317 protein-coding genes, 6 pseudogenes and 2 riboswitches (1 of these 325 only partly in view) are annotated in these 355191 nt (G+C 73.4%); of the genes and pseudogenes, 208 read left to right on the plus strand and 115 right to left on the minus strand.

Going from position 1 to position 355191, the window contains the following annotated elements; translation table 11 throughout:
• Together O7613_RS30770 and O7613_RS30775 are read left to right on the plus strand one after the other, a co-directional pair.
• Positions 1–847: pseudogene (locus O7613_RS30770) on the plus strand (LAGLIDADG family homing endonuclease) (its annotated part extends 47 nt beyond the left edge of the window); the annotation flags it as partial.
• A 393-nt stretch (positions 848–1240) separates the two neighbouring features.
• Positions 1241–3322, plus strand: a pseudogene (locus tag O7613_RS30775) (DNA gyrase subunit A); the annotation flags it as partial.
• A gap of 107 nt (positions 3323–3429) precedes the next feature.
• Here O7613_RS30775 and O7613_RS05095 read toward each other — a convergent pair.
• Complete coding sequence (locus O7613_RS05095; protein WP_282292436.1) at positions 3430–4065, minus strand: alpha-ketoglutarate-dependent dioxygenase AlkB; 636 nt, start codon at positions 4063–4065, stop codon at positions 3430–3432.
• A 40-nt stretch (positions 4066–4105) separates the two neighbouring features.
• Positions 4106–5431 carry a polysaccharide pyruvyl transferase family protein gene (locus tag O7613_RS05100; RefSeq protein ID WP_282292438.1) on the minus strand — a complete coding sequence of 442 codons (1326 nt, stop codon included), beginning with the start codon at positions 5429–5431 and terminating at the stop codon, positions 4106–4108.
• Positions 5432–5577: 146 nt separating this feature from the next.
• Here O7613_RS05100 and O7613_RS05105 point away from each other — a divergent pair, with 146 nt between their 5' ends.
• The 4 genes from O7613_RS05105 (at position 5578) to O7613_RS05120 (ending at position 9823) form a co-directional block, all read left to right on the plus strand.
• Entirely contained in the window at positions 5578–6747 is a 1170-nt protein-coding gene (locus O7613_RS05105; protein ID WP_282292439.1) for an acyltransferase, read from the plus strand.
• Between the two features lie 78 nt (positions 6748–6825).
• Complete coding sequence (locus O7613_RS05110; RefSeq protein WP_282292441.1) at positions 6826–7260, plus strand: hypothetical protein; 435 nt, start codon at positions 6826–6828, stop codon at positions 7258–7260.
• Positions 7261–7409: 149 nt separating this feature from the next.
• Positions 7410–8174: a hypothetical protein gene (locus O7613_RS05115; protein WP_282292442.1), complete on the plus strand. Its 765-nt coding sequence runs from the start codon at positions 7410–7412 to the stop codon at positions 8172–8174.
• Between the two features lie 459 nt (positions 8175–8633).
• Positions 8634–8775: riboswitch (cyclic di-AMP (ydaO/yuaA leader) on the plus strand.
• A gap of 202 nt (positions 8776–8977) precedes the next feature.
• Positions 8978–9823 (plus strand): C39 family peptidase, encoded by an 846-nt coding sequence (locus O7613_RS05120; RefSeq protein WP_281583944.1) that lies wholly within the window; start codon positions 8978–8980, stop codon positions 9821–9823.
• Positions 9824–9877: 54 nt separating this feature from the next.
• Here O7613_RS05120 and O7613_RS05125 read toward each other — a convergent pair whose 3' ends face one another.
• Positions 9878–10435, minus strand: coding sequence for a hypothetical protein (locus tag O7613_RS05125; protein ID WP_282292443.1), 558 nt, complete (start codon positions 10433–10435; stop codon positions 9878–9880).
• Between the two features lie 1111 nt (positions 10436–11546).
• Between O7613_RS05125 and O7613_RS05130 the strand changes: the two genes are divergently transcribed.
• Complete coding sequence (locus tag O7613_RS05130) at positions 11547–12323, plus strand: alpha/beta hydrolase (RefSeq protein ID WP_348775399.1); 777 nt, start codon at positions 11547–11549, stop codon at positions 12321–12323.
• Between the two features lie 25 nt (positions 12324–12348).
• On the opposite strand, the gene O7613_RS05135 is transcribed toward O7613_RS05130, so the two are convergent.
• From O7613_RS05135 to O7613_RS05150, 4 genes are all read right to left on the minus strand, one after another.
• Entirely contained in the window at positions 12349–14022 is a 1674-nt protein-coding gene (locus O7613_RS05135; protein WP_282292447.1) for a CDP-glycerol glycerophosphotransferase family protein, read from the minus strand.
• A gap of 13 nt (positions 14023–14035) precedes the next feature.
• Positions 14036–15535: a bifunctional cytidylyltransferase/SDR family oxidoreductase gene (locus tag O7613_RS05140; RefSeq protein ID WP_282292448.1), complete on the minus strand. Its 1500-nt coding sequence runs from the start codon at positions 15533–15535 to the stop codon at positions 14036–14038.
• Between the two features lie 126 nt (positions 15536–15661).
• The gene (locus tag O7613_RS05145) at positions 15662–16462 is read right to left on the minus strand and encodes an ABC transporter ATP-binding protein (protein ID WP_281583940.1); all 801 of its coding nucleotides are present in this window, start codon (positions 16460–16462) and stop codon (positions 15662–15664) included.
• Entirely contained in the window at positions 16455–17357 is a 903-nt protein-coding gene (locus O7613_RS05150) for an ABC transporter permease (protein WP_281583939.1), read from the minus strand. Before O7613_RS05150 ends, O7613_RS05145 begins: the two co-directional genes overlap by 8 nt.
• 154 nt (positions 17358–17511) lie before the next feature.
• Here O7613_RS05150 and O7613_RS05155 point away from each other — a divergent pair, with 154 nt between their 5' ends.
• The 4 genes from O7613_RS05155 (at position 17512) to O7613_RS05170 (ending at position 22131) form a co-directional block, all read left to right on the plus strand.
• The gene (locus O7613_RS05155) at positions 17512–18144 is read left to right on the plus strand and encodes a TetR/AcrR family transcriptional regulator (protein WP_281583938.1); all 633 of its coding nucleotides are present in this window, start codon (positions 17512–17514) and stop codon (positions 18142–18144) included.
• Positions 18145–18276: 132 nt separating this feature from the next.
• Positions 18277–19389: a DegT/DnrJ/EryC1/StrS family aminotransferase gene (locus O7613_RS05160; RefSeq protein ID WP_281583937.1), complete on the plus strand. Its 1113-nt coding sequence runs from the start codon at positions 18277–18279 to the stop codon at positions 19387–19389.
• Positions 19386–20417: a Gfo/Idh/MocA family oxidoreductase gene (locus O7613_RS05165; protein WP_281583936.1), complete on the plus strand. Its 1032-nt coding sequence runs from the start codon at positions 19386–19388 to the stop codon at positions 20415–20417. Before O7613_RS05160 ends, O7613_RS05165 begins: the two co-directional genes overlap by 4 nt.
• 163 nt (positions 20418–20580) lie before the next feature.
• Positions 20581–22131 carry a glycosyltransferase family 4 protein gene (locus tag O7613_RS05170; RefSeq protein ID WP_282292449.1) on the plus strand — a complete coding sequence of 517 codons (1551 nt, stop codon included), beginning with the start codon at positions 20581–20583 and terminating at the stop codon, positions 22129–22131.
• An 81-nt stretch (positions 22132–22212) separates the two neighbouring features.
• Here the strand turns inward: O7613_RS05170 and O7613_RS05175 are convergent, their stop codons facing one another.
• The 3 genes from O7613_RS05175 to wecB (O7613_RS05185) are packed head-to-tail and all read right to left on the minus strand — an operon-like array spanning position 22213 to position 26885.
• Complete coding sequence (locus tag O7613_RS05175) at positions 22213–24354, minus strand: glycosyltransferase (protein ID WP_282292450.1); 2142 nt, start codon at positions 24352–24354, stop codon at positions 22213–22215.
• Positions 24351–25775, minus strand: a complete 1425-nt coding sequence (locus tag O7613_RS05180) for a glycosyltransferase (RefSeq protein ID WP_281583933.1) — start codon at positions 25773–25775, stop codon at positions 24351–24353. Before O7613_RS05180 ends, O7613_RS05175 begins: the two co-directional genes overlap by 4 nt.
• A gap of 12 nt (positions 25776–25787) precedes the next feature.
• A complete protein-coding gene (gene wecB, locus O7613_RS05185; protein WP_282292452.1) occupies positions 25788–26885 on the minus strand; it encodes a UDP-N-acetylglucosamine 2-epimerase (non-hydrolyzing) in 1098 nt (365 codons plus the stop codon).
• A gap of 414 nt (positions 26886–27299) precedes the next feature.
• On the opposite strand from wecB (O7613_RS05185), the gene O7613_RS05190 reads away from it, so the two are divergent.
• From O7613_RS05190 to O7613_RS05205, 4 genes are all read left to right on the plus strand, one after another.
• Positions 27300–28985: a glycosyltransferase gene (locus O7613_RS05190; protein ID WP_282292454.1), complete on the plus strand. Its 1686-nt coding sequence runs from the start codon at positions 27300–27302 to the stop codon at positions 28983–28985.
• 96 nt (positions 28986–29081) lie between these two features.
• Positions 29082–30668 carry a glycosyltransferase family 4 protein gene (locus O7613_RS05195; protein WP_282292456.1) on the plus strand — a complete coding sequence of 529 codons (1587 nt, stop codon included), beginning with the start codon at positions 29082–29084 and terminating at the stop codon, positions 30666–30668.
• A 79-nt stretch (positions 30669–30747) separates the two neighbouring features.
• Positions 30748–32004: a nucleotide sugar dehydrogenase gene (locus O7613_RS05200; RefSeq protein ID WP_281583929.1), complete on the plus strand. Its 1257-nt coding sequence runs from the start codon at positions 30748–30750 to the stop codon at positions 32002–32004.
• 75 nt (positions 32005–32079) lie between these two features.
• On the plus strand, positions 32080–33945 hold the full coding sequence (locus O7613_RS05205) for a hypothetical protein (RefSeq protein ID WP_282292457.1): 1866 nt from the start codon (positions 32080–32082) through the stop codon (positions 33943–33945).
• 13 nt (positions 33946–33958) lie between these two features.
• Here the strand turns inward: O7613_RS05205 and O7613_RS05210 are convergent, their stop codons facing one another.
• Positions 33959–35128, minus strand: a complete 1170-nt coding sequence (locus O7613_RS05210; protein WP_282292458.1) for a hypothetical protein — start codon at positions 35126–35128, stop codon at positions 33959–33961.
• Positions 35129–35420: 292 nt separating this feature from the next.
• Between O7613_RS05210 and O7613_RS05215 the strand changes: the two genes are divergently transcribed.
• The 4 genes from O7613_RS05215 to O7613_RS05230 all read left to right on the plus strand — a co-directional run bounded on the left by O7613_RS05215 (position 35421) and on the right by O7613_RS05230 (position 41760).
• Entirely contained in the window at positions 35421–36962 is a 1542-nt protein-coding gene (locus O7613_RS05215; RefSeq protein WP_282294483.1) for a glycosyltransferase family 4 protein, read from the plus strand.
• Positions 36959–38539, plus strand: coding sequence for a glycosyltransferase (locus O7613_RS05220; RefSeq protein WP_282292460.1), 1581 nt, complete (start codon positions 36959–36961; stop codon positions 38537–38539). The genes O7613_RS05215 and O7613_RS05220 overlap by 4 nt, the downstream gene beginning before the upstream one ends.
• Positions 38536–39819, plus strand: coding sequence for a nucleotide sugar dehydrogenase (locus O7613_RS05225; protein ID WP_281583925.1), 1284 nt, complete (start codon positions 38536–38538; stop codon positions 39817–39819). Before O7613_RS05220 ends, O7613_RS05225 begins: the two co-directional genes overlap by 4 nt.
• Positions 39820–40005: 186 nt before the next feature.
• A complete protein-coding gene (locus O7613_RS05230) occupies positions 40006–41760 on the plus strand; it encodes a CDP-glycerol glycerophosphotransferase family protein (protein ID WP_282292462.1) in 1755 nt (584 codons plus the stop codon).
• A 57-nt stretch (positions 41761–41817) separates the two neighbouring features.
• On the opposite strand, the gene O7613_RS05235 is transcribed toward O7613_RS05230, so the two are convergent.
• Both O7613_RS05235 and O7613_RS05240 read right to left on the minus strand, forming a co-directional pair.
• Positions 41818–42360, minus strand: coding sequence for an acyltransferase (locus O7613_RS05235; RefSeq protein WP_281583923.1), 543 nt, complete (start codon positions 42358–42360; stop codon positions 41818–41820).
• Between the two features lie 68 nt (positions 42361–42428).
• A complete protein-coding gene (locus tag O7613_RS05240) occupies positions 42429–42767 on the minus strand; it encodes a DUF952 domain-containing protein (RefSeq protein WP_282292465.1) in 339 nt (112 codons plus the stop codon).
• Positions 42768–42851: 84 nt separating this feature from the next.
• Between O7613_RS05240 and O7613_RS05245 the strand changes: the two genes are divergently transcribed.
• The gene (locus tag O7613_RS05245) at positions 42852–43508 is read left to right on the plus strand and encodes a response regulator transcription factor (RefSeq protein ID WP_282292466.1); all 657 of its coding nucleotides are present in this window, start codon (positions 42852–42854) and stop codon (positions 43506–43508) included.
• Between the two features lie 10 nt (positions 43509–43518).
• Positions 43519–44970, plus strand: coding sequence for an ATP-binding protein (locus O7613_RS05250; protein ID WP_282292468.1), 1452 nt, complete (start codon positions 43519–43521; stop codon positions 44968–44970).
• Positions 44971–44976: 6 nt separating this feature from the next.
• Here the strand turns inward: O7613_RS05250 and O7613_RS05255 are convergent, their stop codons facing one another.
• The 4 genes from O7613_RS05255 to O7613_RS05270 all read right to left on the minus strand — a co-directional run bounded on the left by O7613_RS05255 (position 44977) and on the right by O7613_RS05270 (position 49099).
• Positions 44977–45930: a TAXI family TRAP transporter solute-binding subunit gene (locus O7613_RS05255; protein ID WP_281583919.1), complete on the minus strand. Its 954-nt coding sequence runs from the start codon at positions 45928–45930 to the stop codon at positions 44977–44979.
• 48 nt (positions 45931–45978) lie between these two features.
• On the minus strand, positions 45979–46632 hold the full coding sequence (locus O7613_RS05260) for a hypothetical protein (protein WP_281583918.1): 654 nt from the start codon (positions 46630–46632) through the stop codon (positions 45979–45981).
• A gap of 97 nt (positions 46633–46729) precedes the next feature.
• Entirely contained in the window at positions 46730–47533 is an 804-nt protein-coding gene (yaaA, locus tag O7613_RS05265; RefSeq protein ID WP_282292471.1) for a peroxide stress protein YaaA, read from the minus strand.
• 15 nt (positions 47534–47548) lie between these two features.
• A complete protein-coding gene (locus O7613_RS05270) occupies positions 47549–49099 on the minus strand; it encodes a hypothetical protein (RefSeq protein WP_282294484.1) in 1551 nt (516 codons plus the stop codon).
• Positions 49100–49313: 214 nt separating this feature from the next.
• Between O7613_RS05270 and O7613_RS05275 the strand changes: the two genes are divergently transcribed.
• Positions 49314–50351, plus strand: coding sequence for a phosphatase domain-containing protein (locus O7613_RS05275; protein WP_282292473.1), 1038 nt, complete (start codon positions 49314–49316; stop codon positions 50349–50351).
• Positions 50352–51731: 1380 nt separating this feature from the next.
• Here the strand turns inward: O7613_RS05275 and glgB are convergent.
• From glgB to O7613_RS05305, 6 genes are all read right to left on the minus strand, one after another.
• A complete protein-coding gene (gene glgB / locus O7613_RS05280; RefSeq protein WP_282292475.1) occupies positions 51732–53834 on the minus strand; it encodes a 1,4-alpha-glucan branching protein GlgB in 2103 nt (700 codons plus the stop codon).
• Positions 53822–55945 carry an alpha-1,4-glucan--maltose-1-phosphate maltosyltransferase gene (locus O7613_RS05285; protein ID WP_282292477.1) on the minus strand — a complete coding sequence of 708 codons (2124 nt, stop codon included), beginning with the start codon at positions 55943–55945 and terminating at the stop codon, positions 53822–53824. The genes glgB and O7613_RS05285 overlap by 13 nt, the downstream gene beginning before the upstream one ends.
• 90 nt (positions 55946–56035) lie before the next feature.
• Positions 56036–57631: an FAD-binding oxidoreductase gene (locus O7613_RS05290; protein WP_282292479.1), complete on the minus strand. Its 1596-nt coding sequence runs from the start codon at positions 57629–57631 to the stop codon at positions 56036–56038.
• A gap of 405 nt (positions 57632–58036) precedes the next feature.
• Complete coding sequence (locus O7613_RS05295) at positions 58037–58225, minus strand: hypothetical protein (RefSeq protein ID WP_282292481.1); 189 nt, start codon at positions 58223–58225, stop codon at positions 58037–58039.
• Positions 58188–58838: a DUF433 domain-containing protein gene (locus tag O7613_RS05300; protein WP_281583905.1), complete on the minus strand. Its 651-nt coding sequence runs from the start codon at positions 58836–58838 to the stop codon at positions 58188–58190. The genes O7613_RS05295 and O7613_RS05300 overlap by 38 nt, the downstream gene beginning before the upstream one ends.
• A 136-nt stretch (positions 58839–58974) precedes the next feature.
• Positions 58975–59202, minus strand: coding sequence for a winged helix-turn-helix domain-containing protein (locus tag O7613_RS05305; RefSeq protein ID WP_282292484.1), 228 nt, complete (start codon positions 59200–59202; stop codon positions 58975–58977).
• A 170-nt stretch (positions 59203–59372) separates the two neighbouring features.
• Between O7613_RS05305 and O7613_RS05310 the strand changes: the two genes are divergently transcribed.
• Entirely contained in the window at positions 59373–59531 is a 159-nt protein-coding gene (locus O7613_RS05310; protein WP_282292486.1) for a hypothetical protein, read from the plus strand.
• Positions 59528–60625 carry a helix-turn-helix transcriptional regulator gene (locus tag O7613_RS05315; protein WP_282292488.1) on the plus strand — a complete coding sequence of 366 codons (1098 nt, stop codon included), beginning with the start codon at positions 59528–59530 and terminating at the stop codon, positions 60623–60625. The genes O7613_RS05310 and O7613_RS05315 overlap by 4 nt, the downstream gene beginning before the upstream one ends.
• A 97-nt stretch (positions 60626–60722) precedes the next feature.
• Here the strand turns inward: O7613_RS05315 and O7613_RS05320 are convergent.
• The 3 genes and pseudogenes from O7613_RS05320 to glgA all read right to left on the minus strand — a co-directional run.
• A pseudogene (locus tag O7613_RS05320) lies at positions 60723–60863 on the minus strand (methyltransferase domain-containing protein); the annotation flags it as partial.
• A gap of 125 nt (positions 60864–60988) precedes the next feature.
• Positions 60989–61543 carry a Uma2 family endonuclease gene (locus O7613_RS05325; RefSeq protein WP_282292490.1) on the minus strand — a complete coding sequence of 185 codons (555 nt, stop codon included), beginning with the start codon at positions 61541–61543 and terminating at the stop codon, positions 60989–60991.
• A gap of 79 nt (positions 61544–61622) precedes the next feature.
• Complete coding sequence (gene glgA / locus O7613_RS05330) at positions 61623–62828, minus strand: glycogen synthase (protein ID WP_282292492.1); 1206 nt, start codon at positions 62826–62828, stop codon at positions 61623–61625.
• A 94-nt stretch (positions 62829–62922) separates the two neighbouring features.
• On the opposite strand from glgA, the gene glgC reads away from it, so the two are divergent.
• The 5 genes from glgC to O7613_RS05355 all read left to right on the plus strand — a co-directional run bounded on the left by glgC (position 62923) and on the right by O7613_RS05355 (position 69970).
• Positions 62923–64155, plus strand: a complete 1233-nt coding sequence (gene glgC / locus O7613_RS05335; RefSeq protein ID WP_281583899.1) for a glucose-1-phosphate adenylyltransferase — start codon at positions 62923–62925, stop codon at positions 64153–64155.
• Positions 64156–64189: 34 nt separating this feature from the next.
• Positions 64190–65827, plus strand: a complete 1638-nt coding sequence (pgm, locus tag O7613_RS05340) for a phosphoglucomutase (alpha-D-glucose-1,6-bisphosphate-dependent) (protein ID WP_282292493.1) — start codon at positions 64190–64192, stop codon at positions 65825–65827.
• A gap of 144 nt (positions 65828–65971) precedes the next feature.
• Positions 65972–67279, plus strand: a complete 1308-nt coding sequence (locus O7613_RS05345; protein ID WP_282292494.1) for a hypothetical protein — start codon at positions 65972–65974, stop codon at positions 67277–67279.
• Positions 67280–67340: 61 nt separating this feature from the next.
• Entirely contained in the window at positions 67341–68663 is a 1323-nt protein-coding gene (locus tag O7613_RS05350) for a hypothetical protein (protein WP_282292496.1), read from the plus strand.
• Complete coding sequence (locus tag O7613_RS05355) at positions 68660–69970, plus strand: hypothetical protein (RefSeq protein ID WP_282292498.1); 1311 nt, start codon at positions 68660–68662, stop codon at positions 69968–69970. Before O7613_RS05350 ends, O7613_RS05355 begins: the two co-directional genes overlap by 4 nt.
• A gap of 9 nt (positions 69971–69979) precedes the next feature.
• Here O7613_RS05355 and O7613_RS05360 read toward each other — a convergent pair whose 3' ends face one another.
• The 3 genes from O7613_RS05360 to gmd are packed head-to-tail and all read right to left on the minus strand — an operon-like array spanning position 69980 to position 73313.
• On the minus strand, positions 69980–71104 hold the full coding sequence (locus O7613_RS05360; RefSeq protein WP_282292499.1) for a DegT/DnrJ/EryC1/StrS family aminotransferase: 1125 nt from the start codon (positions 71102–71104) through the stop codon (positions 69980–69982).
• A complete protein-coding gene (locus tag O7613_RS05365; RefSeq protein WP_282292501.1) occupies positions 71101–72303 on the minus strand; it encodes a glycosyltransferase in 1203 nt (400 codons plus the stop codon). The genes O7613_RS05360 and O7613_RS05365 overlap by 4 nt, the downstream gene beginning before the upstream one ends.
• The gene (gene gmd / locus O7613_RS05370) at positions 72300–73313 is read right to left on the minus strand and encodes a GDP-mannose 4,6-dehydratase (protein ID WP_282292502.1); all 1014 of its coding nucleotides are present in this window, start codon (positions 73311–73313) and stop codon (positions 72300–72302) included. The genes O7613_RS05365 and gmd overlap by 4 nt, the downstream gene beginning before the upstream one ends.
• Positions 73314–73638: 325 nt before the next feature.
• On the opposite strand from gmd, the gene O7613_RS05375 reads away from it, so the two are divergent.
• Positions 73639–74808, plus strand: coding sequence for a glycosyltransferase (locus tag O7613_RS05375; protein ID WP_282292503.1), 1170 nt, complete (start codon positions 73639–73641; stop codon positions 74806–74808).
• Positions 74805–75929 (plus strand): UDP-N-acetylglucosamine 2-epimerase (non-hydrolyzing), encoded by a 1125-nt coding sequence (wecB, locus tag O7613_RS05380; protein ID WP_282292504.1) that lies wholly within the window; start codon positions 74805–74807, stop codon positions 75927–75929. Before O7613_RS05375 ends, wecB (O7613_RS05380) begins: the two co-directional genes overlap by 4 nt.
• On the opposite strand, the gene O7613_RS05385 is transcribed toward wecB (O7613_RS05380), so the two are convergent.
• A complete protein-coding gene (locus O7613_RS05385; protein ID WP_282292505.1) occupies positions 75858–76586 on the minus strand; it encodes a NeuD/PglB/VioB family sugar acetyltransferase in 729 nt (242 codons plus the stop codon). The two genes, wecB (O7613_RS05380) and O7613_RS05385, sit on opposite strands and share 72 nt — an antisense overlap.
• A gap of 112 nt (positions 76587–76698) precedes the next feature.
• On the opposite strand from O7613_RS05385, the gene O7613_RS05390 reads away from it, so the two are divergent.
• Complete coding sequence (locus tag O7613_RS05390; protein ID WP_282292506.1) at positions 76699–77913, plus strand: glycosyltransferase family 4 protein; 1215 nt, start codon at positions 76699–76701, stop codon at positions 77911–77913.
• Positions 77914–78054: 141 nt separating this feature from the next.
• A complete protein-coding gene (locus O7613_RS05395; RefSeq protein WP_282292508.1) occupies positions 78055–78573 on the plus strand; it encodes an acyltransferase in 519 nt (172 codons plus the stop codon).
• Between the two features lie 22 nt (positions 78574–78595).
• On the opposite strand, the gene O7613_RS05400 is transcribed toward O7613_RS05395, so the two are convergent.
• Positions 78596–80071 carry a hypothetical protein gene (locus tag O7613_RS05400; protein ID WP_282292510.1) on the minus strand — a complete coding sequence of 492 codons (1476 nt, stop codon included), beginning with the start codon at positions 80069–80071 and terminating at the stop codon, positions 78596–78598.
• Positions 80072–80305: 234 nt separating this feature from the next.
• On the opposite strand from O7613_RS05400, the gene O7613_RS05405 reads away from it, so the two are divergent.
• The 4 genes from O7613_RS05405 to O7613_RS05420 are packed head-to-tail and all read left to right on the plus strand — an operon-like array spanning position 80306 to position 85149.
• Complete coding sequence (locus O7613_RS05405) at positions 80306–81262, plus strand: NAD-dependent epimerase/dehydratase family protein (protein WP_282292512.1); 957 nt, start codon at positions 80306–80308, stop codon at positions 81260–81262.
• Positions 81259–82689 carry an oligosaccharide flippase family protein gene (locus O7613_RS05410; protein ID WP_282292514.1) on the plus strand — a complete coding sequence of 477 codons (1431 nt, stop codon included), beginning with the start codon at positions 81259–81261 and terminating at the stop codon, positions 82687–82689. Before O7613_RS05405 ends, O7613_RS05410 begins: the two co-directional genes overlap by 4 nt.
• Entirely contained in the window at positions 82674–83876 is a 1203-nt protein-coding gene (locus O7613_RS05415) for a glycosyltransferase family 4 protein (protein WP_282292517.1), read from the plus strand. Before O7613_RS05410 ends, O7613_RS05415 begins: the two co-directional genes overlap by 16 nt.
• A 7-nt stretch (positions 83877–83883) precedes the next feature.
• Positions 83884–85149 carry a glycosyltransferase gene (locus O7613_RS05420; RefSeq protein WP_282292518.1) on the plus strand — a complete coding sequence of 422 codons (1266 nt, stop codon included), beginning with the start codon at positions 83884–83886 and terminating at the stop codon, positions 85147–85149.
• A gap of 56 nt (positions 85150–85205) precedes the next feature.
• On the opposite strand, the gene O7613_RS05425 is transcribed toward O7613_RS05420, so the two are convergent.
• From O7613_RS05425 to O7613_RS05435, 3 genes are read right to left on the minus strand one after another with little or no spacing between them, the layout of a single operon-like run.
• Positions 85206–86654, minus strand: coding sequence for an O-antigen ligase family protein (locus O7613_RS05425; protein ID WP_282292519.1), 1449 nt, complete (start codon positions 86652–86654; stop codon positions 85206–85208).
• 55 nt (positions 86655–86709) lie between these two features.
• Positions 86710–87711, minus strand: coding sequence for an SDR family oxidoreductase (locus tag O7613_RS05430; protein ID WP_282292520.1), 1002 nt, complete (start codon positions 87709–87711; stop codon positions 86710–86712).
• Entirely contained in the window at positions 87708–88751 is a 1044-nt protein-coding gene (locus O7613_RS05435; protein ID WP_282292521.1) for a polysaccharide biosynthesis protein, read from the minus strand. Before O7613_RS05435 ends, O7613_RS05430 begins: the two co-directional genes overlap by 4 nt.
• 199 nt (positions 88752–88950) lie before the next feature.
• Here O7613_RS05435 and O7613_RS05440 point away from each other — a divergent pair, with 199 nt between their 5' ends.
• Genes O7613_RS05440 through O7613_RS05450 form a run of 3 tightly spaced genes read left to right on the plus strand, consistent with a single transcriptional unit; the run spans position 88951 to position 91876 of the window.
• Positions 88951–89688, plus strand: a complete 738-nt coding sequence (locus tag O7613_RS05440) for a sugar transferase (RefSeq protein ID WP_282292522.1) — start codon at positions 88951–88953, stop codon at positions 89686–89688.
• A complete protein-coding gene (locus O7613_RS05445) occupies positions 89685–90611 on the plus strand; it encodes an NAD-dependent epimerase/dehydratase family protein (RefSeq protein ID WP_282292523.1) in 927 nt (308 codons plus the stop codon). Before O7613_RS05440 ends, O7613_RS05445 begins: the two co-directional genes overlap by 4 nt.
• A gap of 5 nt (positions 90612–90616) precedes the next feature.
• Positions 90617–91876, plus strand: coding sequence for a glycosyltransferase family 4 protein (locus tag O7613_RS05450; RefSeq protein WP_282292531.1), 1260 nt, complete (start codon positions 90617–90619; stop codon positions 91874–91876).
• On the opposite strand, the gene O7613_RS05455 is transcribed toward O7613_RS05450, so the two are convergent.
• Complete coding sequence (locus tag O7613_RS05455; RefSeq protein WP_282292534.1) at positions 91851–92285, minus strand: hypothetical protein; 435 nt, start codon at positions 92283–92285, stop codon at positions 91851–91853. The genes O7613_RS05450 and O7613_RS05455 overlap by 26 nt on opposite strands.
• Before the next feature lie 55 nt (positions 92286–92340).
• On the minus strand, positions 92341–94749 hold the full coding sequence (locus tag O7613_RS05460; protein ID WP_282292536.1) for a Tex family protein: 2409 nt from the start codon (positions 94747–94749) through the stop codon (positions 92341–92343).
• A gap of 109 nt (positions 94750–94858) precedes the next feature.
• On the opposite strand from O7613_RS05460, the gene O7613_RS05465 reads away from it, so the two are divergent.
• Positions 94859–96181, plus strand: coding sequence for a nucleotide sugar dehydrogenase (locus O7613_RS05465; protein WP_348775412.1), 1323 nt, complete (start codon positions 94859–94861; stop codon positions 96179–96181).
• 44 nt (positions 96182–96225) lie between these two features.
• The gene (dgt, locus tag O7613_RS05470) at positions 96226–97737 is read left to right on the plus strand and encodes a dGTP triphosphohydrolase (RefSeq protein WP_281583878.1); all 1512 of its coding nucleotides are present in this window, start codon (positions 96226–96228) and stop codon (positions 97735–97737) included.
• 24 nt (positions 97738–97761) lie between these two features.
• Here the strand turns inward: dgt and O7613_RS05475 are convergent, their stop codons facing one another.
• The 6 genes from O7613_RS05475 to O7613_RS05500 all read right to left on the minus strand — a co-directional run bounded on the left by O7613_RS05475 (position 97762) and on the right by O7613_RS05500 (position 105613).
• Complete coding sequence (locus O7613_RS05475) at positions 97762–98907, minus strand: MBL fold metallo-hydrolase (RefSeq protein ID WP_282292540.1); 1146 nt, start codon at positions 98905–98907, stop codon at positions 97762–97764.
• Positions 98908–99018: 111 nt separating this feature from the next.
• A complete protein-coding gene (locus tag O7613_RS05480; protein WP_282292542.1) occupies positions 99019–99996 on the minus strand; it encodes an SDR family NAD(P)-dependent oxidoreductase in 978 nt (325 codons plus the stop codon).
• Complete coding sequence (locus O7613_RS05485; RefSeq protein WP_282292543.1) at positions 99993–101177, minus strand: zinc-dependent alcohol dehydrogenase; 1185 nt, start codon at positions 101175–101177, stop codon at positions 99993–99995. The genes O7613_RS05480 and O7613_RS05485 overlap by 4 nt, the downstream gene beginning before the upstream one ends.
• A gap of 1010 nt (positions 101178–102187) precedes the next feature.
• Positions 102188–102949 (minus strand): succinate dehydrogenase/fumarate reductase iron-sulfur subunit, encoded by a 762-nt coding sequence (locus O7613_RS05490; RefSeq protein WP_281583872.1) that lies wholly within the window; start codon positions 102947–102949, stop codon positions 102188–102190.
• Positions 102946–104880 (minus strand): fumarate reductase/succinate dehydrogenase flavoprotein subunit, encoded by a 1935-nt coding sequence (locus O7613_RS05495; RefSeq protein ID WP_281583871.1) that lies wholly within the window; start codon positions 104878–104880, stop codon positions 102946–102948. The genes O7613_RS05490 and O7613_RS05495 overlap by 4 nt, the downstream gene beginning before the upstream one ends.
• 1 nt (position 104881) lies before the next feature.
• Positions 104882–105613, minus strand: a complete 732-nt coding sequence (locus tag O7613_RS05500; protein ID WP_282292545.1) for a succinate dehydrogenase cytochrome b subunit — start codon at positions 105611–105613, stop codon at positions 104882–104884.
• Between the two features lie 35 nt (positions 105614–105648).
• Here O7613_RS05500 and O7613_RS05505 point away from each other — a divergent pair, with 35 nt between their 5' ends.
• Entirely contained in the window at positions 105649–106578 is a 930-nt protein-coding gene (locus O7613_RS05505) for a LysR family transcriptional regulator (RefSeq protein ID WP_282292547.1), read from the plus strand.
• Here the strand turns inward: O7613_RS05505 and hrpA are convergent.
• On the minus strand, positions 106575–110570 hold the full coding sequence (gene hrpA / locus O7613_RS05510; RefSeq protein ID WP_282292549.1) for an ATP-dependent RNA helicase HrpA: 3996 nt from the start codon (positions 110568–110570) through the stop codon (positions 106575–106577). The two genes, O7613_RS05505 and hrpA, sit on opposite strands and share 4 nt — an antisense overlap.
• Positions 110571–110702: 132 nt before the next feature.
• Between hrpA and O7613_RS05515 the strand changes: the two genes are divergently transcribed.
• Positions 110703–111173 carry a cytidine deaminase gene (locus O7613_RS05515; RefSeq protein WP_282292551.1) on the plus strand — a complete coding sequence of 157 codons (471 nt, stop codon included), beginning with the start codon at positions 110703–110705 and terminating at the stop codon, positions 111171–111173.
• Between the two features lie 97 nt (positions 111174–111270).
• Here O7613_RS05515 and O7613_RS05520 read toward each other — a convergent pair whose 3' ends face one another.
• The 3 genes from O7613_RS05520 to trmB form a co-directional block, all read right to left on the minus strand.
• Positions 111271–111918, minus strand: a complete 648-nt coding sequence (locus O7613_RS05520; RefSeq protein ID WP_281583866.1) for a hypothetical protein — start codon at positions 111916–111918, stop codon at positions 111271–111273.
• A 119-nt stretch (positions 111919–112037) separates the two neighbouring features.
• Positions 112038–114542 carry a DEAD/DEAH box helicase gene (locus O7613_RS05525; protein WP_282292553.1) on the minus strand — a complete coding sequence of 835 codons (2505 nt, stop codon included), beginning with the start codon at positions 114540–114542 and terminating at the stop codon, positions 112038–112040.
• A gap of 82 nt (positions 114543–114624) precedes the next feature.
• Entirely contained in the window at positions 114625–115251 is a 627-nt protein-coding gene (gene trmB, locus O7613_RS05530) for a tRNA (guanosine(46)-N7)-methyltransferase TrmB (RefSeq protein WP_282294485.1), read from the minus strand.
• A 149-nt stretch (positions 115252–115400) separates the two neighbouring features.
• Here trmB and O7613_RS05535 point away from each other — a divergent pair, with 149 nt between their 5' ends.
• Positions 115401–115988 carry a hypothetical protein gene (locus O7613_RS05535; protein WP_282292555.1) on the plus strand — a complete coding sequence of 196 codons (588 nt, stop codon included), beginning with the start codon at positions 115401–115403 and terminating at the stop codon, positions 115986–115988.
• 425 nt (positions 115989–116413) lie between these two features.
• Positions 116414–117007: a class F sortase gene (locus O7613_RS05540; protein ID WP_282292557.1), complete on the plus strand. Its 594-nt coding sequence runs from the start codon at positions 116414–116416 to the stop codon at positions 117005–117007.
• Between the two features lie 97 nt (positions 117008–117104).
• Here O7613_RS05540 and O7613_RS05545 read toward each other — a convergent pair whose 3' ends face one another.
• From O7613_RS05545 to O7613_RS05555, 3 genes are all read right to left on the minus strand, one after another.
• Positions 117105–117416 (minus strand): antibiotic biosynthesis monooxygenase, encoded by a 312-nt coding sequence (locus O7613_RS05545; RefSeq protein WP_282292559.1) that lies wholly within the window; start codon positions 117414–117416, stop codon positions 117105–117107.
• 20 nt (positions 117417–117436) lie between these two features.
• A complete protein-coding gene (locus tag O7613_RS05550; protein ID WP_281583861.1) occupies positions 117437–118234 on the minus strand; it encodes an exodeoxyribonuclease III in 798 nt (265 codons plus the stop codon).
• A gap of 118 nt (positions 118235–118352) precedes the next feature.
• Positions 118353–119273: a PAC2 family protein gene (locus tag O7613_RS05555; protein ID WP_281583860.1), complete on the minus strand. Its 921-nt coding sequence runs from the start codon at positions 119271–119273 to the stop codon at positions 118353–118355.
• A gap of 391 nt (positions 119274–119664) precedes the next feature.
• Between O7613_RS05555 and O7613_RS05560 the strand changes: the two genes are divergently transcribed.
• From O7613_RS05560 to O7613_RS05570, 3 genes are all read left to right on the plus strand, one after another.
• Positions 119665–120543 carry a peptidase M23 gene (locus tag O7613_RS05560; protein ID WP_282292561.1) on the plus strand — a complete coding sequence of 293 codons (879 nt, stop codon included), beginning with the start codon at positions 119665–119667 and terminating at the stop codon, positions 120541–120543.
• 92 nt (positions 120544–120635) lie between these two features.
• Positions 120636–120785, plus strand: coding sequence for a hypothetical protein (locus tag O7613_RS05565; RefSeq protein ID WP_281583858.1), 150 nt, complete (start codon positions 120636–120638; stop codon positions 120783–120785).
• Positions 120786–120823: 38 nt separating this feature from the next.
• Positions 120824–121564 (plus strand): EcsC family protein, encoded by a 741-nt coding sequence (locus O7613_RS05570; protein ID WP_282292562.1) that lies wholly within the window; start codon positions 120824–120826, stop codon positions 121562–121564.
• Positions 121565–121604: 40 nt separating this feature from the next.
• On the opposite strand, the gene O7613_RS05575 is transcribed toward O7613_RS05570, so the two are convergent.
• Entirely contained in the window at positions 121605–122450 is an 846-nt protein-coding gene (locus tag O7613_RS05575) for a GDSL-type esterase/lipase family protein (protein ID WP_282292565.1), read from the minus strand.
• Between the two features lie 184 nt (positions 122451–122634).
• Between O7613_RS05575 and O7613_RS05580 the strand changes: the two genes are divergently transcribed.
• The 5 genes from O7613_RS05580 to O7613_RS05600 all read left to right on the plus strand — a co-directional run bounded on the left by O7613_RS05580 (position 122635) and on the right by O7613_RS05600 (position 127259).
• Positions 122635–122898 (plus strand): DUF6343 family protein, encoded by a 264-nt coding sequence (locus O7613_RS05580; protein WP_282292567.1) that lies wholly within the window; start codon positions 122635–122637, stop codon positions 122896–122898.
• Positions 122899–122910: 12 nt separating this feature from the next.
• Positions 122911–124323 (plus strand): NADP-dependent succinic semialdehyde dehydrogenase, encoded by a 1413-nt coding sequence (locus O7613_RS05585; RefSeq protein ID WP_282292568.1) that lies wholly within the window; start codon positions 122911–122913, stop codon positions 124321–124323.
• Positions 124324–124421: 98 nt separating this feature from the next.
• Positions 124422–125387 carry a TIGR03885 family FMN-dependent LLM class oxidoreductase gene (locus tag O7613_RS05590; RefSeq protein ID WP_282292569.1) on the plus strand — a complete coding sequence of 322 codons (966 nt, stop codon included), beginning with the start codon at positions 124422–124424 and terminating at the stop codon, positions 125385–125387.
• A 37-nt stretch (positions 125388–125424) separates the two neighbouring features.
• Positions 125425–127005 carry a Na+/H+ antiporter gene (locus O7613_RS05595; protein ID WP_281583852.1) on the plus strand — a complete coding sequence of 527 codons (1581 nt, stop codon included), beginning with the start codon at positions 125425–125427 and terminating at the stop codon, positions 127003–127005.
• Positions 127002–127259: a UBP-type zinc finger domain-containing protein gene (locus O7613_RS05600; RefSeq protein WP_281583851.1), complete on the plus strand. Its 258-nt coding sequence runs from the start codon at positions 127002–127004 to the stop codon at positions 127257–127259. Before O7613_RS05595 ends, O7613_RS05600 begins: the two co-directional genes overlap by 4 nt.
• A gap of 12 nt (positions 127260–127271) precedes the next feature.
• On the opposite strand, the gene O7613_RS05605 is transcribed toward O7613_RS05600, so the two are convergent.
• The 3 genes from O7613_RS05605 to O7613_RS05615 form a co-directional block, all read right to left on the minus strand.
• The gene (locus O7613_RS05605) at positions 127272–127805 is read right to left on the minus strand and encodes a GNAT family N-acetyltransferase (RefSeq protein ID WP_282292570.1); all 534 of its coding nucleotides are present in this window, start codon (positions 127803–127805) and stop codon (positions 127272–127274) included.
• Positions 127806–127857: 52 nt separating this feature from the next.
• Complete coding sequence (locus O7613_RS05610) at positions 127858–128217, minus strand: hypothetical protein (RefSeq protein WP_282292571.1); 360 nt, start codon at positions 128215–128217, stop codon at positions 127858–127860.
• Positions 128218–128642: 425 nt separating this feature from the next.
• Entirely contained in the window at positions 128643–129305 is a 663-nt protein-coding gene (locus tag O7613_RS05615) for an HAD family phosphatase (protein WP_281583848.1), read from the minus strand.
• 115 nt (positions 129306–129420) lie between these two features.
• Here O7613_RS05615 and O7613_RS05620 point away from each other — a divergent pair, with 115 nt between their 5' ends.
• Positions 129421–129948 carry a DinB family protein gene (locus O7613_RS05620; protein ID WP_281583847.1) on the plus strand — a complete coding sequence of 176 codons (528 nt, stop codon included), beginning with the start codon at positions 129421–129423 and terminating at the stop codon, positions 129946–129948.
• On the opposite strand, the gene O7613_RS05625 is transcribed toward O7613_RS05620, so the two are convergent.
• Positions 129926–130246 (minus strand): multidrug efflux SMR transporter, encoded by a 321-nt coding sequence (locus O7613_RS05625; protein WP_282292572.1) that lies wholly within the window; start codon positions 130244–130246, stop codon positions 129926–129928. The genes O7613_RS05620 and O7613_RS05625 overlap by 23 nt on opposite strands.
• Positions 130247–130395: 149 nt before the next feature.
• Positions 130396–133005, minus strand: coding sequence for a glycoside hydrolase family 9 protein (locus O7613_RS05630; RefSeq protein WP_282292573.1), 2610 nt, complete (start codon positions 133003–133005; stop codon positions 130396–130398).
• A 213-nt stretch (positions 133006–133218) separates the two neighbouring features.
• Here O7613_RS05630 and O7613_RS05635 point away from each other — a divergent pair, with 213 nt between their 5' ends.
• Entirely contained in the window at positions 133219–133944 is a 726-nt protein-coding gene (locus tag O7613_RS05635) for a protein phosphatase 2C domain-containing protein (RefSeq protein WP_281583842.1), read from the plus strand.
• Between the two features lie 10 nt (positions 133945–133954).
• On the opposite strand, the gene O7613_RS05640 is transcribed toward O7613_RS05635, so the two are convergent.
• Together O7613_RS05640 and O7613_RS05645 are read right to left on the minus strand one after the other, a co-directional pair.
• Positions 133955–136726, minus strand: coding sequence for an ATP-dependent helicase C-terminal domain-containing protein (locus O7613_RS05640; RefSeq protein WP_282292574.1), 2772 nt, complete (start codon positions 136724–136726; stop codon positions 133955–133957).
• Between the two features lie 209 nt (positions 136727–136935).
• A complete protein-coding gene (locus tag O7613_RS05645) occupies positions 136936–137736 on the minus strand; it encodes a SigB/SigF/SigG family RNA polymerase sigma factor (RefSeq protein ID WP_281583841.1) in 801 nt (266 codons plus the stop codon).
• Positions 137737–138018: 282 nt separating this feature from the next.
• Here O7613_RS05645 and O7613_RS05650 point away from each other — a divergent pair, with 282 nt between their 5' ends.
• Positions 138019–138771 (plus strand): hypothetical protein, encoded by a 753-nt coding sequence (locus tag O7613_RS05650; protein WP_282292575.1) that lies wholly within the window; start codon positions 138019–138021, stop codon positions 138769–138771.
• Here O7613_RS05650 and O7613_RS05655 read toward each other — a convergent pair.
• Positions 138720–140309 (minus strand): phospholipase D-like domain-containing protein, encoded by a 1590-nt coding sequence (locus O7613_RS05655; protein ID WP_282292576.1) that lies wholly within the window; start codon positions 140307–140309, stop codon positions 138720–138722. The two genes, O7613_RS05650 and O7613_RS05655, sit on opposite strands and share 52 nt — an antisense overlap.
• Positions 140310–140453: 144 nt before the next feature.
• On the opposite strand from O7613_RS05655, the gene O7613_RS05660 reads away from it, so the two are divergent.
• Entirely contained in the window at positions 140454–140582 is a 129-nt protein-coding gene (locus O7613_RS05660; RefSeq protein ID WP_255292629.1) for a hypothetical protein, read from the plus strand.
• 52 nt (positions 140583–140634) lie between these two features.
• Here O7613_RS05660 and O7613_RS05665 read toward each other — a convergent pair whose 3' ends face one another.
• Together O7613_RS05665 and O7613_RS05670 are read right to left on the minus strand one after the other, a co-directional pair.
• Entirely contained in the window at positions 140635–141621 is a 987-nt protein-coding gene (locus O7613_RS05665) for a pirin family protein (RefSeq protein ID WP_282292577.1), read from the minus strand.
• Positions 141621–142115 (minus strand): MarR family transcriptional regulator, encoded by a 495-nt coding sequence (locus O7613_RS05670; RefSeq protein ID WP_281583837.1) that lies wholly within the window; start codon positions 142113–142115, stop codon positions 141621–141623. Before O7613_RS05670 ends, O7613_RS05665 begins: the two co-directional genes overlap by 1 nt.
• A 122-nt stretch (positions 142116–142237) precedes the next feature.
• Between O7613_RS05670 and O7613_RS05675 the strand changes: the two genes are divergently transcribed.
• The gene (locus O7613_RS05675; RefSeq protein WP_282292578.1) at positions 142238–142825 is read left to right on the plus strand and encodes a DUF1684 domain-containing protein; all 588 of its coding nucleotides are present in this window, start codon (positions 142238–142240) and stop codon (positions 142823–142825) included.
• A gap of 52 nt (positions 142826–142877) precedes the next feature.
• Here O7613_RS05675 and O7613_RS05680 read toward each other — a convergent pair whose 3' ends face one another.
• A complete protein-coding gene (locus O7613_RS05680; protein ID WP_282292579.1) occupies positions 142878–143465 on the minus strand; it encodes a general stress protein in 588 nt (195 codons plus the stop codon).
• Between the two features lie 111 nt (positions 143466–143576).
• On the opposite strand from O7613_RS05680, the gene O7613_RS05685 reads away from it, so the two are divergent.
• The 3 genes from O7613_RS05685 (at position 143577) to O7613_RS05695 (ending at position 146829) form a co-directional block, all read left to right on the plus strand.
• Positions 143577–145412 (plus strand): glycoside hydrolase family 15 protein, encoded by a 1836-nt coding sequence (locus O7613_RS05685; protein ID WP_282292580.1) that lies wholly within the window; start codon positions 143577–143579, stop codon positions 145410–145412.
• Positions 145409–146188, plus strand: coding sequence for an SDR family oxidoreductase (locus O7613_RS05690; protein ID WP_281583833.1), 780 nt, complete (start codon positions 145409–145411; stop codon positions 146186–146188). Before O7613_RS05685 ends, O7613_RS05690 begins: the two co-directional genes overlap by 4 nt.
• A gap of 140 nt (positions 146189–146328) precedes the next feature.
• The gene (locus tag O7613_RS05695; protein WP_282292582.1) at positions 146329–146829 is read left to right on the plus strand and encodes a metallophosphoesterase; all 501 of its coding nucleotides are present in this window, start codon (positions 146329–146331) and stop codon (positions 146827–146829) included.
• An 87-nt stretch (positions 146830–146916) separates the two neighbouring features.
• Here O7613_RS05695 and O7613_RS05700 read toward each other — a convergent pair whose 3' ends face one another.
• Positions 146917–147138 (minus strand): DUF3072 domain-containing protein, encoded by a 222-nt coding sequence (locus tag O7613_RS05700; protein ID WP_281583831.1) that lies wholly within the window; start codon positions 147136–147138, stop codon positions 146917–146919.
• Positions 147139–147218: 80 nt separating this feature from the next.
• Between O7613_RS05700 and O7613_RS05705 the strand changes: the two genes are divergently transcribed.
• Positions 147219–148184 (plus strand): FAD-dependent oxidoreductase, encoded by a 966-nt coding sequence (locus O7613_RS05705; RefSeq protein ID WP_282292583.1) that lies wholly within the window; start codon positions 147219–147221, stop codon positions 148182–148184.
• 53 nt (positions 148185–148237) lie between these two features.
• Here O7613_RS05705 and O7613_RS05710 read toward each other — a convergent pair whose 3' ends face one another.
• The 3 genes from O7613_RS05710 to O7613_RS05720 all read right to left on the minus strand — a co-directional run bounded on the left by O7613_RS05710 (position 148238) and on the right by O7613_RS05720 (position 152428).
• Entirely contained in the window at positions 148238–149524 is a 1287-nt protein-coding gene (locus O7613_RS05710) for a cation:proton antiporter (RefSeq protein WP_281583829.1), read from the minus strand.
• 102 nt (positions 149525–149626) lie between these two features.
• A complete protein-coding gene (locus O7613_RS05715) occupies positions 149627–150304 on the minus strand; it encodes an HAD family hydrolase (RefSeq protein WP_282292584.1) in 678 nt (225 codons plus the stop codon).
• Between the two features lie 39 nt (positions 150305–150343).
• A complete protein-coding gene (locus tag O7613_RS05720) occupies positions 150344–152428 on the minus strand; it encodes a SpoIIE family protein phosphatase (RefSeq protein ID WP_282292586.1) in 2085 nt (694 codons plus the stop codon).
• 200 nt (positions 152429–152628) lie between these two features.
• Here O7613_RS05720 and O7613_RS05725 point away from each other — a divergent pair, with 200 nt between their 5' ends.
• Positions 152629–153486, plus strand: coding sequence for a hypothetical protein (locus tag O7613_RS05725; protein ID WP_281583826.1), 858 nt, complete (start codon positions 152629–152631; stop codon positions 153484–153486).
• 60 nt (positions 153487–153546) lie between these two features.
• Here the strand turns inward: O7613_RS05725 and O7613_RS05730 are convergent, their stop codons facing one another.
• From O7613_RS05730 to O7613_RS05755, 6 genes are all read right to left on the minus strand, one after another.
• On the minus strand, positions 153547–153909 hold the full coding sequence (locus tag O7613_RS05730) for a DUF6401 family natural product biosynthesis protein (RefSeq protein WP_281583825.1): 363 nt from the start codon (positions 153907–153909) through the stop codon (positions 153547–153549).
• Between the two features lie 132 nt (positions 153910–154041).
• Positions 154042–154254, minus strand: a complete 213-nt coding sequence (locus O7613_RS05735) for a hypothetical protein (RefSeq protein ID WP_281583824.1) — start codon at positions 154252–154254, stop codon at positions 154042–154044.
• Between the two features lie 161 nt (positions 154255–154415).
• Positions 154416–154679, minus strand: coding sequence for a hypothetical protein (locus tag O7613_RS05740; RefSeq protein WP_281583823.1), 264 nt, complete (start codon positions 154677–154679; stop codon positions 154416–154418).
• 105 nt (positions 154680–154784) lie between these two features.
• Positions 154785–155246 (minus strand): SRPBCC family protein, encoded by a 462-nt coding sequence (locus O7613_RS05745; protein ID WP_281583822.1) that lies wholly within the window; start codon positions 155244–155246, stop codon positions 154785–154787.
• Positions 155247–155301: 55 nt separating this feature from the next.
• Positions 155302–155718: a DUF2795 domain-containing protein gene (locus O7613_RS05750; protein WP_281583821.1), complete on the minus strand. Its 417-nt coding sequence runs from the start codon at positions 155716–155718 to the stop codon at positions 155302–155304.
• 84 nt (positions 155719–155802) lie between these two features.
• A complete protein-coding gene (locus tag O7613_RS05755) occupies positions 155803–156771 on the minus strand; it encodes a YihY/virulence factor BrkB family protein (RefSeq protein WP_282292588.1) in 969 nt (322 codons plus the stop codon).
• A 144-nt stretch (positions 156772–156915) separates the two neighbouring features.
• On the opposite strand from O7613_RS05755, the gene O7613_RS05760 reads away from it, so the two are divergent.
• Complete coding sequence (locus tag O7613_RS05760; protein ID WP_281583819.1) at positions 156916–157320, plus strand: ChaB family protein; 405 nt, start codon at positions 156916–156918, stop codon at positions 157318–157320.
• Between the two features lie 69 nt (positions 157321–157389).
• Here the strand turns inward: O7613_RS05760 and O7613_RS05765 are convergent, their stop codons facing one another.
• Entirely contained in the window at positions 157390–158823 is a 1434-nt protein-coding gene (locus O7613_RS05765) for an aldehyde dehydrogenase family protein (RefSeq protein WP_282292589.1), read from the minus strand.
• Between the two features lie 72 nt (positions 158824–158895).
• Between O7613_RS05765 and O7613_RS05770 the strand changes: the two genes are divergently transcribed.
• Positions 158896–160494, plus strand: coding sequence for an NAD(P)/FAD-dependent oxidoreductase (locus O7613_RS05770; RefSeq protein ID WP_281583817.1), 1599 nt, complete (start codon positions 158896–158898; stop codon positions 160492–160494).
• Positions 160495–160522: 28 nt separating this feature from the next.
• On the opposite strand, the gene O7613_RS05775 is transcribed toward O7613_RS05770, so the two are convergent.
• Together O7613_RS05775 and O7613_RS05780 are read right to left on the minus strand one after the other, a co-directional pair.
• Complete coding sequence (locus O7613_RS05775; protein WP_281583816.1) at positions 160523–161290, minus strand: polyprenol monophosphomannose synthase; 768 nt, start codon at positions 161288–161290, stop codon at positions 160523–160525.
• 91 nt (positions 161291–161381) lie between these two features.
• On the minus strand, positions 161382–161828 hold the full coding sequence (locus tag O7613_RS05780; RefSeq protein ID WP_282292590.1) for an SRPBCC family protein: 447 nt from the start codon (positions 161826–161828) through the stop codon (positions 161382–161384).
• 116 nt (positions 161829–161944) lie between these two features.
• On the opposite strand from O7613_RS05780, the gene O7613_RS05785 reads away from it, so the two are divergent.
• The 8 genes from O7613_RS05785 to O7613_RS05820 are packed head-to-tail and all read left to right on the plus strand — an operon-like array spanning position 161945 to position 170620.
• The gene (locus O7613_RS05785; RefSeq protein ID WP_281583814.1) at positions 161945–163582 is read left to right on the plus strand and encodes an HAD-IIIA family hydrolase; all 1638 of its coding nucleotides are present in this window, start codon (positions 161945–161947) and stop codon (positions 163580–163582) included.
• Positions 163579–164553, plus strand: a complete 975-nt coding sequence (locus tag O7613_RS05790) for a glycosyltransferase (protein ID WP_282292591.1) — start codon at positions 163579–163581, stop codon at positions 164551–164553. Before O7613_RS05785 ends, O7613_RS05790 begins: the two co-directional genes overlap by 4 nt.
• Entirely contained in the window at positions 164538–165755 is a 1218-nt protein-coding gene (locus O7613_RS05795; protein ID WP_282292593.1) for a glycosyltransferase, read from the plus strand. Before O7613_RS05790 ends, O7613_RS05795 begins: the two co-directional genes overlap by 16 nt.
• On the plus strand, positions 165755–166429 hold the full coding sequence (locus O7613_RS05800) for an SIS domain-containing protein (RefSeq protein ID WP_281583811.1): 675 nt from the start codon (positions 165755–165757) through the stop codon (positions 166427–166429). The genes O7613_RS05795 and O7613_RS05800 overlap by 1 nt, the downstream gene beginning before the upstream one ends.
• A gap of 11 nt (positions 166430–166440) precedes the next feature.
• Entirely contained in the window at positions 166441–167925 is a 1485-nt protein-coding gene (locus O7613_RS05805; RefSeq protein WP_281583810.1) for a PfkB family carbohydrate kinase, read from the plus strand.
• Positions 167926–167980: 55 nt separating this feature from the next.
• On the plus strand, positions 167981–168682 hold the full coding sequence (locus tag O7613_RS05810; RefSeq protein ID WP_282292596.1) for an SDR family oxidoreductase: 702 nt from the start codon (positions 167981–167983) through the stop codon (positions 168680–168682).
• The gene (locus O7613_RS05815) at positions 168679–169647 is read left to right on the plus strand and encodes a glycosyltransferase family 9 protein (protein ID WP_282292598.1); all 969 of its coding nucleotides are present in this window, start codon (positions 168679–168681) and stop codon (positions 169645–169647) included. The genes O7613_RS05810 and O7613_RS05815 overlap by 4 nt, the downstream gene beginning before the upstream one ends.
• The gene (locus O7613_RS05820; RefSeq protein ID WP_282292599.1) at positions 169631–170620 is read left to right on the plus strand and encodes a DNA topoisomerase IB; all 990 of its coding nucleotides are present in this window, start codon (positions 169631–169633) and stop codon (positions 170618–170620) included. The genes O7613_RS05815 and O7613_RS05820 overlap by 17 nt, the downstream gene beginning before the upstream one ends.
• Positions 170621–170755: 135 nt before the next feature.
• On the opposite strand, the gene O7613_RS05825 is transcribed toward O7613_RS05820, so the two are convergent.
• The 4 genes from O7613_RS05825 to O7613_RS05840 all read right to left on the minus strand — a co-directional run bounded on the left by O7613_RS05825 (position 170756) and on the right by O7613_RS05840 (position 174323).
• Positions 170756–171841: a helix-turn-helix domain-containing protein gene (locus O7613_RS05825; RefSeq protein ID WP_282292600.1), complete on the minus strand. Its 1086-nt coding sequence runs from the start codon at positions 171839–171841 to the stop codon at positions 170756–170758.
• A gap of 104 nt (positions 171842–171945) precedes the next feature.
• Entirely contained in the window at positions 171946–172449 is a 504-nt protein-coding gene (locus tag O7613_RS05830) for a hypothetical protein (protein ID WP_281590379.1), read from the minus strand.
• Between the two features lie 63 nt (positions 172450–172512).
• Positions 172513–174144: an ATP-dependent DNA helicase RecQ gene (locus tag O7613_RS05835; RefSeq protein ID WP_282292601.1), complete on the minus strand. Its 1632-nt coding sequence runs from the start codon at positions 174142–174144 to the stop codon at positions 172513–172515.
• Positions 174145–174200: 56 nt separating this feature from the next.
• On the minus strand, positions 174201–174323 hold the full coding sequence (locus O7613_RS05840; RefSeq protein WP_281583804.1) for a hypothetical protein: 123 nt from the start codon (positions 174321–174323) through the stop codon (positions 174201–174203).
• Positions 174324–174462: 139 nt separating this feature from the next.
• Between O7613_RS05840 and O7613_RS05845 the strand changes: the two genes are divergently transcribed.
• Positions 174463–175962: a glycoside hydrolase family 3 N-terminal domain-containing protein gene (locus O7613_RS05845; protein ID WP_281583803.1), complete on the plus strand. Its 1500-nt coding sequence runs from the start codon at positions 174463–174465 to the stop codon at positions 175960–175962.
• 46 nt (positions 175963–176008) lie between these two features.
• Here the strand turns inward: O7613_RS05845 and O7613_RS05850 are convergent, their stop codons facing one another.
• Positions 176009–176296: a GNAT family N-acetyltransferase gene (locus O7613_RS05850; RefSeq protein ID WP_281583802.1), complete on the minus strand. Its 288-nt coding sequence runs from the start codon at positions 176294–176296 to the stop codon at positions 176009–176011.
• On the minus strand, positions 176293–177519 hold the full coding sequence (locus O7613_RS05855; RefSeq protein ID WP_282292603.1) for a cysteine desulfurase-like protein: 1227 nt from the start codon (positions 177517–177519) through the stop codon (positions 176293–176295). Before O7613_RS05855 ends, O7613_RS05850 begins: the two co-directional genes overlap by 4 nt.
• Positions 177520–177651: 132 nt before the next feature.
• On the opposite strand from O7613_RS05855, the gene O7613_RS05860 reads away from it, so the two are divergent.
• The 7 genes from O7613_RS05860 (at position 177652) to O7613_RS05890 (ending at position 182017) form a co-directional block, all read left to right on the plus strand.
• A complete protein-coding gene (locus O7613_RS05860) occupies positions 177652–178026 on the plus strand; it encodes a hypothetical protein (RefSeq protein WP_282292604.1) in 375 nt (124 codons plus the stop codon).
• A gap of 57 nt (positions 178027–178083) precedes the next feature.
• Entirely contained in the window at positions 178084–178905 is an 822-nt protein-coding gene (locus O7613_RS05865; protein WP_282292606.1) for a DUF1206 domain-containing protein, read from the plus strand.
• Positions 178906–178978: 73 nt separating this feature from the next.
• Entirely contained in the window at positions 178979–180175 is a 1197-nt protein-coding gene (locus O7613_RS05870) for a mechanosensitive ion channel family protein (RefSeq protein ID WP_282292608.1), read from the plus strand.
• A gap of 319 nt (positions 180176–180494) precedes the next feature.
• Entirely contained in the window at positions 180495–180929 is a 435-nt protein-coding gene (locus O7613_RS05875) for a phage holin family protein (protein WP_281583797.1), read from the plus strand.
• Positions 180926–181279: a DUF3618 domain-containing protein gene (locus O7613_RS05880; RefSeq protein WP_281583796.1), complete on the plus strand. Its 354-nt coding sequence runs from the start codon at positions 180926–180928 to the stop codon at positions 181277–181279. The genes O7613_RS05875 and O7613_RS05880 overlap by 4 nt, the downstream gene beginning before the upstream one ends.
• Positions 181276–181548: a DUF4235 domain-containing protein gene (locus tag O7613_RS05885; protein WP_281583795.1), complete on the plus strand. Its 273-nt coding sequence runs from the start codon at positions 181276–181278 to the stop codon at positions 181546–181548. The genes O7613_RS05880 and O7613_RS05885 overlap by 4 nt, the downstream gene beginning before the upstream one ends.
• A gap of 265 nt (positions 181549–181813) precedes the next feature.
• A complete protein-coding gene (locus tag O7613_RS05890) occupies positions 181814–182017 on the plus strand; it encodes a cold-shock protein (protein WP_088962828.1) in 204 nt (67 codons plus the stop codon).
• 89 nt (positions 182018–182106) lie between these two features.
• Here O7613_RS05890 and O7613_RS05895 read toward each other — a convergent pair whose 3' ends face one another.
• Both O7613_RS05895 and O7613_RS05900 read right to left on the minus strand, forming a co-directional pair.
• Positions 182107–182295, minus strand: a complete 189-nt coding sequence (locus tag O7613_RS05895) for a hypothetical protein (protein ID WP_281583794.1) — start codon at positions 182293–182295, stop codon at positions 182107–182109.
• Positions 182296–182386: 91 nt separating this feature from the next.
• Positions 182387–183370 (minus strand): aldo/keto reductase, encoded by a 984-nt coding sequence (locus tag O7613_RS05900; protein WP_281583793.1) that lies wholly within the window; start codon positions 183368–183370, stop codon positions 182387–182389.
• Positions 183371–183457: 87 nt separating this feature from the next.
• On the opposite strand from O7613_RS05900, the gene O7613_RS05905 reads away from it, so the two are divergent.
• Together O7613_RS05905 and O7613_RS05910 are read left to right on the plus strand one after the other, a co-directional pair.
• Complete coding sequence (locus O7613_RS05905) at positions 183458–184249, plus strand: trans-aconitate 2-methyltransferase (RefSeq protein WP_282292612.1); 792 nt, start codon at positions 183458–183460, stop codon at positions 184247–184249.
• Positions 184246–185271 carry an adenosine deaminase gene (locus O7613_RS05910; protein ID WP_282292613.1) on the plus strand — a complete coding sequence of 342 codons (1026 nt, stop codon included), beginning with the start codon at positions 184246–184248 and terminating at the stop codon, positions 185269–185271. Before O7613_RS05905 ends, O7613_RS05910 begins: the two co-directional genes overlap by 4 nt.
• Positions 185272–185529: 258 nt before the next feature.
• Here O7613_RS05910 and O7613_RS05915 read toward each other — a convergent pair whose 3' ends face one another.
• The gene (locus O7613_RS05915) at positions 185530–186918 is read right to left on the minus strand and encodes a HAMP domain-containing sensor histidine kinase (protein WP_281590377.1); all 1389 of its coding nucleotides are present in this window, start codon (positions 186916–186918) and stop codon (positions 185530–185532) included.
• Positions 186919–186947: 29 nt separating this feature from the next.
• The gene (locus tag O7613_RS05920; protein WP_107160748.1) at positions 186948–187637 is read right to left on the minus strand and encodes a response regulator transcription factor; all 690 of its coding nucleotides are present in this window, start codon (positions 187635–187637) and stop codon (positions 186948–186950) included.
• 73 nt (positions 187638–187710) lie between these two features.
• Here O7613_RS05920 and O7613_RS05925 point away from each other — a divergent pair, with 73 nt between their 5' ends.
• The gene (locus O7613_RS05925; RefSeq protein ID WP_282292615.1) at positions 187711–188643 is read left to right on the plus strand and encodes an ADP-ribosylglycohydrolase family protein; all 933 of its coding nucleotides are present in this window, start codon (positions 187711–187713) and stop codon (positions 188641–188643) included.
• 573 nt (positions 188644–189216) lie between these two features.
• Here the strand turns inward: O7613_RS05925 and O7613_RS05930 are convergent.
• A complete protein-coding gene (locus tag O7613_RS05930; protein WP_282292617.1) occupies positions 189217–190212 on the minus strand; it encodes a DUF1775 domain-containing protein in 996 nt (331 codons plus the stop codon).
• 203 nt (positions 190213–190415) lie between these two features.
• Between O7613_RS05930 and thrS the strand changes: the two genes are divergently transcribed.
• The 4 genes from thrS (at position 190416) to O7613_RS05950 (ending at position 195058) form a co-directional block, all read left to right on the plus strand.
• On the plus strand, positions 190416–192428 hold the full coding sequence (thrS, locus tag O7613_RS05935; protein WP_282292619.1) for a threonine--tRNA ligase: 2013 nt from the start codon (positions 190416–190418) through the stop codon (positions 192426–192428).
• A gap of 114 nt (positions 192429–192542) precedes the next feature.
• On the plus strand, positions 192543–193094 hold the full coding sequence (locus O7613_RS05940) for an HIT domain-containing protein (RefSeq protein WP_282292620.1): 552 nt from the start codon (positions 192543–192545) through the stop codon (positions 193092–193094).
• A 117-nt stretch (positions 193095–193211) separates the two neighbouring features.
• Positions 193212–193844, plus strand: a complete 633-nt coding sequence (locus O7613_RS05945) for a hypothetical protein (RefSeq protein WP_282292622.1) — start codon at positions 193212–193214, stop codon at positions 193842–193844.
• Between the two features lie 155 nt (positions 193845–193999).
• Positions 194000–195058 (plus strand): aldo/keto reductase, encoded by a 1059-nt coding sequence (locus O7613_RS05950; RefSeq protein ID WP_282292624.1) that lies wholly within the window; start codon positions 194000–194002, stop codon positions 195056–195058.
• Here the strand turns inward: O7613_RS05950 and O7613_RS05955 are convergent.
• The gene (locus O7613_RS05955) at positions 195055–197214 is read right to left on the minus strand and encodes an elongation factor G-like protein EF-G2 (protein ID WP_282292627.1); all 2160 of its coding nucleotides are present in this window, start codon (positions 197212–197214) and stop codon (positions 195055–195057) included. The genes O7613_RS05950 and O7613_RS05955 overlap by 4 nt on opposite strands.
• 252 nt (positions 197215–197466) lie before the next feature.
• On the opposite strand from O7613_RS05955, the gene pgsA reads away from it, so the two are divergent.
• The 7 genes from pgsA to O7613_RS05990 all read left to right on the plus strand — a co-directional run bounded on the left by pgsA (position 197467) and on the right by O7613_RS05990 (position 203690).
• Positions 197467–198087, plus strand: coding sequence for a phosphatidylinositol phosphate synthase (gene pgsA, locus O7613_RS05960; RefSeq protein ID WP_281583784.1), 621 nt, complete (start codon positions 197467–197469; stop codon positions 198085–198087).
• Complete coding sequence (locus O7613_RS05965; RefSeq protein WP_282292629.1) at positions 198084–199016, plus strand: phosphatidylinositol mannoside acyltransferase; 933 nt, start codon at positions 198084–198086, stop codon at positions 199014–199016. The genes pgsA and O7613_RS05965 overlap by 4 nt, the downstream gene beginning before the upstream one ends.
• A gap of 8 nt (positions 199017–199024) precedes the next feature.
• A complete protein-coding gene (locus O7613_RS05970) occupies positions 199025–200185 on the plus strand; it encodes a glycosyltransferase family 4 protein (RefSeq protein WP_281583782.1) in 1161 nt (386 codons plus the stop codon).
• A gap of 32 nt (positions 200186–200217) precedes the next feature.
• The gene (locus O7613_RS05975) at positions 200218–200736 is read left to right on the plus strand and encodes a hypothetical protein (protein WP_281583781.1); all 519 of its coding nucleotides are present in this window, start codon (positions 200218–200220) and stop codon (positions 200734–200736) included.
• Positions 200737–201204: 468 nt separating this feature from the next.
• The gene (pdxS, locus tag O7613_RS05980; RefSeq protein WP_282292631.1) at positions 201205–202116 is read left to right on the plus strand and encodes a pyridoxal 5'-phosphate synthase lyase subunit PdxS; all 912 of its coding nucleotides are present in this window, start codon (positions 201205–201207) and stop codon (positions 202114–202116) included.
• Positions 202117–202228: 112 nt separating this feature from the next.
• On the plus strand, positions 202229–202834 hold the full coding sequence (gene pdxT, locus O7613_RS05985) for a pyridoxal 5'-phosphate synthase glutaminase subunit PdxT (protein ID WP_282292632.1): 606 nt from the start codon (positions 202229–202231) through the stop codon (positions 202832–202834).
• 106 nt (positions 202835–202940) lie between these two features.
• On the plus strand, positions 202941–203690 hold the full coding sequence (locus tag O7613_RS05990) for a YebC/PmpR family DNA-binding transcriptional regulator (protein WP_282292633.1): 750 nt from the start codon (positions 202941–202943) through the stop codon (positions 203688–203690).
• A gap of 105 nt (positions 203691–203795) precedes the next feature.
• Here O7613_RS05990 and O7613_RS05995 read toward each other — a convergent pair whose 3' ends face one another.
• Together O7613_RS05995 and O7613_RS06000 are read right to left on the minus strand one after the other, a co-directional pair.
• On the minus strand, positions 203796–204053 hold the full coding sequence (locus O7613_RS05995) for a hypothetical protein (RefSeq protein ID WP_282292634.1): 258 nt from the start codon (positions 204051–204053) through the stop codon (positions 203796–203798).
• Positions 204050–204379, minus strand: a complete 330-nt coding sequence (locus tag O7613_RS06000; protein WP_282292635.1) for a hypothetical protein — start codon at positions 204377–204379, stop codon at positions 204050–204052. Before O7613_RS06000 ends, O7613_RS05995 begins: the two co-directional genes overlap by 4 nt.
• A gap of 152 nt (positions 204380–204531) precedes the next feature.
• On the opposite strand from O7613_RS06000, the gene O7613_RS06005 reads away from it, so the two are divergent.
• The 5 genes from O7613_RS06005 to O7613_RS06025 all read left to right on the plus strand — a co-directional run bounded on the left by O7613_RS06005 (position 204532) and on the right by O7613_RS06025 (position 206637).
• Positions 204532–205329 carry a helix-turn-helix transcriptional regulator gene (locus O7613_RS06005; protein WP_282294486.1) on the plus strand — a complete coding sequence of 266 codons (798 nt, stop codon included), beginning with the start codon at positions 204532–204534 and terminating at the stop codon, positions 205327–205329.
• Complete coding sequence (locus O7613_RS06010) at positions 205320–205517, plus strand: DUF397 domain-containing protein (protein ID WP_282292637.1); 198 nt, start codon at positions 205320–205322, stop codon at positions 205515–205517. Before O7613_RS06005 ends, O7613_RS06010 begins: the two co-directional genes overlap by 10 nt.
• A gap of 101 nt (positions 205518–205618) precedes the next feature.
• Positions 205619–205828, plus strand: a complete 210-nt coding sequence (locus O7613_RS06015; RefSeq protein WP_282294487.1) for a type II toxin-antitoxin system VapB family antitoxin — start codon at positions 205619–205621, stop codon at positions 205826–205828.
• Positions 205821–206018, plus strand: a complete 198-nt coding sequence (locus tag O7613_RS06020; protein ID WP_282292639.1) for a DUF397 domain-containing protein — start codon at positions 205821–205823, stop codon at positions 206016–206018. The genes O7613_RS06015 and O7613_RS06020 overlap by 8 nt, the downstream gene beginning before the upstream one ends.
• A gap of 58 nt (positions 206019–206076) precedes the next feature.
• Positions 206077–206637 (plus strand): GNAT family protein, encoded by a 561-nt coding sequence (locus O7613_RS06025; protein ID WP_282292641.1) that lies wholly within the window; start codon positions 206077–206079, stop codon positions 206635–206637.
• A 25-nt stretch (positions 206638–206662) separates the two neighbouring features.
• Here O7613_RS06025 and O7613_RS06030 read toward each other — a convergent pair whose 3' ends face one another.
• The 4 genes from O7613_RS06030 to O7613_RS06045 all read right to left on the minus strand — a co-directional run bounded on the left by O7613_RS06030 (position 206663) and on the right by O7613_RS06045 (position 209803).
• Positions 206663–207730 carry a hypothetical protein gene (locus tag O7613_RS06030; RefSeq protein ID WP_282292642.1) on the minus strand — a complete coding sequence of 356 codons (1068 nt, stop codon included), beginning with the start codon at positions 207728–207730 and terminating at the stop codon, positions 206663–206665.
• A 4-nt stretch (positions 207731–207734) separates the two neighbouring features.
• The gene (locus tag O7613_RS06035) at positions 207735–208331 is read right to left on the minus strand and encodes a hypothetical protein (RefSeq protein ID WP_282292644.1); all 597 of its coding nucleotides are present in this window, start codon (positions 208329–208331) and stop codon (positions 207735–207737) included.
• A gap of 186 nt (positions 208332–208517) precedes the next feature.
• Positions 208518–209465 carry a permease prefix domain 1-containing protein gene (locus O7613_RS06040; RefSeq protein ID WP_282292646.1) on the minus strand — a complete coding sequence of 316 codons (948 nt, stop codon included), beginning with the start codon at positions 209463–209465 and terminating at the stop codon, positions 208518–208520.
• Positions 209462–209803 (minus strand): PadR family transcriptional regulator, encoded by a 342-nt coding sequence (locus tag O7613_RS06045; protein WP_282292647.1) that lies wholly within the window; start codon positions 209801–209803, stop codon positions 209462–209464. Before O7613_RS06045 ends, O7613_RS06040 begins: the two co-directional genes overlap by 4 nt.
• 185 nt (positions 209804–209988) lie before the next feature.
• Here O7613_RS06045 and dnaE point away from each other — a divergent pair, with 185 nt between their 5' ends.
• From dnaE to O7613_RS06085, 8 genes are all read left to right on the plus strand, one after another.
• Positions 209989–213522 carry a DNA polymerase III subunit alpha gene (gene dnaE, locus O7613_RS06050; protein ID WP_282292649.1) on the plus strand — a complete coding sequence of 1178 codons (3534 nt, stop codon included), beginning with the start codon at positions 209989–209991 and terminating at the stop codon, positions 213520–213522.
• Between the two features lie 38 nt (positions 213523–213560).
• Positions 213561–214457, plus strand: coding sequence for a hypothetical protein (locus O7613_RS06055; RefSeq protein ID WP_282292652.1), 897 nt, complete (start codon positions 213561–213563; stop codon positions 214455–214457).
• A gap of 302 nt (positions 214458–214759) precedes the next feature.
• Complete coding sequence (locus tag O7613_RS06060; protein ID WP_281583769.1) at positions 214760–215797, plus strand: aminotransferase class V-fold PLP-dependent enzyme; 1038 nt, start codon at positions 214760–214762, stop codon at positions 215795–215797.
• 224 nt (positions 215798–216021) lie between these two features.
• Positions 216022–217338, plus strand: coding sequence for a glycosyltransferase 87 family protein (locus O7613_RS06065; RefSeq protein ID WP_281583768.1), 1317 nt, complete (start codon positions 216022–216024; stop codon positions 217336–217338).
• 53 nt (positions 217339–217391) lie between these two features.
• The gene (locus O7613_RS06070) at positions 217392–218543 is read left to right on the plus strand and encodes an acyltransferase (RefSeq protein WP_281583767.1); all 1152 of its coding nucleotides are present in this window, start codon (positions 217392–217394) and stop codon (positions 218541–218543) included.
• Between the two features lie 98 nt (positions 218544–218641).
• Positions 218642–219268, plus strand: a complete 627-nt coding sequence (locus tag O7613_RS06075; protein ID WP_282292655.1) for a transcriptional regulator — start codon at positions 218642–218644, stop codon at positions 219266–219268.
• Between the two features lie 155 nt (positions 219269–219423).
• Positions 219424–220989 carry an MFS transporter gene (locus tag O7613_RS06080; RefSeq protein ID WP_282292664.1) on the plus strand — a complete coding sequence of 522 codons (1566 nt, stop codon included), beginning with the start codon at positions 219424–219426 and terminating at the stop codon, positions 220987–220989.
• An 11-nt stretch (positions 220990–221000) separates the two neighbouring features.
• Positions 221001–221609, plus strand: coding sequence for a TetR/AcrR family transcriptional regulator (locus O7613_RS06085; RefSeq protein WP_281583764.1), 609 nt, complete (start codon positions 221001–221003; stop codon positions 221607–221609).
• 110 nt (positions 221610–221719) lie between these two features.
• On the opposite strand, the gene O7613_RS06090 is transcribed toward O7613_RS06085, so the two are convergent.
• Positions 221720–223639 (minus strand): helix-turn-helix domain-containing protein, encoded by a 1920-nt coding sequence (locus O7613_RS06090; RefSeq protein ID WP_282292665.1) that lies wholly within the window; start codon positions 223637–223639, stop codon positions 221720–221722.
• A gap of 14 nt (positions 223640–223653) precedes the next feature.
• On the minus strand, positions 223654–224436 hold the full coding sequence (locus O7613_RS06095; RefSeq protein ID WP_281583762.1) for a 3-hydroxybutyrate dehydrogenase: 783 nt from the start codon (positions 224434–224436) through the stop codon (positions 223654–223656).
• A gap of 182 nt (positions 224437–224618) precedes the next feature.
• Between O7613_RS06095 and ruvC the strand changes: the two genes are divergently transcribed.
• The 8 genes from ruvC to O7613_RS06135 all read left to right on the plus strand — a co-directional run bounded on the left by ruvC (position 224619) and on the right by O7613_RS06135 (position 234014).
• The gene (gene ruvC / locus O7613_RS06100) at positions 224619–225149 is read left to right on the plus strand and encodes a crossover junction endodeoxyribonuclease RuvC (RefSeq protein WP_281583761.1); all 531 of its coding nucleotides are present in this window, start codon (positions 224619–224621) and stop codon (positions 225147–225149) included.
• The gene (gene ruvA, locus O7613_RS06105) at positions 225146–225748 is read left to right on the plus strand and encodes a Holliday junction branch migration protein RuvA (protein WP_281583760.1); all 603 of its coding nucleotides are present in this window, start codon (positions 225146–225148) and stop codon (positions 225746–225748) included. The genes ruvC and ruvA overlap by 4 nt, the downstream gene beginning before the upstream one ends.
• Before the next feature lie 34 nt (positions 225749–225782).
• The gene (ruvB, locus tag O7613_RS06110; RefSeq protein ID WP_281583759.1) at positions 225783–226847 is read left to right on the plus strand and encodes a Holliday junction branch migration DNA helicase RuvB; all 1065 of its coding nucleotides are present in this window, start codon (positions 225783–225785) and stop codon (positions 226845–226847) included.
• A gap of 138 nt (positions 226848–226985) precedes the next feature.
• Complete coding sequence (yajC, locus tag O7613_RS06115) at positions 226986–227330, plus strand: preprotein translocase subunit YajC (RefSeq protein ID WP_281583758.1); 345 nt, start codon at positions 226986–226988, stop codon at positions 227328–227330.
• Between the two features lie 224 nt (positions 227331–227554).
• The gene (gene secD / locus O7613_RS06120) at positions 227555–229480 is read left to right on the plus strand and encodes a protein translocase subunit SecD (RefSeq protein ID WP_282292668.1); all 1926 of its coding nucleotides are present in this window, start codon (positions 227555–227557) and stop codon (positions 229478–229480) included.
• Between the two features lies 1 nt (position 229481).
• Positions 229482–230663 carry a protein translocase subunit SecF gene (secF, locus tag O7613_RS06125; RefSeq protein WP_282292669.1) on the plus strand — a complete coding sequence of 394 codons (1182 nt, stop codon included), beginning with the start codon at positions 229482–229484 and terminating at the stop codon, positions 230661–230663.
• A 98-nt stretch (positions 230664–230761) separates the two neighbouring features.
• Complete coding sequence (locus tag O7613_RS06130) at positions 230762–231328, plus strand: adenine phosphoribosyltransferase (RefSeq protein WP_281583755.1); 567 nt, start codon at positions 230762–230764, stop codon at positions 231326–231328.
• A 253-nt stretch (positions 231329–231581) separates the two neighbouring features.
• Entirely contained in the window at positions 231582–234014 is a 2433-nt protein-coding gene (locus O7613_RS06135; RefSeq protein WP_282294488.1) for a bifunctional (p)ppGpp synthetase/guanosine-3',5'-bis(diphosphate) 3'-pyrophosphohydrolase, read from the plus strand.
• 62 nt (positions 234015–234076) lie between these two features.
• On the opposite strand, the gene O7613_RS06140 is transcribed toward O7613_RS06135, so the two are convergent.
• Both O7613_RS06140 and O7613_RS06145 read right to left on the minus strand, forming a co-directional pair.
• Positions 234077–234913, minus strand: coding sequence for a peptidylprolyl isomerase (locus tag O7613_RS06140; RefSeq protein WP_282292670.1), 837 nt, complete (start codon positions 234911–234913; stop codon positions 234077–234079).
• A gap of 86 nt (positions 234914–234999) precedes the next feature.
• A complete protein-coding gene (locus O7613_RS06145) occupies positions 235000–235869 on the minus strand; it encodes a peptidylprolyl isomerase (RefSeq protein ID WP_281583753.1) in 870 nt (289 codons plus the stop codon).
• A gap of 258 nt (positions 235870–236127) precedes the next feature.
• Between O7613_RS06145 and O7613_RS06150 the strand changes: the two genes are divergently transcribed.
• The 9 genes and pseudogenes from O7613_RS06150 to O7613_RS06190 form a co-directional block, all read left to right on the plus strand.
• A complete protein-coding gene (locus O7613_RS06150) occupies positions 236128–236841 on the plus strand; it encodes an MBL fold metallo-hydrolase (protein ID WP_282292671.1) in 714 nt (237 codons plus the stop codon).
• Between the two features lie 48 nt (positions 236842–236889).
• Positions 236890–238224: a histidine--tRNA ligase gene (gene hisS, locus O7613_RS06155; protein ID WP_281583751.1), complete on the plus strand. Its 1335-nt coding sequence runs from the start codon at positions 236890–236892 to the stop codon at positions 238222–238224.
• Positions 238225–238275: 51 nt separating this feature from the next.
• The gene (locus O7613_RS06160; RefSeq protein WP_282292673.1) at positions 238276–239211 is read left to right on the plus strand and encodes an acyl-ACP desaturase; all 936 of its coding nucleotides are present in this window, start codon (positions 238276–238278) and stop codon (positions 239209–239211) included.
• Positions 239212–239515: 304 nt separating this feature from the next.
• Complete coding sequence (locus O7613_RS06165) at positions 239516–240562, plus strand: S1 family peptidase (protein ID WP_282292675.1); 1047 nt, start codon at positions 239516–239518, stop codon at positions 240560–240562.
• Positions 240563–240701: 139 nt separating this feature from the next.
• On the plus strand, positions 240702–242315 hold the full coding sequence (locus tag O7613_RS06170) for an MFS transporter (protein WP_282292677.1): 1614 nt from the start codon (positions 240702–240704) through the stop codon (positions 242313–242315).
• 76 nt (positions 242316–242391) lie between these two features.
• Positions 242392–244197, plus strand: coding sequence for an aspartate--tRNA ligase (gene aspS, locus O7613_RS06175; protein WP_282292679.1), 1806 nt, complete (start codon positions 242392–242394; stop codon positions 244195–244197).
• The gene (locus O7613_RS06180; RefSeq protein WP_282292680.1) at positions 244197–245006 is read left to right on the plus strand and encodes a sugar nucleotide-binding protein; all 810 of its coding nucleotides are present in this window, start codon (positions 244197–244199) and stop codon (positions 245004–245006) included. The genes aspS and O7613_RS06180 overlap by 1 nt, the downstream gene beginning before the upstream one ends.
• Before the next feature lie 70 nt (positions 245007–245076).
• Positions 245077–245685 (plus strand): helix-turn-helix domain-containing protein, encoded by a 609-nt coding sequence (locus O7613_RS06185; RefSeq protein ID WP_282292682.1) that lies wholly within the window; start codon positions 245077–245079, stop codon positions 245683–245685.
• Positions 245682–246905, plus strand: a pseudogene (locus O7613_RS06190) (MFS transporter); the annotation flags it as partial. The gene O7613_RS06185 and the pseudogene O7613_RS06190, both read left to right, overlap by 4 nt.
• A 503-nt stretch (positions 246906–247408) precedes the next feature.
• Here the strand turns inward: O7613_RS06190 and O7613_RS06195 are convergent.
• Positions 247409–248125 (minus strand): GNAT family N-acetyltransferase, encoded by a 717-nt coding sequence (locus O7613_RS06195; protein WP_282292685.1) that lies wholly within the window; start codon positions 248123–248125, stop codon positions 247409–247411.
• A gap of 44 nt (positions 248126–248169) precedes the next feature.
• Between O7613_RS06195 and O7613_RS06200 the strand changes: the two genes are divergently transcribed.
• From O7613_RS06200 to nusB, 17 genes are all read left to right on the plus strand, one after another.
• Positions 248170–248739 carry a GNAT family protein gene (locus O7613_RS06200; RefSeq protein WP_282292686.1) on the plus strand — a complete coding sequence of 190 codons (570 nt, stop codon included), beginning with the start codon at positions 248170–248172 and terminating at the stop codon, positions 248737–248739.
• Positions 248740–248801: 62 nt separating this feature from the next.
• Positions 248802–249014 carry a hypothetical protein gene (locus O7613_RS06205; protein WP_018785054.1) on the plus strand — a complete coding sequence of 71 codons (213 nt, stop codon included), beginning with the start codon at positions 248802–248804 and terminating at the stop codon, positions 249012–249014.
• Between the two features lie 74 nt (positions 249015–249088).
• Complete coding sequence (locus O7613_RS06210) at positions 249089–250591, plus strand: replication-associated recombination protein A (protein WP_282292688.1); 1503 nt, start codon at positions 249089–249091, stop codon at positions 250589–250591.
• Between the two features lie 2028 nt (positions 250592–252619).
• Entirely contained in the window at positions 252620–253102 is a 483-nt protein-coding gene (locus O7613_RS06215) for a hypothetical protein (protein ID WP_282292690.1), read from the plus strand.
• Between the two features lie 125 nt (positions 253103–253227).
• Positions 253228–254130, plus strand: coding sequence for a hypothetical protein (locus tag O7613_RS06220; RefSeq protein WP_348651337.1), 903 nt, complete (start codon positions 253228–253230; stop codon positions 254128–254130).
• 146 nt (positions 254131–254276) lie between these two features.
• Entirely contained in the window at positions 254277–254738 is a 462-nt protein-coding gene (locus O7613_RS06225) for a DUF948 domain-containing protein (protein WP_181567772.1), read from the plus strand.
• Between the two features lie 31 nt (positions 254739–254769).
• Positions 254770–255075, plus strand: a complete 306-nt coding sequence (locus O7613_RS06230; protein ID WP_091578080.1) for a DUF6167 family protein — start codon at positions 254770–254772, stop codon at positions 255073–255075.
• Positions 255072–257753: an alanine--tRNA ligase gene (gene alaS / locus O7613_RS06235; RefSeq protein WP_282292691.1), complete on the plus strand. Its 2682-nt coding sequence runs from the start codon at positions 255072–255074 to the stop codon at positions 257751–257753. Before O7613_RS06230 ends, alaS begins: the two co-directional genes overlap by 4 nt.
• Before the next feature lie 71 nt (positions 257754–257824).
• Positions 257825–258298, plus strand: coding sequence for a Holliday junction resolvase RuvX (gene ruvX / locus O7613_RS06240; protein ID WP_281583736.1), 474 nt, complete (start codon positions 257825–257827; stop codon positions 258296–258298).
• On the plus strand, positions 258282–259481 hold the full coding sequence (gene mltG, locus O7613_RS06245; protein WP_282292692.1) for an endolytic transglycosylase MltG: 1200 nt from the start codon (positions 258282–258284) through the stop codon (positions 259479–259481). The genes ruvX and mltG overlap by 17 nt, the downstream gene beginning before the upstream one ends.
• The gene (locus O7613_RS06250) at positions 259481–260341 is read left to right on the plus strand and encodes a shikimate dehydrogenase (RefSeq protein ID WP_282292694.1); all 861 of its coding nucleotides are present in this window, start codon (positions 259481–259483) and stop codon (positions 260339–260341) included. Before mltG ends, O7613_RS06250 begins: the two co-directional genes overlap by 1 nt.
• Positions 260342–260450: 109 nt before the next feature.
• Positions 260451–261629, plus strand: coding sequence for a chorismate synthase (gene aroC, locus O7613_RS06255; RefSeq protein ID WP_282292695.1), 1179 nt, complete (start codon positions 260451–260453; stop codon positions 261627–261629).
• On the plus strand, positions 261626–262135 hold the full coding sequence (locus O7613_RS06260; RefSeq protein WP_282292697.1) for a shikimate kinase: 510 nt from the start codon (positions 261626–261628) through the stop codon (positions 262133–262135). Before aroC ends, O7613_RS06260 begins: the two co-directional genes overlap by 4 nt.
• Before the next feature lie 93 nt (positions 262136–262228).
• Positions 262229–263305 (plus strand): 3-dehydroquinate synthase, encoded by a 1077-nt coding sequence (aroB, locus tag O7613_RS06265; protein WP_282292699.1) that lies wholly within the window; start codon positions 262229–262231, stop codon positions 263303–263305.
• A complete protein-coding gene (aroQ, locus tag O7613_RS06270) occupies positions 263302–263748 on the plus strand; it encodes a type II 3-dehydroquinate dehydratase (RefSeq protein ID WP_281583730.1) in 447 nt (148 codons plus the stop codon). Before aroB ends, aroQ begins: the two co-directional genes overlap by 4 nt.
• Before the next feature lie 44 nt (positions 263749–263792).
• Positions 263793–264350, plus strand: coding sequence for an elongation factor P (gene efp, locus O7613_RS06275; protein WP_107160036.1), 558 nt, complete (start codon positions 263793–263795; stop codon positions 264348–264350).
• Between the two features lie 23 nt (positions 264351–264373).
• A complete protein-coding gene (nusB, locus tag O7613_RS06280; RefSeq protein ID WP_281590367.1) occupies positions 264374–264784 on the plus strand; it encodes a transcription antitermination factor NusB in 411 nt (136 codons plus the stop codon).
• Positions 264785–264850: 66 nt separating this feature from the next.
• Here nusB and O7613_RS06285 read toward each other — a convergent pair whose 3' ends face one another.
• The gene (locus O7613_RS06285) at positions 264851–265339 is read right to left on the minus strand and encodes a helix-turn-helix domain-containing protein (protein WP_013285505.1); all 489 of its coding nucleotides are present in this window, start codon (positions 265337–265339) and stop codon (positions 264851–264853) included.
• A 286-nt stretch (positions 265340–265625) separates the two neighbouring features.
• On the opposite strand from O7613_RS06285, the gene pyrR reads away from it, so the two are divergent.
• From pyrR to O7613_RS06385, 20 genes are all read left to right on the plus strand, one after another.
• Positions 265626–266210, plus strand: coding sequence for a bifunctional pyr operon transcriptional regulator/uracil phosphoribosyltransferase PyrR (pyrR, locus tag O7613_RS06290; RefSeq protein ID WP_282292700.1), 585 nt, complete (start codon positions 265626–265628; stop codon positions 266208–266210).
• Entirely contained in the window at positions 266207–267133 is a 927-nt protein-coding gene (locus O7613_RS06295) for an aspartate carbamoyltransferase catalytic subunit (RefSeq protein WP_281583728.1), read from the plus strand. The genes pyrR and O7613_RS06295 overlap by 4 nt, the downstream gene beginning before the upstream one ends.
• Complete coding sequence (locus O7613_RS06300; RefSeq protein WP_282292701.1) at positions 267130–268461, plus strand: dihydroorotase; 1332 nt, start codon at positions 267130–267132, stop codon at positions 268459–268461. Before O7613_RS06295 ends, O7613_RS06300 begins: the two co-directional genes overlap by 4 nt.
• Before the next feature lie 55 nt (positions 268462–268516).
• Positions 268517–269665 carry a glutamine-hydrolyzing carbamoyl-phosphate synthase small subunit gene (gene carA / locus O7613_RS06305; protein WP_282292703.1) on the plus strand — a complete coding sequence of 383 codons (1149 nt, stop codon included), beginning with the start codon at positions 268517–268519 and terminating at the stop codon, positions 269663–269665.
• Positions 269658–273050 carry a carbamoyl-phosphate synthase large subunit gene (gene carB / locus O7613_RS06310; RefSeq protein ID WP_282292705.1) on the plus strand — a complete coding sequence of 1131 codons (3393 nt, stop codon included), beginning with the start codon at positions 269658–269660 and terminating at the stop codon, positions 273048–273050. The genes carA and carB overlap by 8 nt, the downstream gene beginning before the upstream one ends.
• Before the next feature lie 106 nt (positions 273051–273156).
• The gene (locus O7613_RS06315) at positions 273157–274173 is read left to right on the plus strand and encodes a quinone-dependent dihydroorotate dehydrogenase (RefSeq protein ID WP_281583724.1); all 1017 of its coding nucleotides are present in this window, start codon (positions 273157–273159) and stop codon (positions 274171–274173) included.
• A gap of 32 nt (positions 274174–274205) precedes the next feature.
• Entirely contained in the window at positions 274206–275480 is a 1275-nt protein-coding gene (locus O7613_RS06320) for an adenosylmethionine--8-amino-7-oxononanoate transaminase (RefSeq protein WP_282292706.1), read from the plus strand.
• Between the two features lie 85 nt (positions 275481–275565).
• Entirely contained in the window at positions 275566–276402 is an 837-nt protein-coding gene (gene pyrF / locus O7613_RS06325) for an orotidine-5'-phosphate decarboxylase (protein ID WP_282292707.1), read from the plus strand.
• A 177-nt stretch (positions 276403–276579) separates the two neighbouring features.
• Entirely contained in the window at positions 276580–276897 is a 318-nt protein-coding gene (gene mihF / locus O7613_RS06330) for an integration host factor, actinobacterial type (protein ID WP_013285515.1), read from the plus strand.
• Positions 276898–276922: 25 nt separating this feature from the next.
• Entirely contained in the window at positions 276923–277456 is a 534-nt protein-coding gene (locus O7613_RS06335) for a guanylate kinase (RefSeq protein ID WP_281583721.1), read from the plus strand.
• A 51-nt stretch (positions 277457–277507) separates the two neighbouring features.
• Complete coding sequence (rpoZ, locus tag O7613_RS06340) at positions 277508–277774, plus strand: DNA-directed RNA polymerase subunit omega (protein WP_025617742.1); 267 nt, start codon at positions 277508–277510, stop codon at positions 277772–277774.
• 14 nt (positions 277775–277788) lie between these two features.
• The gene (gene coaBC, locus O7613_RS06345; RefSeq protein WP_282292709.1) at positions 277789–278997 is read left to right on the plus strand and encodes a bifunctional phosphopantothenoylcysteine decarboxylase/phosphopantothenate--cysteine ligase CoaBC; all 1209 of its coding nucleotides are present in this window, start codon (positions 277789–277791) and stop codon (positions 278995–278997) included.
• An 82-nt stretch (positions 278998–279079) separates the two neighbouring features.
• Positions 279080–280285, plus strand: coding sequence for a methionine adenosyltransferase (gene metK, locus O7613_RS06350; RefSeq protein WP_282292710.1), 1206 nt, complete (start codon positions 279080–279082; stop codon positions 280283–280285).
• Positions 280282–282264 (plus strand): primosomal protein N', encoded by a 1983-nt coding sequence (locus O7613_RS06355; protein ID WP_282294489.1) that lies wholly within the window; start codon positions 280282–280284, stop codon positions 282262–282264. Before metK ends, O7613_RS06355 begins: the two co-directional genes overlap by 4 nt.
• Before the next feature lie 223 nt (positions 282265–282487).
• Entirely contained in the window at positions 282488–283471 is a 984-nt protein-coding gene (locus O7613_RS06360; protein WP_282292711.1) for an AAA family ATPase, read from the plus strand.
• A gap of 87 nt (positions 283472–283558) precedes the next feature.
• Positions 283559–284833, plus strand: coding sequence for a cytochrome P450 (locus tag O7613_RS06365; protein ID WP_282292713.1), 1275 nt, complete (start codon positions 283559–283561; stop codon positions 284831–284833).
• A gap of 42 nt (positions 284834–284875) precedes the next feature.
• Positions 284876–285436 (plus strand): peptide deformylase, encoded by a 561-nt coding sequence (gene def / locus O7613_RS06370; protein ID WP_281583716.1) that lies wholly within the window; start codon positions 284876–284878, stop codon positions 285434–285436.
• A 5-nt stretch (positions 285437–285441) separates the two neighbouring features.
• Complete coding sequence (fmt, locus tag O7613_RS06375) at positions 285442–286368, plus strand: methionyl-tRNA formyltransferase (protein ID WP_282292716.1); 927 nt, start codon at positions 285442–285444, stop codon at positions 286366–286368.
• 182 nt (positions 286369–286550) lie between these two features.
• Complete coding sequence (locus tag O7613_RS06380; protein WP_282292718.1) at positions 286551–288053, plus strand: transcription antitermination factor NusB; 1503 nt, start codon at positions 286551–286553, stop codon at positions 288051–288053.
• A 140-nt stretch (positions 288054–288193) separates the two neighbouring features.
• A complete protein-coding gene (locus O7613_RS06385; protein WP_281583713.1) occupies positions 288194–289930 on the plus strand; it encodes a M28 family metallopeptidase in 1737 nt (578 codons plus the stop codon).
• 43 nt (positions 289931–289973) lie between these two features.
• Here the strand turns inward: O7613_RS06385 and O7613_RS06390 are convergent, their stop codons facing one another.
• Positions 289974–290864 (minus strand): septum formation family protein, encoded by an 891-nt coding sequence (locus O7613_RS06390; protein WP_281583712.1) that lies wholly within the window; start codon positions 290862–290864, stop codon positions 289974–289976.
• Positions 290865–290941: 77 nt separating this feature from the next.
• Positions 290942–291829 (minus strand): septum formation family protein, encoded by an 888-nt coding sequence (locus tag O7613_RS06395; protein ID WP_282292721.1) that lies wholly within the window; start codon positions 291827–291829, stop codon positions 290942–290944.
• A 261-nt stretch (positions 291830–292090) separates the two neighbouring features.
• On the opposite strand from O7613_RS06395, the gene rpe reads away from it, so the two are divergent.
• From rpe to pheT, 18 genes and pseudogenes are all read left to right on the plus strand, one after another.
• Complete coding sequence (rpe, locus tag O7613_RS06400) at positions 292091–292771, plus strand: ribulose-phosphate 3-epimerase (RefSeq protein WP_282292723.1); 681 nt, start codon at positions 292091–292093, stop codon at positions 292769–292771.
• Position 292772: 1 nt separating this feature from the next.
• Entirely contained in the window at positions 292773–293729 is a 957-nt protein-coding gene (locus O7613_RS06405; RefSeq protein ID WP_281583709.1) for a response regulator, read from the plus strand.
• Between the two features lie 81 nt (positions 293730–293810).
• Positions 293811–293983: riboswitch (FMN riboswitch) on the plus strand.
• Positions 293984–294149: 166 nt separating this feature from the next.
• A complete protein-coding gene (gene ribD / locus O7613_RS06410) occupies positions 294150–295211 on the plus strand; it encodes a bifunctional diaminohydroxyphosphoribosylaminopyrimidine deaminase/5-amino-6-(5-phosphoribosylamino)uracil reductase RibD (protein ID WP_282292724.1) in 1062 nt (353 codons plus the stop codon).
• A 2-nt stretch (positions 295212–295213) separates the two neighbouring features.
• Positions 295214–295810, plus strand: a complete 597-nt coding sequence (locus O7613_RS06415; RefSeq protein ID WP_281583707.1) for a riboflavin synthase — start codon at positions 295214–295216, stop codon at positions 295808–295810.
• On the plus strand, positions 295807–296505 hold the full coding sequence (pnuC, locus tag O7613_RS06420; RefSeq protein ID WP_282292725.1) for a nicotinamide riboside transporter PnuC: 699 nt from the start codon (positions 295807–295809) through the stop codon (positions 296503–296505). The genes O7613_RS06415 and pnuC overlap by 4 nt, the downstream gene beginning before the upstream one ends.
• A pseudogene (locus tag O7613_RS06425) lies at positions 296502–297698 on the plus strand (bifunctional 3,4-dihydroxy-2-butanone-4-phosphate synthase/GTP cyclohydrolase II); the annotation flags it as partial. The gene pnuC and the pseudogene O7613_RS06425, both read left to right, overlap by 4 nt.
• 180 nt (positions 297699–297878) lie before the next feature.
• Complete coding sequence (ribH, locus tag O7613_RS06430; protein WP_281583705.1) at positions 297879–298376, plus strand: 6,7-dimethyl-8-ribityllumazine synthase; 498 nt, start codon at positions 297879–297881, stop codon at positions 298374–298376.
• A 181-nt stretch (positions 298377–298557) separates the two neighbouring features.
• A pseudogene (locus O7613_RS06435) lies at positions 298558–299145 on the plus strand (alpha/beta fold hydrolase); the annotation flags it as partial.
• A gap of 46 nt (positions 299146–299191) precedes the next feature.
• Complete coding sequence (locus O7613_RS06440) at positions 299192–299473, plus strand: phosphoribosyl-ATP diphosphatase (protein WP_348651336.1); 282 nt, start codon at positions 299192–299194, stop codon at positions 299471–299473.
• A 43-nt stretch (positions 299474–299516) separates the two neighbouring features.
• The gene (gene hisG, locus O7613_RS06445; RefSeq protein ID WP_281583701.1) at positions 299517–300362 is read left to right on the plus strand and encodes an ATP phosphoribosyltransferase; all 846 of its coding nucleotides are present in this window, start codon (positions 299517–299519) and stop codon (positions 300360–300362) included.
• A complete protein-coding gene (locus O7613_RS06450; RefSeq protein ID WP_282292726.1) occupies positions 300359–301321 on the plus strand; it encodes a DMT family transporter in 963 nt (320 codons plus the stop codon). The genes hisG and O7613_RS06450 overlap by 4 nt, the downstream gene beginning before the upstream one ends.
• Positions 301318–301791 carry a PH domain-containing protein gene (locus O7613_RS06455; RefSeq protein ID WP_281583699.1) on the plus strand — a complete coding sequence of 158 codons (474 nt, stop codon included), beginning with the start codon at positions 301318–301320 and terminating at the stop codon, positions 301789–301791. Before O7613_RS06450 ends, O7613_RS06455 begins: the two co-directional genes overlap by 4 nt.
• 324 nt (positions 301792–302115) lie before the next feature.
• Positions 302116–302766, plus strand: coding sequence for a translation initiation factor IF-3 (infC, locus tag O7613_RS06460; protein WP_281583698.1), 651 nt, complete (start codon positions 302116–302118; stop codon positions 302764–302766).
• Between the two features lie 18 nt (positions 302767–302784).
• Positions 302785–302979 (plus strand): 50S ribosomal protein L35, encoded by a 195-nt coding sequence (gene rpmI / locus O7613_RS06465; protein ID WP_281583697.1) that lies wholly within the window; start codon positions 302785–302787, stop codon positions 302977–302979.
• Positions 302980–303011: 32 nt separating this feature from the next.
• Positions 303012–303404: a 50S ribosomal protein L20 gene (rplT, locus tag O7613_RS06470; protein WP_281583696.1), complete on the plus strand. Its 393-nt coding sequence runs from the start codon at positions 303012–303014 to the stop codon at positions 303402–303404.
• A gap of 33 nt (positions 303405–303437) precedes the next feature.
• Complete coding sequence (locus tag O7613_RS06475) at positions 303438–304319, plus strand: RNA methyltransferase (RefSeq protein ID WP_282292728.1); 882 nt, start codon at positions 303438–303440, stop codon at positions 304317–304319.
• Between the two features lie 174 nt (positions 304320–304493).
• Positions 304494–305588 (plus strand): phenylalanine--tRNA ligase subunit alpha, encoded by a 1095-nt coding sequence (gene pheS / locus O7613_RS06480; RefSeq protein ID WP_282292730.1) that lies wholly within the window; start codon positions 304494–304496, stop codon positions 305586–305588.
• Between the two features lie 26 nt (positions 305589–305614).
• A complete protein-coding gene (gene pheT / locus O7613_RS06485) occupies positions 305615–308164 on the plus strand; it encodes a phenylalanine--tRNA ligase subunit beta (RefSeq protein WP_282292732.1) in 2550 nt (849 codons plus the stop codon).
• A gap of 61 nt (positions 308165–308225) precedes the next feature.
• Here pheT and O7613_RS06490 read toward each other — a convergent pair whose 3' ends face one another.
• A complete protein-coding gene (locus tag O7613_RS06490; protein ID WP_281583692.1) occupies positions 308226–309311 on the minus strand; it encodes a helix-turn-helix transcriptional regulator in 1086 nt (361 codons plus the stop codon).
• Positions 309312–309552: 241 nt separating this feature from the next.
• On the opposite strand from O7613_RS06490, the gene O7613_RS06495 reads away from it, so the two are divergent.
• Genes O7613_RS06495 through O7613_RS06545 form a run of 11 tightly spaced genes read left to right on the plus strand, consistent with a single transcriptional unit; the run spans position 309553 to position 325915 of the window.
• Positions 309553–309813, plus strand: coding sequence for a hypothetical protein (locus tag O7613_RS06495; protein ID WP_281583691.1), 261 nt, complete (start codon positions 309553–309555; stop codon positions 309811–309813).
• 33 nt (positions 309814–309846) lie between these two features.
• Positions 309847–311604, plus strand: a complete 1758-nt coding sequence (locus O7613_RS06500; RefSeq protein ID WP_282292733.1) for a BTAD domain-containing putative transcriptional regulator — start codon at positions 309847–309849, stop codon at positions 311602–311604.
• Positions 311601–313766, plus strand: coding sequence for a TOMM precursor leader peptide-binding protein (locus O7613_RS06505; protein ID WP_282292734.1), 2166 nt, complete (start codon positions 311601–311603; stop codon positions 313764–313766). The genes O7613_RS06500 and O7613_RS06505 overlap by 4 nt, the downstream gene beginning before the upstream one ends.
• Positions 313763–315640: a TOMM precursor leader peptide-binding protein gene (locus O7613_RS06510; RefSeq protein WP_282292736.1), complete on the plus strand. Its 1878-nt coding sequence runs from the start codon at positions 313763–313765 to the stop codon at positions 315638–315640. The genes O7613_RS06505 and O7613_RS06510 overlap by 4 nt, the downstream gene beginning before the upstream one ends.
• Before the next feature lie 9 nt (positions 315641–315649).
• On the plus strand, positions 315650–317308 hold the full coding sequence (locus tag O7613_RS06515) for a nitroreductase family protein (protein WP_282292738.1): 1659 nt from the start codon (positions 315650–315652) through the stop codon (positions 317306–317308).
• A complete protein-coding gene (locus tag O7613_RS06520; RefSeq protein WP_282292740.1) occupies positions 317305–320073 on the plus strand; it encodes a lantibiotic dehydratase in 2769 nt (922 codons plus the stop codon). Before O7613_RS06515 ends, O7613_RS06520 begins: the two co-directional genes overlap by 4 nt.
• Entirely contained in the window at positions 320070–321140 is a 1071-nt protein-coding gene (locus O7613_RS06525; RefSeq protein ID WP_282292742.1) for a lantibiotic dehydratase C-terminal domain-containing protein, read from the plus strand. The genes O7613_RS06520 and O7613_RS06525 overlap by 4 nt, the downstream gene beginning before the upstream one ends.
• A complete protein-coding gene (locus O7613_RS06530) occupies positions 321137–322321 on the plus strand; it encodes a M50 family metallopeptidase (RefSeq protein ID WP_281583684.1) in 1185 nt (394 codons plus the stop codon). The genes O7613_RS06525 and O7613_RS06530 overlap by 4 nt, the downstream gene beginning before the upstream one ends.
• 2 nt (positions 322322–322323) lie before the next feature.
• Positions 322324–323235, plus strand: a complete 912-nt coding sequence (locus O7613_RS06535) for an ABC transporter ATP-binding protein (RefSeq protein WP_282292744.1) — start codon at positions 322324–322326, stop codon at positions 323233–323235.
• The gene (locus O7613_RS06540) at positions 323232–323987 is read left to right on the plus strand and encodes an ABC transporter permease (protein ID WP_281583682.1); all 756 of its coding nucleotides are present in this window, start codon (positions 323232–323234) and stop codon (positions 323985–323987) included. Before O7613_RS06535 ends, O7613_RS06540 begins: the two co-directional genes overlap by 4 nt.
• Positions 323984–325915 carry a TOMM precursor leader peptide-binding protein gene (locus O7613_RS06545; protein WP_282292746.1) on the plus strand — a complete coding sequence of 644 codons (1932 nt, stop codon included), beginning with the start codon at positions 323984–323986 and terminating at the stop codon, positions 325913–325915. The genes O7613_RS06540 and O7613_RS06545 overlap by 4 nt, the downstream gene beginning before the upstream one ends.
• Before the next feature lie 139 nt (positions 325916–326054).
• Here O7613_RS06545 and O7613_RS06550 read toward each other — a convergent pair whose 3' ends face one another.
• Positions 326055–326231 (minus strand): thiazolylpeptide-type bacteriocin, encoded by a 177-nt coding sequence (locus O7613_RS06550; protein WP_073827725.1) that lies wholly within the window; start codon positions 326229–326231, stop codon positions 326055–326057.
• A 148-nt stretch (positions 326232–326379) separates the two neighbouring features.
• Between O7613_RS06550 and O7613_RS06555 the strand changes: the two genes are divergently transcribed.
• The 8 genes from O7613_RS06555 (at position 326380) to argH (ending at position 335045) form a co-directional block, all read left to right on the plus strand.
• Positions 326380–327663 carry an amidohydrolase gene (locus O7613_RS06555; RefSeq protein ID WP_281583680.1) on the plus strand — a complete coding sequence of 428 codons (1284 nt, stop codon included), beginning with the start codon at positions 326380–326382 and terminating at the stop codon, positions 327661–327663.
• A 90-nt stretch (positions 327664–327753) separates the two neighbouring features.
• On the plus strand, positions 327754–328755 hold the full coding sequence (gene argC / locus O7613_RS06560) for an N-acetyl-gamma-glutamyl-phosphate reductase (protein ID WP_282292747.1): 1002 nt from the start codon (positions 327754–327756) through the stop codon (positions 328753–328755).
• Positions 328752–329924, plus strand: a complete 1173-nt coding sequence (argJ, locus tag O7613_RS06565; protein WP_282292748.1) for a bifunctional glutamate N-acetyltransferase/amino-acid acetyltransferase ArgJ — start codon at positions 328752–328754, stop codon at positions 329922–329924. Before argC ends, argJ begins: the two co-directional genes overlap by 4 nt.
• Positions 329924–330805, plus strand: coding sequence for an acetylglutamate kinase (argB, locus tag O7613_RS06570; RefSeq protein WP_281590364.1), 882 nt, complete (start codon positions 329924–329926; stop codon positions 330803–330805). The genes argJ and argB overlap by 1 nt, the downstream gene beginning before the upstream one ends.
• Positions 330802–332082, plus strand: coding sequence for an acetylornithine transaminase (locus tag O7613_RS06575; RefSeq protein WP_282292751.1), 1281 nt, complete (start codon positions 330802–330804; stop codon positions 332080–332082). The genes argB and O7613_RS06575 overlap by 4 nt, the downstream gene beginning before the upstream one ends.
• Complete coding sequence (argF, locus tag O7613_RS06580) at positions 332079–333005, plus strand: ornithine carbamoyltransferase (RefSeq protein ID WP_282292752.1); 927 nt, start codon at positions 332079–332081, stop codon at positions 333003–333005. The genes O7613_RS06575 and argF overlap by 4 nt, the downstream gene beginning before the upstream one ends.
• Positions 333002–333517 (plus strand): arginine repressor, encoded by a 516-nt coding sequence (locus O7613_RS06585; RefSeq protein WP_282292753.1) that lies wholly within the window; start codon positions 333002–333004, stop codon positions 333515–333517. Before argF ends, O7613_RS06585 begins: the two co-directional genes overlap by 4 nt.
• 64 nt (positions 333518–333581) lie before the next feature.
• Complete coding sequence (gene argH / locus O7613_RS06590; RefSeq protein ID WP_281590362.1) at positions 333582–335045, plus strand: argininosuccinate lyase; 1464 nt, start codon at positions 333582–333584, stop codon at positions 335043–335045.
• Positions 335046–335436: 391 nt separating this feature from the next.
• On the opposite strand, the gene O7613_RS06595 is transcribed toward argH, so the two are convergent.
• The 5 genes from O7613_RS06595 to O7613_RS06615 form a co-directional block, all read right to left on the minus strand.
• Positions 335437–336381 (minus strand): hypothetical protein, encoded by a 945-nt coding sequence (locus O7613_RS06595; protein ID WP_282292754.1) that lies wholly within the window; start codon positions 336379–336381, stop codon positions 335437–335439.
• Between the two features lie 59 nt (positions 336382–336440).
• On the minus strand, positions 336441–336794 hold the full coding sequence (locus tag O7613_RS06600; RefSeq protein ID WP_281583673.1) for an MmcQ/YjbR family DNA-binding protein: 354 nt from the start codon (positions 336792–336794) through the stop codon (positions 336441–336443).
• Positions 336795–336858: 64 nt separating this feature from the next.
• Positions 336859–337284, minus strand: a complete 426-nt coding sequence (locus O7613_RS06605; protein ID WP_281583672.1) for a DNA-binding protein — start codon at positions 337282–337284, stop codon at positions 336859–336861.
• Positions 337285–337700: 416 nt separating this feature from the next.
• The gene (locus tag O7613_RS06610; protein WP_282292756.1) at positions 337701–338321 is read right to left on the minus strand and encodes a DNA-3-methyladenine glycosylase; all 621 of its coding nucleotides are present in this window, start codon (positions 338319–338321) and stop codon (positions 337701–337703) included.
• Positions 338322–338420: 99 nt separating this feature from the next.
• Positions 338421–338633 carry a type II toxin-antitoxin system HicB family antitoxin gene (locus tag O7613_RS06615; RefSeq protein ID WP_282292757.1) on the minus strand — a complete coding sequence of 71 codons (213 nt, stop codon included), beginning with the start codon at positions 338631–338633 and terminating at the stop codon, positions 338421–338423.
• Between the two features lie 172 nt (positions 338634–338805).
• On the opposite strand from O7613_RS06615, the gene O7613_RS06620 reads away from it, so the two are divergent.
• Complete coding sequence (locus O7613_RS06620) at positions 338806–339927, plus strand: LLM class flavin-dependent oxidoreductase (RefSeq protein WP_281583670.1); 1122 nt, start codon at positions 338806–338808, stop codon at positions 339925–339927.
• Positions 339924–340550 (plus strand): CE1759 family FMN reductase, encoded by a 627-nt coding sequence (locus O7613_RS06625; protein ID WP_282292758.1) that lies wholly within the window; start codon positions 339924–339926, stop codon positions 340548–340550. Before O7613_RS06620 ends, O7613_RS06625 begins: the two co-directional genes overlap by 4 nt.
• Positions 340551–340561: 11 nt before the next feature.
• On the opposite strand, the gene O7613_RS06630 is transcribed toward O7613_RS06625, so the two are convergent.
• The gene (locus O7613_RS06630; protein WP_282292759.1) at positions 340562–341446 is read right to left on the minus strand and encodes a universal stress protein; all 885 of its coding nucleotides are present in this window, start codon (positions 341444–341446) and stop codon (positions 340562–340564) included.
• A 159-nt stretch (positions 341447–341605) separates the two neighbouring features.
• Between O7613_RS06630 and O7613_RS06635 the strand changes: the two genes are divergently transcribed.
• Positions 341606–342076: a cyclic nucleotide-binding domain-containing protein gene (locus O7613_RS06635; protein ID WP_281583667.1), complete on the plus strand. Its 471-nt coding sequence runs from the start codon at positions 341606–341608 to the stop codon at positions 342074–342076.
• Between the two features lie 110 nt (positions 342077–342186).
• Here the strand turns inward: O7613_RS06635 and pflA are convergent, their stop codons facing one another.
• The 3 genes from pflA to O7613_RS06650 are packed head-to-tail and all read right to left on the minus strand — an operon-like array spanning position 342187 to position 345656.
• Positions 342187–342960 carry a pyruvate formate-lyase-activating protein gene (gene pflA / locus O7613_RS06640; RefSeq protein WP_282292760.1) on the minus strand — a complete coding sequence of 258 codons (774 nt, stop codon included), beginning with the start codon at positions 342958–342960 and terminating at the stop codon, positions 342187–342189.
• A complete protein-coding gene (gene pflB, locus O7613_RS06645; RefSeq protein ID WP_282292762.1) occupies positions 342957–345203 on the minus strand; it encodes a formate C-acetyltransferase in 2247 nt (748 codons plus the stop codon). Before pflB ends, pflA begins: the two co-directional genes overlap by 4 nt.
• A gap of 18 nt (positions 345204–345221) precedes the next feature.
• On the minus strand, positions 345222–345656 hold the full coding sequence (locus tag O7613_RS06650; RefSeq protein WP_282292763.1) for a hypothetical protein: 435 nt from the start codon (positions 345654–345656) through the stop codon (positions 345222–345224).
• 225 nt (positions 345657–345881) lie between these two features.
• Between O7613_RS06650 and O7613_RS06655 the strand changes: the two genes are divergently transcribed.
• The 3 genes from O7613_RS06655 to O7613_RS06665 all read left to right on the plus strand — a co-directional run bounded on the left by O7613_RS06655 (position 345882) and on the right by O7613_RS06665 (position 348555).
• Positions 345882–346385: a GNAT family N-acetyltransferase gene (locus O7613_RS06655; protein WP_282292765.1), complete on the plus strand. Its 504-nt coding sequence runs from the start codon at positions 345882–345884 to the stop codon at positions 346383–346385.
• A 10-nt stretch (positions 346386–346395) separates the two neighbouring features.
• Positions 346396–347022, plus strand: a complete 627-nt coding sequence (locus O7613_RS06660) for a hypothetical protein (RefSeq protein WP_281583661.1) — start codon at positions 346396–346398, stop codon at positions 347020–347022.
• 138 nt (positions 347023–347160) lie between these two features.
• The gene (locus O7613_RS06665; protein WP_282292767.1) at positions 347161–348555 is read left to right on the plus strand and encodes a hemolysin family protein; all 1395 of its coding nucleotides are present in this window, start codon (positions 347161–347163) and stop codon (positions 348553–348555) included.
• A 165-nt stretch (positions 348556–348720) separates the two neighbouring features.
• Here O7613_RS06665 and O7613_RS06670 read toward each other — a convergent pair whose 3' ends face one another.
• The 3 genes from O7613_RS06670 to O7613_RS06680 are packed head-to-tail and all read right to left on the minus strand — an operon-like array spanning position 348721 to position 350628.
• The gene (locus O7613_RS06670; protein ID WP_282292769.1) at positions 348721–349038 is read right to left on the minus strand and encodes a PRC-barrel domain containing protein; all 318 of its coding nucleotides are present in this window, start codon (positions 349036–349038) and stop codon (positions 348721–348723) included.
• On the minus strand, positions 349025–349405 hold the full coding sequence (locus O7613_RS06675) for a hypothetical protein (RefSeq protein ID WP_282292771.1): 381 nt from the start codon (positions 349403–349405) through the stop codon (positions 349025–349027). The genes O7613_RS06670 and O7613_RS06675 overlap by 14 nt, the downstream gene beginning before the upstream one ends.
• The gene (locus O7613_RS06680; protein ID WP_282292773.1) at positions 349402–350628 is read right to left on the minus strand and encodes a divalent metal cation transporter; all 1227 of its coding nucleotides are present in this window, start codon (positions 350626–350628) and stop codon (positions 349402–349404) included. Before O7613_RS06680 ends, O7613_RS06675 begins: the two co-directional genes overlap by 4 nt.
• Positions 350629–350823: 195 nt before the next feature.
• On the opposite strand from O7613_RS06680, the gene O7613_RS06685 reads away from it, so the two are divergent.
• A complete protein-coding gene (locus tag O7613_RS06685; RefSeq protein ID WP_282292775.1) occupies positions 350824–352938 on the plus strand; it encodes an acyltransferase family protein in 2115 nt (704 codons plus the stop codon).
• 1 nt (position 352939) lies between these two features.
• Here O7613_RS06685 and O7613_RS06690 read toward each other — a convergent pair whose 3' ends face one another.
• A complete protein-coding gene (locus O7613_RS06690) occupies positions 352940–353329 on the minus strand; it encodes a PaaI family thioesterase (protein ID WP_282294491.1) in 390 nt (129 codons plus the stop codon).
• Between the two features lie 107 nt (positions 353330–353436).
• Here O7613_RS06690 and tyrS point away from each other — a divergent pair, with 107 nt between their 5' ends.
• A complete protein-coding gene (gene tyrS, locus O7613_RS06695) occupies positions 353437–354720 on the plus strand; it encodes a tyrosine--tRNA ligase (RefSeq protein WP_282294493.1) in 1284 nt (427 codons plus the stop codon).
• Positions 354721–355191: the final 471 nt, after the last annotated feature.

Genomic DNA, 355191 nt, shown 5'->3' on the forward strand with positions numbered 1-355191 from the left:
AATTCGTGATGTGGTGAATCTTCCGCCGGACAGCGAGGCGGATGCCGACTTCGAGGTCCTGGACAAGGACGGCAAGGCCGTTCGGGTCAACAAGGTCTTCAACTCAGGAGTTCATCCGACGCTGCGTCTTACCACGGAGACCGGCTTCTCGCTGCGTGGCAGTGAAAATCATCTGGTCCTCTGCCTCGACGCCCCGATGGGCGTTCCGGTTCTCCAATGGAGGCGACTCGACGAACTGGCTCCGGGCGCGGTGGTTTGCCTCGCTCGGAATGCCTGGAGTCAGGTCATCCCCACCGCGCGGGAATACATGCTGGGCGTGTTGGGTGGCGCCTGGGTGTCGGAAGGCTTTGCGAGCGAGTCCCGGGCGGGGTTCAACAACACCGACGAGCACTTCTTCGATGAGGTCCTGCACGCCTACGACCAGGTCATCGGTGGGCGACGTTACGTCAGCGAACGGCATACCCGCCGAGACCGTCGGCGCGTCCGTGAGTTGGACGTCCAGGAGTCCGCCGGGGGCATGGACGCCTTCCGGGCAAGTCCGCTCGCCGAGTTGATCGGTCATCAGGCCAGGGACAAGTTCGTACCCGAGTTCGTCTGGACCGGCGGATGGGGTGCCAAGCGAGCGTTCCTGATGGCCCTGTTCGAGGGCGATGGCGGGGTCCGGGTCGCCAACACCACCAGCTTCACCATCCAGTACACAAGCTTCAGTGAGCGGCTGACCCGCGAGGTTCAGGAGTTGCTGGCAGAGTTCGGCGTTGTCGCCTGCCATCGGCAGTACACCCGCCCCAGCGGTTCGGTGGAGCACCGCCTGGTGGTGTCTGGGCTAGGAAACATCAAGGCTTTCGCGACCCGGGTCGGCTTCCTGCGTACGAAGCAAGCAGTTCTGGCCGGTGTGCTGGGCCACGCGCCCTTGCGCCCGCACCGACTCAGTCAGGATCACGTCCCCTTTGTCGCCGACTACGTGCGGGATGCCCTCGACTTCGACCGACGGGGCAGCGGACGTAAATGGCTGACCCAGCACAACTTTGATCGCATCGAGCGGTGGGAGACTGAACGGCTCCGGATCATCGACCGAATCAAGGACACTGAGATCCTGGCGACCATTTTGCCGATCATGGACTCGGGGTACCGGTTCGAGCGTGTCGTTTCCGTGACTCCCGATGAGCCGGCAGAGGTCTACTCCGTACGAGTCGAGTCCGCCGACCATTCCTTCCTGGCCGGGGGCTTCGTCAATCACAACACGGAAGCACGGATGTCCCGCGAGGCGATGCTGCTCGTCGGCGAGCTGGGCGAGGATACCGTCGACGTCGAGCCCAACTACGACGGCTCGCTCACCCAGCCCACCGTGCTGCCGGCCGCCTTCCCCAACCTGCTCGTCAACGGCGCGTCCGGGATCGCGGTCGGGATGGCGACCAACATGATCCCGCACAACCTCGGCGAGGTGGTCCAGGCCGCCCGCTGGCTGATCAACCACCCGGACGCCACCCTCGACCGGCTGATGGAGTTCGTGCCCGGCCCCGACCTGCCCACCGGTGGGCTGCTGCTCGGTCTGGACGAGGTGCGCCGGGCGTACGAGACCGGGCGCGGCGTGGTGCGGATGCGCGGCCGGGTCGAGATCGGCCCGCTGGAGGGCAGCCGCGGCCGGCAGGCCATCACGGTCACCGAGCTGCCGTACGGCGTCGGCGCCGAGAAGGTCATCGCGGCGATCACCAACGAGGTCAACAAGACCAAGCGGCTGACCGGCATCGCCGACGTCAAGGACCTCACCGACCGGGAGAACGGCACCCGCCTGGTGGTCGAGTGCAAGGTCGGGGTCAACCCGCAGGCGTTGCTCGCCGACCTCTACCGGCTCACCCCGCTGGAGCAGTCGTTCGGCGTGAACAACCTGGTGCTTGTGGACGGCCAGCCGCGTACGCTCGGGCTCAAGGAACTGCTCGAGGTCTTCCTGTCGCACCGCTACGAGGTGGTGACCCGGCGCAGCGCCTACCGCAAGCGCAAGCGGGAGGAGCGGCTGCACCTGGTCGACGGCCTGCTGATCGCGCTGCTCGACATCGACCGGGTGGTCAAGCTGATCCGGGCGAGCGAGGACGCCCAGGCGGCCAAGGACGGCCTGATGCAGAGGTTCAAGCTCTCCGAGATCCAGGCCACCTACATCCTGGACACGCCGCTGCGCCGGCTGACGAAGTACGACCGGCTGGAGTTGGAGGCCGAGCAGGAGAAGCTGCGCGGTGAGATCGCCGAGCTGTCGAAGATCCTCGACGACCCGAAGGTGCTGCGGAAGCTGGTCTCCGACGAGTTGGCCTCGGTGGTGAAGCAGTTCGGCGCCGAGCGGCGCACCACCCTCGTCGACGGCGACCTGAAGGAGGTGCTGGCGGCCTCCGTGCCGGCCGGTCCGCTGGAGGTCGCCGACGACCCGTGCCAGGTGATCCTGTCCGCCACCGGGCTGGTCGCGCGGACCGCGGCCGAGTCCGAGGAGGCCGCCGAGGCGCGCCGGCGCAGCGGCCGGGTCAAGCACGACGCGGTACGCGCGGTGGTGCACTCCACCGCCCGGGGCCGGGTGTTGCTGGTGACGAGCGCCGGTCGGGCGTTCAAGATCGACGTGTTGCCGTTGCCGGTGCTGCCGGAGCAGGCCGGCACGGTGTCGCTGCGGGGCGGCATGTCGGCCGCGGAGTTGGCGCCGTTGGCGCCGGGGGAGACGGTGGTCGGGCTGGCGCCGCTGGGGCCGTCCGCCGAGGGGTCGCCCGGCCTGGCGCTCGGCACCCGGCAGGGCGTGGTGAAGGTGTGCTCGCCCGACTGGCCGGTCCGCTCGGACGAGTTCGAGGTGATCTCGTTGCGCGACGGCGACGAGGTGGTCGGCGCGACCTGGCTGACCGACGGCGCCGAGGCGCTGGCGTTCGTTTCCTCGGAGGCGTCGCTGCTGCGTTTCCCGGCGTCCCTGGTCCGCCCGCAGGGCCTCAAGGGCGGCGGGATGGCCGGCATCAACCTGCCGGCCGGGGCGCGGGTGGTCTTCTTCGGCGCGGTGCGCACCGACGATCCGCAGCACGGCGAGCCGATGGTGGTCACGTCGACGGGCGCCACGGTCAAGGTGACGCCGCTGAAGGCGTACCCGGCGAAGGGACGGGCGACCGGCGGCGTGCGCGCGCAGCGGCTTCTCAAGGGTGAGCTGGATCTGTCGGTGGCCTGGATCGGCCCGCGGCCGGTGGCCGCGACGGCGAACGGTGACCCGGTGGACCTGCCGCCGGCGGATCCGCGCCGCGACGGCTCCGGCTTCGCCGTGATGCTCGGCCCCACCGTGGTGGGCCACCACATCGACCGCGACTGACCCGCCCCCGGCGCCACCCTTCGCGCGCCGATTCACGGAAACAGTGGCCATCCCGTCCAGGATGGCCACTGTTTCCGTGAATCAGCAGGTAAAAAAGGGGGTGGGGGTCAGGCCACCCCGGCGGGGCGGAACTGGACGCTGACCCGGGGACCCACCGGCCGGGTGGTCTTCGGCACCGCGTGTTCCCAGGTGCGCTGGCAGGAACCGCCCATCACCACCAGGTCGCCGTGGCCGAGCGGGAAGCGCAGGCCGGCGCCGCCGCCGCGCGGGCGGAGCAGCAGCGGGCGGGGCGAACCGAACGAGACGATGGCGACCATGGTGTCGGTGTGCGCGGAGCGGCCCTGGGTGTCGCCGTGCCAGGCCACGCTGTCCCGGCCGTCGCGGTAGAGGCACAGGCCGGCGGTGACGAACGGCTCGCCCAACTCGGGCGCGTAGTGCCGGGTGAGCGTGTCGCGGGCGGCGGTGAGCACCGGGTGCGGCAGCGGGCGGCCGGCGGCATACCAGCAGAGCAGGCGGGGCACGTCGACCTCGGTGTCGTACATGGTGCGGCGTTCGGCCCGCCACGGCACGTCGTGTCGCAGCGTGTCGAGCACCGCGTCGGAGCCGCGCACCCAGCCGGGCAGGTGGTCGACCCAGGCCCCCCGGCTCAGCTCGTGGCGGCGCAACCGGCCCCCGAGCGGGCCCAGGGCCGGGCCGTCGGGGGTGAGGTCGAGCATCGAGGGCTGGTACGCGACGTCGGACACGCCCGCCATCGTAACCTGTGGTCGAACATGCGTACGATCGTTAACGCCCCAGCATGCGGCGGACCGGGTCCGGGACGGCCTGCTTGATCCGCTGGCGCAACCCCTGGGCGCGGAGTCCGTCGATCGTCTCGGCGAGCGTGCGGTTCTCGTCGCGGAGCCGCTCGATGCGGGTCAGCAGCTCGGCCGGCGCGGTGGCGGCGGCCGGCCCGACGGCCGGCGGAAACTCCGTCTCCCCGACCTGCTTGTCGAACCGGGCGGCGCTGTCGCCGTCGGCGAACGACGTGCCGAGGTCGTGCTTGGCCAGGAACGCGGTGATCGTGTCGAAGCGGGCCTTGTGACCGGCGATCAGCGCGGTGTAGTCGGCCTCGGCGTAGAGGTCCGCGGCGTCGACGTCGGCCGGCACGTCCCGCATGATCCGGTACGGGATGTCGAAGTAACGGGCCAGTTCCAGGGTGCGCGAGTCGTGGGCGAAGAGGTAGCCGGGGGTGCCGGCGAGCAGCGCCGTGATGGTGCCGTGGATCCGGGTGCCGAAGTTGAAGTCGAAGCCGGACAGGTGCGACATCCAGGTCCACGGGTCGACGAACATCCGCACCTTGTCCTCGACGAAGAGCGGGTGCGAGGTGTGCAGCGGCATCTCGCTGCGCTTGCCCCGGTGCTCGGGCGCGTCGCCGTAGAGCAGGGTGCCGAGGGTCCGCAGGTCCTGCGGGATGTAGCACAGGTTCGGGTAGCGCTCCCGGTGGTGGCGGACGATTTTGGCCATGGAGGCGACGTACGGGGAGATGGTCAGCGCGATCCGGGCGTCGGTGGTCAGCTCGGGGCGCTTCTTCGCCAGCCGGAACTCGTCGCCGTGCAGGAACATCGACGGACAGCCGATCTGCTCCACCGCGGAGAAGCCGAGGGTACGCAGATAGCTCTCGGTGATCTCGCCGCGTACCCCGATGCTGTGCGAACGGTCGAGCACGGCCCGGCAGAACGCGCTGACCGGCTCGTCGATCTGGCGCAGGTATTCCCGGTCCCCGTCGACGTTCGTCTGCACGCCGACGCCGAGGACCACCACCGGGATCTTCAGGCGCTCGATCAGCCGGGTGAGCGGGTTGAGGCGGCGCACGAAGCTGCGGCGGAAGGCGTTGGCGAGCGGCACCACGAAGACGTCGTACCGCTCGTTGATCTCGTCGGCGTCGCGCGGGTCGGCCGGTGCCCGGTTCGGGGTGATCTGCGCCGTGCCGGTGGCCAGCAGCTTGTGCGCGGCGTGGCTGAACACCAGGTTGCCGCTGTTGTCGCCGATCCAGTTGCCGGCGAAGGTCTCCTCCGGCGTCAGGACGTCGAACGGGCCCTTGCGGGCGCGGAGCAGGATCCGCTGGTGCATCCGGTCGCTCACCTTCCGTGCGGGCCCGGCGAGGCCCGGACCGGCCCCGCACGTGCGGGAACGGAAAGCTTATCCGGCGTTCCCCGGGCCCCGGCCGGCCGCCGCCGCGCGGCGGCGGGCCGCCCGCCACGGGTAGGGTCCCCGGGATGACAAGTGCGCCGACCACCACCCGCGCTCCGCGGCTGCCGTCGCTGACCGGGCTCCGGTGGGTCGCCGCTCTCCTGGTGTTCGGCTTCCACGCCGGCACCATGCGGATCGTCGCCGAGCCGGACCTGAAGGCGGTGGTGGACCGCGCCTTCAGTCTCGGGCTCTCCGGCGTCGAGTTCTTCTTCATCCTCAGTGGATTCGTGCTGGTCTGGTCGTACCGGGACGGCGAGCGCGGTCGGACGTTCCTGCGGCGCCGGTTCGCCAAGATCTATCCGAACCACGTGGTGACGTTCGTGGCGGCGCTGGCCGTGGCGGCATGGTTCGCCGACCCGGTCCTGCCGTGGGCCGCGATCGGCAACCTCTTCCTGGTCCAGGCGTGGATCCCGCTCAACGGCTACTTCTACAGCGTCAACAACGTGAGCTGGTCGCTCTCCTGCGAGCTGGCGTTCTACCTGTTCCTGCCGCTCGTGGTGCCGTGGCTGCGCCGGGCGCGTACCGGTGCGCTGGCGGCCGTGCTCGTCGCCGCGCCGCTGCTGATCCTGGCGCTCTGGCCGGGCCAGCACCTGGTGCCCGAGGAACAGCGGTGGTGGTTCACCCAGATCTTCCCGGTCACCCGCTCCTTCGAGTTCTGGATGGGCGCCGCCGCCGCCGAGCTGATGCGCCGCCACCGCTGGCGTGGCCCGAACCTGACGGTGGCGAGCACGCTCTTCGTGACCACCTGGGTGGTCGCCGCGCTGTGGATCCGGGCCGAGTTCTGGGCGGCGCTGCTCGCCGTGGCGTACCTGCTGGTCATCACCGCCGCGGCGGACGCCGACGTGCGTGGCCGGCGGACCCCGTGGCGGTCCCGCCCGATGGTCTGGCTCGGCGAGGTCTCGTTCGCGTTCTACCTCGTGCACGTGCTGGTCATGGTGACCGTGCTGCGGCTCACCGGCGACTGGGGCACCGGGCTGCCCGGGTGGCGGGGCCCACTCGCGGTGCTCGGCTTCCTGCTGCTCACCCTGGCGCTCGCCGCCGCCCTGCACCGTTGGGTGGAGGTGCCGATGATGCGCCTCCTCGGCCCGTCGCGCCGGGCCCGCGCCGCCACCGCGCCGGCCGTGCCCGCACCCCGGCCGGCCGCCGACGACGCCGACCGCCCGATCGAGTACGCCGAGTCGCGCCGGCCCGACTGACCGGTCCACCCTGATCGGTGGCGTTGCGACACGCCGGGTGACGGTGCGTGGTGGTGGGATCGCGGGTAATTTGTACCCGTGCTTCCGATCGCGCTCACCTGTCCCGTGTGGTGGGTGGCGCGCTGGGCCGCACGCATGCTCGCCAGCCTGGCCGTGGTCGTCGCCTTCTCGTTCGGCGCCGCTTCGCTGCCGGCTGCCGCTTCGTTGCCGGCGCCGGGCGGCTTGGTTGGCCCGGTCGCCGGATCGACGTCACGCGCCGATGCCGGCTCAGCGTTCCGCGCGACGTTACGCGGCGATGCCGGCTCAGCGTTCCGCGCCGATGCCGGCTCGACGTTGCGCGGCGATGCCGGCTCGCGGGCGGCGCACGACGCCGCCACCGAGCGGCAGACCGTCGCCACCGGCGTCCCGGCGCCCGAGCCGGAGGGCGATTCCGTACGCCCGGCCGGTCGGCGTCCGGTCCCGGCGGGTCCGCCGCCGGCACCGGCCGGCCCGCGGGCCCCGCCCGCCCGCTGACCCGCCCCGGGCCTGCCCCGTCGCCCACCCGAACCTCACCCGCACCCGCCCCTCGGCGGCCCGGTCGCGCCCGGATCCCGGTCGCGCCCCCCCGTCCCCGACCGGCCGTGCGGAATTCCCCGTCACCGTCTCCCGTGAGGTGCCCGCCGATGTCACAGACCGTTCTCCTCAACTTCCTCACCGAGGTCCCCGAGGCCGCCGCCATCTGGTCGGCCCTGACCGTGCTCGCCCTCGTCCTGCTCACCGTCCTGGTCGCCCGCCCCGAACGCGACGCCGTGACCGAGGCCGAACCCGACCCGGCAGACGTCGAGGCACTGCACCGGGCCGACCTGACCCGGTACGCCGACGAGGTGGCGGTGGCCGCCGCCGGAGCCGCCCAGACCGCCCGGCGTCGCCGCGAGCGGTGGCTGGTCGCCCAGGACGAGGCGGAGCGGGCCTGGGCGGCGTACGACGAGGCGGACTCGGCCGCCCGCCGCCTGGCCGGCACCGCCGCCCTGCCCGAACCACACACGCCTCGCACCCCGTCCGAGTACGCGGCGCGGGAACGCTGGCTCCGGCACGCCGCGATGGCGGCGCACTGGCGGGGCGACCTGACCGCCCGCCAGCTCGCCGACGTGCTGGCCGGCCGCAACGGGTGGGACCCCTGCCACCACCCGGCGACGCAGGAGATCGTGCTGGCCCGGACGGTCCGTGACGGCCGCCGAGCCGCCTGGGAGACGGCCGCCGAGCGGGAACGGCTGGCATGGCGGGACACCGAACTCGCCGCCGAGTCGGCCCGGACGCTCGCCGCCGAGGCGTACGCCGCCGCGACGGCGCTTCGGCCCGCGCCGGCGTTCCGGGCCTCGGCGGCGCTCCGTGTCCCGGTGCAGGCTCCGGTGCGTAGCGCCCGCTGGCGTCCGGCCCGCGTCGGCTGAGCGGTGGTATCGGCTGAGGGGTTGTCCCGGCTGAGCGGTGATACCGGTCGAGGGGCGGTCTCGGTCGAGCAGCGGTGGTCTCGGTTGGGGGCGGTCTCGGTTGAGCGGGGTGGACCTCGGCTGGAGCGGCGGTCTCGGTTGAGCGGGGTGGACCTCGGCTGGAGCGGCGGCCTCGACCGAATCGTTACCGAACGCGGTGAGCCGGGTCACCGGCCCGACGCGCCGGCGGAGCCGATGTCCCCGGTCGCCCCCGGCGACCGATTCTCCTCCCGCCGGACGTCCGGTTTCCGCCGGCCGGCGTCGACGGTGCCCCTTGTCCCATTGAGTCACGTCAGTGATCGGCTGCACCGAAATTGTAGTCGCCGAGCACGTTTCCGCAGGTGAGAGCGCTTGGCATGGGTCGTACCCATCGGTAGTGTCGGCGCGTCCGGTGCGGTTGTCGATCGCCGATGGCGTCGCCGTGCCGACCCGCCTAATCGTGCATACGAACCGGGGACCCACAGCAACACCGGGGTGAATCCGCGGAGCCCACGGCCCGCGGTAGGGCGTACTTCCCGCCCGAATCCGTCAGCTAACCCGGTCGGCGGCCACGGAAGGAGCTACCTCCTCGTGTCAACCAACCCCCGAACGTCCCCCCGCCTCCACGGCCTGCGGGGGCCGGCGCGCGCCTGAGGCGACGCGTACCCGACCCCTGATCCGCCCGGCGTCCCGGGCCATCACCCGCGGCCGTCCAGCCCGTCAGCGCGCGTGAGTCCCTCCGCGCGTAGGGCCGGCGTGTGCCGCCCACCCCCGTGGAGGAATCCGTGAAGCACCACCTGAAGCGTCAACTGCGGCGGCTCGCGACCGAGCGCCCGTACCAGATCATCGCCGGTTCGGCGGCGGCCCTCGTGCTGGCCGGCGGCGCCGGCGCCACCCTGACCGCCACCGACGGCGCCCCGGCTCAGCGGGACACCGCCGCCGTGGCGGACCTCGGCTCCCGCCTCAACGACGCCGCGACCCGGAGCGAGGCCAGGGTCGCCGTCCCGTCGCCCAGCGCCTCGCCGAGCGCGTCGCCCAAGCCCTCTCCCACGGCCTCGCCCGTGGCGAAGGTCGCGGCCAAGTCCGCCGACCCGGACACCACGCCGAAGGCCAAGCCGAAGCCACCGTCGAGCAAGGTGCTCGACTACGACTACCAGGCCCAGACCACCTACTACTACTGCGGTCCGGCCGCCGTGCGGAACGCGCTCAGCGCCGCCGGCATCGAGCGCAGCCAGGACACGCTGGCCGTCGCGCTCGGCACCACCGAGATGGGCACCAACTCGGCCGAGGACACCACCCGGGTGCTCAACCAGCAGGTCAAGGGCGACCCGTACCGGACCCGCATGATCGCCGGCGCAGCCACCCCCGGCCAGGTCGACCGGCTCCGGGCCGACGTCGTCAACGCGGTCAGCAACGGCCGGGCGGTCGTCTCGAACATCGTCGGCGACGCCACCGACACGAACGGCGGCTGGCACTCGTTCCCGGGCGGCCACTATGTCGCCGTGATCGGCTACAAGAACGACGGCCGGACGGTACGGATCGCCGACTCGGCCGACCCGTCGCTGCCGTCGTACTGGGTGGCCACGGCCGACCTGGCGAACTGGATGGCCACGCGCGGTTACTCCGCCTGACCCATTTATTGGTACGTGAAGGCCGGCACCCCGTTGGGTGCCGGCCTTCGTGCGTTAGCTGTTCCAGTGCTGGGTGACGAGGTCGGTGGCCTGGTTCTCCCACTGGGCGTAGGCGTCGGGGTAGGCGCTCACCTGGACGGTCTGCGCGGCCTCGGTCAGGGGCATGTCCTGCCAGCCGTCGACCTGCTTCAGGCCCTTGAGGAAGGCCAGGGTGGAGTATTCGGGGTTGGTGATCTGTTCCGGGCTGCCCCAACCGCTCGACGGGCGTTGCTGGAACAGGCCGAGGGAGTCGTGGTCGTTGGTGTCGCCGAGGTGGCCCAGGTTCTCCAGCTTGGATTCCTGGAGGCTGGTGGCGATGGAGATGATCGCGGCTCGTTCGGGCAGGCCGGCCTTCTTCGTCGCGGCGATGATCGCCTTGACGTTGGCGGTCTGCTCGTCGTTGAGGGTGATGCTCGACTGCTTGCCCTCGGCCTGCACCACGGCCGCAGCCGTGGCGGGCTTGCCGGTGTGGGTGGGGGTGTCGGCGTGGGCGGCGATCGGGCCGGCGAACACACCACCGGTGAACGCCAGACCAGCGATACCCAGGACGCTCTTGCGCAGGATCGTGTTCATCAGGGGGCTCCATTCCGGGGGTCGACACACGCACCGGGGGAGGGTGGCGCGCGGGCGAGCACCGTCAGGCGCTCAAAGTTTCGGGGGGATCCGGCGTGGTCCGCGGGGCAGGGGCCGCACCGCGGGGGCCGGGAGAATGTGTAACGACCGGCTACCCACCGTCATTCCCCGGGGGGCGTGTCGGCCGCGCGGGATCAGGGGCGCTGGCCTTCCTCGGTCGTTCACCGGGTTACAACGCCCGCACCCCCGCGACGATTCCGCCGCCAGAGTGCCACCCACCACCCCCGAACCGGACACCCCACCCACCCGGCCCCACACGGCGACCGGATTCCCGCACGCCCCTCAACACCCCCAGGCCCACCACGGCAACGCCACGGGTGCGCGCCCGAGACGGCCACAGCGCTCCCACCCACGCGCCGCCCCGGGCCACGACTGGAACGCTATGGACGTCTCAGCGCACCCGAGCGGGCCATAGCGTTCCACCCGCGCGCCGCCCCGGGCCACGACTGGAACGCTATGGACGTCTCGGCGCGCCCGAGCGGGCCATATCGTTCCACCCGCGCGCCGTTCAGGCGACGACTGGAACGCTGTGGACGTCTCAGCACGCCTGAGACGGCCATAGCGTTCCACCCGCGCTCCGCCCCGGGCCACGAGTGGAGTGCGCGACCGTCGGACCGGAGTCGGTCATAAGTGCGGCCCGGCACCGGCGGGGTGGCGCGCAGGGTGGGCGTCCAGCCGGCGTCGCCGCCGAGGTCCGGGCATGTTGCGTCGCGCGCGCGACGTCGGTGTCCGCTCTCGCGCACCGTGTCCGTCCGGTGGCAGACTGCGCCGTATGGGCGATGCGAGGGGGACCCGTCACCTGGTGCTCCTACACGGTATGGGGGCCACCGGCGAGGTGTGGTTGCCGTGGGCGCCACTGCTGGAGCGCCGCTGGCCAGGACGTTGGCTTGCCCCCGACCTGGCTGGACACGGCTGGTCGCCGCCGCTGCCTCCGAGGACTGCCACAGGCGGGGCCTCCTTTGCGCCGGCAGTCGCCGCTGCGGTGGGAGACGCCGACGGGGTCGTAACTGCGCCCGGTGTCGCCGCTGCGGCGGGAGACGCCGACGGGGTCGTGACCGCGCCCGGTGTCGCCGCTGCGGCGCGGGACGCCGACGGGGCCGTGACCGCGCCCGGTGCCGCCGCCGCGGCGGGAGACGCCGACGGGGTCGTGACCGCGCCCGGTGTCGCCGCCGCGCCGGCAGACGCCGACGCGGTAGCCAGTGCGCCCGGGGCTGCCGCCGATGAGGGCGCCACCGCGACCGGGTACTCCTTCGCGGCCCTGGCTCAGCGCGTCGTGGACGGGCTCGGGGCGGTCCGGCTCGGCCCGAACGACCGGCTGGTGCTGCTCGGGCACTCGCTCGGTGGCGTGGTGGCGCTGGCGCTGGCCGCGCGCCGGCGGGGCCTGCCGGTGGACGCGGTGGTCGGCCTCGGCATCAAGGTGGCCTGGTCGCCGGCCGAGCTGGCGAAGGCGGAGGAGTTGGCCGCCCGGCCGGTGACCTGGTTCGGCACCCGTGACGAGGCGGCCCGTCGTTACCTGCGGGTGTCCGGGCTCGCCGGGCTGTTCGCTCCGGACCATCCGGTGGTCGACGCGGGACTACGCCGGGGCGACGGGCGCTGGCGGTTGGCCATGGATCCGGCCGCGTTCGCGGTGGGGGCGCCTCGGCTGCCGGCCCTGCTCGCCGCCGTCGACGTGCCGGTGCTGCTGGCCCGGGGCGAGCGGGACCCGATGGTGACCGACGCGCAGCTCAAGGAGCTGGGCGTTCCGGTGGCCACGCTGCCGGGGCTGGGCCACAACGCGCACGTCGAGGATCCCGCGGCGGTGCTCGCGCTGCTCGACCCGTACCTCTAGGACCGGTTCGGGGGGACTGACCGGCCTACGGCGTGCGCGGCGCCGGGACGGCGAAGTCCGGCTCCAGCTCGCGCCGGGCGGCGGTGAGGAACGCCTCGGCGTAGCCGTCGGTGGGGAAGTCGCCCAGGTAGCGGGTCCGGGCGGCCCAGCGGTCGGCCGCCTTCGGGTCGGTGTCCAGCAGCGCGGTGAGCACCTCGTCCACGTTGGACATATCGCGGCGCAGCACGTAGCCGGAGCCGGCGAGGGGGAACCGCTCGACGAAGTGTGCGCCGTCGGCGCCGGTGTCGGTGACCGCGTACGGCTTGCCGGAGTAGAGCCAGTCGGAGATGACCCCGGAGACGTCGGAGACAAGCGCGTCGGCGCGGTTGACGCACTCGGTGAGCGTCAGCTCCCGGGTGGCTGCCGCGCCCCACAGGTGCGGCCGGCCGGTCCTCGCCCGGTCGGCGGCGAGCAGTTCGGTGAGCCGGGCGAGCTGCCGGGCCGAGGCCGGGTTCCGGTCGGTGTAGGGGTGGGCGCGCAGGATCACCGCCGCCCCGCGGTCGAGCAGCCAGCGGATCAGCGTCTCGGCCACCGGCAGCGAGCAGTAGTTGGCGTCGGCGTGGTGCCCGGTCCAGGTCGGGGTGTAGAGGACGGTCGGGTGCGCCGACGCGGGCGCGTGCTCCCGGCGTACCTCGATCTCCTCGACCTGGGGGCGGCCGACCACGACGAACTTCTCGGCGGGGATCTCCACGCCGGCCCGGGCGTACCTGTCGATGGCCGCCTGCCCGGCCACGAAGATCTTGTCGAAGATCGCGGAGACCGGGTTGGCGCTCGGGGCCTTGTCGCTGTCGCCGTGGTGCAGTTGCACGTGGGTGAGCTGGTGAAACCGGATGCAGTGGGCGTTCTTCGCGCCGTGGTTGACGTAGAACGCCACCCGCAGGCTGGGCACCAGGGCCTCGTCCAGGGCCTTCAGCGTGGGGCAGAGGACCACCGGGGCGCGGGTCGCGGCGGCCACGGTCGGCAGGAACTCCGGCTCGCGCAGCACCACCAGGAACGGCCGGCCGATCCGTTCCAGGTACGGCAGCCACATGGTCACCTGGTATTCGGAGCCGGGCGGGGCGGAGAAGTGCAGCACGAACTCCGGCTGGTGCCGGCGCAGCGCCCGGCCGATCGGGCCACCGCCGGCCGGCGGCCGGAACCGGCGGCGGGCGAGGTCGAGCGCGACGGCGGCGCAGCCGGCGCCGACGAGCAGCGTGGCGACGAGCGGGAGCCATGCCGGCAGGGCGGGCGCGGCGGCGAGCGCCACCAGCGCGAGCAGCACCAGTAGCGCGTCGCCGAGCCGGGCGGCGACCGGCGGCGCCCAGGAGCGGACCGGCAGGTTGGCCGCCCGGATCTCCAGCGCGGCGGCCTGGCGCAGCGGCCCGACGAGCAGCACCAGGCCGAGCAGGACGAGCGCGGTCACGGCCAGCGCCGGGTCGAACCCGTCGTCGGCCCGGCGGGCGTAGCCGACCAGGATCCCGGCGGCCACCAGCACCGTCTCGACGAGGCCGTCGGCGCTGGGCCGGACCCGCCGTTCCCAGGCGGTGGCGGCCAGCGCGGCGACCGCCACGCCCAGCCCGGCGGCGGTGGCGCCGGTGAGTGCCAGCAGGAGGAACGCCAGCACCGCCAGCCCACTGGTCAGCACCCGGGCGAGCAGTTTCCGGACCAGGTCCCCACGCATCTGGTTCGTCCCGTCAGGCGTCGGTGGTCAGCTCGGACCGGTGCGGGCCGGGTTGCGCCGGCACCGCGGCCACCGGCTCGCCGGGGGCCCGCCGGACGTCGACCACCTGGCCGGTCAGCTCGGAGATCAGCACGTCCAGGGACGCCTGCGCGACCGCCTCGGAGGCGAGCAGGGTGTGCTCCGGCTCCTCGCCGAACGCCCTGGTCCGCATCGGGGTGGCGGTGCGTTCCGGATTGACGCAGTTGACCCGTACGCCGAACTCCGCCCACTCGTCGGCGAGCGCCTGGGTCAGGTTGACCAGGGCGGCCTTGGTGGCCGAGTAGAGCGCGTAGCGGGCCCGGCCCCGGGTGTAGGAGCTGGACGTGTAGAGCAGCAGTTGGCCCTTGGTCTGCTGGAGGTAGGGCAGCGACTGCCGGGCGATGGTGACCGGCCCGACGAAGTTGACGTGCAGGAGGCGGTCCATCGTCTCGTCGTCCATCTCGGCGAGCGCGCCCTTCTCCAGGATCCCGGCGGTGACCACCACGTGGTCGATCCGGCCGGTGGCCTCGAAGGCGGTCTTCAGCGCGGCGGCCACGTCCTCGGCGCGTTCGACGTGGGTGCCGGTGGTGGAGCGGCTGAACGGGAAGACCTGGGCGCCGTAGCGGCGGGCCAGCTCGGTGAGGTCGTGGCCGATGCCGTAGCTGCCGCCGAACACGACGATGGTCCGGCCGGTCAGCTCCTCGGCGTAGCCGCGGTGGGTGAGCCGGGGCGCCTGGGCGGCGGCGAGCTGGAAGAGCTTGTCGGCGAGGTGCACGTCGACCGGGTGGGTGACCTTGATGTTCTCGTCCGAGCCGTCGATCACCTTGATCGGCGTGCCGGGCAGGTAGCGCAGCACCACGCCGCAGTCGTCGGTGGCGGCGAAGTCGGGGTCGCCCTCGGCCCGCCGGTACGCCTCCCGGATGGTGCCGGAGCGGAACGCCTGCGGGGTCTGCCCGCGGCGCAGGCGGGAGCGGACCGGGATGTCGGTGATGCACTCGTCCGCGTCGACCTGGATGATCGTGTCGGCGGAGGGGATGGCCACGTCGACCGCCGAGTAGCTCCAGAGCGCGTTCACGCACTCGCGCACGATCCGGGCGCTGACCAGCGGGCGGACCGCGTCGTGGAAGAGGATGTTGACGTCGCCCTCGCCGACCGCGTCGAGCGCGATCCGGGTGGTGTCGTTGCGGGTGTCGCCGCCCTCGATCACCTTGGTGACCTTGCGGAAGCCGGCGGCGGCGACGATCCGCTCGGCGTCGGGGACGTGGCCGGTGGCCATCAGCACGACGATCTCGTCGATCTCCGGCGCGGCCTCGAAGACGGCGAGCGTGTGCTCGATGATCGGCTTGCCGGCGATCTTCAGCAGTTGCTTCGGGATGCCCAGGCCGAGGCGGGTCCCGGTGCCTCCGGCGAGGATCACGGCCACCGTACGCGCGGGTCGCCAGGGTGCCGGGTTCGCCGGCGCGGCGTCCGGTGCGGTGGTGTGGTCCTGCGTCATTGCCGTACCTCACTCTGGTGGAAGGGTGACCGGTTGGTGAACTTTGACCGACGGCCCAGCAAACCTTAACGCGTACGACGGAGCGCACCGTCCGGGCCGGAGCCCGGGCCGGTGCGCTCCGGTGGGCTACTTCTGGTTCTCGTACGCGTCGCAGACCTCTTTGGTGGGGCCGTCCATCTTCAGCACGCCGCTCTCCAGCCAGATGGTCCGCTCGCAGGTGTCCCGGATCGAGCCGATCGAGTGGCTGACCAGGAAGACCGTGCCGGCGCTCGCGCGTAGTTCGCGGACCCGCTGTTCGCTGCGGGCGCGGAACTTCCGGTCGCCGGTGGCGAGCGCCTCGTCGATCAGGAGCACGTCGTGCTTCTTGGCCGCGGCGATGGCGAAGCGCAGCCGGGCGCCCATGCCGGAGGAGTAGGTGCGCATCGGCAGTGAGGCGAAGTCGCCGCGCTCGTTGATGCCGGAGAACTCGATGATCTCCGGGGTGAGCCGCTTGACCTCGTCCGGCGCCATGCCCATGGCGAGGCAGCCGAGCACCACGTTGCGCTCGCCGGAGAGGTCGTTGAGCAGCGCGGCGTTCACGCCGAGCAGGGACGGCTGGCCGTGGGTGTAGACCGCGCCGCGGGCGGGCGGGAGCAGGCCGGCGATGGTCCGCAGCAGCGTCGACTTGCCGGAGCCGTTGCTGCCGATCAGGCCGATCGCCTCGCCCTCGTAGGCGGTGAAGCTCACGCCCTTGACGGCGTGCACCTCGCGGATGTTCGGCGCCTTGGTGCGGGAGGCGAGGCGCTTCAGCGCGGAGACCGGGGTGGTGCCGCTGGACGCGCCCTTGTGGATCCGGTAGATCACGTGCACGTCGTCCACCACGACGGTGGGGACCCGGCCCGAGTCGGTCACGGTGCCGGCGCCCGCCGGCAGGGTCTGCTCAGCCACGGCCGTACTCCTTCTCTCCGCGCCAGAAGTAGACGAACCCGCCGACACCCATCACGACGGCCCAGAACAGGCCGAGCGACCACAGCTTCAGCGGTGAGCTCACCAGGTTGGGCTGGTGCGAGTCGAGCAGCGCGTAGCGGGCCAGCTCGATGAAGACGAGTGGTGGGTTCCACTCCAGGATGTTCGCCGCCCATCCGGGCAGGTGCTCGCGGATGAGCGCCACCGGGTAGAGCACGCCGGAGGCGTACAGCCAGGTGCGCATCACGAACGGCATGATCTGTTTGAGGTCGGTGGCCTTGGAACCGAGCCGGGCCGTGACCATGGTCAGTCCGATGTTGAAGATCGTCTGGAGCAGCAGCGTCGGGGCGAGCAGCACCCAGCGCCAGGTGATCGGCTCGCCGGTGAGCAGCACGATGGCGGCGAGCACCACCATCGACATCAGCAGTTGCTGGAGCTGCACCAGGGTGACCGTGATCGGCAGCGCGGCGCGGGGGAACTGGAGCGCCCGGATCATGCCCAGGTTGCCGTTGATCGCGTTGGTGCCGTTGGACGCCGCGGTCTGGGTGAAGATGAAGATGAACACACCGGTGCAGAGGTACGCGATGAAGTTCGGCACGTTCCGGTGCTGGGCCAGGATCAGGCCGAAGATCAGGTAGTAGACCGCCGCGTTGGTGAGCGGGGTCAGCACCTGCCAGAGCTGGCCGAGCTGGGTGTTGCTCAGCGAGGACGCGACCTTCGCCCGCGAGTACGCGGTGATGAAGTGCCGGTACGCCCACAACCGGCGGGCGTACTCGGCCAGGGGCGGTCGTTCCCCGGCCACCCGAAGCCCGTACCGGCGGGCCAGCTGGGCCCGGCTCAGTCCGGATTCGGGGTCGGCCACCGCGGTGTCGGCCATGGTCAGGCGCTCCGATCTTTCGTGCTGATGGGGAGCAGTGCGGTGAAGTCGTCCAGCGTGGCCGGGCGGGGAGGAGCCGCCTCGCTGCTGCATGGAAGGTAGTCCACCGAACGTCGGGACGCAACCGTACCGTCGTTGCGCTACATTGTTCCACGTGACGACCGAGAAGAGGCGTGCCCCGGCCGGCGCGGCGGTGCTGCGTGGGGAGATCACCAGCGCCATCCGCACCGCCGTGATGCAGGAGTTGGCCGAGGTCGGATACGGGCGACTGTCGATCGAGGCGGTGGCCCGGCGGGCCGGGGTGAGCAAGACCGCGATCTACCGCCGGTGGCGCTCCAAGCTCGATCTGGTGCTGGACATGGTCTCCGCGGTGGCCGGGCGCAACCTGCCCCTGCTCGACACCGGGAGCCTGCTCGGCGACCTGGAGATCCTGCTGCACGTGATGGCGCGTGCGTTGCGTCACCGACTGGCCGCGCAGATCATTCCGGACCTGCTCGCCGAGGCGGCCCGCAACCCGCAGATCGGGGAGAAGCTCCAGGCCGCCCTGGACGACTACCAGCAGGCCGTGGGCCGGATCCTGATCGGCCGGGCGGTCGAGCGCGGCGAACTTTCGGCGGACACCGACAGGCGTGCGGCGGTCGACCTGATCGTCGGTCCGATCTACTGGCGGATGGCCATCTCCCGGGCCCCGCTGAAGACCGCTGAGGTGCCGCGGATGGCCACCGCGATCGTCGCGGCGCTGCGGGTAGCATGCGTGAGGCCCGCTCGCGACGAGGTGGAGATCTGAGCCCGCCCGGCGCGATCATGAACAGTGGGTCACATCCGGTCGGACAATCATCGCGATCGCCAGGTTTTCGTCACAAACCGCTACCATCCCCGAAACGTCCCCCGTGCACCACGCGTCGACAGGAGGAAGCCCATGGTCGGGCCGCATCCAGAGTTCATTCCCCCAGCACGACCGATCATCGGCGAGGCCGAGATCGAGGCGGCTGTCCGGGTGCTGCGGAGCGGCCGGGTCGTGCAGGGCCCGGAGGTCGCGGCGTTCGAGGAGGAGTTCGGTGACCTGGTCGCCGGCCGGCACTGCGTCGCCGTCAACTCCGGCACCTCGGCGTTGCAGCTCAGCCTGATGGCGCTCGGGTTCGGCCCCGGCGACGAGATCATCGTGCCGTCGTTCTCGTTCGCCGCCAGCGGCAACGCGGTCCGGCTGGTCGGCGCCGAGCCGGTGTTCGTGGACATCGAGCCGGGCAGCTTCTGCGTCGACCCGGAGGCGGTCGCCGCCGCGATCACGCCGAAGACCGTCGCCATCATGCCGGTGCACCTCTACGGCCACCCGGCCGCGATGGACCGGATCATGGCGATCGCGCAGCAGCACGGCCTGGCCGTGGTCGAGGACGCCGCCCAGGCGCACGGCGCCGAGCTGAACGGCACCCCGGTCGGCGCCTTCGGTACCGCCGGCTGCTTCAGCTTCTATCCGACCAAGAACATGCACTCGCTCGAAGGCGGCATGATCACCACCGCCGACGCCGAGCTGGCCCGCACGCTGCGGCTGCTGCGCAACCAGGGCATGGAGCAGCGGTACGCCAACGAGATCGTCGGCGCCAACATGCGGATGACCGACGTGGCCGCCGCCATCGGCCGGGTGCAGCTCGGCCAGCTCGACGGGTGGACCGAGCAGCGCCGGGCCAACGCCAAGGTCCTCGACTCCGCGATCACCGGCATGGTCACCCCGCCGGTCGCCGACGGCGCCAAGCACGTCTACCACCAGTACACGGTGCGGGTGCGCGGCGACCGCGACGCCGCCCAGGCCCGCCTCACCGAGCTGGGCATCGGCAACGCGGTCTACTACCCGACGCCGATCCACCGGCTCAAGCCCTACCTGACCGAGGCCGGCACGCCGGGCCCGTGGGACCTGCCGGAGACCGAGCGGGCCGCCGCCGAGGTGCTCTCGCTGCCGGTGCACCCGTCGCTGAGCGCGGCCGAGCTGGAGCGGATCGCCGACGGCGCGAACCTGGCCGGAGGGGTGACCCGATGAGCGGGAAGCTGCGGGCCGGGCTCATCGGCCTCGGTGCCATGGGACGCAACCACGCCCGGGTGCTGTCCAGCCTGGACGGTGTCGAGCTGGTCGGCGTGGTCGACCCGGTCGGCGACACCACCGGCACGCTGCGCGCGCCGGTCGTGCCCGAGGTGAGCGACCTGCTTGCCCTGGGTGTCGACTACGCGGTGGTGGCCTGCCCGACCGCGCTGCACGAGCCGATCGGCCTGGAGTTGGCCGCCAACGGTGTCAGCGCGTTGATCGAGAAGCCGCTGGCCCAGTCGGTCGAGGCGGCCACCAAACTGGTCGAGGCGTTCGAGGCCGCCGGCCTGGTCGCCGGCGTCGGCCACATCGAGCGCTACAACCCGGCGTTGCAGAGCCTGCGTACCCGCCTGGAGGCGGGCGAGCTGGGCGAGGTGTTCCAGGTCGTCACCCGTCGCCAGGGCCCGTTCCCGCACCGGATCGCCGACGTCGGCGTGGTGATGGACCTGGCCACCCACGACATCGACCTGACCGCCTGGGTCACCGGCCGGGAATACACCTCGGTGGCCGCCCGCACGGTCTCCCGCAGTGGCCGGCTGCACGAGGACATGGTCGCGGTGGTCGGGCAGCTCTCCGACGGGACGATGGTCAACCACCTGGTCAACTGGCTGAGCCCGCTCAAGGAACGGTCCACGGTGGTCACCGGCGACAAGGGCTGCTTCGTGGCCGACACGCTCACCGCCGACCTCACCTTCTACGCCAACGCCGCCATCGACACCGAGTGGGAGGCGCTGCGCGCCTTCCGTGGCGTGGCCGAGGGCGACATGGTGCGCTACGCCATCCCGAAGCGGGAGCCGCTGCTGGTCGAGCACGAGCGGTTCCGGGACGCGGTGGAGGGCAAGCAGAGCGACATCGTGACGCTGCGGCAGGGCCTGCGTACCGTGCAGGTCGCCGCCGGGCTGCTGGAGTCCGCCGCGGACGGCAAGGTCGTCTCGGTCACGCCGGCCCAGGGCGCGGCCCGGCAGTCTGCCGGCAGCGCCGCCTGACGCCAGTTTCGGCTTCCGCGGCGGCGGCGACGTTCCGCCGCTGCCGCGAAGTCATCCCCGGGTCGCCGGCGTCCGGCCGGCACCCGCCCGGCCGGGTGGCCCGGCACACCGCGAAAGGACAGGGATGGACCCGGACCGCACCCGCCCACGAGGGCGGGTCGTCATGTTGGTCGACAACGGGGTGCACGGCGACTCCCGGGTGCAGAAGACGGCGCGCTCCGCCGCCGAGGCCGGGTGGGAGGTGATCCTGCTCGGGATTCTCGGCAAAGCGTCACCGGAGGAGACCTGGAGCATCGGCGGCGCGCAGGTGCGGCTGCTCACGGTGCCGCGACCGCTGGCCCAGCACCCGCTGCACCTGCGCCGGTCGCTGCGCCGCCCACTGGCGTACCGGCCGGGCCGCTACGCCACCCAACGGCTGAACGCGCTCAAGGCCCGACGGCTGGAGCTGAGGCAGCGCCAGGCGCACCTGGACGAGGTCCGCCGGGCCGGGTCGCGGGGGCGTTACCTCGTCGGCAGGGCGCTGCTGCTGCCCGCCCGTGCCAGCACCAAGATCCGCACCCGGTGGGCGCGGCTGCGCTCCGGCGAGCTGAAGCGGCTGCGCGCCAACCAGCAGAACCCGGACCTGCCGCTGACCAAGCTGTCGATCCGGTTCTGGCAGACGGTGATGGGGCCGCGGTCCTGGCGGCGGCTCGACCCCGGCCTGTGGGACTACGAGTTCGCCTTCGGCCCGGTGATCGACGACCTCAAGCCCGACCTGATCCACGCCAACGACTTCCGGATGGCCGGCGTCGGCGTCCGCGCCGCCGAACGGGCCCGGGCGCGCGGCCGGGCCACCCGGGTCGTCTGGGACGCCCACGAGTACGTCGCCGGCGTCCTCGGCCGACCCGACAACCCGCGCTGGCTGCCTGCGCAGATCGCCTACACGGCGGAGCACGCCCCCCGGGCCGACGCGGTGGTGACCGTCTCCTCGACACTGGCCGAGCTGCTGCGGGAGGTGCACGACCTCCCGGCGCTGCCGGACGTCGTCCTGAACGCCCCGGCCCGGGTCGCCGACGACGCCCGGCACGACACGCCCGTGCCGGACCTGCGCGCGCGGTGCGGCATCGGCCCGGACACCCCGCTGCTCGTCTACTGCGGTGGGGTGAACCCGTCCCGGGGCCTGGACACCATGGTGGACGCCCTGACGCAGCTCCCGGACGTGCACATCGCGCTCGTCACGCTGCACCCGAGCGGCAACAACGCCCAGTCCGAGGCGGTGCGGGAACGCGCCGTGCAGGCCGGGGTCGGTGACCGGGTGCACCTGATGCCGTACGTGCCGCACTGGCAGGTGTCGGAGTTCCTCGCACCGGCCGACGCCGGGGTCATCCCGATCCACCACAAGCCCAACCACGAGCTCGCCCTGATCACGAAGTTCCTGGAATATTCGCACGCCCGGCTGCCGATCGTGGTCAGCGACGTACGCACGATGGCCGAGACGGTCCGCTCCACCGGCCAGGGCGAGGTGTTCCGCGCCGAGGACGTCCCCGACTACGTGCGGGCCGTGCGGGAGGTGCTCGCCGACCCGAAGCGCTACCGCCAGGCGTACGACCGCCCGGGGCTGCTGGACGGCTGGACCTGGGAGGCTCAGGCGGCCGTGCTCGACGGCGTCTACCGCCGGCTGCGGCCGGACGTCGCGCCGCCGGTGCGCCAGCCGGCGGATCCGGTGTCGCACTGACCCACCCCACGCCGGTGGATGTCCGCCGACGTCGACACAGAAGGCCCACCCCGGCGGACCGGGGTGGGCCTTCTGCCGTCGTCAGCCCTGTTGGCCGGTGAGCCCGAACAGCTCGTCGTAGCCGCGATGCACCACGGCCCAGTCCCAGGCCGACAGCGCGTGGTCGGCCGCCGCCGCGCCCTCGGAGCGCCACGTCTCGTCGCTCGACGTGGCGGTCAGGATCCGCTTCGCGGCGTCGTCCGGGGTCTCGGCCACCCAGTCCGCCGGGAAGAGCGTGCGAGGGCCGTGCGGCAGGTCGGCGAGGAAGGGCCAGTCCCGGACGACCGGCACCGCGCCGCTGGCCGCGCCCTCCACGAGCGCGCAGTGGAACGCCTCCCGGGTGGAACTGCTGAGGATCACCCCGACCCCGGTCAACACCTGGGGCACGTCGGTCACCTCGTCCAGGTAGGTGACCGCGGACCCGAGCTCCGCGAGGTCCTTCACCAGCTCCGCCTGGTGCCGCTTGTTCACCGTGCCGGTCACCGAGTCCGGGCCGTCGCCCACCAGCAGGAGCCGGTAACGCCGGTCCTCGGCGCGGAGCAGACGCAGCACGGCGACGGCCCAGCGCGCATCCTTCGCGGCGGTGTCCGCGCCCACCACGGCGAGCGTGAAACGCGCCTCGGGCGGCTTCGGAAGCGCGTGCGCCCGCAGGTCCAACCCGGGGGCGAGCACGTGCTCCGTCGGCCCCCGACCGGACCGTAGCTGCGGCAGCGCCGCGTGCGCCAGGTCCCGGAGGTGGTCCGAGACGAAGACCAGGTCGTCCACCCGGGACATGTCGACGAGCTGCGCCCAGATGCCCGTCACGTCGAAGTTGTGCAGCCGGACGACCACCCGGGTGTCGCCCGGATCGTTCAGGGTCACCAGGGCGGCGGCGGCGCACGAGTCGACGAGCGCGGTGTCCGCCCAGTCCAGGTGCGGCTGGAGCCACGCCTGCACCCGCTTGCTGAACGGCGTGGCCTGGTCACCGCCGAGCCGGTGTTCGATGAGCGCGCCCCGCTCCTGGGCGAACCGCTCGCTGACCGGGTCGTCGTCGAGCCGCACGTAGCGCAGCTCGGTGTCCGGCGCCAGCTCGTACCGCTGGCGGATCTGGTCGAGGTAGTGGTCCCGGCTCGCGTCCCGGGCGAGCACGAGCAGTCGCAACGGCCGCCCGCTCGGCGTGGACGCGGCCGGCGTCGCCCGGCCGTGCTGTCGCAGCAGGGCCTGACCGGCGGCGCTGTCCAGCAGCGGCTTCAGGTAGCCGTCGGCGTCGGCGACCATCGGCGACCCGGCCTGCTCGAGCTGCGGCACCCGGTGGTGGAGCAGCCGGAGCGCCTGATGCACCGCCTGGCCCGCCTTGTGCGCGCTCTTCTTGCCGAGCAGCTCGTCGGCCAGCGCGAGCTGTGCGGTCACCGCCTCCCGCAGGCCCACCGGGACGAGGCCCATGCCGAGTTCCTTCTTGGCCTCCCGGGTCAGCAGGTCCACCCGGGCCCGGCGGTCGTGCATCCGGCGCACCGCCGCGGCCGACACCTCGACCGCCTGGTCCGCCCGGTCCACCGTCAGCAGTCGCAGGTGGACCTGGTAGGCCAGCCCGCCGCGGACCCGGTCCGGAAGGGCGGGCGCGGAGACGACCGTACGCCAGAACCGGGCGCCGGTGGCGCTGCGCATGACCGCCGGCGCCATCGTCGCCCGCAGCGACCGCTTGGCCACGACTGCCGCGCTCTGCCGGGTGTCCCGCACCACGATGCCGGCCCGGGCGGACGTCGCGGCGGCCATCGCGCTCCGGCGCCGGGCCGTGCCGTCCAGCCGGGCCTGCGCCGCGCGACCCGCCGGCCCCAACCCCTGGCAGGCGTCGGCCCGCAGGTTGCGCTGCGCCAGCTCCCACACCGTGTGCACGGACAGCGAGTCGAGGGAGACCAGGATGTCGGCGCTGCGCGCCCACCCCCGGACCGTCCGGTCCCGCCGGGCCACCAGCCAGAGCGCCCGGCTGGGCTCCACGCCGGCGACGAGGCGCTTCAGCCGGGCATCCTCCTCGGCCTTGGGCAGGGCGTACACCTCGGCGGACGACGTGTCGAGCGACGTCAGCTCCAGCGGGAACCCGCAGACCAGACGGACCCGGACGCCCTGCGCCCGGAACCGCCCGAGCGCCTCGGACAGCACGGCCTCCTGGCGTGGCGCCGCGCCTGCGATGATCAGCATCTCGATCATGACCGTCCACCTCCGGTTGCGACCGTCCCGGTCGGCGGGTTCGGCACGGCTGCCAGTTCCGTCGCCGCGCGGACGGCGGGCATGAGCTGCGCGCCCCGGGTGAACCGGTGGGCGTGCGCCCGCGCCGCCGACCGGTCGGCCTCGGTGGCGCTGACCGCCAGCCGCCCGGCCGCGCGGAAACTCTCCGCCAGCCGGACCGGCTCCAACCCCACCGCCCCGGTCCACAGCGGGTGCCCGGCCAGCACCCGGGCCGCGTCGTGGTCGACCTCGTGAGCGGACAGCACCGGCAGCCCGCTCGCCGCGTACTCGTAGACCTTGCCGGAGGTGACGTAGGCGCCGCCGACAAGCATCAGGACCAGCGCGTCCCAGCGCGCGTACGTGCCGGCCACGTCGGCCTTGGCGACCGGACCGCCGAAGACCACGCCGTCCGGCTCGGCGGCCCGCAGCATCTCCATGTGGGCGTTCGCCTCACGCAGCGCGCCCGCGCCGATGTGGCCCCGCACCTCGAACGTGCTGCGGGCGATCAGCGGATCGTCGCGCCGCGCCATCCGCCAGCCGGTGAGGACCTCGTCCAGCAGGACCGGCGAGAAGTTGATCGATCCGAGGTAGCCGAAGGTGAGGCCCGCCTCCGGGTCGGCCCGGTGCTCGACCGCCGGCACCCCGTCGGGGTCGAAGCCGTTGCGCACCACCCGCACCCGGTCCGCCCGGGACGGGTAGCGCTCCTGGTAGAAGCGGGCGATCGGGTCGTTGACACACCAGATCGCACCCGCCTGCTCCAGCACCTTCTTCTCCCACCGCCCCGCCGGTGAACTCTCCGGGAACGCCGCCTCGCCGGTGATGACGTCGAGCGACCAGCCGTCGCGGAAGTCCACCACGTAGGGCACCCGGTGCTCCTCCCACAGCCGCCAGGCGGGCGCCAGGTTCACGTACGGCGCGCAACTTGCCACCAGCAGGTCGGCCGGGTGCTCGCGGTGGATCCGCAGCACCGCCTTCTCGAGCGCGAAGCGCCACCCGCCGAACACCGGCTCGGGGAAGACCGCCAGGTCCCGCTTGCGCTGCTGCTCGATCCACTCCCGGGGGCGCAGCGAACGGGCCTCGGAGAAGTTGCGGATGTCCGTCTCCAGGTCCTCGCGGACCAGCGGAAGCTCGACCACCCGGATCCGCGGGTCGACGCCGGCGGACAGGCTGTGGTCCAGCCCGTACTCGCGTTCCCACGCCTCCTCGCAGATGGTCACGACGGTGACGTCCCAGTCGAGCGCGGCGAACTGGTTGGCGGTCTCCCGCAGCCGGTAGGCGGAACTCTTCGCCGCCGGCGGGAAGCCGATGGCGAGGTAGATGACGTGCGGCCGGGCGTCGCCCCGGGAACGGGGACGGACGACACGGTTCAGGCGGCCCAGCGCGGAGGGGAGGGAATGGCGCATCGTTGCCTACAACTACTCTTTCGTCGAATCGGAGCCGGTCAGGACACGCACCACCCGCCGGGCGGCGTGGCCGTCGCCGTACGGCGTGCCCTGCGGCGCGGTCGGGGCGCGGCGGGTGGCCGTCTCCGCCCAGGTGTCGGCGTCCAGCGCCGCCGGGTCGGCCACCAGCCGGTTCCAGTCGTCGTGCAGCGTCTCCACCCACTCGGTCTCGGCGCGCAGCGTCGTGCAGGGCCGGCCGAGCAGGTACGCCTCCTTCTGCAAGCCGCCGGAGTCGGTGACGACCCCGGCGGAGCCGAGCACCGCGCGCACCATCTCGGCGTACGGCAGCGGCCGGCCCACCCGGATCGCGCCCTGCTCCAGCTTCAGGCCCTGTTCGGCGGCGCGTCCGACCAGCCGGGGGTGGGCCAGCAGCGCCACCGGGACGGGCAGGGCGGCGAGCGCCGCGACAAGCGCGGCCAGCCGGCGCGGGTCGTCGGTGTTCTCCGCCCGGTGCAGGGTGCAGAGCAGGTACGGGGAGCGGGGGTCGACGCCCTCGGGCAGCCCGGTGGGGGGCTCGCCGTCGGCGTGCACCCGGTCGCGTACGCGCTGGCAGACGTCGACCATCACGTCGCCGACGAGCGTCGCCCGCGACCCCAGCCCCTCGGCGCGCAGGTGGCCCATGGCCTCCTCGGTGGGGGCGAGCAGGAGATCCGCGGCGTGGTCGGTGAGGACGCGGTTGTGCTCCTCGGGCATCCGCCGGTTGAACGAGCGCAGGCCGGCTTCCAGGTGTGCCACCGGCAGGTGCAGCTTCACCGCGGCGACGGCGCCCGCCAGGGTGGAGTTGGTGTCGCCGTAGACCAGCACCCAGTCGGGCCGTTGGGCGGCGAAGACCGGGTCCAGCGCGGCGAGGATCCGGCCGGTCTGCTCGCCGTGGCTGCCCGAGCCGATGCCGAGGTGCACGTCGGGCCGGGGGATGCCGAGGCCGGAGAAGAACACGTCGGAGAGGTCGGCGTCGTAGTGCTGCCCGGTGTGCACGATGACGTGGTGGTGCGTGGTCTCGGCGAAGGCGGCGGCGATCGGCGCCAGTTTCACCAGCTGCGGTCGGGCTCCGACGATGCTGACAACCTTCACGACGCGGTCACGACCTTCACTTCGGGGTGCTCCACCTGAACTCGGGGCATACGGATGTCGGTGCGGGGCGCTGCGGGGGAGGGGCGGCGGGGTCGTCGCCGGCCCCAGAAGTCTAGCCACCGTCGGCGTGCGGGCCACCCCGCCCGCCGGGCCCCGGGTCCGTCGCCGCCGGATGGACTGGTCGGACGCCTCGTCACGTTCGTGCCGTTCGGCCTCGACCGTGCCACATGATGCCAGATGTTGAGCGCCTGTTCCGGGAGCGAACGTCGGTTTGGAGGTGTGTCGAGCGCTGTGGCAAACTCGTCCCGACCAACCGTCCGTCACCGCTCTGGCGACCGTTCCGGCAGCAGGGGGCCCGCGCCCGATGGCTTTCGATGTGCCTCGCGACCCGACGGTTCGGACGGAGGTTCCGGAATGAGTCTTCCTCGTGCCGCCAAGCGGTCGGCCCGCCGGGCGGCGAGCGCCGCGGTGCGGGCGACGACCTCGCCGGCCGCCATGCGCTCCCGTGCGGTCGCCGGCCTGTGGGGCGCGGCGGTCACCGCTCCCGGCCTGTCCGACCGGTCCCGTGGCCGGCTCGCCGACCTGCTGCACACCCGGCTGCTCGCGGCCGGGCAGCCGGAGCGGGCGGCCCGGGTGTCCGCCGCGGCGCTGCGCCGGGTCGCAAGTCCCAAGCTGCGGGCGGAGATCCTGGCCCGGCAGGCGGTCGCCGAGCTCGACGCCGGCACGCCACCAAGCCTTCCGGCCGCCGTCGCCGCCCAGTTGGCGCTCGCCGACGCCCGCCTCGGCCGGGGCGACGTCGCCGGCGCCGTCGGCTTCGTCGAGGCCGCCCAGCGGCAGTTGTTCGACCGGCGGCTGCACTTCGACCGCCTGACCTCACCGCTCGCCGATGATGCCCGGGGTTTCCTGGCGCCCTGGCACGCCAGCGCCGCGGTGCGGGCTATCTCCGCGCCCCGGGGTCGACGGGGCGAGCCGGCCCCGCCGCCGACCGACCGACCGCTGCGCCTGCTGATGGTCACCTACGGCAACCACGGTTTCCTCGACCTCATCCGGCGGCACTTCGACGAGCGGCCGGACGTCGAGCTGCGGTTCCTGGACCCGGGCGAGGACGGCACCCACGTGCCGCTGCTGAACAACCGGCGCGCGATGGCGCAGCAGATCCTCGCCGGCGACACGACGTACGGCGACAAGGTCACCGAGTGGCTCGCCCCGCAGGTCGAGTGGGCGGACGTGGTCTTCGTCGACTGGTGCGCCGCGCTCGCCGTGTTGTTCTCGCTGCTCGACCCGGGGTCGACCCGGGTGATCGTCCGGCTGCACAGCTTCGAGGCGTTCGCCGTGTGGCCGCACCTGGTCGACTTCTCCCGGGTGGACGACCTGATCTTCGTCTCGGACCACCTGCGTGACCTCACCGTCGCGGCTGTGCCGGCGGTGACCGCGGCCGGCACCCGGCTGCACGTGATCAGCAACGCGATGGACCTGAGGGCCTTCGGCCGGCCCAAGGACGACGAGGCCCGCTTCACGCTCGGCCTGGTCGGCATCAAAGCGGTCGCCAAGGATCCCCGGTGGGCGGTGGAGGTGCTCCGTCACCTGCGGGCCCACGACGAGCGATACCGGCTGCTGCTGTTCGGGCGCGACCTGGACGCGGACGCCAGCCCGGACAGTCGACGCTACTGGGACGGCTTCCTGGCCGACATCGCCGAGCTCGAACCGGCCGGTGCGGTGGTCCGGGTCGGTCAGGTGGACGACGTGCCGGCGGCGCTGTCCCGGGTCGGCGTGATCCTGAGCAGCTCGGTGCGGGAGAGCTTCCACTGCGGCCTGGTGGAGGGTGCGGCGAGCGGGGCGGTTCCGGTGGTGCGGGACTGGCCGTTCTTCGCCGGCCGTCCGGCCTCGGCCCGCAGCCTGTTCCCGGCGGACTGGGTGGTCGACGGTCCGGCGGAGGCCGCCGAGCGGATCCTCGCCGTGACCGCGACCGAGGACTCCTGGCGCAAGGCGGGTGAGTCGGCCGCCGAGCACGCGGTCGCGACCTGGGACTGGCCACCGGTCGAGCGCCAGTTCGACCAGCTGGTGACGGATAGGACCGTTCGTACGTCGGGTGGTAACTGAGCGGCGCCGCAGGCGTCGCCCGGTCGAGAGCTGTTGGGCACCCGCGCACCGGTGACGCCGGCGTCGCATGGGCCTCGAGACAGAGGAGAAAAGGCAATGGCCGCGACGGGGGAAGGTGCGCCGTCGGCGCCCGCCCGGATCGTGATACTCGTCGACAACGGCGTGAACGGCGACTCTCGGGTGCAGAAGACCGCGATGTCCGCCGCCGACGCCGGCTGGGACGTGATCCTGCTCGGCCGCTCCCCGAACGGGCAGCCGCAGAGCTGGCAGCTGGGGGCGGCGAAGGTGCAGCTCCTGCGGATGGCGAGTCCGTTGCGGCAGCGCCGGCACGAGTTCCGCCGGCGCTGGCTGACCGGGCCGCTGGCGTACCCGCCGACGGGTGTGGCGGCGTACCGTCAGCAGGAGGTGCGGGCCTGGCAGACCGACCTGCGGGTGCGCCGGGCGGCGCTGGCCGGCGGTGGTTCGGCGCTGGCCCGGCAGGGCCTGCGCGCGCAGGAGCTGGCCGCCAAGGTGACCCGGAAGTGGGTCTCGTTCCGGCACTGGCAGCTCACCCGGGGGCAGACGAGCCGTAAGACGTTGAGCACCCCGTCGGACCGCGTCTACACCTGGGCGCAGCTCCGGCTGCGTGGCGACCGGGCGTGGCGCAAGCTGGAGCCGCAGCTCTGGGACTACGAGCTGGCGTTCGGCCGGACGGTCGACGAGCTCAAGCCGGACATCATCTACGCCAACGACTTCCGGATGATCGGGGTCGGCGCCCGCGCCAAGATCCGCGCGGCGGCCAAGGGCCGCACGATCAAGCTGATCTGGGACGTCCACGAGTATCTGCCCGGGGTGAAGCCGCGCGCGGACAACGCCCGGTGGATGGTGGCCAACCGCGCCCACGAGCACGAGTACGCCCGGCACGCCGACGCCGTCATCACGGTGTCCGAGCGGCTCGCCGAGTTCCTCCGGCGGGATCACGACCTGCCCGAGCTGCCCTCGGTCGTGCTGAACACCCCGCATGCGGCCGACGCGCTCGGCGCCGCCGGCACCGGCCCGGACATCCGCAGCGCCTGCGGGCTCGGCCCGGATGTGCCGCTCGTGGTCTACAGCGGCGCGGCGGCGGCGCACCGCGGCATGGGCGTGATGGTGGAGGCCCTGCCCCGGCTGCCCGGGACGCATCTGGCGTTCGTGGTGAACGCGCCGGACGGCCCCTACCTGACCAGCCTGAAGAAGCGGGCCGACGAGCTGGGGGTGGCCGACCGGTTGCACGTGCTGCCGTACGTGTCGCCGGCCGAGGTGGTCGGGTTCCTCTCCACCGCCACGGTCGGGGTCATCCCGATCCACCACTGGCTCAACCACGAGATCCAGTTGATCACCAAGTTCTTCGAGTACTCCCACGCGCGGCTGCCGATCGTGGTCAGCGACGTCGAGACGATGGCCGAGACGGTGCGGCAGACCGGGCAGGGCGAGGTCTTCCGGGTCGACGACACCGACGAGTACGTCCGGGCGATCGAGGCGGTGGTGGCCGATCCGCAGCGTTACCGCGCGGCGTACGCGTCGATGGATCTCGCGGCGTGGACGTGGGAGGAGCAGGCCAAGGTGCAGAACGGCCTCTACCACCGGCTGGCTCCGGCGGGCCGACGCCCGGCGCTGCCGGCGTCGGACGGGCGGCCCGCCACGGACGAGCTGACCCGGGTGTGAGGGTGGCAGCGGGTAGCATGCCCACGGCTGGCGCGCCCACCCCTCCTCCGCCGGACCAGCGACGCACAAGGGACATGAAATGACAGATGTGGTGATTCTCGGCCTGGGCTACGTCGGGCTCCCGCTGGCCCGGGAGGCCGTCCGCGCCGGCGCCTCGGTGCTCGGGTTCGACGTCAAGGGCAGCGTGGTCGACGCTTTGAACGCCGGCCGGTCCCACGTCGACGACCTCGCCGACGCCGACATCGCCGAGATGCTGGCCGCCGGCTTCCGGGCGACGGCCGACGAGGCCGAGATCGCCACCGCGGACACGGCGGTGATCTGCGTGCCGACGCCGCTGTCCGAGGACGGCGGGCCGGACCTCGCCGCCGTCGAGTCGGCCACCCGGGCGGTGGCCCGCAACCTGCGCGCCGGCATGCTCGTGGTGCTGGAGTCGACCACCTACCCGGGGACGACCGACGAGATCGTCCGGCCCATCCTGGAGGAGTCCGGCCTGCGTGCCGGGACCGACTTCCACCTGGCCTTCTCCCCGGAGCGGATCGACCCGGGCAACGAGCGCTTCGGCCCGCGCAACACCCCCAAGGTGGTCGGCGGCCACACCCCGGCCTGCGGCGACCGGGCGGCGGCGTTCTACGGGCGTTTCGTCGACACGGTGGTGCGTACCAAGGGCACCCGCGAGGCGGAGACGGCCAAGCTGCTGGAGAACACCTACCGGCACGTCAACATCGCGCTCGTCAACGAGATGGCGCGGTTCTGCCACCAGCTCGGCATCGACCTGTGGGACGTGATCAACGCGGCGAGCAGCAAGCCGTTCGGGTTCCAGGCGTTCTATCCGGGGCCGGGCGTCGGCGGGCACTGCATCCCGATCGACCCCAACTACCTCAGCCACAACGTGCGGGCCCGGTTGGGCTACCCGTTCCGGTTCGTGGAGCTGGCCCAGGAGATCAACGCGACCATGCCGTCGTACGTGGTCCGCCGCGCGCAGGACATCCTCAACGACGCCGGCCTGGCCGCGAACGGCTCCTCGGTGCTGCTGCTCGGCGTGACCTACAAGCCGGACATCGCCGACCAGCGCGAGTCGCCGGCCGTGCCGCTGGCCCGCCTGCTGCACGGCCTCGGCGCGAAGCTCAGCTATCACGACCCGCACGTGGAGCACTGGCAGGCCCTCGGTGGCAGCGTGCCCCGCGCCGAGGACCTGGAGGCCGCCGTCGCCGCGGCGGACCTGGTCATTCTGGTGCAGAACCATCGCTCGTACGACGTCGACGCGCTCGTCGGGCGGGCCAAGCGGTTCTTCGACACCCGGGGCGTGACGACGGGCGACGCCGCGCACCGGCTCTGACCCGCAGGTGTCGCGACACTCCGTGATGCCCCGGTTACGCTAAGGGCATCACGGTCGCTCGTAGCATCGGGCGTCATGACTGACTTCCGGTCCGACGCCCGAGGCCCGCACGGCCCCGCCCTCGCCGGCCCGGCCGACGACCGGCCCGCCGCCGTCGCGGACCGCCCGGTCCCGGCCGACCGGCCCGCGGACGACCCGGCCGACGGGCCGCGGCGGCGGTCGTGGCGGTACGACGTGGCGGCGGCCCTGGTCTACCTGGCCGGCGCGGTGCTGGTCACCGGTCGGGGCTGGCTGGACGTGCCCGGCCGGCTGCTCGGCAGCCGGCCGACCGACCAGGGCTTCAACGAGTGGATGCTGGCGTACGCGGCGCACGCCGTCACGCACCTGGAGAACCCGTTCTTCACCACGCTCCAGAACGCCCCGGACGGGGTGAACCTGATGGGCAACGTGGGGATGCAGCTTCCCGGCCTGGTGCTCACCCCGGTGACGGTGCTCGCCGGCGCTCCGGCGGCGTACCTGCTGTTCGTGACGCTCAACCTGGCCGGCACCGCCTACGCCTGGTACCACGTGCTCTCCCGGCACCTGGTCCGGCGTCACCTCGCCGCCGGGGTCGGCGGGCTGTTCTGCGGCTTCGCCCCGGCGCTCGTGTCGCACAGCAACGGCCACCCGCACATCACCGCCCAGTGGCTGGTGCCGTTCCTCGTCTGGCGGGTGGTGTGCCTGGCCCGTGGTGGCCGGGTGCGCCGCGACGGGCTGGTGCTCGGCGTGCTCGTCGTGGCGCAGTTCTTCATCGGCCTGGAGGTTCTCTTCCTGACCGCGCTTGCGTGCCTGGCCGGGCTGCTGGGCTGGCTGCTGGTCCGGCCGCGGCGGGTGGTGGCCGCCGCCCGGCCGCTGACCGGCGGGATCGCCGTCGCCGGGCTGCTGGTGCTGCTGGCCGGCGCGTACCCGTTGTGGATGCAGTTCGCCGGCCCGCAGCACCGGGTGGGTCACCCGGGCTCGCCGGACCAGTTCGTCCTGGCGCTGAAGTCGTACGTCACCTACGCCACCGAGTCGGTGGGCGGCGGTCCGGGCAGCGTCCGGGGCCTGGTCGCCAACACCACCGAGGAGGCGAGCAGCTTCGGCTGGCCGTTGGTGATCCTGCTGGTCGCGGCCGTGCTCTGGCAGCGCCGGCAGCCGCTGGTCCGGGTGCTCGCCCTGGTCGCGGTGGTGGCCGCGATCCTCTCCATGGGCACCAGGTGGACCTGGGGCCCCCGGCACTCCTCGGTGCCCGCGCCCTTCGCCCTGGTCCAGAACCTGCCGGTGTTCGACTCGCTCGTGGTGGCCCGGTTCGGGTTGATCACCACGGCGGCCGTCGGGGTGCTGCTGGCGCTCACCGTCGACCGGCTGGCGGGGCTCGCCCGGCGGTCGGCCCCGGCGGACCGGCTGGTCGCCGCGCTCGGCGGCGCCGCGCTGCTGGCGGCGCTGGTGCCGGTGGCGCCGACGCCGCTGCCGGTGCAGCGCCGGGCGCCGGTGCCGGCGTTCGTCACCTCGGGTGCCTGGCGGGACCACGTCACCCCGGGCCGGACCCTGGTGCCCGTCCCGGTGGACAACATGACGTCGGTGTGGTGGAGTTCCGCCGCGCACGCCGGTTTCGCCGTGCCGCAGGGCTATTTCCTGGGCCCGGTGTCGAAGACCGACCCGACCGGCCGGTGGGGGGTCCGGCCGCAACCGACCGCGATGCTGCTCACCGCCGTCGACAAGGGGACGCGGTCCCCGGATCCCGGCCCGGCGGACCGGGAGCGGGCGCTCGCCGACGCGCGCTACTGGCGGGCCGACGCGCTGGCGCTGCCGGCGGCGCACCCCCGCGCGGCGCGGCTGCGTGCCGTGCTCGACGCGCTGTACGGGCCCGGTGCCCGGGTGGACGACGTGTGGCTCTGGGACGTCCGCCGGTACACCCGCTGAGCCGGCTGCCGGATCACGGCGAGAACCGCCAGATCAGCAGCAGGTAGCCGCCGAAGTAGGCGGACACCAGCGCGAGGGTGGTCAGCACGGTCGCCGCCCGGGCCCGACCGGCGCGCGCCAGCGCCACCGCGGCGGGCAGCAGCAGCGGGAACGCGGGAAGCAGGAACCGGGCCTTCGAGTGGTAGAAGCCGGCGGCGCCGAGCGTGGTCAGCAACAGCAGCCCGCTGTAGAGCAGCAACTGCCACGGCTGCCGGTCGAGCAGGCTGAGCACGAACAGCATGATCGCCAGCACCGCCACCAGCGTGACCACGTAGAACTCCAGCTCCGACGGCTTGCTGAGCACCTCACGGGCCCGCTGGACGGTGTTCACGCCGAGGTCGAAGGAGGAACCCCAACCCTCGCCCTGGATCCGGAACCAGCCGTCCGGGCGGCCGGTGCGCCAGCCGACCCACGCCAGGTAGCCCAGCCAGCCGGCGGGCGCGAGCAGCATCGCCGCCCACGGTCGCCACCCGTCCCGACGCCTGATCACCGCGATCAGCGCGGCCAGGCCGACCACCCCGATGAGTGAGGAACCGGTCGGCCGGGTGAGGCCGGCGAGCAGGCAGAGCGCGCCGGCGGTCAGCCAGTGCCGGCGCAGCAGCGCGTACAGCGACCACGCCGCGAGCGCCGTGAACAACCCCTCGCTGTACGACATGAGCTGCACCGCGGCGTGCGGCAGCACGCCCCAGAGCACGGCGAGGACCACCCCGACGCGGCGGTCGTACACGTGGGCGCCGACGGCGAACAGCCCCCAGGCGGCGGCGAACCCCGCCACCCACGACACCAGCAGGGCGGTGTGCCGCAGGTCGAACGGCGTGACCGTGTCCAGCCCGGCGGTCAGGCCCGGGTACAGCGGGAAGAACGCCATGTTGCTGTGCAACTGCGCGGCGCCGTCGTAACCGTCGCGCGCGATGCCCAGATACCAGACGCCGTCGGAGCGGGTCAGCTCGCCGACCGTGCCGCGACCGGTGCTCCGGGCCCAGAGCCAGATGCTGAGCAGGCCGAGCAGGCGTACCACGGTCCAGCCGACGAGCGCGGGCAGGGCGTACCGGACGGCGGCGCGGATCCGCGCGGCGGGCCCGCCCGGCGCCGGCGGGTCGACCGGCTCCGGCGCGGACGGCGGGCGCTCGCTTGTCGTCACCATGTCCATTTTCGTCCTGTTCGCAGGGAGGTCGAGCGGGTCGCCGGCAGCGCGTCCCCGGGGGCGCCGGGACGCCGGTCGGGTCGGGCGCGCGCCCTCGCCCGCGCCGGCCAGGGATGGAGGTTAGCAACAGGTGTATCGGTACCGCGGACACGACGGCGGCGGGCCCGATACGCCCGTTGCGTTGTCGTAGACTCGCCGGGGTCCTCGGGCCGTGGGGCCGAGGGGACGGAGACGGGCGGTAATGGGAGCTGAGGGCGCAGACATGACGAAGCGCACCCGGGGACGGGTCGTCATGCTGGTGGACAACGCAGTGGACGGGGACTCGCGGGTCCAGAAGGCCGCCCGCTCCGCCGCCGACGCCGGCTGGGAGGTCATCCTGCTCGGCCGGGCCCCCGGCGGCGTGCCCAGGACCTGGAAGCTGGGCGCGGCCGAGGTCCGCCTGCTCAAGGTGCCGCTGCCGATGGCCAGGCGGCCACACGAGTTCCGCCGGTCGTGGCTGCGGGCGCCGCTGGCGTACCCGCCCACCGGCGTCGCCGCCCACCGCGCGCAGGAGGTCCGCGCCTGGCGCGCCGACCTGCGGGTCCGCCGGGCCGAGCTGACCACGGCCGGTCGGCCGGCACTGCGCTGGCAGTTGCTGCGCGCGCAGGAGCGCCTCTCCGGCCTGACCCGCCGGTGGGTGTCGCTGCGCCAGCGGCAGCTCGGCCGGGCCAAGACGCGCAAGCTCGACGGGCCGTGGGACCGCGCCTACACCCTGTTCTGGCAGCGGGTGCAGGGCGGCGGGGCGTGGCGGCGGCTGGAGCCGGGCTTGTGGGACTACGAGCTGGGTTACGGCCCGGCCATCGACAAGCTCCAGCCCGACCTCATCCACGCGAACGACTTCCGCATGCTCGGCGTCGGCGCCCGCGCCAAGATCCGCGCCGCGGCCGTGGGGCGGCGGGTCGCCCTGGTCTGGGACGCCCACGAATACCTGCCCGGCGTGCAGCCGTGGCGCGACAACGCCCGCTGGCTGCCCGGCAACATGGCCCACGAACGCGAGTTCGTGCCGTACGCGGACGCGACCATGACCGTCTCCGGCGGGCTGGCCGACCTGCTCCAGGCCGAACACGGCCTGGCCGAACGACCGGCGGTCGTGCTCAACGCCCCGGCGGTGGACGAGGTGACCACCGGTCGGGCCGAGGCGCCGGACATCCGTCTCCGGTGCGGCGGCCTCGGGCCGGACGTGCCGCTGCTGGTCTACAGCGGGGTCGCCGCGCCCAAGCGCGGCCTGGCGGTGATGATCGAGGCCCTGCCGGAGTTGGCCGGGGCGCACGTCGCCCTGGTGGTCAACAAGCCCGGCTCCGACTACGTGCGCGGGCTCGTCGCCCGGGCCGGGGAGCTGGGCGTCGGCGACCGGCTGCACGTGCTGCCCTACGTGCCGCACGACCAGGTGGTGCCGTTCCTCTCCGGCGCACACGTCGGCGTGATCCCGATCCAGCATTGGCCCAACCACGAGATCGCGCTGATCACCAAGTTCTTCGAGTACTCGCACGCCCGGCTGCCCCTCGTCGTCTCCGACGTCCGCACCATGGCGGAGACCGTCCGCTCGACCGGTCAGGGCGAGGTGTTCACCGCCGAGGACGTCACCGACTACGTGCGGGCGGTGCGGGCGGTGCTGGCCGACCGGGAGCGTTACCGGGCCGCGTACGACCAGCCGGGGCTGCTGGCCAACTGGACCTGGGCGGCGCAGGCGGAGGTCCTCGACGGCGTCTACTCCCGGCTGCTGCCGGAGCATCCGCCGCGTGCCGCCGACGGGACCAGCCCGGCGCCGGTGCTCGCCGCCGGGGTCGGAAGGTGACCCAGCCCGACGTCACGGTGGTGACCGCCGTCTACAACACCATGCCGGACCTCACCACCTGCCTCACCTCGCTCGTCGAGCAGACCATCGGGCTGGACCGGCTGGAGGTCGTGGCGGTGGACGACGGCTCGACCGACGGCAGCGCCGAGGAGCTGGACCGCTTCGCCGCCCGCTACCCCGGCACGGTGAAGGTGCTGCACCAGCCCAACTCGGGCGGGCCGGCCGCGCCGAGCAACCGCGGGCTGGAGCAGGCCACCGGCCGGTACGTCTTCTTCATCGGCTCCGACGACCACCTGGGTCCGGAGGCGCTGGAACGGATGGTGGCCGCGGCCGACAGGTGGGGCTCCGACGTGCTGCTCGGGCGGCTCGTCGGGGTCAACAAGCGCTACGTGCACCAGGCGGTCTTCGCCACCACCCAGCCGGACGTTGACCTGTTCGCCTCGGCCCTGCCGTTCGCGTTGTCCAACACCAAGCTGTTCCGCCGGGAGCTGGTGGAGAAGTACGGCCTGCGTTTCCCGGAGGACATGCCGGTCGGCAGCGACCAGCCGTTCACGCTGGAGGCGTGCCTGCGGGCCGGGCGGATCTCGGTGCTCGCCGACTACGACTACTACTACGCGGTGAAGCGCGCCAATTCGAGCAACATCACCTACCGCAGCACGCACGTGGCGCGGCTCGGCTGCGCGGAGCGGATCGTCGCGTTCGTCGCCGCGCACATCGAGCCGGGCGAACGGCGCGACGCGGTCCTGCTCCGCCACTTCACCTGGGAGATCGCCAAGCTGGTCCAGGCCGACTTCCTGAAACTGGACCGCACCACGCAGGAGCGGGTGCGCACGGGGGTCGGGCGGCTCGTCACCGAGCACCTCACCGAACGGATCCGGCGCGCGCTGCCGGTGACCACCCGGGTCCGGCTCGGCGTGGCCGCGTACGGCAGCCTGGCCGACCTGGTGGCGGTGATCCGCCAGGACGTGCGGCACGGGTTGCCGCAGCCGGTGCTCCGCGACGACGGCTGGTTCGCCCGCTACCCTGGTTTCGGTGACGGCCGGTGCGGGCTCTCCGACGACTGGTACGAGATCACCGTGTCGATGTCGAAGTGGCTGGCCCGGCTGGAGACGATGGCCGTACGCTGGACCGTCGACGGTACGGGGGAGCGGGTGGTCCGGATCACCGCGCGCGGCCCGCACCCGGATCTGGCCGTGATGGCCGACGGCGGGGTCGCGGTCTCGGCCGGGCGGACGGCCGGCACGGTCGAGTCGATCGAGGCCGACCCGCTGGGCGCGACGGTGACCATGTCGTTCCGCGCCCGGGACCTGCTCGCCGGGGTGAAACCGGGTGGGGAACGCCGGGTCGTCAGCGTGACCGTCACCCGGGGCGGCGACGCCGCCTCGACCCCGGTGCGCGGCCCGTACCCGTCCATGGTGCAGCGGTCGGTGCACCGGGAGGACGGCCGGCTGCACGTGATCACCAGCAGCACGAACCGCAAGGGCGACCTGGTGCTTGTCGTCTTCCCGGTCACGCTGCGCCGCATGATGACCGGCCTGCGACGCAGGCTCCCCATTGGAGGAAAGAAGCAGTCATGAACATCTGCGTCGTCGCGCTCGGCAAGATCGGCCTGCCGCTCGCCGTGCAGTTCGCCTCGAAGGGGCACCGGGTGCTCGGGGCCGACGTCTCCGAGCGGGTCGTCCAGCTGGTGAATGACGGTGCCGTGCCCTTCCCGGGCGAGACCGACCTGGACGTCAAGCTGAAGGAGGCGGTGGCCGCCGGGCTGCTGTCGGCCACCACCGACACGGCCGCCGCGGTCGCCGAGTCGGAGGCGGTCGTGGTGGTGGTGCCGTTGTTCGTGGACGCCGAGGGCGTGCCGGACTTCGGCTGGATGGACGACGCCACCCGGGCGATCGCCCGTGGCCTCAAGCCGGGCACCCTGGTCAGTTACGAGACCACGCTGCCGGTCGGCACCACCCGTAACCGCTGGGCGCCGATGCTCGAAGAGGGCTCCGGTCTCACCGCGGGCACGGACTTCCACCTGGTGTTCAGCCCGGAGCGGGTGCTCACCGGTCGGGTCTTCGCCGACCTGCGCCGCTACCCGAAGCTGGTCGGCGGCATCGACGAGTCCTCCGCCGCGCACGGCGTCCGGTTCTACGAGGCGGTGCTCGACTTCGACGAGCGGGCCGACCTGAAGCAGCCCAACGGCGTGTGGGACCTGGGCTCGGCCGAGGCGTCCGAGCTGGCCAAGCTCGCCGAGACGACCTACCGGGATGTGAACATCGGCTTGGCGAACCAGTTCGCCCGCTTTGCCGACACGGTGGGCGTCGACGTCACGAAGGTCATCGAGGCGTGCAACACGCAACCGTACAGCCACATCCACTCGCCGGGCATCGCGGTCGGCGGCCACTGCATCCCGATCTACCCGCGGATGTACCTGTGGAACGACCCGGCGGCCACCGTGGTCCGCTCGGCGCGGGAGGCGAACGCCGCGATGCCGGACTACGCGGTCGACCTGCTCGCCGCCGCGTACGGCGACCTGACCGGCGTGGGCGTGCTGGTGCTGGGCGCCGCCTACCGGGGCGGGGTGAAGGAGACCGCGTTCTCCGGTGTCTTCCCGACCGTGGAGGCGCTGCGCCGGCGGGGCGCGACGCCCTACGTCTCCGACCCGATGTACTCGAACGAGGAGTTGGCGGCGCACGGCCTGCCCGGCTACGACGGCGAGCCGGTCGGCGCCGCGGTGATCCAGGCCGACCACGCCGAATACCGCAACCTCACCCCGGCGGACCTGCCGGGCGTGACGGTGCTCGTGGACGGGCGGCGGGTCACCGACCCGGCCCGTTGGACCGGCGTCCGCCGGGTGGTCATCGGCGGCTGACCCCAACTGTGCGGCGGGCCCCGGCCGTCTCGGTCGGGGCCCGCCGCGTCGTGCCCCGAACACGAGCAAAGCGGTCGTCCGTCGTTCACCTGCCGGACACCCCCGCAATACTTGCGTCACCTGACCCGTTTAGGGTCGCAGCCGTCGGTATCGGGCCTCGCCGACATTGCCGGGCAGACAGGGAGCATGCCGTTGTTCAGCAGATTACGCAGCCAGCAGGGTTTGGCCGCGGTGGGCGCGACGCTTCTCGGGTACGGCGTCATGATCCTCGCCGGCGTCCTCGGCCTGGTGTTCCCGTACGCGGTGGCCGCGGCGGTCGCCCTCGGCGGTGAGCTGGCGCTCGCCACCCGGTACGGCGGGACCGCCCAGCTGCTCGCCAAGGCCGGCGTCGGGTGGACGTTCCGGCGGCTGGTGCGGGACCTGTCGGTGGCCCTGCTGGTGATCGCCGCGGTCCGTCCCGGGGTGGCCGGCACGATCGCGGTGCTGCTGCTGCCCGCCGCGCTCTGGACCCTGGCGGTGGGCACCACCGCGGTCACCAAGTCGGTCGAGGGGCGGGTCGACCCGCCGGCGTTCACCCGCAACATCGACCTCGGCGCGCTGCGTCGCGTCCCGGTCCCGCCGGCCTGGGCGCGGCACCTCGCCGGGCTGCGGCTGCCACTGCTCAACGTGTTGCTGGTGCCGGCGGCCGTGGTGGCCGCCGCGGCGGACCGGGTCACCCCGGTGGTGGTCACCGGCCTGGTCACCCTGGCCGCGGGTCTGGTCACCGCCGCGGTGCTGGCGCTGACCATGCTGCGGGGCCGGGGCACGAGCCCGGGGGTGCTGCCCGCCGTGCACGACTGGCTGGCCCGGGAGAAGCCCGAGGTGGCGCTCTACTTCGCCGGCCCGGCCAAGGACGTCTACCAGGCCAACATGTGGCTCGCGCCGCTGGCGGCGACCGGTCGGCGCGCCGTGGTGCTGCTGCGGGCCGCGGAAGCGTTCCCCCAGTTGGCGGACACCCGGCTGCCGGTGATCTGCGTGCCGGCCGGGGTCGACTTCATGAACCTCGACCTGGGCTCGCTGCGGGTCGCGCTGTACGCGGCGAACGTCGGCGCGAACATCCACCTGCTGCGTGAGCCGGGCGTGAAGCACGTCTTCGTCGGCCACGGCGACAGCGACAAGGCGGCGAGCGTCAACCCCTACAGCAAGGTGTACGACGAGGTGTGGGTGGCCGGTCCGGCGGGCCGGGAGCGGTACGCCCGGGCCGGCGTCGGCGTGCTGGACCGCGACATCGTGGAGGTCGGCCGCCCGCAGCTCGCCGGCGTGCACACGTTCGGCTCCGGCGCCGCCGACCACCTGTTCACCGTGCTCTACGCCCCCACCTGGGAGGGCTGGCTGGACGACGACCCGTTCCACACGTCGCTGGTGCTGATGGGGGAGCGGATCGTGTCCGGGCTGCTGTCCGCCGGGAACCTTCGGGTGGTCTACAAGCCGCACCCGTTGACCGGCACCCGCTCGCCGAAGGCGAAGGCGGCGCACGAGCGGATCGTCGCCCGGATCCGCGCGGCCGGGGGCGAGACCGATCCCGATTCGCTCGACGGCGCCGCGCACCTGGTGGTGACCGGCCGCACACCGTCGCTGTTCGACTGCTTCAACGTCACCGACCTGCTGGTCAGCGACGTGTCGAGTGTGGTCTCCGACTTCGTGCAGAGCGAGCGGCCGTACGTGGTGGCCAACCCGGCGGGTCTGCCCGAGGACGACTTCCGGCGGCAGTTCCCGACGGCGCGGGCGGCGTACCTGCTCTCCGCGGACGGCGGCGAGCTGGCCAAGATCCTCGACGTGACCCGGGGTGGGGACGACCCGATGGCCGAGGCGCGGCGGGAGTTGAAGGAATACCTGCTCGGCCCGGTCGGGTCGAACCCGATGGACCGGTTCCGGGACGAGATCGGGCGGCTCTGCGGCTGACCGACCCGCCGACACGCGGGGGCGACGACCGGACCGGTCGTCGCCCCCGTCGCGTGCTCAGCCCTGGTGCGGCGGGTTGTCGACGTCCCGGGAGACGACCTCGCCCTTGGCGTCGACCCAGCCCTTCGGCCGGGCCGGGTTGCCGGCCACCAGCTGGTAGGGCTTGACGTCCCGGGTCACCACGGAGCCGGCGGCGATCATCGCGTACTCGCCGACCTCGATGCCACACACGAGCGTGGCGTTGGCGCCGATCGATGCGCCCCGGCGGACCAGCGTCGGGGTGATCGTCCAGTCCGGGTTCTGGGCGCGCGGCCGGAAGTCGTTGGTGAAGACCGCGCACGGGCCGACGAAGACCTCGTCCTCGATGGTGACGCCCTGGTAGACCGAGACATTGTTCTGGATCTTGACGCGGTCGCCGACGGTGACGGTCGCGTCGACGTACACGTTGCGGCCGATCACGCAGCCGGCGCCGACCCGGGCGCTGGACCGGATGTGCGCCAGGTGCCAGACCTTGGTGCCGTCGCCGACCCGGGCGCCGGACTCCACGTCGGCCGTCGGGTGGACGAAGACGGAGGCGGACGGGTCGTTGCTGTCAGTCATCTCAACTCGCATCGTGGCAGGGCGCGCGTCGCGCCGTCGGGCGGGCTCGACGCAGCATAACGAGCGGCTCAGGCGAGCAGTCCGGCCACCGCGTCGGCGGCCGGCCGGTCCGCCGGCAGCGGATGGGCCGTCACCACCGCGTCGACCGGCAGCGCGCCGTACAGGTGCGGGAAGAGCGCGCCACCGCGGGACGCCTCCCACCGCAGCGCGTCACCGAGCGGCGCCTCGTCCACGGCGAGCAGGGTGAGGCCGGTGACCCCGGCGAAGTGGCGGCGCGCGGTCTCCACCACCTGGTCGGCGGCGGAAAGGTGCAGGTAGCCGTCCTGCCGGTCCATGGCCGTGCCGGCGAAGCTTCCGGCCGCACGCGCCGCCCGCCACTCGTCGTCGGCGAGAATCTTGTAGATCACCACCGCAGCCTAGAGCGCCCTCGCGCCGGGGCGGCGCGTCTGCCACCATTCCCTGGGCAACTCCTCAAGCGGACGGAGGCACGGGTGCGGATCCTCCTGGTCGAGGACGACCGTCGGGTCGCCGCGGCGCTGTCGTCCGCGCTGACCCGGCGCGGCTACGAGGTGGAACACGCCGCCACCGCCGCCGCCGCGCTCTCCGCCGCCCCCTGCGACCTGGTGCTGCTCGACCTGACCCTGCCCGACGGCGACGGCACCGACCTGTGCCGTGAGTTGCGCCGTCGCAGCAGCCAGCTCGGCATCATCGCGGTGACCGCCCGCGGCGAGGAACGCGACCGGGTGCTGGGCCTACGGCTGGGCGCCGACGACTACGTGGTCAAGCCCTTCTCGATGGTGGAGTTGCAGGCTCGGATCGAGGCGGTGCTGCGCCGGGCGTCGCACACCGTCCCGGAACGCAACCTGATCGAGGCGGGCACGGTCCGCATCGACGTGGGCGGCCGGACGGTCAGCGTGGCCGGGCAGGCGGTGACGCTGACCCGCAAGGAGTTCGACATCCTGCTCTCGCTGGCCCGCCAGCCCGGGGTGGCCGTCCCGCGGGACCGGATCCTGCTCGACGTCTGGGGCACCACCTGGGCCGACCGGCACACCGTCGAGGTGCACGTCGGGTCGCTGCGCGGCAAGCTCGGCGACCCGACGCTTGTGGAGACCGTACGCGGGGTCGGCTACCGGCTCCGCGGCGTGTGAGGGGGTCCCGATGCGCCGCCGGCTGGTGATCAGTTACCTGCTGCTGATGGTGCTGGTGCTGATCGCGTTGGAAACCCCGCTGGCGGTCACGCTCGCCTCCCGGGAGACCGACCGGGTCCGCGCCGACCGGCTCGCCGACGCCACCCGGTTCGCCTCGCTCGCCGGCCCGGCGCTGCGCGGCGGCAGCCCCGGCCCGCTGGGTGGGGAGCTGACCGCCTACGACGACCTCTACCGCATCGGCGCGGCCGTGGTGGACCGGGACCGCCGTACCGTGGCCGCCTCGACCCGGTGGGAGCCGGGCGCGGGCACCGGCCCGGCGCTCGACACCGCGCTGTCCGGGCAGCAGTTCAGCGGCCCGGAGTCGGTCTGGCCGTGGGTGGACGGGCCGCTGGTGACGGCGGTCCCGATCAACGACGGTGGTGAGGTGCTCGGCGCGGTGGTCACCACCACCCCGGCGGACCGGGTGCGCCGCGCCGTCACCCTGTGGTGGGTGACGCTTGCCGGCATCGGCCTGCTCGCGGTGCTGGCCTGCGTCTCCACCGCGTTCGGGCTGGCCGGTTGGGTGCTGCGCCCGGTCACCGAGCTGGACACCGCGACCCACGAGATCGCCGGGGGGCGCCGCACCGCCCGGGTCCGACCCCGGCTCGGCCCGCCCGAGCTGCGCCGGCTGGCGACCAGCTTCAACGACATGGTCGACGCGGTCTCCGACGTGATGGACCGGCAGCGGGCCTTCGTCGCGCACGCCAGCCACCAGTTGCGCAACCCGTTGACCGCGCTGCGGCTGCGGGTGGAGGAACTGGGGCCGAGCCTGACCGACCCGGACGGCCGGGCCGAGCACCGGCTGGCGCTCGAGGAGACCGACCGGCTGGCCACCGTGCTCGACGCGCTGCTCACCCTGGCCCGAGCCGAGCGGGAGGAGAACCAGCGGGTCACCGTGGACGCCGGTGCGGCGGCCGCGTCCCGGGTCGCGGCCTGGCTGCCGCTGGCCCGGCACCGGGCGGTCACGCTCCGGCTCGACGCGGGCGACGGGCCGGCGTACGCCCGGACCGTGCCGACCGCCATCGACCAGGCGCTCGACGCCCTGATCGACAACGCGGTGAAGTTCAGCGGCGCCGGGGGAGAGGTGACGGTGACGGTACGCCCCGCCGACGGCGGGACGGCGCTCACCGTGCGGGACACCGGCCCCGGCATGACGGCCAGCCAACTCGGCCAGGCCACCGAGCGGTTCTGGCGGGCGCCGGACGCGCAGAACGTGGACGGCGCGGGTCTGGGGCTGACCATCGCCGCGGTGCTCGTCGACGCGTCCGACGGCCGGCTCACCATGCGTCAGGGCGACCCCCGGGGGTTGGTCGCCGAGCTGTGGTTCCCGGCGCCGCCCGACGACCCGGACGCGCTCGACGAGCCGGATGCGCCCGACCGGCCCTCCGCGCCGGAGCGCCACGGCGAACCCGTCGGGCGCTGACCCCGATCAGGGCTTGGTGTCGCGATACCACTGCGCCGCGCCCGGGTGCAGCGGCAGCGGAGTGGTGACGATCGCCGAACGGGGACTCATCCGGCCGGCCGCCGGGTGCGCCGCAGCCAGCTCCTCCCGGCGATCCATCAGCAGCCGGGTCACCTCGCGTACCAGCTCGGCGGGGAGGTTGGCGTTGACGATCAGGTAGTTCGGGTTCGCCACGGTGCTGACCGGCTCCGTCCGGTAGACCGAGCGGGGAATGTCCCGGGTCACGTAGACCTGCCCGTACGCGCGTCGCAGCGGCTCGGTCCACTCACCCAGGTCGACCATCCGCAGCGACGTCTCCTGGGCCAGGTCGGCGACGCCGCGCACCGGCAGGCCACCGGAGAAGAAGAACGCGTCGATCCGGCCCTCCCGCAGGGCGGCCACCGAGTCGTCGAGGCCCAGGTGCTCCTGGCGTACCCGGTCGCCGCCGAGCTGCGCCACCGCGAGCAGCCGGGTGGCGGTGATCTCGGTGCCGGAACCGTCGGCGCCCACCGACACGGGACGGCCGCGCAGGTCGGCGAGCGTGCGGATCGGGCCGTCGGCGGTGGTGACCAGGTGCAGCAGGTCGTCGTAGACCCGGGCGACGGCGAGCACCGCCGGGTGCTCCGGCTCGCGGGCCGGCAGCACGTCGGCCTGGGTGAAGCCCAGCTCCGCGTCACCGGCGCCGACCAGCCGGACGTTCTGCGCGGAGGCGGCGGTGACCATCACCTCGGCCCGCACCCCTGGTAGTTCCCGGTTGAGCAGGGCGGCGAGCGACTTGCCGAAGGCGTGGTAGACGGCGGTGGGGCTGCCGGTGGCGATCCGGATCGGCACCCGGCTCGCGGGTTCGTCCCGGCAGCCGGCCACGCCGACGGTGACGAGCAGCAGCAGCGCCAGCGGGGCCGCGGTCCGGCGCCGGCCGCGCACAGACCAGTGTCGGCTCACGGGCTGCACTCTGCGCCGTGCACCCGCCGCCGCGCAACCCCGCCGTGGTCAGCCCAGGGCGGCGCTCTCGGTGATGCGTACCCGGTGCTCGCCGTTGGAGACGCTCACCAGGAAGCAGCCCGACCCCGGGCGCAGCACCGCCGGCACCTCCAGCAGCGCCGCGCCGCGCACCAGCACCGCCGCCAGGTCCCGGTCCGCAAGCCGGATGCCGAGGCAGTGCCGGCGTACGTGCCGGCCGCCGGCGAGCAGCGCCGCCCGCCAGGCCGCCGCGGCCAGCCGGGGACGCCAGAGCCGGCGCGCCGTCGAGGCGCCGGGGACCGGCCCGCCGAGCAGCTCCCGCCGCCCCTGCCGCCAGCCCGCCGCGAGCAGGTTCGCGTACGCCGACCGGTGCCCCGGGGGCACCGACAGCCGGTGCAGCTCGTAGCGACGGCGCAGCCCACCCGTGGTCAGCTCGTGCTCCACCGGCACGTCGAGCCGGCGCAGCAGCTGCCGCATCCGGCGCGCCGCGTCCTCCCGGTTGAACTCGGCGGTCCCGCCCCGGTACGGATCGCTGTCGAGCCGGCGGACGTCGGCGGCCGGGGGCGGGGTGCAGCGCACCAGGCAGGCGACCTCGAAGGCGCCGGCCAGGGTCAGCCAGTCAAGCGGCGGGGGCGGCGACGACGGGCGGGGCCGGTCGAGCAGCGTGGTGGGCTCGGAGAGCATCGGCACAGCTCCTAGGTCGGCGTCGTGGTGCCTCTACCGTGGCCCCCGAGCGCCGGCCGGGGAACCGCTGCGCCCGAGCCTTGAGCAAAACTTGCGCTCAGAGGTCGGCCACCACCACGTCCACCTGCCGGGGCCGACCGGTCGCCCGGGGCGCCTCCTCGACCGTGTACTTCAGCTCCCGCAACGCCCCCACGAGCGCGTCCGCGCCGCGCGGCCGGGCGCCAGCCAGGAGCAGGTCCCGGACCAGCCGGCCCTTCGTCGCCTTGTTGAAGTGGCTCACCACCGACCGGGTCGGCATCCCGTCCACGACCCGTTCGTGCAGCACCCGCACCGTCACCGTGCGCTCGGCGACCGCCCCGCGCGGCGTCCACGTGGCCGCGTACGCGCCGGAGCGCAGGTCCAGCACCGGGCCGGCGCCGGCCGCCGCCGTCATCGCCGGCCCCAACACCGAGCGCCAGTACGCCGACAGCGCCCCGACGCCCGGCAGCCGCGCCCCGATCGGGCAGCGGTAGGGCGGGATCCGGTCGGTCAGCCGGAGCGCGCCCCACAGGCCGGAACTGATCAGCACCGACCGGCGGGCCGCCCGCTGCGCCGCCGCCGGCAGCGTGGGCAGGTCCAACGCCTCGTAGAGCACCCCGGTGTAGAGCCGCCCGGCCGGCGCGGTGGCCGCCGCCCGCAGCCGGGCGTTGCGTCGCAGCTCGCCGCGCTGCCCCTCGCTCAGCCCGAGCGCGTCACGCGCCGCCGACTCGTCCGGGCCGGCGCAGAGGTCGACGAGCGCGGTCAGCACCGCCTCCCGGGCCGGGTTCAACTCGGTCAGGGACAGCCGCGACAGGTCCAGCCGCCGACCGGCGCCGGCCTCGGCCTTCCCCTCGGACGGGGGCAGCAGGATGAGCACCGGCACAGCGTACGGGCCGGCTCAGCGCCAGGGCCGCACCGCGTGCTCCGGGCGGTACACGCGGGTGCCGTCGACCTCGGCCACCACCGCCGCGTCCGCCCGCCCGCCGAGCAGCCGCCGCAACGCGCGTTCCGCGGGTGAGCCGGCCGCCAGCACGTACCCGGGCCGCGCCGCCAGGCCCACCCGCCGCCAGTACGCCGGGTAGCGGTTCTGCCCCGGCCGCAGGTCGCCGTCGAGCACGCCACAGGCCACCGCCTCCCCGGTGTTGAAGATCAGCCGGCCACAGGTCCAGTAGTCCCCGTACACCTCACGCAGGCCGGCGCGCAGCACCGCGTCGGCGAGCCGGCGGGCGGACCGCTCCTCGGCCCGTACCCCCGGCATGCCGGCCACGAACGCCAGCGTGCCGGCGAGCGTGGCGACGGTCAGCGCGGCCAGCACACCGGTGGCCGCGACGCCCCGCAGCCGGGCCGCGACGGACGCGGTGGCCCGCGGCGCGTGCGCGGCGGCCAGCCACAGCGGCCACAGCACCGCCGGCAGCGAGATCTGGAGCACCGACAGGTAGCGGGCGTTCGCCAGCGGATCCGTCGCGGCGAGCGGGCTGCGCACGTACGCCAGCAGCGTCAACGCCGCGCCGACGACCAGGGCGAGGATCGCCACCGCCCGCACCCGGGCCGCCGGGTCGACGGCCCGGCGGTACGCGACCACGCCGAGCCCGGCGGCGGCCAGCAGCAGCACCGGGTAGAGCGCGCCGAACCACTGCGCCCCGCGCGCGCAGCCGTCCATCGGGCACAGCCCGGACGCCAGCGGCACCCCCTCCAGCAGCCCGCCGTGCAGCCGCTCCGCGAGCGACGGCGCGACCCCCTCCTTCGTGCTGATCTCCCGGAACACCGACAGCGAGTCCTGCCCGGCCGGCGCCACGATGTTGTCCTTCACCACCGGGGCGATCCCCGCCGCGAAACCGGCGACGAGCAGCACGCCCGGCCAGCCGACCAGGTCCCGGGGGACGGCCAGGACCAGCGCCACCACCGCCACCAGCAGGTAGGGCGCGATCAGCCAGTCCGACCACAGCGCCAGGCCGGCGAGCAGCCCGAACGCCCCGGTGGCCAGCCAGCGGTGCCGCACCCGCCGCTCGCCCAGCGCGACCGCGATCAGCAGCAACGCCAGCACCGCCGGCTTCACCTCGGGCCGACCGCCGACGGCGGTGAGCTGGTCGCGTACCACCCGCTCCGAGCCGAGCGCCAGCAGACCCACCACGACCACGGCCAGCCATCCGGAGAAGATCCGGCGGGTCAACCGGTACGCCAGCCACAGGAAGATCGCGTAGAGCGCGAGCAGCGGCAGCCGCAGCAGCGGCCAGCTCGGCCCGGCCCAGCCCAGCAGCGGCGCGGCCAGATACGACTCCAGCACGCCCATGTAGCGCTGCCCGTAGAGGAAGACCGGCCGCTCGTGCCCGCCGGCGATGTGCAGCGCGGCCAGGCCGAACGTCGCCTCGTCGCTGTTCGAGGCCGGCACCGTGAGCAGGATCAGCACCAGCCGGTAGCCGACCCCGGCCACGCCGAGCAGCAGCGCCACGAGCGCCGGCGCGTCCGGGCTGCGCTTCGCTGTCGGGTCGCGCCGTTTCGCTGTCGGGCTGCGCTTGGCTGTCGGGTTGCGCTTCGCTGTCGACACGGCCCCGCCCCCGTCGTCGCCCCGACCGCAGTCTGACACGCCGGCCGGCGCGTTCCCGGTCGGATCGGTCCAGATCACTCGCGTGGCCGGGCCCCGCCGGGTGTGGCAGGGTTGCTACGTGCCACCCACACCACCGGACGAACTCGCCGTGCCGCAACTGCACCGCGCCGCGCGCATCGAGGACGCGCTGCACGGGTTCGTGGAGCGCCGGTTGCGGCGCACCGGGTGGCAGCCCAACATCATCGCGTACGCCGGGTACGGCGCCCCCGGCTGGGCGCGGGTGCTCTGCCGGGTGCTGCTGGGCCGCCCGGACACCCGTCGCGGCCGGCTGGAGAAGGTCCGCGGCTGGCGCAGCTTCGCCACCCTGCCGGCCAAGCACGCCCGGGTGACCATCGAGGTCAACGGCGTACGCCACGAGGTCACCGCGGACCGCAGCGGCTTCGTCGACACCGTCGTCGAGGGTGACTTCACCCCCGGCTGGGGCTGCGTACGCCTGCGGGTAGCCGACGCCGAACCGGTGGAGGCGCTGGTCCGCATCCTCGACCCGAACGTCCGGTTCGGCATCCTGTCCGACATCGACGACACGGTCATGGTGACCGCGCTGCCCCGGCCGATGCTCGCCGCGTGGAACACGTTCGTCCTCGACGAGCACGCCCGCAACGCCGTGCCCGGCATGGCGGTGCTCTACGAGCGCCTGGTCACCGCCCACCCCGGCGCGCCGGTCTTCTACCTCTCCACCGGCGCGTGGAACGTCGCGCCGACGCTCACCCGGTTCCTGTCCCGCCACCTCTACCCGGCCGGGCCGCTGCTGCTCACCGACTGGGGGCCGACGGCCGACCGTTGGTTCCGCAGCGGGCGGGAACACAAGCGGGCCACGCTGGCCCGGCTGGCCCGCGAGTTCCCCGAGGTGCGGTGGCTGCTGATCGGCGACGACGGGCAGCACGACCAGGAGATCTACCGGGAGTTCGCCGCCGCCCACCCGGACAACGTGGCGGGCGTGGCGATCCGGCGGCTGTCGCCGACCCAGGCGGTGCTGGCCGGTAGCCTGCCCGCCCCGGCGGGCCGCGCGTCATCGGGCCCGGTCGGCCAGAAGTGGCTGAGCGCCCCCGACGGCGCCGGCCTGTGGAAACTCCTCCGCGAAGCCGACCTCGTCTAACGCCGCTCCCGGACGACCTCGCTGATCATGAAGTCGGCGGCGACGAAGCGGGCGCCCTGTGCTGCCGCCACCGTCGTGAACGCCGACCGGACCAAAGAGGGCACCCGGAGACCGCTTGCATGACCTGACCGTCAGCCACCCGCCCGGCTGCTCCCATAAAGCGGACGAAATCTCCCGCATGCCGGGAGCCGGAGAGATCTTGGAAGGAAAGTGCCCCTCCAGGGGCCAATTCCTTCCAAGATCTCGGCCGCCATTCCGGTCTGGGCTGGGGCGATCATGAAGTTGGCGGCACGCATGTTCGTGGACCCGGAGCCGGTTCTCCGACAGTTCGCTGTGCGCCTTCGACTACGTTTGGCGCGCGGTCAGCGGCAGGTGCAGACGTGCGAGCGATGGGCGAGAGATGGGGGCGTTCTTCGTGACGGGGTGGGCACGCCGTCCGGACTCCGGGCTTGATCGGATCTACGGTCGCGAGATGCGGCGTTGGCGCGCTCTGGGCCCGGTGGGGTACCGCCTGTTGTCCGCATCGCTCGCCCTGTTGACAGCTTTGACCGGCGCGGTCGTCTTCCTAGGAGGGATGACCCTGGTGAGCCTCTTCCCCGGAAGCGGCGGAACATTGCAGGGCCCGGGGGAGAGGCCGGTGCACGTTATCGTCGGTGAATGTCAGCGGGTAGGTCCCGTGAGCCGTTACGGCTTCGGTTACTGGTGGTGGTGTGACGGCGAGATATCGAGCCAGACGGGTCACTCTCGTGCCGTCCGGGTCGGTCCGTCGATCGTGACCCCCGAAGATCGGGGGCGGTTGGTCGAGTTGCGAGAGAGTTGCCGTGACCGGGAAGCCGGCACCTGTAATTACGGTCGTCCTGCCAGTGCCCCGCTTGAGTTCGCTGACGTCGTCATCGGTAAATTGACGTGGATCGTTACAGTGTTTGTCGGCTTCGGCGCGGTGATGTACTCCACGAGGACGCTGCTCGGCGCCCCTCGATACCTTCGAATGCGGGGGCGGGGCCCTCGGCGGCAAAGCTGACAACTTGCTGACGGCTAAAGTGAGCCGACGATTGGTGTAGGGGTGAGTGTTGGCGTGGGTGTTTCAGCGGGACCGACGTGGCGACGGCAGGTGATAGCGTGGTAGAGCAAGGGAATTTTATCGCTGCCGGGGTGCGGGAGAATCCTCAACCAGAAGTGGGAATAATCGTTGGCCTGGGGATAATTCTGATCTCCGTGGTCGGGATATTCCGGCGACAAATGGTCATCGGCCAGTCGTTGATCTTTCCGGCTGCAGGGCTTGTTGTCGGATCTCTCCTGCTTCTCGTCTCGCTCATCAGCCTCGCCCGACATTAAGATCGAGCCCTGGCGGCCCACTTTCCCGCCAGGGCGGTCGCCTTGTCAGTCCTGGCGGAGCCAGAGGACGCCCAGCGGGGGGACGCGCAGGGACGCCGACGCGGGCAGGCCGTGCCACGGGACGTTCTCCGCATGCACCTCGCCCAGGTTGCCCACCCCCGACCCGCCGTAGTGGTGGGCGTCGGTGTTCAACGCCTCGGTCCACGTCCCGCCCGCCGGCAGGCCGATCCGGTAGTCCTCAAGCGGCGTCGCCGAGAAGTTCGCCACGCACACGAGCGTCTGCCCGTCCGGGGCGATCCGGATGAACGACACCGCGTTGTTGGCGACGTCGTCGCCGGCGATCCAGCGGAAGCCGGCCGGGTCGGTGTCCTGCGCCCACAGTGCCGGCGTGGCCCGGTAGGCGCGGTTCAGGTCGGCGACCAGCCGTTGCACGCCGGCCCGCGCCGGGTCGTGCAGCAGATACCAGTCGAGGCCGCGTTCCTCGCTCCACTCCCGGTCGTCGGCGAGTTCGCAGCCCATGAAGAGCAGTTGCTTGCCGGGGTGCGCCCACATGTACGCCAGCAGCGCCCGCACGTTCGCCAGCCGCTGCCAGGTGTCGCCGGGCATCTTGCCGGTCAGCGAGCCCTTGCCGTGCACCACCTCGTCGTGGCTGATCGGCAGCACGTAGTTCTCGCTCCAGGCGTACGCCAGGGAGAACGTGAGCTGATGGTGGTGGTGCTGGCGGTAGATCGGGTCCTTCGAGGTGTAGAGCAGGGTGTCGTGCATCCAGCCCATGTTCCACTTGAAGCCGAAGCCGAGCCCGCCGTCCGAGGTCGGCTTGGTGACCCCCGGCCAGGCGGTGGACTCCTCGGCGATCATCAGCACGCCCGGGTGGTGCCGGTAGACGGTGGCGTTGACCTCCTGGAAGAACGCGATGGCTTCCAGGTTCTCCCGGCCGCCGTGCACGTTCGGGGCCCACTGTCCCTCCTGCCGGGAGTAGTCGAGGTAGAGCATCGAGGCGACCGCGTCGACCCGCAGCCCGTCGACGTGGAACTCGTCCAGCCAGTAGAGCGCGTTGGCGACCAGGAAGTTGCGTACCTCGTTGCGGCCGAAGTCGAAGACGTACGTGCCCCAGTCGGGGTGTTCGCCGCGGCGCGGGTCGGGGTGTTCGTAGAGCGGGGTGCCGTCGAAGCGGGCGAGGGCCCACTCGTCCTTGGGGAAGTGGGCGGGCACCCAGTCGAGGATCACCCCGATGCCGGCGGCGTGCAGCTTGTCGACGAGGTGGCGGAAGTCGTCCGGGTCGCCGAAGCGGGCGGTGGGCGCGTAGTAGCCGGTGACCTGGTAGCCCCACGAGCCGCCGAACGGGTGCTCCATCACCGGCAGGAACTCCACGTGGGTGAAGCCCGTTTCGAGCACGTACGCGGTGAGCTGCTCGGCCAGCTCGCGGTAGCTCAGGCCGGGTCGCCAGGAACCCAGGTGCACCTCGTACACGCTCATCGGCTCCTGGTGGGGTTGCCGCGCCGCCCGGTGTTCCATCCAGTCGGCGTCGCCCCACTCGTACCGGGAATGGTGGACGACGGATGCGGTGGCCGGCGGCACCTCGGTGCGGGCGGCGAGGGGGTCGGCCTTGTCCCGCCACTGCCCGTCGGGGCCGAGGATGCGGTACTTGTAGCGGCTGCCGGCCGGCATGCCGGGCACGAAGATCTCCCACACGCCGCTGGACCCGAGCGAACGCATCGGCCAGCCGTCGTCCGGCCCCCAGCCGGTGACGTCGCCGACCAGCCGCACGCCGCGGGCGTTGGGCGCCCACACCGTGAACGCCACGCCCTCGTCGAAGACCCGGGCGCCGAGCGCCGCCCAGAGCCGTTCGTGTCGCCCCTCGCCGATCAGGTGCAGGTCCAGATCGCCGAGCGTGGGGGGATAGCGGTAGGGGTCGTCGAGCGTCGCGCCGTCCACCTCGACCCGGTAGTCGAGCACCTCGCCGGGGACGACCGCCTCGAACACGCCCACGTCGTGCACCCGTTTCATCGGGTGCCGGTCGCCGTCGACGAGCAGGGTCACCTCGCCCGCGCCCCGGCGCAGCGTGCGGACGGTGGTGCTCCCGTCGGCCGGGTGCGCGCCGAGCACGGCGTGCGGGTCGTGCGCCTCACCGGCGATCAGCTGGTCCATCGTGGGTCGTCCTTCTCGGCCGATGCGGTAGGTGCGGTGGGTGCGGTGGGTGCGGTGGGTGCGGTGCCGCCGGACAGGTCGGCGGGTACGTCTTCGACGGTCAGGTCGGGCGCGGCCGGGTGTGCCGGCTCGTCGGCGGGCGGCGGTGTGGGGCGGCGCACCGTGAGCACGTGCGCCGGTTGCAGGTAGGGGTCCAGGCGCACCGCGTTGCGCTGCCCCCAGTCGTATTCCGCGCCGGTCAGCTCGTCGCGCACGGTGAACCGCTCATGCCAGTCGAAGCCGAGCGCCGGCATGTCCAGGGTGGTGTTGCCCCACTGCACGGTGCGGGAGTCGAACGAGCAGACCACGATGACCGTGTTGCCGGTGTCCGGGTCGTGCTTCGACCAGCACAGCAGCGCCGGGTTGTCGATGTCGTGGAAACGCAGGTTGCGGAGCTGGTGCAGGGCCGGGTTGTCGCGGCGGACCCGGTTGAGCGTGGTGATGAACGGCGCCAGCGACCGCCCCCGCGCCAGCGCGCCGTCCCAGTCCCGGGGGCGCAGCTCGTACTTCTCGTTGTCGAGGTATTCCTCCGCGCCGGGGCGGGCGGTGTGCTCGAACAGCTCGAACCCCGCGTACATGCCCCAGGAGGGGGAGAGCAGCGCCGCCAGCACCGCCCGGATCTTGAACATCGGCGGGCCGCCGTGCTGCAACGACTCGTGCAGGATGTCGGGGGTGTTGGGCCAGAAGTTCGGCCGCATCCAGTCGGCCGAGGCGACCAGTTCCTCGCAGTATTCCCGCATCTCGGCCGCCGTCGTCCGCCAGGTGAAATAGGTGTACGACTGGGTGAAGCCGATCTTGCCCAGCCCGTGCATGATCGCCGGGCGGGTGAACGCCTCGGCCAGGAACAGCACGTCCGGGTCGACGCGCTTGACCTCGGCGATCAGCCAGTGCCAGAAGTCGAACGGCTTGGTGTGCGGGTTGTCGACCCGGAAGATCCGCACGCCCTCGCCGACCCAGTGCAGGACCACCCGCAGGATCTCGGCTCGGATGCCCTCCGGATCGTTGTCGAAGTTCAGCGGGTAGATGTCCTGGTATTTCTTGGGCGGGTTCTCCGCGTACGCGATGCTGCCGTCGGCCCGGGTGGTGAACCACTCCGGGTGCTCGGTGACCCACGGGTGGTCCGGCGCGCACTGCAACGCCAGGTCCATCGCCACCTCCAGGCCCTGCTCGGCGGCGGCGGTGACGAAGTCGCGGAAGTCCTCCGGCGTACCCAGGTCGGGGTGGATGGCGTCGTGGCCGCCCTCGGCCGCGCCGATCGCCCACGGCGAGCCGACGTCGTCCGGCCCGGCGGCGAGCGCGTTGTTGCGGCCCTTGCGGTTGACCCGGCCGATCGGGTGGATCGGCGGCAGGTAGAGCACGTCGAAGCCCATCGCGGCCACCCCCGGCAGGCGGTCGAGCGCGGTGGTGAACGTGCCGGAGCGGGCCGGCGCGTCCGCGGTGGCCGCGATCGCGCCCTCGGAGCGGGGGAAGAACTCGTACCAGGCGGAGAAGAGTGCCCGCGGACGGTCCACCCACAGCGTGCGCTCGTCGCCCGTGGTGACCAACTCGCGCACCGGGTGCGCCCAGAGCAGGTCGGCCAGGTCGAGCGCCGCGCTGACCCGGCGCGGCAGGTCCGCCTTCTCGTCGCGCAGCGCCTTCGCGGCTGCCCGTACCCGCTTCCGCTCGGCCTTCGGCACCAGGTCGAGCGCGGCGGTCAGCACGCGGACGCCCTCGGCCAGGTCGTTCGCCAGCTCGGCCGCGCCCTGCCCGGCCGCCAGCTTCTTCGTCACCGCGTTCTGCCAGGTCAGGTAGGGATCCTGGAACGCCTCGACGGTGAACCGCCACTCGCCGACCGCGTCCGGGCGGATGGTGGCGTGCCAGCGGTCCTGCCCCGGCTCGCCGGCGCGCATCCGGGTGAACGGGCGGGCCGCGCCGTCCGGGCCGAGCCAGACCACATTGCAGCCGAGCGCGTCGTGGCCCTCGCGGTAGGCCCGGGCCGACACCGGTACGACCTCGCCGACCACCGCCTTGGCCGGGTAGCGACCGCAGGCGACGACGGGGGAGACGTCTTCGATCGGGAACCGTCCAGTCACCCGCCCAACCTACTGCGCGAGATCGTCTCGCGCTCGGGTGCGCCGCCGAAGCACCGGATCCGGGTCGGCGGCCGGCGCGCGCGCCGCCGGTCAGCTCCCGATCCCCTGCGGATAGGTGAAGTAGTCGGTCGGGTCGTATCTCCGCTTCACCCGGACGAGGCGGGGGTAGTTGGTGCCGTAGTAGGCCCGCCGCCAGTCCCGCAGCGTCGGGTCGGGGAAGTTCTGGTAGGCGTGCCGGGGCGGCGTGGCACCGAAGATGTCGCGGTAGAACTCGTCGAGCCAGCTCAGGTTGGCGGTGGCGACGCGACGCGAGTCGTAGTCCGCCCAGGAGGTCTCGGCGGCGAAGATGAACACGCCGTCGCGGTGCACGAACGCCGTGGCGTCCGGTGGCACTTGGTTGATCTCGCCACCGAGGGCGAACATCGCGAACCCGGCCCCGTCCGGGTTGCCGCTGCCCGGCCAGTCCAGCAGCCGCGCGGCGGCGGCGGCGACCTGGTCGTCGGTGAGCAGGGTCGCCAGGTGCAGCACCGCCGACTTGGCGGCGAACTTCTCCACCGGCGTGGTGGCGCTCAGCAGCGCGCTCGCCTCGGCGGGGGTGACCTCGCGCACCGCCGCGCTGTTGCGGGCGCGCTCCTCGGCGGTGCCGATGTCGAGCAGCGGGGCCAGGATGGCGCGCAGTTCCTCGACCGGGCCGTAGAACTGGCCGATGGCGTTGACGTTCGCGTTGGCCCGGATCTGCTCCCGGGTGAACCCGTTCGTCCCGATGCCGACGCGCAGGTGGAACCGCCTGTCGTGCAGGGTGTCCACGGCGGCCCGCTGCGCGGCGGCGAGCACCGGCAGCACCGAGTCCAGGCTCCAGCGCAACCGGTAGACGCCGACGTTCCCCTCGAACCGCTCGTACTGGAACGTGAAGGAGGTGTTCACCCCGAAGTTGTTCCCCGCCCCGCCCCGGCAGGCCCAGAACAGGTCGGGGTGCGATTCCTGGCTGGCCTCCACCACACGACCGTCGGCGAGCACCACCGTCGTCGAGACCAGCCGGTCACAGGTCAGGCCGAACATCTTGTCGCTGAACCCGATGCCGCCGCCGAGCACCAGCCCGGCCACGCCGACGCTGGGGCAGCGGCCCGTCGGCACGAACATGCCCCGGTCCTCCAGCAGCGGGTGCAGGTCGGCGTTGACGACCCCGGCTCCCACGGTGAGGGTGCCCGCGCCGTGGGTGACCTTGATCGGCCCGTAGGCCCGGGCCGGCGGGGTGGCCGGCAGCGGGTTGGTGACGATCCCCTTCATCCGGGCCATGTTGAGCAACAGGCCGGGGGTGACCGAGTAGCCGGCGTAGTTGTGGCCCAGCCCGGAGCGCGGCACCGTGGGCAGCCCCACCGCGCGGGCCCAGCGGATCGCGGTCCGGGCGTCCCGGGTGTTGGCGCAGGTCACGATGCCCGCCGGGTGGGTGCCGGCGTACCTGTGGTTGAACGGCAGCGCCAACGGCGGATAGCTGGCGTCCGACGGCCGGTAGAGAGTGGAGGCCGGCGACAGCGCGCGCGCCAGCCGCTCCCAGTCCCGCCGGCTGACCCGCTCCGCCGCCTCCGGGTCCGGGGTGGCGGCGGTGGCCGGTGACAGCACACCCACCAGACCGGTCCCCAACGCGCCCGCCGCGCCGGCCCGCAGCACATCCCGCCTGTTGATCATTCCGCTGTCCTCACACCCGCAGCTCCGGGAGGCGATCACCTCTCCGCTCATGATTCGGCGGGAGTGGTGACTTCTCGTGCGGGTTGAGCGGCTTTCACCTGTTGTGGCGACCCGTATGGGCGGCGGACGCCCGAGCGGAAACAGCACGGGAGGATTGGCGGAGAAGGCTTGACCAAAGGCTCACCGCTTGCGTCGGGGTGGCCCCTTCTCGTGGATGACGAAGAAGCCGGTACGCCGGTCAAGCACCGTCTGGTGGATGGCTCCGCGTTGGGCGTCGAAGCGATCAGCCCGCGCCTGCACCGGTAGCTCGGAGCTGTCCAGGCAGTGAATGCACGCTTTGAACCGGCGGAGCAGAGTATGCACCTCGATCTGGGTGGAGATGCGCAGATCTTGGGTGAGGAGCGCCTAGCCTCGACTCAGGCCGTACTCGATCCAGTCCGGGTCGCTGACGTGCTGCGCATCGTCATGGAAGTGATCGCCGATGAGGTGGATGAGCCAGCCCCTGGTGATCAGGAGGCGCGGCGCGCCCTTGCCCAGACAACGATCGGCAAAGAACTCAGGCGGCGACCCGGACGAGCGCTTCGACCTGGTCAACGGTCAGACCGTACTCGTCGGCGACGACATCGAGTGGTTCTCCAGCTCTCCACATGCCCAGCACGGCGGAAACGGGGACCTTCGCGGTTTCGATGATCGGTGCACCCCAGGCGAAACGCGGGTCGATCACCACCTCCGCGATCGCGGGATCGTATCGACGAAGGGTGAGCCTGGTGGGGAACTCGTCGTCGTCGGCCCAGGCAATGTAGCGGAGGTAGTCGTTGATGACCTGGCGCAGGGGCATCTGCCGGTCACCTGCGCGGGCCAGCTCGTCAGTGTCCAGATAGTGGATGAAGACGTCGACGCCGTCGGTCGCGATGCGCCGGCTCGCCAACCCGTACTCGGTGTCGAACTGCCGTCGGATGTCGGTCGCGGCGGCTCGGATCTTGTCCGTGGGGAGGCCGAGCTTGCGCAGTGAGCGCAGCACGTATGCCTCGACCAGAGCCACGAACGGCACCGAAGGGTGGCCTCGGCGTTGCGGCTTGATGCTGTGCACCAAGGGATGCCCGGCGGCGTTCTCGCTCAGCCAGCGGTGCATGGTGCGCTCCGGCACCTGGAGGTGCTCGGACGCCTCCAGCGGAGTCAGTAGCGGCACGGTGAATCGGTCGATCATGCCCTCACCTCCTCCTCGTCGAGGATCCCACACCGAGCGCAGGATCTGCGGCCCCGTCAGGCTAAACCGCGCCGCCGCTCGGCGTCGTGCTCGACACCGACGTGGCGGACGCGGTGCAGCCGGAGTCGCCGGGCCGCTAGGCGGGTGGCTTCGGCGCGACGAACGAGCCCTTGCCCTGGTGGGTGATGATCCAGCCCCGCTCGTCCAGGATCCGCAGGGCATATCGAACCGGCCAAGCACTCGACTGGTACTGCTCGCGCAGCTCGGCGATGGACGGCAGCTTGTCGCCGGGTTGCAGGGTGCCCGCACGGATCGAGGCCGTGACATCGGCGATGATCTGCTCATACAGCGGTGTCTGCGGCATGGTGGTGCCACCTCTCGTCAGCGACTCGATCTTCGCACTCGGAGTGACACGCCGTGCATGCTCTGTTGACTGTGCAGGCTATGCCTTCTAAGTTGAGGTGGTCGGGATGCTCTCGTCAGCAACGGAACTTCCCGATCTTCATATCCGGCTGCACCTTGACGGAGGCGTGGATGCGTGAGCGACCGTATGAGGGACGGATACCGGACGGTGACCGGGTGCCCGGCCCGCGCCGGCCCGAGCGCCCGGCGCTCACCCGGCGGCAGTACGCCTACGGCGTGACCGTGGCGTTGCTCGTACTCGGACTGCTTGTGCTCGGGTTGGTTCGGTGAACGAACTGCCGGTGGGCCGGCGGGTCGCCCAGTGGCGGGTGCGCCGCAACCTGACGCAGCAGCAGTTCGCCGACCGCCTCGGCAAGTCCAAGAGCTGGGTGGACAAGGTCGAACGCGGAGTACGCCGGTTGGAGCGGGTATCGAACCTCCGCGAGATCGCCGACGCGCTCCGGATCGACCTGGACGTCCTGCTCCCGGAGCAGCCGCGCCGGTCGGCCCCGGCCCGCACCGACCTGGAGCGCCTGCGCGCCGCCCTCGCCCGCTACCACCTCCCGGCCGCCGCCGCGCCGAGCGACCCCGCGCGGTTGCGCGCCCGACTGGAGTACGCGGAGCAGAGCTACCGGCACGCCCGCTACCCGCCGTTGCTCGCGCTCCTGCCCGACCTGCTCGACGACGCCCGCGCCGCCGACCCGGGCCCGGCGGCCGACGCGCTGCTGGTTCCGGTGTACGGGCTGGTCGCCCTGGCCCTGGTGAAGCTGGGCCGAGTGGAACTCGCCTGGCTGGCCGCCGACCGGTCGATCGCCGTCGCCCGCTCCGCCTCCGACGCGCGGCTCGTCGCCGTCGCCTCCGTACCGCTGGTCCAGGCCCTGCGATCGGCCGGCCGGTGGCGACCCGCGCTGGAGGCCGCACTCGTCGCCGCCGGCCGCGTCGGCGACCCCGGACTGCGCGGCGCGCTGCTCGCGCAGGCCGCGCTCGCCGCCGCCGGCCGTGGGGACGGGCCCGCCGCCCGCAAGCTGCTCGACCGGGCGGCGCAGGCCGGCGACGGGGCCGTGGTCGAGGCCGCGGGGGTGGTCGCCGAGGCGGCCCTCGGCGAGGTCAGGGCCGCGACGGTACGCCACGAGCGGCTGACCACCGGCGACGAGTGGCGGTGGTTGCCGGCCGAGCACCGCGCCGCGTACCTGCTCGACGTGGCCCGCATGCACGCCCGCGCCGGGGACGGACTCCGCGCGGGACGGGCGCTGCTGGAGGCCGAGCGCACCGCGCGCGGCGAGGTGCACGCCCGGCCGGCGGCTCGGGATCTGGTCGCCGTGGTGGCGCGGTCGCCGGCCGCCCCGCCCGGCCTGACCAGCCTGGCCGCAGCGCTCCGCGTCTAGCCTGCCCGCCGCGCGACGAACACGAACTCCCGGTCGGGACGGTCGGGTGCCGGCCGCACGTCGAGCACCCGGTGTTGAGCGCCAGCAGCGTTGTGGCCTCCCCGCGGATCCAGCAGACCCGGCCGGCTCTGTCCGTGGCCAGCGCGACGTCGAGAGACGCCTCGGCCTGGTCGACGCCGACGACCGTGTGGCAATGCCGGGTGAGTAGGGCGGCCAGCGACCCGGTCCCGCAGCCCACGTCGAGAACCGCGCGGGGTGCCCAGCCCGTCAAGTTGCCGGCTGCCCCCGAGATCTTGGAAGACTTCGGCCCCTCTGGGGGCCATTTGCTTCCAAGATCTGTCGTGGCGGCCAGACCGGGCAGGATCAGCCGAGGTCGTACTCGGCCGGGTCGGTGTTGAGGACCCAGGCGAGCGGCATGGTCGCCCGCACGTCGTAGCGCTCGCCGTCCAGCCGGTGCATGGCGACCGTCTGCGCCGGGTCCTGCTCCACGATCCAGTACTGCGGGATGCCGGCAGCGGCGTACTCGCTCCGCTTGGTGACCGTGTCGATGCCTTCGGACCCGGGCGAGACGATCTCGACGACGAGAAGGACGTCGGCCGTCGGCAGCCACACCCCGTCGGCCTGCGCCTTGCTCCAGACCACCAGATCCGGGATGCGTCCGCCGACACCGCCACGCCGGCCCGGAATGCGCAGCCCGACGGCCTGGGCGATGTGATCCGCCGGTACGCCGCCCTGGGCGAGCCAGAGCAGGAGCCGGGTCGCGACGACCGCATGGGCGTATCCCGGCGGCGGGAAGATCGAGAGCACTCCCTCAGGGCTGATCTCGTATCGATGGTGCTCGTCCGCGACCATCATGGCGGTCAGATCGTCGAGCGACACGGTCGGGGGCATCGATCTGCCAACCGCGTCCGCGCTCATCCCGGCACCGTACCGGCCTCGACACGGCCACGGCCCGGTCGACACCTGTTAAAAGGGGGCCCCGCCTCTACCGAATGCGTTAAGCGGGGGCCCCTCCTTGCACGGCGCGGTAGAGGGTGAGCGTCTGCTCGGCGATCGCCGACCACGAGAAGCGCTCCACCGCGCGCCGCCGGCCCGCCGCGCCGAACGCCGCGATCCGCGCCGGGTCGGCCAGCAGCTCGTTCATCCGGTCGGCCAGGTCGGCCACGAAGCGCTCCGGGTCCAGCGGCGTGCCGGAGCCGTCGCCGGCCTGCTCGATCGGCACCAGCAGCCCGGTCTCGCCGTCCGCGACCACCTCGGGGATGCCGCCGGTGGCGGTGGCCACCACTGCCGTCTCGCAGGCCATCGCCTCCAGGTTGACGATGCCCATCGGCTCGTAGACGGACGGGCAGACGAAGATCGTGGCGTGGGTGAGCACCTGGATCACCTCGTGCTTGGGCAGCATCGCCGCCACCCAGACCACGCCCGAGCGCTTCGCCCGCAGCTCGGCGGCCAGCTCCTCGACCTCGGCGCCGATCTCCGGGGTGTCCGGCGCGCCGGCGAGCAGCACGAGCTGGGTGTCGGCGGGCAGCTCCCGGGCCGCCCGCAGCAGGTAGGGCAGCCCCTTCTGCCGGGTGATCCGCCCGACGTAGACCACGCTGGGCCGGGCCGGGTCGATGCCGAGCCGGTCGAGCACGTCGGTGCCGGCGTCCGGGGCGTACTGCGCGGTGTCGATGCCGTTGTAGACCACCCGGACCCGGTCCGGGTTGACCCCCGGGTAGGCGGTGAGCACGTCCCGCCGCATGCCCTCGCTCACCGCGATGATCGCGTCGGCGGCCTCGAACGCGGTCCGCTCGCACCAGGAGGAGAGCGCGTACCCGCCGCCGAGCTGCTCGGCCTTCCACGGGCGCAGCGGCTCCAGGCTGTGCGCGGTCACCACGTGCGGCACCCCGTGCAGCAGCTTCGCGGTGTGTCCGGCCAGGTTCGCGTACCAGGTGTGGCTGTGCACCACGTCGGTGCCGGCGGCGCCGGCGGCCATCTCCAGGTCGACGCCCATGACGCGCAGCGCGGCGTTCGCGCCGGCCAGCCCGGCCGGTTCGGGGTACGCGGTCACGCCGGGGGCGTCGCGTGGCGCGCCGAAGCAGTGCACCCGCACCTCGGCGAGCCGGCGCAGCTCGCGGGCCAGGTATTCCACGTGCACCCCGGCGCCGCCGTAGACCTCCGGCGGGTATTCACGGGTGAGCAGGTCGACGCGCAACGGTGCCATGCCCGGCACCTTAGTGCAGTCCGCCGGATCTCACCGGGTGCGCAACTGCGCCGTCCGAGTGGTGAAGTCGCGGCGGGGTGGATAGCGTCTGACCATGGCTGCCAAGGTGCTCGCGATCGTCCTGGCCGGCGGGGAGGGCAAGCGCCTCATGCCCCTGACCACCGACCGGGCGAAGCCGGCCGTCCCCTTCGGCGGGATGTACCGCATGGTCGACTTCGTCCTCTCCAACCTGGCGAACGCCGGCTTTCTCAAGATCGTCGTGCTGACCCAGTACAAGTCCCACTCCCTGGACCGTCACATCACCAAGACCTGGCGGATGTCGACGCTCCTCGGCAACTACGTCACGCCCGTGCCGGCGCAGCAGCGCCGCGGCCCGTGGTGGTTCGCCGGCTCGGCCGACGCGATCTACCAGAGCTTCAACCTGATCAACGACGAGCAGCCCGACCATGTGATCGTCTTCGGCGCCGACCACATCTACCGGATGGACCCCCGGCAGATGGTGGAGGACCACATCGCCTCCGGCGCCGGGGTGACCGTGGCCGGGATCCGGCAGCCGCTGGGCATGGCCGACCAGTTCGGCGTGATCGAGGTCGGCGCCGACGGCAAGCAGATCCGGGCGTTCCGGGAGAAGCCCACCGACGCGGTGGGACTGCCCGACGCGCCCGACCAGATCTACGCCTCGATGGGCAACTACGTCTTCTCCACCAAGGCGCTCTGCGAGGCGGTCGAGCGCGACGCGGAGGACCGCACCAGCAAGCACGACATGGGTGGCAGCATCATCCCGATGCTCGTCGAGCGCGGCGAGGCGAACGTCTACGACTTCAAGGACAACGAGGTGCCGGGCAGCACCGACCGGGACCGCGGCTACTGGCGCGACGTGGGGACGCTCGACTCGTTCTACGACGCCCACATGGACCTGATCAACGTGCACCCGGTGTTCAACCTCTACAACTTCGACTGGCCGATCTACACCGAGCAGCCGCCGTACCCGCCGGCCAAGTTCGTGCACGCCTGGGGCGAGCGGGTCGGCCGGGCGGTCAGCTCGATGGTCTCGCCCGGCTCGGTGATCTCCGGCTCGCTGGTGGAGAACTCGATCGTCTCGCCCAAGGTCAAGGTGCACTCCTGGGCGCACGTCGACGGCGCCGTCCTGATGGAGGGTGTCGAGATCGGCCGGCACGCGGTCGTCCGGCGGGCGATCCTGGACAAGAACGTCTCCGTTCCGGAGGGCGCCGAGATCGGCGTCGACCTGGAGCGGGACCGCCAGCGCTACACCGTCTCCGACAACGGCGTCGTCGTCATCGGCAAGGGTCAGCGCATCGAGCCCTGACCGGCCCCACCCATCCATCGAGGAGGACCCCGCAGTGGCCCACCCCCGCGCCGGACAGCCCGCCGAGCCCGCCGACCTGGTCGACGTGCCCCGGCTGGTCACCGCCTACTACGCCGAGCACCCGGACCCGAGCGACCCGGCGCAGCAGGTCTCCTTCGGCACCTCCGGGCACCGCGGGTCGAGCCTGCGCAACGCGTTCAACGAAGATCACATCCTGGCCGTCACCCAGGCGCTCTGCGACTACCGGCGGGAGCAGGGCCTCGACGGCCCGCTGTTCCTCGCCCGGGACACCCACGCGCTCTCCGCGCCGGCCGAGGTCAGCGCACTGGAGGTGCTGGCCGCCAACGACGTCACCGTGCTGCGGGACAGCCGCGACGGCTACACCCCGACCCCCGCGGCGTCGCACGCCATCCTCACCCACAACCGCGGCCGCACCTCGGGGCTCGCCGACGGCGTCGTGATCACCCCGTCGCACAACCCGCCGTCCGACGGCGGGTTCAAGTACAACCCCACCAACGGCGGCCCCGCCGACACCGACGTCACGAAGTGGATCCAGGACCGCGCGAACGCGATCCTCGCCGCCGGGCTCAAGGAGGTGAAGCGCATCCCGTACGCGCGGGCCCGCGCCGCCGACACCACCGGGACGTACGACTTCCTCGCCCACTACGTGGACGACCTGCCCGCCGCGCTCGACATCGACGCGATCCGGGACGCCGGGGTGCGCATCGGCGCCGACCCGATGGGCGGGGCGAGCGTGGCGTACTGGGGGGAGATCGCCGAGCGGCACCGCCTCGACCTCACGGTGATCAACCCGGAGGTGGACCCGACCTGGCGGTTCATGACCCTGGACGGCGACGGCAAGATCCGGATGGACTGCTCCTCGCCGAACGCGATGGCCTCGCTGATCGCCGCCCGCGACAAATACCAGGTCTCCACCGGCAACGACGCCGACGCCGACCGGCACGGCATCGTCACGCCCGACGCCGGGCTGATGAACCCCAACCACTACCTGGCGGTGGCGATCGGCCACCTGTTCCGTACCCGGGACCGGTGGAGCCCGACCGCGGCGGTGGGCAAGACGCTCGTCTCCTCCTCGATGATCGACCGGGTCGCGGCCGACCTGGGCCGGACGCTGCTGGAGGTGCCGGTCGGCTTCAAGTGGTTCGTGCCCGGCCTGCTCGACGGCTCGGTCGGCTTCGGTGGCGAGGAGAGCGCCGGGGCGTCCTTCCTGCGCCGCGACGGCAGCACCTGGACCACCGACAAGGACGGCATCCTGCTCTGCCTGCTCGCCGCCGAGATCATCGCGGTGACCGGGCGCACCCCCAGCGAGCACTGGGCCGAGCTGGCCGACCGGTTCGGCGCGCCGGCCTACGCGCGGATCGACGCACCGGCCGGGCGGGAGGAGAAGGCGGTCCTGGCGAAGCTGTCGCCGGAGCAGGTCACCGCGACCGAGCTGGCCGGCGAGCCGATCACCGCGGTCCTGACCGCCGCGCCGGGTAACGGCGCCGCGATCGGCGGGCTGAAGGTGACCACCGAGTCGGGCTGGTTCGCCGCCCGGCCGTCGGGCACCGAGGACGTCTACAAGATCTACGCCGAGTCGTTCCAGGGTCCGGAGCACCTCGCCCGGATCCAGGAGGAGGCCAAGTCCCTGGTCGACGACGTGCTGTCGTAGCCCTCCGGGACGCCCATCGTGCCCCCGTCCGCCCGCCGGACGGGGGCACGACGGCGTTCCGCCACTTTCCCCGTGGTGGGCGTGTCGCGGCACCGGCTGGCTCGTTGCGCATGAGGCGACGGAAAACAGTGAGGGGCACATCTGATGAACCGGTCCGGGGTGGTCGCCAACCCTGGACTGACGTTCGACGTCATCGACGCCCGGGCAGCGCAACCGGCCCGCCGAGCCGGGCCGGGACACCGGCGGGAGTTGGTCGGCGGGCTGCTGCGGTGCTATCCGGTCAGCTTCCTGGTGCTCGCCCCGTACGCGTTGCCGATCTTTCCGATGGCGGTGCTCAACGACAACCCGCACACCGGGTTCATCGTGCTGCTGGTGGGCCTGGCTCTGCTGGGCAGCATCTCGGTGGAGACGGTCTGCCTGCTGTTCGGCCGTCCCGATCCGCAGTGGCGGCACGGCATGCGGCAGGCGACCGCCCGATATCCCCGGATCTACCAGGTGGCCCGGCTGGTGACCCTCACCAGCATCACGGCCGACCTGCTGGGTGCGCGTCTCGGCCGGGGGAGCATCACCGCGCAGATCTCCGGGCAACTGTCCGACGCGCCGCTGGTGGCGCTGACCAAGCTGTTCTCCGGTTGGGGCGCGCTCGGCTTCGCGCTGCTGGTCGCGAGCTACCTGGGTGGCCGGCTGTCCCGGGCGAAGCTGTACGGCTGGCTCGCCGCGCTCGTCGCCACCCAGGTGCTCGTCACCATGCTGACCGCCATCACCGCCCCGCTGATCGGCTTCGTCTTCTTCGCGGTCACCGCCGGCGCGGTCTGCGGCGTGTTCCGGCTGCGGGTCCTGCTGCTCGGCACGGTGGCGTTGCTCCTGCTCTGGCCGGCGATGTTCGCGCACCGCAACGAGATCCGGCAGGACCAGGGCATCGAGGTGAGCGGTGACGTGACGGCGGCGGACCGGCTCCGTCTGGACAGTCAGCTCACCGCGGTGGCGGGTTACGACGTGCCGGTCGAGATCGGGCAGCCCGGTGTCGCGGACTATGTCAGGTACGGGTTGGTGCCGCGGGTGCTCGACCCGGAGCGGCCGGCGTTGTCCACCGGGCAGCGGATCAACCAGTTCCTCGGTGGTGGGCCGACGTCGTCCTACACGTTCCTGTTGCTGGGCAACATCTGGTTCTTCGACGGGCCGGTGGGTGTGGTGGCCGTGCACGCCTTCTGGGCCGGCTTCGTGGCGTTGCTGCTGCGGTGGCGGGGGCGGCCCGGCCCGGTCCGGTTGAGCCTGTTCTGCCTGGTCTTCTCCGATGTGCTGCTCTGGTCCGGGACCTATCCCGACTCCACCATCGCGTTCCTGCAACACACGGTGTCGGCCATGACGGTCTTCATCCTGATGTGGCTGGCCCGCCACATCTCCCGCAGCCCGGGCGGACAGGCGACCCGCCCGGTGGACCAGCCCGGGTGACCGTCCCGGAAGCGTCCACCGCGGCGGCTGGCTCCTTTGGCGCACGGTGAGGGGAGATCTCGTGATCAGGTCCAGGGTGATCGCCGGCCGGCTGCCAGCCGACGCCGGAGCCGGTTTCCCGGTGGGCGGCGCCGGGAGGGCCCGCCGGGAGTCCGGTTCCTGGTCCAGACGTCGGCGGGAGCTGGTCGGCGGGTTGCTGCGCTGTTATCCGGTCAGCTTCCTGGTGCTCGCCCCCTACGTGGTGTTCATCCTTCCGATGGCGGTGCTCAACGACAACCCGCACACCGGTCTCATCGTGCTCCTGGTGGGCCTGGCGTTGCTGGGCAGCGCCGGTGTGGAGACGATCGGTCTGTTCTTCGGCCGTCCCGATCCGCGGTGGCGGCAGGGCATGCGGCAGGCGACCGCCAGATATCCCCGGATCTATCCGGTGGCCCGGCTGGTGACCCTGACCGGCGTCGTGGCGAACGTCGTCGGAGCCCACCTCGGCCGGGGGACCATCGTCAGCCAGGTGTCCGGCGAAGTGTCCGACACTCCTCTCGCGATGGCGTGCGCGCTCTTCTCGGGCTGGGGCACTTTGGGTTTCGCCCTGTTGGTGGGCAGCCATCTCGGCGGCCGGCTCTCGGCGCGGAAGCTGTACTGCTGGGTGGCCGCGCTCGTCGGCGTGGAGGCGTACGTCGCGGTGCTGACCGCCCGGTCCGCGCCCCTGATCGCCCTGGTGTTCTTCGTGGCCGCCGCCGGGGCCGTCAGCGGCGTCTTCCGGCTGCGTCACCTCCTGCTCTGGACGGTGGTGCTCCTCCTCGCCTGGCCCGCCATGTTCGCCCAGCGCAACATCATCCGGGACGCGCAGGGGGTGGTGGTGGACACCCAGGTCACCGCCGCCGACCGGCTCCGTCTGGACAGTCAGCTCACCGCGGTGGCGGGTTATGACGTGCCGGTCGAGATCGGGCAGCCCGGTGTCGCCGACTACGTCAGGTACGGGATCGTGCCGCGGGTGCTCGACCCGGAGCGGCCGGCGTTGTCCACCGGGCAGCGGATCAACCAGTTCCTCGGTGGTGGGCCGACGTCGTCCTACAGCTTTCTGTTGCTGGGTAACATCTGGTTCTTCGACGGGCCGGTGGGTGTGGTGGCCGTGCACGCCTTCTGGGCCGGCTTCGTGGCGTTGCTGCTGCGGTGGCGGGGGCGGCCCGGCCCGGTCCGGTTGAGCCTGTTCTGCCTGGTCTTCTCCGATGTGCTGCTCTGGTCCGGCACCTATCCCGACTCCACCATCGGGTTCCTGCAACACGTGGTGTCGGCCGCGCCAGTCCTCCTGCTGCTGGGGCCGACCCGCAGCGCCCCCGCCCGGCGCGACGACCACCTGTCCCTGCCGGTGGGTGCCGTCCGATGACCGTCCGGGTCCGCTCCCGGGTCGGCCGGAGAGACGCCCCCGGCGTCCCCCGGCGCGGCCGTCGGGCCGTGCTCGCCCTGCTCGTCGGGGGGTTGTCCAGCGGCGGCAACCTGCTGGTGGCGATCACCGTCACCCGGCTGGAGTCGATCGGCGGGGTGGGCGAGTTCGCCCTCGCCTTCACGTTCTACGTGCTCGGCTCCGGGCTGGTCCGCAGCATGGTGACCGAGGCGGTGCTGGCGGCGGGGGCGGGCGTCCCGTCCGCCGCCCGTAGGGTCACCCTGCTCGGCGCGGTCTGCGGCGCCGCGCTCGGCGCCGCGGGCGCGGCCGTCGGCTCGCCCTATCTGGTGCTCGTGGGTCTTGCCCTGCCGGGTCTGGTGCTCTACGACTACGCGAAGGCGATCGCCGTCGGCGTCGGCACCCCGACCGGAGCGCTGTTCCAGGAGGCCGCCTGGGCGGCGGTCACCGGGTGTGCCGTGCTGGCCGGCCTGTTCCGGCTGGTCGACGCGCCGGCCGTGGTCGCCGGCTGGGCGCTCGGCGGCGCGCTGATCGGCGTGGTGGTCGGGGTCCGTCGCGGCTACGCCCTGTGGCCCGGCTGGCGCGCCGGCCGGGCGGAGAGCCGCGTCGCGGTGGGGTTCGGTACGCAGTTCCTGCTGACCACCGGATCGGCGCAGTTGTCGCTGAGCGCGGTGGCCGCCTTCGCGGGCACCTCGGTGGTCGGCGCGTTGAGCGCCGGACGGACCCTGCTCGGGCCGGTGAACCTGGTGCTGTCCACCGCCGCCACCCTGACCCTGCCGTACCTGGCCCGCAGCCGCGCCGGGTCGCGGGCGGTGCGGACCAGGGCGGCCGTCCGGGTGACGCTGCTCGTGACCGCCGGCGTCCTGCCGATGACGGTCGCGGTCGCCCTCCTGCCCGACGCGGTGGGCCGGATGCTGCTCGGTGCCAACTGGGGCCTGGCCCGCAGCCTGCTGGTGCTGCTGGCGCTGGAGAGCCTGTTCGCGGTGCCGGCCGCCGTCGGCTTCGCCGGGCTGCGGGTCGAGCGGGCGAGCCGGCGGGCGATCCTGCTCGGCGTCCTGCTGGGCGGACTGCGGGTGCCGGGGGTGGTCGTCGCGGCGGTGCTGTACGGGGCGACCGGCGCGGCCGGCGCGCTCGCCTTCCTCGCCCTGGTCAGCGCGGTCGCCTGGGCCGGCAGCTACCTGCTGCTGCTGCGACACCGCGCGCCCCGGGCCCGCCGGTTCGACCCGGTCCCGCCCGGCGGGCTCGACCCGGTCCCGCCCGGCGGGCTCGACCCGGTCCCGCCCGGCGGGTGAGCCGACGGGTCAGGCGATGCTCGCCAGGGCGGCGCGGACCCGTTCCACCACCGTCTTGAGCCCCGCCTCGGTCAGCTCCGGATACGTGGGCAGGTTGATGCCGCGCCGGCTCAGGTCGGCGGTCACCGGGCAGTGTGCCGCCGGATCACGGTGTGCGGGCAGGTCGGGGATCGGCACGAAGAAGGGCCGGGTCTCCACGCCGAGCCGATCGAGCGCCAGGGCGAGCGTGTCGCGGGAGGTGGCGTCCCCTTCCGGGCCGACCAGGAAGGCGGCCATCCACGGTGCCCGGCGGACCCCGGCGACCACCGGCTGCGCCGACAGCGCCGGCTCGTCGGCGAGCTGCGCCTCGTAGCCGGCGATCACCTCGTCGCGCCGGGCGATGATCTCGTCGGCGCGGTCGAGCTGGGCGCAGAGCAGCGCCGCGCCCAGGTTGGTCATCCGGTAGTTGTAGCCGAGCACCGGGAAGTAGTACCGCCGGTGCGGGTCCATGCCCTGGTTGCGCAGCAGGCGCATCCGGGCGGCGAGCGTCTCGTCGGAGGTGGTCACGCAGCCACCCTCACCCGCCGTGATCACCTTGTTGCCGAAGAAGGAGAAGGTGGTCGCGTCGGCGAGCGAGCCGGTGGGGCGTCCGTCGGCCGTGGCGCCGAAGGACTCCGCCGCGTCGGCGACCAGGATCAGGCCGTGCCGTCGGCACAGCGCGCGGAGGGCGGGGTAGTCGGCGGGGTGGCCGTACAGGTCGACGGCGATGACCGCCCGGGTGCGCGGCCCGATCGCGGCCCGGACCGCGGTGGGGTCGACGCACCAGCTCTGTGGCAGCACGTCCACGCAGACGGCGCGCGCCCCGCAGTACGCGACGGCGTTCGCGGTCGCCACGTAGGTGAGCGCGGGCACAATGACCTCGTCACCCGGTCCGATTCCGGCGGCGGCGAGGACCAAGTGCAGGGCGACCGTGCCGTTGGCGGTGGCCAGCGCCGTGCCGGCGGCACACCGCCGGGCGAAGCGGTCCTCGAAGTCGTCGAGGTAGGGGCCCCGGGAGGAGACCCAGCCGCTGCGCAGGGCGTCGACCACGTACCGTTCCTCCAACTCGGAGAGGCTCGGCCGGGCCACCGGATAACGGTCGTCCGCCGTGCTCATGACGCTTCCTCCCCGCTGAGTTCCGCGGCGAACGCGGATCTCGGCATCGGCCCGGGTCGTCCCTCCGCCACCCACCGCAGCACGTCGAGGTAGTCGCCGCCGGTCGCGGCCCAGGTGCGGGCGGCCAACCGGCCGTTGGCGCGCCGGGCGGCGGCGGCGTAGCGCGGCCGGTCGGCCAGCAGCCGCTGGACCGCCTCGGCCAGGGAGGCCGGCTCCGTGGCCCGGAAGACCGCCGCCTCCGCGCCGGTGAACTCCAGTTGCGCCAGCAACGGCTCGGCGTCGGCGCAGGCGACGGGGAGCCCCCAACTGAACGCCTCAAGCATCGCACCGCTCGCCGCCTCCCAGAGCGACGGGATCACCACGGCGTCGGTCCGGGCGTAGAGGGCGTTCAGCTCGTCGAGGGTGACGAAGCCGGGGAAGGACACCCGGCCACACAGGTCGGGTTGCGCCGCGCGGGCGAGCAGGCGACTGGCCTCGGGCTCGACCAGCGGGCCGGGGCAGACCAGCCGGCACTGCGGGAGCAGCGCCATCGCCTCCAGCAGCGTCGCGTGGTTCTTGTGGTGTGCGGTGGAGGACGGGTAGACGAGCAGACCCGGTTCCGGTCGGGTGGCGGCGCGTTCGGGCGCGGGTTGGAACGTCGGGGTCGGGATGAGCGCGGTTCGCTCCGCCGCCTCGGGAAACAGCCGCAGGGTCTCCCGGTACGGGTGGGGCCAGGTGACCACGACGGCGGACGCGCGGGCCACGTTCTCCCGAACCACGGCGGCGAAGCCGGGCGCGTGGAAGGCGGCCCGCAGGTGCCGCAGGTCGTGCACGACGACGACCGACGGGCCGACGGCGATCGGGTTGCTGTGGAACGGATACAACGTGACGTCCACCCCCCGCTGCTGGGGGACCGAACGTTGCCGGACCGCGTTGACCGCCCGGCGGACGGCGAGGGAGTCGCGGACCCGTGTCGGTGTCCAGCGGCGCAGCAGTTGACCCGGGGCGGTGTCGGAACGCAGCGGCTGGGCGACCTCGGCCCAGCCGAGCCGGGGAGCGGGCACCTGGCGGCGCCACTGTGGCAGGGTGCCACGCAGGACGTTTACCCGCAGTTCGCAGGAGGTGTCGGCGGCCATGCCGGCTAGCAGGCCGTAGGTGAAGGCCTCGACCCCGGCGGCGTGGCCCGGACGGATCGGAGTGGCATCGACGATGATCCTCATCGGTCCACCCGCACCAGGCGTCCCATCCGCTCGTCCTCCAGGAGCTGCCGGTCGGCGTCGACCATCACCCGCACCAGGTCGCTGAAGAGGGTCTTCGGCGCCCAGCCCAACCGACGCCGGGCCCTGGTGGAGTCACCGATGAGGGCGTCGACCTCGGCCGGACGGAAGTAGGCGGGGTCGATCTCCACGTACTTCTGCCAGTCCAGCCCGACCCGGTCGAAGGCGGTTTCGACGAACTCGCGGACCGAGTGCCCCTCGCCGGTGGCCACCACGTAGTCGTCGGGGGTGTCCTGCTGGAGGGCCAGCCACATCGCCTCGACGTACTCCGGGGCGTAGCCCCAGTCCCGCACCGCGTCGAGGTTGCCCAGGTAGAGCTTGTCCTGGATGCCGGCCTCGATCCTGGCCACCGCGCGGGTGACCTTGCGGGTGACGAAGTTCTCGCCCCGGCGGGGGCTCTCGTGGTTGAACAGGATGCCGTTGACGCAGAACATGTCCCACGACTCGCGGTAGTTGACCGCCGTCCAGTAGGCGTAGACCTTGGCGCACGCGTACGGGCTGCGGGGGTGGAACGGCGTCTCCTCGCGCTGCGGGGGCGGGGTGGAGCCGAACATCTCCGAGGAGGACGCCTGGTAGAAGCGGCAGTCGACGCCGGCGGCCCGGGTCGCCTCCAGCATCCGTAGGGCGCCGAGCCCGGTCACGTCCGCGGTGTAGCCCGGGACGTCGAAGGAGACCCGTACGTGGCTCTGCGCGCCGAGGTTGTATATCTCGTCCGGCCGGATGTCACGGATCAGCGAGGTCAGCGAGGCCGGGTCGGAGAGGTCGCTGTAGTGGAGGAACAGGCGCGCCTCGTCGCTGCGGGGATGGACATCGATCCGCTCGATCCGCTCGGTGTTGAACGAGGAGGACCTTCGCTTTATCCCGTGCACCGTGTAGCCCTTGTTGAGCAGGAACTCCGAAAGGTAGCTACCGTCCTGCCCGGTGGTGCCGGATATGAGTGCCACTCGTGACATGGAGTTCCTCCCGTGCCGTGTGCCGGATGATTTTCCGCGCGCCTCCCTTATACCGGGTTCCGGGTCGTTGACTCTGTGTTTCCGGGTAATGTTCGACAATCTCCCGCAAATTGCGAGGAGCAGTCACCGAATTGGCTTCCGCTCGTTGTTACCACCAGTTTCGTGTCCCCAGCGAGGAGCGAGGATGGCCGACTCCACCAGCCCCGCGACGAATGCCGAAGACCGGTTGGCGGATGGTGATGGAAGCAATCTTCGGGTCCTCGTCACGGCCGGCTACTTCAGCCCCGGGTGGCGCGCCGGCGGGCCCGTCCGATCCATTTCCGAGGTGCTCGAAACGGCCAGCGTTCATGTTTCCGCCACCCTGTTGACCCGCGACCGGGATCTCGGTGCCCGCGCCGCCTACCCCGGGCTGTCCGGCGCCTGGGTGCAACGCGGCCGGACGAATGTCTTCTATCTCGGGGTGCGGCGTCCGGCGCACTGGTGGAGGCTCTGGCGGTCGCTCCGGTCGACGCGGTTCGACCTGCTCTACGTGAACAGCGTCTGGTCGGTGTTCTCGATCCTGCCCATCGCCGCGGCGCGGCTCGGCCTGCTGCGGGTGGACCGCATCCTGGTGGCCCCCCGGGGGGAGTTCGGCGCCGCCGCCCTCGGCCTGCACGGGGCCCGCAAGCGGGTGTTCCTGACCGGCTGGCGATGGATGCTGCGGGGCCCCAGAGTGTGGTGGCACGCCACCGGTCCGCAGGAAGCGGGTGACATCCGGCGGATGCTGCCCGGGGCGCGGATCGCCGTCGAGGCGACCGGCGCTGGCCCCGAGCCGCGGAGCGCTCCGGCGGACCTGCCGGCCGCCGACCACGCGCGCCTCGTCTTCATCGGTCGGATCTCACCGATGAAGAATCTCGACCTGGTGCTCGCCGCGCTCGCCCATGTCCGGGGGCGGGTCCGGCTCGACATCTACGGCCCGGTGGAGGACCTGCGGTACTGGCAGCGGTGCCTGGAGCTGCGGGCGGCCCTGCCGGACCCCTCCGTGGTCACCTACCGGGGTGAGTTGCGCCCCCGGGAGGTGGGCGAGACCTTCTCCCGCTACGACGCCGCCGTTCTGCCGACCCGGGGTGAGAACCTCGGCCACGCGATCGCGGAGAGCCTCGCGGCGTGCTGTCCGGTGATCTGCTCGGACCGGACACCGTGGACGCCCGTGCTGCGCGACGGTGGCGGGCAGGTCCTCACCGAGCTGACCCCGGAGGCGTTGGGTGCGCTCGTCACCCGCGTCGCCGCCGCTCCACCCGCACAGCGGCGGGCGGCCCGGGTGGCGGCGGGGGACGCCTATCGCCGGTGGCGGCTCGGCCGGCCCCGGATCAGCGCCCTCGACCAGGCGTGGCAGGCGATCACCAACCCGGGGCGCCGGTTGCCCCCACAGGGCCGGTCCACGGGGGACGCCGGCCGAGCCGTCCAGCCGGCGGTGTCCAAAGAACCCCGAGCAGCCACGAGGAGGCGTACGTGACCCGGGTGATGACCGTCGTCGGGACCAGGCCGGAGATCATCCGCCTGGCCCGGGTGATCGACATGCTGGACCGGACCGTGGAGCACACGTTGGTGCACACGGGACAGAACTGGGACCCCGCGCTGTCCGACATCTTCTTCACCGAGTTGGGCGTACGGGCGCCCGACCGTTTCCTGCGGGCCGACACCCGGTCGCTCGGCAGCCTGCTCGGCGCGGTCCTGGTCGGCACCGAGAAGGCCATCGGCGAGCTCCGGCCGGACGCGCTGCTGGTGCTCGGCGACACCAACAGCGCCATCTCGGCGCTGATGGCGCGGCGGATGAAGGTTCCCGTCTACCACATGGAGGCGGGCAACCGCTGTTTCGACCTCAACGTCCCGGAGGAGACCAACCGCCGGCTGGTCGACCACGTCGCCGACTTCAACCTGGTCTACTCCGAGCACGCCCGGCGCAACCTGATCGCCGAGGGCCTGCACCCCCGCCGGATCCTGCACACCGGCTCACCCATGCGGGAGGTCCTCGACCACTACCGGCCACAGATCGCCCGGTCCACCGTCCTGGCGCAGCTCGCCCTCGAACCCGGCGGTTACTTCGTCGTGAGCGCGCACCGGGAGGAGAACGTCGATCACCCGGACCGGCTCCGCCGGCTCCTCGACTGCCTCTGCGCCGTACGGGACGAGTGGCGACTGCCGTTGCTGGTCTCCACCCACCCGCGTACCCGCAAGCGGCTGGAGTCGCTCGCCGTCGACGGCACGCTCCTGGACGGGATCACCTTCCACGAGCCGTTCGGCTTCTTCGACTACGTGACCCTGCAACGGCACGCCCGGTGCACGCTGTCCGACAGTGGCACCGTCAGCGAGGAGGCGGCGATCCTCGGGTTTCCGGCGGTGACCCTCCGGGAGTCCATCGAGCGCCCGGAGGCGTTGGACTGCGGAGCGATCGTGATGACGGGGCTGGACCCGGTCGGGGTGGTGGAGAGCGTCCGGGTCGTGCTGGCCCAGACGGCGGCCGGCCCGGTCACCTGCCCGCTCGACTACCAGGTCCCGGACACGTCACGCCGGGTGGTCGACTTCATCCTCTCGACCGTACGCCGGCATCACGACTGGGCCGGCATCCGCCGCTGACCGCTGCGCCGGCCGGGCGGGCACGCCCGTCACCACCGTGCCCGCCGGCACGTCCCGGGTCACGCACGCGCCCGCGCCCACGACGGCGTCCCGACCGACCCGCAGTCCCGGCAGGACAGCGGCGGTGGTGCCGACCATCACGCCGTCGTCCAGCCTGCAGTAGCCGGAGACTGCGGCAAGCGGGTTGACCGAGACGTGGTCACCGAGGACGCTGTCGTGCCCCACGGTGCAGTTCTGGTTGAGGTGCACCTGGCGGCCCAGCACCACGTTCGTCGTCACCCGCGCGCCACCGGCGGCGAACAGCCCCTCCTGGAAGACACAGTCCGGGCCGATCTCCGCCGCCGGATGCACCACGGTGGCGGCGGGGAGGCCGTACCGGGCGAGGACAGCGTCCGTCTCGCGGCGTAGCCGCGGATGCCCGACCGCCAGCGCCACCCGGGTGCCGGCCGGCTGACCGGCCAGCCAGCGGGTCGGCCCGAGGAAGGGCACACCGAGCCGCCGCACCTGCGCCACGTTGGACTCGGTGGGGAAGTCGTCGACGAAGCCGAGGACGCGCCACGGATCCCCGCCGACCGCGTGCGCGTTCAACAACCGGATTACCCCGAAAACCTCCCGGCCCATTCCACCCGCACCTACGATCACCACGTCGGTGGTCACCCGTCGCTCCCTCGGCCGCGGAGAACGCCGGAAGCCCTCATCGCTGTCCATACGTTCCAGACATTCCTGTGGGGTGCCGGTCTCCGAACGGCACGGCGGAGGTGGGCCGGTAGTGCGCAAGCTGACAAGGACGTCCTCCCTGGACGACGCCGCGGCGCCGCGACCGTCCGGCGGCGCCGTGGGCGCCTACCGGGTGATCGCTACCGCGGGGGTGTTCGAGCCGGGCTTCCGGGGCGGTGGCCCGATCCGCTCCCTGCGGTTCATCCTGGACACCCTCCCGGGGGACCTCGACGTCACCCTGGTCACCCGGGACCGGGACCTCGGCTCTCCTGCACCGTACCCCGGTCTGTCCGGACGACTGCTGCGGCGCGACGGGCGTTCCGCCGTGTTCTACCTGAATCCGGCTGCGCCGCGGCACTGGGCCCGACTGATCCGGCACGTCCGCGCCCGCCCGGTCGACCTGCTCTACGTCAACAGCGTCTGGTCGCTGTTCTCGGTGCTGTCCATCCTGGCGGTGGCGCTGCGCCTGGTGCGCGTCGGGGCCGTCCTGGTCGCCCCGCGCGGTGAGCTGTCGCCCGGCGCCCTCGCCATCAGGACCGCCAAGAAGCGACTCTTCCTCGCGCTGTGGGCGCCGGTGCTGCGCCGGCTCGGGGTGCGCTGGCAGGCGTGCAGCCGGCTGGAGGAGCAACAGATCCGGGCCAACGTGCCGTGGGCGCGGGTGATGGTGAACGGCAACGAGAGCCCGATCCCGGCGCAACCGGCCCCGCCTGTCGTGGCGCACGACGGGCCGTTGCGGTTGGTCTTCGTCGGTCGGATCTCGCCGATGAAGAACCTGTCCACGGCCCTGGAGGCGGTGGCCGGCACCACCCGGCCGGTGGAGTTCGACATCTTCGGCCCAGCGGAGGACGCGCGCTACTGGTCGCGCTGCCAGCGGATCATCGCCGCCATGCCGGGTCACGTCCGGGTCCGGTACCTGGGCGAACTCGCGGCAGCGGAGGTCATTCCGACGTTCAGCCGGTACGACGCCTTCCTGTTTCCCACCCTCGGCGAGAACTTCGGCCACGTGATCCTGGAGAGCCTCGCGTCCGGCTGCCCGGTCGTCTGTTCGGACAACACGCCGTTCAGCGAGCTGATCCTCGACACCGGCGGGACGGTGGTCCGGCCGGCGACCGCGGCCGGCCTCAGCCGGGTGCTCGACCTGCTGGCCGACCGGACGCCCGAGGAGCGGGCCGAGGCGAAGGAGACCGCCGGGCGGCGGTACCGGCGCTGGCGGCAGGGCCATCGGGAGCCCAACGTGCTGGAGCACGCCCGCCGCTTCTGCCGCTGATCCCCGCGCCCCGGCGGCGACGCCGTCACCGGGGCCGGAGCCGACTCGTTTTCCCCAGTGACCGGACCCGCCCGCGCCGGCCCGGTCGTCCACCGCCGACCCTGTGATCGAGGACAGTCAGTGCCCAGTCGTGTTCGTACGATGGCCCGCCGCGTACGGGACCATCTGGCCGCGTCGCGTGACCCCGAGGCGTTCGTCCGGTCTCTGGGGGTCAACCTGACCGGTCGGGTCAGGTTCTACGGGGTCAACCGGGCGATGTTCGGCTCGGAACCGTGGCTGATCACCATCGGCGACAACGTCTACGTCACCTCCGGGGTGCAGTTCGTCACGCACGACGGTGGCACGCTGATCCTGCGGAAGGACCATCCCGAGCTCGACTGGACCGCGCCGATCACGATCGGCGACGACGTCTACATCGGCATGCGCGCGATGATCCTGGCGGGCGTCACCATCGGCAACCGGTGCGTCATCGGGGCGGGCGCGATCGTCACCCGGGACATCCCGGACAACACCGTGGCGGCCGGGATCCCGGCGCGGCCGGTGCGCACCACCGACGAATATCTCGAACGGCTGAAGGCCAAGTCGCTCGGCATCGGGCACCTGCCCGTCCCGGCCAAGCACGAGGCGATGAAGCGGATCTACGGCGTGCCCACCGGGTGAGGGCCGCGACGGACGTCCCGGGTCAGGGCCCCGTCGGATCCGCGCGCCACATCCCGTACCCGGGGGAGACCGGCAGGCTGTACGGGATGCCCTCGGGGGTGACCCGGGCCGGCACGGTGAGGTTCGTCGGCCCGACCCGGACCAGCAGCCGGCCGACCAGTTGCGGCGCCGCCATCGTGGCCCGGGCGACCGGGTCGACCCGTTCGATCATCACGAAGTCCTGACCGCCGTCGGAGACGACGATCTGGGTGGCGGTCGAGGGCGGCGCCAGATAGCGGCGGTAGGCGGTGCCGGTCACCGACTCCCCGGCGGCCATGACGCGGCCCCACACCAACTGCGGATAGTTCTTCTTCAAGCTGGAGCTGATGAACCAGCCCTTGGTCGTGGTGTAGCGGTTCCGGATCGCGGGCGCGCCGTCCGCGACCGGCAGCAGTCCGACGGCGATCCCCCACTGTTGGATGAGTCCGCCGCTGACCACCCACTGGGTCATGCTTGTCGCCGGCCACGACTTGTTGACGAGGGTCGCCGGGGTGAAGTCGGTGAGGGCGGTCAGGTTGTCGATTTTCGCCCAGGTGGACCAGTGCAGGCCGCCGGCCACGCCCACGTTCGGCATGAACTGCCGGCGGCTGCCGCCGGCCACCGGGGTCAGCGGCGCGCACTGGGTGACGCCCGCGTTCAGGGCGAACCGCGACAGGGCGGCGACCGTCTGGGTGACGATCAGACTGCCGCCGGGCGACCAGCGGTAGACGTTCGAGATCCGGCACAGGGACGGGATCCTCGGCATGATCGTGGCGATCGGGGTGCCGACGTTCGCCCGGGCGGTATCGATCATCCCCCGGTAGGTGGGGATGACGTAGGACTCGTGGATCACCAGTTCCCGGCCGGTCGACCGGCCGGCGGGCACCTGCCTGCCGTCGAGTTCGACGGTCACCGTGTGGGAGTGGGTGGCCGGGCGGATCTGCACGTCCGGGGTGACGTTGGTGATCGGCACGGTGGTCCGGTGGGTCGCGCCGGAGACGTGGGTGAGCGGCGCGGCCGGCCGGACCCGGGCGCCCTGGGCGATGCCGTCGACGATCGTGTACGGGTTGCCGAACAGCAGGCTGCTGGCGCTGGTGATGGCGAGCAGGGTGAAGATGCGGGTGCCGTCGCTCCACTGTGAACCCACGTCGGCGGTCGTCTTGCCGTGGTTGGCCACGGTGATCTGGGTTCCGACGTTGTAGCCGTGGTTGCCGCCGACGTACGACCAGCCGGTGTTGATCGGGCAGTTGTCGTCGGAGGTGTCGTGGATTCTGGTGCCGACGGCGGACAGGACCGGCCACACCTGGGCGTCGGTCGCGGTCGAGGGCACGAGGCTCACCTGGGGGAGGCCGGAGTGCCACATGCCGACCATGCTCTCCGCGTAGGCCAGGTTGACGGGCATGACGACGTCCCGGGTGGCGTCGAAGCGCGACCTCACGGACATCAAAGCGTTGGACCGGTAGACGATCAGCTCGGACATTCCACACCTCCACCGCGAACGCACGAAGATGCTGTCACTGTGCGCGTTTCCGCAGCTCGCGGCGGTTTTCGGTCGGTTCCCGGACAGCATCCTCGGCCGTTCGGCGGACGTCTGCCGACCGTCCCCGCCGGGAAACCGCCGGCTGTCTCCTGAACAGGTGAAATTCCCACCGCCGCCGTAACGCGCCGCGTACTAGCTCGATGTACGGGTGACGTGCGTAACCGGGGGGCTTTCATGCGCATTCTGATCACTGGCGGGGCCGGTTTCATCGGCGCCAACCTGGCCCGTGCCGCGTTGGTCGAGCCGGCCGTCAAGGAGGTGACCGTCCTCGACGACCTCTCGGTGGGGCTGCGGAGCAACCTCGACGGGTTGGACGTCGACCTCGTCGAGGGGTCGATCCTGGACCGGGCCGCCCTGGACGCCGCGATGGCGGGCCGCGAGGCGGTGGTCCACCTGGCCGCGCTGCCGAGCGTGCCCCGGTCGCTGCGCGACCCGCTGGCCTCCCATCACGCGAACGCCACCGGCACGCTGATGGTGCTGGAGGCGGCCCGCCGGCACGACGTCGCACACGTGGTCGTCGCCTCCTCCTCGTCGGTGTACGGCATGAACCCGGCGCTGCCCAAGACGGAGCTGACCTGGACCCGCCCGATGAGCCCCTACGCGGCCAGCAAGCTCGCCACCGAGGCGTACGCCCTGGCGCACCAGGCGTCGTTCGGGCTGCCCACACTGGCTTTCCGGTTCTTCAACGTCTACGGTCCCGGGCAGCGGCACGACCACGCCTACGCGGCCGTCGTCCCCCGGTTCACGTACGCCGCCCTGCGCGGCGAGCCGGTCGTGGTGCACGGCGACGGCACCCAGTCCCGCGACTTCACCTTCGTCGGCACGGTGTGCGAGGTCATTCTCGACGCGCTCCGCCGCCGGGTGCACCACCCGCACCCGGTCAACCTCGCCTTCGGGGCGCGGGCCAGTCTGCTCCGGGTGCTCGACGAGTTGGAGCACCTGTTCGGGCGGCCGATCAGCCGGGAGCACGCGCCGCCGCGCGCCGGTGACGTCCCGCACTCGCTCGCGGACAACACCACCCTGCGGCACCTGTTCCCGGACGTCACACCGGTCGCCCGGGCACAGGGGCTGCGGGCGACCGGCGAGTGGATGGCCGAGCGGCTGGGCGTCGCCCCCGCCACAGCCCGGTGACCCGGGCCGCGGGCCCGGCCGGGCCGGCGGAGGTGGCCGCGGGGACGGCGGTCGTCACCGCGCCGCCCACCGGCGTCACGGTCGCGTCCCCGGCCCCCGCGTCGGCCCCGCTGTCGGGCGCGAACCGGGACCGCACCGTCACGGTGGGCATCGCCACCGCCATGGTGGCGAAGGGGATCGGCCTGGCCGCGCCGCTCGTCATCACGCCTGCCTGTTTCCGGTATCTCGGTGACCAGCGGTACGGCCTGTGGATGGCGATCACCGCGCTCACCGGGATGGCCTGGTTCGCCGATCTGGGGCTGGGCAACGGGTTGCTCACCCGGCTCGGTCAGTTGGCCGACGACCCCCGGCAACAGGCCCGGGAGATCTCCGGCGCCTTCGCCACCCTCGGCGTGGTCGGGGTGCTGCTGCTGGCGGCGCTCGTGGTGGTCACCCCGGTGGTGCCGTGGGTGGACCTGTTCGCCGTCCACGACCCGGCCGTCGCCGGGCAGACCGCCACCCTGGTCCTGATCTGCTTCGGCGCGTTCGCGGTCAACATTCCCCTCTCGCTGATCCAGCGGATCCAGTACGCCCGCGGGCAGATGGTGCAGAGCAACATCTGGCAGTCGGCCGGAGCCCTGGCCGCCATGGCCGTCGTGCTCGTCGCCATCGCCGCCGACTGGGGGCCGCTCGTGGTCGTCGCCGGCGCGGTGCTGGCGGTGCCGGCGACCAACCTGCTCAACACGCTCACCTACTTCTGGTCCGCCGAGCCCGCCGGCCGGCCCGCGCCGCGACTCGTGCACCGGGACACCGTCGTCGGGCTGCTCCGGCTGGGCTTACAGTTCTTCGCGCTCACCACGATGTCGTCGATCGCGTTGAACGTGGACAACCCGCTCGTCGCGCACGTCATGGGGTTGTCGGTGGCGGCGCACTACGCGGTCGTGGGGAAGCTGTTCGGCGTCCTCTGGATCTTCGTCGGTCTGGTCGGCATGACGGTGTGGCCGGTCAACGGCGCCGCGCTGGCGCGGGGCGAGGTGGCCTGGGTACGCCGCAACACCCGGCGCATGGTGGCGCTCTACGGCGTGCTCGTGGGGGCGGCCGGGCTGCTGCTGGTCGGCTACGGCCACCGGCTGATCGAACTCTGGGTCGGCGCCGCCGACCGGTCGACGATCCGACTCCCGGTCCTCGCCGGGTTGGCGGGCTGGTCCCTGCTGGTCGCGGTCACCTCCCCGCTGATCATGGTGCAGAACAGCATCGGCCTGCTCCGGCCGCAGTTCGTCGGCTGGGCGTCGTTCCTGGTGCTGGCGACCGGGCTCAAGATCTGGGGACTGCGACAGTTCGGCCTGCCCGGCCTCCCCGGGGCGGCCTGCGTCGCGTACCTGCTCACCATGATGCCGGCGGCGCTCGTCGGCTACCGGCGTGCCCTCGCCCGGTGCGTGCCGTCGTGACCGGCCGGATCCGGGTGCTGCGGGTCGTCGGTGAGCTGAACTACGGCGGCACCGAGATGCGCACCGCCGAACTCCTGCCCCGGCTCGCCGCCGCCGGCGTCGAACTGCACCTGGTGACCCTCAGCGACACGGTCGGGCCGGGTCCCCTGGCCGGCCTGGTCGCCGGGCACGGCGGCACCGTCACCGCGATGCCCCTCGACGTGCGCTTCCCGGCCCGCCTCCTGCGTCTGCTCGGGCGCCTGCGCCCGGACGTGGTGCACGCCGACTGCGCCAACTTCTCCGGCGTGCCGCTCGCGCTCGGCGCGCTGCGCGGCGTGCCCGGACGGGTCGCGCACTTCCGGGGGGACGACAACAGACACCGCAACCTCCGCCGACGGGTCTACCGGTTGATCGGCGAACGGCTGCTGCGGATCGTCGCCACCGACATCCTCGGCGTCTCGCCCAGCTCGTTGACGTTCGGCTACCACCCGGGCTGGCGCGACGACCCACGCTGCCAGGTGGTGCTCAACGGACTCGACCTCGATCGGCTCCGCCGGCCCAGCCCCGACGACCTGCGGGCGCTGATCGGCGCGTCCGCGGCGGACCTGGTCTGCGTCACCGTCGGGCGGGCCTCGCCGGAGAAGCGCCGCTGGCTCCTGCCACCGATCCTGGCCGCGCTCCGGGACCGGGGCGTGTCGGCGCATGCCGTGTTCGTCGGGCCGGGCGACCGGGCGGACGACGAGCGCGTCCGGGCGGCGGCGGCTGCCGCCGGGGTCGGCGACCGGGTGCACCTGCTGGGCCCGCGCGAGGACGTGGGCGGGCTGTTGCGGCAGGCCGACGTCGTCGTCCACCCGTCCTGCCTGGAGGGGCTGCCCGGGGGAGTGCTGGAGCCCGTCGCGTTGGGCGTCGGCACGGTGGCCGCCGACCTGCCGGGCGTGCGCTTCATCGGTGCGCGGCTCCCCGGCGTGAGAATCGTCGCCGTCGACGCCGCGCCGCAGGTGTGGGCGCGGGCGGTGGGTGAGGCGGCGGCCCACAGCGCGTCGACCACCGTCGGGGTGGCGGCGGCGCGCTTCGCGGGCAGCGTCTTCGCCATCGACCGGGCCGCCGCCATCCACCTGGAGATCTACCGCCGGTGGGCGTCGGCCCGTCCGGGGTGGGGCCCGGCGCCACGAGAGAGCAGCCGGCCGCCGGTCGGCTCGGGACGGTGAGTGAGAGATGACCGATCAGACCACTGTCGTCGGCCGGGAGCCGGGCCGGGAGCCGCGGCCGGACGGCGGATCGACCGGGCGGCCCGATCGACCCCGTCCGCTGCTCGTCGGCGCGTACGCCTTCCCGCACGGGGACGCCACCTCCAACCGCCTCCTGCAACTCGCCCGGTCCGCCGCCGCCGCGGGCAGCCGCACGCTTGTCGTCAACGACTGGCCGTGCGAGGTCGCCTTCCCGGCCCGGCCACCCGGCGCGGCCGGCATCGACCTCGTGACCCTGCGAATCCGTGGTCGGCACCGGCTCGCCCGGATGTCGGCTCGGCTGGCCCGCCCGGTCCGGGTGCTGCGGGCCGTCCGCCGGCGGGGGATACGCCGTGGCGACGTGAGCGTGGTGCTGCTGCCGATGGCGTTGATGACCCTCGGCAACTGGACGGTGCTGCGCCTCGCGCTGCGCTGCCCGGTGGTGGTGGACGCCAGCGAGCGCCACGACCGGCGGCAGTTCCGGCGCGGCTGGCTCACCCCGTACTTCGTCCGGCACCGCTGGTCGACGTTCCTGGCCACCCGGCTCGTCTGTCGCGCCACGGCGGTCTCCACCACGCTTGCCGGTTACCTCGCGGCGCACGGGTTGGAAGTGCTCGTGGTGCCGCCGCAGGTGGACTGCGACGACTTCCTCGCCGCGCGACCGCCCGCGCTCTCCACCGGGCTGCGCCTGCTGTACGCCGGCACCCCCGGCCGCAAGGACATGCTGGACGTGATCGTGCGCGGGATCAGTCGGCTCACCCCGGACCAGCAGCGACGGGTCAGCCTCACCATCGCCGGGGTCACCCGGGAGGACGCCGACGCCCACTCGGATCTGGACGTCTCGGTGCTCGACGGGCTCCGCGCCGACGTACGGTTCCTCGGCCGGGTCCCCCGCGCCACCGTGCTGACGCTGCTCTCGGAGTCGCACTTCTCGATGCTGGTCCGCCCCACCGGCGGGTACGCCGCGAACGGCTTCCCATCCAAGGTGCCGGAGAGCCTCGCCGCCGGCTGTCCGGTGCTGCTGAACCACACCAGCGACCTGGCCGCCCACGTGCACGACGGCGTCGAGGGGCTGGTGCTCGCCGGCAACGGACCGGACGACGTGCGGGAGGCGATCGAGCGTGCGCTGCGGCTGCGCGACGAGGAGTGGGCGGCGATGAGCCGGGCCGCCCGGTCGAGGGCCCGTGAGTCGTTCGACCACCGGGCCTGGCGGGACCGGGTCAGCGCGTTCGTGGCGGCCGGCGGCCGGGGCTGAGCCGGACGATCACCAGATGGTGGGCGTTCCGACCGGGACGCCCACCGTTCGCTACCTCAGGGCAGCACCGGCGCCGGCAGGCGCGGCCCGGCGTCCACCGGGCCGTGGACCCGTCGCGGGTGCGCGGCCGAGGGGGACGGCGCGGCGCGGTCCACGTCGACCCGGTGGCCGGGCAGGTGCCGCAGCACACCGGCGGTCACCAGCCAGAACACGTACGGGTAGGTCTGCCCGGTGCCGAAGATGGCCGACTCGGTGATCTGGATCAGCAGGCCGGTGACGACGAGCCAGACCAGACCCGAATCGGCGCCGCGCACCGGTGCGCGCAGCGCGACCCGCCCGACGGCCAGCAGCAGCAGCGCCAGCGGCACCACGGCGGCGAGCCCCAACTCCAGCAGCAGTTGCAGATAGCTGTTGTGCACCACGCTCACCCCGGTCCCCAGGGACTCGTCGATGCTGGCGAGGGTGATCAGGTGGGTCCGGGACGCGTAGCCGAAGCCCAGGGCAGGGCGGTTCTGCCACCACAGGTCGATCGTCGCCTGCCACATCTCGGTGCGACCGTTGGACAGGTCGCCGCCGGTGGGGTCGGTGAAGCGCAGCTCCAACTGCCGCATCCAGGGGTTCGCGAAAAGGGCCGGCAGCAGGTCGACCAGGTAGGCCACCAGGAGCCCGGCGGCCAGCCCGGCGGTGAGCCGGACCACCCGGCTCAGCCCCTGACGCAGCACGACCCAGAGGGCGCCGACGAGCAGGGCGATCAGCCCGGTGCGGGACTGGGAGAGCAGCAGGCACACGGCGGCCGGCGCCATGCCGAGCAGTTCCACCCACCGCCGCGACCGCCGGTAGAACGTCCAGCCCAACGGGATGGTCAGGGCGCAGACGATGCTGAGCATGTTGGGGTTGTTGTAGAGGCCCTCGAACCGGGCGTACGACAGCGCGGCGACGAGCGTGCCGTCGGCGAGCCCGAGGCCGAGACTGAGCAGGGCGGACCCGCTGAGGACCAGGTAGACCACGCGCAGGTCGGCCAGCACCGTGGCCCGGCCCGACCACCGGAACTGGATCAGGACGTGCACCAGCGCGGCCAGCAGGAGCAGCGCGACACCGCGTTGGAGAGTCTCCAACGGCACCACCGACCAGGTGAAGCTCAGCGTGGCGAGACCGCCCATCGCCCAGAGCGCGCCGAGGAGCAGGCGGGTCCACGGGTCGATCCGGGTCACCGTCCGCCCCGGTGTGTGCAGTGCCCAGACGATCAGGGCGGCGACCGCCGCGTAACGGGGATAGAAGCTGGCCTCCGCCAGGGCCGGCAGCTTCGAGGAGGCGCCGACCAGGAGCGCCATGGTCAGGGCCAGCAGCCACCGCCAGCCCTCCATCCGCTGCGCGAACAGCGCGAGCAGCAGCAACGCCACCGCCCCGACCGCGACCAGCGGGATGTTGATGCTGGCGACGGTGGTGGCCACGACGACCACAACCGCCCCGACGATCAGGCACAGTTGACCCACTCGGTTCCCCACGTGATGTCCTTTGACTCCGGCAGGCCGGCCGTACCGGCGGTGGTCGTTTGTTCCGTCAGAGCGGCACGCCCGCCAGGCCCGGGCGGGCCCGGTCGAGCGCCCAGCGGGCCCGGGCGGCGTGCATCGCCGCGATCATGTCCGGCCAACTCGGCGGGCGGTAGCCGGTGGCCTGGGCGAGGGCGTCCGCGCGCATCGACCGGTCGCAGGCGAACTCGTCGTCCGGCACCAGTTCACCGGACCAGCCGTACGCCTCGGCGATCAGTCGGAGCAGCTCGTACTTCGAGATCGGCGCGGCGGCGACGTGGTACAGGCCGGTCAACTCCGCCCGGGGCAGCACCGTCGTGCGCAACAGCCGGGCGAACTCCACTGTCGTCACCCCGCTGTAGACGGCCCTGGTGAAGCCACGTACCTGACCTCGTTGGGAGAGGAACCAGTCCACCAGGGAACGGTTCGTGGTCAGCTCGTGCCCGACGATCGAGGTACGCAGGGTGAGCGCCGAGCCCGTCGTCGCCTCGCCCAGCAGCTTCGACCGACCGTAGAGGTCGGGCGGGTCGGGCAGGTCGTCCTCGAGGTGGTCGCCCCGGCGGCCGGAGAACACGCAGTCGGTGCTGACGTGCACGAGCCGGCTGCCGACCTGCGCGCAGGCGTCGGCAAGCAGGTGGGGGAAGAGGGCGTTGAGAGTGACCGTGAGCACCGCGTCCTGCACGTCCGGCCGCTGCTTGATGACGCCGACGCAGTTGACGACGACGTCCGGCCGCAGTTCTTCCACGAGGTGCCGGACGTGGTCGAACCGGGTCACGTCGACGGCCGGGACGATGCGGGCGAGCAGGTGCGGTGGGAAGAACCCGGCCCGGCCGTCGAGGTCGCGGGCCAGCCCGTGAACGTCGAGATCGGGATCGTCGCCGAGTTCGCGCAGCACGGCGTGGCCGAGCATGCCGGTGACGCCGACGACGAGAACCCGTCGGGCCGGGCGTCGGTCCCCCCGGCCGTCGGCCCGCGCGTCGCTGCGCCGCCGGGGCACCCGGTCGGTCCGGTCGACGTCGGCGGCCGTGCTCATGTCGTCTCCACGGCCACCGTGGCGGCCTGGACCTGCGCGCGTACCTCGGGCAGTGTCATCAACAACGTTTCGATCTCCGGTACGGACAGCCGGCGGGCGTTGTGCGAGTGGAAGTCGGCGAGACCGCCGTGCTCGACGTCGCCCTCCTCGAAGTAGAGGGAGTAGTTCAGGTCACGGCTGTCCACCGGCACCCGGAGGAACTCGCCGAGGTCCTCGGCGAACGCGAGTTCCTCGCGGCTCGCCAGGGTCTCGTAGAGCTTCTCCCCGTGCCGGATGCCCAGGACGTTGAACTTCGCCGGCACCCCGAACAGGTTGCACAGCGCCGTGGCCAGGTCGCCGATGGTGCAGGCGTCGGCCTTGCGGATGAAGACATCTCCCGGCTGGCCGAACGCGAACGCGTGTTCCACCAGTTCCACGGACTCGGGCAGCGACATCAGGAAACGGGTCATCGTCGGATCGGTGACCGTCGGCAGACCACCCCGGAGAATCTGGTCGATGAACAGTGGAATGACCGAGCCGCGCGAGTACATCACATTGCCGTAGCGCACACAGCAGACCCGGGTCCGGGCCGCCGGGTTGTTGCGGGAGTGCGCCTGCGCCACCTTTTCCATCAGCGCCTTGGTCATGCCCATCGCGTTGACCGGATAGACGGCCTTGTCGGTGCTCAGCAGAACAAGCGTCTCCACCCCGACCCGCTCGCAGACGTCCACCACGTTCGCGCTGCCGAGCACATTGGTGCGGACCGCCTCGAGCGGGAAGAACTCGCAGGAGGGCACCTGCTTGAGGGCCGCGGCGTGGAAGACGAACTCCATGCCCCGGGCGGCCTTGAGCACGCTGTCGTAGTCCCGGACGTCGCCGACGTAGTAGCGGACCCGGTCATTGCCGAGGCGGTGCCGCATCGCGTCCTGTTTCGACTCGTCACGACTGAGGACCCGCACCTCGGCGGCACCGGCGTCGAGCAGTCGGGAGACCATTGTCTGGCCAAACGACCCGGTGCCGCCGGTGATGAGAAAACGTCTGTCCGAAAGCGAGGAAAGCATATCTCCTCCTGCCTGTTTCCCGGCGGACCATCCTCGGGAATAGCGATCTCGTCAAAGGCGACCATACTGTCGCGATAACACGACGGGGCGCGCTTCCGGAAAAGGGAGGAACGCTCATTTCTCATGTTCACATTCCACGAGTTGCGCCGGCGAATGTGAAAGCGCGGAACGACCGCCGCAAAGGTGGTAGGTCTGTTCCATGTCCAAAGTTGCTGTCCATTCGGCGCAGCCGCGCGCCGGCTCCGGCCCGGCGGCCGGACGGGGAGCCGACCCGACGACCCGGCGATCGTACGACCGCTGGAAGCGGGTTCTCGACGTGCTCGGCGCACTCGTCGTCCTGACCGTCGGCGCGCCCCTGCTGGCCCTCGTCGCCCTGGTGGTGCTGGTGACGCACGGGCGGCCGGTGCTGTTCCGCCACACCCGGCCCGGCCGGCACGGCGAGTTGTTCGAGGTGGTGAAGTTCCGCACCATGCGTCACCCCGATCCGGCGCGGGGCCTGGTGACCGACGCCCAGCGCCTCACCCGGGTGGGACGCTGGCTGCGGGCGAGCAGCCTCGACGAGCTGCCGGAGTTCTGGAACGTGCTGCGCGGCGAGATGAGCGTGGTGGGCCCCCGTCCGCATCTGGTGCGGTACCTCGACCTCTACAACGCCGAGCAGGCCCGCCGGCACGAGGTGCGGCCGGGCATCACCGGGCTCGCCCAGGTGCGTGGCCGCAACGAGTTGAGCTGGGAGGCGAAGTTCCGCTACGACGTGGAATACGTCGACCGGCGGTCCTTCCGGCTGGACCTGAGGATCCTCCTGGACACCGTCCGGGTGGTGCTCAGCCGGCAGGGGATCTCCGCTCCCGGCGCGGCGACGTGGCACGAGTTCACCGGCAACGACGAGCCGCCCGAGCCGTCGCCGGCCGGCGGCCGGGGCGCCGCGTGCCGTCGATGAAGCGGGTGCTGCTGCTGGGCGGCGGCGGTTTCCTGGGCCGCCACATCGGCGCCGCGCTGGCCGCGCACACCGCCCTGCGGTCACCCAGCCGCGCGCAGTGCGACCTGGTCCGGACGGAGTTGTCCGAGGTGACCGCGCTGATCGACCGGGAACGACCGGACGTGGTGGTGAGCGCGGCGGGCCGGATCGTCGGTTCCGGCTACGACTTCGTGCGCGCGCACGTCGTCACGACCGCGAAACTGATCGAGGCGATGGCGCTCGCCGCACCCGGGGCACGGCTGATCCGGATCGGCTCGGCGGCCGAGTACGGCGTCGTGCCGCACGGCCTCGCCGTCGGGGAGGACCACCCGGGCGCGCCCGTGAGCGAGTACGGGCTCAGCCACCTGGCCGCGACCCGCCTGGCGGAGTTGGCGGGCGACGCCGGCCGCCTCGACACGATCGTGTTGCGGGTCTTCAACCCGGTCGGACCGGGAATGCCGGCGGGCAACATGCTGTCCCGGGTGACCGCGATGGTCGGCGCGGCCGTCGCCGGCGGGGCCTGTGACGTCGCCCTCGGTCTGCACGACACGTACCGGGATCTCGTCGACGTGCGGGACGTGGCGGCGGCGGTGCTGGCCGCGACGCGGTGCGCGCCGGGCGCGGAGCGGGTGGTCAACGTGGGCAGCGGGCGCGCGGTGGCGACCCGGGACGTCGTCCGGCTGCTCGCCGACGTGGCCGGTTTCCGCGGCGAGATCCGGCACGGCACCTTCCCGCCCGACGCCACCCGCTCGGCCGCGGTGCCCTGGATGTGCGCCGACATCGACCGCGCCCGCCGGGTGCTCGGCTGGGCCCCGGCACACGACCTGAGCGAATCGCTGCGGACTCTGTGGCGGGCCGACGGCGCGCGGTCCGCCCGCCCGGTGGCCGGCGTGGCGGCGGGGTGAGGGCGATGCGGATCGGCCTGCTCACCCAGTGGTTCGACCCGGAACCGGGCCCGGCGGCCCTGCCCGGGATGCTGGCCCGGGCCCTCGCCGACCGGGGGCACGACGTCCAGGTGCTCACCGGCTTCCCGAACTACCCGACCGGCCGGCTGGCGCCCGGCTACCGGCTGGCCCGCCGCCTCGACGAGACCGACGGCCCGGTCCGGATCTGCCGGGTGGCCCTCTATCCCAGCCACGACCGTTCCGCGCCGCGTCGGGTGGCGAACTACGGGTCCTTCGCCGCCTCCGCGCTCGTCTCCGGCACCGCGGCGCTGCGGGGGCTGGACGCCCTCTGGGTCGGCAACTCACCGATAAGCGTCGCCCTGCCGATGTGGTTCACCAGGTACGTGCACCGGGTCCCGGTGCTGCTGCACGTGCTGGACCTGTGGCCGGACAGCGTGCTGGCGAGCGGCTTCCTCGGCACGGGGCGGATGTCGCGGACGGTCGAGCGGGGGATGGCCGCCTGGTGCGGCGCGATGTACCGCAGCGCGGCCCGGGTCGCGCACGCCTCACCCAGGGCCGCGGACCTGCTCGCCGACCGGGGGGTGCCCGCGGAGAAGCTCGTGCACATCCCGGTGTGGGCGGACGAGAGGCTGGACGTGCGCGCCGCCGACCTGCGTGCCGAACTCGGTCTCCGGGCGGACCAGGTGGTGCTCGTGTACGCCGGCGCGCTGGGCGAGGCGCAGGGGCTCGACTCGCTTGTCGACGCCTGTGCCCGCACCGGTGATCCCCGGTTGGTCTGTCTGATCGCCGGCTCCGGCACCACCGAGGAGCGGCTGCGCCGTCGGGCCGGGGCGGTGGGAGCGACGAACGTCCGGTTCCTCGGGCAGGTGCCCCGGGACCGGATGCCCGCGCTGATGGCCACCGGAGACGTGCACTACGTCAGCCTGCGCCGGGGCGGCATGTCCGCGTACACGATGCCGAGCAAGGTGCAGGCGACCCTGGCGGCCGGACGTGCGCTGCTTGTCGCTGCGGAGGGGGACGCCGCCGCCGTGGCGCGGGACAGCGGCGCGGGGATCACCGCCCGTCCCGGCGACCCGGACTCGATCGCGGACGCCCTGCGGGAGGTCTGCGACCTGGGCCGGGAGAAGCTGGAACTGCTCGGTCGGGCCGGCCGGGAGCACTACGACCGGGTCTTCTCCGTCGCCGCCGGCACCGACCGGGTCGAGCGCACCCTGTACGAGATGGTGGACGGTGGCCGGGTCAGGGCCAGTCGTCACCGGCGCTGAGCCGGCGGCGCAGCAGCGCCTCCAGCGGTAGCGACTCGCCGTCGCGGCCACCGCGGCCGATCACCAGCGGCGGCGGGGACGGCTCGGGCGTGGCGCCGAACAACAGCGCGCGCAGACTGGCCGGCACGGTCAGCAGGTGGAACCGCCCCGCCACGTCGACCGCCCGGTGCCGGGCCCGGTCGACGTACCACCCGCGCAGCCCGGTCCGGTACCGGTGCCGTCCGTCGTGGGACACGGCGACGAGACGGGTGGTGGCGAGACCTCGCTGTCGTGCCTCGGCGACGAACGCGGCGACCAGCTTCGCCGCCTCCGCCTGTTCCGCCGCACGCCGCCGCTCGTCGGCGGCGGCGTGCGCCCGCACCGCGTGCCGTCGCGTCTCACGCCAGTCCGCGCCGTCGTTCGTGACCATCACCCGACCGTACGCCGGCCCCGCCGTCGCCGCCGTTGCGGGACATCCGGCCGGATCAGAGCAGGCCGGCCCGCCGAAGGGCGTCGGCCATCGCGCTGTCGGCGGGCGGCCTTCCGCCGTCGCGCCCCTGGCGTCCCTGCCCGCCCTGACCTCGACCGCCCTGACCCCGACCGCCCTGGCCCTGCCCGCCTTGACCGCCGCGACCCTGGCCGGTCCGGCCCCGGTCGCCGCGGTGCTGTCGGTCGGCGTCGGCCCGGCCGCCGCGCCCGGCTCCGGGCTCCGCCTCGTCGTCCAGGCGCAGGGTCAACGAGATCCGCTTGCGCGGCACGTCCACGTCGAGCACCCGCACCTTCACCACGTCACCGGACTTCACCACGTCGCGCGGGTCCTTGACGAACGTGTACGACATCGCCGAGACGTGCACCAGCCCGTCCTGGTGCACGCCGACGTCGACGAACGCGCCGAACGCGGCCACGTTGGTGACCACACCCTCCAGCACCATCCCGGGGGTGAGGTCGCTGATCTTCTCGACGCCCTCGACGAACGTCGCGGTGCGGAACTCCGGGCGCGGGTCCCGGCCGGGCTTCTCCAGCTCGGCGAGGATGTCGGTGACCGTGGGCAGGCCGAACGTGTCGTCGACGAAGTCGGTGGCCCGCAACCCGCGCAGGATGGCCGACCGGCCGATCAGCGCGCGCAGGTCCTGCCCGGTGCTGGCGAGGATGCGGCGCACCACCGGGTACGCCTCGGGGTGCACGCTCGACGAATCGAGCGGGTCGTCGCCGCCGGGGATGCGCAGGAAGCCGGCGCACTGCTCGAACGCCTTCGGCCCGAGCCGCGCCACCTTCTTCAGCTCGCCGCGGGTGCGGAACGGCCCGTGGGCGTCCCGGTGCAGCACGATGTTCTCCGCCAGGCCGGCGCCGATGCCGGAGACCCGGGTCAGCAGGGGAGCGGAGGCGGTGTTGACGTCGACGCCGACCGCGTTGACGCAGTCCTCGACCACGGCGTCGAGGGAGCGGGACAGCTTCACCTCGGACAGGTCGTGCTGGTACTGCCCGACGCCGATCGAGCGCGGGTCGATCTTCACCAGCTCGGCGAGGGGGTCCTGGAGGCGACGGGCGATCGAGACCGCGCCGCGCAGCGACACGTCAAGCGTGGGCAGCTCCTGCGAGGCGTACGCGGAGGCCGAGTAGACCGACGCGCCGGCCTCGGAGACCATCACCTTGGTCAGCTTCAGCTCGGGATGCCGCGTGATCAGCTCACCGGCGAGCTTGTCGGTCTCCCGGCTGGCGGTGCCGTTGCCGATCGCGACCAGCTCGACGCCGTGCGCCGCGGCCAGCGTGGCGAGCGTGTGCAGGGACGCGTCCCACTGCCGGCGCGGCTCGTGCGGGTAGATCGTATCGGTGGCGACCACCTTGCCGGTGGCGTCCACCACCGCCACCTTCACCCCGGTCCGCAGGCCCGGGTCGAGACCCATGGTGGCGCGGCTGCCGGCCGGGGCGGCGAGCAGCAGGTCGCGCAGGTTGGTGGCGAAGACCCGGACGGCCTCCTCCTCGGCCGCCTGCCACAGCCGCATCCGCAGGTCCGCGCCGAGGTGGATGAGGATCCGGGTACGCCAGGCCCAGCGCACCGTGTCGGCCAGCCACCGGTCGGCGGGCCGCCCCCGGTCGGTGATGCCGAACCGGCCGGCCACGGTGGCCTCGTACCGGCTGGGCCCGGTGGCCGCGTCGGCGTCGTCGTCGGACTCCGGGGCCATGGTCAGCTCCAGCACGCCTTCCTTCTCGCCCCGGAACATGGCGAGGATCCGGTGCGAGGGGAGCTTCGGGTACGGCTCGGCGAAGTCGAAGTAGTCGGCGAACTTCGCGCCGGCGGACTCCTGGCCCTCGCGTACCCGGGAGACCAGCCGGCCCCGCGACCACATCTGCTCGCGCAACGTGCCGATCAGGTCGGCGTCCTCGGCGAAGCGCTCGATCAGGATGGCCCGGGCCCCGTCCAGCGCGGCGGTCGCGTCGGCCACCCCCCGGTCCGCGTCGACGAAACCGGCCGCGAGCGTCTTCGGGTCCTGGGCCGGGTCGGCGAGCAGCGTGTCGGCGAGCGGCTCCAGCCCGGCCTCGCGGGCGATCTGCGCCCGGGTCCGCCGCTTCGGCTTGTAGGGCAGGTAGATGTCCTCCAGCCGGGACTTCGAGTCCGCGGCGAGGATCTGCGCCTCCAACGCCTCGTCGAGCTTGCCCTGGCCGCGGATCGACTCCAGCACCGCGGCCCGGCGCTCGTCCAGCTCGCGCAGGTAGCGCAGCCGCTCCTCGAGCGTGCGCAGTTGCGCGTCGTCGAGCAGGCCGGTGGCCTCCTTGCGGTAGCGGGCGATGAACGGCACGGTGGCGCCGCCGTCGAGCAGCTCGACGGCCGCCCGCACCTGGCGCTCGGCGACGCCGAGTTCCTCGGCGATCCGCTGGTGCACAGACTGAGTCACGATCCTGATCCGCCTTCTCGGGTGGGTTCGTCGTGCATTCTGCCCGCTCGGGTCGGACGCCGCGCACCGCGGCGGTCCCGCCGCCGACCGATATCCCGGAAACGGACTTCTGGGCGCAGAAAGCCCTCTAGCCTCCAACCAGGTTTTTTCCTACGTATCGGGAGTCCGGGTGAACGCTGAGAAGGTAGTCGTCATCGGCCAGGGATACGTCGGCCTTCCGCTGGCCGTGCGGGCCGTCGAGGCCGGGTTCGAGGTGGTCGGCCTGGATGTCGACGCCGACCGGATCAAGCGGCTCGCCTCCGGCGAGTCGTTCGTCGAGGACATCCCCACCGACCGCCTCGGCCGCGCGCTCAGCAGTGGTCGCTACCGCCCGACCACGGAGTACGCCGACGCCGAGGGCTTCGACGTCTGTGTGATCACGGTGCCGACCCCGCTCCGGGACGGCACCCCGGACCTGAGCTACGTGGAGCAGGCCGGCATCCACATCGGCCCGTACGTGCGACCGGGTGCCACGGTGGTGCTGGAGTCGACGACGTACCCGGGCACGACCGAGGAACTGCTCCGTCCGCTCCTGGAGACGGCCAGCGGGTTGCGCGCCCCGGGCGACTTCCACCTCGGCTACAGCCCCGAACGCATCGACCCCGGCAACCCGACCTGGCGGCTGGAGAACACGCCGAAGGTGGTCTCCGGCATGGACGCCGACGCGCTGGAGCGGGTGGACGGGTTCTACCGCCGGATCGTGGCCCGGACCGTGCCGGTGTCCTCCACCCGCGTCGCGGAGCTGACCAAGCTGATCGAGAACACGTTCCGCCAGGTGAACCTGGGGCTGATCAACGAACTCACCATGCTCTCCCACGGCCTGGGCATCGACGTCTGGCAGGCGATCGACGCGGCCGAGACGAAGCCGTTCGGGTTCATGCCGTTCCGGCCCGGCCCCGGCGTCGGAGGTCACTGCCTGCCGATCGACCCCTGCTATCTGTCCTGGCAGGTCAAGCGGCGGCTGGGCCGGCAGTTCCGGTTCATCGAGCTGGCGAACGACGTCAACCACGAGATGCCCGAACACGTCACGCGACGGGTCATGGCCGGGCTCAACCGGAGCGGTCGCGCGGTCAGCGGGGCCCGGCTGCTGCTGCTCGGCCTCGCGTACAAGAAGAACACCGGCGACATGCGCGACTCGCCCGCCGCGGACGTCGCCCGGCGGCTGTGCGCCCTGGGCGCGGACGTCCGGGCCGCCGAGCCGTACGCGGAGGAGCACCAGATCCCGGCCGGCGTGCTCGTCGTGCCGCTGACCGAACGGGAGGTCGACGCCGCCGACGCGGTGGTCGTCACGACCGACCACGACGTCTTCGACTACGACATGGTGTCCCGCCGGGCCCGCTACGTCTTCGACGCCCGCAACCGGTGCGCCGGACCGGCCGTCGAGCGTCTCTAGGAGCACCTGCCCCGACGGCAGCCACCTGCGCTAGCGTGGCGATCATGGAGGCACCTGCGGACCCCCGGGCCCGGCGGCTCTTCGGGGGCAGCGCCCGGGCGCTCGGCGACCTGGCCGCCGGCCCGTTCCGGGCCGACCGGGACCGGATCGTCTCGTCGCCGTTCTTCGCCCGGCTCAACGGCGTCACCCAGGTGATCAGTCCCGGCGGCTCCGGCTTGCTCGTGCACAACCGGCTCACCCACAGCCTGAAGGTGGCCCAGGTGGCCCGCGCGATCGCCGAGCGGCTGACCGCCGACCCGGCGCACCGGGACCTGCTGGAGAAGCTGGGCGGGTGCGACCCGGAGGTGGTGGAGGCCGCCGCGCTCGCGCACGACCTCGGGCATCCGCCCTTCGGGCACCTGGGGGAGCGGGTCCTGGACCGGCTGGCCCGGCAGCGGCTCGGGTTGACCGACGGCTTCGAGGGCAACGCCCAGTCGTACCGGATCGTCACCAGCACCGAGATCCGTGGCGCGGCGACCACCGGGCTGGACCTCACCGCCGCGGTCCGGGCGGCGATGCTGAAATATCCGTGGACCCGGCTGGACCATCCCGACCCGCACCCGCGGCACCTCGACCCGGCGCCCCGCGGCGCCGCGCCGCCCCCGGACGACCCGGAGAGCGGGTCGCTGAAGTTCGGCGCGTACCGGACCGAACTGGACGACCTGCGGGCGGCCCGGGAGCCGTTCGCCGGGCGCATCCCGGACTGGCAGCAGACCCCGGAGGCGTCCGTGATGGACACCGCCGACGACATCGCGTACGCCATCCACGACGTGGAGGACTTCTATCGCGTCGGGGTGCTCCAGCAGGGCGCGGTGGCCGCCGAGCTGATGGCCTGGCAGCGCGAGTGCGGGCACCTGCGGTCGATCACCGCCTCGGCGCTCGACACCGCCGGCCGGCGACCCGGCGCGGCGATCGAGCGGCTCCGCCGCCAACTGCACCGCAAGGACGGCTGGATCGCCGACGACGAGGCGTTCGCCGCGGCGGTCGAGCACGTGCGGGAGGAACTGGTGGAGGGGTTGCTGGCGCTGCCCTTCGACGGCTCGATCGAGGCGGAGCAGTACGTCGCCCGGTTCTCCGCCCGCTGGTCCACCCGCTTCGTGGACGCCATCACGGTGACCGCCGAGCCGGACGTCCGGTCCGGGTACGTGCTGCTCGGCAAGGCGCAGTGGCACGAGGTGCAGGTGCTCAAGTTCGTCCACCACCGGTTCGTGCTGGCCCGACCGGACCTGGCCCTGCACCAGCGCGGCCAGGCGCGGCTGCTGGACACGCTTGTGGAGGCGCTCTGGGAGTGGCTGCTCGACCCGGAGGAGGAATCCCGGCTGCCCCGCCGGCTGCACGACCTGGTGGAGCTGGCCGAGGCGGAGCTGCATCCGCGTACCCCGGACCGGATCGGCCGGGCCCGGGGCCGGGCCATCGTCGACTTCGTCGCCCAGCTCACCGACGGTCAGGCCGTCGCGATGCTCGACGCCCTGTCCGGGCGTTCCGGCGCGCTCTGGACCGACGCCTTCGTGCTCTGAGCCGCCTCGGGCGACCGCGCCCGGTCAGGCGACCGCCTGCCACCAGCCGTCCACCGCCGGCGGCTCGTCGACCACCACCCGCTCGCCGGGGCGCGGCACGGCCAGCCGGACGTCCCGGGCCTTCGCCTCGGCCCAGAGCCGGTCCACCGGCTCGGACCAGTCGTGCAGGGCCAGGTTGAACGTGGCCCAGTGCACCGGCACCAGCAGCTCGCCGCGCACGTCGAGGTGGGCGGCGACCGCCTCCTCCGGGAACATGTGGATGTTCGGCCAGGCCCGGTCGTACGCGCCGATCTGCATCAGCGTCACGTCGAACGGCCCGTGCTCGGCGCCGATGTCGGCGTAGCCGTCGAAGTAGCCGGAGTCGCCGGTGTAGAAGACCTTCCGCCGCGCGCCGGCCACCACCCAGGAACTCCAGAGCGTGCCGTCGCGGCGCAGCCCGCGACCGGAGAAGTGCTGCGCGGCGGTGGCGGTGAGGGTCAGCCCACCGACCCGGTGGCTTTCCGCCCAGTCCAGCTCGACGACGCGGTCCGCCGGCACCCCCCAGCGGTCCAGGTGCGCGCCGACACCGAGCGGCACCACGAACGGCGCGGACTGGTGGGCGAGGAGCCCCCGGACCGTCGCCATGTCCAGGTGGTCGTAGTGATCGTGCGAGATGAGGATGGCGTCGAGGCGGGGCAGCTCGTCCAGCCCGACCGGCGGCTCGTGAATGCGCCGCGGGCCGACCAGGGCCGACGGCGAGCACCTGTCGCTCCACACCGGGTCGAGCAGCACCCGGTGCCCCTCGATCTCCACGAGCGTGGAGGCGTGGCCGTACCAGACCACGTTCAGCTCGCGGTCCCGGTCGGCCGGCGTGGCGTCGGCGGGGCGCAGCAACGGTACGGCGCTGCCGGGCCGACGCTTCTGCTTGCCGAAGATCAGTTCGCGGACCAGGTTGCGGCCCGGGTCGGCGACCATCGCCGAGCTGGTCCCGGCCGGGTTGTGGAACGTGCCGTCGCGGAACCTGGGGGACCGGGCCGCCCGGGCCGCCCGCGCGCCGGTGAGCCGCCCGCCGAGCTGGGCCGGCACGTCCCGCGCCGCCCACGCCAGGCCGGCGACCGCGGCCAGGCCGGCGATCCGCCACCCCCGCCCGCCGCCCGCCCGCTCGATGTCCCGCTCCACCGGTCCCCGCATCGCTTCCGCCCCTCCGCCGTGTTCCGCGTTCTACACGGTAGTCACGCATCCCACCGCCCGCCCACGCGAACCCGCCGTCGCCGCCGCTCGGGATTCGCCCGGGCGGACGGGTCACTCCCCGGCGGACCCGGAGCGGACCGGTGGGAGCGACCGACGTACCCGGCGCCACACGATCGAGCCCGCCGAGCTGCCGATCGATCGGGCCAGCCCGGCCAGGTCGGGCAGCCACCCGCCCCGCACCGCCTCGCCGGCCGGATTCGGCTCGAACACGACGCCCGGGTTCGGGGGCGTCGGCCGGTTCGTCAACCCGCCGACCCGCATCAACGGCCCGACCAGCACGTCGTAGACGGCCGGCAGCGCGGCGAAACCGACCCGCATGAACAGGTTCACCCGGCCCACCGAGATCTCCCGGCGCGGCTTGTCGGCGCAGTGCGCGATGGCCCGGGCCACCCGCTCCGGCGTGGTGATCGGCAGCGGCGGTCGCCCGATCCGCCCCACGTAGTTCGCCGCCTGCTGATAGACCGGGGTGTCCACGCTGCCCGGTGTGACCAGGCAGACATGCACCCCGGCCAGGTCCCGCGACTCCTGCTGCAACGCCCGCGCCAGGCCGTGCAGCCCCCACTTGCTCGTCACGTAACCGCTCATGTAGGGCGCGGTGATGTGGCCCAGCACCGACCCGGTGAGGATCAGCGTGCCCCCACCGGCCCGCTTGAAGTGCCGCAGCGCCACCCGCGCCACCCCGGCCGCGCCCAGCAGGTCGGTGCGGACCACCTGGTCGAAGACGTCCGCCGGGATGTCCTCGAAACGCCCGTACGCCATCACCGCCGCCGTGTGCACCCACACGTCGATCCGACCGGACCCGGCGACCGCGGTGGCCGCCAGCGTGTCGAGCGCGTCCGGACCGGTGACGTCGGTGGGTACGACGCGCACGTCCGCCGCGCCGGCGTCGACGCACTCCCGGCGTACCTGCTCCAGGGTCTGCCGGGAGCGGGCCGCGAGGACCAGACGGTCCCCGCGGCCCGCGAACTCCCGGGCCGCCGCCCGGCCGATCCCGCTCGTCGCGCCGGTGACGACCACCGTCCGGGTCACGGTGCGAGCACGACCTTGACGCAGCCGTCGGACTTCTTCTGGAACATCTCGTACGCCTGCGGCGCCTGCGCCAGCGGCAGCCGGTGGGTCCGCAGGTCCTCCACGCCCAGCGGGTCGTCGTCGCGCTCCAGCAGCGGGATGATCTCGTCCACCCAGCGCCGCACGTGGCACTGCCCCATGCGTAGCTGAATGCCCCGGTCGAACATCTCCATCATCGGCATCGGGTCCTGCTCGCCGCCGTACACGCCGGAGATCGAGACGGTGCCGCCGCGCCGGACCGCCTTGAGCGCGGCGTGCAGCACCACGAGGCGGTCCACGCCGGCCGTGTCGATCATCGGCTGGGCCAATTTGTCCGGGAGCAGCCCGGCGGCGGCCTGGGCGATCTTGCCGACCGGCGCGCCGTGCGCCTCCATGCCGACCGCGTCGATGACCGCGTCCGGCCCGCGCCCGTCGACCAGGTCGATGAGCGCGCCCGGCACGTCGTCGAGCTGGCTGACGTCGAGCACCTCGATGCCGTGCCGGCGGGCCATCGCCAGCCGCTCGGGCACCAGGTCCAGGCCGATCACCCGGCCGGCGCCGAGGTGGCGGCCGATCCGGGCGCAGAACTGCCCGACCGGGCCGAGGCCGAACACGGCGAGCGTGCCGCCGGGCGGGGTGTCCGCGTACTTCACCGCCTGCCAGGCGGTGGGCAGGATGTCGGACAGGTAGAGCCACCGCTCGTCCGGCCCGGTGTCGGGGATCGTGATCGGGCCGAACTGGGCCTGCGGCACCCGCAGGTACTCGGCCTGGCCGCCGGGGACCGAGCCGTAGAGCGAGGTGTAGCCGAACAGCGACGCGCCCTTGCCCTCGGCGGTGACCTGGGTGGTCTCGCACTGCGCGTAGAGCTGCCGCTCGCACATCCAGCAGTGCCCGCAGGAGATGTTGAACGGCACGACCACGCGGTCGCCCTTCTTCAGCCGGGTCACCCCGGACCCGACCTCCTCGACGATCCCCATCGGCTCGTGCCCGAGCACGTCGCCGGGCTTGAGGTACGGCCCGAGCACCTCGTAGAGGTGCAGGTCGGAACCGCAGATGGCGGTCGAGGTGATCCGGACGATCGCGTCGGTCGGCGCCTCGATCCGGGGATCCGGGACGTCCTCGACCCGGACGTCACGCTTGCCTTGCCAGGTCAGTGCCTTCATGCCTGAATGTCCCCTCCTCGGTGCCGTCCATCGGACTGCTACCCGCGTGAAGTGACTTGAACCGGAGGCGCCGGGAAGCGGCGGGTCGGCGGTCCCGGCGGTGCCGGCGGTGCCCGCGGTCCCGGTGCACGCGAGTGCCGTCGGTGCTTGCGGGAGCCCGTGGCTCCGCACCGTGTCGGTGTGTGCCAGCGGCAGCCTAGGAACTTGATGACGCAGGTGGTTCATCGCCGCACTCCGCCGCCTCCGCCGTGGACTACGCCGCGCCCTCCCTTGCGTCGCCCTGGCTTTCGGTCACTCTGAGGCAGCCTTGCGCTCGCATCAGTCGGTTCGGCGTCGTGCCCCGCATGGTCACGCCGGCCGCGCCGGCGGACCTCCGATGATCCACACCACTCCGGCGGAGTGGCGGTATCCCCGCCTGTCCGACACCGCCACTCCGCCGGAGTGGTGTGGATCAAGCCTGGCAGTCCACCACTTCGCCGAGCTGGTGCACACCCTGCTGCCCCCGGTCCCCCGCCGCCGGTGTCCCGGACCTTTGCGCCGCCCGCCTGATGCATCTGCGTCATCAAGTTCGTAGCGGCCGAGGAGCCAACTTCCCGGGCTGCACCACGCGCTCTACGCGCCGGACCGCGCCGCGCCGCGCCGGACCGCGCCGGACCGCGCCGCGCCGGTCCGCGCCGGACCGCGCCGCGCCGGTCCGCGCCGGACCGCGCCGCGCCGCGCCGCGCCGGTCCGCGCCGGACCGCGCCGGACCGCGCCGGTCCGCGCCGCGCCGGTCCGCGCCGGACCGCGCCGGACCGCGCCGCGCCGGTCCGCGCCGCGCCGGTCCGCGCCGCGCCGGTCCGCGCCGCGCCGGTCCGCGCCGCGCCGGACCGCGCCGTGCCGGGCCGGACCGTGCCGCGCCGGGTTGGCTCAGGCGGGATGACCGCCGGGTAGGCGTACCCCGGGAAACGACGACCGCCGCGTCCCGGGGAGCGGGGCGCGGCGGTCGGGTGGGGTTTGACGGTGGGAGGTCAGGAGCCGGGGGTGCCGGCGCGCTTGGTGGTGGCCTTGAGGTAGTCGCGGTTGAGCCGGCCGATGGTGTTCAGCGGGATGCCCTTCGGGCAGGCCGTGGCGCACTCGCCGATGTTGGTGCAGCCGCCGAAGCCGGCCTCGTCGTGCGCGTCCACCATGCCGATCACCCGGGTGTAGCGCTCCGGCTGGCCCTGGGGGAGCAGCGAGAGCTGGGTGACCTTGGCGGCGGTGAACAGCATGCCGGAGCCGTTCGGGCAGGCCGCCACGCAGGCGCCGCAGCCGATGCAGGCGGCCGATTCGAACGCGGCGTCCGCGTCGTCCTTGGCCACCGGGGTGGAGTGCGCCTCGGGGGCGCTGCCGGTCGGCGCGGTGACGTAGCCGCCGGCGGCGATGATCTTGTCGAAGGCGTTCCGGTTCACCACCAGGTCCTTGACGACCGGGAAGGCGCGGGCCCGCCAGGGCTCGATGTCGATCGTCTCGCCGTCGGAGAACTGCCGCATGTGCAGTTGGCAGGCGGTGGTGCCGCGTTGCGGGCCGTGCGCCTCGCCGTTGATCATGAGGCTGCACGTGCCGCAGATGCCCTCGCGGCAGTCGTGGTCGAAGGCCACCGGCTCCTCGCCGTCGAGGATCAGCCGCTCGTTGAGGACGTCGAGCATTTCCAGGAAGGACATGTCCGGGGACACGTCCGGCACCGGGTAGGTCACCATCCGACCCTTGTCCTCGGGGCCGGACTGGCGCCAGATGCGCAGGGTCAGGTTCACTTGTAGCTCCGCTGCGAGGGGTGGACGTATTCGAAGGTCAGGTCTTCCTTGTGCAGCACCGGCTCGCCGCTGCCGGCGTACTCCCAGGCGGCGACGTAGGCGAACCGGTCGTCGTCGCGCTGCGCCTCGCCGTCCGGGGTCTGGTACTCGGCCCGGAAGTGGCCGCCGCAGGACTCCTCCCGGTGCAGGGCGTCGACGCACATCAGCTCGGCCAGCTCGAAGAAGTCGGCCACCCGGCCGGCCTTCTCCAGCGACTGGTTCAGCCCCTCGCCGTCGCCGGGGACGCGGACCCGCTGCCAGAACTGCTCCCGCAGGGCGCGGATCTCGTCGATCGCCTTGCGCAGCCCGGCCTCGGAGCGCTCCATGCCGCAGTGCTCCCACATGATCTGGCCCAGCTCCCGGTGGAACGAGTCCACCGTCCGGTCGCCGTTCACCGCGAGCAGCCGCCTGATCCGGTCCTCGACGTCGGTACGCGCCGCGACCGCCTCCGGGTGGCTGGCGTCGACCTTCTCCAGCGGGCCGGAGGCCAGGTAGTTCGCCAGCGTGCTCGGCAGCACGAAGTAGCCGTCGGCCAGGCCCTGCATCAGCGCCGAGGCGCCGAGCCGGTTCGCGCCGTGGTCGGAGAAGTTAGCCTCGCCGATCACGAACAGGCCCGGGATGGTCGACTGGAGGTCGTAGTCGACCCAGAGGCCGCCCATCGTGTAGTGCACGGCCGGGTAGATCCGCATCGGCACCCGGTACGGGTCCTCGCCGGTGATCCGCTCGTACATCTCGAAGAGGTTGCCGTACTTGGCCTCGATGGCCGTGCGCCCGAGCCGGTCGATGGCGTCGGCGAAGTCCAGGTAGACGCCGAGGCCGGTCGGGCCGACGCCGCGGCCCTCGTCGCAGACGTTCTTCGCGGCGCGGGAGGCGATGTCGCGGGGCACCAGGTTGCCGAAGGACGGGTAGATCCGCTCCAGGTAGTAGTCCCGCTCGTCCTCGGGGATGTCCCGCGGGCCGCGGTCGTCGCCCTTGGCCTTCGGCACCCACACCCGGCCGTCGTTGCGCAGCGACTCGCTCATCAGGGTCAGCTTCGACTGGTGGTCGCCGGAGACCGGGATGCAGGTCGGGTGGATCTGGGTGTAGCAGGGGTTGGCGAAGTACGCGCCCTTGCGGTGCGCCCGCCAGGAGGCGGTGACGTTGCAGCCCTTGGCGTTCGTGGACAGGTAGAAGACGTTGCCGTAGCCGCCGGAGGCGAGCACCACCGCGTCCGCCATCTCGGTGCTGATCTCGCCGGTGACCATGTCGCGGACCACGATGCCGCGGGCCCGGCCGTCGACGACGACCAGTTCGAGCATCTCGTGGCGGGCGTTCATCTCCACGTTGCCCAGGCCGATCTGCCGCTCCAGGGCCTGGTACGCGCCGAGCAGCAACTGCTGGCCGGTCTGTCCCCGGGCGTAGAAGGTGCGCTGCACCTGCGCGCCGCCGAAGGAGCGGGTGTCGAGCAGGCCGCCGTACTCGCGGGCGAACGGGACGCCCTGGGCGACGCACTGGTCGATGATGTTGACGGACACCTCGGCGAGCCGGTGCACGTTCGACTCCCGGGACCGGAAGTCGCCGCCCTTGACCGTGTCGTAGAAGAGCCGGTGCACGGAGTCGCCGTCGTTGCGGTAGTTCTTGGCGGCGTTGATGCCGCCCTGGGCCGCGATCGAGTGCGCCCGGCGCGGGCTGTCCTGGTAGCAGTAGGACTTCACGTGGTAGCCCTGCTCGGCGAGCGTCGCCGCGGCGGAGCCGCCGGCCAGGCCGGTGCCGACGACGATCACCGTCATCTTGCGGCGGTTGGCCGGGTTGACCAGCTTCATCTCGAAGCGGTGCCGGTCCCACCGGGTCTCGATCGGGCCGTCCGGGGCCCGGGTGTCGGCGATCGGGTCGCCGTCGGTGTAGAGGTCCATGTCAGGCCACCAATCCGGTGAGTACGGCGAACGGGACCACCAGGTAGCCGGCGCAGAGCACGACGGCGAGGACGAGCGCGGCGGCGCGGGCTCGGCGCTCGCCCTTCGGGGTCTGCTGGCCGAGGCTGCGGAACGCGCTGAACGCGCCGTGCCGCAGGTGGAAGCCGAGGGTCACGATGGCGAGCGTGTAGAAGAGCGTGACGTACCAGCGTTCCGGGGCGAAGTCGGCGACCACGTTGCCGTACGGGTTGGCCGGGTCGCCCTGCGGGTTCAGGTGACCGGTGGTCAGGTCCAGGATGTGGTAGATCACGAAGAGCAGGATGATCACCCCACCCCAGCGCATGGTGCGGGCCGCGTAGTTCACGTGGATCTTCCGGCGGTGCGCGTACGCCACCGGGCGGGCGGCCCGGGCCCGCATGGCGAGCACGACGGCGGCGCCGATGTGGGCGAGCACCGCCACGGTGAGGACCGCGCGCTGGATCCACAGGTACCAGGTGGCCGGCAGCAGCGGCGTGCCGATGTCCCGCAGCCAGTGCGCGTAGTGGTCGAACGAGGTCTCGCCGGTGAACACCTTCAGGTTGCCGAGCATGTGCGCGATCAGGAACAGCACCAGGACGATGCCCGTCACCGCCATGACGACCTTCAGGCCGACGTTCGAGCGGATGGGCGACCGAGTTTTCGTGATTACCACATGACCGACGCTAGGAGCCGTACGATCAGGCGTCCAATGCATCGAAATCGCAGTCTTGATAGCCGTAAGCTATGTAGATGCAGCTCCATCAGCTCCGGTACTTCGTGGCGGTCGCAGAAGTGCGACATTTCACCCAAGCTGCCGATGTCGTCGGCATAACCCAGCCGTCGTTGAGTAAGCAAATTCACGCGCTGGAGGCCGACCTGGGCGCCCCCCTCTTCGAGCGGGTAAGGGGCAACATCACCCTCACCACGGCCGGCGAGGTGCTGCTGCCGCTGGCCAAGCGGATCCTCGCCGACGTGGACACCGCCACCCGCGAGGTGCAGGAGCTGGTCGGGCTGCGTCGCGGCCGGGTCCGGCTCGGCGCCACGCCCAGCCTGGCCACCTCGCTGGCGCCTCCGGTGCTGCGCCGGTTCCGTGACGCCCACCCCACCGTCGACCTGCGGGTCGAGGAGGGCGGCTCCCAGGACCTCGTCCGCGACCTGCTCCGCGGCGACCTCGACCTGGCGCTCGTCATCATGCCGTCGGCCGGCGCCGACCCCGGGCTGCGCGTCGACCCGATCCTGGCCGAGAGCCTGGTGGTCGCCTCGGTGGACCCGCTGCCGGGCGCCTCGGCCGGCGGCGAGCTGCGCATCACCGACCTGCGCGACCAGCCGCTGGTCATGTTCCGTGAGGGCTACGACCTGCGCGACGCGACCCTCCAGGCGTGCCGGGCGGCCGGCTTCGAACCGACCCTGTCGGTGGACGGCGGGGAGATGGACGCCGTACTCAGCTTCGTCGAGGCCGGGCTCGGCGTCGCGCTGGTCCCCGGCATCGTGGTGGTCCGCCGGCCGGGCATCCGGGTCACCCGGCTCGTCCCGCCCGGTGTCCGCCGGACCATCGCGGTGGCCCGCCGCCGCGACGTGGTGCCCACCCATGCCGGCCGCGAGCTGCGCCGCATCCTCCTGGAGTACGTCCACGACGCCACCGCCACCGCCGGACTCCCGCCCGGCGTGGAACCGCTCTAACGCCCCTCGGCGTCGTCCATGGCGCGGTAGATGCGCTGCTCCGACACCGGGTACGGGGTGCCCAGCGCCTGGGCGAACACGTTCACCCGCAGCTCCTCGATCATCCAGCGGATCTGCCGGGCCGCCGTCGAGCCGCGCCGGGCCGGCGGCAACGCGGCAAGCATGTCCTGGTATTCCTTCTGCACCACGGCGATCCGGTCCTGTTGCTGTTTGTCCCGCTGCGGGTTGCCGGGCAGCCGGTCCAGCCGCCGTTCGATCGCGGTCAGGTAGCGCAGCAGGTCCGGCAGGCGGGCGTACCCGGCCTCGGTGACGAAGCCGGCGTGCACCAGCCAGCCGAGCTGCGCGCGGACGTCGGCGAGCGCCGCCACCACGGCCAGGTTCCGGGTCGCGCCCAGCCGCTGCTCCACCGCGTACGCGGCAGCAAGCACCTGCCGGACCCGGCCCATCACCTCGACCACGGTGTCCACCAGGTCGGCGCGGACCCGCTCGCGCAGCGCCGCGAAGCCCTCGGCGTCCCAGGCCGGGCCGCCCGCGTCCGCCATGAGCTTGTCGATGGCGGCGCCGGTGGCGTCCTCGATCAGCGCCGGCACCCCGCCGTGCGGGTTGCGGGACAGCGCCAGCTTCGCCTCGTTGCTCAGCCGCCCCTGGAGGAACCGCGCCGGTGACGGCAGCGTCAGCCGCAGCAGCCGCCGGGTGCCGGCCCAGTGCGCGGCCTCCTGCTCACCGGCGGAGTCGAACACCTTCACCCCGACGGTGGCGCCCTCGTCCACGAGCGCCGGGTACGCGGTCACCGCGAAACCGGCGCGGACCTGCTCGATGGTGCGCGGCAGCGCGCCGATCGACCACTCGGTCAGCCCGCTGCGGGCCACGTCGGGCGCGGCGGCGGCGACGACCTGGCGTACCTCCTGGCGCAGTTGGCGTTGCAGCGCCGGCAGGTCCTTGCCCTCGGCGACCGGCTTGTCGTCGTCGCCGAGCACCCGGAAGGTGACCCGCAGGTGCGGCGGCAGCCGGCCCAGGTCCCACGCGTCCGGCGGCACGGTCACGCCGGTCATCCGGCGCAGTTGCCGGGTCAGCGCGGCCAGCAGCGGCTCCTCACCGGGCGTGATCGCGGCCAGCGCCGCCCGCGCGTAGTCGGGCACCGGGACGAAGTTGCGGCGCACCGGTTTGGGCAGCGACCGGATCAACGCGATCACCAGGTCCTCGCGCAGCCCCGGCACCTGCCAGTCGAAGCTCTCCGCCGGCACTTGGTTGAGCAGCGGCAGCGGGATGTCCACGGTGACGCCGTCGGTGGGCGCGGTCGGGTCGAACGTGTACGTCAGCGGCAGCGTCACGCCGTCGGCCCGCCACTCGTCCGGGTAGTCCTCCTCGTCCAGCCCGCCCCGGCCGGCGTTGACCAGCAGCTCGCGGGTGAACGTGAGCAGGTCCGGCCGCTCCCGGCGGGTCTTCTTCCACCAGGTGTCGAAGTGCCGGCCGGAGACCACGTCGGCGGGGATCCGCTGGTCGTAGAAGGCGAAGATGGTCTCGTCGTCGACCAGGATGTCCCGCCGCCGGGCCCGGTTCTCCAACTCCTCGATCTCGGTCAGGAGCTTCTGGTTGTCCCGCCAGAACTGGTGGTGGGTCTGCCAGTCACCCTCGACCAGGGCGTGCCGGATGAACAGCTCCCGGCTCAGCGCCGGGTCGATCCGCCCGAAGGTGACTTTGCGGGAGGTGACGAGCGGGATGCCGTAGAGCGTGACCTTCTCGTAGGCCATCACCGCCGCCTGTTTCTTCTCCCAGTGCGGCTCGCTGTAGCTGCGCTTCACCAGGTGCTGCGCGAGGGGCTCGACCCACTCCGGCTCGACCCGACCGGCCACCCGGCCCCAGAGCCGGGACGTCTCCACCAGTTCGGCGGCCATCACCCAGCGCGGCGGCTTCTTGAACAGCGCGGACCCGGGGAAGATCCCGAACTTCGCGCCCCGCGCGCCGAGGTATTCGTGCTTCTGCGCGTCCTTGAGGCCGAGGTGCGACAGCAGGCCGGGTAGCAGCGACTGGTGGACCTTCGGGGTGTCGATCTCCTCCGGCAGGTCGGCGCCGGCGCCGCGCCGGCCCTCACCCTTGTCCGGGGTACGCAGAACCTGGCGCAACTGGCCGACGATGTCCTGCCACTCGCGTACCCGAAGGTAGTTGAGGTGTTCGGCCTTGCACATCCGGCGGAACGCGCTCGACGACAGCTCCCGCTGCTTCTCCCGCAGGTAACGCCACAGGTTCAGGTACGCGACGAAATCCGACTCCTTGTCGGCGAACCGGGCGTGCGCCTGGTCGGCCTGGGCCTGCTTGTCGGCCGGGCGTTCGCGCGGGTCCTGGATGGACAGCGCGGCGGCGATCACCACGACCTCGGTCGCGCAGCCGTTGCGTTCACCTTCGAGGACCATCCGGGCCAGCCGGGGGTCGACCGGGAGCTGGGCCAGCCGCCGGCCCAGCGCGGTGAGCCGCTTCGCCGGGTCGGTCTCGGCCGGGTCGAGCGCGCCCAGCTCGTGCAGCAGGTTGACGCCGTCGGTGACGTTGCGCCGGTCCGGCGGGTCGAGGAACGGGAACGCGGCGACGTCGCCGAGCCCGATCGAGGTCATCTGGAGGATGACCGAGGCGAGGTTGGTGCGCAGGATCTCCGGGTCGGTGAACTCCGGGCGGGAGTCGAAGTCCGCCTCGTCGTAGAGGCGGACGCAGATGCCGTCCGAGGTACGCCCGCAGCGGCCCTTGCGCTGGTTGGCGCTGGCCTGCGAGACCGGCTCGATCGGCAGCCGCTGCACCTTCAACCGGCTGGAGTAGCGGGAGATCCGGGCGGTGCCCGGGTCCACCACGTACCTGATGCCGGGGACGGTCAGCGAGGTCTCCGCGACGTTCGTGGCGAGCACCACCCGGCGGTTGCTGTGCGCCGCGAAGACCCGGTGCTGCTCGGCGGTGGAGAGCCGGGCGTACAGCGGCAGGATCTCGGTGCCGAGCAGGCTGCGCTTGGTCTGCACCAGCTTGCCCAGCGCGTCGGCGGTGTCCCGGATCTCCCGCTCGCCGCTGAGGAAGACCAGGATGTCCCCGGGGCCCTCGGCGGCCAGCTCCTCGACCGCGTCGCCGATGGCCTGGATCTGGTCGCGGACGTTCTCCTCGTCGGCCTCGTCCTCCTCCTCGCCCTCGGTGACCTCGACCAGCGGCCGGTAGCGGACCTCCACCGGGTAGGTGCGTCCGGAGACCTCGACCACCGGCGCCGGGTTGCCGTCGGCGTCGGCGAAGTGCTTCGCGAACCGGTCGGTCTCGATGGTCGCCGAGGTGATCACGACCTTGAGGTCGGGCCGGCGGGGGAGTAGCTGCCGCAGGTAGCCGAGGATGAAGTCGATGTTCAGGCTGCGTTCGTGCGCCTCGTCGATGATCAACGTGTCGTACTGCCGGAGCATCCGGTCGGTCTGCAACTCGGCCAGCAGGATGCCGTCGGTCATCAGCTTGACCAGGCTGGTATCGCCCACCTGGTCGGCGAAACGCACCTTGTAGCCGACCACGCCGCCCAGCTCGGTGCCGAGTTCCTCGGCGATCCGGTCGGCGACCGTGCGGGCGGCCAGCCGTCGGGGCTGGGTGTGCCCGATCAGGCCGGTGACGCCGCGGCCCAGCTCCAGGCAGATCTTGGGGAGCTGGGTGGTCTTGCCGGAGCCGGTCTCGCCGGCCACGATCACCACCTGGTGGTCGCGGATCGCGGCGGCGATGTCGTCCTTACGCTCGCTGACCGGGAGCTGCGCCGGGTAGGTGACCGCCGGCACCGCGGCCCGTCGGGCGGCCAGCCGCGCCTCGGCCCGGGCCACCTCGGCCGCGATCTCGGCCAGCGCCGCCTCCCGCCGCTGCGGGTCCCGCAGCTTCCGCACGCCGTCGAGCCGCCGCTGAAGCCGGCGCTGGTCGCGGAACATCAGGGAGGCGAGGCGGCGGTGCAGGTCGCGGGCGGTATCAGGGGCGGCGGGTACGGCTGGATTCTGCATGTCGTCGCCAAGGATAGGCAGCCTCGTGGCGTACCGCCCCCGGGTTACCGGCGGTGGGCGTGCCATCGCTGGTCAGACCGTCCGCCCGGATAAAGTTGCCGCCGACGAGGTCGACGAGGGACGGGGATGATCATGCGGGACACCGACCGGGCGCTCGTGCAGGCCGCCACCGCTGTCGCCAAGCTCCGCTGCCGCAGCGACAACCACACCGTGGCCGCCGCCGTGCGCAGCGTCGACGGCCGGGTGTTCAGCGGCGTGAACGTCTACCACTTCACCGGCGGGCCGTGCGCCGAGGTGGTGGCCCTGGGCGCCGCCGCCACCCAGGGCGCCGGCGAGCTGGAGACGATCGTCGCGGTGGGGGACCGGGGTCGGGGTGTCCTCCCGCCGTGCGGACGCTGCCGGCAGGTGCTGCTCGACTACTTCCCGGCGATCCGGGTGATCGTCGGGCCGCCGGACGGCCTGCGCGCGGTGCCGGTGGCCGACCTGCTGCCCGAGACCTACGTCTGGGCCGACCACCAGGTGGAGACACCGGCGGCGGCCCCGCGCACCGGGGTGTGGCCGCTGCCGGTGGTGCCGGTGAGCCGCCAGGCCGCGGAGGACTGACGCGCGGCAGCGCGTGACCGTGGAGGTCTCCGGGCGCGCGCTTCGCGGCGGGGTGGCTGTCCGGCGCCGGACAGCCACCCCGCCGCGAGCCGGCGCGTCAGGCGGCGGTGGACCAGATCGCGCGGAACGCGGCGGCCTCGCCGGCCAGCCACTGTTCGATCTGCTCGGGCTTGGCGTCGGCGGGCATCCGGTGCGCCTCGCCGCGGCGCACGTCGACAAGCACCGGCTCGGCGTGCGGCAGCACGGCGTCCATGTGCCGGGCCATCAGGTGCAGGGTGGCGAGCGTGGCCTCCTCGCTCGGCGGTGCCTCGTCGAAGTGCAGCCGGATCGCCTCGGCCCGGCCGTCGGCGAAGCGTACGCCGAACTGGGGGTTGATCTTCACGGGTAGGTCGCCGAGCATCGCGAGCGCCTCCCGGGCCTGCGCCAGGTCGACGCCGGCCGGCTCACCGAGCGAGTGCAGCCAGCGGGTCGCGCCGGGCGTGAGCGCCTCGTAGAGCGGGCGCCAGCGCGGCTTGACCACGTCGGCCACCTGGGCCAGGTGGGTGCCACCGGTGTGGAACGCGACGTCGGCCTTGAGCGCCTTGACGAACTGGCCGTGCGGGTTGAAGCCGTGCCGGCTGGCCCGCTGCCGGCGCAGGCCGCCGACGAAGGTGGCCTTGGTGGGGCCGGTGCGGTCCACGTAGCGGGTGAACCCGAGAAGGGTGGCGTAGGGGGTGACAGGGGCGGCGGAGGTGGGCGCAGTCACGAGCATCCTCCCAGGTCAACAGCTCGTTTAGTACATACATTCTAATCGACGGAGCTGACATCGCCCAGGGTACGAAAAGGGCCGCCCGGACATCCCGGGCGGCCCTTTTTCGCGTAGTCCTAGAGCTGGCCGACGTCGGTGACCCGCAGGACCGCCGCGCCCACCTCGTCCGAGGCGGCGAGGTCCACCTCGGCGCTGATGCCCCAGTCGTGGTCGCCCTCCGGGTCGTCCAGGATCTGGCGTACGGTCCACCGCCCGCGGCCCTGCTCGATCATCAGCAGCGCCGGCCCGCGCGCGTCCGGACCCACCCCGATCGAGTCGTACGCCTCGAAGTACGGCTCCAGCGCGTCCGCCCACGCGTCGGCGTTCCAGCCGTCCCCCGCGTCCAGCTCGCCGAGCAGGTCCCAGCGGCGCAGCGCGGCCAGCTCGACCCGGCGGAACAGCGCGTTGCGCACCAGCACCCGGAACGCCCGCGCGTTGCGGGTGACCGCCGGCGGCCGGTCGTCCAGGGAGGCGGCCACCTCGGCCACGTCGGACGGGTTGCGCAGCCGCTCCCACTCGTCGATCAGGCTGGAGTCGACCTGGCGGACCAGCTCGCCCAGCCACTCGATGAGGTCGACAAGCTCCTCGGTCTTGGCGTCCTCCGGCACGGTCTGCCGCAACGTCTTGTAGGCGTCCGCGAGGTAGCGCAGGACCAGGCCCTCGGAGCGGGACAGCCCGTAGAACTGGACATACTCCGGGAACGTCATGGCCCGCTCGTACATGTCGCGGACCACGGACTTCGGGGCCAGCTCGTGGTCGGCGACCCACGGGTGGCCCTGCCGGTACATCTCGTACGCGCCCTCCAGCAGCTCGGCCAGCGGCTTCGGCCAGGTCACCTCGTCGAGCAGTTCCAGGCGTGCCTCGTACTCGATGCCCTCGGCCTTCATCGCGGCTACCGCCTCGCCGCGGGCCTTGAACTGCTGCGCGGAGAGGATCTGCCGCGGGTTGTCCAGAATCGCCTCGATCACGCTGAGCACGTCCAGCGGGTAGGACGGGGACTCCCGGTCGAGCAGCTCGATGGCGGCCAGCGCCAGCGGCGACAGCGGCTGGTTGAGCGCGAAGTCGAGCTGGAGGTCGACGGTGAGGCGGACCCGCCGGCCGGTCTCGTCCGGCTCGGGCAGCTCCTCGACCACGCCGCCGGCCCGCAGCGCCCGGTAGATGGCGACGGCCCGGCGGATGTGCCGACGCTGGGCGGCCGGGTCCTCGTGGTTGTCGGTGAGCAGGTGCCGCATCGAGGCGAAGGCGTCGCCCGGCCGGCCGATCACGTTGAGCAGCATCGAGTGGCTGACCTGGAAGCTGGACGTGAGCGGCTCCGGCTCGGCCTCGACGAGACGCTGGAACGTCGGCTCGCCCCAGCCGATGGAACCCTCCGGCGGCTTCTTCTTCACCACCTTGCGGCGCTTCTTCGGGTCGTCGCCGGCCTTGGCGAGCGCCTTCTCGTTCTCGATCACATGCTCGGGGGCCTGCACCACCACCCGGCCGATGGTGTCGAACCCGGCCCGCCCGGCGCGGCCGGCGATCTGGTGGAACTCGCGGGCCTTGAGCAGCCGCGTCCGCACCCCGTCGTACTTGCTCAGGCCGGTGAAGAGCACGGTCCGGATCGGCACGTTGATGCCGACGCCGAGCGTGTCGGTGCCGCAGATGACCTTGAGCAGGCCGGCCTGGGCGAGCGTCTCCACCAGGCGGCGGTACTTCGGGAGCATGCCCGCGTGGTGCACGCCGATGCCGTGCCGGACCAGCCGGGACAGCGTCCTGCCGAAGCCCGAGGTGAATCGGAAGTTCCCGATCGCGGTCGCGATCATGTCCTTCTCGGCCCGGGTGCAGACGTTGACGCTCATCAGCGCCTGCGCCCGTTCCAGCGCGGCGGCCTGGGTGAAGTGCACCACGTACACCGGGGCCTGCTTCGTCTCCAGCAGTTCCTCGAGCGTCTCGTGCAGCGGCGTGGTCGCGTACGAGAAGAGGAGCGGGACCGGCCGCTCGGCCGAACGGACGACGGCGGTCGGCCGCCCGGTGCGCCGGGTCAGGTCGTCGACGAAGCGGGTGGTGTCGCCGAGCGTGGCGGACATCAGCACGAACTGCGCCTGCGGCAGCTCGATGATCGGCACCTGCCAGGCCCAGCCGCGGTCCGGCTCGGCATAGAAGTGGAACTCGTCCATGACCACCTGGCCGACGTCGGCCCGGCGACCCTCCCGCAGCGCCAGGTTGGCCAGGATCTCAGCGGTGCAGCAGATGATCGGGGCGTCCGCGTTGACGCTTGCGTCACCGGTCAGCATGCCGACGTTCTCCGCGCCGAAGACCTCGCAGAGCGCGAAGAACTTCTCCGACACCAGCGCCTTGATCGGCGCGGTGTAGAAGGTCGTCCGGTCGTCGGCCAGCGCCGCGAAGTGCGCCGCGATCGCCACCAGGCTCTTGCCCGAACCGGTCGGCGTATTCATGATCACGTTCGCGCCGGAGACGATCTCGATGACCGCCTCCTCCTGATGGGGATAGAGGTCGAGGCCGCGCTCGGACGCCCAGGAGGCGAACGCGTCGTAGAGGGTGTCCGGGTCGGCGGTCTTCGGCAGCGCGGCGGTGAGAGTCATGGCGGCTCCCATCGTGCCTGGGCGGCACCCCGCCGCGCCAGCCGGGTTCCGCGCCCCGGGCTCCGGCTTCCGGGCTCCGGCCTCAGCGCCGCCGGTGGATCAGGTCGAAGATCTCCCGGCCGGCGGTCAGCGCGCGACGCTCGAACTTCGTCACCGGCCGGTGCGCCGGGCGGGGCGCGTACCCGCCGTGCACGTCGACCAGCTCCGGGTCGGCGGTCAGCGTCGCCCGCATCGACTCCGCGTACTCCGCCCAGTCGGTCGCGCAGTGCAGCGTGCCGCCGGACGCCAGCCGGGACCGCAGCAGCGCCACGTGTGCCGGCGCGATGATCCGCCGCTTGTGGTGGCGGGTCTTCGGCCACGGGTCGGGGAAGTAGACGTGCACCGCGTCCAGGCACCCCTCCGGCATGGCCCGGACCAGGTCCAGCGCGTCCCCCTCGGCCACCCGGACGTTGCCCAGCCGATGCCGCTCCACCAGCTCCAGCAGGTTGGCGATTCCCGGCGTGTGCACCTCGACCGCCAGATAGTGTCGGCTCGGGTCGGCCGCCGCCATCGCGGCGGTGGCGTCGCCCATGCCGGAGCCGATCTCCAGCACCAGCGGCGCCCGCCGGCCGAACAGCGCCGTCGGATCGCACGGCCCGTCGAGGGCGGCGATCTCCAGGCCGTACGCGGGCCAGAGCCGCGCCAGCGCGTCGCGCTGCCGGTCGCTCATCCGCCCGCGACGCGGATGGAAGGTGCGGATGCGGGCGGCGGGGGCGTCGGTGGTGGTCACAGCGACCCGAGCCTACGCGACCGTGGCGCTGATCGGATGTGCGGTGCGGCCAGGGGTGAGAGGATTCATCCCGTACGCCGGGAGGGATCATGGGGTCGGTCAGGGGACGGGTGGCGCTGCTGGTCGCGGCCGTCGCGTGCGCCTTCCCGCTGCTCGGCGCGACGCCCGGCCGGGCGTCGCCGCGCGCCGCCGAGCCGGTGTCGATACCGGGGCCGGAGCAGCCGGCCGGCGGCGACGTGATCTTCGTGGAGGTCACCCCGGGCACGGTGCAGCCGGGCTACCTGGTCGGCATCCGGGCCAGTTGCCGGGACAACTCCGTGCCGGCGATCGTCGTCTCCGACGCCTTCGGCCGGATCCAGGTGCAGCCGCAGCGCGGACTGCTCACCGCATCGCCGATGGTCAACGAGCGCACCCGGCCCGGTAACTACCGGGTCAAGCTGGAGTGCCCGGGCGGCGAGACCGCGTCCACCATGCTCCAGGTGGTCAAACAGGCGCAGCCCACCCGTCCGCCGACCCACCCGCCCAGCCACTTCCCGAGCCGCGGCCCGGCGACCGGCTTCGGCGGCACCGCCGGCCCCGGTCTCGGCGGCCTGCTGGTGCCGCTCGGGTTGGCGCTGACCATGGTCGGCGCCGGGCTCGGGGTGGCCGCCTCCCGCCGGCACGCCGCGCGGCGCTGAGTCCCGCCATGGCCGACCACTACGCTCCGCCGCCCGCCGGTTCCCGGCGCTCCGGCTGGCCGTTCGCCGCCCTGCCTCCGCCAGCCGCCCCGCCTGCGGGATCCGGGCCACTCTCCGGTCCACGGCCGTGGAGTCCGCCGCCTGCCGATCCACCACCTGTTGACGCGGACACCCGGTCCCGTCCGGCGTACGTCCCGCCGTCCGCATCGCGGCCCTGGATGCCACCGCCTGCCGCACCCCGTCCATGGAGTCCGCCCTCGGCCGGTCCGCTGTCCGGGCGATCCCGGTCCGCCGGTCCGCCCCCCGCCGATCCATCGCGCGCCGGTCCGCCGCCCGCCGGTCCGTCGCGCGCTGGGTCGTCGCCCGCCGGGTCGCCGACGGAGCGGGATCGGAGGCGGAGCCCTTGGTCGAAACCGCTTGCCGTCGTGCTGGTGCTGGTCGGCGTGTTCGCCGTCGGGGCGGGGCTCGGCCGTACCGCCGGGCCGTTCGACTGGGCCGAGGCGTCGGCCGGATCAACTGCGGCGACGGAGTCCCAGCCGGCCCCGGCCCGGAAACCGGCCAGCTTGCCCGTTCGTCTCTCCGTGCCGGCCATCAAGGTCGCCGCGCCGGTCACCCCGGTCGGTCAGGCGCGGGACGGGTCGGTGGATGTGCCGCCGCTTACCGAGACCGACCAGACCGGCTGGTACGACCGGGGCGCGGTGCCGGGCGAACCGGGTCGGGCGATCATCGTCGGTCACGTCGACACCAAGAGCGGGCCGGCCGTGTTCTACCGGCTGCGCCAGCTCAAGCCGGGTGCCCGGATCCAGGTGACCCGTGCCGACCGCAGCGTGGTGACGTTCGCGGTCGACAGCGTGGAGTATTTCGACAAGGCGAAACTGCCCGCCTCCCGGGTCTACGGCGACTCCGGCCCGGCGGAGCTGCGTTTGATCACCTGCGGCGGCACGTGGCTCGGTGGACGCACCGGCTACGAGGACAACGTGATCGTCTTCGCCTCTCTGCTCACCACACGTCCGCGCTGACCAGTGCCCTCGGGCTTCGGTGATCATGAAGTTGGCAGCGGCGAGACGGACAATGAGCGCCGCCAACTTCATGATCACCGGAGCCGTGGCCGGGTGCTCAGGGGGTGGGGACCTGGAGGGCCACCTCGAACTCCAGGAGGGTGGCGCCGGTGGAGACCGGCTTGCGGGGCTCGCCGTTGCCGGCGTGGGCCTCCCGTGACGGGCCCTGCGCCCAGGCCTGGTACGCCTCCTCCGTCTCCCATCTCGTGTAGACGAAGTAACGGGTCTCGCCGGCGACCGGGCGGAGCAGCTCGAAGCCGAGGAAGCCGGGGGAGTTCTCCACCGCGCCGGCCCGGGCCGCGAACCGCTTCTCCAACTCCTCGCCGGCGCCGGGCGGGACGTCGATCGCGTTGATCTTCACGACTGCCATGCTGTCCACCCTACGGCGACTCAGAGCGCCTCGACGGCGGGCACCAGGTCGGCGTCGACCACGATCGGGGCGTGGTCGGAGGGGCCCTTGCCCTTGCGGGCCTCCCGATCCACGTACGCGGAGCGGACCGCGTCCGCGAACGGCGCGGTGGCGTACACCAGGTCGATCCGCATGCCCTTGTTCTGGTGGAACATGCCGGCGCGGTAGTCCCAGTAGGTGTAGGGGTGCGGTCCCTTCATCGGGGTGGGCACCACGTCGGTGAGGCCCAGGTCGCGCAGCGCGGCCAGGGCGGCCCGCTCGGCCGGTGTGACGTGGGTGGAGGTGGCGAACAGCGCCGGGTCCCAGACGTCGGCGTCGGTGGGCGCGACATTGAAGTCGCCGCAGACGGCGAGCGGGAGGGCGGCGGCGACCTCCGGATCCAGGGCGTCGCGCAGCGCCGCGAACCAGGCCAGCTTGTACGCGTAGTGCGGGTCGTCGGGGGCGCGGCCGTTCGGCACGTACACCGACCAGACCCGCAGGCCGGCGCAGGTGGCCGCGATGGCGCGGGCCTCGGGCTCGGGGAACCCGGGCTCGCCGGGGAACCCGACCGTGACGTCGGCCAGCCCGACCCGGGACAGCACGGCCACGCCGTTCCACCGTCCGTCGCTGTGGCTGGCCACCTCGTATCCCAGCTCGCCCACCTCGGCGACGGGGAACGCCCCGTCCGGGCACTTCGTCTCCTGGAGACAGAGGACGTCGGGTTTCGTGGTGCCCAGCCAGTCGAGCAGCCGGGGGAGACGGGCCTTCACCGAGTTGACGTTCCAGGTCGCCAGGCGCATGCCCCCAGCCTGCCGCATCCCGGCCCGGCTCGCCCGGCCCGTCCGGCGTCAGCGTTCCGGGGTGTCGCCCGGCCCGTCCGGCGTCAGCGTTCCGGGGTGTCGCCCGGCCCGTCCCGCGTCAGCGTTCCGGGGTGTCGCCCGGGCGGGTCTGCTCGGCGAGGAAGCGTTCCAGCTCGGCGCCGAGTTCGTCGGCGGTGGGCAGCGGGCCGGTCTCGGCGGCGAGCAGGCTCTTCTCACCGCGACCACGGGCGAACGTGTCGTACTGCTCCTCGAGCGCCGCGACCAGCGTGGCCGCCTCCTCGGTCTGGGCCACCTGACGGTCGATCTCCACCCGGATCGCCTCGGCCGCGGTGCGCAGGCCGTCGCTCGGCAGCAGCAGTCCGGTGCTCCGGGACACGGCAGCGAGCAGCGCCTCCGCGGCGGCCGGGTATTCGGTCTGCGCGACGTAGTGCGGCACGTGGGCGGCGAAGCCGAGCGCGTCGCGCCCCTGCTCGCCGAGGCGGTATTCGAGCAGGTGCCCGACGCTTGCCGGCACCTGCACCTTCTGGAGCCACGGCTCGTGGCCGGCGATCAGCTCCGGCCGGGTGGCGTGCGCGGTGACGCCGCTGGGTCGGGTGTGCGGCACCGCCATCGGGATCGAGTTGAGCCCGACGGTGAGCCGGACGTCGAGACGGGCCGACAGCCCGGCGACGGCGGCCACGAACCGCTCCCACTGCACGTCCGGCTCGGGGCCGGTGAGCAGGAGGAACGGGGTCTCGTCGTCGTCGTTCAGCAGGTGCAGTTCGAGGGTCGGGGCGTCGTAGTCGGCCCAGTGGTCCTCGACGAAGGTCATCACCGGCCGGCGGGAGCGGTAGTCGAAGATCTGGTCGATGTCGAAGCGGGCGATGGTCCGGGCGTCCAGCGCGGTGAGGAGCTGCTCCCGGGCCAGTCGGGTGGCGCTGCCGGCGTCGACGAAGCCGGTGAGCGCCTGGATCAGCACCGGCTGGCCGAGGTCGGGCAGCTCGTCGGTGAGTTCGTAGAGCTCGTGTGGGTCGAGCACCGGTGGGTCCTCCCTGTCGACGCGTACGGGAGCGCCGCGCGCGCGAGGCATCCCCGATTCGGCAAACGTACCGGGGGACGTGGTCCATTCCGTTACGGACCCGTCCGGAGCCCGGATGGTGATCACAATTCGGCTACGCCCCGGTCCGGCGGCCCATCCCGGATCGGCCGAAAGGGCGAGTTTGTCGATCATCGGTGGGGCGGGGAGCGGCTGCGGCGTTCCTGCCCCGCCGGGTCGGCTTCGCGGCGGACCGGAGGTTCGTCCGTTCGGCGACGTTGACGCCACACTGGGCGCGGTCTTTCATCGATGTCCGAATGATCTTGGAAATAGTGTGGCGGGGGTCACCTTTTGGGTCTGGGTGATCCCGGTTTGCCCTGTCTAGCCTCGTCGGATGCGTGACGACGGCACCCCCGAACACCCGAACGGCCCCGGCTGCCCGGCTGACCGTTCGGACGATACCCCCTCGACCGACCGTACAACCGCTTCCTCGCCGCCGGACGGCGGAAGTCGGCGTACCCGCCGCCTGCGGGGGGTGATGAACCACCGCGCCCGGCTGGTGGTCGCCACCGGCGCCGCCTGCTGCCTCGGCCTGGTCGGCGTCAGCCAGATCGATGTCGGCGCGGCCGACCGGACGACGAAGCCGGCCCCCACGGCGGAGATCGCCGAGCGGGCCGCGCTCGGCGCCGCCTCGCGTGGCCTGGCCCGCCCGAGCACCGCCGCCCCGAGCACCACCGCCCCGAGCACCGCCCCGGCCACCCCCGGCGCCAGTCCCTCGGCGACCGCCAAGCCGAAGCCGAAGGTCACGGTCAAGCGCAAGCCGAAGCCCCGCCGGATCGTCCCGGTCGCCGGGCTCAACCGCACCCAGATGGACAACGCCACGAAGATCGTCCGGGCCGGCCGGGAGATGGGCGTGCCGCGCCGCGGTCTGGTCATCGCGGTGGCCACCGCGATGCAGGAGAGCACCCTGCTCAACTACGCCAGCGGCGTGCTGCCCGAGTCCCAGAACTACCCGCACCAGGCCATCGGCTGGGACCACGACTCGGTCGGCCTGTTCCAGCAGCGGCCCAGCAGCGGCTGGGGCACCGTCGCCGAGCTGATGGATCCCGAGTACGCGACCAGGGCGTTCCTGTCCGCGCTGCAGGAGATCCCCGGCTGGCAGGACCTGCCGCTGTCGATCGCCGCGCAGGCGGTGCAGATCTCGGCGTTCCCCGACGCGTACGCGCAGCACGAGTGGAACGCGAGCACGGTGGTGGCCGAAATCCTCGGCTGACCGGAGTGGACGGTTGCCGGCGCGCAGGTGCGGGTACCAGAGGCTTGCCGGTTCCCGGTACACATGAAGGGGACCGCGGACTGGAGGACGCCATGTCGCTGATGCAACGGATCACCACCTTCCTGCGGTCCCCGCGCGGCCAGCAACTGGTCGACCGGGGGCGGCGCGAGATGGCCAAGCCGCAGAACCAGGAGCGGCTGCGGCAGATCGCCACCCGCCTCTCCTCGGCGCGCCGCCGCTGACCGGCCCCACCCCCGCACGACGAGCCCCGGAGCGTCCCGTGACCGACCCCGCCCCCGTCGACGGGGAGCCCACCGCCGTCCCCGCCGTCCCGGTCCCGCCGGTGGAGGCGCCCGAAGGGCCCCCGGCCACCCTCTGGGACCGGATGCGCGAGGACCCGCAGTACGCGCCGGAGCACCTGGCCCTGGAAGCGGTGCGCCGGTTGGGGCCGGAGGCGGCGCAGTGGGCCGCCCGGGAACGGGCGCAGCGGCCGGACGCGCCCCCCGAGCAGTTGGCCGACCTGGCGGTCCGCAAGTTCGTCAACCACGCCCGGCTCTCCGGCGCGGTCTCCGGTGCCGCCGGGCTGCCCGGCGCGGTGATCGACGTCGGTGTGCTCGCCTGGACCCAGGCCCGGCTGGTGCTGCACGTGGCCGCCGCCTACGGCGCCGACCCGACGAACCCCGATCGGGCCACCGACCTGCTGGTGCTCCAGCGGGTGCACAAGGCCGCCGAGGCCGCCCGGTTGGCGCTCGGCGTGGCCGCCGGCCGGGAACGGGCCGGCGCGCTGTTCGGCTCGGCCGGCGACCGGGCGCTGGGCCGGGTGATGCTGCAACTCGGTGTCCGGCTGGCCCGGATGGCCGGGGTACGCGCCGCCAAGCGGATGTTCGCCAAGGTGATCCCCGGCGCCGCGATCATCCTCGGCACCTGGGCCAACTCCTCGGCCACCAAGGAACTCGCGGACCGGGCCCGCGCGCTCTACCGCGCCACCGGCCGGCAGCTCCCCGGCCCGCGCCAGCCCTGACCGGTGGGGCCGTGCCCCGCTGCGTTCGGCCGGGCCGGGCTCAGTCGCGGGCCCAGCCGGAGGCGGTCCAGGCCACCTCGGCCAGCCGGCCCTGACCGGCCGCGTTCGGGTGGAACCAGTCGAGCGAGTTCACCTGATCCAGGCTGAACCGGAGGCGGTGCACCGCGCCGCCGTCCCACCGGCAGCGCGACCCGTACGCCCGGCAGGCGGCGCGGAGCTGCTCGTCGTACGCCTCGATCCGGTCCCGGACCCGCGCCCGGCGGGCCGTCGCGGCGGGCGCGGTGGACGTGGCGTCGGCCAGCAGCGCCGGGCAGACGCCGTGCGACCAGGCCCGGACGGCCCGCTTCTCGGTGTGCCCGATCGCCCAGAGGCGGTACAGGTCGGGGATGCTCACCACAAGCACCCGGGCCTTCGGCCGGCCCTTGCGCAGCACGGCCAGCGCCGTGTCGACCTGCTCCCGGAACGTGGCGGTCGGCGTCATCGCGTCGACGTCGCCGCGGCAGACGTCGTTCGCCCCGATCAGCACGGTGACCAGGTCGGCCTTGTCGCGTACGGCGGATCGGGCCTGATCGGCGAGCCCGGCCGCGCGGGCGCCGGGCACCGCCCGGTTGTGCGCGCGCAGCGTCGGCACGTCCGCGCGCAACCGCCGGAACAGGCTCTCCACCCGCAGGCTGTCCCCGGTCGACCAGGAGTTGCGTTCGCAGCTCACCAGCACCAGGCAGGAGCCGAAGCCGGTGGTGACCGAGTCGCCGAGCGCGGTCAGCACCCGGGGGTCGCCGGGGCGGGTCGATCCGGACGGGCGGGGCGACGCCTCGCCCGAGCCGTCGCAGGCAAGCGCGACGAGCGCCGCGAGGCAGGCGAGCGCGGCGATCCAACGTCGAGGCATCCGGTCCTCCGTCCGGCGGCACGCCAGCGGCGTGTCGACCCTATGGCCCGGGACCGTCCGTACGGGCGTTCTGTCGCCTTTCTTGCATCGACCCCCGTCGTTCACATGAGCATGCTGCGGCAGGTGTCGGGCGCCGGTCACGGTCCGCCGGTTAGCCGCGGCCGTGCCCGGGTAGCCGGGAGGAATGACCCGATCACAGCCCCGCCGCGCCCGAGGCACGGTCGGCCACGCGAACAGCGCGCTGAACCTGCGCCTCGTACTGGCGCTGTTCGGTCTGGTGGTGATGACCGTCCTCGCGGTGGTCGCGTTCGTCGTCGGCCTGGCCTGGCTGGGCGTCGTCTGCGCGATCCTCGCCGTGGTGGCGGTGGTCGATATGGTCGTCATCCAGCGCCGCCGCGCCGCACGCCGCCGGGAGGAGCCGGGCGTGCGGCACTCGCTGTTCGAGTGACAGGAGTACGAGATGCCCATCGCCACCACCAATCCCGCCACCGGACAGGTGCTCAAGACGTACGACGCGATGTCGGAGGAGCAGATCGACGCCGCGATCGAACGGGCCGACCTCGCGTTCCGGCAGTTGCGGGACACCGACGTCGCCCAGCGGGCGCGGTGGCTCACCGCCGCCGCCGACCTGCTCGACGCCGAGCGGGACGAGACCGCCCGGCTGATGACCACCGAGATGGGCAAGACGTACGCCGCCGCGAAGGCGGAGGTCACCAAGTGCGCCACCGCCTGCCGCTTCTACGCCGGAAACGCGCCGCGGATGCTCGCCGACGAGCCCGCCGACGCCACCGCGGTCAAGGCGAAGCGGGCGTACGTCCGCTACCAGCCGATCGGCCCGGTGCTCGCGGTGATGCCGTGGAACTTCCCGCTCTGGCAGGTGATGCGCTTCGCCGCGCCGGCCCTGATGGCCGGCAACACCGGCCTGCTCAAGCACGCCTCGAACGTCCCGCAGACCGCGCTCTACCTGGAGGACGTGTTCCGCCGCGCCGGCTTCCCGGAGGGCGCGTTCACCACGCTGCTCGTCGGCTCCGACGCGGTCGACCGGATCCTCAGCGACCCGCGGGTGCGGGCCGCCACCCTCACCGGCAGCGAACCGGCGGGCCGCTCCATCGCCCAGATCGCCGGCCGGGAGATCAAGAAGACCGTGCTGGAGCTGGGCGGCAGCGACCCGTTCGTGGTGATGCCCTCGGCCGACCTGGACCGGGCCGCCGAGGTCGCCACCACCGCCCGCTGCCAGAACAACGGCCAGTCCTGCATCGCGGCCAAGCGGTTCATCGTGCACACCGACGTCTTCGACGCGTTCGCCGAGAAGTTCGCCGCCCGGATGTCGGCGTTGACCGTCGGCGACCCGATGGACGATGCCACCGACGTCGGTCCGCTGGCGAGTGAGCGCGGCCGGGACGAGGTGCACGACCAGGTGACCGACGCCGTCGACAAGGGCGCCACCGTGCTCTGCGGCGGCGAGAAGCCGGCCGGGGACGGCTGGTACTACCCGCCGACCGTGGTCACCGACCTGCGGCCGGAGATGCGGATGTGGGGCGAGGAGGTGTTCGGGCCGGTCGCCGGGCTCTACCGGGTCGGCTCGTACGACGAGGCGATCGAGGTGGCCAACGGCACCGCCTTCGGTCTCGGCTCGAACGCCTGGACCACCGACCCGGCCGAGCAGGAGCGCTTCGCCACCGACCTGGACGCCGGCAACGTGTTCATCAACGGCATGACCACGTCCTATCCGGAGCTGCCGTTCGGCGGCGTGAAGAACTCCGGGTACGGCCGCGAGCTGTCCGCCGCCGGCATGCGCGAGTTCTGCAACACCAAGACGGTGTGGATCGGCGCGGGGGAGGCCGGGGCGGGCGCCGGCGCGCACGCCGAGTGAGGTGAGGTGAGGTGTTAAGCGGGGGCCCCGCCTATACCTGAGGCGTTAAGCGGGGGCCCCTGCTTACATCCCGGGCGGGGTGGGTAGGAGTGCCGGGCATGACGGCGTTCGGCTTCCACGCATCCCATGAGCAGATCCACCCGGCGAAGCTGCTGGAGGCGGTGATCCACGCCGAAACCGCCGGCTTCGACGCCGCCATGTGCTCCGACCACTTCTCCCCGTGGAGCGAGCGGCAGGGCCAGTCCGGTTTCGCCTGGTCCTGGCTCGGCGCCGCCCTCCAGGCCACCAACCTGTCGTTCGGCGTGGTCAACGCGCCCGGCCAGCGGTACCACCCGGCGATCATCGCGCAGGCCGTCGGCACGCTCGGCGCCATGTACCCGGGACGGTTCTGGGCGGCGCTGGGCACCGGCGAGGCGAGCAACGAGCACATCACCGGCGACCGCTGGCCCGGCAAGGACGTCCGCAGCGCCCGGCTGCGCGAGTGCGTCGACGTGATCCGGGCGCTGCTGGCCGGCGAGGAGGTCAGCCACGACGGTCTGGTCACCGTGGACCGGGCGAAGCTGTGGACCCGCCCCGAGGAGCCGCCCGCGCTCGTCGGCGCCGCGGTCAGCGTCGCCACCGCCCGCTGGTGCGCCGAGTGGGCCGACGGGCTGATCACGGTCAACGCGCCGGTCGACCACCTCCGGCAGATGATCGACGCCTACCGGGACGCCGGCGGGCGCGGGCCGCTGCACCTCCAGGTGCACGTGAGCTGGGCGCCCGAGCAGGCCGAGGCCGAGGCGATCGCGTACGAGCAGTGGCGCAGCAACGTGTTCGCCCCGCCGGTCTGCTGGGACCTGGAGACCGTCGCCCACTTCGACGAGGCCAGCAGGGACCTGCCGTTGGCGAGGGTCACCGACACCGTCAACGTCTCCGCCGACCTGGGCCGGCACGTCGGCTGGCTGGAGGAGTACGTCGAGCTGGGCTTCGACCAGATCGCCCTGCACCACGTCGGGCAGGAGCAGGGGGCGTTCCTGGACGCGTTCGGCGCCGAGGTGCTGCCGAAGGTGCGGCCGACCGCGTGAACGCACGCCACGGTGGCGACGCCTAGGCTCGTACCCCATGGACGCTCTGTTCGAGGTCGTGGTGTTCCTGGCGATCGCCACGTTCGGCGCGGCCCTGGCCCGCCGGCTCGGCCTGCTCGCGCCGATCCTGCTCGTGGTGCTCGGCCTCGCGCTGTCCTACCTGCCGTTCTTCCCGCACGTGCGGCTGGAACCGGACCTGGTGCTCGTCGGCATCCTGCCGCCGCTGCTCTACGTGGCGGCGGTGAACACCTCGGTGCCGGCGTTCCGGCTCAACCTGCGGCCGATCCTGCTGCTCGCCGTCGGGTTGGTGATCTTCACCGCGTTCGTGGTGGGCACCGTCGTGCACCTGTTCCTGCCCGACCTGCCGTACGCGATCTGCCTGGCGCTCGGCGCGGTGGTGGCGCCGCCGGACGCGGTCGCCGCCACCGCGGTGGCCCGTCGGGTCGGCCTGCCCCGGCGGATCGTCACCATCCTGGAGGGCGAGAGCCTGGTCAACGACGCCACCGCGCTGGTGCTGCTGCGGGTGGCGATCGTCGCCGCCACCGCCAGCGCGGGCGGGGTCAGCTTCGGCTACGTGGCCCGGGAGGTGCTCGTCGCCACCGGCGGCGGCATCATCGTCGGGCTGCTCGGCGTGGTGGTCTTCGGCTACCTGCACAAGCTCGTCACCGACCCGGTGCTGGACAACGCGCTGTCGTTGATCGTGCCGTTCGCGGTGGTGTTCGCCGCCGAGGAGATCCATGCCTCCGGGGTGGTCGCGGTGGTGGTGACCGGGCTCGGCATCGGGCACAAGCTGCCGATGCTCATGTCCGCCGCGTCCCGCCTCCAGGTGACCGCGTTCTGGCGGCTGATCCAGTTCCTGCTGGAAGGGTTGGTGTTCCTGCTTGTCGGCCTGCAACTGCCCGAGGTGCTGCGCGACCTCGACGAGCCGTTCGGCTCGCTCGCCGGGATCACCGTCGGGGTGCTGGCCGCGGTCTTCCTGGCCCGGTTCGTCTGGCTGTTCCCGGCCACCTACCTGGCCCGGCTGGTGCCCCGGGTGCGAAAGCGCGACGCCGCGCCGCCGGTGCAGATCCCGATCGTCATCGGCTGGGCCGGCATGCGCGGCGTGGTGACGCTCGCCGCCGCGCTGGGCCTGCCGCTCACCCTCGCCAACGACCGGTCGTACCCCCGGGGGCTGCTGATCTGGCTGGCCTTCGCGGTGATCGTGGCCACCCTGGTCGGGCAGGGCGCCACCCTGCCCTGGGTGGCCCGGAAGCTGCGGCTGCCCCCGGACGACCCGGTGCAGGACGCGCTCTCCGCCGCCGGGGTGCAGCAGCGGGCCAGCCGGGCCGCCCTGGAACGGCTCGACGCGATGGCCGACGACGCGCCGCCGGCGGTGGTGGAACGCCTCCGCGGGCTGACCACGTCCCGATCCAACCTGGCCTGGGAACGTCTCGGCGGCACCGCACGGGAAACCCCCTCCCAGGCGTACGCGCGACTGCGGCAGGAGATGATCGACACCGAGCGGGAGGTGTTCCGGGCCGCCCGCGACTCCGGCCAGATCCCGGAGGAGGTGCTCACCCGCGCCTATCGTGATCTGGACCTGGAGGAGTCGCTGCTACGACAGGAGGTTGTCGAATGAGCTGCCAGCACCTGGCCGAGGCGGGCGACGCCGAGCCCGCCACCACCACCGAGTGTCCCGACTGCGTGGCGGTCGGCAACCGGGACTGGGTGCACCTGCGTTCCTGCCTGAGCTGCGGGCACGTGGGCTGCTGCGACTCGTCGGTCTACCAGCACGCCACGAAGCACTTCGAGTCGAGCGGTCATCCGGTGATGCGCTCCATCGAGCCGGGCGAGTCGTGGCGCTGGTGCTACGTGGACGAGGAGATCGGCTGACGTCGGCCGCGCTCAGTCGAGCCGGCGGGCCAGCACCTGACCCGGCCACGGCGTCCGGCCCGGCCGCTCGACCGTGAACGGGTCGGTGGCGGTGAAGCCGCAGCCCTCGTAGAAGCGCACCAACGCCCGGTCCGGGCTGCGGTAGCAGTCCACCCGCAGCAGGCCCAGCCCACGCTCGCGGGCCAGGTCCGCCCCGTGTGCCAGCAGCCGCGCCCCGATCCCGAGGCCCGCGTACGCCCGGTCCGTGACCAGCAGGTTGACGTACAACTCCGGCTCGGTGGCCGGCGGCACGTACTCCGTCGCCGCGCCGACCGCGAGCGCGCCGACCTCGGTGCCGTCGGTCTCGGCGAACCACAGACCGCCGCCGGTGGCGTAGGCGTCGGCCTGCTCGATGCGCCGCGGGTCGGTCGAGGCCGGGTTCACGCCCCACTGGCCGGTCCGGTCGCGTTCGGCAAGCCATGCGATGGCGCTGTCGAACAGCCGCAGCACGGCGGGCGCGTCCCCCGGCCTGCCCGGCCGGACGGTGATCCTCCGCTCGTCGGTCATCCCGCCATGCTGCTACACCGACGCCCACCGGTCCGCCCCGGCCGTGCCGTCGTCAGGACTCCGACTCGTCCGGTGAGGTCCAGACCGTGACACGCGCCGCGACGGCGAAAGTGTCGTCCTTGAAGCTGGTCACGGTGAGCATGACGACGCGGTCCTTGCTCGTGCTCAGGCAGCCGATCCGGCCGACCGGGATGTGCACGCGTTCGTTTCCCTGGGTGGCGACGAGGTCGGCGCACTGCTGCCGGGTGGGTGTTCCCGGCCCCGGCCAGCGGGCGAGATATCCCTGCTCGGCGTGCAGCGGAGCGTCCTCGGCGGCGGAAATTCGCCGCACGTCGGAGTCGAAGACCGGCCAGTCCATCCGTACCGTCGGTGGTTTCGCGTCGAGGTCGATGCCCTCGTCGTCGAACCGCACCGGCCCGCTCCACCGGACGCTGTCACCCGGCGTCGCGTTCCCGGTCGCCGAAGGCGTCGGGTCTCCGGTCGTCGGAGACGCCTGCGGGGCGGCCGACGGGCTCGCTGGCGGGGACACCGGCCCGGCGTCGACCGGGTTGCTCGCGCGGGGCTCCGGCCCCGCGGGTGGCGTCCCACTCCGGCTCCCGTCCGTGGCCCGCAGCGTGACGACGGTCGTGACCGCGATGGTGAGAAGCACACCGACCAAGCCGATGACGGCCCCCAACACGGCACCTCTGCCACCCCCGTCCAGCCGGTGGTGATAGTGGTGGCTCATCCGCCGCCACAGCGTCCGCCGCTGATCGCCGCCGCCTGCCTGGTCGCTGGGCGCGCCCTCCGGCATGACCACCTGATGACCCCCGCCTTCACTGCGCGTAGGTGTCCACCTTACTCATTGACCACATTGGTGTCGTCCCGTCCCGGGCCGCCCGCCGCCTTCCGGGTCGTCGCGGCGAAACTCGCACGCTCCCGGGGGTGCGGCACCCGGACCGACGCCATGCCCGCCGCCGTCGCCGCCGCCACGCCCAGGTCGGTGTCCTCGAACACGAGGCAGCCGGCCGGGTCGACGCCCAGCCGACGGGCGGCCAGCAGGTAACCCTCCGGGTCGGGCTTGGGCCGGGCGCAGTCCTCGGCGCAGACAAGCGTCTCGAAGCGGTCCAGCAGGCCCAGCGCGGTCAGCGACGCGGTCACCGACTCCCGGGTGCTGCCGGAGACGACCGCGAACGGCACCCGCCCGTGCGCGTCCTCGATGTGCGCCAGCACCTCCGGCACGGCGGTCACCCCGGGCAGCAGCCCCTGGAACAGCTCCTCCCGGCGGCGGGCCACCGTCTCGACCGGCATGGCCAGCCCGTGCCGGTCGTTGAGGTCGACCACGATGTCGACGACCGGCCGGCCGCCCCAGGCGTAGAACAGGTCCTCCGGCAGCTCGCAGTCCCATTCGGCGAGCGCCGCGCTCCACGCCCGGTGGTGCACCGGCATCGAGTCGACGATCGTGCCGTCGCAGTCGAACAGGTACGCGCGGAAGTCGCCGGCCGGCAGGGGAAGCGTCACCGGTGCAGGGTACGCCGAAATCCGCTCGCCCCGTCCCGTCGGCTCTGCCAGGGTCGGCGCTGTGGAGCGCAGCTAACCGGTCGATCGGTGGGGCCCGCCGTGCCATTCTCTGCGGATGCCCATCACCGCTCCCGCCCTGCTGCGCTGGCAGTTCGACCTGACCTGGTCGTTGTTCGCATATCACCTCGACCGGCTGGAACCGGACGACTTCCTCGGGGAGCCGGCCGCGCTCTGCTGGACGATGCGCCGCGACGCGGACGGTGCCTGGCGTCCCGACTGGGCGGACACCGAGCCGGATCCGATCCCGGCACCTACGATCGCGTGGCTCACCTGGCATCTCGGGTGGTGGTGGTTGGTCGCCGGCGACCACCTCGTCGGGCGGCCCGCACGACGGCGTGAGGACGTGGTGTGGCCGGGGCCGGGGGAGGAAACCATCACATGGCTGCGTGGCCTGCGGATGGCATGGACGGACGAACTCGACCGCCTGACCGTCGACGACCTGGCGCGGCCCGCCGCCTTCCCGTGGTCGGCGGACGCCGGGCTCACGGTCGCGCACATGGTCGGCTGGGTCAACGCCGAACTGATGAAGAACACGGCCGAGATCGGTCAGCTCCGGCTGCTCAGTGCGCTCCGCCGAGGTTGAGCACCACCACGCCGGCGATGACCAGGCCCGCACCGACCACCTTCGCCACGCTCAGCGGCTCGCCCAGGAACGCCGCCCCGACCGCCATGATGGCGGCGGTGCCCAGCCCGGACCAGATCGCGTACGCGACGCCGACCGGGACGTCCCGCACCACGAGGGCGAGCAGCCCGAACGCGGACAGGTAACACGCCACCAGGCCGATCGTGGGCCAGAGCCGGGTGAAGCCGTCGCTCGCCTTGAGCAGGCTGGTGCCGATCACCTCGGCCGTGATCGCGAGGGCCAGGAGCAGATACGCCACTCCGGGACCGTACCCGTGGCCCGGTCAGCTCCGGGCGACCTCCGCCGGTCACCGAAGCGGGAGATCGCCGTGATCATGAAGTTGGCGGCATCAATGTAGATCAACTCCGCCGTCAACTTCATGATCACGGCATTGAGGCAGGGCCCCGGTCAGGAGATGGTGCAGGCCTTTCCGTTCAGGGTGACCAGGTTGGGGGTGGGGTTCGGGCCGCCGGCGCTGGTGCCGTTCAGGCCGAACGTGGTGGACGTGCCGGGGGACAGTTTCGCGTTCCACGGCAGGTTCTTCGCGGTGACCGTGGCGCCGGCCTGGTCGACCTCCGCCGACCAGGCGTGGCTGACCTTCTGGTCACCGAGGAAGGCCCACCGCAGGCTCCACCCGTCGATCGCCTTCTTACCGGTGTTGCGCAGCGTCACCTGGGTGGTGAAGCCGGCCGGCCAGCTCCCGTGGGTGCTGTAGGTGACCGCGCAGGTGGGCGCCGGCACGGCCGCCGCGTCACCCTGGTCGGCCAGGAACGAGGCGAGCCACGCCAGCGCCGAGTTCCAGTTGATCGCCACCTCGTTCGTCGCGTACGAGTTGATGTTGTCGACGTAGCAGAACATCGGCGCGCAACCGGCAAGCAGGTTCGCCGCGTACGGGTCCTGGAGGGCGGCGTTCGGGCCACCGGCGAGCGAGCCGTCCGGCGGGTTCGGCAGGTCCGGGTTCAACTGGTTGCCGAAGATGCGGCTGTGCTGGTTGTGGGCGTTCTGCTCGCCCCAACCGGTCACGTAGGACATGTTCAGGGCGTTGCGGCCGAACAGGTAGTCGGCGGCCTGCAACGCCCCGTCCCGGTACTTCGCGTTCCGGCTCAGGTCGAACGCGGTGGCCAGCACGATCGTGTTGTTCACCATGTTGCTGTTGCTGCCCCAGACGTACGCGTCGGCGGTGCCGGGCAGCGGCAGGCCGTACGCCTGGTCGCGGACCGTGGCCAGGTAGTGGTCCGCGGCGGCGGTGATCGAGGCGCGGATCCGGGTCTTCTCCGCGGCGGGCAGCGTGTTCGGCACGGTGGCCAGGTCGAGCCGGCCCAGCGCGGCCACGCTCTGCCAGCCGAACGCGCCGTTGGGCGTGAACACGTCGGCGGTGTGCAGCGGCGAGCCGGTGACGTCGGCCAGGTATGCCTTGTCGCCGGTGGTCAGCCACAGCTCGGCGGCGGCCCAGTAGAACTCGTCGGTGACGTTGTTGTCCTCGTACGCGCCGCCGCCGGTGCCGTCGGTGGCCGAGGCGTAGATCGCCGGGTGCGCCTTCGCCGCCGCGTACGCGGTCTTCGCGGCCTCGCCGCAGCGGGCCGCGAAGGCGGCGTCGTACGGGGCGAAGAGCCGGGCGCACTGGGCGGCGACGGCGGCCAGGTTGAGCGTGGCGGCGGTGGACGGCGGGTGCAGCTCGCGCACCTCCGGGTCGTCCTGCGGGGCCAGCGGCAGGCCGGTCCAGTTCTTGTCGTGGATCTTGTGGTGGACCATCCCGGCCAGCGGCTTGCCGGCCGGCACCTGCATGCGCATCAGGAAGTCCAGCTCCCAGCGGGCCTCGTCGAGGACGTCCGGCACGTCGTTGCCGCGCTCGGGCACCCGCAGCGTGCTGTCGCCGAGCGCCGCGCCGCCGTCGGCGGTCTCCGCGGTCTTGGTCCGCTCGAACGAGTTCAGCAACTGGTAGGTGGCGATGCCGCCGTTGACCACGTACTTGCCGTGGTCGCCGGCGTCGTACCAGCCGCCGCGCACGTCAAGCTTGTAGTCGCAGACGCCGGGCTGGCAGGGCACGTCGGTGTCGCCCTTGTTGGGGGCGACGTCGAGGTGCCCGGCGGGGCGGGCGTACTCGTCGCCGATCAGGTCGCCGTCGATCGCGATGCCGCTGCGCTGGGCGTAGAAGAACTGCATCGAGTCGGCGCGCAGCCGGTCGTAGAGCGTGCCGGAGATGTCGAACGGGTGGCTGGTCTCGCCGTCCACGGTCAGCGTGTAGCCGGTGCCCGGCTTGCGGTACGCGGAGAAGTCGACGGTCTGCACGTTCTGCGCGGACGCCTCGTCCTCCCCGCGCGGGCTGGTCTTGCCGCTGGCGACCACGGTCCCGGCGGCCGACGTCAGCTGCCACGGCAGCGGGTCGGTGGCGTCGGTGACCACGGTGGCGTGCTTCGGGCCGCCGGGCAGGTAGCCCACCTGGTTGACCCGGACCCGGGGCCCGGTGTCCGGCTCGTACGGCGGGGCCGCCTCGCCGCCGCGCAGCGACACGTTGTCGAGGCAGAACGTCTGCGCCTGGGCGCTGCCACCGATCTGGAAGATCAGTTGGGCCCCGGCGTCGTCGGCCGGCGCGGTGAAGGTGGTGGTGACGTGCGTGGCGGTGGTGGTGGCGGTGGCGTCCACGCTGGCGTACGACGTGTAGGGGGCGCTGCCGAGCTGGAGCACCGCCTTGAGGGCCGCGCCGGGGGTGGCGGACACGTCGAAGTTCAGTTCGTATTCGGCGCCCTGGATCAGCGGCACCGCGTCCTGGCCGATGCCGGCGTCCCAGGGGTTCGCCGTGCCGGCGGCGACGGTGGTGCAGAGCTGGCCGTCGGTGACCGCCAACTCGCCGGTGCTGTAGGAGAACCAGGGGGAGACACCGGCGCTGAAGTCGCCGTTTCGCAGTTGCTCGGGGGCGTCCGGTGGCACCTCGGCCAGGGCCGGGCCGGCGGTGAGGCCGGTGAGCGCCAAGGTGGTGGTCGCGGCGAACGCGACCAACCGACGACGGGATCGGGTCACGGAGGTTCCTTCCGTGCTCGGGGGTGGTGGGGGAGCCGGGGAGCTGGGAGCGCTCCCAATATCAGGCCGATGTTTCCATCGCGTTCCGTCGCTGTCAATCGATCCGCCCCGATGGCGGGCGTACGCCCGTGCGCGGGGAGATTCTGCGCGCCACGTACGATGATGGTGATCTCCTAGAGACAACCGAGCCCTCGACCTGGCAGGCTGCGTCCCATGACCCTGAAGCTTCGTTCCGCCGGAGCGAGCGACCGTGGGCTCATCCGCAGCGGCAACCAGGACGCCCAGCACGCGGGCCCCTGGCTGGTCGCGGTCGCCGACGGCATGGGCGGCATGGCGGCCGGCGACCTGGCCAGCCGCATCGCGATCGACGCGATCGCCCCGCTGGACGCGGAGACGCCGGAGGACGCGCTCGTCGCCGCGCTCCAGGGGGCCATCGAACGGGCCACCGTCGGGATCCGTCAGGCGGTCGAGGAGGATCCGGAGCGCCAGGGCATGGGCACCACGCTCACCGCGCTGCTGTTCGCCCGCACCGGCAGCTGCCTGGCGCTGGCGCACGTGGGCGACTCCCGGGCCTACCTGTTCCGCGAGGGCGTGCTCAAACAGGTCACCCGCGACGACACCTTCGTGCAGATGCTCGTCGACCAGGGTCTGATCACCCCCGACCAGGCGAGCAGCCACCCCCGCCGCGCCGTCGTCACCCAGGCGTTGCAGGGCGACCAGGTCTCCCCGGCGTACGCGACCATGGTGCCCCGGGCCGGTGACCGCTGGCTGCTGTGCAGCGACGGCCTCTCCAACGTGGTCCGCGCCGACACCCTCGCCGAGGTGCTGAGCGAGGGCCTGGAGCGGGAGGCCTGCGCGGCCCGGCTCATCGACCTCGCGCTACGGGCCGGCGGCCCGGACAACGTCACCGTGGTGATCGCGGACGTCGTCGAGGAGTGAGCCGCGCGGCTCAGCGCCGGCGTGGGCTGGCCCGCCGGGTCGGCTCGGCCGTGGTCGGATCCTCCGGCCACGGGTGACGCGGGTAGCGCCCCCGCAGCTCCGCCCGCACCTGCGGGTAGCCGCCGCGCCAGAACGATGCCAGGTCGGCGGTGACCGCCACCGGCCGCCCGGCGGGGGAGAGCAGGTGCAGCAGCACCGGCACCCGCCCGTCGGCGATGCGCGGCACGTCCCGCCAGCCGAACGTCTCCTGGAGCTTCACGGCGAGCACCGGGGCCGCCGGGTCGGCGTAGTCCACCCGTACCCGCGAGCCACTCGGCACCGCCAGCCGCTCCGGCGCCAACTCGTCGAGCCGCGCCGCCTGCCGCCAGTCGAGCAGCCGGCGCAACGCCGAGGCCACGTCCACCCGGGCCAGGTCGCCCCGGCGGCGTGCCCGGCCCAGCTCCGGCCCGAGCCAGGCGGGCGCGGCGGCGAGCAGCGCGGCGTCCGATACGTCCGGCCAGTCGTCGCCGAGCGCCTGACGGCAGAACGCCAGCCGGCGTCGCAGCGCCGTCGCCTCCGGCGTCCAGCGGAGCAGCCCCGGCCCTTCCTGCCGCAGCCCGTCCAGCACCGCCGCGGCCACCAGCTCCGGGTCGGGCGCGGCGAGCGGCCGGTCGACAAGCTCGATCGCGCCGAGGCGGACCACCTCCCGGGCCACCACGTCCCCACCGGACCAGGCGACCTCCCGCCCGGTGCGCAGCAGTGCCGCACCGGCCTCCCGCGCGGTCGCCTCGTCGATCGGCGCGGCCAGCCGCACCCGGGCGGCCGGCGCGCCGGGGGAGCGGTCCGCCACCGCGACGGCCAGCCACGTCGACCCGGCCAGCCCCGACCCGGCCGCCAGCTCCGCGGCGGTCCCGCCGGCCATCAGGTACGCCGATCCGCCGGCCCGCCGCACCCGGGCCAACCGTTCCGGGTACGCCAGCCCGGCCAGGAGCCCCGCGGCCAGATCGTCGGGCAGGCGTCCCGGTCGACCGCCCGCCTCCTCCGCACGTCGCCCCGGTCGGGTGTCGGTTCTCCCGCTGGTCCGCTCCGGCCGGTCGTCGGTTCTCCCGCTGGTCCGCTCCGGCCGGTCGTCGGTTCTCCCGCTGGTCCGCTCCGGCCGGTCATCGGCGGGCAGGGCGGACCGCAGGCGGCGTACCTCGGTCCGCCAGCGGGCGGTGGCGGGCGGGTCGGCGGCGGCGCGCAACCGGCGCCAGCGGGCCGGCAGGTCGTCCCCGGCGCCGCCGAGCGTCTCCTCGGCCAGCACCGCCACCACCTCGGCGGCCCGGTCGGCGCCCACCCGCGGCGCGCCGTCGAGCAACGCCCGGGCCAGACGCGGATGGGCGCCGACCGACGCGATGGCCCGGCCCCGGGCGGTGATCCGGCCGTCCGCGTCGACCGCGCCGAGCGTGGCGAGGGTCTCCCGGGCGACGGTGAGCGCGGCCGGCGGCGGTGGGTCGGGCAGCGCCAGGCCGGTGCCGTCCGGCGCGCCCCAGACGGCCAGCTCCAACGCGAACCCGGTCAGGTCGGCGGTGGCGATCTCCGGTTCCGGCTGCGGGGCGAGCCGGGCGTGCGTCGCCTCCGACCAGCAGCGGTAGACCGTGCCCGGCGCCTCCCGCCCGGCCCGTCCGGCCCGTTGTGTGGCCGCCGCCCGGGACACCGGCACGGTGACGAGCGCGCCCAGCCCGCGGGCCAGGTCGGTGCGGGGCACCCGGCTCAGCCCGGTGTCCACCACCACACGTACCCCGGGCACGGTCAGGCTGCTCTCCGCCACCGCCGTGGCCAGCACGACCCGCCGTCCACCGGCGCCGCCCGCGCCGCCCGCGCCGCCCGCGCCGCCCACGTGGGCGACGCCCGTGGCGGCGGCTCTCGCGTGGGCGGCGCCCGCGGCAGCCGGGTCGGCGTCGGTGGCGCTCGCGTGGGCGGCTCTCGGCCGGGCGGCCGGGTTCAGCACCGCGTCCTGGGCGGCGCCCGGCAACCGGCCGTGCAACGGCAGCACGGCGACCGTGCCCCGCAGGTCGCCCAGCCGCGCGGCGACGGCGTTGATCTCGCCCGCCCCGGGCAGGAAAACGAGCACGTCACCGTCGCGTTCGCGCAGCGCCCGGCGGACCGTGGCGGCCACGTGGTCCAGCAGCGCCGGGTCCACCCGGCCCGCGCCCGGCGGGACGATCGGGCGAGGCGGCGGCGCCCACACCCGCTCGACCGGATGCAGGGCGGCCTCGGCCCGTACGACGGGCGCGGGCGTGTCCCCGCCGAGCAGCGCGGCGAACCGATCGGCCTGTGGGGTCGCCGACATCGCGAGCAGCCAGAGATCCGGGCGCAGGGTCGCCCGCGCCTCCACGCTGAACGCCAACGCCAGGTCGGCGTCGAGCTGCCGTTCGTGGCACTCGTCGAGCAGGACCGCGTCGACCCCGGGCAGCTCCGGGTCGTGGTGCAGCCGGCGAACGAGCAGGCCGGTGGTGACCACCTCCACCCGGGTACGCGGTCCGCCGCGGCGTTCACCGCGTACCGCGTACCCGATCCGGTCGCCGACCCGCTCGCCGAGCAGGGCGGCCATCCGGTGCGCGGCGGCCCGGGCGGCGACCCGCCGAGGCTGGGCGATCACCACGCGTCCGGCGACCGCGTCGGCGACCGCGAGCGGCGCGGTGGTGGTCTTGCCGGTGCCCGGCGGGGCCACCAGCACCCCCGTGCCCTGCTCCCGCAGCGCCGCGACGAGCTCCGGCAGCACCGGCCGGACCGGCAGGTCGAGGGAGACGTCGGCGAGCACGCCCCCACTCTCCCACCCACCCCCGGACGCAAGGAGGGGCCCCTTCTTAACGCCTGCGGTAGAGGCGGGGGCCCCTATTAACAACCTCCGCGAACCGCGACGGTCGCCCGCGACTCCGATGAGGAAGCCCGCGTCGGACCTGGGATGTTAATAGGGGGCCCCGCCTATACCGCAGGCGTTAATAAGGGCCCCTTCCTTACACCCAAGCTTTAGTAGGTGCCGTCGAGGTGGCCTCGCAGCTTCGTCAGGGCCCGGGCCAGCAGCCGGGACACGTGCATCTGCGAGACACCGATCTGCTCGGCGATCTGCGACTGGGTCAGGTTGCCGTAGAAACGGAGCGTGAGGATCTTCTGCTCGCGCTTGTCGAGCGTGGCCAGCGCCGGGCCGAGCGCGACCCGCATCTCGGCCAGTTCGAACTCGCCGTCCTCGCCGCCGAGCATGTCGCCCAGCTCGGTGGCGCGCTCGCCGTCCCCGGTCGGGGTGGACAGCGACACCGCGTTGTAGGCGCGGGCGCCCTCCAGGCCCTCCAGCACCTCTTCCTCGGTGAGCTTGAGGTGGGCGGCGATGTCGGCGACCGTCGGCGACCGGCCGAGGGTCTGGAGCAGCGTGCTGTTGGCGTCGGAGATCGCCAGGCGCAGCTCCTGGAGCCGGCGCGGCACCCGGATGTCCCAGGTGCGGTCGCGGAAGTGGCGCTTGAGTTCGCCGATGATGGTCGGGATGGCGTAGCCGGCGAAGTCGACGCCGCGGGACGGGTCGAACTTGTCGATCGCCTTGATCAGGCCGATCGCGGCGGTCTGCGCCAGGTCGTCGTTGGGCTCGCCCCGGCCGCTGTAGCGGTGGGCCAGGTGGTTGGCCAGCGGAAGCCAGGCTTCGATGGCGCGGTCGCGGAGGGCGGCCCGCGACGGGTGGTCGGCGGGCAGCGCGGCCATCGCGTCGAGCAGGTTGGCGGCGCTGTCGGTGAGCGAGCGGGGGTCGAGTTTCGCGGGGGCGTTGATCGTCTGGGCGGTCATGGTGGTCCTCCCTGCACCTCGTCCGCGGAGAAAAAGAGGAGACGCTGAGTTTTAAGGTTTAAGTGGTCCGTTCGGGAGCAACACTAACCTGATCGGCCAGCGAAAATCCAGCCGAAAGTACGATGTACTTATGGCGCAGGTGGGCACGAATGGGCTGGATCGGGGCATATTACGCGCGGATCGTCGACCGATCGGTCAAGGAAGAACCCGACAGTCGGACCACACTGTCGACTTTCCGTCGTTGTCCCACCGACGGGACCGCCCGTAGCGTCCGTGGAGAACATGTCTACCGGAGGCACCGTGCTCGATCCCGCCGCGCCGCAACTCGTCCTCGCCGCCCGGACGCTGCTGTTCAGTTGGCTCCCCGCCGATCCCGGCGCGGCCGAGGCGCTGGTCCCGCCCGGCCTCCGCCCGCACCCGCAGCGCCAGGTGTTCTCCTGCCAGTACGTGGTCGACGACGAGACGCAGACCTCCGGCTTCGGCGCCTACTCGCTCACCTACCTCGGCGTGTCGCTGGCGGACATGGAGCCGCCGGACGGCGGCACCCCGGGCGGCTGGTGGACGCACTATCTGGCGTCCAGCACCCGGGTGCGGCAGTACGCCGCCGCGCGCGGCGCCCCGGCGGCGGAGGGGGTGACCCGGATCGAGCTGCGGGGCGGGCGCCTCACCGCCGAGACGTGGGTCGACGGCCGGCCGCTGATCCGGGTCGTCGCCGCGGTCGGGCACACCGGCACCGAGGCGCACAGCGGCCACCACCGCTATCTCACCCGCCGCGACGGCGAACTGCACGTCGCCGACTATCCGTACGTGGCCGAGCCGGTGTCGCCGTTCGAGGTCGAGTCGGTGGAGTTCCTCGTCCCCGAACACCCGGTCCACGCGCTACGTCCGGCCAACCCGCTGCACGTCTGCTGGGGGTTCTACTCGCCCCGCGTCTCCTTCGCCTACCCGGCCTGCCCGAGCCTGCCGGACGAGGCGGCGCCGGTTCACCAGGTGCCGGCGCGTCGCGCCCGCAGCGGCCTGCCGTCCGGGTCGTAGACCAGCCGGTACGCCGGCAGCGCCCAGATCCGCGTACGCCAGGGCAGCCGTTCGGCGCGGTGCGGCCGTAACCGGCCCGGCGGACGGGGGCCGACCCGCCCGCCCGCGTGCCAGTCGTCAAGCGCCTGCGCCGCCGCGTCGATCGCCGCCACCGCGTCCGCCGGGTCCAGCAGGTCGTCGTCCTGCGCCCCGTCGGGATCGCGGTCCAGGTGTTCGCGCCACAGCCGCAGCCGCAGGTCCCGGGCGAAGGCGCGGGCGCCGTCGCCCAGCCCGGCCGGATCGGCGGGCGCCCGCTCGTCGCGGGTGTCGTCGAGCACGGCGCAGGACAGCTCGCTGTCATGGGTCCAGGACCGGCGGTTGAAGTTGTCGCTGCCCACGCTGGCCCAGACGTCGTCCACCACGCAGACCTTGGCGTGCACGTAGACCGGGGTGCCCTCGTGGTTCTCCACGTCGAAGACGTGCACCCGCTCCGGTGCGGCCCGGCGGCACAGCGAGAGCGCCTGCTCCCGGCCCACCATGTTCGGCGGCAGCGCCAGCCGGCCGTCCACGTCCGGATGCCGGGGCACGACCGCCACCAGGTGCAGCTCCGGATGCTCGTGCAGCGCCTGGGCGAACAACTCGGCCACCTCGGTGGACCAGAGGTACTGGTCCTCCAGGTAGATCAGCCGGCGGGCCCGGCGTACCGCCTTGGTGTAGCCACGGGCCACGGTGCGTTCGCCGTCCGGGGCGAAGGAGTAGCGCGGGCGTACCGCCGGGTAGGTGCGCAGCACCTGGACGTGGTGCGGGCCGCACGGCGGCGGGTCGGCCGGCTGCTCGGGCAGCGGGTCCGGGGTGAGGTCCGAGCCGCGCAGCCGGTCCCGGAGCTGGGCCAGCGGGTTCTCCGAGTTCAGCGGCATCGGGTCGGTCCACCGCTCGCGGAACGTGGTGTCAAGCGCGCCGACCACCGGGCCGTGCAGCGCGAGCTGCACGTCGTGCCAGGCCGGGGTCGGGCCGTACCGGGGGGACATGTCGACCGCCTGCGGGTCGCCGACGTGCGTGGCGTCGTCCCGGCGGCTGTGGCACAGGTCGATGCCGCCGGCGAACGCGACGTCCCGGCCCGGGTCGTCGGGGTGGCGCAGCACCACGAGCTTCTGGTGGTGCGAGCCGCCGCGCCGGACCCGCTGGTCGAGCAGCACCTCACCGCCGGCCGCGCGGACGGTCTCGCTGAGGTCGCGGTTCTCCGCCTCGCTGTAGGAGAGCGTGTCGAGGTGGGAGCGCCAGAGCAGGCCCTTGACGATCACCCCGCGTTGGGCGGCCTGGGCGAACAGTTGGGCCACGGTCGGCCCGTCCGGGCGCATCCGCTCGTCCGGGTCGCCCCGCCAGTCGGTGAAGAACAGGTGGTCACCGGCGCGCAGCGCCTCCACCTCACTGACCAGCCGGTCAAAGTACGCGCTGCCGTGAATCAACGGCTCGGCAAGGTTTCCGCTCGTCCAGACGGGTAACTCAGACCCTGGGTTGGCGCGTTCCTGTGCGGTGAGGAACCAGTCCCGCAGGGTCACGTTCCAGCCTCCCGAGGTCGACGACGTCCTCAACGGTAGGACCCCCGGCACGGCCCCGCACGTCGAAGCAGCAGGTCGGCGGCGACGGGTACGCGTCAGGGGTGCGCCGGACCCCTGGATCGCGGAACTCAAGGAGGCACCGACATGCCCGCCGAGACGACGAACACCGTGACCGACGACCGCGACCAGGCGGTGGAGGGGGAGCGGGGTGCGCTGGTGGCGGTCCTGTTGATGGTGATCCTCGGGGTGGCCGGGATCTTCGCCGTCTCCTGAGCCGCCGCCCGGGCGCCCCGGCGAACCGGAGCGCCCGAGCGTTCGTACCCGGTCAGGGGCGGTCGCCCTGGCCGTCGCTGTGCGGCACCCGCCCGGTCGGGACCACCCCGAGCCGTCCGGCCTGGAAGTCCTCGACCGCCTGGATCAGCTCGGCCCGGGTGTTCATCACGAACGGGCCGTAGTGCGCCACCGGCTCGCGGATCGGCTGCCCACCCATCAGGTAGAGCTCCAGCGCCGGGGTGTTGCCGTCCTGCGCCCGGTCGGCGGTGATCCGCAGCGCGTCACCGGGCCCGTGCACGGCGAGCTGGCCGACGCGGACCGGCCGCCGGTCGGTGCCCGCCGTGCCCCGGCCGGCCAGCACGTAGACGAGCGCGTTGAAGTCGGCCCGCCAGGGCAGGCTCAGCTCGGCGCCGGGCTGCAGCGTGACGTGCGCGATGGTGATCGGGGTGTGGGTGGAGCCCGGGCCGCGGTGCCCGGCGATCTCGCCGGCGATCACCCGGATCAGGCCGCCCCCGTCCGGGGTGGTCAGCAGCGCCGACTCCCGGCCGCGGATGTCCTGGTAGCGCGGCGGGCTCATCTTGGCCACCCGGGGCAGGTTGACCCAGAGCTGGAGGCCGTGGAACAGGCCGCCGCTCGTCACCAGGTGCTCCGGCGGGGCCTCGATGTGCAGCAGGCCGCTGCCGGCGGTCATCCACTGGGTGTCGCCGTCGGTGATGGTGCCGCCGCCGCCCGTGGAGTCCTGGTGGTCCATGATCCCGTCGATCATGTAGGTCACCGTCTCGAAGCCCCGGTGCGGGTGCCACGAGGTGCCCTTCGGCTCGCCCGGCGCGTAGTCCACCTCGCCCATCTGGTCGAGGTGGATGAACGGGTCGAGATCGGTCAGGGAGACCCCGGCGAAGGCCCGGCGGACCGGGAAGCCCTCGCCCTCGTAGCCGCTGGGCGCGGTGGTGACCCGGCGGACCGGGCGGTAGGCGGTGGACTCCTCCAGCCGCGGCAGGCGGGGCAGGACGAGGACGTCGTCGACGGTGATCGCGGGCATCAGTGGGCTCCTTGGTTGTCGGCCGGGGTGGACGACGCGGTGCGGTCGGCGCGCAGGCGCCGGCCGAGCCGCTCGAAGACCCGGGTGAGGCAGGCGACCTCCGCGTCGTCGAGGTCGTCGATCAGGTGGGCGCGCACGGAGCGCCTGTGGTGCGGCGCGGCCTCGCGCAGCGCCAGCAGACCGGCCGCGGTGAGCACGGCCTCGCTGCCGCGCCGATCCGCCGGGCAGGACTGCTTGGCCACCAGGCCGCGCTTCTGCATCGTGGTGATCTGGTAGGTCAGCCGGCTCGGGGAGAACACCAGCCGGTCGGCCAGCTCGCCCATGCGCAGCCGCTGCCCGGGCGCCTCGGAGAGCAACACCAGCACGTGGTAGTCGGCGAAGCTCAGCTCGCTGTCCGCGCGCAGGTCGTCCTCCAGCCGGGTGAACAGCCGCTGGCTCGACTCGATGTAGGCCCGCCAGCAAGCCGCCCGCTCCGCGTCCAGGCTCTCCGTCATGCCACCAGAGTAGCACTAGTTAAAATTTAAACAACGTGCTGATGCGTGGCCTCGCTCACGCGGATGAGCGCGTAGAGGAGAAGGCTTGAAATTTGAAGCGAGGGGGCGGCTAGGGTCGGGGGATGGATGACCTCGACGTGCTCGACTGGCGGGAGCGGGTGGCCGGGCTCTACCTGTCCGACCTCGACCTGGGCGGGTTCCGGGACGCCCGGGACGAGCTGTTCCGCACCCACCCGAGCAGCCCGGTGCCGCCCGCCGACCGGGCCGGCTTCACCGGACTGCGCTGGTATCCGCCCGACCCGGCGGCCGTGGTCGAGGCCCCGCTGCGGCCCGCCTCGGGCGAGCTGAGCATCGACACCGGCGGCCCGGACGGCGTGGTCGCCTACCGCCGGGTGGCGGTCGCCGAGACCCCGTGGGGGCCGCTCACGCTCTGGTGGATCGACGCGTACGGAGGTGGGCTGTTCGTGCCCCTGCGCGACGCGAGCTGCGGCGACGGTTCGTACGGCGGTGGGCGCTACCTGACCGACACGGTGAAGGGCACGTTCGGGCGGGGCCTGACCGTGCTGCCCGGCGACCGGGTGCGGCTGGACGCCAACTACCTCTACAACCCGAGCTGCGCGTACGACGACAGGTGGGCCTGCCCGCTCGCCCCGCCGGAGAACCGCGTCGACGTGCCGCTGCGCGCCGGCGAGCGGGCCTGGCACGAGTGACCCGGTGAGGGAGGGCCCCGACGGGACCCTCCCTCGTGGTGACGTACGCGCCTCAGCGGGCGGTGGCGCCGGTGGGCGTCAGGTGCATCCGGCCGAGCGCCTGCCGCGCCTGCTCCGCCAGCTCCGCGTCCACCGTGACCGCGTACTGGCCGGCCCGCAGCGAGCTGGCCGAGGTGAAGTCGCGCTGCCCACCGCTCATGGCATGCGCGACGGCGCCGAACACGGCGCCCCAGATCGCGCCGATCACCAGGCCGACCAGGATCACGGCCAGCCAGTTGCCCGCGGTGAAGATGCCGAAGAGCAACCCGATGAACAAGCCGAACCAGGCGCCCGTCCCGGCGCCCAGAAGGGCCGCCCGGCCGGTGGTCAGCCGCCCCATCACGGTTTCGACAAGGGTCAGGTCGGTGCCGACGATCGCGGTCCGTTCCACCGGGAACCGGTTGTCGGCCAGATAGTCCACCACGCGCTGGGCGGACGGATAGTCCGGATACGAGCCGAGCGTCACGGTCGGTCGGCCGGCCTGCGGGCCGTACCCGTCCCCGCTCGGCGGTGTCGGGCGACCGCCCGGACCGGACGGGAGGTTGTCGCCGCCCGGCATTCCGGGACGCCAGGCCGCGGTCGGAGTCGAGGGTCTGGTCATGAGCATCCTCCTTCGTCAACCCGCCGCGTTCCCGCCGCCGGCGAGCGGTAACGCGGCGACCCGAACGCATCCGGGCAGGCATGACGGCGGCCCGGTCGGGTAGGCACCACCGTGCGCACCGGACGGATCAGCGAGCACGGCTTCCTCGCCGACGGGCGCAGCGCCGCCCTGGTGGACACCGCCGGCTCGGTGAACTGGTGGTGCCCGGCGCGGTTCGACGGGCCGTCTGTCTTCGGGCGGCTGCTCGACGACGACGCCGGGCACTGGGCGATCCGTCCGGAGGGCGGGTTCACCAGCACCCGGTCCTACCTGGACGACGCGCTGGTGCTGCGTACCGTCTTCGCCACACCGACCGGGACGGTGGCCGTCACCGACGCCCTGGCGCTGGAGCCCGGCGCCCGCGGCCACGACATCGGGCTGCGGTCGCCGCGGGTGCTCGCCCGGGTCGTCGAGGGCGTCGACGGTGAGGTGCCGATGCGCGTCGACTACGCGCCACGGTTCGAGTACGGGCGGGTCGGGGCCTACCTCACCGAACGCGACGGGGTGACCGTCGCCACCGCCGGCGCGTGCCGGCTGGAGCTGCGCGCCGGCGTCAGCCTGGCCTTCGTCGACGGGACCGCCGTCGGGCGGTTCACCGCCCGCGCCGGCAGCGCCCACCACTTCACCCTCGGGTACGCCCCGACGTACGCCGGCGGGGCGCCGGCGCTGCCCGACGCCGCCGAGGTGGTCGCCGGCACGGTCGCCGGCTGGCGCTCCTGGGCGGACCTGCACGACTACCGGGGTGAATTCCGGGACCTGGTCCGGCGCAGCGCGCTCGTGGTGCAGGGCATGACCTACGGGCCGAGCGGCGCGGTGGTCGCGGCGGCCACCACCGCGCTGCCGGAGGAGCCCGGCGGGAACCGCAACTACGACTACCGGTTCGTCTGGCTCCGCGACTTCAGCCTCACCCTCCAGGCGCTGTGGCGGGCCGCCTGCCCGGACGAGGCGGACCGGCAGTTCACCTGGGTGGCCCGGGCCATGGGGCGGCTCGGCGACGCCCCCGCGCCGATCATGTACGGCGTCGAGGGGGAGCGGGACCTGACCGAGCACGACCTCGACCACCTGGCCGGGTACGACGGCAGCCGACCGGTGCTCGTCGGCAACGACGCCTGGCGGCAGCGGCAGAACGACGTGCTGGGCGAGGTGCTCGACGCGGCGTGGCTGATGCGGCACTACCTGGATCCGATGTCGCCCGAGGTGCGCCACCTGCTGTGCACGCTCGCCGATCGGGCGGTGCGCGACTGGCGTCGGCCCGACTCCGGGATGTGGGAGGCACGCGACGCCGAGCGGCACTACGTGTCGTCGAAGGTGCAGTGCTGGACCGCACTGGACCGGGCGGTCCGCTTCGGTCCGCGCATCGGCGAGCCGGCAGACGTGGCCCGCTGGGCGGCGGCCCGCGACGAGATCCGCGCGGCGGTGCTCGCCCGGGGCTGGAACGAGCGGATCGGCGCGTACACCGGGGCGTTCGACTCCGATGACCTGGACGCCTCGGTGCTGCTCATGCCGCTTGTCGGGTTCCTGCCCGCCGACGACCCGCGGATGCGCGCCACCGTGGACGTGATCGAACGCCGGCTGTCCCGCGACGGGCTGCTGCGCCGCTGGGACGACGACCCGGCCGGCTTCGTGATCTGCTCGTTCTGGCTGGTCGGCTGCCTGGCCGAGGCGGGCGAGGTGGACCGGGCCCGGCGGCTGTTCGAACAGCTCGCCGCCCGCACGAACGACCTCGGCCTCTATGCCGAGCAGATCGACCAGGCCACCGGCGAACAGCTGGGCAACTTTCCCCAGGCGTTCTCGCACATCGGCCTGATCAACGCCGCGGGCCGGATCACCGACGCGGCGGCGCGGTTCGCGCACGAGCGACCGACCGTGCCGATGGGCGCGGCCCGCACGGAGGGAGCAACCGGATGACCGGACGACTGGCGGGGAAGACCGCCCTGATCACCGGCTCGGACTCGGGCATCGGTCAGGCCACCGCGATCGAGTTCGGCCGGGAGGGCGCCGATGTGGTGGTGCACTACCTGCACGACCACGCCGGCGCGAACCACACCCGGGCGGAGATCGAGAAAGCCGGCCGGCGGGCCGTGGTGGTGCAGGGCGACATCAGCGTCGAGCATCAGGTCGACGCGATGTTCGACGAGGCGCTGGCCGAGTTCGACCGGCTGGACGTGCTGATGAACGACGCCGGCGTGGACGCCTCCGGCATCCCGGTGGTCGACCTGGACACCGAGACCTGGGACCGGTGCATCCGCACGAACCTCTACGGCATGTTCTTCTGCTGCCGGCGGTTCGTCCGGCACCGCCGGGACGCCGGTGGCGGCGGCAAGATCATCAACATCACGTCGATCCACCAGGAGGTGGCCCGGGCCGGCGGCGCGGACTACGACTCCAGCAAGGGCGGCATGCTGGAGCTGGCCAAGAGCCTGGCCCTGGAGGTGGCCCCGATGGGCATGAACGTGAACAACATCGGGCCGGGCATGGTGCTGACCCCGTTCAACCAGGAGGCGATCGACGACCCGAAGTACCTCCACGAGCAGGTGCAGAGCATCCCGTGGAAGCGGGCCGCCGAGCCGTCCGAGATCGCCAAGCTGGCCGTCTTCCTGGCCAGCGGCGACGCCGACTACGTCACCGGCTCGACCTACTTCATGGACGGCGGCCTGATGCAGAACCAGGGCCAGGGCGCCTAACCCCCCCCTCGCCCCCTCACCCCTTTTCGCGGTGATCATGAAGTTGGCGGCGGAGTGGATCTCCTTGAGTGCCGCCAACTTCATGATCGGCGGGTCGGGGAGGGGGCGGTAGGGGCCGTGGGGGGTGGGAGGATGGGGCGGTGGAGCTGGTGATCATGGCGGATACGCATGTGCCCAAGCGGGCGCGGGATCTGCCGGAGGCGCTCTGGGCGGCGGTGGAGGCCGCCGACGTGGTGCTGCACGCCGGGGACTGGGTGGACGTGGCGTTGCTGGACGCGCTTGCGGCCCGGTCACGCCGACTGGTCGGGGTACACGGCAACAACGACGGGCCGGCCCTGCGCGCCCGGCTGCCCGAGGTGGCCCGGGTCGAGCTGGCCGGGCTGCGGGTCGCCGTGGTGCACGAGACCGGCCCGAAGACCCGCCGCGAGGAGCGCTGCGCCGCCGCGTACGGCGACTGCGACCTGCTGGTCTTCGGGCACTCGCACATCCCGTGGGACAGCGTCGCGCCGGGCGGGCTGCGGCTGCTCAACCCCGGTTCACCCACCGACCGGCGGGCTCAGCCGCACGCGACGTACCTGACCGCCCGGGTGGCGGCGGGGCGGCTCGACCGGGTCGAGCTGCACCGCCTGCCCCCGCGCTGACCTGAGCGTCGCCCCCGGTCGCCGGACCTCAACGTCTCGGCCTGCAGCGACTCGGCCTGAGCGTCTCCGACTTGAACGCCCCCGGCCTCAGCGCCCTCGGCCGGTCTCCGCCTGGAGCTCGTCGATCCGGCGGGACGCCTCGGCCTTGGTCAGCCCGTCCGGCACCGTCTCGCCCGCCTCCTGGGCCAGCGTGTGCAGGTAGGACTCCTGGGCCGCGGTCGGCGGCTCGTCGCCGGTGACCCAGTCGTCCGGGTCCTTGACGGCGGCGTCCGGATTCACGTTGGTGCTGTCGTTGGCGCGGTCGGCCATGTCGATCACCCTCCCTCGAACAGGTGTACCACTACCCCCGTGCCGGTGGGTTCATGCCGGCCGCGGCCTACGATCATCCGATGACGGCGGACCGGGCGGGTGTGGTGGTGGTCGGCGCGGGGATCGCCGGGGTGGCGTGCGCGACCGAACTGGCCCGGGCCGGGATCCCGGTCGAGGTGCGGGAACGCGCCCGGGTCACCGGCGGGCGGATGGCCAGCAAACGCTTCGACGGCCGGCCCGCCGACCTCGGCGCCGCCTACTTCACCGTCGACGACCCGGACTTCGCCGCCGTGGTGGCGGACTGGCACGCCGCCGGGCTGGTCCGGGAATGGACCGACACCCTGGTCGCGTACGGGCCACGCGGGCGCGAGCAGGTGACCGGCCCGATGCGCTGGGCCGCCCCGCGTGGGCTGCGCTCGCTCGTCGAGCATCTCGCCGCCGACCTTCCGGTGGCCCACAACCGGCTGGTCATGACCGTCGAGCCGGGGCCCCGGGTGGACGGGCGGGCGGCCGAGGCGGTGGTGCTCGCCATGCCGGGCCCGCAGGCCGCCCTGCTGCTCGACCCGGTGCTTGTCGACGCCACCCGGGCGGCGGCGGCACAACGCTGGTCGTCCACGCTGGCCGGGGTGCTGCACTTCCCGTCCCGCCGCTGGCCCGACTTCCGCGGCGCGTTCGTCAACGACCACCCGGTGCTGAGCCTGGTCTGCGACGACGGCGACCGGCGCGGGGACGGCGCCCCGGTGCTCGTCGCGCACACCACGCCGGAGTTCGCCGCCGGGCACCTGCTCCAGCCCACCGCCGCCCGCCCGGAGATCGAGCAGGCCGTCCGGGACCTGCTCGGGCTGCCCGAGCCGGCCGCGTCGATCCACGTGCACCGCTGGACCTACGCCCGGCCGGCGAAGGCCGTCGAAGGCGGCACGTTCCACCTGGACGACGACGGGATAGCACTGGCCGGCGACGCGTTCGGCCGCCCGCGGGTACAGAGCGCCTGGCGTTCCGGCCACGACCTGGGCCGCTCGCTCGTGAGCCGGTTGGGCTCGGCATGAGCGAGGGCCGTGAGGGCATGCCCAGCCGGCACGGCGCCTGACCCGGCGGTCGCTCAACCGGCCGGGACGGGCTGCTCGGCCCGATCCGTCTCCGAGCTGTCGCGGGTGCGGTCACCCGCCCGGTCCAGCAGCTGCATGATCGGGGTCGCGGCGATCCCGTGCGCCACCACCGAGACCACCACCACCAGGCCGACCGTGGCCCACAGCAGTCTCGCCTGCGGGAACTCCGCCTTCGTGGTGGCGTACGCCAGGTAGTAGAACGATCCGACGCCGCGGATGCCGAACAGGGAGATCACCCAGTGCTCGGACGGGCGGCCCGGCGCGCCCCGCAGCGACAGCCAGCCCGCCAGCGGTCGGATCACCAGCACCAGGGCCAGGCCGACGAGCGCCGCCGGCCAGGTGAGCGGCGCGAGCAGGCCGCTGATCACCGCGCCGCCGAACAACAGCAGCAACAGTACGGTGAGCAGCCGTTCCACCTGTTCGGCGAAGTCGTGCAGCACGGAGTGGAACTCGTGGGTGCGTTCCGCGGACCGGATCGCCCGGGCGGCGACGAACACGGCCAGGAAGCCGTACCCGCCGATCACCTCCACCAGCCCGTACGCGAGGAACGTGGCGGCCAGGGCGAGGAAGCCCTCGGAGTGCCGGGCCAGCCGCAGCGTGCTCGGGGCCCGGAAGAACAGTTTGCCGAGCAACCAGCCGACGAGCAGGCCGCCACCGACGCCGGCGGCGAGCTTGTAGACCACGTCGACGGCGAGCCACTCGCCGAACCAGTCGGACGGGGCGAGGCTGGTGCTGGCGATCGCGATGGCCGCGTAGACGAACGGGAAGGCCAGTCCGTCGTTCAGGCCCGCCTCCGAGGTCAACGCGAAGCGTACCTCGTCCTCGGAGTCCTCCGCGTCGGTCGGCTCACCCACCTGCACGTCGGAGGCGAGCACCGGGTCGGTGGGGGCGAGCGCGGCGCCGAGCAGCAGTGCCGCCGCCGGCACCAGGCCGGCCCACCACCACCCCAGCAGCGCCACCGCGGCGATGCACAGCGGCATGGCGATGGCCAGCAGCCTCCACGTCGACGACCAGCGAGCCCAGCTCAACGGCCGGTCGATCTTCAAGCCGGCGCCCATCAGGGCGACGATCACCCCGACCTCGGTGAGGTGGGTGGTCAGTTCCGACCAGCGCAGCGGATCGGGCGTCGGCAACCCGGTCGGCAGCGCGAAGACGAGCATCCCGAGGCCGAGGAACGCGATCGGCATGGACAACGGCCGCTTCTCCAGCATCCGGGGCAGGATGCCCGCGAGCAACGCACCGACGCCCAGCAGAGCGAACCCGACATCGACCGGTTCCACGACCCCACCCCTCACCGCCGCCCGGCGGCCGGGCGGAGGTGATCAGCAGTGCCCCGAACCGGGGCCGGCTAAGCCTGTCGACGCGCCCGGGTGACCGACGGCTCAGCCGAGGGACCCGATCGCGCTCTGTGGCAGGGCGTCCAGCAACTCGGACGGGTCCTCGTACACCGCCACCGCGCCCGCGCCGGCCAGCTCCGCCCGGCCGGTGCCGCCGCAGGTCAGCCCGATGCAGGGGATGTCCAGCTTGGCGGCGGCGACCACGTCCCAGACCGAGTCGCCGACGAACACCACCCGCTCGGCGGCCAGGCCCGACTGGTCCAGCGCGGCGGCCAGGATGTCCGGCGCGGGCTTGCTCTGCTCCGCGTCGGCGGAGGAGGTGACCGTGTCGATCACGTCGTCGACGTCGAGCGCCGCCCGCAACACGGCCGCCTCGTGTTCGGCCGCCGAGGTGGCCAGGACCACCCGCAGGCCCCGGTCCGCGCAGGCACGCAGCAGCTCCCGCGCCCCGGGCAGCGGCCCCAGCCGCTCCCAGTACTCCGCGTAGAGCGCGTCGTGCGCGTCACGCAGACGCCCGTCGGCGTCCAGGTCCCGCTCGGCGCCGAGCAGGTGGTCGAGGAGTTTGTCCGACCCCATGCCGATGGACCTGTGGATCCGCGCCATCGGCACCCGGTGCTCACCCTGGCGCAGCGCCTCCCACCAACTCACCGTGTGCAGGTACGTCGAGTCGATCAGGGTGCCGTCCACGTCGAAGAGGACGCCGTAGCGGTTGTCGTCGGCCATGGCTGCCTCCTACCCGCGTGGGGTGCGACCGACGCGCGCTCACCCTGGGGGAATGAGAATCTCGAACCAGACCGTCGAGCCGCGTACGGTCGGGTCGGTGCCCCAGGTGTCGCTCAGCTCCTCGATCAGGCCGAGCCCGCGGCCACGGCTGCTCAGCGTGTCCGTCTGGGCGCGGGTGACCTGCCCCCGGGTGCCCGAGTCGGCGACCGAGACCAGCAGTCGCTCGGCGCTCAGGTCGATCTCGACCCGGGCGGCGGTGCCGGCGTGCAGCAGGGCGTTCGTGGTCAGCTCGCTGGTGCAGAGCACCGCCGCGCCGACCACCGCCTCGGGCACCTGCCACTCGGTGAGCTGGGCGGTCAACCAGTGCCGGACCCGGCTCGGCGCGGTCGGCTCGGCCGGCACCTCCATGCCCGCCGACCGGCTGGGCCGGACCGCGTGCTCCACCGCCAGCACCGCCACGTCGTCCTCGGTGGCCCCCGGCACGGCGGCGGTCGCCACCGCGCACAGCGCCCGGGGGTCGCCGCCGCCCGCGGCGCTGACCGCCGCGCCGAGCCCGGTGAGCCCCGCGGCCAGGTCCTGCCAGCGCCGCTCCACCACGCCGTCGCTGTAGAGCAGCAGCGTGTCGCCGGGGCGGAACGGCACGGTGACCGTCCGGGTCCGGCCGCCGAGGCCCAGCGGCGGGCCGGGCGGCACCTCGACGAACTCCGCGGCCGGGCCGGTGTCGGACCGGCCGCGCCGGATCAGCGGCGCGGGGTGGCCGGCGCTCGCCAGCGTGACCAGTTCCCGGTCGGCGTCGACCACGCCGAACACGACGGTGACGAAGAGTTCGTGCGTGCCGCCTTCGGTGCCGAGGCTCGCCACCAGTCGGTCCAGGCCGCCGAGCACCGCGTCCGGCCGGGGGTCGGACAGGGCGAGCGCGCGCAACGCCGCGCGTACCTGCCCCATCCGGGCGGCGGCCTGCACGTCGTGGCCGGCCACGTCGCCGAGCACCACGCCGAGCGCGCCGGTCGGCAGCAGGAACGCGTCGTAGAAGTCGCCACCGGCGGCGTTGCCGTCGACGCCCGGGTCGTAGCGGGCGGCGATGCGCAACCGGGGCAGGTCGGGCAGTTGCTCCGGCAGCATGCTGCGTTGCAGCAACTGGGCGGTGCCGTGCTGGGTCTCGAACCGGCGGGCCCGCTCGGCGGCCTGGCCGATCAGCTCCGCGGACGCGGCGAGCAGCGCCCGCTCCGCGGGTGACCAGGGCCGCGACGCCTGGTAGGCCACGGTGAGGGCGCCCCGGACCACGGTCGAGCGCAGCGGCAGCGCGGCGATCGCCCGGATCTTCTCGTCGTGCCGGTCCACCGCGACCTCGCGCAGCGGCTGGCCGTCGGCGACGAACGAGGGTACGCCGCTGCGTGCGGTCACCACCGCCGGCATCGCCGTGTCGGTGCCCATCCGGCGCCACAGCGGTGGCAGCCGCTCGTCGGCCTCGTCGAGCAGCTCCCCGCGGATCCGGCGGACCAGCCGCCACGTGGCGCCCTCGTCGACCACGAAGGAGACCCGGTCGGCGTCGAACGAGTGCAGGCAGTAGCGCAGCGTCACCCGGGCCACGTCGTCCAGGGTGAGCGTGCCGGAGAGCGCCGCGGCGAAGTCGCTCAGGCTCTGCAACTGCCGGGTCAGCTGGGTGGTCTGCGCGGAGACGGTGAGCACGCCGACGATGTCGCCGGTGGAGTCCCGGACCGGGGAGTGGCCGCGGGTGAACACCGCCGGTTCGGCCTGGCGGTCGGCCGGTAGCACCGCCTCCCGCTCCAGGAAGGGCTCGCCCAGCCGGTACACCCGCTCCAGCGCCTCGCCGGCGCCGGCCTCCCGCCACACCTCGGCGAACACCTCCGCCGCCGGTCGCCCCAGCGCGGCCGGGTGCCGGTCGCCGATCAACTCGGCATACCCGTCGTTGTAGAGCAGGACCAGGTCGTCACCGAGGAGCAGGGCCATCGGCACGGGGGAGGAGAGCACCACGTCCGCCACGGCACGGACCGCCGGGTCCCAGCTCTCCGGGACGCCCAGCGGCGTGCCGGCCCACGGGTGGGCGCTCGCTCCCGGCGTGGGAGCGGACGGCGTGGGAATCCGACCGACGGTGCCTGGCATGCCCGCAGCCTAACCGGAGCGTGGCCGAGTGGTTCCGATCATGCGTCCGGTCCGGGCTGCGGACCTCCGAGCTGCGGACGTTAGGGCAGGTCAGAGCCCTTTCGGCGGGTGTTGTCGGGAAATTGCCCCGGTCCGGCCCGGCGTGCTGCCGAGAGCACCGGGTATGCGGGCGGCGCAGTTCACGCGACAGGAGGGACATCATGCCGAAAACCCTCGCGGTCGGCCAGGTCGACATCAGCGCGGCCTGGACCGACTTCTGGAGGTCGGTGCTGCTCTTCGTACCGAGGGCGATCGCGTTCATCGCGATCCTCGTGGTGGGTTGGCTCATCGCCCGAGCCGTCCTCAAAATCGTGGACGCGGCACTGGAACGGGTCGGGTTCGACCGCGCCGTGGAACGCGGCGGGATCAAACGGGCCCTCGAACGCACCAAGTACGACGCCAGTGACATCCTGGCCAGGCTGGCCTACTACGCGGTCCTGCTGTTCACCCTGCAGTTCGCCTTCGGGGTGTGGGGACCCAACGCGATCAGCGACCTGATCCGCGGGGTGGTGTCCTGGCTGCCGCGGGCCTTCGTGGCGATCGTCATCGTGGTGGTCGCGGCCGCCATCGCCAACGCTGTCCGGGACCTGGTCTCCGGTGCGCTCGGCGGGCTCTCGTACGGCCGGTTGCTGGCGGATGTGGCGGCGGTCTTCATCCTGGCGCTCGGCATCATCGCCGCGCTGAACCAGGTGGGCATCGCCACCACGGTGACCACGCCGGTGCTCATCGCGTTCCTCGCCACCGTGGCCGGGATCCTGATCGTCGGTGTCGGTGGCGGCCTGATCCGGCCCATGCAGAACCGCTGGGACGGCTGGCTGGACCGGGCCGCGGAGGAATCCCGGGCGATCCGGGAGCAGCGGCAGGGGCAACAGGTCGGTCGCAGCGACTACGAGCGGCGGATGGCCGACCGGGGTGGACAGCCCACCTCGACCGGACCTCAGTCGATGTCGGGAGCGGGCACCTACCGCTCCGGCGAGATGGGCGACCAGACCGAGCAGTTCCGCCGGCCGGGTGGCTGACGGCGACGGACGGTGACGGGGTGTCCGCGGGTTGATCGCGGGCACCCCGCGCCGGTGCGCCTACGCCAGCTGGCGCGGATCCAGCGCGCGGGCCAGCAGGCAGACCGCGAGCAACCGGGTGAGCAGCCAGTCGGGGGCGGACCAGTCGACCGGCTCGGCTGGCGGCGTCCAGCCGTGCTCCGTGGCCGCGTCCCGCAGCCCTTCGGCGTATCCGGCGAGCGCCGCCACGGTCAGTGGGCGGCGGTCGCCGTGCAGGCTGTCGCGTACCCCGGCGGCGTGCTGGTCGACCTCCGCGAGGAGCCCGGGAATGGCGCGGGCCGCGGCGAGGCCGGCGGTGCCGACGACTGTGGTCAGCGTGATGAGGGTCGATCGCGCGGCCACCGCCGCAGACGGGGTGGCGACCCGGTTGTTCGACACGCGCATGGTGACCGAGGGTAGTCCCGGGTGGACCGGGGTGGGCTCCGCCGACCGGCCGATACCCGGATCATCCGGCCGGCCTCGCGACCTCGGACGGTGGGATCGAGCCGCCCACGGCGGACGGAACGGAACGGGTGATCAGTCGGAGGAGCGGGCCTCGGCCGGACGGCGACGGGCACCGTCGTCGGCGATGATCACGGTCGCGACCATCAGCGCGACCACCACGCTGAACAGCCAGGAGCTGTCGTCGCTGAACTTCGCCGCCACCGGAGCCTGGACGGCGGCGAGCAGGAAGCCCAGCCAGGCGAGGCGGCGCTGACGCTTGGAGAGGAAAGAGGAACCCTGATCCATCCCGAAATTCTTACGCGCGTGCCCGGGAGCGCCGTCAGCCGTTCGGCCGATTCTGGATGGGCTGTCCGTTTCCCCGACCGTCCGTACCGCACTTCTTGTCGTTTCGGTCGAGCGTGACCGGAACAGCTCCGGGCGCCGGTCCGGTGCCCGGAGCTGACTGGTCAGAGCGTGTCCGGCCCGGTCCGGCCGGTGGTCGACGGCCGGTACGCCCGGTCGGCGTCGGTCATCTCCCGCCGTTCCGCCTCCGGGCCGGCGCCCCGGTCCACCGCCTCCGGGCCGTGGCCGAACGCGGCCTCCTCGCCGGCGTCGTTGCCGGTGGCGTCGTCGGCCTGGCCGTCCAGGGTCGACCTGGCGATCGCCTGGTCCAGCTCGTGCAGGGGAGTGCGGTCCTCGTCGCGCCACACGTGGCTGTCGTTGTCGGTCATTCCCCTGCGGTACCCGGCGTCGATGATCGCAAACGGCCGCCCGGACACGTCGACGGCCGCCGGTGATCCGGCGGCCGTCGACGTTCGGTGCGGGGGTGCGGAGCCTCAGGGGGTCGGCCGGTCGACCGAGCCGCGCCAGGCGCCGGTCTCCTGACCGCGCCGCTCGATGAACTGCTTGAACCGCTCCAGGTCGCCCTTGGCCCGGCGGTCGACCACGCCCAGCTTGTCGCCGGCCTGCTCGACCACCCCGTGCGGCTCGAACTCCAGTTGGAGGGTGACCCGGGTGTGCCCCTCGTCGAGGCGGTGGAACGTCACCACGCCGGCCTGCTGCGTACCCCCGGTGGAGGTCCAGGCCACGCGCTCGTCGGGAAGCTGCTCGGTGATCTCGGCGTCGAACTCGCGCTTCACGCCGGCGATCTCCACGGTCCAGTGCGTCATCTTCTCGGAGAGCTGCCGGACCTCCTGCACACCCTCCATGAAGTGCGGGAACTCCTCGAACTGGGTCCACTGGTCGTACGCGGTCCGGATCGGGACGTCCACATCCACGTGTTCCATAACGCCGCTCATGTCGGGGTTCCTCCTGTTCCGCCGGTGTCGTGTCGCGAACCGTGGGCCGGTCCGCTCACCAGCGCGTCGTCTCGTTCCTGTGCCCGAGTGCGGCCCACACCTCGGAAACCGTCTGGTAACGGGTGCCCTCCGGCAGGCCCTCGAGGGCGGCCACGATGTCCGCCGGCGCCTCGTTCTCCCGCGCGTTGGTCACCAACGTGTCGCGGTCGCCGGGCAACGCCGCCATGCCGATGAACCGGCCCAGGCGGCTGCGCGCCTCCACGTCCTCCGAACTCATCCCCTGCGGGGAGCCGGTGCGCAACTCACCGGCCGGAGCCGTGGTGGCCTCGGGCTGGTCCTCGCCGGACGGCTCGGGCTGGCGGAACTCGTCCACCCTGGCGCCGCCCGCGCCCGGCCCCTGGACCAGACCGCTGACCTCGCTGCTCATCTGCTCGTCGACCCTGGGCGAGTGCTTGCTGCTGCCACGTTCCATGCCAATCCAGATGCCCCGGGTGACCGCCGGTAAACCGGGGCCGTCCGCCGGAGCCCGGCATCCGGGCCGGAACCGGACGGCAACTCAGGAGTCGGCCGGAGCGCGCGGCGGCAGCACCGGCTCGGCCGGCTCCTCGACGCCGGCCTGCATCGCCCGGCCCCGCTGCACCTCCGCGTTGAGCTGCACGCCGAGCATCAGCGCGCAGTTGGACAGATAGAGCCAGACCAGGAACGCGATCACCGCGCCGAGACTGCCGTAGGTCACGTCGTAGGAGCCGAAGTTGGCCACGTAGAGGCCGAAGCCGAAGGAGGCGGCGACCCAGGCCAGCAGCGCCAGCGCGCCACCGGGGGTGAGCCAGCGGAACCGCGGCTGCCGTACGTTCGGCGCGATCCAGAACAGCAACGACAGCAGCGTCATCGCGACCAGGGCGAGCAACGGCCACTTCGTCACCGACCAGGTGGTCCGGGTCAGGCCGCCGGCGTGCAGCCGGTCGCCCACCGCGTCGGTGACCGGGCCGCTGACGATCAGCCCGGTGGCGACCACCGCCAGCAGCAGCAGGGTCACCGCGGCCATGCCGATCTGCAACGGGCGGAGGCGGTAGAACGGCCGGCCCTCCTCCACCCCGTAGATCGCGTTGGAGGCCCGGGTGAACGCGCCGATGAACCCGGAGGCCGACCAGAGCGCGCCGAGCAGGCCGAAGCTCAGCAGCGCCTTCGCCGGGCCCTGCTGCTCGACCACGTTGCGCACCACGCCGACGAACGCGTCGTTGCCGACCACCGAGCCGGCGCCGATCTCCCGGGCCAGGTCGATCACCGTGTCCACCGTGCGCGGGCCGTCGGAGACCAGGCCGACCAGGGCGACCACCACGATCGTGGACGGGAAGAGCGCGAGCACCCCGTAGTAGGTGAGCGCGGCGGCCCAGTCGGCGCAGTTGTCCTTGACGAAGCCCTTGCCGCTGCGCACCAGCACCCCCCGCCAGGTGCGCCAGTTGAGTTGGCGCATCCGCCGGGGAAAGCGCCGGCCGCCGACCGTGGCTGGTGTCGTCGCCGTCATGACCGCCTCCTCCACGCGCCGGGTGCGCCACCGGGGCGTGGCCGGGCGGTACCCCGGAGCGGAAATCGACAAACCGTCAGGTGGTTTGCCCCGGGAGCGGGCGGGAACGACAGGAGACACCGGACCGAGACGGAGGTGGACGAGATGCCCGGGCGCGAGGTGATGCCCAGCACGTTGAAGCGCTCGCCGGCCAAGGCGCAGCGGACCTGGGAGAAGACGCACGACTCGGCGGTCGAGACGTACGGCGAGGGGGAACGTGCGCACCGCGTCGCGTTCGCCGCCGTCAAGCACGAGTACGAGAAGGTGGGCGACCACTGGGAGGCCAAGGGCCGCAAGGGGCCGAGCGACAAGCAGGCCGCCGGCGGCGGACCGGCCCGGCGGGCCCCGACGGCCGGCGGAGTGGACGCCAACGCCACCAAGGACCACCTCATGGAGGTGGCGAAGAAGCTTGACGTGCGCGGGCGTTCCCGGATGACCAAGCCGCAACTGGTGACGGCGATCGAGAAGGCCAACAACAACGCCACCCGCAAGGCACGCGGCGGTCGCTGACCCGCCGCGGGTACGCCGGACCAGGAACGGGCCCGGGACCGGTGCGGTCCCGGGCCCGCCCGTGTCGGCTCACCAGTGGCCGCCGCCCGGCGCCTCCAGGTGCACCGCCTTCACGGCGCTGAACTCGTCGAGCAGTTCCGGGCCGTACCCGAAGCCCTGGCCGCTGCCCCGGCGCGGCTGCGCGGCCCCGCCCGGCGCGCCGCCGAACACCGCATTGACCTTGACGGTGCCCACCGGCAGTTCCCGCCAGGCCCGCTGGGCGTGGCTCATCGAACCGGTCAGCACGGTGGCGGCCAGGCCGTACGGGGAGTCCGCCGCGCACCGCAACCCCTCGGTGAACGAGTCGACCACCACCACCGGCGCGACCGGGCCGAACGTCTCCTCGCGGACCAGCGCCATCTCGTGCCGGCAGCCCTCCACCACGGTGGCCGGATAGAACGCGCCCGGCCCGTCCGGCAGCGCCCCGCCGGCACGTATCCGCGCGCCCTGCGCCACCGCGGCGGTGACCTGCCCGTGCACGTGGTCCCGGTGCCGGCGGTCGACGAGGGGGCCGAGCTGCGTACCCGGATCGCGGCCGGCGCCCATCGTGAGCGCACCGGCGCGGGCCACGAGCGCGTCGACGAAGTCCTCGGCCACGTCGCGGTGCACGTAGATCCGTTCCACCGCGACGCAGATCTGCCCGGCGTTGGCGAAGCAGCCGAGCGCCGCCTGCCCGGCCGCCCAGACCGGGTCGACGTCGGCGTCCACCACCAGCGGGTCGCTGCCGCCGTTCTCCAGCAGCACCTTCGCCCCGGTACGGGCGGCCGCCTCGGCGATCGACCGCCCGGTGGCGGTCGAACCCACGTGGGCCACCACGTCCACGTCCTGGCCGGCAAGCGCCGCGCCCACCTCGCCACCGCCGGTGAGCAGCGACAGCACCCCGGCCGGCAACGCCGAGTCGAACGCCCGGGCGAGCAGCCACCCGGTTGCCGGGGCGCGTTCGCTCGGCTTGTGCAGCACCACGTTGCCGGTCACCAGCGCCGCGCCGAGCAGACCGCAGGAGACCGCCACCGGGTCGTTCCAGGGCGTGATCGCGGCGACCACCCCGCGCGGTTCGGGCGTCATGAAGTCGAGCGCGGCGTGGTCGCCGTGCAGCGTCCGGCCGCCCCGCACCGGGGCCAGCTCGGCGTACTGTCGCAGCGTGCCGATGCCCGCAGCCACACCACCGCGCGCGTCGTCGAGCGGTTTACCCATCTCCGCGGTGGTCGCCACGGCCAGCTCCTCGGCCGCCGCCTCGATCGCGTCCGCCGCCCGGTGCAACGCGGCGGCGCGTTCGGCCGGTGCGGTCGCCGCCCACTCCGCCGCCGCCCCCCGGGCCGCCTCGACCGCCTTGGCCACCTCGTCCGCGGAGGCCACCGGGACCCGGGCCACAGCCGTTCCGTCGGCCGGATCGTGGACGACCATCTCGCCGCCGTCACCCCCGGCGCCCCACACCCCACCTATGAGCTGCGCAACGGTGTACATGCGGCCGTGCATGCCCCGGTCCCGGCGAGGCAAACGCGTTTCGCCAGGTGACCGGTCGGGTAGGCGATCCGGATGAGGTCCACCGCCGACGCCGTCGTCATCGGAGCGGGACACAACGGGTTGGTGGCGGCGAACCTGCTTGCCGACGCGGGCTGGGACGTCCTCGTCCTGGAGGCGACCGAGGCGCCGGGCGGCGCGGTGCGTTCCGCGCAGGTGACCGCCCCCGGCTACCTCAGCGACCTGTACAGCTCCTTCTACCCGCTCGGCTTCGCCTCCCCGGTGCTGGGTGGGCTGGGACTGGAGGGCCACGGACTGTCCTGGACGAACGCCCCGGACGTGCTGGCGCACCTGCTCCCGGACGGGCGGGCCGCGGTGATCAACCGCGACCTGGACGCCACCGCCGCGTCGCTGGAGACGTTCGCCCCGGGCGACGGGGAGCGCTGGCGGCACGCGTACGCCGACTGGACCCGGGTGGCCGAGCCGATGCTCGACGCCATCACCAGCCCGTTCCCGCCGGTCCGCGGCGGGCTGGGCCTGCTGCGCCAGCTCCGGGTCGCCGGCGCGCTGCGGCTGGCCCGCCGGCTGGTGCTCCCGGTGCGCAAGCTCGGCGACGAACTCTTCGACGGGGCCGGCGGGCCGGTGCTGCTGGCCGGCTGTGCCCTGCACACCGACCTGTCCCCGGAGGAGGCCGGCTCCGGGGTGTACGGCTGGCTGCTGGCCATGCTCGGCCAGCAGGTCGGCTGGCCGGTGCCGGTCGGCGGCGCGCAGCGGATCACCGACGCGCTGGTGGCCCGCCTGGTCGAGCGGGGCGGCCGGATCTCCTACGGCGCCCGGGTCGAGCGGGTGCTCACCGCCCGGGGGCGGGCCATGGGCGTGCGCACCGCGGGCGGGACGGACTGGCGGGCCCGCCGCGCCGTGCTCGCCGACGTGCCCGCCCCGGCGCTCTACCTGGACCTGGTGGGCGCCGCAGCGCTGCCGCCCCGACTGGTCGAGGACCTGGCGCACTTCAAGTGGGACGGCTCCACGCTCAAGGTCGACTGGGCGTTGTCGGCGCCGATGCCGTGGACCAACCGGGACCTGGCCGGCGCCGGCACCGTGCACCTCGGCGCGGACATGGACGGGCTCACCACGTACGCCGCGGCGCTGGCCCGAGGTGAGGTGCCGCGCGATCCGTTCCTGCTCGTCGGCCAGATGACGGTGGCCGAGCCGAGCCACTCGCCGCCGGGCACCGAGTCGCTCTGGTCCTACACCCATCTTCCGTTCCGGCGGCACTGGCGGGCCGAGGAGGTGGCCGAACACGTGGAGCGGATGGAGGAGGTGCTGGAGGAGGCCGCGCCGGGTTTCCGGGCGTCGATCGTCGGGCGGCACGTGGCCGGCCCCGCCGACCTGGAGGCGGCCGAGCCGAGCCTGGTCGGCGGCGCGTTGGGCGGCGGCACCGCGGCGGCGTACCAGCAGCTCTTCCTGCGGCCGATCCCCGGGCTGGGCCGCGCCGACACGCCTGTGGACCGGCTCTACCTGGCCAGCGCCTCGGCCCATCCGGGCGGCGGGGTGCACGGCGCGCCGGGCGCGAACGCCGCCCGCGCCGCCCTGGCCCGTGACCGCGCCCTCACCGGCGGGCTGTACGCCCGCACGATCGCCGCCGCCCACCGCGCCATCTACCCCACCCCGTGACCCCCGTGCGTGCCGGCCCGGAGAGGGGTCAGGGTTCGATGTTGCGGTGGCGGGTGCGCAGCATGAACGGCATCAGGGCGCTCTCGATCTTGGTGGCGGTGGTCATCTTCGAGTCGCCGTCGCGGCGCTCCTCGAAGCGGATCGGCACCTCCAGGATGGTGTGGCCGAGCTTGGTGGCGAGGTAGTGCATCTCCACCTGGAAGCTGTAGCCGTTGGACTGGACCCGGTCCAGCCCGATGTCGCGCAGCGCGTCCGCCCGCCAGATCTTGAAGCCGGCGGTCAGGTCGCGGATCCGCACCCGCAGCAAGGTGTGCACGTAGAGGTTGGCCCAGCCGCTGAGCGCGCGGCGGTAGAGCGGCCAGTTCTCGTCCAGCTCCCCACCGGGCACGTAACGCGAGCCGATGACCACGGACGCCTGGGTGGAGAGCAGCGCGCCGAGCATGCCGGGCAGCGCCTCCGGCGGGTGCGACAGGTCGGCGTCCATCTGGGCGACGTAGTCCGCGCCGTCGTCGATCGCGCGACCGATGCCGTCCACGTACGCCCGGCCGAGGCCCTCCTTGCCCGGACGGTGCGCCACCAGCACCCGGTCCGGGTGCTCGACGGCCAGCTTGTCGGCGACCTCGCCGGTGCCGTCGGGGGAGTTGTCGTCCGCGACGAGCACCTTCAACCCCGGCAGCGGCAGCGCGAGGAGGCGCTCGACCAGCACCGGGAGGTTGCCCGCCTCGTTGTAGGTCGGAACGACGACAGTCAGGCGCGCGTCCGCCCACGGGGAGGGCAACTGCACGGGTTCGATCATCACGGACTTCCTCGGTCGGCCGACAGGTTCATCTGAGAGGGTAGCCAGTCCGATTCGCGGCGTCCGCACAGACGCCCCGCGATCGGTGCGCTCAACCGTCCGGCCGCTGCCGCGTCGCGATGTCGGACAGCCGGGCCAGCGTCTCCTTGTTTCGCAGGTGCAGGACGAGGTCGTTGAGCTTGGTCCGGGCCCACCGCAGCGGGCCGGCGGCGAAGTCCTCGCCGATGGTCACCCGGGTCCGGCCGTCCGCCAGCGGCTCCAGCGCGAACACCACGATCGCCTCGCCGGCCGGCCAGAGCCCGGCGCGCAGCACGAGCCGGCTCGGCGCCTGGCACTCCAGCACGGTGGACGTGTCCTGGAGGGAGAACGGCCACGGCCCGGCCCGGTGGTGCAGCCGGCTGCCGACCCGGGGCCAGGTCTCGTCCACGTCGCGCACGTGCGTGGTGCCCACCACCCAGTCGCTGTACGTCCATCCGTCGGCCAGCACCGCGAAGACCCGCTCCGGGGGAACGTCGATGACCCTGTCCACTACCGCCACGCCCAAGCCGGTACCCCCGCCGAGGGGCTCGCTAACGGCGGCCGGGTTAGCTTCTCGGGGGCGGCGGGTAACCGGGGCCGACGTTTACTCCTCGGGGGGTCGGGAACCCGCCGCCCGTGCAGCCGGACCACGAGCGGGATCAGTGCAGGTCAGCCGGGGTTGACCCGGGTGACCGGTCCCGCCGGGGCCTGTACGACGCGGTGCTGCTGGACCGGGACGGCACGCTCGTGGAGGATGTGCCGTACAACGGCGACCCGGAGAAGGTACGGCCGGTGCCGGGCGCGCGCGAGGCGCTGGACCGGCTGCGCGCGGCCGGGCTGCGACTGGCCGTGGTGACCAACCAGTCCGGGCTGGCCCGGGGCCTGTTCACCGCGGACGACCTGCGCCGGGTGAACGCCCGGGTGGAGGAACTGCTCGGGCCCTTCGACACCTGGCAGATCTGCCCGCACGCGGAGCCGGACCGGTGCGCCTGCCGCAAGCCGGCGCCGGGCCTGGTGCACGCCGCCGCCCACACGCTCGGCACCACACCGGGCCGGTGCGTGCTGATCGGGGACATCGGCGCCGACATGGGGGCCGCCGCGGCGGCCGGCGCCGCCGCGGTGCTGGTGCCCACGCCTGCGACCCGCGACGCCGAGGTCGCCGCCGCGCCGACCGTCGCCGCCGACCTGCCGGACGCGGTGGACATCGTGCTGGCCCGGATGCGGCTGGTGGCCGCGCCGGAACCGGCTCGCGGCCCGAGTCGGGGCACCGTGCTCGTGGCGCGCAGCGACGCGGCGGGTGACGTGCTTGTCACCGGACCCGGGATCCGGGCGGTCGCGGCCGGCGCGCGCCGGGTGGTGCTGCTCTGCGGGCCGCGCGGACGCGCCGCCGCCGAACTGCTGCCCGGCGTCGACGAGATCATCGACTGGCCGCTGCCCTGGATCGACGCCCCCGCCCCGGCGGTCGACCCGCACGCGATGCGCGCGCTGACCGACCGGCTGGCCGCCGTCGGCGCCGACGAGGCGGTCGTGTTCACCTCCTTCCACCAGTCACCCCTGCCCCTGGCCCTGCTGCTGCGCATCGCCGGAGTGCCCCGGATCAGCGCGATCAGCGACGACTACCCCGGCGCCCTGCTCGACGTGCGCCACCGCGTCCCGGTCGGCGTACCCGAACCGGAACGCGCCCTGTCCCTCGCCGCCGCCGCCGGCTTCGCCCTGCCCGACCACGACGAACCGCGACTGCGGCTGCGCGTCGACCGGTTGCCGCCGGTGCCGGCCGCCGCCGGACCGCCCGGCTACGTGGTGCTGCACCCGGGGTCCTCGGTGGAGACCCGCGCCTGCCCGGTCGAGCTGGCCACCCGGATGGTTCGGGTGCTCGGCGCCGCCGGCTACCGGGTGGTGGTCACGGGTGGGCCGGACGAGCGGGAGTTGACCGCCCGGGTGGCCGCGGCGGGCGGCGTGGACCTGGGCGGGTGCACCGGGCTGGACGAGCTGGCCGCCGTGGTCGGCGGGGCCGGCGCGCTCGTGGTCGGCAACACCGGCCCGGCGCACCTGGCCGCGGCGCTTGGCGTGCCGGTGGTCAGCCTGTTCGCCCCGACCGTCCCGTTCGGCCAGTGGGGACCGTACCGGGTGCCGACCGTCCGCCTCGGCGACGCCGCGGCGGCCTGCCGGGACACCCGCGCCACCGTCTGCCCGGTCCCCGGACATCCCTGCCTCTCGGCGGTCGAACCGGGTCGGGTGCTGGAGGCGCTGCGGTTGCTCGGGGTGGTCGGATGAACATCCTGCTCTGGCACGTGCACGGCTCCTGGACCACGTCGTTCGTGCACGGCAAGCACCGCTACCTCATCCCGGTCAACCCGCAACGCGACGCCTACGGACTGGGCCGTGCCCGCACCTACCCCTGGCCCGACACCGCCGTCGAGGTCACTCCGCAGGACCTGCGCGCCACCGACGTCGACGTGGTCATCCTGCAACGACCCGAGGAACTCGATCTCGCCACCGAGTGGCTGGGCCGCCGGCCGGGACGCGACCTGCCCGCGATCTACGTCGAACACAACACCCCCAAGGGCGACGTCCCGAACACCCGCCACCCGATGGCCGACCGTGACGACCTGCTCCTCACCCACGTCACACACTTCAACGACCTGTTCTGGGACACCGGCGCCACCCGCACCACGGTCGTCGACCACGGCGTCGTCCCACCCGCCACCGAGTGGACCGGCGAACTGGACCGCCTCGCCGTGGTGATCAACGAGCCGGTACGCCGCTGGCGGGTCACCGGCACCGACCTGCTCACCCGCTTCGCCGAGCTGGCGCCGCTGGACGTCTACGGGATGAAGGTGGCCGGGCTCGCGGCCCACCTCGGGCTGCCCGAGGATCGCCTCACCAGCCACGACGACGTGCCGCAGCACGCCATGCACGCCGAACTCGCCAAACGCCGCGCCTACCTGCACCTGTGCCGATGGACCTCGCTCGGACTCAGCCTCGTCGAGGCGATGACCATCGGCATGCCGGTGATCGCCCTGGCCACCACCGAAGCGGTGCAGGCCGTGCCCCCCGACGCCGGCGCGCTCTCCACCCGGGTCGACGTGCTCGTCGACGCCGCCCGGACCCTGCTCGACGACCCGGCCGCCGCCCGGCGGGCGGGCGCCGTCGCCCGGGCCGCCGCCCGCGACCGCTACGGCCTGGAGCGTTTCCTCACCGACTGGGACCGGCTGCTGGAGGAGGAAGTATGCGCATCGCGATGATCTCGGAACACGCCAGCCCGCTCGCCGTCCTCGGCGGGGAGGACGCCGGTGGCCAGAACACGCATGTCGCCGAGCTCTCCGCCGCGCTCGCCGCCGCCGGCCACGACGTCCGGGTCTACACCCGACTCGACGCGGTGGACCTCCCGGCCTCCGTCCACACCCCGGACGGGTACCAGGTCGCGCACGTCCCCGCCGGTCCGGCCGAGCCGGTGGCCAAGGACGACCTGCTGCCGTACATGCCGGCGTTCTCCGACTGGCTGGCCGACAGGTGGCGCACCGGAGACTGGCAGCCGGAGGTGGTGCACGCGCACTTCTGGATGAGCGGGCTGGCCGGGCTCGCCGCGGCCCGGCGGGTCGGCGTGCCGGTGGTGCAGACGTACCACGCGCTCGGCACGGTCAAGCGTCGCCACCAGGGCACCCAGGACACCAGCCCGGCGGGACGCATCGACCACGAGCGGGACCTGGGCCGCTCGGTGGACCGGGTCGTCGCCCAGTGCCAGGACGAGGTCGCCGAGCTGGTCCGGATGGGGGTGCCGCGGTCCCGGGTGACCGTGGTGCCGTCGGGGGTGAACCTGTCGACCTTCGGCCCGCTCGGCCCGGTCGCCGAACCGGCGGGCGGCCGGGCCCGCATCCTCACCGTCGGGCGGCTGGTGGAACGCAAGGGCTTCCAGGACGTCGTCCGGGCCGTCGCCGACGTGCCGGACGCCGAGTGCGTGGTGGTCGGCGGGCCACCGGCCGGGCTGCTGGAGACCGACCCGTACGCGGTGCGGCTGCGCGCGCTCGCCGACTCGCTCGGCATCGGCGACCGGGTGCGCCTCGTCGGCGCGGTGCCGCGCGAGGAGATGGCCCGTTGGTACCGCTCGGCGGACGTGCTTGTCGCCGCGCCCTGGTACGAGCCGTTCGGCCTCACCCCGTTGGAGGCGATGGCGTGCGGCGTGCCGGTGGTCGGGACGGCGGTCGGCGGGCTGACCGACACGGTGGTGCCGGGACGAACCGGCGACCTGGTCCCGGCTCGTGATCCGGCGGCGCTCGGCGCGGCGATCCGGGCGCTGCTCGGCGACCGGATCCGCCGGTTCGCCTACGCCACCGCGGCGCTCGACCGCGCCCGCACCCGCTACTCCTGGGCCACCGCCGCCGAACGCCTCGGCGAGTTGTACGAGGAGGTGGCCACCGTGCGCCGGCCCACCCGGGTGGTCGCCTGATGGCGGCCACGCCGGCGGCCGGTCAGACGGTGCTGGAGGAGCACCTGACCCGGCTGGCCGCCGCGCTGCTGCCGCTGCACGGGGCGGAGGACCTGCTCGCCCGCTGGGGCGGTGAGCTGGCGTACCGGCTCGCCGCGGGGGGCCGGTTGCTGGTGGCCGGCAACGGCGGCAGCGCCGCCGAAGCCCAACACCTCACCGCCGAACTCGTCGGCAAACTCCGCCACGACCGCCGACCCCTGTCCGCCATCGCCCTGCACGCCGAGACCAGCGCGCTGACCGCCATCGGCAACGACTACGGATACGACGAGGTCTTCGCCCGCCAGGTCCGCGCCCACGGCCGCCCCGACGACCTCCTCCTGCTCCTGTCCACCAGCGGCGCCAGCAGCAACCTCCTCACCGCCGCCCGGGCCGCCCACGCCACCGGCCTGCGCTGCTGGGCCTTCACCGGCCCCGCCCCCAACCCCCTGGCCGACCTCTGCCACGAGCACTTCGCGGTGGACTCGCCCGACGGCCAGGTGGTGCAGGAACTGCACCTGGTCGCCGTGCACGTGCTCTGTGAGTACGTGGACCGGGCGTTGCCGGCGGCGCTCGCCGCCCGGCCCTCGGCCGGTGACGTGCGAAGCGGCGTCGAGGTGGTGCTCGGCGACCCGGATCCGGAGGTGCAGGCCCGATGAGGAGGTCGAGCATGACGGGACCCGTGGTGGTGCTCGGTGACACGCTGCTGGACCGGGACGTGGAGGGGCTGGTGAACCGGCTCTGCCCGGACTCCCCGGTGCCGGTGCTGGACGAGACCACGTCTGTCGACCGTCCCGGTGGCGCCGGCCTCGCCGCCGTCTTCGCCGCCGCGGAGGGCGCCGAGGTCGCGCTTGTCACCGCCGTGGCCGACGACGCCGGCGGGGCCCGGCTCGGCGCCCTGCTCGCCGCCGCCGGGGTGCAGCTGTACGCGCTCCCGCTCGCCGGCGCCACGCCGGAGAAGGTCCGGCTGCGGGTCCGCGGCCGGGTGCTGCTGCGCCACGACCGGGGCGGCGCCATCGGGGTGCCCGGTGAACCGAGCGAGGCCGTGCTGCGGCTGCTCGCCTCCGCGTCCGCCGTGCTGGTCAGCGACTACGGTCGGGGCGTCGCCGGCCAGCCCGCGCTGCGGGCCGCGTTGGCCGCGACCCGGGCGCCCGTGGTGTGGGACCCGCACCCACGCGGCCCGGCGGCCGTGCCCGGGGTCCATCTGGCCACCCCGAACGAGCCGGAGGCGCGGGAGCTGGCGAAGACGCCGCCCGGTGGTTCCCGGCTGGCGACCGCGTCCCGCAGCGCGCAGGCGCTGCGCCGGCGCTGGCAGGCCGGCGCGGTCGCGGTGACGCTCGGTGGGGACGGCGCGTTGCTCTGCCACGCCGGTTCCACCCCGCTGGTGGTGCCGGCGCCGGCGGCTGAGGGGGACACCTGCGGCGCGGGGGACCGGTTCGCCGCGACCGCCACCCTGGCGCTGGCCCGGGGCGCGCTGGTGTCCGAGGCGGTGCAGGAGGCGGTCACCGAGGCGTCCGCGTACGTGGCCGGCGGGGGCGTGGCGACCGCGCTGCCGGCGCCGGTCCGGGCCGTGCCCCCGGCGGTGGTCACGGCCGGTGGGGACCGGATCGGCGCGGTGGCCGCGGGCGAGGTGGTGGCCCGGGTACGTGCGTCCGGCGGCACGGTGGTGGCCACCGGTGGTTGTTTCGACCTGCTGCACGCCGGCCACGTGGCGACCCTCCAGGCGGCCCGGCAGCTCGGCGACTGCCTGGTGGTGTGCCTCAACTCCGACGCGAGCGTGGCCGGGCTGAAGGGACCGGAACGTCCGGTCGTGCCGCAGGGCGACCGGGGCCGGCTGCTCGCCGCGCTCGGCTGCGTCGACGCGGTGCTGATCTTCGACGAGCACACCCCGCACGCGGCCCTGTCCTGGCTGCGCCCGGACATCTGGGTCAAGGGCGGCGACTACGCCAGCGGCGGCGGCGCCCAGACGCTGCCCGAGTCGGAGATCCTGGCCCGCTGGGGCGGGCACACGGTGGTCGTGCCGTACCTGGACGGGCGGTCCACCACCGACATGATCGCGGCGGCCCGCGCCGGACGCGGCCGGGCCGGTCGCCCGGCGACGGCGCAGACCGGGCCCGCGACGGTCGTCCGGTCCACGGCGAAGGAGGCACGATGAACATACGACGCGTCCGGCCCGGCGTGGTCACGCCCACCCGTCCGGGGGAAGCGGCATGAGCGCCGGCCCGCCCGGCGTCGGTCCCGCCGTCCTGGTCACCGGCGGGTCGAGCGGCCTCGGCGCGGCGGTGGTCGCCGCGGTCGCCCGCTCCGGCGGCCGGCCCCTCGTGCTGGACCGGCAGCGCCCCGCCGACGGGGTGCCCTGGGCCGAGTGCGACCTGGCCGACACCCGCGCCGCCGAAAGCGCCACCCGGGACCTCGCGGAACGCTCCGGCGGGCTGGACGCGGTGGTCACCGCCGCCGGCGTGGACGTGCCCGGCAAGCTGGCCGACGTGCCGGCGGAGACCTGGGAGCGGATCGTCACGGTGGACCTGCTCGCCACCGCCGCGGTGATCCGGGCCGCACTGCCCTTCCTGACGGCGTCCCGGGGCAGCATCGTCACCGTCGCCTCCACGCTCGGGGTCAAGGCGGTCGGCGACGCCACCGCCTACTGCGCGGCCAAGTTCGGGGTGGTCGGCTTCACCCGGGCGCTCGCCGCCGAGCTGGCCGGCGCGGTCGGGGTGACCCTGCTGATCCCCGGCGGCATGCGCACCGCCTTCTTCGACGAGCGGGACGCCCAGTACCGTCCCGGCCCGGACGCCGTGCTCAACGAGGCGGCCGACACCGCCGCCGCGGTGATGTTCGCGCTGTCCCAACCGGCCGGTTGCGCGGTCCGCGAGATGGTGGTCTGCGCCGAACAGGAGTCGTCGTACCCGTGATCCTGGTGCTGCGCGCGCTCGGGGTCGGCGACCTGGCCACCGCCGTCCCGGCCCTGCGGGGCCTGCGCGCCGGGCTGCCCAGCCGGGAACTGGTGCTCGCCGCGCCGGCCTGGCTGGCGCCGCTGGCGGAGCTGACCGGCGCGGTGGACCGGGTGCTGCCCACCGCGGGGCCGGGCCGGATCGCCTGGACCGGTCCGCCGCCGGAGGTGGCGGTCAACCTGCACGGCCGGGGGCCCGAGTCGCACCTGGCGCTGGCCGCCACCCGGCCGGGCCGGCTGCTCGCCCACCGGAACCCGTCGGCCGGCCACCTGGACGGTCCGGCCTGGACGGACGACGAGCACGAGGTCCACCGCTGGTGCCGGTTGCTGCACGCGTACGACCTGCCGGCCGAACCGGGCGACCTGGCGCTGCGGCGTCCGGCCGTGGCCGGCGTACCCGCCGGGGTGACGGTGTTGCACCCGGGCGGCAAGGTACCGGCGAAGCGCTGGCCGGCGGACCGTTTCGTCGGGTTGGCCCGGGCGCTGGCCGCGCGGGGGCACCGGGTGGTGCTCACCGGCTCGGCCGACGAGCGGGCGCTCGCCGACCGGGTGGCCCACGACGCCGGACTGCCGCCGACGGCGGTGCTGGCCGGCCGCACCGGCCTGGCCGAGATGGCCGCGCTGGTCGCCGGCGCGCGCCTGGTGGTCAGCGGCGACACCGGGGTGGCCCACCTCGCCACCGGCTACGGCACCGCCTCGGTGGTGCTGTTCGGGCCGGTGCCGGCGGCGCACTGGGGTCCGCCGGCCGACCGGCCCCGGCACCGGGCGCTCGGCGGCACCGAGGCCGGCGGAGTCGAGGCCGGCGGAGTCGAGCGGGATCCGGCGGGCGGGACGGGAGCGCACCCTGCGTTGGCCGCCGTCGGGGTCGACGAGGTGGTGGCGGCGGTGGCCGAGGTGGAACGGGTCTCCGGTGCGGTTGCGGCGTAGCGATCCGGGCCGGCCCGGCTACGGTCGGCGGCGGCGCGGCAAGGGCTGGCTCTTCCTCGACCCGACGGGCGAGCCGGTGGGCGACGCCGGCGAGCTGGCGCGCCTGCGTGAGCTGGTCATCCCGCCGGCCTGGCGGGACGTGTGGATCTCGCCGTACCCGAACGGGCACATCCAGGCCACCGGCATCGACGTGGCCGGCCGCAAGCAGTACCTCTACCACCCCGGCTGGCGGCAGAAGCGGGACGAGGCCAAGTTCGACCACGTGCTGGAGGTGGCCCACCGGCTGCCGGTGCTGCGTGACCGGGTCGCGCACGACCTGGCGCTGCGCGGGCTGCGGCGGGAGCGCGTGCTGGCCACCGTCGCCCGGCTGCTCGACATGGGGGCGTTCCGGGTCGGCAGCGACCAGTACGCCACCGGCGAGGAACCCACGTTCGGCGTGTCCACGCTGCGCCCGGAGCACGCCCGGTCCCGTGGCGGGTGCGTGGTCTTCGAGTTCCCGGCCAAGGGCGGCATCGAACAGGTCCGCCGGGTGGAGGACGCGGAGCTGTGCCAGGTGCTGCTCAACCTGCGTCGACGGCGGCGCGCGCAGGAGCGGCTCTTCGGCTACTGGGACGGGCGGGCCTGGCGCGACGTGCGCAGCGACGAGGTGAACGACTACCTGCGTGACGCCAGTGGCGGGGAGATGACCGCGAAGGACTTCCGCACCTGGCACGCCACCGTGCTGGCCGCCACCGAGCTGGCCACGGTGGGCCCGCAGCGGTCCGTCACCGCCCGTCGACGGGCCGTGGCGGCGGTGATGCGTTCGGTTGCCGAGCTGCTCGGCAACACGCCGACGGTGGCCCGGACGTCGTATGTGGACCCGCGCGTGGTCGACCTCTACCACGACGGGGTGCTGGCGCCGGTCCAGCCGGAGATGCCGCGCGACGCGGTGGAGAAGTCGGTGTTGACGCTGCTGGAGGAGGAGGCCGACTGACCGACCGGCCCCGCCGGTCCTGGGGGGAAGCGGCGGGGCCGGAAACCGGGGCCGTGCGGCGTGGCGCGGGAGGCCACCGCCGGGGCGGGGTCGCCCGCGGCTGGACCGCCGCGGGCGCCACGCCGCGGCCCCCCGTTACCGGTTGGTCGTCGCCGGGTTCCCGGCGCCGGCCCGGGTCCAGTGTGTCCCGGTCGGGTTGACTTCGGACGCCGCGTTGTTGACGATCCGTGCCCGTTCCAGGTGACGCGCGCGGTATGCCTGCGGCGTCTCCGCCTGCGCCGCCCGGAAGGCCCGGCTGAAGTGGGCCTTGTCCCGGAACCCCCAGCGGCCGGCGATCGCCTGGATCGACCGGCCGCCCAACGCCGGGTCGGCGAGGTCCCGGCGGCATCGGGCCAACCGTTCGTCCCGGATGTACGCCGCGATCGTGGTCGCCTCGGACTCGAAGAGCCGGTGCAGGGAGCGCACCGAGATGTGGTGCGCGTCGGCGATCGTGGCCGGGTCCAGCGTGCCGTTCCCGAGGTGCTGGCGGACGTACGCGCGCACCTGGGCCAGCAGGGCACGGCGCCGGACCTCGGTGGGGACGGCGTCCTCGGAGACCAGGTGGCGGCCGAGCAGCGTGGCGGTCAGGTCGAGCGCGACCGCGCCGAGCCGCTCGGCGTCGGCCGCGTGGTATTGCTCCGGGTGGCCGGTGAGCCGGATGAGGTAGTCGGCGAGCAGCGCGCCGACGCCCTCGCCGCCGGACATCCGGCCGGCGAACAGTGGGGCGAGCTGGCGGTGCGACAGCGGCAGCGCGTCGTACGGGATGAGGGCCACCACCGAGCTGGCGGACCGGTCCCGGGCCCCGTCGACGTGGTGGCTGATCTCCTGCGGGCGGGCGCAGTCGTAGAAGGTGAAGTGGCCGGGTGGGCAGACGCCGCGCTGCCCGTCCTGGTCGGTGACCCCGGTGCCGGTCAGGGGCAGCGCGAGAACGTAGCAGGGCGCGTCCGAGCGCTGGATCAGCTTGCGGGTGCGGATCCCGTCCAGCGACGGGTAGCGGTGCCGGATGAGCTGCATCGGCCCCAGGTCGAGGAACTCGGCCCGGGCGGTGAAGTTGTCGGCGTGCTCGGTGCGCACCCGCATGAGCGTCGGTGTGCGGGCGAGCATGTCCAGCCACAGCCCGAACCGGTCCGCGGCGGGCACCTGCGCCGTGTCGAAGACCTGCGGTTGCATCGCGATGTCCATGAACGACCCCCGTGGTTCGTCTGCCCTTCACCAAAGACGACGCCCCACGGGTCGGAAATGCGACCACCCGTGGGGCGTGACGTCCGTCATAGGCAGACGGCAGGTCAGTCGTTGAGCACCTGGGACAGCCGGTCCCGGAAGCGACGCTCGGAGTCGCTCACCACGTCACCGCCGATGCCCAGGATGCCGCCGGTGGAGGCGGCGCCCACCACCTGGTCGGCGATCTCCACCAGCCAGTGCCGGTACGCCCCGGACTGCCCCTCGTCCACCTTGCCGGTGAGCAGGGCGGACGCCTGGCCGGCGCGGGCGAGCACGTCCTCGATCATCGCCGTCGGGTCGTCCGGCGTGATCACCGGCAGCTCCGCGCCGGTCTCCGGGTCGCCGACCCGGGAGACGACCTCGCCGGCCACGGCCGCCACCAGCGGGCTGGCCGACTCGCGGCCGGCGGCGATGGTCTCCAACCCGGCGGCGTTCTCGGCCATGGTCCGCCGGGTGCCGTCGGACTCGGCCGCCGCCGCCGCGGTGAGCACCGCCTGCGGCAGACCCACCAGCAACCCCCACTCCTCGTCGGAGACGCCGAAACGGGTGTACGCCGGCTGCTCGATCACGATCAGGTTCCTTTCGCCGTGGTCGTCGTTGTCGACGGGCACCGCCACGGTGCCCGGGTCAGGCTAGTCCAGTTCCAGCAGGCCCTGTTCGGACACCACGCGCACGGACAGCGTCTTGTAGCCCACCTCGTCGAAGAGCACGGTCATCCGGTCGTCCTCGTAGTTGAGCACCAGACCGGACCCCCACTCGGCGTGGCGGACCTGGCTGTGCACCGGGAACGGACCGACCGCGCCGTCGTTCGCCACGCTGGTGCCGGCGTGGCAGTTGTCGCAGTGGCCGCAGACGTCGGTCATCTGCTCGCCGAAGTAGGCGAGCAGGACCTGCCCGCGGCAGCCGGTGGTCTCGGCGAAGGCGCGCATCATGTCGGTCCGTGACCGGGTCACGGTCTGCTGCCGCTCGGCCTCGGCGCGCGCCGCCCGCCCGGACTCGACGGCGTCCGGCGCGTACCGGGGCGCGCCGACGCGCTGCCGGGCGCGTGGCACGGCGGCGCCGATCTGCTCCAGCAGGGAGAGATACTGGCCGAGCTTGCGCGGGCCCAGCCCGGTCAGCTCGCGCAGCTCCTTGCGGGTGCGGGCCTTGCTCCGCAGCACCGCGGCGAGGTCGGTCAGCTCCTTTTCGTCCGGCAGGCCGCCGCTGAAGTAGCGCTGGAGGCCGACGTCCTCGGACCGCCAGAGCAGCAGGACCCGCGACGGTGAGCCGTCCCGGCCGGCCCGGCCGATCTCCTGGAAGTAGCTGTCCGGCGAGTCGGGCAGCGCCATGTGCACCACCCAGGCGATGTTCGGCTTGTCGATGCCCATGCCGAACGCCGAGGTGGCCACCATGATCGGGACCCGGTCGGCGAGGAACGCCTCGTGCAGCTCGTGGCGGGCGCCGGTGGGCATGCCGCCGTGGTAGAACTCGGCCGGGAAGCCGGCGTCGGTCAGCCGCCCGGCCAGTTCCTCGGCGGCGCGCCGGGTCGGCACGTAGATGATGCCGGGGCGTTCGTCGTCGCGCAGCAGCGCGATCAGCCGCCGCCACCGGTAGTCGTCGGTCGGGCAGTAGGCCACCTCGAGGAACAGGTTGGGCCGGTCCAGCCCGGAGACGACCACCTCGGGCTCGCGCAGCCGTAGCCGGGCGATGATGTCGTCGCGGACCGGCGGGGACGCGGTGGCGGTGAGCGCCACCACCGGGGGCCGGCCCAGTCCGTCGATCAGGTGGCCGAGCGCCAGGTAGTCCGGCCGGAAGTCGTGGCCCCAGGACGAGATGCAGTGCGCCTCGTCGATCGCGACGAGCGCCGGGCCCAGTGAGCGGACCTCGGCGAGCCGGTCCGGGTTGCTCAGCGCCTCGGGCGTGATGAACAGGAACTCCGCCCGGCCGGCCCGGATCTCCTCGATCGCCTCGGCCTGCTGCGCGGCGCTCTCGTCCGAGCTGATCCGCACCGCGCGCAGTTCGGGCCGCTGCCGCTCGTTGAGCGCCGCGATCTGGTCCTGTTGGAGCGCGAGCAACGGGGAGATGACCACGGTCGGGCCGGGGATCAGGCTGGCCGGGATCTGGTAGATCGCCGACTTGCCGGCGCCGGTGGGCAGCACCACCAGGGCGTCGTGGCGCTTCATGACGGCGCGCATGGCGGCCAGTTGGTTGGGCCGCAGCGCGGTCCAGCCGAACAGGTTCTTCGCCGCGCGGCGCAGGTTGGTGGCGTGCGTGGTCAGCTTCATCAACGGCCACAGCTACCCCGGGCGTCACCACCCGAAACCGGGGGCGGGGCGGGCCGTCAGCGGCGGAACATCGCCCGGATCGCGATCAGCAGGAACAGGGCGCCGACCACCAGGCCGAGCAGGCGTACGCCGGGGATGTCGGCGGCGCTGGTGGCGTCGGCGAGCGGCAGGGCGGACATGCCGGAACTCTCCCACGGGCCGGGCCGGGAACGCCAGCGGCTAACAGTAAGGATTGTTGACTATTTAGCTGCGCGGTGTGACCATGTGAGCACCCGTCGGTCGTGGCGGGTCCGTGGGGAGACGGGGGAACTACCGCACATGAGCGAGCGGAACATGGGAGCCACCGGAGACCTGGCGGCGCTCGCCGCCGCCGTCCTGCAACCCGGGTTCGTCGGCACCGTCCCACCACCCTGGGTCTGCCGCTGGCTCGGCGAGGGGCTCGGCTCGGTGGTCCTCTTCGCCCGCAACGTCGTCGACCACGAACAGGTCGCCACGCTCACCGCGACCCTGCGGGCGGAACGTCCGGACGTGATCGTGGCCATCGACGAGGAGGCCGGCGACGTCACCCGAATCGAGTCGGCCCGGGGCAGCTCCCGGCCCGGCAACTTCGCCCTCGGCGCGGTGGACGACCCGGCGCTGACCGAGGAGGTCGCCCGCGACCTCGGCGCCGAGCTGGCCGCCGTCGGCGTCACGCTCGACTACGCGCCGGACGCCGACGTCAACTCCAACCCGGCCAACCCGGTCATCGGGGTGCGCTCCTTCGGCGCCGACCCGGACCTGGTCGCCCGCCACACCGCCGCCTGGGTACGCGGCCTCCAGGCCGGCGGCGTCGCCGCCTGCGCCAAGCACTTCCCCGGGCACGGCGACACCCGGGTCGACTCCCACCACGACCTGCCCCGCATCGGTGGTGACCGGGCCCGCCTCGACGCCGTCGAGCTGGCCCCGTTCCGCGCCGCGGTGGCCGCCGGGGCGCAGGCGGTGATGACCGGCCACCTGCTGGTGCCGGCCCTCGACCCGGAGCTGCCGGCCACGCTCAGCGCGCGCATCCTGGGCGGGCTGCTCCGGGAGGAGCTGGGCTTCGGCGGCGTGGTGGTGACCGACGCGGTGGAGATGCGGGCGGTGTCCGACCGGTACGGCTTCGCCGGCGCGGCGGTGCGCGCGCTCGCCGCCGGCGCCGACGCCATCTGCGTGGGCGGGGAACGCGCCACCGAGGCCGACGCCCGTGAGCTGCGCGACGCGATCGTGGCCGCGGTGGCGAGCGGGGAGCTGCCCGAGGAACGGCTGGCCGAGGCGGCCAAGCGGGTCGGTCAGCTGGCCGCGTGGAGCGTCGCCGCCCGCGCCCGCCGCGCCGCCGGCCCGGCGTCCCCCGGCGACTCACCCATCGGCCTGGCCGCCGCCCGCCGGGCGGTCCGGGTCACCGGCGAGGCCGGACTGCTGCCGCTGGCCGGGCCGGCACACGTGGTCGAGTTCGCGCCGCCCCGCAACATCGCCATCGGCGAGGAGACGCCGTGGGGGGTCGCCGCGCCCCTGGCCCACCTGGCGCCCGGCACCACCACCGCCCGGTACGCCGCCGACGCCGTCCCCGCCGACCCGGCGACCGGCCCGGCCGACCGGCCGCTGGTGCTCGTCGTGCGGGACCTGCACCGGCACGAGTGGATGCGGGACGCGGTGGCACGGGCGCTCGCCGTCCGCCCGGACGCGGTGGTGGTCGAGCTGGGCGTGCCCGAGCTGGCCACCGGCCGGGTGCACCTGGCCACCCACGGGGCCACCGCGGCGGCGGCCCGGGCCGCCGCCGAGCTGCTGGCCGGCACCAGGTGAACTCCCGGCCCGGCCGGGTGGGGAGGTCCCCCGGCCGGGCCGGGTCTCAGGGCGCGTCGACGACGAGGTCGGCGTACTCCGGGTGGCGCTCGACGAACGCGGCCACGAACGGGCACCGGGGCACCACCCGACCGCCACGAGCCCGGATCTGGTCCAGCATGCCGCCGACGAGCGCGGCGCCCACGCCCTGCCCCTGGTAGCGGTCGTCGACCTCGGTGTGCGTGAAGACCAGCACCTCGCCGCGCGGCAGGTACGCGCTGAAGCCGGCCAGCGCGTCGTCGACCAGGATCTCGAAGCGGTGCTTCGCGGGGTTCTCCTCGACCAGGAAGCTCACCTGACCATCGTCCTCTCGTCGTCGGCCACCCGGTCGATCTCGGCCAGCAGCCGGTCCACCTCGTCGGCCGTGTTGTAGTGGTAGACGCTGGCCCGCACCGCGCCGCCGGAGTCGCGCAGCCCCATGGCCTGGAAGTATTCGTAGGCGTAGTAGTCGCCGGAGGAGAGGCAGAAGCCCGCCTCGCCCAACGCCGCCGCGGTCCGCGCCGGAGCCTGCCCGGCCAGCCGGAACGACACCGTGGGGCAGCGCCGGGCCGGCGCGCCGTAGACGGTGACGAACGGCCGGGCGGTCAGCCCGGTGAGCAGCCGGTCGAAGACCGCCTCCTCGTGCGCCTGGGCGGCGGCCAGGCCGGCGCGTACCCGTTCCCGGCGGTCGCCGGACGCGGCCGGGTCGAGACCGGCCAGGTGGTCCACCGCGGCGGCCACGCCGGCCAGCAGCGGGAAGCTCGGGGTGCCGTACTCGAAGCGGTCCGGGACCCCGTCGGCCGAGGGGATCAGCTTCGCCGGGCGCAGCGTCGCCCACCACGACGGGCCGGCGACCATCGCCGCCAGGTGCGGACCCGACCACTTGTACGCGCTGGTCACCAGCACGTCCGCGCCGAGCGAGGCCAGGTCGGTGGGGCCGTGCGGCACCGAGTGCACCCCGTCCACGCAGACCAGCGCGCCGGCGGCGTGCGCGGTCTTGGCGATCGCCGCCACGTCCGGCGCGGTGCCGATCGCGTTGCTGCCGGCGGTCACCGCGACCAGCCGGGTGCGCGCGGTGACCAGGTCGGCGTACTGGCCGGCGGGCAGCTCGCCGGTGTCCGGGTCGAACTCGGCCCAGCGCACCGTCGCCCCGGCCGCCTCGGCGGCCTGCGCCCAGGGGCGGACGTTGGCGTCGTGGTCCAGCCGCGACACCACCACCTCGTCGCCGGGCCGCCACCCCGCGCCGAGCGTGCGGGCCAGCGTGTACGTGAGCGCGGTGGCGCTCGGCCCCAGCACCACGCCCGCCGGGTCCGCGCCGAGCAGGTCGGCGACCGCGGTCCGCGCGCCGGCGACCAGCTCCAGCGCGCGCCGGCCGGGGGCGAAGGCGGTGCTGCGGTTACCCATGGCGGTACGCATGGCGTCGGCCACCGCCTCGATCACGCCGGCGGCGGTCTGGGTGCCACCGGCGCCGTCGAAGTGCGCGAAACCCTCGCCCAGCGCGGGGTATCCGCGCCGCACCCGGGCAACATCAAAAGCCATTCCCGCACCCTAGCGCGGAAGGCGGGGGCCCTTCTTAACGCATTCGGTAGAGGCGGGGCCCCTTCTTAACACCCCACCTCGGCGCGCGCGGCCACCCCGGGGCGGTGGCCGGCGCGCCGTACCCTTGGGGAGGTGACGAACCGACGCGCCACCCTCGCCACCCTCGCCCCGACCTCCGCCCGACGCGCCGCCGGGATGCTCGCCGGTCTCGCCCTCGGCGCCGCGCTGCTCGCCGGATGCAGCTCGAACGGCGCCGACACCGACTGCGGCCTGGACGCCTGCACCATCACCTTCGACCGTGGGGTGGAAGCCAGCGCCACCATCCTCGGCATCGAGGCCAAGCTCATCGGCACCCAGGACGACCAGGTCACCGTCGAGGTGGCCGGGGAGCAGCTGTCGCTCACCACCGGCCAGCAGGCCACCGAGGTGGGCGGCTTCCAGGTCAGCCTGGACAGCGTCACCGACCAGAACGTCGTGCTGCGGGTCGCTCGCAACCCCAACAGCTGATCGGATTCGGCCGGGCGGTGACGTTTGGAAAATCGCACGTCGGGAGATTGAGGGCGCATGTCTGTCACCCGAAGCGCCGGCGCCACCGCCGCCCAGGCCAAGAACAGCCGTTGGCTCGAACTGCTGACCCGTGTCGGGTTCATCGGCTACGGAATCGTGCACCTCCTCCTCGCCTGGCTGGCGTTGCAGATCGCCTTCGGCAAGTCGGGCGAGGAGGGCAACCAGAACGGCGCCCTGCGCACGCTCGGCGAGCAGCCGCTCGGCAAGTTCGTCCTGGTCGCGATCGCCGTCGGGCTGTTCGCCATGGCCGTCTGGCAAGCATTCCAGGCGGTGATCGGCCACCAGTCGAAGACCGGCAAGGAGCGGATCTTCGAGCGGATCGCCTCGGTCGTGCGCGTGATCGTCTTCACCTGGCTGGGCTGGACCGCGATCAAGGTGGTCCGGGACGCCAGCGCCAACTCCTCGAACCAGCAGCAGCAGCTCACTGAGAAGCTGATGGCCTCCGACGGCGGCCGGTGGCTGGTCGGCCTGGCCGGTCTGGTGCTCGCCGCGGTCGGCGTGGGCATGGTGATCTACGGCCTGAAGAAGAAGTTCGAGCGCAACCTCAAGACCGGCGAGATGAGCCGCAAGACACACCAGCTCACCCGTCGCCTCGGCATGGTCGGGTACGCCGCCCGGGGCGCGGTCTTCGCCATCACCGGCCTGCTCATCGTGGTCGCGGCCGTGAAGTACGACCCGGAGAAGGCACGCGGCCTGGACGCCGCCCTGCGGACGCTGCGCGACCAGGCGTACGGCCCGTGGCTGCTGTCGTTGATGGCGCTCGGCATCGCCGCGTTCGGCGTCTACTGCTTCTTCCAGTCCCGGTACCGCAAGGTCTGAGCCTGGTCGATATCCGGACCGCCGGGCACCATTGGGCCTTTGCCCGATTCCGCCGGGCGGAGGGAGAGATGTCGTGCAGAGCTACCTGGTGACCGTCGCCGCCGCGCTCGTCGCGGCGGCGGTCGCGTTGGTGCTGGTACAGGTGGCCCACCGGGTCACCCGCCGGCTGGGCCGCCGCTCACTGCTGATGACCGAGCTGACCGAGCACTCGCACCGTGCGTTCCAGGTCGCCGCGACAGTGGTCGGCGTGCAGCTCGCGATCCGGTTCACCACGCTCTACGCGGTGGGTAGCCCGTGGCGGCGGTTCGTCCTGCACACGCTGGTGCTGGCCATGATCGCCGCGCTCGCCTGGCTGGTGGCCTCGCTGCTGGTGGTGGCGGAGGACACCGCGCTTGCGCGGTTCCGGACGGACGTGCCGAACAACAGGCACGCCCGGCGGGTGCGGACCCAGGTGGTGCTGCTGCGCCGGCTGACCATAGCGGTGATCGTGATCCTCGCCGTCGGCGTGATGCTGATGACGTTCCCGTCCGTACGCGGTGTCGGCGCCGGGGTGCTCACCTCCGCCGGTGTGGTGGCCGCGGTCGCCGCGCTGGCCGCGCAGAGCCTGCTCGGCAACGTCTTCGCCGGCCTCCAGCTCGCCTTCAGCGACGCGGTGCGCCTGGACGACGTGGTCGTGATCGAGGGGGAGTGGGGCCGGATCGAGGAGATGACGCTCAGCTACGTGGTGGTGCAGGTCTGGGACGACCGCCGGCTGATCCTGCCCACCTCGTACTTCACCAGCCGGCCGTTCCAGAACTGGACCCGGACGGAGGCGAAGGTGCTCGGCACCGCCGAGTTCGACCTGGACTGGGCGGTCCCAGTGCAGGCCGTGCGGGAGGAGCTGCGGCGGCTCTGCGAGGGCACCGACCTCTGGGACGGCCGGGTCTGCGTCCTCCAGGTGACCGACGCCACCGGCGGCCTGGTCAAGGTCCGCGCGGTGGTCAGCGCCGCCGACGCGGGCAGCCTCTGGGACCTCCGCTGCCTGGTCCGGGAGAACCTGGTGGCCTGGGTACGCGACCACCGCCCGACCGCGCTGCCCCGGCTGCGCACCGAGGTGGGCGAGGCGAACGGTCCGCTGCCCTGGCAGGTGGCGCCGCTGCGCCGGTCGGTGCGCCGGCCGGCCGACACCGAGGCCCCCGACGACGCGCGGGTCTTCGGCGGCAGCGACGACGGCGAGGCCCGCAGCGAGGCGTTCGTGGGTCGGGAGGACCACGCCGAGGCCCGGCGCTGACCCCGCGTACCCGATCGGAGCCCCCGGCCGCCCGCGCGGCGCCGGGGGCTTCGCGCGCTCGGTGGGTCCGTGACCCCGGTGCCGCCCGGCGCGTTGTCCCAGCCGGGGACGGTACGCGGCCGGTCGGGTCGTTCGTGGAGTCTCGGGCCGAGTGGGTTTGATCGGTCGTGTTCCGGGGGACCTGCTGCCCACGCCCCGGATTCCGGCCATCCGACGCCGGGCTCCGGCGGCGGGCGGCCGGGCCGACCGGCCGTTCCGCGCAGGATTGACGGGCGGCGACTCCGGGCATACAGCGCGGTGATGACGAAAGGAGGACAGCATGGCTGACGTCGCGAGTCCCAGCACGTCCCGGCCCGGGACCGAGCCGTCCACCGCGGAACTGGTGCAACGGGCCACCGAGCAGGTCACCCGCCTGGTGCGGGACGAACTGGCCCTGGCCCGGGCGGAGCTGACCCAGAAGGGCAAGCACGCCGGGATCGGGATCGGTCTGTTCGGCGGCGGCGGGGTGATGGCGCTCTACGGCGCCGGCGCGCTCGTCGCCACCGTGATTCTGCTGCTGGCGCTTGTCATGCCGGCGTGGCTGGCCGCCCTGATCGTGGCGGTGGCGCTGTTCCTGCTCGCCGGGATCCTCGCGCTCGTGGGCAAGAAGCAGGTCAGCCGTGCCGTCCCGCCGGTGCCGGAGGCGGCGGTCCGCAGTGTCCGCGCGGACGTCGACACGGTCACCGCCGCGGTGAAGGACGGGAGGCGGGCATGACCGGCAACGGAACCGGTAACGGGACCGGGGATGTGGCGGCGCTCCGGGAGGAGATCCGCCGGACCCGGGTGGAACTCGGTGAGACGATGGAGCTGCTGGCCGCCCGGGCCGACCCGAAGGCGCTGGTGCGGCACTCCGCCGAGCAGGCCAAGGCGCGGATGCGCGAGCAGGCGGCGCTGACCGTGGCGCGGGCGCGCGGGCGGGCGGCGGAGCGGGTCCGGTCGGTCCGGGCGCAGGCGTACGGCTCCGGCGGCGCGGTCGGGCGGAGCCCGGTGCCGTGGGCGGCGGTCGCGGCCGGCGCGGTGGCGACCGTGGTGGTGTTGTTGGTGATCCGAGGGAGGCGCGGGTGAGCGGCAAGATCGGCAAGGTGGCGTACCGGCCGGTGGGCGTGCTGCTCGGCCTGGCCGCCGGCGCGGTCGCGGGCATGGTCTTCCGGCAGGTCTGGAAGCTGGCGGCGGGCGACGACGACGCGCCCAGCGCCACCGACGAGGACCGGCACTGGGGCGAGGTGCTCGCCGCCGCGGCCCTCCAGGGGGCGATTTTCTCGGCGGTCCGGGCGGCCGTGGACCGGGGCGGCGCGGTCGGTGTGCGACGGCTGACCGGGCACTGGCCGGACTGATCAGATCCGGAACGGACCCCTTCCCCGCACGCTGGGGGAGGGGTCTTCGGCGTGGCTTCGGGCGACCTTCAGGTCACATGTCGGAGACGTTCGTCCGGTAGGCTGTGCGAAGTTTTTGCGTACGTGGTTTGCTGTCTCACGCTGTTGCGAGACGCGTGGGTTGAGAGACGTTCCCTGCATGGGGGGCCACCTCAGGCGCCGCTGCTCGAAAACGGCCAATCGGCCGCACGGCGTGCTCGGCCGCCAGTTTTAGAAGGAGTTGCACATGGCGCAGGGAACCGTGAAGTGGTTCAACGCTGACAAGGGCTTCGGCTTCATCACCGTCGACGGCGGGGGTGCTGACGTGTTCGTCCACTTCTCGGCCATCCAGTCCAGCGGCTACCGCTCGCTGGAGGAGAACCAGCGGGTGGAGTTCGAGATCGCCCAGGGTCAGAAGGGTCCGCAGGCCGAGCAGGTCCGCCCCATCTGAGCTGACGGAGCGCCGGCCGGGCGGGCCGGCGCGCGAAGCCCCGCATTCCCACCGGGAGGCGGGGCTTCTCCATGCCGACCCGCGGCGCCTCAGCGGCGTGCCCGCATGCCCCACCAGAGCGCGACGAGTCCGACCAGGACGAGCGCCGGGCCGACCACGGCCCCGATCCGCACGTCGGTGAGCGCGCTGCCCTCGACGTAGCCGAGCCCCAGGACGGTCCAGAGCGCACCGAGCACCACGCCCACCAGCCCCATGGTGAGCCGGAACCAACCCCTCATCGCGTCCCCTCCGCCGACGTGCGCCCCGATCCAGCATGCCCGCCGTCGCGCGGGGCCGGCGGCGCCGCGCCGGCGGGTCGGGTCGGACCGGTCACCACCGGTCGTGCACCCGCGACCGGATCAGCTCGTCGTAGGTGGCCCGCACCGCGGCCCGCTCCGCCTCGCTGAGGGGCGGCTGGCCGGCCGCCTCGGCGTTGCGCCGGGCCTGCTCGGCGGAGCGGGCCCCGGGGATCACCACGGTCACGCCGGGCTGGTCGAGGATCCAGCGCAACGCGAACTGCGCCATGGTGCGGTCGTCGCCGACGAGCGGCGCGAGCCGGCGCACCGCGGCCAGGCCGAGGTCGTAGTCGACGCCGGCGAACGTCTCGCCGACGTCGAACGACTCGCCGTGCCGGTTGAAGGTGCGGTGGTCGTTCGCCGGGAACGTGGTGTGCTCGTCGTACCGGCCGGAGAGCAGGCCGCTCGCCAGCGGCACCCGGGCGATGATGCCCACGCCGGCCGCCGCGGCGGCCGGCAGCACCGCGTCCAGCGGCTTGTGCCGGACCGCGTTGAGGATGATCTGCACGCTTGCCACGCCGGGCCGGGCGATGGCGGTGAGCGCCTGCTCGCAGGTCTCCACACTGACCCCGTATCCGGCGACGCGCTCCTCGGCGACGAGCGTGTCCAGGGCGTCGAAGACCCGGTCGTCGGCGAAGACCGCGGTGGGCGGGCAGTGCAGCTGCACCAGGTCGAGCGTGTCGACGCCGAGGTTGGCCCGGGACCGGTCGGTCCAGGCCCGGAAGTTGTCGAGGGTGTACGCCTCCGGCGTCTGCGGCACCCGGCGGCCCATCTTGGTGGCGACGGTCAGCCCGTGCCCCGGGCGGGCACCCAGGAACCGCCCGATGAGCTGTTCGCTGCGGCCGTCGCCGTACACGTCCGCGGTGTCCAGGAAGGTGACGCCGGCGTCCACCGCGGCGCCCAGCACGTCGAGCGCCGCGTCCTCGCTGACGTCGCCCCAGTCGGCGCCGAGCTGCCAGGCGCCGAGTCCGATGATGCCGACGTGCCGGCCGAGCCGGTCGAAGTTGCGCTGTTCCATCCGGTCGAGCCTAGTGAGCGGGTTGCCGTCGCGCGCGTCGGGCCGTACGGTCTCCAACAAGACGTACGTACGGTTTGGAGAAGTGCCATGTGGGACCCGAGCACCTACCTGCGCTACGGCGACGAGCGCTCCCGCCCCTTCCACGACCTGCTGGCCCGGGTCGGCGCCGAGCGACCGCGCGCGGTGATCGACCTCGGCTGCGGGCCCGGCACCCTCACCGCCACCCTCGCCGGGCGCTGGCCCGGCAGCCGGATCACCGGCCTGGACTCCTCGCCCGAGATGATCGCGCGGGCCGCCGCCCTGGACGTCCCGGTCACGTTCGGCGTGCGCGACGTCCGCGACTGGCGGCCGGCACCGGACGTGGACGTGCTCGTCGGCAACGCGGTGCTCCAGTGGGTGCCGGAGCACAGCGACCTGCTCGCCCACTGGGCCACCGAGCTGCCCGCCGGCGCGTGGCTGGCGTTTCAGGTGCCGGGCAACTTCGCCGCGCCGTCCCACCTGGCGTTGCACGAGGTCGCCGGGCGGGGCCGCTGGCGCGAACCCCTCGCCGGGCTGCTGCGCGCGGCCCCGGTCGACGAGCCGGTCGGCTACGCCGCGCTGCTGACCGGGGCGGGCTGCGCGGTCGACGCCTGGGAGACTACCTACGTGCACCTGCTGCCCGCCGCCGGCGCCGACCACCCGGTGCTGGCCTGGATGGAGGGCACGGCCCTGCGCCCGGTCCGCGCCGCGCTGGACGCCGCCGGCTGGGCCGACTTCCGCGCCGAGCTGGGCGTGGCGCTGGCCGAGGCGTACCCGGTGCGGCAGGGTCAGGTGTACTTCCCGTTCCGCCGGATCTTCGTGGTGGCCCGCACCGGCGCCCACGCAGAGGAGAATTCGTGACCGACCTGCCCACCTTCATCGCCGGACTGCCCAAGGTGGAGCTGCACGTGCACCACGTCGGCTCCGCCTCGCCCCGGATCGTCGCCGAGCTGGCCGCCCGGCACGAAGGGCGCAGCCCCGTCCCGGCCGACCCGGACGCGCTCGCGGACTACTTCGCGTTCCGCGACTTCGCCCACTTCGTCGAGGTCTACCTCAGCGTGGTCGACCTGATCAGGGACACCGACGACGTCTGGCTGCTCACCCACGAGGTGGCCCGCGAACTGGCCCGCCAGCAGGTCCGGTACGCCGAACTGACCGTCACGCCGTACTCGCACGTACACCGGGGGATTCCGGCGCCGGCGTTCTGCGAGGCGATCGAGGACGCCCGCAAGCGGGCCGAGGCCGACTTCGGCATCGCGCTGCGCTGGTGCTTCGACATCCCCGGCGAGGCCGGGCTGCCGGCCGCCGAGCAGACCCTGCGGATCGCGCTCGACGAACGGCCCGACGGGCTGATCAGCTTCGGCCTCGGCGGCCCCGAGATCGGGGTGCCCCGACCCCAGTTCAAGCCGTACTTCGACCAGGCCCGGGCGGCCGGGCTGCACTCGGTGCCGCACGCCGGCGAGACCACCGGCCCGGAGACGATCTGGGACGCGCTGCGCGAGCTGGGCGCCGAACGGATCGGCCACGGCATCTCCGCCGCGCTCGACCCGGCGCTGCTGGCCCACCTGGCCGAGCGGCGGATCCCGCTGGAGGTCTGCCCGACCTCGAACGTACGGACCCGGGCGGTGGCCAGCCTCGACGAGCACCCGCTGCCGCAACTCGTCGCCGCCGGCGTCCCGGTCAGCATCAACTCCGACGACCCGCCGATGTTCGGCACCACGCTCAACGACGAGTACGCGGTCGCCGCCCGGCTGCTGAACCTCGACCCGGTCGGGGTGGCCGCGCTGGCCCGGGACGCGGTGGCCGCCGCGTTCCTGGCGCCGGCCGAGGCGGCCCGGATCAACGCCGAGATCGACGCGTACCTGGCGAACCCGGCACGCTGAGCGGCCCCGTACGGACGCCGGCCGCCGGCACAGCCGGGGCGGCCGGCGACTCGTACGAGAGCGGCGCGCGACGGGAGCGAGGTGTGGGGGGACCGAACTCCCGCCGCGCGCACGGATCCGCCGGCCGGAAGGTGTTACGGGGCGTCCCGGCCGACGGAACTGATGGGTTCTGTCGGAGATCCTGACATTCCGCGCCCCCGTGACGGCGGTCGTTAACACACTCCTAAGGAGAACTTGCGCCGCCGCACAGCCACGGCGTCAACGCGGACGCGGCCAGCGCCGCCCGGCGCGCGGCTCCCGGGCCTCCCGGGCCATCCGGCCGACCAGCCCGAACCGGTTGACCTGACGGGGCGCGGCGTCCGGATCGGCCAGCAGCATCACCACGCTGGCCCCGCCGAGCCGGGCGCGGTCCAGGCTCACCGATCCGTTGGCCTGCAACGCGACCCGCTTGGCGATGTCCAACCCCAGCCCGGTGGAGCCCTGGTCGCTCTCGCCCCGGCGCAGGGCGCGGTCCGGGTTGGCGATGCCCGGCCCGGCGTCGTCGATCCGGATCGCCACCCAGCCGTCCCGGCGACTCACCGCCACCTCGAACGCGGTGCCCTGCGGCGTGTAGCGGAAGACGTTGCCGATCACCGCGTCCAGCGCGGCGGCCAGCTCGGCCCGGGGCACCGGCGCCGGGATGCGCAACTGCGCCCCGACCACCCGGTGCGGCCGGTTCTGGTCGCCGGCCAACGCCGACCAGAAGACCATCCGGTCCCGGACCACCTCGCTGACGTCGCAGGACGCCGGCGCCGTCTCCTGGCTGACCGCCTTGCGGGTCGTCTTGATCAGCTGGTCGACCTCGCCCTCAAGCGTGACGATGGCCTGCCGGATCCGCCGGATGCCGCGCCGCCGGTCCAGCTCCGCCTCGCTGAACGTGCCGATGCTCGTGTCGTCGGACTCCAGGGCCTCCGCGTCCAGCCGCAGCGCGGTCAGCGGGGTACGCAGCCGGTGCGACAGGTCGGCGACCAGCTCGTGCTCGTCGGCACGCAACGCCGCCAACCGTTCCGTCATCCGGTTGAACGCGTGCCCCGCCTCGGCCAGCTCCCGCGGGCCGGTCGGCTCCACCCGTACCCCCAGCTCGCCGTCGCCCACCGCGAGGGCCGCCTTGACCAGGTCGCCGGTGGCGTCCACGGCCCGGGCCGCCACCCGGTCCACCACGACCACCGCGGCGCCGACCAGGGCCAGCGCCACCGCGAGCAGCAGCAGCCAGCGTCCGCCGGCGCCGGCGTCGAGCACCTCGTCGGGTACGAAGACCTCCACCACGGCCACCCGGTCACCGAGCACCACCGGGTCCAGCCGCAGCACCCCACCGTCCACCTCGGTCACCACCGAGCGTCGCTGGGCGGCGGCGTCGGCAAGCGCGGACGCGTCGGCGCGACCGGCCGACTCGTCGGCGCCGACGCCGTGCACCACCGGGCGCAGCGCCGGGTCGTCACCGCTTGCTGCCACCGCCCGCCGGACCACCTCCGGGTCGGTGCTGACCGCCAGTGCGCCGGTCACCAGCGCGCCGCGCCGGGCGGCGTCGGACAGCTTCTCCTCGCGGGACTTGTCGGACAGCGTGAGGCCGAGCGGGATGAGGAAGGCGAGCGCGACCAGGCTGCACATGCCGGCGGTGAGCCAGGCCAGCACCGGCCTCAGTCCGGCGCCACCAGCCGGAAGCCGACCCCCCGCACGGTGCGCAGGTAGCGCGGTTTCGCCGCGGACTCGCCCATTTTGCGGCGGAGCCAGTACAGGTGCACGTCGATGGTCTGGTCCTCGCCGACCGATGGCTGCCGCCATACCTCCTCCAAGAGCTCCCGCCGGGACACTACCCGGCCGGGACGAGCGGCGAGATACGCCAGCAGGTCGAATTCCTTGCGGGTCAGCGCCAGTGCCTCCCCGTCCAGCACCGCGCTGCGCTCGCCCACGTCCACCCGCAGGCCGCCCACCGTGTGCACGGCCGGTTGCACGGTCCGGCTGGCCCGACCGGCCCGGCGCAACACCGTGGTGATCCGGGCATCCAGGTGCGCGCCGGTGAAGGGCTTGACCATGTAGTCGTCGGCGCCGGCCCGCAACAGCCGGACCACCGACTGCTCGTCGTCGCGGGCGGTGGCGATGATGATCGGCACGTCGGTGATGCCCCGCAGCATGCGCAGCGCGTCCGAGCCGTCCAGGTCCGGCAGGCCCAGGTCGAGCACCACCAGGTCGGGCGTCTCCGCGGCGACCCGGCGCAACGCGTCCAACGCCGTGCCGACGGCGTGCACCGCGTGGCCCCGGTCGGTGAGCGACCGCAGCATCGCGCCACGCACGACGTGGTCGTCTTCGACCAGCAGGACGGTTGCCACGTCAGCACCGTACTCGGCGTGGCAAGTCGATCGCGTTGCGGCGGCCCGGCGGACGGGGCAAGCTGGAACGGCGATGACGTTCATCCTCTTCCCCGACACCCGCCTGACGCTCGCCCGCGACGCGCTGGCCGGCCTGTCGGTGGGTGACGCCCTCGGCTCCCAGTTCGCCGTCCCCGGCCGGCGTCCCGCCGACCTCGCCGCGGGTCGGCTGCCCGCGCCGCCCTGGGAGTGGACCGACGACACCGAGATGGCCTGCTCCGTGGTGGCCGAGCTGGCCTCCACCGGCCGGGTCGACCGGGACCGGCTGGCGCTGGCCTTCGCCGCACGCTGCGAGCCCCGGCGGGGGTACGGCCCCGGCGCGGTGAGCGTCCTGCGGCTGATCCGCGCCGGCACGCCGTGGCCGGTGGCCGCCGCGTCGGCGTTCGACGGGCAGGGCTCCCTCGGCAACGGCGCGGCGATGCGGGTGGCTCCGCTCGGGGCCTGGCACGCCGACTCCATCCACCGCGCCGCCGACCAGGCGCGCGCCTGCGCCGAGGTGACCCACGCCCACCCGGAGGGCAGCGCCGGAGCGGTGGCCGTGGCGGTGGCCGCCTCGCTGGCCGCCCGGGCCCGCCTCGACGGCACCCGGCCCGAGCCGCGCCGCCTGCTCAGCGCCGTGGCCGGCGCGCTCGACCCGGCCGGCGAGGTGCACCGGGGCGTACGCCGGGCCGCCGCGCTGCTCGGTCAACCGGCCGGCGAGGTGGCCGACGCGGTGGGCAACGGCTCGCGGGTCACCGCGCCGGACACCGTCCCGTTCACGCTCTGGGTCGCCGCCACGCTGCTGCACGACTACCCGGCCGCGATCCGCGCCTGCGTGGAGGCGGGCGGCGACGTGGACACCACGGCGGCGATCGTCGGCGGGATCGTCGCCGCGTACACCGGCGTCGGCACCCCCGGCGGCGTCCCCGAGGGGTGGCTGACCGCCCGCGAGCCGCTGCCCGGTTGGCTCACCGCCCCCACCCCCTGACGCCCCCTCCTCGTCCGGTGATCAAGGAGTTCGCGTCCTCGAAGCGCTTCCCCGCGCCCCAAAAGTCCTTGGTCAACTCCTGCCATGGCTCCCGGCTCGCGGTGATCACCCGCCACTGCTTCCATATGGCGGACAAACCTTCTCACATAGCGGACATGGGAGAGATCTGACCGGTAAACTGACCCAGCTTGCACCCGTTTGGCCGTCTTGATGCCCGCGGTGCTCGGGAGACGTCGGTCGGCCGGACGCCAGTTCGGTGAAGTGGGGGTATCCGACCACCGGCGATGCCACCACTTCACCGAACTGTGTTGATCATGGCCGAAGCGACCGCCGGCCGCCCTTGCGCGCACGAGACCCGGCCGGAGAGCAGGCCACCGTGCGGCCGGTTGCCCGTTTTCACGCCTGCGCGGCGTCCCGAAGAGACCAGGTGACTTGGAAGCAAAACGCCCCTCCAGGGGCCATTTGCCGCCAAGATCTCAGACATCGGCGTCGATCACGGAGTTCCTATGGAAGATCGGCAGGAGTCGAACGTCTTCCTGCGAGCACTCGTTCGTCGTCGTCGAGCTGGGGTCATCATGCGCGCGAGCGCGCCGCGCCGGCGGAGACGGGTTCGTCGGCGGAAGCACGCTTGCCCGCCGGGGTCGCCTGGGACGTGTCGCCGTGACCGGGGGTGAGGTCGTCAGGGGTGAGGTCGTCAGGGGTGAGGTCGTCGGAGGCGGAGGCGGAGGCAGGTGAGGCGGGGGCGTCGGAGGCGGAGGTGTCAGGGCTGGCGGGGTCGGGGTCGGGCGGGAGCGCCAGGGTGGTGCGCCGGCGGCGGCTGAGCAGCCAGCCGATCGCGGCACCGCCGGCCAGGCCGGCGAGCAGGCCGCCACCGAGCAGCAGGTCCGCGCTCGGGCCGTCGTCGGCCGCCTCGGTCACCGGGCCCGCGGCGGCACCGCCCGGCGCGGCGCCGTCCTGGCCGCTGCCCGCAGCACCGTGGCCGGCGTGGCCACCGCCGGCCGCACCGGCGTCGCCGCCGTGCGTGGCGGTGCCCGGCAGCGGCGGCAGCAACGGCACCGTCGGCGCCGGGTGTGCGCCGCCGGCCGGGTCCGTCCAGCGGACCACCGTGCCGTCGGCGTACGTCTGCACGACGGTGAAGGTGAGCAGGTCGGTGGCCGGCATCGGCCCCATGCCCAGCGGCAGCCGGGCCGCGCCGGTGCCGGCGCCGGGTGCCCGTAGCCAGGTCACGGCTTCGGTCACCTGGTTCAGTTCGGAGGTGTGGATGCCCGCCACCGGCTGATCCAGGTCGCGGGTGGTGATGGTCGGCCCCCAGTCCGGCACGGACAGCGGGTAGACCTCGCCGATCGGGGCGTCCGGCGGCATGGTCAGCTCGATCTTCGTGGTCCGGGTACCGGGTCGATCCGCGGGCACCACCACGGACAGTTCGATCGCGTCGCCCTGGTGCACCTCGCCGGGGGAGGTCGTCACGGTCACGCCGGCGGCGCTGGCCGGGCCCGGCCAGCCTACGGCTCCGGCGAGCGCGGCGGCCAGCAGCGACGCCGCCCACCGGCCCTGACGGGTCATCCTCATCGTCGTCCCCATCCTTCTCGACTGGGGTCGGTACCGGCTCCGGCCCCACCTGGTAGTTCGGTCGGGACGGCGGAAAGGTTCAACGCCCGGCGGAACTCGTGTCGCGCCGGGCCCGGCGTCGGCGGCGGCGCGAGTCCGGGCGACCGATAGCATCGCAGGGGCCGGTCACCGGCAGATCCGTACCGTCGACGACAGGAGTCACCGTGTCCGCACCCCGTACCCCCGTCGTGGCCGACCCCGTCGTCGTCGCCGCCGGGACCACGGCGGCCGACGCGGTGGCCGCGGCCGGCCTGCCCACCACCGGGCCGAAGGCGATCGTGGTGGTCCGCGACCCGCGGGGTCAGCTCCGCGACCTGGACTGGACGCCGGCCGAGGAGACCACTGTCGAGCCGGTGGCGTTGAGCAGCCCGGCGGGCCTGGAGGTGCTGCGCCACTCCACCGCACACGTGCTGGCGCAGGCCGTGCAGGACGTCTTCCCGGAGGCGAAGCTCGGCATCGGTCCGCCGATCGAGAACGGTTTCTACTACGACTTCGACGTCGACAAGCCGTTCCAGCCGGAGGATCTGGCGAAGCTCGAGAAGCGGATGCAGGAGATCGTCAAGTCCGGCCAGCGGTTCCGCCGCCGCCGCTTCGCCAACCTGGACGAGGCCCGGGGCGAGCTCGCCGCCGAGCCGTTTAAGCTGGAGCTCATCGAGGTCAAGGGCGAGGGGCTCGACTCCTCCGAGGTGATGGAGGTGGGCGGCGGCGAGCTGACCATCTACGACAACCTCGCCGCGAACGAGGAGAAGGTCTGCTGGTCGGACCTGTGCCGCGGCCCGCACCTGCCGAACACCCGGCTGATCGGCGCGTTCAAGCTGATGCGCTCGGCCGCCGCCTACTGGCGCGGGTCGGAGAAGAACCCGCAGCTCCAGCGGGTCTACGGCACCGCCTGGCCGACCCGGGACGAGCTCAAGGCGTACCTCAAGCTGTTGGAGGAGGCCGCCCGGCGCGACCACCGCAAGCTCGGCGCGGACCTCGACCTGTTCAGCTTCCCCGACGAGATCGGCTCCGGCCTGCCCGTCTTCCACCCCAAGGGTGGCGTGCTCAAGCGGGTGATGGAGGACTACGTCCGCACCCGCCACATCGAGGAGGGCTTCCAGTACGTCGGGACGCCGCACATCACCAAGGAAGGTCTCTTCCACACCTCGGGACACCTGCCCTACTACAAGGACACGATGTTCCCGCCGATGGAGATGGAAGGCAGCGACTACTACCTCAAGGCGATGAACTGCCCGATGCACAACCTGATCTACCGGTCGCGCGGGCGGTCCTACCGGCAACTGCCGATCCGGCTGTTCGAATTCGGGTCGGTCTACCGGTACGAGAAGTCGGGCGTCATCCACGGGCTGACCCGGGTGCGCGGCTTCACCCAGGACGACTCGCACTCCTACTGCACCCGGGAGCAGGCGCCGGCGGAGATCAAGCACCTGCTCGGCTTCGTGCTGAGCCTGCTGCGCGACTTCGGCATCGACGACTTCTACCTGGAGCTGTCCACCCGCGACGACTCCCGGCCGGACAAGTTCGTCGGCACCGACTCCGACTGGGCGACGGCGACCGAGGTGCTGGAGCGGTGCGCGCTGGAAACCGGCCTGGACCTGGTCCCCGACCCGGGCGGCGCGGCGTTCTACGGCCCGAAGATCTCGGTGCAGGCCAAGGACGCCATCGGCCGCACCTGGCAGATGTCGACGATCCAGTACGACTTCAACCAGCCGAAGGGCTTCGGGCTGGAATACCAGGCCGCCGACGGCACCCGGCAGCAGCCGGTGATGATCCACTGCGCGAAGTTCGGGTCGATCGAGCGGTTCATCGGCGTGCTCACCGAGCACTATGCGGGCGCGTTCCCGGCCTGGCTCGCGCCGGTGCAGGTGGTCGGCATCCCGATCCGCGACGAGCACGGCGACTACCTGGAGGAGTTCGCCGGCACGCTGCGTCGGCACGGGATCCGGGCCGAGGTCGACCTGGGTGACGACCGAATGCAGAAGAAGATCCGCAACGCCCAGCAGCAGAAGATCCCGTTCATGGTGATCGCCGGCGACGACGACGTGGCCGCCGGCACGGTCTCCTTCCGCTACCGGGACGGCTCGCAGCGCAACGGCGTACCGCTCGCCGAGGCGGTGGCGCACGTCCGCGAGGTGACCGAGTCCCGCACCAACAGCGCCCCCACCGCCGAGGTGTAAGGCGGGGGCCCCGCTTAACGCCTCCGGTAGAGGTACGCCACCCGCTTGACCGGGCGGCCACGGTTCGGCGGCGCGGTTCGGCGGGGAGGTGGCGCGGATCGTAGGATCGCCTGTGTGACAGGGGCGGAGCGGCACGCGGACGATGGCGATGGCCTGGCGGACGGGCTGGAACGGCTCTGGACGCCGCACCGGATGACCTACATCTCCGGCGAGGACCGGCCCGAGGGTGGTTACGAGAAGCCGACCGGCTGCCCGTTCTGCCTGGCCCCGGGCCGCCCACCGGAGGAGAGTCTGGTGGTCGCCCGGGGTGCGCACGTGTTCGCGGTGCTCAACCTCTATCCGTACAATCCCGGCCACCTGCTGGTCTGCCCCTACCGGCACGTGGCCGACTACACCGAGCTGGACGCGCCGGAGACGGTCGAGCTGGCCGCGTTCACGAAGGACGCCATGCGGGTGGTCCGGCAGGTGTCCAGCGCGCACGGGTTCAACCTGGGCATGAACCAGGGCGGCGTGGCCGGTGCGGGCATCGCCGCGCACCTGCACCAGCACGTGGTGCCCCGCTGGGGTGGGGACGCCAATTTCATGCCGGTGATCGGCCGCACCAAGGTGCTGCCGCAACTGCTCACCGACACCCGCGACCTGTTCGCGAAGGCCTGGCCGGCCTGACTGCCAGCCCGGCGGGCCGCCGCGGTTCGACTGGCTCGGCCCGCCGGGCCGCCGCGGTTCGACCGGCTCGGCCCGCCGGGCCGCAGCGGTGAGCCCCTCGACAGTACGATCTTGCGCATGGCTCTGCTGCACCGCGCGGAACTGCGCCCCACGAAGCTGGAACTGCTCGTCGGATGGCTGCCCGGCCGGCCGTGGTTCGCCGGCGAGGCCGGCGCTCCGGTCACCCGAGTGGCCGCCTACCGGTTCGACGACCCGGCCGGCGCGGTCGGCATGGAGACGCTGCTTGTGCGGGCCGGCGAGGGGCCGGTGCTCCAGGTGCCGCTGACCTACCGGGGCGCCCCGCTGGCCGGCGCGGACCGTTTCCTGGTCGGCACCGTGGAGCACTCGGTGCTGGGCCGCCGCTGGGTGTACGACGCCGCCGGGGACCCGGTCTACCCGCCGGCGTTGGCCGCCGCGGTGCTCGCCGACGCCGGCCAGGCGGAGGAATACTTCGAGGTCGACGGCGTACGGCAGGTGCGGGAGCCGAGCATGACCCTGTCGGGCAGCCGCACCGACCGGGCGTTGCCGGCCGGGCCGGTCGACGAGGTGGTGGACGGCGACCCGACGCTGATCCGGGCCGGGGGTGTCGACTTGGCGCTGGTCCGGCGGCCCGTCCCGGTCGACGACTCGGCGGGGGCTCCGGCGGCGGGCCGGCTCGGCGGCGCGTGGTCCGGGCAGGACGGCCCGGTGCTGCTGGCGTACGCCGGCTGAGCACGGGTGCCGCGGGCCCGCGCCGGGTACTTCGGGCTTGGCCGACACATCTCACACCGCGACTGCCGGTGGGTGGCATCACGGAGAGTGGCGAGCGCCGGATGCCTGAGTGATGAAAAGGCCCACGGTTGCCGGGAAAGTGACAGGATGCGGCGATGGCAGTCAGCACGCGGTCGCTGGGACGTAGCGGCATCGAGGTGAGCGCCCTCGGCATGGGGTGCTGGGCGATCGGCGGCCCGTGGGCGGAGGGTGCCCGCCCGTTGGGCTGGGGTGCGGTCGACGACGACGAGTCGGTGCGGGCGCTCCGCCGCGCCCTCGACCTCGGCGTGACGCTCTTCGACACCGCCGACACGTACGGGGCCGGGCACGGCGAGCGGGTGCTGGGGCGCGCCCTGGCCGGCCGGCGGGACGACGCGGTGATCGCCACCAAGTGGGGCTACACGTTCGACGAGCACAGCCGGCAGGCCACCGGGGAGAACGCCTCCCCGCAGTACCTGCGCCGGGCGGTGGTCGACTCGCTGCGCCGGCTGGACACCGACCGGATCGACCTCTACCAGTTGCACCTGGGTGACCTGCCGCTGCCCCGTGCCGAGGCGCTGATCGGCACGCTCGACGACCTGGTCGCCGACGGCCTGATCCGGGCGTACGGGTGGAGCACCGACCGGACCGACCGGGCCGCCGCGTTCGCCCAGGTCGCGCAGGGCGCCGTCGCCGTGCAGCACGCGCTGTCGGTGCTCCGGGACGCCCCGGCCATGCTGGCCGCCTGCGAGAAGCACGACCTGGCCAGCCTGGCCCGGGGGCCGCTCGGGATGGGGCTGCTCACCGGCAAGTACACGCCGGAGTCGACGCTGCCCCGTGACGACGTACGCGGTCTCGGACCGAACTGGCTGGAGTGGTTCCGCGGCGGCCGGCCGGCTCCGGAGTGGCTGCGCCGGGTGGCCGCCGTCCGGGGCGCGCTTACCGCCGACGGTCGCACCCTGGCGCAGGGCGCGCTCGGCTGGATCTGGGCGCGCAGCGAACGGGCGGTGCCGATCCCCGGCGCCCGCACGGTCGCCCAGGTCGAGGAGAACGCCGCCGCGCTGGCCCGGGGCCCGCTCGAACCGGACCACTTCGCCGAGGTGGAGCGGCAGCTCGCGGCGGTACGCTCGGCCGCCCGCCGGGACGCCGACCGCCCCCACTGGCCGATGCCCCCCGTCCCCGCCGTCCGCCCCTAACCGGTGGTGGCCTCCTTGCGGGCCTGGTCGGCCAAGTGGGTGGGCATGGGGTCGTGGCGGGCGAACTCGCGCCGGAACGTGCCGGTGCCGGCGGTCATCGCGCGCAGCTCCACCGCGTACCGCAGCAGTTCGGTGGCGGGCACCTCGGCGCGGACCAGGGTGCGGCCCTCGGCGTCCGGGTCCGGCTCGGTGCCGAGCACCCGGCCGCGCCGGCCGGACAGGTCGCCCATGACCGCGCCGACCGAGGAGTCGGGGATCCGGACGGTGATCTCGTCGACCGGCTCCAGCAGCGTCGGCTGGGCCTTCTCGGCGGCGTCGCGCAGCGCCAGCGCGCCCGCGGTCTGGAACGCGGCGTCGGACGAGTCGACGCTGTGCGCCTTGCCGTCGACGAGCGTCACCCGCAGGTCCACCACCGGGTGGCCGGCGACCAGGCCGCGTTCCATCTGCGCCCGGACGCCCTTCTCCACCGACGGAATGTAGTTGTGCGGGACCGCGCCGCCGACCACCCGGTCGACGAACTCGAAGCCGGCGCCCCGGGGCAGCGGCTCCACCTCGATGTCGCAGACGGCGTACTGGCCGTGGCCGCCGGACTGCTTGACGTGCCGGCCGTGGCCCCGGGCGGCGGCGGTGACCGTCTCCCGCAACGCCACCCGCACCGGCTCGGTGTCCAGCTCGACGCCGCCGCCGCGCAGCCGGTCGAGGACCACGTCGGCGTGCGCCTCGCCCATGCACCAGAGCACCAGCTGGTGGGTTTCCGGGTTGCGCTCCAGCCGCAGCGTCGGGTCGCCGGCGACCAGCCGGGACAGGTTGCGCGCCAGCGCGTCCTCGTCGGCCCGGCTGCGCGCCACGATCGCCACCGGCAGCAGCGGCTCCGGCATCTCCCAGGGCGCGATCAGCAGCGGCTCGTCCTTGGCGGAGACGGTGTCGCCGGTCTCCGCGCTGCCCGACTTGGTGATCGCGCAGAGGTCACCGGCGACGCAGGCCGGCACCTCGCGCAGCGTCGCGCCGAGCGGGCTGTAGACGTGCCCGACCCGCTCGTCGGCGTCGTGGTCGGGGTGGCCGCGCTCGGCCAGGCCGTGCCCGGACACGTGGATCACCTGGTCGGGGCGGAGCGTGCCGGAGAAGACCCGGACCAGCGAGACCCGTCCGACGTGCCGGTCCACCGTCGTCTTGACCACCTCGGCGACCAGCGGGCCGGCCGGGTCGCAGGTCAGCGGCGGGCGGGGTGAGCCGTCCAGGCCGGTCACCGCCGGCAGGTCGTGCTCCAGCGGCGACGGGAACGCCGCGACCAGGCCGTCGAGCAGCGCGTCCAGGCCGACGCCGGTCTCCGCGCAGACCGGCACCACCGGGTAGAAGTGGCCGCGGGCGACGGCCGTCTCCAGGTCGGTGATGAGCACCTCGGGGTCGATCTCCTCGCCGTCGAGGTAGCGGTCCATCAGGGTCTCGTCCTCGCTCTCCGCGATGATCCCCTCGATCAGCTCGTCCCGGGACTCCTGGATGGCCGGCAGGTGCTGCGGGTCCGGCTCGCGCACCGCCGCCGGCAGCCCGGCGGAGTAGTCGAACACGCGGCGGGTGATCAGCCCCATCAGCCCGGCCACCGACTCGCCGTCGTCGCCGAGCATCGGCAGGTAGAGCGGAAGCACGTTGTCGCCGAAGACCCGCTGACAGAGCGCCACCGCCTCGTCGAAGTCGGCGCGCGGGTGGTCCAGCCGGGAGACCGCCACCGCGCGCGGCATGTCCACCGCGGCGCACTCCTCCCAGAGCGCGGCGGTCGCGGCGTCCATCCCGTCCACCGCGGAGACCACGAACAGCGCCGCGTCGGCGGCGCGCAGCCCGGCGCGCAGCTCGCCGACGAAGTCGCCGTAGCCGGGCGTGTCCAGCAGGTTGACCTTGACGTCGCGGTGGAGCAGCGGGGCGCAGGCCAGGCTCACCGAGCGCTGCTGGCGTACGGCCGCCGGGTCGTGGTCGCAGACCGTGGTGCCGTCGGTGACGTCGCCGGCCCGGCCGATCGTGCCGCTGGCCGCGAGCAGCGCCTCGACCAGGGTGGTCTTGCCGGCGCCGGAGTGCCCGACGAGCACCACGTTGCGAACCCTGCCGGGCTCGGTCACCACCGGCGCGCCGCCGGTGACACCCTTCTCGTGACTCTTCTGCGCCATCGCGGCGCACCTCCCTCAACCGGTGGTGGTGGCGACCGCCGCGGGCGACGGGGGAGCGGACCCCGGTGGGCGCCGCGGCGATATCTTCCGGTGGTCCCCCACGGGACGGGCACGGGGACCGGTGATGCGGTGAACTGGCTCACCCCTCACGCTCGATCTCACACCCGCGCCGGTGCCGGCACAAGGCCCGCCGGGCGGGTCGCACGCCCGGCTGTGTGCCCGGCCGCTGCCGGCCGTTATCGTGGGACCGCCATGGCGAAGATCTTCCAAGTGACGGCCCGGGCGGGCATGACCCGCATCGTGGAGCCGATCGCGCGCGGACTGCTCCGCGCGGGCGTGTCCCCCAACGCGGTGACCGTGACCGGCACCGTCGGCGTGCTCGTCGGCGCGCTCGGCTTCGGCGCGCGTGGCCACCTGGTCGCCGGCGCGCTGATCGTCACGGTCTTCGCCCTCACCGACCTGCTCGACGGCACGATGGCCCGGATGAGCGGCGGGTCCACCCGGTTCGGTGCGTTCCTCGACTCGAGCATGGACCGGGTCGCCGACAGCGCGGTGTTCGGCGCGGTCGCCTACTGGCTGGCCACCCAGCACCAATATTCCGGGGTGGCCGCCGCGCTGATCTGCCTGGCCGCGGGCGGGCTGGTCTCCTATGTCAAGGCCCGCGCCGAGGGGCTCGGCATGAGCGCCAACGTCGGCGTCGCCGAGCGCACCGAGCGGCTGCTCATCGTCGGCGTCGGCGGCCTGCTCACCGGCGTCGGCCTCGACCCGGCCCTGGAGGTCGCGCTCTGGCTGCTCGCCGCCGTCTCGATCTTCACGGTGGGGCAGCGGATGACGCACGTCTACCGGCAGGCCCAGCGGGTCGGCGTCGAGTGAACCTCACCGAGGCGGGCTTCGTCGCGGGCTGGCGCCTGATCCGCGCCCTGCCCCGGCCCGTCGCGGCCGCGGCCTTCCGGGTGGGCGCCGACCGCGCCCACCGCAAGGACGGCGGGGGTACGCGTCGACTGCGCGCCAACCTGCGCCGGGTGGTCGGCCCGGACCTGCCCGACGCGGAGCTGGACGTGCTGGTCCGCGCCGGCCTGCGCTCGTACGCCCGCTACTGGCTGGAGGCGTTCCGGCTGCCGGGCCTGAGCCGGGCGGAGATCCTCGCCGGGTTCCGCCTCGACGGCGCGGAGCTGCTCGCCGCCGACGTGGCGGCCGGGCGGGGGGCCGTGGTGGCGCTGCCGCACGCCGGCAACTGGGACGCCGCGGGCGCCTGGGTGGCGGCCACCGGCTGGCCGATGACCACCGTGGCGGAGCGGCTGCCGGACGGCGTCTACGAGCGGTTCGTCGGGTTCCGGGAAGGGCTGGGGATGGAGATCCTGCCCAACCGCGGCGGCGCGCGGCCGGCGTTCGACGTGCTGGTGGACCGGCTGCGGGCCGGTTACGTGGTGCCGCTGCTGGCGGACCGGGATCTGTCCGCCCGGGGTGTGGAGGTGGACTTCTTCGGCGGCCGGACCCGGATGCCACCCGGCCCGGCGTTGCTGGCGCTGCGCACCGGCGCGCCGCTCTACGTGGCGTCGATGTGGTACGAGCCGGACGCCGCCCACGCCTCGATCGAGGGGCCGCTGGCGCTGCCGGATCCGGACAGCGCCCCGCTCGACGCCCGGGTCCGGGTGGTGACACAGCGGATAGCCGACGGACTGGCCGCGGGCATCGCCCGGCATCCGCAAGACTGGCACATGTTGCAGCGGATGTGGCTGGACCAGGGGCCGGGCGGGGCGTCGACGTCGACGCCGCCACCGGCCGCCACCGGGACGGTCTAGGGGGCGCCATGCGGATCGGCATCGTGTGCCCGTACTCCTTCGACATTCCGGGCGGGGTGCAGAACCATGTCATGGACCTGGCCGAGGCGCTGCTCGGGCTCGGCCACGAGGTGAGCGTGCTGGCCCCGGCCGACGAGGACGCGACGCTGCCGCCGTACGTGGTGTCGGCGGGTCGGGCCGTGCCGCTGCCCTACAACGGGTCGGTGGCCCGGATCGCCTTCGGCCCGGTGTCGACCGCCCGGGTACGCCGGTGGATCAATCGGGGCGACTTCGACGTGCTGCACGTGCACGAGCCGCTCACGCCGAGCCTGTCGATGCTCGCGGTGCTCTGCGCCCGCGGCCCGGTGGTGGCCACGTTCCACACCGCGATGACCCGGTCCCGGGTGCTCTCCGCGGCGCAGGGCGTGCTGCAGATCCTCCTCGAACGGATCACCGCCCGGATCGCGGTGAGCGCGCTCGCCCGCAAGATGCAGGTCGAGCACATGGACGGCGGGGCCGTGGAGATCCCCAACGGGGTGGCGGTGGCGAAGTACGCCGGGGTGCCGCCGCTGCCGGACTGGCCGGGGGAGTGCGCGCCGGGCCGCGGCGGCACGCTTGGATTCCTGGGCCGGTTCACCGAGCCGCGCAAGGGCTTCCCGATCCTGTGCGACGCGTTCGTCGCGCTCGCCCCGCACCGACCCGGGCTGCGCCTGCTGGTGGCCGGGCCGGGCGACGCCGACGAGCTGTACGGCCGGTTCCCGGCCGATCTGCGTGACCGGGTCACGTTCCTCGGCCTGGTCTCCGAGGCGGACAAGGCGCGCATGCTGCGCAGCGTGCACCTCTACGTCGCGCCGAACACCGGCGGGGAGTCCTTCGGGATGATCCTCACCGAGGCGCTCGCCGCCGGGACCACGGTGGTCGCCAGCGACCTGGACGCGTTCCGCCGGGTGCTCGACGGCGGCCGGGCCGGCCGGCTCTTCCCGACCGGGGACGCGGCGGCGCTCCGGGCCGCGCTGACCGAGCTGCTCGACGACGACGACCGGCGGGCCGGGCTGACCGGCTGGGGCGACCAGGTGGCGGCGAGTTTCGACTGGCCCGTGATCGCTCGTCGCGTGCTGGAGGTGTACGCAGCCGCGATCGAGGCCACCGACGGCCGGGTCATGGACCAGGAATGGGCGGGGCTGGGCTGACCAGGCCGGCCGGGATGAGGAGCAGCACTACGATGCCGGGCATGTGGTGGGTGGTGGGCGCGGTCCTGGCGGTCGGGCTGGTCTCGGCGTACCTCATCTGGACCGCCGGCCGGGTGCAGCGGTTGCAGATCCGCGCGGAGTCGGCGTCCCGCGCGCTGGAGGCGCACCTGCTGCGCCGCGCCGCCGCCGCCGCGGTCCTGGCCGAGCAGCGGTACGGCGTGGAGTTGTACGGCGTGGAGCTGTACGCGGCGGCCCGGATCGCGTTGGACGCCGTCCCGGAGGAGCGCGAGGCGGCCGAGAACGACCTCACCCGGCAGTTGCGCGCGGTGCGGCTGGATCCGGCGGACCCGGCCTGCGGCGCGGTGATCGCGGCCAGCCGGCGGTTGGCGCTGGCCCGGCAGGTGCACACCGACCTGGTCCGGGACGCCCGCTCGGCCCGGGGCCGCCCGGTGGTGCGGCTGTTCCGGATGGGGCGGGGGCGGGAGTGGCCCCGCTACTTCGACATCGACGACCCCACGGTGGTCCCACGCGCCGACGTCCCCACCGGCTGAGCGCCGCGGCTTTCTGCCGACGGCTGTGCCCACCGGTTCGCGGCTGTGCTCCCTGGCTGAGGACCGTGTCCGCTGACTGGCGGTCCCGGCCGTCCGCCGCCCCTCGGGCTTCCCTGGCCGATTATCTGCCACCGGGCGGCCACCCCGCGGCATCGGATGACCTTCTTCGGCGCCTAGAAACTTGATGGCGTAGGTGGATCAGCGAGGAATCTCGGCCGATCCATTCACGTCATCAAGTTTCTAGGCGCCCAGTCGGCACCTGTTCGGCCACCGCGCTGCCGCCGCACCGCGCTGCCGCCGCACCGCGCTGCCGCCGCACCGCCGGGCGCGCCGCACGCCGTGACGGCGGCCACAGGGCAGTCCACCGGGGGGCCGATTGGCTGTCGGAGCGGCGTCGCGCCGGTCGTAGCATTCTGCGCAGCCACCGTGACAGCACGCCCGTCACCGCACGCCGAGGAGCGATGAACCGTGTCTGATTCCCCCTCCCCGACCACCGACGCCGCCGTCGGCACCGCCCGCGTGAAGCGCGGCATGGCCGAGATGCTCAAGGGCGGCGTGATCATGGACGTGGTCACCCCCGAGCAGGCGAAGATCGCCGAGGACGCCGGCGCCGTGGCCGTGATGGCGCTGGAGCGGGTGCCCGCCGACATCCGCGCCCAGGGCGGGGTGTCCCGGATGAGCGACCCGGACATGATCGACGGCATCATCGCGGCCGTCTCCATCCCGGTGATGGCCAAGGCCCGGATCGGCCACTTCGTCGAGGCGCAGGTCCTCCAGGCGCTCGGCGTGGACTACGTCGACGAGTCCGAGGTGCTGACGCCGGCCGACTACGCCAACCACATCGACAAGTGGGCGTTCACCGTGCCGTTCGTCTGCGGCGCGACGAACCTGGGCGAGGCGCTGCGCCGGATCACCGAGGGCGCCGCCATGATCCGTTCGAAGGGCGAGGCGGGCACCGGGGACGTCTCCAACGCCACCACCCACATGCGGAAGATCCGGCAGGAGATCCGCCGGCTCCAGACCCTGCCGGCCGACGAGCTGTTCGTCGCGGCGAAGGAGTTGCAGGCCCCGTACGAGCTGGTCAAGGAGGTCGCCGAGGGCGGCAAGCTGCCGGTCGTGCTGTTCACCGCCGGCGGCATCGCCACCCCGGCGGACGCGGCCATGATGATGCAGCTCGGCGCCGAGGGCGTCTTCGTCGGCTCGGGCATCTTCAAGTCCGGCAACCCGGCGCAGCGGGCCGCCGCGATCGTCAAGGCGACCACCTTCCACGACGACCCCGACGTGCTGGCGAAGGTCTCCCGCGGCCTGGGCGAGGCGATGGTCGGCATCAACGTCGACGAGATCCCCCAGCCCCACCGCCTGGCCGAGCGCGGCTGGTGAGGTGTAAGGCGGGGCCCCCGCTTAACGCATTCGGTATAGGCGGGGGCCCCGCTTAACACACCCGGTTAAGCGGGGCCCCCGCCTAACACCGCGCCCTGGAGAGGAGCGACGCGTGACCGTACCCGTGATTGGTGTGCTGGCCCTGCAGGGCGACGTGCGCGAGCACGTCGCGGCGCTAGCGGGCGTGGGCGCCGACGCGCGGCCGGTGCGCCGGCCGGGCGAGCTGGACGCGGTCGACGGCCTGGTGGTGCCCGGCGGCGAGTCGACCACGATCAGCAAGCTGGTGGACATCTTCGAGATGCGCGAGCCGATCGACAAGCGGATCGCGGGCGGGATGCCGGTCTACGGCTCCTGCGCCGGCATGATCATGCTGGCCACCGAGGTGCTGGACGGCCGCCCCGACCAGCGCGGCTTCGCCGGCATCGAGATGACCGTCCGGCGCAACGCGTTCGGGCGCCAGGTCGACTCGTTCGAGGCGCCGGTGGCGCTCACCGGGGTCGACGGCGAGCCGTTCCACGCGGTGTTCATCCGCGCGCCGTGGGTCGAGCGGGTCGGCGCGGGCGTCGAGGTGCTCGGCCGGGTGACCGAGGGCCCGGCCGCCGACCGGATCGTCGCGGTCCGGCAGGGAAACCTGCTGGCCACCTCGTTCCACCCGGAGCTGACCGGCGACCTGCGCCTGCATCGCCTCTTCGTGGACCTGGTCCGGGCCGCCGCCTGACGAGCGCCCGTGGGTGCCTCTCAGCCGTGGCCTCGGTAGGATTGCCGGGTTCGGCTCCGGCGAGGGCTGCCGACGCAGGGCGTGGATCACTAACGGAGGTACTCAGATGTCCGGCCACTCAAAGTGGGCGACCACCAAGCACAAGAAGGCCGTGATCGACGCCAAGCGCGGCAAGATGTTCGCCAAGCTGATCAAGAATGTCGAGGTGGCGGCCCGCACCGGCGGCGGTGACCCGGCCGGCAACCCCACCTTGTTCGACGCCATCCAGAAGGCGAAGAAGAGCTCCGTCCCGAACGACAACATCGACCGCGCGGTCAAGCGCGGCTCCGGCCTGGAGGCCGGCGGCGCCGACTGGCAGACGATCATGTACGAGGGGTACGGCCCGAGCGGCGTGGCGATGCTGATCGAGTGCCTCACCGACAACCGCAACCGCGCCGCCACCGAGGTACGCACGGCGCTCACCCGCAACGGCGGCTCGCTCGCCGACGCCGGCTCGGTGTCGTACATGTTCTCCCGCAAGGGCGTGGTGATCGTGCCGAAGGCCGGCACCAGCGAGGACGACGTGATGATGGCCGTGCTGGACGCCGGCGCCGAGGAGGTCAACGACCTCGACGAGGCGTTCGAGGTGATCTCCGAGCCGGGTGACCTGCTCGCGGTGCGCACCGCCCTCCAGGACGCCGGCATCGAGTACGAGTCGGCCGAGTCCTCCCTCGTTCCCAGCGTGAACGTGCCGCTTGACGAGGACGGCGCCCGCAAGATCTTCAAGCTGATCGACGTACTTGAGGACTGCGACGACGTGCAGAACGTCTACGCCAACTTCGACGTCTCCGACGAGATCCTGGCCGCCGTCGGCTGACCCCGCGCGCCGGCTTCCGCCGCATGATCCCTTTGCGCCGGCTTCCGCCGCATGATCGACACCAGTTCGGCGTAGTGGCGGTATCCCAGTCCCGGGATACCGCCACTACGGCGTAGTGGCGCGCGCCCTTGCCCGGGCCGGCGGACGGGCGGGCGACAGCCGCCGCAAGCCCGCCGGCCGGACGAAGATGGTCCGCCGCGCGACCGCGTCCCCGGCGGCGTTCACCTCGTAGCCGTCAAGCCAGGCCCACCCGTCGTACGTGGTCCAGTCGAGCGTCCGGATGACGCGGAACATGATCGGCCGGACGAACTGGACCGAGGCGGCCCGGGTGACGTGGAGCAGGTCCCCGGATCGCGGCGTCATCCGCGCTTCCGGTCCCGCCACGCCCGAAGCGTCGCCACGGCCCGGGCGAGCCGTTCGCACCCGCCGTCGGGTCGGCACCTGGGACACACGGCCCGGTGGTGAAGGTCGATCACGTAGCCGGCCAGGATGACCGCGAACGGCGGCTCGGGTAGCCGCCGCTCCGCCCCCGTCACGACGCACTCCGCGTGGTCGCCGTAGGCGCCACCCTGATGGCCGTACGCCGGACGCTCCACCACGTCGACGGGCTCATCCTGCCGCTGGAACCACTTCCACCGACCCATGTCCACCTCCGGAAAGGACTGCTGATGCTGTCCGTCGACCTTCACTGTCGGTACCGTGTGTGAAACTCTGCGTGGTGAACGTCGGTCCGCAGAAGCGATGAGGCCCTTGTGGAGCGACGGCGGCGAGAAGCATCTCCGCTGGCGAGAGTGGTGAGGAAAAGGTGCGGCGGGTTGGAGGGAGTTTGGGGATCGTGACCATGACCGCGGCGGAGATCCTGCTGGACGAGTTGCGTCGCTCGCGAACCACGCGGGGCCTCAACCAGGAGGAGTTCGGCCGGTTGATCAGCTACTCCGGCACGCACGTCAGCGCGGTGGAGACGGGCAGCAGGCCGCCCACGACGGACTACGCGGCGGCGATCGACAGGGCGTTGCGGACCGGCGGCATCTTCGGTCGGTTGCTCGACCGGCTCTCGGTCCTGGACATGGCTCCGCCCTGGCTTCGGGAATGGATCAGCGTCGAGGAGCAGGCGACGGCTCTGCGTTGGTACGAACCCGCCTTCGTGCCCGGACTACTGCAGACCGAGGCGTACGCGCGAGCCATCCTGCACGCGGGCGGGCAACTCACCGTCGAGCAGATGGACCAGCGGGTCCGCTCCCGCATCGAACGTCAGGCGATCCTCAACCAGGGGAACCCGCCTCGCCTCGTGGCGGTGCTCGACGCGGCCGTCCTGCGCCGGACCGCGAACGACGACCGCGCGATCATGCGGGAACAGTTGGCACACCTCGCTGCGGCGGCTGAGCTACCGCACGTTCGAATACATGTCGTGCCCGAAGAGACCGGTCTCTATCCTGGGCTGCAAGGCGGCTTCATTCTGGCGAGCATGCCGGATGACTCCACCCTCGGCCACACCGACAACCAGGTCCGTTCGGAGACGGTCAGTGGTGCGGCCGAGATTGCTACGCTCGAACGCACCTGGGAGATCGTCGTCCGGGACGCCCTGCCCCGGAAGCTTTCTCTGGCGCTGATCAAGGAAGCGGCACTGACATGGACATGACAAACGCCCGGTGGCGTACGTCGACGAAGTCGGGGACCAACGGCGGGAACTGCGTCGAGGTGGCCGACAACCTCCCGGGTGCCGTTGTCGTCCGGGACAGCAAGGACCAGCGCGGTCCCGTGCTGGTCTTCGAGCCGGGTGCCTGGCAGGCGTTCGTCTCTCACTCGAAGACAACCGCGACCCGCTGACGCCGGCTGCTGCGCGCCCATGCCGCTGGCGACCCCGCCGTGGTCCGTGACTATCCGTGCTGTCCGGAGGTTATCTCTTGGGGGTGTCGGTAGTGGCCAGGATGCTGCTTGATCTCGACGAGGATCTTCTTGCGGAAGCGACTGTCGCGCTCGGCACCCGGACCAAGCAGGAGACCGTCACGGAGGCACTTCGGCAGGCTGTGAAATCCAGCCGTGAGCGGCGGCGGCGCGCACTGGCAGACCTTCAGGAAGTTTGTGAAGGCAACGGTTTCCACTTCGATCGGCAGATCAAGGAGAGACACCGTGATTGATCTGACGGGAGCGACCTGGCGCAAGAGCACCAGGAGCGGAGCCCAGGGCAACTGTGTAGAGATCGCCGACAACCTCCCCGGTGTGGTGGCGGTCCGGGACAGCAAGGATCAGCAGGGCCCGGCCTTGACCTTCACTCCGGAGGCGTGGTCCGCGTTCCTCACCGTCGCCGGAGCGCAGGCAACCCGCTGACGCCAGGCCCGGCGAAACCGGGCTGACCGGGGCGCTGACGTGCCCGTACTCTGCCGGAGTGCTCGTACCCGATCTGCCGCTGCGCACCGACCGCCTGCTGCTGCGTGCCTTCACCGCCGACGACCTCGCCGTGGTCCGGGACTACCGGGGCCGTCCGGAGGTCACCCGTTTTCTCTACCACGAGCCCTACGACGACGCTGCCGCGCGGGCGGCGATCGACCGGCTGGTGCGGCGCACCGCGCTGCGCGCGCCTGGCGACGTGCTCAACCTGGCCGTCACGCTTGCGGACACCGGCGTGGTGGTCGGCGACGTGCTGTTGACCTGGACCAGCCGGGATCACCGGCAGGGCGAGATCGGTTACGTGGCCCACCCGGACCACACCGGGCGGGGGTACGTCACCGAGGCGGCCCGGGAGTTGCTGCGGCTGGGCTTCGACGGGCTGGGCCTGCACCGGATCGTCGGCCGGTTGGACGCCCGCAACGCCGCGTCGGCCCGGGTGCTGGAGCGGCTGGGCATGCGGCGCGAGGCGCACCTGCGGGAGAACGAGTTCGTCAAGGGGGAGTGGACCGACGAGGTCATCTACGCCCTGTTGGCGCGGGAGTGGCGGGCGGCGGCCTGAGCGACCGCCGCTCGCCACCCGCCGGTCAACGAATCGCCGGCTGCCGGCGGAAGCGGGCGCGCAGGGCGGAGGAGACGAGGAAGGGCAGGACGGCCAGGAGCAGCGCGACCAGGCCGGCGAGGAGCAGAATCCACCGACGGGAGTCGTCGGTGCTGGCCGGGGCGCCCCAGGCGTTGCGGCCGTCCGGGAACGTGAGGGTGCCGGTGACCTCCCGGTGGACCTGGCCGCTCTCCAGACGCAGGCGTACCCGCCAGGGCCCGTTCGGTAGCTGCCGGTCCAGCGGCACCTGCACCTGGGCGCTGCCCCCGATCGGCACGGTGGTGCCGAGCTCGGCGGGGAACGGCCCGGCGGTGAGGCCGCCCGGCCCGTCCGACAGCCAGAGCTTCCCGGTCATGTCCAGGGCCCGCTCACCGGTGTTGTGGACGGTGCCGCGCACCACCGGGTTGCCGCCGTCGGTGCGGCCGGGGAGAAGCTCGCCGATGGTGAAGTCGGAGGGTGGGTCCCCGCCCGGCCCGACGTCCAGGTAGATCCGGATGCCCACCCGGTGGACCTGCTCGACCTCGGTTCCCTTGGGGTCCTTCAACCGGGAGGCGACGGCCGCCCAGATGGCGCCGTAGCGCTCACCGCGCGACGCGTTCGGCGGTACGGTGACCGTCGCGCGCAGCTCGGTGGTGCTGTCCGGCGGGGCGACGAACGTCGCGCGGTTGACGGTCACCCACTCGGGCAACTCGTTTGCCTGCGGGTTGTCGGCGGGGACGAACTCGTTCTCCTTGATCTCGGCGGGGCCGACGGAGAGCGTGATCCGTTGTGGACCGCTGGAAGTGTTGGTCACCGCCAACCGGCGGGTCATCCGCGCGCCCGGGTTCAGGTGGTCGATGAGGTAGATGCTGGCGCGCGGGTCGTCCTTGCGGCCCCTGGTGGCATCGAGGAGCTGGACGCCGATGCGCCCGTCGGCCCGGGCCCCGGGGGGCGGGCGGTCGTCGTCGGTGTCCCCGTGGCCGTCGGCCGAGGCGGGGGCACCGGCGACGACCGTGCCCAGCAGGACGGTGAGTGCCGCGAGCGCGGCGACCGTACGGCGGGATCGTGCTGCCATACGCTCAGGTGACGGTGTGCGTGATGACGCCGGCGTAGGTGCCGGCGATGGCGTCCAGCGGGATCTGCACGCTGAGCGACGGCGTCCACGTCGCGTCGTTGACACCGACGCCGGAGGTGTGGGTGAACGCCGTCTGCGACGTGCCCAGCGCGTCGCCCACCGGCGGCGGCGGCGCGGTGCAGGGGCCGGCCTGGCCGGGGTTGAAGTCGCCGACGCCGTCGCTGGAGGTGGCGGGGCCCGAGCAGTAGTAGACGTCGGAGCTGGCGATGAGTGGGCCGGTGGTGCTGTGGGTGAAGTCGGTGCTCGCGACCGAGACCACCCAATTGGCGGGGTCGCTCGCGCGCAGGTCGGTCACCGTGACGTCGCCCAACGAGCCGTACGCCCACCACGTGGTGGGCGTGCCGGAGGGCGCCTGAGTGGTCAGCGTGGCGTTGTCCGGCACGGTGATGTTCAGAGCGCCCGGGGCGATGTCGAACGTGACATCGGTCGGGCAGGCCACGGTGTCCAGGCAGTCGGCGGCGTAGGCCGGCGCGGCGTTGAGCAGGCCGGCGGCCAGCACGGCCGCGCCCACTACGGCGCCCGCGGTCAGTTGGCGTTTCATGCAGGTGTTACCTCCTGTCGGTGGAACCTTTCATCCCGAACAAGAGATTATGCGAGGAATGACCGTTTTGAAGTTATATGAGTTTTCTGTGCCGCCGCAGGCACCCGATTGGATGACGTGCCCCGGTGGAGTCGACGGTGTGGTCCCGGTCCGGTGCCCCCGTGTGCGCCGGACCGGGACCAGGTCTCATCGGGTGGCGCGGTAGGTCTTCACCGCGGTCTCGACCAGTCCCCAGAGGGTGACCAGGACGATGCTGGCGATGGTGATGGTGACGAGGGTGTCGAGGTTCCCCTCGTCGCGGAGCCACTCGAACCTTCGGATCAGCGCCGGGTTGAGCAGCCGGTCGGTCCACAGCAGCCACAGCAGTGGCAGGCAGAACGCCAGATCGAGGACGGTCTTGAGGCCGAACAGCGGCCAGGTCCATCGACCGATCCGGTATTTGACGACCTCGAACAGCACGCTGAGCAGCAGCACGGCGAGCAGCGCCGGCAGCCAGCCGTGCCACAGTGCGGGGTCGAGCAGTGGAATGTCCCGCCCGTCCACACCCGCCACCCACGAGTGGAAGTGCTGCCAGATCAGGAAGCCGGCGAGGAACAACACCATCGCGATGGTCGCGCAGGTCTCGGGAAGCCGGGTGTCCCGCTCGACGGGCGCTTCGGGGAGCCTGTCGGGCGTCCAGGCGGGCAGGTCCAGCGGGGTGCGGGTGCGTTCCAGCACGGCGAAGACCAGGGTGGTCCAGAACGCGATCTGCACCGCGGTCTGCACCGCGGCGGCGATCGCGGGGCCGACCGGACCGCCGGGGCGGTCGGTCGCGGCGGCGACCACCCCCACCACCACCCCGACCGTGGCCGGAATGTACGTGAGCAGCCGGCGCAGCAGGTTCCACCAGAGCAGGTAGTAGGTGGGGCCGATCAGGTGCAGGATGCGGTCGGTGTACCGCGCGGCGAGCTGGTCGGGCGCCCCCAGTTCGGTGAGGACCTCGCGCTCGGCGGTCGCCGGGTCCTGCCCGCCGTCGGTGCGGCCCTCGATCATGTCCGCGATGGCGGCGCGCAACTCGGTGGAGATCTCGTCGCGGCGTTGCGCCGGCACGGTCCGCAGGGTGGCCGCCACATAGCGGTCGGTCAGGGAACTCATCGCCCCACTCCTTCGATCAGCTCGGTGACGGACGTCCGCACCGCGGTCAGGTCGTCGAGCAGGCGGTTCAGCACCGCCTCGCCGTCGTCGCTGGTGCGGTAGAACTTGCGCGGTCGGCTCTCCTCGGTGTTCCACTCGCTCGTCAGCAGCCCCTGGTCCTCCAGGCGGCGCAGCAGCGGGTAGAGCGTGTTGGCGTCGACCGCGAAGCCGTGCGCGGCCAGCCGTTGCAGCAGGGCGTAGCCGTAGTCGGGGCGGCGAAGGGCGACCAGGCTGGCGACCACGATCGTGCCGCGCCGCAACTCCTGGAGATGCGTTCGGAGAACCTCGTCGCTGACCATGCGTCACACGATAGTGTGTGCCACACACCATTGCAAGAGAGCACAGCATCGTGCGTCGCACAGACAACCCTCCGCAGAGACGCCGACCACCCTCGGCGCGGACGGTGGAGCCGGTGAGATCACCTCGGTAGGGTGGGCCGGTCGGCTCCGACGCAGCTTGATCCACAACCCGGGGGGCGCCACGCATGGGCGATTCGTTCGCGCATCTGCACGTACACACCGAGTATTCGATGCTCGACGGCGCGGCCCGGCTCAAGGACCTCTTCGCCGAGGTGAGCCGGCAGGAGATGCCGGCGGTGGCGATGACCGACCACGGCAACATGCACGGCGCGAACGACTTCTACAAGCAGGCGATGGCGGCCGGGGTCAAGCCGGTCATCGGCATCGAGGCGTACGTCGCGCCCGAGTCCCGGCACCACAAGAAGCGCGTCCGGTGGGGCCGCCCGGAGCAGAAGAGCGACGACGTCTCCGGCAGCGGCGGCTACACGCACATGACGATCTGGGCGGCGAACAAGGTCGGCCTGCACAACCTGTTCACGCTGACCAGCAAGTCGTACACCGAGGGCTTCTTCGTCAAGTGGCCGCGGATGGACGCCGACATCCTCGCCGAGAACGCGTCCGGGCTGATGGCGACCACCGGCTGCCCGTCGGGCGAGGTGCAGACCCGGCTGCGCCTCGGCCAGTTCGACGAGGCGTTGAAGGCGGCGGCCAGATACCAGGACATCTTCGGGAAGGACAACTACTTCCTGGAGATCATGGACCACGGCATCCCGATCGAGCACCGGGTGCGCAAGGAGCTGCTGGAGATCGGCCAGAAGCTGGGCATCCCGCCGGTGGTCACGAACGACTCGCACTACACCCACGAGGCGCAGGCCGAGGCGCACGACGTCCTGCTCTGCGTGCAGACGGCGGCGAACGTGTCCGACCCGAACCGGTTCCGGTTCGACGGCAGCGGTTACTACATCAAGTCGGCCGACGAGATGCGCGCGGTCGACAACTCCGACGCCTGGCTGGAGGGCTGCCGCAACACGCTGCTGGTGGCGGAGAAGGTCGACCCGACCGGGATGTTCACCTTCCACAACCTGATGCCGCGGTTCCCGGTCCCCGAGGGCGAGACCGAGGAGTCCTGGTTCCGCCGGGAGACGTTCGCCGGGCTCAAGCGCCGCTTCCCGAACGGCATCCCGGAGGGCCACGTCGTCCAGGCGGAGTACGAGCTGGGCGTCATCATCCAGATGGGCTTCCCGTCCTACTTCCTCGTGGTCGCCGACTTCATCCAGTGGGCCAAGAGCCAGGGCATCGCGGTCGGACCGGGCCGCGGCTCGGCGGCCGGCTCGCTCGTCGCGTACGCGCTCGGCATCACCGACCTGGACCCGATCCCGCACGGCCTGATCTTCGAGCGGTTCCTCAACCCCGAGCGCGTCTCGATGCCGGATGTCGACATCGACTTCGACGAGCGTCGGCGCGGCGAGGTCATCAAGTACGTGACCGACAAGTGGGGCGAGGACAAGGTCGCGCAGATCGCCACGTTCGGCACGATCAAGGCGAAGGCCGCGATCAAGGACTCGGCCCGGGTGCTGGGTTTCCCGTACGCGGTCGGCGACCGGATCACCAAGGCCATGCCGCCGGCGGTGATGGGCAAGGACATCCCGCTGTCCGGCATCTTCGACCCGAAGCACCCGCGCTACGCCGAGGCCGGCGAGATCCGGGGCCTCTACGACTCCGACCCGGACGTCAAGAAGGTCATCGAGACCGCCAAGGGCATCGAGGGGCTGATCCGGCAGACCGGCGTGCACGCGGCCGGCGTGATCATGTCCGCCGAGCCGATCATCGAGCACATCCCGCTGATGCGGCGCGACGCCGACGGCGTCATCATCACGCAGTTCGACTACCCGACGTGCGAGTCGCTCGGGCTGCTGAAGATGGACTTCCTCGGCCTGCGCAACCTGACCATCATCGACGACGCGGTGAAGAACATCGGGCTCAACCACGGCACCGAGTTGGACCTGCTCGGCCTGCCGCTCGACGACAAGCCCGCGTACGACCTGCTCGCCCGCGGCGACACGCTCGGTGTGTTCCAGCTCGACGGCGGGCCGATGCGTTCGCTGCTGCGGATGATGAAGCCGGACAACTTCGAGGACATCTCGGCCGTGCTGGCGCTCTACCGGCCCGGCCCGATGGGCGTCGACTCGCACACCAACTACGCGCTGCGCAAGAACGGGCTCCAGGAGATCACCCCGATCCACCCGGCGCTCGAGGAGCCGCTGCGCGAGATCCTCGCCCCCACCTACGGCCTGATCGTCTACCAGGAGCAGGTGCAGCGCGCCGCGCAGATCCTCGCCGGCTACACGCTCGGCCAGGCCGACCTGCTGCGCCGGGCGATGGGCAAGAAGAAGAAGGAGATCCTGGACAAGGAGTTCGTCCCGTTCCGGGACGGCTGCCGCGCGAACGGCTACCCCGACGACGCCATCCAGGCCGTGTGGGACGTCCTGGTGCCGTTCGCCGGCTACGCCTTCAACAAGGCCCACTCCGCCGCGTACGGGCTGGTCTCCTACTGGACCGCCTACCTCAAGGCGCACTACCCGGCGGAATACATGGCGGCGCTGCTCACCTCCGTCGGCGACGACAAGGACAAGATGGCGCTCTACCTGTCCGAGTGCCGTCGGATGCGGATCCAGGTCCTCCCGCCGGACGTGAACACCTCCGCCGGGCCGTTCACCCCGGTCGGCAAGGAGATCCGCTTCGGCCTCGGCGCGGTGCGCAACGTCGGCGCGAACGTGGTCGCGTCGATCATGCGGTGCCGCGACGAGAAGGGCGAGTACGCCGACTTCTACGACTTCCTGTCCAAGGTCGACGCGGTGGCCTGCAACAAGAAGACGATCGAATCGCTGATCAAGGCCGGCGCGTTCGACTCGCTCGGCCACCCGCGCAAGGGCCTGCTCGCGGTGCACGCCGACGCCATCGACGCGTACGCCGACGTCAAGCGCAAGGAGGCGGTCGGCCAGTACGACCTCTTCGGCGCCGGCTTCGGTGACACCGACGCCGGCGGCAGCACCACGGTCATGCCGGTCATCGGCGAGGGGGAGTGGGACAAGCGCGACAAGCTGGCGTTCGAGCGCGAGATGCTCGGCCTGTACGTCTCCGACCACCCGCTGTTCGGCCTGGAGCACGTGCTCGGCGCGGCGGCCGACACCACCATCGCCGCGCTGTCGGAGGAGGGCACCGTGCCCGACGGCGCGGTGGTCACGCTCGCCGGCATCCTCTCCGGCGTGCAGCGCCGGGTCACCAAGCAGGGCCGCGCCTGGGCCTCGGCCACCCTGGAGGACCTGGCCGGCGGGGTGGAGACGCTGTTCTTCCCCAACACCTACGAGGTGATCGGGCAGTACATCGCCGAGGACGCGATCGTCGTGGTCAAGGGCCGGGTGGACCGCCGCGACGACACCCCCCGCATCATGGCGATGGACATGTCCATGCCGGACGTGACGAGCAACCCGGCGAACAAGCCGGTCACGCTGACCATCCCGGTGCACCGCTGCACCCCGCCGCTCGTCGAACGGCTCAAGGAGACCCTGGTGCTGCACCCCGGCGACACCGAGGTGCACGTCAAGCTGCTCAACGGCGGCAAGACCACCACGCTGCGGCTCGGCCCGTTCCGGGTCGCCGCCACCACCGCGCTGATGGGCGACCTGAAGAGCGTCCTGGGCCCGGCCAACGTGAGCTGACCGTGCGGCCCGGGCGGTGATCGGGCAGCATCGCGAGGATGCCGCCCGATCACCTGCTGCACGTCCGTGACCTGCTGCCCGACGCGCTGGCCTGCCTGCGGGCATGCCGGTCCGCGCCGGCCGACAGTTGGCCGCAGCGGTGGCGGGCCGGTTACCTGGCCCGGCACCCCGACGTGTTCCGGGTGCTCGATCGCGACGGCGACTGGTCCGACCCGGCCGACGTGACCGCCGCCGTGGCCGGGCTCCGCGACCGGGTCGCCGACCTGGCCGCACGTGCCGAGGCGGTACGCGACCTGCTGCCCGCCGGCGTCGCGGACGCGGCCGGCGCGCTCGGCTGGTCCGGCGAGGGTGGACCGGTCGAGTGCGTGGTGCTCGTCGGGCTGCATCGCGCCAACGGCTGGGCCGACGACCTGGGCGGCCGGTTCGCGCTCTTCCTCGCCGTGGAACGCCTCGGCCCGCCGGACGACGACGGGCTGCTGGTGCGGCACGAGGTCGCGCACGTGGTGCACGACCGGCGGGCCGGGATCCGCGACTGGCCGCCGCACGGGGTGGCGAACCAGCTCTTCGCCGAAGGGCTGGCCACCCAGGTCACCGCCGAACTCGATCCCGGCCGCCCGCTGGAGGCGTACCTCTGGTTCGGTCGCCCCGGCCACCGGCCCTGGCTGGACGAGTGTCGGCGCCGCTGGCCGGAGATCCTGGGCCGGATGCGCGCCGACCTCGACGCGACGGACCCGTACCACCACGCCGCGTACTTCCTCATGCGGGACTCGCCGCTGCGCGGCGACCTGCCCCGGCGCTGCGGCTATCTCGTCGGCCTGGCGGCGGTGCGGCGGTTGCGGGACCGGCACGGCCTGCCCGAACTGGCCGGCTGGCCGTTGTCCCGGGTCCGGGCGGAGATGGCGACGGCGCTCGCGGACCTGCCCGCGCCCGACTGAGCCGGCCCGGTCGGTTTCGGTCCGGTCTGGTCCGGTCTGGTCCGGTCCTGTCCTGTCCGGTCGGTCCGGTCGCGCCGCGGCCCTGAGACCGTGCTTTGAAGCGCCACTACGCCGAGATGGCGGTATCCAACCCCACGATCGGCTCCAGTACGCCGAGGTGGCGGTATCCAAGGCCGTCCGATACCGCCATTTCGCCGAGCTGGTGTGGATCATGCCCGGTGGGGCGGTGGGGCGGCCGGGCGGGGCCACGGGGGTGGGATTGGCGGTGTCCGGTATGGGGTCGGTCTCGCTAGCGTCGGCGCATGGAGTTGGAGCAGGCGCAGAAGTTGTGGCAGCCGGAGCCGGGCTGGTTGAACACCGCCACCTACGGGTTGCCGCCCGACCCGGTGTGGGATGCCGTGCAGCAGGTGCTCGCTGAATGGCGTACCGGTGGGGTGTCGTTCGAGGTGTGGGACACCTCGGTCGACCGGTCCCGGGCCGCGTTCGCCCGGCTGGTCGGCGTCGACGCCGCCGACGTGAGCATCGGCGCAACCGTGTCGCAGATGGCCGCGCCGATCGCGGCGGCGCTGCCACCCGGCGCCACGGTGGTGGTGCCGGAGGGCGAGTTCACCTCGATCCTCTTCCCCTGGCTGGTGCAGGAGGAGCGGGGCGTGCGGGTGCGCACCGTCCCGCTGGCCGGGCTGGTCGACGCGATCGACGCCGGCACCGACGTGGTGGCGTTCAGCGTGGTGCAGTCCGCCGACGGCACGGTCGCGGCGTACGACGAGATCGTCGCGGCGGCCCGGGCGCACGGCGCGCTCGTGGTGGTCGACGCCACCCAGGCGTGCGGCTGGCTGCCGTTCGCGGCGGACCGGGCGGACGCGGTGCTGGTCGGGGCGTACAAGTGGTTGATGGCGCCGCGCGGCTCGGCCTTCGCCTACCTGGCGCCGGCGCTGCGCGAGCGGATGCGCCCGGACGCCGCCGGCTGGTACGCCGGCCAGGACCCGCACGCCTCCTACTACGGCACGCCGATGCGGCTGGCGGACGACGCCCGGCGGTTCGACATCTCCCCGTCCTGGCTGTGCTACGCCGGCGCGGCCCCGGTGCTGGAACTGCTCGCCGACCTGGACCTGGCGGAGGTGCGGGACCACGACGTGGCGCTCGCCAACCGCTTCCTGACCGGGTTGGGCCGCCCGCCCGGCGACAGCGCGATCGTCACCGTCGAGGTGGCGGGCGCGCAGGAGAAGCTGGCCCGGGCCGGGGTGCGGGCGGCGGTCCGGGCCGGTCGGGTACGCGCCTCGTTCCACCTCTACACCACCGAGGCGGACGTCGACCTGGCCCTGAACGCGCTGACCGGCTGATCAGGCCGGGTGGCCGCCGATCTTCGGGTGACCGCGTAGCAGATCCCGGGAGACGACCCCGCTCGTCAGCGGCACGGTGCCGCTGTCCGAGGCGCCCGCGGCGCTGGGGCGGCTGGCGCGGCGGGGGCGCCCGCCGGATGGTCACCTTCCCGGACCGGGGCCGTCCGCAGCGGCCGAACGGCGGTACCCCGCGCCGTCCGGCCTAGGCTACGATCCAAGCCACTATGATCATCCAGCGTATCCGCCGGCTGGCCACCGAGACCCCACCCGATCGCCCGGCGCCGCCGCAGGTCACCCTCCCGAACTGGATGCTCGTTCCGGGCCTGGTGGCGCTTGTGGGGTCAGTCGCGGCATACGCCGCGTTCGTGCGCGCCCATCCGCTGATCAAAATCGACTTCAGGATGTACCTGGGCGCCGCGCACGCCTTCCTGGACGGCGAGCCGGTCTACCAGCTCGGCTACACCTCGCTCAATCTGCCCTACACCTACCCGCCGGTGACGCTGCCGTTCATCACGCCGCTGACCTGGCTCGACCCCCGCACGGCCCTGTACGGGTGGAACGCCCTGGGGCTGCTGGCCATGCTCGGCGCGCTCTATCTCACCACCGGCATGCTCGGTCACCGTGGGGTCCGCGGCCGGTTGGGCCTGGCCGCCGCGGCGCTCGCCCTGCTGCTCTGGACCGAGCCGCTGCAACGCAACCTCAGCCTCGGCCAGATCAACATCTTCGTGCTGCTGCTGGTCGTGGCGGACCTCTCCCGGCCGGACCGGAGCCGGTTCAAGGGCATCGGCGTGGGCGCGGCCACCGCGGTCAAGCTGCTGCCCGGCCTGTTCGTGGTCTACCTGCTGCTGACCCGGCGGATCCGGGCGGCCGTCGTGGCGTCGGCCACCTTCGCCGGGCTCACCCTGCTGGGTGTGATCATCCAGCCGGGCGGCTCGTACGACTACTGGCTCACCGGCCGGGCGTTCGACTCCAGCCGGGTGCTGATGACGCTGGGCCCGCGCTACGGCGGCAACCAGTCTCTCCAGGGCGCCGTCGCCCGCGTGCTCGACATCAACGAGCCGAACAACATCTGGTGGCTGATCTCAGTCGTCGTGGTCGCGGTGGCCGCGCTCTCCCTGGCCGTCGCGCTCCAGCGGCAGGGTGAGGAGACCATGGCGATGGTCGTGGTGGGCCTGACCATGCTCGTCGTCTCGCCGGTGAGTTGGTCGCACTACTGGCTCTGGATCGGCCCGATGGTGCTGGTGCTCGTCGACGTGGTGCGACGTGCCGGCGGTGCGGCGCGCGTGCTCGCCGGCGTGGTCGCGGTGGCGGCCGTGCTGCCGTACCTCATGTGGCCGGGGCGCATCCGCACCGGTGAGGTCATCCCGCTCGGCCTGATCTGGAAGTCGGGCAAGTTGGAGGGTGCGGCGCAGGCGCTGGCACTCGATGCCTACGTCGGATCCACGCTGGTACTCTTCGCGCTCGCCGGGCTCTGGTTGTGGCACCGGCGACGCGCCGCGGAGCGGCCGGCGTCGATCTTGCCGGAGCGCGTACCGGCATGAGCCGGCCCGTCGAACCGGCCACCCCCCACCACCCCGCTCCCCAGGAGACGTCGATGACGCAGGCGACGGACCACCGCCTCGCACCGGTTTCAGCGCCGGATCCGGCCCACCCCGGCCCGCCTGTCGAACCGGCCGTCCCGGCGCCCGCCGCCGAGACGCCCGCCCCGCGCCGGCCGCGGCTGCTGGTCCTGGACGGGCTGCGCCTCGGCGCGGCGGTCATGGTGGTCGCGTACCACCTCGTCGGGGACAAGCTCGGCGCGTGGCAGGACCCGTCGGCGGGGGCGATCTTCGGGCCGGTGCACGCCGTGGCCAAGTACGGCTTCCTCGGCGTGCAGCTGTTCTTCATCATCAGCGGCTTCGTGATCTGCATGAGCGCGTGGGGCCGCACGGTCGGCGACTTCTTCGTCTCCCGGGTGGTGCGGCTCTACCCGGCGTACTGGTTCGCGGTCCTGCTGGCCACCGGGGTGCTCCTGCTGGTGCCGCGGGAGGGCCGACCCGAACCGCGTCAGGTGCTGGGCAACCTGACGATGATGCAGGACTTCCTCGGCATCGGTCACCTCGACCTGTCCTACTGGACGCTCACCGTCGAGATGATCTTCTACCTGCTCTTCGCGATCCTGGTCGCCCGTGGGCTGAGCTACCGCGGCGTGGTCGCCTTCTGCGCCCTCTGGACCATCGGCTCGCTCGTCGTACCGAAGTTCGGCAACACGTGGCTCATCCAGGTGACCGCCGCGAACCACTCCAGCTACTTCATCGCCGGCGTCGCGCTCTACCTCATCCACCGCTTCGGCCCGAACCTGCTGCTCTGGTCCATCGTCGGGCTCTCCGGCCTGGTCGCGCTCACCCGCCTGCCCGGCCTCGCCCGGGCCCGCGAGGTCGGCTACCTGCCGTCCGCTGTGATCGTCGTGTTCTTCCTCGCCCTCATGGCGGCCGTCGCCCTCGGCCGGTTCGGCTGGGTCCGCTGGTCCTGGGTGGCCACGGCGGGCGCGCTGACCTACCCGCTCTACCTCATCCACCAGACGCTCGGGATCGCGTTGATCCAGCGCGCCCAGGACCACCTGTCCCCGTGGCTGCTGATCGGTGCGGTCTTCGCCGGCCTGCTGCTCGCCGCGTGGCTGATCCACCGGTTCGTCGAGCGGCCGGTGGCGCGGTGGATGAAGCCGCGGCTGACCGCCGCCGTACGCCAGGCCCGCGAGGCCCGCTGACCCGACGGGCCGGTGCATCCAGACCGCCCCGTTCCGACGAACCCTCCCGGTAGAGACCGTCTACCGGAAGGGTTCGTCTGGTGGGGAGGACCGGGCCGATGCCGGCCGAGGCCGTCGAGGACGCGCGCAAGCAGCTCACGCTCGCCGCGGAGGACCTGGACGACGGTCGGGTCGCCGCGCTGATCGTGGAGGCGGCGGACCGGTGGGGCGTGACGCCGCTGTGGGAGCGGGTCTGCGCGCCCCTGCTCGGTGCGCTGCCCGGCCGCAGCGCCGCCGAGGTGGCCGTCGAACACGCCTTCGCCGAGGGCGTCCGCTGCGGTCTGGACGTGCTGGCGCGCGAGCCGGGTCCGGCGCGGCGGGCGGGTCGCGTCCTGCTCGCCGGGGCCGAGCAGGAGTCGCACTGCCTCGGCCTGCACGCGCTCGCGGCGGCCCTGCGCGAGCGGGGGTTGGACAGCGTGCATCTCGGCCCGGCCCTGCCCTGGACGGCGCTGGCCAGCGCCGTGCGCCGGGTCCGGCCGCGGGTGGTGGTGGTGTGGGCGCAGAGCCCGCTGACCGGCCGGTCCTACCGCCTGGTCCGGCTCGGGCGGGACACCCCCGGACTGCGTGTCCTCGCCGCCGGACCGGGCTGGATCGAGCCGTTCCCACCCGTTCCCGCCGCCCCGCGTCGCCTCACCACCCTCACCGAAGCCACCGCCGCCTGCCTGCAAGGAGGGGGCCCCGCTTAACGCTTCCGGTAGAGGCGGGGGCCCCGCTTAACGTGACCTGGCGCACAATCGATACGAACCGGTTCCGTATCGAAAATCGCTCGCCTACGCTCGGCATCGTTACGAGTCTGCCCCGTATCGAATTTGACACGGGTGAGCGGGGGGAGAACCCGACCATGGAACCGCACGAGAACACCGGACACCCGAGGAGGTGGGCGATCCTCGGGGTGCTGGTGATCAGCCTCCTCGTGGTCGTCCTCGACAACACCATCCTCAACGTCGCGCTGCGCACCCTCGCCGACCCGGTGCGCGGCCTCGGCGCCAGCCAGGGCGAGCTGGAGTGGGCGATCAACTCCTACACCCTCGTCTTCGCCGGCCTGCTGTTCACCTTCGGCGTGCTCGGCGACCGGTTCGGCCGCCGACGCTTCCTGATCCTCGGGCTGGCGCTGTTCGGCCTGGCCTCGTTGCTCTCCGCGTACGCGCAGGACCCGGCGCAGCTGATCGCCGCGCGGGCGCTGATGGGCGTCGGTGGCGCGGCCATCATGCCGGTCACGCTCTCGATCATCTCCAACGTCTTCGACCCCCGCGAGCGCGGCCGGGCGATCGGGGTCTGGGCCGGCGCGGTCGGTCTGGCCGTGGCCATCGGCCCGGTCCTCGGCGGCACGCTGCTGGAGCACTACTGGTGGGGCTCGGTCTTCCTGATCAACGTGCCGGTGGTGGCGGTCGGGGTGCTGCTGGTGGCGATCCTGGTCCCCGAGTCCCGCGACCCGTCCCCGGGCCGGGTGGACCTGCTCGGCGTGCTGCTCTCCGTGATCGGCCTGGTCGCGCTCACCTACGGCATCATCGACGGCGGCGAGCACGGCTTCGGCCGGCCGCAGGTCTGGGTCTCGATCGCCGCCGGCCTCGCGGCGCTCGGCTGGTTCGTCGCGCACGAGCTGCGCAGCGACCACCCGTCGCTCGATGTGCGGCTGTTCCGGGTGCCCCGGTTCGCCGCCCCGGTGGCCCTGGTCGGGCTGGTCTTCTTCGCCGCGATGGGGGTGATGTTCTTCGGCGCGTTCTACCTCCAACTGGTCCGCGGCTACAGCCCGCTGGAGAGCGGCCTGCTCTTCCTGCCCTTCGCGGCGGCCCAGCTCATCTTCGCCCCGCGCAGCGCCGCGATGGTCCGTCGCTACGGCGGCCGGGCGGTCGCGGCGGTCGGCCTGGCGCTCACCATCGTCGCGCTCGCCGCGTTCGTCTTCATCGACGCCGAGACGCCGATCTGGATCTTCTCGGCACTGGGCTTCCTCCAGGGCGCCGGAATGGCGAACATCATGCCGCCGGCCACCGAGTCGATCATGTCGGCGCTGCCCCGGGAGAAGGCCGGCGTGGGCTCGGCGGTCAGCAACACCGTCCGCCAGGTGGCCGGAGCGCTCGGCGTGGCGGTGCTCGGCTCGGTGCTCTCCGCGGTCTACCGCGACCAGGTCACCCCGGCGCTGTCCGCGTTGCCCGCCCCGGTCCGCGACGCGGCCCGGGAGTCGGTCTCCGGGGCGTACGGGGTCGCCGACCAGGTCGGCCCGGCCGCGCCTCGGCTGATCGAGGCCGCGAACGACTCCTTCGTCTCCGCGATGCACTGGGCGGCCGGGGTCTCCGCGCTGGCGGCGGCGCTCGGCGTGGTGATCGTGGCGCGCTGGATGCCCGGCCGTCCGGCTCCCGCGCCCGAGGCCGCCCCGGCCGGCGAGCCGGAGTTGGCCGGAACCGCATAGGTTCGTGGACAATGTCTGACATGACTTCCACGGCGGATGCTCCGCGGTCGCCCGGGCGACCGCGGAGCACCCGCGCGGACGAGGCGATCGTGGAGGCCGCCCTCGACCTGCTGGCCGAGGGCAACTCCGTCGAGGCGCTCTCCATCGAGGCGATCGCGGCCCGGGCCGGGGTGGGTAAGGCCACCATCTACCGCCGCTGGCCGGGCAAGGAGGCGCTGCTTGTGGACGCGCTGGGCCGGCTCAAGGGCGCCCCGCCCCGCACCGGCGGGCACTCCGTCCGGGACGACCTGGTGCTGCTGGTCAGCGCCGTGGGCCAGCACGTCGACCCGCGGGTCCGCAAGATCATGCCCTGTCTGGTGCCCGAGGTGAACCGCAGCTCCGCGCACCGGGCGGCGTACGAGGCGATCATCGAGCCCCGGCGGCAGGCGATGCGCGAGGTGCTGCGCCGCGCGGTCGACAGCGGCGAGCTGCGCGCCGACATCGACATCGAGGTCGCCATGGCGCTGCTCACCGCGCCGATCCTGACCCAGCGGATGCTGCCCTGGCACCCCGAGTGGGACGAACGGATCCTGCCCGGGCGGATCGTGGACGCGGTCCTGGACGGCCTGCGCGCCCGCTGAGCCGACCAGCTCCCCGGCGCCGCCCGGGCCCGCCCGCGCCGGGCCCGCCCGGCCCGCACCCGGCGGCCCGGCCCGCCCGCGCCGGGCCCGCCCGGCCCGTACCCGGCGGCCTAGCCGGGCGGGACGCGCAGCCGGTGCAGGCGCAGGGCGAGCTGCACCTCAAGCGCCCGCTCCGGCTTCTGCCAGTCGACGCCCAGCAGCTGGCCGACCCGCTCCAGCCGCTGGGTCACGGTGTTGACGTGCACGTGCAACTGCTCGGCCGCCCGGGCCAGGCTGCCACCCACCCCGAAGTACGCCTCCAGCGTCTTCACCAGCGCGGTGCCCCGCCGGGCGTCGTAGTCGACCACCGGCCCCACCGTGGTGGCGAGGAACCGGCTCACGTCCCGGTCCCCGGCGTCGCCGACCGCGCCCAGCAGCAACCCGACGAACCCCAGCTCCGCCGTGCTCGCTCCCTGCCCGGTCCGGCCCAACGCGCCGAGCGCGGTCAGGCAGCGCTCCGCCTCGGCGAACGTGACCGCGAGCGACGCCGGCCCGGTCGACGGTCCGCTCGCCCCGGCGGTCACCGGCCGGCCGGTCAACCGGGACAGGTCCCGGGCCACCGCGCGGGCCGCGCCGCCCGCGTCCCGCCCGGGCAGCATCAGCACCACCCGCCCGTCGCGCGCCGCCGCCAGCCCGCCCCGGGTCGAGGCGTACGTGGTGGCCCACGACAGGACCCGCTGCCGGGCCGAGCCGGTCTCGGCGAACGCGTCGTCACCGACCGCCACCAGCACGTGCGGGGCGTCCAGGTCCACCCCGATCCGCCGGGCCCGGCTGCGCAGCGCGTCGGTGTCCCGCACCGGCCGGGCGATCAGGTCGTCCAGCAGCTCGCCCCGGACCCGCCCCTCCGCCTCGGCCACGGTCCGGCGGAACAGCAGCAGCAACCCCGTCACCAGCGCGGCCCGTTCCAGGATCCGCTGGTCGGCGTCGACCAGCTCGTCGTCCGGGCGCAGCACCAGCGCACCCAGGTTCTCCGCGCCGGCCACCACCGCGGCGTACCAGAGCGGACCGCGGCGGACGCTGCGCCCCTCGGTGCGGGACGCGGCGATCGCCTCCACCATGTCCGCCCGGTCCGGCTCCTCGATCTCGCCCACCCGGGCCAGCCGCCGCCCCTCGGCGTCGAGCGCCAGCAGCGCCCCGCCGAGCACCTCGGTCACCGCCGCCGCCACGTCCTCCATGCCGCCGCCGCGGACCACGAGCGCGGTCATCCGGTCGTGCGCGGCGGCGGCCCGCTCCACCGAGCTGCTGTGCGCCCGGATCGTGCTGTTCGCCGCGGACAGCTCCGCCAGCGCCGCGCGGGTCTCGGCCAGCAGCCGGGCGGTGTCGATCGCCACCGCGGCGTGCGCGCCCAGGGAGACCAGCAGCGACACCTCCTCCCGGGCGAACGGGCGGGCGGAGCGGTTGGCCGCGTAGAGCACGCCGATCACGCTGGAACCGAGCCGCAGCGGCACGCCGAGGATGGCCACCAGGCCCTCCTCGCCCACCCCGCCGTCGATCTCCCCGGTGTGCCGGAACCGCTCGTCCTCCTGGTAGTTCGAGGTGACGTACGGGGTGCCGGTCTGCGCGACGAGGCCGCCCAGCCCGTCGCCCATCTCCAGCCGCAGCCGCTGGAACCGGGCCGAGATCGAGCCGTCGGTGACCCGCATGTACGTGTCGCCGCGTTCGTCGTCGTTGAGCGTCATGTAGGCCACGTCGGTGCCGAGCAGGATCCGCGCCCGGTGCACGATCGCGCGCAGCACGTCGTCCAGGTCGCGCAGGCCGGCCAGGTCGCTCGCGGTGTCGTACAGGCCGGACAGCTCGGTCTCCCGGCGACGCCGGCGCTCCAGCAGCGCCCGGACCCGCAGTGCCACCACCTTCGCCTGCTCCAGCTCGGCCAGCCGGTCGGCGGGCAGGCCGGCGGCGCGCGCGGCGACGAGCGGGCCCTCGAACTCGACCGCCGCGGCCTCGCGCGCCAGCAGCTCCAGGAACTCCACCGGCGACGACATGACCGACATTGTGCGCGGTGCCACTAGTTGGCCGTCCAGCCCCCGTCGAGGGCGATCGAGGCGCCGGTGAGGAACGCGGCGGGCGGCGCGCACAGGTACGCCACCAGCTCGGCCACCTCCTCCGGCTCGATCAGCCGCTTGATCGCCGCCCGGGCCAGCATGATCTTCTCCACCACCTCGTCCGCGCCGATGCCGTGACTGGCCGCCTGGTCGGCGATCTGGCTCTCCACGAGCGCGGTCCGCACGTACGCCGGGTTGATGCAGTTGGCCGTCACGCCGTGCCCGGCGCCCTCGAGCGCCACCACCTTGGACAGGCCCTCCAGGGCGTGCTTGGCCGAGACGTACGCCGCCTTGTACGGCGAGGCACGCAGCCCGTGCACGGAGGAGATGTTGACGATCCGGCCCCAGCCGTTCGCGTACATCCGGGGCAGCGCCCGGCGGATGAGCAGGAATGGCGCCTCCACCATCACCCGCTGGATGTACTCGAAGCGTTCCACCGGGAAGTCCTGCACCGGCGCGACGTGCTGCAACCCGGCGTTGTTCACCACGATGTCGGCATCGACGTCGAGCCGGTCCACCGCCTGCGGGTCGGCCAGGTCGATGCCCTCGGCCCGGCCGCCCGCCTCGGCGGCCACCGCCTTGGCCGCCTCCACGTTGCGGTCCAGCACCACCACCGCCGCGCCGGCCGCCGCCAACCGCAGGGCGCAGGCCCGCCCGATGCCGCTGCCACCGCCGGTCACCAGGGCGGTACGACCGGAGAGGTCGACGTGTACGACGTGGGGGACCGCCACGGGTTCTGCCGTCATGGCGCAGAAGTTACGAGGCGTGTGGCCCTCGGGCACATGGGGCGTCGACACATACTCGACCGCTCCGGTGTGTGGTGCCGTGCGTCACCGACCGCCCCCGGCGTGTCCGCCGGTCCGGCCGCGCGGTCCCATCGGTAGGGTGTCGAACACACGTACTGCTGGCGGCTCGGGGAGGAGGCGGCGTGCGGGTGCTGGGCGTCGACCCGGGGCTGACCCGGTGCGGGGTCGGCGTGGTCGAGGGCGTGCCGGGCCGCCCCTGCACCCTGGTCGCCTACTACGTCGTCTACACCGATCCGGCCGACGAGCTGCCGATGCGCCTGCTGCACCTGGACCGTTCGCTCACCGACCTGGTCGCCGAGCACCGGCCGGACGCGGTGGCGGTGGAGCGCGTGTTCAGCCAGCACAACGTGCGTACCGTGATGGGCACCGCCCAGGCCAGCGGCGTGGCGGTGCTGGCCGGTGCGCGCGCCGGACTGCCGGTGACGACCTACACGCCCAGCGAGGTGAAGGCGGCGGTGACCGGTTCCGGTCAGGCCGACAAGAAGCAGATGACCGCCATGGTCACCCGGCTGCTGCGGTTGGCGGAGCCGCCGAGGCCGGCCGACGCCGCCGACGCGCTGGCGCTGGCCATCTGTCACGTCTGGCGCGGCGGCACCCGGTCCAAGCTGGCCGCCGCGGCCGACCAGGCCCGACGAGGAGGGGCGCGACGATGATCGCAAGTGTGCGCGGCACGGTGACCGCGACCGGTCCGGACCACGCTGTGGTGGAGGTGGGTGGCATCGGCCTCGCCGTGCAGTGCGCCCCCGGCACCATCGCCGACCTGCGGGTCGGCCAGCCGGCCCGGCTGGCGACCAGCCTGGTGGTCCGGGAGGACTCTCTCACCCTCTACGGCTTCGCCGACGACGACGCCAAGGCGCTGTTCGAGCTGCTCCAGACCGCGAGCGGGGTCGGCCCCCGGCTGGCCCAGGCCGTGCTCGCCGTGCACACCCCGGACGCGATCCGTAAGGCGATCGCCAACGCCGACCTCGCCGCGCTGACCCGGGTGCCGGGCATCGGCAAGAAGGGCGCCGAGCGGCTCGTGCTGGAGCTGCGGGACCGGGTCGGCCCGGTGGCGATCGGCCCGGACGGCGCGGGCGGCGTGACCGCCGGCGCGTGGCCGGAGCAGGTGCGTCAGGCGCTTGTCGGGCTCGGCTGGTCGGCCGCCCAGGCCGAGCAGGCGGTGGTCGCGGTCGCCGAGACCGTCGACGGCGAGACGCCGCCGGTGCCGGTTCTGCTCAAGCAGGCGATCCGCCTCCTGGGGCGCACCCGATGACCAGCGTGAGCCGGCCGGCGGGGGACGTGCGCGGATGAGCAACGACAACCTGGTCTCGGCGTACGTCAACGACACCGACCTGGACGCGGAGGCCAGCGTCCGGCCGAAGCGGCTCGCCGAGTTCATCGCCCAGGACCGGGTCCGCGACCAGCTCGACCTGCTGTTGCAGGGCGCGATGCGGCGCGGTTCCCCACCCGACCACATCCTGCTGTCGGGCCCACCCGGCCTCGGGAAGACCAGCCTGGCCAACATCGTCGCCGCCGAGCTGGGCACGGGCATCCGGGTGACCAGCGGGCCGGCGATCGAGCGCTCCGGCGACCTGGCCGCGATCCTGACCAGCCTGGCCGAGGGCGACGTGCTCTTCATCGACGAGATCCACCGGATCGCCAAGCCGGCCGAGGAACTGCTCTACAGCGCCATGGAGGATTTCCGGGTCGACGTGGTGGTGGGCAAGGGGCCGGGCGCCACCGCCATCCCGCTCGACGTGGAGCCGTTCACGCTCGTCGGCGCCACCACCCGTGCCGGCCTGCTGACCGGGCCGATGCGGGACCGGTTCGGCTTCGTCGCGCACCTCGACTTCTACTCGCCGGCCGACCTGGAGACGCTGCTGCACCGGTCCGCGCGGATCCTCGGCGTGCCGATCACGCCGGACGGCGCGGCGGAGATCGCCGGCCGGTCCCGGGGCACGCCGCGGATCGCCAACCGGCTGCTGCGCCGGGTCCGCGACTATGCCGAGGTTCGGGCCGACGGGGTGGTCACGGTGGAGACCGCCCGGTCCGCGCTCACCGTCTACGACGTGGACGCGCTCGGCCTGGACCGGCTCGACCGGGCGGTGCTGACCGCGCTCGTCGACTCGTTCCGGGGTGGCCCGGTCGGGGTCTCCACCCTGGCCGTGGCGGTGGGGGAGCAGCCGGACACGGTCGAGGAGGTCTGCGAGCCGTTCCTGGTCCGGGCCGGTCTGCTGGCGCGTACGCCCCGGGGCCGGGTGGCCACGGGGGCTGCCTGGCATCATCTCGGCCGGATTCCCCCGAATGGTACATTTGGCGCGGACACCCCTCCGGGGCCCGATCTGTTCTCGACCCAGATCGACCAGCCGTGATCCGTTCGTGATCTGTGTCGCGTTCGGTCTTCTCAGGAGCAGGGACTAGACTTCGCCGCGGTCTGTACAGGACGTGAGAATCCGCCTCCGCAGCGGCGCCCCCCGGGGCCGGCGGGGGCCAACCGGAAGGTCGACACCGTGCTTTACGCAGCAGCGAGTGGCGGGGGAGCCGGCGGTCTGACGCCGATCCTCATGATCGCTCTGCTCTTCGTCGTCATGTACTTCATGATGATCCGTCCGCAGCAGAAGCGCCGTCGCGAGGCGGAGCAGATGCAGTCCGCCCTCGCCCCCGGCGACGAGGTGGTCACCATCGGCGGCCTGCACGGCACGGTCACCGCGATCGAGGACGAGACGGTCCTGCTGGAGGTCGCGCCGGGCGTGCAGACCCGTTATGCCCGTCCCGCCATCGCCCGGGTGGTCAAGCGGGCCGAGGCGCCCGAGGCGGAGACGATCAGCGAGGAGACCGAACCGGTCAAGGAGTGACCATCGCCCCGAACGGGGCAGCGGAAACACCCCCCAGAAGTGGATAGTTGGGTCGGCGTCCGACGCCGGCACGCGGCCAGGCCCGCGCGATGCCCCCGCGTCGCGACCGGGTCGGCGTGCCGGTCACCGGCGCCGGCCAGCCGGAGCAGTCGGGCGGACACCCCCGGCCCGACAGTTGTCGCCGCCGTGGAAACGGCGCGACCGTACAGGGAGACAGGACAGCCGTGGCACCACCTCAGGGACAGATGCGCCCCGGACGGCAGCTCGCCGTGCTCGGGTTCATCTTCGTCGTCCTCTATCTTTTGGTGTTCTTCTCGGGTGGCGCCAGTGGTGGCTGGAAGGACCGGCTGGAGCCCCGGCTCGGCCTGGACCTCATCGGCGGCACCCGGCTGACGCTCGAGGCCACCAACACGGTCGACGGCAAGCCGCCGACCTCGGAAAACCTCGAAGAGGCGCGCCAGATCATCGAGAGCCGGGTCAACGGCTACGGCGTGGCCGAGGCGGAGGTGGTCACCGAGGGCAACCGCAACATCGTCATCTCCCTGCCCGGCGAGAACCGTGACCTGACCGACGTGGGCAGCGCCGCCGAGCTGCGCTTCCGCAAGGTGCTCAAGGCCACCGACGGCAGCGGCGCCGCCGCCGCGCCGCCACCGAGCCCCAGCGCCACCCCGGCCCCGTCCGGCAGCGCCCAGCCCTCGGGCAGCGCCACGCCGAAGTCGTCCGGCAGCGCGTCGCCGAAGCCGAGCAGCAGCGCCAAGGTCAGCGCGTCGCCGAGCGCCGGTGGGCAGGGCGGTATGGCCCCCGCGCCGAGCGCGAGCGCCACGCCGTCGGCCACGCCGAGCGCCGCCGCGCCGAGCCCGAGCGCCAGCGCCGAGCCGGTGCCGCAGAGCATCGAGCAGCAGCGCCAGGCCGTGCAGCAGAAGGTGGGCGCCGCCGCGTGGGCCGCCGCCTCGGGCCTCCAGGCCCCGGCCGACCTCGCCACCGACCCGTCGCTGGCGGACAAGCTCAAGCCGTTCGGCACGCTGACCCCGCAGGAGGTCGCGGTGCTGCCGGTGGAGATGCAGTTCAACGTCCCCACCATCACCTGCGCCCAGCTCGACAAGCGGCCGGCCGCCTCGATCAAGGACGAGAAGCAGAAGGCGGTGGCCTGCGAGTCCGGCGCGAAATACCTGCTCGACGTGGCCAAAGTGCTGGGCACCGACGTCAAGGACGCCTCCGCCCAGCTCGACCAGACCAGCTCCTGGGTGGTCAGCCTCAACTTCACCGGCAAGGGCCAGGAGAAGTGGACCGCGCTGACCCGCGAGTCGTTCAACAACGAGGGTCAGGCGTGCGACCAGACCGCGCTCGGCCAGGACGGCAAGTGCCGGGTCGCCGTGGTGCTGGACAACGAGATCGTCTCCTCGCCGGAGATCCAGGGCGTGCTCACCGGCGACTCGCAGATCACCGGCAGCTTCGACAGCAAGTCGGCGAACGCGCTCGCCAGCCAGCTCCGCTACGGCGCACTGCCGGTGACGTTCGTCCCGCAGGAGCAGCAGAACGTCACCGCGACGCTGGGCTCCAGCCACCTCCAGGCGGGTCTGCTGGCGGCCGGCATCGGCATGCTCCTCGTCATCATCTACTCGTTCTTCTACTACCGGCTGCTCGGCTCCGTCATCTTCCTCAGCCTGGTGCTCTCCGCGCTGCTGGTCTTCGGCGCGCTCGTGGTGCTCGGCCGGTCGATCGGGTTCACGCTCACGCTCGCCGGCATCGCCGGCATGATCGTCTCGCTCGGCGTGGCGGCGGACTCGTTCGTCATCTACTTCGAACGGCTCAAGGACGAGATCCGCGAGGGTCGCAGCCCACGTAGCGCGGTGCCGCGGGCCTGGGTCCGGGCCCGCCGGACGATCATCTCGGCGAACGCCATCACGCTGATGTCGGCCGTGGTGCTCTACATCGTGTCGGTCGGCACGGTAAAGGGCTTCGCCTTCGCGCTCGGCCTGGCGACCGTGCTGGACCTGGTCGTCGTGTTCCTCTTCCGTCACCCGATCATGACGATGTTCGCCCGCACCCGGGCGTTCCTGTCCCCGCGGGTGAGCGGTCTGGGCCGGGCGCTGCCGGCCCGGTCGGCCGAGTCGGGCACGGCCCGCAACCCGCGCGTCAAGGAGGCCTGAGATGGCTAAGAGTGGTCTGGCCGCCCGGCTCTACCGTGGCGAGGCCGATCTCAACATCGTCGGCAAGCGCAAGCTCTGGTTCGGTGTGGCCGGCGCGCTGGTGCTGATCGCCGTGCTGAGCTTCGCGCTCAACGGCTTCAAGCTCGGCATCGAGTTCGCCGGCGGCAACTCGTTCCAGGTGCCGGCCAGCGTCGGCACGCTGGACCGGGCCGAGCAGACCGTCGACGAGGCGCTGGCCGCCGAGGCCCCCGACGTGCAGGTGGTAACCGCGCAGAAGGTCGGCGGCACCAGCGGCGAATACTACGAGATGCGCACCGGGCAGCTCACCGCCGAGCAGGCCAACGCGGCCAAGACCGCGATGGCGGAGAAGTTCGGCATCCAGGCCGACCAGATCAGCGGCAGCCAGGTCTCCGAGGCGTGGGGCAGTCAGGTCACCTCGCGGGCGTTCCTCGGCCTGCTGATCTTCCTCGCCGTGGTGACGGTCTACCTGGTGCTGCGCTTCGAGTGGCGGATGGCGGTCGCCGCGATCATCTCGCTGCTCACCAACCTGGTCCTCACCTCCGGCATCTACTCGCTCGTCGGCTTCGAGGTCACCCCGTCGACGATCATCGGTTTCCTCACCATCCTGGGCTTCGCGCTCTACGACGTGGTGGTGGTCTTCGACAAGGTGCAGGAGAACACGCGGGGCATCACCGCGAACAACAACCTCACCTACGGCGAGGCGTCCAACCTGGCGCTCAACCAGAGCCTCATGCGGTCGCTGAACACCTCGGTGGTGGCGCTGCTCCCGGTCGGCGGCCTGCTGTTCATCGGCGCCGGCCTGCTCGGCGCGGGCACCCTGAAGGACCTGGGCCTGGTGCTCTTCGTCGGCATGGCGGTGGCGTTCCTCACCTCGATCCTGCTGGCCACGCCGCTGCTGGTGCTGCTGAAGAACCAGGACCCGCGGATCAGCGCGCACAACAAGCGGGTGCATGCCCGCCGGGCGGCCATCTCCCGGGGCGAGGTCACGCCGAAGGGCGCCCCGCGTCCCGCGCCGAGCGGCGACCAGCCGGCCGAGGCGGACGCGGCCCTGGCCGGCGCCGCGCCGAAGGTCGGCGCGCGCCCCAGCGGCAAGCGCCCCAGCGGCGCCCGGGGCGGCCGTCCCGGCGGGGGCAACCGGCCGGGCGGCGCGAAGCGCCGCTGACCGCGGAACCCGGACGGAACCGACCGGACGGCGTCCGTCATGCTGTCTCCACCGCATGACGGACGCCGTCGCCGTTTCGAGAGGACATGGGACGCACCGTGACGGAGACCCACACCGCAGGCGTACGGGGAGACAGCGGCCCGGAGGCCGCCCAGCTGGTCGCCAGCCGGACGCTCGACGTGCCGGACTTCCCCAAGCCGGGGGTCATGTTCAAGGACCTGATGCCGCTGTTCGCCGACGGCGTGGCGTTCCGCGAGGTGATCGACGGGATCATCGCCTACCACGGGCCCGACTCGTTCGACGCCGTGGTGGGCATCGAGGCGCGCGGGTTCGTGCTGGCCGCGGCCGTCGCGTACGCCACCGGGGTCGGCGTGGTGCCGGTGCGCAAGGCCGGCAAGCTGCCCCGCGCGACCCATTCGGCCTCCTACGCGCTGGAGTACGGCGAGGCGACGCTCGAGGTCCACCAGGACGCGTTCACCGCCGGCCACCGGGTGCTGGTGCTCGACGACGTGCTCGCCACCGGCGGGACCGCCGAGGCCACGCTCGACCTGGTGGAGCGTGCCGGCGGCACCGTCTCCGGCTTCACCGTCCTGCTGGAGTTGGGCTTCCTCGGGGGCCGGGAGCGGCTGGCCCCGCGTCCGGTCCATGCCCTGTTGACCGTGTGACCCGCCGGCACCCGGTCGGTCCGCCGGCACGGGGCGTCCGGGGGAGCGGCGGCGCACCCTGCGTACCGGTAGGATTGCCCATTGCCTGACCGGGCGGGTGACCGTCCGGGCGGCGAAGCCGCCGGGGCGCAGCCCCGGTGGCCGGCGCGGAACAACACCGACCCCCGGGTCGGTTGGACCAGACGTCGGCCCGACGGCCGGCGCATCCCGGCGAACGGTGAGGAGGCCGGTGTCCAACGATGTCGTCCCTCCGGTGGAGGGCACGGTGCACCCGACAGGCGACGCGGACGGCTCGGTGACCGAGCACGGCGGCAACACGCCCGCCGGGGCGAACGGCGGCACGCCGGACGCGACGGCCGACGGCGACGCGGTGGTGGTGCCGTTCCCGACCGACGGTGACCCCTCGACCAGCGGCGGTTTCGCCCTCTCCAACGCGCCGACCGGCCGGCGGGTGCGCGCCCGCCTGGCCCGGTTCAACGCGCCCTGGCAGACCTCGCAGGTCAGCGAGGTGCTGGAGCCGCTGATCTCCGCCCACCGGGACGCCCATCCGAAGGCCGACGCGCGCCTGTTGCAGCGTGCGTTCGACACCGCCGCGCGCTGGCACTCGGGGCAATATCGCAAGTCCGGCGACCCCTACATCACGCACCCGCTCGCGGTGGCGACCATCCTGGGCAACCTGGGCATGGACACCACCACGCTGGTGGCGGCGCTGCTGCACGACACGATCGAGGACACCGAATACACCCTCGACGCGATGCGCGCCGACTTCGGCGGCGAGGTCGCGCTGCTCGTCGACGGCGTGACGAAGCTCGACAAGGTCAAGCTGGGCGACGCGGCCAAGGCGGAGACCATCCGCAAGATGGTGGTGGCCATGGCGAAGGACCCCCGGGTCCTGGTGATCAAGCTGGCCGACCGGCTGCACAACATGCGGACGCTCACCTTCCTGCCCCGCCCCAAGCAGGAGCAGAAGGCCAAGGAGACGCTGGAGATCCTGGCGCCGCTGGCGCACCGCCTGGGAATGAACACGATCAAGTGGGAGCTGGAGGATCTGGCCTTCGGCACGCTGTTCCCGAAGCGGTACGAGGAGATCCTGCGCCTGATCGGGGAGCACCAGCCGCAGCGGGAGTCGCTGCTGCGCCAGGTGACGCAGAAGGTGGGCACCGACCTGAAGGCCGCCAAGATCAAGGCGGAGACGACCGGCCGGCCGAAGCACCTCTACTCGATCTACCAGAAGATGATCGTGCGGGGTCGCGACTTCAACGACATCTACGACCTGGTCGGGGTGCGGATCCTGGTCGACACGGTGCGCGACTGCTACGCGGCGCTGGGGGTCATCCACGCCAACTGGCAGCCGGTGCCGGGCCGGTTCAAGGACTACATCGCCATGCCCAAGTTCAACATGTACCAGTCGCTGCACACGACTGTCATCGGGCCCACCGGCAAGCCGGTGGAGATGCAGATCCGCACGTACGCGATGCACCGCACCGCCGAGTTCGGCATCGCCGCGCACTGGAAGTACAAGGAGCACAAGGGCACCCAGGTGGTGGGCCCGCCGGCGCACATCGACGAGATGACCTGGCTGCGGCAGTTGCTGGACTGGCAGCGCGAGGCGGCCGACCCGAGCGAGTTCCTGGACGCGCTGCGGTTCGACCTGTCCAGCCAGGAGGTGTACGTCTTCACGCCGAAGGGCGACGTCATCCCGCTGCCGACCGGGTCGACGCCTGTGGACTTCGCGTACGCGGTGCACACCGAGGTCGGGCACAAGTGCATCGGCGCGCGGGTCAACGGCAAGCTGGTGCCGCTGGAGTCGACGCTGTCCAACGGCGACGTGATCGAGATCTTCACGTCGAAGTCCGACACGGCCGGCCCGACGCAGGACTGGTTGGGCTTCGTCAAGAGCCCCCGGGCACGCACCAAGATCCGGCAATATTTCAACAAGGAGCGGCGCGAGGAGGCGATCGAGGCCGGCAAGGACTCGATCGTCAAGGCGATGCGCAAGCAGGGCATGCCGTTGCAGCGGATGCTCACCTCGGACGCGCTGATGGCCATCGCGCGGGACCTGCACCTCGCGGACGTCGCCTCGCTCTACGCGGCGGTCGGCGACAGCCAGGTCTCCGCGCAGTCGGTGGTGCAGAAGCTGATGGCGTCCTACGGGGGCGAGGAGGGCGCGGCGGAGGACATCGCCGAGACCGCCGTCGCCACCCGGCCGCCGCGCAGCCGGCAGAGCAGCGCCGACCCGGGCGTGGTGGTCCGCGGCGTCAGCGACGTCTGGATCAAGCTGGCCCGCTGCTGCACGCCGGTGCCCCCGGACTCGGTGTTCGGCTTCGTCACCCGCTCCGGCGGGGTCAGCGTGCACCGCGACGACTGCGCCAACGCCGAGGACCTGCGGGCCCAGCCCGAGCGGGTGGTCGAGGTGAGCTGGAAGCTGACGTCGGCCTCCACGTTCCTCGTCGCCATCCAGGTGGAGGCGCTCGACCGGCACAAGCTGCTCGCCGACGTGACCCGGGTGCTGTCGGAGGAGCGGGTGAACATCCTCTCCGCGACGGTGACCACCACCCGGGACCGGGTGGCGGTCAGCCGGTTCAGCTTCGAGATGGCCGACCCGAAGCACCTGGGGCACCTGCTGGCCGCGGTGCGCAAGGTCGACGGGGTCTTCGACGCGTACCGGGTGACGTCCGGGGCCTGAGAGCCTGCGCACGGAAAACGCCCGCCGGTCCGACCGGCGGGCGTTTCTCGTCGGACTCGGGGTCAGCCCTCGATGTCGCTCATCGTGACCTTGGTCATCACGATCTCCTTCTTCGGGTGACCACCGCCGGCCTGCTCGGCGAACGCGCCGTCGTCACCGGCGGCGGCGACCTGCTTTACCACGTCCATGCCGCCGGTGATGGTGCCCAGCACGGTGTAGTTCGGGTCGAGCTGGCTGTCGCCGTACACGATGAAGAACTGGCTGCCGGTGCTGCCGGGCTGGCCGGAGTTGGCCATCGCGATGACGCCCTCCGGGTACGGCGGGCGCTTGTTGGTGGGGAGGTTCTCCTCGGCCAGGTTGTAGCTCGGCCCGCCGGTGCCGTCGGTGTCCCGCCAGCCCTTGCCGGTCGCGCTCGGGTCGCCGCACTGGAGCACCTTGATGCCCTCGGTGACCAGCCGGTGGCACTTGGTGTTGTCGAAGAAACCCTTACTGGCCAGGTGGGTGAAACTGCCGGCGGTGCAGGGCACCGCCGCCCGGTCGAGCTTGGCGGTGATCGGGCCCAGGTTGGTCTCGATCGTCATCGTCTGGCTGCCCTTGTCGGCCTGCTGCGTCGGCGGCAGCCCGACGTCCTTGATCTGCGCCGGACGCCCCTCCTTGGGCACCTCCGTGTAGGCGCACTGGGCGAAGCCGGCGGCGGCGGTGTCGCCGGACTTCTCGTCGTCGTCGCCGAGCGACGTGACGAGCCAGACGGTGCCGGCCACGACGAGCACCAGCACGGCGGCGGCGCCGACGATCGCCTGCGTCTGCCGGCGCTTGCGGGCCTTGCCGGCCCGCTCGGCCATCTCCCGTTCGAGCCGGGCCCGCGCCGCCGCCCGCTGGCGGTCTCTGGTGGACGTCACGGTCACTCCTCACCTGCTGGGTATCCGGGGGACGGCGCCGGGCGCCGCCAAGTCAAAAGGTCGATCAACGCCCGCTCAACGGCGGGTCATCCGGCGCTGGGGCTGCTCGCCGGCTCGCTCGGCGCGGGCGGCGAGGCGTTCGGCTCGCCGACGGTGAGGCTCTGGATCACCACGTCCGTCTTCGGCTTGACCTTGACGCCGCCGCCGTTGTCGACGGTCGGCAGCGCGCCGATCTTTTCCACCACGTCCAGCCCGCCGGTGACCTTGCCGACGATGCTGTAGGCCGGCTTGGCCGGGTTGAAGTCCTTGAAGAAGATCAGGAACTGGCTGCCGTTGCTGCCCGGCGGGCTACCGATCATGGCGACCGTGCCCTTCGGGTACGCCGGCGGCTCGCCGGGGGCAGGCGAGGCCGACGGGCTGGGCTCGGGCGCGGAGGGGACGTTCTCGTCGTAGAACGTGTAGGTCGGCCCGCCGATCCCGGTGCCGCTCGGGTCGCCGCAGCGCAGCGCGCCCTCGCTGGTGATCTCGTGGCACTTGGTGTCGTCGTAGAACTGCCGGCCGGCGAGGTGGGCGAGGCTCGCGCTGCCGCAGGGGGCGGCGGCCTGGTCCAGCTCGACGGTGATCGGCCCGCCCTGGTTGGTGGTGACAGTCATCGGCCGGGTGCCCGACGTGGGCAGGTCCCGGGTGGCCGGGGTGCCGACGTCCTTGAGGTTGGTGTTCCCGGTGGCGTCCTGCGGGGTCCAGAGGCAGGTGTCCTCGGCGGCCTGTTTCTCCGGCTCCGAGTCGAACGCGCCGAGCGCCCAGGCCGAGCCGGCCACGATCAGCACGAGCACCACCGCGGCGCCCACACCGGCCTGGATCTGCCGGCGACGCCGCGCGGCCGCGGCCCGCCGGGCGAGTTGCCGGTCGAGCTTGGCCCGCGCCAGTTTGCGCTGCCGGTCCCTGCTGGAAGCCACAGGTGCTCCCCTTCCTCTGCCTGATCGTCGTCGGCGTCGCCGGCACCGCCCGCGCTGCGAATCGGGGTGCGCCACGCCACACGCCCGCCAGAGTGTACGGGTACCGACTGTGAATGTGGTGTACGAGGTCCGCACGCGCTTATCGGATGTGGTCACTGGGATCAGCGGGACGCCCGGTGCCGGTGGCGGCAGAAACCCGCTCGCCGGTGCGACTAGGCTGCTGAGCGACGACGACGACCGGACGGAGAGGGGACGGACGTGCTCGTGGCCGGCTTTCCCGCGGACGCCTTCGGCACCAACTGCTACGTGGTGGCGACCGGGCCGGGGGAGCAGTGCGTGGTGGTCGATCCCGGCATCGGGGTGATCGACCGGCTCGACGCCGTGCTCGCCGAGCACCGCCTGCATCCGGCCGCCGTGCTACTCACCCACGGCCACCTCGACCACACGTTCTCGGTCGCGCCGGTCTGCGGCGCGCGGGGCATCACCGCCTACGTGCACCCGGCCGACCGCGAGCTGCTCGCCGACCCGACCAAGGCGCTCTCGGCGGACCTCACCGCGCTGTTCGGTGGGCGGCTGCCGTACACCGAGCCGGACGACGTGGCCGAGCTGACCGACGGCGCGACGCTGTCGCTGGCCGGGTTGGAGATCACCGTCGACCACGCTCCCGGCCATACCGGCGGGTCGGTGCTGTTCCGGCTGCCGGGCGCCGGCTCGCCCTGGGAGGCGGACGAGGTCTGCCTCTCCGGTGACGTGCTCTTCGCCGGCTCGATCGGCCGCACCGACCTGCCGGGCGGCAGCATGCCCCGCATGCTCGCAAGCCTCCGGGACAAGGTCCTCCCGCTGGCCGACGACACAGTCGTCCTGCCCGGCCACGGCCCCGCGACCACCGTCGGCCGCGAGCGCGCGACGAACCCGTACCTCGTCGAGGTGGCGGGCGACGCGCGCCCGGCCGCACCCACCCGCGGCCTCTAGCCGCCCGTGCCATCCCCGCGCGGTCCGCGCGGGATCAAGGAGTACGCCATGAGCAAGCCCACGCCCATCTCCGGCTTCCCCGAGTGGACGCCGGCGCAGCGGATGATCGAGCAGTTCGTGCTGGACCGGATCCGCGCCACGTTCGAGCTGTACGGCTTCGCGCCGCTGGAGACCCGCTCGGTCGAGCCGCTCGACCAGTTGCTGCGCAAGGGCGAGACCTCGAAGGAGGTCTACCTGCTGCGCCGGTTGCAGGCCGACGCCGACGGCCCGGCCGGCGACGACGCGCTCGGCCTGCACTTCGACCTGACCGTGCCGTTCGCCCGCTACGTGCTGGAGAACGCCGGCAAGCTCCAGTTCCCGTTCCGCCGCTACCAGATCCAGAAGGTGTGGCGGGGGGAGCGCCCGCAGGAGGGCCGCTACCGGGAGTTCCTCCAGGCCGACATCGACATCGTCGACCGGGACACGCTGCCGGCGCACTTCGAGGCCGAGATGCCGCTGGTGATCGGCGACGCGCTGCGCTCGTTGCCCATCCCGCCGGTGCGCATCCAGGTCAACAACCGCAAGATCTGCGAGGGCTTCTACCGGGGCGTCGGGCTGACCGACCCGATGGCGGCGCTGCGCGCCGTGGACAAGCTCGACAAGCTCGGCCCGGCGAAAGTGGCCGAGCTGCTCGCGGAGGCCGCCGGGGCGAGCGAGGCGCAGGCCAAGGCATGCCTGGCGCTGGCCGAGATCTCCGCGCCGGACGCCTCCTTCGCCGACGCGGTGCGCGCCCTGGGCGTGACCGACCCGCTGCTCGACGAGGGCATCGCCGAGTTGACCGCCGTGATGGAGACCGCCGCCGCGCACTCGCCGGGGCTCTGCGTCGCCGACCTGCGCATCGCCCGTGGCCTGGACTACTACACCGGCACGGTCTACGAGACGCAGATGGTCGGCTATGAGCGGTTCGGCTCGGTCTGCTCCGGCGGCCGGTACGACAACCTGGCCAGCTCCGGCAACGTCCGCTTCCCCGGGGTGGGCATCTCGATCGGGGTGACCCGGCTGCTCGGCCTGCTCTTCGGCGCCGAGGCGCTGTCGGTGTCCCGGTCGGTGCCGACCTGCGTGCTTGTCGCGGTCACCGCCGAGGAGGACCGCGCGGCCAGCGACGCGGTCGCGGCGGCGCTGCGCTCGCGGGGGGTGCCCACCGAGGTGTCGCCGTCCGCGGCGAAGTTCGGCAAGCAGATCCGGTACGCCGAGCGGCGCGGCATCCCGTACGTCTGGTTCCCCGGCGCGGACGGTGACGAGGTGAAGGACATCCGCTCCGGCGAGCAGGCGCCCGCCGCGGCGGGCGAGTGGACCCCGCCGCGGGCGGACCTCGCGCCGCTGGTCGCCGGCACTGGCGCCTGACGCCGATTGCACCTACGGTGGCGTAAGTTACGCCACCGTAGGGAGAACGTCGTGTCCGTGCTCAGCCAGACCGCTCTGCTCACCGAACTCGAACCGGTCGTGGAGAAGAACCTCGACCGGCACCTGTCGCTGGCGAAGGAGTGGTTCCCGCACGAGTACGTGCCGTGGAGCGCCGGTCGCACGTTCGACGGTCCGCTCGGCGGCGAGGCATGGTCACCGGCGGACTCGACGATCCCCGACGCGGCCCGCACCGCGCTGATCGTCAACCTGCTCACCGAGGACAACCTGCCCTCCTACCACCACGAGATCGCCACGCTGTTCGGCCGGGACGGCGCGTGGGGCACCTGGGTGCACCGGTGGACCGCCGAGGAGGGGCGGCACGGCACCGCGATCCGGGACTACCTCACCGTGACCCGGGCCGTCGACCCGGTGGCGCTGGAGCGGGCCCGGATGGTGCACATGTCCGCCGGCTACCGCAACGCCCACGACGACGAGGTGCTGCACTCGCTGGCGTACGTGTCGTTCCAGGAGCTGGCCACCCGGATCTCGCACCGCAACACCGGCCGGGCCACCGGCGACCCGGCCTGCGAGGCGCTGCTGGCCCGGGTGGCGGCGGACGAGAACCTGCACATGGTCTTCTACCGCAACCTGCTCGCCGCGTCGTTCGAGCTGGCGCCGAGCCAGGCCATGCGCGCGGTCGCCGACGTGCTCGCCGACTTCCAGATGCCCGGGGTGGGCATCGACGGTTTCGCCCGCAAGTCGGTGGCGATCGCCCTGGCCGGCATCTACGACCTGCGCCAGCACCGGGACGAGGTGGTGGTGCCGGTGCTGCGTCAGTGGAACCTGTTCGAGGTGACCGGCCTCAACGGCGACGGCGAGGCCGCCCGTGAGCAGATCGCCGCCCAGCTCGACACGCTGGAGACCCAGGCGTCCCGGTTCGAGGAGCGCCGCGCCGCCCGCGCCGCCCGCCTGACCCCCACCCGCTAACCCCCGAAGGCAATCCGGTGATCATGAGGTTGGCGGCGGTGTTGATCTCTGCTGGTGCCGCCAACCTCATGATCACCCGTGTGGTGCGGGGGTCGGGGTGGCGGGGGTCTGACACCTGGTGACGATGTTGTTGCTCGGGCGTTACATCGGGTGGCGGTGCGAATCCGGGCAAACTTGCGTCTTGCTTACGATCTTAAATATGTGAATACTTTGGTCAGCCCGGACGGTTTCCCCAGGTCGGCCGGGTTGTCCTCGGGCGTGTCCCCATCACAGCGCCCGTTCACCCCCGTTCGGAGGTTGTCACATGCGACCCACGAGGTCCACGCTCTGTCGCGCCGCCGCCGTCGCCGTGGCCGGTACCCTGGTCACCGGCTCGCTGCTCGGCGCGCCCGCCCAGGCGGCCCCCACCCCCGCCTCGCCCGACGCCGCCGCCACCCTCGCCGCCAAGCTCGGCGACCGCGCCGCCGGCACGTACGCCGACGCCAGCGGCAAGATGGTCGTCACGGTGACCGACGCCGCCGCCGCCCGCCAGGTGCACGCCGCCGGCGCCACCCCGAAGCTCGTCACCCGCGGCGCCAACCAGCTCAAGGCCGCCACCGGGGAGCTGGAGCGCTCCGCCAAGATCCCGGGCACCGCCTGGTGGACCGACGCCGCGACCAACCAGGTCGTCGTCTCGGTGGACAGCACCGTCACCGGCGCCAAGCTGGAGCGGGTCAAGGCCGCCGCCGCCCGCACCGGTGGCGCGGTCCGGATCGAGGCCGAGGCCGGCACCCTGACCACCCGGATCTCCGGCGGCCAGGCCATCTACACCGGCGGCTACCGCTGCTCGCTCGGCTTCAACGTGCGCAGCGGCTCGACCTACTACTTCCTCACCGCCGGGCACTGCACCAACCTGGGCTCGACCTGGTACTCCAACTCCGGCCAGACGTCCGTGCTCGGCACCCGGGCCGGCACCAGCTTCCCGGGCAACGACTACGGCATCGTCCGGCACAGCAACTCGGCCAACGCGGCCGGCAACGTCTACCTCTACAACGGCAGCTACCAGGACATCACCTCGGCCGGTAACGCCTACGTCGGCCAGTCGGTCCGGCGTTCCGGCAGCACCACCGGCCTGCGCAGCGGCACCGTCTCGGCCACCAACGCGACGGTCAACTACGCCGAGGGCAGCGTCTCCGGCCTGATCCGCACCAACGTCTGCGCCGAGGGCGGCGACAGCGGCGGCTCGCTGTTCAGCGGCAGCACCGCGCTCGGCCTCACCTCCGGCGGCAGCGGCAACTGCCGCACCGGTGGCACGACCTACTTCCAGCCGGTCACCGAGCCGCTCAGCGTCTACGGCGTGAGCGTCTTCTGATCCGTACCCCAACGAACGGGCCGCCGGGCGACCGGCGGCCCGTTCCGTGCGTGCCGGAACCGCGGTCACCGGACCCGGGTGGGTCCGGGCCGGGTGGTGGGTGGGAGTGTGTGGCCGTGGACAGGACAGGTACCGGCCGGTGAACGCCTCCCCGGCCGACGTGGGTGACGCGGACGACCGGCCGCCGTCCGCCTGGTCGCCGCTGCGGTCGGCCGCGTTCCGCAATCTGTGGCTGGCGGTGCTGGCCAGCAACGTCGGCATCTGGATGCAGACCGTCGGCGCCCAGTGGCTGCTCGTCGACCGGCCCGGCGCGGCGACGCTCGTCTCGCTCGTGCAGACCGCCAGCATGCTGCCGGTGCTGATGCTGGCGCTGCCGGCCGGCGCGCTCGCCGACACGTTCGACAGGCGGCGGCTGCTGATCGCCGTGCAGTGCTTCCTGGCCGCCGTCGGGGCGCTGCTCACCGTGCTCACCGCACTCGGCCGGATGCCACCGGCGCTGCTGCTCACCCTCACCTTCGGCCTCGGCGTCGGCCAGGCGCTCACACTGCCCGCCTGGCAGGCGGTCATCCCCGAGCTGGTGCCCAGGTCGCAGATCGTCTCCGCCTCGGCGCTCGGCTCGATAAGCGTCAACCTGGCCCGCTCGGTCGGGCCGGCGGTGGCCGGCGTGCTGGTGGCCCAGGCCGGCGTGCCGGTGGTCTTCGCGGTCAACGCGGCCACGTTCGCCATCTTCGCGGTGACGCTGCTGCGCTGGCGCCCGGGACGCCGGGACCACGTCGCCACGCCGGAGCGGTTCACCGCCGCGCTGCGCGCCGGCGGCCGGTACGTGCGGCACTCTCCGGTGGTCCGCCGGATCCTGCTGCGGGCGGCCCTGTTCGTGGTGCCGGGCAGCGCGCTGTGGGCGCTGCTGCCGCTCGTCGCGAGCCGCCGGCTCGGTCTCGGCGCCGGTGGGTACGGCGTGCTGCTCGGCGCGCTCGGCGTCGGCGCGGTGGCCGGCGCTCTGGTCCTGCCCCGGATCCGCCTGGCGCTCACCAACAACCAACTGCTGCTCCTGGCCGGGCTGCTCTACGCGGCGGTGCTCGCCGTGCTCGCGCTGGTGCCGGTGCCGGCCGTGGCGGTGGTCGCGCTGCTGCCCGCCGGGCTGGCCTGGATGACGGTGCTGTCAAGCGTGAACGCGGCCATGCAACTGTTCCTGCCCGGCTGGGTACGTGCCCGCGGCCTGTCGGTCTTCCAGATGGTCTTCGCCGGCGGCCAGGCGCTCGGCGCGGTCGCGTGGGGCGCGCTCGGTGAGGTCATCGGCCTGGTCGGCGCGCTCACCGTGGCGGCTGTGGTGATGGCGGCCGGGGCGCTCAGCGTGCTGCTCTGGCCGCTGCGGGAGACCGGGAGCGTGAACCGGGACCCGGCGATGTTCTGGCCCGAGCCGCACCTGGTGCTGGAGGCGCCGGCGCGCGACGGCCCGGTGCTGGTCACCGTCTCGTACACGGTGCGCCCGGAGCGGCAGGCCGAGTTCGTCGAGGCGATGCGGGCGGTCGGCCGGTCCCGCCGGCGCACCGGCGCGATCCGCTGGGGGCTGTTCCGGGCCGGCGAGCGGGCGCACGGCTTCGTCGAGGTCTACGCGGTGCCGACGTGGGAGGAGCACCTGCGCCAGCACAGCGGCCGGCTCACCGGAGGGGACCGGGTGGTGGAGGAACGGGCCCGGGCGCTCGCCGAGGACGACATCCGGGTCAGCCACCTGCTGCCGGCCGAGCCGCGGTGACCGGCGGGTGCCCGGAGGGCGGCCGGTCCACCCTGACAGAATGCGGGGGCAGCCCGACGATGAGGAGACATCAGCCGTGATCCGTACCCACAATGCCGGAAGCCTGCGCGCCGCGGACGCCGGCTCGACGGTGACGCTCGCCGGGTGGGTGGCCCGCCGGCGCGACCACGGCGGTGTCGTCTTCGTCGACCTGCGCGACGCCTCCGGCGTCGTGCAGGTGGTGCTGCGCGAGGAGGACGCGCACGCGCTGCGCAACGAGTTCTGCGTGAAGGTCACCGGTGAGGTGACCCGCCGGCCCGAGGGCAACGAGAACCCCGAGCTGCCGACCGGCGAGGTCGAGGTGACCGCCGCCGCGCTGGAGGTGCTCTCCGAGGCCGCGCCGCTCCCGTTGCCGGTGGACGACCAGATCGAGGCCGGCGACGACATCCGGTTGAAGTACCGCTACCTCGACCTGCGCCGCGGTGGCCCGGCGCGGGCGATGCGGCTGCGCTCCCGGGCCAACCAGCTCGCCCGCACGGTGCTGCACGAACGGGACTTCCTGGAGATCGAGACTCCGACGCTCACCCGCTCCACCCCGGAGGGCGCCCGCGACTTCCTGGTCCCGGTGCGCCTCCAGCCGGGCAGCTGGTACGCGCTGCCGCAGTCCCCGCAGCTGTTCAAGCAGCTCCTCATGGTCGGCGGGATGGAACGCTACTACCAGATCGCCCGCTGCTACCGGGACGAGGACTTCCGCGCCGACCGGCAGCCGGAGTTCACCCAGCTCGACATCGAGATGTCGTTCGTCACCGAGGACGACGTGATCGACCTCGGCGAGGCGATCGTGGCGAAACTCTGGTCCGAGCTGGCCGACCACGAGATCACCCGCCCCATTCCGCGGATCACCTGGCACGACGCGATGGCCCGGTACGGCTCGGACAAGCCGGACCTGCGCTACGGCGTCGAGCTGACCGAGCTGACCGACTACCTGCGCGGCACCGGGTTCCGGGTGTTCGCCGGCGCGATCGACGCGGGTGGTTACGTCGGCGCGGTGGTCATGCCGGGCGGCGCGTCGCAGAGCCGCAAGGAGCTGGACGGCTGGCAGGACTGGGCCAAGGCGCGCGGCGCGCGCGGCCTGGCGTACGTGGTGCTCGACGCGGAGACCGGCGAGGCGCGCGGCCCGGTGGCGAAGAACCTCTCCGAGGCGCACCTCGCGGGCCTGGCCGACGCGGTCGGCGCGAAGCCCGGCGACGCGGTCTTCTTCGCCGCGAGCACGAACACCCGGGAGGCGCAGGAGCTGCTCGGCGCGGCCCGGATCGAGATCGCCAAGCGGGCCGGGCTGGTCGACGAGAGCGCGTGGGCGTTCTGCTGGGTGGTCGACGCGCCGATGTTCGAGCCGACCGACGACGGCGGCTGGACCGCCGTGCACCACCCGTTCACCTCGCCGAACGCCGAGTGGGTGGACCGGTTCGAGTCCGCGCCGGACCGGGCGCTCGCCTACGCGTACGACATCGTCTGCAACGGCAACGAGATCGGCGGCGGCTCGATCCGTATCCACCGGGGCGACGTGCAGCAGCGGGTGTTCGACCTGCTCGGCATCACCGCCGACGAGGCGCAGGACAAGTTCGGCTTCCTGCTGGAGGCGTTCAAGTACGGCGCGCCGCCGCACGGCGGCATCGCGTTCGGCTGGGACCGGGTCTGCATGCTGCTGGCCGGCGCGGACTCGATCCGCGAGGTGATCGCGTTCCCGAAGACCCGTGGCGGCTTCGACCCGCTGACCGGCGCGCCCACCCCGATCACCGGGCAGCAGCGCGCCGAGGCCGGCATCGACGCCAAGCCGAAGGCCCCGGCCGCCCCGCACGCCGGCACCGCCGGCCCGGCCGCCCCGGTGGCCGACCCGACCTGATGCACCTGCTCGTGGTGGGTGCCAGCGGGTTCCTGGGCGGGGAGGTGTGCCGCCAGGCGGTCGCCGCCGGGCACCGGGTGGTCGGCACCCACCACCGGGCCGCCGTCGCGGCGCCGGGCGTCGCGTCGCGCCGGCTCGACGTCACCGACCGCGCCGCCGTGCGCGCGCTGCTGACCGGGGTACGCCCCGACGCGGTCGTCAGCACCCCGTACCGCTTCGACGACTGGGCCGTCACCGCCGACGGGGCGGCCCACGTCGCGTCCGCCGCCGCCGAGGTGGGGGCGCGGCTGGTGCACCTGTCCAGCGACGCGCTGCACGCCGGTCGGCCGGAGCCGTACGCCGACGACGAGACGCCCTCACCGGTGTATCCGTACGGGGCGGCGAAGGCGGCGGCCGAGACGGCGGTGCGGGCGGTGGACCCGGCCGCGCTGCTGGTGCGGACCTCGCTGATCCTGGGGGAGGGGAGCAAGCAGATCCAGCGGTGCCGGGACGCGCTCGCCGGCCGGGCCACGCTGTTCAGTGACGAGATCCGCTGCCCGGTCGACGTCACCGACCTGGCCGCGGCGGTGCTGGAACTGCTGCCTACCGAGCTGGCCGGCCCGCTCAACGTGGCCGGCCCGGACCAGGTCAGCCGCGCCGACATCGGGCGGCTGCTGGCCCGCCGGCTCGGCGTCGACCCGGCCGGGCTGCGGACCACCACCACGGTCGCCGCCGGCCTGCACCGCCCGGTCGAGGTACGCCTCGACTCGACCCGCGCCGCCGGCCTGCTCCGGACCCGCCTGCGCGGCGTCGCCGAGCTGTTCGCCTGACCGACCCGAATTGCACAATCTCTTTGCATGGGTCTTGTGCATAGAAAGTATGCACAGTTATTGTGCACTCATGGAACGTGCGGAGAAGCCCGAGCCGCGTCAGGTGCGGCTCGACCACCGACAGGTCCGGGTGCTCGCCCACCCGATGCGGATGCGCCTGGTCGGCGCGCTGCGGGTGAACGGACCGGCCACCGCGACCCGGCTGGCCGAGCTGCTCGGCACCAACACCGGCGCGACCAGCTACCACCTGCGCCAGCTCGCCGAGGTGGGCATGGTGGTCGAAGACCCGAATCTGGGCACCGCCCGGCAGCGGTTCTGGCGGGCCGCGCACGACGTGACCAACTGGGAGAGCAGCGACTTCGACGACGACCCGGACGCGCGCGCCGCGATCGAGTGGATCGAGGCGGACTACTTCCGCTTCTTCGCGCACCACGCCGAGCGGTGGTCCGCCCGGCGGCACGAGTGGTCGGCGGACTGGCGCGACGCGTTCGGCATGGGTGACTTCTTCATGCGCATACCGGCCACCCGCCTCGAGGCGATCAAGGCGGAGGTCTTCGCGGTCTTCGAGCGCCACCGCGACGAGACCGACCCCGACGATCCCGACGCCGAGCTGGTGCAGCTCTACCTCGCCGCCTTCCCGCTGGGCCCGGTCATGTCGACCACCGAGGAGAAGCAGTGAGCGCCCTGTCCGTACGTCAGATCCGGTTCCGCTACCTCACCCTCTACGGCCTGCGCTGGCTACCAAGCGGCCTGCTCATGACCGTGATGATCCTGCTGATGCAGGAGCGCGGGCTGACGCTGTCCCAGATCGGCCTGGTCGCCACCGCGCAGGGCCTGGTCGTGCTGGCGCTGGAGCTGCCCACCGGCGGCTTCGCCGACGCGCTCGGTCGCAAGCCGGTCCTGCTGGTCGCCTGGATGGTCGGCCTGGCCTCCCTGGCGCTGATGGCGGTGGCCGACTCGTTCTGGATGTTCTTCCTGGTCTGGGCGTTGCAGGGGGTCTACCGGGCGCTCGACAGCGGCCCGCTGGAGTCCTGGTACGTCGATGCCACACTGGCCGCCGACCCGGACGCCGAGTACGAGCGCGGCCTCGGCTGGGCCGGCACCGTCATCGGCGTCGCCATCGGCGCCGGCGCGCTGCTCGGCGGCGGCCTGGTCGCCCTCGGCCCGATCGGGCCGGTCAGCGCGCTGACCCTGCCGGTGCTTGTCGCCGTCGCGCTCCAGGCGGTCTCGATCGTGGCGCTGCTGGCGCTCATGGCCGAACAGCGCCCGGCCTCGGGCCCGGCCGCGCTGCGCGCCTCGGTGTTGGAGGCACCCCGGATGGTCGGCCACGCCGTCGGCCTGCTGCGCCGCAACCGGGTCCTGCTGGCACTGGTCGCGGTCGAGCTGTTCTGGGGCTTCGGCATGGTCACGTTCGAGTCGCTGCTGCCGGTCCGGCTCTCCGAGGTGGTCGGTGACGCCGACCGGGCGGCGGCGCTGCTCGGTCCCGCCGGCTCGGCGGCCTGGCTGGCCAACGCGGCCGGCGCCGCGCTCACCCCGTTCCTGCTGCGCCGCCTCGGGGCCGCCCCGGCCGCCGCGCTGATGCGCGTGCTCCAGGGCGGGACAGTGGTCGGCATGGGTCTGCTGGCCGGCCCGGTCGGCGTGCTCATCGCGTACCTGGCCTGCTACACCGTGCACGGCGCGTCGAATCCGCTGCACATGGGGCTGCTGCACCGCCAGGTCGACGGCCCGTACCGGACCAGCGTGCTGTCGCTGAACTCGATGATGGCCCAGCCGGCCGGTGCGCTCGGCGCGGTGGTGCTGACCGCGCTGGCGGACGTCACGAGCATCAGCGTCGCCATGCTGGTCGGCGCCGTGATGCTCGCCGTGGCCGCGCCGCTCTACCTGCCGGCCTGGCGCGCCAGCCGGGCCGCCGCGCGCTCCGGAGCCGCCGAGCCCGGGGCCGTCGAGCCCGAATTCGCGGAGTCCGGGGCTGCCGAGTCTGAGGTTGCGCGCCCCGTGGTAGGTCCGGTCCCCGCCACCGGTCCCGACGGGAGCCCCGCCGGCCCCGGTCCGGTGGCCGTTCCGGTGAGGGCACCATCCGCCGGCGCGGGAACTGACGCCGGGGCCGGCGCGGGGGCGGGGGCGGGGGCGGGGGCCGGCGGTGGAGCTGGGGCCGCAGGCCGGTCCATCTGACGGATGTCACCCGGCGCCGGGTGACGAGGTCACCGGAGGCTACAAACTTGATGACACGAACGACTCACGCCGGGCACCGGAAGAGCGGACAGCGCCCGATCCATCTGTGCCATCAAGTTTGTAGCAACACGCACGTCCACCCGGCGGCCTCCGTCGCGTCACCCCACCCCGTTCGCCGGGCCGCGGCCACGTCGCCAACCGGTTCCCGCCGCACGCCGTCGAGCCGCCGATCATGGAGCGGGCGATCGTGGCGCGGTGCCGGTGAAGCCGAGCCGGCGGTAGAGCCGGATCGCGCCGACGTTGACGGTGTAGACGCCCAGCGCCACCTGGTCGTACCGGGCGAACAGCGCGCGCGTCATCCCGGCGGTCAGCGCCGCGCCCAGGCCCCGGCCGCGATCCCCGGGCGCCACGGTCAGCCCGGCCAGGAAACCGATGTCACCCCGGCTGCGGTCGGCGCCGCAGGCGATGAGGCGCTCGCCGTCCCGGATGCCGTACCAGTCGACGATGCCCGGATCGCCCGGCCGGGAGGTGGTGCCGGGGTATGCCTCCTCGACGAGCGCGGCCAGCGCGGGGTGGTCGGCCCCGGTGAGCCGGACCACCCGCTCCTGTCCCGGCTGCCGCGCGGGCGGGTCGGTGGCCCAGAGGAAGTCCCACTCGCCGGTCCGGGCCACCGGCAGGCGCGCGGCCACCTCGGCGGCCGTGGCACGGGGCAGGTTCACCGACTGGCCGGGCCGCAGCGTTCCGTCCGCCCAGAGGTCGGCGAAGGCGTCCAGGGCCGGGCCGGGCGCGCCGACCGCGCCGCCGGCCGACGACTCGCCCGGCGGGAGCAGCCAACCGACCGTGCCCTCGCGCCGCCACCCGCGTACGGCCTGGTCGCGCCGGAGCGCGTGCCGGACGTACGGGTGGTGGCCGGTCGCGGCGAGCAGCGCGTCCCGTCCGGTCAGCACCTAGTCGGCGGCGATCATGCCGCCAGCCTACGAGAGGAGAGGTCATGACCCCCATCCGCTCCGTCCGGGCGGTGCACCTGCCCGGTCCGCGCTGTGTGCTGCGCGAGTGGACCGACGCGGACACGCCGGCGCTGTACGCGTTGCTGAGCGAGCCGGCCGTGGCCGACGGGCTGCTGGACGACGAGACACCCACCCTCGACGCGGTCCGCGCCGCGCTGACGGCGTGGCGGGAGACGGCCGGCGGCGACCCGCGCCCGGCGTACCGCCTCGCGGCGGTCGACGGCGACCGGTTGGTCGGCCTCGGTGTGCTGACCGTGACGTCGGTCGAGCATCGGCGCGGCGAGATCGGCTACGCGGTGCGTACCGCGTTCTCGGGCACCGGACTGGGCACGGAGATCGCGCGACTGCTGCTGGATCTCGCGTTCGGGCAGGTGGGGCTGCACCGGGTGGAGGCGACGACCCGGCCCGACCACGCCGCGTCCCGACGGGTGCTGGAGAAGGCCGGCCTGCGTTCGGAGGGGGTGAGTCGCGACCACCTCCTCGTACGGGGTCGCTGGCGGGACTCGGCGCGGTACGCGATTCTCGCCACCGACCGGTTCCACGGTGGAGATTGACGAACAGACCGATCGGGTACATCCGTCGCCGACCTACTGGGAACCCCCACCGGAGGAACGACATGCTCGCCATTCTCGCGGCCATCGTGTTCGGCTTCGCGCTGCTTCTCGACTTCATGAACACCGACCTCGGCGCCCCGGATCTGTTCAGCACCTCGACCCTCATGCTGATCGGCTTCCTGCTGCTCTCGCTCTACCTGGCCGGGGTCGGCTCCGGCCCGCGCGGTGGCGGTGGCGGTCGCTGGTACCGGGGTCGCCGTCCGGGTCGCGGCTGACCGGAAACGACCACCTGGGTCGGGTCGGCGGCGCGATTCCGGCGTCGTCGGCCCGGCCCGGTACTGTTCTCGGGATGGAATCCGACGCCCTCTTCACCCTCGGCGAGCCCGCCGGAGCGCCCGACGCTCCCGCGGCTCTCGGCGGCGGCGACGGGTTCACCGCCACCCGGGCGGATTCTCCGCTGCCGGTGCGGATGCGACCGGCCGGCATCGACGAGCTGGTCGGTCAGGACCATCTGCTCGCTCCCGGCGCGCCGTTGCGGCAGTTGGTCGAGGGCGCGGCGCCGATGTCGGTCATCCTCTGGGGCCCGCCCGGCAGCGGCAAGACCACCATCGCCCACCTCGTCGCACGCGCCACCGACAGACGTTTCGTGGCGATGTCCGCGCTGACCGCCGGGGTGAAGGACGTCCGCGCGGTCATCGAGACCGCCCGACGGCAGCGCCGCTCCGGTGGCCCGCCGACAGTGCTCTTCATCGACGAGGTGCACCGGTTCAGCAAGACCCAGCAGGACTCGCTGCTCGCCGCCGTCGAGGACCGCACGGTCACCCTGCTCGCGGCGACCACCGAGAACCCCTATTTCTCGGTCATCTCGCCGCTGCTGTCCCGGTGTGTCCTGCTCACGCTCCAGGCGCTCGACGACGACGCGGTCCGCGGGCTGCTGCGCCGCGCGGTGATCGACGAGCGCGGTCTCGGCGGCGCGCTGGTGCTCACCGAGGAGGCGGAGGACCACCTGGTCCGGCTCGCCGGCGGCGACGTCCGCAAGGCGCTCACCGCGCTGGAGGCGGCGGCGGCCACCGCGACCGCCACCGGCGCCGGACGGATCGACCTCGCCGTGGCCGAGCAGGCGGTCGACGTGGCGGCGGTCCGCTACGACCGGGACGGCGACGCCCACTACGACGTGACGAGCGCCTTCATCAAGAGCATGCGCGGCTCGGACGTGGACGCGGCACTGCACTGGCTGGCCCGGATGCTTGTGGCCGGCGAGGATGCCCGGTTCATCGCCCGCCGCATGGTGATCTTCGCCAGCGAGGACGTCGGGATGGCCGATCCCGCCGCGCTGACAGTGGCCACCGCCGCCGCGCACGCGGTCGAATACGTGGGCCTGCCCGAGGCGCAGCTCAACCTCGCCCAGGCGGTCATCCACCTGGCCACCGCCCCGAAGTCGAACTCGGCCACCACCGCCATCGGCGCCGCCGTCGCCGACGTACGCGCCGGTCGGGGCGGTCCGGTGCCGCGCGGGCTGCGCGACGCCCACTACTCCGGAGCGCGCGGCCTCGGGCACGGGGCGGGCTACCGCTATCCGCACGACGACCACCGGGGGGTGGTCACCCAGCAGTACGCTCCGGACGACCTCGTGGGGACCGACTACTACCGGCCCAGTGGGCACGGCGCGGAGCGGACGGTGGCCACCCGGCTGCCGGTGCTGCGCCGGATCGTCCGCGGGTTGCCCACACCTGTGACGCGGGGGGAGGCCGGTGCGCCGGCAGCCGCGACCGGGGCGCGGGCGGACGGCACCGAGCCGGCGGGCGGGGCGAACGAGGGCGGCGGCGACGCCGCCGAGGGGGGTCAGCAGTGATGGCGCGTAGTCCGGATCGGCCGGCGGACGGCCCCGACGAGCGGCGTGACCCGCGGGCCAAGGGACGGCGGTGGGGGCGCGGTCGAGCCGAGGCCGAGCCGGAGCAGACGGTGCCGGGCGAGGAGTTCGGCTGGATCGACGACCTGCGTACGGCCAAGCAGCAGCGCGGCGAGCTCGGTCCGGACGGGGACGCCCCGGCCGACACGCCGCCTCGGCCCGGTGCGCCCACGGCCGAGCCGGGCCGTCCGTCCCGGCCGGACCTGGCATCTCCCGGTTCCGCCGGACCCGGCCCCGGTGTGCCACCGGCAACCGGCGGACCGGCCCCGCAGCCTCCGGCCGCCGGTCGGCCCGGCCCGCAGCCTCCGGCCGCCGGTCGGCCGGGTCCGCAGCCTCCGGTGGGGGGTCGGCCAGGGCCGCAGCCTCCGGGATCGGTTCCGCCGGGTCCGCACTCTCCGGCGTCGGCTCGGCCGGGTGCGCAGTCACCTGTGGGGGGCCGCCCGGGTCCGTCACCGGCAGCCGGCCCGGCCGGTTCCGCGCCGCAGGCGCCCGGCCGCCCCCACCCAGGCGGACCCGAGCACACCGGCCGACCCGAGCACACCGGCCGACGCGCCCCGGCACCGCCTCCGGGCGCCAGCCACCCCGGCGCTGAGGTGCCGCCGCCCCCCGGTCGTCCCGGGGCCGCGATGCCGCCCGGAGCCGCGCTGCCTCCGGGCGCCGGTCGTCCCGGCGGAGACGTTCCTCGGGGCGCCGCTCGTCCCGGCCCGCAGATGCCTCCGGGCGTCGACCGGACTGACTCCCGTGCCCCGGTCGCGCAGCGCGGCCCCGACGGGCCCCCGCCCGTCCACCCCGCGGGCTCCGATCCGACCGGCCCGCGTCGTCCGGTGGACGGCCCCTGGCCCGGAGTACCCGAGGCGCCCCGGCCGGGTGGCCGGCCATCCGGTCGCGGCGCGGACGGCCCCACCGGCCAGCAACCGCCGGTCCCCGACCGTCCCGTCGGCCCGGCCGGTCCCCGGGGCGGGCCCTCGAACGGTCCGGGCTTCGCCGGGCCCGTGCCCAACCGCGGACCGGTCGATCCGGCCCCGGGCCGGCCGCCGGCCGGGGACGTCGACGACCCTCGGATGTCGACGCCACCCACCCCGCGTGGCCGGCACGGCGTACAGGAGACCGACGTCCACCCGGCCGGAGTCGACCCGGCGGTCCGGCGCGGCCCCGGTGGACGCCGGGCGCGACCCGACGCCTCTGACGACTCCGGTGGCTTTCAGCCGACCGCCGGCGCGGGTCGGCGCGCGCGACCGGACGACGTGCCGGTCGGCATGCCGCCGGGTACGGCGGCGGGGCGGCGCGTACGCCCGGATGACGTGCCGGCCGACATGGCGGCGGGGCGGCGCGTACGCCCGGATGACGTGCCGGCCGACATGGCGGCGGGTCGGCGCGCGCGGCGTGATGATGCGCCGGCCGGCGCCGCGGGTCGGCGGGCGCGGCCCGACGACGACCCGGCAGGCGCACCGCCGGTCCCCGGTCCGGGCCACCACGCACGGCCGGACGACATGCCGCCGGCCGGGGTACGGCCGGTCCCCGGCGCGGGTCGCCGTGCTCGGCCGGACGACGCAGCGGCCGGCGGGGTCGACCCCGCCCGGCCCGTGCCGGGTGCCGGCCGCCGGGCCGCCGTGGAGCCGGACCGGCCGGTGGCCGTGCCGCGCAGCGGAAACGCCCCGGCCCTTCCCGGCGCCACCGCGCCCGTCTCCGGCGGCCCGGTCCAGGGCGCGGGCTCGCCCACGCCGCGCCGTGCCCCGGCCCGTGGTTCCGGGGCCGGTCCCGGCGCGGCCGAATCCGCCACCGACCCGGCCCGGACCCCGCGCCGGGTGGCCGACGACGCGGGTGAACCTCGCCCGCAGCGGCCGGAACGCCCCGCCGACTGGCTGCGGCAGGCCGGCCGCACCTCGCACACCGATCCCGCCATGCCGGCCGCCCGCCGTCCGGCCGGCCCGCCGGCCGAGGAGCCGACCGGACGCCCGAGCGGCGCCGACCGTGGTCCGGGCGCCAGGGCCGGTGCCGCCGTGCCACCGGTACGACCCGAGCAGCCCGGCCCGGCCGTGCCGCCGGTCCGAGCCGGCCAGCCCGGCCCCGCCCGAGGCGCGGCCCGCCCAGGCGTCCCGCCGGTCGGCGGTGACCGTGCCGGTGGTGGTCCGGCTCGTGCCGGTGTGCCGCCGGTGGGTGGTGATCGTGCCGGTGGTGGTCCGGCTCGTGCCGGCGTCCCACCGGTGGGCCCGGGTGGGTTCGGGCCGCACGGCGACCCGGAGCGCAGCGGTGCCATGCCTGTCGGTGGGTCGGCCGGCCCCGGTGGCCACGGCCCGGCCGACGACCCGTCGCGCGCCGGCGGTCGCCCGCCCGGCGCCGGACGTGTCGCACATGGTCAGGGCGCGGCCACGGTACGGCCCACCGGTGACGGGCGTGGACCGACGCGGCCCGACGGCGCCGTCCCACCCGCTGCCGCACCCGGGCCGGCGGTAGCGCCGGGGCCGCGTGCGGCTGCCGGGTCGGTGGCAGCGCCGGGACCGCGTGCGGCTGCCGGGTCGGTGGCAGCGCCGGGACCGGGTGCGGCTGCCGCGCCCGTGGTGGCCCGGGCGGCTGCGGGCGTGGCCCGTCCGGCCGGGCCGGACGAGCGGACGACCGGGCGGGCCGTCCCGCCCACGGCGGAACCGGGCCGGCCCGGTTCCCCGGGAGCGCCGGTTGCCGGAGCGCCGACCAGTGGCGCGCCGGCGGTGGCGCGGGCGGCTGCGGTCGTACCGCCGGGGGAGCCGGCGGGGGCGCGGCCCGGTCCGGGCGACGGACCGGCGCCACGACCGGCCGGCCCGGTAGCGGTCGAGGACGAGCCGGAGGCGGACGGGGCGCGCGGCGCCCGCTCCGAGCTGCGGCGGCAGATGCGGGAGCGGCGTCGACTGCGGATGGGTGTCCTCGCCCTGGTCAGCCTCGTGCTGCTGGGGGCGGTGCCGCTCTACTTCGGGATGCGGACGCTCAGCCACGACCCGGTCTTCGACACCCTCGACGCGCTCGACGTGCCGTCCTGGGCGGCGACGAAGACTGTCGACAACGTCAGCGGCAGCCGCTGGTGCCTCCAGGACTGCCGGCTGCGGGAACGCGCGGTCGAGTCCGAGCAGGGGTGGAAAAAGACCGTCGCCGTCTACGAGCAGGCGCTGGCCAAGGACGGCTGGCGACGCTGGAAGGTCGACCGCTGCCCGGAGGAGAAGGTCGAGGGCAGCTACACCTGCTGGCGTCGGGACGAGCTGACGCTCGACCTGTGGGTCCGCGACCCCGCCTGCACGCCGCCGCCGGTGGACGGGGAGCCGGCGCCGTCCGTGCCCGCCGAGCCCGCAGCGGGGACGTGCGCCGGCTCGTTGGTGTCGGTGAAGGTGCGTAACGCGATCGACGACGAGCGCACCGGGCCGACCCCGACCACCGATCCGTCACTCACCGGTGAGGACCCCTACCCGACGCTCACCGACGACCCCCTCGGCGAGCCGACCCCGTCACCGTCGTGAGCCGACTTCCATCACGGACGGTAGGGTCTGGGGCTGGCGCGCCCGCCCGCGCCCGGTGACCGGGTCGGCGTGGCGCGAAATGGGTAGGAACGGTCGCGCGTTCCGGGATGTCGTGTCCCGGAACAATGGTTGAGGAGGACATGCGCGTGAGTGGTGGAGAGATCGCTGCGCTGATCGCGGCCGGTGCGTTCCTGATGCTGGTGCTCGTGCTGGCGGTGCCGATCCTGCGGCTGCGACACACCGTGGACGCGACGACCCGCATGATCGGTGACCTGAACGACCGCACCGGGCCGCTGCTCGGTGACGTGAACACCACGGTGAAGAACGTCAACACCGCGCTGGAGCAGGTGCAGACCTCGCTGGACGGGGTGAACCTCCAGCTCGCCAAGGTGGACACCATGACCAGCCACGCGCAGAACGTCACCGCGAACGTGGCGAACCTGGCGACCGTGGTCTCCGCCGCCGCCGCGAACCCGCTGGTGAAGGTGGCCGCGTTCGGGTACGGCGTGCGCAAGGCCGCCTCCGCCCGCCGGCACGCCGAGACCGAGCGTGAGGTGCGCGACACCATCAAGCAGCAGCGTCGGGCCGCCAAGCGCGGCAACCGCTGACCCCGACCGGCGTACGCGGGAGGATGAGAGCATGAGGCGGTTGTTCTGGCTGGGCATCGGCCTGGCCGTGGGCGTCCTGGTGGTGCGCAAGGCCACCCGGACGGCGCAGGCGTACACCCCGGCGGGCATCGCCAGCGGGTTGTCCGAGTCCGCCGGTGGGCTGGTCGAGTCGGTGCGTGCCTTCGTGGACGACGTCCGGGTCGGGATGGCCGAGCGTGAGCAGGAGATCCACGAGGCCTTCGCCCGCGGCGAGGCGTACGACGACGAGTTCGCCGAACTGCGGGAGGACCCGCGGATCGGTGACCGAGAGATTTTCCCGGAGGAGCACCAGCGATGAAGACGGCGGAGATCAAGCGGCGGTTCCTCGCCCACTTCGAGGCGAACGGGCACGCCGTGGTGCCGTCCGCTCCGCTGCCCGCCATCAGTGACCCGAACCTGCTGTTCATCAACGCGGGCATGGTGCAGTTCGTGCCCTACTTCCTGGGCCAGCAGACGCCGCCGTACCAGCGGGCGGCGAGCGTGCAGAAGTGCCTGCGGACGCCGGACATCGACGAGGTCGGCAAGACCAGTCGGCACGGCACGTTCTTCCAGATGAACGGCAACTTCTCCTTCGGTGACTACTTCAAGTCCGGGGCGATTCCGCTGGCCTGGGACCTGGCCACGAAGTCGGTCGAGGCGGGTGGCTTCGGGCTGGACCCGGAGCGGATCTGGGCGACGGTCTACCTGGACGACGACGAGGCGTACGACATCTGGCGTGCCACGGGTGTGCCGGCGGAGCGGATCGTGCGTCGGGGCAAGGCGGACAACTTCTGGTCGATGGGCATTCCCGGGCCGTGCGGGCCGTGTTCGGAGCTGTACTACGACCGGGGCCCGGAGTACGGCCGCGAGGGCGGTCCGGAGGTCGACGAGGACCGCTACCTGGAGTTCTGGAACCTCGTCTTCATGCAGTACGAGCGCGGGCCGGGCACCGGGAAGGAGGACTTCCCGATCCTCGGCGACCTGCCGGCGCAGAACATCGACACCGGCATGGGCCTGGAGCGGATGGCCTCCCTGCTGCAGGGCGTGGACAACCTCTACGAGATCGACGAGGTCAAGCCGATCCTGGACCGGGCGGCCGAGCTGACCGGGAAGCGGTACGGCGCGCACTCCGGGCACGCGGCCAACCAGTCGCACCCGGACGACGTGCGGCTGCGGGTGGTCGCCGACCACGTGCGCACCGCGTTGATGTTGATCGGCGACGGGGTGACCCCGTCGAACGAGGGGCGTGGCTACGTGCTGCGGCGGATCATGCGCCGGGCGATCCGGTCGGTGCGGCTGCTGGGCTACCAGGAACCGGCGCTGCCGGAGCTGCTGCCGGTGGCGCGGGACTGCATGGCCCCGTCGTACCCGGAGCTGGCCGAGGACTTCGGCCGGATCTCGCAGTACGCGTACGCGGAGGAGGACGCGTTCCTGGCCACGCTGCGCGCCGGCACCACGATCCTGGACACCGCGATCGCGGAGACGAAATCGGCCGGCCGGCCGGCGCTCTCCGGTGACAAGGCGTTCCAGCTGCACGACACGTACGGCTTCCCGATCGACCTGACCCTGGAGATCGCGGCCGAGCAGGGCCTCCAGGTCGACGCGGACGGCTTCCGCCGGTTGATGGCCGACCAGCGCGGCCGGGCCAAGGCCGACGCGCAGGCCCGCAAGACCGGGCACACCGACGTGTCGGCGTACCGGTCGGTGCTCGACGGCGGCGGGCCGGTCGAGTTCACCGGCTACACCGAGCTGAACCGGGAGTCCCGGGTGCGGGCGCTGCTGGCCGGCGGCGCGTCGGTGGCCGCCGCGGCCGAGGGTGACACGGTCGAGCTGGTGCTCGACACCACCCCGTTCTACGCCGAGGGCGGCGGCCAGCAACCGGACCAGGGCCTGATCACGGTCGGCGGCGGCCAGGTCGAGGTCTTCGACGTGCAGCAGCCGGTGCCCGGCCTGATCGTGCACCGGGCCCGGGTGGTGCGCGGCGAGGTCCGGGCCGGGGAGACCGGGTACGCGGAGATCGACGTGTCCCGTCGCCGGGCGATCTCGCGGTCGCACACCGCGACGCACCTGGTGCACCAGACGATGCGGAACTTCCTCGGCGAGTCGGCGACCCAGGCGGGTTCGCTGAACGCGCCGGGCCGGCTGCGGTTCGACTTCAACACCCCGACCGGGGTGACGCCGAGCGTGCTGCAGGACGTGGAGCAGCAGGTGAACGAGGTGCTCCTGGCCGACCTGGAGGTGCACGCGTTCGTCACCAGCCAGGAGGAGGCCCGCCGGATCGGCGCGATGGCGTTGTTCGGCGAGAAGTACGGCGAGCGGGTCCGGGTGGTCGAGGTCGGTGACTACGCCCGGGAGCTGTGCGGCGGCACCCACGTGGCCCGGTCGGCCCAGCTCGGCCTGGTCAAGATCCTCTCCGAGGCGTCGGTCGGTTCCGGGGTCCGCCGGATCGAGGCGCTCGTCGGCATGGACGCGTTCGGCTTCCTGGCTCGCGAGCACCTGCTTGTCTCCCGGCTGGCCGAGATGTTCCGGGTGCCGGGCGAGCAGGTCGCCGACCGGGTGGAGCAGACCGTCACCCAGTTGCGCGACGCGGAGAAGGAGCTGGAGAAGCTCCGCGCCCAGCTCGTGCTCGGTGGGGCCGGCGCGCTCGCGGCGCAGGCGAAGGACGTGCGCGGGGTCGCGTACGTGGGCACCGAGGCGCCCGAGGGCGCGGCGGCGAACGACGTGCGGACCCTGGCCCAGGAAATCCGCGGCCGGATCGACGCGGCCCGCCCGGCGGTGGTCGCGGTGGCCGCCCGGTCCAACGGCAAGGCGTCCCTGGTGGTGGCCGTCAATCAGGCCGCCCGGGGGCGGGGCCTGAGCGCGAAGGATCTGGTGAAGGCGGCGTTCTCCGGGCGGGGCGGCGGCAGCGACGATCTGGCCCAGGGCGGTGGCCTGCCCGCCACGGAGGCGTCGAACCTGCTGGTGACGGTGGAGAAAGCGGTCGCCGACACCCCATGAGCGCTGCGCTGGATGCCAGGGCGGACCTCCCGGTCCGCCCTGGCCCGTACTCAGGGGAGGTGTGGCGGTAGATGGCTGAGTTCGTGCACGGTGTCCGGTTGGGGGTGGATGTCGGGCAGGTTCGGGTGGGCGTGTCCCGGTCCGACCCGCACGGCATCCTCGCCACCCCGCTCGTCACCCTGGCCCGCGACCTGACCGCCGAGCCGGACGCGGTGCCCGCCGACATGGCCGAGCTGGTCCGGCTGGCCGCCGAGCACGAGGCGGTGGGTATCGTCGTCGGGCTGCCGGTGAACCTCGCCGGGAAACACGGCCCGGCGGCGGCGAACGTCTCCGCCTACGCCACCCGTTTGGCGGATGTGATGGGGCCGATTCCGGTGACGCTGACGGACGAGAGGATGTCTACCGTCCTCGCGAGTCGTAGGCTGGCGGAACGGGGCGTCCGGGGAAAGCGCCAACGAGCGGTGGTCGACCAGGCCGCCGCGGTGGAGATTCTGCAGAGCTGGCTGGACGCACAGCGGAGGCGAACGCATGATCGACGACCTTGACCTGGGGTTCGACGAACAGGAGAGGGGTGAGAAGGGCCGGCACCGGCGCGGCGCGGTGCTCCGCCGGCAGGGCAAGTCAGGCGGCGGCAGGGGCAAGACCCTCCTCGCGCTCGCCCTCGCGCTCGTGCTGCTCGGTGGCATCGGTGGCGGGGCCTACTACGGCTTCGACCGCATCCAGAACTACCTGGTCACCCCCGACTACGACGGTTCCGGCACCGGCGAGGTGACGGTCCAGATCAAGCAGAACGCGCTGATCGCCGACATGGCCGACACGCTTGTGGCCGCCGATGTGGTGAAGAGCACCAAGGCGTTCATCGAGGCCGCCGAGGAGAACTCGCGCAGCAAGAACATCCAGCCGGGCACCTACAAGCTGCGCAAGCAGATGAGCGGTGAGGCGGCGGTCGTGGCCATGCTCGACCTGAAGAACAAGGTCGTCAACGGGCTCACCATCCCGGAGGGGCGCACCGCGAAGAACATCTACAAGCTGCTCTCCGAAAAGACCGACATCCCGGTCAAGGAGTTCGAGACCGCCGCGAAGGACCCGGAGGCGCTGGGCGTGCCGGACTGGTGGTTCAAGCGCTCCGACGGCAAGAAGATCAAGCCGTCGATCGAAGGCTTCCTCTTCCCGGACACCTACGAGATCCCGCCGAAGGCCACCGCCGAGACGGTGCTCAAGCTGATGGTGGACAACTTCCTTTCCGTCACCGGCGAGATGAAGTTCGCCGACCGGGTGCAGGCGGAGCGTGGCGGGGTCACCCCGTACGAGGCGCTGATCGTCGCGTCCCTGGCCCAGGCCGAAGCCGGCAACCCCGACGACCTGGGCAAGGTCGCCCGGGTGGCCTACAACCGGGTCTACGGCGAGTTCCCCTGCAACTGCCTGGAGATGGACGTCACGGTCAACTACTACCTGGAGCTGACCGGGCAGAAGACCAAGACGTCCAAGGAGATGACCGCCTCCGAGCTGGACGACCCGAAGAACCCCTACAACCGCAAGCTGCGCGGTCTGGTGCCCACACCGATCAACAACCCGGGCAAGCAGGCGCTGGAGGGGGCGATGGATCCCCCGCCCGGCAAGTGGCTCTACTTCGTGGCCATTGACAGGAAGGGCCACTCGGCCTTCGCCGAGACCTATGCCGAGCACCAGCGCAACGAGCAGAAGGCCAGGGAGGCCGGGATCATCTGATGGCCGCCCCACACCGCGCGGCGGTGGTCGGCCGGCCGATCGCCCACTCACTCTCCCCGGCGATCCACACCGCCGGCTACGCGGCGGCCGGGCTGACCGGCTGGTCGTACACGAAGATCGAGGCCGGCGCGGACGAACTGCCCGGCCTGGTCGCGGGCCTCGGCCCGGAGTGGGCCGGGCTGTCGGTGACCATGCCGGGCAAGGAGGCGGCGCTCGCGCTTGCCGACGAGGTCTCGCCGGTCGCCGCCGCCGTCGGCGCCGCCAACACGCTGGTACGCCGACCCGACGGCACCTGGTACGCGGACAACACCGACGTCACCGGCATGGTCGAGGTGCTCAGCGGTGCCGGCTGCGTGGCCGGGGCGGTGGTCACCGTGCTCGGGGCCGGTGGCACCGCGCGGGCGGCGATCGCGGCGGCGGCCCGGATCGGCGCGGCCGAGGTGACGGTGGTGGCCCGCCGACCCGAGGCGGTGGACGAGTTGCGTCCGGTGGCGGTTGCCGCCGGCGTGCCGCTGGCCGGCGCGGAGTGGGACGGCGCGCCCGCGCACGCCCGGGCCGACCTGGTGATCTCCACGGTGCCGAAGGGCGTCGCCGACCCGCTCGCCGACAACTTCGACTGGCGGCCGGAGTCCGTCTTCTTCGACGTGGTCTACGACCCGTGGCCCACACCGCTCGCGGCGGCGGCGCTGGCCGCCGGGTGCCGGGTGGTCTCCGGGCTGGACCTGCTGCTGGCCCAGGCGTACGGCCAGTTCGAGCAGTTCACCGGCGCCCCCGCCCCACGCGCCGCGATGCGTGCCGCGCTGGAGGGTAAGGCGGGGCCCCCGCTTAACGCATTTGGTAGAGGCGGGGCCCCCGCTTAACACCTCGCGAGTGGCGGCGGCCGGCCGGTGGGCGAACGCGCGTGTCCGCAGGGCGGGACACCGGCGGCAGCGTGCCGGGCCGGGTCGGAGGCGTGACAGACTGTCCGCTGTGTTGCGCTGGCTGACTGCAGGTGAATCGCACGGACCCGCCCTCGTCGCGATGCTGGAGGGCGTACCCGCCGGCGTCGAGGTGACAAGCGCCGACATCGGCGGCGAGCTGGCCCGCCGCCGGCTCGGCTACGGGCGGGGCGCCCGGATGGCGTTCGAGCAGGACGAGATCGAGATCATCGGCGGGCTGCGGCACGGGGTGACGCTCGGCAGCCCGGTGGCGATCCGGGTGGGCAACTCCGAGTGGCCGAAGTGGCGCACCGTGATGGCCGCCGACCCGGTCGACGCGGACGAACTGGCCCGTCAGGCGCGCAACGCCCCGCTGACCCGCCCCCGCCCGGGCCACGCCGACCTGGCCGGCATGCAGAAGTACGGGCACACCGACGCCCGGCCGATCCTGGAGCGGGCCAGTGCCCGGGAGACCGCCGCCCGGGTCGCCGTGGGCACGGTCGCCAAGGCGTTGGTCAAGCAGGCGCTCGGCGTCGAGATCGTCTCCCACGTGGTGGAGCTGGGGCCGGTGGCGGTGAAGCCGGGCCTGCGGCCCACCCCGGAGGACGCGGCCCGCATCGACGCCGACCCGCTGCGCTGCCTCGACGCCGAGGCGAGCGCGCGGATGGTCGCCGAGGTCGACGCCGCGAAGAAGGACGCCGACACGCTCGGCGGAGTGGTCGAGGTGCTCGCGTACGGCGTGCCGCCGGGCCTGGGCAGCCACGTGCAGTGGGACCGCAAGCTCGACGCCCGCCTCGCGACCGCGGTGATGTCGATCCAGGCGATCAAGGGCGTCGAGATCGGTGACGGCTGGCAGCAGGCGCGCTCCCGCGGCTCCGAGGCGCACGACGAGATCATCCCCACCGCCACCGGCGTCCGCCGGGTCACCGACCGGGCCGGCGGCCTGGAGGGCGGCATCACCACCGGCGAGCCGCTGCGGGTCAAGGCGGCGATGAAGCCGATCTCGTCGCTGAACCGTGCCCTCGCGACGATCGACGTGACCACCGGGGAGCCGACCACCGCGATCAACCAACGCTCCGACGTGTGCGCGGTGCCGGCGGCGGCCGTGGTCGCCGAGGCGATGGTCGCGCTGGTGTTGGCCGAGGCGGCGGTGGAGAAGTTCGGCGGCGACTCGATCGCCGAGATGCGCCGCAACCTGGCCGGTTACCTCGACCGCCTGGTGATCAAGTGAGCACCCGGCCGGTGGTCGTGCTGGTCGGGGCGCCTGGCTCGGGCAAGACCACGGTGGGCGCGGCGCTCGCCGAGGCGCTCGGCGTCGACTTCCGGGACACCGACACCGACATCGAGCGCCTCGCCGGCAAGCCCATCCCGGAGATCTTCGTCGACGAGGGCGAGGACCATTTCCGTACGCTGGAACGGGCCGCGGTGGCGGCGGCGCTGGCCTCGCACGGCGGGGTGCTGGCGCTCGGCGGCGGCGCGGTGCTGGCCGAGGAGAACCGGGCCGCGCTGATCGGCCACACCGTGGTGCACCTGTCGGTGGAGTTGCCCGACGCGATCCGGCGGGTCGGGTTGGGCGCCGGCCGGCCGTTGCTGGCGTTGAACCCGCGCGCCACCCTCAAACACCTGCTGGACCAGCGTCGCCCGCTCTACGCCGAGGTGGCGACCGCGACCGTGGTCACCGACGGCCGTGACCCGGAGGAGTTGGCCGCCGAGATCGCCGCGCTGCTCAAGCCCTGACCGGCGGTGGAACGCGCCGAGCACCACCGGCCGCGCCGATCACGGAGTGGACAGTCGCCGCATGCGGCCGGGCGCTGCACTAGGCTGCCGGCGATGGACGAGGTGACCCGGATCCCGGTCGGCGGCGAACGGCCGTACGACGTGCTTGTCGGACGTGACCTGCTCGACCCGCCGCACGCGCTGCTGCCCGGCGCCGAGCGGGTGGCCTACCTGCACGCGGCGCCGCTCAAGGCCCTCACCGAGCGGCTCGCCGAGCGGGCCCGCGCCGACGGCGTGACGCCGCTGCTGGTGGAGGTGCCGGACGCGGAGGCGGGCAAGCACGTCGACGTGGCCGCCGCCGCCTGGGACCGCCTGGGCGCGGCGGGCTTCACCCGTACCGACGCGGTCGTGGGGGTGGGCGGCGGCGCGGTCACCGACCTGGCCGGTTTCGTCGCGGCCACCTGGCTGCGCGGGGTGCGGTGGGTGCCGGTGGCGACCTCGCTGCTCGGCATGGTGGACGCCGCCGTCGGCGGCAAGACCGGCATCAACACGACCGCCGGCAAGAACCTGGTCGGCGCGTTCCATCCGCCGGCCGGCGTGCTCTGCGACCTGGCGACGCTCGACGGCCTGCCTCCGGCCGAGCTGGCCGCCGGGATGGCCGAGGTGGTCAAGTGCGGCTTCATCGCCGACCCGGTGATCCTCGACCTGGTCGAGCGGGACCCGGCCGCCGCGCTGGACCCGACCGGCCCGGTGGTCCGCGAGCTGGTGGAGCGGGCGGTCCGCGTGAAGGCGGACGTGGTCGGCGGGGACCTGCGCGAGTCCGGGGTACGCGAGGTGCTCAACTACGGGCACACGCTCGCCCACGCGATCGAGAAGGTGGAGGGCTACCGCTGGCGGCACGGCCACGCGGTCGCGGTCGGGCTGGTGTACGCCGCGACCCTGGCCCGGCTGGCCGGCCGGCTCGACGCCGACGACGCCCGGCGGCACCGGCGTGTGCTGGCCGCGCTGGACCTGCCCAACGGCTACCGGGCGGACGCCTGGCCGGAGCTGCTCGCGGCGATGCGGGTGGACAAGAAGGCGCGGGGGAGCCGGCTGCGGTTCGTGGTGCTGGACGGACTCGCCCGGCCGGCGATGCTGGAGGGCCCGCCGGACGAGCTGCTGGCCGAGGCGTACCGGGAGATCAGCTCGTGAGGGTGTACGTGTTCAACGGGCCGAACCTGGGCCGGCTCGGCACCCGCCAGGTCGACGTCTACGGGGTGACCAGCTACGCCGACCTGGCGGCCATGTGCGAGCGGACCGGGCGTGAGCTGGGGCTGGACGTGGTGGTCCGGCAGACCGACGCCGAGCACGAGTTGCTGGGCTGGCTGCACGCGGCGGCGGACGAGGAGGCGGCGGTGGTGCTCAACCCGGCCGCCTGGTCGCACTACTCGATCGCGGTCCGGGACGCCTGCGCCCTGCTCCGCGGCCCGCTCGTCGAGGTGCACATCTCCAACATCCACGCCCGGGAGGAGTTCCGGCACCACTCGGTGGTCTCGGCGGTGGCCACCGGGGTGATCTGCGGGCTCGGGGTGGACGGCTACCGGCTGGCGCTGCACCATCTGGCGCAGCGTGCGAGTCCGATTCGACACAGCTAGTAGACTTGGCAGGTCTGTCCGCCAATTGATGATCAAGGCAGGAAATGGCCTCCACCAACGACCTGAAGAACGGCCTGGTACTCAACCTGGACGGCGAGCTGTGGGCCGTCGTCGAGTTCCAGCACGTCAAGCCCGGTAAGGGTGGTGCCTTCGTGCGCACCACGCTGAAGAACGTGCTGTCCGGCAAGGTGGTCGACAAGACCTTCAACGCGGGCACCAAGGTCGAGACCGCGACCGTGGACAAGCGCACCATGCAATACCTGTACGCCGACGGCGAGGACTACGTCTTCATGGATCTGGAGACGTTCGACCAGATCACCGTGATGGGTGGCACCGTCGGCGAGGCCGCCAACTACCTCCTCCCGGAGGCCGAGGCGACCGTCGCCACGCACGAGGGCGTGCCGCTCTACATCGAGCTGCCGACCTCGGTGGTGCTCGAGGTCACCTACACCGAGCCGGGGTTGCAGGGTGACCGGTCCACCGGCGGCAACAAGCCGGCCACCGTCGAGACCGGCGCCACCGTGCAGGTGCCGCTGTTCATCACCACCGGCGAGAAGATCAAGGTCGACACCCGCGACGGCCGTTACCTCGGCCGAGCCTGATGGCCGAGGGTCCGAAGCAGCAGATGCCGGCGCGTCGCAAGGCGCGTAAGCGGGCGCTTGACGTGCTCTTCGAGGCCGACCTGCGGGACCGCCCCCCGGTCGAGGTGCTCGCCGGCTATCTGGAGCGGATCGAGCAGCCCCGCCCCGACCACGTCGGCTACGCGGTCGGGCTGGTCGAGGGCGTCGCGGCGCACCTCGACCGGATCGACGAGACGATCGCCAGCTACGCCGAGGGGTGGACGCTGGACCGGATGCCGGTGGTCGACCGCAACCTGGCCCGGATCGCCGTGTACGAGTTGCTCTACGTCGATGAGATCGACGACGCGGTGGCGATCAGCGAGGCCGTCGAGCTGGCCCGGCAGATGTCGACCGACGACTCGCCCCGCTTCCTCAACGGCATCCTCGGCCGGATCGCCGAGTACGCCACCCGCTGAGCCGTGGGCAGGAACGACGAAGGGCCCGTGCCGGACGGCACGGGCCCTTCGTGACAGCGGGCGTCGTCAGGAGGCGAAGAACGCGCGCGGGTCGGCGACCAGCACACCGTGCTCGGTGAGCCGCTCGATCAGGCCCGACGGTGAGGCGTCGTACACGATGGCGAGGGCACGCAGGTCGTCGGCGCGGATGGAGAGCACCCGGCCGTTGTAGTCACCGCGCTGCTGCTGGATGGCGCGGGCGTACCGGGCGACGTACGCGAGGTCCTCGGAGGCCTCGTCGTAGAGCCGCTCCAGGTCCAGCACGATCTTGCTGGTGGGCTCGTGCCGCACCCCGCTGCCGTCGGGCAGCAGCTCGGAGACGGGAACGCGGTAGAAGTCGGCCAGTTCCGCCAGGCGGGACACGGTGACGGCGCGGTCGCCGCGCTCGTACGAGCCGACCACGACGGCCTTCCACCGCCCGTTCGACTTCTCCTCCACCCCCTGCAGGGACAGGCCCTGCTGCTGGCGGATGGAGCGCAGGCGGGCGCCCAGCGACTTGGCGTATTCAGAGGGCATTCGGACACTCCCAGTGCTGCTCGGGGTTCTCCCAGCTATCGCTACGGAGCGTGACGGTACGGGGATTGCGACACGTGGTCAAGTGTTACGGTCCACGACGTCTGGGCGCCGGTCTGGCTTGTCCACATTTCTCCGGGCTGACCGGCAGGTCAGGACCGGCGACGGTGGGTCGGATGACCGCTGGTAACGTGGCGTGAAGCCCCGGTCCGGGCCCGTCGAGGGTCCGCCGGGAGTTGATCGACGTCCTTTAACGACCCGTCCCGTGAGGCGGGGAAGGAGGTCCGCCGTGGCCTACCCACCGGCTGCCCATCCGTCGCCGCCGCGACAACCCTCGGTAAAGGTGATCCTCGCCGCACCCGACGTCTCGCGGGTGGTCGACCGCATCGCCCACCAGATCCTGGAGAAGACCCAGGGCGCCGCCGACACCGTGCTGCTCGGCATCCCCACCCGGGGCGTGCCGCTGGCCCGCCGCCTCGCGGCCCGGATCAGCACCTTCGAGGACGTGACCGTCCCGGTGGGCGTGCTCGACATCACGCTCTACCGCGACGACCTGCGCCGGCACGCCACCCGCGCGGTCGGCCCGACCGACCTGCCGCCGGGCGGGATCGACGGCCGCCGGGTCGTGCTCGTCGACGACGTGCTCTTCTCCGGCCGCACTGTGCGGGCCGCGCTCGACGCGCTCAGCGACGTCGGCCGCCCGGCCTCCGTGCAGCTCGCCGTCCTGGTCGACCGCGGCCACCGCCAACTGCCGATCCGCGCCGACTACGTGGGCAAGAACATCCCCACCGCGCTGGCCGAGAACGTCAAGGTCACCCTCGCCGAGACCGACGGCGCGGACGAGGTACGGCTGTACGGAGGCGACCTCTCATGATCCGGCACCTGCTCTCCGGCGCGGACCTGGACGCCGACACCGCCACGCTGGTGCTTGATACCGCCGCCGAGATGGCCACCGTGGCCGGCCGTGAGGTCAAGAAGCTGCCGGCGCTGCGCGGACGCACCGTGGTCAACCTCTTCTACGAGGACTCCACCCGGACCCGGATCTCGTTCGAGGCGGCCGCCAAGCGACTCAGCGCCGACGTGATCAACTTTTCGGCCAAGGGCTCCAGCGTGGCCAAGGGGGAGAGCCTGAAGGACACCGCGCTCACCCTCCAGGCGATGGGTGCGGACGCGGTGGTCGTCCGGCACCCCGCCTCCGGCGCGCCGCACCGGCTGGCCGACTGGGTGGACGGGTCGGTGGTCAACGCCGGCGACGGCACCCACGAGCATCCCACCCAGGCGCTGCTCGACGCGTACACCATGCGCTCCCGCCTGGGCCGGCTCGCCGGCCTGCACGTGGCGATCGTCGGCGACGTGCTGCACTCCCGGGTGGCCCGCTCCAACGTGCTGCTGCTCAGCACGCTCGGCGCGAAGGTCACGCTCGTCGGCCCGCCGACGCTCATCCCGGTCGACATCGCGCCCGCGCTCGCCCCCGGCATCGACGTCTCCTACGACCTCGACACCGTTGCACCGAACGTGGACGTGGTGATGATGTTGCGGGTGCAGCGGGAGCGGATGAGCGACTCCTACTTTCCGTCGGCCCGGGAGTACGCCCGCCGGTACGGGCTGGACGGGCCGCGCATGCGCCGGCTGCCCGAGCACGCGATCGTCATGCACCCGGGCCCGATGAACCGGGGCATGGAGATCACACCCGAGGTGGCCGACTCGCCCCGCTCCACCATCGTCGAACAGGTCGCCAACGGGGTCTCCGTGCGGATGGCCGTCCTCTACCTGCTGCTCGGAGGGAACAACCGGTGACCGCGTACCTCATCAGGAACGTCCGTGTGCTCGACGGCGAGCCGACCGACCTGCTCATCCGCGACGGCGTGGTGGCCGAGGTCGGCGCCGGCCTGACCGCCGACGATGCCACGACTGTCGACGCGACCGGCCTGGTCGCGCTGCCCGGCCTGGTCGACCTGCACACCCACCTGCGCGAGCCGGGCCGGGAGGACGCCGAGACGGTCGAGTCCGGCTCCCGGGCGGCGGCGCTCGGCGGCTACACCGCGGTCTGCGCGATGGCCAACACCTCGCCGGTCGCCGACACCGCCGGCGTGGTCGAGCAGGTGTGGCGGCTCGGCCGGGAGGCCGGCCTGGTCGACGTGCAGCCGATCGGCGCGGTCACGGTCGGGCTGGCCGGCGAGCGCCTGGCCGAGCTGGGCGCGATGGCCGACTCGGCGGCCCGGGTGCGGATCTTCTCCGACGACGGGCACTGCGTCGCCGACCCGCGGCTGATGCGCCGGGCGTTGGAGTACGTCAAGGCGTTCGACGGGGTGATCGCCCAGCACGCCGAGGAGCCCCGGCTCACCGAGGGCGCGCAGATGCACGAGGGTGAGGTGTCCACCCGGCTCGGGCTGACCGGCTGGCCGGCGGTCGCCGAGGAGGCGATCATCGCCCGGGACGTGCTGCTGGCCGAGCACGTGGGCAGCCGGCTGCACGTCTGCCACGTCTCCACCGCCGGCAGCGTCGAGGTGCTGCGGCAGGCCAAGTCGCGCGGGGTGCGGGTGACCGCCGAGGTGACGCCGCACCACCTGCTGCTCACCGACGAGGCGGTGAGCGGGCGGAGTGGGCTTGCGAGCCCCGCACTCGCGAACAACTGGAGCCCAGCGAGCAGCTACGACCCGGTCTTCAAAGTCAACCCGCCGCTGCGTACCGCCACGGACGTCGCCGCGCTGCGGGCCGCGCTGGCCGAGGGCGTGATCGACGTCATCGCCACCGACCACGCGCCGCACGCGGTGGAGGACAAGGAGTGCGAGTGGGCGTACGCCCGGCCCGGCATGCTGGGCCTGGAGACCGCGCTCTCGATCGCGCTCGACGTGCTCGGCCCGCGCTGGGACCTGATCGCCGAGCGGATGTCGCGGGTCCCGGCCCGGATCGCCGGGCTGGCCGGGCACGGGCTCGACCCGGCGCCCGGCGTGCCGGCCAACCTGACCCTGGTCGACCCGGCCGCCCGGCGCGTGATCGAGCCGGCCGAGCTGGCCAGCCGCAGTCGCAACACCCCGTACGCCCGCATGACGCTGCCGGGTCGCATCGTGGCGACCTTCCTGCGCGGCGAGCCGACGGTTCTGGACGGAAAGGCTGTCAAGTGAGCGCGAGGAACGCAGCGCAGCGGAGTCCCGCAGTCGCGAACGGAAGGCGGGCGCAGTGAGCAGTAGGCGGAGAAACGCGATCCTCGTCCTGGAGGACGGGCGCACGTTCCACGGCGAGGCGTACGGCAGCGTCGGGGAGACCTTCGGCGAGGCGGTCTTCAACACCGGCATGACCGGCTACCAGGAGACGCTCACCGACCCCTCCTACCACCGCCAGGTGGTGGTGCAGACCGCCCCGCACATCGGCAACACCGGCGTGAACGGCTCCGACGACGAGTCCGGCCGGATCTGGGTGGCGGGCTACGTGGTGCGCGACCCGGCCCGGATCAGCTCCAACTGGCGGGCCACCGGCGGCCTGGAGGACCGGCTCGCCGCCGAGGGCGTGGTCGGCATCAGCGGCGTGGACACCCGGGCGCTGACCCGGCACCTGCGCGAGCGCGGCGCGATGCGGGTCGGCGTCTCCAGTGTCGACGACGACCCGGACGCCCTGCTGGAGCGGGTCCGCCGCGCGCCGTCGATGGTCGGCGCGGACCTGTCCGCCGAGGTGACCACCGCGAAGCCGTACGTGGTCGAGGCGGTGGGCGAACACCGGTTCACGGTGGCCGCGCTGGACCTGGGCATCAAGCGCAACGTGCCGCGCCGGCTCGCCGCGCGCGGGGTCACCACCCACGTGCTGCCCGCCGACTCGACCATCGACGACCTGCTCGCCACCGGCGCGGACGCGGTGTTCCTCTCGCCCGGCCCGGGCGACCCGGCGACCGCCGACGTCCCGGTGGCCCTCGCGCGGGAGGTGCTCACCCGCCGGATCCCGCTGTTCGGCATCTGCTTCGGCAGCCAGATCCTCGGCCGGGCGCTCGGCTTCGGCACCTACAAGCTCGGGTACGGCCACCGCGGCATCAACCAGCCGGTGCTCGACCGGGCCACCGGCAAGGTGGAGGTGACGAGCCACAACCACGGCTTCGCGGTGCGGGTGCCGGGCGCCGGAGACGGAGCGGTGGTGCCCGACCAGGTGGTCGACACCGACTTCGGCGGCGTCCGGGTCTCCCATGTGTGCCTCAATGACAACGTGGTCGAGGGGCTGCGGGCCGAGGACGTGCCCGCCTTCACCGTCCAGTACCACCCGGAGGCGGCGGCCGGCCCGCACGACGCGGACTACCTGTTCGACCGCTTCGCGGAGCTCATCGAAGGCGGAAAGAATGCCTAAGCGGACCGACCTGAAGCACGTCCTGGTGATCGGCTCGGGGCCGATCGTGATCGGACAGGCCTGCGAGTTCGACTACTCGGGCACCCAGGCGTGTCGGGTGCTGCGCAGCGAGGGGATCCGGGTCAGCCTGGTCAACTCCAACCCGGCGACGATCATGACGGATCCGGAGTTCGCCGACGCCACGTACGTCGAGCCGATCACCCCCGAATTCGTCGAGCTGGTCATCGCCAGGGAACGCCCGGACGCGCTGCTGCCCACCCTGGGCGGGCAGACCGCGTTGAACACCGCGGTCGCGCTGCACTCCGCGGGCGTGCTGGAGAAGTACGGCGTCGAGCTGATCGGCGCGAACATCGAGGCGATCAACCGGGGCGAGGACCGGCAGCTGTTCAAGGAGATCGTGGCCAAGGCCGGCGTACGCCTCGGCGTCGAGGACCCGGCCGCGCTGACCCCGCGCTCGCGGGTCTGCCACTCCATGGACGAGGTGCGTGAGACGGTCGCCGAGCTGGGCCTGCCGGTGGTCATCCGGCCGTCGTTCACCATGGGCGGCCTCGGTTCCGGGATGGCGCACACCGACGCGGACCTCGACCGGATCGCCGGCACGGGACTGGCCGCCAGCCCGGTGCACGAGGTGCTGATCGAGGAGAGCGTGCTCGGCTGGAAGGAGTACGAGCTGGAGCTGATGCGCGACCGGCACGACAACGTGGTGGTGGTCTGCTCGATCGAGAACGTCGACCCGATGGGCGTACACACCGGGGACAGCGTCACGGTCGCGCCGGCCATGACGCTGACCGACCGGGAGTACCAGCGGCTGCGTGACCTCGGCATCGCGGTGCTGCGCGAGGTCGGGGTGGACACCGGCGGCTGCAACATCCAGTTCGCGGTCAACCCGGCCGACGGCCGGATCGTGGTGATCGAGATGAACCCGCGGGTGTCGCGTTCCTCGGCGCTGGCGTCGAAGGCCACCGGCTTCCCGATCGCCAAGATCGCCGCGAAGCTCGCGGTCGGCTACACGCTTGACGAGATCCCCAACGACATCACGCTCAGGACGCCCGCCGCGTTCGAGCCGACGCTCGACTACGTGGTGGTGAAGATCCCCCGGTTCGCGTTCGAGAAGTTCCCCGGCGCCGATCCGGAGCTGACCACCACGATGAAGTCGGTGGGGGAGGCGATGAGCCTGGGCCGCAACTTCTCCGAGGCGCTGAACAAGGCGATGCGCTCGATGGAAACCAAGGCGTCGGGCTTCTGGACCACCCCCGACCCGGCGGGGGCGACCCGGGAGAACACGCTCGCCGCGCTGCGGGTGCCGCACGACGGCCGGCTCTACACCGTCGAGCGGGCGCTGCGCCTGGGCGCGTCGATCGCCGAGGTGGCCGAGGCGTCCGGTGGCATGGACCCGTGGTTCCTGGACCAGATCGCCGCGCTGGTCGAGCTGCGGGCCGAGATCGCCGGCGCCCCGGTGCTCGACGCCGCGCTGCTGCGGCGGGCCAAGCGGGCCGGCCTGTCCGACCGGCAGCTCGCCGCGCTGCGACCCGAGCTGGCCGCCGAGGACGGCGTCCGCACGCTGCGGCACCGGCTGGGGATCCGGCCGGTCTACAAGACGGTGGACACCTGCGCGGCCGAGTTCGAGGCGACCACGCCCTACCACTACTCGACGTACGACACCGAGACCGAGGTGGCGCCCTCGGCCCGGCCGAAGGTGCTCATCCTCGGCTCCGGGCCGAACCGGATCGGACAGGGCATCGAGTTCGACTACTCGTGCGTGCACGCGGTTCAGGCGCTGCGAAGCGCGCCGATCGGCACAGCCGCCGGGTCCGGTTCCGGCGCCGAAGGCGTCGGTTACGAGACGGTGATGGTCAACTGCAACCCGGAGACCGTCTCCACCGACTACGACACCGCCGACCGGCTCTACTTCGAGCCGCTGACGTTCGAGGACGTGCTGGAGGTCTGGCACGCCGAGGACTCGTCCGGCCGGGCGGCCGGTGGTCCCGGCGTGGTCGGGGTGGTGGTGCAGCTCGGCGGTCAGACCCCGCTCGGCCTGGCCCAGCGGCTCAAGGACGCGGGCGTGCCGGTCGTCGGCACCTCGCCGGAGTCGATCCACCTGGCCGAGGAGCGGGGCGCGTTCGGCGCGGTGCTGGCCCGGGCCGGGCTGCGCGCGCCCGCGCACGGCATGGCCACCTCGTACGACGAGGCGAAGGCGATCGCCGACGAGATCGGATATCCGGTGCTGGTCCGGCCCTCGTACGTGCTCGGCGGCCGGGGCATGGAGATCGTCTACGACGATCCCACGCTGCGCGACTACATCGGCCGGGCCACCGACATCTCGCCCGACCACCCGGTGCTCGTGGACCGCTTCCTCGACGACGCCATCGAGATCGACGTGGACGCGCTCGTCGACGCGGACGGCGACGTCTACCTGGGTGGCGTGATGGAGCACATCGAGGAGGCCGGCATCCACTCCGGCGACTCGTCCTGCGCGCTGCCGCCGATCACGCTGGCCGGCTCGCACCTGGCCGAGGTGCGCCGCTACACCGAGGCGATCGCCCGCGGCGTCGGGGTACGCGGCCTGCTCAACGTCCAGTACGCGCTCCAGGGCGACCTGCTCTATGTGTTGGAGGCCAACCCGCGCGCGTCCCGCACCGTGCCGTTCGTCTCGAAGGCGACGGCGGTGCCGTTGGCCAAGGCGGCGGCCCGGATCGCGCTCGGCGCCACCATCGCCGACTTGCGCGCCGAGGGGATGCTGCCGCCGACCGGGGACGGCGGCAGCATGCCGCCGGACGCGCCGATCGCGGTCAAGGAGGCGGTGCTGCCGTTCAAGCGGTTCCGGACCCCGTCGGGCAAGGGCATCGACGTGCTGCTCGGCCCGGAGATGCGTTCCACCGGCGAGGTGATGGGCATCGACACCGGCTTCGGTCAGGCGTTCGCCAAGTCGCAGGCCGCCGCATACGGGTCGCTGCCCACCACCGGGAAGATCTTCGTGTCGGTGGCGAACCGGGACAAGCGCGGCATGATCTTCCCGATCAAGCGCCTGGCCGATCTGGGTTTCGAGATCGTCGCCACCACCGGCACGGCCGAGGTGCTGCGCCGGCACGGTATCGCCTGCGAGCAGATCCGCAAGCACTACGAGGCGGGTGCGGGCGCGGACGCGGTCTCGCTGATCCTCGGCGGCGACGTGGCGCTCGTGGTGAACACACCGCAGGGGTCCGGGGCGAGTGCCCGCTCGGACGGCTACGAGATCCGCAGCGCCGCCGTCATGGCGGACATCCCCTGCGTCACCACGGTCCCCGGCGCCGCGGCGGCGGTGATGGGCATCGAGGCGCGCATCAACGGCGACCTCCGGGTCCGCCCCCTCCAGGACCTGCACGCCGCCCTCCGGGCCAACGAGTGACCACCCGCACGTCCGCGTCGAAGTGCCCGGCGATCATGAAGTTGGCGGCGATGTGGATCTCCGCCGCCGCCGTCAACTTCATGATCACCGGACCGGGGGGTGCGGGGTGATGTTTGAGAAGGTGGTGCGGCCCCGGCTCTTTGCCCTTGGGGGTGGGGACGCGGAAGTGGCGCACGAGTGGACGCTCGGGCGGCTTGCGGGGGTTTCTCGGCGGGGTGCGGCGTTGGCCGCGTTGCGGCGGGTCTATTTTCGGGCTTCGCCGCGCACCGTGTTCGGGGTGCGGTTTCCCAACCCGGTCGGGCTGGCGGCCGGGATGGACAAGAACGGGGTCGCGCTGCCCGCCTGGCCGGCGCTGGGCTTCGGCTTCGTCGAGGTCGGCACCGTGACCGCGCACGCCCAACCGGGCAACCCCCGGCCCCGGCTGTTCCGGCTGCCCGACAGCGAGGCCGTGATCAACCGGATGGGGTTCAACAACGCCGGCGCGCCCGCCCTGGCGGCCCGGCTGGCGGCGCTGCCGCGCCCGCTCGGCGTGCCGCTCGGCATCTCGCTCGGCAAGTCCAAGGTGACCCCGCTGGACGACGCCGTCGAGGACTACCTCGCCTCCTACCGGGCGCTTGCCGACCACGGCGACTACTTCGCGGTGAACGTGTCCTCACCGAACACCCCGGGCCTGCGGTCGCTTCAGGACCGTTCCCACCTGGACGCGCTGCTCGCCGCGCTGGTCGGCGAGAAGCCGGTGCTGGTGAAGATCGCCCCGGACCTCACCGAGGCCGCCGTCGCCGAGCTGCTGGAGGTCTGCCTCGACCGGGGCGCGGCCGGCGTCATCGCCACCAACACCACACTCGGCCGGGACGGGCTCGCCCCGGCCGACCGGGCGCGCGGCGCCGAAGCCGGTGGCCTGTCCGGCCGGCCGCTGACCGGGCGGGCCCGGGAACTGGTCGGGTTCGTGCACCGGGAGACCGGGGGACGGCTGCCGGTGATCGGCGTCGGCGGCATCCTCGACCCGGACGACGCGACCCGGATGTTCGACGCCGGCGCCGACCTGGTCCAGCTCTACACCGGATTCATCTACCGGGGCCCGGCCCTGGTCCGGTCAACCGTCCGGGCGGTCGCCGGACGCTGACCGGACCGGGCGCACCCCACGAAGGAGCAGCCGTGACGCCCGAGGAGATCCTCGCCGCCGACCGCCGGCACGTCTGGCACCCGTACGCGGCGCTGCCGCCGGCCAGCCCGCCGCTCGTGGTGCGCAGCGCCGAGGGCGTACGGCTGCGGCTGGCCGACGGGCGGGAGCTGGTCGACGGCATGTCGTCGTGGTGGGCGGCGATCCACGGCTACCGGCACCCGGTGCTCGACGCCGCGGTGACCGACCAGCTCGGCCGGATGAGCCACGTGATGTTCGGCGGGCTCACCCACGAGCCCGCGGTACGCCTGGCCGAGACGCTCGTCGAGCTGGCCCCGGACGGCCTGGAGCACGTCTTCCTGGCCGACTCCGGCTCGGTCAGCGTCGAGGTCGCGGTGAAGATGTGCCTCCAGTACCAGCGCGCCGTGGGGCGCCCGGAGCGCCGCCGGCTGGGCACCTGGCGGGGCGGCTACCACGGCGACACGTTCCACCCGATGAGCGTCTGCGACCCGGAGGGCGGCATGCACCACCTCTGGGGCGACGTGCTGCCCCGGCAGGTGTTCGCGCCGCTGCCGCCGGCCGGCTTCGACACCCCGCCGGACCCGGCGTACGAGGCGGCGCTCTCCGACGCCGTCGAGCGGCACGCCGACGAACTGGCCGCGGTGATCGTGGAGCCGGTGGTGCAGGGCGCCGGCGGGATGCGGTTCCACCACCCGCACTACCTGCGGGTGCTGCGCGAGGTGACCCGGCGCCACGGCATCCTGCTGGTCTTCGACGAGATCGCCACCGGCTTCGGCCGGACCGGGCGGATGTTCGCCGCCGAGCACGCCGGCGTCACGCCGGACGTGCTCTGCGTCGGCAAGGCGCTCACCGGCGGCTACCTCACGCTGGCCGCGGCGCTCTGCACCCGGGAGGTGGCCGCCGCGATCTCCGCCGACGGGGTGCTGGCGCACGGGCCGACGTTCATGGGCAACCCGCTCGCCTGCGCGGTCGCCAACGCCTCCCTGAGCCTCCTGCGGGCCAGTGACTGGGCCGGCCGGGTGGCGGGGATCGCCGAGGGGCTGCGGGCCGGCCTGGCGCCGTTACGCGACGCCCCGGGGGTGGCCGACGTACGGGTGCTCGGCGCGATCGGTGTGGTGCAGCTCGACCACGAGGTGGATCTGCCGTCGGCCACCGCCGCCGCGGTGGCCGAGGGGGTGTGGCTGCGCCCGTTCCGGGATCTCGTCTACACCATGCCGCCGTACGTCTGTGACGACACCGACGTGGCCCGGATCGCGGCCGGCGTGGCCGCGGCGGTGAAGGCCGGCTGAGCCCGGCCGTGACGACCTGACGCGACGGGAGGCCCGTCGCGGTGACACGGAGGCGGTCGAGGCCGCCGGGAGAAGGAGAGACGTGATGGAGACGTTCGGCACCCGACTGCACCGGGCCATGGCGGAGCGCGGTCCGCTCTGCGTGGGCATCGACCCGCACCCGGGCCTGCTGGCCGATTGGGGGCTGCCCGACGACGTGGACGGGCTGGAGCGGTTCAGCCGCACCGTGGTGGAGGCGATCGGCGACCGGGTCGCCGTGGTCAAGCCGCAGTCGGCGTTCTTCGAGCGCTACGGCGCGCGCGGGGTCGGCGTGCTTGAGTCAACTATCCGACAGTTGCGAAATGCGGGCGCGCTCGTTCTCCTCGACGTCAAGCGCGGAGACATCGGATCGACCGTCCGCGCGTACGCCTCGGCGTACCTCGATCCATCCAACCCGCTGTATGTCGACGCGATCACCGCGAGCCCCTACCTGGGAGTAGGTTCACTCGCGCCGATGATCGAGACGGCCGCCGCGCACGGCAGCGGGGTGTTCGTCCTGGCCCTCACCTCGAACCCCGAGGGCGCCGCCGTGCAGCGCGCGGTCGGGGCCGACGGGCGCACCGTCGCGCAGCATGTGATCGATGAGATTTCCCAGCTCAACCGGGGTGCGGAGCCGCTCGGCAGCTTCGGTCTGGTGGTCGGTGCGACGATCGGTGAGACCGGTCACGACTTCGCCGCGGTCAACGGTCCGCTGCTCGCCCCGGGGATGGGCGCGCAGGGCGGCACCCCGGTCGGACTACGCGCGGTCTTCGGCGCCGCGCTGCCGTCGGTGTTGCCGTCGTACTCCCGGGAGGTGTTGGGTGCGGGGCCCGAGCCGGCCGCCCTACGGGCCGCCACCGAGCGCGCGCAGGCCGAGTGTCGGACCGCCCTGAGCGCCGCCTGACTGACTGACGGCTCGGTCACTTTACGTTGATCATCGCGCGTCCACGTTGCCGAAAGCTCCGTTGACCGCTAGTTTTCCCCGCGCTGGGAACCACGGACCCCTTTGGTTGCCAGCGACACCACGTTTCACAGCTGCGGTGGGGCTCCGCCCGCCGTACTAGGGACCTGAGGAGAACTGGTGCCGCTCCCGTCACTGACCCCCGAGCAGCGCGCTGCCGCGCTGGAGAAGGCTGCGGAGATCCGCAAGGCCCGCGCTGAGCTGAAGGAGCAGCTCAAGCAGGGCAAGACCACCCTCGCCACCGTCCTTGAGCGGGCCGAGTCCGACGACGTCGTGGGCAAGCTGAAGGTTTCGGCAGTGCTCCAGGCGATGCCGGGCATCGGCAAGATCCGGGCCACCCAGATCATGGAGAAGCTCAAGATCGCGGACAGCCGTCGCCTGCGTGGCCTCGGCGAGCAGCAGCGCAAGGCGCTGCTCGGTGAGTTCGCCGCCAACTGAACGGACCACCGTGTAGAAACAAGCGGTGAGCACGGATGACGAGGCGCGCTCGGCGGCTCGGCTCACTGTCCTGTCCGGCCCTTCCGGGGCCGGGCGGGGCAGTGTCGTCGAGCTGGTCCGGGCGCGCCTTGCGTCGGTGTGGGTGCCGGTGGTCGCCACCACCCGCCCGCCCCGGCCCGGCGAGCGCGACGGCGTCGACCGGCTCTTCCTCGACCGGGCCGGCTTCGACCGGCTGGTCGACGCCGGCGAGCTGCTGGAGTGGTGCCGGATCGGGCCGTACCGCCGGGGGGTGCCCCGCGCCGACGTGCGGACCCGCCTCGCGCAGGGGCGGCCGGTGCTGCTGCCGCTTGACCTGGCCGGCGCGCTCGCCGTCGCGACCGCGGTGCCGCAGGCCCGGCTGGTGCTGCTCGCGCCGCCCGCGTACCGTGCCGACCCGGCCGTCGCGGCCGTCTTCGCACACGCCGTGGCCCACGACCGGACCGAGCGTGCGGCGGCCGAGCTGGTAGGATTGCTCGGTTCGTCATTCCTGGCCCCGGCCCGACCGCCCCCGGGCGGTTGAGCGGCCACCGACCGCCCCCGTGCGGCGCACGAGACGCAGAGGTCAAATTTCGTGGGATCCATCGCCACCAACCCCGAGGGCATCACCAATCCGCCGATCGACGAGCTGCTCGAGAAGACCACCTCGAAGTACGCGCTGGTGATCTTCGCTGCCAAGCGCGCCCGTCAGGTCAACGCCTACTACAGCCAGCTCGGTGAGGGCCTCCTGGAGTACGTCGGCCCGCTCGTGGAGACCACCCCGCAGGAGAAGCCGCTCTCCATCGCGATGCGCGAGATCAACTCCGGCCTGCTCACCGCCGAGCCGACCGACCAGCCGTAACCGCGCCCACGCCGATGCCCGCCGAGATCGTCCTCGGGGTCGGCGGCGGCATCGCCGCCTACAAGGCGTGTGAGCTGCTCCGGCTCCTCACCGAGTCGGGTCACCGCGTCCGGGTGGTGCCGACCGCGTCGGCGCTCCGCTTCGTCGGTGCGCCGACCTGGGCGGCGCTCTCCGGCCAGCCGGTCGCCGACGACGTCTGGTCCGACGTGCACGAGGTGCCGCACGTGCGCCTCGGGCAGCACGCCGACCTCGTCGTGGTCGCGCCCGCCACCGCCGACCTGCTCGCCAAGGCCGCCCACGGCCTCGCCGACGACCTGCTCACCAACACGCTGCTGACCGCGCGGTGCCCGGTGGTGCTCGCGCCGGCCATGCACACCGAGATGTGGGAGCACCCGGCCACCTCGGCCAACGTGGCCACGCTGCGGTCGCGGGGCGTCCGGGTGATCGAGCCGGCGGTCGGTCGGCTGACCGGGCGGGACACCGGCAAGGGTCGGCTGCCCGATCCGGCGGAGATCTTCGCGGTCGCCCGCCGGGCGCTGGCCCGGGGCGTGGACGCCCCGGCCGACCTGTCCGGCCGGCACGTGGTGGTCACCGCCGGCGGCACCCGCGAGCCCCTCGACCCGGTCCGCTATCTGGGCAACCGGTCCTCCGGCAAGCAGGGGTACGCGTTCGCCCGTGCCGCCGTGGCCCGGGGCGCCCGGGTGACGCTCGTCGCCGCCAACGTGACGCTCGCCGACCCGGCCGGGGTGGACCTGGTCCGGGTGGGCACCACCGAGGAGTTGCGCACGGCGACGCTCACGGCCTCCGCCGACGCGGACGCCGTGGTGATGGCCGCCGCGCCGGCCGACTTCCGCCCGGCCACCTACGCGACCGGGAAGATCAAGAAGTCGGAGGACGGTGTCGCGCCGACCATCGAGCTGGTCACCAACCCCGACATCGCCGCCGAGCTGGGCCGGCGCCGTCGGCCCGGGCAGGTGCTCGTGGTGTTCGCCGCGGAGACCCACGACGCCGAGGCCAACGGCCGCGCCAAGCTGGCCCGCAAGCGCGCCGACCTGATCGTGGTCAACGAGGTCGGTGTCGACAAGGTCTTCGGCGCGGAGACCAACGCGGCCACCGTGATCGGCGCCGACGGAGCCGTCCACCGGCTCACCGAACAGCCCAAGGAGGCCCTGGCCGACGCCGTCTGGGACCTCGTGGCCGCTCGACTCGACCTACCGTCCTGAGAGTTGGTCGGCTGGCGTTCCCGCACTCACAGTGCGACGGGGACGACTAAACTGCCGCCGAGCGACCTTTAAAAGTCTTCACATGCTTAGGAGTGCCGTGACACGTCTGTTCACGTCCGAATCGGTCACGGAAGGCCACCCGGACAAGATCGCCGACCAGATCAGCGACGGCATTCTCGACGCGCTGCTCGAACAGGACCCGCACAGCCGGGTCGCGGTCGAGACGTTGATCACCACCGGCCAGGTGCACGTCGCCGGCGAGGTGACCACGAAGGCGTACGCCGACATCCCGACCATCGTGCGGGAGACCATCCTCGGGATCGGCTACGACTCGTCGAAGAAGGGCTTCGACGGCGCCTCCTGCGGGGTGAGCGTGTCCATCGGCGCGCAGTCGCCGGACATCGCCCAGGGCGTGGACAACGCGTTCGAGCTGCGTACCGGCGGCTCGGAGAGCGCGCTCGACGCGCAGGGCGCCGGCGACCAGGGCATGATGTTCGGCTTCGCCTGCTCCGAGACGCCCGAGCTGATGCCGTTGCCGATCGCGCTCGCGCACCGGCTGGCCCGCCGGCTGTCCCAGGTGCGCAAGGACGGCACGATCCCCTATCTGCGGCCGGACGGCAAGACCCAGGTGACCATCGAGTACGACGGGCTGCGGCCGGTGCGGCTGAACACGGTGGTGGTGTCCAGCCAGCACGCGGCGGACATCTCGCTGGAGTCGCTGCTCACGCCGGACGTGCGGGAGCACGTGATCGCGCCGGAGCTGGAGGGTCTGGGGCTGGACACCGGCGGCTACCGGCTGCTGGTGAACCCGACCGGGCGGTTCGAGATCGGCGGCCCGATGGGTGACGCCGGGCTGACCGGCCGGAAGATCATCGTGGACACCTACGGCGGGTACGCCCGGCACGGCGGCGGCGCGTTCTCCGGCAAGGACCCGTCGAAGGTGGACCGGTCGGCCGCGTACGCGATGCGGTGGGTGGCCAAGAACGTGGTCGCCGCCGGGCTGGCCGAGCGGTGCGAGGCGCAGGTCGCGTACGCGATCGGCAAGGCGCACCCGGTGAGCCTGTTCGTCGAGACGTTCGGCACCGAGACGGTGCCGGTGGCCTCGATCGAGAAGGCTGTCGCCGAGGTGTTCGACCTGCGTCCGGCCGCCATCATCCGGGACCTGCACCTGCTGCGCCCGATCTACCGGCAGACCGCCGCGTACGGCCACTTCGGCCGGGAGCTGGCGGAGCTGACCTGGGAGGGCACCGACCGGGCCGCCGACCTCAAGTCGGCCGCGGGAGCCTGAGCGCCACCACGCGCCGCGACCGGCGACCCGCCGAGGGGTCGCCGGTCGCTCGCGTCTGCGTGGACGTGCCGCTGCCGCACCTCGACCGCCCGTTCGACTACCTGGTCCCCGAGACGCTCGACGTCGACGCGCGGCCCGGGGTCCGGGTGAAGGTCCGCTTCGCCGGTCAGCTCGTCGACGGGTGGTTGCTGGAGCGCGCCGCCGAGTCCGACCACCCGAAGCTGGCGTACCTGGAGAAGGTCGTCTCCCCGGTGCCGGTGCTCTCCCCGGAGGTGGCGCGGCTGGCCCGGGCGGTGGCCGACAGGTACGCCGGCAGCCTGGCCGACGTGCTCCGGCTGGCCGTGCCGCCGCGCCACGCCCGCGCCGAGAAGTCCGCCACCGCCGCCGACACGCCGGCCGAGGGGGCCGAACCGGTCGAGCCCGCCGTCGATCCGCGGGGCTGGCGGGACTATCCGGCCGGGCCGGCGCTGCTGCGCGCGCTCGCCGACGGCCGGGCACCCCGTGCCGTCTGGTCCGCCCTGCCGGGGGAGGACTGGGCCGAGCGGTACGCCGACGCAGTGGCGGCGACCGTGGCCGGGGGCCGGGGCGCCGTGGTGGTGGTCGCCGACGGCCGGGACCTGGACCGCCTGGACGCCGCCCTGACCGCGGTGCTGGGCGCCGGCCGGCACGCCTGCCTCACCGCCGCCGCCGGCCCGTCCCGGCGGTACCGTGCCTTCCTGGCCGCCCGCCGGGGCGAGGTGCCGGTGGTGGTCGGCACCCGGGCGGCGATGTTCGCCCCGGTCGAGCGGCTCGGCCTGGTGGCGGTCTGGGACGACGGGGACGACCTGCACTCCGAGCCTCGGGCGCCCTACCCGCACGCCCGCGAGGTGTTGCTCACCCGGGCGCAGTTGGCCGGCGCGGCGGCCCTGGTCGGCGGGTTCGCCCGGACCGCCGAAGGGCAGCTGCTGGTGGAGACCGGGTGGGCCCGGGAGGTGGTCGCCGACCGGGCCACCGTGCGCGCGCGGATGCCGGCGATGGCGCCCACCGGCGACGACCCGCAGCTGGCCCGGGACCCCGGCGCGGCCTCCGCCCGGCTGCCCAGCCTGGCCTGGACCACGGCCCGGGACGCGCTTCGCGCCGACCTGCCGGTGCTGGTGCAGGTGCCCCGTCGCGGCTACCTGCCTTCGGTCGCGTGCGCCGACTGCCGTGCGCCGGCCCGCTGCCCGCACTGCGCCGGTCCGCTCGGCCTGCCGTCGGCGCAGGGCACACCCGCCTGCCGGTGGTGCGGTCGGGTCGCCGCCGCGTACGCCTGCCCGGAGTGCGGTGGACGGCGGCTGCGCGCCTCGGTCACCGGGGCCCGGCGGACTGCCGAGGAAATGGGTCGGGCGTTCCCGGGGGTGCCGGTGCGGACCTCCGGGCGGGAGGAGGTGCTGGCGACCGTGCCCGGCGGCGCCGGGCTGGTGATCGCCACACCGGGCGCCGAGCCGGTCGCCGAGGGCGGCTACGGCGCGGTGCTGCTGCTCGACTCGTGGGCGCTGTTGACCCGGGCCGACCTGCGGGCCGGCGAGGAGGCGCTGCGCCGGTGGCTGACCGCCGCCGCGCTGGCCCGGCCCGGCGCGGCCGGTGGCCGGGTGGTGGTGGTGGCCGACGGCGCGCTCGCCCCGGTGCAGGCGCTGCTGCGCTGGGACGCGGCCTGGTTCGCGGCGCGGGAGCTGGCCGAGCGCCGCGAGCTGGGTTTCCCGCCGGCGGTGCGGATGGCAAGCGTCACCGGCGCGGCCGAGGCGGTGGCCGACCTGCTGGCCGGCGCGGGGCTGCCGGACGACGCGGAGATCCTCGGGCCGGTGCCGGCCGACGACGGCCGGGAGCGGATGCTGGTCCGGGTGCCGCGGGCCCGGGCCGCCGACCTGGCCGGCGCGCTGCACGCCGCGGCCGGGCAGCGCAGCGCCCGCAAGGCGGCCGACCCGGTCCGGCTTCAGGTCGACCCGCTCAGCCTGTTCTGAGGGGTGCCGTCACCGAGCGCGTCCGGCTCCTCGCACACGGTCGTGAGCTGGGGTTTGGCGCACACCTGGTCCGGCAGTTGGACAGCGCGCGGTGATAGCATCGCCCGTCATGCCCAGTCGTGCGAATTTTCCGCACGGGACGCGGCGCGGCGGGTGCTCCGGGCACGTCGGGCCACACGGATTCGATGTCGTCAGTCAGCCGGTGAGCAGGGGTGGACCAGTCGTGACCGTTCGTCAGTCGATCGTCTTCAACGGTGATCTCGGCAGCGGCAAGAGCACCGTTTCCGTCGAGATCGCCAAGCGGCTGGGGCTGCGCCGGGTCAGCGTCGGCGACCTCTACCGCCAGATGGCGCAGGAGCGGCAGATGACCGCGCTCCAGCTCAACCTGCACGCCGAGCTGGACCAGGCCGTCGACGGCTACGTCGACCAGCTCCAGCGGGACATCGCCGCCTCCGGCGAGTCGCTGGTGATGGACTCCCGCCTGGCCTGGCACTTCTTCACCGACGCGCTCAAGGTGCACATGATCACCGAGCCGACCGAGGCGGCCCGGCGGGTGCTCGCCCGGCCGTCCGGCCCGGCCGAGAGCTACACCTCGCTTGAGGAGGCGCGGGCCAAGCTGCGCGAGCGCAGCGAGAGCGAGCGCAACCGCTTCATCGTCCGGTACGGCGTGGACAAGGCCCGGCTGCGCAACTACGACCTGATCTGCGACACCACCCGGGCCACCCCGGAGCAGGTGATCCAGCACGTCGTCGACGTCTACGAGGGCCGGCTCGGCGCCGGTGTGCTGCGCGCCGGCCAGCCGCTGCTGCTGCTCGACCCGACCCGGGTCTACCCCACCGAGGACGTGGCCACGTTGCGCGGTCTCTGGGACCTGGAGCACGCCGGCGAGGCGACCGCGACCGACGCCGAGGCGATGGAACCGCTGAGCATCGGCTACACCGGGGAATACTTCTTCGTGGTCGACGGGCACCGGCGGCTCAGCGCGGCGGTGCGCGGCGGCCTCCCGATGGTCGCCGCCCGGCTGGTCGCCGAGGTGGAGGAGCCGGTGGTCGGCGGGATGAGCGCGGCCGACTTCTTCGCCGCCCAGGCCCGGCCGACCCTGATCCACGACTGGGAGGACGCGCACAGCATCACGCTGCCGCTGCCCGAGCACGCCCTGCTCGGCGGCGGCGCGGTGCTGGCCGGGGAGGCCGGCGCAGGCGTCTGACCCGACCCCGCCCCCGCGCGTGGGGATCGACCGATCCGGCGGCGCGGGGGCATGATGGGGTTCTCCGACGCCCGGGGAGGCCCGACCGTGGATCCTGCCGACGCCCTCGCGCTGCTGCTGTCACCGGCGGGCCGGGTCGATCCCTACCCGACGTACGAGCGGTTGCGGGCGCATGGTCCGGTGGTCCAGGCCGGACCGGTCTTCTACGTGGTCACCGGGTACGCCGAGGCCGACGCGATCCTGCGCGATCCCCGCTTCGGCGTGATGGACGACGAGCTGCGCGAGAGGTTCCTGCCCGGTTGGCGGGAGAGCCCGGCGATGATGTCGATCTCCCGGTCGATGCTGCGCACCAACCCGCCCGACCACAGCCGGATGCGCCGGCTCGCCGCCGGTACGTTCACCCCACGCCGGATCGCCGCCATGCGCCAGGTGGTTGAGGCACAGGCCGGCGAACTTGTCGACGCGATGGTGGCCGGTGGCCGGGACGGGGCACCCGTCGACTTCATGGCCGGGTTCGCGTACCCGCTGCCGGTCGCGGTGATCTGCGCGCTGCTCGGCGTGCCGGCGTCGGACCGGCCGCTGTTCCGGCGCTGGGCGACCGACCTGACGAACGTGCTGGAGCCGGAGATCACGCCCGAGGAGCTGGCGGTGGCCGACCGGGGCGCGGGCGAGCTGCGCGCCTACTTCACCGAGCTGGTGGCGGCCCGCCGCCGGGCCCCCGCCGACGACCTGACCACCGCGCTGGTCCAGGCGCACGAGGGCGACGGCGATCGGCTCTCCGGTGACGAGCTGCTGGCCAACCTGATCGTGCTGCTGGTGGCCGGTTTCGAGACCACCACGAACCTGCTCGGCAACGGCCTGGTGGCGCTGCTCGACCATCCGGGCGCGGCGGCGACGCTGCGCGAGCGTCCGGAGTTCGCTCCCGCGTACGTCGACGAGCTGCTGCGCTACGACTCGCCGGTGCAGCTCACCTCGCGGATGAGCACCGCGCCGTCCCGGCACGGCGGGGTCGACCTGCCCACCGAGAGCTGGATCATGGTGTCGCTCGGCGCGGCGAACCGGGACCCGCGCCGCTATCCGAAGCCGGAGCGCTTCGACCCGTGGCGGCCACAGGTCCATCCGCTGTCCTTCGGCGCCGGGCCGCACTACTGCCTCGGCGCGGCGCTGGCCCGGCTGGAGGCGCAGGTGGCGTTCCCGCTGCTGCTGCGCCGGCTGCCCGGATTGGCGGTGGCCGGCCGGCCCGAGCGGCGGGTCCGGCTCACCCTGCGCGGTTACGCCTCGCTGCCGGTCACGCCGGGGCGCGAGGCGGCCCCGGTCACCGTTGCCGGTACGCCGCCCGGGGCCCTCGGGCCGACTCCGTAGACTGGGGGCGCACCAGCCGTCCCAGACAAGGAGTCCCGCCGCGTGACCGTTCAGCCCATCCGTCTGTTCGGCGATCCGGTGCTGCGCACGCCGGCCGACCCGGTGGTCGACTTCGACGCCGAGCTGCGCAAGCTGGTCGCCGACCTGACCGACACGATGCGTGAGCAGGGCGGCGCCGGACTGGCCGCGCCGCAGCTCGGGGTGGGCCTTCGGGTGTTCACCTTCGACGTGGACGACATGCTCGGCCATCTGGTCAACCCGGTGCTGGAGTTCCCCGACGCCGAGGAGCAGGACGGCCCGGAGGGCTGCCTGTCCATCCCCGGCCTCTACTTCGACACCAAACGCCGGCAGAACGTGATCGCGAAGGGTTTCAGCGCCCACGGCGACCCGATGCAGATCGTCGGCACCGGCCTGATGGCCCGTTGCCTGCAACACGAGACCGACCACCTCGACGGGGTGCTCTTCGTCGACCGGCTCGACCCGGCCGGCCGCAAGGAGGCCATGAAGGCGATCCGCCAGGCCGAGTGGTACGACCAGGCCGACCCGCCCACGGTGAAGGTGAGCCCGCACGTTCTCCACAACCCGTTCGGCCTGGGGCGGTGACCCGGATGCGTCTGGTCTTCGCCGGCACGCCCGGGGTCGCCGTGCCGGCCCTGGACGCGATCGCCGCCTCCGGCCACGAGCTGCTCGCCGTGGTGACCCGTCCGGACGCCCCGGCCGGGCGCGGTCGGGGCCTGGTCCGCTCGCCGGTCGGCGCGTGGGCGGACGAGCGCGGCGTCGAGGTGCTCACCCCGGCCCGTCCGCGTGAGCCGGAGTTCCTCGACCGGTTGCGTGCGCTCGCGCCGGACTGCGTGCCCGTGGTCGCCTACGGCGCGCTGGTGCCGCCGGCGGCGCTGGAGATCCCCCGACACGGGTGGGTCAACCTGCACTTCTCGCTGCTGCCCGCGTGGCGGGGCGCGGCGCCGGTGCAGCACGCCGTGCTGCACGGCGACGAGCTGACCGGGGCCAGCGTCTTCCAGCTGGAGGCGGGGCTGGACACCGGTCCGGTCTTCGGCACCGTCACCGACGAGATCCGGCCCGCGGACACCTCCGGCGACCTGCTGGAACGGCTCGCCCACTCCGGCGCCGGGCTGCTGGTCGCGGTGCTCGACGCGATCGGCGCCGGCACCGCCCGGGCCGAGCCGCAGCCGGCCGACGGGGTGTCCCTGGCGCCGAAGCTGACCGTGGAGGACGCACGGATCCGCTGGACCGACCCGGCGTTCGCGGTCGACCGGCGGGTGCGCGCGTGCATGCCGGCACCCGGCCCGTGGACCATGTTCCGCGACGACCGGGTCAAGCTCGGCCCGGTCACCCCGCTGGCGAACGGCCCCGAGTTGAAGCCGGGTGAGTTGCTGGTGGAGAAGTCCCAGGTGCTGGTGGGCACCGCCACCGGGCCGGTGCGGCTCGGCGAGGTGCGGGCGGCCGGCAAGAAGGCCATGTCGGCCGGCGACTGGGCGCGCGGCGCCCGGGTCGCCGCGGGCGAGGTGTTCGCGTGAGCGCGAGGAGTGAGCCGGGTTTGCGAGCCCCGCAGTCGCGAACGGAAGAGGGCTCCGCGTGAGCGCGAGGAGTGAGCCGGGTTTGCGAGCCCCGCAGTCGCGAACGGAAGAGGGCTCCGCGTGAGCGCGAGGAGTGAGCCGGGTTTGCGAGCCCCGCAGTCGCGAACGGAAGAGGGCTCCGCATGACCGGGCCGGAGCGGTCCGTCGAGGGCGGGCGACCCCGGGGGTACGAGCGCAGCGGCGGCGATCGTCCGCGTGGCGCGGGCCGGCCCGGCGGGTCGGGCCGGGGTGGCGCCGACCGGCGGGGCGGGCAGCGTCCGGTCCGGCCGGCGGTGGACCTGCCCCGGCACGTCGCGTACGAGGCGCTCGCGGCGGTGCACCGCGACGACGCGTACGCCAATCTGGTGCTGCCGGCGATGCTGCGCGAGGCGGGGCTGACCGGCCGGGACGCCGCGTTCGCCACCGAGTTGACCTACGGCACGCTGCGGCACACCGGCACGCTCGACGCGATCGTCACCGACGCGGCGGGCCGGGACGTGCAGCGGATCGACCCGCCGGTGCGCGACGCGCTGCGGCTCGGGGTCTACCAGTTGCTGCACACCCGGGTGCCGGCGCACGCCGCGGTGTCGTCGACTGTGGATCTGGTCCGGACGGTCGGGCCGGGCGCCACCGGGTTCGCCAACGCGGTGCTGCGGGAGGTCGCCGGCCGGGACGCCGACGCCTGGGTGGCGAAGCTCGCCCCGGCCGAGGAGGCCGACCCGATCGGGCACCTGGCGCTGGCGTTCAGCCATCCGCAGTGGATCGTCAGGTCGTTCGCCGAGGCGCTCGGTGGCGACCTGGGGGAGACCACCAGGCTGTTGATCGAGGACAACGAGCGCCCGCCGGTGCACCTGTGCGCCCGGCCGGGCCGGGCCGACGCGGTGGCGCTCGCGGACGAGGTCGGCGGCGCGCCCGGCGCGTTCTCCCCGTACGCGGTCTACCTGTCCGGCGGCGCGCCGGGTGAGTTGGCGGCGGTGGCCGACGGGCGGGCGCACGTGCAGGACGAGGGTTCCCAGTTGGTGGCGGACGCGCTCGTCGCCGCGCCGCTCGACGGTCCGGACGGCCGGTGGTTGGACCTGTGCGCCGGTCCGGGCGGCAAGTCCGGGCTGCTCGGCGCGCTTGCGGCGACGCGCGACGCGCGGTTGACCGCGGTGGAGGTGGCCGAGCACCGGGCCCGGCTGGTCGACCAGGCCACCCGCGGCCTGCCGGTCACCGTGGTGCACGCCGACGGGCGTGACGTCGGCACCGAGCCGAAGCTGCCGGAGGGGCACTTCGACCGGGTGCTCGTCGACGCGCCGTGCACCGGCCTGGGCGCGCTGCGCCGCCGGCCGGAGGCGCGCTGGCGGCGTCAGCCGTCGGACCTGCCGCCGCTGACCCGGCTCCAGCGCGAGCTGCTCACCGCCGCGTTGCGCGCGGTCCGCCCGGGGGGCGTGGTCGCGTACGTGACCTGCTCGCCGCATGTGGTGGAGACGCACGTGACGGTGACCGAGGCGTCCCGGCGGTGTGGCTTCCCGGTCGACTTCGTCGACGCCCGGCCGCTGCTGCCGGCCGGCATGCCGGGCCTGGGTGACGGCCCGACGGTGCAGCTCTGGCCGCACCGCCACGGCACCGACGCGATGTTCCTGGCGGTCCTGCGCCGGGGGTGACCACGCGAGCGGGTGCATCCCGCGTGGGGGAGGGGGTTCGCGGGATGTGACATCCCGTTGACTGTGCGATCGATGCATGTAACTGTTCCGATCACCGGTCCAACGGTCCGTCACCCCCGCGTTTCCCACGAGGAGTCTCCATGAGACGCAGCACGCCGACCATGAGCCTCGCGCTCGCCCTCGTCGCCACCCTGACGACGGCGAGCCTGGCCGGCACCGCCTCCGCCGCCCCCGCGCCCGCCCCGGCCGTCGCCGCGCTCGCCGCACCCGACGTCTCCCTGACCAACGTCCAGGCCCACCTCACCCAGCTCAACTCCATCGCCAGCAGCAACGGCGGCAACCGGCGGGCCGGATCGGCCGGCTACGCCGCGTCGGTCAGCTACGTCAAGGGCAAGCTCCAGGCCGCCGGCTACACGGTCACCGAGCAGAACTGCACCAGCTGCACCTACCCGGGCAGCAACCTGATCGCCGAGTGGCCGCAGGGCCCCACCGACCAGGTGGTCATGTTCGGCGCCCACCTGGACAGCGTCTCCGCCGGCCCCGGCATCAACGACAACGGCTCCGGCTCGGCCACCCTGCTGGAGAACGCGCTGGTGCTGGCCGCGCAGCACCCGACCATGACCAAGCGGGTCCGGTTCGCCTGGTGGAACGGTGAGGAGCAGGGGCTCCAGGGCTCCAAGCACTACGTCAACCAGCTCAGCTCCACCCAGCGGGGCTACATCAAGGGCTACTACAACTTCGACATGGTGGGCTCGCCCAACGGCGGCTACTTCATCAACCGGATCACCTCGGCCACCGCGGCGCCGCTCAAGGCGTACTGGGACTCGTTCGGCATCTCGCCGGAGGAGAACACCGAGGGGCAGGGCCGCTCCGACGACTACTCGTTCGCCAACGCCGGCATCCAGACCTCCGGCTACGCGGCGGGCGCCAGCTACACCAAGACCGCGGCGCAGGCCGCCAAGTGGGGCGGCACGTCGGGCGCGGCGTACGACGGCTGCTACCACCGCTCCTGCGACACCACCAGCAACATCAACACGACCGTGCTCAACCGCAGCGCCGACGGTGTGGCGTACGCGATCTGGGCGCTCGCGGTCGGCGGCGGCACCCCGACCAACGACTTCTCCGTCGCGGTGAGCCCCACCTCGGGCAGCGTCGCCCGGGGCGGCTCCACCACCGCCACGGTCAGCACCGCCACCACCGCCGGCAGCGCCCAGACGGTGACGCTGTCGGCGAGCGGCGCCCCGAGCGGGGTCACGGTCGGCTTCAGCCCGTCCTCGGTCACCTCGGGCGGCTCCGCCACCATGACGGTCAGCGCCTCGTCCTCGGCGACCACCGGCACGTTCACGATCACCGTCACCGGGACCGGCTCGGCCACCCGCACCGCCACCTACACGCTCACCGTGACCGGCGGCAGCGGCGGCTGCACCGGCGGGCAGCTCATCGGTAACAGCAGCTTCGAGTCCGGCAGCACGTCGTGGACGGCCAGTTCGGGCGTGATCACCACCGACCAGGGCCAGGCGGCCCGCACCGGCTCGTACAAGGCGTGGCTGGACGGGTACGGCTCCTCGCACACCGACACGCTGTCCCAGTCGGTGACGCTGCCGGCCGGCTGCACCAGCTACACGCTGGCGTTCTGGCTGCACATCGACTCGGCCGAGACCACCACCTCGACCGCGTACGACAAGCTGACCGTGCAGGTCGGCTCCACCACGCTGGCGACCTACTCGAACTTGAACAAGGCCACCGGCTACACCCAGCGCAGCTTCAACCTGGCCGGATACGCCGGACAGACGGTCACGCTCAAGTGGACCGGCGTCGAGGACGCCTCGCTCCAGACCAGCTTCGTCATCGACGACGTGACGCTCCAGGTCGGCTGAGCGCGCCGGGCGGGGTGGGCCGTGGGCCCGCCCCGCCCCCGGCTCAGGTGATCGGCAACGCCTTCCCGCCGGCGCCCCGGACCGAACGGGTGAGCGTCCGGTCGGACACCCAGAGGAAGCACTGCACGCCCCGGTCCCCGTCGCGCCACTGCTGCTCGAACGGGTGGTAGATGATGGTGCCGGCTCGGTACTGCAGGTTGTTGTCGTCCGGCAGCTTGGCGTACTTCGCGATCAGCCCCCGGCAGGCCTTGTGCGCCCGCAGCGAGGTGCGCTGGAACTCGGCGTAGGGGATGTCGGGCGCCTGGTAGATCCCGACGAACTCGGCGTGGTGCTTCGCCGTGCAGGCCACCGGCCGCATCGCCTGGACCTCGTCCTTGCTCAGCTTCGGGTTGAAGCAGGCGAGCGCCAGCGGTGAGCCGCGCTTGAGCGCGCCGCGCAGGCTGCCGGTGCGTGCGGTCACGTTGCCCTCGTCCAGGTCCGACACCTCGGCGACGTCGCAGCGGTACCAACGGGCGCCGCCGGACCAGGCCAGGGCCGACGGGAAGACCACGGACAGCTGCAACCGCCCGGAGCGCCAGTCGCCGCCGACGGCCCGGGTCACCTGCCGGGCGCACTCGGCGTGCGCGGCCCGGATCCCCGCCGAACCGGCCCGTGGCGGCGCGGAGCGGTCGGCCTCCGGGCCGGTGAGCGTGCCGACGTGCAGCGTCTCCGCCCGGTGCTCGGCGGCGCAGTCGACCGGTTGGTAGCCGCTGAGGTAGCCGACGTCGGCGACGGTGGGATGGCAGACGTCGGTCTCCGGCACGAAACCCACCGGGGCGGCGAAGGCGGGCCACTCGTCGGTCAGGTCGCGGTCGACCCCGGCCGGCGCCTGACAGCCGCCGAGCGCCAGCACCGCAGCCGCGCCCGCGGCGACCGCCGCCCACCATCGCCGCATCGCGACCGACCTCCCCGCCGTCCGGAGCCGCCCGGCCGACCGGTACGCCTCGGCGACGCAGCATACGGCACCGGGCCCTAGATCACGGGGAGTCCCTCGGGGCCGGCGTCGCGCATCGAGCGGGTCAGTTTGCGGTCGTCGCTCCACAGGAAACACCGCACCCCCCGGTCGCCCTCCTCCCACTCCCGCTGTGACGGCGGATAGAAGATGGACCCGGCCCGGTAGGGCAGCTCGGCATTGTCCGGCACGTCGGCGAACGCGGCGATCAGCGTCATGCAGCGCCGGTGCGCCGACGGCGCGCTCCGGGCGAACTCCGCCCAGCTCATGTCCCGTTCGGAGTAGACGCCGACGAACTCGGCCCGGTGCGGTTCGGTGCACAGCACCGGCGCCATGTAGTTGAGGTTCGCGCCGATCAGCTTCGGGTCGAAGCAGCGGTGCACGAGCGGGTTGTCGCCGACGAGCGCGCCGCGCAGGCTGCCCACCCGGTTGACCGGCCGGGTGTTGTCGATGCTGTCGGTCTCGGCCAGGTCGCAGCGGAACCAGCGGGCGCCGGCCATCCAGGCGGTCGCCGGTGGCAGCGCGATGTTCAGGGTGAGCCGGGCGGCGTGCCAGTCCCCGCCGATCATCTCCCGGGCCCGCTGGTCGCACTCGGTCCGGGCGCCGCGCAGCTCCGGCGAGCCCGGCTCCGGGCGGGCACCGCCCGCCGCCCGTCCGGTGAAGGAGCCGACGTGCACCGCCTCGGCCAGGTGGCTGCCCGCGCAGTCCACCGTCTCGTAGGTGGCCGCCTGCACCACCGCGGTCAGCCGCGGCAGGCACGCGTCGGTGGCCGGGACGAACAACCGCGGCGCCGGCAACGCCGCCCAGTCGTCGATGAGGTCCCCGTCGGCCCGGTGCGCCGGGGCGCAGCCGGCGAGCATCGCCGTCACCGCGCCCACGAGCGCGAGCGCGTGGAGCCACCGTCGCATCGTCCGCCCCTTCGCCGGAGAGATGGCATCCGGTCGCCGCGGGCCCGTGCGGCGCCCCCGCGCCCGGGCGTGCAGCATATGTGACCGTCCCGGTAGGAGTTTCGTCATCTTTCAATCGATCGGCCAGTCACACACGACTATTCGTGCCGATTCCCCGTCCGTCCGGGCCGATTCTGCACCACAGGTGACGGAAGGGTCACAGCCTGTTCCTTGTGGTGCCGTGCCGCGACCGGCCGGCGACCGCGTTCGTACACTGGCCCGGTGACCGTACCGCCGCCCGTCGTCGCGCCAAGCATCCTGGCCGCCGATTTCGCCCGCCTCGCCGACGAGGTCCGCGCCGTGGAGTCCGCCGCCGACTGGCTGCACGTGGACGTCATGGACAACCACTTCGTGCCCAACCTCACCATCGGCCTGCCGGTGGTGCAGAGCCTGCGCGCGGTGACCGAGATCCCGTTCGACGTGCACCTCATGATCACCGATCCGCGCCGCTGGGCCCCCGGCTACGCCGACGCCGGGGCGTACAACGTGACGTTCCACGCCGAGGCGTGCGACGACCCGGTGGCGTTGGCCAAGGACCTGCGCTCGGCCGGGGCGAAGGCGGGGCTGGCGATCGACCGGGACACCCCGATCGAGCCGTACCTGGACCTGTTGCCCAGCTTCGACACGCTGCTGATCATGACGATCAAGGCCGGATTCGGCGGCCAGCGTTTCCTGCCGTCGCTGCTGGACAAGGTGCGCACGGCCCGCCGGCACGTGGACAGCGGGCACCTGGAGCTGCGGATCGAGGTCGACGGCGGCATCGCCGCGGACACCATCGAGCAGGCCGCCGCCGCCGGCGCCGACGCGTTCGTCGCCGGCACCGCGGTCTACGGCGCCGACGACCCGGCCGAGGCCGTACGCCGCCTGCGGGGCCTGGCGGAACGCGCGACGACCGGGGCCTGAGATGGACCCGGCCGGCGACCGCCCCGACGTCATCCTGGTCGTCGACGACGACGAGGACATCGCCCGCTTCGTCGAGTTCAACCTGCGCCTGCACGGCTTCGAGGTGCTGCACGCCGCCGACGGCCAGGAGGCGCTGGAGGTCATCGAGCGGCAACGGCCGGACCTGGCCGTGGTCGACCTGATGATGCCCCGCGTCGACGGCCTGGAGCTGACCCGCCGGCTGCGCGCCGACCCGATGACCTCGGCGCTGCCGGTGATCATGCTGACCGCCAAGGGCATGACCTCCGACAAGGTCAACGGGCTCAGCGCCGGCGCCGACGACTACCTGGTCAAGCCGTTCGACACCGCCGAGCTGGTCGCCCGGGTCAGCTCCACGCTGCGCCGCAACAAGGAGTTCCGCGAGGTCTCCCCGCTGACCGGCCTGCCCGGCAACAGCCGCATCCGGCGGGAGATCAGCGACCGGGTGCGCAGCGGCGTCGACTACGCCGTCGGCTACGTCGACATCGACCGGTTCAAGAGCGTCAACGACCGGTACGGCTTCGTCCGCGGCGACGAGTTCATCTCCGCGCTCGCGCGCAGCCTGCACCGGGCGGTGGTGTCGATCGGGCTGCCGCCGGCCTTCCTCGGCCACGTCGGCGGCGACGACTTCGTCATCGTCTGCGCCCCCACCCAGGTCCGGCCGTTGACCAGCCGCGCGGTGGTCGACTTCGAGACGGCCGCCGACGGGCTCTACGACCCGACCGACCGGGAGCGCGGCTTCGTCGAGCTGAAGGACCGGCGGGGCAACATCCGCCGGGCCGCGCTGGTCACCCTCTCCATCGGCGTGTCGCTGTCCGACAGCGGCAAACGGTTCACCGACCCGCTGGAGGCCATCGCCGTGGCGTCGGAGATGAAGACGGTGGCCAAGAGCCAACCCGGGTCGTACGTGGCGGTCGACCGCCGCCGCGGCGTCACCTGACCGGACGCCCGCGCCTGTGAGGTAGCTCGCCTCTGTGGCGCGCGTCGCGCCGGAACGTGTAAGACTTCCGGGGTACCCACCACGCGCTGGCGGGGCTCGGTGAAATTCCGAACCGGCGGTGATCCACGGTCCGACCGTGGTAAGCCCGCGACCCGGACGGCTTCGGCCGGACGGTGGACCTGGTGAGAATCCGGGGCCGACGGTTGGGGTGCGGCTCGTCCGCCCCCAGAAAGTCCGGATGGGAGACAGCGCGCGGACGGGGGAGGCCCGCCGGCCGCTGAGCACCCTCAGCGCACCGTGGGCTCCCCGGGGCCGGCCATGCCGTTCCCGGGTTCTCCGCCGCCGCGTGTCCGCGGCCACCCCGCCGCCACCTCCCACCCCGCCCGCGCGTGACCGGCGAGCGGGAGGGCAGGACCGGCCATGGCGAGCGTCACCGTCGACGAGGCGATGCGTCGTGCCGTCGCGCTGGCCACCCGCGGCCTCGGCGCCACCAGCCCCAACCCGATCGTCGGCTGCGTGCTGCTCGACGCCGACGGCGAGGTCGTCGGCGAGGGCTTCCACGCGTACGCCGGCGGCCCGCACGCCGAGATCGTCGCGCTGGCGCAGGCCGGCCGGCGCGCCCGCGGCGGCACCGCGGTGGTCACCCTGGAACCGTGCGACCACACCGGCCGCACCGGCCCGTGCAGCCACGCGCTCATCGCCGCCGGTGTCGCCCGCGTGGTGATCGCCGTGCCCGACCCCAACCCGGTGGCCTCCGGCGGCGCGGCCACGCTGCGCGCCGCCGGGGTCCGGGTCACCCTCGGGGTACGCGCCGCGGAGGCCGAGGCCGGCAACGTCGCCTGGCTCACCTCGATGCGCCGCGGCTGGCCGTACGTCATCTGGAAGTACGCGGCCACGCTCGACGGGCGCTCCGCCGCCGCCGACGGCACCAGCATGTGGATCACCTCGGAGGCGGCCCGCACCGACGTGCACGCGCTGCGCGGCACCGTCGACGCGGTGCTGGCCGGGGTGGGCACCGTGCTCGCCGACGATCCCCGGCTCACCGCGCGCAACCTGCGCGACGGCACGCTCGCCATCCGGCAGCCGCTGCGGGTCGTGGTGGACAGCTCGGGGCGTACCCCGGCCGACGCCCGGGTCCGCGACGGCGCCGCGCGCACCTGGGTGGCGACCGCCGCGGAGGTCGGCGCCGGCCCGGACGGCCGGGTCGACCTGGCGGCGCTCCTCGCCGAGCTGCACCACCGGGGCGTGCGGGCCGCGCTGCTGGAGGGCGGCCCCACGCTTGCCGGCGCGTTCCTCGCCGCCGGCCTGGTCGACCGGATCGTCGGCTACGTCGCGCCGAAGCTGCTCGGCGCCGGCCCCACCGCACTCGTGGACGCGGGCGTGCCGACCATCGCCGACGCCATCGACCTGGAGATCACCGACGTTACGCCCGTCGGACCCGACCTGCGGATCACCGCGCTGCCCCGGAAGAGGGAGGCCTGACCATGTTCACCGGCATCGTCGAGGAACTGGGCGAGATCGTCCGGAGCACCGAGACCGGCGACGACTCGGCGCTTGTCGCCATTCGCGGCCCGCTCGTCACCTCGGACGCCCGGCACGGCGACTCCATCGCGGTCAACGGGGTCTGCCTGACCGTGGTCGACGCCGACGCGGGCGTCTTCACCGCCGACGTGATGGGCGAGACGCTGCGCCGCACCGCGCTCGGAGCGCTGCGCCCCGGCGACCCGGTCAACCTGGAGCGGGCCGCCGCGTTGAACAGCCGGCTCGGCGGGCACCTGGTGCAGGGGCACGTCGACGGCGTCGGCGAGGTGACCGCCCGGGAACCGGCCGCGCAGTGGGAGACGGTCCGGTTCCGGCTGCCGGCCGGGCTGGCCCGCTACGTGGTGGAGAAGGGCTCGATCACCGTCGACGGCGTGTCGCTCACCGTCGCGGAGGTGGGCGACGACTGGTTCACCGTCGGGCTGATCCCGACCACCCTGAAACTCACCACGCTCGGCGCCAAGGGGCCCGGCGACCCGGTCAACCTGGAGGTGGACGTGCTGGCCAAGTACGTCGAGCGGCTGATGGGCGGTGCGCGGTGACCGGCCCGATCGCCTGGCTGCTCGACGCCCAGGTGCACGTGGCCGGTTCGCCGGTGCTGGTCCGGGAGGTCGTGGGCAACGTGTTCGGGCTGGTCTCGGCGCTGCTCGGGCTGCGCCGGGTGGTCTGGGCCTGGCCGGTCGGCATGATCGGCAACGGGCTGCTGTTCACCGTGTTCCTCGGTGGCGTCTTCGCCACCCCGCAGGCGCACGACCTCTACGGCCAGGCCGGCCGCCAGGTCTTCTTCTTCGCGGTGAGCGTCTACGGCTGGTGGCGCTGGACGCGCAACCGCCGGTCCGGCGGCGGCGCGGAGCCGGCCGTGGTGCCGCGCTGGGCCACCGGCCGGGAACGGCTCGGCCTCCTCGCCGCCGCCGCCGTCGGCACCGCCGTCGCCTACCCGGCGCTTGCCGCGCTCGGTTCGTGGGGGCCGCTCGCGGACGCCTGGATCCTGGTCGGCAGCCTGCTGGCCACCTACGGCATGGCCCGCGGCTGGGTGGAGTTCTGGCTGGTCTGGATCGCCGTCGACGCGGTCGGCGTGCCGCTGCTGCTGCGCGGCGGCTTCTACCCGTCGGCCGCCATGTACCTGGTCTACGGCGCGTTCTGCGCGGCCGGCTTCCACACCTGGTGGCGCACCTCCCGCGCCGCCGTGGCCGCCCGCACCCCGATCCCGGCGACGTACTCGGAGGTCGTGGCATGACCAGCTTCGGTTCGATCGAACAGGCGGTGGCGGACATCGCCGCCGGCCGGCCCGTGGTCGTGGTCGACGACTTCGACCGGGAGAACGAGGGCGACCTGATCTTCGCGGCCGAGCTGGCCACGCCCGAGCTGCTCGCGTTCATGGTCCGGCACACCTCCGGGTACGTGTGCGTGCCGCTGACCGAGGACGAGTGCGACCGGCTGGACCTGCCGCCGATGCACCACACCAACCAGGACCGGCGCGGCACCGCGTACACGGTGACCGTGGACGCCCGGGAGGGGGTCAGCACCGGCATCTCGGCCGCCGACCGGTCGCACACCATCCGGCTGCTCGCCGACGCCGGCACCGACCCGACCGACCTGGCCCGCCCGGGTCACGTGGTGCCGCTGCGGGCCCGGTCGGGCGGGGTGCTGCGGCGCCCCGGGCACACCGAGGCGGCGGTCGACCTGACCCGGCTGGCCGGCCTGCGCCCGGCCGGCGTGCTCTGCGAGCTGGTCAACGACGACGGCACCATGATGCGCCTGCCGGACCTGGAGAAGTTCTGCGCCGAGCACGGGCTGACGCTCGTCACCATCGCCGACCTGATCGCTTACCGGCGGCGCACCGAGAAGCAGGTGGAGCTGGCCGCCGAGGCGCGGATGCCCACGCCGTACGGCGTGTTCCGGGCGCTCGGCTACCGCGCCACGCACGACCCGGCGGAGCACGTCGCGCTTGTCTTCGGTGACCTCGGCGACGGCCGGGACGTGCTGGTCCGGGTGCACTCCGAGTGCCTCACCGGGGACGTGTTCGGCTCGCTGCGCTGCGACTGCGGCCCGCAGTTGCAGGCCGCCCTGGCCCGGGTGGCCCAGGAGGGGCGCGGGGTGGTCCTCTACATGCGCGGCCACGAGGGTCGCGGCATCGGCCTGCTGCACAAGCTCCAGGCGTACCAGCTCCAGGACCAGGGACGCGACACCGTGGACGCCAACCTCGACCTCGGACTGCCGGCCGACGCGCGGGACTACGGCACGGGCGCGCAGATCCTGTACGACCTCGGCGTCCGCTCGATGCGGCTGCTGACCAACAACCCGGCCAAGCGGGCCGGACTGGAGGGGTACGGCCTCACCGTCACCGGCCGGGAGGGGTTGCCGGTGCGGTCCAACCCGGAGAACGTGCGCTACCTGCGCACCAAGCGGGACCGGATGGGCCACCTGCTGGACGGTCTGGACGGTCCGGACGGGCCGGATCGGCTGGCCGGGCCGGATGGGCTGGCCGGGCCGGATGGGCTGGCCGGGCCGGATGGGCTGGCCGGGCCGGATGGGCTGGCCAGGCCGGGCGAGGTGGGCGAGGCGCCGATGGGGCGTCCGGTCGCCGGTGACGAGAGGGGAGCGTAGGAGATGGCGGGTTTCGGGGAGCCGGGCGTGACCGCGGTGGACGCCGCCGGGATGACCGTCGGCGTGGTGGCCGCGCGCTGGCACGGCGAGCTGACCGACCACATGGCCGACCGGGCGGTGGCCGCCGCGCAGGCGTGCGGCGCGCGGGCCGTGGTGGCCCGGGTGGCCGGCTCGGTGGAGCTGCCGGTGGTGGCCCAGGCGATGGCCCGGCGCTTCGACGTGGTGGTCGCGCTCGGCGTCGTGGTGCGCGGCGCGACCGCCCACTTCGACTACGTCTGCCAGTCGGTCACCGAGGGGCTGACCCGGGTGGCGCTGGACGAGGGCAAGCCGGTGGCGCACGGCGTGCTCACGGTGGACACCATCGAGCAGGCCCGGGACCGGGCCGGGCTGCCCGGCTCGGCCGAGGACAAGGGCTGGGCGGCCACCGTGGCCGCGTTGGACGCCGCGCTCGCCGTCCGCGCCCTGGACGCCGCGAACGCCCACCGCGTCGGCTTCGCCTGACCGACCACCGACCACCGACCACCGACCACCGACCACCGACCACCGACCACCGACCACCGACCACCGGCCGCCCGCCGCCCGCCGTCGCCGCGGTGATCATGATGTTGGCGGCGACAAAACGGACGCGGACTGCCGTCAACTTCATGATCACCCGCTTGGGTCCCGCAGGGGCGGGCGGGGTTGGGCCGTGCTGGCCGCCGCGCTCGGCGACACCACCCGCACGTACGCCCCCGACCTGCGCGGCTACGGCGCGACCGGGCCCGCCGGGGCGTACTCGCTGGAGCTGGTCCGCGACGACGTGCGGGCGCTGCTCGACGTCCTGGCGCTGCCCCGGGTCGCGCTGCTGGGCCATTCCTCGGGCACGGTGGCGGCCCACCTGGTCGCCCGGGCCCACCCGGACCGGGTGGCGGCGCTGGTGCTCGTCGAACCGCCCCCGCCGGTGCCGCTCGGCCTGCGGCTGCCGCCCCGGCCGGACGGGCCGCTGCCCTACGACTGGGCTGCCCGGCAGGCGGTGGTCGCCGAACTCAACGCCCCACCTCCCACATGGTGGGAGGGGTTGGCGGAGATCACCGCGCCGACCCTGGTGGTCGGCGGCGGCCCCACCAGTCACCTCCCGCAGCACGAGCTGGCCCGGATGGCCGCCCGGATCCCCGCGGCGCGCCTGGTCACGGTCGACGGCGGCCACGCGGTGCCCACCGCGCGCCCGGCCGAGTTCGCCGTCGCCGTCCGGTCCTTCCTCGCCAGCCTGCCCGGCGGGCCGCAGTGGTGAGGTGGCCGACGCCGGGGGACCCGGTGGGCGCGCCCGTCGGGGACGGCTGGAAGAATCGCCCTCCGTGAAGACGTTCGAGGAGTTGTTCGCCGAGCTGCAGGCCAAGGCCGCCGCCGGCACCCCGGGCTCCGGCACGGTCGACGCGCTCGCCAAGGGCGTGCACTTCATCGGCAAGAAGGTCGTCGAGGAGGCGGCCGAGTCGTGGATGGCGGCCGAGCACGAGGGCCCGGAACGGACCGCGGAGGAGATCTCCCAACTGCTCTACCAGGCGCAGGTGCTGATGCTGGCCACCGGGCTGGAGCTGAAGGACGTCTACCGACATCTCTGAGTGCCCGTCCGCTGATCATCCGATCGAACGAAGGAGCACTCCCATGCTGCGCGTCGCCGTACCCAACAAGGGCGCCCTGGCCGAGAAGGCCGCCCAGATGCTGCGCGAGGCGGGCTACCGCCAGCGCACCGACCCGAAGGACCTGGTCTGCCGGGACGAGCCCAACGACATCGACTTCTTCTACCTGCGCCCCAAGGACATCGCCACTTACGTCGGCTCCGGTGACCTGGACGTCGGGATCACCGGGCGGGACCTGCTGATCGACTCCGGCGCGCCGGCCGAGGAGGTGATGGACCTGGCCTTCGGCCGGGCCACCTTCCGGTTCGCCGCCCGCCCGCAGGACGTGGACGACGTACGGGAGCTGGGCGGGCACCGGATCGCCACCGCGTACCCGGGTCTGGTCGAGCGGCACCTGGCCGAGCTGGACGTCAAGGCCGAGGTGATCCGGCTCGACGGCGCGGTGGAGAACGCCATCCGGCTCGGCGTGGCCGACGTGGTGGCCGACGTGGTGGAGACCGGCGCCACGCTGCGCCAGGCCGGGCTGGTGGTCTTCGGCGAGCCGCTGCTGCGCTCCTCGGCGGTGCTGGTCCGGCGCACCGGCGCGCCCGGCGGCGCCCAGCAGGAGCAGTTGGAACGCCGGCTGCACGGCGTGCTGGTCGCCCGCCGCTACGTGATGCTCGCCTACGACGTGCCGGCCGGGCTGCTCGACCGGGCCAGCGCGCTCACGCCGGGCATCGAGTCACCCACGGTCTCGCCGCTGCACCGGGAGGGCTGGGTCGCGGTGCAGGCGATGGTGCTCCGCGACGACGTGCACCGGATCATGGACGAGCTCTACGACCTGGGCGCGCGGGCGATCCTGGTCACCAACATCCACGCCTGTCGACTGTGAGGCCGCTGCCGCTCCCGGCCGCGCTGACCGTCGTCGTCCTGGGTGGCATGGCGTCCGCCGCCCAGGGCGTGATCAACGCCGAGCTGGGGGAGCGGACCGGTGATCCGGTGCTCGGCGCGGTGGTCAACAACGTGGGCGGCTGCCTGATCGTGCTGGTCGGGCTGGCCGTGTTGCCGGCGATGCGGACCGGGCTGGCCGGGCTGCGCCGGGCCCGCCTGCCCTGGTGGTCCTACCTCGGCGGGGTCGGCGGCGCGGTGATCGTGCTGACCGCGCCGGTGGTGGTGCCGGTGCTCGGGGTGGCGGTATACACAATCGCCCAGGTGGCCGGTGGGAGCCTCGGCGGCCTGGGCGTCGACCGGGTCGGGCTGGCCGCCGTCGGGCGGCTGCCGTTCACCGTGCCCCGGGTGGCCGGGGCGGCGCTCGGCATCGGCGCGGTGGCGCTCGCGCAGCTCGGCCGGCCGGTCGGCGACCTGGCGGTCGGGATGGTGCTGCTCTCGGTCGTCGGCGGGCTGGCGGTGTCGCTCCAGTCCGCGCTCAACGGCCGGGTCGCGGCCGGGATCGGGCCGGCCGCCGGGCTGGCGGTGAACTTCGTGGTCAGCTCGTCGGTGATCGGCGCGGTGGCGGTGCTGAGCGGCGCGTTCGGCGATCACGCGGCCTGGCCGACGCAGTGGTGGCTCTACGTCGGCGGCGTGTTCGGCGTCGGCATCGTGCTCGCCCTGCTCGTCGGCGTACGCGCCGCGGGGGTGCTGCGGACCGGCCTGGCGCTGGTGGCCGGGCAGCTCAGCGGCGCGCTGCTGCTGGACGCGGCGCTGCCCGGCGGGCCGGGCGTCCGGCTCCCGGTGCTCGCCGGCGCCGTGCTCACGCTGCTGGCGGTGCTGGTGGCCGGCGTCCGGTGGCGGGTGCCGGTCCGTGTGGCGGCCGAACCCGAGCGCGAGCCGGATGGCAGACTGGTCGGGTGAGCGATTCCGTGGTGACCGTGCGGCCCCGCCGCGTCCGGGTGGTCTGCTGGGCGGCGGCGATCACGCTGCTCGTGGTGTTCAGCCTGGTCGCGACCTCGCTGACCGGCGCCACCGGCGACGGCTACGGCTCGTTCCAGCGCGGCGACCAGTTCGCCATGGTCGGGCTGGGCGTGTTCGGCGCGCTCGGGTTCCTGCTGTTCACCCGCCCCCGCGTGGTCGCCGACGCGAACGGCGTGCGGGTGCGCAACGTGCTCGGCTCGTACGAGCTGCCCTGGGAGGTGATCCGCGGGGTCCGGTTCGACCGGGGCGCCCCGTGGGCCAGCCTGGAGCTGCACGACGACGACCTGCTGCCGATGGTCGCGTTGCAGGCCGCCGACAAGGAGAGCGCGGTCGAGGCGGTCCGCGCGTTGCGGCGCCTGCACCAGGCGCACCTGGCCGGGCTCGCCGCCAACCACGCGGCACCCCGCTGACCTGCGGCCCGGTTTGGGCGCGCCTGGGCCGGGGGTGTAGTGTTGCGGAGTCGACCAGACTGCCCCCGTCCCTGACGAGCGGGCGGTCGCGAAGCGGAGCGCCCGCTCCCACCCGAGTCGCCGCCCAGGCGTCCGGGTCCGGTCCCCGGTTTCGGGCACGTCCCGATCCCGGATGCGCGATCCTGTGATCGTGCCGACCGGTCGAGTGGGCCCTGGCATACGCCGGGGCCTTCTGCTTTCCGGGTCGGCTCCCACCCGGGGGCCCGCGGAGTCGGCACCGTAGGACACTCGACTCGAGGAGGCCCCATCAGCGTCGAACCACGCGTGAACGAGCAGATCCGGGCACGTGAGGTCCGACTGGTCGGTCCTGAGGGTGAGCAGGTGGGCATCGTCCCGCTGGAGCGCGCTCTGCAACTGGCCGCGGACGTCGATCTGGACCTGGTCGAGGTTGCGCCGATGGCGCGCCCGCCGGTGTGCAAGCTCATGGACTTCGGAAAGTTCAAATACGAGAGCGCACTCAAGGCGCGCGAAGCGCGGCGTAACCAGCAGCAGACCGTCATCAAGGAGATGAAGCTCCGGCCGAAGATCGACCCGCACGACTACGAGACCAAGAAGGGTCACGTGGTGCGGTTCCTCAAGGCGGGCGACAAGGTCAAGGTGACGATCATGTTCCGCGGTCGCGAGCAGAGCCGTCCGGAGCTGGGTTACCGGCTCCTGCGCCGGCTCGAGTCCGAGATCACGGACCTGGGATACGTCGAGGCCGCTCCGAAGCAGGACGGTCGAAACATGATCATGGTGCTCGCTCCGCACCGGGCCGTGAAGGCCTCCGCGGTCGCCGCGACGGCGTCCCGCGGCGGGCCTCGGGACCGCGCCGCGGAGGAGTCCGCAGCCCCGGCAGGTGGCGAGGCCCCGACGGCCGGCGGCACCGCCGCAGCCGGCGAGACCGGCCCGACCGCTGACACCAGCGGCCAGTAACAGGGAGAGACGTTCCACATGCCGAAGATGAAGAGCCACACGGGTATGGGCAAGCGGGTCAAGGTGACCGGCAAGGGCAAGATCGTTGCCCAGCAGGCCGGCCTCCGCCACAACCTGGAGAAGAAGGCCAGCACCCGGACCCGTCGGCTGACCGGCACGGTCGAGCTGGCCAAGGCCGACACCAAGCGCATCAAGAAGCTGCTCGGCCGCTGACGCGCGCCACCTGAACCGAAGAAGGAGTTGAGATGGCACGCGTCAAGCGGGCTGTTAACGCCCAGAAGAAGCGTCGTACCCTGCTGGAGTCCGCGAGCGGTTACCGCGGTCAGCGCTCCCGGCTCTACCGCAAGGCCAAGGAGCAGGTGCTGCACTCGATGCAGTACGCCTACCGGGACCGTCGCGACCGCAAGGGCGACTTCCGGCAGCTCTGGATCCAGCGGATCAACGCCGGGGCCCGGGCCAACGGCATGACCTACAACCGGCTGATCCAGGGCCTGCGCCTGGCCGGCATCGAGGTCGACCGCAAGATCCTGGCCGACCTGGCCGTCAACGACGCCGCCGCGTTCGCGGCGATCGTCGAGCTGGCCCGCGCCGCCGTGGCGGCCGAGGGCACCGGTGGCGCCGCGGCCCAGGCCGCCTGACACCCACCCGTACGGCAGATCGAGGCGTCTCCCATGCAGTCACCGTCGCAGGGGAGGCGCCTCGACGCTGTTCCCGGCCCGTTCACCCCGCGTACCTCCAGGGTCGCGGCGGCCCGCCGGCTGCACCGCCGGCGCGACCGCGACCAGGCCGGCCGGTTCCTGGCCGAGGGGCCGCAGGCCGTCCGCGAGGCGCTCGCCCGCGGCGGCACGGTGATCGAGCTGTTCGGCACGCCGGCCGCCCTGGACCGGTACGCCGACCTCGCCGCCACCGCCGCCCGGGCCGACGTGCCGGTCTCCGAGGTCACCGACGACGCCCTCGCGGCGCTCGCCGAGACCGTGGCCCCGCAGGGCCTGGTGGCGGTCTGCCGGCACCTCGACGTCCGGCTGGACGAGGCCCTGGCGCGCCGGCCGCGCCTGGTCGCGGTGCTGGCCGGGATCCGCGACCCGGGCAACGCCGGGACCGTGCTGCGCACCGCCGACGCGGCCGGCGCGGGCGCGGTGGTCTTCGCCGGCGAGGCCGTCGACCCCTACAACGGCAAGTGCGTGCGGGCGTCCGCCGGCAGCCTGTTCCACGTCGACGTGGTCCGCGCCGACGACCCGCTCCGGGTGGTCGGGGCGCTGCGGGCCGCCGGGCTGTCCATCTTCGCCACCACCGGGTACGGCGACAGCGACCTCGACGATCTCGCCGACGCCGGCCGGCTCGCCGCGCCCACCGGGTGGCTGTTCGGCTCGGAGGCGCACGGCCTGCCCGAGGAGTTGACCGCGGTCGCCGACGCCCGCGTCCGGGTGCCGCTGCACGGCCGGGCGGAGAGCCTGAACCTGGCTGCGGCGGCGGCCGTCTGCCTGTATTCTTCCGCCAGAGCACTGCGTGCCCCCGGGGGCACGCGCGAAACAGCAGGGGAGTCCGCCTCGTGATGAACGCGCCACGGCGTTCGTTTAGCCAGCCCGCCGGTGTCGGCGGGCGGCGGGCCTGACCCTTCCCCCTGCACGACTCCCCACCGGCGGGCTGCGGCGAAGCCGCGCGTCCGTAGACTCGCCTCGCCGACCTGTGCAAGGGCCGGCGCCGCCGTGAGGGAGTGCCCGTTCACCATGAGCTACCGCAACGATCCGTACGACCCGAAGCAGGTCGCCCTGCTCGACCCGGACGCCCTGGCCGGGGCCGTGGCCGACGCCGAGAAGGCGTTCGCCGCCGCCGCCGACCCGGACGCGCTGACCGCGCTGCGCCCGGCGCACCTGGGGGACCGGTCCCCGGTGTCGCTCGCGCGCCGGGAGATCGGCGCGCTGCCGCCGGCCGCGAAGTCCGACGCCGGCAAGCGGGTCAACGAAGCCCGCCGGGCGATCGAGTCCGCGTACGCCGCCCGGCAGGAGATCCTGGACCGCGAGCAGGCCGAGCGGGTGCTGGTGGAGGAGCGGGTCGACGTGACCCTGCCGTACGACCGCCGGCCGCGCGGCGCCCGCCACCCGCTGACCGTGCTGATGGAGCAGATCAGCGACCTGTTCATCGGCATGGGGTACGAGGTGGCCGAGGGGCCCGAGGTCGAGTTGGAGTGGACCAACTTCGACGCGCTCAACATCCCAGCCGATCACCCGGCGCGGGGCCTGATGGACACGTTCCACATCGCACCTGCCGACGGCTCTGCCGCGGCTGCGGCCGGCTCAGCGGGCTCGGGCCTCGTTCTTCGGACCCACACGTCGCCGGTGCAGGCGCGCACCATGCTCACCCGCAAGCCGCCGATCTACGTGGTGGTGCCCGGCCGGGTCTACCGCACCGACGAGCTGGACGCCACCCACGCGCCGGTCTTCCACCAGGTCGAGGGCCTGGTGGTGGACCGGGGCATCACCATGGCGCACCTGCGCGGCACGCTCGACCACTTCGCCCGGGCCATGTTCGGCGAGGGCGCGAAGACCCGCTGGCGTCCGCACTACTTCCCGTTCACCGAGCCGTCGGCGGAGTTCGACGTCTGGTTCCCGGAGCACCGGGACGGGCCGCAGTGGGTCGAGTGGGGCGGCTGCGGCATGGTCAACCCGCGGGTGCTGCGCGCCTGCGGCATCGACCCGGAGGTCTACTCCGGATTCGCGTTCGGCATGGGGATCGACCGGACCGTGATGGTCCGGCACGGGGTCAGCGACATGCGGGACATGGCCGAGGGCGACGTGCGGTTCACCCGCGCGTTCGGCGCCTGAGCAAGGGAAACGGTGGTCTAACAGTCATGCGAGTTTCTGTCAGTTGGCTGCGGGAGTACGTGGACCTCCCCGCCGACCTGCCCATCGGCGACCTGGAGCAGGCGCTCGTCGACCTGGGCATCGAGGTTGAGTCGATCGTGGACCTGCGGGCGACCGTCACCGGTCCGCTGGTCGTGGGTGAGGTCCTGGAGATCGAGGAGCTGACCGGTTTCAAGAAGCCGATCCGCTTCTGCCGGGTGGACGTGGGGGCCGCGAACGGCACCGGCGAGCCGCAGGAGATCGTCTGCGGGGCGCGCAACTTCGCCCCGGGCGACAAGGTCGTGGTGATCCTCCCGGGCGGCGTGCTGCCGGGCGACTTCGCCATCGGCGCGCGCAAGACGTACGGGCGCAACTCCCACGGCATGATCTGCTCGGCGAAGGAGTTGGGCCTGGGCGACGACCACTCGGGCATCATCGTGCTGCCCGCGGACGTGAAGGCCCAGCCCGGCGATGACGCGCGGCCGGTCGTCGGCCTCGACGACGTCGTGGTCGAGATGGAGATCACCCCGGACCGGGGGTACGCGCTGAGCGTCCGCGGCATCGCCCGGGAGCTGTCGCACGCGCTCGGCGTGCCGTTCCGCGACCCGGCCGACGTGCCGGCCACCGGCGGGACCGCCGAGCCGGCGTACCCGGTCCAGGTGCGGGACACGGTCGGCTGCGACCGGTTCGCCGCCCGGATGGTGCGCGGCGTGGACCCGACCGTCGCCACGCCCGACTGGATGCGGCAGCGGCTCACCGCGGCCGGCATCCGCAGCATCTCGCTGCCGGTCGACCTCACCAACTACCTGATGCTCGAACTCGGCCAGCCGATGCACGCCTTCGACGCCGACCGGATCGCCGGGCCGCTCGTGGTGCGTCGCGCCGAGCCGGGGGAGAAGCTGACCACGCTCGACGGGGTGAGCCGCGCCCTCGCGCCGGCGGACATGGTCATCTGCGACGAGACGGGGCCGATCTCGCTGGCCGCGGTGATGGGCGGCGAGACGAGCGAGGTGCTCGCCTCCACCACGAACGTGCTGTTCGAGGCGGCGCACTGGGATCCGGCCATGGTCGGCCGCACCGCCCGGCGGCACAAGCTGTTCAGCGAGGCCGCGAAGCGCTGGGAGCGGGGTGTCGACCCGGCGCTGCCGCTTGTCGCGCTGGAGAAGGCGGTCCGGCTGCTCACCGACCTGGCCGGCGGCACGGCCGGCACCGAGGTGCTCGACCTCGACCACGTCCGCCCGCTTCCGCCGGTCACACTGCCGGTGGACCTGCCGTCGCGCCGGATCGGCGTGTCCTACCCAACCGACCGGGTGGTGGAGCTGCTGGAGCAGGTCGGGTGCGCGGTCACCCGGGGCGCGGACCGGCTCGGCGAGGACCCGGGGGCGGCCGGGGTGGCCGCCGCCGGGGCCGGCGAGGTGCTGACCGTGACGCCGCCGAGCTGGCGGCCCGACCTGACCGATCCGGCCGACCTGGTGGAGGAGGTGGTCCGCCTCGACGGGTACGACCGGGTGCCGTCGGTGCTGCCCACCGCGCGCCCCGGCCGGGGCCTGACCCCGCCGCAGCAGCGCCGTCGCGCGGTGGCCCGCTCGCTCGCCGAGCGTGGCTGGGTCGAGGTGCTGGCGCAGCCGTTCGTCGCGCCGGAGCTGGCCGACCAGCTCGGCCTGCCGGCCGACGACCCGCGCCGGCCCGCGGTGCGGGTGGCGAACCCGCTGTCCGAGGAGGAGCCGCTGCTGCGCACCACCCTGCTCGGCCCGCTGCTCGGCATCGTCCGGCGCAACGTCGGCCGGGGCCAGCGGGACGTCGCGATCTACGAGATCGGCGCGGTCTTCCACCCGCGTCCGGGCGCCGGCGCCCCGCCGGCCATGGGTGTGGACCGGCGGCCCACCGACGAGGAGTTCGCCGCCGCCGACGCGGTGGTGCCATCGCAGCCGCGGCACGTGGCGGTGGCGTTGTGCGGGGAGATCGAGCCGGCCGGCTGGTGGGGCGCGGGCCGCGCGGCAAGCTGGGCGGACGCCGTCGAGGCGGGCCGGGCGGTGCTCGACGCCGCCGGCATCCCCGCCGACCGGGTCACCGTCCGGGCCGGTGAGCGCGCCCCGTGGCACCCGGGCCGCTGCGCCGAGCTGCTCGTCGACGACGCCGTCGTGGGTCACGCCGGCGAACTGCACCCGGCCGTGGTGGCGGCGCTGGAGCTGCCCCGGCGTACCAGCGCCATGGAGCTGGACCTGGACGCGCTTCCGGCCGCGCCGCTGGCGGCCGGGCCGGCCGTCTCCACGTTCCCGCCGGCCCTGATCGACGTGGCGCTCGTGGTCGACGAGGCGGTGCCGGCGGCCGAGGTGCAGCGGGCCCTGGTCGAGGGGGCCGGCGCGCTGCTGGAGGACGTCCGACTCTTCGACGTCTACGCCTCGGAGCAGCTCGGCGCGGGACGGAAGTCGCTTGCGTACAAGCTGACGTTCCGGGCGCCCGACCGGACGCTCGCCGGCGAGGAGGCGGTGGCCGCCCGGGACGCGGCGGTCGCCCTCGCCGCGGAGCGCGTGGGGGCCACCCTCCGCGGGGCTTGAGGTGTAAGGAGGGGCCCCCGCTTAACGGATTCGGTAGAGGCGGGGGCCCTTCTTAACACCGTCAGATCCAGCCGCGGAGAGCCGCTTCCACGCCGGCCTGGAAGCGGCTGTCGGCGTCCAGCCGCTTCATGAGGTCGGCGACCGTGCGGCGTACGGTGCGTTCAGACAGGCCGAGCTGGCGGCCGATCGCCTCGTCGGTGCGTCCACAGCGGAGCAGCCGCAGGATGGCGCTCGCCTGCTCGGTCAGCCCGTCGGGGTTGCCGTCGGCCGGGCGGGACAGCGGGACGCTCTTCTCCCACAGCAGGTCGAACAGCAGGCAGAGCGCGGAGACCAGGCGGACACTGCGGATTTCCACCGCGCCCCGCTGGGCCCGGGAGGCACTCGGCAGGAGCGCGATTCTGCGGTCCACGAGCGTCATTCGCATCGGCGCGCCCGGCATGACCCGACTTTCCTCCCCGTATTCGGCCATGGCCTCCGCATATGCGCAGGAGGCCGGATCCTTCAGTAGCGTTTCCTGATAGATGTGACGAATCGTCACACCACGGGCCAGTGCCATCCGGCTCAGGGCCCCGCCGGTTTCCCTGATCTGTGGTGGAATCGCCCGACCCACGGTCAGCATCATGACGCTCTCGGCGACAGTGCGAGCGTGTTCGGAGAGCCGGTCGCGGACTTCGTCGATCCCCTTGAGGCGGACGATTTCCTCCCGTTCGCGGTGGCCGTCCCGGCTCGCCGCGCGGGCCAGCACCGAGGCGCGGGTCGCCTGGATCCCGGCCTGTTCGGCGACCGTCCGCTGCTCCGCCTGGTCCAGGAGGGCGAGCAGGCCGAGCTGCGGGCTCACCGCGCGCAGCTCACCCGGCCGGCCCGTCGAGGGCAGGATCATCGCGCGGTCGGCAAGCGCGGCGAGGGCGTCGTGGACGGCCGTCTCCGGCATGTCGAGACCCCGGATGAGGTCGTCGACGTCCCACGTCGGATTGTCCAACATGGCCCAGTAGACGGCTTCGTCGGCCGCCGACAGTCCCAACCTTTCGAGCACGTTCTCCTCCCCCCGGATTTGATGATCATCAGAATAAGGGAAAGGCGACCATGGGCTAGATAACAGATTGATGTACCTGGCGATAAAAACTAGTGACAGCCGCCAATTGGACATGTGTCTCCACGGGGAGCGAAACAGAAAATGCCGGGTTTATGCACCGGAGCGCGCGGCGGAACCGGCCACGGCCGGTTCCGCCGGCACGGAAGGGCGTGACGGAATCCGGTCGCAGGCACCACCCTCGATGCCACACCCGCAAACGGCGGGCCGATGCGGAAGGGGGCGTCGATGCGGACACGCCGGCGATCGGTGGCAGCGAGGCGCGAACCAGGGCGGTCCGGCTCAGCGGAGGCTTGCCGTGCTGCTCACCCGGCTCGTGCTGCGGCCGCCGGACGATGATCGCGGCCTGTCCGCCGGTGAACTGACGGACCTGCTGTGGCTCAACGCCGCGGCGGCGGACGGCATCCGCCACATCCACGCCCGCTCGATCGCCGGGCGGCTGACCGTCGCGGTCTTCACGGTCGCCTCCGAACAGGCGATCTCCGACTACATCGTGCAGCGCGTCTGTGAACGCGCGATTCGGCGGGTGCCGGCGCTGCGAGGCTGGACGGTCACCTGACCGGTGTCCGTCCGAGGAAGAGGGAGGATCACCATGGAATCACACGTGGCGAGCCTGCCCGCGCGACGTGACCCGGCGCTGGTGGCGCCCACGCCGACCGCCGCCTTTCGCGTACTCGGCCCGCTGACGCTCACCACCGGCGCCGACGCGCTCGTACTGCCGCCGTCGAAGGTGACCTGCCTGCTGGCGGCGCTGTTGCTGCATCCCGACGAGGTGGTGTCGGTCGCCACGCTGCAGCAGGCGATCTGGGGCGACGATCCGCCCGTCTCGGCCCGGGCCGCGTTGCAGACCTGCGCCCTGCGACTGCGTCAGTTGTTCCAGCGGCACGGGCTGACCGCGAACGTGATCCGGACCGTGCCCGGCGGCTACCGGATCACCGCCGGTCCGCAGACCGTCGACCTGATGCGGTTCCGCGAGCTGGCCGGCCGGACCCGCGCCGAACCGGAGCCGGAGACCGAGCTGGCCACCCTCGAGGAGGCGCTCGCGCTGTGGCGCGAACCGATGCTGGCGAACGTGCCGTCGGAGGCGTTGCACCGGGACGTCGTGCCCCGGGTGGGCGAGGAACGCGTCCGGGTCATCGAACGGCTCTGTGACCTCAAGATCGGGTTGGGTCGGGACCGGTCGGTGCTCGTGGACCTCTGGGCGGCGACCCGCGTCTACCCGGCGAACGAACGCTTCGCCGCGAAGCTCGTCGAGGTGCTGTACCGCACCGGGCGGCAGGCCGACGCGCTCACCGAACTGCGCCGGATCAAGGAGCACCTCGGCAACGAACTGGGCGTCGGGCCCGGTGCCGGGCTGCGGCGGCTGGAACTGGCCATCCTGCGCGGCGAGGCGCCGACGCCTGTCGTCACCGCGACGTCCCGGCCCGCGCCGCCGACGCCCGTACGGCCGCCGGCCGCCGGCTTCGTCGGCCGGGCGGCGCTCTGCCGCACCCTCGCCGACCGGCTGCGCGGCGGCACCCGCATCGTGGTGCTCAGCGGGCTGCCGGGCGTCGGCAAGACCGCCCTCGCCCAGCACGTCGCCGGACTCGTCGCCGACGACTTCCCCGGCGGCGTGTGGCCCGTCGAGCCGGACGCCACCGACGCGTCGTCTCCCCCCACGCCTGCCGGCCGCCGCCTGCTGCTGGCCGACGACGTCGCCGACGCGACGCTGGCCCGGCGGCTGCCGGCGCTGCTGTCCCCGGGTGACGTTCTGCTGCTGACCAGCCGGCCGAGCCTCTCCGCCCTGGTCGCCCGGCTCGGCGGTTGGCTGCACCGGGTCGAGCCGCTCGACCGGGACGAGGCCCTGGACCTGCTCGGGGTGGCCCTGGGCCCGGACCGGGTCCGGGCCGAGCCGCGGGCCGCGGCCGACCTCGCCGCACTGTGCGAACACCTGCCGCTGGCGCTCCGGATCGCCGCCACCCGGGTTCTCCTGCGCGCCCGGATGACCCTCGACGAGGCCGCCGAGTGGCTGCGGGCGGACCCGATCGGGCGCCTGAGCCTGCCCGGCGACCCGGAGATGTCCCTCGCCGGCCGGCTCGACGGGGCACTGGCCCGGCTCGGCGACGCGCTCGCCGACGCCTTCCTCCGGCTGGCCGCCGGAGCGCCGGAGACGATCACCGTCCCCGGCGCCGCCGGCCTGCTCGGCGTGGACCCGGCCCGGGCGCGCGAGCTGCTCGACGACCTCGTCGACCAGAGCCTGATGGAAGAGGCCGCGGACCAGTACCGGATCCGTGACCTGTTGCGGCGGCACGCGCTCGGCGTCGCCGGCCGACGACCGACCCCCGATCGAGTGAAGGGAACCCTCGGATGAGCACTGCCTACGAGACGGTGGCTCAGACCCGGCCGCGGATGCGACACGACGTGCTGTTCACCCGCACCGAGGACGGAGTGCTGTTCCACAACGCCAGCAGCGGCTTCCGGCTGTCCTCCGGCGCGGCCTACCGGCTGGCGTCGCTGCTCGTGCCGCACCTGAACGGGCGCAACCGGGTCGCCGACATCTGCCGGCCGCTGCCCGAGCCGCAGCGCGTCATGATCGGCGAGCTGGTCGGCGCGCTCTACGCGCGCGGTTTCGCCCGGGACGTGCCGGCCGAGGAGGATCCGGAGTCGATCCTCGGCTCCGCCGTTGCCGGGTGGTTCGCCAGCCAGATCGCCTACGTCGACCACTACACCGACCGACCGGCGCACCGCTTCGCCACCTTTCGCGACACCCGGGTGGCGGTGCTCGGCACCGGTCCCGTCGCCCGGGCCTGCGCCACCGCCCTGCTCCGCAACGGCGCTGCCGGGGTGACGGTGGCGGCCGGGGTCGCGGGCGACCTCGCCGCCGAGACGGACGCGCTGACCGCGGCGGGGTGTCCGGTCCGGGTCGACGAACTGCCCGACGCCGACGTCGGCTGGGCCGACCTCGACGCGGACCTCGTCGTGGTGGCGGCCGGTGACCGTGCGCCCCGGGACACGCTGCGGTTGCTCACGGCGGGCATCCCGGCCGGCCGGCTGCTCCTGCCGGCATGGGTCTGCGGGGAGCGGATGCTCGTCGGCCCGGTGCAGGGGCCCGATCGCCGGGGCTGCTGGTGCTGCGCGATGAACCGGCTGACCGACAACGACGACACCGGCGCGGCGGGTGCGGTGTGGCGGGCCGCCGCCCTGCCCGCCGGGACCGGACCGGTCGCCGCCGAGCCGGACGGGCCGTTGGCCGCCATGGTCGGCAACCTGCTGGCGTACGAGGTCTTCCGGCTCACCACCGGCGCGCTGCCGGCGGAGACCGACGGTGCGGTGATCGTCCAGCACCTGGCCTCGCTCGACGTGCTGGCCGAGCCGCTGCTGACCCGTCCCGGGTGTGCCTTCTGCCCGCCGGAGCCGCCGGACGCGTCCGAGGCGTCCGAGGTGGAGCTGGCGCTGGACGAGCCGACCGTCGAGGAGGACGAGTCGGCGCGGGCCGACGCGGCCGTGGCGCAACTCGTCGTGCACCAGCCGCTGCTCCAGCCGCACCTGGGCGTGTTCCGGCGCTACGACGACGAACGCTGGGACCAGAGCCCGATCAAGATCGGCGCGGTCGACCTCACCGATCCGCGTGGCCACCGCCGTACCGTCCACGCCTTCGACGTACACCACGTCGCCGCCGCGCGGCTGCGGGCGCTGCGGGTCGCCGCCGTGACCAGCACCGGCCAGGCGGCCGTCCGCCGGCCGCCCGCCGCCGACGCGCCCCGGCTCGACGCCGCCCGGCTCGGCCTGGACTCCGGTTGGGGTGAGCCCGCCGCGGGCGACTGGGCGGCGGCGCGGTCGCTGCTCACCGGCGCGGCGGCGGCGGTGCCGGCCGCGGTGCTGGAGCCGTTCGGAGCGGCCAACCGCGCCCGCGGCGCGGAACCGACCCGGGCCGGCGGGGGCGCCGGCGGCGACCTGGCCGAGGCGGTGCGGTCCGGGCTGGCCTCGGCGCTCGCGTACCGCGCGCTGCGCGCGGTCGTCGAGGGCCGGGCCGCCGCGCGGCAGGTACGCCTGGAAACCCACGGAACGGACCCGGAACTGCTCTTCCTGACCAAGTCGGCGGCGAACCTCGGGATCCCGGTGGAACTGCTCGACCTCACCGGCGTGCCGGAGGCCGGGCTGAGCGTGCTGCTGGCCCGCTACCTCGACCAGACGGCGGGCCGGTGGCGGTACGCCGTGGCCGGCGACCCGGTCCACACGGTGGCCGCCCGCGCGGCGCTGCGGGACGTGCTCGGCCAGGCCGCGTTGCACGCGCAGGATCCGGCGGTGACGCCGGACACCGGCGACCCGCTGCTGGAGGAGTTCGACGCGGGCACCCTCACGGTGCGGGACACGACACCCGCCACCGGGGCCGCCCACCGCTGGTCGGAGGTGCGGGAGCGGCTGCGGGAGCGGGGACACGACGTGCTCGTGGCGCCGGTCGGCGGCGCGGACCTGGCCGCCGGTGGCCTGGTCGCGGTCAAGGTGCTGCTGACCGCGGGGGACGGCAGGTGAGCCAGGTCGCCGCGACCGACGAGCTGGTCTGCGCCGGCCTGGCGCGGCTGCTCGCCGAGCGCGGCTGCGCCGCCGAGGTGGTCGCGCTCGGGATACGGGACGAGTTGGCCGCGCCGGCCCGCCCGGCCGGCGGGCCCCGGGTGTTCGTCTACGGGCAGCTGGTCCTGCTCGCCCCGGTGGCGTCGGCGGGCGCCTGCGCGACCTGCCTGGCCCGGCGTTGGCAGGCGGTGCGGCACCGTGACCTGCGGGACGCGGTCGAGTTGGGCGGCGACACGCGGGCGGCCGGTCCGTGGCCGTACGCGATCCCGCTCGTCGCGGACTTCCTGGCCGCCCTGATCACCGCGCACCACGGCGGCGCCCCGGCGGACGGCGGCGCCCCGGCCGAGGTGCGTCAGGTCGACCTGCACACGCTGCGGGTGCACCGGGTTCCGGTGGTGGCGGACCCGGAGTGCCCGGCCTGCGGCGGCACCGTCGCGGACGCGCGGGACCTCGCCCCGATCGAGCTGACGCCCACGCCCAAGAGCGACCCGCACGGCTTCCGCGGACGGGACCTCGACGCGTACCCGCTGGACGTGGCGGGCTTCGCCAACCCGGTTTGCGGAGCGCTCGGCTCGACCCTGTGGCAGGACCTGACCTCGCTGTCGACCGCACCGGCGATCGGCTCGTTCACCCTGCGCAGCGGCCCGTACCTGCGGGAGACGCTCTACGGCGGGCACGCCGACGGCTACCGGCGCAGTGCCCGCATCGCGGTGCTGGAGGGCTTGGAACGCGCCGCCGGGCTGCGCCCCCGGCGTAAGCGCACGGTGGTCACCGGCAGCCTGCGGGAGCTGGGCGGCGACGCCCTCGATCCGCGCGAGTGCGGGCTCTACCCGGACGGCTTCTACCAGGCCAACCCGTACGTGCACCGCTTCGACCCGGACCGGCCGATCACCTGGGTCTGGGGCTGGTCGCTGCGTGACCAGCGGCCGGTCCTGGTCCCCGAGGTCCTGGTGTACTACCACGCGGCGAGCGTCGAGGAACGCTTCGTCCAGGAGACCTCGAACGGGTGCGCGTCGGGCGGGTCGCTCGTGGAGGCCGTCTACCACGGCCTGATGGAGGCGATCGAGCGGGACGCGTTCCTGCTGGCCTGGTACGGCGGCCGGGCCCTGCCGGAGATCGACCCGGCCACCATCGACCGGCCGCAGACCCGGATGATGATCGATCGGCTGGCGATGTACGGCTACCGGGCCCGGTTCTTCGACGCCCGGATGACGTTCGACATCCCGGTGGTGACCGCCGTCGCCGTACGGGAGGACGGCGGCCTCGGCGCGCTCGCGTTCGGCGGCGGCGCGAGCCTCGACCCGCAGGCCGCCATCACCGCGGCGCTGTGCGAGATCGCCACCGACTCGGTGATGGTGCGGCTGCGCGCCGCCGCCGACGAGCCACGGCTACGGACCATGGTGACCGACTTCTCCCAGGTACGCGGCCTGCACGACCATCCGTTGCTGTACGGGCTGCCGGAGATGGCGCGGCACGCCGCGTTCCTGCTGGAGGACGGTCCCCGTCCGGCCGCGATGGCCGACCTGTACGGGCCGGACCGCCCGGCCCCGCCGGTCTCCGCCGACCTCCGCGACGATCTGGAGTACTGCCTCAAGACGGTCACCGGGCACGGGTTCGACGTGATCGCCGTCGACCAGACCAGCCCCGAGCAGCACGAGCTGGGCCTCGCCACGGCGAGCGTGCTGGTGCCCGGCCTGCTGCCCATCGACTTCGGCTGGATGCGCCAGCGCGCGCCGCACGCGCCCCGGTTGCGTACCGCCTTCCGGGCTGCCGGCCTCCTCGACCGCGACCTGCGCGACGACGAGATCCACTCCGTTCCCCACCCGTTCCCGTGAGGTGCCGCCATGACGTCTGAAACCGCCGGCTACGCCCACGCGTACGCCACGGCGATCCTGCGCCGCGGCCGGGAGCCCATGCCCCCGGCCGACTTCACCCCGAACTGGGGGGACGCCCCCCGCCGGGGCAAGTACTACCCGGACGCGGTCGCCTTCCCGCTGCCGGATCCGCCGCCGGTGGACGTCGCGCTTGACACGGCGCTGCGCCGGGGCGACGACGCCGACGAGCCGTTCACCACCGGACTGCTCGGCGGCATGCTGCGTGACTCCTACGGACTGCTCGGCCGGCGGCTGGGCGTCCAGGCCAACACCGACCTGGCCGCGCTTCCCTCGTACGCGCACGCCAACTGGCACCGGGGCACCGCCTCCGGCGGCGGTCTCTATCCGTGCAGCGTCTACTGGATCGCCGGGCCGGGTGCGGGGGTCCTCCCGGGCGTCTACTACTACGCCCACGCCCGGCAGGCCATGCAGCGGCTGCTGGCCGGCGACGTCACCGGCCGGCTCAACGCGGCCCTCGGCCGGCCGGAACCGGCCACCCAGTTCCTGGTGATCGGCGTCAAGTTCTGGCAGAACGCCTTCAAGTACAACAACTTCTCCTACCACGCGGTGTCGATGGACGTGGGCACCCTGCTGCAGACCTGGCGGTTGTGGGCCGGCGGCCAGGGCCGGCGGATCCGGCCGGTCCTCTGGTTCGACCAGGCCGCCGTCGCCGACCTGCTCGGCCTCGACCCGGACGCCGAGGCGCTCTTCGCCGTCGTGCCCCTCACCTGGGCGGACGCCGACCGCACCGGGCCCGTCGACGGGACGCCGCCGGACCGTGCCATGGCCGCCGCCGGGACGCCGCCGGACCGCGTCGGGCCCGTCGACGCGACGCCGCCGGGCCCGGTCCGGGTCCGGCACGCCGACCGGGACCGCTCCCGTACCCGACTCGAATTCGACCTCCTGCGGCGGATCAACCGCAGCACCGCCGCCGCGGTGCGCCGACCGCCGGTCGGCGCGCTCGCCGGCGCCGGCGCGCACCCGGCGCCCAGCCGCGCCGGGCGCATACCGTTGCCGCCCGCCGCGCCGATGGACATGCCCGTCGGCACGGCCCTGGCGCGCCGCCGCAGCAGCTTCGGGCGGTTCCTGGCCCGCCGACCGATCACCGCCGGACAGCTCGCCGCGCTCCTGCGCGCGACCGCCGCGACCCGGGTGCCGAGCGAGATCGACGGCCCGTCGGACCGGCCGCTGGCCAAGCTCTACGCGTTCGTCAACCACGTCGACGGCGTGCCCGCCCGCGGCTACGAGTACGACCCGGTCGACCACGCCCTGATCCCGGCCACCGCCGGGCCGCCGGGTGAGTTCCTGCAACGCAACTACTTCCTGGCCAACTACAACCTGGAGCAGGCCGCGGTCGTCCTGGTGCCCACCGTCCGCACGCACGCGGTGCTCGACGCCACCGGCGACCGTGGCTACAACCTGGTCAACGCCACCGTCGGGGCGATCTCCCAGACCTTCTACACGGCGGCTGCCGCGCTGCGCCTGGGGGCCGGGGTGGCGTTGGGCTTCGACAGCGTCTCGTACGTGGAGGAACTGGCGCTCGCCGACACCGGCGAGTTCCCGCTGCTGATCATGTTGGCCGGGCACGACCGGCCGCAGCTCGGCGACTACCGCTACGAGCTGTCATGACGGCGACCGTACCCGCGCCGAGCGCGCCGCCGGCCGCCTCGACCGGCGGTTGGCGGACGGGCGACTGGTTCACCGCCCGGATCGCCGGGCTGCCGCTGTCCACGGTCGACGGGCTGCGGTGCCCGCGCGCGACCGACTGGGCCGAGGCGGTGCTCGCGCTGCGGGGGCGGCTCGCCGCCGACGGTGTCCGGGCCGGCGACCTGCTGCACGACCTGATCGGGGGGAACGAGGACGAGGACGCCCGGCGGCGGCTGCTGGCCCTGCGCCGGCAGATCCACAACAACGTGCTGCCCGCCGACCCGGAGCCGGCGCTCGCCGAGGCCGAGCGGATCCGGCCGTCGTCCGGGCCGGAGCTGCGGCGGTGGCTGGCCGCGCGGACCCGGCTGGCCCGGCTGGAGGACGAGGGCGCCGCCGTGTTCGCCGCCGAGATCGCCCGGTCCCGCCGGCGACTGTGGGAGCTGGCCGACGAGCCCCGGCTGCGCGGTGGGCTCCAGCTCGCCTCACCCACCCTCGACCAGCAGCTCGCCGTCGGCGTCCGGCCGGATCCGGACCGGCCGGCGAACAAGCGCGTTCGTCGGGTCGAGCGGTCACTGCTGTCCTACCTCTACCGCACCGCCTGCAAGACCAGCCCGTTCAGCACGTTCACCGGCGTCGCCCTCGGCCGGTTCGACGACGACACGGAGAGCCTCGGCGTGGCCGTCGGGCAGCGGTGGCAGCGGTACGTCCGGCTCAATGTCGTGCTTGTCAGCCGGATCGCCGACCTGATCAGCGCCGACCCGGTGCGGCGCGGCGACCTGCCGGTGGCGCTGAGCCCGGGCTGGCGACGCGACGCCGAGCGGATCCGCTACGTGCGGCACTGGGTGACCGCCGGCGACGACCGCGCCGCGGTCAGCTTCGACTCGGTGCGGGACGGGCTGTTCTTCCTCCGCCGCAGCGGCGTCCTCGACGAGCTGACCGCGCTGTTGCGGGAGCGCGGGACGATCCGCGGGGCCGAACTGGTGGACCGGCTGTGCGAGCGGACCGGGGCGGACCGCGGCGACGGGCAGGCGTACCTGTCCACCCTGCTGCGGCTCGGCATGCTGCGCCTGCCCGGGTTGGACGTCGACGTGCACCGCCCCGACCCGGTCCGGGCGCTGGCCGGCGCGCTGTCCGACCTGGACCGCCCGTGGGCGGTCCGGACCGCCCACGACCTGACCGCGATCGCCGAGCTGGTTGACGCCTACCGGGACGGGGACCTGGTCCGGCGCCGGGCGGTGGCGGACGAGCTGCGGGCTGCGGTACGGGCGGCCATGACGGCCCTCGGCGAACCGGAGCCGGCCCTGCCGCAGACCCTGCTCTACGAGGACAGCCGGATCGACGGCGACCCCGTCCCGGTGAGCGCGCCCGCCTGGCGGCGGCTGACCTGCGGCGACCCGGCCGGCGGTAGTGACCTGGCCGGCGGGGGCGGGCTGGCCGCGGTGGAGCGGGTGCTGCCCGCCTTCGACCAGAACCTGCCGCACCGGATCATGTTCCACGGCTTCTTCCTGGCCCGCTTCGGCGTCGGCGGCCGGTGCGACGACCTGCTGCGCCTGGTCGAGGACTTCCACGACGACCTCTACGACCAGTACTCCTCCTATGTCGCCGGGCGCCCGGCGTTCGCCGAGGACGGCAGCTACACGCCGGAGGAGAACTGGCTGGGCCGGCCCGAGATGACCGCGCTGGACACGGCCCGGCAGACCTTCGCCGACCGGTTGCGGCGGCTGGCCGAGGCGGACGCCGGGCAGGACGAGCTGCGGCTGCCGGAGGCGATCTTCGACGAGGTGGGCGACCTGCTCGGCGGCATCACCGGCGGGTTCCGCCCGCAGGGGCACTTCGTGCAGGTGGCGCTGCGCGAGCCGGAGCCGCTGCTGGTGCTCAACCAGTCCTTCGGCGGGCTGTCCTTCCCGTTCAGCCGGTTCACCCACTGTTTCTCCGGGGACACGCCGAGCCTCGCCGAACGGCTGCGCGAGCAGGCCCGGGCGGTCGCCCCGCCGGACGCGGTATTCGCCGAGCTGACCGGCGGCGCGGCCACCACCAACCTGAACCTGCACGACCGGCTCACCGACCACGTCATCGTCTGCCCGGGGGAGACCAGCGACGTCGCGCCCCGGCGGCAGCTCACCCTCGACGACCTGCACCTGGTGCACGACCCGGACACCGACCGGGTGGTGCTGCGCTCCACCCGCCTCGACCGCGAGGTGATCCCCGTCTACCTCGGCTACCTGGTGCCGATGGCGCTGCCGCAGATCCCGCGTACCCTGCTGCTGCTCTCGCCGGCGTCGATGGTGCGTCTGGACCCGTGGCGTGGCGTGCCCGCCGGGCCCGCGGTCGACGGGGTGACGACCCGGCCCCGGCTGCGCGTCGGCGACGTGGTGCTCAGCCGCCGGAGCTGGTCGGCGCGCGCCGGCGACCTGCCGGACACCGACGACCCGGGCGCCGACGCCGACGCCTTCCTGCGCTGGCGCCGGTGGCGGGCCGAGCACGACGTGCCGACGCGGGTCTTCGCCACCGTCTATCCGGCCGCCGCGGGCCGGGCCGGGGCCAACCCGAAACCGCAGTACGTCGACTTCGACAGTCCGCTGTCGCTCCAGGCGCTGCGGGCCTCGCTCGGCGCTCCCGACGACCGGATCGTGCTGCGCGAGATGCTGCCGGCCGCCGACGAGTTGGCGGCCCGCGGCGAACACGGCGGCCACGTCTGCGAGCTGGCCGTGGAAACCTTCCGCACCGAACCTGGGGGGACCCGATGACCGTGCCAGCCGCCGTACCCACCGACACCGGCGGCGCCGCCGACCCGCGCGGCAGTTGGCTGGCGCTGCACGTGTTCTACGCCGCCAACCCGCAGCCGCTGCTCGTGGAGTGTGTGGCGCCGCTGATCCGCGAGCTCACCGAGCGGGACCTGCTCGCCGGACACTTCTTCATCAACTACTGGCTGGAGGGGCCGCACGTGCGGCTGCGGCTGCGCCCCCGTACCCCGTCGGACGAGCCGGAGGTCCGGGCACGGGCCGAGGCGGCGATCGGCCGGTTCCTCGCCACCCGCCCCGCGCTGTACGCGATGGGCACCGGCTACCTGCGCGAGCTGTACGACATCCTGTTCGCCCTGGAGTTCCCGGCCGGGCGGCCGGCGGAGCTCGTCGACGCGAACGGGCAGATGCTGTTGCAGCCCAACAACTCGGTCAGTTACCGGCCCTACGAGCCGGAGTACGGCAAGTACGGCGGGCCGGACGGCATCGAGGTCGCCGAGTGGCACTTCCGGCACTCCAGCGACCTCGTGCTGCGGGCCGTCGCGTCGATGAACCTGCACCTGCGACCGGTGCTGCTGGGCACCGCCGCCCAGCTGATGACGGTGCTGGCCGGGACGTTCCTGCCCGACCGGGCGGAGCTTGTCGACTTCCTCGACCGCTACCACCACTTCTGGCACCGCGCGTTCGCCGGCACGGAGCTGATCGGCGCCGAGGAGTACCGGCGGATGTACGACGGGGTCGCGCCGGAGCTGGGGCCACGTGTCGAACGGATCCTCGACCTGGTGGCGCGCGGGGAGGTCCAACGGCTGCCCGGGTTCCTGCGCGGCTGGGCCGAGCACGCCGTCGAACTGCGGGAGCGGGTGCTCGGGCTGGCCGCGTCCGGCCGGCTGACCCTGCGGTCGTGGGGCGACGGCGGGGACCGGGTGGTCACCGACCCGGGTGAGGCGCTCGCCGCGCTGCTCTCGCCGTACCTGCACATGACGAACAACCGGCTGCACGCCACCATCCGGGACGAGGCGTACCTGTCGTACCTGCTCGCCCGGGTGCTGCGGGAGCCGGCGGTGGCGGCATGACCGGTCCGGCCCTGCTCGGCAAGCGTCCCCGGCTCCGCGACGACCTGCTCTTCTCCCGGCCCCTGCACCGCGGACCCGCCACCGTGCACCTGGTCAAGGACCGCCGCAGCGGCCGGGCGTTCGAGCTGTCCGGCAAGGAACGGTTCCTGGTCGGCCGGCTCGACGGGGTCCGGTCGCTGGGCGAGGTGGGCGCGGAGTACGCCGCCGCGTACGGCCGCCGGCTCGGCGACGACCACTGGGTGCGGCTGCTGTGGCTGCTGCACGAGCGGGGCCTGCTCGTCGGCGGGTCCGGCGCGCCGCCGGTGGTCCCGGCGACGCGGCACGACTCGGTCGACAGGTGGGCCCGGCGGCTGCGGCACGTGCTGCGGCCCGCTCCGGTCGCCGTGCTGGGCGTGCTGGTGGCCGCCCTGCTGGCGGCCGTCGCGTGGCACGCCGGCCCGCTCTGGCAGGAGGCCCGCCCGGCGTTCACCGACCCGCTCAGCCTGCTCCTGCTCGGGCTGCTCGCCTGGGCGGGCGCGGCCACGCACGAGTTCGCCCACGCGCTGGCGGCGGTCCGCCTCGGCGCGACCGTCGAGCGGATCAACCTGGTTACGCTCACCTGCCGGATCGAGGACTACGCCTACCTGGCGAGGCGGCGGGACCAGGTGCTGATCGCCGCCGCCGGCGGGTTGGCCAACGGCCTGGTGCTGCTGCTCGTCGGCGCCGCGCTCGCCGCACTGCCGGGCGCCTTCGCCGGCCGGCTGTTCAGCGCGTACGTGCTTGTCGCCGCCGCGCAGACCCTGGTCAACTTCGTCCCGGTCCCACCGTTGGACGGCTACAAGATCGTCAGCCACCTGCTCGACACACTGGACCTGGCGCCGGAGAGCCGCCGCTACCTCCGCACCGCCCTGGTCCGGTGGCCCCGCCGCGGCGGCGTGCGATACCCGGGGCCGGTCGCGATCCGCCTCGGCCTGTACGGCGTCTGGTGGGTTTTCGTCGCGGTCGGTACCGCCGCCGGAGTGGTCTACTTCGTCGGCGCGCTCCTGGCGCCCGCACTGGGCGCGCTCGGCCATGTCCTGCCCGCCGCGGTCGTCGGCCTGACGCTCGCCGGCTGGTCGGCCCGGCCCCGACGGGCCCGACCCTCGGATCGGTCGTCCCCGCCGCACCAGCAGCACATCGAAGCCCACCAGCGAAAGGTATGACCATGTCAGCCACCGACGATCCGGCCATCGAGCTGGACTCCGTGAGCAAGTCGTACGGCGAGGTGAGAGCGGTGGACGACGTCTCCGTCTCGATCGGCCGGGGTGAGTTCTTCGGCATGCTCGGACCCAACGGCGCGGGCAAGACGACTCTCATCGAGATGATCGAGGGCCTGCGGACCCCGGACACCGGCGTCGTCCGGGTGCTGGGCATGTCCCCGACGCCACGCAACCTCGACCTGCTGCCGCTGATCGGCGTGCAGACCCAGCGGTCCGCGTTCTTCACCCGGTTGACCGCCCGCGAGCACCTGGTGACCGTCGCCGCGCTCTACGGCCTGCCCGCCGCCGCCGCCGACCGGACGTTGAAGCTGGTCGGGCTGACCGGTTCGGCCGACGTCCGGGTCACGAACGTCTCCGGTGGACAGCGCCAGCGCCTCGCCATCGCCTCGGCGATCGTGCACGACCCGCAGGTGATCTTCCTGGACGAGCCGACCGCCGCCCTGGATCCGCAGGCCCGCCGCGATCTGGGGCAACTGCTGCGCGAGTTGAAGGCGGCCGGCAAGACCATCGTCTACACCACCCATCACCTCGACGAGGCGCAGGGGCTGTGCGACCGGGTCGCCATCCTCGCCGACGGGCGTGTCCTGGCCCTCGACAGCCCCCGGGAGCTGATCGCGCGATCCGGCGTCGGCACCCGCCTCGTCGTGCCCGCCGGCCGGCTGAGCCCCGAGCAGGCCGGCCGGCTCGACGGCGTCGACGGGATCGACGTCGAGGACGGCGCGATCGTCCTGCGTACCGCCCACACGGCCCGGGTGCTGGCCGCCCTCGGGGCGGACGGCGGCCTCGACGAGGTGGAGACCCGCCCGGCCACCCTGGAAGACGTCTACCTGCAACTGATGGGAGCGCCGCAGGCATGAGCGCATACACCGCACTGGCCCGCGCCAGTTACAAGGCAAGCGTCCGGGACGCCACGACGCTCTTCTTCACGTTCGCGTTCCCGCTCGTCTTCCTGGTCATCTTCGGGCTGATCTTCCGCAACCAGGAGGTCGCCGAGACCGGCCACGGCTACATCGACTTCATCGCGCCGGGCGTGCTGTCGTGGGGCCTGGCCAGCGCCGCGCTGTTCGGGGTGTCGTTCACGCTGATGCAGTGGCGCCACGACGACCTGCTGCGCATCATCCGGCTCGCGCCGACGAGCATCTGGTCCGTGGTCGGCTCCCGCTACGCGGTCGCGCTCGCCATCGGCGTCGCGCAGAGCCTGCTCTTCGTCGGCGTCGCCATGCTGCCCTTCCTCGGCATGCGTCCCGACTCGAAGTGGCCGCTGTCCCTGCCGATGATGCTGCTGGCGGTGACCACGTTCCTGGCGTTGGGCCTGATCGTCGGCTCGCGGGCGGACACCGCCGAGGCGGTCGCCGCGATCGCCAACTGCATCGTGGTGCCGATGGCCTTCCTCTCCGGGTCGTTCTATCCGCTGGAGCTGATGCCGGGGTGGCTGCAGGGCATCTCCCGGGCGCTGCCGCTGCGCTACGTCAACGACGGCATGGCGTACGCCTTCACCGGCTTCGGCACGATGACCGACTATCTGGTGGCGTGCGCCGCGCTCGTCGGCTTCGCGGTCGTGTTCGCGGTCGTCGGCGTGCGTACCTTCCGGTGGAGCCGCGACTCATGACCGGCACCGCGGCGGCGGCGCCCCCGGCCCCGCTGTCCGCCGCCGCGGCCCGGCTCGACGAGCACCTGTCCCGGAGCTGGACGGCACGGCCGGTGGGCCCGGCGCCCCGGGTGGTCACGCTCGGCGCCGCCGACGTGCTCGCCGGCACGCCGCCGCGCCGCCGGGACGCCACCGTGCACTTGAGCGCGGACGCGGTCCTCGTCGGCCCGGTCCCCGGCGGCGCGCCGGGGGCCGCGTGCGGGCGCTGCCTGGCGATCAGGTGGCAGCGGCTGCGCGGTCGCAGCGAACGCGACGCGCTGGAGACCGGCGCGCCGCCGGCCGCGGTCGGACCGTGGCCGAGGATGACCGCCTACCAGCTCGACGCCGTCTGGGAGCTGTACCGGGCGGTGTACGCCCCGGCGCCCCGACCCGCGCCGCCGACGTGGGACGAGCCCAGCCGGCGGCTCGCCCGGGTCAGCCGCCTGGAACTGGACACGCTGCGGGTGCGGACCCACCCGGTGCTGGCCGAGCCGCGCTGCCCGGCGTGCTCGGTGGCGCGCCCCGACTCGCCCGCCGAGGTGCCGGAGATCGACCTGCCGGCGCCGAAGCCGGCCCCGGACACCTACCGGCTGCGCGCACCGGGGGACTATCCGTTGCCGCGGGCGGCTCTGGTCAACCCGGTCTGCGGCGCGCTCGGGGCCGGCACCCGGCTCACCATCACTTCGCCCACCACCGCCCCGGTCACCGGCAGCGTCTTCATCCGGGGGTACGGCGGGCTGCTCGACGTCTCCTGGAGCGGCCAGTCCACCGGCTACGACGCCAGCCACGCGCTGGCGTACCTGGAGGGGTTGGAGCGGCACGCGGGCACCCACCGGCGCCGCAACCTCGTGCCCGTCGTCGCCGCGTACGCGGACGTGGCCGACCACGCGTTGGATCCGGACGGGTGCGGCAGCTACCCGGACGAGGTGTACGACCGGGACCCGATCCTGCGCCGGTTCGACCCGGACCGGCCGATCCCGTGGGTGTGGGGGCGGAACCTGCACACCGGCCGGCCGGTGCTGGTGCCCCGGCGGCTCTGCTTCTACAGCTCCCCGGCGGCCGACGACACCTTCGTGCTCTCGTCCTCGAGCGGCTGCGCCACCGGCAGTTGCCTGGTCGAGGCCGCCCTGTTCGGGTTGCTGGAGCTGATCGAGCGGGACGCCTTCCTGCTCGCCTGGTACGGCAACCTGACGCTGCCCCGGATCGACCTGGCGAGCTGTTCGCCGGCGGTGCGGGCGATGGCCGACCGGGCCGAGTTGCAGGGGTACGCGCTGCACGCCTTCGACAACCGGATCGACCTCGACGTGCCGGTGGTCACCAGCCTGGCGGTCCGCCACGACGGCGGTCCGGGGCTGCTCTCCTTCGCCGCCGCCGCGCACGTCGATCCGGAGCAGGCGGTGGCCGGCGCGGTCGCCGAGGCGCTCACCTACATCCCGCACCAACCGACAATGGTGCGTCGCCGGCGCGCGGAGTTGGAGCGGATGGCCGACGACTACCACCTGGTCCGCCGGCTGCCGGACCACTCGGCCCTCTTCGGTCTGCCCCGGATGGCCCGGCACGCCGCGACCTACCTGCACGATGGGTCGGCGCGGGACGTCGGGCAGGTCTTCGGCGACCACCGCGCGGCCGGCGGCCGAGATCTTCTCGACGACCTGCGTGGGGTCCTGGACACGCTGCGGCGGCGCGGGCATCAGGCGGTCCTGGTCGACCAGACCAGCCCGGAGCAGGAGGCGGCCGGGCTGCGGTCGGTGTGTGTGGTGGTGCCGGGCCTGCTGCCGATCGACTTCGGCTGGTTGCGCCAGCGGGCGTTGTACCTGCCGCGCCTGCGTACCGCCCCGCACGCGGCGGGGCTGACCGGCGCCGCGCTCACCGACGCCGACCTACGCCGCGTCCCCCACCCGTTCCCCTGAGCCGACCGCCGACCGCCGACCGCCCGGCCCGGACACGCGCACGGTCGAGCCGCCCGGCCGCCCGCACGTCGAGCCGCCCGGGCCGGACACACGCACGTCGGGCCGCCCACCGGGCGGCCCGACGTGGTGACCGATCAGCTCAGGCCGAGCAGCTGGTGGTCGAGGTGGTGCTGCTGCACGTCGAGGTGGTGCCCGACGAGGAGCACGAGGCCAGGATCGCCTCGGAGGCGTCGGCGTAGTCGGAGATCGCGAAGGTCTCGGACTCCAGCTCGAGGATTTCCTCGGCGAGGGCGTTCAGGTCGGTCTCGGGCGCCATGGTGACTCCAAACGGTCGTGTCCGGCCGGTTCCTCCGGCCCGGGACAAGCAGACCGCACGGCTCTCACCGATCGCCGTCGTCCGGACCACCAGGTCGCTGTCACCGGATGTGAGCGGGGTGACAGCGGCAGGCGGTTGGCTTACCGCCATGGCGTCACCCGGTCCGCCCGTCACCGCCCGCGTCCCGGGCCCGTCCCCGGAGCCGGACGTCCTGGCCCGGGCCGGCTCGCTCTACCGCGACCTGCACGCCCATCCGGAGTTGTCGGGGACGGAGGAGCGCACCGCCGCGCGGTTCGCGTCCGCGCTGCGGGAGATCGGCTGCGAGGTCACGACCGGCATCGGCGGGCACGGCGTGGTCGGCGTCCTGGCCAACGGGGCCGGGCCGGCGGTGATGCTCCGCGCCGAGCTCGACGCGCTGCCGGTCGCCGAGCGGACCGGGCTGCCGTACGCGAGCACCGCGACCGCCCTCGACGGCGCGGGGCGCCGGACCCCTGTCATGCACGCCTGCGGGCACGATCTGCACCTGGCCGCGGCGGTGGGCGCGACGGCTCACCTGGCCCGGCGGCGGGACGGGTGGCGGGGGACGCTGCTCGTGCTCGGGCAGCCCGCCGAGGAGACGCTCAGTGGCGCCGCCGCGCTCGTCGCGGACGGCCTGCACGAGCGGTTCGGTCGCCCCGACCTGCTGCTGGCGCAGCACGCCGCGCCCCTGCCCGCCGGCATGGTGGCGCACGGGGCCGGCCCGATGACGGCCGGCTGCGTCACGCTGGAGGTGACCGTGACCGGGCGCGGTGGGCACGCCGCCACCCCGCACCTGTGTGTCGACCCGGTGGTGCTCGCCGCCACCATCGTGGTTCAGTTGCAGACCGTCGTGGCCCGGCAGGTCGGGCCGGCGGAGCAGGTGTCGCTGACCGTGGGTTCCCTGCGGGCGGGTCACCACCCGGGGGTGATCCCGGAGGACGCCACCCTGGGCGTCACGATCCGGGCGTTGTCCGACCGGACGCTCGACGACGTGCTGGCCCGGGTGACCCGGGTCGTCCGGGCCTGCTGCGAGGCCGCGGGCAGCCCGGTGGAGCCGGTGCTGCGGGTCGTCTCGCGTACCCCGGCCTATCAGGGCGATCCGGCGGTGGCCGCGCGGTTGCGCGCCGCGCACGAGCGGGCGTTCGGCGCCGAGCGGGTGGCCTGGTGGCCGCCGTCGCTGGCGGCCGAGGACTTTCCGCTGCTGGCCGCCGGTGGGATTCCCAGCGGGTACTGGATGCTCGGCGTCGTCGGCCCGCGCCAGTGGCGGTCGGCGCCCGGTGCGAGCGCCGCCGAGAAGCTCGCCGGCCTGCCGGCCAACCACAGCCCGTCGTTCGCACCCGATGCCGGGTTGGCGCTGCCGGCCGGCGTGGCGGCGCTCGCCGCCGGGGCGCTCACGGCGCTCGCGCCGGAGTGAGCGACCGAAGCATCATGCGGTGCACCGTATAACCTTGCATGATCACCGCCCGCGCTGCTAAAGTTACCGCATATTCATGCGGAGGTTAGTATGGGCATTCGAGTAGCGGTGGCCGGGGCGAGCGGGTACGCCGGTGGCGAACTGCTGCGCCTGCTCGCCGGCCACCCCGAGTTCGAGCTGGTCGCCGCCACCGCGCACAGCCAGGCCGGCCAGCCCGTCGCCGCCGTACACCCGCAGCTCGCCGGCCTGGACCTGGTGCTCGGGGCGACCGACCCGGCGGCGCTCGCCGACGCGGACCTGGTCTTCCTGGCCCTGCCGCACGGCCAGTCGGCGGCCCTCGCCGCGGCCCTCCCCGACACCGTCAAGGTGGTCGACCTCGGCGCCGACCACCGGCTGCACGACGCGGACGCCTGGTCCCGCTACTACGGCGGCGCGCACGCCGGCGCCTGGGCCTACGGGCTGCCCGAGCTACCCGGCGCGCGTGGCGGGATCGCGGCGGCCCGGCGGGTGGCCAACACCGGCTGCTACGCGGTCGCGACCACGCTGGCGCTGGCCCCGCTGATCGCCGCCGGCGCGGTACGCCCCGACGACGTGGTGGTGGTCGCCGCCTCCGGCACCTCCGGCGCCGGCCGGGCCGCCAAGGCACACCTGCTCGGCAGCGAGGTGATGGGCGACCTGTCCCCCTACAAGGTGGGCGTGCACCAGCACGTGCCCGAGATCAAGCAGGCCACCGGCGCGACCGGGCTGTCGTTCACGCCGGTGCTCGCCCCCATGCCCCGGGGCATTCTGGCCACCGTCACCGCGCTGCCGACCGGCGACGCCGACCCGCGCGCGGTGCTGGCCGCCGCCTACGCCGACGAGCCCTTCGTGCACCTGCTGCCCGACGGGTCGTGGCCGCACACCGCCGCCACCGCCGGCTCGAACGCCTGCCACCTCCAGACGACCGTGGACGTCGACTCGGGGCGGGTGATCGTGGTCAGCGCCATCGACAACCTGGGCAAGGGCGCGGCCGGTCAGGCCGTGCAGAACGCCAACCTGATGGCCGGCCTCCCCGAGACCACCGGCCTGTCCGTCTTCGGAGTCGCCCCATGACCGTCACCGCTCCCCGTGGATTCCGCGCCGCCGGCGTCGCCGCCGGCCTCAAGTCCTCCGGCGCCGCCGACGTCGCCCTGGTCGTCAACGACGGCCCGGACGCCGGTGTCGCCGGCGTCTTCACCGCCAACCGGGTGAAGGCCGCCCCGGTGCTCTGGACCCAGCGCGTCGTGCACGGCGGCGTGGTCCGCGCCGTGGTGCTCAACTCCGGCGGCGCGAACGCCTGCACCGGCCCGGCCGGCTTCCAGGACACCCACGCCACCGCCGAGCACACCGCCGCCGCGCTCACCGCCGGCAGCGCCCGGCTGATCGTCGGCGCCGGCGAGGTCGCGGTCTGCTCCACCGGCCTGATCGGCGAGCGGCTGCCGATGCCGAAACTGCTACCAGGCGTACGCGACGCGGTGCGCGGCCTGTCCCGCGACGGCGGGCTGCCGGCCGCCGAGGCGATCATGACCACGGACACCCGGCCCAAGACCACCGTGGTGCCCGGCGGCGGCTGGACCGTCGGCGGGATGGCGAAGGGCGCCGGGATGCTGGCGCCCGCCATGGCCACCATGCTCTGTGTGCTCACCACCGACGCGGTGGCCGGGCCGGACGCGCTCGACGCCGCGCTGCGGGCCGCCACCCGGGTCACCTTCGACCGGATCGACTCCGACGGGTGCATGTCCACGAACGACACCGTGCTGCTGCTGGCCAGCGGCGCCTCCGGCATCGAGCCGACCGCGGCCGAGCTGGCCGCCGCGGTCACCACCGCGTGCCACGACCTGGCCCAGCAGCTCCTCGCCGACGCGGAGGGGGCGACCAAGCAGATCGCGATCGACGTGGTCGGCGCGGCGAGCGAGGACGACGCCGTCGAGGTGGGCCGCGCGGTCGCCCGCAACAACCTGGTCAAGACCGCGTTGTTCGGCAACGACCCGAACTGGGGCCGGATCCTCGCCGCCGTCGGCACCACCGCCGCCGCGTTCGAGCCGGACGAGGTCGACGTCGCGGTCAACGGCATCTGGGTGTGCCGGGGCGGCGCCGCCGCCGAGGACCGCGCCAAGGTGGACCTCACCGGCCGTGACGTCACCATCCGGATCGACCTGCACGCCGGTGGCGAGGCCGCGACCATCTGGACCAACGACCTGTCGCACGGGTACGTGCACGAGAACTCGGCGTACTCGTCATGATGAGTGACGACCTCACCCGGGCCCAGGCCAAGGCCGCCACGCTCATCGAGGCGCTGCCCTGGCTGGCCCGCTTCGCCGGCGCCACCGTCGTGATCAAATACGGCGGCAACGCGATGGTCGACCCCGAGCTGCGGCGGGCCTTCGCCGCGGACATGGTCTTCCTCCGGTACGCCGGTCTGAAGCCGGTCGTGGTGCACGGCGGCGGCCCGCAGATCTCCGCCATGCTCGGCCGGCTCGGCATCGCCAGCGAGTTCCGGGGCGGCCTGCGGGTCACCACCCCGGAGGCGATGGACGTGGTCCGGATGGTCCTCGTCGGACAGGTCGGCCGGGAACTGGTCGGGCTGGTCAACGCGCACGGCCCGTTCGCGGTCGGCCTCTCCGGGGAGGACGCCGGGCTGTTCACCGCGGTGCGCCGCCCGGCGTACGTGGACGGGCAGCCGGTCGACGTGGGTCAGGTCGGCGACGTGGAGTCGGTGGACGTCTCGGCGGTCACCGACCTGATCGCGGCCGGCCGGATCCCGGTCATCTCCACCGTCGCGCCGGACGTCGACGGGGTGCTGCACAACCTCAACGCGGACACCGCCGCCGCCGCGCTCGCGGTCGCCCTGGACGCGCGCAAGCTGGTCGTGCTCACCGACGTGCCGGGTCTCTACGCCGACTGGCCGGACACGTCCAGCCTGGTCAGCGAGATCACCGCGGACGACCTGGCGAAGCTGCTGCCGTCCCTGGAGTCGGGGATGGTCCCGAAGATGGAGGCGTGCCTGCGGGCGGTGCGGCAGGGCGTGCCCGCCGCGCACGTCGTCGACGGCCGGGTCGCCCACTCCACGCTGCTCGAAGTGTTCACGTCGGAAGGGTTCGGAACGATGGTGATCGGCTCATGAGCCTGCTGCGGCGCTGGAACGCCACCATGATGGACAACTACGGCACGCCGCCGCTGGCGCTCGTCGCCGGCCGCGGCGTCGTCGTGGTCGACGAGGCCGGCCGGGAGTACGTCGACCTGCTCGGCGGCATCGCCGTCAACGTGCTCGGTCACGCCCACCCGGCGGTGGTGGCCGCCGTGTCGAAACAGGTCGCCACGCTCGGGCACGTGTCGAACCTGTTCGTCGCCGAGCCGCCGGTGGCCCTCGCCGAGCTGCTGCTGGCCCTGGCCGGCCGCCCCGGCCGGGTCTTCCTCGCCAACTCCGGCGCGGAGGCCAACGAGGCCGCGTTCAAGCTCTCCCGGCTGACCGGGCGACGGCACGTGGTGGCCACCCACGGCGGCTTCCACGGCCGGACCATGGGCGCGCTGGCGCTCACCGGCCAGCCGGCCAAGGCCGACCCGTTCCGCCCGCTGCCCGGCGACGTCACCCACGTGCCGTTCGGCGACGCGGACGCGCTCGCCGACGCGGTCACCGACGACACCGCCATGGTGATCGTGGAGCCGATCCAGGGCGAGAACGGCGTGGTGGTCCCGCCGCCCGGCTACCTCACCGCGGCCCGCCGGATCACCGCCGCGCACGGCGCGCTGCTGGTGCTCGACGAGGTGCAGACCGGCGTCGGGCGCACCGGGCACTGGTTCGCCCACCAGGCCGAGGGCGTCGAACCGGACGTGGTGACGCTCGCCAAGGGGCTCGGCGGCGGCCTGCCGCTCGGCGCCTGCCTGGCCTTCGGCCCGGCCGCCGACCTGCTCACCCCGGGCTCGCACGGCACCACGTTCGGCGGCAACCCGGTCAGTTGCGCCGCCGCGCTCGCGGTGATCGCCACGATCGCCAACGAGGGCCTGCTCGACCACGTCAAGCGGGTCGGCGAGCGGCTGCGGCGCGGCGTCGAGGCGCTCGGGCACCCGCTGGTGCGCGAGGTGCGCGGCGCCGGCCTCCTGCTCGGCATCGCGCTCGACCGGCCGGTGGCCGGCCCGGTGGCGACCGCGCTGCGGGAGGCCGGCTTCCTGGTCAACCCGGTGCAGCCCGACGTGATCCGGCTCGCCCCGCCGCTGATCCTCACCCCGGCGCAGGCCGACGCGTTCCTCGCCGCGCTTCCCACCGCCCTCGACGCTGCGCTCGGCGGGCCTGCCTCGCCCGCCGGGGCGGCCGGACCTGCCTCGCCTGCCGGGGCGGCCATGCCCGCCGGAGCCGCCGCGCCGGCGCCCACCCCCTCGACCCGCACGGAGGCCCCCGCATGACCCGCCACTTCCTGCGCGACGACGACCTCACCCCGGCCGAGCAGGTCGCCGTGCTCGACCTCGCCGCCCGGATGAAGGCCGACCGGTACGGACACACGCCGCTCGCCGGGCCGAGGTCGGTGGCGGTGCTGTTCGACAAGCAGAGCCTGCGCACCCGGATCTCGTTCGACGCCGGCATCGCCGAGCTGGGCGGGCACCCGCTCGTGGTGGACACCCAGGTCACCCACTTCGGCCGCGGGGAGAGCCTCGGCGACGCCGGCCGGGTGCTGTCCCGCTACGTGGCCGCGATCGTGCTGCGGACCCACGGCGACGACCGGATCGCCGAGGTGGCCGCGCACGCCACCGTGCCCGTGGTCAACGCGCTCACCGACACCTACCACCCCTGCCAGTTGCTGGCCGACCTGCTCACCGTGCGGGAGCGGTTCGGGGACACCGCCGGGCGGATCCTCACCTACGTGGGTGACGCGGCGAACAACATGGCCCACTCGTACCTCCTGGCCGGCGCGACCGCCGGGATGCACGTCCGGATCGCCGGCCCGGCCGGCTTCGCGCCGGACCCGGCGATCGTGGCCCGGGCGGCGAAGATCGCCGCCGGCACCGGCGGTTCCGTCGACGTGGGCACCGACCCGGTCGAGGCGGTACGCGGCGCGCACGTGGTCGCCACCGACACCTGGACGTCGATGGGGCAGGAGGACGACGGGCTGGACCGGATCACCCCGTTCCGGCCCTACCAGGTCAGCGACGCCCTGCTCGACCACGCCGCGGCCGACGTGATCGTGCTGCACTGCCTGCCCGCCCACCGGGGCGAGGAGATCACCGGCGAGGTGCTCGACGGCGCGCGCAGCGCCGTGTTCGACCAGGCGGAGAATCGCCTGCACGCCCAGAAGGCGTTGCTGACGTTTCTCCTGGAGGCATCCACATGACCGCTCCGCTGACCCGCGCCGCGCGGCACGGCCGCATCGTCGAACTGATCCGCGACGGCGCCATCCACTCGCAGACCGAGTTGGCCGACCTGCTCGCCGCCGACGGCATCCAGGTCACCCAGGCCACCCTCTCCCGTGACCTCAAGGAGTTGGGGGCGGTGACCGCGCGCGGCGGCGACGGGCGCGGCGTCTACCTGATCCCCGAGGACGGCCGCCGGCCGCTGCGGGACGCCGAGGGGGCGCCGGCCCGGCTGGTCCGGCTGCTGCGCGAACTGCTCAACGGCGTCGACTCCAGCGGGAACATCGCCGTGCTGCGCACCCCGCCGGGCGCGGCCCACTACCTGGCCAGCGCGCTCGACCGGGCGGGCCTGTCGGAGATCGTCGGCACCATCGCCGGCGACGACACCATCCTCGTGGTGGCCCGCGAGGCCGACGGCGGCGCCGCGCTCGGCGACCGCCTCGCCGGGTGGGCCCGCCGGGAGGAACACATCGAAGGGAACACCACAGCATGACCGAGCGGGTCGACGGCGTCGGACGGTACGCCCGGTGGCAGGAGGTGCGGCCGTGACCACCACAATGGGTGGGGTGGACGACAAGAGCCTGACCGAGAACAGCGCCGCCACCAACCGGACGAGCCTCTGGGGAGGCCGGTTCGCCGGCGGTCCCGCCGAGGCGCTCGCGCGGCTGTCGGTGAGCGTCCAGTTCGACTGGCGCCTCGCCCCGTACGATATCGCCGGCTCCCGGGCGCACGCCCGGGTCCTCGCCGGCGCCGGCCTGCTCGACCCGGACGAACTCGGGCGGATGCTGGCCGCGCTGGACGACCTGGAGGCCGCCTGCGCCTCCGGGGCGTTCCGTCCCACCATTGACGACGAGGACGTGCACACCGCCCTGGAGCGCGGCCTGCTGGAACGCCTGGGCAGCCTCGGCGGCAAGCTGCGCGCCGGCCGCTCCCGCAACGACCAGGTCGCCACCGACCTGCGGCTCTATCTGCGCGACCACGCCCGCGGGGTGGCCGCCCGGCTGGTCGAGCTGGCCGAGGCGCTCGTCGAGCAGGCGGAGCGGCACGTGGACACCGCCGCGCCGGGCATGACCCACCTGCAACACGCCCAGCCGGTGACGTTCGGGCACTGGCTGCTCGCCCACGTGCAGCCGCTGCTGCGCGACCTGGAGCGGCTGCGCGACTGGGACGAGCGGACCGCGATCAGCCCGCTCGGCGCCGGCGCGCTGGCCGGCTCGGGGCTGCCGCTGGACCCGGTGGCGGTCGCCAAGGAGCTGGGCTTCCGCACCTCGTTCGCCAACTCGATGGACGCGGTGGCCGACCGGGACTTCGTGGCCGAGTTCCTCTTCGTCACCGCGATGACCGGCGTGCACCTGTCCCGCCTCGGCGAGGAGGTGGTGCTCTGGACGTCGCAGGAGTTCGGCTGGGTCGAGCTCGACGACTCGTTCGCCACCGGCTCGTCGATCATGCCGCAGAAGAAGAACGCGGACATCGCCGAGCTGGCCCGCGGCAAGTCCGGCCGGCTGGTCGGCGGCCTGATGAGCGTGCTCACCATGCTCAAGGGCCTGCCGATGACCTACGACCGGGACATGCAGGAGGACAAGGAGCCGGCGTTCGACGCGGTCGACACGCTTGAGCTGCTGCTCCCCGCGCTGGCCGGGATGATCTCCACGATGACGGTCCGGGTGGACCGGCTCGCGGCCACCGCCCCGTCGGGCTTCTCCCTCGCCACCGAGGTCGCCGACTGGCTGGTCCGCCGGCACGTGCCGTTCCGCGACGCACACGAGATCACCGGCAAGCTGGTGGCGCTCTGCGCGGCCCGGGAGTGCGAGCTGGACGAGGTCTCCGACGCCGACCTGGCCGCGGTGAGCGAGCACCTGGACCCGTCGGTGCGCGACGTGCTCTCGGTGCGCTCGGCCCTGGCCGCCCGCATCACCCCCGGCTCCACCGGCCCCGGGCCGGTCGCCGACCAGCTCGCCGCCGCCGCGGACAAGCTGGCCGGTTGGCGGGACTGGGCCGCCGAGCAGGTCGTTCCCCGTTGAGTACACCATGTCCGGGGCGGGTGCCCGCCGCCCGCCCCGGACAAGCTTCGTACGCGCTCAGGTGACAGTCGTCGTCGCGTTCTCCATGAACTGATCGGCCGCATCCCGTACTTGCGGTTCAGTGCTGCTTTAATTTCATGTCGGTGAACAGCTCCACGAATTCGGTTATGACTCGGCCGACCCGCTGATGCTGCCCTGGCCGCGTGCCTGGTTGATGGCCAACGCCGTCATCGGCAGCTGGCGCGATCGGACGGGGTACGCGACGAGAGGCGTGCCCCCGCCGGGCGTGGGCGGGTACGGCTGTAAGGGTGGATGGGACACGGCTCGGGATTCTGGCACGGCAGCGCACCCCGCCGTTCGGGCGCCCGCCTCCGCCAGCCGGATCGGCCGGTCAGCTCAGCTCGATGACCGGCCGGGTGAGGATCTCGTCGGCGTACCCGTCGTCCGAGGCGAACCAGCGGCCGAAGTCGTCGTCCCGGTAGGCGGTCGCGAGGGTAAGCCAGCCCAGGAAGAAGCCGCTGCCGCCGCACGTGGCACCCCCACCGTCGCCGCCGCACACCACCGTCGGCTCGGTCGTCGCCTCCTGCCGGTAGGGATCCTGCCCGATTGCCAGGCCCCACAGATTCTCTTCCCGGTGCGGCCCGACCCGGAGACTGGACGGATAGGCGTCAACGGGGTGGTCGTCGCCCCAGCGGAACAACGTCGCCGCGCCGGCCCCGCACGCCCACTCCCACTCGTCCGGTGTGGCCGTCCGCAGGCCGAGGCTCTCGATCCCGGCCATCGCCTCGTCGTAGGAGACCTGCCGTGTCAGCCGGGCCCGAGTCACCCGCCCGGCCCGGTCGAACTCGACGTGCAGCCCGCCGTCGGGTTCGAAGGTCCTCCTCCCGCCGATTCCTGGCTCGACCGTGGCGACCAGTTCGCGGACCCGGGGGTCGTCCGGCTCCAGCAGGATCTGGCAGGGGTCGTACGCGTCCACCGCCACCAGCATCGCGGGCAGCTCCGTTACCCGTTCCGGCGTCGTCATCGCGTCGACGAACTCGTTCAGCGGCGGCAGGCCGTACTCGTCGGCGCTCTCGGCGTAGTCGGCCGACTGGCCCGGGTCGGGCCGGAAGCGCGACCCGTCGTAACCGAGCGTCGGCCGCCCGCCGGGGACGAGAGCGAACCGCATTCCATCGCGGTCGAACCGGGCCACCCGGTGCGAACGCCCCACGTAGGCCCTTACCTCCAGGCCCAGCGGGGTGAGGCCGTGCCGGTCCGCGATTCCTGCCGCGACCCGGCGGGCCGCGTCGTCGGGCAGGTCGTTCCATTGCGCGAAGGTGAGGTCGGCGTACCGCACGGAACGAGGATAGAGTCGCGCGCCCCGGTTCGCCGCCCGGCCCGGGCCGGATCGGAACCTCAGCCCGTCGGCCGCTCCCGCTTCGGCAGCTTGGCCACCACCGCGTCGTACGACCCGTCCACCGCGTCGATCAGGTCGTCGTCCGGGATGCCGCCGGTCAGGCGCAGCGCGTTCCAGCCGGACCGGCCGATGTAGGGGGAGGGGCGGGCGTCGTCCGGGAACCGGTGCAGCCACTCGTCGGCCACCTCGCGCGACGGGCCGCACTTGACCCAGATCCGGGCCTCGCCGTCGGGAGCGCCGAGGAAGGCGAAGATCCGGCTGCCCACCTTCGCCACCTCGTCGGCCTCCCACGGCCGGTCCAGCCAGGCGCCCGGTTTGGCCAGGCAGTAGGCAAGCATCTCGTCGCGCGTCATCGCGTCCTCCCGTGCCCTCGTCCGGCACAGTCTCACCCGCGGCTGTGACAGTTCGTCGGCCCGGTCAGTCGCCGGTGCCGGTGCGCACGGTGAGCCGCTCGTAGCGCTGCCGGGCCGCCTGTGCGCTGCCCAGCCCCAGCCCGAACGCGATCGCCTGCCAGGTCATGCCCCGGCTGCGGGCCACCTGGAGCAGCCCGGCCTCCAACACGTCCACCTCCGCCCGCACATGCGGGATCAGGGTCAGCGCGGCCATCAGGTCGGCCTGGTCGACAGGTTCCTCGCCCGCGTCCAGTTCGGCCCCGCCGGCGAGGGCCATCACCAGCGTGGCCGCCTCGTAGGCGTCGGGCACGTCGGGGTGCGCGTAGCGCCGACGCCGGGAGTTGGTGCCGGCGTGCCGCTCGGCAATCCGCAGCAGCGCCGCGTAGTTGCGGTGGGCCCGGGCCTGGGCAGCATCCGGAGCGGTGAACGGGTCGTTGTCCACGGTGACCATGCCGTCCATCCCACACCCGAGAATGGCCTGTTGTCAACACCCTGTTGAAAGCCATTCGTGCGTAACCCCGTGCTCTCCCATGAGTGAGACGCACCAGGAGCGCACAGGGGTTGCTGAGATCGCTTCGCCACTGCCGCGCAACGCTTGACGCTTCGGGAGCGTCACCTGGCGGTCGGGGCACATGATCATCTGATCGGTCGGCCGCCCGGCCAGGTGGGGTCGGGCGAGCTGGCTGCGTGGACGGCTTCGACAAGTGACCAGGCGCAGACTCCCCGCCACCTGTAGCACCCAACCGCACAACCCGCTCAGGATCGCTAGAGAAAGGTGATCATGAAGTTGGCGGCGATGTTGATCTCTGTTGATGCCGTCAACCTCATGATCAGTGCGAGGAAGGGTGAGGGGCGGTGGTGGGGCCGCTACGGGGTCGCCGGTTGGCGGCGGCGCGGGGTGTGCCGGCGGTAGGCGCTCACGCTCGGCTCGTCGATCAACCAGAACCGCCAGGGCAGGTCGTGCGCGGCGGCGACACCGACCCGGGGGCCGGCGGCGATCCGCGCCGGGTAGACCGGGCTCTCCGGCGCGGCCAGGAGCAGCGGTCCGGTGCCGTCGACCGCCGAGGTGCCGTTCGCGTCCCGGCCGAGGCCGAGTGCGGTGACCAGCCGGGCCGGCCCGCGCCCGAGATCCCGGTCGCTCGCGCGGGGACGGCGCTCGCGGGCGGTCTCGATCCCGTCCACCACGGCGCCGGCGCGCAGCAGCACGGCCGCCGCCTCGCCGTCGCGCCCGCAGACGATGTTCGCGCACCAGTGCATGCCGAACACGAAGTACACGTAGACGTGCCCGGCCGGCCCGAACATGACCCGGTTGCGCGGCGTCGGCCCACGGTGGGCGTGCGAGGCCGGATCCGCCCCGGTGCCGGCGTACGCCTCGACCTCGGTGAGCCGGACGCGGACGCCGTTCGCCGACACGGTCCAACCGAGCAGGGTCCGCGCGGTGGCTGCGATCTCCGCGGCCGGCGCGTCGAGCCAGGGGTACGACGTCATGGCGGGCAAGCGTATCTGCCGAACCGCAGGTGGATCTGCTCAAGATGCACGGGTCAGCGCAAGAGTTCGAGGAACTCCGACGGAGTCAGATCCGTGGGCTCACGCCGCTCGCCCGGCCTGGAAGAACGTCACCAACGGCGTGGTCTCGATCTCCGGGTTCTCGACTTCTTCCAGGTATGCCTCGACGGCTTCGCGAAGGTTGATCAGAGCCGCGTCGACTGTTTCCCCTTGGCTGGCGACCTCGATCTCCAAGCAGCGGGCGACATACCAGTCGTCCTCCTGGTGCACGGCAGCGGTGAACGTGCGGGCCATCGATGTCCTGCAAGGCGTCCCGTCAGCAGGATCATCGTACGGGGAGCGGCCGGGCTGCCGGGTGAGCCGGGCCACGGCGGGGGTGGCGGGTGCCGGAATAGTTGACTCGTCAAATAGGTTGTGCGGTGCGATGCCGGGCCGACCGGTCCGGCTTTCACCCGAGGAGCTGGTCATGCAGTTCGGAATCTTCACCGTCGGTGACGTCACCGTCGACCCGACCACCGGGCGGCTGCCGTCCGAGCGTGACCGGATCAAGGCCATGACCGCCATCGCGCTCAAGGCCGAAGAGGTCGGCCTGGACGTCTTCGCCACCGGCGAGCACCACAACCCGCCGTTCGTGCCGTCGTCGCCGACCACCATGCTCGGCTGGATCGCCGCGCGCACCGAACGGCTGCTCCTGTCGACCTCGACCACGCTGATCACCACGAACGACCCGGTCAAGATCGCCGAGGACTACGCGATGCTCCAGCACCTGGCCGACGGCCGGGTGGATCTGATGATGGGTCGCGGCAACACCGGCCCGGTCTACCCGTGGTTCGGGCAGGACATCCGCAACGGCATCCCGCTCGCCATCGAGAACTACGACCTGCTGCACCGGCTGTGGCGGGAGGACGTGGTCGACTGGAAGGGTAAGTTCCGCACGCCGTTGCAGTCGTTCACCTCGACCCCGCGCCCGCTCGACGGCGTACCGCCGTTCGTCTGGCACGGCTCGATCCGCAGCCCGGAGATCGCCGAGCAGGCCGCCTACTACGGCGACGGCTTCTTCGCCAACCACATCTTCTGGCCCAAGGAGCACACCCAGCGGATGGTCGGCCTCTACCGCCAGCGCTGGGCGCACTACGGCCACGGCACGCCCGACCAGGCCATCGTCGGCCTCGGCGGGCAGGTCTTCATGCGCCGCAACTCGCAGGACGCGGTACGCGAGTTCCGGCCGTACTTCGACAACGCCCCGGTCTACGGGCACGGCCCGTCGCTTGAGGAGTTCACCCGGGAGACGCCGCTGACCGTCGGCAGCCCGCAGCAGGTCATCGACCGCACGCTGGGCTTCCGCGAGTACGTCGGCGACTACCAGCGGCAGCTCTTCCTGATGGACCACGCCGGCCTGCCGCTGAAGACCGTGCTGGAACAGCTCGACCTGCTGGGTGAGGAGGTCGTCCCGGTGCTGCGCAAGGAGTTCGACTCGATGCGTCCGGCGCACGTGCCCGAGGCGCCCACCCACGCCAGCCTCCTGGCCGCCCGCGACGCCGTGACGACCACCGTCGACGCCGCCGCGACCGCGGGGGAGGGGCGATGACCCGGCGTACCCTCGCGGTCGTCTCGGCCGGTCTCGGCCAGCCCTCATCCACCCGGCTGCTCGCCGACCAGCTCGCCGCGGCTGCCCGCGACGAGTTGGCCGGCCGCGGCGCGGACGTGGAGCTGCGCCCGGTGGAGCTGCGCGAACACGCCCACGACGTGGTCAACCATCTGCTCACCGGCTTCGCGCCGGCCGCGCTGCGCCGGACGCTCGACGTCGTCGCGGCGGCGGACGGGCTGATCGCGGTGACGCCGATCTTCAACGCGTCCTACAACGGGTTGTTCAAGTCCTTCTTCGACGTGGTGGACTCCGAGGCGCTGGCCGGCACGCCGGTGCTGCTCGGGGCCACCGGCGGCACCGCCCGGCACTCGCTGGCGCTGGAACACGCGGTCCGGCCGATGTTCACGTACCTGCGGGCGGTGACGCTGCCGACGGCGGTCTTCGCCGCGCCCGAGGACTGGGCCGGCGACGACGGCGACAGCGCGCTGCGGGCCCGCATCCGCCGTGCGGCGGCCGAGCTGGCCGAGCAGGTGGACCGCCGGCCCCCGGCGGCCGGCCCGGCCGACCCGTTCGCCCTCACCACCGACTTCGCCGACCTGCTCGCCGGCCGCGACCCGGCCTGACCCGACCGGCGTCAGTCGCCGGTCGGCGACGGTGGGTGGGCGACAAGCACCGGACAGTGGGCGTGCTGCACCAGGGCCTGGCTGACCGAGCCGAGCAGCAGCCCGGCGAAGCCGCCCCGCCCCCGGGAGCCGACCACCACCAACGACGCCTCCCCGCTCGCGTCCCGCAGCGCCGTCTCCGGCGAGGCGTCGACCATGGCGCGCTCGGTCACCCGCAGCCCCGGGTGCGCCGTCCGGATCCGCTCGGCTGCGGCGCTCAGCAGCTCGGCGGCCTCGGCCCGGTCCGCGGCGTCCGCCCCGGCCGCGGCCCGCGGGCCGGTCGCGTCGCGCTCCGGCGCGGCGACGTGCACCAGCACCAGCTCGGCGTCGCGGCGGTCGGCCTCGTCCGCGGCCAGCTCGACGGCGTACCCGGCGGACTCGGAGCCGTCCACCCCGACCAGCACCGGACCGCCCACGGGGATCGGCTGTTCCGCGGGGCGGACGACGAGCACCGGGCAGTGCCCGTGCTGCGCGAGCTGCCCGCCCACCGAGCCGAGCAGCAGCCCGGTGAAGCCGCCCACGCCCCGGCTGCCCACCACCACCAGCTCGGCCCGGCGCGACTCCTCCACCAGGGCCGCGCCCGGACCACCGGCGACCTGGCGGACCTCCACCCGCAGCCCCGGGTGCCGGTCGGCCAGGTCGGCAGCCACCCGTTCGAGCATCTTCTCCGCCTCCGCGGTGGGCGCCGGCACCCCGACGTCGTACGGGTTGAGCGGCACGCCGTACCCGAGCGGGTGCAGGTAGCCGTGCACCAGCAGCAGCGGCCGGGAGCGTGCCACCGCGGCGGCGGCGGCCTGGTCGGCGGCGGCCAGGCTGGACGGTGATCCGTCCACCCCCGCCACGACGGGTCGGTTCATCGGTGTGTCCCCTCCGGTCGGTTCCCGCCATTGTGGCCGCCCCCCATCCCGATCGACCGCGCCGCCACGCACCCGGTACGGGACCATCGGCCCTGCCGCGCCGGCACGCGAACGGGTGGGATGGAACCACGGTTCGCCGCTGTCGATCGTGGAGGCGTCATGACCCCGCTGGAGATGCTGCGCGTGCATCCGTTCCTGGCCGGGCTGCCCGACGGGTGGCTGCCTCGGCTCACCGGTCACGCCCGCCCGGTGGCCTGGCATCCCGGGCACCGGTTGTTCCGGGCCGGGCAGCCGGCCGAGCGGTTCTGGCTGGTCCGCAGCGGCCAGGTGGCGTTGGACTTCCCGGTGCCCGGTCGCGGTGACGTGGGCATCGAGACGATCGGCGCGGGTGGGGTGCTCGGCTGGTCCTGGCTCTTCCCGCCCTACCGCTGGCAGTTCGGGGCGGTGGCCACCCGGCGCGGCACGGCGGTCGAGTTCGACGCGGCGGGGGTGCGCCGGCTGATGGAGTCCGACGACACGCTGGGCCGGCAGCTCACCGAACGGTTCATGAGCGTGGTGGTGGACCGCCTCCAGGCGTCCCGGGTCCGGCTGCTGGACCTGTACGGCTATTCCGGGTCCGTGGCGAGCTGATCCGGGTCGGTCCGGCGGCGGACGACCAACGGGCCCGGACAGGCCGGGCGGGGGCGGCGGCGCGACCGTGCGATCGACATGCTCCTCCTGCTGGTGCGGTACGCACCGGATCAGGTGACGGTCAGGCCACGGGCGGCGAACTGCCCGCGTACCCGGGCCAGCAACTCCGCATCGGGCGGCGCGGTGCCCGCGAGGGGGAAGGCCAGGCCCAGCTCGGCGTACTTGTGCGCGCCGAGGCGGTGGAACGGCAGCACCTCGACGCGCTGCACGCCGGCCAGCCCGGCGGCCACGTCCGCCACCCGGGCCACCTCGTCGACCGCGTCGGTCAGCCCGGGCACCAGCACGTACCGGATCCACATCGGCGTACCCCGGTCGGCCAGTCGGCGGGCGAACCGCAGCGTCGGCGCGAGCCGGCCGGTGCCGGTGACCCGGCGGTACGTCGCCGGGCTGCCCGCCTTCACGTCCAGCAGCACCAGGTCGGTGGCGTCCAGCAGCGCGTCGTCGGCGCGGTCGCCGAGGAACCCGGAGGTGTCCAACGCGGTGTGCAGGCCGAGCGCCCGGCAGCGGCGCAGCAGCGCCCCGGTGAACGCCGGCTGGAGCAGCGGCTCGCCGCCGCTGATCGTGACGCCCCCGCCGGCCACCTGGACGAACCGGCGGTACCGCGCGATCTGGGCGACCATCTCGTCCACCGTGCGCCGCCGGCCGCTGCGCCCGTACCAGGTGTCCGGGCTGTGGCAGTACCGGCAACGCAGCGGGCAGCCGGCGAGGAACACGACGAAGCGCGTGCCGGGCCCGTCCACCCCGACCGACGTGTCCCAGGAGTGCACCGCCCCGTGGAGGACCGGCGGCGCCGACAGCGGCGCCGCCGGGGGCCGGCCGGTCACAGCGACCCGTGGAACGTCCGGGACACCACGTCCCGCTGCTGCTCCGGCCTGAGCCGGACGAAGTTCACCGCATACCCGGAGACCCGGACGGTGAGCTGCGGGTACCGCTCCGGGTGGGCCATCGCGTCGAGCAGCGTGGCCCGGTCCAGGACGTTGACGTTGAGGTGGAACCCGCCGGCGTCGGTGTAGCCGTCGAGCACCCCGGCCAGGTTGGCGATCCGCTCGGCGCGGGTGTGCCCCAGGCCGTCCGGGGTGACCGTGCCGGTCAACGAGATGCCGTCGCGGGCCGCGTCGTACGGCAGCTTCGCCACCGACAGCGCCGAGGCGACCAGGCCGTGGGTGTCCCGGCCGTTCATCGGGTTGGCCCCGGGCGCGAACGGCTCACCGGCCCGCCGCCCGTCCGGGGTGTTGCCGGTGTGCCGGCCGTAGACCACGTTCGAGGTGATGGTGAGCACCGACATGGTCAGTTCGGCGTCCCGGTAGGTGTGCTGGCGACGCAGCTTCGCCGCGAACGTCTCGACCAACCACACGGCGATCTCGTCGGCCCGGTCGTCGTCGTTGCCGTACGTGGGGAACTCGCCCTCGACCGCGTAGTCGACGGCCAGCCCGGTGGCGTCGCGCAGCACCTTGACCCGGCCGTACCGGATGGCCGAGAGGCTGTCCACGGCGACCGAGAGGCCGGCGATGCCGGTGGCCATGAACCGGCGCACCGGGTGGTCGTGCAGCGCCATCTCCAGCCGTTCGTACGCGTACCTGTCGTGCTGGTGGTGGATCACGTTCAGCGCGTCCACGTACGTCTCGGCGAGCCAGTCCAGCGTCCGGTCGTACGCCGCGAGGACCTCGTCGTGGTCGAGCGTCTCCCCGCCGACCGGGGTGGTCGGCGGGGCGACCTGCTCGCCGGTCAGCTCGTCCCGGCCACCGTTGATCGCGTAGAGCAGCGCCTTGGCCAGGTTCGCGCGGGCGCCGAAGAACTGCATGTCCCGCCCCACCCGCAAGGCCGAGACGCAGCAGGCGATCGCGGTGTCGTCGTCGTACGCGGGACGGATCAGCTCGTCGTTCTCGTACTGGATGGCGCTGGTGTCCAGCGACACCTGCGCGCAGAACCGCTTGAAGCCGTCCGGCAGCCGGGGCGACCAGAGCACGGTCAGGTTCGGCTCCGGCGCCGGGCCGAGGTTGTAGAGGGTCTGCAGGTAGCGGAACGTGGTGCGGGTGACGAGCGGCCGGCCGTCCGCGCCCATCCCGCCGAGCGCCTCGGTGACCCAGGTCGGGTCGCCGGAGAAGAGCTGGTCGTACTCGGGGGTGCGGAGGAACCGGATGATCCGCAGCTTGATCACGAAGTCGTCGACGAGCTCCTGCGCGCCGGTCTCGTCCAGCCGGCCCTCGGCGATGTCCCGCCGCAGGTAGGCGTCGACGAAGCCGGCGGTGCGGCCGAGCGACATGGCGGCGCCGTTCTGCTCCTTCGTCGCGGCCAGGTAGGCGAAGTAGAGCCACTGGATCGCCTGCTGGCCGGTGGCCGCCGGGCGGGAGATGTCGAAGCCGTACCCGGCGGCCATCTCCTTCAGCTCGCCGAGCGCGCGGATCTGCTCGGCCAGTTCCTCGCGGTCCCGGATCACGTCGTCGGTGCTGCGCCGGCGGTCCAGCGCCGCCTTGTGGGCGTGGCGCTCGGCGATCAGCCGGTCCACCCCGTAGAGCGCCACCCGCCGGTAGTCGCCGATGATCCGGCCTCGCCCGTACGCGTCGGGCAGCCCGGTGATGACGTGCGAGCGTCGGGCGGCCAGCACGTCCGACGGGTACGCGTCGAAGACCGCGTCGTTGTGGGTCCGGCGGTACCTGGTGAAGATCTCGTGCACCCGCGGGTCGGGTTCGCGCCCGTACGCCCGCAGCGCGGTCTCCACCATCCGCAGCCCACCGGCCGGCATGATCGCCCGGCGCAGCGGCGCGTCGGTCTGCAACCCGACGATCAGCTCCCGCTCCCGGTCGACGTAGCCGGGGCCGTGCGAGGTGATGGCGGACGGGGTGGCGGCGTCCACGTCGTACACGCCGCGGCGCCGCTCCTCCGGGAACATCGCCCGGAGCCGGTCCCAGACCGCGAGCGTGCGCTCGGTCGGCCCGGTGAGGAACGACGCGTCCCCGGCGTAGGGCTCGTGGTTGCGGCGGACGAAGTCCGCCACGTCGACGGTGTCGCGCCACGGCCCGTCCCGGAAGCCCCGCCACGGTTCCACGGTGCGCTGGTTGCCGCTCATGATCGCTCCTGTCAGGGGTCAGCGGGGGAGGGGATGGGCGTGCAGGAGGCGCGCCCACCAGGGACGGTGGTCGGGGCGGGAGGCCGGCAGGCCACGCATGCTCAGCCAGCCGCCCGGGCCCATGGTGACCGTGTGCACCGCCGGTGGGCGGCGGCGCGACCACACCGCCACGGCGGCGGTGAGCGCGGCCACCGCGAACGCGCCGGTGGCCGCCGCGACGAACTGGTCCGGGTCGACCACCCGGCGGTAGCGGACCCTGCCGTCGGCCAGGACGAACGCGCCCACCGGGCGACCGGCGTGGGTGACCGGGACCAGCGCCGCGCCGGGCAGCTCCAGCACCGGCCCCACCGGCCCGGGGACCGCCGGGGCGGGCGTCGGGTCGTCGGCCGGCGTCGCCGGGCGGGGGACCGGGGGTACGGTGTTCAGCCCGGTCGGGTTGAAGATGGCGGTCATGGTGCTGCCCTCCTGACGGGTATCGGATGCGCCAGCGCCGGTGCCTGCCTCGACGGTCACCCTCGATAAGTCGTAGACGTACGCCGGCATGGTCCGGCCTCCTCGACTGCGTCGTTCCTCCTTCTTCATACCGGCGCTGCCGGCCGTGGCCGTAGGGCCGGACGGGACACGTGACAGGCCGGAGGTCCCGATCGCTGTCGGTGGGTCCGCGTATCCTTCCCGGCCATGAATCCCGAGGTGGAACTCCGGCCGGTACGCGATGACGACCTGCCCGTGTTCTTCGCCCACGAGCAGGATCCGCAGGCCAACTGGATGGCCGCGTTCGGGCCGAAGGATCCGTCGGACCGGGCGGCGTTCGACGCGCACTGGGCGCGCATCCGCGCCGACGAGCGCATCGTCAACCGCACGATCGTCGCCGGCGGCGAGGTGGTCGGCCACGTGGCGGCGTTCCCGGTCGACGAGCAGACCGAGGTCAGCTACTGGATCGACCCGGCCCGCTGGGGCCGCGGCCACGCCACCGCCGGGCTCACCGCGCTGCTGCGGGAGCTGCCGCGGCGGCCGGTGCGTGCCCGCGCCGCGAAGGACAACGCCGCCTCGCTCGCGGTGCTGCGCAAGTGCGGCTTCGTCGTGGTCGGCGAGGACTCCGGGTACGCTCCGGGCCGCGGCGCGGAGGTGCAGGAGTGGGTGCTGGAGCTGCCCGCCGAGGCGGCTGACCAGGGCAACCACTAGTCTCCCCGGGGTGAACTGGCTGGAACTCGTCGGCTGGGCCGGCTCCGCGCTGCTGGTCTGGTCCCTGCTGCAGACGCGCATCCTGCGGCTGCGGGCGCTCAACCTGGTCGGTTGCCTGATCCTGATCGGCTACAACGCCGCCGTGCACGTCTGGCCCATGGTCGGGCTGAACGTGGTGCTCACCGTGATCAACCTGTGGTACCTGCGCAAGCTGCTGGCCACCCGACACGACGAGCGGACCTACCAGGTGGTCGAGGTGGGCACCGGAGACGCGTTCCTGGCACACACGCTGCGGGTGCACGCCACCGACATCGCCCGGTTCAACCCGACCTTCCGGTGGGACCCGGCCGCGCCCGGCCGCTCGGCGTTCCTGGTGGTCCGCTCCGACGAGGTGGTCGGCGTGATGGTGTCGCACGCCGAGGCCGGCGGGGTGGCCCAGATCGACCTGGACTACGTGACCCCGCCGTTCCGTGACTTCACCCCGGGCGAGTTCGTCTACCGGCGCAGCCGGCTCTTCACCGACCGGGGCTTCCGCCGCGTGGTCTCCCCACCGGGTATGGTCGCCCCCTACTACCACCGGCTCGGCTTCCGCCCGGAGGGCGGGGCGTACGTGCTCGACCTACCCGACCCGGCCTGAGCCGGGCCGGCCGGGTGCGGGGGCGAGCCAGGATTCAGGCGTGGGCCCACGGGGCACAGTGGGGCAACGCCGACCGGGCCCACCGGCCGGCGAGTCGGCCATCGCCGACGTCAATCGGGCCGAGGGAGAGAAGCGCTCGTGCAGAGCTACTGGAGCCAACTGGCCCTGGTCGGTGTGCTGGTGATCGTCAACGCGGCCTTCGCCGGCAGCGAGATGGCCCTGGTCTCGCTGCGGGACAGCCAGCTGCAACGGCTGGAGCGCAGCAGCCGCGGCGGCCGGACCCTCGCCCGGCTCGCCAAGGACCCCAACCGGTTCCTGGCCACCATTCAGATCGGCATCACCCTCGCCGGGTTCCTGGCCTCCGCCGCCGCGGCCGTCTCCCTGGCCCGGCCGCTGGTGCCGCTGCTCGGCGTCTTCGGCAACGCCGCCGAGACGGTCGCCATCGTCGCGGTGACCCTGGTGCTCACGTTCGTGACGCTCGTCTTCGGCGAGCTGGCGCCCAAACGCATCGCCATGCAGTCCGCCGAGCGGTGGGCGCTTGTCGTGGCCCGGCCGCTTGACATCCTGGCCAGCGTGACCCGACCGGCGGTCTGGTTGCTCGGCGCCACCAGCGACACGGTGGTCCGCCTCGTCGGCCTCGACCCCAAGCACGAGCCCGACGAGATCGGCCCCGACGAGCTGCGCGACATCGTGGCCGGGAACCACGGCTTCACCAAGGAACAGCGCACGATCATCGCCGGTGCCGTGGAGATCGCCGACCGGCAGTTGCGTGCCGTCCTCGTACCCCGGTTGCAGGTCTTCACGCTCGACAGCGGCACCACCGCGGACGCCGCGCGGCTCGTCCTCGCGGCGACCGGCCACTCCCGGGCGCCCGTGGTCCGCCACGGCGGTCTGGACGACGCGGTCGGTGTCCTCCACCTGCGTGACCTGGTCGGCGTCCCGGACGACCGACCGGTCGACGAGATCGCCCGCCCGCCGATGCTGCTGCCGGACTCGCTGCCCGTGGTGGACGCGCTGCGCCAGTTCAAGGCCGAGCGCCAGCACATCGCCCTGGTGGTCGACGAACGCGGCGCGGTCGACGGGATCGTCACGCTCGAGGACATCCTCGAGGAGATCGTCGGCGAGATCTACGACGAGACCGACCGGGACCTGCGTGCGGTCCGCACCGAGGCCGACGGCTCGCTGGTGCTGCCCGGCACCTTCCCGGTGCACGACCTCACCGACCTCGGGGTGGAGCTGCCCAACCGGCCGGCCGGTGACTACACCACGGTCGCCGGGCTGGTGCTGATCTGCCTCGGACACATCCCGACGGTGGCGGGGGAGCAGGTCACCGTCGACGGCTGGGAGCTGACGGTGGTCGAGGTCGACCAGCGAGCCATCACCGAGGTGCACATCCGCCGCCGCCCCCGTCGCGAGCCGAGCGAGGGCACCGACGGCAGCGACGGCACCGACGACACCCCGACCGCGGACGACACCCCGTCCGCCGCGGACCCGGCGGACGCCGCCGAGCAACTCGACGAGGCGCGTCACTGACGCACCGGACCCAGCGCCGGCCGGTGCCGGCCGGCGCCCGTTCCTGGGGCAGCGCCGGTCGGGCCCCGCGGCGGGTCGGTGTCGCTCCGGCCCCTGCGACTCGGTGTCGCTGCGGCCCCCGCGACTCGGCGTCGCTGCGGCCCCGCGACTGGGTGTCGCTCCGGCTCAGCGCCGTTCGGTGGGCCGGCCGAACGGGAAGCCGGGCACCGGTGGTCGCAGCCGCACCGCGTCCGCGGGCACCTGGTGGGTGCTGCGCCCGACCAGCCGGGCGACCACCCGCAGCAACCACGGCCCGGCGGGATGCAGCTCCGGCCCGATCAGCCGGCTGGTCACCCGGGTCCACCAGTGAGCGGCGACGATCACGTCGGTGATCCGCAGCCGGTCCGGCGGCCAGCCACCGCGCACCACCACGTCCACCACCCGGCCGAGACGCCGCCCGTGCAGGTCGTAGGCGGTACGCCCGAGCAGCTCACCCGCTCGCACGGTACGCCCCCGGGATCCGCTCGATCAGGTGCTGCCGCAGCCACGTCTCCACCGGCGCGGGCGGCAGTTCCGCCGCCCGGCACCGCAGCCGTACCGCGCTGTCCACCCGGGCGACGCTCGCCAGCGGTACGCGCAGCGGCGGCACCGGCGGATCCTCGGTGAACCGGTCGGCGACCGCCACCAGCAGGCGCCCGATCCGGCCGCCGATCCGCTGCCCGAGCGCCCCCTGCCCGGTGAGCAGGCAGTCCACGTACGGGTAGCCCTCGTCGTCCACCGCGAACGCGACGTCGTCGACCCGACCGACGAGCCGGCCCTCGACGTCGACGATCTGCCGGTCGAGCAGCTGCTTGGCGAGCTGGACCCTCATCGCCCCATCCCCGTCACGATCGCCAGTGGGATCGCCGCCACCGAGGCGGCGACGATGAGCAGCAGGAACACCGCGCCGAGCAGGTTCGCCCACCACCCGTTGACCCGGTCGCCGAGGTAGGTGCGGTCGTTCGCCACCACCAGGATCGGCAGGTAGGTCAGCGGCAGCACCACCGCGCTCAGCACCAGCATGTACTCGGTCAACCGCACCGGGTCCACGGTCGTCATCAGCATCACCACCGCGAGCAGCAGGCCGACCAGCAGGACGCTGTGGAACCGGGCCGCCTCCCGGGGACTGACCCGCTTGCCCCACTGCCACCCGAAGTACTGCGCCGCCGCGTACGCCGCCGACAATCCGGTCTCCAGCGCCGCGCCGAAGGTGACCGCGAAGAACGCCAGCACGGCGGCGACCAGGCCGGCGCCGCCCAACGCGGTCGCCACCGGCCGGGCCACCTCGTCGAGCGAGCCCAGCGAGGCCCCGGTGGGGTGGTAGGCCACCGTCGCCACCGCGATCAGCGACAACGCCAGGAACCCGCCGATCGGGAAGCCGATCAGCACGTTCGAGCGGGCGCGCGCCAGGTCGGCCGCGCTCCACCGCTCCTCCACCCCGCCGGAGGAGAAGAAGAAGACCTCGTACGGGCTGACCGTCGAGGCGAACAACGCCACCGCCACGAACCAGTACAGCGGCCAGCCGTGCCCGGCCGAGCTGATCTGCCACGCCCCGCGGCCGAGTTCCGCCCAGTCGGTGGGCAACGCCACGAGCGCCACCGCGAAGACCAGCAGCGCCAGCCCGGCCAGGCCGAAGACCCGCTCCATCAGCTCGAAGCGCATCCGCCACAGCACCAGCCACACCGCCAGCGCGGCCAGCGGCACCCAGAGCAGGTGGCTCACCCCGCTCGCCAGTTGCAGCGCCAGCGCCACCCCGCCCAGCTCCGCGGCGAGCGTGACCACCGTGACCAGCCATGACGCGACCAGGTTGAGCAGCGCCACCCGCGGCCCGAGCCGCTCGCGGACCAGGTCGAACACCGCCCGTCCGCTCACCGCCGCGATCCGGCCGGACATGTCGGCGTACGCGCAGATGCCCACCACGCCGGCCAGCAGCACCCAGGCGTGGGCCATGCCGAACAGCGCGCCGGCCTGGCTGGCCGCCACCAGGTCGCCGATGTCGACGAACCCGCCGATGGCCGACAGCACGCCCAGGGTGGCGGCGAGCAGCTTCCTCACGTCGGCGGCCCGGGTGGCGGTCCCATCGCCGCGACCATAGCCCGTACCGCCGCTGCCCGCCCCCGCATCGGCGGATCCCGCCGGCGTCGTGGCGGATGAGGCGGCCGCCGGGCCCCTGTTACAGTCGCCGCCGGACCTGGCAGCAGCGCCGATCCCCCTCGCCGGGACGCCGCAGGACCTCGGAGGACACCCCTGATGGCCCCGGACCGCCACGCGCGTACGCCCCAGCGCGGTTTCCGCCGCGACATCGAGGGCATCCGCGCGCTGGCGGTGCTCCTGGTGATGCTGGGTCACGCCGGCGTGCCCTTCCTGCCCGGCGGCTTCGTCGGTGTCGACGTCTTCTTCGTCATCTCCGGGTTTCTGATCACCGGACTGCTCCTCGCCGAACTGGAGCGCACCGACCGGATCTCGCTCGTCGGCTTCTACGCCCGCCGGGCCAAGCGGCTACTGCCGGCCGTGGTCGTCGTCCTGCTCACCACCCTCCTGCTGACCCTGCTGCTCTTGCCGCCGCTGCGCTGGCGGGACACCGCCGGGGACGTGATCGCCAGCGGCCTCTATGTGATGAACTGGCGGCTCGCCGCCCAGGCGGTCGACTACCTGCACGCCGACGACGCGCCGAGCGCGGTGCAGCACTTCTGGTCGCTCGCGGTGGAGGAGCAGTTCTACCTGATCTGGCCGCTGCTGTTGATCGCCGCGGGGGCGCTCGCGGCCCGCCTGGCCGGGCGGGGGGCCGGCCGTCGGCCGCTGCGTCCGCTGGCCCTGGTGGGGTTGGCCCTGATCGGGGTGCCGTCCCTGCTCTGGTCGGTGTACCTCAGCGCCGCCGAGCCGGCCCGCGCGTACTTCGTGACCACCACCCGGCTGTGGGAGCTGGTCGTCGGCGCCGTCCTGGCCGTGACCGCCACCGGGCTGGGCCGGCTGCCCCGGCCGGTCGCCGCGGCGCTGGGCTGGGTGGGGCTCGCGGCGGTGGTCACCGCTGGCCTGGTGATCACCCCGCTGACCGCCTTTCCCGGCTGGGCAGCCCTGCTGCCCACCCTGGGCACCGCCGCGATCATCGCCGGTGGCTTCACCGCCGGCCGGACCGGCCCCGAAGCGCTGTTGGGGCTGCGCCCGCTGCGGGCCGTCGGCGCGCTGTCCTACTCGCTGTACCTGTGGCACTGGCCGTTGCTGGTGGTCGCGCGGGCCCGGCTGGGTGAGCTGGGCGCCGTCGAGGGGATGGCGGTCGTCGCTCTCTCCGTCGTGCCGGCCGCGCTGACGTACCGCTTCGTGGAGAACCCGGTGCGGCGCAGCCCCCGGCTCGCCGGCGAGCCGGCGCGGGCCCTGCGGCTCGGCCTGGTCTGCACCGTGCTGCCGGTGGTTGCCGCGCTCGGCTTCCAGTTCGGTCTCGCCCCGGCCCCGCTGCGGCCCGACCAGACGGCCGCCGCGCCCGGCGCCGCCGCGCTGCCCTCCGGGCCGGCGGCGGCGGTGCCCGGCGTGGAGCAGGTGGACCACGTCGTTCCGGAGCCGGCCTCGGCCCGCGCCGACGTCGCCGAGGTCTACGGCGCCAAGTGCATCGTCAGCGGCACCGACGCGCCCGCCCGCACCTGCGTCTACGGCGACCGGGACAGCGAATTCGCGGTGGCGTTGGTCGGCGACTCGCACGCCGCGCAGTGGTTCCCCGCCCTGCGACGGGTTGTCGAGGAGCGCGGCTGGCGGCTGGTCACCTACCTCAAGTCGTCGTGCCCCTTCCTGGCCGCCCCGGTGATCGTTAAGAACCAGCCCTTCCCGAGCTGCGAGGTGTGGAACGACAACGTCCGCGCCGCGCTGACCGGGCCGGACCGCCCCGACCTGGTCCTGGCCACGGCGAGCTCCGAGTACCGGTTGGCCCCCGGCGGCAGGCCGCTATACGGGGCGGAGAACGACCAGGCGCGGGTCGACGCGCTGCGGCAGGCGTGGTCGTCGGCGACCGGGCCGGGCACCCTCGTGGTGGGGCTGCGGGACACCCCGCGACCCAACTTCGACATCCCGGAGTGTGTCTCCCTGCACCGGGACCGGCTCACCGAGTGCGGGTTCTCGCGGGAGACCGCGGCGGCGTTGAGCATCAGCCAGGAGCGCGCCGCCGCGGGCCTGCCCGGGGTCGTGGCGCTGAACCTCAACGACGCGATCTGCCCGGCGGCGAGCTGCCCCCCGATAATCGGTGGGGTGCTCGTCTACCGGGACAACAACCACCTGACCGCGACCTACGCCGGCACCCTCGGACCCCGGCTCGGGTCCAGCCTGGACGAACTGGTGCGGGCCCGTCCCGAGCTCAGCCGCGTCGCCTACCCGGGCTGACTCAGCCCTGCCCGGTGGTGAGGTTCTGTAGGCGCACCTGACCACGGGAGACCAGCCGGCCTTCCGCGTCGGTGACCTCCACCTGCCAGAGCTGCTGGCTGCGTCCCCGGTGCACCGGGGTGCCGACCCCGGTCAGCTCGCCGTCGCGCACCGCGCGCAGGAAGTCGGTCTGGTTCGACACCCCGACCACCCGGCCACGGTCACCCAGCCACAGCGCGCCGCCCACGCTGGCCACCGTCTCCACCACCGAGCAGTGGACGCCGCCGTGCAGGATCCCGTACGGCTGCTGCAGCTCCGGGCGCACCTGCCACCGGACCACCACCCGGTCGCCGCTGACCTCGTCGAACTTCAGCCCCAGCAGGGCGGCGAACCCTCCGGTCACGTCAAGCATCTCCACCGTGGTTCCTCCTCGTGCTCGGCGGCGCCGCCAGCCTAGTCGTCGCCGTCGCGGCAAACCCGGTACGGCCCCGGACCGGCGATGGGGGAGAATCGGTGACCGTGACCGACAGCAACCTCCCGCAGGGGCGGGACTCCCTGACCGAAGACCTGCTGTGGCGGGGCCTGATCCAGGACTCGACCGGCCCGGACGAGCTGCGTGCGCTGCTCGACGGCCCGGGCGCCACGTTCTATGTGGGCTTCGACCCGACCGCCCCCAGCCTGCACGTCGGCAACCTCATGCAGGTCGTCACGGCCCGCCGGCTCCAACGCGCCGGGCACCGGCCGCTCCTGCTCGTCGGTGGCGCCACCGGTCAGATCGGTGACCCGAAGGAGAGCGCCGAACGGACGCTGAACCCGCCCGAGGTCGTCGCCGGCTGGGTCCAGCGCATCCGGGACCAGCTCGCGCCGTTCGTCACGTACACCGGGGACAACGCGGCCCAGATGGTCAACAACCTGGACTGGACCGGCCAGATGTCGGTGGTGGAGTTCCTCCGGGACGTCGGCAAGCACTTCCCGGTGAACAAGATGCTGGCCCGGGAGGTCGTCAAGGCGCGGCTGGAGAGCGGCATCAGCTACACCGAGTTCAGCTACCAGTTGCTCCAGGCCAACGACTTCTTCGAGCTGCACCGCCGGCACGGCTGCCAGCTCCAGTACGGCGGCTCCGACCAGTGGGGCAACATCACCGCCGGCGTGGACTACGTGCGCCGCCGCGGCGCCGGCCCGGTGCAGGCGTTCACCACGCCCCTGGTCACCAAGTCCGACGGCACCAAGTTCGGCAAGAGCGAGACCGGCGCCATCTGGCTCGACCCGGAGATGACCAGCCCGTACGCCTTCTACCAGTTCTGGTTGAACGCGGACGACCGCGACGTCACCCGTTACCTGCGCTACTTCAGCTTCCGCTCCCGGGAGGAGCTGGAGGAGCTGGAGAAGGCCACCGCGGAACGCCCCCAGGCCCGGACCGCCCAGCGGGCCCTGGCCGAGGAGCTGACCGCGCTGGTGCACGGTGAGCGCGAGGTGACGCAGGCGGTGGCCGCCAGCCAGGCGCTGTTCGGCCGGGGCGCGCTCGACGAGTTGGCACCGGAGACGCTGCGGGCCGCGCTCACCGAGGCCGGCCTGGTGCGCCTCGACGAGTTGCCGGACGTCGCCGGCCTGCTCAAGGAGTCGGGCCTGGTGCCGAGCATGAAGGAGGCCCGGCGGGTGATCGCCGAGGGCGGCGCCTACGTCAACAACACGCGGGTGGCCGAGGTGGACGCGACCGTCTCCCCGGCCGACCTGCTGCACGGGCGCTACCTGGTGCTGCGCCGGGGCAAGCGTTCGTTTGCGGGGATTGAGCTGCGGAAATAGCCTGCGGTCGACGGTGTGACGCGGGACGCGTCCGATGGATTTGACGATGAATCCGTCGGGCGCGTAGCTTTTCCTCTGCCAACGCGGAACGGACGAAACAGGGCGAAAGTCCTGAAAGGCCGGAGCGTGGGACCTGAGACTCGGGCGGTGCCCCGGATCCGCCGGGAGGCGGATTTGGTGCGGCGAAACCGACCGGGTAAGGTTAACGGCCGGCAGGGAAACGGACGGGCCAGCGGGAAACCGCCACCGGCCGTCCTGCCGAAAATCCTCGACGCGACCGACGCGAGTCGGCGGTGTCGTGGTGCCCGGCCAAAAGGGTGATGCACGACAAACCGGGAGACACCGGTTTGACACGGCAGAAACCACCGGGTAACGTAGTAAAAGTGCCCGGCGCGAGAGCGGCGGGTGCGGTGGACGAAATGCCCCGGTCGTGGGTCCTCCGGTTGGAGGGTTTTCGAGTGGTGTGTGGTT

Origin of the sequence: Micromonospora sp. WMMD975 (assembly GCF_029581215.1) — a bacterium.
GTDB lineage: Bacteria > Actinomycetota > Actinomycetes > Mycobacteriales > Micromonosporaceae > Micromonospora.

Excerpts from the sequence above, each read along its gene's own strand:
- O7613_RS05100 (WP_282292438.1), bottom strand. The coding sequence starts at position 5,431 with ATGCACCAGCGGATCCTGCTCCGCGCCCGCAAGGGCCCGTTCGACGTC.
- O7613_RS05105 (WP_282292439.1), top strand. The coding sequence starts at position 5,578 with ATGACAAGTGCGCCGACCACCACCCGCGCTCCGCGGCTGCCGTCGCTG.
- O7613_RS05115 (WP_282292442.1), top strand. The coding sequence starts at position 7,410 with ATGTCACAGACCGTTCTCCTCAACTTCCTCACCGAGGTCCCCGAGGCC.
- O7613_RS05125 (WP_282292443.1), bottom strand. The coding sequence starts at position 10,435 with ATGAACACGATCCTGCGCAAGAGCGTCCTGGGTATCGCTGGTCTGGCG.
- O7613_RS05135 (WP_282292447.1), bottom strand. The coding sequence starts at position 14,022 with ATGCGTGGGGACCTGGTCCGGAAACTGCTCGCCCGGGTGCTGACCAGT.
- O7613_RS05140 (WP_282292448.1), bottom strand. The coding sequence starts at position 15,535 with ATGACGCAGGACCACACCACCGCACCGGACGCCGCGCCGGCGAACCCG.
- O7613_RS05150 (WP_281583939.1), bottom strand. The coding sequence starts at position 17,357 with ATGGCCGACACCGCGGTGGCCGACCCCGAATCCGGACTGAGCCGGGCC.
- O7613_RS05160 (WP_281583937.1), top strand. The coding sequence starts at position 18,277 with ATGGTCGGGCCGCATCCAGAGTTCATTCCCCCAGCACGACCGATCATC.
- O7613_RS05165 (WP_281583936.1), top strand. The coding sequence starts at position 19,386 with ATGAGCGGGAAGCTGCGGGCCGGGCTCATCGGCCTCGGTGCCATGGGA.
- O7613_RS05170 (WP_282292449.1), top strand. The coding sequence starts at position 20,581 with ATGTTGGTCGACAACGGGGTGCACGGCGACTCCCGGGTGCAGAAGACG.
- O7613_RS05175 (WP_282292450.1), bottom strand. The coding sequence starts at position 24,354 with ATGATCGAGATGCTGATCATCGCAGGCGCGGCGCCACGCCAGGAGGCC.
- O7613_RS05180 (WP_281583933.1), bottom strand. The coding sequence starts at position 25,775 with ATGCGCCATTCCCTCCCCTCCGCGCTGGGCCGCCTGAACCGTGTCGTC.
- O7613_RS05190 (WP_282292454.1), top strand. The coding sequence starts at position 27,300 with ATGAGTCTTCCTCGTGCCGCCAAGCGGTCGGCCCGCCGGGCGGCGAGC.
- O7613_RS05195 (WP_282292456.1), top strand. The coding sequence starts at position 29,082 with ATGGCCGCGACGGGGGAAGGTGCGCCGTCGGCGCCCGCCCGGATCGTG.
- O7613_RS05200 (WP_281583929.1), top strand. The coding sequence starts at position 30,748 with ATGACAGATGTGGTGATTCTCGGCCTGGGCTACGTCGGGCTCCCGCTG.
- O7613_RS05205 (WP_282292457.1), top strand. The coding sequence starts at position 32,080 with ATGACTGACTTCCGGTCCGACGCCCGAGGCCCGCACGGCCCCGCCCTC.
- O7613_RS05210 (WP_282292458.1), bottom strand. The coding sequence starts at position 35,128 with ATGGTGACGACAAGCGAGCGCCCGCCGTCCGCGCCGGAGCCGGTCGAC.
- O7613_RS05215 (WP_282294483.1), top strand. The coding sequence starts at position 35,421 with ATGCTGGTGGACAACGCAGTGGACGGGGACTCGCGGGTCCAGAAGGCC.
- O7613_RS05225 (WP_281583925.1), top strand. The coding sequence starts at position 38,536 with ATGAACATCTGCGTCGTCGCGCTCGGCAAGATCGGCCTGCCGCTCGCC.
- O7613_RS05230 (WP_282292462.1), top strand. The coding sequence starts at position 40,006 with ATGCCGTTGTTCAGCAGATTACGCAGCCAGCAGGGTTTGGCCGCGGTG.
- O7613_RS05235 (WP_281583923.1), bottom strand. The coding sequence starts at position 42,360 with ATGACTGACAGCAACGACCCGTCCGCCTCCGTCTTCGTCCACCCGACG.
- O7613_RS05250 (WP_282292468.1), top strand. The coding sequence starts at position 43,519 with ATGCGCCGCCGGCTGGTGATCAGTTACCTGCTGCTGATGGTGCTGGTG.
- O7613_RS05260 (WP_281583918.1), bottom strand. The coding sequence starts at position 46,632 with ATGCTCTCCGAGCCCACCACGCTGCTCGACCGGCCCCGCCCGTCGTCG.
- glgB (WP_282292475.1), bottom strand. The coding sequence starts at position 53,834 with ATGGACCAGCTGATCGCCGGTGAGGCGCACGACCCGCACGCCGTGCTC.
- O7613_RS05290 (WP_282292479.1), bottom strand. The coding sequence starts at position 57,631 with ATGATCAACAGGCGGGATGTGCTGCGGGCCGGCGCGGCGGGCGCGTTG.
- O7613_RS05300 (WP_281583905.1), bottom strand. The coding sequence starts at position 58,838 with ATGATCGACCGATTCACCGTGCCGCTACTGACTCCGCTGGAGGCGTCC.
- O7613_RS05305 (WP_282292484.1), bottom strand. The coding sequence starts at position 59,202 with ATGCCGCAGACACCGCTGTATGAGCAGATCATCGCCGATGTCACGGCC.
- O7613_RS05310 (WP_282292486.1), top strand. The coding sequence starts at position 59,373 with ATGCGTGAGCGACCGTATGAGGGACGGATACCGGACGGTGACCGGGTG.
- O7613_RS05325 (WP_282292490.1), bottom strand. The coding sequence starts at position 61,543 with ATGAGCGCGGACGCGGTTGGCAGATCGATGCCCCCGACCGTGTCGCTC.
- glgA (WP_282292492.1), bottom strand. The coding sequence starts at position 62,828 with ATGGCACCGTTGCGCGTCGACCTGCTCACCCGTGAATACCCGCCGGAG.
- glgC (WP_281583899.1), top strand. The coding sequence starts at position 62,923 with ATGGCTGCCAAGGTGCTCGCGATCGTCCTGGCCGGCGGGGAGGGCAAG.
- O7613_RS05345 (WP_282292494.1), top strand. The coding sequence starts at position 65,972 with ATGAACCGGTCCGGGGTGGTCGCCAACCCTGGACTGACGTTCGACGTC.
- O7613_RS05355 (WP_282292498.1), top strand. The coding sequence starts at position 68,660 with ATGACCGTCCGGGTCCGCTCCCGGGTCGGCCGGAGAGACGCCCCCGGC.
- O7613_RS05360 (WP_282292499.1), bottom strand. The coding sequence starts at position 71,104 with ATGAGCACGGCGGACGACCGTTATCCGGTGGCCCGGCCGAGCCTCTCC.
- O7613_RS05365 (WP_282292501.1), bottom strand. The coding sequence starts at position 72,303 with ATGAGGATCATCGTCGATGCCACTCCGATCCGTCCGGGCCACGCCGCC.
- gmd (WP_282292502.1), bottom strand. The coding sequence starts at position 73,313 with ATGTCACGAGTGGCACTCATATCCGGCACCACCGGGCAGGACGGTAGC.
- O7613_RS05395 (WP_282292508.1), top strand. The coding sequence starts at position 78,055 with ATGGCCCGCCGCGTACGGGACCATCTGGCCGCGTCGCGTGACCCCGAG.
- O7613_RS05400 (WP_282292510.1), bottom strand. The coding sequence starts at position 80,071 with ATGTCCGAGCTGATCGTCTACCGGTCCAACGCTTTGATGTCCGTGAGG.
- O7613_RS05405 (WP_282292512.1), top strand. The coding sequence starts at position 80,306 with ATGCGCATTCTGATCACTGGCGGGGCCGGTTTCATCGGCGCCAACCTG.
- O7613_RS05420 (WP_282292518.1), top strand. The coding sequence starts at position 83,884 with ATGACCGATCAGACCACTGTCGTCGGCCGGGAGCCGGGCCGGGAGCCG.
- O7613_RS05430 (WP_282292520.1), bottom strand. The coding sequence starts at position 87,711 with ATGAGCACGGCCGCCGACGTCGACCGGACCGACCGGGTGCCCCGGCGG.
- O7613_RS05435 (WP_282292521.1), bottom strand. The coding sequence starts at position 88,751 with ATGCTTTCCTCGCTTTCGGACAGACGTTTTCTCATCACCGGCGGCACC.
- O7613_RS05440 (WP_282292522.1), top strand. The coding sequence starts at position 88,951 with ATGTCCAAAGTTGCTGTCCATTCGGCGCAGCCGCGCGCCGGCTCCGGC.
- O7613_RS05445 (WP_282292523.1), top strand. The coding sequence starts at position 89,685 with ATGAAGCGGGTGCTGCTGCTGGGCGGCGGCGGTTTCCTGGGCCGCCAC.
- O7613_RS05450 (WP_282292531.1), top strand. The coding sequence starts at position 90,617 with ATGCGGATCGGCCTGCTCACCCAGTGGTTCGACCCGGAACCGGGCCCG.
- O7613_RS05455 (WP_282292534.1), bottom strand. The coding sequence starts at position 92,285 with ATGGTCACGAACGACGGCGCGGACTGGCGTGAGACGCGACGGCACGCG.
- dgt (WP_281583878.1), top strand. The coding sequence starts at position 96,226 with ATGGAGGCACCTGCGGACCCCCGGGCCCGGCGGCTCTTCGGGGGCAGC.
- O7613_RS05475 (WP_282292540.1), bottom strand. The coding sequence starts at position 98,907 with ATGCGGGGACCGGTGGAGCGGGACATCGAGCGGGCGGGCGGCGGGCGG.
- O7613_RS05485 (WP_282292543.1), bottom strand. The coding sequence starts at position 101,177 with ATGAAGGCACTGACCTGGCAAGGCAAGCGTGACGTCCGGGTCGAGGAC.
- O7613_RS05495 (WP_281583871.1), bottom strand. The coding sequence starts at position 104,880 with ATGGACCTCTACACCGACGGCGACCCGATCGCCGACACCCGGGCCCCG.
- O7613_RS05500 (WP_282292545.1), bottom strand. The coding sequence starts at position 105,613 with ATGCATTGGACGCCTGATCGTACGGCTCCTAGCGTCGGTCATGTGGTA.
- O7613_RS05505 (WP_282292547.1), top strand. The coding sequence starts at position 105,649 with ATGCAGCTCCATCAGCTCCGGTACTTCGTGGCGGTCGCAGAAGTGCGA.
- hrpA (WP_282292549.1), bottom strand. The coding sequence starts at position 110,570 with ATGCAGAATCCAGCCGTACCCGCCGCCCCTGATACCGCCCGCGACCTG.
- O7613_RS05515 (WP_282292551.1), top strand. The coding sequence starts at position 110,703 with ATGCGGGACACCGACCGGGCGCTCGTGCAGGCCGCCACCGCTGTCGCC.
- O7613_RS05525 (WP_282292553.1), bottom strand. The coding sequence starts at position 114,542 with ATGACTCTCACCGCCGCGCTGCCGAAGACCGCCGACCCGGACACCCTC.
- trmB (WP_282294485.1), bottom strand. The coding sequence starts at position 115,251 with ATGAGCGACCGGCAGCGCGACGCGCTGGCGCGGCTCTGGCCCGCGTAC.
- O7613_RS05535 (WP_282292555.1), top strand. The coding sequence starts at position 115,401 with ATGGGGTCGGTCAGGGGACGGGTGGCGCTGCTGGTCGCGGCCGTCGCG.
- O7613_RS05545 (WP_282292559.1), bottom strand. The coding sequence starts at position 117,416 with ATGGCAGTCGTGAAGATCAACGCGATCGACGTCCCGCCCGGCGCCGGC.
- O7613_RS05550 (WP_281583861.1), bottom strand. The coding sequence starts at position 118,234 with ATGCGCCTGGCGACCTGGAACGTCAACTCGGTGAAGGCCCGTCTCCCC.
- O7613_RS05560 (WP_282292561.1), top strand. The coding sequence starts at position 119,665 with ATGCGTGACGACGGCACCCCCGAACACCCGAACGGCCCCGGCTGCCCG.
- O7613_RS05565 (WP_281583858.1), top strand. The coding sequence starts at position 120,636 with ATGTCGCTGATGCAACGGATCACCACCTTCCTGCGGTCCCCGCGCGGC.
- O7613_RS05575 (WP_282292565.1), bottom strand. The coding sequence starts at position 122,450 with ATGCCTCGACGTTGGATCGCCGCGCTCGCCTGCCTCGCGGCGCTCGTC.
- O7613_RS05580 (WP_282292567.1), top strand. The coding sequence starts at position 122,635 with ATGACCCGATCACAGCCCCGCCGCGCCCGAGGCACGGTCGGCCACGCG.
- O7613_RS05585 (WP_282292568.1), top strand. The coding sequence starts at position 122,911 with ATGCCCATCGCCACCACCAATCCCGCCACCGGACAGGTGCTCAAGACG.
- O7613_RS05590 (WP_282292569.1), top strand. The coding sequence starts at position 124,422 with ATGACGGCGTTCGGCTTCCACGCATCCCATGAGCAGATCCACCCGGCG.
- O7613_RS05595 (WP_281583852.1), top strand. The coding sequence starts at position 125,425 with ATGGACGCTCTGTTCGAGGTCGTGGTGTTCCTGGCGATCGCCACGTTC.
- O7613_RS05600 (WP_281583851.1), top strand. The coding sequence starts at position 127,002 with ATGAGCTGCCAGCACCTGGCCGAGGCGGGCGACGCCGAGCCCGCCACC.
- O7613_RS05605 (WP_282292570.1), bottom strand. The coding sequence starts at position 127,805 with ATGACCGACGAGCGGAGGATCACCGTCCGGCCGGGCAGGCCGGGGGAC.
- O7613_RS05620 (WP_281583847.1), top strand. The coding sequence starts at position 129,421 with ATGCCCATCACCGCTCCCGCCCTGCTGCGCTGGCAGTTCGACCTGACC.
- O7613_RS05635 (WP_281583842.1), top strand. The coding sequence starts at position 133,219 with ATGACCCTGAAGCTTCGTTCCGCCGGAGCGAGCGACCGTGGGCTCATC.
- O7613_RS05645 (WP_281583841.1), bottom strand. The coding sequence starts at position 137,736 with ATGACCGCCCAGACGATCAACGCCCCCGCGAAACTCGACCCCCGCTCG.
- O7613_RS05650 (WP_282292575.1), top strand. The coding sequence starts at position 138,019 with ATGTCTACCGGAGGCACCGTGCTCGATCCCGCCGCGCCGCAACTCGTC.
- O7613_RS05660 (WP_255292629.1), top strand. The coding sequence starts at position 140,454 with ATGCCCGCCGAGACGACGAACACCGTGACCGACGACCGCGACCAGGCG.
- O7613_RS05665 (WP_282292577.1), bottom strand. The coding sequence starts at position 141,621 with ATGCCCGCGATCACCGTCGACGACGTCCTCGTCCTGCCCCGCCTGCCG.
- O7613_RS05670 (WP_281583837.1), bottom strand. The coding sequence starts at position 142,115 with ATGACGGAGAGCCTGGACGCGGAGCGGGCGGCTTGCTGGCGGGCCTAC.
- O7613_RS05675 (WP_282292578.1), top strand. The coding sequence starts at position 142,238 with ATGGATGACCTCGACGTGCTCGACTGGCGGGAGCGGGTGGCCGGGCTC.
- O7613_RS05680 (WP_282292579.1), bottom strand. The coding sequence starts at position 143,465 with ATGACCAGACCCTCGACTCCGACCGCGGCCTGGCGTCCCGGAATGCCG.
- O7613_RS05690 (WP_281583833.1), top strand. The coding sequence starts at position 145,409 with ATGACCGGACGACTGGCGGGGAAGACCGCCCTGATCACCGGCTCGGAC.
- O7613_RS05700 (WP_281583831.1), bottom strand. The coding sequence starts at position 147,138 with ATGGCCGACCGCGCCAACGACAGCACCAACGTGAATCCGGACGCCGCC.
- O7613_RS05705 (WP_282292583.1), top strand. The coding sequence starts at position 147,219 with ATGACGGCGGACCGGGCGGGTGTGGTGGTGGTCGGCGCGGGGATCGCC.
- O7613_RS05715 (WP_282292584.1), bottom strand. The coding sequence starts at position 150,304 with ATGGCCGACGACAACCGCTACGGCGTCCTCTTCGACGTGGACGGCACC.
- O7613_RS05720 (WP_282292586.1), bottom strand. The coding sequence starts at position 152,428 with ATGCCAGGCACCGTCGGTCGGATTCCCACGCCGTCCGCTCCCACGCCG.
- O7613_RS05725 (WP_281583826.1), top strand. The coding sequence starts at position 152,629 with ATGCCGAAAACCCTCGCGGTCGGCCAGGTCGACATCAGCGCGGCCTGG.
- O7613_RS05730 (WP_281583825.1), bottom strand. The coding sequence starts at position 153,909 with ATGCGCGTGTCGAACAACCGGGTCGCCACCCCGTCTGCGGCGGTGGCC.
- O7613_RS05735 (WP_281583824.1), bottom strand. The coding sequence starts at position 154,254 with ATGGATCAGGGTTCCTCTTTCCTCTCCAAGCGTCAGCGCCGCCTCGCC.
- O7613_RS05740 (WP_281583823.1), bottom strand. The coding sequence starts at position 154,679 with ATGACCGACAACGACAGCCACGTGTGGCGCGACGAGGACCGCACTCCC.
- O7613_RS05745 (WP_281583822.1), bottom strand. The coding sequence starts at position 155,246 with ATGAGCGGCGTTATGGAACACGTGGATGTGGACGTCCCGATCCGGACC.
- O7613_RS05750 (WP_281583821.1), bottom strand. The coding sequence starts at position 155,718 with ATGGAACGTGGCAGCAGCAAGCACTCGCCCAGGGTCGACGAGCAGATG.
- O7613_RS05755 (WP_282292588.1), bottom strand. The coding sequence starts at position 156,771 with ATGACGGCGACGACACCAGCCACGGTCGGCGGCCGGCGCTTTCCCCGG.
- O7613_RS05760 (WP_281583819.1), top strand. The coding sequence starts at position 156,916 with ATGCCCGGGCGCGAGGTGATGCCCAGCACGTTGAAGCGCTCGCCGGCC.
- O7613_RS05765 (WP_282292589.1), bottom strand. The coding sequence starts at position 158,823 with ATGTACACCGTTGCGCAGCTCATAGGTGGGGTGTGGGGCGCCGGGGGT.
- O7613_RS05770 (WP_281583817.1), top strand. The coding sequence starts at position 158,896 with ATGAGGTCCACCGCCGACGCCGTCGTCATCGGAGCGGGACACAACGGG.
- O7613_RS05775 (WP_281583816.1), bottom strand. The coding sequence starts at position 161,290 with ATGATCGAACCCGTGCAGTTGCCCTCCCCGTGGGCGGACGCGCGCCTG.
- O7613_RS05790 (WP_282292591.1), top strand. The coding sequence starts at position 163,579 with ATGAACATCCTGCTCTGGCACGTGCACGGCTCCTGGACCACGTCGTTC.
- O7613_RS05795 (WP_282292593.1), top strand. The coding sequence starts at position 164,538 with ATGCGCATCGCGATGATCTCGGAACACGCCAGCCCGCTCGCCGTCCTC.
- O7613_RS05800 (WP_281583811.1), top strand. The coding sequence starts at position 165,755 with ATGGCGGCCACGCCGGCGGCCGGTCAGACGGTGCTGGAGGAGCACCTG.
- O7613_RS05805 (WP_281583810.1), top strand. The coding sequence starts at position 166,441 with ATGACGGGACCCGTGGTGGTGCTCGGTGACACGCTGCTGGACCGGGAC.
- O7613_RS05810 (WP_282292596.1), top strand. The coding sequence starts at position 167,981 with ATGAGCGCCGGCCCGCCCGGCGTCGGTCCCGCCGTCCTGGTCACCGGC.
- O7613_RS05825 (WP_282292600.1), bottom strand. The coding sequence starts at position 171,841 with ATGGACATCGCGATGCAACCGCAGGTCTTCGACACGGCGCAGGTGCCC.
- O7613_RS05835 (WP_282292601.1), bottom strand. The coding sequence starts at position 174,144 with ATGAAGCTGACCACGCACGCCACCAACCTGCGCCGCGCGGCGAAGAAC.
- O7613_RS05840 (WP_281583804.1), bottom strand. The coding sequence starts at position 174,323 with ATGTCCGCCCTGCCGCTCGCCGACGCCACCAGCGCCGCCGACATCCCC.
- O7613_RS05845 (WP_281583803.1), top strand. The coding sequence starts at position 174,463 with ATGAGCGAGCGGAACATGGGAGCCACCGGAGACCTGGCGGCGCTCGCC.
- O7613_RS05855 (WP_282292603.1), bottom strand. The coding sequence starts at position 177,519 with ATGGCTTTTGATGTTGCCCGGGTGCGGCGCGGATACCCCGCGCTGGGC.
- O7613_RS05865 (WP_282292606.1), top strand. The coding sequence starts at position 178,084 with ATGTCTGTCACCCGAAGCGCCGGCGCCACCGCCGCCCAGGCCAAGAAC.
- O7613_RS05875 (WP_281583797.1), top strand. The coding sequence starts at position 180,495 with ATGGCTGACGTCGCGAGTCCCAGCACGTCCCGGCCCGGGACCGAGCCG.
- O7613_RS05880 (WP_281583796.1), top strand. The coding sequence starts at position 180,926 with ATGACCGGCAACGGAACCGGTAACGGGACCGGGGATGTGGCGGCGCTC.
- O7613_RS05890 (WP_088962828.1), top strand. The coding sequence starts at position 181,814 with ATGGCGCAGGGAACCGTGAAGTGGTTCAACGCTGACAAGGGCTTCGGC.
- O7613_RS05895 (WP_281583794.1), bottom strand. The coding sequence starts at position 182,295 with ATGAGGGGTTGGTTCCGGCTCACCATGGGGCTGGTGGGCGTGGTGCTC.
- O7613_RS05900 (WP_281583793.1), bottom strand. The coding sequence starts at position 183,370 with ATGGAACAGCGCAACTTCGACCGGCTCGGCCGGCACGTCGGCATCATC.
- O7613_RS05905 (WP_282292612.1), top strand. The coding sequence starts at position 183,458 with ATGTGGGACCCGAGCACCTACCTGCGCTACGGCGACGAGCGCTCCCGC.
- O7613_RS05915 (WP_281590377.1), bottom strand. The coding sequence starts at position 186,918 with ATGTGCAGCCTGGTCGCGCTCGCCTTCCTCATCCCGCTCGGCCTCACG.
- O7613_RS05925 (WP_282292615.1), top strand. The coding sequence starts at position 187,711 with ATGACGTTCATCCTCTTCCCCGACACCCGCCTGACGCTCGCCCGCGAC.
- O7613_RS05930 (WP_282292617.1), bottom strand. The coding sequence starts at position 190,212 with ATGAGGATGACCCGTCAGGGCCGGTGGGCGGCGTCGCTGCTGGCCGCC.
- O7613_RS05945 (WP_282292622.1), top strand. The coding sequence starts at position 193,212 with ATGGCTCTGCTGCACCGCGCGGAACTGCGCCCCACGAAGCTGGAACTG.
- O7613_RS05950 (WP_282292624.1), top strand. The coding sequence starts at position 194,000 with ATGGCAGTCAGCACGCGGTCGCTGGGACGTAGCGGCATCGAGGTGAGC.
- O7613_RS05955 (WP_282292627.1), bottom strand. The coding sequence starts at position 197,214 with ATGGCGCAGAAGAGTCACGAGAAGGGTGTCACCGGCGGCGCGCCGGTG.
- pgsA (WP_281583784.1), top strand. The coding sequence starts at position 197,467 with ATGGCGAAGATCTTCCAAGTGACGGCCCGGGCGGGCATGACCCGCATC.
- O7613_RS05970 (WP_281583782.1), top strand. The coding sequence starts at position 199,025 with ATGCGGATCGGCATCGTGTGCCCGTACTCCTTCGACATTCCGGGCGGG.
- O7613_RS05975 (WP_281583781.1), top strand. The coding sequence starts at position 200,218 with ATGCCGGGCATGTGGTGGGTGGTGGGCGCGGTCCTGGCGGTCGGGCTG.
- O7613_RS05990 (WP_282292633.1), top strand. The coding sequence starts at position 202,941 with ATGTCCGGCCACTCAAAGTGGGCGACCACCAAGCACAAGAAGGCCGTG.
- O7613_RS05995 (WP_282292634.1), bottom strand. The coding sequence starts at position 204,053 with ATGACGCCGCGATCCGGGGACCTGCTCCACGTCACCCGGGCCGCCTCG.
- O7613_RS06005 (WP_282294486.1), top strand. The coding sequence starts at position 204,532 with ATGACCGCGGCGGAGATCCTGCTGGACGAGTTGCGTCGCTCGCGAACC.
- O7613_RS06010 (WP_282292637.1), top strand. The coding sequence starts at position 205,320 with ATGGACATGACAAACGCCCGGTGGCGTACGTCGACGAAGTCGGGGACC.
- O7613_RS06015 (WP_282294487.1), top strand. The coding sequence starts at position 205,619 with ATGCTGCTTGATCTCGACGAGGATCTTCTTGCGGAAGCGACTGTCGCG.
- O7613_RS06030 (WP_282292642.1), bottom strand. The coding sequence starts at position 207,730 with ATGGCAGCACGATCCCGCCGTACGGTCGCCGCGCTCGCGGCACTCACC.
- O7613_RS06035 (WP_282292644.1), bottom strand. The coding sequence starts at position 208,331 with ATGAAACGCCAACTGACCGCGGGCGCCGTAGTGGGCGCGGCCGTGCTG.
- O7613_RS06040 (WP_282292646.1), bottom strand. The coding sequence starts at position 209,465 with ATGAGTTCCCTGACCGACCGCTATGTGGCGGCCACCCTGCGGACCGTG.
- O7613_RS06045 (WP_282292647.1), bottom strand. The coding sequence starts at position 209,803 with ATGGTCAGCGACGAGGTTCTCCGAACGCATCTCCAGGAGTTGCGGCGC.
- dnaE (WP_282292649.1), top strand. The coding sequence starts at position 209,989 with ATGGGCGATTCGTTCGCGCATCTGCACGTACACACCGAGTATTCGATG.
- O7613_RS06055 (WP_282292652.1), top strand. The coding sequence starts at position 213,561 with ATGCCGCCCGATCACCTGCTGCACGTCCGTGACCTGCTGCCCGACGCG.
- O7613_RS06060 (WP_281583769.1), top strand. The coding sequence starts at position 214,760 with ATGGAGTTGGAGCAGGCGCAGAAGTTGTGGCAGCCGGAGCCGGGCTGG.
- O7613_RS06065 (WP_281583768.1), top strand. The coding sequence starts at position 216,022 with ATGATCATCCAGCGTATCCGCCGGCTGGCCACCGAGACCCCACCCGAT.
- O7613_RS06070 (WP_281583767.1), top strand. The coding sequence starts at position 217,392 with ATGACGCAGGCGACGGACCACCGCCTCGCACCGGTTTCAGCGCCGGAT.
- O7613_RS06075 (WP_282292655.1), top strand. The coding sequence starts at position 218,642 with ATGCCGGCCGAGGCCGTCGAGGACGCGCGCAAGCAGCTCACGCTCGCC.
- O7613_RS06080 (WP_282292664.1), top strand. The coding sequence starts at position 219,424 with ATGGAACCGCACGAGAACACCGGACACCCGAGGAGGTGGGCGATCCTC.
- O7613_RS06085 (WP_281583764.1), top strand. The coding sequence starts at position 221,001 with ATGTCTGACATGACTTCCACGGCGGATGCTCCGCGGTCGCCCGGGCGA.
- O7613_RS06090 (WP_282292665.1), bottom strand. The coding sequence starts at position 223,639 with ATGTCGGTCATGTCGTCGCCGGTGGAGTTCCTGGAGCTGCTGGCGCGC.
- O7613_RS06095 (WP_281583762.1), bottom strand. The coding sequence starts at position 224,436 with ATGACGGCAGAACCCGTGGCGGTCCCCCACGTCGTACACGTCGACCTC.
- ruvA (WP_281583760.1), top strand. The coding sequence starts at position 225,146 with ATGATCGCAAGTGTGCGCGGCACGGTGACCGCGACCGGTCCGGACCAC.
- ruvB (WP_281583759.1), top strand. The coding sequence starts at position 225,783 with ATGAGCAACGACAACCTGGTCTCGGCGTACGTCAACGACACCGACCTG.
- secF (WP_282292669.1), top strand. The coding sequence starts at position 229,482 with ATGGCTAAGAGTGGTCTGGCCGCCCGGCTCTACCGTGGCGAGGCCGAT.
- hisS (WP_281583751.1), top strand. The coding sequence starts at position 236,890 with ATGAGCAAGCCCACGCCCATCTCCGGCTTCCCCGAGTGGACGCCGGCG.
- O7613_RS06165 (WP_282292675.1), top strand. The coding sequence starts at position 239,516 with ATGCGACCCACGAGGTCCACGCTCTGTCGCGCCGCCGCCGTCGCCGTG.
- O7613_RS06180 (WP_282292680.1), top strand. The coding sequence starts at position 244,197 with ATGCACCTGCTCGTGGTGGGTGCCAGCGGGTTCCTGGGCGGGGAGGTG.
- O7613_RS06185 (WP_282292682.1), top strand. The coding sequence starts at position 245,077 with ATGGAACGTGCGGAGAAGCCCGAGCCGCGTCAGGTGCGGCTCGACCAC.
- O7613_RS06200 (WP_282292686.1), top strand. The coding sequence starts at position 248,170 with ATGACCCCCATCCGCTCCGTCCGGGCGGTGCACCTGCCCGGTCCGCGC.
- O7613_RS06205 (WP_018785054.1), top strand. The coding sequence starts at position 248,802 with ATGCTCGCCATTCTCGCGGCCATCGTGTTCGGCTTCGCGCTGCTTCTC.
- O7613_RS06210 (WP_282292688.1), top strand. The coding sequence starts at position 249,089 with ATGGAATCCGACGCCCTCTTCACCCTCGGCGAGCCCGCCGGAGCGCCC.
- O7613_RS06230 (WP_091578080.1), top strand. The coding sequence starts at position 254,770 with ATGAGGCGGTTGTTCTGGCTGGGCATCGGCCTGGCCGTGGGCGTCCTG.
- alaS (WP_282292691.1), top strand. The coding sequence starts at position 255,072 with ATGAAGACGGCGGAGATCAAGCGGCGGTTCCTCGCCCACTTCGAGGCG.
- ruvX (WP_281583736.1), top strand. The coding sequence starts at position 257,825 with ATGGCTGAGTTCGTGCACGGTGTCCGGTTGGGGGTGGATGTCGGGCAG.
- mltG (WP_282292692.1), top strand. The coding sequence starts at position 258,282 with ATGATCGACGACCTTGACCTGGGGTTCGACGAACAGGAGAGGGGTGAG.
- O7613_RS06250 (WP_282292694.1), top strand. The coding sequence starts at position 259,481 with ATGGCCGCCCCACACCGCGCGGCGGTGGTCGGCCGGCCGATCGCCCAC.
- aroB (WP_282292699.1), top strand. The coding sequence starts at position 262,229 with ATGGACGAGGTGACCCGGATCCCGGTCGGCGGCGAACGGCCGTACGAC.
- efp (WP_107160036.1), top strand. The coding sequence starts at position 263,793 with ATGGCCTCCACCAACGACCTGAAGAACGGCCTGGTACTCAACCTGGAC.
- nusB (WP_281590367.1), top strand. The coding sequence starts at position 264,374 with ATGCCGGCGCGTCGCAAGGCGCGTAAGCGGGCGCTTGACGTGCTCTTC.
- O7613_RS06285 (WP_013285505.1), bottom strand. The coding sequence starts at position 265,339 with ATGCCCTCTGAATACGCCAAGTCGCTGGGCGCCCGCCTGCGCTCCATC.
- O7613_RS06295 (WP_281583728.1), top strand. The coding sequence starts at position 266,207 with ATGATCCGGCACCTGCTCTCCGGCGCGGACCTGGACGCCGACACCGCC.
- carB (WP_282292705.1), top strand. The coding sequence starts at position 269,658 with ATGCCTAAGCGGACCGACCTGAAGCACGTCCTGGTGATCGGCTCGGGG.
- pyrF (WP_282292707.1), top strand. The coding sequence starts at position 275,566 with ATGGAGACGTTCGGCACCCGACTGCACCGGGCCATGGCGGAGCGCGGT.
- coaBC (WP_282292709.1), top strand. The coding sequence starts at position 277,789 with ATGCCCGCCGAGATCGTCCTCGGGGTCGGCGGCGGCATCGCCGCCTAC.
- metK (WP_282292710.1), top strand. The coding sequence starts at position 279,080 with ATGCTTAGGAGTGCCGTGACACGTCTGTTCACGTCCGAATCGGTCACG.
- fmt (WP_282292716.1), top strand. The coding sequence starts at position 285,442 with ATGCGTCTGGTCTTCGCCGGCACGCCCGGGGTCGCCGTGCCGGCCCTG.
- O7613_RS06380 (WP_282292718.1), top strand. The coding sequence starts at position 286,551 with ATGACCGGGCCGGAGCGGTCCGTCGAGGGCGGGCGACCCCGGGGGTAC.
- O7613_RS06385 (WP_281583713.1), top strand. The coding sequence starts at position 288,194 with ATGAGACGCAGCACGCCGACCATGAGCCTCGCGCTCGCCCTCGTCGCC.
- O7613_RS06390 (WP_281583712.1), bottom strand. The coding sequence starts at position 290,864 with ATGCGGCGATGGTGGGCGGCGGTCGCCGCGGGCGCGGCTGCGGTGCTG.
- O7613_RS06395 (WP_282292721.1), bottom strand. The coding sequence starts at position 291,829 with ATGCGACGGTGGCTCCACGCGCTCGCGCTCGTGGGCGCGGTGACGGCG.
- O7613_RS06405 (WP_281583709.1), top strand. The coding sequence starts at position 292,773 with ATGGACCCGGCCGGCGACCGCCCCGACGTCATCCTGGTCGTCGACGAC.
- ribD (WP_282292724.1), top strand. The coding sequence starts at position 294,150 with ATGGCGAGCGTCACCGTCGACGAGGCGATGCGTCGTGCCGTCGCGCTG.
- O7613_RS06415 (WP_281583707.1), top strand. The coding sequence starts at position 295,214 with ATGTTCACCGGCATCGTCGAGGAACTGGGCGAGATCGTCCGGAGCACC.
- ribH (WP_281583705.1), top strand. The coding sequence starts at position 297,879 with ATGGCGGGTTTCGGGGAGCCGGGCGTGACCGCGGTGGACGCCGCCGGG.
- hisG (WP_281583701.1), top strand. The coding sequence starts at position 299,517 with ATGCTGCGCGTCGCCGTACCCAACAAGGGCGCCCTGGCCGAGAAGGCC.
- rpmI (WP_281583697.1), top strand. The coding sequence starts at position 302,785 with ATGCCGAAGATGAAGAGCCACACGGGTATGGGCAAGCGGGTCAAGGTG.
- rplT (WP_281583696.1), top strand. The coding sequence starts at position 303,012 with ATGGCACGCGTCAAGCGGGCTGTTAACGCCCAGAAGAAGCGTCGTACC.
- O7613_RS06475 (WP_282292728.1), top strand. The coding sequence starts at position 303,438 with ATGCAGTCACCGTCGCAGGGGAGGCGCCTCGACGCTGTTCCCGGCCCG.
- pheS (WP_282292730.1), top strand. The coding sequence starts at position 304,494 with ATGAGCTACCGCAACGATCCGTACGACCCGAAGCAGGTCGCCCTGCTC.
- pheT (WP_282292732.1), top strand. The coding sequence starts at position 305,615 with ATGCGAGTTTCTGTCAGTTGGCTGCGGGAGTACGTGGACCTCCCCGCC.
- O7613_RS06490 (WP_281583692.1), bottom strand. The coding sequence starts at position 309,311 with ATGTCCAATTGGCGGCTGTCACTAGTTTTTATCGCCAGGTACATCAAT.
- O7613_RS06500 (WP_282292733.1), top strand. The coding sequence starts at position 309,847 with ATGGAATCACACGTGGCGAGCCTGCCCGCGCGACGTGACCCGGCGCTG.
- O7613_RS06505 (WP_282292734.1), top strand. The coding sequence starts at position 311,601 with ATGAGCACTGCCTACGAGACGGTGGCTCAGACCCGGCCGCGGATGCGA.
- O7613_RS06515 (WP_282292738.1), top strand. The coding sequence starts at position 315,650 with ATGACGTCTGAAACCGCCGGCTACGCCCACGCGTACGCCACGGCGATC.
- O7613_RS06520 (WP_282292740.1), top strand. The coding sequence starts at position 317,305 with ATGACGGCGACCGTACCCGCGCCGAGCGCGCCGCCGGCCGCCTCGACC.
- O7613_RS06525 (WP_282292742.1), top strand. The coding sequence starts at position 320,070 with ATGACCGTGCCAGCCGCCGTACCCACCGACACCGGCGGCGCCGCCGAC.
- O7613_RS06530 (WP_281583684.1), top strand. The coding sequence starts at position 321,137 with ATGACCGGTCCGGCCCTGCTCGGCAAGCGTCCCCGGCTCCGCGACGAC.
- O7613_RS06535 (WP_282292744.1), top strand. The coding sequence starts at position 322,324 with ATGTCAGCCACCGACGATCCGGCCATCGAGCTGGACTCCGTGAGCAAG.
- O7613_RS06540 (WP_281583682.1), top strand. The coding sequence starts at position 323,232 with ATGAGCGCATACACCGCACTGGCCCGCGCCAGTTACAAGGCAAGCGTC.
- O7613_RS06545 (WP_282292746.1), top strand. The coding sequence starts at position 323,984 with ATGACCGGCACCGCGGCGGCGGCGCCCCCGGCCCCGCTGTCCGCCGCC.
- O7613_RS06550 (WP_073827725.1), bottom strand. The coding sequence starts at position 326,231 with ATGGCGCCCGAGACCGACCTGAACGCCCTCGCCGAGGAAATCCTCGAG.
- O7613_RS06555 (WP_281583680.1), top strand. The coding sequence starts at position 326,380 with ATGGCGTCACCCGGTCCGCCCGTCACCGCCCGCGTCCCGGGCCCGTCC.
- argC (WP_282292747.1), top strand. The coding sequence starts at position 327,754 with ATGGGCATTCGAGTAGCGGTGGCCGGGGCGAGCGGGTACGCCGGTGGC.
- argJ (WP_282292748.1), top strand. The coding sequence starts at position 328,752 with ATGACCGTCACCGCTCCCCGTGGATTCCGCGCCGCCGGCGTCGCCGCC.
- argB (WP_281590364.1), top strand. The coding sequence starts at position 329,924 with ATGAGTGACGACCTCACCCGGGCCCAGGCCAAGGCCGCCACGCTCATC.
- O7613_RS06575 (WP_282292751.1), top strand. The coding sequence starts at position 330,802 with ATGAGCCTGCTGCGGCGCTGGAACGCCACCATGATGGACAACTACGGC.
- argF (WP_282292752.1), top strand. The coding sequence starts at position 332,079 with ATGACCCGCCACTTCCTGCGCGACGACGACCTCACCCCGGCCGAGCAG.
- O7613_RS06585 (WP_282292753.1), top strand. The coding sequence starts at position 333,002 with ATGACCGCTCCGCTGACCCGCGCCGCGCGGCACGGCCGCATCGTCGAA.
- argH (WP_281590362.1), top strand. The coding sequence starts at position 333,582 with ATGGGTGGGGTGGACGACAAGAGCCTGACCGAGAACAGCGCCGCCACC.
- O7613_RS06600 (WP_281583673.1), bottom strand. The coding sequence starts at position 336,794 with ATGACGCGCGACGAGATGCTTGCCTACTGCCTGGCCAAACCGGGCGCC.
- O7613_RS06605 (WP_281583672.1), bottom strand. The coding sequence starts at position 337,284 with ATGGTCACCGTGGACAACGACCCGTTCACCGCTCCGGATGCTGCCCAG.
- O7613_RS06610 (WP_282292756.1), bottom strand. The coding sequence starts at position 338,321 with ATGACGTCGTACCCCTGGCTCGACGCGCCGGCCGCGGAGATCGCAGCC.
- O7613_RS06615 (WP_282292757.1), bottom strand. The coding sequence starts at position 338,633 with ATGGCCCGCACGTTCACCGCTGCCGTGCACCAGGAGGACGACTGGTAT.
- O7613_RS06620 (WP_281583670.1), top strand. The coding sequence starts at position 338,806 with ATGCAGTTCGGAATCTTCACCGTCGGTGACGTCACCGTCGACCCGACC.
- O7613_RS06625 (WP_282292758.1), top strand. The coding sequence starts at position 339,924 with ATGACCCGGCGTACCCTCGCGGTCGTCTCGGCCGGTCTCGGCCAGCCC.
- O7613_RS06630 (WP_282292759.1), bottom strand. The coding sequence starts at position 341,446 with ATGAACCGACCCGTCGTGGCGGGGGTGGACGGATCACCGTCCAGCCTG.
- O7613_RS06635 (WP_281583667.1), top strand. The coding sequence starts at position 341,606 with ATGACCCCGCTGGAGATGCTGCGCGTGCATCCGTTCCTGGCCGGGCTG.
- pflB (WP_282292762.1), bottom strand. The coding sequence starts at position 345,203 with ATGAGCGGCAACCAGCGCACCGTGGAACCGTGGCGGGGCTTCCGGGAC.
- O7613_RS06650 (WP_282292763.1), bottom strand. The coding sequence starts at position 345,656 with ATGACCGCCATCTTCAACCCGACCGGGCTGAACACCGTACCCCCGGTC.
- O7613_RS06655 (WP_282292765.1), top strand. The coding sequence starts at position 345,882 with ATGAATCCCGAGGTGGAACTCCGGCCGGTACGCGATGACGACCTGCCC.
- O7613_RS06675 (WP_282292771.1), bottom strand. The coding sequence starts at position 349,405 with ATGAGGGTCCAGCTCGCCAAGCAGCTGCTCGACCGGCAGATCGTCGAC.
- O7613_RS06685 (WP_282292775.1), top strand. The coding sequence starts at position 350,824 with ATGGCCCCGGACCGCCACGCGCGTACGCCCCAGCGCGGTTTCCGCCGC.
- O7613_RS06690 (WP_282294491.1), bottom strand. The coding sequence starts at position 353,329 with ATGCTTGACGTGACCGGAGGGTTCGCCGCCCTGCTGGGGCTGAAGTTC.